The organism is Leifsonia sp. A12D58, assembly GCF_047530025.1.
Lineage (GTDB): Bacteria > Actinomycetota > Actinomycetes > Actinomycetales > Microbacteriaceae > Cryobacterium.
In genome coordinates this window covers 1-461,373 of record NZ_JBLJAT010000003.1, presented here as the reverse complement: position 1 = coordinate 461,373, position 461,373 = coordinate 1, and the positions used below count along the sequence as shown (strand labels likewise).

Sequence of the window (461,373 nt, the reverse complement as noted above, 5' to 3'; positions counted from 1 at the left end):
TCGTTCAGTCGGGCGTCGTCGAGTCGGCTGAGGTCCACCGTCGGAGCTCCTGCGATGATCGCGTACCCGGGAACGGCGTCGGCGCTGTTCGAACTCACTGTCCAGTTCGGGGAGCCGAATGGCGAGAACTGGGTGCCCTGCGGGAAGACCCCGAGGACGACGAGTGCGAGGGCGGCGAAGAAGGCGAATCCGCCCATGGCTCCGCTGTCACGGCCGCGGATGCCAGACACGATGATCCCGATGGCGAGAATGCCGAGGGTGAACGCGAGTCCGATGAGGAGGGATTTGCCTGTCCACAGCCCGCCCTCGACACTGATCGTGAAGAAGCCAGCCGCAGCAGCACCGGCCACGAGGGCCAGGCCGAGCGCGATCGCGGAGAAGCCGGCGCCGGGGTGACGATGGTGGTGCATGTGCGTGCTGTTGCCCTGGTGGCGCTGCTTGTTCTGCTCAGTCCACGCGCGGTTCTGGTCGTTCAAGGCGTCCCAAGTGCTGCGCGGGGGTGTCCCTGCGGCTCCTGCTGCCCCGGCTGAGTAGGCGCCCGTGTTTCCGCCTACGGTGGCGGCGTGCGGCTCAGCGGCCGGCGGGGTCGGGATGGTGGTGCCGGCAGCACCGGCCGTGAATGCGTATGCGCTGGGGGAGGCGGCCGCCTGCGTGCTGGCGGGAGCGGCCTCCGCTGGCCTGGCCTCCGCTGCCGTGGTCTGGTACGGCCTGGAGTCGAACGGCTTGGTCAGGAAGTCGGGTGCCGGCGTGCGGCGCAGCAGGTAGATGACCAGCCATATGCCGGCGGCGGCCACGGCGAGGAACCAGCCGATGCCCAGCGTCGTGGCGAGCCAATCCGGCATGCCCCAGGCGACGGGCGCACCCTGCCACCACAGCCCGCGGTTGAACGGGGCGAGCGAGAACAGAATCAGCGCCAGGATGCCGATCGTCACCGGCTCGACGACACCGTGCACCAGCTGCTCAGCGTGGATGCGGCCGCTGGTGTCTGGCAACAGTGCCCAGGCGAGTGCGTAAAGCAGGATGGCCGGCGCGCCGAGCACGGCGAGCACGATCACGATGCCGCGAACGATCAGCGGGTCGAGTCCCGTGCGTCCGGCGATGGCCCCGCAGACGCCGGCGGCCCAGCGGTCGGTGCCGCGAACGAGGCCGAGCGTCCGGATCCAATCAAAGAATCGGGTGATCTGCGCGTAGCCATCTGCATGGCTGGTGCCCGAGCTGTTGTCGGTGTGGTTGGTCATGATTCGAGTGTGGCGTGGTGGCCGATTGCTCGCTATCAGGGATCACCCTGACTCGTCCCTGAAAGTGAGTTGGCTCATCCCTGAAATCCCCGGCCCGACCCTGAATTACCCGGCCTCGATTCCCGCAGAGCGGCCGGGCATGCTTTGATTCTGGAGTGAAGACCGAACGGATGACGAGGCCGCGGCTCCGAATCATCGGTGGTGTGTGCGCTGGGTTCGCCGAGCACACCGGTCTTCCCGTGAACGTTGTGCGGGTGGCCACGGTCATCCTTGCGTTCTGCGGCGGCGCGGGGATCCTTCTCTACGCCTGGCTGTGGGCGACCACACCGGCTGCCGGCAGCACAGCTGCCCGCTCTGCCGCGCTGCCGAAGGCCAGTCTGGTGACGCCCGCCGGGGCGCCGTTTGCTTCCTCGACAACTCCTGCGCCAGAGGCATTCTCCCCGGCGGACTCCGCTCGGACGGCGGCCCAGGCGACAGCTCAGACGGCGGCCTCAACGCAACCGCTCACCGCGTCTGACGCCACGGCGACAGCAGCGTCGAGCGCGGCATCCGCTCGCACCGCCCCTGTCACCGAGATTCTGCTCGGCCTCGCCCTGCTCGCGGCGGGAGTCGCGCTGATCGCCAGCCGGTACGGTGCCAGCATTCCGCTGGCGGTCATCATCCCGGCCATCGTGGTGCTCGCCGGTGTTGCACTCGCCTGGCGACAGTTCGCTGATCTCCGCAGCGGCGCAGCGCTCCGCACCTCCGCGATCCTGGTGCGCATTCTCGGCGCCCTGGTGCTGGTCGCCGTCGGCATCCTGCTTTTTTTCGTGACGGGGGAGCAGCCGAACGTCTGGACGGTTGTCGTTGCCGCCGCCGCGGTGCTCATCGGCGTGGCCGTGGTGCTCGCGCCCTGGCTGATCCGCCTGTTCGGCGACCTTGCCGATGAGCGTGCTGCGCGGGTGCGGGAGGCAGAGCGCGCCGAGATCGCGGCCCACCTGCACGATTCGGTGCTGCAGACGCTCGCCCTGATCCAGCAGAAGGCCGGTCCCCACAGCGACGCCGCGCGCCTTGCCAGGGCGCAGGAACGCGAGCTGCGCGAATGGTTGTTCACGGGCGCCGAGTCCACGCGCGTCGACCTGGCGACCGAACTCCGTCGTGTTGCCGGGATCATCGAAGAGGATCATGCGGTGCGCTTCGAAATCGTCACGGCTGGAAGCGGCCCTGAGGACGCGCCGGAGGGACTCGTCGCTGCTGCCCGCGAGGCGATGCTGAATGCGGCCAGGCACGCCGGCGGCACAGTCACCGTCTACCTGGAGAGCGGCGCTCGCGGCATTGAGCTCAGCGTGACCGACCGCGGCCCCGGGTTCTCGCTCGACGACATCCCCGAAGATCGGCTGGGCGTGCGCGAATCGATTCTGGGGCGGATGCGCCGGGTCGGCGGCAGTGCAGCGGTCCGGCCGGGCCCTGGCGGCTCAGGAACCGAGATCCTGCTCACGATGCCCGCGTCGCACAGCCCAGAAGCACAGTCCCCAGAACCGCAGTCTTCAGAACCACAGTCTTCAGAACCACAGTCTCCAGGAACGGATGCCGAATGACCGACCTCGCAGCTGCGGAGCCCACTCTGCCGCCGGCAGCCCTGCCCGTGGTCATCGTCGACGACCACTCGATCTTCCGCTCAGGACTCCGAGCCGAGCTGGATGCCGGCATCGCCGTGCTCGGCGAGGCAGCGACAGTCGATGAGGCCATCGCCCTCGTCACCCAGCTGCAGCCGCGGGTCGTGCTGCTCGACGTGCACCTGCCGCGTGGACGCGGCGGCGGGGGAGCAGAGGTCATTCGCGAGGCGGCGCCGCTCGCGCCGGCCACGCTGTTCCTGGCGCTGAGTGTGTCGGATGCCGCCGACGACGTCGTCCGTGTCATCCGCGCAGGGGCCCGCGGCTACATCACGAAGAGTTCGTCAGGCGCTGAGGTGTCGGAGGCCGCCCGCCGCGTCGCAGACGGCGACGCGGTGTTCTCGCCCAAGCTGGCCGGCTTCGTGCTCGACGCGTTCGGGGCGGTGTCCGGCGAGACGGCGGAGACCACCGATGAGCTCGATCGGCTCTCTGCGCGCGAGCAGGAAGTCATGCGCCTGATCGCCCGTGGCTACACCTACAAAGAGGTGGCCAGCACGCTGTTCATCTCGGCGAAGACCGTTGAAACCCATGTCTCGGCCGTGCTGCGCAAGCTGCAGCTCTCGAGTAGGCACGAACTCACCGCCTGGGCGCTGGAGCGCAAGCTGCTCTAGCAGCCAGCCAGCAAGCCCAGCAAGCCCAGCCCGACAAGCCCAGCCCTAGAGCAGACCCAGCTCCATCGCGCGGGTGACTGCTCGTGTGCGATCGCTCACACCGAGCTTCTCGAACGCGTGCAGCAGATGCGTTTTCACCGTCGCCTCGCCAATGAAGAGCGCGCGCCCGACGGCTGGATTGCTGTTGCCGGCGGCCACCAGCCGAAGCACTTCGAGTTCTCTGGCCGACAGGCGTGGCGCGGGCGTCGCATCCGTTCGAACTCGCTGCACGAGCTTGGTGGCGATTGAAGGTGCGAGCACGGTCTGGCCGCCGGCCACCGAGCGTACGCCCTCAATGATCTCCGCCTGGGGCGCCGCCTTCAGCAGATAGCCGCTCGCTCCGGCTTCAATCGCGCCGAGGATCTGGTCATCCGTCTCGTAGGTGGTGAGGATCAGCACGCGGATGCCTGGGGTCGCCGCCAGGATCTGCGCGGTCGCTGCGACACCGTCGAGATTTGGCATTCGAAGGTCCATGAGCACGACGTCTGGTGAGAGTGCGGCCGCGCGGTCAATGGCTTCAGCGCCGTCGGAGGCTTCACCGACCACCTCGATGCCCTCTGCTGCCCCGAGCAGGCCGACGATGCCACTGCGGACGATGGGGTGGTCATCTGCGACGAGCACACGGATCACGAAGGTTCTCCAACCGGAATTTTAATGCGCAGCTCAGTGCCCGTACCGGCAGTCCCAGCCCCCACCCGCAGGTCGCCGCCAACCAATCCGACGCGGTCACGCATTCCAGACAGGCCGAATCCGGTCGCAGTGACTGGGGAGTACGCGCCGAGTCCGCGCCCGTTGTCGAGCACGGTGAGGGTCACACTTTTGCCGGTGCTGTCATTGTCACCGGCCAGCACGATTGAGACGGATGCCGCCTCCGCCCGTGAGTGCTTCCTCACGTTGGCGAGACCCTCCTGGGTGCACCGCAGGAGAACAACCTCGATCTCGCGATCGAGTTCATGCGCGGCGACGGTCATGTCCACCTGGATGCCCGTCTCGCGCTCGAAGCGTTCCGCCAGCCGATGCAGGGCCTCGGTGAGCGTGGAGTCCCCGACGCTCGCCGAAGACATGGCGGCGACGAGGGCGCGCGCTTCGGTCAGGGCGTCTCGCGCAGTGTCTTCGATGAGATCAACGGTCTCGGCCGCTGGCGTCGCCTCTGCGCCTGCGGCCGCCAGTTCAGACTTCGTGCGCTGGGCCAGCATCACCAGGCTGGTGAGGCTCTGCGCGATGGTGTCGTGGATCTCGCGCGCCAGCCGTTCCCGCTCGCTCGCGCTGCCGGCATCCCGGTGCATGGCAGCCAGCTCACCCTGGGCCGCGGTGAGTTCGGTGAGCAGGGTGCGATGCTTTTCGCCGTCACTGATGATGCGGCTGATCCACAGGCCGATCGAGATGGCGAACACCAGCGAGATTCCCTCGATCGCGATGGCCTGCTGGATGACGGCCGCTGAACCGCCGAGACCCAGCGCGAAGCCGACTGCTATGGATGTCGCGAAAAACACGCTGAGTGCGATGCCGGCGGCAGCCGAGCCGGACAGCACCCAGATCAGGGGAAACACGAACGCCTGCAGGGTCGCCATATTGGGAACAAAGAACGTGGCGACGCCGCATCCGATGCTGATGACGACGCAGAACACGACCGACGGACGGTCGCTGCCCGGCCGGCGACGGCCCCACAGTGCGTAACAGAGCCCGATTGCCGCAAGGGTGGCGACCGCTCCGATTCGATTCGCGGGCGACGCGGCGTAGCCGAAGACAGCGACGAGCGCCATGACGACGAGCCCGACACCGACGGCGAGGTCCCACCAGCGTTTCGTCGTCATGTGCTTAGTGTCCCATTCGTTGTGCTGTGGTTTCGCGCGTCAGCGCCGCTGGGCGTGGGTGCAGCATCCGCTCGCCGAGAATCGCCGAGAATCGCCGAAACGACCGAGGATCGCCGTTGGAGCGGCGATTCTGGGCGGAAACGGCGATTCTCGGTGGTGGTGGTGGTGGTGGTGGTGGTGGTGGTGGTGGTGGTGGTGGTGGTGGTGGTGGTGCGAAAGGGGCGTGGCCTAGGCGTCCTTGCGGATCCAGCGGAACGTGACCCGGCTGAGCACCAGGCCGACGACCAGCCAGATGCCGAGGTTCAGCGCGATGAGGCCGTAGTCCCACGTGCCAGACGGCTCGAGGGACGCAAAGCTCTCCGGCAGGAAGACACCGCGCATGCCCTGCGCCATCCATTTGAGTGGGAACAGGCTGGCCAGGTTCTGCATCCACTCCGGCAGCAGGTAGAACTGCAGGTAGACGCCGGAGATGAACTGCAGCACCAGCACGGTGGGGATGACGACGGCCGTCGCGCTCTTGCCAGAACGCGGCAGTGCCGAGAGCGCGATACCGAGGAACGCGCAGGTGATGACGCCGAACACGAACACCCACGCGAAGGTGAGCCACTTCTCTGGCTCTGTGGGCAGTGCAACGTCGAAGGCATAGTGGGCAACGGCCAGCAGCAACGCCGCCTGCAGCACGCCGGTCACGAACACCTGCCCGATCTTGCCCATGAAGTAGCTGAACGGAGACAGCGGCGTGCCCCCCAGGCGCTTGAGCGTGCCGTCGCCCTTCTCTGTCGCGATGTCGACGGCCAGATTCTGCAGGCCGGACAGCAGCATGCCGGCAGCCAGCATGCCTGGCAGGTAATACGCGCCGACGCTGATGCCGCCTGAGCCATCCGCCGCCGTGCCGACGTTGCCGGCCGTGCTGAACGCACTCGTGAAGATCGCGAGCATGACGACGGGGAACAGGAACGTGAAGAAGAGCGTGTCGAAGCCGCGGAAATAGATCCTGGTCTCGTAGCCGATGCGCGAGGCACCGAGGGCGATGGTGCTCATGCGCGGGCCTCTTCCTGGATTGTGCGTTCTGGGGTCTTTGCATTTGCCGCGCGAACGAGGTCGAGATACACGTCCTCCAGGCTCGGCCGGATCACCTCAAGATCGGTCGGCTCTCCGCCGTACTCGCTCACGAGCGCGGCCACGCGCATCGCGGGTTCCTCCGTGCGTTCCTGCCGCATCGTGCCAGACGCGTCGCGCCAGCGAACGACAGGGATACGGGCATCCGCTCCACCGATCTCGTCGATGGCCCCGATGTCGATGAGGCGCCCACCCGCGATCACGCCGGCCCTGTCGCTGAGTTGCGCGGCCTCGTCGAGGTAGTGCGTGGTCAGCAGAATGCTGGTTCCCTCGGCCTTGAGCGAGCGGATGAGGTCCCAGAACGCTCGTCTGGCCTCTGGGTCGAAGCCCGTTGTCGGTTCGTCGAGGAAGAGGAACTCCGGGCGTCCGATGATGCCGAGCGCGACATCCACTCGCCGGCGCTGCCCGCCAGAGAGCTTGCTGATGCGTGTCTTGGCCTTCTCGGTGAGGCCGACGGCCTCGATCACCTCACGCACGTTCCGCGGGTGCGGGTAGAAGCCGGCGAAGTGGGTGAGCTGTTCTGTGACCGTGACGTTGCCGCTTTCGCCGCTGGACTGCAGCACGATACCGAGTCGTGCCTTCCAGTCGAGTCCGCCCTTGGCCGGGTCGACACCGAGCACGCTGACGTCGCCGCTTGTGCGATCGCGGTAGCCCTCGAGGATCTCGATGGTGGTGCTCTTGCCTGCGCCGTTCGGCCCGAGAAGGGCGAAGGTCTCGCCCTTCTGGATGTCGAAGCTGATGCCGTCGACGGCAACAGCGCCGCCGTAGCTCTTGTGCAGGTCGCGTACTCGCACGACCGGTGGAGCGGATGTCTCGTTCATAGTCCCAGCCTCTCAGCCGGCGACTCGGGTGTGAAGCCTCCAGCCGGAGGAGTCAGGCATCCACCGATCGGTGGATGCCTGACTCCTGGGCCGCGAGAGGCCGTCAGATCTGCAGTCCTACGCGAAGAGACGCTGCAAGCGCTGCACACCCTCGAGCAGCGCATCGTCGCCGAGCGCATACGACAGGCGCACGAAGCCGCTCGGGCCGAATGCCTCGCCTGGCACGACGGCAACCTCGGCCTGGTCAAGGATGAGGTCGGCCAGCTCAAGGGATGTCGTCGGAGTGACCCCGCCCCAGGTCTTGCCGAGCAGACCGGTGACATCCGGGTAGACGTAGAAGGCGCCCTGCGGCGTCGGCGTGATCAGGCCGGGGATCTTGTTCAGCTCTGCGACGATCAGCTTGCGGCGGCGGTCGAAGGCCTCGCGCATCGCGATGGCTGCATCCTGCGGACCGTTGAGCGCTGCGATGGCTGCACGCTGCGAGATGTTCGACACGTTCGACGACAGGTGCGACTGCAGGTTGCCTGCAGCTTTGATGGCGTCGGCCGGGCCGACCATCCATCCCACGCGCCATCCGGTCATAGCGTAGGTCTTGGCAACGCCGTTCACCAGGATTGTGCGGTCGGCAAGCGCCGGCACTGCCTCGACGATGGAGATAGCGCGCACGCCGTCATAGGTGAGGTTCTGGTAGATCTCGTCGGTGATGACCCAGAGGCCGTGTTCGTCGGCCCATTCGCCGATCTCGCGGGTCTGCTCAGGCGAGTAGACGGCACCCGTCGGGTTGGAGGGCGACACGAACAGCAGCACCTTGGTGCGCTCGGTGCGAGCGGCTTCCAGCTGCTCAACAGTGACGAGGTAACCCTGGTCGCTGCCGGCGAAGACGTCGACCTGCACGCCGCCGGCAAGCTTGATGGCTTCGGGGTAGGTGGTCCAGTACGGCGTGGGCACGAGAACCTCGTCGCCCGGGTCGAGCAGCGTCGCGAACGATTGGTATACGGCCTGCTTGCCGCCGTTGGTGATGATCACCTGGCTGGGCGACACCTCCAGACCTGAGTCGCGGAGCGTCTTCGCCGCTACTGCCTCACGCAGCTCGGGAAGTCCGACTGCTGGGGTGTACCGATAGTTCTTCGGATCCCGTACTGCGGCCAACGCGGCCTCAACGATGTGCTCGGGAGTTGCGAAATCAGGCTCGCCAGCTGCATAGCTAATAACCGGGCGACCGGCAGCCTGCAGGGCCTTGGCCTTGCCATCGACTTTGAGGGTTGCCGACTCTGCGATTGAGCCGACGCGGTTCGAGATTCGTGGGAGTTCGTTGGTCACGCTACGAGCATACGGGGGCGCACGGCGGCTGCCCAGAGCGACTACTCTGTAATACGTACGCCGTATGAAAACGATCTAGTAGCGGATGCTCAGGGGCCCAGCTTTACAGCCACCCCGCGAGTGACCTACACTTGATCTAGGTAGTTGAAATCTGCCATGCTTTTTTGCGCCCTTTTTTGATGTTCATTTTGGTGAATTGGCCATTGTGTTGATTGAATAGGCATATGCGAAGGAGCATCTGGGTTTCGGCTCAGGGTTTCGGCCCATAGGGTGGTGGCTCAATTGGTAGAGCAGCGGTCTCCAAAACCGCAGGTTGCAGGTTCGAGTCCTGTCCGCCCTGCAAGTCGGTGGTATTTCCACTGGCCCACGAAAGGTGTAATAGGTGGCCCGAAAAGTTCTCGACGAACCCAGTGAGGAAATCGTCGCCAACGCGAAGAAGGCGCGCGAAACTAAGCGTGGCCCGTTCGCTCGGATGTCCCTGTTCGTGAAGCAGGTCATCGCGGAGCTCAAGAAGGTCGTTACACCGACCCGCAAAGAGCTTCTGAGCTACACCGGTGTCGTGCTGGTCTTCGTGGTGATCATGATGGCCCTGGTCTCGCTGCTTGACTGGGTGTTTGCCCTCACCGTGACCTATGTATTTGGAACGCCAGGCGGCTAAGACCCGCCGCCACCGTCCCGGTGGCACCTGCGCGACTGACATCGCAACGCTGCACGGGTAAAGATTTCGTGCCCATGCAACAGAGAAGGATTGAGATTTAGTGTCTGAGACGAATTACGACGACGTCGACTGGGCGACTGCCGCCGAACAGTCCGCTGAAGACGACGAAGCCCAGTCCGGTAACGTACTGGCCGCTGAAGAGCACTCGGTTGAAGCCGCTGAAGAGATTGCACTGCACGTCGAAGACGAGAACGCCGACGTTGAAGACAACCTCGACGCCGCACTCGACGCGCTTGCTGATTCCACCGACCCTGAAGCCGATGCGGTCGTCGATGACGCACTCGACATTGACTCGGTCGAAGAGGCAGAAGCAGCTGTAGAAGCTGTCGAAGCCGAAGAAGAAGTATCAGAAGACCCCTACGACGAGTTCCGCAAGGAACTGCGCTTCGCACCGGGCAAGTGGTACGTAATTCACTCTTACGCCGGCTTTGAACGCCGCGTTAAGCAGAACATCGAGAACCGCAAGCAGTCGATGGCCATGGAAGATTTCATCTACCAGGTCGAGGTTCCGATGGAAGACGTCGTCGAGATCAAGAATGGCCAGCGCAAGATGGTCACTCGCGTCCGTATCCCCGGATACGTACTGGTTCGCATGGACCTGAACGAAGACAGCTGGTCAGTGGTTCGCCACACGCCTGGCGTCACCGGCTTCGTGGGCAACTCGCACAACCCGACCCCGCTTCGTTTCGAAGAGGCATTCGGCATGCTGAAGAGCCTGGTCGAGATCAAGGACGTCCCGGTTGCCAAGGCTGGCGGCGGACAGGCTGGACGAGCTCAGGCTCGCGTCATCCCGGCCGAAGTCGACTTCGAGATCGGCGAGACCATCACGATCAAGGAAGGCTCGTTCGCTGGCCTTCCCGGTTCGATCAGCGAGATCAAGCCGGAGAGCGGCAAGCTCATCGTGCTCGTCTCCCTGTTCGAGCGTGAGACCCCGGTCGAGCTCAGCTTCGACCAGGTCACCAAGCTCTAACAACTCCCCTCAACTACCGCGCCTCGGAATCGCCGGGGTAGCGGGAGAACCTCGTCGAGGAATCTCGACAGGCTCGATCACCGAAAAGGAATAGAACTATGGCACCGAAGAAGAAGGTTACTGGTCTGATCAAGCTTCAGATCAAGGCCGGCGCCGCCAACCCAGCACCGCCCATTGGTCCGGCGCTCGGTCAGCACGGCGTCAACATCATGGAGTTCTGCAAGGCGTATAACGCTGCGACAGAATCACAGCGCGGAAACGTTGTTCCGGTTGAAATCACCGTTTACGAGGACCGCTCGTTCACGTTCATCCTGAAGACCCCGCCGGCAGCTGAGCTCATCAAGAAGGCAGCTGGTGTTGCAAAGGGTTCAGGAACCCCGCACACCGTCAAGGTTGCCAAGCTCACGCAGGCTCAGGTCCGCGACATTGCCGAGGCCAAGATGGTTGACCTCAACGCGAACGACCTCGACGCAGCGTCGAAGATCATCGCAGGCACCGCTCGTTCAATGGGCATCACGGTAGAAGGCTAGTCCTTCCCGTTCATCAGCATTTACGCCGACGACAGTGGTCGTAGGCATCACGTGGAAGAGCCGGCCAGGCTCGCACCACAGTCTCAGTAGCATTACAGGAGAATCAAATGGCACAGAAGTCAAAGGCTTACCGGGCCGCGGTCGAGAAGATCGCAGCCGACAAGTTCTACACCCCGGCCGAAGCAGTCGCCCTCGCCAAGGAGACCGGTTCAGCCAAGTTCGACTCCACCGTTGAGGTTGCCCTCAAGCTTGGTGTTGACCCCCGCAAGGCAGACCAGATGGTTCGCGGCACCGTGATTCTTCCGCACGGTACCGGTAAGACCGCCCGCGTCATCGTCTTCGCAACGGGCCCCGCTGCCGAAGCTGCAATCGCAGCCGGTGCAGACGAGGTCGGTGGCACCGAGCTGATCGAGAAGGTAGCCGCTGGTTACACCTCGTTCGACTCCGCCGTCTCAACCCCTGAGCTCATGGGCCAGGTCGGTCGCCTCGGTAAGGTCCTCGGCCCGCGTGGTCTGATGCCGAACCCGAAGACCGGTACCGTGACGCCCGACGTCGCGAAGGCTGTCTCCGACATCAAGGGTGGAAAGATCGAGTTCCGCGTTGACAAGCACTCCAACGTGCACTTCGTCGTTGGCAAGGCTTCCTTCACCGCTGAGCAGCTTGACGAGAACATCTCGGCAGCACTCGAAGAGATCGTTCGCTTGAAGCCGAGCTCCTCCAAGGGCCGTTACATCATGAAGGGTGCTGTCTCGACCACGTTCGGTCCTGGCATCCCCCTCGATGTGAACAGCATCTAAGTAGTTTGTAACTCGTTCTTCGGAACAACACAGAAAGGCCCGTCCACTGGACGGGCCTTTCTGCGTACCTACCGCGAGTGAGCGCTAAACGGATTCCGCAGCTGTAGCGGATGCCGCGGCATCCGAATACGACTCCACGTAGTGGTCGATCTCTGCCAGGTGCAATGCCTTCTCGTCATCGGCCAGCCACGAGGCCTCGAACGAGTTCTTCGCGAGAGTCACGACGTCGTCGATGCCCAGGCCGCTCTTCTCGATCAGGGCGAGGTAGTTGTCGGCGATGTAGCCGCCGAAGTATGCAGGGTCATCCGAGTTCACCGTGACCTTGACGCCGCGGCCGAGCAGTTCGACGATCTCTGTGGCCTTCATGTCGCTGGTCACAAAGCTGTTGGAGACGGGGCAGCAGGTGAGACCGATGCCCCGTTCGCGCACCAGCTCGACCAGCTCAGGGTTCTCGACGATATTCGTGCCGTGGTCGATGCGGTCGACCTTGATCTCTTCGAGCACCTGGCGGATGTTCTCGATGCTGCCGACCTGGTCGATGTCGCAGTGCATGGTAAGCATGAGGCCCTCGGAGCGTGCCAGTGCAAAGACTTCGGCAAACTTCGCCGGTGGGTTGTCGCGTTCGTCAGAATCGAGACCGACACCGATGAAGAGATCCTTGTACGGCAGCGCCTCCTGCAGGGTGGCCAGCGCGCTCTCTGCGGTGAAGTCACGCAGGAAGCAGAGGATCAGGTCGGCGGAGATGCCGAAGTCTGCAGCATCCGTTGCCGCGCGCGAGCAGCCGAGGATGACGTTCTCGATCGGTACGCCACGGGACGTGTGTGCCTGTGGGTCGAAGAACGCCTCAACGCGGCGCACGCCGTCGGTGGCGGCACGCAGGAAGTATGCGCTGGCCAAGTCGTAGAAGTCCTGCTCCTCGACAAGCACATTCATCGCCGGGTAGTACACGCCCAGGAAGCTCGCGAGCGAGTCGAAGACATATGTCTTGCGCACCTCTTCGACGGTGCTCTGGCCGATGTCGACACCGTTGCGGGTGGCCAGGGCCAGCTTGAGCTCGGGCTCCAGGGTGCCCTCAAGGTGGAGGTGGAGTTCGCTCTTGGGCAAGCCGAGCACGAACTCGCGGGTGGGGGTTGTTGCGGGCATGGTTGATGCGCCTTTCTCATCCGGTCTCTGGACCATATCAAGACCTGGTTTCCCCGATGTTTCGCAGCATGCTGCTGTCGCCGTGATGCTGCTGATGGGAGCGCAAATGTCACGAGTTCATCACGCAATGCGCTTGAAACACGCCCGATCCAGGGGCGTCATGTGAGCGATCTAGTCTGATCGCATTCCCCCACCAGCAGCACTGGATCAATCCTCAGAGAGAGACACGACCCCATGACGCAGCGATCTTCGAGATCTCCCCGTTCAGTGGCCTTCCGATTCGGAAAGCTGGCAGCCGTTGCTGCTGTCGCCGCCCTGGCATTCAGCGCCTGCGCGGCCGACACGGGTTCCGGCCCAGACTCCAGCGCCTCCGGCGGTAAGGTAGCACTCGGTGACGCGAGCATTCAGCTGTCCTGGATCAAAAACGCCGAATTCATGGGTGAATTCGTCGCTGAGAAGAATGGCTACTACGCCGAGGCCGGTCTCGGGAAAGTCGACCTGGTTGCCGGCCCGCCCACTTCGGCCGAGGCGACAGTCATCTCCGGCAACGTTGACCTTGCCCTCGGCAATGCGATCTCCACCGGCACCGTCATCGCCAATGAGGGAGCGCCGATCAAGATCATCGGAGCGACCTACCAGAAGAACCCGTTCACCATCCTGTCGTTGAAGGGCGTCGGCAACATCAGCACCGTCGACGCGCTGAAGGGTAAGACGGTCGGCGTGCAGGCCAGCAACATGAACCTGTGGGAAGCCTTCCTTGCAGTCAACGACCTCACCGACAGCGAAGTGACGACCGTGCCGGTCGAGTACGACCCGACCCCGCTGTTCAACGGCGAAGTCGATGGCTGGTTCGGCTACCTGACCAACGAGGCAATCGATGCAGACCTGGCCGGCCTCGACCCCGTCAACCTGCCGCTGGCCGACAATGGCTTGCCGTTCGTCGCCGAGACGTTCATCGCGTCAGATGACTCCATAGCGAACAACCGCGAGAAGCTGAAGGCGCTGCTGATCGCCGAGATCAAGGGCTGGTCCGATGCGATCAACGACCCTGAGGCCGCAGCGACCTACGTCGTTGACACCTACGGCGCAGAACTCGGACTGACCATGGCCAAGGAGTCGAAGCAGGCGTCAGTGCAGTCGACCGACCTCGTCGTTAGCGCCGACACCGTCAAGAACGGCCTCTTCACAGTCACGTCTGAGCTGCAGAAACAGAGCATCGCAACACTGAAGGCCGCCGGCATTGGTGTCACTGCTGACAAGCTCTTCGACATGAGCCTCCTGGCCGAGGTCTACAAGGAGAACCCCGACCTCATCGCTTACAGCAAGTAAGCACGAGTCGACGACACACCGCTTCACACCGATCGATAAGGGACGGCGCGACAGTTGAGCACCACAGATGCCGGTATCCGAGGGACCACCTCGGGTACCGGCCTTCACATTTCCGGACTTCACAAGACCTTTGCTGTCGGACGGAAGGAGGTCGTCGCACTCGAGAACGCCACACTGCACACCGAGAAGGGCAGCTTCCTCTCGCTGCTCGGGCCGTCAGGCTGTGGCAAATCGACGATCCTCCGCATCCTGGCCGGGCTGGAGAACGCGACCAGCGGCACCACGCTAGTTGACGGCAAGACGCCGCAGGAACTGCGAAAAGAACACGAGCTCGGAATCGCGTTCCAGGACGCCGCCCTGCTGCCGTGGCGCGGAGTGCGCGCGAACATCCAGCTCCCGTTCGAGGTCGCCGGTCTTCCCGTTGACAACGACTACGTCTCTGAACTCATCGCCCTTGTCGGCCTCGAGGGATTTGAGAAGGCCAAGCCGGCCCAGCTCTCCGGCGGCATGCGCCAGCGGGTGTCGATCGCCAGGTCTCTCGTGCTCAAGCCATCCGTGCTGCTGCTCGACGAGCCGTTCGGTGCGCTCGACGACATGACGCGCCAGCGCCTGAACGTCGAACTGCTGCGCATCTGGACCGAGAAGCCGGCGACGACGCTGATGGTTACCCACGGTATTTCAGAGGCCATCTTCCTGTCGGACCAGGTCGCGGTCATGAGCCCGCGGCCCGGTCGTATCAAGGAGGTCATCGACATCGACCTCCCGCGCCCGCGTCATCCAGACATCATGCGCACCCCCGAGTTCCACGCCCTGCACGACCGCGCTTCCGATCTGCTCTTCGGAGACACTGCGGCTGCTGTGGCGCACTAATGGCAGCGATCAGACGCCTGCCGCAGTGGGCGACAGGCGTCATTGGCGGCGTCGTCATCATCGCCCTGTGGTGGATCAGCGCCCTCACCGTCTTCCAGAGCGTCGGCGCCGCACCCGGCGGAGCCATCCCGACGCCAGGTGCCGTCGTCAGCCAGTTGTTCACTGACGGTTTCGCGTTCTACTGGCCACATGTCGTGGCAACGACGACCGAGGCCAGCATCGGATTCTTCTGGGGCAACCTGTTCGCGCTTGTGCTTGCCGTGTTGGTGCTCATCTTTCCCCGCATCGAGAAAACCGCCATGCAGGTCGCTGTCATCACCTATTGCATACCGATCGTTGCGATCGGCCCCATCGCCTACATCGTGATCGGCCCGTCGACAGGCGACGGCATCTCCGGTACTGCGGTGTTCCTTGCCGCTCTTTCGGTCTTCTTCACCACCGTTGTCGGTTCACTCGTCGGTCTCAAAGCAGCGGATGCCGCCAGCCTCGACATCGTCACCGTCTACGGTGGCAACCGGTTCACCCAGTTACGCAAGGTCCGTCTGATCGCCGGGCTCCCGAGCGTGTTGAACGCCCTGCAGGTCGCGGCCCCCGCCGCGTTCCTCGGTGCGGTGCTCGGCGAATACATGGGCGGAGCTGAACGCGGCCTCGGTGTTGCGCTTCTCGCCGCAGGCTCGTCGGCCAACGTCGATCGGGTCTGGGGACTCGCCATTATTTCAGGGCTTGTCGCCGGAATCGGCTACGTATTGTTCGGGCTCATCGCCAGGGCAGTAGCGCCATGGTCACACGGTCGGAGTGCACGATGAACGCGACGCGAAGCATGGGCCGTTCGCTCGGCAAGAGCCTGCTGACGGGCATCATCACATTCGTGCTGGTGCTCGTGGCCTGGCAGGGACTGTTGTTGCTGCTGAACATCTCTCCCTTCATTGCCAAGGGCCCGCTCGACGTCTGGAACTGGATGTTCACGGTTCCCGCGGCTGCGGAGAACCGTGCAGTCATCGGGGAGAACCTGCTCGTCACCCTGAATGATGCATTCATCGGGTTCGTCGCAGGCCTGCTTGCTGCAACGGTACTGGCCACGATCTTCACGCTGTCCCGCGGCATCGAGAGTGCTCTGATGCCTCTCGCGCTGTTACTGCGTTCTGTGCCGCTGGTGGCTCTGGCCCCCGTGATCATCCTGGTCGTCGGGCGTGGGGCATCCGTTGCCGCCGTGATGGGTGGCATCGTGGTGCTGTTCCCGGCGCTGGTGAATATTGCGTTCGGGCTGCGGAGTCCGTCGCCGCAGATTGCGGATGTTGTCACCGTCTATGGCGGCAATGCGTTCACCGTGCTGCGGAAGGTCGCATTCCCCGGATCGCTGCCGTCGTTCTTCGCTGCAGTGAAGATCTCGATCCCTGGCGCCATCACCGGGTCGCTGCTGGCCGAATGGCTGGCAACGGGGCAGGGCCTCGGCAACGGGATTGTGACGGCGGTGGCCCAGGTGAAGAACTTCGAGGTGTGGTCGTCGGTGGTGGTGATCACGATCGTGTCACTGACGCTTTATGGCCTCGCTCAGATTGCTGAAAACCTGGTGCTGCGCCGGATGGGCATGGAGCAGAGCTCGGGGTCGTAGCACCAGCAACCCTCAGGGGTCATGGCGCGGCTCGAAGCTGACCAACCCGACGGTGTTGCCTTCACTGTCGGTGATGAACGCCATCCACTCGTCGGTGCCCGCCGGGCCCAGGGTGTCGTCGGTGTGGCTGAAGATCACGTGGGGTTCATCGACGATGACGACACCGCGGAGGCGCAGCCGCCCGATGGTCTCGCGCACGTCATCCACCTGCAGATAAATGAGAGCGGATGCCGCCGCCTGCTCCAGCAGCAGCCGCGAGACTCCGATGTTGAAGAACACCAGGCCGGGCGGATCGAACCGTGCTGCCGGCGGTCCACCGAGAAGGTCGGTGTAGAAGACGGCAGCACGGTCGAGGTCATCGGCGTGCTGGGCAACCTGCAGAATCTCCATGGTGTACTCCTCGCGAGGCGTACACCCGATCATCCGCTAGCCGGCGTGTGCCCGCAACTGCTCGGCAACGGCAATCGCGTCGCCTTCTGGTGCGTTTGACTTCTGGTCTGGGCGGGCGATCAGCAGGTAGAGCAGCCCGCTGATCATCACGATGCCGAGGCCGATCAATACGATCCAGTCGTCGAGGAACACGCCGGAGGTACCGGGCGTTGCCAGCAGCACGATGGCGAAAATGCCGTAGAGCAGGGCGAGCACGTTGACGACGTAGCCGGCGACGCCCAGGCTGAATGGTCCTGCCGGCTTCCAGCCCTTGATGCGCTGGCGGAGAGCGGCGAGTACGACAGCCTGGAATGCGACATAGATGCCGATCACAGCGAATGCGGTGATCTGGGTGAGCAGGGCGTCTGAGCCCACGTAGATCAGCACGCACAGCAGCAGCGGGATGGTGCTGGCCACGATCAGCGCATTGACCGGCACCGCGGTGCGCGGCGAGACGTGTGCGAGCCAGCGGTGTCCGGGGAGCATGCCGTCGCGCGCGAAGGAGAACAGCAAGCGGCTCGCTGCGGCCTGCAGGCTGAGCACGCAGGACAGGAATGCCGTGACGGCGATGACCAGGAAGATCTTGGCTCCGACGGTACCGAGCGTCGACTCGAGGATTGCGGGAATCGGGTCGGCATCGGTGCCGTCGACGATCGCCTGCAGGTCGGGAGCCGCCATCACGTAGCCGGCGAAGGCGAACAGCGCCGAGACACCGCCGACGAGGATCGTCATGATCATTGCCTTCGGGATGCGACGGGCCGGGTCCTTCACTTCTTCGGCGACGTCACCGCAGGCTTCAAAGCCGTAGAACAAGAACAAACCGGCCAGGGCTGCGCCGAGGAAAGCTGCGCCGTAGCTGCCATCACCTTCGACCCCCATCGAGTCGAAGAAGATGCTGAACTGCTGCTGGCGCTGGAAGATGAGCAGGTAGAGTCCGACGGCGATCACGCCGACAAGCTCCGCGGCCAGCCCAATGCGAGCGACGCGGGCCAGCATCTTGGTGCCGGAGAAGTTGAAGGCGAATGCGACGACAAGGAAGAGGATCGACAGCCAGAGTGTCACGTCCTTGGTGAGCGGGGCATCGAATAGGCTGGCCAAAAATCCGCTGCCGAACTCGGCGACAGCGGTGATCGTCACGAGCATCGCCCAGACGTAGACCCACGCTGCCATCCAGGCGTAGCGCTTACCCCAGAGGCGTCTTGTCCAGGGGTAGATGCCGCCGGCGATCGGGTACTGCGAAACGACCTCGCCGAAGACGAGGGCAACGAGGAGCTGCCCGCCGCCCACGATGAATAGCCAGAAGATCGAGGGCGGTCCACCGACAGTCATGGCGACGGCGAAGAGCGAGTACACGCCGACGAGCGGCGAGAGATACGTGAATCCGAGGGCGAAATTGGCCCAGAGCGACATCGACCGGTTGAACGAGTTGTCGTAACCGAGCACCCTGAGGTGCTCGCCGTCGTCGAGCCCGTTCTTCGCTGGCACATCTACTGACATGGTGACCTTTCGGGGATCAATCCGTAAGGAGACCGCTGGCCGCCACGGCCAGGAGCCTCAGTGGGTGAGCCAAACATAGCGAAAGAGCGAGGGCAAAGCTATAGAACCGGATGATTGATTGTCGGGGTGTTCGAGGGGTCACCGGTTTTGACTAGTGCGTGAGCGTTTACACGGGCAAAAGTGGGCGACCCCTCGACCGTCGATACCTGAATTTCCGCGGTTTATGTTAAGAATCGCGATTCCTTCGTCAGAAGAGCGCGCGGTTCTGGGGCTGACCTTTGCCAGAGCCAGTAGGTTGTCGTTGGGCAAAGGAGCCGAAATTGAGAATTGGAATTGTCACCGAGTCTTCCCCGGGGGAGACACGGGTCGCCGGTACCCCGTCAACCGTCAGCCAGCTGGTGAAGCTCGGCTACGAGGTAGTCGTCGAGTCCGGCGCTGGTGAGCGGGCCAGCTACCCGGATGCCGACTATGCGGCATCCGGTGTGGCCATCGTCCAGACGGCGGACGCATGGAACGCCGATGTCGTGCTCAAGCTGAACGCGCCCAACGACGCGGAGCTCGCTCGGTTGAAGAGTGGGTCAACCGTGTTGAGCTGGCTGAGCCCCGGGCTGAACCCCGACCTCGTCGAGAAGCTCACGCAGTACCCCATTACGGCGCTCGCTGTGGATGCCGTCCCGCGGCTCTCGCGGGCACAGTCGATGGACGTGCTGTCATCGACAGCGAACATCGCCGGGTACCGCGCCGTTGTCGAGGCGGCGAATGCCTTCGGCCGATTCTTTACCGGTCAGATCACTGCGGCCGGCAAGGTTCCACCGGCCAAGGTGCTTGTCGCGGGTGCCGGGGTGGCCGGCCTCGCCGCCATCGGTGCGGCATCCGCACTCGGTGCCATCGTGCGCGCCACCGACCCGCGGCCAGAGGTGGCCGACCAGGTTAAGTCGATCGGCGGCAGCTACCTGGCCGTTGAGGTCGCCGATCAGGGTGTCTCGACCGACGGCTACGCCAAGGCCACCAGCGAGGACTACAACCGCCGCGCCGCCGAGCTGTACTCGGAGCAGGCGCGCGAGGTTGACGTCATCATTACCACCGCGAACATTCCGGGTCGCGCTGCCCCCATCCTCATCACCGCAGCGGATGTCGCGTCGATGAGCTCTGGCTCTGTCATCGTCGACCTGGCCGCGGCCAACGGTGGCAACGTCGAGGGCACAGTTGCTGGCGAAAAGGTCGTGACGGCCAACGGCGTCACGATCATCGGATACACCGACCTGGCCCGCCGACTGCCGGCGCAGGCCTCGCAACTGTACGGCCAGAACCTGGTCAACCTGCTGAAGCTGCTTACCCCGGGCAAGGACGGCGAGCTCGTGCTCGACCAGGACGACATCGTGCAGCGCTCGATCATCGTCACGCTGGATGGCGAGAAGCTGTGGCCGCCGCCGCCCGTGCAGGTCTCGGCCGCGCCGGTGGCTGCCGCTGGCGCCGCGTCCGCCCAGCCAGTGGTGGCGAAAGCTGGCATGAGCGGCCGCGCCCGCATCGCCATCACCGCCGTCGGTGTGGCCGTGCTATTCCTGCTGATTGCGATCGCCCCCGACCCGCTACCGCGGCACATCACCGTGCTGACGCTGTCGGTCGTGATCGGTTTCTACGTGATCGGCAAGGTGAACCACGCCCTGCACACCCCGCTGATGTCGATCACCAACGCCATCAGCGGCATCGTCGTCGTCGGTGCGATGCTGCAGCTGGTCGGCGACGATCCGGTCACCCGCACGCTCTCCTTCGTGGCCGTGTTGCTGGCGAGCATCAATATCTTCGGCGGTTTCGCCGTGACCCGGCGCATGCTGCGCATGTTCTCGAAGGGCAACTCATGATCACTGCAATCGCCACCGCTGCCTACCTGATCGCGGCACTGCTCTTCATTCTGAGCCTCGGTGGATTGTCAAAGTACGAGACATCTCAGGGCGGCCTCTGGTACGGCATCACCGGTATGGCACTGGCGTTGGTCGCGACCCTGGCGCTCGTGCTCGACATCGCTGATGGCGTGGCGATCGCACTGCTGCTCATCGCCGTCGTGATCGGAGCCGCCGTTGGGCTCTGGCGAGCCGCCAAAGTGGAGATGACCGGGATGCCGCAGTTCATCGCGTTGCTGCACTCCTTTGTCGGTCTCGCGGCAGTGCTGATCGGCTGGAACGGTTGGCTGGAGCACGGCGACATCCCTGCCGAGCTCGTGGGAATCCACCTCGGCGAGGTGTTCGTCGGCGTCTTCATCGGCGGTGTCACCTTTACGGGCTCGATCGTGGCGTACCTCAAGTTGTCGGCTCGAATGAAGTCAGCGCCTCTCGTGCTGCCCGGCCGCAACGTGCTGAACCTCGGCGCGCTTGTGCTGTTCGCCGCGCTCACCGCGTGGTTCGTCATCGCCCCCGACCTTGCGCTGCTGATCGCGGTCACCGCACTGGCCCTTCTGCTCGGCTGGCATCTGGTGGCGTCGATCGGCGGCGGCGATATGCCCGTCGTGGTCTCGATGCTGAACAGTTACTCGGGGTGGGCGGCTGCCGCCAGTGGATTCCTGCTCAACAACGACCTGCTGATCATCACCGGTGCCCTCGTTGGGTCGTCGGGTGCCTACCTCTCGTACATCATGTGCAAGGCCATGAACCGCTCATTCATCTCGGTCATCGCCGGTGGTTTCGGTGCTGTGGCGGCCGCGAAGAGCGACGAGGTCGAGGGTGAGTACCGCGAGGTCGGCGCGCAGGAGGTGGCAGAGCTGCTGGCCAGCGCGAAGTCGGTCATCATCACCCCGGGCTTCGGCATGGCCGTCGCTCAGGCCCAGTACCCGGTAGCCGAGCTGGCGAAGTTGCTGCGCGAGCGTGGCGTCGAGGTGCGCTTCGGCATCCACCCGGTTGCCGGTCGCCTGCCGGGGCACATGAACGTGCTGCTCGCCGAGGCGAAGGTGCCGTACGACATCGTGCTTGAGATGGACGAAGTGAACGACGATTTCGCCAGCACCTCAGTGGTGCTCGTGATCGGCGCCAACGACACCGTCAATCCGGCGGCGGCCGAAGACCCGACAAGCCCGATCGCCGGGATGCCGGTGCTAAAAGTCTGGGAGGCCGAGGAAGTCATCGTGTTCAAGCGTTCGATGGCGCCGGGCTATGCCGGCGTGCAAAATCCGCTGTTCTACCGCGATAACACCCGCATGCTGTTCGGTGACGCCAAGGAGCGCGTCGACGAGATCGTACGCGCGCTGGCCCCGGTCAAGCGCTGAGCTTAAACAAAACGGTTGGCGACAGGAATTCTCCTGCCGCCAACCGTGTCGGTGCTGCGATGGCGATTAGCCGATGCGGATCATCTTCTTGTTGACGAACTCATCCGCACCGAAGCGGCCGAGCTCGCGGCCGGAGCCTGAGCGCTTGACGCCACCGAAGGGCAGCTCGGCGCCATCGGCACCGACGAGGTTGATGAACACCATGCCGGCTTCGATGCGGTCGGCCACGCGGATGGCCTGCTCAGCGTCAGTTGTGAAGACGTAGGAACCGAGACCGAACGGGGTGTCGTTCGCGAGGCGGATGGCGTCATCCTCTGAGGTTGCACGGAAGACCGAGGCCACCGGCCCGAAGAACTCCTCGTGGTACGCGTCATTGTCGGGGGTGACATCGGTGAGCACCGTCGACGGGAAGTAGGTTCCGTTGCGCTCGCCGCCGACGGCGACAGTGGCACCTTGAGCGACTGCGCGGTCGAGCTGGTCCTGCAGGCGCTCTGCCGCGAGCTCCGAGGAGAGCGGGCCGAGAACTGTGTCGGGCGAGGTGGGGTCGCTTGGCGTCACAGCGCCGATCGCGGCGTTGAACTTCTCGAGGAACGAGTCGTAGAGATCGTCGGCAACGATGAAGCGCTTGGCCGCGTTGCAGGCCTGGCCGTTGTTGTCGAGACGGGCGGCGACGGCTGCTTCGACGGTGGCGTCGAGGTCGTCTGTCGACAGCAGGATGAACGGGTCAGAGCCGCCGAGCTCGAGCACGACCTTCTTGAGGTTGCGGCCGGCAACCTCGGCGACGGCCGCACCGGCACGCTCAGAGCCGGTGAGCGAGATGCCGTGCACGCGCGGGTCGGCGATGACGGTGGCGATTTGCTCGTTGCTGGCGTAGATGTTGACGTACGCGCCGACGGGGAATCCGGCATCCAGGAAGATCTGCTCGATCGCCGCTGCCGACTCGGGGCATTGCCCGGCGTGCTTGAGCAGAATGGTGTTGCCCACGATGAGGTTGGGGGCTGCGAAACGGGCGACCTGGTAGTACGGGAAGTTCCACGGCATGATGCCGAGCAGCACGCCGAGTGAGCTGCGGCGGATGAGCGCTGAGCCTTCGCCGGCGAGCAGTGTGATCGGCTCATCCTTCATCAGCTCGACAGCGTTGTCGGCGTAGTAGGCGTAGATGTCAGCGCTGAAGTCGACCTCACCGAGGGCCTGCTCGATAGGTTTGCCCATCTCGCGCACGATGATGGCTGCAAGCTCCTCTCGGCGCTCTGTGTGCAGCTCGCTGACACGGCGGATGAGGGCTGCGCGCTCTTCGACGGTGCTCTGGCGTGACCAGTCGCGGTGAGCGGCATCAGCGGATGCGACAGCTGCGTCGAGCTGCTCATCGGTGATCAGGGGATAGGTCTTGACCGTTTCTCCGGTCGCGGGGTTGATGACGGCGTAGTCACTCATGGGGGCTCCTTCTCACACAGTTGCCCACCATCATAAGGGGCGCCGCTCAGCTCCGATATGGACGCTCCGTCTGAATCGGGTGAGGGTTTGGACAGTCCGTACAGCGGGCGCGAGATCGGAGTCGTGGTCGTTATTCTGCACTCAGAACGACCACAACTCCGATCTCGCGCAGCCGGTACCGGTCAGAGGATGGCGAGGGCGAAGGGGGTCGTTGGGCAGGGCAAGCGTCTGTGCGCGGTGAGCAGCGAACCGGGTGACACCGCGGGATCCGTCGACATGATCACTCGACCAGCGTCGCTGAGCATGGCGAGGGAGAGGGGGCAGTCGAGGAACAGGCCAAGAAGTTGGGTTTCAAGCGTGCGCACCGCGACATCCACTCCGACGACGCCGATCATCCGGTCGTCGTTCGCGTACACCGGAACCGTGATGGTGAGGATGTACTCGAAGGTGCAGAGGTGATCGACGTACGGCCCCGTCACGTGTGCGTGCCGGGTGGTCTCCGGGATGCTGTACCACTCGAGCGAGCGGAAATCGCGCAGGTATTCAGTGTGGATGCGGGCGGTCAGGTCGAGTTTGGTCGGTTCGGTGGTGCGGCCGAGGATCGGGTTGCCCTCGAATGGTCCGAGCCACCAGGAGAAGTGCACGTCTGTGCCGTTCACGAAGTCGCCGGCCGTTATGAAGCCGGCACCGATGAACAACGGGGCGGGCTGCGCAAGTTCGGACACGACGAGATCTTCGACCAGGGCATCGAGGTCGCCGGGGGTGATCTGCTCGCCGGAGTCGGCGACCACAGTGCGCCATTCGTCGAGTCGCACGAAGATCTGCTCGAAGAGGATGTCGACGGCCGCGGCCACTTCGACCGGCGTGGTCTCGGCGCGTGCCATCGTGGCCCTGCCAGCGTGCTCAGTGCCGTCAAGGTGCTCAGTGCCGTCAGCGGTCTCAGTGCTGTCAGCCGTCTCAGGCGTCGTCATCGAGGCGACCTCCTCGCTCAATCGTCGTCTTTGCGGCAAGCAGCCACTCGGCCAGTTCCTGGATCTGGGTTGCGACGAGGGTACGGGCGGTGACGGCATCCTGCGCGCTGATCGCTTGGGCGATCAGCGCATTCTCGGCCGCAAGCCGGGCTCTGGCCTGCTCGTCTGTCATGGCGAGCAGCAGCAGTGGGCCGAAGTCGGCCTGCAGGCTGATCTGTTCGCGCACGAGGCGCGCCGACTGGCTGAGGACGGCCAGCTCCAGGTAGAATCCGCCCGCGTTGCTGCGTGCTGCCGACGCAGTACTCCAATCGGCACCGGCCAGCCAGGTGGCCAACCGCACTGCATCGTCAGCCGAAGCGTGCATCGCGGCGCGCTCGGCACAGCCGGCCACGATTGTCGAGAAGTACACGGTCATATCGCTGAGGTCGACCCTGGCAAGGCCGCGGAGTCTCGCCGCCAACAGGGAGCCGTGCTGAGCGGGGCTTGCGGTGATGAAGCTGCCGCCCTCTCGTCCCCTGCGCGTCTCGATCAACCCGGAGTCGCGCAGCACCCCGAGGCCTTCGCGCACGGTGATGAGTGCGACGCCGAAGCGCTTGGCCAGCTCGGGTTCGCTCGGCAAGCGCTCGCCAGGCGCGAGGACACCGAGGATGATGGCGTCGGTGAGGCGTTGGGCAACCTGTTCGGCGCGACCGGCCTCGATGAGCTGCGCGAAGACCGCTTCGCGCGCCCCGGGTTGTCGCTCAGCCGCCATGCTGCAAATCTAGTGGCCATCACCGAACCATTCCTGCTGGAGCGGCATAAAACATCCGGTATAGGATCAAATCAGATGCGACCGCTGCGGGTTCTGCGGTTCTATTCAGAGACGCGAGGAGGCGCTGTGCGGGACGATCCTGACGCCGTGCAACGCGGCCCGCTCGCCGGCATCCGTGTCGCCGACTTCTCTCGAGTGCTCGCCGGGCCATATGCCACGATGATGCTCGCCGACTTCGGCGCAGACGTGATCAAGATCGAGAGCCCGACCGGTGACGACACCCGGGCATGGACTCCGCCGGTCGACGCGCAGGGCGGCTCGACCTATTTCGCCGGGCTCAACCGCAACAAGCGCTCGGTGGTCTGCGACCTGACGACCGAGGCGGGGCTGGCCGAGGCGCAGCGAATCGCCGCCTCTGCCGATGTGGTCGTCGAGAATTTCAGGCCAGGTGTGATGGCCAGGTTCGGGCTCGATTTTGAGACCCTGCGCTCGCAGAATCCGGGAGTCGTGTACTGCTCCATCACCGGATTCGGCTCGGGTGCCGGGGCGCGCCTGGCCGGGTACGACCTGCTCGTGCAGGGAGTCGGTGGGCTGATGAGCATCACCGGGCCGGTTGACGGTGAACCGAGCAAGGTGGGTGTGGCTCTCGTCGATGTGCTCACCGGGCAGAACGCGTTCAGTGGCATCCTGCTCGCCCTGCGTGCGCGTGACGAGACCGGAGATGCCCAGCTGCTCGAGGTTGACCTGCTCACCACGCTTCTTGCAGCGCTCACCAATCAGGCGTCGAGCACACTGGCGACCGGGATATCGCCGGCCAGGCAGGGCAATGCGCACCCGAGCATCGCACCGTACGAGTCTTTTCCCGCGGCCGACCGCGCCCTCATCATCGCCGTCGGCAACGACAGGCAGTTCCGCACCCTTGCCCGCTTGATCGGGGCGCCGGAGCTTGCCGACGATGCGCGCTATCTGACCAACGAACTGCGCGTCGCGAACCGCGCCGCCTTGCGTGAAGCGATGAACGGATGCCTGGCCAGCGGGACCGCGGCCTCCTGGGTCGACACCCTCACCGACGCCGGGGTACCGGCCGGAGTGGTGAACACCATCGACGAGGCATTCGCCTTCGCCGACGACCTCGGCCTCAACGCAGTCGTCGACGTGCATGATGCCCTCGGCCGGGTCAGCAGGCAGGTCGCGAACCCGATCCACCTGGCCGGCGCACCCGCGGCGTACCGCACATCGCCCCCGACGCTCGGCGAGCACGCCGGGGCCGAATGGGTGCAGAAGCTGATGCAACCCGAGACTTTCCCGAACACACGAAAGCAGGACACCAGTGACCACGACCGACAGCACACCGGCAACCGGCTCCGCGGCGGAACGCGACGGTGCGGCATCCGATGATGCAGCCCGCGACGTAGCGGCATCCGCTTCGTCGGCCCTGCACGTCGACGAGGTCTTTGACTTCGACGCGCTGCTCTCTGACGAGGAACGCGAGTGGCAGCAGAAGGCCCGCCGGTTCGCGACCGAGCGCATCCTGCCCACCATCGAGCAGGACTTCGACGACAAGTACTTTCGCCGCGAGCTCATCGCCGAGTTCGGTGCTGCAGGTTTTCTCGGCATGCACCTCACCGGTTACGGGGCCGCGGGCGCGAGTGCTGTCAGCTACGGACTGGTCTGTCAGGAGCTCGAAGCCGCAGACAGCGGATGGCGCACCTTCGTGTCTGTGCAGGGATCCCTTGCGATGACGGCGATCGCCAAGTTTGGCTCTGAGGAGCAGAAGGACCGCTGGCTGCCCGGCATGGCTGCCGGCAAGATCGTCGGCTGCTTCGCGCTGACCGAGCCGACGGGTGGAAGTGATCCGGCAGCGATGCAGACCACTGCCCGACGCACAGATGACGGTGACTGGATCATCGACGGGACCAAGCGCTGGATCGGCCTGGCCAGCATCGCGGATGTCGCAGTCGTGTGGGCCGCAACCGACGACAGTGTGCGCGGCTTCCTCGTGCCCACTGACACACCGGGCTTCACCGCAACTCCCATCGACAACAAGCTGTCGATGCGGGCGTCAATCCAGTGCGACGTGATCCTCGACGGCGTGCGAGTGCCTGCCGACGCGCAGCTGCCAGGGGCGCGGGGACTCTCTGGGCCGTTCGGATGCCTCAACGAAGCCAGATTCGGCATCGTCTGGGGCGCGATGGGAGCGGCCAGGACCTGCCTCGAGGTCGCGATCGACCGCTCACGCACCCGCGAAGTCTTCGGCAAGCCGATCGGGGCAATGCAGCTCACCCAGGCGAAGCTTGCCGACATGCTTCTCGAATACGAGAAGGGCACGCTGCTTGCGCTGCATCTGGGCCGGTTGAAGGAGCGCGGTGTTTTGACACCCGCTCAGATCAGCGTCGGCAAACTCAACAGTGTGCGCGAGGCGATCGAGATCGCCAGGCAGGCGCGCAGCATCCTCGGCGGAGACGGCATCACCAGCGAGTTCCCCGTGATGCGTCACCTGGCAAACCTGGAGTCGGTGCGCACGTACGAGGGCACAGACGAGATCCATCAGCTTGTGCTCGGCCGGGCGATGACCGGGCTGAACGCGTTCGGCTAAGCGACGAATTGTGCAACTCGAAAGGGTGCCAACAGAACTCCTGTTGGCACCCTTGTGCGGTTTCGTGGCTAGCGGCGTGACCTACTTATTCGATGCGCGGGGTGCGCCCATGCCTGGATTGATCTGGTGTGGCCCGCTGGCCGATGGCCTCACGTCGAAGTCGAATATTGCCGTGGGGATGTAGACCGTCGAGCAGGAGTTCGGGATGTCAACGACGCCCGAAAGTCGGCCCTCGATCGGTGCCGCCCCCAGCAGCAGGTAGGCCTGCTCAGGGGCGTAGCCGAACTTCGTGAGGTAGTCGATGGCGTGCAGACAAGCGCGCTGGTAGGACAGATGCGAGTCCAGGTAGCGCTGCTCTCCGTCGAGGGTGACCGAGGTGCCAGAGAACGCAATCCATTCGCTGAACTGCGGGTCGACCCGACCGGGCATGAAGATGGCATTCTCCGATACCCCGTAGGTCTCCATGCCGCCGCGGATGATGTCGACGCGCAGATCGATGAAGCCGCCCATCTCGATGGCTCCGCAGAAGGTGATTTCGCCATCGCCCTGCGAGAAGTGCAGGTCACCGAGCGAGAGGTTCGCACCGTCGACGAACACCGGATAGAAGATCCGAGACCCCTTCGACAGGTTCTTGATGTCTTGGTTTCCGCCGTTCTCGCGAGGCGGTGCCGTGCGGGCGGCCTCGCCACCCACGCGAGCCCACTGGTCGCGGGCGAGCCCACCTAATACGGCGTGCTCAGCCTCCGGAGGCAGGGCCAGTGGCGGAACGCGGTGTGGATCAGTGGCGATGAGATCACCCTCGCGCTTGTTCCACGTGGCCAGCAGCGCGGCCGATGGAGCAGTGCCCATCAGGCCGGGGTGGATGAGGCCCTCGAATGACACTCCCGGGATGTGGCGCGAGGTCGCGACCTGGCCGGTGAAATCCCAGATTGCCTTGTAGGCATCCGGGAACTGTTCTGTCAGAAAGCCGCCGCCATTGTTGCGGGAGAAGATGCCCGTGTAGCCCCAGCCCTGACCGGCAAGCGGCCCGGTGTCTTCCTGGGGGATCGGACCGACGTCGAGGATGTCGACGATCAACAGGTCGCCTGGCCTGGCACCTTCGACGGCGAAGGGGCCGGAGAGCTTGTGAACTGTCAGTAGCGGCGCATCGAGGATGTCTTGTGCCGAGTCATCATTCTTGATGGCTCCGTCGAACCATTCTCGGCAATCGACACGGAAGACTTCGCCGGCCTTGACCGTGGCAACGGGCGGAATTTCTGGGTGCCACCGGTTGTGGCCGACTTTCTCCTGATCCTCAAACTTCTTGGTCGAATCGAGCGGAAAGATCACTTCTGGCATTGTGTTTTCTCCTTAAACGATGTCGTACTTGGGTGGATCTGGCGCCCGATCAGGGGCGAGGAAGCTTTCGATGTAACGGGTTACTGGTGTATCGGGTGCCCTGCTTGGTTGCTCCGGTTCGGCCGGAGACCACCTCGGGTTCGTGCGCGCTGCGCTTCGTCGAGTCGATGAGCTTGAACTCAGCGCTCGTGGCAATCGACAGGCGAGGCGAGCTCATCTGGCGGCGGGCCGGCTGATGGCACTCGGGGCACATCGTGGAATCGGGAACCGCAGACAGCGGGAACGCGGTCTCAAAAGTTGTCCCTTCTGGACAACGAAAGTCATACAACGGCATTGTCGATCCCTTTCGATTCGTGCTTCGTACGTGCTGCCTCGAGCCTGTGCCTCTTTGCTCTCAACGGTTGAGGGTGCGGTAAGCGCGGTCACGCCGGAGAGGGTTGTGCGACGAGAAAGCGCATATGCGGCGACGATCGTGAACCAGCCGGTGAAGCCATTGAGGGACGTGCTTCGGAACGGAGCCAACGAGCAGTGCATCCCAGCATCCGTTCGATGCACAGTGCACAAATGCAAGTTTTTCTCAGGTTAGCGATGACCGAGACGTTGGGGCAAGAGGCGGCGAAGTTGCAGGCGACCCTTCGCGACCAAGAAGCTTGAGTTAGTCGTTGAATCGAAGCTGGCCGGGGCCAATCAAGACGTGCCAGAGCCAGGATGCCGCGACCTCGACAGGCGGCAGTGGGTCGCGCGCGAGCCAGTTCTCAATCACAGCGAGGGCTGAGCCGGTGATGCCTGCGCCGATGACCTCGATGGGAATTCCTTCGAACGCGGTCGAGCCAGACGAGAGGATGCCTTCGCGGGCGGCGAGCTCAAGGCGCGAGCGGATTCGCCCGGCCGCGACCGACGAGCCGCCCTCGAGCAACACGCGTCGGTAAAGCACCACATGTGTTTCGAAGTGCCGAAGGTAGCTGACGAGATCGCTCGGGGTCTGGGTGGGTAGTGGGCCGTCGAACGCGGGCACCTGGGCGCCTGCCTCGGCCTCGATGGCATCCAGCGCATCGGCGAGCAGCGTCTCTTTGTCTGAATAGTGCTGATAGAAGCTGCTGCGGTTGACGCCGGCACGCTCAGTGATGCTGCCGATCGTGATGTCATCGAGTGGATGCTCGAGAGCGAGGGCAAGCAGCGCGTGCTGCAGGCTCGTGCGGGTGCGAGCGACTCGGGAATCCATGCTCATGATTCTTTCAGCATTCCGACGAGGGCCGCCACAGTTTCTCCAACAACTGTCGGTTTTCCGTCATGTGTTGGATAAGCTGGACATGCCTTGAGGTGGCACGTGCACGACACCATACTTGGGGCACTTACGACGAAGTGCGCACCTGTTCTTCGTCGAAGGAGACACGCTTCGCTCTGGCCCTGAGACCAGAGCGCGATGAAAGGAAAGCGCACATGGCAACGGAATCCACGCCACTGACCGGCAGCAGCACGATCGGCGAATGGCTCGCTCACCCGGTCGGCGGACCTGCCGTCAGGGGAATGCTGTCGGCAGCCGGTGCCGATGAGGCTTCGCTCGCCCCGGTTCTGGGCCTGCCGTTGCAGCAGATGGTCGCACTCAGCCAGGGCCAGATGCCCCAGTCGGTCATCGACGACCTGGTCAAGGCCGTCAACGGTGGAGTGATTCCTGAGGCTGAGGCATCGGGCTGGCAGGAGAAGATCACCAACGGTCGCTTCTCGGGCAAAACAATCATCGTCACGGGTGCAGCATCAGGTATCGGCCGTGCAACCGCGAGCCGCATTGCCCGCGAGGGTGGGCGCGTCATCGCCGTCGACGTCTCAGTAGACAAGCTCGACGAGCTTCTCGCTTCGATGCCCGGTGCCGAAATGGTCGCCGTCCCCGGCGACATCACCAAGCAGGAATCGGTCGACGCGATCATCGCTGCCGCCGGTGACACTATCGACGGGCTGGCCAACGTGGCCGGCATCAACGATGACTTCTCGCCGCTGCACGAGACAAGCGATGCAATGTGGGACCGCGTGATGGGCGTCAACGTCACGGGTGCCTTCAAGCTCACGCGCGGTGTTCTGCCCGCAATGGTTGCCGCGGGTTCCGGCTCGATCGTCAATGTCTCGAGCGAGGCAGGCCTGCGCGGCAACGCGTCTGGCAACGCTTACACGACCTCTAAGCACGCTGTTATCGGGATGACCAAGAGCGCCGCGTTCCAGTACGGTCCGCACGGCATCCGCGTCAACGTCGTCGCACCGGGTGGCGTGGCAACGGGTATCCCGTTCCCCGCCAACGTGTCCAAGGCCGGCAGTGAGCGTCTGCAGCCGTTCCAGTCGATGATCCCGTCCCTGGCCACGGCCGAGCAGCTCGCCGCGTCGATCACCTTCTTGCTCAGCGATGACGGCGTCAACATCAACGGTGCAATCCTGCCGTCGGATGGCGGCTGGTCGGTTCAGTAATACAGCCTCGCGCAATCAGAAAGGCCGGGGACGGGAGCTTATGGCTCCCGTCCCCGGCCTGTGCCGTAGTGGCTACTGTCGTAGCCGGCGTCAGATGTCAGCGTGGAGGTTAGACGACGTAGCCGTCAGCTACCTTCAGCGCCTCGTCGATGATGGCGAGGCCGCGCACGAGGTCTTCTTCAGAGATCACCAGCGGGGGAGCGATGTGCAGGCGGTTGAAGTGGACGAACGGCCAGAGTCCGGCAGCCTTGCAGGCGGCGGCGACAGCGTTCATCGGGGCGGCATCCGCACCGGCGGCGTTGAACGGAACCAACGGTTCGCCCGTGTCACTGTCTCGCACGAGCTCGATGGCCCAGAACAGTCCGGTTCCGCGCACATCCCCGACCGAGGGGTGGCTCTCACGCCATGCCTGCACTGTCGGAGCGACGACGCGTGACCCGAGATCCTTCACGCGATCCAGGATGCCGTCGCGCTCGAACACATCGAACGTCGCGACACCGGGAGCGCACGCCAGCGGGTGGCCTGAATAGGTGAGTCCACCGGGGAAGGGCACGTCGTCAAAGAACGACGCGATGGCATCCGAGATGACGACGCCGCCGAGCGGGACGTAGCCCGAGTTGACGCCCTTGGCGAAGGTGATGAGGTCTGGCGTGACGTCGAACGCGTTGACGGCGAACCACTCACCGATGCGGCCGAAGCCGACCATGACCTCGTCGGCGATGTAGACGATGCCGTATGTGTCGCAGAGTGCACGCACGCCGGGCAGGTAGCCGGCCGGCGGCACGAGCACGCCGTTGGTGCCGACGATCGTCTCGAGGATGATCGCACCGATTGTCGACGGGCCTTCGAGCTGGATGACCTGCTCGAGGTGCTCGAGCGCGCGGGCGCATTCTTCTGCTTCTGTCGTCGCGTGGAAGGCCGAGCGGTAGAGGTACGGGCCGAAGAAGTGCGCGACAGAGCCGTCGCTCGGCTCGTTCGCCCACCGGCGCGGGTCGCCGGTCAGTGAGATGGCCGTGGCCGTCGAGCCGTGGTAGCTGCGGTACATCGAGAGCACCTTGCGCTTGCCGGTGACCCGGCGAGCCATGCGAACGGCGTACTCGTTGGCATCCGCCCCGCCATTGGTGAAGAACACCTTGTTCAGCGTGCCCGGCGCGACCTCTGAAATGCGGCGGGCGAGTTCGCCGCGCACGTCATTGGCCATGGCCGGCTGGATGGTGGCCAGGCGGCCGGCCTGCTCCTGGATGGCGGCAACCAGGTCGGGGTGCTGGTGGCCGAGGTTGAGGTTGACCAGCTGGGAGCTGAAGTCGAGGTACGCGTTGCCCTCGTAGTCCCAGAAGGTGGCGCCGGCACCGGATGCGACGGGCAGGGGATTGATCTGCGCCTGAGCGCTCCAGGAGTGGAACACGTGGCCACGGTCGTTGGCACGCACCTCGGCCTCGGTGGCCAGGTCGTCGGCCAGCGGGCTGGTGATGTCGAAAGTCATCGAAGCTCCTTAGTGGTTGCTCGGGAAGCCGAGGTTGATCTGCGACTCGCTCGGCTTCGGCCAGCGGGTGGTGACGACCTTGCTGCGCGTGTAGAACTGCACGCTCTCGGGGCCGTAGATGTGGGCGTCGCCGAACAGCGAGTCCTTCCAGCCGCCGAACGAGTAGACGCCGGCGGGAACAGGGATCGGCACGTTGATGCCGACCATGCCGACCTCGATGTCGAACTCGAACGCGCGAGCTGTCGCACCGTCACGGGTGAAGATCGCGACGCCGTTGCCGAACTGGTTGGAGTTGATCAGCGCGACGGCCTCGTCGTAGTTCTCGACGCGTACGACGGCCAGTACCGGACCGAAGATCTCGTCCTGGTAGACCTTCATGTCGGTGGTGACGTTGTCGATCAGGCTGACGCCCACGAAGAAGCCGTCGTTGTCGAACTGCTGCTTGGTGCCGTCGACGACGACGGTTGCGCCCTCGGCTGGGGCGTTGGTGACGTACGAGGCGACCTTGTCGCGGTGCTCGCGCGTGATCAGCGGGCCCATCTCGCTTGCCGAGTTCGTGCCGTCGCCGATGACGAGGCCGTCCATGCGTGAACGGATGGCTTCGACAAGTTCGTCGGCGATGTCACCGACGGCGACGAGCACGCTGACAGCCATGCAGCGCTCGCCGGCCGAGCCGTACGCTGCGCTGATCGCGGCATCCGCTGCCCCTGGGATGTCGGCATCCGGCATGACGACCATGTGGTTCTTGGCGCCACCCAGTGCCTGCACGCGCTTGCCGTTTTCGGCTGCGCGCGTGTAGATCGACTTGGCGATCGGGGTGGAGCCGACGAAGCTGACGGCTGCGACATCCGGGGAGTCGATGATGGTGTCGACGGCTTCTTTGTCACCGTGAACGACGTTGAGTACGCCGTCTGGCAGGCCGGCTTCCTGGAACAACTTGGCGAGGAAGATCGCGGCAGACGGGTCCTTCTCGCTGGGCTTCAGCACGACAGTGTTGCCGCAGGCGATGGCTGAGGCCACCATCCAGAGCGGAACCATGACGGGGAAGTTGAACGGAGTGATGCAGCCGACGACGCCGACGGGCTGCTTGACCGAGTGCACATCGACCCCGGTCGAGACCTGCTCGGAGTGCTCGCCCTTCAGCAGGTGGGTGAGACCGGATGCGAATTCAACGTTCTCGAGACCGCGCGAGATTTCGCCTGCGGCATCCGAGAGAACCTTGCCGTGTTCGCTCGTGACGATGGCTGACAGCTCAGGCGTGCGCTCTTTGAGTAGGTGGCGCAGCCGGAAGAAGACGTCGGAACGCTTGACCAGGCTGGTGCGGCGCCATGCAGGAAGTGCGGCTTTGGCTGCATTGATGGCTTGTTCGACATCGGCGACCGAACCGAGGATCAGGTCGTGCTGTGCCGCTCCGGTTGCCGGGTTGTAGATGATGCCGGTACGGGTGGGCTCGCCAGCATCCTGGCCGTTGATGAAGTGGCGCACGAGTGCCATGAAGTCTCCTCTGGTTCTGGGTCTTGTTCCTGGCCGAGAAATGGCGGGAATCTGGTGGAATCGAACAAAGTGATTGCACCGGGACCTATGCTTGTGTCCCAATGATCGCAGTCGAATGGGAGCAACCACAGTGCCAGATCGTCGCGTATCCGTCGTGAGTCGTACAGATCGTCCGAGTGAGGCGAATGGCCTGGGCGGCGTGCTGCCGACAGTGCGGGACATCCTGCACCTGCCGCTGCTTGAAAGCGCTCTTCCCGAGCTGCTTGCGGGTGCCGATTCGCTCGAGAGGTCGGTGCGCTGGGTGCACGTCAACGAGAGTCTCGGTGCGGCAGAGCTGCTGAACGGTGGGGAGCTTCTGCTGGCCACCGGTGTCGGCTGGTCAACGGATGACGCGGCACTCGACGCGTTCGCCGATGATCTCGTGCGGGTGGGAGCAGCCGGACTGGTGCTCGAGCTCGGCGTGCGCTTCAGCAGCGTTCCGCGCGCCCTGGTCGAGGCCTGCGCCGCCCGCGATTTTCCGCTCATCGCGCTACACAGGGAGATCAAGTTCGTCTCGGTCACCGAGGCCGTGCACAGCCGGATCATCGCCGACCAGATGGACGCCCTGCGCGCCCGCGATCAGGTGAACGAGCTGTTCACCGGGCTCAGCCTGCGGGGGAGTCCGCCCGACTACATCGTTGCTCAGCTCGGCCGCACGCTGAACGCGCCAGTCGTGCTCGAAGACCTCAACCACCAGGTTGTTGCCGTGGAGTCGCTCGTTGATGGTGACGAACTGCTCGAGGGCTGGGAGCAGCGGTCGCGGGCAGCTCACCGGGCGAACCAGATGACGACGACGGATGCCAATGCCAATGCCAGTGCCAGTGCCGCGCCGACGATCGATATCGTTCCCGTCGAGGCGCGCGGCATCCGCTGGGGCTATCTGGTTGCATTGCCAGGAGCCGCTCATCCAGCCGGACGCTCCCAGGTGATGCAACAGGCGGCCGTGGCGCTTGCGCTCGGACGACTGGCCGACCGAGACGGCGGCGAGTGGACCAGGCGCGGCCACGAACAGGCCTTGTCGGGTCTGATCGGCGGGCGCTACACCTCCGAACGTGGTGTCGTCGCCCGGCTCGAATCGGCCGGGATGGCGATCGAGGGGCGCCAGCTCTCCGGACTTGCCATCGGCGTGCAGCCCGGCAGCGCCGCGACGGCCGCTGCCCTCGCCGCCGCACAGGCGATCGGGGCGGATGCCGTGGCCGCAGCGCATCCGTCGAGCGACGTTCCCCAGCTGATGGTGGCGCTGTCGCTGCCGCGCGGTATCCGCTTGTCGGAGAATCTGGTGACGAGCTTCGCGACCCGGCTGGCTACCGAGCTCGGTCTGTCGACCCCGGACTTCGCGCTGGCGATCGGCGGTGAGGCGCAGGACGTGCCCGGTTTGCTCGGCTCGCTCGATGAGGCATCGGAGTTGCTGCGTCGAAACAGTGGTGCAAAGCGTCGCGGGCTCGCCGTACTTCGGATGGAGAACCGACCGTTGCTGCGGCTGGTGACCGCGCTGGGCAACGATCCGCGTCTGCAGGCGCACAGCGAGCAGATGCTGCAGCCGTTGATCGAGCACGATATCGAGAGCGACGGCGACCTGCTCACCGTGCTCGGATCATTCGTCACGCATCCCGGCAACCGCACCAAGGCCGCGGCCGCCAGCCACCTCTCCCGCTCGGTGTTCTATCAGCGCATCGCCCTGATCGAGGACCTGCTCGGTGTCGACCTGGATGACGGCGAAATCATCAGCGCCCTGCACACGGCGCTGATCGCCAGGACGTCGTCGCGCGGGTAGGGCTTTCGTCCTCAACCTTGGAATAAGCAGTGAACGGCGCTGGTTACCCTTCTTCGTCCTGACGCTCCGGAGAAGCCTGAGCTCTACCGCCGACGATTGGAAGTGCGCGTGAGCGAACAGACCGACACCGCCCAGACTGAAGTGCAGAACCCTCGCGCACACGATGGCACCGTTGCCGACGGGATTGCGGCCGAGGGGATTGCAGCCGGTCGGGTCGTGGCCGACCACGGCAAACGCAACAAGCGCGTGATCGGGCTGCTGCTTGTGGCCTCCTTCATCGTCATCCTCAACGAGACGATCATGAACGTCGCCCTCCGCGACATCATGCTCGACCTGCAGATTGAGGCGGCGACGGCCCAATGGCTGTCGACAGCGTTCATGCTGACCATGGCCATCGTCATCCCGATCACCGGTTTCCTGCTTGAGCGCTTCAACACCCGACCGATCTTCATCGCGGCGATGTCGCTGTTCTCCCTCGGCACCCTGCTTGCCGGGCTCGCACCCGATTTCGGCTTGCTGCTGCTGGCCCGCGTTGTGCAGGCATCCGGCACGGCGATCATGCTGCCGCTGCTGATGACGACGATCATGACGCTGGTGCCGCCGGCAACGCGTGGCAAGACGATGGGCAACGTGTCGATCGTCATCTCGGTGGCGCCGGCCATCGGCCCAACGGTTTCAGGGTTGATCCTGGATACCCTGACGTGGCGCTGGATGTTCTGGCTGGTGCTGCCGATCGCCCTCATCATGCTTGTCATCGGCATCCGTCGTGTTGAAAACGTGACGACGCCGCAGAAGGTGCCGCTCGACGTGTTCTCGGTGATCCTGTCGGCCTTCGGCTTCGGTGGTTTGATCTACGGCCTCAGCCGGGTCGGCGAACTCAGCCAGCCGGATGTCACCGGCATGGCAACGATGCAGGTCTGGATGTCGATCGGGGTCGGCGTGCTCGCTCTCGCGGCATTCGTCATTCGACAGCTCATCCTGCAGCGCAGCGACAAGGCGCTGCTCGACCTGCGTACCTTCGTGTCGCGCACCTTCAGTGTGTCAATCATGATGATGGCCGTGAGCATGGTTGCGCTGTTCGGCACGATCATCCTGATTCCGATCTATCTGCAGCAGGTGCTGCACCTCGAAGCCATCACTACCGGCCTGCTGCTGTTGCCCGGTGGCCTGCTGATGGGACTGCTCGCTCCGTTTGTCGGCCGGCTGTATGACCGGGTCGGCCCTGCGCCGCTGCTCATCCCTGGCTCGATCATCGTGAGTGCCGCACTCTGGGCGCTCACTTTGATCAGCGCAACGACGTCGCCGTACTACGTACTCGGCGCGCACATCGTGCTCAGCCTGGGCCTCGCCCTCGTCTTCACTCCGCTGTTCACCTCGGCGCTCGGTGCGGTGAAGCCGGCGCTCTACTCGCACGGCAGCGCGATCCTGGGCACGGTGCAGCAGGTTGCAGGTGCAGCCGGCACCGCTCTGTTCATCACGATCATGGCGTCGCAGAGCGCGTCACTTGCGGTGTCGGGTGCGACGCCGGATGCCGCAGCTGCGGGCGGCGTGCAGATGGCATTCGTCGCAGGAGCGGTCATCTCGCTGTTCGCCATCGTGGGCGCGCTGTTCATCCGCAAGCCCATAGAACAGCACGACGACGCTCTGGACGGCGCTGAGGCACCCACCCGATTCGCTCACTGAGCGGATGCGGCGGCCCCGCATGCATGAGTCGTGGAGGTTGTGACGATTACTTTCTGCGTTTCTGGCGCCACATCCTGCGCCTGGTGGTTTGGGTGGCATCGCCCGCCTGCTGGCGTGCGTTCATCCGTTGCGCTGGCGCTGCGCTGGCGCTGCGCTGGCGCTGCGCTGGCGCTGCGCTGGCGCGCGAAAGTACGTTGGGCGCGCGAAAGTACGTTGGGCGCGCGAAATATCGCGCGCCCAGAGGAAAACCCCGCGCCCGGACTTCGCTTCGCGGCGCGACCGATGGCATCCGCCCGCGGAATACACTCGCCGATGGCATCCGCCCGATGGCATCCGCCCGATGCAGCAGACCGCTGCAGCAGCTCGCTGCAGCCGAAGGCATCCGACCGCGTCGACCGCTCAGCCAGCCGGCGTGACGTAGACCTTGCGCAGGGTCTCGGTGACTGTCCACAGCGTCTGCTGGCCGGCGCGCAGCCGACCGACATCGCCCGGCGCCAGCGTGATCGATTCGGTTGTCCCCGTGAAGTCGACGGATGCGGCCCCGGACAAAACGATGAATACCTCGTCGGCCTCGACGTCGGTCATGGCGCCTGGCGTCATTTCCCAGACGCCGATCTCACTGCCATTGAACTCGCCCAGGGTGGCGTAGCCCGTCGTCGGCTGCCCGGCGGCGCGCTGGTCATCGGGTACCGCCGTGTACTCGAGCGCCAGGGCCGAGGCTGTGGTGAGGGTTGAGGAGTCGAGCATGAGCATCCGTTTCTGGGCGGCGTGCGGGGGAGGTGAAAGTGCAGCAAGCAGGGAGCAGGAACTACCCGGCGAGCGTGCGCGCGATCTCTTCTGTCGAGGCGTTGCCACGGCGCAGCACCATCGCCACCACGGCGAGGGCGAGCAGCGTGAGCAGGAACATTGCCGTCGAAACCGCAGCGATCTCCGGCCGTAGCCCCACGCGCAGCGCACTGAAGATGTAGACAGGGAACGGAGTGGATCCCGGCACCTGGATGAAGCTCGACACGATCGTGTTGTCGAGGCTCAGCGTGAACGACATCAGCGCACCTGCCCAGATCGCCGGGCTGGCGATGGGCAGCGTGATCTGCGTGAATCGACGAAACGGCGTCGCATAGAGGTCGGCCGCAGCCTCCTCGAGTGAGGCATCCAGCCCGGCCATCCTGGCGCGCACGATGAACGTGACGACGGCGACCGAGAGCACTGCATGCGCAGTGACCAGCCTGACCAGTCCGATGTTGAAGGCTCCGAGCCCGGCATCGGTTCCCAGCGTAACGAACCACGGCAGCATGGCGACGGCATCGACGATTTCGGGAGTGAACAGGGTGATGGCGAGCAGGCCGGTGGCGACGATCACGGTGAGTGAGCCGACGCGCGACCGGGCCAGAGCGATACCGCCGAGGGTGCCGAGTGCTGTCGAGAGGATCGCGGCGCCGACGGCCGCGGTGATCGAGGTGATGATCGATCCCCGGATGATCGGGTTGGCCAGCGCTGCCTCGTACGCGTCGAAGCCGAAGCCCTCCCACGAGGCGAGCAACCTGCCGGTGTTGAACGAGTACACGATCATCACAATGATCGGCAGGAACAGGAACACGAAAACGATGATGCCCCACACTCGGAGGCCGATCGCTACGGCGTCCGGTCTGCGCTTGAGCATTGCGGTTGCCTTGAGCGTTGCGGTCATGCTGCACCTCCAGACAGATTGACGCGGCGAGATTGTCGAACGAACGCGCGGATGACGAAAATCACCAGCGCGCAGACGGCGACGGCCGCAGCGATGAACAACATGAGCAGTACGGCCATAGCCGAACCGAGCGCCCAGTTCTGGGCCGTATTGAACTGACTGGCAACAAGCTGCCCGATCATGTTGCCCTGAGCACCGCCCAGCACCGATGCTGTGATGTAGTCACCCATCAGCGGGATGAACACCAGCAGGCTGCCTGACGCGATACCGGGGGCAGCCAGCGGCAGGGTGACTTGCCACAGGGTGCGCCAGCGGTTGGCTCCGAGGTCGGCACTTGCCTCGCGGAGCGCAGGGCCTGCCCTGTCGATGGCGACAAACAGCGGCAGGATCATCAGCGGCAGGTAGTTGTAGACGACACCCAGCTGCACGGCGCCCTGCGTGTACAGCACGTCGAGCCGACCGTCGATGAGGCCGAGGTTCTGCAGGGTGTCAGAGAGGAATCCCTTGGGCGAGAGCACAATCTGCCAGCCGAGCGTACGCACCAGGAAGTTGGTCCAGAACGGCACAAGGACGAGTGCGAGGCCGAGCGGACGCCACTTCGGGTCGAGCTTGACGGCCAGCCAGTATGCGAATGGCACGGCGATCACCAGGCAGAGGGCTGTGCCGATCAGGCCGATCTGGAGGGTGTTCCAGAACGTGCCGAAGAACGTCTCGTCGAGTGCTTCCGCGTAGCGGTCGAGCGAGAGAACGTCGTTGGCGTGTGCGGTGAAGAGGTCTGGTTTGTACCCGAAGCTGTACCAGAGCACGAGAGCCAGCGGGATGATGAAGAAGAAGACGACAAAGGCCCAGGTGGGGAAGCCGAGGACGGCTGCGCCGCCGAACCGTGAACGTTTAGCCATCAGGCAGCCGCCTTTGCCATCATCCGGTTCACGATTGTGACGAGTTTCTCTGTGCTGTCATTGATCTCGGCGGGGGTGAGGCGAGAGATGATCTCATTCGACGGAAAGACGAGTTCTGGCAGCTCGAACTCATTCTCAGCAGCCATCTCGGCGATGCCCATGACGCCAGTGCTGTAACCGATGTAGTCAACCTCCCGGTATGAGACGTCTGGCTCAAGCATGAAGTTGATGAACGCGTATGCGGCATCCATGTTCTGTGCCCCCTTGGCAATAGCCCAGGTGTCCATCCAGAGGTTGGCGGTCGGCGTCGGATAGACGAACTTCCAGGCCTCTGGGGTGTCGGTCACGAGCAGTCCCTGCCTGGCATCACCGTTGAACGCCTGCATGAGGGCGAACGTCTCCTCGGGAATCCCGCTCGAGACGGCGGTGGAGTTGAAGGCCTTGATGTGTGTGGCCAGCGTGCCGACCAGGTACTCCTCGCAGGCGGCGAGGTTGGCGGGGTCCGTCGTATTCGGGTCCATGCCGTTGGCAGCGAAGAACATGCTGCACACTTCCCACGAATCTTCGAGAAGGGCGGTGTTCTTACTCGCCTCGTTCTGGGCTGCCTCGAGAAAATCGGCCCAGGATGTCATCGGTCGAGTGATCACGCGGGTGTCATAGGCAAAGCCCGTTGTGCCCCAGTTCTTACAAACCGTGTACTTATTGCCCTTGTCCCAGCTCTGGTCGAGATAGAGGGGATCGAGGTTTGCCAGGTTCGGCAGGTAGCTGTGGTCGAGTTCTTCCAGCAGCCCGTTGGCCGACATCATCGGCACGTAGTTTCCGGTCGGCACGATGACGTCGTATCCGCTGGTGCCGCGGGTGGCGCCGAGCTTGGCGATCAGTTCTTCGTTAGACCCGTAGCTGTCGAGCTGCACGACTGTGCCGAGGGCCATGAAGTCGACGAGGTTCTGCGGATCGTCGTAGTCGCCCCATGAGTAGACGTTGAGATTGGACTCCTGCGTGCCGTCAGGCAGAGCGGATGCCGCGAAGGCAGACGGTCGGCTGCAGGCGGTGAGGATTCCCGTCGCGCCCAGCACGACGAAACCTGACAGCACTGCCCGGCGGGAGATTCGTGCGGCGCTCGCCGATGGAACGAGGGCGCGGATCGGCTGGGTCATCAGACCGCCGCTACCTGGTCGAAGACCCGGAGGTCTGTGGGCTCCCAGGAACACCACACTGTTGCGCCCGTCTCCAGAGGTTCGGCCTGTGCCGGCGCGGTGCGAGCAATCAGCTCAAGGCCCGTCGGGGTGAGGACGACGTACTGCATTGCATCGCCGAGGAACGATATGCCGACGAGAGTTCCCTGGATTGCAGCGGCACCTGTTGCCGAGGTGGTGACCGGCGCTGTGGCGCTCACGCGCACATCCTCGGCGCGCACTGCCGCCCGTACTGCGCTGCCGATCGCCCGCCCGGCTATCGACTGGTTGGTGACGAGCTGACCGTCGGCGCTGGCGAGTACGCCTGCACCATTGGTCGGCGCTGCGGCGACGATGGCATTGATGAAGTTCTGCTTGCCGATGAAGCCGGCGACGAACGCGTTGGCCGGTTCAGAGTAGACGTGTTCGGTGCTGCCCACCTGCTGGATCAGGCCGCCCTGCATGACGACGATCCTGTCGCTCATCGACAGGGCCTCCTGCTGGTCGTGCGTGACAAACACGAAGGTGATGCCGAGCTGGCGCTGCAGCAGTTTCAGCTCAATCTGCATCTCTTCGCGGAGCTTGCGGTCGAGGGCAGACATCGGCTCGTCGAGCAGCAGCACTCGGGGGCGATTGACCAGTGCGCGGGCGAGCGCGACCCGCTGTTGCTGGCCGCCCGAGAGCTTCTGCGGGCTGCGATCGGCGAATTCAAGCATCCGGCACAGCACCAGCGATTCACGAACACGCGTTGCGATTTCCGCTTTTGGCACACGCTTCTGACGCAGCCCGTAACCCACATTCTCGGCGACGGTCATGTGCGGGAAGAGGGCGTACGACTGGAACACCGTATTGACGGGCCGCTTGTGCGGCGGTGCATTCAGCACCGATGTACCGCCGACCAGGATGTCACCCTCATCCGGATGCTCGAACCCGGCGATCATGCGCAGCAGCGTGGTCTTACCGCAGCCAGATGGTCCGAGCAGCGAGATGAACTCGCCAGAGCGCACCTCCAGGTCGATGCCACGCACCGCGGGTGCGTCGCCGTATGACTTGACGATCCCCCGCAGACTGACGGTTCCGAGCTGGTCGGCCTGTCCGGTGTGCACGTCGTTGGGCTGTCCGGCACGTACATCGAGCGACGGGCTGGTATTCACGGTGGGGGAGCTCACGGTGTTTGGTTCCTCTCGTCGTGCGGGTGGCGCTGCATCCTGCGTGGGCAGGTGCCGCGCAGTTGCACGTTTACGTGCTCGTGACTCCCGGGAGAGCCGAGCTGCAGGGTGCGGTGCGTTAGGAGTCGAAGCCGAGGCCGACGGCATCCAGAGTCTTGAGCAGCAGGTTGCGACGACCCTGGTTGTGGTCGGCGCGATCGAGCGACCAGCGAGTGGCCTGGATGCCGATGGATGCTGCGGGCTCTGGCGGGAAGGGCAGCGGGCGTTCGCGCACCATCTTCAGGCGCGTGCGCTCGGTGTCGAGTCCCTCGAGTTTGTCGAGCATGACCTTCGCCGCGAAGTGTGTCGCCGCAACGCCGAGACCGGTGAACCCCATCGCGTACGCGATGCGTCCGCCGCGCGCTGTGCCGAAGAATGCGCAGAACCGGGTCGAGGTGTCGATCGGGCCCGCCCACTGGTGGCTGAACGAGAGGCCCTCGAGCTGCGGGAACGTCGTGAAGAAGTGGCCGGCGAGCGTGCGATACGTCTCCGGACGATTCTCGTACTCGCTACGCACCTTGCGCCCATAGTGGTAGACGGCGTCGTACCCGCCGAACAGGATGCGGTTGTCGCGGCTCATCCGGTAGTAGTGGAACTGGTTGGCCATGTCGCCGAGGCCCTGGCGGTTCTGCCAGCCGATGTCGGCGAGCTGGGTATCGCTCAGTGGCTCTGTCATCAACGCGTAGTCGTAGACGGGGACTGTCTGCAGGCGGTTGCGCTTGAGTAGCGAGGGAAACACGTTGGTGGCCAGTGCCGTCTTGATCGCTGTGACGCGACCTTTCGCGGTCTGCAGCGCGGTGCCCTCACTCGCGCTCAAGCCATCGGTATCCAGAGACGTGACCGGGCTGTGTTCGAAGATCTCGACGCCCATCTCGGTTGCAACCCGTGCCAGCTCTGAAGCCAGTTTTGCCGGGTGCACGAGTGCCGAGGTGCGCTTGTTCCACACGGCGGCCAGGTACGTGGGCGAGTTGACCTGCCCACGCACGCCCTCGGTGTCGAGGAACTCGACTGAGTCGTCGCCGACGGGCACGTCGGCGACTGACTCACGCAGCCACTCGACCTGGTGCTCTTCGACAGCGAGGTCGAGCGAGCCGTTGCGTTCGAAGTCGCAGTCGATGCCGAGTTCGGCGACGGTGCTTTCGATTTCGTCGAGGTTCTGCAAGCCGAGTTCGTTCAGTCGCTCGAACTCGTCTGGCCAGCGGGAGCGACCGTTCTCGTCACCGTGGGTCAGGCTGGCTTCGCAAAAGCCCCCGTTTCGACCGGATGCCGCCCAACCGATAGTGCGGGCCTCAAGCAGGACAACGCGTGCATCGGGGTTGCGCTGCTTGGCGATGATTGCCGTCCAGAGGCCGGTGTAGCCGCCCCCGACGATTGCGAGATCAGCTTCGATCGGGCCCGTCAGTGTCGGGTACGTGGTCTGCGGCGCGATGTCGTCAAGCCAGAACACCGAGTGGCGAGTTGTGGCGAGTGATTCGCTTACAACTCGGGCCGAGCTTGGCTGTCGTTCGAATACGGTACTGCGCATGTCAGTTCTGCTCACACTTCTTCAGTGCCTCGATGGGGCTCAAATGTCGACCTGTCACACAAAATGACCGGTGACCAATCTTTGCAAAGCGAACTGGGGGCGTGCACCAACTGAGCTGCCTGAATTGTCCGAAAAGGGCACTATGTCCGGTCACTTCGTCGGTTTGACGGGTCGGTCGGTGCGTGGCATTCGAGGAATTGATACACCTCCGTCTGGTCAACGCCCGGAAACGTTCCGGTCGGCAGGGCGGCCAGCAGGCTGGTCGGCGTGCGCGCTGATGGCCAGGAATGGCTCGCCCAGCGATCGGTGAGGTCGTCGGGAGCTCGTTTGCAACACAATTCGTCCGGGCACGTCGACACCGCCCGGTTGATGGTTTCTCGACCGCGGAACCACTTGACGTGGGCGAAGGGCACCCCGACACTCACCGAGTACTCGCCTTCCCTGGCCTTCTCTACCCGAGAGGTGCACCAGAACGTGCCTGATGGGGTGTCGGTGTACTGATACCAGGGGCTGAAGCGGTCTTCGACATCGAAGACCGTGCGCGCCGTCCAGCTGCGACACACGGTGGTTCCTTCGACCGCTCCGAGGGCATCGCTCGGAAAACGTACCGAGTCGTTCTCGTATGCCTTGATGATGGTGCCTGACTCGTGCACCTTCATGAAGTGCACCGGGATACCGAGTCTGGCCGTGGCCAGGTTGGTGAAGCGGTGTGCTGCGGTCTCGTACGAGACGGAGAAGGCGTCCCGTAGATCTTCCATCGAGATGCGCCTGAGGTTCTTGGCCTCGGTCAGAAGTTTCACCGTATCTTTCTCCGGCAGCAGGATGGCGGCCGTCAGATAGTTGGTTTCGATGCGCTGGCGCAGAAAATCGGCATAACTTCTGGGCTCCTCATGGCCGCAGAGATGGCTGGCGAACGCCTGCACGATGGGGGAGCGGGAGTCGCGAGACTCTGACCGTTCCATCGGCAGGTAGATGCGGCCGTACCTCTTATCTGTCACAGAGCGGGTCGAGTGCGGCAAGTCTCCGACGTAGTGCAGTGAATAGCCCAGATGGGTTGCCATGTCTGCGACCACCTGCTGCGACACGGGACCGCCTGAATGCCCGACGGCGGTCAGCAACTTCTGGGCCTCGGCCTCGAGCTCAGGGAAGTAGTTGTCGCGCGCCCTCATCGTGGCGCGGAGCTCGGCGTTTGCCCGCCTGGCCTCCTCGGGGGTTGCCGCACGCTCGCGGTGCAGGCGTTCGATCTCGCCGTGCAGCGCCAGGATCGTCTGCAGGTTCTCGTCGCTCAGGCCTTTATTCACGCGGAGTTTCGGTAGCCGGAGCGCCTCGAACACCGGTCCGCGCTGGGCTCGCTCGACAGCGATTTCGAGGGCCGCACGCGGGGATGGCGCTTCAGCCTTCACCAGTTCGTCAACAGTGGTATCGAGCGCTGCGGCAAGTGAGCGCAGCATGTCGAGGCGGGGCTCGCGTTTTCCGTTCTCGATCATTGAGACCTGGGACGGTGCGCGGTCGACGGCGGTTGCCAGTTCTTCGAGGGTCATGCCGCGCGCCGAACGCAGCTCGCGGATGCGCCGCCCGAGGGTGAGCGCGTCGTTGTGCGCTGACTCAGAGCTGGCCGGCTCTGTGCTGCCCGACGTCGTCGAGCTGCCGGAGACCGTCGGGGAGGTTCTGGGTCGATCGTCGGTGATCATGATTCATGCTCACATGCCCGTGTTCTTCTGGCAAACAGAAATACTGCGCTATTTCTGCATGACTTTCCGGATCGAACCGCACGCGGCGCCCACAGAGTTGGTCCAACAGATCTGGTTGACCGACCAACAGATCAGCCAGCACACCGGATCTTCCGCAACAAGCCAATGGAGGCACTCTCATGGAACACAGCGCGAGCAGCTCACAGAACACCACTCGCCCCGGCGACCAGACGCAGACCGCTGCCGAGCTTGCCCTCGAGTGGGCAGCTGACTCGCGCTGGGACGGCATCCGTCGCGACTACACCGCAGAAGACGTGATCGCCCTGCGCGGCACTGTGCGCGAAGAACGCACGCTGGCCCGCCGCGGCGCAGAGAAGCTGTGGGAGCTCATCAACGAAAACGGCACCCCAGAAGATCCGCACTGGGTTTCAGCCCTCGGCGCACTCACCGGCAACCAGGCAGTGCAGCAGGTGCGTGCAGGCCTCAAGGCGATCTATCTCTCTGGCTGGCAGGTGGCAGCGGATGCCAACCTTTCAGGTCAGACCTATCCAGACCAGTCGCTCTACCCTGCGAATTCGGTTCCGGCGGTCGTCCGTCGCATCAACAACGCTCTATTGCGTGCCGACCAGATCGACGCGAGTGAGGCGGCGGCAGCCGACGCTGGCGAAGCGCGCGACTGGCTCGCTCCGATCGTCGCCGATGCAGAAGCAGGCTTCGGCGGCCCGCTGAACGCCTACGAGCTCATGCAGTCGATGATCGAGGCAGGGGCGGCCGGCGTGCACTGGGAAGACCAGCTGGCCAGCGAGAAGAAGTGCGGCCACATGGGCGGCAAGGTACTCGTTCCCACCAGCCAGCACGTGCGCACCCTGAACGCTGCCCGGCTGGCGGCGGATGTCGCCGGCGTGCCGTCGATCATCATCGCCCGCACCGACTCGTTGGCCGCCACGTTGATCACCAGCGATATCGACCCGCGAGACCAGGAGTTCTTGACCGGGACCCGCACGGCCGAGGGTTTCTTCGATGTGCAGAACGGCATCGAGCCCGTTATCGCTCGTGGACTCGCGTATGCGCCATATGCCGACCTGCTCTGGGTCGAGAGCAGCGAGCCAGACCTGGAGCTCGCCGTGCGCTTCGCAGAGCGCATCCACCAAGACTTCCCAGGCAAGAAACTCGCCTACAACTGCTCACCGTCGTTCAACTGGAAATCCCACCTGAACGACGAGCAGATCGCCGCATTCCAGAGGGAACTCGCGGCGGTGGGGTACACGTTCCAGTTCATCACGCTGGCCGGATTCCACGCGCTCAACCACTCGATGTTCACGCTTGCGGCCGACTACGCCGAGCGAGCGATGAGTGCATATGTCGACCTGCAGGAAGCCGAGTTCGCATCAGAGAGCGCCGGCTACACCGCAACCCGCCACCAGCGAGAGGTCGGCACCGGCTACTTCGACCGGATTGCAACAGCACTGAATCCGAACAGCGCAACGCTCGCCCTTGTCGGCTCAACCGAGTCCGAGCAGTTCTAACACTTCGAAGGAGATACGACCATGAACACAACGTCACAGGCGACGATTGATCGCCTGGAGTCGACAAGCTCACCCACTGTGCCAAGGCTGGAAGTGGTCGGCGAGCTGGGGGAGCGCTACGCAGAGATCCTCACTCCTGCCGCACTCGACTTTCTGGCCGAGCTGCACGACAGGTTCGCCGGTACCAGACACGACCTGTTGGCCGCACGGCTTCAGGCGGGAGCGGATGTCGCGAAGGGTCGCGATCCCCGGTTTCTCAGCGAAACTGAGCACATCCGTGTCGACCGCACCTGGAGCGTGGCCGGTGCAGGACCAGGCCTCGAAGACCGCCGCGTCGAGATCACCGGACCGACAGACCGCAAGATGGCGATCAACGCGCTGAACTCGGGCGCGAAGGTCTGGCTGGCCGATCAGGAAGACGCGACAAGCCCAACATGGGCGAACGTGATCGAGGGGCAGCTCACCCTGTTCGATGCCGTGCGCGGGCAGCTCAGCTTCGACAGCCCTGAAGGAAAAAGCTATCGAGTCACCGGAGACGCAACGACTGGCGCGACGCCGACCATTGTGATGCGCCCGCGCGGCTGGCACCTGGTCGAGAAGAACATCATGTTTGTCGATCGGGCAAACAGGCGGATGCCTGCATCCGGAAGCCTGATCGACTTCGGGCTGTACTTCTTTCACAACGCGCAGGCGCTGATCGACTCAGGAACCGGACCATATTTCTACCTGCCGAAGCTCGAGAGCCATCGTGAGGCCAGGCTCTGGAACGAGATCTTCACGTGTGCAGAGGAGTGTGTCGGAATTGCGCACGGCACGATTCGGGCGACGGTGCTGATCGAGACGATCCAGGCCGCCTTCGAGATGCAAGAGATTCTTTACGAGCTGCGCGAGCACTGTGCAGGCCTGAACGCTGGCCGCTGGGACTACATCTTCAGCATCATCAAGACGTTCCGTGCTCGCGGCCAGCGGTTTGTCTTCCCCGACCGCAAGCAAATCACCATGACGGTGCCATTCATGCGGGCATACGCTGAGCTGCTCGTCGCCACCTGCCACCAGCGCGGGGCCTATGCTATTGGCGGCATGAGCGCGTTCATCCCGAACCGGCGTGACCCTGCGGTCACAGAGCGCGCACTCGAGCAGGTCGCTGCCGACAAGCGCCGAGAGGCGAGAGACGGCTACGACGGCACCTGGGTGGCACACCCCGGCCTCATCCCTACCGCGCAGGCCGAGTTCGACCGAATTCTCGGCGAGCGGCCGAACCAGCTTGAGCGCACTCGTGACTGGGTGCGCGTGACGGCAGCAGAGCTGCTCGACGTCGCCGGCATCGGTGGGGAGATCACGGAGGCCGGTGTGCGCGACAACGTCGTGATCGCGCTGCGCTACATCGAATCGTGGCTGCGCGGGGTCGGCGCTGCAGCCATCGACAACCTGATGGAAGATGCGGCGACCGCCGAGATCTCTCGGTCGCAGATCTGGCAGTGGATCCACAACAACTCGGTGACGGTTGAGGGTCGCCGGATCGACGAGGCCTGGGTCGCGACCGTGGTGGCCGACGTCTTTGTCGGTCTTGAGCGCACCCCGAACGATCGATTCGACGATGCACTCGAGGTGTTCCGTGCTGCGGCGCTTGAGCCGGAGTTCCCCACTTTTCTCACGGTGGGGGCATATGCCCGATTCCTCTAAGCGAGCCAGGTTCTTCTGACCGACGACGCGCCCTGATAGCCGATGTGCCGCCCGCGTCCACCCGACGCCGGCGGCGCATCGGCGCGCGTTGCGCGGCCAGTGAAAACTATGCTGGCGGAATGACCGTCACGATTCGCCAGGCTCAGCCATCGGATGCTCCAGAACTCGCAGTGCTGGCCGCGGCCACATTTGCGCTGGCGTGCCCTCCGGGCACGGCTCCCGAATCGATCGCCGAGTTCATCGCTACAACGCTCAGCGAGGAGCGATTCGGCCAGTATCTCGTCGACCCGACGCGTGACATCCGCCTCGCTGAACACGATGGTTCAGCTGCCGGATACACCATGCTCGTTTTCGGCGAGCCGGTGGCGGCGGATGTCGCGGCAGCGATCACCGTTCGGCCCACCGTCGAACTGAGCAAGGTTTATGTGCTCGGTGATCGGCACGGTGCCGGCATCGCTGCCCCCTTGATGGCGGCAACACTCGATGCTGCTCGTGAGCGATCGGCGCACGGCATCTGGCTCGGCGTTAATGCTCAGAACGCCAGGGCAATCAGGTTCTACGAGAAGAGCGGATTCGACATCGTCGGTCAGAAGACGTTTATGGTCGGGCCAGAGCTACATCACGACCACGTCATGGAGCGCTCGCTCTAACCGCTTGCGTAGCCGCGATTATTGATCGTTTGCCACATCCCGTTTTGCTCGTTACGACGCGCTGTTCCGATCGGACCGACGCGTTGATTAATTCATGCGACGACGCCAAAAAACTTTCACGTGAGCGGTTCGCGTATCCCTGCGCAGTAGACAGTGCTGTCTAGTAACCATATAGGTTACAAAATGTAGTTTTTTGGGGGCTTTTCGCTCGGATTGGTACTTTTTTGGGGCTTGACCTGCATTAAAAGTTAATGAGTGAAAGTCGACAACGCTAATTTTCGTGCCCTGTAGTGGGGGGTGGAAGGGGTAAGACAGATCTGTCTGTCCTGACCTATAGTTTCAAATGCGAAGGCCGGCGGGGGCCGCTTACCCCATTCGTGGGCCCCCGCCCGCCGGACTCTCGGTTCACTTGCAGAGACCTGGCCAGATGCCAATCGCGGCGTTCCTGATGCGCATGAGTCGTGCGCATCTTTGCTTTGCCCTGCCCTCACGTGGCAGGGAACACCCGACGGCTATTGACGTCGCGAAAGGAAATCATGAACAAGCTCATCAAGGGGTCCATCGCCGGTGCTGCCGGTATCGCCCTCCTCCTCGGCGGCGCGGGCACCTTCGCCTCCTGGAATGACAGCGCAGCTGTCGCCGGTGGAACGATCGTTGCAGGCAACCTGAGCGCGACGACCACGACCGGAACCTGGACAGTCCTCAAGAACGGCACCACCACTGCGGTGACAATCCCCGACATCACGGCGTTCAGGGCAGTTCCAGGAGATGTTCTGGCGTACACCAGCACCGTTGCCGTCGTAGCGAGCGGCAACAACCTTGTCGCTCGCCTGGCAATCGGTGCTGCCTCAGTCACGGCGACGACGCCGGGCAAGGCTGCAGATGATGCACTCGCACTCGCCTTGACCAAGTCGGCCACTCTGACTGCAACCGTCGGCAATGGTGTCGTTGCGGGCACGGGAGCCGATGCCGGAACCTATACCGTGACAGCGGGAGCAGCCGGCGTCTCGACCAGTGTGACCTCGACCGTCACGCTCACCTTCCCGCTCGGTGCAGCGGGCGTTGGAAACGCCGCCAAGCTCGGTTCTGTCAACCTGGCGAACCTGGCTGTAACGCTCACCCAGATCTAGCGGATTGCCGGGTGCGCGAACTTACCCGCGTGCACCCGGCATCCGTTTCGATACCGATGCACGCGCACTTACCCGAGTACGCGCTGCATCGGCCTGTCGATTGATCGCACGACCTCAGGCACTAGTGGCACCTAGCATCCCACTCCTGCCCTCATTCTTTGCGCTCCTTACCCGAGCAGCGGAAGGCAAGACGTACATGAACCCGAAGTTCAGTCGCGCACTGTCGCGCACCCCAGACCCAGAGGTCGTTGACCGCCCCGAACCGAAGATCTTTGGCAAGATCGGCGTGACGATCGCCAGCATCGTCGGCGCGATCGTGCTCGCTGTCACCGCGGCCGGTGGCAGCTACGCGTACTTGAGCCAGAGTGCCGTCGCAGCGCCCGCCACAGCGGTCACGTCAGGCACTGCAACGCTTGCCGTCACCAGCGCCCTCACCCTGCCAGCAACAAAGATGTACCCGGGCTCAACGCTCTACGGAACCGCAACGGTTGCGAACACCGGCGATGTTCCGCTTGCGCTGCGAGTGACGGGCCTGACGCCACCCGCAACATCCACGGATTTCACGCGATCGTTGGTCGTCACCGTCGGAGTCGCAACGACCACGGCGCAGTGCACGAGCGGAACCACCCCCGTGGCCTGGACAGGGACGTTCGCAAGCGCGACAACGGCCAGCCTGGGGTCGAGCCTCGCGCTCAGCGCCTCTGGCATCCTCTGTGTCGCTGTGACGTTGCCGCCGACTGCGCCAAGCGGGAGCCAGAGCCAATCCGGCGTTTCAGTCGCGGTCCTCATCGACGGGACACAGGCCTGAACCCATGACATCCTCATCACGCCGTACCGCCAGCCCCCGCCGTTCCGGGCTTCGTAGCCGACTCACCATGGCAATCGGCACAACCGTCTTCCTGACCCTCGTTGGCACAGCAGGTGCATCTGCGCTGTGGACAACTCCGGCCGTTTCGCTGAGTGCGACTGTCTCGTCCGGTGCTGTTGGCGTCACGCAGTCCGGCTTCTCGGCGCTTGCAGTTACCTACAACGCCACGGTGCGCTCGACCACTCGATCTGTGACGGTGACGAACAGCGGAACGATCACCGCGCCGTTCACGCTCGTGCTCGGGACCGCTGACAGGAACGGTCTGGCAACGGGCACCGTTGTCCGTACGTGGGAGAGTGCAACCTGCACGGCAAATGCGCAAGTGCCTGGCAATGCCACCAGCAGCGGCTGGACCACAATTCCCGCATTGACGGGGACGCTCGCAGCTGGTGGTGCAAAGACCTATTGTGTGCGCACCACAATCTCTCCTGCCCAGCAGAGCTCACTCGCGGGCATGAGCGTTGCCGGAACTCTCACACTCACGTCTGCCATCGGAAACTGGTCATCGAGTGCGACGGCCGCTGCAATCCAGACAGTGCTCGACACGGATGCCCCGACAGCACCAGGTGCCCCGGTTGCATCGGCAACGACGAGTACAGGGACAACCCTGACGTGGACAGCGTCAACCGACAACGTCGGCGTCGTGGTTTATGAAATCTACCGGGGCACGACTCTGGCGGGTACGTCGGCGACGCTCTCGTTTACCGACAGCGGGCTTACCCCCGTCACCGCTTACAGCTACACGATCAAAGCTAAGGATGCTGCCGGCAATTCCTCGGCTGCGTCCAGCGCAACCAGCGTGACGACGAAGGCGAAGACGATCTCGCCAAACTCCTGGTACAAGATCGTCAACCCGGGCAGCTCCTTCTGTCTGGACGGGAACGAAGAAAACACGACCTCAGGAGTCGCGCTGATCGTCTACGGCTGCCACGGTGGCACAAATCAGAACTGGAAGTTCCAGGCCGACGGCAAAATCCTCGCGCAGTACGCTCCGCTGTACATGCGGCCGGTCAGCGCTGCCAACAATGCGGGGATGGAACTGGCCTCGAGTGGGGCACGACAGGTGTGGTCTCTTGTGGCGACCGACACCGATGGGCAGTTCCAGATCCAGAACGTCAGCACCGGTCGTTGCCTGGACGTCGGTACCAGCCCCCGTGCGACGAGTCAGGTTGTACAGAATGACTGCAATGCAACGTCGTCAGCGCAACGATTCACAATGACAGAGATGGTGGGCTAACGATGAGAATCATAGACAACCGAGCCCTGTCAACAGCATTGCTCCTGGCAGCTGGATCCAGTCTTGCGTTGGCTCCGGCTGCGTCGGCTGCCGAGCCGACACCGGTAATCCTGGTGAGTTCCGATGGCGTGCACTACTCAACCGCACTCGACACTGACTTGTTCGAGGGGCTCGGCACGCTGATTCCCGGCCACTCGCAGTCGGCGACGCTGTGGGTGAAGAATCCGACGGCAGCTGCAGCCGAAGTTCGGTTGAGCGCAGCAGACGTGGTGACGCCGTCGTCTGATTTCGCTGCATCTGTGTCGATTTCAACGGTCAACTCCGGCGATCATGTGATCAGGGCCACACCGCTGTCTGGCCTCGCTGACTGCGACGTCCTGGTCGAGTCCCAGGCGCTTGCGGCGGGGCAGGCCATCGAGATGACCGTGACATTCGCCATGGCGGATGTCACCGGTCAGGTCGCGCAGAACGCCAGAGCGAGCCTGAACGCCCGGGTCGGCATGCGCGATGCGGCTGCTGGTCCGTTCCCGGTGTCGGCCTGCGATGACGGTGCCGTACTGATCGTGCCCGATCCCGACCCGACGGCGAGCTCGACATCCGCTGCGTCGGTGACATCGGGTGCGCTGGCGCACACTGGCTTCGACGCGACAATGCCGCTCATGATCGTTGGCGGGCTGATTGCCGGAGGTCTACTGTTCTTCCTCGTTGGTCGTCGACGCAAGAGCGAAGGCTCATGAGTGACGTCGCTGTGGTGACCGACGCGGGGGTCAGCGCTCCGGTGTCTATCACCGCAGCGACGGATCCGGCGCCGGCCGCCCCGCGAGAACGAGGTTTGTGGCATTACCTCGGCGTCTCGCTGAGTGCGGCGCTCCTGCTCGCGGTGCTGGCTATCGCGGCCCTCGTGATCGTGATCCCGAAGGTCGCCGGCGCGCTGCCGATGACTGTACTCACCAGCTCGATGGAGCCCGGCTTGCCACCGGGAACCCTGATTATCGTGAAACCGATCGACCCCGATGCACTCGGGATCGGCGATATCGCGACCTATCAGATTGAGTCGGGTAAGCGAGGCGTGATCACGCACCGCATCATCGCGATCAACCTGATCGCGAACGGAGAACGCAGCTTCCTCTTCCAGGGTGACAACAACAGTGCTATCGATGACCCGGTGCTCCCGGTACAGATCCAGGGCAAGCTCTGGTACTCGATTCCTCTACTCGGCTGGGTAAACAATGCCGTCAACGGTGAGAACCGATCCTGGATCGTCACGGTGGCTGCCGGACTACTTTTTGCCTACGCGGGATTCACCGTGGCAAGCTCCATCAACGCTGCGATGAAGAAGCGTCGCAGCAAAATAGCTGAACGTGAATTCGTTTCACAAGACACTCTCGACGACGACACTTCTGCGTAGGCTGAAGGTCCGAACAAAGGAGTCTCGGCATGTCACCGAAGCATTCAGCGGCAATCAAACGGGTGCCGAAGGCCCCATACGAGGCCGAACTCCGTCGGTTGCAGGCCGAACTTGTGACCATGCAGCAATGGGTGAAGGAATCCGGAGCCCGGGTCGTGGTGATCTTCGAAGGCCGGGATGCCGCCGGCAAGGGATCCGCCATCAAACGGGTGACCGAATACCTCAATCCCCGTCTGGCCCGCATTGTTGCGCTGCCGACACCCACCGATCGCGAGCGCGGCCAGTGGTACTACCAGCGCTACATTGAGCACCTGCCCACCACGGGCGAAATCGTGCTGATGGACCGCTCCTGGTACAACCGGGCCGGCGTCGAACGCGTCATGGGTTACTGCACGGCCGACCAGTACCGCGAGTTTCTGCACCAAACTCCGATCTTTGAGCGGATGCTCATCGAAGACGGCATCATCCTGCTCAAGTACTGGTTCTCGGTGTCTGATGTCGAGCAGGAGGCGCGGTTTCGATCGCGTGCCAACGACCCGATGCGCCGGTGGAAGCTGTCAGAGACAGACCTGCTCTCGATTTCGAAGTGGGTGGAGTACTCCAAAGCCAAGGACGAGATGTTCGTGCACACCGACATCCCGATCTCACCGTGGTGGACTGTCGAAAGCGACGACAAGCGGGCGTCACGCCTCAACATGATCAGTCATCTGCTCTCGCAGGTGCCGTACGTGCCGCTCAATCCGCCGGCTGTCGAGATTCCCGAGCGCCCGCAAGCGACCGACTACGAACGTCCGCCGCGAGAACTCAGCCGATACGTGCCTGATATCGCGGCGGCCCTGAAGTCGAAGGGCAAAGACAAGGGCGGCAAGAACAAGGGCGGCACGAATAAGAGCGGCACGAGCACGTCGAAAAACAAGGCGGCACGTTAGCTCGTCTCGCTCCTGAGATTTCGCAGAGTCCTACGCTCCCGAGGACACCCGCAACACGATCTTGCCCCTGGTGTGCCCGCCTTCCAGCGCGCGGTGCGCAGCTGCCCCGTCTTCCAAGTCGAAGATCTCGTCGATGTTTACCCGCACCTCGCCGGCTTCGATGAGCGCGGTGATCTGTTCGAGCGTGTGAGCATCCGCCGGCACCTTGAATGTGCTCGCCCTGACCCCTGCGGCGTCGGCATCTGCCATCATCGTCGGCCAGCTGCCGGTCGGAGCGTTCACCAGGATGCCCCCGGCCGCGATGATACCGAGCGAACGGCTGCCCGTTTCGTCGTGCACGTTGCCAATCAGGTCGATCACGACATCGACCTTGTTGTCGGCGAGCACCTCGTCGAAGCGCTCGCTGGTGTAGTCGATGACCTCGGATGCACCGATCTCACGCAGGAATTCGGCGTTGCGCGCTGATCCGGTCGCGATGACCTCGGCACCGATAATCCGGGCGAACTGCACGGCAAAGTGACCGACACCGCCGCTGGCCGCATGCACGAGAACGCGCTGTCCCGGTCGCACGTGGGCGACGGTGTGCACCATGCCCCACGCGGTCAAAGCCGCAAGGGGAACGCCGGCGGCCTCGGTGAACGAAAGATTCGCGGGCTTCTTCGCCACGCTCATGCTGCTCACCGGCACGTATTCTGCGTAGGTTCCTGGGGTGCGCGGCGTGCGGCCCATTCCGTAGACGGCGTCACCGGGCTGCAGCGGAAACGTCTCGTATGGAGCCTTGACGACCACGCCACTGAAATCGTTGCCGAGTACGACAGGGAACGCAACGATGGCAGCGGATGCCCCGGAGCCGGCGCGTGTCTTGGCGTCGATCGGATTGATGCCAGCGGCCACCACACGAATGAGCAGTTCGTCGGTGATAGTGGCCGGGATCGGCACCTCGGCGAGATGAAGTTCGTCGGCACTGCCGAGTCGGTCGATGACGAGTGCGCGCATTGTCGCTGGCAGATCAGCTGAGATTCCCATCTGCCCAGTGTGGAGCATCCGGCGGGTCGGGGCACGTCCGTGGCGGTTCGTTGCATCCGCTGTATCCGGCGATGAGCATCCGCTGGTCATTCGATCCGTGCCGCTAGTCTGCAAGTACATCCGACGGCCGCCGACAGGAGCATTGCGTGAGACGAACATACGGAGCGATCCGGATCGTGGCTGCCATCGGCATCGCCATCGCCGTCATCGCGCAGCTGAGCTTCAGCCTGTCGTTTGAACCGGCCGATGTCGGCTTCTTCTTGACCAACTTCTTCAGCTTCTTCACGGTGCTCTCCAACTGCCTTGCAGTTCTCACGTTGCTGCTGGGGGCCTGGTACTGCTTCACCGTGCGGGTCGACCCACCCTGGTTCAACCTCGTGCATGCTTCGGTCGCCACCTACATGGTCACGACCGGGATCGTCTACAACCTGTTGCTGCGCGATATCTCGCTCGATCAGGGCACCACGCTGGGCTGGTCGAACGAGATCCTGCACCTCTGGGGTCCGCTCTATGTATTGCTCGACTGGCTGTTCGCCTCCGGGCGCACAACGCTGCCCTGGCGACGACTGTGGATCGTCGCGGTGTTCCCGATCGTGTGGGCGATCTACACGATGATTCGCGGGGCGGCCACCGGCTGGTACCCATACCCATTCCTCGACCCGTCGCAACAGAGCGGATATCGCGGAGTGGTCTTCTACGTGCTGCTGATCGCCGTCGTGATCGTGGCCGTCGGCGCCGGATTCTTCGCGCTCAGTCGGGTGCGAAAGTTGCAGCCGCCCGAGTAGCGCGGGTGGATGCGGGTGGTGTTGCCTGCGTTGCTCGGTGTGGCGCTAGCGCTAGCGGTAGTCGTCGTACGGCGGGTACTGGGCGTTCTTGGTCGCCTGGCGATCAAGGATGTCGATCAACTGGTTGGCGAACCCCACCAGAATCGCGATCTGGTCTTCGTCGCGGTCGACCCACTGGCACTCTGGTTCGTCGTTGACCGGCACGAAATCGGTGTGCTGCTCCCACACGACCAGGGTGCGCTCGGCGCCGAGCACATACTGCTGCCACCACACCTGTCGCAGGTACGAGCGCGGGATGCTGCGCCACGCCTTGCTCGTCGTCTTGATCTCGGCCAGCTCGAGTTCACCGGTCGGAGTCTGTACGACGCCGTCGGGGGTGGCCAGGTGGCGAGAATGCGACTCGGAGCGGAACAGTGCAGTACTCGGCTCGATGCCGTAGTTGCGGCGCACCCAGGCGGCGATCTCGGGTTCACGCGCGCGGCCATGATCGGTGTAGCTGTTGCCGCCGAAACTGGTGCCGTGCATTTTGTCGTATGCCGCGTTCTGCACCGACTTGGGGGTCGCGAGCTTGGCGACATCCGTTGCCGTGATGCCCTGGCTGCGCGCCCGCAACCAGGCAACCCTGTCGGTGGAGTCAGCGACGATGCGCTGCAGGTGCGATGTGCGCGGGCGGAACGTGATCGGCGGTGCCGTCACGATCGGCGGAGCGACTATCAGCGCGGGGGAGGCAGGCCGCTCGGTACTCTGCACGTACGTTACTGACGGGAGCTCTCCCTCGTCGAAGAGGGTAAGCATCGCATCAGTCACCTCTCTATTGTGCCTCCTGTGCGACTGCGAGTTGCGCGGGAACGGCTGGACTCCGCGATTTGGGGGGACTTCGAGTAGCGTGGGGGCGATGTCAGGGAAGCCAGCCAGTAGAGGGGTCCCCGAGGGCGAATCTCCGCTCCCGGTTGACGACCGTTCTGTTGCTGCGCGCCTGTTCGCCATCGCCGACGCATTCGCCAAGCCGTCGCCCGCCTCTGCGCTGAGTCTCAGTGCGATCGCCGAGCGCGCGGGATTGCCGCTGTCGACGACACATCGTCTCGTCGCAGAATGGGTGGCGTGGGGTGGGCTGACTCGGCTTGACGACGGCCGGTACTCGCTCGGCATGCGGCTCTGGGAGCTCGGCGTGCAGACGCCGACGGCCCGAAATCTGCGCACCATCGCGCTGCCGTACCTCGAGGACCTCTACGAGAGCTCCCGCGAGCACGTCCATCTGGCGATCCTTGACGGGCACGACGCCCTCTATCTTGAGAAGCTGTCTGGGCACAGTGCTGTACACATCATTTCTCGCGTCGGCGGGCGGCTTCCCCTGCACTCCACCGGCGTCGGTCTGGTACTGCTCGCCTTCGCCCCAACGGATGTCATCCAGTCGTATCTGGCAACATCCCTGCAGCGTTTCCTGCCGCAGACGGTGACCTCGCCGGAGGAGCTGCGCAAGCGACTGGCCGGCATCCGGGCCCAGGGCGTCGCGCTGATGTCCGAGGAGATGACGAGCGGATCCAGCTCGGTGGCGGCTCCGATCCGGGATCGCACCGGTCAGGTCGTGGCCGCGGTGTCGACGGTGACGCGCACGGCGGATCGGCCGTCGCCCGAGCAGGAGCATGCGGTGCGGCTAGCCGCCCACGGCATCAGTCGTGCCCTCGGCTATCGCCGAGCCGGGGCCTAGGTCGCGCCAATCGTCGGGAGCGTGTCGGGGGCCCGGAGCCTTGTGCCTTGGTCTGTGTGCTGATCTTCCACTCAGTGGAAACCCCTCCCCGCATCGACCGTCACCCCCGCACACTGGGAACACCTGTCACCGTTGCTAGGAAGGTCCCTCCGTGCCGAAAGAAACTACCCGCATCGCCATCATCGGCGCCGGACCAGCGGGCCTTCTGCTCAGCTGGGCCCTCCGGGATGCCGGCATCGACTCGATCGTCGTGGAGAACCGTTCCCAGGACTACGTGCTCGCTCGCATCCGCGCCGGTGTGCTCGAGCAAGGCTCCGTCGAGACCCTCACCCGGCTCGGCCTCGGCGCTCGTCTCGCCACCGAGGGTCTCGTGCACGACGGCATCTACCTGCAGTTCGCCGGGGAGCGCCACCATATCGACTTCGCCGACCTCATCGGCCGCACCGTCACCGTCTACGGTCAGCAGGAAGTCGTCAAAGACCTCGTCGCCGCGCACACCAATGCTGGCTCCACCATCTACTACGAGGCAGCGGATGTCGCAGTCCACGACCTCACGTCGACGAGCCCCCGCGTCACGTTCACGCTCGACGGCGAACAGCACGACATCACTGCCGACTTCGTGGTCGGTGCCGACGGCTTCCATGGAGTGAGTCGCGCGTCGATTCCCACCGAGGCGATCATGCTCTACGACCGCAGCTACCCGTTCGCCTGGCTCGGCATCCTGGCCGACGTCGCCCCGTCGACCGATGAGCTCATCTACGCCCTGCATGAAGACGGCTTCGCCATGCACTCGATGCGCTCGCCGAGTGTCTCCCGCCTGTACCTGCAGGTCGACCCGGCCGGCGACATCCAAAACTGGTCGGATGAGCGCATCTGGGATGCCCTGCAGCGCCGACTCGGTATTCCGGGCTGGACATTGCACGAGGGCGTTATCACCGAAAAGTCGATCACGCCGATGCGCAGCTTCGTGGCCTCCAGGCTCGACTACCACTCGCTCTTCCTCGTCGGCGACGCCGGCCACATCGTGCCGCCCACCGGTGCCAAGGGCCTCAACTCGGCGATCTCCGACGTCACCCAGCTGGCGGCAGGACTTGTCGACCACTATGCGGGCGACGACACGACACTCGCCGGATACGGGGAGGCTGCCCTTGCTCGCCAGTGGCGCACCCAGCAGTTCTCGCAGTGGATGACCGAGATGCTGCACCGCCACCCCGGCGACCTGCAGTCCGCCGCATTCGACTACCGCAGCCAGCTCGGCCAGCTCGACTACCTCACCACCTCGTTGCACGCCCAGCGTTCGCTTGCCGAGCAGTACACCGGCCTGCCGCTCTAGCTCGCCGCTCGCAGCCCCGCCCCCTTTCCGACAGCCGAAAGCGACACTCATGACACTGGAGTCACAGAACACGATCAGCGCCGAGATCGACGCGACTGAAGCGGATGCGCGTGCGCGCGTCACCGCCGGACACTCGCCTGCGAACCACCCGCGGCGCGACTACCCGCCGTACCGCAGCTCCGTGCTGCGCCATCCCACCCACGAACTCGTGCGGGCCGATCCAGAAGAGATCGAACGTGTCTCGCCGGCCTTCGGCCACACCGATGTCAACCCGCTGGAGAGCGATCTCACCATCCAGCACAACGGTGAACCGCTCGGGGAACGCATCACCGTGAGCGGTCGGGTGCTCGACGGCGAGGGTCGCCCGGTGCGCGGACAGCTGATCGAGGTTTGGCAGGCCAACTCCGCCGGCCGCTACGTGCACAAGCGCGATCAGCATCCGGCCCCACTCGATCCGAACTTCACCGGTGTCGGCCGCGCCATCACCGGCGACAACGGCGAGTACCTCTTCACCACGATCAAACCGGGACCGTACCCGTGGAAGAACCACCACAACGCCTGGCGCCCCGCCCACATCCACTTCTCACTGTTTGGCACCGAGTTCACGCAGCGGCTGATCACCCAGATGTATTTTCCGGGCGACCCGCTGTTCGCGCTGGATCCGATCTACCAGTCCATTACGGATCCTGCGGCCAGGAAGCGCTTGATCGGTACCTACAATCACGAGGCCAGCGTCCCTGAATACTCGCTCGGCTACAACTGGGACATCGTGCTCACCGGCTCGAAGTCCACCTGGATGGAAAGCGAAGACGCAGATGAGTAATGAGAGCACGTCACGCACGCTCATCCAGACCCCGTCCCAGACAGTCGGACCCTTCTTCGGGTACGCCCTGCCGTACGCGGGCGGCTCTGATCTGGTGCCCGGCCACCACCCCCAGGCCATCCGTCTGCACGGCACGGTCATCGATGGCGCTGGCAACCACATCCCGGATGCCATTCTCGAGATCTGGCAGGCCGACGCCTCTGGTAGCCCCGTGCACGAGCGCGGCAGTCTGGATCGCGACGGCTTCACCTTCACCGGGTTCGGCCGCACGCCCGTCACCCTGGGCGGTCACTACACGTTCACCACGGTGAAGCCGGGGGCTGTCGGTTCGGCCGCGCCATACATCCTGGTCACCGTGTTCGCCCGCGGGCTCACCCATCATCTCTTCACCCGGGTCTACTTCCCCGAAGACGGCGAGCTGCACCAGCGCGACACCGTGCTGGGCACGATTGTCGCCGATCGACGTGGCACACTCATTGCGGTGGCCGATGGCCCGGTCGGGGGAGTGCCGTCGTACCGCTTCGACATCCGGATGCAGGGCGAGGGTGAAACCGTCTTCTTTGACTTCGATTCGGCGAACGGCATTGGACCGGCTGATCATGCCTGAATTGGAATATAGCGATCTCGGCCTGCTCGATCCACTCAGCCATGACACCAGGGCGCGCGAGCTGACGGGTGACAAAGCGTGGCTTCGCGCGATGGCGGATGTCGAGCTCGCGCTCAGCCGTGCACTCATCGCAACCGAGCTGGCCCCGGACTGGATGAGCGCCGTGTGCGATGAACTGGCAACCGGTGTGTGGCTTGATGACGCCACGGCGCAGGCGATCGCCGCCGGAGGACGCAGCGGCGGCAACCCGGTGATTCCGCTGGTTAAACGGATGAGTTCCGCTGCAGAGGCGGTCCGGCCTGGCGCCTCTGATTTCATCCACGTCGGTGCCACCAGCCAGGACATCCTCGACAGCGCAGCGATGGTCATCGCCGGCGAGGTGCTTGCCGAGATTCTGGTCAGGCTGCGATCGTTGGCCTGGGAGTTGTCAGCGCTGGCCGATGCGCACCGCGGTAGCGTCATGGCCGGCCGCACGCTGGGCCAGCAGGCATCCCCGACGACCTTCGGATTCGTGGCGGCGGGCTGGCTCGACGCGGTACTGACGGTATACGAGCGCGCTGCAGCCCTGCGTGCCACGTTGCCCGCCCAGCTGGGCGGAGCGGTCGGCAACCTGGCGGTACTCACCGAAGCTGCGGCATCCGACCGAGTTGTCGAGTCGGTTGTTGTGCGGTTCGCACGCGGCCTCGGACTCGCGGTTCCGCGAATATCGTGGCACACCAACCGCCTGGTCGTGGCCGAACTCGCTGCCCTGCTCGCCCAGATCACCGGCGTCGTCGGCACGATCGCGCTTGATGTCACCGTGCTGTCGCGCACCGAGATCGGCGAGGTCACGGAGCGCCTCGGCGTCGGCGAGGGCGGATCGAGCGCCATGCCGCACAAGCGCAATCCGGTCACGGCCGTGCTCATCGTGTCGGCAGCTCGCCAGACGCCGGGACTGCTGGCAACCGTGCACGGCAGCCTGCTCTCTGAAGATCAGCGACCTGCCGGCGCCTGGCACGCCGAATGGCAGCCGCTGCGCGATCTGGAAGGCCATGCACTCGCCGCGACAACTGCCGCCGCATCGCTGGCCGGTCGACTTGACGTCGACCTCGAGCGGATGGCGGCAAACCTCGAGGTCACCGACGGCCTTATCTACAGCGAACGTGTCACCGCAATCCTCACCGACGCCCTTGGAAAATCGGCGGCCTTCGCCATGGTCGAGAAGGCGTCGGCCGAATCCGTCACCACGCGCCGCCCACTACGCGTGGTGCTCTCCGGACTGCTTGTTGCGCACGGCTCGCACGAGGATCTCCGCGCTCGCGTCTGGAGTGCCTGCGAGCCTGGCGGGAGCAGCGATCAATCGGCCGCGGCGATCGACAAGGTTCTGGCCCGCCACCTCCGTGTGATTTCACCGTCGTCCGATGACGCACCGGCCGACTCTCCAGCACTGCACGACGAAACGTTGCACGACGAAGGGAGCACCGCGCCATGACGACGCCCATCATCCACGGCACCGTATTGCCGGTGCGAAACGGTGCCGCCGACGCCCAATTGGTAGTGCTCGGGCCGTCGCTCGGCACCACGACTGCGCTCTGGGCGGATGTCGCGCACCGACTTGCCGAGACCTACCGGGTGCTCTGCTTCGACCTGCCCGGACACGGGTCGAGCCCGGCCGCCCGCGCGCCGTTCACCGTCGCCGAGGTTGCTGCCGGAGTGGTCGCCCTTGTCGATTCGATCGGGGGCGGGGCATTCCACTACTCCGGCATCTCGTTCGGCGGCACCGTCGGTCTTGAGCTCGCCATCCGTTACCCGTCGCGTCTGGCCAGCCTCGCCGTCATCTGCTCCGGCGCCAAGATCGGAGCGGCAGAGGGCTGGATCGATCGGGCAGCACAGGTGCGCGCAAGCGGCACGGCTGCGATGGTCGCCGGCAGCTCAGAGCGATGGTTCGCCCCCGGTTTCCTGGAGCGTAACCCGGCGGCCGGCGGCAGCGCGCTCAAGCGCCTGGTCGATGTCGACGACGAGTCATACGCGCTCTGCTGTGAGGCACTCGCTGCATTTGACGAGACGGATGCCGTCGCCGCCATCCGCACGCCGACACTCTGTGTGTCAGGCGAGTTCGATCTGCCCACCCCCACTGCCGTGCTCGCGGAGCTGGCCACTGTTATCCCCGGCGCCAGACTCGTCACGATGTCAGGCGTCGCGCACCTGCCCGCTTACGAACGCCCTGACGCGCTCGCCACATTGCTCGGGGAGCACCTGGCAAGTGCGGCTGCGGCTGCATCAGGCAACGCGGATTCGGTGTTCGAGAACGGCATGGCCGTGCGCCGTTCGGTGCTCGGTGACACGCACGTGGATGCTGCCACCTCGGCGATCACCCCGGAGACCGCTGACTTTCAGGATTTCATCACCCGGTACGCCTGGGGAGAGGTCTGGACAAGACCAGTTCTTGATCGTCGCAGTCGCAGCCTGCTCACCCTGGCCAGCCTGATTACCGGCGGCCATCAGCACGAGTTCGCCATGCACGTGCGTGCTGCGCTGACCAATGGACTGACGAGGGCCGAGATCAGCGAGGCGATTCTGCACACCGCGCTCTACGCAGGACTGCCGGCCGCGAACACGGCATTCGGCATCGCGCGCGATACCTATGCAGCACTCGACGTGGCAGCCGATCAAGCGGCCGCCGCAGCATCCGCCACATCACTCGACCCATCAGCGCAGCGCCAAGCGGAGGAATCCCGATGACCATGGACAAGACATATCCCTCGGCAGCGGCAGCCGTCGCCGACATCACCGACAGCAGTTCGATGGCCGTCGGTGGCTTCGGGCTGGTTGGTGTGCCGATTGTGCTGATCCGCGCGCTTCTCGAACAGGGAACCAACGACCTCCGTGTCGTCTCCAACAACTGCGGTATCGACGGATGGGGCCTCGGCGAACTGCTGGCTGCCGGTCGCATCAGCCGCGTCACAGCCTCATACATCGGTGAGAACAAGGACTTCGCGCGCCGGTATCTCGGCGGTGAACTCGAAGTCGAGCTCACTCCTCAGGGCACACTTGCCGAGCGGATGCGTGCCGGTGGCAGTGGCATCCCAGCGTTCTATACGGCGAGTGGCGTCGGCACAATGGTCGCCGACGGCGGTCTGCCCTGGCGCTACGGTCCAGACGGCGAGGTGGTCGTGCAGTCGCTACCCAAGGAGACCCGGATGTTTTCAGGGCTCGGCAAGAAACGCGAGTACGTGCTTGAAGAGGCAATCGTCACCGATTTCGCGCTGATCCGCGCCGCCCGTGGCGACCGGCATGGCAACCTCGTTTTCGAGAAGTCGGCGCGCAACTTCAACCCCTCGGCCGGGATGGCCGGGCGCATCACCATCGCCGAGGTCGACGAGCTCGTCGAACCGGGCGAGCTCGACCCCGACGAGATCCACCTGCCGGGCATCTACGTGAACCGCATCATCCAGCTGACGCACGACGAAGCATCCGATCTACCCATCGAGAAGACGACGACCCGGCCGCGGCCGGACGGGGGAGCGGATGCTGCATCCGCCGCCCAGGAAGGCAACTGACATGGTGCTCAGCAGAAATGAAATGGCGGCCAGGGCTGCCCAGGAGCTCACCGACGGCAGCTACGTCAACCTCGGCATCGGTTTGCCGACGCTCATCCCGAACTTTCTGCCAGAGGGAGTGCAGGTGATTCTGCACTCCGAAAATGGTGTGCTCGGCGTCGGCCCGTACCCGTGGGAGGGCGAGGCTGACCCCAAGCTGATCAACGCGGGCAAGGAGACAATCACTGTTAACCCCGGTGCGGCGTACTTTGACTCGGCGGCGAGCTTCGGCATGATCCGCGGCGGGCTCATCAACGACGCGGTGCTCGGCGCCATGCAGGTATCGGTGGCCGGCGACATCGCCAACTGGGCGGTGCCGGGCAAGATGATCAAGGGCATGGGCGGCGCCATGGACCTCGTACACGGTGCCGACAACGTGATCGTCGTGATGGAACACACCACCAAGACCGGCGAGCACAAGATCGTCACTGAGTGCACGCTGCCTCTCACCGGCAAGCGTGTCGTCACGCGGATCATCACCGATCTGGCCGTCATCGACGTCACGGCAGAGGGACTCGTGCTGCGTGAGATCGCGCCTGGCCTCACCGTCGACGAGGTGCAGGATGCCACAGGGGCACCCCTCATCGTGCCTGAGCCACCGAGCATCATCCGCACCCTGCTTTCTGAGAGCGTTCCCTCGTGAGGGATGTGGTGATCTGCGAGCCGCTGCGCACGCCAATCGGCCGCTTCGGCGGCATCCTCAAAGGAGTTGCTCCCGCCGACCTGGCATCGACGGTGATCAGGGCACTCGTGGAGCGCACCGGCATCGACGGCTCGGTCGTCGATGACGTCATCTTTGGTCAGGGCTACCCGACGGCCGAGGCTCCGCCCATCGGACGGGTTGCCGCTCTGGATGCCGGCCTGCCGGTGACGGTGGGTGGCCTTCAGGTCGACCGCCGTTGCGGATCAGGCCTGCAGGCTGTGCTCGACGCTGCGATGCAGGTGCAGACCAACATCAGCGACGTCGCCATCGCTGGCGGTGTTGACTCGATGAGCCAGGCTCCCTTCTATACCGTCGATTCCCGCTGGGGCATCGGCGGGGGAGCCGGGCTCCTGCTACGGGATGCCCTCGGCCGCGGCCGCGAGACAGCCGGCGGCAGGAACTATCCGGTGCCAGGCGGCATGCTTGAAACCGCAGAGAACCTGCGCCGCGACTACTCGATTACCCGTGAGGAGCAGGACGAACTCGCTCTCCGCTCCCAGGAACGCGCATTGCGTGCAGTGGCCGAGGGGCGTTTCGTCGACGAGATCGTGCCGGTATCCGTGCCGGGCCGCAAGGGGCAGATGCTTGTCGTCGACACCGACGAGGCCCCCCGTGAAACCTCGCTGGAGGCGCTCGGGGCCCTCCGCCCAATCCTGCTCAAGGCGGATGCCGCATCCACTGTCACCGCCGGCAACGCCAGCGGTCAGAACGACGCGGCCGCCGCTTGCATCGTGACAACGCCAGAGCGAGCAGCCGAACTCGGCCTCACCCCGCTTGTGCGTCTGGTGTCGTGGGCGCGGGCCGGCGTCGAGCCGTCGCGGATGGGCATCGGCCCTGTCCCCGCCTCGGCCAAGGCGCTTGAACGCGCGGGGCTCACAATGGCCGACATGGACCTCATCGAACTGAACGAAGCGTTCGCTGCCCAGGTGCTGGCCGTCAGTCGGGAGTGGGGCTTCACGGCATCCGACTGGGACCGCACCAACGTGAACGGTTCTGGCATCTCGCTCGGGCATCCGGTCGGCGCAACGGGGGCGCGCATGCTGGCGACCGGTGCCAGGCAGCTGCGCCGCGACAACGGTCGTTACCTGCTGCAGACCATGTGTATCGGTGGCGGGCAGGGGCTCGCCGCGATCTGGGAGCGCGTGTAGCGAAGCTGGGGCTGGGGCTGGGGCTGGGGCTGGGGTCGCCCACTCTTGCTCGTGCGCAGCCGCACCGACTAGCAAAAATGGGCGACCCATGGGGGTAGAGGCGACCCTTGTTCGGGAGGCCGGAGGGCCGCCCGAACAAGCCCTAGACGAGCTCCCTCACCGCACCGTGCTTGATGTGCAGGCGGCGCTGGGCGCGCCGAGCAACTGCCGAGTCGTGCGTGACGACGATCAACGTCAGGCCCCGCTCGCGCCACTGGAACTCGAGCAGCTCCATGATCTCGTCGCGAGTGTCCTCATCGAGGGCGCCGGTCGGTTCATCGGCGAGCAGCACCGTTGGCTCCTTGACTATTGCCCTGGCGATTGCGACCCGCTGCTGCTGGCCACCCGATAGTTCGGAGGGCAGGTGAGTTCCCCGCTCGCCGAGACCGACGGATTTCAGCGCTGCGGCCGCACGCGCCTTGCGTTCCTCGTTGCTCACCCCGAGCGGCGCGAGTGCCGTCTCGACGTTCTCCTGCGCAGTGAGCGTGGGGATCAGGTTGAAGCTCTGAAACACGAAGCCGATCTCCTTGGCCCGAATTTCGCCGAGCTTCTGGTCGCCGAGCTTCGACAGGTTCGCCGTTCCCAGTTCGACGGTGCCCTCGGTCGCCCGGTCGAGCGCGCCGAGCATCTGCAACAGCGTCGACTTGCCGCCGCCTGTCGGTCCCTGAATCGCGACCATCTGCCCATCCGGAATCGAGAGAGTCACATCTTTCAGCGCAGTGACCGTGCGCTTTCCCTGGTCGTAACTCTTGGTTACGTTGGTCAGCTCATACATTGTGTTGTGCTCCTTGACGTTGATACGAAGTGCGGGAGAGAGCTGCAGTGCAGCGGATGCCGCGTAAGCGCAGCCTGAAGGGCGAACCGGAGGTCGACCCGGAGGGCTGACCGCCAGGAGTACCGACCAACGAGCTGTCGCCCGGTGCGCCAGCCCTAGCCGACACTGCGCAGCGCCTCAGCCGGGCGCAGTCGCGCGGCGCGCCATCCACCGATCGCGCCGGCGAGGAGCCCACCGACAACCGCAAGCCCGACGGCGATCAGGATGACCGACACCGTGATCGGTGCGGTGAGCGTGATGTCAGACGTGGCTGCGGTCGCGGCGGCCTGGCCGAAGCCACCGCCGCCGCCGGGGCCGCCCGCTCCGCCAGGACCGCCCGCCTCGGCCGCAACGGCTGTGCCAGCCGTCAGCGTGGGGGCTGCGAGGTTGATGATCAGGATGCCGACAAGACCGATGGCGATACCGGCGACACCACCGATCAGTCCTTGCACGAGCGATTCGCCGGCGACCTGGCCGACGATGCGCCGGTTCGACCAGCCGATCGCCTTGAGGGTGCCGAATTCACGGGTGCGGCGGGTGACACCTGAAATGGTGAACAGGATGGCGATCAGGAACGCGGCAGCCAGCACGATGAGCGAGAGCCAGAGACCGAGGTTCTTCACCAGATCAGAGGCGCTGGAGAGCGAACCGGAGACGCTGGATGCGAGGTCGGCCTGGGTCTTTACCGTGGCATCCGGCAGTGCGGTTTCGATTGCTGACTGCACCGAGCTGATGTCGGTCGACGAGGCAGCCTGCACGTAGATGTCGGACACCTGGCCGCTCAGAGTCGAGAGCGATTGGGCGACCTCAAGCGGGATGTAGACGTTGGAGGCGGTCGCCGCTGACGATGAGCTGGCCGAGACGAGCCCGACGATGCTGAAGTCGGTACCGGCGAGTGCGATGGTGTCGCCCACGGCAAGCGAGGCCGTTGTGGCGTAGCTGGCGTCGAGAACTGCGACATTGGCCGAGACGTCATCGCTGGTCAGCGTGCGTCCGTCGGTGAGGGTGACGGCCGAGAGCGGCCCGACGGCATCCTGCGAAGGGTCGAGCCCGAGAACGGTGAACGAATCGACGTCGAACGAACTGCCGCCGGCGCCATCGGGGCCACCGGTCGGGGGAGTCTGCCCCGAACTCTGATCGGCACCCAGTGCTGCACCCTGCTGACCCTGCGTGAAGTCCGGCAGCTCGCCATTGAATGTGGTGTTACTGAGCGACAACGTCGCTGCGGCGCCTGCGACGTTGTCGAGGCCCTGAATCGTAGCGAGGGCGGCGGAATCGAAAGTCTCGGTTCCCCTGGCGACGCTGAGCCTCGACTGGTTCACGGTCGTCGTTCCGTCCGTGGTTGCGCCATCCGCTGCCCCGAAGTCGAATTGCTGGGGGCCGCCGTCACCGCCCCCGCCTCCGTCAGTTGCTGCCGTCGGTGTCTGTGACACCGTGATGTCGGTGCCGACGCCATAGACCGACTCGAGCACTTTCGCTTGAGCCGCCTGCACGCCGCCCGACACTGCGTTGACGATGATGACGAGGGCAATGGCAAGGGCCATGCCGATCGCGACGATGGCGGTTTGCTTGCGGCGACCCGCGAGCTCCCGCCTGAGATAAGTGGTGAACATGGCGCTCCAACTGTGAGTGAATCGACCGGATGAGTCGGTCGGGAGCGACGCTAGACGCGCGGATTATGGGGGTACTTGCCAATCCCTATGAGTTGACCAAGGGTCAGGATGTCGATCATGATGGCCTCTCATTTCCCACAGCCCGCACAGAGATTGCTTAAAGCAATTTCATAGGAATATCCAGATACTTGAACCATGACAACTCGAGCTGCATCCCGCCCCGGCCACGCCCCCAAGCTGACAAAAGCCGATGGCAGCGCAGTACGCGTGCTCGTCGTCGACGACGAGGCGACACTGCGCGATCTGCTCTCCATGGCCCTGCGCTACGAGGGTTGGGAGATCCGCACCGCAGCCGACGGGCAGCACGCGCTGAAGGCTGCACGCGAGTTCCGACCGGATGCCATCGTGCTCGACATCATGCTCCCCGACATCGACGGTCTTGAAGTACTGCAGCGCGTGCGGGCAGACGGCCAGGAGACCCCCGTCCTCTTCCTCACTGCCAAGGATTCGCTCGATGACCGCATCGCAGGGCTCACTGCAGGTGGTGACGACTATGTGACCAAGCCGTTCAGTCTCGAAGAGGTCGTTGCGCGTCTGCGTGGACTCATCCGTCGGTCGACGATGGCCGTCGCCGACGCAGCCGATCCCATCATCACCGTCGGTGATCTGACCCTCGATGAAGACAGCTACGAGGTATCCAGGGCAGGCGAACCGATCGAGCTCACCGCCACCGAGTTCGAACTGTTGCGCTTCCTGATGCGCAATCCGCGCCGGGTGCTCAGCAAGGCCCAGATTCTCGATCGCGTCTGGAGCTACGACTTCGGTGGAAAATCATCGGTCGTCGAGATCTACATCTCCTACCTGCGCAAGAAGATCGACGCGGGCCGCGAGCCCATGATCCACACCGTGCGTGGTGCCGGCTACATGTTGAAAGCTACGGTGTGACCCCGAACAACGCAGGGGACAACGGCGTGACGGATGGCGTTCAGCCGGCGGGCGTACCTGAGCCGACGGATGCCACCGCAACGACGGATGCCGTCGAGCCTGCCGGTGCTGCGGACCCTGCCGACCCTGCCGCTCCCGCGGACCCTGCCGCTCCCGCATCCGGTTACATCTCAGCGACGCAGCCTCCGCCTCCGCCCGGTCGCCCCAAGACCAAGACGAGGCGCGCTCCGTGGACCCTGCGTCGACGCCTAGTCGTCGCCGTCGTAGCGCTGCTCGCTCTGGTCAGTCTCGCGATCGGCGCGGTGAGCGTGACGATCCTGCGGGCATCGCTGCTCGACGGCCTCGATGCGCAACTCGTCTCGGCAAGCGACCGCTCGCAGGTCGTGCTCGACGGCCGGGTGCACGGCACTCCTGGGTCGAACGAGATCGTCTCGTCGGCATCGGCCGACGACATCCTGAATGGTCCGGCCCAACAGCCGGGAACCCTGGCCCTGGTCTTCGATGGTGCGACAGTCACTGCCGGATACACCGACAACGCGGGGACAATCCAGAATCTCACCGCCGACGAGATCAACCTGCTCATCGCGAAGGCCAGCACCCAGCATCCGGTCAGCGTTGATTTCGGCGGAAGCCTCGGCGACTATCGCGTCATCGTCGGCGTGACGCCGTTCGGCAACGCTTACATCATCGGCCTGCCGCTTGCCAGTGTGAACGGTACTGTCGGTCAGCTGGGCACAATCATCACACTGGTTTCTATGGCCGGTCTCCTGGTCGTTGCCCTGCTTGCCGCCTGGATCGTCAGGCTCGCACTGCGCCCGTTGACCCGGGTGACTGAGACGGCGACCCGCGTGGCCGAGCTGCCGCTCGACAAAGGCGAGGTCGAGTTGGTCGAGCGCGTCAAGGAAGAGGATGCCGACCCGCGCACCGAAGTCGGTCGGGTCGGAGCCGCACTCAACCGCATGCTCGATCACGTCGACGTCGCACTCGAAACCCGGCATGCCAGTGAGCGCAAGGTGCGTCAGTTCGTCGCGGATGCCAGCCACGAGCTGCGCACTCCGCTCGCCTCGATTCGCGGCTACTCAGAGCTGACCCGTCGCACCGGCGAGGATCTCCCGGCCGACGCCGTGCACGCGCTTGATCGGATCGAGTCAGAGTCAGTACGCATGACAGGCCTCGTTGAAGACCTGTTGTTGCTGGCCAGGCTTGACGAGGGTCGCGAACTCGAACGCGACCCGGTCGACCTCACGCTGCTGCTCATCGATGCGGTGAGCGATGCCCACGCCGCAGGACCCGATCACAGCTGGGATCTCGACCTGCCAGAAGAGCCGATCGAGATCGTCGGCGACTCAGCCAAACTGCACCAGGTGCTCACCAACTTGCTCGCCAACGCCCGTGTGCACACGCCGGCCGGCACGACTGTCACGGCAGCGCTGTCGACGGAAGACGACAGGGCGATCATCACAGTGACGGATGACGGCCCAGGCATCCCCACAGAGCTCAAGCCGAGCCTGTTCGAGCGCTTCGCCCGCGGTGACACATCGCGTTATCGCGGGGCGAGCACCGGAAGCACCGGGCTCGGCCTCGCCATCGTGCAGGCCGTGGTAACGGCGCACCATGGGCGGGTCACGGTGCAGAGTGAACCGGGCATGACCCAGTTCAGGGTCGAGCTGCCGATCGCTTAGCGAAGCGCGCTGTCGCGAAAACAGGACAGATCGAGCGGATGTCGGCGAATACAGGATGGAACCCGCTCTCTGGGGCGGTTTGTTCGTCCTGTATTCGCTGCGCGGCGCCGCACCAGCGGGCAGCCTTGGCCCGTGTTCAACCGGCGGATGTGCTCGGAGAACTGCTGCGGGTCACGCGGGTGCCTGGCCACTCGGCCCTGGTCACGCGGCCCTGGTCACGCGGGCCTGGCCACGCGGCCCTGGTCACACGGACTACTGGTTGCAATCGGGCGCGAGGTTGTGGGCTGGGCGCGCGATATTTCGCGCGCCCCGTGTTCTTGTGCGCGCCAGCGAGCGGAGTGAATACTGCAGCGGGCGGATTCCGACCGGGCGCATTCTGACTGCGAGCGGATTCCGACAGCGGGCGGATGCCGCAGGTCGTCTGAGTCGCGTCCGCCGGCGCCGAACGGCATCCGTCTGGCCGAGCTCAGAACAGGTCTGCGCGCTGTTGCGAAAACAGGACAGATCTGCCCGATGTCCTCGAATACAGGATGGAACCCGCTCTCCTACGCCGCACGTCCTGTATTCGAAGCGCGTCCCAGCGACGGCGCCATCGTGCAGCGACCCGCAGTGATCCGCGGCGCCATCGTGCAGCGACCCGCAGTGATCCGCAGCGCCAGCGAGCAGCAACGAGCAGCAACGAGCAGCAACGAGCAGCAACGTGCAGCAACCCGCCGCGAACGCAGAGCTCAGCCCGCGTTCAACCGGCCGATGTAGTCGGCGAACTGCTTGAGGTCTTCCACGGGCCACTGCCTGAGCTTGTTCGTGGTGTTCGCCTTGTCGCTGGCGCGTGCCGCAGCAATACGCTTGCCGGCATCCGGTGTCAGCGCGATGATGCGAGCGCGCCCGTCGTGCGGGTCTGGATGCGTTTCAACGAAGCCCAGCTCTTCAAGAGCCCTGGCTTGGCGGCTGATGACGCTCTTATCGACGAAGAGGGCGTCGGCCAGCGCGCCGGAGTGCATGGGGCCGGATTTCGACAGCATCCGCAGCATTTTCAACCCAAATGGCTGAAGGAGCGGATCGATGGCGAGAGCCGCATCGCGCAGGTTCAGCCTGACGCGTCCGACGAGCGTGGCCATCTGCTCCTCGAGCTCGGCTATCGCCTGCTCTGTTGCGTCATTCTCCGAGCGTCGTTCGGCCCTGGCCGTTGCATCGGGTACTGCACTTTCGCTCATGTTCTCAGCCTACTTAACGGCAACTGGGAGCGACTCCGGTGAGGAGTCGCTCCCAGTTGCTCTGTTCGCTATCGGTCGCAGATCGCTCGAGTGTCGCGGGCTACTCGCTTGTCCCGTTCAATCTGGCTATGAAGTCAGCGAACGTGAGCAGTTCATCTGACGTCCAACTGTTCATGCGATCGTGCAGCACGATGTGATTCGAAGCGATTGCTTCACTCACGCGTACTGCCGCCGACGGGGTCATCTCAAGAAAACGAGCCCGTCCATCGGCAGGGTCGGCCTGGATTGTGATCAGGCCCAGCTCTTCAAGCTGCTTCGCCTGGCGGCTGATGACGCTCCGGTCGACGTAGAGCGATTCCGCTGCTGCACTCGCATGAGTCGGACCGCACCGCATGAGCAGTCTGAGTAACTTCAGACCGAAGGGCTGCAGCCCGGGGTCGACGGCCAGGGCTGCATTGCGAATACCCGCACGAATTTGACCGGCGAGAATGCTCATCTGCTCTTCGACCACCAGCACCGCATCGGCGGTCCCGACCTCGTCGACCATGGTCATTAGCGGAGTGTCTCCGGCGAAGACGAGTCAGCCTGTGCGTCAGCCTCGGTCTCGTCGACCAGGTCGATCAGACCAGAGTCATGAGCCAGTCCAACGGGGGTCAGCCCGACGGATGCCGCACTCACCTCGATGAGCGTGTCTTCCGCGTTCTGGATCTCGCGCTCCAGCGTCGCTACCGAACCAGTCGCGGTACTGACGCCCGTAGCGGCCGTACTCACCGAACCTGTCGCAGCAGATGCGGATGCCGCAGCAACCGAACCGGTTGCGATGGAGAACGCGCCGGTCTTGGTGCCGGCCGCCTTCTTCAGCTGCACGGCGGTCTTGCTTCCGAGGCTGGCGTTCGGCAGGAAGATCACGGCAATGAGCGTGATGATTGCAAGCGGAACACTCCAGAGGAACACGGTTCCGACGCCGGAACCATATGCGCCCTCAACGATTGCGGCGATCGAGGCAGGCAGCTCCGAGACGTGGGGGATGGTTCCGCCTCCGAGTGTCTGAGCGGCAATGGCCTGGTCGGCGGGGCTCAGGGTGGGGATGCCGTCCTTGATCTGCTGGGCGACAACTGTACCGAGCACTGAGCCGAGAACCGAGACGCCGATGGTGCCACCGAGGCTACGGAAGAACGTCACAGCGCTGGTTGCAACACCGAGGTTCTTCACCTCGATGGAGTTCTGCACGACGAGAACCAGGTTCTGCATGAGCATGCCGAGGCCTGCGCCCAGGATAGCCATGTAGATACCAACAAGAACGAGGCTGGTGCCGGCGTCAAGGGTGCTCAGCAGCAGGGTACCGGCCACGATCAGCACGCCACCGACGATCATGATCGCCTTCCACTTGCCGCGGCGGCTGATCAGGTTTCCGAAGAAGGTCGACGCGATGAGCAGTCCGGCCATCATCGGGATGGTGAGCAGACCAGACTGCGTCGGGGTCGCGCCACGGGCAAGCTGCATGTACTGCGCCAGGAAGACCGAGGTGCCGAACATTGACACACCGACCGAGATGCTGGCAACGACGGAAAGCGTGAACGTGCGGTTCTTGAACATGCTGAGCGGAATGATCGGCTCAGGCGTCTTGAACTCAACGATGACGGCCGCAATCAAGAGAAGTGCAGAACCGGCGACCATGACGAACGACGGAACCGATGCCCACTCAAACTGGTTTCCAGCAAGCGTGACCCAGATGAGCAGCAGTGAGACGCCACCTGCGATCAGTACAGCACCGAGGTAGTCGATGTGAACCTTGCGCTTGGGGTGCTTCGGCAGGTGCAGGGTGAGCTGCAGCATGATGATCGCGAGGATGGCGACCGGAAGTGCGATGAAGAAGTTCCAGCGCCATCCGAAAGCGTCGGTTACAACGCCACCGAGAAGCGGTCCGCCGACGGTACCGATGGCCATGACGGCGCCGAACAGGCCGGCGTACTTTCCACGGTCACGCGGGCTGATGATGTCAGCCATGATGATCTGGCTGAGTGCAGCAAGACCACCACCACCGAGGCCCTGCATCACACGGAACACGATGAGCGTGTCGGTGCTCTGCGAGAATCCGGCAAGTGCCGAACCCAGAACGAAGATGACGAGTGCGAGCTGGATGAGCAGCTTGCGGTTGAAGAGGTCGGCGAACTTGCCCCACAGTGGTGTGGAAACGGTGGTTGCCAACAGGGTCGCGGTGATGACCCAGGTGTATGCCGACTGGTCGCCCTTAAGGTCGGAGATAATGAGCGGCATTGACGTGCTCACTACGGTGCCGGCGAGGATCGACACGAACATGCCGAGGAGAAGGCCTGACAAGGCCTCGAGGACCTGGCGCTTGCTCATGGATCCGTCAGCCGAAACTGTGTTTTTGGGGGGCTTTTCGCCCTTGCGAGATGGTGCTTTAGTGGTGCGCTCGGCGCGTGACATCTGACTCCTGCTAATAATTGATAGATGTCAACTATAGATTAGTAGTAGACCTATGTCAACTATAATTCTGGCAGTACACGGGATTGACCCGTAGGCTGGGGCGCTGTTGCCTATTAGTAAGGCGCTGACGCCTATTAGTAAGAGGAAGAGCTTTCGTAATGACCATTCCCCGCCTGGTTGCTTTCGACCTTGATGACACTCTCGCACCGTCAAAGTCGGCACTGGACCCGCGCATGGCGGCACTCTTGGTGCGCCTGCTCGACGTGACAGAGGTGTGCGTGATCTCCGGTGGTCAGATTGCCCAGTTCCAGATGCAGCTCATTGACAATCTGGTGGATGTCGACCGCGCGGCTCTCGCTCGCCTTCATCTGATGCCCACCTGTGGCACCCAGTACTACCGTCACTCCGATGGTGCCTGGGCGCAGATCTACGCCCAGAACCTGACGGATGACGAAAAGGCGCGTGCGCTTGACGCTGTCGAGTCATCCGCTCGCGCACTCGGCTACTGGGAGAGCGAGACCTGGGGTCCGATCCTCGAGGACCGCGGTTCGCAGATCACCTTCTCGGCGTTGGGTCAGGCCGCTCCGGTCGCGTCCAAGGTTGCGTGGGATCCGACGGGGGCCAAGAAGAACTCGCTGCGTGAAGCAGTGCAGGCACAGCTGGGTGACCTTGAGGTGCGTTCAGGTGGCTCGACCTCGGTGGACATCACCCGTCGTGGCATCGACAAGGCTTACGGGATGAAGAGGCTTGCCGAGCTGAGTGGCGTGCCACTTGATGAGATGCTCTTCGTCGGCGACCGCCTCGACCCGGATGGCAATGACTACCCGGTAAAGGTGCTCGGCGTCCAGTGCGTCGCTGTCGAGGGCTGGGAAGACACTGCAGCCCTGCTCGAGCGCCTCATTCCCGAACTGATCGCTGCTGCTGCAGCCACGTCTGTCTAGCTCGTTTAGCTCGCAATACTCGCAAAACTCATGAACGGGGTCCCCATGGTCACTGGCATCGAGCGGATTTGGGTTGGTTCCTATACGGGTCAGGCCGGTGAGGGCGAGGGGATCGGGTCTCTCGGTCTCGCCGGGGCCGGTCACCTGGCGTGGAATGGCGTCGCGGCGAAAGCCGAGTCGCCCTCGTTCCTCGCATTGCACCCTACGCTTCCCCTTCTCTACGCGGTCGCCGAGTTTGAGGCGACGGTGCAGGCCTATCGGGTACAGGATGTCGACGCCGCTGCCAGTGCCGCCAACGCCACCGACCTTGAGGCCGTGGGCGAGCCCTGGCCAGCCGGCGCTGCAGCTTGTCACATCGCTGTCGACCCGTCCGGCCATTTCCTTGTCGTCACCTGCTGGGGAAGCGGCGACGTGCTCTACTACGAGCTGGACGAGGCCGGGGCTATTAAATCCCGGATCGCGGCCCCCGCGGCGGCCGACCCGTATCCGCAGCAGCCCAATGCCGAGCCTCGCGTTTCCCGGGCGCACGCCACCCTGGTGCTGCCGAACGGCACTCTGCTCACGACAGACCTCGGATTCGACCTGCTTCGCATTTGGAATGTTTTGCCGGGGGTTGGTCTCGTCGCCGTGGCCGACATCCCGCTCGGCTATGGAAGTGGCCCGCGCCACCTTGTCATGCACCCGAGCGGACACGTCTACGTCGTGACCGAGTACTCAATCGAGGTCGTCGTACTCGCTCCGGATGCCAGTGCCGGGTTCGTCATCATCGACCGCGTTCCCGCGAGCGTGGGTGGCGTCAACGAGGGTGACTCTGCCGCCGAGATCACGATCGATGCCGCCGGTTACCACGTCCACGTCAGCGTGCGCGGTTCCAACATCATCTCGACACTGGCTGTCTATGCCGATGGCGCGCAGTTGCAGGCAGTGAACGACGCCGACTGTGGGGGAGACATCCCGCGCCATCACGTGCAGGTGGGCAATGTCATTCTCGTCGCCAATCAGGGGTCGAGCACCGTTGTGTCGCTGGCGCTCGATGCAGAGACGGGTGTTCCGACATCGATCATCGACACACTGTCGGTCGGAACACCGACATGTCTGGTTGTCGCGCGCTAGCTCGATTTGCGCATTGATCGTGGCATCGAGTAGCGTGTAACAAAGCCAAAGACCGCCGGTTATTGCCGTGCTCAGAAATGAGTGAAGCAATCGAAGGTTCATGTACATGAACGGCCCGCGCAGGATTCGAAGTAGTGATTGTAGTTCGTAAGAACTCCTCAAGCTCCGGCCTTGCGCTGGAGCTTTTTTTGTGTCTGAGCCCAGGGCTACCGGCACTGAATGCAAATTCAATCAAGACAAGAGGAGCGCCATGGCGAACAAGGAAGCATCGGTCGCCGAGCTTACGGAGAAATTCCAGAGCTCGACCGCCGTTCTGCTCACCGAGTACCGCGGTCTCACTGTTGCCCAGCTCAAGCAGCTGCGCGTTTCAATCAGTGAGGACGCCACGTATGCCGTGGTAAAGAACACGCTCACCAAGATCGCGGCGAACAACGCTGGCATTTCGTCGTTTGACGAAGAGCTCGTTGGCCCGTCCGCTATCGCTTTCGTGCACGGTGACCCAGTCAACGTAGCGAAGACCCTGCGTGCCTTTGCCAAGGCAAACCCTCTCCTGGTGGTTAAGGGCGGTTACTTCGACGGTAGCCCGCTCACCGCCGCAGAGGTAGGCAAGCTCGCCGACCTCGAGTCCCGTGAAGTTCTGCTCGGCAAGCTTGCCGGCGCCTTCAAGGCCTCGCTGTTCGGAGCCGCATATCTGTTCAACGCACCGCTGTCGAAGGCCGTTCGCACGGTTGACGCGCTGCGTGAGAAGCAGGAGTCCGCGAACTAGGCATCAGCCTCGTCTCGCGGTGAGTAATTTACGAAAACTAAGGAGAAAATCATGGCAAAGCTTTCAACGGAAGAGCTGCTTGAGCAGTTCAAGGGTCTGACCCTCATCGAGCTCAGCGAGTTCGTCAAGGCGTTCGAGGAGACCTTCGAGGTCACCGCTGCTGCTCCGGTTGCTGCTGCAGCCGCTGCAGGCCCCGCCGCCGCAGCTGAAGAGGTCGAAGAGCAGACCGCTTTCGACGTCATCCTCGAAGCAGCTGGCGACAAGAAGATCCAGGTCATCAAGGTTGTGCGCGAGCTCACCAGCCTCGGCCTGGGCGAAGCAAAGGCAGTCGTCGACGGTGCTCCCAAGGCCGTCCTCGAAGGCGCAAGCAAGGAAGCTGCCGAGAAGGCAAAGGCTTCGCTCGAAGAAGCTGGCGCAACCGTTACCCTCAAGTAATCTCGCCCCGCAAGGGGTTCTTCTTGAGGCGTGATGCGCTCTCGTCGTCTATTCGATGAGTGCGACTCGCACGCTGTGATCGCGGCTTCCTTGGGTCCGGACGTATACGTTCTGTTCCCAGGTGCCCGCGTTCCGTGGGCGTCGTTCCCCGTAACGGGGACGACGCCCTTTCGGCGTTTAACCCCCGTTTTAGGATTCTCGGATGCTCGGTCCTGGTCATATGGCATCCGTCAGGTGGCTCTACACCAGCGTCCCTCCAGCGCGCATATATAGCCAAGCTATGTATAATCGTTCTATGACCGACCCCGTTGCAGAGACCCCACTCATCACCGTGCTTGGTGATCTGGTCTCGGTGAACCACCGATTGACCCGCGTCGCAGCGCGTGCCGCAGGAAGCGGGGAGTCGCCCGCTGTCTGGCGCACACTGAGTGCGCTCTCTACGAACGGTCCCATCCGCTTGGGTGAGCTCGCTGAGCTCAGCCGGGTGTCCCAGCCCACCGCGACCAAATTGGTCGATGGTCTGGTCGCTCGCGGCTGGGCAGAGCGCCGCCCTGACGAACGCGATGCGCGCGCCAGTCGCATCGGCATCACGGCAGAGGGTTCTGCGGCGCTTGTGCACTGGCGTTCCCAACTTGCGACAGCGTTGCTGCCGCTTTTCGCCGACCTCAGTGAATCAGAGGCCGACACCATCGCCCGTGCCGTCGAGATCCTGCGGGAGCGCGTCGACCGCCAGGAACTGATCGTCAAGAAATAATCACCAGGAGCTGATCAGTGCCAACTGATCACTGAGAAACAAGAGAGTAGCCCGCACGTCGTGAATAGAGCACAAGAGGGTACTGGAAGCATCCTGCACCAGCCGAAAGCAGTGTGGGCCGTCGCCTTCGCGTGCGTCGTCGCATTTATGGGAATCGGCCTCGTCGATCCGATCCTGCCGGCGATCGCCGGTGAGCTGGGGGCGACTCCGACCGAAACCGAAATGCTGTTCACCAGCTATCTCGTCATCACCGGTATCGCAATGTTCTTCACCAGCTGGTTGTCGAGCCGCATCGGTGCCAAGCGCACGCTGCTCATCGGCCTGGGCATCATCGTCGTGTTTGCGTTGGCCGCTGGGCTCTCGCAGGACGTCGAGTCGATCATTGGGTTCCGTGCCGGCTGGGGCCTCGGTAACGCGCTCTTCATCTCGACGGCACTCGCCACGATCGTCGGTGCTGCATCAGGCGGGGCGTCGTCAGCGATCATCCTGTACGAAGCAGCGCTCGGCCTCGGTTTGGCAATCGGCCCACTGCTCGGTGGCATTCTCGGTGGAATCAGCTGGCGTGGCCCATTCTTCGGAACTGCAGCCCTGATGGCCATCGGCTTCATCGCAATCATCACTCTTCTGAAGTCGGGGCCCACGACCGCAGGGCAACCGAAGCCACAACCCACCTCGGTGTCTGCGCCATTCCGCGCATTAGCCCGTCCGGCACTCGGCATCCTCGCCGCATCGGCGCTGTTCTACAACATCGCATTCTTCGTGCTCCTCGCGTACACGCCATTTGCACTCGTTCCGCTCGGAGTTGAAACCGCGATGGCACTGGGATTCATCTTCTTCGGTTGGGGTGTTTCTGTCGCCATCACCTCGGTGTGGGTCGCACCCGTTCTGACGGCGCGGATGCCACGCACCCGGGTGCTCTGGATCGTCATGCCGCTCTTGGCGATCGACCTGCTTGCCGCTGCACTGTTGATCAACTCCGTAGTCGGTCTCATTACCTGTGTCGTTGTCGGCGGCCTGATGCTCGGCGTTCTCAACACCGTGCTGACCGAGTGCGTGATGGAGTCGACGGACTTGCCGCGTCCTGTTGCCTCGTCTGCATACTCAGGCGTGCGGTTCCTGGGCGGGGCAATAGCCCCACCGGCAGCGACCCTGCTCGCGGCCTCGTTCACCGCAGCGACCCCCTATTACGCTGCCGCAGGCTCGGTTCTCATCGCTGTGCTCATCGTGATCGTGGGCCACAAGCACCTGAGGGCAGCGGATATCGGGCACGTATCCGCCCTGGAAGAGGCCGAGTCGATCGGTGTCGCAGACGCCACCTGAGGCACCGATTCCGACCGGTTTACGACGCTGCCGCATCCGGCGTCGACATAACGATTCAGCATCAGAGAGCGCTTTCACGGCGCTGCTATTGCTCGATGTTCCGCGCCCCCCTATGTTGGGTCTGTAAACGCTTGCTACGTACTGCTGTTAATCACAGCAGCGAGTAGGCGCTTTCTAAATCTCAACGAGGAGGAACCGAATGAGCGTGAAATTGCACCGCCGACTCATCATCCCGACCGCCGTCGCAGCAGTCATCGGACTCGCGCTCACCGGTTGCGGAAATGGCCCTGGCGCCACTACCGAAAAATCTGGCGCGGCAGGAGACGGCGAAGTAACCGTCTACGGCACGATTGCCGACACCGAGGCCGACCTGCTTGAGCAGTCATGGGCTCAGTGGGAAAAAGACAACAACATTGACATCAAGTACGAATCCTCCAAGGAATTCGAAGCGCAGATCTCGATCCGCGCGCAGGGCGGCAACGCACCCGACCTCGCAATCTTCCCGCAGCCCGGTCTGATGGCAGACCTCGCAACCCGCGGTTACCTCAAGCCGGCCTCGGCCGAGGTCGAGGCGAACGTCGACGAGGGTTGGTCAGCCGACTGGAAGGCGTACGGCACGGTCGACGACACCTTCTACGGTGCGCCGCTGATGGCAAGCGTCAAGGGCTTCATCTGGTACTCCCCGAAGAACTTCGCTGAGTGGGGTGTAGATGTTCCCGAGACATGGGATGACCTCGTCGCCGTCACCAAGACCATCCAGGAGAAGACCGGCAAGGCACCGTGGTGTGCAGGCTTCGGCTCCGGCGATGCAACGGGTTGGCCAGGAACCGACTGGGTTGAAGACCTCGTCCTCCGCCAGTCGGGCGCTGAGACCTACGACAAGTGGGTCACGAACGAGGTTCCGTTCACTGACCCGGCGATCAAGAGCGCATTCGACTCTGTCGGAGAGCTCCTGCTGAACCCGGCTTACGTCAACGCCGGCTTCGGTGACGTACCGTCGATCAACAGCACCGCATTCGGAGACGTCGCAACGCCGATCTCAGACGGCACCTGCGCCATGACACACCAGGCATCGTTCTTCGATGGCTTCATCACTGACGCAGGCGGAACCGTTGGACCCGACGCAGACGTATGGGCTTTCATCACGCCAGGTGAAGAAGCCGGCGCTTCGGCAGTCACCGGTGGTGGCGAGATCGTCGGTGCATTCTCCGACGACGCAGACACCCAGAAGGTTCAGGCATACCTGTCAAGTGCGGACTGGGCGAACAGCCGCGTCTCACTTGGCGGTGTGATCAGCGCCAACAAGGGCCTCGACCCGAAGAACGCCCAGAGCCCGATCCTTCAGCAGGCCATCACCATCCTCCAGGACCCGAAGACCACGTTCCGCTTTGACGCATCAGACCTGATGCCGGGCGCTGTGGGAGCCGGAACCTTCTGGAAGGGAATGGTCAACTGGATCAACGGAACGCCGACGGATGAGGTGCTCTCGAGCATCGAAGCCGGCTGGCCTTCTAACTAAGTCACTGGTCATCTGACAAAAATGACGTGGGCTGTCTTCGCGCTGCGAAGCAGCCCACGTTGCTTCTTGGTATAACGTGGCGATACCGATGATCACCGCTGTTGGTCACCGATCTGGTCCACAGAGTTCACTGCCGCACTCGAAAGGGTTCCTATGTCAGCATTCTTCGCCTGGCTCGGCCAGATGCCGCCCCTGGTCCAGGTGCCCATCATCATCCTGGCCTTCGTGGTGGTCGTCGCCGCGATCTTGTTCTTCGTCGAAATAGCGCCCCGCTCTGGTCGGATGTACACCATCATCCGTTTGGCCGTCTGCATCGCAGCCCCGGCCCTTGTGCTGATCTTGGTCGGCTCGTATGACTGGGCCGTCGCCATAGCCGCAGTGCTCGGTGGATTGTTCTTCATCCTCGACTATCGCTCGCGCAAGGGCGCCGGTTACCTGTTCCAACTCGTCGGGTTCCTGTCTCCTGCCATTCTGCTCCTGGCCATCGGCCTGGTCATCCCGACGATCCAGACCGGATTCCAGGCCTTCCAGAACTCGCGCGGGACTGAGTTCGTCGGCCTCGACAACTTCATCTGGGTCTTCACCCAGCCCGAAGCGGTTCGCACGGTGGGTAACACCATCGTGTGGGTGCTTATCGCGCCACTCGTCTCCACCATCGCCGGACTCGCATACGCCGTCTTCATCGACAAGAGCCGGGGCGAGAAGTACTTCAAGATTCTGGTTTTCATGCCGATGGCCATCTCGTTCGTCGGGGCATCCATCATCTGGCGGTTCGTCTACACGGCTCGTCCCGCAGACCAGAACCAGATCGGTCTGCTGAATCAGATCGTCGTGTGGCTGGGTGGCACTCCTGTCGACTTCCTGGCCGTTGACCCCTGGAACACGCTCTTCCTGATTGTCGTGCTGATCTGGGTGCAGACCGGTTTCGCCATGGTCGTGCTGTCCGCAGCCATCAAGGGCGTTCCTGCAGAGCAGCTAGAGGCCGCCGAACTCGATGGAACCAACGGCTGGCAGCGCTTCGTAAACGTGATCGTTCCCGGCATCCGTGGCTCTCTCATCGTTGTGCTGACGACGATCTCGATCGCCTCGCTGAAGGTCTTCGACATCGTGCGCACAATGACAGCCGGTTCAAACGAAACCAGCGTGATCGCGAACGAGATGTATACCCAGTTCAAGAACTTTGAGCAGGGACGCTCCGCAGCGTTCGCGGTTGTACTGTTCCTTCTGGTGATGCCGATCGTGGTCTACAACGCCAGACAGATCAAAAAGCAGAGGGAGATCCGATGAGCGCCGTGCTGCCTATCGACCTGCCGGTCGATCCTGAAACCGAAGCGCAACTGCGCCGGGGTGAGCGCAAGAACGAGCGCAATATCGCCAAACACACGAAGAGGCGACTGACAAGTCGTGGCGCAACCATCGCGGCGCTTCTCATCGCTGTGATTTGGACGATCCCGACATTCGGCCTGTTCGTCTCGTCGTTCCGTCCGGCCCAGGAGGTGCGTACCACCGGTTGGTGGACGATGTTCTCCAACTGGGGAGTCACCCTCGACAACTACGAGCAGGTGCTTCAGGCGGGTAACAGCCAGCTGAACCTGGCCGGTGCTTTCATCAACTCGATCGCGATCACGTTGCCGGCGACAGCCCTCCCGCTGATCATCGCCAGCCTCGCTGCCTACGCGTTCGCCTGGATCGACTTCCGCGGCAAGGACATCCTGTTCATCGCGGTGTTCGCGTTGCAGATCGTGCCGCTGCAGATGGCACTCGTGCCGCTCCTGCAGCTCTTCTCGCAGGGCACCATCTTCGGCTTCCCGGTTGTCGAATCGCTGAACGCGAGTGGCGGGTACGCGCAGGTCTGGATTGCGCACACCATGTTTGCCCTTCCGCTGGCCATCTTCCTGCTCTACAACTTCGTCTCTGAGATCCCCTCCGAGGTCATCGAAGCTGCGCGAGTGGATGGCGCAGGCCACGGCCAGATCTTCTTCCGGATCATCCTGCCTCTGACCATGCCGGCGCTGGCATCCTTCGCGATCTTCCAGTTCCTCTGGGTCTGGAACGACCTGCTGGTCGCCCTCATCTTCGCCGACGGTGCAGTGGCGCCGATGACGAAGCTGCTGGCCGAGATCACGGGTAGCCGCGGGCAGGACTGGCACCTGCTCACGGCTGGTGCATTCATCTCGATCCTGGTGCCGCTGCTGGTCTTCTTCGCACTGCAGCGCTTCTTCGTACGCGGCCTGCTTGCGGGTTCGACCAAGGGATAACCTGCTCCACCGTCATGGGTCGCCCATATTAGCTAGTGCATCGGCGTTCGCACTAACAAAAGTGGGCGACTCATTGCTGTGTACGGATGTCGTTGCGCATGCATGCGCTGTGTGCGGATGATGGGTGGGGTGTGTACGGATGCCGTACACGGAGCGCGTGTTCTGACCCGTCAGCCGCGGAGCTTAGAGTGAAGCCATGAGTGGAATGCATGGTGGTGGCGGAGGACGTGGTGGCGGCGGTGGCGGCAGTCCCGCTCGCAGGGCCGCCCGGATCAGCGGAGGCGATGCCAAGGCTCAGCGCGCCGAAAACGCCCAGGCGCCCCGCATCCCGAATCTGCTCGGTCGCATCTGGCAGCTGTTCCTGCCGTACAAGCCTCAACTCGTGGTCACCGTCGTGCTGGTACTCATCAGCGCGTCACTGTCTGTGATTCCGCCACTGCTCACGCAGCGTGCATTCGACGACGGCCTGTTCCCGAAATCCGGCTCGCCGAACCTTCAGGTACTGGGGTGGATTGTCGGCTTGATGATTATCGTCTTCGTCGGTTCGGCGTTGCTCGGGGTCTGGCAGACCTGGCTCACCGCGACGGTAGGCAACAAGGTGATGGGTTCGCTGCGCGTTAACCTGTTCACCCACCTGCAGGCCATGGAGCTCAGTTTCTTCACGAAAACGAAGACGGGTGTCATCCAGTCGCGCCTGCAGAACGATGTCGGTGGCGTGGCCAGCGTGCTCACCAACACCATTTCGAGCGTGCTCGGCAACACCGTCACCGTAATCGCGGCATTCGTCGCCATGCTGCTGCTCAACTGGCAGTTGACGATCGTTGCCGTCATCCTGATGCCGATTCTCGTCATCGCCCAGCGCCGTGTCGGACAGGTGCGGGCACGGATCGCCGCGAAGACGCAGGAATCGCTCTCCGACATGACGGCGATCACGCAGGAGACCCTGAGCGTGTCAGGCATCCTGCTGTCGAAGAGCTTCACCAGACAGAAGACCGAGATCGGCCGCTACGCCGATGAGAACGCCAACCAGATTCGGCTGCAGGTCAGCCAGCAGATGAGTGGCCAGTGGTTCTTTGCCATGGTCAACATCTTCCTGTCGAGCATCCCGGCCATCGTGTATCTGGTTTCGGGGCTCCTCATCAGCAATGGGTCAGCGGATGTGACGGCCGGCACGATCGTGGCGTTCACCACTGTGCAGGCCCGGTTGCTGTTCCCATTGCTTGGGCTCATGCGGGTCGCCCTCGACCTGCAGACCTCGAGCGCCCTCTTCGCTCGCATCTTCGAATACCTCGACCTCAAGCCGGCGATCAGCGACAAGCCGACAGCGACGCCCGTTCCGACAGACGGCCCAGAATTCGGACAGATCGAATTCGACCATGTGTCGTTTGCATACCCGGACGCCACCGCCGAGTCGCGCCCCACCCTCGACGACGTGTCGTTCGTCATCGAGCCGGGCCAGTTCGCTGCATTCGTCGGGCCATCGGGAGCGGGCAAGACGACAGTGTCCTACCTAATTCCGCGCTTCTACGAAGCCTCGGGCGGGCGGGTGATGTTCTCGGGCACGGACGTGCGTGACTTGAGTCAGGAATCGCTCGTCTCCCACATCGGTATCGTCAGCCAGGAGACCTACCTGTTCCACGCGACGATCGCCGAGAACCTGCGATACGCCAAGCCTGACGCGACGGATGCCGAGCTCGAAGTGGCGGCGCGGGCAGCGAACATCCACGACACCATCGCCTCGTTCCCCGACACGTACAAGACTGTGGTGGGGGAGCGCGGCTACCGGCTGTCCGGCGGCGAGAAGCAGCGCATCGCCATCGCGCGGGTGCTGTTGAAGGATCCGGAGGTGCTCATCCTCGACGAGGCAACGAGTGCGCTCGATGCAATCTCTGAACGCATCGTGCAGTCGGCGCTTGACACGGCATCCCGTGGTCGAACCACGATCGCGATCGCGCACCGCTTGTCGACGATCGTCTCAGCCGATGTCATCTTCGTGGTGGATGCCGGCCGCATCGTCGAGCAGGGCACCCACGCTGGTCTGCTCTCGGCCGGGGGAATCTATGCGCGCCTCTACTCGGAGCAGGTCACCTCGGCGTCTTTCGCAAACGAGTAGCCCCGCGTAACCGAGTTACGCGAGATCGGAGTTGTGGTCGCTATGACGCAGTCAAAACGACCACAACTCCGATCTCGCGGTGCTATTTCTAGGCCCGCTTCGCCAGCATGCTCTGCATCAGCTCGATTTCTGACGTCTGGCTCTGCACGACTGATGTCGCGAAGGCCGTGACCACCGAATTGTCGCTGCGGTCGAGCACTGCGTCGGCCATGTCGACGGCACCCTGGTGGTGGGCGATCATCAGCGTGAGGAAGATGCGCTCGGCCTCAACACCGGATGCCGCCTTGAGCTCAGCGATCTGCTCGGCAGTCGCCAGCCCCGGCATCGGGTCGCCGGGGGCATGGCTAGCGGATGAGCTCGGGTCACCACTCGTGTGATCGTGACCGCTGTCGGTCTTCCCCGGCCGGGTCATCCACGTCATCGATGGCTCGCTGCCGGCCTGCGACAGCTCCCACTCGTTCAGCCAGCCATACATCTGGCCAGACTGGTGCGCCTGGGTCGTCGCGATGTCGAAAGCAAGCAGGCGCACATCGGGGGCATCGGTGAGATCACGCACGATCATGGCGAGTTCAACGCCCTGATCGTGGTGCACCTGCATGTCCCTGGCGAAACCCGCCTCAGCGCTGGTCGCAGTGGGCGTCGGGTCGTTGATCGTACTCAGGCGACCGGCCGACCACGCGACTGCTCCCACGATCACCGCGGTAACGATTGCGGTGATGAGGAGGGCGAGGCGACCGACGCCCTGCTTAGGAGACCTTTCCTGGGGCATCGTATGCTCCGACGCAGGCTGCGCCTGGCTCGGGGACGGTGTTGCTCTTCCAGTGCTCTTCAAGGAACTCCTCGATGCGGGTGTCGTCAGCCGAGTCGACCTTGAGCTGCACGTTCCATCCGCTCAGCACGATGGGGGAGGGCAGGTCGTCGAACGGCGACAGCACGATGTAGGTCGACGGCAGTTTCGATTTGAGGGTTGCGAGCTCAGCGTCACTGATCGATGGGTCGTATGTCACCCAGATAGCGCCGTGCTCGAGGGAGTGGACCGCATTCTCATTGGGTACCGACTCGGTGTACACGCCACAGTTCAGCCACATCGGGTTGTGCTCGCCACCGGCGGGCGGGGTCTGGGCGTAGGTGACCGGCGTCTCAACGTGGCCTGCGGTATTGGTGAAGGTTTCAACGCCATCGACCTCAGCACCGGTGCCGCCAGCCGAGTAGCTGGCACTCTGCGGGGTCAGCACGACAGAGGTGACGATCAAGCCGACGACAGCGACGGCACCGACAACTCCGGAGATGATCCCGATCTTGCGGTTGCGCTTGCTGCGCTTCTCCTGGCGACGGAACTCTTCGAGCTTCTTCTCTCGCTGTACCTGACGCTGCTGCTTGACTGTCAGGTTCTGAGCTCCGGATGCAGAGGATCCGGACTTCGGTGCGCCGGATGGTGAGCCGGAGGGCGGGGCGGGGGTCATGGGAGGCCTCTCGTAGTTGTCCTTGTCCAATACGAACGTATAGGAAGACCCTGAAGCTTCCCTCAGGTACCCGCTCTCAGTGGCTTCACAGGATAATGGGGGGTGATATCACTGTGAGAGACGTAACGAGACCTCAACGAGGAGATCTCGGCATCTGAAGCCGACGAAGGATTTTCCATGAAGATTGCCCAGTCAGTGCTTGACCTGATCGGTAACACGCCGCTGGTGAAGCTCCACAAGGTCACCGACGGCCTGGCCGCCACGGTGCTCGTGAAGCTTGAATACATGAATCCCGGCGGCTCATCGAAAGACCGCATCGCCACGCGGATTATCGACGCCGCCGAGCGCGACGGGCTCCTGAAGCCTGGCGGCACCATTGTCGAACCGACATCGGGCAACACCGGAGTCGGTCTCGCGCTTGTCGCCCAACAGCGCGGATACCGCTGCGTCTTCGTCTGCCCCGACAAGGTGGGGGAGGACAAGCGCAACGTGCTGCTCGCGTATGGCGCTGAGGTCGTCGTGACCCCGACATCCGTTGCACCAGACAGCCCGGAGTCGTACTACGGCGTCTCAGACCGGCTGGCCAGAGAGATCCCCGGTGCTTTCAAGCCGAACCAGTACGAGAACCAGAACGGCCCGCTGAGCCACTACGAGACCACAGGCCCGGAGATCTGGCGCGACACCGATGGCACTGTCACTCACTTCGTTGCCGGCATTGGTACCGGTGGCACCATCTCCGGCACCGGTCGCTACCTCCGCGAGGTGTCGAATGACGGCGTGCAGATCATCGGCGCAGACCCGGAAGGCTCGGTGTACTCCGGCGGCTCCGGGCGCCCCTATCTCGTTGAGGGTGTCGGCGAGGACTTCTGGCCGAGCGCGTACGACCCGAGCGTCGTCAACGAGATCATCGCCGTCTCTGACGCTGACTCCTTCGCTATGACACGCCGCCTCGCACTCGAAGAAGGCATCCTGGTCGGCGGCTCAAGCGGCATGGCCGTCGTCGCAGCCCTGCGCGCGGCCGAAAAGCTGACAGCGGATGACACCATCGTCGTGCTGCTGCCCGATGGCGGCCGGGGCTACCTCGGCAAGATCTTCAACGACGGCTGGATGCGCAGCTACGGGTTCACGAACGCCCCGAGCGGACACACCGTCGGCGACCTGCTCGAATCGAAGACAGGCACGCTTCCGCCCTTCGTCTACGTGCACCCGAGCGACACGGTTCACGACGCCATCGAGAAGATGACGTCGTCGAGCGTGTCCCAACTGCTGGTATTGGCAGCCAAGCCGCCCGTGGTGATGGGCGAGGTCGCCGGAGCCCTGAGCGAAGCGCGCCTGATGGACCTGGTCTTCTCTGGTGCGGCCAAGCTCACCGACAAGGTCTCATCGGTGACCGGCGACGCACTGCCGCTCATCGGGGTCAACGAACCGGTGGCCACCGCCAGAGCCGCCTTCGCCACCAGCGACGCACTGCTGGTGACGGATGGCGGCAAGCCGCTCGGCGTCGTCACTCGCCACGACCTGCTCAGGTATCTGAGCGCCTGACGTCGTGAGCGACTGACGTCCAGAGCGCTCGACGTCCAGAGCGCTCGACACCCTGCCCCTCCTGGGCACCTGACCCCGCATCCGTTGAACCGCGTATAGAGGAACACCATGACTGACTCCCCGAACTTCGACACCGTCGCCATCCACGCCGGGCAGGAATTCGACCCGACGACCGGAGCGGTGATTCCGCCCGTTTACCTCACGTCGACCTTCGTGCAGGACGGCATCGGCGGCCTGCGTGGCGGCTACGAATACTCCCGTGGCGGCAACCCGACGCGCGATTCGCTGCAGACGCTGCTCGCCGCACTCGAGGGCGGCCAGCTCGCGCTCTCGTTCGCCAGTGGCCTTGCCGCCGAAGACACGCTGCTGCGCGCAGCGCTCGTGCCCGGCGACCACATCGTGCTCGGCAACGACGTTTATGGCGGTACCCACCGTCTCATCGAGCGGGTGCACGGCCCGTGGGGCGTGCGCAACAGCACGGTCGAGATGTCGGACCTGGCCGCCGTCGAGACCGCGATCATTCCCGGCGAGACCAAGATGCTCTGGGTCGAAACACCGAGCAACCCGCTCATGAAGATCAGCGACATCACGGCGCTCGCCGAAATCGGGCACCGTCACGGCGTCACCGTCGTCGTCGACAACACCTTCGCCTCGCCGGCGCTGCAGCAGCCGCTGGCCCTGGGCGCAGATGTCGTTGTGCACTCCACCACGAAGTACCTCGGCGGTCACTCCGATGTACTCGGCGGCGCCCTCATCTTCGGCACCGACAATGAATTGGCGCAGAAGGCCTCCTTCCTGCAGTTCGCGGCTGGCCCGATATCCGCTCCGCTCGACGCGTGGCTCACCATCCGGGGCATCAAGACCCTCTCGGTACGAATGGACCGGCACTGCAGCAACGCGCAAGCCATCGCAGAACACCTTGTCGCTCACCCGGCTCTCGATGGCATCTATTACCCGGGCCTGCCGTCGCACCCCGGCCATGAGCTGGCTGCAGCCCAGATGAGCGGATTCGGCGGCATGATTTCACTGGCATTCTCCGGCGGGGCGCCAGCCGCTCGGGCGTTCGCCGAATCGACACAGCTGTTCCAGCTCGCCGAATCACTGGGCGGAGTCGAATCACTGGTCAACTATCCGGCAGAGATGACGCATGCGTCGGTGCGCGGGACCGAGCTTGAGGTGCCAGACAACATCGTGCGTCTCTCGGTGGGAATCGAGTACGTCGGTGACCTCATTGCCGACATCGATGGGGCGCTCGCGAAGCTGTAAGCCACCCGTACAGCTCCTGCCGACGCACACTTGGCAGGATCTGTACGAACAGTGTCCTTTCTGCCATCGGCGCCAGGCCGAGTGTCGGGCAGAATGAGTGACGTGACAACGTCCCAGACCTCCCAGCCGCTCGCATCCGCTTCGTCGGCCGGATCGAATTCACCGGATGCCGCACCCGCCCACACCGGATCCCTCGGCCTCGTGCAGGGAACAGCGCTCTACATCGCCGCAGTGCTCGGCACCGGCATCCTGGTGCTGCCCGGCCTCGCGGCCAACGCGGCCGGACCGGCATCCCTGGTGGCCGTGCTCGTCGTCTTCGTGCTCTCGATCCCGCTCGCCGGGACCTTCGCGGCGCTCTCGTCTCGGTATCCCGATCCGGGCGGCGTCGCGAGTTACGTGCGGAAGGCGCTCGGACCGGTCTGGGCCCGCATGGCCGGCTACTGGTTCTTCTTCGGAGTCGGCGCCGGAGCCCCCGTCGTCGCAATGCTCGGCGCCGAGTACGTGGTGGCGATCGTCGGGGCCGACAAGTCGACGGTGGTGTGGGTGGCGCTGGCCATCTTCGTGCCGCCGTTCGTCGTCAACTACCTCGGCGTTCGCGTGTCTGGCATCGTGCAGCTCGTACTCACCGCAGCTCTGCTGTTTGTCGTCATCGGGGTGGTGTCTGTGGCAGCTCCGGCAGCGGATGGTGCCAACTTCGAACCGTTCATGCCCAACGGCTGGGGCGGCGTCGGCACGGCCGTCAGCTTGTTCGTCTGGGCATTCGCCGGTTGGGAGATCGGCACCCACATCTCGGGAGAATTCAAGAACCCGCGCACGGTCATCCCGATCGCAACGGCGATCGCCCTTGTCGTCGTCGGAGCGTCATACCTCGCCCTGCAGTGGGTGACGGTCGCCGTCCTCGGCGCAATGGCCGGAGACGGCCAGGTGCCGCTGCTCGACCTCGTTGAGACATCGACGCTCGGCGTCGGACCCGTGTTGGTCGCCGTCATTGCAGCGATCGTCGCCCTCGGCGTGCTCAATGTCTATCTGGGTGCGTTCGCCAAGCTCGGCGCCTCCCTGGGCCGAGACGGCGACCTGCCGCGCTGGATGGCGCGTGGCGTCGAGTCCGGTCAGGTGCCGCGCAGGAGCCTGTCGGTCGTGGCGATTATCTGCGCCATTTACTTCGCCCTCATGCTGGCGAACGGGCTCGCGCTGACGCCGTTCATTCTGATTCATACAAGTTCGATGGTGTCGATCTACGTGCTGGGCATGATCGCTGCGGTGCGCCTGCTCGAGCGCTGGACATTTGGCTGGTGGCTTGCCGTTATCTCGGTTGCGCTCACCGTGGGGCTCCTCGTGCTCGCGGGCCCGAACCTGCTCGTTCCCGGCGTACTTGCTGTCGCCGCGCTGATTGTCAGCCTGTCGCAGCGGATGCGCGCGAGCACCAGGCGGCGCATCGTCGCCGAGTAGCAGTGCAGACTCTGGCCTTCATCTGACCGACTGCATGTCGGATCGGCCCTCGCCTCCGGTTTGTGGTTACGCGGATGTGACTGTCACATTAAGGTCGCTCGGGCGTCGACCGACGTGCATAATTGAGTTCGCGTCCACATTTGTGACCGTGCACATCACTGCAGGACCTTTCCTATGACATTGGAACCACCCTCCGGCCGCGCGCCGAGTATTCGTGACGTGGCGCGCGTCGCCGGGGTGTCTCACCAGACGGTTTCACGTGTGCTCAACCACCACCCGAGCATCCGCGAGTCCACCAAGGCGCGCGTGCTCGAAGTGATGGAAGAGCTGCAGTACAGGCCCAATCGCGCGGCGCAGGCTCTGGTCAAGGGGCGCTCCCGCACCATCGGCGTACTATCGGCCCAGAGCTCGCAGTACGGCCCGGCCAGCAGTATCGCGGCGATTCAGGATGCCGCTCGAGACGCTGGCTACTTCGTCAACACGGCGAACCTCACGAGCGTCGATGAGGCATCCATTGAAGCCGCCGTCGACCACCTGATGTATCAATCTGTTGAGGGCATCGTCGTGATCGCGCCTCAGGTGCGGGTGTTCGACGCCCTGGAGCAGTTGTCGATCAGTGTGCCCCTTGTCACTCTGCAATCGGCGGGTCGACTGAACGACAAGGCACTCTCTGTTGACCAGATTGCCGGGGCGCGCCTGGCGACCAGGCATCTGATCGAGCTCGGCCACCGCAACATTTACCACCTCACCGGTCCGCAGGACTGGATCGAGGCTGAGGCCAGGATGCGCGGGTTCCTCGACGAGATGGGGGCCCAGGATGTAGCGACGACCGCACCGATCCTGGGCGACTGGACCGCAGAATTCGGTTATTACGCCGGCCGAGAGCTGCTGCGGGTGCGCGACTTCACTGCCATTTTCGCCTCAAACGACCAGATGGCGCTCGGCCTGATGCACGCCATCCACGACGCCGGTCTCGACATTCCGGGCGACATCAGCGTGATCGGCTTCGACGATATCCCGGAGGCCGCTCACTTCTGGCCACCACTGACGACTGTGCGGCAGGACTTCAGCGAGCTCGGTCGCCGCAGCATCGCGCTGCTGCTGGCCCAGATTGCCGGCGAAGACACCGAGCCATACCGGGGCTCGATTATTCCGGAGCTGATCGTGCGCTCGTCGACGGGCCGGGCAGCCTTCTAAACGGGCGCTTCCGACCCTTCCATCCCTTTCGCCCCGCCCGCCAGGTCGGCCGCATCCGTCTCCCAGAGACGCGGCCCCGAACCGCTGGCTCCGACAATGTCGCCGTCGTTGCGCAGCGCGCATTTATCGATGCTGAGGCAGCCGCATCCCATGCAATCATCGAGGTCGTTCCGCAGATGCTGCAGCGCGGTGATCCTGGAGTCGAGCTCAGCGCGCCAGTGCGACGACAGGCGCGCCCAGTCGGCCTTGGTCGGTGTGCGACAAGCCGGCAGCGAGTCGAGAGCTGCACGGATCTCAGACAGCGGGATTCCGACTCTGGCCGACACCCGGATGAACGACACTCGGCGCAGCATCTCGCGTCGATAGCGGCGTTGGTTGCCGTCCGTGCGCTCACTCGTGAGCAGACCCTTGCGTTCGTAGAAATGCAGGGCGGATGCCGCCACTCCGCTGCGCTCTGACAGCTCACCGATGCTGAGCATGCCGTGCGCGCTGCCTCCGAGCTGCACCATCTGCGGCCTCCTTGACCTCAACAATAGTTGAGGTCATAGCCTCATCCGTGTGACCGAAAGCAACAAGACAGTGGAGAATGACAGGATGAGCAATGATGATCCGGCGGGCGCCATCGCGCCTGCAGATGGCGGGGGCGTTCTCGGCCCGAAATATCGCTGGATCAGCATAGGAATGTGCTCGCTCATTCTGCTGGCGGCATTTGAATCGCTTGCGGTCACCACGGTGATGCCCGGCGTCAGCGCGCAGCTCGGTGGAGAGTCCCTGTATGCCCTCGCCTTTGCCGGCCCACTGGCGGTCAGCGTCGTCGGCATGGTGCTTGCCGGCAACTGGTCGGACCGACGCGGGCCGCGCGGTGCCCTGCTCGCTGCAGTGCTTCTGTTCGCGATCGGCCTGATCATCGCCGGAACTGCCCAGACGATGGGCGTTCTGGTCGCAGGGCGACTCATCCACGGTTTCGGCGGTGGCGGTCTGACCGTTGCCCTGTACGTGATCGTAGCCAGGGTCTATCCCGACTACCTGCAGCCGCGGATCTTTGCCGGGTTCGCCGCAGCCTGGGTCGTTCCGTCCCTGATCGGGCCATTCGTTGCTGGAGTCGTGGCAGACACCTTCGGTTGGGAGTGGGTGTTCCTGGGCGTTGTCGCGCTCGTTGTGCCTGCCCTGGTGATGGTGACCCCGGCGCTGCGAGGAATGGGCGAGAAGCCGAGCGCCGATGCTCCGCCGTGGAGTGTGTCCCGCATTGTGCTTGCGGTTTTCGCCGCCGTCGCCGTGCTCGTGCTAAACCTCTCTGCCGGTTTTGTCGGCTGGCTGATCTGGGCTGTTCCCGTTGCGGCGATCATTCTGCTTGCGCTCACCGTTCGCCCCTTGCTGCCCGTCGGCACCCTGCGAGCGGCCAAGGGGCTACCCAGCGTTGTGCTGCTGCGTGGACTCGTCGCCGGTTCATTCTTCGGCGCCGAGATCTATATTCCGTATCTGCTCTCTGATCACTACGGACTCTCCGCGTCGATGGCAGGCTTGGCTCTCACCCTCGGTGGCGTGATGTGGGGAGTGGCGTCGCAGGTGCAGGGTCGCTACTCGACAGTCCTCGACCACGGTCTGTGCATCAGGATCGGCTCAGCTCTGCTGGGCTTAGCCCTGGCTGTAACGATTGTCGTGCCCGTTCTAGAGCTGCCTGCCTGGACGCTCATCGTCGGCTGGGGAGTCGCCGGAGCCGGCATGGGAATCATGTACCCGCGCACCTCGGTGATGGCACTGCAGTCCTCGACGCCTGACGACCAGGGGTTCGTGAGCTCAGCGATCTCGATCTCGGATGCCATCGGCTCGTCGCTGGCCATCGCGCTCACCGCGCTGGTCTTCGCATCACTCGCACCCCTCGGCGGTGTCTGGCCCTTCGTCGGGTGCTTCGGGCTGTCTGTGCTGCTCTGGCTGCTCAGCCTCGGCGCAGGGCGTCGGGCATCGGTGACGCGGCACCCAATTGCGGTGGCTGCAGCGACTACTGCCGCGGACTAGCGCATTTATCTGCGTGGTGCACCACCCGCGGAATGGTCAATCTCGCGCTCCATGCTGCGCTCGCTTGGGTCAAGTTATACAACCGAGACATTCCAAACTTGACACTCAAATGACGCGTATGGCTAACTTAGTCACACGATGTGAACGGTCACATTGCGAATGACATCCGCTTCACCGTGTCATTCCTGATTCATCCCGCATTACCCAGCACAACTGCAGCGCCGCAAGCACCAGCCCCACGCGCATCAGACAAAGGAGTCGTTTCGTGAGCACGCCCATCACCCAGTTCCTGCCTCAGGGACGCGCCACGGGTTCGGCGTCTGCGCACGGCACCACAGCAACGGTCGTCAACGCATGAACACATACGGACCTCAGATCGAGGTGGCAATCGCCCGCGTTCGCGCCGATGTCGCCAAGCTGCATGCCGAGCTGACGCGCAATGGTCTTGTCGTATGGACCGGCGGCAACGTCTCCGGCCGGGTTCCTGGCGCTGATCTTTTCGTGATCAAGCCCTCTGGTGTCAGTTACGACGATCTGGCTCCCGAGAACATGATCCTCTGCGACCTCGACGGCAACGTCATCCCGGGCACTCCGGGCGCTGAGCGTTCTCCGTCGAGCGACACCGCAGCTCACGCATACGTGTACCGGAATATGCCAGAGGTCGGCGGTGTCGTGCACACGCACTCCACCTATGCGACGGCGTGGGCTGCACGTGCAGAGCCGATCCCGTGCGTGATCACGGCGATGGCTGATGAGTTCGGCGGGGAGATCCCGGTCGGGCAGTTCGCGATCATCGGCGATGACTCGATTGGTCGCGGCATCGTCGAGGCGCTGACGGGTCACCGTTCCCGTGCGGTGCTGATGCAGAACCACGGCCCGTTCACGATCGGCAAGGACGCCAAGGATGCGGTCAAGGCTGCAGTCATGGTCGAGGATGTCGCTCGCACGGTACATATCGCCAGGCAGGGCGGCGAGCTGGTGCCGTTGCCCCAGGCTGCCATCGACTCACTTTTCGATCGTTACCAGAACGTCTACGGACAAGCACCGCAGGGGGTGCTCCGCTGATGCCAGCACTCACGCAACTCGCACTCGCACCGGCCGCTGCATCCGCTCGGCCCGCCACAGGATTTCGCCGAGGCGCGCACCCGCGCCTCGAGCGCGCACAAGCCACCACCCAGCGTGTCAGCACGCACACGGTGAGTTGGAATCAGGCCAGCCCAACGGCATCCGGTCTGTAATCACACATCTGTTCACCCACTCGCACATCAGCGTTGATAAATAAACCTCGAAAGGGAACACAGTGAAGAAGAAAGCACTTCTCGCCACACTGGCTGCCGGCGCCATGATCATGTCGCTCGCCGCTTGCTCAGGAGCATCGGGCGACTCAGCAGGGTCCGGCGACGGCGGCCTGGTTGGCGTTGCAATGCCGACCAAGTCGAGCGAGCGTTGGATCCAGGACGGCAACGCCGTCAAGAAGCAGCTCGAGGAGCAGGGCTTCAAGGTCGACCTTCAGTACGCAGAAGACGACATCCCCACCCAGGTCTCGCAGATCGAGAACATGATCACCAAGGGTGCTGAAGCCCTGATCGTCGCGTCGATCGACGGCACCACGCTCACGAGCGTGCTGCAGGAAGCCGCAGACAACGACATCCCCGTCATTGCCTACGACCGCCTGATTCGCGACACCGAGAACGTCGACTACTACGCAACATTCGACAACTTCAAGGTCGGACAGCAGCAGGCATGGTCGCTGCTGAACGGACTCGGCCTCACCGAGCTCGACGGCACCGCAATCGCCGGCGCACCCGCTGGCCCGTTCAACGTCGAGCTGTTCGCTGGCTCGCCCGACGACAACAACGCCACCTTCTTCTTCAACGGCGCAATGGATGTCCTCCAGCCGCTGATCGACGACAAGACCCTCGTCGTCAAGAGCACCCAGACCGACTTCAACACGGTTGCAACCCTGCGCTGGGACGGCGAAACCGCCCAGAAGCGCATGGAGAACATCCTGACGTCGACCTACTCAGACGGCTCGAAGGTCAACGCGATCCTTTCCCCGTACGACGGCATCTCACGAGGCATCATCTCCGCTCTGACCGACGCCGGCTACTCGGTGGGCGCAGAATGGCCGATCATCTCCGGCCAGGACGCTGAGCTCGACTCGGTGAAGGCAATCGTTTCAGGCGAGCAGTACGCCACCATCTTCAAGGACACCCGCAAGCTCGCAGAGGTCGCTGTCAACATGACCGTCGCGCTGCTGAACGGCGAGACCCCTGAGATCAACAACACCACCGACTACGACAACGGCAAGAAGGTCGTTGACTCGTACCTGCTGGACTCGGCCATCGTGGTCAAGGACAACATCACCGAGCAGCTGGTTGACTCCGGCTACTGGACCCAGGCCGAGATCGACGGCTAACACCCAATAGTGATCTGCCGGTGGGGGAGCAACAGCGCCCCCGCCGGCAGATCTTCTCACTCCCTGGCACTACTGAGAGAGGCACGTAAGTGACTACCAACATTCTCGAGATGCGCGGCATTACCAAGACGTTCCCCGGCGTTAAGGCGTTGCAGGATGTCACGCTCAACGTTGCCCGCGGCGAGGTCCACGCAATTTGTGGCGAAAACGGCGCAGGCAAGTCCACACTCATGAAGGTCCTGAGTGGGGTGTATCCGTTCGGCACGTACACCGGTGACATCGTCTTCGAAGACGAGGTCGTCGAATTCCGCGACATCACTGACAGCGAAGCCAAAGGCATCGTCATCATCCACCAGGAGCTGGCACTCAGCCCCTATCTCTCTATTGCAGAGAACATCTTCCTGAACAACGAACAGCGCGGCGCCTTCGGTCTGATCGACTGGAACAAGACCAACCAGGAGGCCGCAAAGCTGCTGGCTCGTGTCGGCCTTCGAGAGAACCCGACCACCCGCATCCTCGATATCGGTGTCGGCAAGCAGCAGCTGGTCGAAATCGCCAAGGCGCTGTCGAAGCGCGTGAAGCTGCTCATCCTCGATGAGCCGACCGCGGCGCTGAACGACGAAGACTCTGCCCACCTGCTCGATCTGATCCAGCACCTCAAGGAGCAGGGGATCACGTCGATCATCATCAGTCACAAGCTGAACGAGATCAAGAAGGTCGCAGACTCGGTCACCGTCATCCGCGACGGCAAGACCATCGAGACCATCGCAAAGCAAGAGGTCACCGAAGACCGCATCATCAAGGACATGGTCGGCCGCGATCTCGAACACCGCTACCCGGATCACACGCCGCACATCGGCGACGAGATCCTGCGTGTCGAGGAGTGGACAGCCCACCACCCGCAGGATGTCTCGCGCGTCGTTGTCGACAACGTCAGCCTGAACGTGCGCAAGGGTGAGATCGTCGGCATCGCCGGACTGATGGGCGCCGGTCGCACCGAATTCGCGATGAGCCTGTTCGGTCGTTCATACGGCACTCGGATCTCCGGCCGTGTTTACAAGAACGGCGTCGAAATCAAGACGCGTTCAGTGGCCGAGGCTATCGAGAACGGCCTCGCGTACGCGACCGAAGACCGCAAGCAGTACGGTCTCAACCTGATCGAAGACATCCAGCGCAACGTTTCGATGGCTTCGCTCGGCAAGCTGAGCCGCGGCGGTCTGGTCGACGCCAACGAAGAGTTCAAGGTTGCCAACGAGTACCGCAAGAGCATGAACATCAAGGCTCCGTCTGTACTGGCCAAGACCGGCAAGCTCTCGGGCGGAAACCAGCAGAAGGTCGTGCTGTCGAAGTGGATCTACTCCGACCCCGACGTTCTCATCCTGGATGAGCCCACTCGCGGCATCGACGTCGGCGCCAAGTACGAGATCTACGCGATCATCAACGAACTCGCGGCGCAGGGCAAGGGCGTCATCGTCATCTCCTCTGAGTTGCCGGAGTTGCTGGGTATCTGTGACCGCGTCTACACACTTTCCGAGGGCCGGATCACGGGCGAGTTCCCGATCGAGACAGCTACGCCGGAAACCCTCATCAAGCACATGACCATGGAAAAGGCTCGCTAGCCGCCCGGCTAGTGGGACATAAGGAGAAAACACCAATGAGTGATCTCGATAGCAAGCCTGCTGTAGAAACGGCGGCGGGTGCTCTCGTTAACCCGAGCACGTCGAAGGCCGGGTCCTGGTTCAGCCACGTGGTCAGCGACCTGGGCAAGAACGGTATTTTCATCGCGCTGATCGTGGTGGTGGTGCTGTTCACGTTCCTGACCGATGGCATCCTGCTGCGCCCGCAGAACATCTCCAACCTGATCGTGCAGAACGGCTACATCCTCGTTCTGGCGATCGGTATGGTCATGGTGATCATTGCAGGGCACATTGACCTCTCGGTCGGATCAGTCGCCGCATTCGTTGGCGCCGTTTCCGGTGTGTTCGCGGTGAGCTGGGGTCTGCCCTGGTGGCTGTCGATCATCCTGTCGCTGCTCGTCGGCGCCCTGGTCGGCGTCTGGCAGGGCTTCTGGATCGCCTTCGTCGGTATTCCAGCCTTCATCGTGACGCTGGCCGGCATGTTGATCTTCCGTGGTCTCGCCCTCGCCGTGCTCGGCAACGCGAACATCGGTTCGTTCCCCGAGGAGTACCGTGCACTCGGTAACGGATTCCTGAACAACGTGTTCGGTGAGTTCGCTCTGGATCCGCTGACCATCGGCATCGCCGTGATCGCCATCATCGCGCTCATCGTGCAGCAGGTTCGCACCCGTAGCGGACGCGCGAAGTACGGCCAGGATGTCGAGCCGCTGGTCTGGTTCGTTGCCAAGCTCGTACTGATCTCCCTCGCAATCGGCCTGTTCGGCTGGGCACTCGCCTCGTACAAGGGCATCCCTGTCACGCTGATCGTGCTGGCCGTTCTCGTGCTGGTCTACGGCATCATCATGAACCGCAGCGTCTTCGGTCGTCACATCTACGCCATCGGTGGCAACCTGCACGCTGCTGAGCTGTCCGGTATCAAGACCCGTAACGTCACGTTCTGGCTGTTCGTCAACATGGGTGTGCTGGCTGCGCTTGCCGGTCTCATCTTCACCGCTCGCCTCAACCTGGCCGGCCCGAAGGCCGGTGACGGCTTTGAGCTTGAGGCCATCTCCGCTGCCTTCATCGGTGGAGCGGCTGTGACGGGTGGTGTCGGTACCATCGGTGGCGCCATCATCGGTGGTCTGATCATCGGAGTGCTGAACAACGGTATGTCGATCATGGGTATCGGCATCGAGTGGCAGCAGGCCGTCAAGGGCCTCGTGCTGCTGCTGGCTGTCGCGTTCGACGTGTACAACAAGCGTCGCGCTGGTGGTCGCTAGTCGCTGGTCGCTGGTCGCTGGTCGCTAGTCGCTAAGGCCGCGGCGTTCTGCGGGCCACGCGCTGACATTAGCCCCGTCGTCTTCGGACGGCGGGGCTTTTGCATGGCTGCGGTCTTCCTCAGTGTGTGGACGGCGTACTGCAGTGCTTGGATACATGCTGTGCTGTGCAGTGTGGTGTGGTGTGATGTGGTGCAAAGCAGTGCAAAGCAGTGCAGTGCGTGCGTGCGTGTCGGCGCCGTGCCGCCGCCGCCGTGACACCACCGGGCTTGGCGCGGCCCTGCGGTCAGGTTCGGCGCGCGATATTCCCGCTGGCGCGGGCCCTTTCGCGCGCCCACCGGAATATCGCGCGCCAAGCCTGTGGGGCGGCACGGCGCCATCCGCTCACGGCGCCATTCGCTCGCGGCAGCATCCGCTCACGGCGCCATCCGCTGTCGGCAGCATCCGCTCACGGCGCCATCCGCTGTCGGCAGCATCCGCTCACTGCAACATTCGCCCGCGACCCACGTTTGAAACGCAGGCTCCTGCACGTCGGATGTCGCTACAACTTGTACACAGATCTTCGGGCTCTGGCGCGCGTCTGGGACGGCATGCGCACTGTGGGTCATGCGCGATTTTCTTGAGACTGCGGCCATGCCTCATTCGGGGCTGATCCCCGCGGCGTCGCTGAAACGACTCGGCGTCTCGCAGCATACGGTGGAAGCGCTCGTTGGTCAGAGAGAACTTGTGCGTCTCCGCCACGGCGTCTATGTCAGCGGAGAGCACTGGAATGCGGCGAAAGCTAACGAGCGCTATCGGCTTTTCGTTCGTGCGACTCACTTTCTCGGTAAACGGCCCGTTGTCGTATCGCATGAATCGGCGGCCGTTTTGCATGGGCTTCCGACTATCGGTGCCTGGCCGACGACGGTTCACGTCATCGACTCTGACGCGACGGGCGGGAGCAACGCTCGATTCACCACCCGGCATCGAGCGGTGTCCACAACCGACGTCGTTCAGGTCGGTGGCATCGCGGTTACCTCGTTAGCGCGCACGCTCGTGGATGTGGCGATGCACGCAACCTTTCTCGTCGCCGTCACCATGATTGACCACGCACTCCGCACTGAACAGGAACGGGAGCTGGCAGCGCGGCAGCGCGGCATCCGCTCACCGGCAGCGTTGACGAAAACCGATCTGTACGCCGCACTCCGGCCAGATCTTTCACGAGCACTCCGTTCGAAAGCTGAGCGGGCCATCGGATTCGCCACTGACCTGTCCGCGAATCCGGGGGAGACACTTGGAAGAGTTCGGATGCATGAGCTCGGGTTCGAAGTTCCCGAACTTCAGGTCTGCTTCCCCGATGTCGGCGGCCATGACTACTGGGTCGATTACTACTGGCGGAGCATCCGCAAGATCGGTGAGTTCGACGGCACGCACAAGTACACGCGTGGGGCGGTGCTCGGTGACCGTGACCCGGCAGAGGTTCTCGTGGCTGAAAAGGTGCGCGAGGATGCACTGCGCCAAGATCCGGGCTGTGACAGTTTCGATAGATGGGATTGGGACACGGCGATCTCGCCGCGCCGCTTTTACGCCTTTCTCGTCAAGCACGGGATGCCCAGCGCGAGGTGACGCGCTGTGCGCGTCTGGCACTGCGGCCGGCCGGCCATGAAAGCTCGGCTCGTGCTGGCGGTGTGCCTTTGGAGCGCGACCTGGCCGGTGTGCGGGTTATGGTGCGGCCGCCTTGGGCGCGCCCGTTCTGGCGGGCTGTCATGCTGACTCGACCCTTTTGCCTCGACCCTTTTGGCTTGGTCCTTCTGCCTTGGTACTGCTGGCTCGGTCTTTCTGCCTTGGTACTGCTGGCTCGGTCTTTCTGACTCGACCCTTTTGCCTCGACCCCTCTGGCTTGGTCTTTCTTGCGGGCGGTCTGCCAGCGCGGCCCATGCTGGCTCAATATTCGATCCGCCGGGCAATGAGCGCGGCAATTTGACCTCGGTCAATCTGGGCGCGCGAAAATCCCGCTGGCGTGCGCCCTATTGCGCGCCTGCCGGGATATCGCGCGCCCAGCCTGCGGCACGGAGCGCCGGGCGCCGGCCAACGACTCGCCGACCCGTCGACTCGCCGACCCGTCGACTCGCCGACCCGTCGACTCGCCGACCCGTCGACTCGCCGACCCGTCGACTCGCCGACCCGTCGACTCGCCGACCCGCCGAGCACGGAGCGCGGAGCACGGAGCACGGATGCCGACACTGAGCACTGAGCACTGAGCACTGAGCACTGAGCACTGAGCACTGAGCACTGAGCACTGAGCACTGAGCACTGGGCAAGGGGAGCACTGGGCAAGGGGTGCACTGGGCAAGGGGAGCACCGCGCGCCGAAGCACCGCGTGCCGCGCAGCGGCAGGAGGATCACCTCAACTATCGACGAAAAATATGAGCGCTCACAATTCGGGGAGATCGGCTCGACAACGAACAGATAACGAAAGCAGAGCGAATTGTGATTACCCATTGTGAGCGCTCACATTTCGGCGCTAGCATGCGATCACGGTCAGAATGAGCTGCCCGCCCGGCACCAGTTCACGCAGCATCGTTCCCCGCCGGGACGCTGAACAAGGAGGTTTAGTCACGATGAAGAAACTCATCACTGCAATTGCAGCCGGGGCCATGATCATGGCACTCGCAGGGTGCTCAAGCGCCGACGGCGGCACGGGCGATACGGGCGCAGCCAAGGATCCGAGCGACATCGTTGTCGGATTCGCCCAGGTTGGCGCAGAGAGCGGATGGCGCACGGCCAACACCAAGGACATCCAAGACTCGTTCAAAACGGCAGGCATCGAACTGAAGTTCTCTGACGCGCAGCAGAAGCAGGAGAACCAGATCAAGGCGATACGCTCCTACATCACCCAGGGCGTCGATGTCATCGCATTCTCGCCTGTCGTCGAGACCGGCTGGGATGCTGTTCTCAAGGAAGCGAAGGACGCCGAGATTCCCGTCGTCCTGACCGACCGCGCCGTCGATTCCAAGGATGACTCGCTCTACGTGAGCTTCCTCGGTTCCGACTTCATCGAGGAGGGCAAGAAGGCCGGCGACTGGTTGGTCAGCGAGTATGAGGGCCAGACCGACCCGGTCAAGATCATCCAGCTCGAGGGCACCACGGGAGCGGCTCCGGCCATCGACCGTGCTGAGGGCTTTGCGGATGTCATCAAGGCCGACTCGAAGTTCGAGATCGTCGCATCGCAGACGGGTGACTTTACGCGTGCCGGTGGCAAGCAGGTCACCGAAGCGCTGCTCAAGTCCAACCCTGACGTCGACGTGATCTACGCACACAACGATGACATGGGCCTCGGCGCCATCGAAGCGATTGAAGCGGCCGGACTGGTTCCGGGCACCGACATCAAGATCGTCACCGTCGACGCCGTGAAGGATGGCATGCAGGCCCTGGCCGATGGCAAGATCAACTTCATCGTCGAGTGCTCGCCGCTCCTCGGGAAGCAGCTGGTCGACATCGTCAACCAGGTCGTTGCCGGCGAAACTCCGGAAAAGCGCATCATCACCGAAGAGACAACCTTCGACCAGGAGCAGGCCATCGCGGCTCTGCCCACCCGCCAGTACTAAGAATCACGTACTCAGCACAACGCCACACCAGCACGAGCAAGATTCATCACGCGGAATCGCGGGTCGGGCCGTCGGACAACGACTTCCCGGCCCGCGCATCCCATAGCTGCTCAGCTGAGTGGCATCCGTTTTCAACGAAGAAAGCAGAACCGGCATGACCGTAGAGACTCCTGTGGTCGAAATGACCAACATCTCGATCTCGTTCCCCGGCGTGAAAGCGCTCGACGAGGTGAGCTTCCGCATGTTCCCTGGCGAGGTGCACTCGCTGATGGGCGAAAACGGCGCAGGCAAATCAACGCTGATCAAGGCGCTGACCGGTGTCTACTCGATTGACAGCGGCACCATCACGCTTGCCGGGGCGCCCGTGTCATTCGCCGGGCCTGCTCAGGCGCAGGAGGCCGGCATCAGCACGGTCTACCAGGAGGTCAACCTCCTCACCAACCTCAGCGTCGCCGAGAACATCATGCTCGGCCGCGAACCTCGCCGATTCGGCGCGATCGACTGGCGGGCCACTCGCAAGCGCGCCGGCGAACTCCTCACCAGACTCAACCTCGACATCGACCCGGCCTCGCTGCTCGGCTCGCACTCGCTCGCTGTGCAGCAGCTTGTCGCCATCGCGCGCTCACTCGACGTGCAGGCCAAGGTGCTGGTGCTCGACGAACCGACATCCAGCCTCGACGCGGATGAGGTCACCGAACTCTTCCGCGTCATCCGCTCTCTTAAAGAAGAAGGAGTGGCGATCCTCTTCGTCTCTCACTTTCTCGACCAGGTCTACGAGATCTCTGACCGCCTCACCGTGTTTCGCAACGGCAAGCTCGTCGGTGAATATCTCACCGAGGAGATCCTGCGCATCGACCTCGTACAGAAGATGATCGGCAAGGAAATCACCTTGCTTGACGACCTGCAGAAGAAGACACACGACCAGAGCGTGGCCGACGACGAGGGCGAAACACCATTACTGCAGGCGATCGGACTTGGGCGTAAGGGGGCCATCGAACCGTTCGACCTGCGAATTTACGAAGGGGAGGTGGTCGGCTTTGCCGGCCTACTCGGGTCGGGCCGCACTGAGCTCGCCCGCATCCTCTCCGGCATCGACAGGCCGGATGCCGGCACCCTCACGATCGACGGCAAGAAGAGTCGCTTCCGGACGCCGCGTGCAGCGCTGGGTCGAGGGGTCGCTTACTCCTCGGAGAACCGGAAAGCAGAGGGTGTCGTCGAAGACCTCACCGTGCGCGACAACATCGTGCTTGCGCTGCAGGCCGACCGTGGCTGGTTCAAACGGATTCCGAAGAAGCGGCAGGATGAGCTGGCCGCAAGCTATATCCAGGCGCTCAACATCCGTCCGGCCAATCCCGACGCGCTCGTCAAGAACCTCTCGGGCGGCAACCAGCAGAAGGTGCTGCTTGCCCGATGGCTGGCCGTCGCACCGCGGCTGCTCATCCTCGACGAGCCGACGCGAGGCATCGACGTCGGGGCCAAGGCCGAGATCCAGAAGCTCGTCGTGGACCTGGCCGAGAACGGCATGTCTGTCGTGTTCATTTCGGCCGAACTCGAAGAAGTGCTGAGGCTCAGCCACCGCATCGCAATCATGCGCGACAGGCGCATGGTCGCCGACATCGACAACGACGATGTGAGCGTCGATAGCCTGCTCGCGATCATCGCCGACGGTTCTGTGGCTGACGAGGGCGCCGCTGACGAGGGCGCCGCTGACGAGGGCCCGAAGGGCGACGGCACGGCCACGGCACCGGCGATCGAGGCGCCCGCATCCGCCACCCCACCATCCGCCACCCCCGCATCCGCCACCCCACCATCCGCCACATCTGAATCCGGCAAGCCGGCATCCGGCACTCCACTGACAGGGGTACGTAAGTGAGCAAGATATTCGCCAGTCGGCTATTCTGGCCCGTCGTGATGTTGCTGGTGCTATTCGCCATCAACCTCATCGCGTTCCCCGGCTTCTTCAGCCTCGAGATAAAGAACGGGCATCTGTTCGGCAGCCTTGTCGACATTGTGCGCAACGGCGCCCCTACCCTGATCATCGCCGTCGGCATGACGCTGGTCATCGCGACGCGGGGCATCGACCTCTCGGTCGGAGCCATCTGCGCCATCGCCGGTGCGGTGGCCTGTTCGATCATCCTCGGTTCAGACAATCCGGGGAGCGTGCTCACCGTTGTCGTCGCCGTCACAGTGGCTATCTTGATTTCGCTGGTGCTCGGAGTCTGGAACGGATTCCTGATCGCCGTGCTCGGCATCCAGCCCATCATCGCCACCCTCATCCTGATGACGGCCGGCCGCGGTGTCGCGATGCTCATCACCGAGGGGCAGATCCTCACGGTGAACAGTCCGCCGTTCAAGGTGATCGGCTCTGGCTTCGTGTTCGGGCTGCCCGTTGCGGCGATTATCGCTGCGGTGATCTTCGCACTGGCGGCGATCCTCACCCGGCGCACCGCACTCGGCATGCTCATCGAATCGGTGGGCATCAACCCGGAGGCCAGCCGCCAGGCCGGTGTGCGCTCGCGAGGCCTGCTGTTCACCGTTTACGCGTTCTGTGCGTTGTGTGCGGCGATCGCCGGGCTTATCCTCACCTCCAACCAGACAGCAGCGGATGCCAACAACACCGGCCTCTTCATCGAGCTGGATGCCATCCTCGCCGTCGTCATCGGCGGTACCTCGTTGGCCGGTGGACGATACTCGCTGGTCGGCACGCTCGTCGGGGCGCTGGTCATCCAGACCCTGGTCACCACCGTCTACACGGTCGGTATCCCGCCCATCGCCACGATGGTGTTCAAGGCCGCCGTCGTCACGATCGTCTGCCTGCTCCAGTCGCCGACCACCAATGCCGCATTCGCCCGCTGGCGACACGCCCTGACTAACTCACGGAAGGATGCGGTTGCCTCATGAGCACCCTGACTACCAACCCCACCAGTCCCGCCGGTCCCACTCTGCCGAACGGTGGCAGGCCCAGCATGCTCAGTCGCATCCTCAGCCAGACGCGTGCGGCGTTCACCAGTCCGAAGTACGGGCCGGTGCTCGTCACGCTCGTGCTGCTCATCATCATCTTCGCCATCGGCGGCAGCCGTTATAAGGGCTTCGTTTCTGGCCCGGTCATCCTCAACCTGTTCGTCGACAACGCCTACCTCATCGTGCTCGCCGTCGGCATGACCTTCGTCATCCTCACCGGCGGGATCGACCTTTCAGTCGGTGCGGTCGTGGCGCTGTCCACCATGATCGCCGCCAGCCTGCTGCAGGCCGGCTGGGAGGCTGGCGTCGTCATTCCGCTGATCTTGCTGGTCACGTCAACCCTCGGATTCCTGGTCGGGCTGATGGTGCACGTGTTCAAGATCCAACCCTTCATAGCCACCCTCGCCGCCATGTTCCTGGCGCGCGGCCTCTGCTATGTGATCAGCAACAACTCGATCTCGATCGACAATCCGTTCTTCGTCGCTCTCGCCCAGACCCGCATCCCCGTCGGACCCCGGATGAGCATCAACGCCAGCGTCATCATCGCGATCGTCGTGGTGATCATCGCGTTCTACGTGCTGCATTACACACGCCTCGGTCGTACCGTATACGCGATCGGCGGGGGAGAGCAGTCAGGCATGCTGATGGGCCTGCCCGTCGCTCGCACCAAGGTTCTCGTCTACGTGATCAGCGGCTTCTGCTCCGGGCTGGCGGGGGTGCTGTTCACCTTCTATACGCTCTCGGGCTACAGCCTCACCGCCATCGGAACCGAACTGGATGCCATTGCCGCCGTCGTGATCGGCGGCACCCTGCTCACCGGTGGCTACGGGTTCGTGCTCGGGTCGGTGCTCGGCGTGCTCGTGCTCGGCACAATTCAGACGATCATCACGTTCGAGGGCACGCTGAGTTCGTGGTGGACACGAATATTCATCGGGGTGCTGCTGCTGGTGTTCATCATCCTGCAGAAGGTGCTGACGGCCAGGCGGCGTTGATGCCATTCCTCACAGCAATCTCGATGGCGGCGTTGTACGCTCATCGACGCTGAACACGAAAGAATAGGGACTCACAACATGAGTAGCGTCAGTCGCCACGGTAGGAGCCAACGAGTCAGGTGAGCACGGATGGCGAAAAGGCGCGTGCTGCGAACATCTTCGACGTGGCCAGGCTGGCTGGGGTGTCCCACCAGACGGTCTCGCGCGTGCTCAATGATCTGCCCAATGTGCGCCCGGCCACCCGCCTTCGCGTCGAGCAGGCCATCACCCAGCTTCGCTACCGCCCGTCGCCCGCAGCTCGCGCGCTGGTCACCCGCCGCTCCCGGACTATCGGCCTGATCACCACCGGCGGCCCAGACTACGGACCGTCGAGCACCGTGCTGCAGTTCAACGAAGCAGCCCGGCACGCCCGCTACGCCGTGAGTATGGCCAGCATGTTGGAGTCAGACCCTGAGTCGCTGCGTTCGGCCGTCGAGCTGCTCCTGCGGCAGAACGTCGAGGCGATCGTGCTGATCGCTGCGCACCGCGGTGCACTGGATGCCGTTCGCGGCGTCGAACTCGGCGTTCCGCTCATCGTCGTCGAGTCAAGCGGCCGCAGTGGCTTTCACAGTGTGGGCATCGATCAGTATCACGGAGCCAGGAATGCAGTGCGGCACTTGGCCGAACTCGGCCACACCAGCATCGTTCACCTGGCCGGCCCGGCCGACTCAATGGATGCCGCCGAGCGGGTTCGAGGCTGGCGCGACGAACTCGCCGAGCGCGGACTGATCGCGCGCGAACCCATGTGGGGCGACTGGACCCCGGCCAGCGGATACCGGCACGGCGGGATCCTTGCCGATTTGGTTCTGGGTGAGGGTGTCCAGGGCGATTCTGCGCGGAGCGACGCTGGATTCACCGCGGTGCTTGCGGGCAATGACCAGATGGCTCTCGGCCTCATGCATGCACTGACCCAGCGCGGATTCGTGGTGCCAAGAGACGTCAGCATCGTGGGCTTCGACGACATCCCAGAGGCCGAACACTTCACGCCGCCGTTGACCACCATGCGGCAGGACTTCAATGCGCTCGGCCGCGACATCATGCAGACGTTGCTAGCCGTGCTGCAGGATGACGAATCGCCCGATCTGCCGTCGACCGCGCCAGAGCTGATCGTGCGGGAGTCGACTGCCGCGCCGCGCGTCGTCGTCGCACCGACACCCGTTGGGGCGTCTAGAAAGTAGCGATCGCGGTATCCGCTTGACTGTCAGTGGCTAGTGCAAGAGTGGGCACTGGAGCACAACATCTAGTGGTTGAGCGACACGCCGCCGGGTTATCCACAAGCAAAATTGTTTTGATTCGCGTGCCTGTGGATAACTTTGCAGAGAGCCGCGGAAAATGGCCGATTTCGAGCGGGTTGGCTGTTGACAACCGGTGGAGAACCGGTGGATAACTACATAAATGTAATTCCCGCATGTTGTGTCTGTTCCTATCCGCAATCACTAGATGTAGTATTAGAACTCCAGTCGGCGACGCAGAGAATCTCTCGGATTCGCTTGTTCGGCTCCACAACATTGAACTGCTGAATCAGCTAAGAAGAGAGGGCCAGAACATGGCAATCACGGTCTACACGAAGCCTTCCTGCGTGCAGTGCACCGCAACTTACCGTGCCCTCGACAACAAGGGCATCGAATACGAAGTACTCGACCTCTCGGTCGACGAAGGAGCGCTCGAAGCGGTCAAGGCCCTCGGCTACCTGCAGGCTCCCGTCGTCATCACCGATGAAGACCACTGGTCGGGATTCCGCCCAGACAAGATCAACGAGCTGGCTGAACGCCTGGCGTAAAGCTCGCACCCAGCGCAGCACGCTGAACGGCCAGTGTTCAGCATTTAGCGCTCCACGAATCTGGCCCGCGAGGCACAATCACGCGGGCCGATTCAATGCGTCACGCATCAAACTGCACCACGCACCAACCCGCACCACCGCCACACAGAATCACAAGCAACATCATGAGCAGTACTCGCAACTACATCGACCAGCGAGGGGGTGTCACATGGCCGAGCTAGTTTACTTTTCCAGCGTTTCGGGAAACACGCACCGGTTCATCGAGAAACTCGGCCGCCCCGCAACCCGCATCCCGCTCTACGCGCGTGACGAACCCCTCCACGTAGACGAACCCTTCGTGCTGTGCCTTCCCACCTACGGTGGCGGCAACGGCATGGGGGCAGTACCCAAACAGGTGATTCGTTTTCTCAACGATGCGAATAACCGATCACTGATCCGCGGCGTCATTGGCGCGGGCAACACCAACTTCGGTGAGGCATACGGCATTGCCGGCGACATCATTGCAGCCAAATGCAAGGTGCCCGTCCTCTACCGATTCGAAGTATTTGGAACCCCGGATGATGTACGCATCGTTCACGAAGGATTGGATTCATTTTGGAAGCAACTGTGATTGACGCCCCAAGTGGTCTCGGAATGGATTACCACTCCCTGAACGCGATGCTTAACCTCTACGGCCCGAACGGCGAGATCCAGTTCGACAAAGACCGTGAGGCTGCCAGGGAGTACTTCCTGCAGCACGTGAACCAGAACACGGTGTTCTTCCACAGCCTGCGCGAACGTCTCGACTACCTGGTAGAGAAGGAGTACTACGAGAAGGCAATGCTCGACCAGTACTCGTTCGAGTTCATCACCAAGCTCAACGACCTCGCTTACTCGAAGAAGTTCCGCTTCCAGACGTTCCTCGGTGCGTTCAAGTACTACACCTCGTACACGCTGAAGACGTTCGACGGAAAGCGTTACCTTGAGCGCTTCGAAGACCGCGTCGTGATGACCGCCCTCGGCCTGGCCGCCGGCGACGAGACAGTCGCGATCAACTTGGTCGAAGAGATCATCGCCGGCCGCTTCCAGCCGGCCACCCCGACGTTCCTCAACTCGGGCAAGGCACAGCGCGGCGAGCTCGTCTCCTGCTTCCTGCTGCGTATCGAAGACAACATGGAGTCGATCTCCCGCGGCATCAACTCGTCGCTGCAGCTCTCGAAGCGTGGCGGTGGCGTTGCCCTGCTGCTCTCCAACATCCGTGAAGCCGGTGCACCGATCAAGCAGATCGAGAACCAGTCGAGCGGCATCATCCCCGTGATGAAGCTTCTCGAAGACTCCTTCAGCTACGCCAACCAGCTCGGTGCCCGCCAGGGTGCCGGTGCCGTGTACCTGCACGCGCACCACCCCGACATCATGCGCTTCCTCGACACCAAGCGTGAGAACGCCGACGAGAAGATCCGCATCAAGACCCTGTCCCTCGGCGTGGTCATCCCCGACATCACCTTCGAACTGGCGAAGAAGGGTGAGGACATGTACCTGTTCTCCCCGTACGACGTCGAGAAGGTCTACGGCGTGCCGTTCGGCGACATCTCTGTTACAGAGAAGTACCAGGAAATGGTCGACAACCCGCGCATCAAGAAGTCGAAGATGAAGGCACGTGACTTCTTCCAGACGCTGGCAGAGATCCAGTTCGAGTCCGGCTACCCGTACATCGTGTACGAAGACACCGTCAACGCTGCGAACCCGATCAAGGGCCGCATCAACATGTCGAACCTGTGCTCCGAGATCCTCCAGGTCAACACGCCGACCACGTACAACGAAGACCTGTCGTACAACGAGATCGGCAAGGACATCTCGTGCAACCTCGGCTCGATGAACATCGCGCTGGCGATGGACTCGCCCGACTTCGGTCTGACCGTTGAAACCGCCATCCGCGGCCTCAACTCCGTGTCAGAGCAGAGCCACATCTCGTCGGTTCGCTCGATCGAAGACGGCAACGACAAGTCGCACGCCATCGGCCTCGGCCAGATGAACCTGCACGGATACCTTGCTCGTGAGCGCGTCTACTACGGCAGCGAAGTAGGCATCGACTTCACGAATATCTACTTCTACACGGTGCTCTTCCACGCGCTTCGTGCGTCGAACAAGCTCGCCATCGAGCGTGGCCGCACCTTCCAGGGCTTCGAAGACTCGACCTACGCATCCGGTGCATTCTTCGACAAGTACACCGACCAGGTGTGGGAGCCGGCCACCGAGCGCGGTGCAGAGCTGTTTGCGAACTCGAGTGTCACCATCCCGACGCAGGCCGACTGGGCAGAGCTCAAGGCATCCGTCATGGAGCACGGTATCTACAACCAGAACCTGCAGGCCGTGCCGCCGACCGGTTCAATCTCGTACATCAACAACTCGACAGCGTCGATCCACCCGATCGCGGCGAAGATCGAGATCCGCAAGGAAGGCAAGCTGGGGCGCGTCTACTTCCCGGCTCCGTTCATGACGAACGACAACCTGGAGTACTACCAGGACGCTTACGAAATCGGCGCAGAGAAGATCATCGACACCTACGCGGCGGCTACCCAGCACGTCGACCAGGGCCTGTCGCTGACCTTGTTCTTCAAGGACACCGCCACCACGCGCGACATCAACAAGGCTCAGATCTACGCCTGGAAAAAGGGCATCAAGACGATCTACTACATCCGTCTGCGCCAGATGGCCCTTGAGGGCACTGAGCTCGAGATGTGCGTCTCCTGCGCACTCTAGCTCGCCCTTCTTGCTCGACTTTCTGATCAAAGGAACACACAACAATGATTGACAAGCTGAAGCTCGTCTCCCACGTTGACGCCATCAACTGGAACAAGATTGAAGACGAGAAGGATGTCGAGGTCTGGAACCGCCTCGTCAATAACTTCTGGCTGCCCGAGAAGATTCCGCTGTCGAACGACATCCAGTCGTGGAACACGCTGACTCCGGCCGAGCAGCAGCTCACCATGCGTGTGTTCACGGGTCTCACCCTGCTCGACACGATCCAGGGCACCGTCGGTGCTGTCTCACTGATTCCGGATGCGATCACTCCGCACGAAGAGGCTGTTTACACGAACATCGCGTTCATGGAGTCTGTGCACGCCAAGAGCTACTCGTCGATCTTCTCGACGCTGTGCTCCACGAAGGAGATCGACGAGGCGTTCCGCTGGTCGACCGAGAACCAGAACCTTCAGAAGAAGGCTGCGATCGTGATGGAGTACTACCAGGGTGACGACCCCCTCAAGCGCAAGGTGGCATCCACCCTGCTTGAGTCGTTCCTGTTCTACTCGGGCTTCTACCTGCCGATGTACTGGTCGAGCCACGCCAAGCTCACGAACACGGCAGACATGATCCGTCTGATCATTCGTGACGAGGCTGTGCACGGGTACTACATCGGATACAAGTTCCAGAAGGGGCTCGAGAACGAGACCCAGGAGCGTCGCGATGAGATCAAGGACTACACGTTCAACCTCATGTTCGAGCTCTACGAGAACGAGGTGCAGTACACGCAGGACCTCTACGACGAGGTCGGTCTGACCGAAGACGTCAAGAAGTTCCTGCACTACAACGCCAACAAGGCGCTGATGAACCTGGGCTACGAGCCGATGTTCCCGAAGACGGTCACCGACGTGAACCCGGCGATCCTGTCGGCGCTCTCGCCGAACTCTGACGAGAACCACGACTTCTTCTCGGGCTCGGGCTCGTCGTATGTCATCGGTAAGGCAGTTGTTACCGAGGACGAGGACTGGGACTTCTAGATCTCAGTTGTTTTCTCAGCCCTACTGAGTTTTGCAGTCACCTTCTCGCGGAAGGTGACCGTCGGAAGCGATATGTTGCGTTGAAAGGTTATTCGTGGATCTCGAGCTCATTGAGGCATTTCGCTCACGTTCCGCTGTACTTGTCGTCGGGACGGGGGCGTCGCAAGCAATTTCGCAACAGAACGAATTGAGTGGGTGGATCGGTCTCGTGCGAGATGGTATCGATCACCTCGTCAAAATCGGTGTAAAGGACGACCGCTGGAAGCAAGCCGTTGTCGGCATGATAGACGCCGCGAGTGACGACGACAGCTCGTTTCTCCTTCAGGCCGCGACTCAAGTGGGGGACGCGCTCAAAGCGACTGATGGGCTTGGTTACCGGAACTGGCTGAAAGGCACAGTTGGTTCTCTTCAGAAAAGGGCGGAGGAGCTGGGGAAGGCAATTGTGGCGTTACCTGCCCCCATTCTCACGACGAACTACGACACGTTGATCGAACAATGTGGGCTGCGAGGAAGCTCTAGCTGGAATGACGCCAAATCGATGCAGAAAGTTCTCGCTCATCGATCTTCAGATGTCGGACATTTGCATGGAATTTGGAACGATCCGGATTCGGTCATATTCACCTCGGCTGACTACCGGAAGTTGCTCGACAGCCCTGCTGCTCAATCGATTCAGTCGGCTTTCGCCAGCAGCAAAAGCATCGTTTACATCGGGGTAGGCGGCGGGCTATCAGACCCGAATTTCTCCCGTTTTCTTGAATGGCAAAGAGAAACGTTCCCCAACCCGGGACTGAGTCACTATCGCCTTTGTCTCAAGTCTGAAGTTGAAACGTTGACCAGATTCCATGCCACAGACAATATGGTGCTGGTGGCCTATGGCGATGAGCACCATGAGTTGGCTCCGTTTCTGACCACCCTGGCGTTGGAGCTCAGCGATATTGTTCCATCCGGATCAGGAATGAACGCGGTCGGTGGCGTGGAGATCCGTGAGCTGTTTGAGCAGTCACTCATTGAGGAAGTTATCGGTCGCCCCGAGGGCGCAGAGCTGGAGCTTTCGATCGAGAACCTTGCGCTCGAACCCGTCTTGCTGCCGATTCCCCACGCACAGTATGTATCTCAAAAGTCCTTGAAATCAGGGAATGATGAGCTGAAGCGCATCGATCCCGAGGCAGATATAGCTGCTGGTGAAGTGATACTACTAGTCGGGGACGAGAAATCTGGGCTTAGCTTTGCCGCAAGATGGCTTGCGCTGAAGGCGTCAATCGTTGCCGACGGGTTGCCACCCATCTACACAAATTTTACTCAATGCAAGAAGTCGCTTCGTCCTCTTGAGGATCTGATCCGCCGCGAGGGGCGGACCGCGGGACTCCCTTTGGGGAAGAAGACGCAGATTCCCGCAGTCGCATTGGTCATCGATGACTACAGTCCATACGTTGCATTTTCAGAGCTAGCAGTCCGCGACCTGTCCTTGTTAGCGCTCGGTTTCACTGTGATGACCTGCCGACAGGGCACAGAGGAAGCGGTTCAGGCGCAACTGGAAGCGGTTGGAATCCGTTGCCGCGTGAGGTATCTCGGGCGACTTGAACGAGGTGACATCGAGAAGATGGCACAGATGGCCGCGCCCATGACGTTTGGTGCAATTGCTGAGCAAGTGTGGGGGCTACTCTGTTCGGAGCACTTGCCGAGGACGCCATTCAACGTTGCGCAACTTATCTACATCTATCAGCGAAATGGAGAGTTGGGAGGAAATGCATCCTCCACATCGATCCTGGAGGAGTTCGTTGCATTGCTGCTGGGGCGTGGTGACCCCCACGAGGATGCGCGATTCAATTTGGATCACGAGCAGAAGATGACATTGCTTGAGCGCCTCGCAGAAGGATTTGTCATTAACGATGAGCTGGGCGCTGTGGAGTCGGCCACCGTGGCTGCGCTCAGTTCTGCGCTTGAAGACCTAGGTTGGCCCGAATCCCCAATCGACATCCTCACCAACTTCCTCGAGCGACAAATCTTGATCAGGAAGAATGGCTTCGTTGTTTTTGCTCGCGGCAGCTTTCTCCATCTCTTCGCGGCGAAGCGTGCCCAGAAGTCGATGAATTTTAGAGACCATTTACTGAATCGCCCGCTTTACTATGCTTCAGCGATCTCTGATTACGCCGCCATTCAACGCCATGATCCGGTTTTGCTTGAGCGCGCGGAGCAATGGGTCGATTCAATACATTGGGAAGAATCCGATGGGGCGGCGTTCGCTGAAGTTGAACTCACGACCCCTAGCTTTGAGGAGATTTCTCCCGATGCTGAGGAACTCGGTGACGCCGTTGGAGCGGAGCTCGCAACGGATGATGCCTCGAACGATGATGATCCGCCAGTGTTCCCAGTCGCAAAAGAGGAAGATGTACCGCCCCTCTGGCGCGCCCTACAGACGCTCGAATTGGCATCTCGAGTCGTGCGTGACGCAGACCAGGCTGGCGAGGTAGTCCAGAAGCAACGAGTGCTTGACTCTCTGTTGGATAAGTGGGGTGCAACTTCCTCGGCGATGGAAGAGGATCAGGATTACCGGAAACTGTTTCAGGAGATCTCATCCCTTGAGGAAAGACCTGTGGATTCAGCAGATCTCCACGCGGATGCCATGCGGAGCATGCAGACGCTTCTTCCTGCGGTATTCGCATTTGCGGGAGTCACTGAATTCCTTGCCTCGCGTCGGCTCCTGATCCCGCTTGAGCGCATCATCGCTGACTTTGACTCCAATACCTCAGCGGAAAAGCGCGTAACCGCGGTGTACTTCCTAATCGCAGTGGCCGAGCCCGGCTGGGCCGAAAAGGCCCGAACGGTTCTCAGCGACGTGGGGAATCTTTGGGTCATGCGGAATTGGATGCTGATGCTTTTGCTCTACAAATACATGGAGAACTCGACGGGCGCCGAGGACGACACGATTCTCCGTACGTGTGTTGACATCGTTGCAAGAGGGACCAAGTACAAGGACGATGCGGAGCGTCGACGACACAATGCGCTCCTGTCACGCCAGCTCCCCCAGGCACGAGAACTGGAGAGGAAGCGACAGCGCGCGCAGATCGCTATTAAGAGGGATCAAATAGCACTGCCGAAGCCCACCACCACCGCGATTGCTGGAGCTTAGTTTGGACGACGGAACCGACGACGGAACCATTGGCTACTCTGCCCGGGGCGTTAGAACGGCACGTGAGCGGAGATCACTTCGCGCGCGAGGTTGACCGCCCTTTTCTCGGGTTGATTGCTTTCATCGAACCACGTGACTGTGAAATACGCCCCCACGCGGAACGCCCTCTCGGGATGCGAACCTCGAAAGGGGCCTACCGCCTCGCCTGACAATGCGTTTCAGTTGCAAGCATCGAGGATCGTGTTTTCGGTGGCCCACGCCCAGAAGTCGTTCCACATGTTCACAATCATGAAGATACCCAAGATTTGCGCGGATCCTAATTGCAATGTGTCGGCGGAAGTTTGCAGATTCTCTTGCCGATGTACTGGTCGAGCCACGCCAAGCTCACGAACACGGCAGACATGATCCGTCTGATCATTCGTGACGAGGCTGTGCACGGGTACTACATCGGATACAAGTTCCAGAAGGGCCTCGAGAACGAGACCCAGGAGCGTCGCGATGAGATCAAGGACTACACGTTCAACCTCATGTTCGAGCTCTACGAGAACGAGGTGCAGTACACGCAGGACCTCTATGACGAGGTCGGTCTGACCGAAGACGTCAAGAAGTTCCTGCACTACAACGCCAACAAGGCGCTGATGAACCTGGGCTACGAGCCGATGTTCCCGAAGACGGTCACCGACGTGAACCCGGCGATCCTGTCGGCGCTCTCGCCGAACTCCGACGAGAACCACGACTTCTTCTCGGGCTCCGGCTCGTCGTATGTCATCGGTAAGGCAGTTGTTACCGAGGACGAGGACTGGGACTTCTAGTCACTGACTGAATTGAATTACAGAGAAGGGCGGATGCTTCGGCATCCGCCCTTTTGCGTGGGACGTCAAAAAGTCGGCTAAAGCATCACCCCGTGGTGAGCCGGCTCGGGGCAGTCGCGATATCGACGCCGTTCCAATACGCATACCTGTCATTGACGATCAATGTCAGTCCAGACGCGGCGAAGTTGCTCGTGGATGTGCAACTAGCGAAGGGGGACGTCTGCTCGGGGTCTGAGACGACGACGCAGAGGAGCCCGTTCTGATCTTTCGCGACAAAAACGTTCCAGGGATCCACGCCGGCAGTCTGCCGTGCCAAACGTGTCGTGCTCAGGTCGAGCATTCCGAAATTCTCGACGAGCACGTCGCTTGGTTGCTGCGGAGTTGTGAACCAACGTTCAGCGGCCACGAGATCACCGGGCACTGGATTGCTTGTGGCAGGAACGGGTGCGTCGTCCTGTTTCGAGGTCTGCGATGCGAGCGGTGACGCGGCGCTTGATGACGTGCTCAGAGGCGTGCCTGCGCCGCTGCCGCCCACCATCGCGCGGACGGCTGCGCCCATGATGATCAGCGCTATGGCCGCTACGAGGATCATCCAGCGACGGGTTCGGCGGCTTTCCGGCACACCGGCTGGCCTCTCTTCGGCGGCGGTGGCGTCGCTATCCGTAGAGGTTGAAACGTGTGCTGCAGCGGTCGCAAGCCCGACGGCCTGATCGTCCGCGGCTGAGTCCAGCTCGTGCAACCGGTACTGGGCCGCGCGTGCGCGAAGCTCCTCCGCCGGGGTCGCAGTACGCCCAAAAGCGAGGCGGCGCAATTCCTCGCGATCCAGCTCCTCGATCGGAGACCCGCAGTTCGTTGCCATGGGCCGAGCGTAGCGAGGAACCGCCTGTGTCACCGCATTTCTGCCTCAAGTCAGACGCACCCAGCTCGGGGCAGCTGTTTGCGGGATGACCCTGCGTGTTCCGCAGGGTCATCCGCTTCAATCCGCTAGCCGACCATCACCACTGTCTTACCGACCAGCCTGCCATTGGCCGCATCCTCATGAACAGCGGGCAGCTCCTGCAGCGGCCGACGATCGACGATGTTGAGCGTGATCCGGCCCTGGTCCACGCGCGACACCAGGTCGGCCAGGTGCGCACCGTTCGGCGTCACCCACACGCTCGCCGTGCGCACGGAGCGCTCGTCGTCGGCCGGCACGGCTCCCGCTGAGCTGACCGCGATACCGCCGTCAGCGACGTAGCCCGTCAGCTTCGCCAGGCCAGCATCGTCGAGGCGCACGTGGTTGATCACGACATCGAAGGGTCCGCCGACGGCAGAGGGCCCCGCGTCGAGATCCAGCGGACCGACCACCGTGGATGCTCCGTACGACAGCAGGCGGTCGGCGTGCTGCGGTCCATCGACGGCGGTCACCGTCGCACCGGCATCAGCTGCGAGCTGCACCACGATGCTGCCCACTGCGCCACCCGCGCCGTTGACCAGCACGGTCTGCCCGGCCTGGATGTCGGCCAGCTCGACGGCAGCCTGCCTGGACGCCAATCCGGTCAGCGGCAGGGCTGCGGCATCCGCCAGCGGCAGGGTGCGGGGTGCTGCTGCAACGAGGTCGGCTGCGATGACCGCGTACTCCGCGGCACCGCCGTGCTGATCCAGCGGGAACATGCCGATGACGAGGTCACCGATCGTGAGCCCGGTGACACCCTCGCCCAGTTCGACGATCGTGCCTGCGACATCCAGACCCGGTGTGATCGGCAGCGGGGTTGGGATGGCTTCGGCCAGCACGCCCAGACGGATGTGGTCGTCCACCGGATTGAAGGATGTCGCGGCCACCTTCAGCAGCACCTGGCCGGGGCCGGGCACGGGGCGTTCGACTTGCTCTGCGCGCAGAACCTCGGTGCCGCCGAACTGGTGATAGCGAATTGCCTTCACGGGAATCTCCTCATGGTGTCTCAGTGATCGGCCCTGCGGTGATGAGGGCCGGATGCTGCGTCGGGACTTGCCTAGGCAACTGAGAAGACTCTGCCTGAGTTGCCTCGGCAAGTCAAGCCGACTGAATCCGAGTATGCTTTCGTGTCATGACCGAATCGCCCCGATGGCTCGACGAGAACCAGCAGGCCGTGTGGCAAGACCTGCTCACCGTTGTGATCGCGCTGCCGACGCTGCTCGATCGTCAGCTGGAGCACGATGCCGGGACGACGAACTTCGAATACAGCGTTCTGGCCCGTCTCTCCATGGCCGAAGGCGGCACCATTCGCCTCAGCGACCTGGCGGCTCAGTGCGACAGCAGTCTGCCTCGGCTATCGAAGGTTATGGTCCGCTTCGAGCAGCGCGGCTGGGTCACCCGCAGCCCTGACCCCGACAACGGCCGGTACACACTCGCCACGCTGACTGAAACCGGCATGCAGAAAGTCGTCGAGAGCGCCCCCGGTCACGTGAATCGCGTGCGAGAGCTCGTGTTCGACCCGCTCACCGCTGCGCAGCAACGCAACCTCGGAATTGCGCTCTCTCGCATCGCAGGGACGGTCCGCGAACAACTCGATAACCGCAAGTGATGCCGGCAGAAATAGGGCAAACGCCGGTACTCCCGATAGACGCGAAAGGCAAGCGGGTGGCCTCTACCGGCTGAAGCTTCTAACGTCGGATGCGACGCTCGGAAAGGAATGACATGCGCGCCCTGACGTGGCAGTCCTCAGGCAAAGTTTCTGTTGAGACGGTGCCGGATCCCACTATTGAAGAACCCACTGACGCCATAATTCGGGTCACCTCGACAGCGATCTGCGGTTCAGACCTGCATCTCTACAGCGTGTTCGCTCCATATCTCCACCGCGGCGACATCCTCGGCCACGAGACGATGGGCGTTGTCGTCGAGGTGGGCAACGCCGTCACCACTCTCTCGCCGGGGGACAGGGTCGTCATTCCCTTCGTGATCGCGTGCGGAAGCTGTGAGATGTGTGTGGCGGGACTGTCGACGCAGTGTGAACAAACTCAAAATCGTGCGCACGGCACGGGAGCCGAGCTTTATGGGTACACCGAGCTCTATGGCTCAGTTCCTGGAGGTCAGGCCGAATACCTGCGCGTGCGGCGTGCAGAGGCAAACGCGATCCGAGTCGGCCATGAGTTGCCGGATGAGCGCTACCTCTTTCTCAGCGATATTCTGCCCACCGCCTGGCAGGGAGTTGACTATGCCGGTCTCGGGGCTGATGGCACGCTTGCGGTTATCGGCCTTGGCCCGGTCGGCCAGTTCGCGGTGCGGGTCGGGCGCTATCTCGGGCACAGGGTGCTTGCCAGCGACCCAGTCGTCGAACGCCGCCTGCTTGCCGAGCGCTATGGCGCAGAGACCTTCGATGCAGACGACGACACGTTGGGCGCTCTGCGGGATGCGACGGATGGCCGAGGGCCCGACGCGGTGATCGACGCCGTTGGGCTTGAGGCACACGGTGCTGGCGTCGCGGAACTCGCGCAGAAAAGCGTCGCCCACCTGCCACGATCGGTGGCCCAGCCGCTCATGAATAAGGCTGGCGTCGATCGGCTGGCGGCGATGATGCTCGCGATCGATGCGGTTCGTCGGGGCGGGACCGTCTCGTTGAGCGGCGTTTACGCGGGCGTCGCGGACCCCCTGCCGGTGATGACGATGTTTGACAAGCAACTCTCGTTGCGCATGGGCCAATGCAACGTGCAGGCATGGATCGGAGATCTTTTGCCGCTGGTGGAAGATCCGGACGACCCCTTGGGCACCGAGGATCTCGTCACTCACCGGGTATCGCTTGAAGAGGCGCCCCGCATGTATGACATCTTCCAGCGCAAGGCCGAGGGGTGCGTCAAAGTCGTATTGAAGCCAGGGATGTGAGCACTACGGTGAGCGAACTGTGTGACCAGAGGGGGCGCGACGGAGGTCACGACCCGCATCCCGGTACCAGCGGGCGCACAGGATGGTGATGATGACTATGTCGATGAGGTCCCCGGCGTAGTACATCAGCATGGCTCCGGCGTGGGCTTGGTCAATGTTGACACCGGCCGGGGGAGTGGCATAGATCATTTTGGCGAGGATGTTGTGTGCGGCCAGCGCCGCCACTAACACCCCCATCCGGAGCGGATAGCTGGCTCTGTGCGGTGCCGGATCGACCGGGATGAGAGCCGCAACAAAGAGGCAGCCGCTGAGCAGAAAGTGAGTCATGACCAACGCGTGCAGGAACGCGCTGGTGCCCATCGCTTGATAGACGGTGGAGGAGTAGAGCAACCACATTCCGCCGATGCTCAACGTGGCGGCGACGATGGGTGTGGTGAGAAATCGGACCGGCCAGCTGCGGAGCAGGCGAGATAGCCGACGGGCGCGCGTCACATGCATCGAGCGAAGGGCGAGGGTCACCGGGGCTGCGCTCACGAGGAAGAGCGGCGCGACCATCCCCACGAGCAGATGGGCCCACATATGGGCGACGAAATCGTTGTGCGCTGCGGCGGCGAGAGGGCCGATGAAGCCGCTCAAGGCCGCCCCGATACCGATGACCCAGGCGAGGCTGCGATACCAGGGCCATGGGCATCCGCGGCGCGCCTGGATGACAATGCCGCTGAGATAGAGGATCAACGCGAGCGCAAAGGGGAGAGCGAGGATCAGGTCAGCGTTCAGGGCTGAGGCCGTCTCGTGATCGTGCATGGCGCTACTCAGACGGGATGGTGCTTCGCCGGGTTCGCACAGTAATTACGATGCCAGCTGCCACCAGCAACACCGCGATGATGTTCCAGGTCAGGTCATACGGCAAGGTGTCGGGAACGTACCTGATCTGGTGAATACCCCACCATTTGTGTTGCACCGTACCGTCGTACAACTGGAAGACGCCGCCACCCAGCAGCACTCCGCCCCACCATCTGGCCTGCCAGAACCCTCCTCGCCGGCGGAGATCGGCGAGCATGAAGAGGCCACCGATCGTCGCTGCCCAGCTCAGCGCATGGAACAGTCCGTCTGAAATCAAGCCGACCTCGGTGGTCGACAGGTCATAGAAATGATGCCAGTGCAGGATCTGGTGAAAGACCGTCTCGTCAATGAAGGCCACGACGCCAACACCGAACAGGATGCCGGACCAGAGGTTTCGTGCCGACAGCGACGACCTCGCACCGAAGTCGATTTGCCGGGGCACGCTCGCGTTTGTTGTCATCGGTTGCCATCCTCTCCGCAGGGTGTCTTATACCCAACCAACACGTTGCGGGCTGGCATTCGAACCCCTTGACAGCCGCCCAATGATGGCGCGACTGTGACGGCTTCTGCTTTCACGGCCTCAACGTAGCAGCGGCGACTTCTGGGTGCACGGTCTCCGTCGGTACAGCGAGTTACAGCGAGTTGCCGGCAGTTCCAGGCAGCTGCCGGTCAGGTGAGCCGCTCCGAGAGCTGAACCGTGACGTCGTCGCCGATCTCCTTGCCGAGGCGCTTGCGCAGCTTGGCGCTGATCGAGAGCATGTGCCCGCCAGTGCCGGTCGGCATCAGGGCGACCGCGATCGGCTCGTCATCGACCAGGCCCACGACTTTGACTGCCCTTCCGGTGCCGAACAGCTCGACAGAATTCGGAACCTCGACGCACGGCCATACGTCGCCCTTGACATCAACCCCGATTACGCCGGTAAAGCGGATGTCGATCGGTCCGGGTGCTTCGGTCACAAGAAGAGTCCAATCGGTCAACCGTTTCAAACGGCGAAGTCCTGCCTAGGTTACCCACGCACTGCATTCGCCTCAATGCGACAGCAGCATGAGTTCGCAGCTGATCCGCAGCCGCTCGGCACCGACTCGGGCTAGCGTCGAACCATGAGCGATCGCCGCACGGCCAGCGCCACCACGAGCCCGAACGCGCACAAGCCCTCCACCCGCTGGCGGCCCGGACGTGCAGGGCGCCGCGAGCCCCCGGCCTGGACCCTCGCGCTCGCCGACGGAACGGATGCCGGATTCTTCGGGCCAGGTAGCGCTGTGTGGGCCGTCAATGGAGCGCTGCCGACGCTGGTCGCCGGCATCCGCGCGTTGCTGCTGCAGACCCTGAATCCCGGAGCGATGGCCGGCGTGCATGACTGGTCGCGCTACCGCGAGGATCCGCTCGGACGGCTCGACGGCACCGTGCGGTGGGTGGCCACGACGACGTTCGGCGATCGGGCCAGTGCGACGGCGGCATCCGCTTTCGTGTCCCGGCTGCATGAGCACGTGACGGGAACCTATGTCGACGCTCACGGCACGGAACGCGCGTATGCGGCGAACGACGAGGACCTGCTGCGCTGGGTGCACGACGCTTTCACTGAAGCATTCATTGGGGCCCATGCGCTCTGGGGCGGTCCGATTCCTGGCGGGCCGGACGCCTACGTGCGCGAATGGTCACAGGCCGGTCTGCTGATGGGGGTAGCCAACCCGCCGACGACCGTTGCCGAACTCCACGCCGAGATGGACGCCTACCTCGCCGAGGCCAAGCCCGACGCGCGGGTCGCTGAGGCCGTGCGTTTTCTGCGCAAACCCCGGCTACCGGGGATGACGGGCCGACTGTATCCAATACTGTTCGGCGGGGCGGTGGCATCGCTCGATCGGCACCAACGCGAACTGCTCGGGCTGCGGCGTCCGTGGTGGCCGGCGGTCACGCTGACGCGGATGCTCATCGTGGGCGGCGCACGCATGCTCGGTCCGGTATCGCCGAGTGAGCAGAATGCGAGGGCTCGGGTCGCGAGACTGGCGGCAGCGGCAGCGGCAGGCGCAGAGGGAGAGGCCGCAACATTGCCTGGGAGCGGGAAAACGGGTGTCTGACAGGCCCGTCGGGGTCGCCCAGCTCTCCGGGCTCGCTCAGCTCTCCCTTTCGGCCGGTGACGCGGATGCCGCCGCCCGCGCCGCCTCTGCGGCACGCTCGGCCCACTTGGGAACCTCCCCATAGCGCTGGAATGAAACCAGTCGACCGGCCGCGCTGTCATCGATGAGCTGGGCCAGCCGTCGTGCGCGGGTGGCCTCCTGCTTCGCGGTGAGTGCCCAGTGGATGACCTGGCGGCGGTATGTCGCCGTGGCGGCGTCCCAGAAGGCGGTGGCCGCGAGGTTCGCGGCCAGCCGCGCCGCGGCCTCCGGCGGTAACTCCTGCTCGGGGTTCTCGTGGGAGTACACCCCAGACCGGTCTGCACTCCGGCGCTCGAACGCAATGATGCCGGCCTCGCGCATCCGCCCCTCTGCCGTGAGCTTTTCGACCAACGCGATGTTGACGCTCGACCAGGTGCTGGAGGCCTTGCGCGGCGTCCATCGTTGGCGCCTGGCATCCTCGTCGATGCGCTGGGAGACGGAATCGATCCAGCCGAAGCACAGGGCCTCTGGCACGGCCTGCGCCCAGGTGAGCCCGCCGTCTGGCACGTGCTTCTTGTAGAGGCCCATCCAGAGCTCGGTCGCGGTGGCGTGGTTCGCCTCAAGCCACGCGCGGAACTCTTCTGGCGAGGTGAAGAAGATCGCCGGCCGCTCTGGCGTGCCGCCCGGTGTGCCGATCGTCGTGGTCATGGCACGAGTCTGCCAGAACGCGCCCATCGAGACTCGCTCAGTTACCAGCGAGCTGGCTCATAGGCTGGGATGCTCGCTCTCGCCACTGGTTCGTTGTGTCAGGATGTCTCGCATGGGTGGATCATGAAGGCGCATCGACGCGACCAGAACGTTAGGCACATAGTCGCCGGCTCTTTCTCCAGTAGCGCGCGATGACAGAGACGTCACCGGTCACTATCCCAACGGGCAGCGCGAAGCCCTCGGCCATCCGCGTGGTGCTCGCGCATCCGCTCTATAGGGCCTCGACACTCGCCCTCTTCTTGTCAGGGCTTGGGGTCTCTGCCGCCGCGCCTCTCATCGCTTCGTTTCTCGTCACCGAGCTTGGGGCGTCACTCACCGTCGCCGGGCTCTACTACCTCACGAACCTCGCCGCGCCCATTGCCGGATACCTGGTCGGAGCACGATCCGACCGCACCGGAAGACGCCTCGGACTCTTCCGAATCTGCGCGGTCGCCGGTTTTGCCGGCTGGATCGGCATCGCATTCTCCACCGAGCTCTGGATGCCATTCGCCATCAGCTTCGTAGTGCTCGGGTTCGCGGGCGCTGCGACAGCCCAGCTGTTCGCCGCGATTCACGACGAACTGACCGCCCACCCGACGACCACGAATGACGGCGTCGTCGCCATCGTGCGCATGGCTCTGACCGCGGGGTGGGTCATCGGCCCTGTGCTCGGTGCTTTTCTCGCCGCCTACGCCGGTTTCCGCCCCATGTTCATCGTCGTGGCGGTCGCGACGCTCGCGCAGATCATCCCCCTCGGTCGGCTGCGTGACACGGCGTCGTTGTCCGCGACCGAGCATTCCACGGCGACTTCGAGCGCACCGACTCTGCGCGCAATGCTGCCGCTAATCGCCTTCACGGCGTTGTACATCTGCGTCTACGCGGGCGAGTCCGTCAAGTATGCGTATCTACCGCTCTACATGAACGAACAACTTCACCTCGCGCCCGCGCTCAGCGGAGCCATCATCGGGATTCAACCGCTCGTTGAGCTCGTCCTCATCCCTGTTGCCGTTATCGTCAGCCGCCGCACCGGGATGACCAGACTCATGGCTTTCGCCGCAGCCTGTGGCGTTGCCGCGAACATCTGCTTCGCCGTTTCGGGCACCGCCGCCGGCCTCTTTGCCGGGCAGATTCTTATGGGCGCAGTCTGGGGTGTGTTTGCCGCGCTCGGAATTATTGTCGCGCAGCGACTCCTCCCAACCGCCGTCGCCACAGCATCCGCAATCTTCCTCAGCTCCACCGCAATCAGCTCCGCCATTGGCGGCCTTGCAGGCGGCCTCGGCGCTGCCGCAATCGGTCTCCCGCTGGTCTTCATCATTCCGGCGGCATTCGCCGCTATCGCTGCAATCGGACTCGTCGCCATGGGCCGCCTCGAAAAATCGCGTCGGGTCGCCGAACTCCGCGACTAGCCGCCGCGACTCGTTGGTGGCTCGTCGCGTCGAAGCGACTTCACCACCCCGGGTGCACTACAGGCACCCAACTCGCCAGCGTATGGTGGGCCAGGGTGGGCCGCTCGTCGATCTGGCGAGTGCAGAAATGAGTGGTGCCGTCGAAAGCGCATCCCCCCTCTTTCGGCGGTGAGAACGGTGGATGTATGACACGTGACAACGTAGATGGCTGGGTTCGAGTTCGCGACGCCCGAGAGCACAACCTGAAGAATGTCGACATCGATATTCCCCGAGACTGCATGGTGGCCTTCACCGGCGTTTCGGGTTCGGGTAAATCTTCGCTCGCGTTCGGCACGCTGTATGCCGAGGCCCAGAGACGCTATTTCGAATCCGTTGCGCCATACGCCCGGCGCCTGCTGAACCAGGTCGGTGCCCCGGAAGTGGGGGAGATCACCGGGCTGCCCCCGGCCGTCGCGCTGCAGCAACGCCGCGGAGCGCCGAGTTCACGCTCAACCGTTGGCACGATCACCACGCTGTCCAACCTGCTGCGGATGCTCTACTCTCGGGCTGGCACGTATCCATCCGGCGCGACGCACCTCGCCGCCGAGGCATTCTCGCCGAATACCGCGGCTGGGGCGTGCCCGCGCTGCCAGGGTCTCGGCGTTGTGCACGATGTCACCGAAGACCTCCTTGTTCCCGACACCTCGCTGAGTATTCGCGACGGGGCGATCGCCGCCTGGCCGGGGGCATGGCAGGGGGCGAACCTGCGCAGCATCGTGAATGGCCTGGGGATCAACATCAACAAGCCGTGGCGGGCGTTGTCCCGCGCCGATCGCGACTGGCTGCTCTATACAGACGAACAGCCCTCTGTGCTGATCAAGCCCGAAGACGGACGGATCGACCACGGCTACTACGGCAAGTTTTGGAGCGCACGCAAGCACATCATGCACGTGCTCTCTGAGTCGCAGAGCGAGCGGATGCGCGAGCGCGCCCTGCGCTTCGTGCAGAGCATCGCGTGTCCAGACTGCGGTGGCAGCGGCTTGCGTCCCGAGGCACTGGCCGTCACGTTTGCAGGGCGCACGATCGCCGAAATGAACGCGGTGCCGCTGGCCGACCTCGCGGCGGAATTACGCAGCGGGGTCGAGGCGGGTGCCGTTGCCTCTGCGGAGGAGGGCAACGAAGCCGCCAGTCGAATCGCCGCCGACGTGATCGCCCGAGTCGACGTATTGCTTGATCTTGGGCTGGGCTACCTGAGCCTCGGCCGAAGCTCGACCACGCTTTCGCCCGGCGAATCACAGCGGATGCGCATCGCCACACAATTGCGCTCCGGTCTCTTCGGCGTCGTCTACGTGCTTGACGAGCCGTCAGCTGGCCTGCATCCCGCCGATGCGCAGCCACTTCTCGACGTCTTGGATCGCCTGATCGCGTCTGGCAACTCCCTGTTCGTCGTCGAACACGACCTCGACGTCGTGCGCCGAGCAGACTGGGTCGTCGATATCGGCCCCGGTGCCGGTGATGGTGGCGGACACGTCATCTATTCCGGCCCTGTCGATGGTCTGCGAGAGGTCGAGGAGTCGATCACCGGCCGCTACCTCTTCCCACGCTCTGCGACAGTCATTCACGAGCCCCGCACACCCCAGGGCTGGTTGCGCCTGCACGGAGTCACTCGGCACAATCTGCGTGACACATCGGTCGAGGTTCCCCTCGGCGTGATGACCGCGGTCACCGGCGTCTCGGGATCGGGAAAGTCGACCCTCGTGACCCAGGTGCTCGCCCATGTGGTGCGCGGCCATCTGGGCACGGCATCCGAAGAGCCGGACGAAGCCGTGCTCGAGGTTGATGTTGAGGGTGTGTCTGGAGTTGAAACGTTTGATCGGCTGGTCGTCGTCGACCAGCGCCCCATCGGCCGCACCCCGCGCTCCAACCTCGCTACGTACACCGGCATGTTCGATGTGGTGCGCAAACTCTTTGCGGCCACCGACGAAGCGAAGGCCAGGGGATACACCGCGAGCCGATTCTCGTTCAACGTCGCCGGTGGACGCTGCGAGACGTGTCAGGGCGAAGGCTTTGTCTCGGTTGAACTGATGTTTCTGCCGGGTACATACGCGCCCTGCCACACCTGTCACGGGGCGCGCTACAACGCAGAGACGCTCGAAGTGACCTATCGCGACACGACGATCGCGGATGTCCTCGCGATGACTGTCGACGCTGCTGCAGCCTTTTTCGCTGAGGTGACCACTGCGTCGCGCAGCCTCGAGACGCTGCGTGATGTCGGGCTTGGCTATCTCCGTCTCGGCCAGCCTGCGACCGAGCTGAGCGGTGGAGAGGCACAGCGAATCAAGCTGGCCACCGAGCTGCAACGCGCCCGCCGCGGGCATGCGCTCTATCTGCTCGATGAGCCATCCTCCGGCCTGCACCCAGCCGACACCCGGTTGCTGCTTGACCAGCTGCAGCGACTGGTGGATGCCGGCAACACGGTTGTCGTGGTGGAGCACGATCTGGCGGCGATCGCCGATTGCGACTGGGTCATCGACCTGGGTCCAGGCGGCGGCAACGCGGGTGGTCAGGTGGTGGCATCCGGTACCCCACGAAGCATTGCGCGCGGTGAGGGGGCGACGGCGACGTATCTGGCGGCGTGGCTGGCGCGGCACGACGAGCCGGCGTAGCCACGGCCGGATCTACTTCGGTGCGTATGTGAGGCAATCAGCGTTGTCCGCGCCCGGGCCGACCTTGACAGCTGGCGCGTTGCACATGAGATGGTCATTGTGGATGCATTCGGAGCGCTGGCAGGCGCCAACATTCGCCAGCACTTTCGGCAGGCCACCGTGCACACCGATATCTATGAAGGTGGAACAGGCGGCATGATTCGTGGTTCCACCGACGGTGATGGCGGCGGCGTTACAGGCCGTGTGGTCGTTGAAGGAACAATTCGAAACGCTGCATTCGGCTACCTGGGTTGTCATTGAAACGACTCTCCGTGATTGGCCGCTCGGCCGAGCAGCTCTTAACTACAAAGTAGGCTCCGTCGGCGTGATGGGGAAGGCTGGACGAAGGCCTCCTCGCACTCCGAATGGAACGCGCGGAGTGCGCCAGCCAGCCAGCCAGCCAGCCAGCCAGCCAGCCCTGACCTCTAGACCGCTTCACTTGATCTGGATGCGGGGCCGCTGAGGCCAGAGCGACTTGCCCCGGCCTGCAACGCCAGCTTCTCGGCATCCGTTCGTGGGAATGTCCACCAGACGGCCACGAGAGCGAAGATACCGACCACGAGGTACAGGGTGCCGGTGATACTGCCGAGCGCAGCCGAGGTTCCGTACCCGATGGCAAAGGCGGAGAAGTCCCAGAACCCGTGCAACAGCATCGCCCAGATCAGTGATCCGGTGGTGCGGCGCAGTATGTAGAAGATCGTGCCGCCAAGGAAGGCGAAGAGAACCTGCCCCGTCGTCGGGAGGAAGCCCTGGCCGAGGAAGACATTGAGGTAGTGCATAAGTGCGAATGCCAGCGTGCTGATCAACCAGACCCACACCTCGCCCAGCCGACTGCGCAGCGCGACCAGGAGCAATCCGCGCGTCGTGATCTCCTCGGTGAAGCCCACCAGGAGCAGCACGATCGAGGCGGCCAGGAACGCCACATCGAATGCCGCCCAGTCGGTGAGCACCAGGTTCAGCACGAGCAATGCGGCCATGAGGATCGGCGCGATGATCGGCCAGCGGTGCGTGCTCACTGCGCTGTCGAATATGGCTGGTCGCCACCAGCCGAGCAGCGTCGTCGTGATGACCAGCAGCACGGTGCCCACGATAAGTGACAAGCCGGCGCCCCTGAAAAGAGTGGAGCCGCTGTCGCCGAGTGCTGTGTAAGGCACGCCAGCCAGCTTTGAGACAACGAGAACGGCCAGGACGTATCCGATCCAGATGGCGAACCCGATCCATAGCTTCGGCTGAACCCTCACAGTTGATTTCATAGGCAGAATATTGCCAGAGGGGCCGCGCTCTTCGGCGCACGCCGTGCCTGCGCATTCAGAACTTGAACAATTTCCCCAGATAGTCTGTTCTTTCGGTCGCTGTCATGACGTGCGGCTCGTCGTCCCGTAGACACTCGATCTCGAACAGAATGATGGATATGAATCAAGAGCGTATGAACGTTGAGTCCTTCAACCTCGACCACCGCCTCGTTGCAGCACCATACGTGCGTGTTGCCGACACGAAGCAGCTTCCGGGCGGTGACGTGATCACCAAGTTCGACGTGCGATTCACCCAGCCCAACGTCGCGCACCTCGACATGAAAGCCGTGCACTCGATTGAGCACCTCTTCGCCGAGCACTCGCGCAACCATTCAGACAAGGTCATCGACTTCTCGCCGATGGGCTGCCAGACAGGCTTCTACCTGATGATGCAGGGTGCTCCCACGTTCGACGAGGTCGCCGAGCTCATCGAGGTCACGTTGAACGACATCCTGGCCGCAGACTCTGTACCCGCTGCCAACGAGGTGCAGTGCGGCTGGGGTGCAAACCACTCGCTCGAAGCGGCACAGGCTGCAGCCGAGAGCTTCCTCGCAGACCGCGCGACCTGGAACGTGGTTTACGCGTGAGCTCAGCTGCATTCGTCATTCTCGTCGCCATGGACGACGAGCTTGCTCCTTTTATCGACCGCGCAGAAAACGTCGGTGAGCCCAGGCAGATCGGCAACGCGGTTCACCGCGATGCGGTTCTGGGCGGCCACCCCGTCGTGCTCGTTCGCACCGGCATCGGCCTCGTCAACGCGGCGGGCGCGGCAACCACCGCCATCCTCGCCGCACAGCACGCAGCGGGAAGCACCGGCGTTCCACTCGTGATCAGCGCCGGCTCTGCAGGCGGCCTCGGCGCCGACGTTCGCGTCGGCAACGTCGTTGTCGGCTCTGAGTACATCAACGTGGATGCCGACGCTCGCGTCTTCGGATACAAGCTCGGCCAGGTTCCGGGCATGCCAGACACCTACCCCGCAGCGGATGCTGTGACTGGCGCCATCCGCTCGGCCCAGGTCGGTGGATCGATTCCCGTGCACCACGGCCTGATCGTCTCTAGCTACAACTTCGTGACGCCGGAGAGGGCCAAGAGCATCATCGGCAGCTTTGCCGGCGCGCTGGCGACCGACATGGAGTCGTCTGCGATCGCTCAGACCTGCCACGTTTTCGGGGTGCCATTCATCTCAATCCGCGGCATTTCTGACCTGTGTGGGCCGTCAGCCGAAGACGATTTCAACAATCACGTGGATGACGCAGCGATCAAGTCGGCAGACGTCGTCATCTCCTCCATGGACGCCTTGGCGAAGGCAACCGGCGCATACGCACTGGTTTAGGGCGAAGCGGAGGCGGGTCCCGCCTCCAGGCTCCGCCGGGTGCGGATCAGCGCGCCGGCATCTCCAGCACGGTCTTGCCGGGCGCTGAGGTGCCGGCGGCGATGGTGCTGTGAGCCTCTTCGACACTCTCGATCGGCAGGATCGTGCCGATTGCGGCACGCATCTCGCCGGATTCGAACCACGGCCAGACATCCGCTCGCACCCGGGCGATCACCTCGGCCTTCGACGACGGCCCGATGCGCGGGCGAGCGCGCAGGGTCGTCGCGTGGATACTCAGCCTGCGTCTCATCATTGACACGATGTCGAGCGTTGCGGTGTCTCCGCCCAGGGTGGCCACGATCATCAGTCGACCGTCATCGGCGAGGGCTGTCAGATTGCGCGTCAGGTAGCTGCCGCCCACCACGTCGAGGATGACGTTCGCACCGAGACCGCCGGTGAGATCGGTGACGACTGAAACGAAATCTTCGCTGCGGTAGTCGATCCCGCGCACGGCTCCCCACTGCTCTGTCGCCCGAGCGCGTTCGGGAGAGCCAGCCGTCGCGATCACCGTGTATCCGGCCCGAGCCGCCAGCTGCACGGCCATGCTCCCGAGGCCGCTTGCGCCGCCGTGGATCAGGGCGACATCACCGGGCAGCGGGTCTCTGAAACCTATTGCCAGATTCGACCAGACGGTGCAGACCGACTCGGGCAATGCTGCAGCCTCGACGAGGGACATGTCGGCGGGCACCGGCAACAGCTGGGTTGCCGGCACTGCCACGCGTTCGGCATAGCCGCCGCCGCTGAGCAGCGCGCACACCGGATCTCCAACAGCCCAGCCCGTGACTGCGGATCCGAGTTCGCTGATGATCCCCGCGCATTCGAGGCCGAGAATCGTTGATTCGCCGGGCGGCGGAGGGTAGACGCCTGCACGCTGCCCCAGATCGGCGCGATTCACCGCAGTGGCGGCGACATCGATGACCACCTCGTCGGGGGCCGGCGACGGGTCAGCTGTTTCGGCCCAGATGAGTTGGTTGCTGTCGGGCGTTTGAAGAATTGCTCTCACAATCGCACGCTAGCACTCGCGAATCTCTCATTTCTCGAAGTGCGCTGACAGCGATCAGTGCAACCGGCCAGACAGTCGGTAACGGACGTACGATGGCGGTGTCCCGATCATTCGATGGGAGTCGTCATGGTTCAGGTACGCATTCTCGGGGTCGCGGTCGACACCGAGGGCCAACACATCATCCTGCTGAAACCGCTGGGCGAGGCACCGGCTACGGGTCGCGTGCTGCCCATCTGGATCGGCGAGCAGGAGGCAGCATCCACGCTCATCGCCCTCGGCGGTGATACGCCGTCGCGGCCGCAGTCGCATGATCTGATGAAGACGCTGCTCGACACCGTCGGCGCTCACGTCGAGCGCGTCGACGTGACCCGAATCGACGAGGGGACCTTCTACGCCGAGATCGCTCTCAGCACCCCAACCGGCTCTCTCGTACTGGATGCCAGGCCCTCGGATTCAGTCGCCCTCGCGCTGCGCGCAGCTGCTCCGCTCTATGTCGCCGATGAGGTTTTGGACGAGGCCGGGATCCCCGCCGCATTGGTTGAACCCGCCAGCGACGAGGAAGAGAGCCCAGACGGCGAGCAGGCGCTCGACGAGTTCATGGACTTTCTCGAACACGTCAACCCGGAGGATTTCCAAGGCTGACGCGGGTCCTCTCACACACGGCCGCGTCGGCCAGCGGCAGCCACTAAAGAGCCAGTCGCTTCGTACCTGCTTGCGGACTAGCGTTGAGACGTGTCCGTTGCTCCAGCTGATACACAAGTCGCTCACGCCCAGGGTGTGCAGCGGCTCCTCGCGAGCTACCGGGCAGTGCCAGCGACCGAGTCGGTGCGGCTGGCCAAGCCAACGTCGAACCTGTTCCGCACCCGCACCAAGACGCATGCCAAGGGCCTCGACACCTCGGGGCTGACGGATGTCATCGCCATCGATCCGCAAGCACGAACAGCGGATGTCGCCGGCATGTGCACCTACGATGACCTTGTTGCTGCCACGCTGCAGTACGGGCTGGCGCCGCTTGTCGTGCCGCAACTGAAGACAATCACGCTCGGTGGTGCCGTCACCGGCCTCGGTATCGAATCGAGCTCGTTCCGCAGTGGGCTGCCGCACGAGTCGGTACTCGACATGGACATCCTCACCGGTGCAGGGGAACTGCTCACCGCCTCGCCCACCGAACACGCAGATCTGTTCCGCGCCTTTCCCAACTCCTACGGCACGCTGGGCTACGCGGTGCGCCTGCGTATCGAGCTGGAGCCCGTCAAGCAATTCGTCGCGCTTCGGCATCTGCGCTTCCATGGCCTCACCGACCTGGTCACGGCAATGGGCCGCATCACCCAGACCGGTCGACTCGACGGGGTGGCCATCGACTACCTCGACGGCGTGGTGTTCAGCGCCGACGAGAGCTACCTCTGTGTGGGAGTGCAGACTGATTCGCCAGGACCGGTCAGCGACTACACCGGTCAGCAGATCTACTACCGCTCGATCCAGCATGGCAACGGCATAACGGATGACCGCCTCGCCATCCACGACTATCTGTGGCGGTGGGACACCGACTGGTTCTGGTGTTCGAAGCCATTCGGCGCTCAGAATCCCCGCATTCGCCGCATCTGGCCCAAGCGATATCGCAGCAGCAGCTTCTACTCAACGCTGATGAAGTACGAGCAGCGGTTTCAGATCGGCGACCGCATCGAGAAGCGCAACGGTCGACCGCCGCGCGAACGCGTCGTGCAGGATGTCGAAGTTCCAATCGGCCGGTGCGCTGAGTACCTGGAGTGGTTCCTGGACACCGTGCCGATCGAGCCGATCTGGCTCTGCCCGCTGCGCCTGCGTGATGCCGCCGGTGATGGTTGGCCGCTGTACCCGATCAAGCCGAACCAGACCTATGTCAACGTCGGCTTCTGGGCGACGGTGCCGGTGGGGGAACACGAGGGGCAGACGAATCGCCTGATTGAGCGCAGGGTCAGCGAACTCGACGGACACAAATCGCTCTACTCCGATTCCTACTACTCGCCGGAAGAATTCGACGAACTCTATGGCGGTGAGACGTATCGCGCTGTGAAGAAGCGGTACGACCCAGACTCACGGCTCCTTGGCCTCTACGCAAAGGCGGTGCAGCGACGATGACAACGTACAAGGAACAGATGCCAGAGCAATCGCAACAGGAAGGGAAGCACGGAGTGACGAAGCGCGGGGATGAACCCACGGGCAAGCTCACCCTCGCGCAGGTCCTGGAGATCCTGGCTGGCGGCAGGCTCCCGTTGCGATTCACCGCTTACGACGGGAGCTCGGCCGGTCCGACCGATGCGCGGCTTGGCATCGAGCTGAAGTCACCGCGCGGAACGACCTACCTGGCCACGGGTCGCGGCGATCTCGGCCTGGCACGGGCATATATTTCCGGAGACCTCGAGGTGCACGGCGTACATCCTGGCGACCCGTACGAGCTGCTGAAGGCGCTCGCCGGAGAGCTGGTCTTCACGATGCCACCCCCGCGGGTGATGGCTGACATCATCCGCTCAATCGGTGTGAGCCATCTGCGTCCCATCGCACCTCCGCCACAGGAGGCGCCACCGCGCTGGCGCCGTGCCGCCAGCGGACTGCGGCACAGCAAGGGGCGAGACGCCGACGCAATCCACCACCACTACGACGTCTCGAACACCTTCTACGAGTGGGTGCTCGGCCCGACCATGACCTATACCTGTGCGTGCTACCCGAGCGCAGACGCCCCGCTTGATGACGCTCAAGAGAACAAGTATCGACTGGTGTTCGAGAAGCTGAGGCTGAAGCCGGGCGACAGGCTGCTGGATGTCGGATGCGGCTGGGGCGGAATGGTGCGCTACGCCGCACGCCGCGGGGTGACGGCCATCGGCGTCACTCTGTCTGAGCAGCAGACTGAGTGGGCCAATCGGGCAATCTCCGACGAGGGGCTGGCCGACTTTGCCCAAGTGCGCTTTGGCGACTACCGCGACATCCGAGAGGCCGGATTCGACGCGGTCTCGTCGATCGGGCTGCTTGAGCACATCGGGGTGCGCAACTATCCGGCGTACTTCGAGTTCTTGCAGTCGCGGCTGAGCACAGGGGGACTGCTGCTCAACCACTGCATCACGCGGCCAGACAATCAGAGCAAGGCAGCGGCCAGGGGATTCATCGACCGCTACGTTTTTCCCGATGGTGAACTCACCGGCTCTGGCCGCATCATCGCTGAAGCGCAGGACGTGGGCCTGGAGGTGCTGCACGAGGAGAACCTGCGCCAGCACTACGGGATGACGCTTCGTGACTGGTGCGCCAATCTCGTCGAACACTGGGATGAAGCCGTCGCCGAGGTCGGGCTTCCCACGGCAAAGGTGTGGGGGCTGTACATGGCGGGTTCGCGGCTCGCGTTCGAGAGCGATGGCATCCAGTTGCACCAGGTGCTTGCGGTCAAGCCAGACGAGTTCGGTGGGGTCGGCAACCTGCCGCTGCGGCCGTGGTGGACGCCGTAGCCACACGTGCGGGTGAGGCTACGGCGTGACGCACTGGATTCAGTGAGCCTTGATCGGAAGCTGCAGGTACGAGGCGTGATTACCGCCCGTGTGAATGACGTGCTGCCCGCTATTGGCAGGCACATACTCGCGCGTCCCGGGCATCATCGGTCCCAACAGGCTTCGACCGCTGACGATGAAACGGATCTGCTCACCCGGATGGAAGACAAGTCCGATAGGCAGCAAATCAATCTCGATGTCCACGATCTGGCCCGGTGCGAGCTTCTCGATCCGGTCGAAGCTATGTACAGGGTTGTCCGGGGTCGATTCGGTCCCATCCAGGTTTCGGAGTGAGACTCGCAGCCGACCGTCTGAACCCTTGTAGCGAAGGATCGAGCCGCCGCGTTCGGTGAGATCGTGAATCATCGCGCTCTGATTGGGAACGGTGAACTGTTGCAGCGGCGTACCGAATGCGTCGAGTTTCTGCACCAGGACGAAGACGTCCATGTCATCAGAACCCCGAGCCTCAACCCAGAGATGGGCTTTGGGGTAGCCGACCAGCACCGTCTCCTGGTCAAAACGTGTCACGAAGGATGCCATATCCGGGTTGGCCCCGACGGCGTACATGGCCGAGGCTTCGGGTGCGGGTGCCACCGTGGTCAAGGCTCGTGAGCGTCCGTCGAGGTAATACTTCGTGGAGGTCACGTCCGCCGGGGGAAAAGCCTCCGCGCCGACGTTGACCTGGTCGCCGCCCTCAAGATCGAGCAGGGAGTACCGCACGTGGGGGGTCTTCTCCCATTGGTTGTCTTCGTCCTTCAGGAAACGGTCGAAGAAGCGGCGCAGGTCCTCGACATTGTTTTCGTCGTAGTAGTCCGGCCACTCCTGGCCGTTGTGGATTCGAAGCCATTTCTGCTCGGAGGCCATCCGACGCCAGGCGCGGAACGTCCCGGCAGTGTGGAGGGTGTTCGAGTAGCTGGCTACCACGTATGCCGGCACGTTTATCCGGTCGAATTCCGGGATCTTGTTCTGCCACAGTTCAGTCATCAGCGGGTAGCGCTCTGCCTCGGCCAGGATGTCTTCCTTCTCGTTCTTGCCCCAGAAGCTGTTGTTCTGCAAGGTGCTGGCAAATCCGATATCGGGCATGCCGCCGCGCATCACCAGATCGCGGTAGACATCACTGACGCCCTCCCAAGGATTGATTGCGGCGAGGTGGGGCGGCTGCTCGGCTGCGGTGAACCACTGCGAGACGGCGAGGTAGGAGGTGCCGCTCATGCCGACCTTTCCAGAACACCATTCCTGCTCGGCCAGCCACTCGATCAGATCGTGGCAATCCCGGCCTTCCTGCCGATCCCACAAGACGCTATCGCCGTCGGAGTCGACGACCCCGCGGATGTCCGGGTTGCAAATTGCATACCCTTGTTCGCACCAATACGCCGGATCGGGGCCTTCAAATTTCTCCAGGCCAGAGACGATGTCGTTGCCGAGTCCGACAAGTCCGAAGACGCCCATGACGCTGGCGGATGTGCCCTGGCCTTTGCCGTAAGGACTCCAGGCAACGATGACCGGAACCTTGTCCATTCCGGCAGGTCGGAATACGTCAACGTGGATCGTCACGCCGTCCCGCAGAACCACAGGAACGTCTTTCTCGAAGACGATATCAACGGGCAGCGCCCGGAACTGAGGTGCAACCCGGTAGCCGGCTTCAAGAGTGCGGGTACCCGGATCGAAAGCAGTTAGGGTTCCGGTCCGATCAGCGGGTAGCGGGTGCGACGGTACAAACATTCTTTGGTCAGTGCTCATTACGAACTCCTCGGGTCTCGAGCGGGGCACGGATTACTGTGCCGGGCTCAGCGTACGTCGAACTCGGCATTAAATCAACGCATGTTTATATATTGGTGAATCGGAGGTAGGCTAGTGTCATGACCGCGCAGGAAATGACTCACCCTGGGCGACGCCGCGGGCGTCCCTCCGGCACTGAGAGCACCCGGAAAACTGTTCTCGAAGCCGCACGCAAACGGTTTGCCACCGAGGGCTTCACGGGAACGACTATCCGAAACATCGCCTCAGACGCCAAGGTTGACGCCTCTCAAGTGATGCAGTTCTTTCGGTCGAAGGACGAGCTGTTCGCTGCAGTCATGTCGATTCCGTCATCTGTCCTTGAACTGTTCGACACTGCCTTCGATGGCCCTGACGAGAATCTCGGAGAACGCGTCGTTCAGGCCTACCTGCAGGCGTGGGAGGGCGCACCGGAGGATTCGGAGCCCCTGATGGCCATGTTGCGCGGAGCTATCGTCAACGACAATGCCAGCTCGCAGCTCGCAGATTTCATCCAATCCCGGCTGCTTGAGGGTGCCCAGGGGAGGGCCGCTGACGACTCAGAGACCGCGCTCAGGGCTGGCCTCGCGTCAGCAATGCTTGTGGGCTTGGTTACCAGCCGACGCATCATCGGAGTACCCCTCCTCACCGAGGCAGATACTGCGGCAATAGTCCGCATCAGCGCACCGGCGATTCAGGAAATTCTCGTGCCAGGAAGCAGAAGTGACCAATGACTCAACGACGCAACGATCCCGCATCCCGTCGACTGGATCTGCTCCGGCGACGCTCGTCGAGTAAGAAGGCTACTGAGCCGCACACTGCCCCGCATCTGACCCGCTACTTCACTGACGGACGCGTCTCGCGACCGCCTGAGGGAGCGACAATCGCCGACGGACTTGCCTTCGCCGAGTCAGCGCCGAATCGCATGACAACGTTCTTCTATCCGGCGCCTACTGCGGAGTCCATCACCGAGTTGGCAGAAGCGTGGGAGCTGCACCCCGTGCTCGTTGAAGACCTCCTGCACGCCCACCAGCGTCCCAAGCTCGAACGCTACGGTGACGTACTCTTTCTGGTCGTGCGCTCGGCGCGCTACATCGATGAGGCCGAGGAAGTGGACTTCGCCGAGTTCCACTTTCTGGTGCGTCCTGATGCTGTCGCGGTGCTGTGCCAGGACAAGCGCTGGATCGACGGCACGGACGGGATGCGTTTCAACGAGGACCAGCTCACGAGCCCCGACAGACACGAACGTCTGCTGCTGACTGACGAAAAGCTACTCCGACTCGGTCCGGAGGCAGTGGTCTACAGCCTGTTGGATGCCATCGTCGATGGCTATGCCCCGGTGCTTCAGGGGCTCGCGATCGATAAGGAGCAGATCGAGCGGCAGGTATTCAGCGGAGATGCGGCGGTAGCCGAACGTATCTACCGGCTGAGCCAGGAGGTCATCGACATGCAGCATGCGACGTCCTCGCTTACCGAGGTGCTCAAGGCGCTCGGCGGCGGGTTCGGCAAGTACGAGATTCCGGATGAACTGCAGACCTACCTTCAGGACGTCTCTGACCACCTCACTCGCGCTCACACCCTGGTGACCGAGTACCGCGACGCCCTCTCGCAGATCCTGAACGTCAACGCCACGCTCGTTACCCAGCGCCAGAACGAAGACATGAAGAAGATCTCGGGATGGGCGGCCATCCTCTTTGCTCCCACCCTGATCGCGGCCGTCTACGGCATGAACTTCGACGATATGCCCGAGCTGCACTGGGCATTCGGCTACCCGATGGCTGTCACCGCGATGGTCGGCTTCGGTGCGCTGCTCTATGTGATCTTCAAGCGTCGCAAGTGGATGTAGTGCACCGCCAGGTCACTCTCGTCGTTCGACACCTCCGGGCGTACCCTGAGGGCAACGTGCGCAAGGAGGCATCATGTCTAGTCTCGTCGTTCATTTCGAGATCCACGGCTCAGAGCCGCAGGTGCTCATCACCTTCTACTCGAGGCTGTTCGGCTGGCGATTCACCCAATTCGGCGACATGTCGTACTGGGCGATCGATACGGGTGAAGGCTCGATCGGCATGGATACGCCTGGCATCGGCATCAACGGCGGGCTGACCCAGCGCCGAGGTCCGAAACCTGAAACAGGTGCGCCGGTCAACGGCTGCAACATCGTCGTGGGAGTCGATGACGCCGATCTCTCCTTTGCTGAAGGGATCAGGCTCGGTGCGCATGAGGCGATGCCACTTGACGATATGGAGGGCATCGGTCGGGTCGGTTACCTGCTCGACCCCGACGGGAACGTCTTCGGGCTGATCTCGCCAGTGCTGTCTGACGGAACGAATGTGATGGAGGCGACCGACGAATCGCGAAGCACCGATGCGGCACGCAGTGCTGAAACGGTGAGTATTTCTGAACTCGCAAACCGTCCACCCGCCCACTTCGAACACAAAGGGCGAACGTTCGCGCTTGACCAGACGGACCACGCACACTGGCAGATTCGGAGCGGGACAGGTGTGCTCTATGGGACGCTTGCCGTCGAGAGCGCGTCAGGTGAGTCTAACGACCCCGTCTACAACGGTTACACGCCCAGCGACGACGACGCGTTTTTGTTCGGCTCTGACTGGGATGCGATCGCCAGGGGACTCATCAACCAGTACGACGCTGACCACGCCGCTCCCTGAGCGACCGGTCTAAACGACCCAGTCGAATGACTCCTCGAACGTCTCCTTGCCGTCATCGTCATCAAAGACGTTTGCGACGATGTGCGTGACGAATGCCGCAAATCCGGCGGCGATCTCGGTGAACTGAACCGTGTCGAACTGACCGTGCCATGACACCTTGCACTCGCCCTCAGGGTCGAGGTCGAGGCGGTTGAACGTGGCGTCCACGCCAGTGGAGAGGATGAGGATGCGCATGCTTTTCCATGGCGGCATCTCGCCGGTGATGTCGTGCAGTGAGGTGCCGTTGGCGGCGTGAGCCGAGATCGCCTGCGAGAGCAACAGGGAGACATCCGCCACATGGTCGTTGGCGGCCTGATAGCGCAGGTAACTCGCGGGATCGCAGGACACCAGCTGGATGGAATCCGGCTCCCAGGCCAGCTTGCGGTAGTGAAGCACGTTGAGGGCCGCTTCAAGCAGGCCGGTCAATACCAACCCTGCGGTCACCTTGTCGGTGACTCCGCTGTACTCGAGTGCGGCGTTGTCCCAAACTGCGCGAACGGCGTCGCGGGTGGTGGGGATTCCCGGCATGAAACTCGCTTTCGGTGCTCTTGATTCGGCGTCGCGTGAGCTCGACCGCGTGCGACGACGACCTCAAGCACCCTATCTCGAACCGACTCGCGAAGCATGCGCGACCAGCCGAGGAGCGGGGGATCGAGACGCCGATGCGATGTCGCCCCGTGGTCATAGCATGGGGGTCACCACGAATTAATTCTCATTGGAGTGACATGTTGACGCCCGAACAGCTGACCGCGTTTCTTCACGACCTCAACGGGGCCGAAGAGATGTATCCGTTCGGGCCAGAGACTCGCGTTTTCAAGGTGGCCGGCAAGGTGTTTTCGATTGAGAGCTCCAATACAGATAAGCCCTCGATCACTGTGAAAGCACTGCCGGAGAACGTGCCGCGGCTCGTGAAGAGCGTTGACGGCATCGGCCCCGGTTACCACATGAACAAAAAGCACTGGGTGACAGTGCAGCTCGACGGCTCGGTGCCTGGCGATCATGTTCTAGAACTGATCGCCGAGTCACATGCAATAGTCGTCGCCTCGTTGCCACGCAACGTGCGGCTCGGGCTGCAGGGGTAGCTAGGCCGGATGCCCGACGGGCACCGGGTTCAAGACAACTGAGTCGAGTCCAGAGAGCGTCGGCCGCAGGGCGTCGGCTGCCGCATGTTCCATTTGATGAAAGTCGGCGACCGACACCGACCCGTCGGTGGTGACGGTGGCAGCCAGATGAAGTCGGTGGCCGCTCCAACGCAGCCGGATGGCGTTGACTCCGGCCACGCCCGGAACCTGCAGAAGCGTCGCTTCTGCACGATCGACAAGTGCCGGGTCGACGCCGTCGAGCAGGCGGCGACCGATGTCGCGGGCAGTTCCCCAGAGCAGAACGGCGATGGCCGCGGTGATCACCAGGCCGATGATCGGGTCGGCCAGCGGAAATCCCAGCCAGACACCCACGACGCCGACGACGACGGCGAGCGAGGTGAATCCGTCTGTGCGCGCGTGTACGCCGTCTGCGATCAACGCTGCCGAGCCGATCTGCCTGCCGACACGGATGCGATAGATCGCAATGAGTTCGTTGCCGATGAATCCGATGACCCCGGCAACGAGCACCCAGCCAAGATTGGTGAGCGGCTGGGGGTTGATCAGCCTGGTGATCGATTCGTAGCCGGCGAACGCCGCAGAGAAGGCGATCATCGCGACGATGAACAGGCCAGCGAGGTCTTCGGCCCGACCGAAGCCATAGGTGTATCGCCGGGATGCCGTTCGTCGACCGATCACGAACGCGATCCACAACGGAATGGCCGTCAGGGCATCGGAGAAATTGTGAATGGTGTCGGCCAGCAACGCGACCGAGCCACTGGCGGCGAACACGAGGAGTTGCAGGATCGCGGTGATTCCGAGCCCGACCAGGCTGATCTTGACGGCCCGGATGCCCTTGGCACTCGACTCCATCGCATCGTCGATTGAGTCGGCTGCGTCGTGGCTGTGCGGCACGAACAGTCCGTAGAAGAATCCGCGGATGCCGGTGGGGTGTGCGTGCTGGTGTGGATGCTCATGCCCGTGTGGATGCTCGTGCCCGTGTGGATGCTCGTGCCCGTGGTCATCCGCATGCTCGTGCGTATGGGGTTCATGGCTCATGATCGGCATTCCCTTCATCACGGGATTAGCGAACGTCAGGCGTGGTGGTGGCGGGGAGTGCCGCCCAGGGAGTGCTCGGCCTGGAAGATCGCATCCGCTACAAGTTGGCTCACGTGCTCATTCGCCAGCCGATAGAACACCCGCGTGCCTTCTTGTCTGGTGGTGACGATGCGGGCCAGGCGCATCTTCGCCAAGTGCTGGGAGACGGCAGCCGGTGACTTGTCAACGCTGTCTGCCAGGTTGTTGACCGACATCTCGTCGTCGCGGAGCGCGAGGACGAGCCGCACCCTGGTTGCATCGGCGAGCATCGAGAATACTTCGACGGCCAGCTCGACATACTCGCTGTCGGCGCCGAGCTCGCTGTCGGCGCTGAGCTCGCTGTCGGCGCCGAACTCCGATACCTGCGTATCTGCATCCATACGCAGATTATTGCACACGGGGGATTGTGAGGGCCAGATACAGTGCTGACCAGATAAGGGCGCCTGTGATCCGATTGGATTACACTCACCCAATGAACACTCCGCAGCACCGTATCCAGTCCGGGTTTGACGCGCGCAGCACGGCCAGTGAGGTGCTCGACGGCATCGACCTCACGGGAGCGGTGGTTATCGTCACCGGCGGTTACTCAGGGTTGGGGCTGGAGACTGTCGCTGCGCTGACGGATGCCCATGCCACCGTCATCGTGCCGGCCCGCCGGCCAGAGGTGGCCAGGGCCGCCCTCGACGCACGCGGAATGACCGAGGTGGCCGTTGATGAGCTCGACCTCGCTGACCTTGACAGCGTGCGCGCCTTCGCCGAGCGGTTCCTCGCCACCGGCAGAAGCCTCGACATCCTGATCAACAATGCGGCGATCATGGCCTCTCCCGAAATGCGGGTAGGAGCGCATTGGGAATCGCAGTTCGCCACCAACTTCCTCGGGCACTATGCCCTCACGAACCTGCTGTGGCCGGCGCTTGCCGCGGAGAACGGTGCCCGGGTGGTATCGCTGTCGTCGACGGGGCACAAGTTGTCCGGCATCCGCTTTGATGACCCGCAGTTCACGACGGGCTATGACAAATGGCTCGCCTATGGCCAGGCGAAGACCGCAGACAGCCTGCTTGCAGTGCAGCTCGACGCACTCGGTGCCGAATTCGGCGTGCGTGCCTTCGCCGTACACCCCGGCGGAATCATGACAGAGCTTCAGCGCCACTTGCCGCGCGAAGAAATGGTCGCGTCCGGCTGGATGACTGAAGACGGCACAGTAAATGAACGGTTCAAATCCCCCGCGCAGGGCGCAGCGACTTCTGTCTGGGCCGCCACCGCACCGATGCTCGCCGGTATGGGCGGCGTGTATTGCGAAGACTGCGACATCGCAGAGCCAACCGTGATCGGAAGCCCGGAAGCCAGGGTTGCGGGCGTTGACGCTCACGCCATTGATGCGGATGACGCGGCAAAGCTGTGGGAGTACGCGGCACAACTCACTGGAGTGAATGCATTCGCTTAGACGATCGTGCCGGTGCCGGTGCCGGTGCCGGCCTCGCCATCGTCGTTCCGCTCACGAAAATCGGTGAGTGCCCTGATCAGCACCGGAGCGTCATATGGTCCGTGGTGACGCGCCTCGCCGATGAAGAATGTCGGAGTCGAATGCAGGTCCATGAATTCGGCATCCAGCACATCATCCTGAACGCGATTCACCACCCTGGCTGAACGCATATCGTCAATGAACCTGTCGACGTCGAGCCCGACTCCCGCCGCATAGCGCACAAGATCGTCGAACTCGAGGTGATCCTGGTTGGCGAACATCACTGGTGCGAACTCGAAGAACTTGCCCTGCAGCGCCGCTGCCTCGCTGGCCCGCGCCGATTCGATCGCGTGTGGATGCACCCGGTCGAGGGGCAAATGCCGCCAGACATATCGCAGCTCTGAACCGAAGTGCTCGCGCACTTCATCGATGGTGCCGGTGGCCCTGCTGCAAAATGGGCACTCGAAGTCGCCGTACTCGACAAGCGTGAGCGGGGCATCCTGGTTACCGCGAATGTGGTCGCGCGCCGGGTCGACAGGTCGAGCGAGAGTGCCGCCGATCGCCATGGGTGGGTTGAGTCGGTCGGTAATGCGAAATATCGCCCAGCCGAGTATGAGCGCGATGACGGATGCGGTGAGTACTCCGACGCGGGCTTCATCCTGCAGTTCGGGATCGGGGATGGCGATCTCGACGATGAACAACGCGATCGTGAAGCCGATGCCTGAGAGCGCGGCGCCGCCTGCGACACGACTCAGGTTCAAGCCGGGTGCGAGCGTGCCGAGACCCAGCGCACGCAGGCCGAGCGTGGCCCCGGTGATCCCGATGAACTTGCCAAGTACAAGACCGGCGACGATACCCCAACTGAGCGGGGAGGTGAGGGCAGCGCTGAGAGTGGCTTCGTCCAGCCGTACTCCGGCATTGGCGAGGGCGAAGATCGGCAGAACCAGAAAAGTGATGTACGGCGCATAGGCGGCCTGCAGCCTGTCGTTGATCGACAGCGAATCGCGGAGGCCCTTGGTGGCCGCCTGGGCGTAAGAGGGGTTGGGCGATTGCCTGAATGCCTGCGCGAGCTCGAGCGAACGCTCGACAGCGCTGCGCCTGGGCGGGTAAGCCGGAATGAGCAGGGCGACTGCCACGCCGGCCAGCGTGGGGTGGATGTGCGCGGCATAGAGCGCGAACCAGAGTGCCACAGCGAGGATCGTGTATGCGGGTCCGCTGCCGACGGGCAGATAACGGACAAGTGCGATCAGCGCGAGCAGGCAGACCGCGACGATCATCGGTGTGAGCTGCAGGTTGTCTGTGTAGAAGATGGCGATGGCGGCGAGAGCTCCGATGTCGTCAACGACGGCAAGCGTGAGCAGGAAGACCCGCAGGCGGGCGGGAAACTTTGGTCCGACGAGGGCAAGCGCTCCCACCAGGAACGCGGTATCGGTTGAAATGACTACGCCCCAGGCATGTGCATTCTCACCCGTCGGATTGATGAGCAGGAAGATACCGGCGGGTACGAGCAGGCCGGCGACGGCTGCGACCACAGGCACGAGCGCCCGAGATCTGTCCGTCAGCTCGCCGACAACGAACTCGTGTTTCACCTCGAGGCCGACAGTGAAGAAGAAGAAGGCCATCAGCGCATCGTTGACAAGCTCGCGAAACGTCAGCTCGAGGCTGACGTCGCCGACTCGCAGGTCGACAGTTGCGCCCCAGAACTCCTGATAGGTGTCGGCCCACGGAGAGTTCGCCCAGACGATGGCGGCAACGGTGAACAGCAGGAGGAGCGCGGCCGCCGTCTTCTCTGAGTTCGCAATTCCTGTGCGCGAGGGCAGGAAGCGACGCAGGCTGGGGAACCGCGGCGGTCGACGTCCCTCAGACACATCGGGGGTGCTCATGACGAGGCTGTCCTTTCTGTGTGAAGAAAAGCGTGTGTTCGAGGATTGCAGATCGCACAGCGAATGGGGAGTCGTCTGTGGGTGTCATCATGGACCGCTCATAGATCAATGCGCCAGAGTCACTTGCGTACGGTACCAATTCGGGTAGCGTATGACGTCAGACGTTCAATTCCATGAAGTTCTGAACGCAAATCTACGAGAGAGGCGCATCATGCTCGGAAACCTCAGCGGATGGCACATGGTCATCATCCTGGCGATTGTTCTGCTTTTGTTCGGCGCACCCAAGCTCCCCGGCCTGGCCCGCAGCGTCGGCCAGTCGATGCGCATCTTCAAGAGCGAAGTCAAGACGCTCAAGGATGACGAGCCGGTCGACGCGACCGATTCAACGACTGTCGTTTCGACGCCGGTCACCGCACCTGCCACCGCCGCTCAGCACCAGTCCTGACCCGCCGTGGCGACTCTCACTAAAGAGAAGTCTGCCCGCGACGGAAAAATGTCGCTCGGTGGGCATCTCATTGAGTTTCGAAAGCGACTCGTTCGGGCAGCGCTAGGAATCCTCGTCGGCGCGGTTGTCGGCTGGTTTCTGTCAGCATCAGTGCTCGACGTGCTGCGCGTGCCGATCACCGCGATTGCCGAGGCGCAGGGCCGCTCCTCCGAGCTCAACTTCACCACAATCTCTGAGGCGTTCGACCTGCGCATGCAGATCGCCATCACCGTCGGTGTCGTCATCTCGTCACCGATCTGGCTCTATCAGGTCTGGGCGTTTTTGATGCCGGGCTTGCGGGCCAAGGAGAAGAAATACGCAATCGGATTCGTGGCGACGGCTGTGCCGCTGTTCCTGGCCGGCTGCGCTGCAGGATTCCTGGTGCTGCCGAATATGGTCGCACTGCTCACGTCATTCGCTCCGTCGGACTCGGCGGCGATCATCAGCGCGAAGGGCTACTACGACTTTGTGCTCAAGCTCGTGCTGGCGATCGGCATCGCCTTCGTCGTGCCCGTCGTGCTTGTGCTGATGAATTTCGCCGGTGTGGTGAGTGCGAAGTCGATTCTCGCCTCGTGGCGCATCGCAATTCTTGTGGTGATCATGTTCACCGCCATCGCAACGCCGGCTGCCGACGTCATGTCGATGTTCCTCCTCGCTGTGCCGATGATTTGCCTGTACTTCATCGCAGCGTTCATCGCCTGGCTGCACGATCGCCGCATGAAGAAGATCTCAGACCGTATCGATGCAGAGCTCGCGGGCATGCTGTGAGAGCACGGATGACGCTCGAACTGTCAATGAGAGAGGAGTCACCGTGTTCGGTTTGACTTTCGACAAGATCACCATCATTGCGATCATCGCGGCCTTCCTGCTCGGCCCTGAGCGCATCCCGCACTACGCGGCGCTGCTCGGACGGTTCGTGCGCAAGGCGAAGGAAATGGCGAACGGCGCGAAGGATCGCCTGAAAGACGAGATGGGCCCTGAGTTCGACGAGGTCGACTGGAAGAAGCTCAATCCCAGCCAGTACGACCCGCGCCGGATCATCCGCGATGCCCTGTTTGAAGACGAGGCGCCCGCGCCGCGGGTGACACGCGCGCCAGCTTCAGTTCTCACGCCCAGCGCTGCGAAGCCCACAATTGCTGACCGGGCGGCTGAACGAGCCGCTGAAGACATCCCCCAACCGCTGAAAGGCACACTCGAGTGAAGATCGCACGCACAACCACCCCTGGCCTCGTCGTCGGAATCGGCCACAACGCCGACCCAGAAACGAAGCTTCCGATCCAGGCCTGGTTGAAGTCGGTGCGCACAGTTGCGGCCGATGGCGACGCGATCGTGCTTGCCCCGGATGCCGGAGCCGTCGTCGTCGAGGGAGAGCTGGCCGTCGTCATCGGCCGCACCGCGACGCGCCTGACCGCAGAGAACGCGCTTGAGCACGTGCTGGGATACACGATCGTGAACGACGTGACGAGCGGCGATCGCAACGCCATCGACAACAAGAACTTCGAGAGCAAGTCGGGCATCAACTACACGCCGCTCGGGTCGTGGATCGAGACCGAAATCACCGACCCGGAGAACCTCGAGATCATCGTCGAGGTCAACGGCGCCGTCGTCGCGAGCTCCGGCACGTTCAACCTGCCGTCCCGTGTCGTCGACACCCTTGTCTACGTCACCCGCTGGATGACGCTGGAGCCCGGCGACGTCGTCATGACCGGGTCGCCAAACACCGCGGCCGTCGTTACGCCCGGCGACGAGGTGGCGATCACGATTCCCGAGATCGGCACCCTCCGCAATACAGTTCGCTAGCGCCGCCCGTCACGCCGAAAGCGCCCGTCACGCCGACGGAGCGCCCGCCCCATCGAGAGAGTCAGTCAATGCTGTTAGACCTGCCCGAATCCCAGTTGTACGAGTACCGAAGCGCACAGGTTGATCCTGCTGACTTCGATACGTTCTGGGACGAGACCCTTGCGTCGGCCAGGAGCCACGCGCTCAACGTCGAGGTGCAGCCAGTCGATTCGGGGCTGGCGACCCTCGACGTCTACGACGTGACGTTCTCGGGCTATGACGGCGAGCGGATCAAGGCGTGGCTGCGGGTTCCTGCCGGCACAACCGGCGCGCTGCCGACGATCGTGCAGTTCCATGGCTACGGCCGCGGCCGCGGTGACGCGATCGAGAACCTGCTCTGGGCCTCGGCCGGTTACGCCCACCTGGAACTCGATACCAGAGGGCAGGCCTGGAGCGGATCTCGGGGGAGCACCCCCGACCTGTCCGGCTCCGGCCCGCAGGTTCCCGGTTTCCTGACCAGGGGCATCGGCTCTAAGGAGACCTACTACTACCGTCGACTGATCGTCGACGCGGTACGCCTCGTCGATGCCGTCGCCGAGCTGCCTTTCACCGACGCCGCCCGCACGATGATCACCGGTATCAGCCAGGGTGGTGGACTTGCGCTCGCTGTGGCCGGCCTCGTCCCTGGGCTTGCTGCTGTCGCCGCCCGCGTGCCGTTCCTCTGCGACTTTCCGCGCGCAATCATGATCACAGACAGCAACCCCTACAAAGAGATCGCCAACTACCTCGCCTGGTATCGCGAGGATGTCGGGGCGGTCATGACCACGCTGGCGTACTTCGACGGTGTCAACTTTGCCAAGCGGGCGAGCGCACCGGTGTGGCTCTCCGCCGCGCTGATGGACCCCATCTGCCCGCCATCAACGATCTTCGGGGCGTACAACAACTACGCGGGCGCCAAGGAGATCACCGTCTGGCCGTTCAACGGCCATGAGGGTGGCGGCGTCGACGACGAGTTGCTCGTGCTCGACGTCGCCCGGCGTGCGCTCAGCTAGCTGAGGTTGTTCAGCGGCGGTCAGCTCGCAGGTGTTGCGCTTCGCAGCGCCACCTTTTCGAGTGACCGGCGCAGCGGCTGGTAGTGGGCAACGACTGCCTCACGGTAGGCGTCGAGGTCGCCGGCAATGGCCGCGTCGAGCATGGCGCCATGAGCGCGTGCCGTGTCATCGATGTCAGCCGCCGGCGCGATGCCGAGCTTCGGGTAGAGCACGGTGTTGATCTCCCAGAATGCCGTCACAAGCTGTCCGACCAGGGTGTTGTCGAGGTAATCGAGCAGGCGGGTGTGGAAGGCCAGATCTTCTTCAGCGAAGCCGGTGCCGGTTTCAGATTTGGTCACCATCGTCGATACGAGGCTCTTCAGGACCTCGTCGGTGTTGCCGTGCAGTGCCTCGATGATCTGAGGCGCCATGACCAGGTCGAGAGCCTCGCGAACTTCAATGACCTCGCGCAGGGCGGCGAAGTCGTCCTGGGGACGCAGCACGCCACGGAACACCAGGCCCTCGACCAGCGGGGCAAGGGAGAGCTGGCCGACGTAGGTGCCGTAACCATGCTTGACCTCGACGATGTCGAGTGCGGCCAGAGTGCGGATCGCTTCGCGCACGCTCGAGCGGCTCACGCCCAGTTCTGCGCAGATCTCAGCCTCTGTGGGCATGAGGTCTCCTGACTTCAGTCCTTTAGTCAGGATGAAGTCCTTGATCTGGTCGGTGACGGAGCTACGTTTCCGCGATGTTTCGGAGGTGAAAACTCCTGTTTTCGAGATATTCATATCTGGCGACCCCCGCTTGACCTTTCACTCGACTATGGATAGCTTCATTTTAGCACGTAGGACGTCTGACGTCCGATTTAGCTTTCCGCACATTAACGAGAGGCAATCTGATGCTCCAAGAAACACTTCAGGGGAAGACTAGCCGTAGGGTCTTCCTCCAAGCAGCAGGCGCAATGGGTTTGGTGGCAACTCTTGCCGCCTGCAGCGGCCCCGCGTCAACCAACAATGTCGAAGCGCCCAGCACCGCAGCTGCCGGCATCGACAAGAACGGCACCATCGAAGCGGGTATCTCCTACGCGCTGTCCACCGGTTTCGACCCGATGACGACGACCGGCGCTGTTGCCGTCGCCGCCAACTGGCACGTACTTGAAGGCCTCGTCGAGCTGGACCCCGTGACGCGTGAAGTTTACGCAGCACTGGCCGGGGAACTGCCTAAGGTCAAGGGCAAGACCGTCACCGCAACGCTGCGTGATGGAGCGGTCTTCCACGATGGCACTCCTGTGACCGCAGACGATGTCGTCTTCTCGTTCCAGCGCGTGCTTGACCCGGCCAACGCATCGCTCTACCTGACGTTCCTGCCGTTCGTAGAGTCGATCGCCAAGGTCGATGACACCACCGTCGAGATCACGCTCAACCAGGAGACAGCACTCGCACTCGAGCGCCTCTCCGTCGTTAAGATCGTCCCGAAGGCACTCGTTGAAGCCGACAAGGTTGCATTCGACTCGCTGCCGACCGGAACCGGCCCGTACAAGATGCTGTCGGCCGTCAAGGACGACAAGATCACGTACGAGCGCTTCGACGCATACACCGGCCCGCGCCCCGCCCTTGCCGCCGCCATGACCTGGAACCTGCTGTCGGATGCCGCCGCGCGCGTCACCGCAGTGCAGTCAGGCCGCGTCCAGGCCATCGAAGACGTGCCGTACATCGACGTTGCATCGCTGTCGAAGGACGTCAACGTTGAGTCAGTGCAATCGTTCGGTCAGCTGTTCATGATGTTCAACACCTCTGTCGCTCCGTTCGACGACAAGCGCGTGCGTCAGGCATTCCGCTACGCCATCGACTATGACAAGCTCATCAACACGGGCATGCTCGGCCAGGCCACGGCCGCCACGAGCTACCTGCAGAAGGAGCACCCGTCGTACCAGAAGGCGAAGACGACCTACACCTACGACCTCGCGAAGGCCAAGAAGCTTCTGTCGGCCGCTGGAGTTGACGGTCTGTCGATCACGCTGCTGGCCACCGACACCAGCTGGGTGAAGGATGTTCTGCCGCTGATCAAGGAAGACCTCGACGCCGTAGGCATCGCGACGACCATCGACAGCAACCAGTCAGGCGCCCAGTACAAGATCGTTGACGAGGGCAACTACACCGTCATGGTCGCCCCCGGTGACCCGTCGGTCTTCGGCAACGACGCTGACCTGCTGCTGCGCTGGTGGTACGGCGCTGCAACCGTCTGGCCGACCAAGCGTTACCGCTGGGCAGAATCAGCCGAGTTCAAGACTCTGACCGGCTACCTCGACGACGCCATGGCCACCGACGATGCCGACGAGCAGAAGAAACTCTGGGGCAAGGCGTTCGACCTGATCGCCGATGAGTGCCCCGTTTACCCGCTCGTGCACAGGAAGCTGCCGACCGCCTGGGACAAGGACGCCGTCACCGGCTTCGCTCCTGTCTCGTTCACCGGCCTGTCCTTCCTGGACGTCGCGCGCACGGCGTAGTTATCCACCGGGGGTCGGCCGTCTGGCCGGCCCCCACCGTTTCTCGATGAGGAGACATTTGTGACCGCGTTGCTCAGGCTGATGGCCCGACGAATCGCCGTGCTCCCGATTATGATCCTGGGCATCACCGCCCTCGTCTTTTTCGTTATGCAACTCGCGCCGGGAGACCCGGCAATCAACGCTCTCGGTGAGAGCTCATCCGAGGCCGCCAGAGAGGCCTTCCGCAACGAATCGGGTCTGAACGATCCGCTGATCGTGCGGTACCTCGGGTTCCTTGGCAACCTGATCCAGGGCAACCTCGGCTCAACGGTTCCGCCGGCAAGCCCCGTGACGTCCCTGGTCAGCTCAGCCTTCCCGCTGACCCTGCAGCTGACCCTTCTCGGCCTGCTGATCGCCGTGGTGCTCTCGCTCACGATGGGCGTGACCGCCGCGCTGTACCGCGACCGCTGGCCAGACCAGCTCATCCGCGTGATTTCAATCGCAGGTATCGCGGTGCCGTCGTTCTGGCTCGCCATCCTGCTCATCCAGAACTTCGCGCTCGGCCTCGGCTGGTTCCCCACCGGTGGCTACATCAACATCACTGATTCGTTCAGCGGATGGCTCGGCACCATGATCCTGCCCGCCATCTCTCTCGGACTCCCCGTGGCGGCATCCCTCACCCGTGTGGTTCGCACCTCGATGGTGGAGGAGCTCGACCGCGACTATGTGCGAACGGCCATCGGAAGCGGGCTGCCCCGCAGCGTCGTCGTCAGCCGCAACGTGCTGCGCAACGCGCTCATCACGCCGGTGACGGTGCTCGGCCTGCGCGTCGGCTACCTGATCGGTGGCGCCGTCATCATCGAGGTCATCTTCGACCTGCCCGGAATGGGCAAGCTCATCCTCAACGGTGTGACCAACAACGACATCAACCTCGTGCAGGGTGTCACGCTCACGGTTGCCCTCGCCTTCGTGATCGTCAACATCATCGTCGACATGCTGTACCTGATCATCAACCCACGAATTCGGACGGTGTAACGATGCGTCGATCACTCAGCGACCGCTTGAGCGTCCCCGCACAGCGCTTCGGCGCCATGCCCCTCGGCTCGAAGATTGCCCTGGCATTCTTCGGTGTCATTGTTCTGCTGGCGATCTTCGCCCCGGTCATTGCGCCGTACGACCCGCTGAAGTCGGGCATCCCGGCACTGCCGCCGTCGTTCGAGCACCTGTTCGGCACCGACCGCAACGGCCGCGACATCTTCTCGCGCCTGTTGTACGGTGCCCGGTACTCGCTGGCCATCGGCCTCGGAGCCACGTCGCTGGCACTCATCGCCGGAGCCATCGTCGGCTCGATCGCTGCCACAGCCTCTCGTTGGTTGAGCGAGACGATCATGCGTGTGCTCGACATCATCATGTCGTTCCCCGGCATCGCGCTGGCGATCGTGTTCGTTGCCGTCTTCGGCAAGGAACTGCCGGTGCTGATCTGCACCATCGCGTTCCTCTACGTTCCGCAGATCGCACGCATCGTGCGGGCCAACGTCATCGCGCAGTTCGGCGAGGACTACGTCTCGGCCGAACGCGTGATGGGCGCCCGCCTGCCGCACATCCTGATCTGGCACGTCGCCCGCAACTGTGCTGCACCGATCATGGTGTTCGTCACCGTGCTGGTTGCCGACGCGATCGTGTTCGAGGCCAGCCTGTCGTTCATCGGCGCCGGCGTGCAGGACCCCGCACCGTCATGGGGCAACGTCATCTCCTCCGGCCGCAACCTGCTGCTGAGCGGTGGCTGGTGGGCGACGTTCTTCCCCGGCATGCTCATCCTGTTCACGGTGCTGTCGCTCAACATCCTCGCTGAGGGCCTCACCGATGCACTGGTGAAGCCGGCAACCAAGAACGCCAAGGCCGTTGCCGCAGTGTCGGCAGCCGACAGCGCTACAGACGAAACGTCACCTGTCGAGCTCGCCGCAGCATCTGTACCGCTTGAGGTTCACCTGGCACAGCTGCGCGCGAACGAGCTGGGCCGCACCGACCGTCTGGTCTACACCGCAGACGCTGCGCCTCTTCTCGAGGTGAAGAACCTCAGCATCCGCTTCCCGAAGCGTCACGGTGACATCGCCGTCGTCGACAACGTGAGCTTCTCGGTTCGGCCAGAAGAGACGATGGCGCTCGTCGGCGAATCCGGCTGTGGCAAGAGCATCACAAGCCTGGCGATCATGGGCCTGCTGCCGGACACCGCCGAGATCACCGGCCAGATCCTCTTCGAGGGTCGCGACCTGCTGACCATGCCGGCCAAGGAACGCCAGGCGCTGCTCGGGCATGAGATGGCGATGGTCTACCAGGACGCCCTGAGCTCGCTCAACCCGTCGATGCTCATCCGTTCGCAGCTCGGCCAGCTCATCAAGCGCGGCGGCACTCGCAGCGCAGAAGAGCTGCTTCAGCTCGTCGGCCTCGATCCTGACCGCACCCTGAAGAGCTACCCGCACGAGCTCTCAGGCGGCCAGCGTCAGCGCGTGCTGATCGCCATGGCGCTCACCCGTGACCCGAAGCTCATCGTGGCAGACGAGCCGACAACGGCACTGGATGTCACGGTGCAGGCCCAGGTCATCGACCTGCTCAACGAGCTGCGCGAGAAGCTCGGCTTCGCCATGGTGTTCGTCAGCCATGACCTCGCCCTCGTCGCTGAGCTCGCTCACCGCATCACCGTGATGTACGCCGGTCAGGTGGTTGAATCCGCACCGACGGTCAGCCTGCTGACCAGCCCGCGCCACGAGTACACCAGGGGACTGCTTGGCTCCGTGCTGTCGATCGAAGACGGCGCAAGCCGCCTGCACCAGATCCCAGGCACAGTTCCGTCGCCGCGTGACTTCGCGACGGGTGACCGCTTCGCTCCTCGCTCGCTCACCGGCGACCTGGTGCGAGCCGAACGCCCGGAACTGCGTGCGATCCCTGGCACCGTGCACTTCGTGTCGACCCATGACGATGCCCTCCTGGCACCCGATACAGAAATGGAGGCCGCACGATGACCACCAGTAGCGAGATCCTGCGGCTTGACGACATCCACGTCATCCACACCGCCCGCACCGGAACGCTGTTCCGCCGCGACAAGGTGCACGCCGTCAACGGAGTGAGCCTCACCCTCAACCGCGGCGAGACCATCGGTATCGTGGGCGAGTCCGGCTGTGGCAAGTCGACACTTGCCCGGGTGATGGTCGGGCTCCAGTCGCCGACCTCTGGCACCGTCTCCTTCAAGGGAAACGACATTGTCAAGCGTGACCAGGCAACAGCCAAGGCATACGGCAAGTCAGTGTCGATCATCTTCCAGGACCCCTCGACGGCGTTGAACGCCCGGATGTCGGTACACGACATCCTGTTGGACCCCCTCAAGGTGCACGGCATCGGTACGCCGGCCCAGCGGGAGTCCCGCGTACGGGAGCTGCTGCACCTGGTTGGCTTGCCAGCCTCAACGAGTGAGGTGTTCCCCGGCCAGGTCTCGGGTGGCCAGCGCCAGCGTGTTGCCATCGCCAGGGCGCTCGCCCTCGACCCCGACATCATCGTGGCCGACGAACCGACAAGCGCACTCGACGTGTCGGTGCGGGCGCAGATCCTCAACCTGCTCAGTGACCTCAAAGAACGCCTCAACCTCGGCATGGCATTCATCTCGCACGATATCCAGACGGTGCGCTACGTCTCGGACCGCATCGTCGTGATGAAAGCCGGTCGCGTCGTTGAAGAGGGTCCAGCCGAGAGCGTTTTCTCTAACCCGACCGATGCATACACCCGCACTCTGCTGAGCGCGGCCCCCAGTCTTCTCGCCAATCACTAACAGAACCTCAGGAGTTTATTCTTATGTCTGCATCCACTTTCGGCGGCGTTGTTCCCCCCGTTGTCACCCCGCTGACCGCCGATGGCGCAATCGACCTCGTCTCGTTTGAGCGTCTGGTCAACCACCTCATCGATGGCGGCGTCGACGGCCTCTTCGTTCTCGGTTCGTCAGGTGAGGTCGCCTTCCTCTCCGACGCCGACCGCTCACTCATCCTGAACGAGGCCGTGCGTATCTCCGCCGGCCGCGTCAAGGTAATGACCGGCGTCAACGACATGACCCCGGCGAGAGTCATCCAGCAGATCCGCCTGGCCGAGGCTGCCGGAGTCGACGCGATCGTCGCGACGGCGCCGTTCTACACGCTGCCGAACCAGGCCGAAATCGAGACGCACTTCCGTCTCATCGCCGCTGCAACAGCGCTGCCGATCTTCGCGTACGACGTGCCAGTGCGCGTGCACAACAAGCTGGGCCACGAGATGCTCGTGCGCCTCGGTACAGAGGGCGTTATCGCCGGTGTCAAGGATTCCAGCGGTGACAACGTCGGCTTCCGCCGTCTCGTGATGGCCAACCGCGCTGCAGGCAGCCCCCTCGTACTGTTCACCGGTCACGAGGTCGTCGTTGACGGTGCACTGCTGCTCGGCGCAGACGGCGTCGTTCCCGGACTCGGCAACGTTGACCCGAAGCGCTACGTCGACCTGTTCGCTGCATCGAAGGCCGGGGACTGGGATGCCGTGCGTCGCATCCAGGACGAGCTCGCTGAGCTGTTCGAGATCGTCTTCCAGGCCACGGGCGTCAGCGGAGAAGCCGCCGGACTCGGCGCATTCAAGACTGCTCTTGCCCACCTCGGCGTTATCTCGACGAACCTGATGTCGCCTCCCGTGCCCGCACTCACCGGCGACACCGTTGAGCGCATCCAGGCGATCGTCGACCGTGCAGGCCTCTTGGTGCGATGACCTTCACAATCGGCGTCGATCTCGGCGGAACCAAGACGGCCGCGGGTCTCGTTCGGGCTGATGGCAGCGTCACATTTCGTGTGACGGCTGCCACCCCGGCGGCATCCGGACCAGAAGCCGTGCTCGCCACAATCGTTGATCTGGCGTCGACCGTGATCGATTCCGCACCCGGCGCCGTTATCGCCGGGTGCGGTATCGGCGCAGCCGGCGTGATCGATCCGGTGAGTCGCACTGTGCGCGCCGCGACGGACTCACTCCCTGGCTGGGCGGGAACGTTGCTCGGTGATGAGATCGAACGCCGGATCGGCTTGCCGGTCGCCACGGTGAACGACGTGCACGCCCATGCGCTCGGTGAAGCGATTCATGGAGCCGGCAACGGAGAGCGCACGGTTCTGGTCGTGGCTGCGGGAACCGGCATCGGCGGGGCACTCGTCATCGACGGTGCGCTGCAGTCCGGTCGGCACGGTGCCGCCGGCCATTACGGGCACATTCCGGCAGAAGAAGCTGCCGGAATCACCTGCTCCTGTGGCCGAGTCGGTCATCTGGAAGCTATTGCGTCCGGGCCGGCGATCCTGGCGGCGTACCTGCGCAGGGGCGGCGCGTCAGCCGCAGACACCCAGGCGGTGTTCGCTCGCGCCGACGAGGGCGATGCTCTCGCGGCTGAGGTCATCGCCATTGCCGCCACCGCGATGGGGCGCGCGATCGGCGGCCTCATCAACAGCCTCGATCCCGACCTCGTCATCGTCGGGGGAGGGCTCGCGTCTGCAGGCGCCCGCTGGTGGGACACGGTCGTCGCCGCCGCTCGCGGCGAATCCATGGATCTGCTCACCGGCTGCCGGATCGTGCAGCCGACGCTGGGCGCCGATTCGGCGATCGTCGGTGCCGCCTCACTGGTCAGCGCCGCCTGACTGGTCAGCGCCGCCTGAGTGATCGATCCCGATACATCCTCACCCCTCGAACCCACGAACGGAACCTCAGAATGACCCTCCAGAACCTCGCCGCTCTTAAAGGTGGCCTCGTCGTCTCGTGCCAGGCATACCCGGATGAACCCATGCGGCACCCGGAAACCATGACGCAGATCGCCGAAGCCGCCGTACGCGGCGGGGCAGTGGGCATCCGCGCGCAAGGGATCGACGACATCCGTTTGATCCATGAGCGGGTATCTCTGCCGCAGATCGGTCTGTGGAAAGACGGAGATGACCCCGTCTTCATCACGCCGACGCTTGAACACGCGCTGGCTGTCGTCCGCGCTGGTGCCGAGATCGTCGCGATCGACGGCACCCGCCGCCCGCGTCCGGATGGCCTGACCCTGGCCGAGACCATCGCGCGCATCCATGCCGAAACGACGGCACTGGTGATGGCGGATGTCGGATCGGTGGCCGACGGTATCGCTGCCTACGAGGCCGGCGCCGATTGCGTCGGCACCACCCTCTGTGGCTACACGGGCGAGCGACCGAAGACCGATGGGCCCGACCTCGAGGTGCTTCGCGAACTCGCGGCAGCACTGCCGATCCCGGTGATTGCCGAAGGCCGTGTGCACACCCCTGCCCAGGCTTCAGCCTGCATCGACGCCGGTGCATTCGCCGTTGTCGTCGGTACGGCCATCACGCACCCGACGACGATCACCACCTGGTTCGCGGCCTCGGTCGCACGCTGACCAGAGTTCGCTCAGAACTTCGGCGGAACGTTCGGGTTGAGCCTGAACACGTTCTGCGGATCCCACTGCGCTTTGACGCGTGCGAGCCGTTCGTAAAGGGTGCCGAACGAGGCACGCATCAACTCGCGGTTCTCCTCCTGGAGCCCGGCGAAGTTCATGTAGCGCGTGCCCATTGAGAACGGTTCGAGCTCTGAGACGAACGAGCGGGCCCAGTCGATGTTCGCCTCGTCTTCGTGTGCATCGATCCAGTTGGCCTCCGGATTCACCAGGAAGGGGGCATCCGTCGTGGTCAAAGCCCCATCGACCTGTGCCCGGGCGGCCCCGGCCATATGCCAGACGTCGATGCTGCTGAGGTCTGACGGGGCATCGGCGCCCGCCAGCACGATCAGGGCGATCGCCTCATCATCGAGCCGATCAAGGCGAAGGGACTTCCAGTAGTAGTGAAAGCCCTCAGGGTAGTCCTCGTCGAATACGCCTTGCACCGCCGTGTATGGCATCGCGCCAGAGGCATCGAACAAGAGCGTGCCGAAATCGTGTAGCGGCCGCAGGAGTTCGGCTCCTCGTGCCGGATCTCCGACGAACAGGCCGGAAAACCCAATGAACGGGATGCCGACGAGGTCGTCAGCGAATCCGTCTGCGCCCTCTGCAACAACCCCGAGGCTTGCGACTGCGCTGATCTCAGGGGGTGCGTCAGCGCAGAAATCACGAAACGCTTTGAGACCGCGGACGCCCTCGTTGCCGCGTGCGTCATGGGCGACGAAGAGAAAGTAGATCTCGGGGCCCACCGGATGCAACATAAAGGTGAAGCGGGTGACGACTCCCATGTTTCCGCCACCCCCTCGAAGCGCCCAGAGCAGGTCGGAGTTGGTGTCGTGGTCTGTGGTCACCACGGCGCAATCAGCGGTGACGACCTCGGCGGCGATCAAGCTCATGCAGCTGGGGCCGTACATATTGCGAAGCCAGCCGTACCCGCCGCCCAGCGTTAGCCCGCCAACGCCGGTCCGAGAGAAGACGCCGCCGGGAACGGCGAGTCCGAACTCCTGGGTGACGGCATCCACCTGTCCCCAGGTCGCGCCGCCACCGACGGTGACCGTGCGCGTGCCTTCATCGACGGTGACCTCGTGCATCGGCGAAAGGTCGAGCACGATGCCGCCGTCGACGGTGCCGTAGCCGGCGACGCTGTGGCCGCCGCCTCGGACGGCGATCGGAAAATGATGCGCCCGTGCGAAGGCGATTCCCTGCTGCACATCGTGAGCTGACGTGCACCAGATGATCGCAGACGGGTATTTGTCGATCAGGCCGTTCCACACGTGCCTGGCATCCGGATAGCCGGGTTGCCCCGGCAGCATGAGCGTGCCTTCGAGACGAGATTGCAGCGCGGGAAAATCTGGAGACGCCATGTCACCACCCCCAACAGCGTGGCGCGCGCTCAGACCGTGACGCCACCTGGAACGGTGGCCCGATCGAACGATGCAACAAACGTACCCGCCGACCCGGCGTCCTTCAATGGGGCGCCGGCCGACGGATGGAGTTTTGCTGGTGGTGGTTAAGCCGAGGCGAGCGCGCCCTGGCCTGCGGCGGCTGTGGTCTCGGCTGCGGTTTCTGCTTCGGTCAGCGCGACGCGCCAGTCGGCCAGCTCGAGGCCGTGAGCGTCAGACACCGAGCGGTGGGTGACTTTGCCGGCAGCCACGTTGAGCCCCAGCGCCAGCGCAGGGTCGTTCTCCAGCGCCGCGGAGACCCCGAGGTTCGCCAGGGCAACGGCGTAGCGCAGGGTGACGTTGGTGAGCGCGTACGTCGAGGTGTTGGGAACAGCGCCCGGCATGTTGGCGACGCAGTAGAAGATCGTCTCGTGCACCGGGTAAGTGGGGCTCTCGTGCGTCGTCGCGTGGGTGTCCTCGAAGCAACCACCCTGGTCGACGGCGATGTCAACGAGAACCGAGCCGGCACGCATCCGGGAGACAAGTTCGTTGGTGACGAGCTTGGGTGCTTTGGCGCCAGGGATGAGTACAGAGCCGATGACGAGGTCGGCGTCGACGACTGCTCGCTCAATCTCGTAGGAGTTGGAGGCGACGGTTTTCAGTCGACCGCCGTAGATGGCATCCAGTTCACGCAGGCGGTTGATGTTGATGTCAAGGATCGTGACGTCTGCGCCGGCACCCACGGCTGCAACCGCGGCATTGGTACCGGCGACGCCGGCGCCAAGCACGACGACGCGGGCGGGGCTCACGCCGGGAACACCACCGAGCAGGATGCCCTTGCCGCCGGCCGGAGCCGTCAGCGACTGGGCGCCGACCTGCACGGCCAGACGGCCGGCGACCTCGCTCATCGGGGCGAGGAGGGGGAGTGCACGGTTCTCGCTCTGCACGGTCTCGTAAGCGATTGCCGTCACGCCGGAGGCCATCAGTGCTTCGGTCAATTCAGGTTCTGCGGCCAGGTGAAGGTAGGTGAAGAGCACCAGCCCGGCGCGAAAGTGGCGGTACTCGGATGTGATCGGCTCCTTCACCTTCATCACCATGTCGGCCTCTGCCCACACCTGATCCGCCGTCTCGATGATCGTTGCGCCCGCGAGTGCGTACTCGGCATCCGAAATGCCCGACGCCAGGCCTGCACCTGTCTCGACCAGCACGGTGTGGGAGTTCTTCTGCAGTTCGTTCACGCCCGCAGCGGTGATCGCAACACGGAATTCGTTGTTCTTTACTTCCTTCGGAACACCAATGATCACGAGAAAGTCCTTCGTCTAAAAGATGGTTGGGTGCGAGAAAGACTAAAAGAAATTCGTTTCAATACTGTTTCGACCGTATATGATTCGGCAGATAGCGATATATCTGCTTTTTGATGCGTTACGGAAGAAGCAAAATGGATGTGGGCCCGAACATTGTGCGGCCAATCTCGGAGCTTGACGAGATCGATCTCAAACTCCTGACCCTGTTGAGGGCCGATTCACGCGCAACGAATCTCGCACTTGCCGAGGCCGTCGGGCTTGCACCGTCGACCTGTCTGGCCCGGGTGAAGTCATTGCGTGCCTCCGGCGTGATCGAGCGTTTCACCATCGATGTGGATCCGGCTGCCCTGGGTCGGCCACTTCAAGCCCTGGTTGCCGTGCGGCTCAGCGGGGGAGCGCGCAACATGATGGGCACGTTCGGTGACGAGTTGCGTGCGCTTCCCGAGGTGTCGCAATTCTTCGTGCTCGGCGGCATCGATGACTTTCTCATCCACATCACTGCTCGGGACACCGCGCACGTGCGCAAGTTCGTGCTCGACCACCTGTCGTCGAATCCCGCGGTGGCCGGCACCGAGACCAGCCTGATCTTTGAGCACGCACGGGGGCTTGCTTCGTCGTAGGGGGCTTCTGCCGCGGATACGATGTGTCTTGTCGCGGCCGGTAGTCGCGGGAAGGTGGAGTGGATGGCACAGTCCGAGTACGCAGCCAAGGTGCCTGCTGCCGATCAGACCCTGCGCATCCTGCGCTTCCTCTCGACTCAGCGCGGACCGGTCCCCGCAGCGCTCATCGCACACACGCTCGGCATTCCGCGGTCATCCATCTATCACTTGCTCGCGGTGCTTCAGGAGCACGGCTTCGTGCTGCACCTGCCGGAAGCGCGTCGCTACGGGCTCGGGGTCGCGGCCTTCGAGCTCAGCAGTGGGTTCTCCCATCAGGAGCCCATGAGTCGAATCGGGCAGCCCCTGCTCGCTGGGCTCGTCGACCGCATCGGGGAGTCGGGCCATCTGGCGGTGCTGCATGGGCGGGACGTGCTCTACATCGCCGAAGAGCGTGCTCCGCGTCGTCCGAGACTGGTGACGGATGTCGGCATCCGTTTGCCCGGACACCTCACGGCCAGCGGCCGCGCCATGCTCGCCACCCTTCCCGCGGCCCAGTTGCGGGCGCTGTATCCCGACAATGCGGCCTTTGTTGACCTCAATGGTCGCCCGCCCCACACCTATGCGGAACTCAAGGCCGTGCTGCAGAAGGTTAATGAAGACGGCTACGCCACCGAAGATGGAGAGGTGACCGACCGGTTCGCCTCTGTCGCTGTCTCGGTGCGCGACCATGTGGGCTGGCCAGCTGCCGGAATCGCCATCACTTTTCCTCGTGAGTCGATCGGTCCTGAACGCTGGCCGGAACTCGCCGCTGCGGTGGCCGAGGTCGCGGCCGAACTCTCACGTCGCATCCGCGGAACCGGGCGCTGAGCGGGCGCGACGCTTGCGGTGTGTATCCGCTCAGGCGGAGGCGTTCTCGGAGGCGCCGTCGATCAGCTGAATGAGTGCCTTTTCGGGAACGACATTGCCGTCGATGGTTTCACCTTCTTCGTAACGGGCCCAAATGGTGGGGTCGATGTAGCTGGATCGGGCGACAGTCGGCGTGTTCCCGAGCACGTCTGCCGCGGCTTTGACCGCCTCGCGTTGGTTGCGAGCTGCGGTCTTGGCGCCGGGCGCCGGCCCCAGATCGGCGAGAGCGGATGCGGCCGCCAGCGTGCCGTTGAGTGTGCGGAAGTCCTTTGCGGTGAAGTCCCCGCCCGTTCGTGATCGGATGTAGTCGTTGACATCCGCTGCGGTCACGGGGATCATCCGGTCGCCGCCCGTGCCGGTCGCTGAATCGGAGTCGTTCCACGCCAACAGACGCGACTTCGCGGGGCGCTTCAGGAGTTCGGAGACGACAGCGGCCAGGTCGGTATCGATGAGGCTGATTGACGCGTCAATGTTGCTCTTCGCCGGGAACGACAGCGAAATCGTTGTGCCGTCGACTTTCACATGCTTGCACAGCAGTGTCGACAGGCCCCGGCTTCCATTCGTCCTGGCGTATTCTTCTGCGCCCACGCGGATGGAGGTGGAGTCCAGGAGCCGAAATGCGGCAGCGAGTACACGCTCTTTGTGCAGGCCGGTGCTGCGTAGATCACGGGTGACGCGGCGGCGCGCGGCCGGTAACGCGACGGCAAGCTCGCGAGCGTGTGCAAACTTTTCGCCGTCCTGAGTAGCTCGCCAGCGAGGATGGTAAATGTACTGTCGTCGACCAGCGTCGTCGATTCCGACAGCGAGAATGTGCGCGTTCGGTGTGTCGGCTATCCAGACGCGTTTCCAAGCCGGCGGGATAACCAAGGCGGTCACGCGGGTGCGTTCGGCTGCTCCGATGGTGCGGCCGTCTTCACCGATATAGCGGAAGGTGTCACCGTTGCGGCGGCGCCGGTAGCCGGGGGACTCGTAGGGTGTGACGCGCTTCAGCCTGGGCATTCGAACTCTGGACTTCCTCACTCGCCTGTGGGGCGGTTAATGATTTCGCAGTAGTTCGATGATTTCATTCTTTCGTTTGCCCGAGTAGCCGGTGATGCCGAGCTCCTTCGCTCGAGCTTTGAGGTGCGCGACTGTCCAATCGTCGTAGTCTCCGGATTTACCGCCCTTGCGCCCGATGGCGGAGCGCCCCTCTTTAGCTGCGGCATTTGAAATTCGGGCGGCCTTCTCAGCAGAGGTGCCTTCTTTTCGTAGCTCGTCATACAGTTCGGGGTCTTTCAAGCTTGGATTCTGTCCACGTGGCACTGCACGGACCTCTTTCTACGTCCCGTTGGGTTTCTGGGTCAGGTTGCGATTCTGGGCAAGGCTGAGCTTCTGGGTCTCGCTGAACTTCTAGGTCTCGCTGAGCTTGCGAGTCACGTTGAATTGCGACCGCTGATCGCTCTGATCAACCAGGCGATGATAGCAATGACGGCGAGCACGACCCCGATCCAGAGGAGGAAGCTCAGCGATTGCACCAGCCCACCCGTGATAGCGAGAATTACCGCCACAACGATGACGATGGTGAGGAATATAGTCATTTCTCTCAGCCCCTACTGGTCGGTGGTACACGTATATGACGCCGGTGCTCTCAGTCAACATCAGCTGTCGACCAACATCAGCTGTCGACATCGGCAATTTCACGCTCGCACCGGTGAATGACCTGATCAAGGGGGTTGACACGGCGTGAAAAGGGGCTCCTCGGTTCGCGTGTCAGCTCCACGGTTCTCGAGTCAGCTCCACAAAGGGAGCGCTGCGTCAGCTAAGCGCCGATAGCGCTGCGTGTGCTGGCACTGGCGCGGTGTTGTCCGCCTGGCCGCCACGTTCTAGAGGGGTCCAGCCAGGGTGGCGCCTTCACCTGGGGCGACCCGTTGACCATCCGAAGCTTCCAACCGGATGTCTCAATACTGTGGTGGTGATACCAACACAGGAGCACACCGTTACTTATGTCTGTCTTCTGGTTGATCACCCACGGGATCACGTGGTGGCCTTCGGTCCAGGCGGGTGGGGCGGTGCAACCGGGGATGACACAGCCTCCGTCGCGGGCGGCCATCGCCCGGCGCTGCTTCCGGTTGAAGAACCGCTCCTCGTGACGAAGCTCCAAGACTTCGTTGTTCTCGCCGAGCACGATCTGTTGGAAGCCACCGGCGCAGATCATCTGCTTCACCGTGCGCATCGACACCGGCGCCTCCACGCCATCGATCCAGCCGATACCGTGGCCGTCCGCGAGGTCACGGGCATTCACATGCACCATCACTGTCGGGGCAGAACCACCCATGGTCGGCGTTTTCGGGTCGCGGGCCGTGTGGTCGAAGATCGCGCGGAAGATATCGGCGCGCTTCTCGTTCGTCGTCCTGTCATCGAACGGGATCGGGTCGTCCGGGAGTTCACCGGCATCGATGCGGGCCTGCCGCGCGGCCTCCGCGGCTTGTTCGACGGCTTGTTCGGCAGCAGAGGGGAACGTCGGGCCGCTGTTGAGCGGACCGGGGAAGCCGGAGGAATCGCGGAAGGCGGAGTCGGAGTTAGTGCCGAAGTCGGAGTCCCGGTCGGTTGCATTGGTGGCGGTGCCTCCGGTGGTGCCTGCGTCTCGTGCGGCCGCGCCATCGGGATCAGCCAGGTGAGCGTCGGGCAGGAGGCCACCATTGCCCGGAGTCTCCGTGTGAGCGGAGAGGTACGTGTCGGTAATGCCGTCCATGATGCCGCGCAGCTCGGGCGTTACCCCGCCCCGCAACGGGTAGAGGCCGTTGCGGAATGGGCCGAATCCGATGTTGCTGCGTGCCTCAAAAATATCCTCGTTCGGCGCCACCCCGTCGGGGTCGAGACGGGCCGCCCACACGGTCACCTGCCCGCGAATCGAGTCCGCATCGAACGGGAACCCGGCGTTGGGCATCCCCTCGGTCAATGCCGACTCGAGGCCCGTCGCGGCAGCGACCAATGCGGACTCGGCGGCGGCGAGCAGGTCGGGATCTACCCGGGCACGGAGCTCGGAGAGTCCGGTCACGATCACCTCAGCGGCATCGATGCCCAGCTCGCCACCAGCCAGGGCGGCAGCGACCGCGGGGAACAGCGGCGGCAGGATCTGGGTGAGTTCGTGGCGGGGCAGCACATGCTTGCCGAGCTTCAACCGGTGCGCCACCTCGCGCCCGGACACACGGGTCACCACGGTGATGAGTTCACTGCCGTTGTGACAGCCACGCTGACGCGCCAGGGAATCCTTACCCAGCCACTTCGCGGAGCGGCGCTCCACCGTGGTCGCTGTCGAAACACGGGCCGTATCGGCCAGACGGCCGAGGGCTTCGACCGAACCCAGCGCCCTGATCGAGTCGCCATCGCTGAGACGGTCGAAATCGATGCGCGCCAGGGCTGCGGCACACTGCCGACGGGCGTAGTCGAGAGCGTCGAGGGGCGAGATGTCTACTGATGCATCGACTGACGAATTAGCAGAGACTGACGCATCAGCAGAGACTGACGCATCAGCAGGGACTGACGCAGGGTCTGGGGCAATAAGAGTCATTGTGTGGCCACCGCCAGAATGACGGTGGGCGGGGCTACAGTGCGGATTGAAGCTAACGTGCGGCCTGAAAGCGCTGCCCGGGTCGAAGCCACGGTGTGGGTTGAATGCCGAACGCGGCTTGACAATGTCGCGCCGCCTGAGGCATGACCGGTGGGACAGGCATGACCGGTGGGACAGGCATGACCGGTGTGACAGGCGATCTGAGGTGCAATAGTGCTCGTATCGCAGGCCATGCCCCGAACGCTCCGAGCCAGCGTTGTCGGGGCGACCGCAGGCTTGTGAGGGGCTATGCGGCGGGATGCGGAGGAAAGTTCCATACCGCAATTCTCTCAAGATTGGAAGATCCATTCTATAAAAACAGGCATCTGTGGAGAAGTTATGATTGTGCGCACCTGTGGAGGACACTCCTTCCGTGAGCCGTGAGCCGTGAGCCGTGAGCCGTGAGCCGTGAGCCGTGAGCCGTGAGCCGTGAGCCGTGAGCCGTGAGCCGTGAGCCGTGAGTCGTGAGCCGTGAGCCGTGAGCCGTGAGTCGTGAGTCGTGAGTCGTGAGTCGTGAGTCGTGAGTCGTGAGTCGTGAGTCGTGAGTCGTGAGTCGTGAGTCGTGAGTCGTGAGTCGTGAGTCGTGAGTCGTGAGTCGTGAGTCGTGAGTCGTGAGCTAGCTGCGGGAGCAGAAACCACAGCGGGAGCAGAAACCACAGCAGGAGCCACAGAACCCACAGCAGGAGCCACAGAACCCACAGCAGAAACCACAGCACGAGCCTCCTCAATCCGAGCTACACGCGCTGCGACGCCCGCAACTCTTCCCACTCGGCGATCAGCTGCGGCATCCGCTCGTCAAAGAACCGATAGAAATGCGCCATCTCTGTCAGCCTCGCTGCCGCGATCGACGTGGGGTCATCGAGTGCCGCCGCCGCCGCGTCCGCAAGTTGGGCCAGCGATTCGTAGACCGGGTTCTTGTTCGCGACCGCGGCATACCAGGCGTCTTCCGGAAGCTCGTAGCGATCACGCCGACTGCCGGACTGGGCAAGGCGGTGCACGATTCCGATGTCCTGTAAATAGCGCACACCCCCGGAGACCGCCGCAGCGCTGACGCTCAATTTCTCTGAAAGATCCGCTGCAGTCATGCCCCCAGCCTCAGCGCCCATCAGGGCCATGAGGACGCGTGCGGGCATCCTCGGAAACCCGGCCGCAGTGAGCACAGCAGCCGACTTCTCAAGACTCGCGGTGAGCGCGTGGTCGTCTCTCGCCATCGGTCCAGTCCTCTCGATTTCTGAAGCAGTGCTGAAGCAGTGCTGAAGCAGTGCTGAAGCAGTGTTGAATCACCCATCACGTCCCACGGATGTCGCGCCGCCGCATCCCGACAACCGCTATCGCGCAGGCGACCAGGGCGACGGCGAGCATCCAGAGGCCGCCTGTCCAATCGGTATCTGTGCCGACAACCAGCGGCGTGTGGGTGAACGGCGACACGTTGCGCAGCCATTCGGGCAGACCGATCAGCCCGCCGAAGATGCCGATGAAGCCGCCAAGGCCGAGCACCGTCCATCCCAACCCGAGAGTGAAAGCCGGAAGAATGACAAAAATCAGCGCCAGGATGCCGAGATAGACCAGGGCAGCGGGTAGCTGGGCAGCGGCTGCGGCGAACGATCCGCCGACCATTGCGGTGTCGGTGCCCGATGCGAGAATGCCAAGACTGGAGAACACCGCAGCGACCACCAAAACGATCACCACCGAGACCAGCCCCAGCACCAGATAGTCAACGAACCAGCGCACCCGCGCCAGCGGAGTTGCCAGGAGTGCCTCGGCCATGCCGGCGCTCTCCTCCTGGTGCATCCGAATGATGACCTGGGTCGCACATGCTGCTGCGAGCACCCCGACAATGCTGAAAAGTGCCGAGACCAGCACCTGATCGGCCGAACCGCCAACTCCGGGCACGATGCTGCGCAGCGCATTGTCGAGTGTGGGGTCAGTCTGGGCCGCCGCAACGACAAGCTTGGCCAGCAGCCCCGCCAACAAACCTGTCGCTGCAGCACCGATCGCCCAGCCCACAATCGTCGGCCACTGCAGTCGCCAGGCAAGTCCGAATGATCCGGAGAGTGTTGACCTCGCATCCGCTCTGCCCGACCGCTCCGGCAGCAGGCTTGCTCCGCTGTCGCGGCTTGCTTGCAGCACGAACACCGCTCCGGCGCAGACAGCAGCCAGTGCGAGGCAGAGAAGCAACGGAGCCAGGGTCGGGCTACTGAACGGCGAGGTCTGCTGCGCCCACCCGATCGACGACAGCCAACTCGGCCAGGCGCTCGTCATATACAGGCCATCGACTGAGGGAGTACCCAGGGCATCACCGAGACCGCGCAGCAGATAGGCGGCTCCGACGAGTGCAACCGACAGCCCGTTGGCCCCCCGAGACGTACGCATGAACTGCGCGGCGAGCATCCCCACGGTCAGAAATGCGATGCCCACCATAGCCGTGGCGGCGCCGGTGATGATTGATCCGCTCACCTCGAGCCCACCCACGATGAACGCGAGCGCGACGATCACACCGAGCACGAGATTGGCGATGACCCCGTGGATGAGGGTGGCCACCGTGGGCAGCATGCGTGCGGCAGGCGTCGCCGCCGTCAGCTCGACACGCAGGCTCTCCTCCTCGCCGCGCGTGTGGCGCACCGCCAGGAACGTACTCATGAGGCCGGCCATCAGCGCCAGAAAAGTGAAGATCTGAAAGAAGACGACGGCATCCAGCCCCGACCCCTGCGGCACGCCACGCAACATCAAAATCGCAGGATTGCTCACGGCCAAACGGATGATCCCTTCGCGACCGGCCGCATCGCCGTAGGTCTGTTCAACCGCGCTGGCGGAGAACAGCGCGAGCAGCCCGATCCCGATGATCCAGATGGCGAGTTGCATGCGATCGCGACGGATGCGCTGCCGCAGCAGCACAGTCAGCGTGCTCATGATCGATGCGCCCCCTGGGCCGACTGCGTATCCTTTGCCGACAGCTCCGATTGAGTCGTCTGCCCCGCTGGAGCGTCGGAGTACTCCCGTAAAAAGAGCTCTTCAAGCGAGGGAGGCGCCACCGTCAGACCCTGCACGTCGAGTTCGGCGAGCAGGGGGAGCGCAGTGACAACCACCGAACTCTCGACGGTGAAATGCACCCGGTCAGCCACCAGCGAGAGCTGATATTGCGCCGCGAGTCTTGTCAGGCGTTCGGGCGTCATGGTGGCGGCAGAGAACGAGATTTCGGTGCGGGTCAGCTGGCGCAGGTCGACGAGCGTCCCTGATTGCACAGTCTTACCTGCCCTGATGATGCTCACCCTGTCGCACAGCTGCTCGACCTCAGACAGGATGTGGCTCGACAGCAATACTGTTGCGCCTTCGCCGGACACCCGGCGGATCTCCTCGTTGAAGATCACCTCCATGAGCGGATCGAGCCCGCTTGTCGGCTCGTCAAGCAGATAGAGTTCGGCGGGGGTCGCGAACGCGGCGACAAGCGCCACCTTCTGCCGATTGCCCTTGGAGTACGAGCGCCCCTTTTTCTTCGGGTCGAGCTGGAAGACATCGAGCAGCCGCGCCTTGCGCGCTGCATACGCCACGCGATCTGCCGTGCCGCCGCGCAGCCGGCTGATCAGATCGATCGCTTCGCCGCCAGTGAGATTCGGCCAAAGACTGACATCGCCGGGAACCGAGGCGATGCGCCGGTGCAGCTCAACGGCGTCGTTCCAGGGGTCCTGCCCGAACAGCGTCGCACTGCCGCCGGTCGCCCTGGCGAGCCCGAGAAGGATGCGAATCGTGGTGGACTTTCCGGCACCGTTTGGCCCGAGAAATCCGTGCACCTCACCCGCAGCGACGTGCAGGTCGAGGCCATCGAGAGCGCGAACGCGGCCAAAGTGCTTCTGCAGCCCAGTGGTCTCAATGATTGTGTCCATAGCGCTGACGATACGCCCGTTTCACAATTTTGTGAATGTTCCTCATTCTGATTCGACCGAGTGGTGCTGAACTGCGCCGTCACAACCCGCACCATGGCAGATCTGGGCCCAGCCAGCCAGCCAGCCAGCCAGCCAGCCGGCCAGCCGCCAGACCTGCTCCGCCCGACTAGAACCAGGTGCTGAGGTGCGGGCTGTGCGGCGACGCAAATGATCGATCAAGCGCCTGCGCAGCATCCGGCGTCATGCCCGTCAGTCGCCCGGATCCAGCCAGCGCCACGGCACTTGCCCCACCGAGGTAGAGCGAGGCCAGATCGTTGACGGTCAACGTGACGGTGACCGCATCCGCTTGCTGGTGCACGCTCGACGGCGACAGTACTGTCACGCTGGCGTGTCCCGTCGGCGAGATCTCGAGCACGTACTGGCCATGGGCGAACTCGAGCTCATCGTGCAGGGTGATTACGAATATGCCTGGAGCGGCATAGGTTCGCGCCGATAGGACTCGCGGCACGTCGAGGATGCGCAGCCAGAGCTGATCGCGCTGGTCGGTCTTGCGGATTGCGCGGGGATTGTTGACCTGCCAGATCACCGGCTCAATGACGTTTCGGCGAGGAGCGGAGATCGTGTTGGTCAGATCCATCTCGACCAGGAAGCGCCAGAGCGCTGAATAGGCGTCATCGGTGACTGAACAGACGTCAATGAGATGAAGGACTGAGTTCTCTTCGTGGCCCTCGAACCGGTACACGGCATATCCCTGCACACGTTGTTCAGCATCCCGGTACAGCACTGCCCTGATGTCATGAGTGTCTTCGCTTGGCACAGAGGGCGCAAGGCCCAGGATGCGCTTCCAGGTGTCACCCCGTCTGTCGGTCTCGCCAGGCGCACGCGTTCTTGCCCGGTTAAAGACGTCGGGCGCAATCGTGAAAAGGTCGCTGGGGGAGACGAACTTCACTCGTCCGTCAGGGACTGGCCCGATCCAGCGGAGTCCCTTGGTGTCGATCGTGTACGGGGCCTGCCAGGCAGCCGGACCGAATCCGTACCTGCCGTAGATCGTGGCCTCGGTCACCGTGAGCATCGCCAGGGCGCTGCCGGCAAGGCGTGCGGTGCGGAGCTCGGCCGTGAGTAGGGCGCGGGCGATGCCGCGGCGCCGGTGGGTCGGAGCCACAGTCACTGAACTGATCGCCCAGGCATCGATGCTCTCGCCGCCCGGAACGGTCAGGCCCATCTCCCAGGACCAGATCGTCGCGACTGGTTCGGCATCCTCGTCGGCCGGACGATCCCAGACACCGGTGACCCTGTCGTTGCTCTGTGCGAATTCCCCTGCCCTGTCTGCGAGGTACTCCGCGCTCGGTTCAGGCGAGTGGAAGCCACGCGCATCGGAACGAAGCCAGGCGGAGATGGCCGCGGTGTTCGACGTGTCGACCAGCCCCAGCTCCAGATCGTTGGCGGCAAGTGCGGCGTGCGAATGTGGGTCTATGGGAATGCGGTTTACCTCGGTCACCATTTCACCCTAGCCCTGTGGGCGCTGGTCGAGCACGTCAGGCAGGGAGTACCGTGTGCGTCACCGAAGGGGAGGCCGCGCCGTGGCAGCTGATTTGACGCCAGACCCGATCCAGACACCTCGTCGATTTTTCGACAGCACGCGGTTGACGCAGCCGGGGTACGGCACGGTGCTGCTGTTCATCGGCATCGCCTACATCTCCTGCGCCTGGCAAAAGACAACCGATCCGGCCGAATTCGCACTCCTGGTGCAGTTGGCAACGATTTGGGCGATCTTTCACGCCACCAATGCTCGGCCACGGATACGCCAACTGGGAACGATAGTGCTGCTGTTCTGTGCGCTGGCCACCGGGATTGTCTGGATCTTTGGTTACACGGGCACAATCACCACGACAGTGATGACCGCTGCCTCACTCATCTTGTACGGGGTGGCGCCGGCGGCGATCGTGCGTCACCAGGCAGCGCGTACTAAAGTCGACGGCCAGACGCTCCTGGCGATCATCTGCGCATACATCCTGATCGGCATGTTCTTCACATTCGCATTCGGGCTGGCCGGTCTGCACAGCGATCTGTTCGGGCTCGGCACCCAGACCACGCTCTCGACCGCGCTGTTCTTCTCGTTCACGTCGTTGACCACAACCGGCTACGGCAATTTGATTCCGGCAACGGAGCTCGGGCAGACTCTTGCCATCATGGAGGTGCTGACCGGCCAGCTCTTCGTCGCCCTGGGGATCGCGCGGGTGGTCACATCCTGGCTGCCGAGGCGTGCCTCCTGAGCGCAAAACCCCGAGGTGCTGCGCTAGTTGGCTGAGCGCTATTCAGCACCCGCCGTTGCCGCAACCTGCTCGGCGACGAAGCTCGCGAAGGCCGTTGCGTCGGTGAGTGAGCCCTTGTATGCCACACCGTTGACCAGTACCGTCGGCGTCCCCGTGACGTTCGTGATGTCAGAATTCGGGATCGGACCGGCCAGCGCACGGTCGGTCGCGCCGGCGACCCATGTCGAGAACTCCTGGTCGTTGATGCACTTCGCGACCGCGGCATCCGTCACGCCCGCTTCTTCAACGAGCGAGACCAGTTGCTTGTTCGTCAGGCCAGTCGTGCCTTCCTGTGGCTGGTTTGCGAACAGCGCAGTGTTCACGGCGAGGAAGTTATCTGGATCGTAGTTGGCCACGCACGCTGCGGCGTTTGCCGCCCGGGTGGAATATTTGCTGCCCGCGGAGTTGCTGTCGAGGATCGAGAGGGGATGGACCTCAAGGGTCGCATTACCTGCCGTCACCCAATCGGTGATCTGCTGTGCATTCGCCTTCTCGAAATCGCCGCAGTATGGGCAGAGGTAGTCCACATACGTGACGATGTTCGCGGTGTCGGTGAGCTTGGTTTGATCTGTGGGATCCGGCGTCGCGTCGGCAGGCACCGCAGTGGTCTCGACTGCTGTCACACTCGTGCCGTCACCGGTCAAGAGGATGCCATCGCTCGCCATGTTCAGCGGGCCGGCGGCGGCAGGCGCTGTGCTGTTGACGATTACGAGCGCAACGATCGCGGCAACCGCCAATACTCCGACACCGATACCGCTTCGCACCAGAATCGAGTTGCGCTTCTTGCGCTTCTGCTCCTCGATCCGCATGTTTCGAGCTTTCTCGCGGGCCTCCTCGCGACGGTCCTTTTTCGAGGGCTGCGGTTTGCCGTAGGAATTGCTCATGAGGTGCATCACCGTTTCGTCAAAGTGTGAGGACTCTTCCGACGCTAATTAGTGCTGCTGTGCTCAGGCTTTCGGCCTGCTGTGAGTGAGCTGTGCACCCGGCGGCTGAACTGCGGTTAGGCCCTTGTGGTTAGAACTCCGCAGCCGTGGTCGTGACGCGCTCGGCGGAGGCCCTGGGTGGCACGCTCGGCAACAAGGTGGGAAGCACGCACTGCCTGCCGCCGACCAGGTTGAGGCACGGGTCGAAGATGTCGGGGAACGGCTTGGCGTCTGATGCTCCGAACCAGTTGTTGTACATCAGCCAGAAGTTGAGATTGCCGTCCGCTGAACAGGCATCACCCTTCGTGATGTCGGCCAGGGCCGCCGCATTCGGCTGGTACGGCGTGTAGTTGTACAGGTTGGCCGTTGCCTGGTTCTTGATCGTGACGGTCGTCGCTCCGCAGGCGGCGTTCGGGTGGAATCCCACGTTGATCTCACCGATCTTGTATGCGCGGTCAGGCTCCTGTGTGTACTGACGGAACTGCCATGCAGCGTGATAGATCTGGTTGAAGAAACCGAAATAGTCGGCATTGCAGTCTGCTGTGTCCGGGCAGCCGTAACCGGCGGCGCGCAGGTAGCCTGACTCGCTCGGGCTCGTGAGTAGTGACTGCTCCTTCTGCAGCAAAATGAGAAGTACCCGCGGGCTGATCTGGCAGGCTTCGGCCACCTTGGCGAGGATGCGGCTGGCGCTTTCATTGGGGGCGCCTTCGTATGCGACGCAGTGTCCAGGCGCATCCGTTGGCTGGTCTGCGGTGGTCTCACTGTAGTCAGCGAGACAGGATGCCGTGTCCTTCGGCGCACAGTCCTGCGCTTCGAGGAAATTCTGGATATCGGATTCGCTCATGGCGGTCGCGTTGTAGAAGTTGTAGTCGCTGATGATGAAGCCGGGGTCGAATTCATCCGTGGTGCGAGATGTGGCTGATGCAGCCGTGACCGCTTCGTTGGAGGCTGTGGGTTCTGCTGCGGTGGCGGCCATGGCAGCACCCCCGATTCCAGAGAACGCGAGCAGGGCGACGAGCAGGGCGGCGGGACCGCCGATGAGCAGTCGGCGAGAGGCTTCGGCTAAAAATGACATTCCTTCGAGCTTACTGGTGGACGCTGAGGCGTCGGTGGGCAAGTCCTCCGGATTTCCTGTTGGCGCAGCGCGGGCATCCGCTAACCATCCGACCAGCCGGCATCCGCTAACCATCCGACCAGCTGCTCGGCTCAGTCAAGCCTGGCTTCGAATTCAGGCTCAGAGGCCTTCTTTCGACGGGATTGCCGGCCCGCAGTTGAGCCTGGGCGCGGGGTATTCCGCGAGGCGCGCGCTTTATCGCGCGCCAGCCGGGCTACCCCACGCCCAGCCAAAATCACGACTTTCCCCCGACTGTGCGCCAACACTGCCTGAGGCGTGATCTGCCCTTACCCTTAAGGGTGACTAACAGCATCAACGACCGGCGTAACGTCCTTCGAGATCGCGTTAGTCGATCCATCTCGAGGCTGGCCGGTGACGCCATCCGCACGATCGATGCTCCCACCCAGGTCATATCCATCGTCACCGCAGACGACCAGATGCCGCAACGGCACGCCAGATTGGTGATCGACCTGTGCCTGCGTGCAGGGGAGGCGATGCTGGCTACTGGCGCTTCTGCTGCAGACGTTGTGGCCACCGTGTTGAGGGTCAGCACTGCCTACGGCGTCAGCGGAATGCACGTGGACATCACGTTCACATCTCTTACCGTGTCGATCCATCGCGGGATGAACGAAGACCCCATGTCGGTGATGCGAGTCGTGAAGGTGCGAACCACGGACTACTCGCGGCTGCAGAATGTGTACCTGCTGATCGACGAGATAACCCGCGCCGATAGTCAGATCGGTGTCGAGGAAGCACGTGAGACTCTCAACTCGATTCTGACCAGCCCGCATCCATACCGCCGTTGGGTGGTCACCGCAGGCAAGGCCATTCTCGCTGCCGGAGTTGTGGTGATGTTCGACGTGAGCTTCGTGCTCGTGTTCATCGCGGCGGCAACGGCAATTCTCTCCGACGTCATCACCCGCAAGCTCGGAAAACTCTTGGTACCCGACTTCTTCGCCCAAATTGCGGCGGCGATGGCAACGACTAGCATCGCGGTATTCATCTTCTGGTTGCGGTCGATGGGCATCGAACTGCCGGGATCCAACAGCCCCACCGTCATCGTTATCGCGGGAATTATCACGCTGCTCTCCGGCGTCGGCCTCACCGCATCCGCCCGCGACGCCATCGACGGGTACTACGTCACTGCGACAGCACGCGGTATGGAAGTGTTCATGCTCACCCTCGGTCTCGCCGTCGGTATTTCGATCGTTCTGGGCGCTGCGCTGCGGATAGGACTGCCCGTGACGATCGGGACATCGCTCGGTGGCGACATCGGTCTCGTTCCCGGCGTCGTTGGCTCCGCGCTCATCGGTGTCGGATTCGCGCTCACCTCCTACGTTCGACTGCGCTACGTATTGCTGATGGGCGCCTTGGCCGGTCTCGTTTTCGCCGTGTATTCACTGGTACTTCCCCTCGCCTCCCAGCCGGGACTTGCGCCGGGTATTGCCGGTATTGTTGCGGGCGTCATTGGGTACCTCATCTTTCGCTGGGTCAAAGTGCCGGAGAGTGCGATGACTATGGCGGGCATCATCGGCCTGATTCCGGGGCTCGCGGTCTACCGGTCGTTGTATGCGTTGATGGACTCCGCGAACGGAGTGACAGAGGCCCTTCCCGCGATGGTGATTGCGCTGGCGACCGGCATTGGGCTGGCGGCTGGAACGACCATCGGCGGCTTCGCTGCCCGGAGAATCTTTGGCCTGGATCGCTCGGCCATGCTCGCGGGACGGCGGACCCGCGGGGCGCGCTAAGCGCTTCTCAGCGGACTCCAGCCAGCCGCCGGTCAGTGTCCGCGCGCCGCCCTCGCGCGTGCGTTGACGAATCGCGAGAATCTGTTCTGGGAGCGGGTTGCGGTTCCTCAGCCAAGCAAATGGGTGACGACCTGATCGATGATCGTGAATTGAGTTTCGGCTGACTCGCGCCACGGCCTCGACTTCAGTTCGAGGCTGTGATTGGCAGTTTCGACGTCGACAAGGTGGGCGGATGTGGTGCCGACCAGGTCGGGGCGCCAAGAGGGGTCGGCCGTACCTCCGACAGCAAGGTGCCGTCCGGGATTCGCTCGAGCCAAGGCATCGGCGACGACAGAATCGGTGAGGATCGGTGTCAGCCATACGGCGCGTACGTCTCGCTGCGGGTTCGACCACGACGCGTACAGCACCCGGTCACGTTGCTAATGGAGCGAAGCGATGATGCACTAGACAAACGCCGAAGATTGGAGACAAGGATGTCTGACGCAATCCTCATCGCTGCTTGTGGCATCGCACTTGCGGTCGTCATTGTTGTCCGAGGGGTTCGACGTCGGCGCTTGCGCGAGGCAGCAGCGCCGGTTGGTGCCGCTGCGCGTGTGCTACGCGACGTGTATTCGGGTAGGGGAACCGAAGAGCAACTCGCCGGGGAATTCGACCCTGCGCCATCCACCTCGATGACTCTGGACGGCGAAGACCCTCTGCGTTCCCACGGCGTCTACCTCGCTGATCAAGTCGATCGCGAGTGACGCACCGCTCAGATAAAAGCGTCGCGTCGTGAGCGGTTGGCTCAAACCGTCGCGGCCCGAACTTATCTAGGCCGTGAGCTGCGATTGCACACCGAAGGCGAGGGATGCTCGCGTCTCGCGCAACGTTTTGGCCACGAATTGAGGAATTTTTCTCAAAACATTGGACGCGCGTGGTCAAAGTTGGATAAGTTCTCTCCGTCAACAAAAGGTCGCGAATGCGGCCGGGATCATCACAGCGATGTCCCGTTACAAGGAGGTAACGCCATGACAACTTGTGCACGCGCCTGCATCGTTCAGGCCGCCCACCGCCGTTATGGACAGCCCTCTGTTCAGTCGGCCCCCGGTGTCAACCGCGGCCGCTGACGTGACTGGCAGCTCTCAGAGAGGAAAGCAACCAACTATGTCCATGACCAAGAAACTCCTTGCCATCGCGGCGACCGGAGCCGTGCTCATGTCGCTCGCGGCATGCGCATCTGGTGACTCGTCAGGCGCCGGGGCAGAATCCACCGACGCCATCGCGGGTGACTGCAACGTCGGTATCTCAATGCCCACTCGCAGCCTCGAGCGCTGGATCAACGACGGCGAGCAGCTGCAGAAACAGCTGAAGGATGCCGGCTGCACGGTTGACCTGCAGTACGCAGACAACAAGACCGACCAGCAGATCAGCCAGATCCAGAACCAGGTCGCCGGCGGCGCCAAGATTCTCGTTGTCGCAGCCATCGACGGTGAAGTACTGGCGCCGGTGCTGGCCGAGGCCAAGAAGCAGGATGCCACCGTCATCGCCTACGACCGCCTGATCAAGGGCACCGAAGACGTCGACTACTACGCAACGTTCGACAACTACAAGGTCGGCCAGCTGCAGGGGCAATACATCGAAGAGCAGCTCGGTCTCGCTGACGGCAAAGGCCCGTTCAACCTGGAGCCCTTTGCCGGCAGCCCGGATGACAACAACGCCAAGTTCTTCTTCTCCGGCGCCTGGGATGTTCTGCTTCCCTACGTCGAGAGCGGCCAGCTGGTCGTGCCGAGCGGCAAGGCACCGGCATCCGACGATGACTGGGCTTCAATCGGCATCCAGGGCTGGGCGTCCGACAAGGCGCAGGCCGAGATGGACAACCGCCTGTCATCGTTCTACACCGGCGACCAGAAGGTCAACGTCGTGCTCTCCCCGAACGACAGCCTGGCCATCGGCATCATCGCCTCGCTCAAGTCGGCCGGCTACACGCCGGGCGCTGACTACCCGCTCATCACCGGACAGGATGCCGACAAGGCCAACGTCAAGGCGATCCTCGACGGCGAACAGTCGATGACCGTGTGGAAGGACACCCGTACCCTTGGTGACCGCGTCTTCACCATGGTCCAGGAGATCAACGCAGGCGAAGAGGTCGAGGTCAACGACACCAAGACGTACGACAACGGCAAGAAGGTCGTCCCGTCGTACCTGCTCGACCCAGAGGTCGTCGTGAAGGATGACGTGCAGACCAAGCTCGTCGACTCCGGCTTCGTCAAGGCATCAGACGTCGGACTGTAAGTCGCTCACCGCGACACAGCACGACTGAAGTGAACCGGCCGGTTCCGCCATCTGGCGGGGCCGGCCTCCCGGAGTCTGTGGGTCTGGCATCCACAGCGAGCAAGAACAGGAGGCTGCCATGGAACACTCGACGATCCTTCGGATGAACGACATCGGGAAAGATTTCAGCGGCGTCAAGGCCCTCGATGGCGTATCCATCGAAGTGAAGCGCGGCGAAGTGCACGCGATCTGCGGCGAGAACGGCGCGGGCAAATCCACGCTGATGAAGGTGCTCAGCGGTGTGTATCCCGTCGGTAGTTTCGAGGGGACAATCGAGTTCGAGGGCAAGCAGGTCGCCTATCGCAACATCAACGACAGCGAGCATGACGGAATCGTCATCATCCATCAGGAGCTCGCACTCAGCCCGTACCTCTCTATCGCAGAGAACATTTTCCTGGGCAACGAGAATGCCCGTCGCGGCGTCATCGACTGGAACAAGACAAACAGAGAGGCAGCACTGCTGCTGGCCAGGGTCGGCTTGGACGAGAACCCTGCCACCAAGATCCTCGAGCTCGGCGTCGGCAAGCAGCAGCTTGTCGAGATTGCCAAGGCGCTCTCCAAACAGGTCAAACTACTCATCCTCGATGAGCCGACAGCTGCACTCAACGATGAGGATTCCGCGCACCTGCTCGGCCTGATCGATCACCTGCGCGGCCAGGGCATTACGTGCATCATCATCTCCCACAAGCTCAAGGAGATTAAGCGGATCGCCGACACCGTGACGGTCATCCGTGACGGCAAGAGCATCGAGACGATCGCGATGGACGGACCGGATGCCACCGAGGCGCGGATTATCCGCGCCATGGTTGGTCGTGACCTCAACAACCTGTTCCCGCCGCGTGACCCGAACATCGGCGCCGAGGTGCTCAGGGTCGAGAACTGGACCGTGTACCACCCGGTCGACACGACCAGGAAGGTCGTCGACGGCGCATCCTTCACCGTGCGGGCCGGCGAGATCGTCGGGTTTGCCGGGCTGATGGGTGCTGGCCGCACCGAGCTGGCGATGAGCCTCTTCGGTCGCTCGTATGGCAGCAACATCTCGGGCAGCGTGTTCAAGAACGGCCAGGAGATTCAGATGCGCACGGTGGATGAGGCGATCAGGAACGGGTTCGCCTATGCCACAGAAGACCGCAAGCGCTATGGCCTCAACCTGATCGGCGACATCTCGGTCAACGTGTCGGCAGCCGCGCTCGGCAAGCTGGCCAAATATGGCGTGATTGACCGCAATCGTGAGTACAAGGTTGCCGAGTCGTACCGCCACAAGATGAACATCAAGGCGCCATCCGTTACGGCCATCACCGGCAAGCTCTCTGGCGGAAACCAGCAGAAGGTCGTGCTCTCAAAGTGGATCTTCAGCGGTCCCGACATCCTGATTCTTGATGAACCGACCCGCGGTATCGACGTGGGCGCCAAATATGAGATCTACGGAATCATCAACGAGCTCGCCGCCCAGGGCAAGGCCGTCGTCGTGATCTCCTCCGAGCTGCCAGAGCTACTGGGCCTGGCCGATCGCATCTACGCGATCTCCGAAGGCAAACTCACCGGCGAGGTCGCCAGAGCCGACGCCTCGCAAGAAACTCTCATGCAGTACATGACCGCGGGAAAGGACTGAGCCCGATGAGTACCACCAGCACCCCAACCACTACGCCAACGCCCACCCCACCTCCTGCCTCTACGACGAGGAAGCTGCCGCGGCTGTCGATCAACTTTCGGCAGTACGGCATTCTTGCTGCCCTGGCCGTCATCATCGTGCTCTTCCAGATCCTCACCAACGGGCGGCTGCTGCTGCCGGGCAACGTCAACAACCTGATCCAGCAGAACGCGTATGTGCTGATCCTCGCGATCGGCATGGTCATTGTGATCATCGCCGGGCATATCGACCTCTCGGTCGGATCGGTCGTGGCATTGGTCGGCGCCGTTGCGGCGATCAGCATGAACTCCTGGGGCCTGCCCTGGTGGATGGCCGTGATCGTCTCGCTGCTCGTCGGTGCGGTGATCGGGGCCTGGCAGGGGTTCTGGGTGGCGTTCGTCGGGATACCGGCGTTCATCGTGACGCTGGCTGGCATGCTCATCTTCCGCGGGCTCACGCTCGTGCTGCTCACCGGTGGAACCATCAGCGGCCTGCCCGCCGAGTTCACCGCTATTGGTGCCGGCTGGATTCCGGGATTCCTCGGCGAAATCGGTGGCCGCGATGTGCTCACCCTCGCCCTCGGTGTGCTGACGGCGCTGGCACTCATCGTGCAGCAGCTGCGCAACAGGGCAACGCTGCGCAAGCTCGACTTGCCGCGCGAGCCGCTCACCTCAATGTGGCTGAAGAATGGCATCGCGGCCCTCGCGATCATCTGGTTCGCCTGGCTGCTGTCCGGCTACAGCGGAACCCCGATTATCCTCATCATCCTCGCCGTGCTCATCCTGCTCTACACGTTCGTTCTCAACCAGACGGTGTTCGGCCGCCACGTGTACGCGATGGGTGGCAATATGTTCGCCGCCATCATGAGCGGCGTGAAGACCAAGTGGGTCAACTTCTTCATCTTCGTGAACATGGGCGTGCTGGCCGGCCTGGCCGGTGTCGTCTCGACATCCCGTGCGGGTGGCGCTGTGGCATCCGCTGGTCAGAACTACGAACTGGATGCGATTGCTGCCGTCTTCATCGGTGGCGCTGCGGTGCAGGGTGGCGTCGGAACCGTCGTCGGTGCAGTCATCGGTGGTCTGGTGATGGGTGTGCTGAACATGGGCCTGTCGATCCTGTCTGTGGATGCTGCATGGCAGATGGCGATCAAGGGTCTCGTGCTGCTGCTGGCTGTGGCCTTCGACATCTTCAACAAGCGCCGGGGTGGCGGGCGGTAGGTCGCGCTGATCGGTTGGGCTGTCGTGGTCCCGCACGGCCGTCGGCTTTCGTGCTGCCTGAACGAAAATGTGGTTGGGGAGTTTCGTGGTGCCGATGAGTGTCGCGAGCGTGCCACAGTGAAGGGTGGTGAGTCGGATGATTAGTGCGCAGCCGACTCTCGGCGTTCGCGGGGGCACGAGCAACGACCAATTGCGGCGGTACAACCTGTCGATGGTGATGACGATGTTGCATCATCAGAGCGGATGTTCCCGCGCCGAGCTCACCAAACGCACTGGGCTGAATCGCTCAACTATCTCGGCGCTGGTGTCTGAACTTGTCGACTTGGGAATGGCGTACGAGGGTGAACCCGAGAGCGCCATTGGCCGGGTCGGACGACCCAGCCCCCAGGTGTACCCGAATCCAGGGCTGGCCGCGATCGCTGTGAATCCCGATGTGGACGCGATCACTGTCGGACTCGTGGGCCTCGGCGGTGAGGTGATCAGGCGCATCCGCTTCGATACGGCCAGGGTGCCGAGCGTTGGCGAGACGATCAACGTGGTCAAGGCAATCGTCGATGGGATGCGCGGGGAGATCGACCGGAGCTATCGCATAGCGGGCGTGGGCGTTGCCGTGCCTGCGCTGGTGAATTCGTCTGACGGACGCATCCTGATCGCCCCGCACCTCGGCTGGCGTGACACGGCGCTCGCCGCACCGCTGTCGAAGGCGCTCGGGTTTCCGGTATTCGCCGGCAATGACGCGAGCCTCGGTGCGATCGCTGAGAGCCTGTTCGGTGTTGCGCAGAGCTGCGATGACGTGGTCTATCTCAACGGAAGCGCGAGTGGCATCGGCGGTGGACTCATCATTGGTGGTGCGCCCCTGCGCGGTACAAGCGGGTATGCGGGGGAGCTCGGCCACACCCTGGTGAACAGCGCTGGACTGCGCTGTCACTGCGGACGTACCGGATGCCTCGAAACCGAGGTAAGCCTGGCCAGACTGCTCGCCGTGCTCGGCGTGACGCGCGCAGACCAGGACGATCTTGACATCGCCCTCGGGGTGTCCCGCGACCCGGCCGTTCTGCGCGAGGTGCATCGCCAAATCGACTTGCTCGCCGAAGCGATCGCTAACTTCGTGAACATGTTCGACCCCGAAATGGTTGTGCTCGGCGGATTCCTCGGCTCGCTCTTGTCTGTGGGGCGCGAGCGGCTGGCCGAAGCGGTCAGGGAGCGCTCGATCAATAGTCGGGGTCATGGTGTGGCAATCGAGCGGGCGAGTCTGCGCTCGCGGCTGATGATGGTCGGAGCCGCTGAGCTGCCCTTCGCGGGGATGCTCGATGACCCGGCGGGCTTCATCCGTGGGCGGCAGGTGTAGGGCATCCGCTCTGGGCGCTGCCACGCCACGCCACGCCGCGCCACGCGACAAGTCGTGTGGCGAGCTGCGTGCGGTGGCAGGCAGGGCAATGGGTCGCCCACTTTTGCTAGTTGTGGAGCGTTCTCAACCAGCGAAAATGGGCGACCCATCGCTTGTACTACTGCACTGATCAGGCGGGGACAACCGCCGGCTGCTCGGTGAGGCGTCCGTCGACCATGTGCACGACCGCATGCATGCGCGGTAGGTGTACGAGGTCGTGGGTGACGAGCAGTGTCGACGTGTTGAGCTCATCGGTGAGGTGAAGGATGAGATCGATGATGCTCGCCCCGCGTTCCTGGTCGAGCGCACTGGTGGGCTCATCAACGAGGAGCAGGCTGGGGTCGTTCATCAGGGCCCGCGCGATGTTGACGCGCTGGCGCTGACCGCCGGACAGCTGGTGTGGTCGCTTGTCACCGTGCTCGCTGAGGCCGACCGCGTCGATCAACTCGGCTGCCCGTGCTGAAACTTCGGCCCGCTTGCTTCTGCTGTGGCGAGCACCGAGTTCGTTCATCACTTCGAGCTGCTCGAGTGCGGTGAGCGAGGGAATCAGGTTCGGCTGCTGAAAGACGATTCCGATCTTGTCGCGGCGCAGATCGCTCGCTTCAGCGGGGTTGAGCGTCGTGGCGTCGAAATCGTCGATGAGAACCTGACCGGAGTCGGGAGTGATCAGAGTCGCAGCCACAGCGAGGAGGCTGGATTTGCCCGATCCGCTCGGTCCGGTGATTCCCGTGACGGTGCCAGGGTGGGCGGTCAGAGAGACGTGGTCAACGGCGGTGATACGGGTGTCGCCGTCTTTGAAGGTGAGGGTGATGTTATCGAGACGGATCATCGGTTGCTCCCAAGTGCGGTCAGTGGGTCGGCGGAGGTGACGGAGCGGAGTGCGAAGGCAGCACCCGCAAGGCCGAGGACGATCATGATGACCCCCGGCAGGATCGTTGTCACAGGACTGAGCATGAACGGCAGGGCACCGCCGGCAAGGGCGCCGAGGATTGCCACGATTCCGATTCCGATACCGATACCGAGGACCAGCACGATAAGTGCCTGCCCGAGGGCATCACGGACGAGAGATGACGTGCTCGCGCCCAGGGCCTTCAGCACGGCGATGTCGCCCTTGCGCTGCATGGTCCAGACGGTAAAGAACGCGCCGATCACGAGGGCGGAGATGCCGAACAGCATGCCGACGATCATCAGGAGTGAGCCGATCTCGGACTTGAAGGCGCCGATAGCGGTGAGGGAGCCGAGGGTGCTTTCTGCGATGGTGTCGGTGTTAGCGGATGCGGCGTCCCAGTCAGGGGTACCCGAAACGGCAAGGACAGTTGCGTAGACATCCGGATTTCCCGTGGCCTGGGAATAGGCCTGCCAGTCGTCAAGCGTCATTTTCACGACAGGCGTGTGGCTGTACCACCAGTCGCCTTCGATTGATTCGACCTGGTATGTGGTGCCGGCGATGGTGACAGTGTCACCGGTTGAGACGCCCAGATCCTTTGCGGCGGGCTCGGACAGTCCCAGTGAACCGTCCTTTGTTGGCGACGAGCTGTCGAAGCCGGGCTCGACGCCGAACGCGGCGATCGCCACGCGAGTATCCCCATTTTCGGCGCGCGTCTGGCTGATTCCAATCGGCTTGGCCGAGGTGACGTCACTCGTGGTTGCCCAGGCATCTGCCTGCTTTTCGGTAATCGTGGAATCGGAGAAACTCGCCCCCGAGCTGCCGCTTGACGGCGCGGAGAACACGAGCCGGTCGGAAGGTATGGAGAGTACGGCTGAGATGTTCTGGGAGGCGAGGCCACCGGTCAGTCCACTGAGGAATCCGACAAGGATGGTGATGAGCGCGACGACCGAGCCGATGAGGATGAACCGGCCGCGGGCGAAGCGCAGGTCGCGAAGAGCAACGAACATAGTGTGTTCCTTTCATGTCGTCTTATGGGCGACACATACAACTTTTCCGTTTTTCGCCCTGTCTGGCATCAGTCACCAGCACGGCATTCAGCGACGAAAAGATGGACACCTCAGTCGTACTTTTGACTGATGAGAGTTGGCGCCGCGGCGCGTAAAATTGGGCGTCATGGCCCACGCTGAGATGACTCCGATTTTCGTGGGACTGCGCACGGGTCTGCACGTGCTTTTCGTCGCTCTGGTGGCCCTTGTCATCGGGACCGCCGTCGTGAATCCGACGGACGCAAGCGTCGCGGTTGTCGTGACAGCGATCATCCTGTTGGCGACATACGCCGCCGGCGGGATCTTCGCCCGTGCGTCGCAGTCTGGCGGTCGGGGTCGGGGTCCGGGTCTGCTGTGGGTCGCTGTGGTGACAGCTGAGTGGATCGTTCTGCTGTTCCTGAGCCCCATCGCCGCGTATCTGGTGTTCCCTTTGTTCTTCCTCTATCTGCATATCCTCGGTCGACTGGTCGGCACGATCATGGTCGTTGTCACAACGGCAGTAGCGATCGTCGCCCTCGGTATCGAGGGCGGATGGAGCTTCGGTGGGGTGATCGGCCCTCTGGTCGGTGCAGCTGTCGCCGTGATGATCGGGCTCGGCTATCAAGCCCTCGCCAGAGAAGCCGTGGAACGCGAGCGCCTCATGTCGGAGTTGCTCTCCACCCGTGACCAGCTCGCCGCGGCCGATCACGAGTCCGGGGTGCTTGCCGAACGTGCTCGTCTCGCGCGCGAGATCCACGACACCGTCGCGCAGGGGCTGTCCAGCATCCAGATGCTCCTGCACGCTGCAGAGCGAGCTGACCCCGAACGTCCGGGGGTCGAGCACATCCGTCTCGCCCGTGAGACTGCCGCATCCAACCTCGCCGACACTCGACGTTTCATCAGCGAACTCACCCCACCGAATCTCGATGAGGCCGGCCTCGGAGGCACGCTCCGTCGTCTGGCCGAGACGCAGTGGACACCCCAGGGGCTCGTCGTCAACGTCCGAATCTCCGACGCGCTGACGTTGCCGATGTACCTCCAGACCGCACTGCTGCGCATCGCGCAGGGTGCTGTGGCGAACATCATCCAGCACGCCGAGGCCAGCACGGCCACCATCACTCTGGATGTCGACGGCGATGACCTGCGCTTCACGATCGCCGATGACGGACGGGGTTTCGACCCCGACGACCTATCATCCGAAACAGGCCGCGCGCGTACCGACTCCTTCGGGCTGCAAGCAACGCGGGAGCGCGTCGACCAGCTCGGAGGCGTGCTCACTGTCGACTCAGCCCCTGGCAGAGGGACAGTCGTGACCGTCGACCTGACTCTGAAGGACAACGCATGATCCGACTCGTGATCGCCGACGACCACCCCATTGTGCGGGCAGGTCTCAAGGCCCTATTCAGTTCTGAAGAAGACTTCCTCGTCGTCGCCGAGGCTGCCACTCCCGACGAAGCCGTCGCAGCGGCCGAGCGGGAAAACCCCGACGTGGTGCTGATGGACCTGCAGTTCGGTCCGCGGGAGGGCATCACAGGGGCAGACGCGACCCGGCGTATCCGGGCACTGCCTGCACCGCCGTATGTGCTCGTGCTGACCAATTACGATTCGGATGCCGACATCCTCGGGGCCGTCGAAGCTGGCGCGAGCGGCTACCTGCTGAAAGACGCGCCACCGCACGAACTTGTCGCGGCGGTCCAGGCTGCTGCGGCTGGCGAGAGCGCGCTCGCACCGGTGATCGCCTCACGACTACTGAACCGGATGCGCGCTCCGAAAGTGAGCCTCAGCGCTCGCGAGATGGAAGTGCTCGAGGCTGTCGCCGCCGGTCGCTCCAACACCGAGGTCGCTCGCGAGCTGTTTGTGACCGAAACAACCGTGAAATCACACCTGGCGCACATCTTTTCCAAGCTCAACGTGACGTCGCGTACGGCCGCGGTGTCGACGGCGCGGCAGCAGGGCATCCTCCGGTAGGTGCTGGTCGGTTGGTGCTGGTCGGTTGGTCGCTGGTCGCTGGTCGCGTGGTGCGTGGTGCGTGGTGCGTGGTGCTTGAGCGCTCGGTGCTCAACGCGCCTGCTTCGGTGCGCTGAATACAGGACGAATCACGTCAGTGGCGTCGAAAACAGGACTGATCGCGCTCTCTTACCCGGTGCATCCTGTTTTGGCGATTGGCTGACAAGCCGGCCGGGCGGCAGGGCTGACGGCCGCGCACGTTCGGTCGGCCGCGGCTACCCGCGGTGCGCCGCGTACTGCTCCCGGATGACGGGACGAAAGTCAGGGGTCGGCTCCGCAACGGTGGCCAGTCCCCAGCTCGGACGCGAACCGGTCAGTGCCCATGCCGCCTGCGCTGCTGCGCCATTCGCCACGTATTCACCAGGGGTCGGTACCTGAACCGGCACCGAGAAGACCTGCGCGGCGATCGCCTGTACGGCCGGATTCAGCGCCGCACCACCGATCAACAGGATGCGATCGGCCCGCACCCCGAGGGCGAGCACGGCATCGAGACCATCGGCCAGACCGCAGAGCAGACCCTCGATTGCGGCGCGAGCCAGATTGGGTCGTGAGGTGGATGCCAGCGTCATGCCGAACAACGATGCGGTGGCATCCGGCAGGTTGGGCGTGCGTTCGCCCTCGAAATAGGGCTGCAGAACGAGTCCGCCCGCGCCGGGTTCAGCGGCGAGGGCGAGGCGGCCGAGCTCATCAAAATCGACGCCGAGCAGGCCGGCGATCGAATCGAGTACCCGAGCGGCGTTGAGGGTGGCGACGAGGGGGAGGCTGCGACCGCTGGCGTCGGCGAATCCGGCGACGGTACCGGTGACATCCGCTGTCGGCTGATCGGTGACCGCGAAGACCGTGCCACTGGTGCCGATGGAGACGATGACGTCGCCCGCGCTTGCGCCGAGGCCGAGGGCCGCACCGGCATTGTCGCCGGCCCCGACGCCGATGACGAGACCGGATGTTTTTGTGCCGGCCGTACCAGTCGTGTCGGCAGCCGTGGTCGTTGTCGCAGTCGTGCCGGCCGTTTCGCCCGGGCCCAGAACGCGAGGCAGGACGGCATCGTGGCCGAGCGCGAGCGTGATTAGTTCGCGGTCGTAGTCGCCGGTGAGAGGGGACCAATAGCCGGTACCGCTGGCATCCGAACGGTCGGTGGTCAGCTCGTTAAGAACCGGGCCGAGGGGACTTTCGCCCACAGGGCCGAAGCCGCGCAAACGCCAGGTCAGCCAGTCGTGGGGGAGTGCGACGGCAGCGACGCGTGCGGCGTTCTCCGGTTCGGCGTCGCGCAGCCAGCGCAATTTGGTGATAGTGAAGGACGCGACAGGAACCGAGCCCGTGCGACGAGCAAGCTCCGCGGCACCGACTTCTGCGATGAGATCCGCTGCGGCGGTCGCACTTCGAGTGTCATTCCAGAGCAGGGCGGGGCGGATGACGTGGCCGTCGGCATCCAGCGCCACCATGCCGTGCTGCTGGGCGCCGATCGAGATGGCTGACACATCGTCGAGGCCGCCGGCGTCAGCGATGGCTAGCTGCAGCGCCTCCCACCAGGCTGCGGGGTCGACCTCGGTGCCGTCGGGGTGCGTGGCGCGGCCGCTGCGGACCAGGGCTCCGTTCTCGGCCTCTGTGATGACAACCTTGCAGCTCTGGGTGGATGAATCGACTCCGGCGACCAGGGTCATGCGGTGCTCCTTGACGGGTGGGTGGGCGGTGCGTGCTGTGTGGAACGGGGCTGTGCCGTGTGGAACCGGGCTGTGCCGTGTGGATGGAGCGACTCGACGACTCGAGCATTACTCCTGCAATTCAGAATGTCGACGGCCGAGATGCCCGTGATTCCGGGGGAGCCAACCACACGGCGATGAAATTGCAGGAGTTATGCAACGGCGAGGCGGACGAGTCCGAGTCAAGTTCAAGTTCAAGTTCGACTCGAACTCGCTCCGCCGCGCGCGGTTGCGCCGTTTTAGCCGCGGGCGCCCATCAGGTGCTCGAGCGCCAGCTGCTGCAGGTGCACGAAGCCGAAGCCCTTGCCACCGAAGTACGCCTCGGGAGCGAAGTCCTCGTACGAGGCGCGGTCGGCGAGCAGGTCGTCGTAGCTTTCGCCCTCGCCGAGCGTGGTGACCGACAGCTCTGGTACGCGGGACGCCGCGAGGGCTTCCTGCACCTCGGGGTCAGCGCGGAACGCCGCCGCACGCTCCTTGAGCAGCAGGTAGGTGCGCATGTTCGCCGCAGCCGATGTCCAGACGCCGGTGATGTCTTCGGTGCGTGAGGGCTTGTAGTCGAAGTGGCGGGGGCCGTCGTAAGCCTGGCCGCCATTCGGGCCACCGTTTTCGAGCAGGTCGACGAGCGAGAACGCATTCTGCAGGTCGCCGTGACCGAACACGAGGTCCTGGTCGTACTTGATGCCGCGCTGGCCGTTGAGGTCGATGTGGAACAGCTTGCCCGCATCCAGCGCCTGCGCGATGCCGGCGGTGAAGTTGAGACCGGCCATCTGCTCGTGGCCAACCTCGGGGTTGACGCCGACGAGTTCTGGGCGTTCGAGCGTGTTGATGAACGCGATGGCGTGGCCGAGTGTCGGCAGCAGGATGTCGCCACGCGGTTCGTTCGGCTTCGGCTCGATAGCGAAGCGGATGTCGTAACCCTTGTCGGTGACATAGTCGCCGAGCAGGTTGACTGCCTCGCGGTAGCGGTCGAGCGCTGCGCGGATGTCTTTGGCGGAGTCGTACTCCGCACCCTCACGGCCACCCCACATCACGAAGGTCTTGGCACCGAGCTCGGCAGCGAGGTCGAGGTTGCGCAGCACCTTGCGCAGGGCGAAGCGACGCACTGCGCGGTCGTTCGATGTGAAGCCGCCGTCTTTGAAGACCGGGGCGCTGAACAGGTTTGTGGTGACCATCGGCACGATGACGCCGGTATCGGCGAGTGCCTGCTTGAGGCGGTCGATCTGGGTCTGGCGGGCGGCATCCGTCGAGCCGAAGGCGAACAGGTCGTCGTCGTGGAAGGTGAGGCCATATGCGCCGAGTTCGTGCAGGCGGGTGACCGCTTCGACTACGTCGAGGTCGGGGCGGGTCGGCCCGCCGAAGGGGTCGGTTCCGTTGTAACCGACGGTCCACAGGCCGAAGGAGAACTTATCGGCCGGGGTGGGGGTGAGTGACATTGTCGAACTCCGATTCAGCATCAATGGTGATTTGTTGGACGTGTAAACATATTGGCACAGTGCTTGGGTCAGCGCTACCGGCCGCGCGAAAAAAAGGGGCGCGCGAGTCGATGCGAAAGCTGGTGCGGGTTCGGTGCGAGAGATAAGCGGCTTGTGCGGGGCGGATCTCTGTGCGGGCGTGGGCGGTTGGTTGTCCGATCAGCGGATCGACCTATTGTTCGGTCAGCCTGTTCGGTCCGCCTGTTCGGTCCGCCTGTTCGGTCAGCCTGTTCGGTCCGCAGCCCCGCGTGCATAACTCCTGCAATTCGGGATACCGGTCGCCGGATTCCCTGTGTTTCCGGGGAGCCAAGTTAGCCGACGGTCAAATTGCAGGAGTTATGCAGGGAGGGGGGCGTGGACCTGGCACGGGCTCAGACCCGGCCGCGGCTGAGCTCTTGGGGCACATGGATGCGGGCGGGCTTGGTCGGCTGACCCAACCGTCGTGCATAACTCCTGCAATTCGGGATACCGGCTGCCCAGGACTCCCGTGTTTCCGGGGAGCCAAGTTGGCCGGCGGTCAAATTGCAGGAGTTATGCATTTGGCAGAGTCATGAAATTGCAGGAGTTACGCATTGCAGGAGTTATGCAGTGCGTAGCTCCGCACGGGGACAACAAAACCAGCCACGCCACACCTCAGAGCCTCGCCCCGGAATCCGGCTCCACCGTGACAACCGCATGCAGCGCCCGCGTGTGGTCAACCCGCCGCACCGCACCATCGAGGCGCACCGACTGCGCGAAGACGATGTCGCCACTTGAGCGGCCGAAGCCGAGCACGATCTCGCCTGGCTCGACGATCCGGTGCCCGTCAGTTCCTGTGAAGCTCGTGAGGTCCGCCGGCACCTCGAAGCGCACGCGCGCTGCGTCCCCTGGCTCGAGCTCGAGCTTGGTGTAGCCGATCAACCGCTGCACGGGACGCACGATGCTTGCGACCGGATCGTGCAGATAGAGCTGCACGATCTCGCTGCCACCGACCTCACCGGAGTTGCGCACCTCAAGTGAGACGACAACCGAACGGTCGGTGGCGATGGACTCGGCCGACACCGCAGCATCCGACCACGTGAACGTCGAATATCCGATGCCGTGCCCGAACGGGAAGGCGGCCGTCGGGTCGATGTTCGACACGTCACTGGCAGCGGCGAGCGGTGAAGCGAGGTACGTCGACGGCTGCGCACCGGGATGGGCCGGGATGCTCACCGGCAGGCGACCGCTCGGGTTGACCCTGCCGCTCAGCACACCGGCGATGGCACCCGTTCCCTCTTCGCCAGGGAAGAACGTCTGCACGATCGCCGACGCCTCAGTGGCTGCAGAGCCCAGCGCGTACGGCCGGCCGGCGAGCAGGGTGACGACAGTCGGTGTGCCCGTTGCGAGCACGGCATCCATTAGCTGTTGCTGGGCGCCTGGCAGTTCCAGGCTCGGGGCGTCGCAGCCTTCGCCGCTCGTGCCCCTGCCGAAGAGTCCGGCGCGGTCGCCGAGCGCGAGCACAACGACATCCGCACCGGATGCCGCCGCAACAGCAACCGCGAACCCGTCGCGCTCTCCGCCGTCGACGCTGGTACCACGCGCGAAGTCGATGGCTGCATCGGGAAATTCGTGCAGCAACGACTCCAACAGGGTCGGCAACTCGAGTCCGATCGGGATCTCTGGGTGGTGCACACCCACGTGGGAGGGGAACGAATAGCAGCCGAGCACCGCGTACGGCTCGTCGGCGTTCGGGCCGATCACCGCAATGCGCTTGGGCGCCCGCAACGGCAGCACGCCGTCATTGCGCAGCAGCACGATTGCCTCTTCAGCGATACGCCGCGCGATGGCGCGGTTCGCTGCAGAGTCGAGATCGATGCTCGCCCGCAGCGCGTCGACGTTGTCGGTATCGACACCGACGAGAGCGCTGGGCACGGGCGACCAATCGGCGTCGAGCATGCCGAATTCGGCCTTCTGCCTGAGCACCCGACGCAGCGCCCTGTCAACGAACCGCTCGTCGACGCGACCTGACTCGATGGCCTCGATGAACGGCTCGGCGAACGACTTGACCGTCGGAAGCTCGACATCGATACCGGCCTCGAGCGCCAGAGCGCCGGCGGCCGTCCAGTCCTCGGCGACGCGGTGGAGCATGTTCAGAAAACCGATGGCGAAGTAGTCGGCGACGACAGTGCCGTCGAAGCCCCAGGTGTCGCGCAGCAGCTCGGTCAGCAGTGAGGCATCCGCTGCAGTCGGCACGCCGTCGATGTCTGCATACGAGTTCATTACCGAGCGCACACCACTCTCGCGCACCGCCATCTCGAACGGCGGCAGCAGTACGTCGGCCAGCTCGCGCCGACCGATGGAGACGGGCGCGAGGTTGCGACCGGCCTTCGACGCCGAGTACCCCACGAAATGCTTGAGCGTGGCGACGACATCGGCCGATTCGAGCCCGCGGATATAAGCGGATGCGATCGTGCCGATCAAATACGGATCCTCACCGATCGTCTCCTCCACGCGGCCCCACCGTGCATCGCGCACAACGTCGAGCACCGGAGCAAGTCCCTGGTGCACCCCGACCGAGCGCATGTCAGCACCGATCCGGGCGGCCATCGATGAGACAAGCTCTGGATTGAAGGTCGCGCCCCAGCTGAGGGGGACGGGGTATGCCGTCGCTCCCCACGTCGCGAACCCGGCCAGGCACTCTTCGTGGGCCATCGCTGGAATGCCGAAACGGCTGCCGTCGATGATGCGCCGCTGGGTGCGAAGCAGCGAGAGCGCGCCGACGGCGGCATCGACCGGAGCGGTGCCGAACGGTCGAGTCAGCTGCCCGAGTCCCGACGGAATCAGGTCGTTGAGATCGACATCATCGTTCAGGTCGTGCTGATGCGGGGCGACATCGCCGCCCTCAGCGGATGCCCCAACCCAGATCCCATAGAGCTGGGCCACCTTCTCGCGCAGCGACATCGCGGCGATGAGCGCATCGACCCGTTTGGAGAGGGGGAGGGTCTTGTCGTGCCACGTGCCAGATATCCGCTCGACGTCTGTCATCTCGACTCCTACTGTTTCGGTGCTCATCCCTTCACCGCCCCTGTCAGACCGCCGACGATTCGACGTTGGGCCAGCGTGAAGAACAGCAGTGCGGGCAACATTGCCAGCGAGGTGAATGCCAACACCTTCGCGGTGTCCTGCGAATACTGCGTCGAGAAGAATTGCACGCCAAGTGGCAGCGTGTACGTCGACTCGTCGTTCAGCATCAGCAGCGGCAACAGATAGGCGTTCCAGCTGCCGACGAAGGCGAGCACGCCGACGGTGACGAGGCCGGGACCCGCAAGGGGTAGCAGGATGCGCCAGAAGAAGCCGAAGCGGCTGGCGCCGTCGATGGATGCGGCATCCTCAAGTTCGACGGGGATTGCCCGGAGGAAGGGCACCAGAATAATGATCGTCACGGGAAGGGCGAACGCCACCTGCGGGATCATCACACCGGCGAGGGTGCCGAGCAGGCCGAGGCTGCGCAGCATCAGGTAGAGCGGCAACACCGCCACGGTGATGGGGAACAACAGGCCGGCTGTGAACATGGCGTAGAGCGCGTCGCGGCCCTTGAACGTGTACCTGGCGATCACGAATGCCGCCATCACGCCGAGCACGATGACACCCAGTGTTGTTCCGAACGCAGCGATCGAGCTGTTCATCACCTGGGTCCAGAATGCAGGAGACGACAGCACTTCAAGGTAGTTGCCGAAATACCACGGGTCAGGGAGCCCCCCGGGATCGGAGTTGAGCTGGGCCGTTGTGCGGAATCCGTTCACCCAGACGAAGGCGACGGGCGCGATAGTGATACCGGCGATCACCAGCGCGACGAGATAGACGAACGGCTGGCCCCAATCGAAGCCGGTGCGGCGCTTCTGGCCGCGTATAAGTGTCGAGCTGGTCATATCAACCCACTCCTTGGGTCAGGCCGCCCTCGAGGTCGCGGCGAAGTACGTACCGCTGGTACACGAGGGCGATGGCGAGCGAGATGAGGAAGAGGATGACGGCGACGGCGCTGCCGTAGCCGAGCTGGGAGCGCTGGAAACCGTACTGAACCATGTAGGTGGCCATGGTGGTCGTCGCATTTGCGGGCCCACCTCCGGTCACGATCCAGACCATGTCGAACAGCTGCAGCGAGCCGATGATCGACAGGAAGGCCCAGATGCGGATTGTCGGTCCGAGCAGTGGGATGGTGATGTGCCGCTGTACCTGCCACCAGCTGGCGCCATCGATCTGTGCAGCTTCAGAGAGCTCTTCCGGCACGCCTTGCAGCCCGGCCAGGAACAGGATGATGGCGAAGCCGACGTACTTCCAGGTGAGGATGGCGAAGAGTGTCCAGAGCACGATGTCGGAGTCGGCCAGCCAGAGCTGCTTGAGATCGCCGAGTCCGATTGATGCCAGGAACGAGTCGAACGGACCGTTCGGCTGAAGCAGCAGGCGCCAGGACAGGCCGGCAATGACCTCGCTCAGTACATAGGGAATGAAGATGATGACGCGGAAGATGGTGCGCCCGCGCAGCTTGCGGTTGATCAGAAGGGCGACGCCGATCGCGATCGGACCCTGCACGACCAGCGACGCCACAACGATGAACATGTTGTGACCGATAGCGTCGATGAAGACGGGGTCGGTGAGAGCGCGCACGTAATTGGCGGGGAAGTTGAAGTCTTCGAGCGGCCCGTAGCCGTTCCACTTGAACAGGCTGTAGACGGCGGCAAGGCCAACGGGAAGCAGCACGAACGCGAGATAGACGATGACTGCCGGCCCGACGAAGAGAGCGATCTCGAGCCGCTTCTTCACGCGCGAGGATGGCCTCCGCTGAGCGGGGGATGGCACCGGGGCCGGACCCGCGGAAACCGCGGGTCCGGTCGGTGTGGTGATGGTAGCTGACATGGTTTCTGACTACTCGGTTGCTGCCGCGTCTTGCATGCCCTTGACGATGTCCTTGGGGCTGCCCTTACCGGCGAACAGGTTGACGATGCCGTCGTTCATGGCGCCGCCGACTGTCGGACCGTACGCAGTGTCGAGCCAGAGCTGCACGTACGATGCCGAATTCTTGCCGTTGAGAACCTCAGCAAGGTTGGGATCGGTGATGCTGGTCTCGGCGCCCGACGTGACGGGGATACCGGCGCCGCTCGCACCGAACCGCTTCTGTACGTCGACGCTGGTGATGTACTTCAGCAGTTCGACGCACTCCTTCGGAGCGTTCTGCGCGCATGCGAATCCGTCACCGCCGCCGAGGGCTGCCGTCGGATCGCCGGCTGCGCCCGTGATGCCGGGAAAGTTGAACCAGCCGAGGAACGACGGAACCGTCAGGTCAGGGGTGAGACCGCCGATCACACCTGGCTCCCAGTGGCCCATGAGCTCCATGGCTGCCTGTCCGTTGGCGACGAGACCGGCGGAGCTACCTGCACCCTGCTGGGCCGGTGTGGCCAGGAAGCCTTCCTGGAATGGCTCTGAACCGAGGAACTCCTCCAGCTCATCGCCTGCCGTGACGAAGCAGTCATCGTCGAAGTTGTGGTCGGCCTGGGCCTTGGTGAGAACTTCAGGTGAGCACGACTTCAACGCGAAGTTGTACCACCAGTGCGCGGCGGGCCACTTGTCGCCCGCACCGACAGCGATCGGAGTGATGCCAGCGGACTTGAGCTTGTCGACGTCGTCGTTGAGTTCATCGAATGTCGTCGGCGCTGCGGTGATTCCGGCCTGTGCGAAGAGATCTTTGTTGTACCAGAAGCCCTCGACGCCGAAGCTGAACGGGAGCGCGTATGTTGCGCCGTCGATTTGCCATCCGCTGGCTGTCGGCCCGATGGCGTCAAGCTCGTCGCTCACGTCGGCGGAGATGTCTTTGACGTATCCTGCTTCGACCTGGGCCTTCAGCTCGCCGCCACCCCATGACTGGAAGAGATCGGGCGGAGTATTTGAACGCAATGCGTTCGGGATGAGGGTCTTCTGCAGGTCTTCGTTCTGGTATCCGGTGACCTTGACCGTGACATTGGGATGATCGGCTTCGAACTCTGCTGCCACGTCGGCCCACAGACCCTTGAGCGGATCCTGGGTGCCGTTGTGCCACCACGTGAGGGTGACTTTGCCGTCTGCATTACCGTCAGCGCCGCTCGTACTGCACCCCGTGAGCGAACCAGCTGCAATGCCGACCACCGCCGCAACGGCGAGCAATCGTGCTGTGTTGTGTCTGTTCATCATTGAACCTCTCGAAAGTTTCGACGATTTCGCCGAAAGTGCTTAGACGCTCTGATGATATGTGCCCCGCGATTTGCAGTCAAGGACAACAAAAAGGTAATTCAGGTGCGGAGTTGTGCCGGATGTTCGGCGGGATCATGGTGGAATACTGTCGTCACCCGGAAACGAAAGTTTCGATACGCTATTCGAAATCGTTTGGATTGACATCGTTGGATTGCTGCGCAAGCATCGCCGCCGAATGTCGTACGTAAGGAATCAGAAATGTTGCACGAAGAGATGGGTGACGCGACCAGGGTCACCCTGTCCTCGATCGCTGAGCAGGCAGCAGTGTCGCTACCGACGGTGTCGAAGGTGCTGAATGGCCGGGGCGACGTCGCCCCGGCGACGCGAGCGCGGGTTGAAGCGCTGCTGGCCACCAACGGTTACAGCAAGCGGGGGGATGCCGCGGCATCCGCTCCTTTGATCGAGCTGGTGTTCCACGAACTCGACAGTGCCTGGGCAATCGAGGTGATTCGCGGTGTCGAGCGAGTGGCCAGGGCCAACGGCATGAGCATCATCCTCACAGAGAGTGGTGACAGGCATTCGCCCGGTGTCGGCTGGATCGACGGCGTGCTGCAGCGCAACCCGGCCGGCGTCATCCTGATCTTCTCCGACCTCTCTGCCGACTACAAGCAGCAGCTGGCGACACGGAACATCCCATTCGTCGTTGTCGACCCGGCGGGGGATCCCGCTCCTGACGTGCCGTCGATCGGTTCGGCGAACTGGTCGGGCGGCTTTGCCGCCACCCAACACCTGGTCAGCCTGGGTCACACGCGTATCGGCATGATCAGCGGACCAGACGAGATGATGTGCAGTCGTGCGAGGGTCGGCGGATACCGTGCCGCCCTGGAGGCCGCGGGTATCGCCTTCGATCCGACACTGGTCGTTGAGGGTGATTTTCATCCGGAGGGCGGACAGCGCCGGGCGATGGAGTTGCTGCAGCGCAGCGAGCGGCCGAGTGCGATCTTCTCGGGCAGCGACCTGCAGGCGATGGGCGTGTACGAGGCGGCCCGCACCCTCGGTCTCTCGATTCCGGCCGATCTTTCGGTCGTCGGTTACGATGATTTGCCCGTCGCGCGCTGGGTCGGTCCGCCGCTGACGACAGTGCGGCAGCCCCTCACTGAGATGGCGGAGGAAGCGGCGAAGCTGGTGCTGCAGCTGCGTAAGGAGCCACAGCTGGAGAATCGCCGGATGGATCTGGCGACAAGTCTGGTTGTGCGACAGAGCACGGCGCCGCTGCCTGCTGGCGCCGCGACTGCTGAACCGGCCTGATGCGCGTCGTCATCGCCCCTGATTCATTCAAGGGAACCGCGAGTGCTCTCGAGGTTGCCGTGGCGATTGCTGACGGCTGGTTGTCGGTACGACCGGATGACGATGTGCGGCTGTTGCCGATGGCCGACGGGGGAGAGGGCACGCTTGAGGCGTTCGAGATGGCGGTGCCCGGCAGCATCCGGATGCCCGTCACCGTACGCGGCCCCGACGATCGCGCCGTCTACGCGTACTGGCTGTTGCTGCCCGATGCTCCGGATGCACCCGAACCGCCGGATGCATCCGCGCCGCTGGCTGTGCCGCTGACTGCGCCGCTGGCTGTGCCGGGCGGCACGGCTGTCGTCGAGCTTGCGAACACGAGCGGCATCGCGCTGCTCAATCCATTGCGGCCGCTCGACGCCCACACCTTCGGCTTCGGGCAGGCCATCGCTGCAGCGCTTGATCATGGCGTAGGGCGGCTGCTGCTTGCCATCGGTGGCAGCTCATCGACTGACGGCGGCGCAGGTGCCCTGCGGGCGCTCGGTGCGCGTTTCGTTGATCGGGCCGGCGATTCGATCGCACTGGGCAATCGAGGGCTTGAGAACCTGGCGGCGATCGATGTGACCGGCTTGCGATCCATTCCGGCCGGTGGCGCGCTGGTCCTCTCCGATGTGACCAATCCGCTGCTTGGGCGGTTCGGTGCCGCGAGCGTCTTCGGGCCACAGAAGGGTGCGAATACCGCACAGGTGAACGAGATGGAATCGGGGCTTCGCAACCTCACCCGGCTGCTGCCAGCGGACGCGGAGTGTCCGGGAGCGGGTGCGGCAGGGGGAACGGGGTTCGGCCTGTTGCACTGGGGTGCCGAGATCGCACCGGGTTCTGCAGCGATCGGGGCAGCGCTCGGGGTTCCGGATGCCGTGGCTACGGCATCCGTGGTGATCACCGGCGAGGGGCGATTCGACAGTCAGTCGGCCGCGGGCAAAGTACCCGCATACATAACCGGTCTGGCCAATGATTCTGGGGCGAAGGCGTTGCTCGTTGCCGGGTCGATCGGGGTACAGAGCTTTGGATTTGCCGAGGCCGTGTCGCTGACCGACCTGGCGGGCTCGCCAGCGGATGCGATGGCTGATCCGCGACGCTGGCTCCGTGATGCAGGTGTTGTGCTCGCGCTGCGGGTAGCGGATGACGCTCTCTGAGCGGCTGCTCAACTCTCTGCATTGAATTTGTCGTCAATTACCACAAATGTCTTGCGGTTCGGCATCCGGCTGTTTTAGGCTCCTGATCAACGCACTATCGAAACGTTTAGACAATGGAGTTCTGATGGCCAATATCCACGACGTTGCACGCGTCGCCGGTGTGTCCATTTCGACAGTTTCGTACGCACTTAGTGGCAAGCGGTCGATCGCAGAATCCACTCGCCGACGAATCGATCTCGCGGTGCAGGAGCTTGACTACCGGCCGAACGCCGGGGCGCAAATGCTCAAGGGCAGCCGCACAAACATCTTCGCGTTGAGTGCCCCGCTGCACTCGGGAACCTACGCTCCGGCGCACATGACTTTTGTGCTCGCAATCGTGAAGGCTGCACGCGAATACAACTATGACGTGCTGCTGCTCACGCAGGACGAAGCCACGAGCGGACTGCGCCGGGTTGCTCGGTCGTCGCTGGTCGACGGAATCCTGTTGCTTGATGTGTCGACAGAAGATGTGCGCACGGATCTCATCCGTGAGCTGGGGCTGCCGGCCACCGTTGTCGGCATCCCGAGCGACACCACCGGGCTCACCTGTGTCGACCTTGATTTCGAGCGCGCGGCCGAAATGAGCGTGCAGCGTCTGGTGGGACTCGGTCATTCGCGGATCGGGCTGCTCGGCCAGGCCCCGATCGTGTACGAGCGGGGTTCTAACTTTCCGCCGCGCTTCAGGGACTCGTTCCTGGCCGAGACCGCCAAGCATGGCATTGATTCGGCATTCATACCGTCGGCCGAGGACTCGGCCGGAGTGAAGTCGGCTCTCGACGCACTCTCTGAGGCGCTGCCGGCAATGACGGCACTGGTGCTCAACTCGAACGAACCCGTGCAGTCGATGGTGCTCGAATTATTGAGCCAGCGCGGCATCAGAGTGCCAGAAGATCTCTCGGTCGTGTCGGCCTGTTCCAGCTTCGAAACCGACCATCTGAACCCGCCGCTCGACGTCATTCCACTGCCGTCAGGCGAGTCATGTTCCCGCGCAGTTCAGCTGATCATGGCGCAGCTCCAGGGCGATGCGCTCCCACACGTCGAACTCATCGAGCCCCGCTACATCGCTCTCGGCTCAACGGCCTCCCCTCACCTTCCCTAACCGCCTCCGCATCGAAAGGACATTTTCACAGCGATTATCGAAACGTTTCGACACATTCGTTTCACGCGTCACCATGCGTCATCCCATGAATCCAAGCCGCTACGGCGGCCCTACAAGGAAGTAGTACTCATGAAGAAAAGCAGAAAGCTCCTGGCCGGCATCGCCCTCCTGGGCGCCAGTGCTCTGGTCCTCTCCGGCTGCTCGGCCTCCGGCTCCGGTGATTCGGCCGAAGATGGCAAGACCCTGAAGCTCTGGCACTTCGAGAGCGCAGACAGTGCGATGGGAATCGCCTGGGACGAGGCAATCAAGACTTTCGAAGAGGAGACGGACGCAACCGTCGAATTCGAAGAGAAGAGCTTCGAGCAGATCCGCTCCACCGCGAGCCAGGTGCTGAACTCCAACGAGGCGCCAGACGTGCTCGAGTACAACAAGGGCAACGCCACCGCCGGCCTGCTGGCCAGCCAGGGGCTGCTGTCCAACCTCGATGACGCTGTTGATGAATTCGGCTGGGCAGACAAGCTCGCCCCATCGCTGCAGACAACGGCCAAATACGACGACAACGGTGTCATGGGTGATGGCTCCTGGTACGGCGTGCCGAATTACGGCGAGTACGTCGAGGTCTACTACAACAAGGACATGTTCGCGGCCAACGGCCTCGAGGTCCCGACAACGCTGTCCGAGTTCGAAGACGTGCTCGCTGCGTTCCAGGCGAAGGGGATCACCCCGCTCGCCGAGGCCGCAACCGAGTACCCGCTTGGTCAGCTCTGGTACCAGCTCGCGCTGGCGAAGGCCGACCGTGACTGGGTGAATGACTACCAGCTCTACAGCAACCCCATCGACTGGCAGGGCCCTGAGATCAGCTACGCCACCCAGACGATCAAGGATTGGACGGATGCCGGCTACATCAGCACGGATGCAACCGGCCTGAAGGCTGAAGATGCCGGCACCTCCTTCATCGACGGCACGTACCCGATCTTCTTCTCCGGTAGCTGGTGGTACAACCGCTTCACGACAGAAGCAACTGGCTTCGACTGGGGTACCTTCCTCTTCCCTGAGACCGAGCTGTCACCCGGATCCGCCGGCAACATGTGGGTCGTGCCTGAGAACGCGAAGAACAAGGAACTGGCATACAAATTCATTGACATCACGATGCGTCCAGAAATCCAGGCGCTGATTGGCAACAACGGTGGAATTCCTGTAGCGGCGAACACCGCTGACATCACCGACCCGAAGAGCCAGGAACTCATTGCGAACTTCAACGCGCTGACCGAGAAGGATGGCATCGCCTTCTACCCGGACTGGCCCACCTCGACGTTCTACGACGAGCTGAATGCCGGCCTGCAGGAGCTCTTGAACGGTACCAAGTCGGTCAAGGACGTTCAGAAGCAGCTCGGTGAGCAGTACCAGTCAGGCGTCGACGACATCGTCGGCTAACTCCGGGCAGCTGCCGCACAAATCGCACCATTCGCACCATCCGTTCCACTAGCCGGGGGCCTGACACGGCCCCCGGCTACCTCGCAAGGATAGGAATTCGCATGGCGACTTCTCTCGCAATCGACGAACCGGTACGTCGAAAGCCGCAGTACCGCAGCCTCATCCCCGGCAGCAGCAGTAAGGGCTTCTGGGTGTACCTCGTGCCAGGCCTCACGCTGATCACCCTGATCATCCTGATTCCGCTGGTCTGGAACATCTACCTTACCTTCACGCAATACCGGGGCATCAAGCCCCCGGAGTGGATTGGGCTCGACAACTGGGAGAAGCTCCTCGGTGACAGCACATTCTGGGCGTCGTTCGGCAACTCGATCGCCATGGTGGTTGCCATGGTCGTCGTGCCAACACTGCTCGGACTCGTGCTCGCCGCCATGCTCTTCGACCTCATCGGCAAGAAGTTCGGCGGCAAGCTCGCCAGCTTCCTTCGCGCTACCTATTACCTGCCGCAGATCCTGCCAGCGGTGATCGCCGCAATCGTGATCGGCTGGATCCTTCGGCCGCAGAATGGCGCGCTCAACCAGGTGCTTGAGGCAATCGGGCTCGGCTCACTGCAGCACAACTGGCTCGGCAGCCCTGACACCGCGCTTCCCAGCATCATGATCATCATGATCTGGGTACAGCTTGGCTACCCAATCGTCATCTTCATGGCCGCGCTGCAACGCGTCGACCCCGAACTCTACGAGGCTGCAGAGCTCGATGGGGCGAACTGGTTCCAGCGATTCCGTGCCATCACGGTCAGCATCATCCGGCCTGAGATCTTCGTCGTCACCCTCACTTGCACGATCGCGGCGCTCAAGGTGTTCGGCCCCATTTACACCCTGACCGGCGGTGGCCCAGGCACGTCGACCATCGTGCCGGCCTACTACGCGTACAGCGAGTTCTTCCAGTCACAGCAGGTCGGATACGGAGCCACCATCGCAACGGCGCTGACGATCGTGGTCGCCGCTGTCGCAGTGGTATTCGTCATCGCCCAGACCCGGCTCGAGCGCAAGGAAGAGGAACGCTGATGTCGTCAACCACCCTGAAGAATCCGGCAGACGCCGCCCTCCCGAAGCCCGCTCCCACACCACAGCCTGCGCCGTCGCGCCCCACCGCGAAAAAGGGCAAGGGAGGGATGACGAGAAAGACGCCTGGCGACTGGCTCATCCTCGTCGTCGCCATCCTGATCGGCCTGCTCATCGCCGTGCCGTTCCTTCTGATCCTGCTCAACTCGTTCAAATCGCCGAGTGAGTACAACACGTCTGGCCCTCTCTCCCTGCCGAAGGAGCTCTATTTCGACGGGCTGACCTCGTTCTGGCAGCGCGTTAACTTCCCGCAGAAACTCTGGAACAGTTTCTTCATCTCAGGAACCGTCGCAGTTCTCGCCGTCGTCATCTCGCTGCTGAACGCCTTCGCGCTCGGCATCGGCCGGGTCAAGGGCCGCACCTGGATCGTGCTCCTCATCCTGCTGGCCAACATGCTGCCGCAGGAGGTGCTGCTCTACCCGCTGTACTTCATGTTCAAGCTGGTCGGACTGTACGACAACCAGTGGGCCGTCATCATCATCTTCGTGGTGATCCAGAGCGCGTTCGGCACCTATCTGCTGGCATCCGTGCTCGGCACCTTCCCGCGCGAGATCCTCGAGGCCGCCTCGATCGATGGCGCGAGCCGATTCACCATCCTCTGGCGGGTCGTCTTCCCCATCACGCGACCCACGCTCAGTGTGCTGCTGATCTTCTTCTTTATCTGGACCTGGAACGAATTCCTGATTCCGCTCACCTTCCTGGTGAGCAACGCGACCCAAACCGTTCCCGTCGCGATCAGCGTGCTGCAGGGTGACCGCATGATGGACGTCACCACCACGAGCGCATCCGCTCTGCTTGGCCTGTTGCCCACGCTGATCTTCTTCCTCATCTTCCAACGCACCCTCACCAGGGGCATCACCGCAGGGGCAGTCAAGTAGTTATGAAATTCACCGATGGATTCTGGCACGTCAGGCCCGGCGTCGATGCCCTCTACGCTCAGGAGGCATACGACATCGATCAGCGTGGCAATAGCCTGCAAATCTCTGCACCCACCAAAGTCATCGAGCGTCGCGGAGACGTGCTCAACCGGGCGTTGCTCGGGATTACTCTGTCGTCGCCGCTTGAGGGCGTCATCCGTGTTCGGATTGAGAAAAACACCGGCGGCGATACCGGCCCCGGCTTCGAGCTCGTCGGTGAAGAACCAGGCCACGGCGAGGTCGCGGTGACGGATGCCGACGGCACGATCACTGCAGGACCCCTCACCGCTCGCATCACCCGCGGTGCGCCGTGGAACCTGACATTCGATGCAGAAGGCACGCGCCTCACATCCAGTGGCCACAAGTCGATCGGCTACCTCACCCTCGACGACGATGCGCCGATCACCACCGAGCCAGCCGGGGTATCCGGCGTGACAACGACGGGTCTGGCACCGGCATCCGCTTATGTGCACGGCCGCCTCTCGCTCGGCGTCGGGGAACTCGTCTACGGGCTCGGTGAACGGTTCGGCCCGCTCGTGAAGAACGGCCAGACCATCGACATCTGGAATGCCGATGGCGGCACGTCGAGCGAGCAGTCGTACAAGAACATCCCGTTCTACCTCACTAACCGCGGCTACGGTGTGCTCGTCAACCACCCGGAGCACGTCTCGTTCGAGGTCGGCACCGAGTCGGTCGAGGAGGTGCAGTTCTCGGTTGCGGGCGAGGCCCTGGAATACCTGGTGATTTACGGGCCAACCAAGAAGGAGATCCTCGAGCGTTACACGCGCCTCACCGGGCGTCCTGCCCGCGTTCCTGCCTGGTCATACGGACTGTGGCTGTCGACCTCTTTCACCACCCAGTACGACGAAGCCACAGTGAACAGCTTCATTGATGGCATGGCCGAGCGCGACCTGCCGCTCTCCGTGTTCCACTTTGACTGCTTCTGGATGCGCGAATTCAACTGGACCGACTTCGAGTGGGACCCTCGCGTCTTCCCAGACCCTGAGGGCATGCTGGCCAGGCTGCACGACAAGAACCTGCACGTCAGCGCCTGGATCAACCCCTACATCGCCCAGCGCGCCGACATCTTCGCCGAGGCCAAGGCAGCCGGCTACCTCGTGAAGAAGCCGAACGGCGACGTCTGGCAGTGGGACATGTGGCAGGCAGGCATGGGCCTGGTCGACTTCACTAACCCGGAGGCCGTCACCTGGTTCCAGGGCAAGTTGCGTCACCTCTTCAGCCAGGGCGTCGACGCCATCAAGACCGACTTCGGCGAACGCATCCCAACGGATGTGGTTTGGCACGACGGCAGCTCGCCTCTCGTCATGCACAACCTCTATACCCAGCTCTACAACAAGGCCGTCTTCGAGGTGCTGCAAGAGCACAGGGGCGAGGGGGATGCCGTGCTGTTCGCTCGGTCTGCCACTGTCGGTGGTCAGCAGCAGCCGGTGCACTGGGGTGGAGATAACTCATCCAGCTTCGAATCGATGGCCGAGACGCTGCGCGGCGGACTGTCGCTAGCCTTCAGCGGCTTCGGCTACTGGAGCCACGACATCGGCGGATTCGAGGGCATGCCAGACGCCGCTGTCTTCAAACGCTGGCTGGCCTTCGGCCTGATGTCGAGTCACTCCCGGCTGCACGGGTCAACGAGCTACCGGGTGCCGTGGCTGTTCGACGACGGCAGCGAGGCGCCAGGCCAGAGCGCTGTCGACGTGACCCGTCGCTTCACGACGCTCAAGTTGGCGTTGATGCCATACCTCTACGAGGTCGGGCTGGAAGCGCACAGGAGCGGTACCCCGTTCATGCGTCCGATGCAGCTGGAATTCGGCGATGACCCAGCCACCGAGTACCTCGATCGGCAATACCTGCTCGGTCCGGACTTGCTCGTCGCGCCGGTCTTCAGCGCTGCAGGAGAGGTGCGGTACTACCTGCCGGCGGGCACGTGGACCAACTACCTCACCGGTGTTGTCGTCTCCGGAGGAGGCTGGCGCACCGAGACCCACGCGTTCGACAGCATCCCGCTGTGGGTGCGCGAGGGGGCCGTCATCGTCACGGGCTCGCGTACCGACAGGCCCGACTACGACTACACCGACGGAGCATTGCTCACCGTCTACCCGGGCTTCAGCGGCACCCGCACCGTCGAGGTCACCAATCCTCTCGACGGGTCGGTCGTCACCTTTACCGTCACCGAAACGGATGGCGACATCACGGTGAGCGCGGCGTCATCGGTCTCGCGGCCCGCGCCCGCATTCAGCGCTCGCCGCGCAGGCGGCGACACCGGTCGCGCAATAGACGGAAAGGTCGTCATCTGCGCGAAATCGGAGTTGTGGTCGTTCTGAGCGCCCCATAACGACCACAACTCCGATTTCGCGCCGATTTGTAGACTGCCACCACAAAATTGGGTTGGCGTGAACCTACACTGCATCTCGGCGGGTAATCTTGAGCGATCCGGATCGCCAGCGGATGACTAGCAGTCACGGCTGAGCGGGTAGCTGGTCAGGGGTGTTGACGCGAAAGAGGCAGACCGTGCAGGGAAACAATCATGACGACGTCAGGCGGCACAATCTGTCGACGATCCTGCGCCTGGTGCATCGAAATGGTGCCTCTTCACGATCCCAGCTGACCCGCCTTACAGGTCTGAACAGGTCGACTATCGCGGCGTTGGTCGCAGAACTCGTCGAACTTGGCCTCGCGGTCGAGCGGGAGCCTGACCACACCAACCAGGTCGGTCGTCCCAGCCCGATCGTCGCAGTGAACGAGCACGTCGTCGCTGTGGCCATCAACCCCGAAATCGATGCCATCACAGTGGGGATCGTCGGTCTCGATGGGACCGTGCACCGTCGCATCCGCCATGCTGTCGACGCCGCGCCGACCGCGGTCGAGGCGGTGGACATCGCCGTCCGCGTCATCGCTGACCTCCGTACCGAACTCGACCCGAACGCACGGATTGTCGGAATCGGCGTTGCCGTGCCTGGACTCGTCCGTGCCCAGGACGGACTCGTGCGGCACGCCCCGCACCTCGGTTGGGTCGACGAACCGCTGGCCGAAATGCTGGAGCTGGCGACCGGTTATCCGGTCTTCGCCGCCAACGATGCCAGCCTCGGCGCGATGGCCGAGCGGTATTTCGGCGCGGGCAAGGGCCTCACCGATCTCATCTACCTCAACGGCGGTGCCAGCGGAATCGGTGGCGGTCTCATCGTCGGCGGCGTTGCCATCGGCGGGGTCGACGGCTACGCGGGCGAGTTCGGCCACACCAGGGTGAGCAGCAGCGGCAACACAGATTCTGCCGGCGTCACCGGCACGCTTGAGGCCGAGGTTACCCGCCGCGACCTGCTGCGCGTTCTCGGACTTGCCAGTGCGGATGCCGACGAGCTGGAGCGCGCTCTCCTCGCCTCTGACTCCGCCGAGGTTCGCGCCACGGTCAATGCCCAACTCGACTATCTGGGCGTCGCGCTGGCCGGGGCCGTCAACATCCTGAACCCGCAGCTGATCGTGCTTGGCGGATTCCTCGCTTCATTGCTCGTCGTCGACCCCGAGCGATTGCTCGCAGCTGTTGCCGAAAACGCGCTTCCCGCGTCGTTCGGCAGCGTGCGCGTCAGCGCGGCGGAACTCGGCTCCAACCTGCTGATGATCGGGGCGGCAGAGCTCGCGTTCGAGCGGGTGCTGGGTGACCCGAGCGGATTCGAGGCAGTCACTTTGGCGTCAAGTGCGGCCGCGCCGGCCTGACGACGGCCGATTTCAAAATAGAGCCAAATTCTGTTTTGTGACGGACCCCGCGCGCCATTAGGCTGATCCGTGACGCTATCGAATCGATTCGATTGGGAATGCGGAACGCGACGGACGGCTTTTAGTCTCTTGGTTGTGTACCGATTCGTGTCACTGCCTCCTGTCGCCGCAGCCAGATTCGGTCAGTGCTCCTGCATCGTTGTACACCTGTGCGCGCGAACGGGGCCTGCCGAGCCGGATGAGCTTCCCATTCCACCCCACAACGTCAAGGACACCAGTTAGTGAGTTCTGTTTTTCACCCCGGAGACCGTCTTTCCGCCCGCCAGCGACTGGTCTACATCCTGGTTCTCGGCGCGCTCACCGCACTCGGTCCGTTCACGATCGACCTGTACCTCCCGGCATTCCCCACGCTCGAGCGTGAACTCGGTGTGTCAGCTGCCGCAATCCAGCTCACGCTGACCGGAACAATGATCGGGTTCGGTGTCGGGCAGCTCGTTGTCGGACCGTGGAGCGACAAGATCGGCCGCAGGCTGCCCCTGATCCTGGCGACGGCATTCCACGTGCTCGCCTGTGTGGGTGCAGCGCTGTCCCAGGACATTGTGTGGCTCGGTGTGTTCCGCGTGCTGCAGGGCTTCGGTGCTGCTGCCGGTGGTGTGGTTGCCATGGCGATGGTCCGGGATCTCTTCGGTGGCAAGCCCCTCGTCAAGATGCTCTCCAGGCTCGCCCTGGTGAACGGTCTCGCGCCGGTACTGGCGCCCGTGCTCGGCTCGCAGCTGTTGCTGGTGATGGACTGGCGCGGCATCTTCTGGGTCCTTGCGATCTACGGCACCCTCGTCATCGCCGCCGTCCTGCTCTTCCTCGTTGAGACCCTTCCGAAGGAAGAGCGCCACGTGGCCGGGCACAGCAGCCTGGGGCAGCGGTTCAAGGCGGTTCTGACTGACCGAATCTTCGTCGGCGTCGCCATCGTGGGCGCCATGACGTTCACCGGACTGTTCGCCTACCTCTCGTCGTCGTCGTTCCTGTTCCAGCAGGTCTACGAATTCAACCCGCAGCAGTACGGGGTGCTGTTCGCCGTCAACTCGATCGGCGTCATCATCGGCGTGCAGACCAGTTCGCGGCTTATGCACAAAATGGATGTGCCGCCGCAGTGGATCCTGGTGGCCACGACATCCGCGATGGCTGTGATGGCAATCCTCATCGTTGTGCTTGACCAGGCCAGCGTCGGTCTCTGGGGCACGCTGATCCCGCTCTGGTTCTTCATCGCCGCCTGTGGTTTCAGCTTCCCCTGCACGCAAGTCATCGCGCTCAACGGTCACGGACACGAGGCCGGAACCGCAGCATCGTTGCTTGGCGCCCTCAACTTCGGCATCGCGGGCCTCGTCTCGCCAATCGTCGGCTGGCTCGGTGTCGAGACGGCAACCCCGATGGGTGCGGTGATGATCGTGACGTCATCTATCGCGATCATCGTGTTGTGGACTGTGGTTCGCCCGAGGTCGGTTCCTGCGCTGTCGCACTAACCGCGCTGTCGCACTAGTCGGCCGTTTCACCCACGTGGTATCTGATCCCTCGCTTAGCATGGACAAATGAATCACAGTGAGCAGCAGCCGACGGATGCCGCGAGCCCGAACGCCAAGCGCATCAGTCATCGCTGGCCGCTGATCAGCGGAATCGGAGCGCTGGTGCTGGCCGGTCTGCTCGGAGCCCTGCTCATCGTCAGGGCCAATGGAGAGCCGACAGTGCTCGATGTCGAGTGGATGAGTGAGATCATCGAGCACCGCTCTCCGTGGTGGACCGTGCCCTCGTTAGCGATGAACTACATTGGTGGCGGCATCATTGGAATCTTCGTGGTGCCGATCGTGATCATCGTTGCGCTCCTGCTTGTCAAGCGGCCTACCGCCGCGCTCTACTATCTGGCGGCCACCCTGCTCAGTAGCGCCGTCGTGCAGATCCTGAAAAACGTCTTCGGCCGTGCCAGGCCAGAAGACATTCTTGTGACCTCCGATTTCGGTTCATTCCCATCGGGGCATGTAGCGAATGCGGCAACGATGGCTGTGACTCTCGGCATCATCTTTCCGCGCGTCTGGGTGTGGGTGGCCGGGGCGATCTACACGGTGGTCATGATGCTCAGCCGCACCTATCTCGGCGCCCACTGGCTCACCGATACCATCGGCGGACTGCTCGTCGGTATTGGAGTGGCAATCGTGGTCTGGGTGCCGCTGGCAGCCCGCCTTGACGGCGAACGAAATCTGCGTCAGAGACCGAACGCGGATGGGGGAGCGACCCCCGCTCGCTCTGCGCACTAGCGCCTGCGCAGCTCAATTGCCTACCCCCTTTTAGGGGATGGACATTCACGAGCCCGAGCCGTTAGCTGTTCATCGGGGGGCAGCAATCTTGTCCGTTGATCGACGTGTTGCCGCTGTAGCCGGGCGAGCAGGTCTCGGCTGCAGCGGCGAGCGCGTCAATCGAGAGCACTGACCGGCAGCGCCTTACTGCGTACTGCCCTGTCTGTGTGGTCTACTCGAAGCATGACCGATGACCGAGAGCTCGTGCGTGAGGCATACCGCCTGGCGGAGGCCGCAGCGGTGGCCGCAGGCGTAAGCGTGCGGATGGCCGAGCCGGGTGACATGAGCGCGGTGATCGGCCTGTTCGAACGTACCTGGGGCGTGGGCAGAAGCCCCGACCGCTCTTTCCTGCTTGCCCTCGACTACGCGGGAAACACCGTGCTGATCGCCACGGCCGATAGTCGACCCGTTGGTGCCGCGCTCGGCTTCCTGGGCTGGAGCGACGGCATCCACCTGCACTCGCATATGGCGGCGGTAGTGCCGTGGCAGCGAAGCGGCGGTGTCGGGTATGCCATCAAGCTCTTCCAGCGGGCCCTGTGCCTGGAACATGGCGTGGCTGACATGCGCTGGACGTTCGATCCGCTTATCCGCCGCAACGCCCACTTCAACCTGGTGAAGTTGGGTGCAGAGGCCGTGCGGTTCCTGCCCGATTTCTACGGTCAGCTCGACGATGCGATCTCGGGAAGTGATCGCAGCGATCGCTTCGAGGTGCGCTGGGACTTGTCCTCACCGCGGGTGATCAATGCCCTGACGGGAGTGAAGCCGCCGGAATGGACGGCGCTCGGCGAATACGCTCTGGCGCCCGACTTCGAACAGCTGCGCGTCGATGACCTTGACGCGGCCTCGGCCATGCGGGTTGAATCGCGCGTGGTGTTCACGGATGCCTTCTTGCTCGGGCTGCGTCCCGAACTCAATGCGATCAACGACTACGTGCTCACCTCCGATGCGCCGAATGGAATACCTCGTGAAGCTTGAGTCGATCACCCTGCACCGCATTGCGATGCCGCTGGTACGACCGTTCGAGACCTCATTCGGCAGGCAGACGGCCCGGGTCGTGCTGTTGGTGCATGTCAGGGGAGACGTCGACGGAGCGGCGTCCGAGGGGTGGGGTGAGTGTGTCGCCATGGACGCGCCGCTGTACAGCTCGGAGTACGTCGATGGCTGCGAGCATGTCATTCGGCACTATCTGGCCCCCGCACTGCTTGCGGCAGCGGATGTGACAGCCGACAGTGTTGCCAGGACGCTCAAGTTCGTCGTCGGTCATCGAATGGCGAAGGCCGCCCTTGAAGCAGCGGTCCTCGATGCCGAGTTGCGGGCATCCGGCATGTCACTCGGCACCTATTTCGGTGCGGCTACCGACTGGGTCGATTGTGGCGTCTCGGTGGGAATCAGTCCAGACATCGACACACTGCTCGCCGAAGTATCGAGCTACGTTGATGCGGGCTACCGGCGGATCAAACTGAAGATCAAACCAGGCTGGGACCTTGCTCCTGTCGCCGCTGTGCGTGCACTCATCGGAGCGGATGCCGCCCTGCAGGTCGACGCGAACACCGCGTACACCGTCGACGACATCGACCACCTGCGCCAGCTCGACCCGTTCAACCTGCTGCTCATCGAGCAGCCGTTCGTCGAAGAAGATATCGCTGCACACGTGTTGCTTGCGCACGCGATCACGACGCCGGTGTGCCTCGACGAGTCGATCGTCAACGTCGACGTCGCCATCGACGCGATCGAACGCGGTGCCACATCGGTGATCAATATCAAGGCCGGACGCGTCGGCGGCTACCTTGAGGCCGTGCGGATCCACGATGTCTGCCTGGCGCTCGACGTTCCGGTCTGGTGCGGCGGGATGCTGGAGACAGGTATCGGCCGTGCAGCAAATGTTGCTCTCGCCGCGCTACCCGGATTCAGCGTGCCGGGTGACACCTCGGCCTCTGACAGGTATTTCGCCGAAGACGTGATTGAGGAGCCGTTTATTCTCGGCAACGACGAGCACCGCGGGCAGCTACGGGTGCCGACCGGGCCGGGCATCGGTGTCACCGTTCGCGACGACCTCGTGCGGGATTGGGCGCTGGCCGCACCGCTCGTACTTGTCTGAGCTGCGAGGCCCGCCCGGCACCAGCCTCAGGAATGCGCCCTGGTCGGCAACGTCAGGATCTCGGCTCCATCGTCGGTGATGGCGATCGTGTGTTCTGTGTGGGCTGTCCGGCAGCCTGTGGCGCTGCGCAGAGTCCAGCCATCTGCGTCTGTGACGAGTTCAGCGGTGTCGGCCATCACCCAGGGTTCCAACGCAAGCAGCAGTCCTGGACGCAGCGTGTAACCACGGCCCGGTCGCCCGTCGTTCGGTACGTGCGGGTCCTGGTGCATCGTCGATCCGATGCCATGGCCGCCAAAATCAATGTTGACCTGGTAGCCCGCCTCGCTGAGGACCTCGCCGATTGCGTGAGAGATATCGCCGATGCGAGCCCCGGGCTTGGCGGCGGCTATTCCTGCGCTCAATGCGCGCTCGGTCGCGGCGATCATCGCAACGCTTTCTGCGGGCTGCGTGTCACCCACGATGAAGCTGATGGCCGAGTCTGCAGCGATCCCGTCGAGGAGGACAGCGAGGTCGAGTGTCAGTAAATCGCCGTCGGCAAGCGCGTAGTCACGGGGCAGACCGTGGAGTACGGCATCGTTGACACCGGTGCAGATGTAGTGGCCGAACGGCCCGCGCCCAAAGGACGGCGCGTAGTCGACGTAGCAGGACTCCGCTCCGGCTTCGAGGATCATGGCCTTGGCCCACTTATCGATTTCCAGCAGGTTAGTGCCGACAACACAACGGCTCTTCAGGGCCTGCAGGATGTCGGCGACCAGGCCCCCTGACAACCGTGCCTTGGCCAATTCGGGGGCATTCAGGATCTCGATCATGTAATTACTCTCTCATGCGACCGATATCTGTATCGGTTGCGGACGTGCTGCAGCGCAGTTATCTGAGTTTCCCTCGCCGATGTGCACCTGAGCGCCTAATATTCTGGCCATGAGCCAGAGCGATGTGGATCCGGTAGCAGCAGCACAAGCCGCGGCGGATGCCGCCCTGGCCGCAGCCAAGCAGGCGCAGGCCGACGCAGAGGCGGCGGTGAGGCGGGCACAGGAGGCGGCAGCAGCCGCCGCGGCGAAACAGAAGCCCGAGTCTGCATCCGACTCTGCGCCAGCTCCGTCCGCGCCTGCGCCAACCCCATCCGCCAGCGGACCCCTCGACGAAACGCACGTCGATGCCATCAGAGCCGGCTACACCTTTGACGGGCCTGCGCTCGAGATGGGTTCCCTGGTCAACGGGGATGCCAGGCCGGACGTGCAGATTCGCATCCCGCTTGCCATGACCAACAGGCACGGGCTGGTGGCGGGAGCGACAGGCACTGGCAAAACCAAGACGCTGCAGGTGCTGGCCGAACAGCTCTCGGCCAACGGTGTCGCGGTGTTCGCCGCTGACATCAAGGGCGACCTGTCTGGCATCGCGAGTCCGGGCACCTCGAATGACAAACTGCTGGCTCGTACGCAGGGCATCGGGCAGGATTGGCAGCCCGTCGCCACGCCCACCGAGTACTACTCGCTGGGCGGCATCGGGGCCGGCATCCCCATTCGGGCGACTGTCGCTGGGTTCGGGCCTCTGCTGCTCTCCAAGGTGCTCGGCCTGAACGACACTCAGGAGTCAAGCCTTGGCCTGGTCTTCCATTACGCCGACAAGGCCGGACTTCCGCTGCTCGATCTCACCGATCTGCGCGCTGTGCTCACCTATCTGATCAGCGACGAGGGCAAGGCCGAGCTCGTCGGGCTCGGAGGTCTCTCCAGCGCGACTGTCGGGGTGATCCTGCGCGAACTCATCACGTTCGCCGATCAGGGCGCCGACGTCTTCTTCGGCGAGCCCGAGATCGACACCGCCGAGTTCCTCGCGCAGGCGGCCGACGGCAGGGGCGTTGTCAGCCTGCTCGAGGTGCCAGGCGTACAAGATAAGCCGGCACTGTTCTCCACCTTCCTGATGTGGTTGCTGGCCGACCTCTACAACGACCTGCCAGAGGTGGGCGACCTCGACAAGCCCAAGCTGGTGTTCTTCTTCGATGAGGCTCACCTGTTGTTCAAGGACGCGTCGAAGGACTTTCTGGCATCGATCACGCAGACGGTGCGTCTCATCCGCTCGAAGGGTGTCGGCATCTTTTTCGTCACCCAGACGCCCAAGGACGTCCCTGGTGATGTGCTGGCGCAACTCGGCTCTCGCGTGCAGCATCAGTTGCGTGCATTTACACCGGATGACGCCCAGGCGCTGAAGGCGACAGTATCGACCTACCCCAACTCGGGTTACGACCTGGCCGAAGTGCTGACAACGCTCGGAACCGGTGAAGCAATCGTGACTGTCATGAATGAGAAAGGGGCGCCGAGTCCCGTGGCATGGACAAGGCTTCGCGCGCCGCAAGGCTCGATGTCTCCCACCCCGGCCGATCAGATTCAGCAGACTGTCGCTGCCTCACCCCTGTTTGCAAAGTATGGAACCGCCATCGATCGTGAATCGGCCAGAGAGATCCTCGCCACCAAATTGGAGGCCGCCAACACTGCCGAGAAGGCGAAGGCTGAAGTCGCCAGCGAGCAGTCGCAGGCTGAGAAGAAGGCGCAGGCCGAGTACGACAGGCTGATGAAAGAGACCCAGCCACGGGGTTCGTCGAAATCGGGTACGCGCACTCGCTCGAAACCAGAAAAGACAGTGCTCGATCAGGTGTTGGGATCGAGTGTGACCAAATCGATTGTCACCGGGGTGGTCGCCGGAATTTTCGGAACTCGCCGACGCCGTTAGGCGTCTACCGCGTCAGGATGCCGAGCGGCTGACCGGGCGTCGCTCGAACCAGTAGAGCAGTTCGGGGCTGATCCGGTTGAGCTCATTGAGGGTCATCGGCGCGTTGATTCGTACAACGGGGGCGGCGAGCTCTTCGACGACCATTTCCATGTCGGCCCTCGCCCAGAACTGGCCCCGCATCCGCAGGATCACTTTTCCACTTTTCTCTGTGACGAAGAGTTGGGCGTAGGTGTCGAGCGTGTCGCTCTGGTACATCTCAAGGAAGATGATCGTGTCGACTTCGGCCGCTGCGTGCTGCGTCGTGCGGCCAAAAAATCCGCGCTCGCTGAATCCCCGGTGTGAGACGTGGATGCTCGTGTGACGGTGTGCGTAGACGCCGTAGAAAATGAGCGCCGTGGCGAGAAGTTGGCTGAGTGCGACCAAGAGCCAGAGATCGTGCGGAATCGTAAGCCAGTACAACACGGCAAAAAGGGGCAGAAAGAACGCCAGTATCGCGATGACCGTTTGCCGAAATAGATGACCGAGTGGCCGAATTTCATGCGTGCGCTCGTTTTCGACCCCCTTGAACACCTGACCCCTTTTTTGTCTAGAAATCCAACTATCAATCAACCTGTGTTTTCAGGCTCTGGAGGCTCCCCAGCCTCAAGAATCGATTGAAATGACGGCGAACGGTAGTGAAGAATGCCTGCAGCTGCGGTGACATCGTCACGTTCGGTGCACCCTGTCTGCCCCAATAATCGGGGGCAGAACGAAACGGTACTGAGAGTCTGCCCCACTTCGAGCACCTTCAATAGCCACATTTCGGGGGGTAGTGGACTTTCTGGGGGTTTACTGACGTTTTAATTGCGGTCCGCGAGGGTCTGAGGTGACCCCGTCGTTCGGGCTCCGCCCTCGCTCCTCCTCGAATCGCAGTCGCTGTTAACGACGTATCGCCCGGCCTGACGGCCGGGCGATACGTTTTTGGCGGAGAATGGGGGATTCGAACCCCCGAGGGCTTTCACCCAACACGCTTTCCAAGCGTGCGCCATAGGCCACTAGGCGAATTCTCCAACTGAGTCGCATCCCGAAGGAAACGACCTCAGGAAATCCTACCCGGTCTGAAGGGGTGCTCGTGCCACCTGCCCGTTTTGTGGATCACCGAACAGCGGATCTGACCGGTATCGAGCAGCAGTCGGCCGGATCTGCGAGGGCACTAGGGCTTGAGCGCGCTCACAGCGTCACGCACAGGGACGTCACCGCTGATTGCCTCGAACTGCACGCCAACGCCCGCACCTGTCGTGAGGAGTTCGGTGATCAGCCCCGCAACATCCGCCCGCGGAATGCTGCCGCGGCCCGTGCTGGTCGCAAGATTCACCTTGCCCGTCGGCGGGTCATCGGTGAGACCTCCTGGGCGCACGATCGTCCAGTCGAGATCGCGGGCGCGTACGTTGGCATCCGCCTCGCTCTTGGCCTTCAAGTAGACCTGGAACACGTCATCGGAGTTCGGATCAAAATCGTCGGCCGACATCGCTGAGATCAACACATAGCGACGGATACCGGCTTGCTCGGCGGCATCAGCCAACAGGATTGCGCCATCGCGGTCAACGGTGAGTTTGCGCTCTGCAGTGCTATTGGGGCCGGCTCCTGCGGCGAAGACGACAGCGTCGACGCCGCGAAGATCGAGGGCGAGGGTTGGGGCATCGACAGCCTCCAGGTCGATCTGCACCGGGATTCCACCGGCGGCCAGCACGTCGGATGCGTGCTCGGGGTTCCTGATCAGCGCGATGGCCTGGTGGCCGGCATCTGACAGCTGCTTTTCGAGTAGGAGCGCGATATGGCCGTGCCCACCTGCGATGGCAATTTTCATAGTTAATACCTCCATTCCCAGTGAACGCTCGCCGCGCCGATGCTGCAAGTTCACGCGGCGAATCGCGAGAGCGTCAGAGTTCGATTACACTGGGTAATGGCTCCCCGCGTGGCGCCATCCAGGCCAACTCCCCCAGGACGGAAACGTAGCAAGGGTAACCGGGCTCTGGCGGGTGCGCGGGGAGTCTTTATCGTTAACACGCACACGCGGGTAACCGGGTCTGAATCTGTGGGCCGAGGTGCGCGGGGAGTCTTTATCGTTAACGGCCACACGCGGGTAACCGGGTCTGAGTCGGTAAACCGGGACGTGCTCGTGCTCGCTATATAGCGCTTGAGCCACTCAGCTGGGATACCGGGAGCGGCCCGCGCGAGAGTACGGTGCGGATCGCAAAGGAACTTCGCGCGTCGGTGATGGGTTCGATAGCCAGAATTTGGCCCAGGAGTACTTGTTCGTACACCGCGAGGTTGGGAACGGCTGCTTCGACGAGGAAATCGGCCTCTCCTGCGACGACGTGGCACGCAACGATCGCGGGGATTGCCACGAGCGCCGCTTCTATTTCCCTCGATCGTTCACGTGAGTGTTGGTTCACCTTGAGGGATATGAAGACCGTGAGTCCGAGGCCGAGCAGGTCGCGGTCCAGCTCAGCGCGGTAAGACGAAATAACTCCCGCTTCCTCGAGCGCCTTTGTGCGCCGAAGACACGATGAGGGAGACAGCGAGACGATGTCGGCAAGCTCGTTGTTCGCCATCCTCCCGTGCTGTTGAAGGTTCTGCAGGATGGATCGATCAGTCGAGTCGAAACGATTACCTGGCATTTTCAACCATCTTCTTTCTAATCCTGGTTGATTATCGCGTAACTGAACATTTTTCGACAATAATTCGCAATCGTGTCCGAACCAGATTCGAGCACACTGGCATTCGTTGGCTGGGCGATCGCATTGCATGTCGCGGTTGCGGCGATCGTTGCGGTCCCGACCGTTTCATCCAAAACCCACAACAAAGGAGACCACTCATGATCGATACAACTGATGTCCCCGTCCGTTTGGAAATGGACACCATTGCCGAGCCTTTCGTGCGCGCTCTAGCCTCTCTGGATGCCGCCACCTCACGCGTCCTCGACTCCGCATCGATTGAACCGCCCCTGCGCGAGTTGGTGCGGATTCGAGCATCACAAATCAACGGCTGCGCGTACTGCGTCGACGTCCATACGACCGATGCGCTGGCGAGCGGTGAGACCGTGCGCCGCCTCGCGGCGATCGCGGTGTGGAACGAGAGTGCGGCCTTCACCGAACGAGAGCGCGCAGCGCTGGCATTCACGGAGGTTGTGACGTTGGCGGCCTCGACCCGCGTTCCTGATGACGCCGTTGCTGCCGCACGTCGGCTGTTTACCGAGACCGAGCTCGCAGCAGTGCTCTCTCTCATCGTGACGATCACTGCGTGGAACATGGTCGGAGTTGCCGCGCGACCGTGGCCCGTCGACTATTCGACCCGTGGTCAAGACGCTGCCACAGTTGCATGACTAGGTAGGGGCATCGCGGCCTCCACCGTTCAGCTCCTTTGGTCAGATTCCGGTGATAAATGGTCGCAGCGATGTGTTTTCGACAATTTTTCTGTGGAGTGTCGATTCAGCCCGTCGCCGTTCGACCTTGGGTATGAGGAGGTCGAGACGCGACCTTCGAGAGTGAGAAGGAACACGAAATGGCCAAGTACATGTTGATCATGCGGGCGACTGAGGAATCCTTCGCCAGTTTCATGAGCCATGATTTCGGGGAGATTCTCGAGAGCATCGGTCGTTACAACGACGAGTTGATTCGCGCGGGTGTTCTTCTGGCAGCCGAAGGGCTCGCCGACCCGAGCGAAGGGGTCGTTGTCGACTTCAGCGGCGAGACGCCTGTCGTGACCGATGGCCCATATGGCGAACTCAAGGAGCTGTTCAACGGCTACTACATCCTGGATGTCGCTTCAATCCAGGAGGCAGTTGAATGGGCCAAGCGTGCCCCGCTGACTGCCGGAAGTAAGACTGAAATCCGGCGGGTCACCACAATCGATGAGTTCCCCCAGGACAGCGAGTGGATCCAGAAGGAGCGAGCCTGGCGCGAGCAGACCGGCCAGCTCTAAGCGAAGTATTGCGAAAGGACGAGGAACTCCACCATGCCCATATGGATCTGTAGAACGTGTGGCGTCGAGCAAGCGGATGCGAACACTCCACCCGTCGTCTGCGCCATCTGCTCCGACGAGCGGCAGTACGTGCCAGCTGCCGGTCAGACCTGGACCACCCTTGAGGAATTGAGCGCAGCCGGCACACACGTGACAATCGAAACTGTCGAGCCAAGGCTCTTCGGCGTCAGGGCCAACCCCATCGTCGGCATCGGACAGCGCACGCACCTCATCCAAACGGATGCCGGCAACGTGCTCTGGGATCCCATCGGATATGTGGACGCCACCGGGGCCGCCGCCGTTCTCGAACTGGGACCGGTGGCGGCCATCGTCGCCAGCCACCCCCATCATTTCGGAGCCCAAGTTGCGTGGTCGCGCGCCCTCGGCGGTGTTCCCGTGCTTGTCGCGGACGCAGATCGTCGCTGGGTGCAGCGCCCGGATGCTGCCATTGAATACATTGGAGCCGAGGATCTCGAGGTTGTTCCAGGGGTGACGATCCGTACAATCGGCGGACACTTTGCCGGGAGCAAGATTGCCATCTGGGCGGATGGCGCGAACGGTCGCGGTGTGGTCTTTTCAGGTGACACGTTGTTCCCGACCCAGGATGGCAAGTGGGTGGGATTCATGAGAAGTTACCCGAACAACATCCCGCTCTCTGGCGCCGTGGTTGACCGGATCGCGACCACCACGCTTGCCTCGCCGTTTGATCGGCTCTATGGCAACTTCGGCTGGGCGATCCCGTCTGATGCACACGGTGCGATTCATCGCTCTGCCGCTCGGCACGTGGCATGGGTGCGCGGCGACTTCGACGACCTGACGTAGACGAGTGAGAGAGAGCCCATTTCTTTGCATCAGTGGGTTGCATAGGCGGGGATCAGCGGATGTCGCTACCGTCAACTAAACCGTCGAGTTTGCGCTCAAGAGCCGCGCGCTCGACGGCGTTACCGCACAGCCCTATTGCCGCCTGATATGCCGACTGCGCTTCGTCCCGACGATGCAGGCGGGTAAGCAGCTCGCCGCGGATCGAGGGGAGCACGTGCGAGCCGGCCAGCTCACCGCGCTGCGCAATGGCGTCAACCAGCTCGAGGCCATCCGCCGGTCCGGACGCCATTGCGACCGCAACTGCACGACCCAGCTCGATAATGGGTGACGGTGTCAGCCGCCCGAGGGCTTCATAAAGGATGACTATTCGCGGCCAGTCTGTCTCTGACACTGAGCGCGCCCTCGCGTGACATTCAGCAATTGACGCCTGGAGACCGTAGGCCCCGAGGCCCCGCCCCGCCCCGACCGCCCTGGCGAGAGCGGCTTGTCCGCGCCGGATAGCGGCCTGATCCCAGAGGCGTCGGTCTTGGTCTTCTAACAGGACGGAGCGCCCCAGTGCGTCGACGCGCGCAGGAAAGCGTGCAGCAGTGAGTTCGAGCAATGCGAGTAGCCCGAAAACTTCGGGCTCCGGCTCGAGACGCACGAGCACCCGCACCAGTCGACGCGCCTCACTGGTCAAATCAGTGCGAATCCAATCGCTACCGGTTGAGGCAGACGAGCCTTCCGTGAATATGACGTAGATGACGTGGAGCACAGACCCGAGTCGCTCGGCCATCTCATGGCGCTCGGGTACGACAAAGGGGACGTGGGTGGCGGCGAGTGTCTTCTTGGCGCGGGTGATGCGCGCCTGGATCGTCGGGACGGATACGAGGAAGGCTTTGGCGATTTCGTCGGTGGTCAGCCCGCCCACAACTCGCAGCGTTAGTGCGATCCGCGATTCCTTCGAGAGCACCGGATGACATGACGTGAACATCAGAGCAAGCACATCGTCATCGATCGCATCCACGTTGAACAGCGCGTCTGCACCGGGCAGTCCCTCATCGAGGTCGCGAGCAAGAAGCCGATAGCGTTCGTCGCGACCAGCCCGACGACGAAAAGTATCGATCGCTCGGCGCCGGCCCACTGTGAGCAGCCAACCGACCGGCTCGGCCGGAATCCCATCGACCGCCCAAGAAACCAGCGCCTCCGCCAGCGCCTCCTGGGCCAGATCCTCTGCCAGCGAGAACTCTCCGGTGTAACGGGCGAGCGCGCCGACGATGCGGGCGGATTCCATCCGCCACACCACCTCAACGGCACGCCGTGCATCCGATTTGCTCACCAGCCCGGGACCTACCCTTCCGCCCGTGACACTCGAACTTCAGAAATGGACGGTCGACATTCGACCACCTCACTTATTGGTCGAACGGGAGTACGCGAAATCGACACGAGGACGATCTCTCCACCTGAGCCCGAACCGTCCCGTTTCATGCCGCTGTACGCAGGTACTAGCTCGTCGTGAGCGGCCGCGGCCTGGCTGTGGGTCGGTGCTCTCGTGCCCAGCGCTCGGTCTGCAGCACGTGGGCTGAAGCCGCGGTCGCAGCCGTCGCCGGATCTCGGGCGATCAGGGCATTCAGGATCTCGCGGTGCGAGACGTCGCTCTGCGCCTTGATTTCTGGCCCTGCTGGCAGGTCGAATAATTGGTACGACCGGGACCTGGACCTGAACACCCGCAACAACACCGCGATGGTCTCATTCTGCGCAAGCAGGCTGATGCCGTTGTGAAACTGTGCGTCGAGGTCAGAAGCCGTCTCTAGATCTGTGGTCTGTTCGAGCTCATCAAGGATCGCGCCCAGCTCCAGTGCGACGGCATCCGTCATCTGCGCTGCAGCCTGCGAGGTCACATGAGATTCGAGTACACGGCGTGACTCGAACATGTCGATCAGTCCCTCAAGCGGCATGAGATCGACGGTCAAGGCCAACGCCCCGATGATGTTCTCTGGCCCCAGCGCGGAGACGTAGGTGCCAGAGCCGTGCCGGGATTCGATCACGCCGAGCGCGCCGAGCATGCGGACGGCCTCACGCAGCGAGCCACGAGACACCTGCAGGCGATCACAGAGCTGAGCCTCAGACGGGAACTGCTGGCCAGGGGTGAGTTCGCCAGAAGCGATGATGTGCCTCAGCCCGTGGAATGCGTCGTCGATTGCGCTAATGGTGTGCCTTCTGCCGTGGGATCGATGTACACGCAGAGATCAGCATACGTCGCGAGAAGTTGTCTGACGACTTAATCCAGATGTAACAGTTGACGCTAGTGATCTGATGAATACGTCTATATGCTCCAAGTTATCGGTATTTACGTCGCGGTTACTGCCAAGTCATCCAATAACTTGGGAACGCTGCACATCGGGTGCCGAGACAGACCTGCGCCAGCACAAGGAAGTGACCCACTGATGACCTCGACCAACACGTCGGCCCCGGCCACCAGGGCCGTAAGCCCCCGCGCTCTCACCCTGCCGGACGGAATGCCGGCAGCTGCAGCGTGGACACTGTCCCCACACGCGTTGCACATCAACCATGGCTCGTTCGGTGCGGTACCCCGCGTCGCGCAAGAACACCAAAACGCCCTCCGTGCCGAGATGGATGCCGATCCGGTCGCGTGGTTCTCCTTCTTGCCGGAGCGAATCGGCGTGGTGCGCCGCGAACTGGCAGCCTTCGTCGGTGCTTCGCCAGAGCGCTCGGCGATAGTTCCAAACGCCAGCGCGGGTGCCAGCGTCGTGTATTCGAGTTTGCCGATGTCGCAGGGTGCCGAGATCGTTGTCACTGACCACGGCTACGGCGCGGTGACAATGGGGGCCGAACGGATGGCCAGACGCCGCGGTGGCCGCGTGCGTACCGCTCACGTGCCGTTGGGGGCCACGCCGCAACAGGCGCACGACGCGGTGATGGATGCCTGCACAGACAAGACCCGTCTCATCGTGATCGACCACATCACATCGGCGACGGCGCGCTTCATGCCGGTCGCCGCGATCTCGGCATCAGCTCGCGAACGCGGGATCGTCACGCTTGTTGACGGGGCGCATGTTCCGGGCCTCTACGCGGATCCGCTTGACGGGATCGACTGCGATTTCTGGGTCGGCAACCTACACAAGTTCGCCTGCGCGCCCCGCGGCACGGCGGTGCTCGTTGCCAACTCCGGTCTTCGCGACGAGCTCTATCCGTTGATCGATTCCTGGGGCTCCCCTCTGGCGTTCCCTGAACGCTTCGACACGCAGGGCACCCTCGATCTGACCAGCTACCTCGCCACACCGACAGCGACGGGATTTATCGCAGACACCTGGGGCTGGGGCGGCGCACGGGACTACATGGGTGCGCTGGCCGACTATGCCGAAAACATCGTCGCAACCGCCTTCTCCGAGCAGACCGGCCAGGACCACCGCGTTGACGTCGGAGCATCGACCAACGCCCTGCGGCTGGTGCGCTTGCCAGACGGTTTGGCCCGCACGCACCCGGAAGCTGATGCCCTGCGCAACCGCGTGGTCTCCGAGTTCAACGTCGAGGCCGCATTCACCAGTTTCGGCGGAGTCGGTTATTTCCGTCTCTCCACGCACGTGTACAACACGGCGGCAGATTTCGAAGAATTCGTTGAGCGTATGGTTCCGACGCTCTGCGACTGGGCGCGCGACGCAGTTCGTTCCGCACCTGACCTGTAATCCCCGCACATTCCATGGACCACAGCACGCATAAAGAATCGAGGAGAAGAATGACGAAACGAAGGCTTCTTGGCGGTATCGGCCTCGGCCTGGTAGCGACCCTTGCGCTTAGCGGATGCTCTCCCGCCGCCGGCGACGGAAAGGTGACGCTCCAGGTCGTCGAAAGCCTGACGAGCCCCGCACGTACGGAGTTGCTGGCCGGACTCATTGACGAGTTCGAGGCACAGAACCCCGACATCAGCGTTGAACTGATTTCACCCCCCACCGACCAGGCAGACCAGAAGATTCAGCAGATGCTGCAGTCTGGCACCGGTGTCGACGTGCTTGAGGTGCGCGACTTGACTGTCGGCCCGTTCTCGGCCAACGGCTGGCTCAGCGACATGACGAGCGAGTTCGACGGCTGGGACGGTTGGGACGACCTGACCAACAATGCCCAGAACGTTGCGACGGCCGGCGGGAAGATGTATTTCGTTCCATACGGCTTCTACGGCATCAGCCTGTTCTACCGCACCGACATGGTTAAGGACGCCGGTTTCACCGGAGCCCCGGTGAGCTGGGATGACATGGTCGAGCAGGCCACAGCCATCCAGGACCCATCGACCAACACGTTCGGTTACGCGTTCCGCGGCGGAAAGAACGGCTACACCAACGCGGTTCTGGCCATCTCGGCCTACGTCGCCGGCGACATCGATGTGTCGAACGCATACAAGCTGACAAGCGGAGACTCGATCTTCTCCGCACCGGAAGCACAGGACGCGCTTGACACCTACTTGACGCTGTTCGAAAAGGCGTCGCCGCCGTCATCCGTCGCGTGGGGATACCCGGAAATGGTGGAAGGCTTCACCAACGGATCGACCGGCTTCCTGCTGCAAGACCCAGAGGTCATCGCTGCCGTGCAGGAGTCCCAGGCGATTACGGCCGATCAGTGGACCACTGCTCCCATGCTCGTCGGACCTGGTGGCCAGGCAATCCAGCCGCTCGCTACAGCTGGCTGGGGAACCGCAGAGGCCAGTGAGCACAAAGCAGAGTCGGCCAAGCTGATTCAGTTCTTGAACTCGGGCGACGCTTCGATTCAGTTCACGCAGCAGAACAGTCTCGTGCCGATCCTGAACGGTGCTGCCGACGACGAGTTCTACAAGACCGGCGCGTGGGCAAGCTACCTCTACATGAACGAGAACCCCGACGTGTACATCACTGCTGAGCAGCCGCGCGGCGTCGCCTGGTTCACCGAATGGGCCGACAAGGCCGATTCCGAGCTGCAGCAGGTGCTCATCGGACAGATGACCAGCAAGGAACTTCTCGCCAGTTGGGACACCTACTGGACCGAGAAATGGGCCACGGAGTAGGAACCAGGTAAATGTCTCGTCGTCCGACGAACGTGAAAGGGCGCCCGTCCATGCTGGTGGGCGCCCCCAGCGCGTATTCTCGTCCCCACACTCGCCGTCGCCTCTTCAGCGTGCGGCGGGGGCTGGCCATCCTCGCGTTCCTGCTGCCTGCGGCACTATTCGTCGGAGTGTTCACCTATTACCCGATGGTCGCGGGTTCTCAGATGGCCTTTCGCAACTGGAACCTCAACAATCTGACGAACACCGACTGGGTCGGGTTCGGCAACTTCCAGAAGATCTTCGCTGACCCCACCTTCTGGGTTGTCCTCGGCAACTCGGTTGTCTGGGTCGTGGCGTCGATCATTCCGCAGTTCATCATCGGGTTCGCCCTCGCTCTCTGGCTGCGGCGCCAGTTCGTGTTCCGCGGTTTGTACCAGGCGCTGATCTTCTTTCCGTGGGCGATCTCCGGGTTCCTCATCGGCATCCTGTTTCGCTGGATGTTCAACGGTGAGTTCGGGGTGATCAACGACCTGCTCACCAAGGCCGGTCTGATCGACGCCCCCATCCCGTGGCTGGCTGACCCCTCGACCGCCATGGTCGCCGTGATCATCGCCAACACCTGGTACGGCGTCACCTTCTTCGCGATCATGATCCTCGCGGCGCTGCAATCGGTGCCGGACGAGGTGTATGAGGCAGCGGCGCTTGACGGTGCGGGCAAGGTGCGCACCCTGTTCGCCATCACCATCCCGTACATCAGCACGACGCTCGCCCTGACTGTACTGCTGCGCGTGATCTGGATCTTCAACTTCCCCGACATCATCTGGGCGATGACAGGGGGAGGGCCGGCCAACCAGACCCACATCGTCACCACCTGGATGATCTCGATGACTCAGCGGGGCGACTACGGTCAGGCATCCGCTCTGGGCCTCATCGTCGTGGCCATCCTGCTGGTTTTCTCTGCGTTCTATTTGATGGCTATTCGTGAAAAGAAGGGGGCGAAATCATGATCACCAGAGAATCACTCACTGCCAGAATCATGAGAGTCCTCTTTCTGGGGCTGTGGCTTGTCATCACGATCTTCCCGTTGTACTGGATCCTGATCACCTCGTTCAAGACGCCGGGGGCCATCTTCAGCTACCCGCTGACGTACTGGCCAGAAGAGTTCTCGCTGGCCAATTACGTCACGCTGTTTGAGAAGTCGAATTTCGGCACCTACGTGATGAACAGCCTCATCGTGGCGACAGTGGCTGCAACTGTTGCGACCTTCATCTCGATGCTCTCGGCTTACGTGCTTGCCCGGTTTGAGTTTCGAAGTAAGACCGCCGTACTCATGGCGTTCCTGGTCACGCAGATGATCCCAGCGTTCATCGCCCTTGGCCCGCTCTACATGCTCATGGTGCAGCTGAAACTGGTCGACAACAGATTCGGCCTGATGCTGATTTACGTTGCCGTCAGTATCCCGTTCTGCACGATCATGCTGCGAGGATTCTTCGCGAACATCCCCGATGCTCTCGAGGAAGCAGCCATGATCGACGGATGCTCGCGCTTCGGTGCACTGTTTCGTGTCATTGTGCCTGTCATGAAGCCGGGCATCATCGCGGCGTTCATCTTCAACTTCGTCAACTGCTGGAACGAACTATTCCTGTCGGTCACGCTGATGAACAAGGACGAGAACAAGACGATCCCGACGGCGCTGAACGGCTTCATCTCGAGCTTCACCATCGACTGGGGTTCGATGTCGGCCGCGGCCGTTCTTACCATCCTGCCTACGATGTTGCTGTTCGCTTTTGCGAGCCGTTACATCGTGCAGGGTCTGACGGCGGGTGCGGTCAAGGGCTAGTTCGCGCTAACGCCCCGTCTCCGAAGACGCTGGGCGCCATCCCAGTGGGAATGGCGCCCAGCGTCTTGTGCTTTTGCATAACTGAATTGCACAAGAAACGTTGCACAAGGGTTCTTGCGCAATTACAGTGAGTGCATGACCTCGAAGAAACCGGCCGAAGCGCCAGCGGCACCAGCGTCGACCATCTCGCTCACGTCGCTGCAGCAGATGCGCGCGATGGCGCATCCGCTTCGCCTGCAGATCCTCGGCGAGCTTCGTGTCGGCGGGCCGCGCACAGCTGGCGGACTGTCCGAGGTCTTCGATGAGGCGCCAGGCACCCTGAGCTATCACCTCGGCAAGCTGGCCGAAGGCGGCTTCATCGAGGAGGCCACTGAGCTGGCTGCCGACAGGCGTGAACGCTGGTGGCGTGCGGCCCATGAGTTCACCCGGGTGTCGGCTCCAGACGCCCAGGCTCCCGCCGCCGAACACGAGGTTACCCGTGCGCTGCGCCACCAGGTCGCCGACCTCTACGCTGCAGCGCTGCACAAATCGATTGATTCTGAAGACACGCTGCCTCGCGAGTGGGTGGATGCCGCCACCACCGACGATGGCATTGCCTTCCTCACCGCAGCGGAACTTGCGGAGGCCAGCGCCGAACTGCATGCGCTGGTAAAGAAGTGGCACGCGCTCGGCAGGGCTCCTCGCGACGGTGACACGGAGACCCAGCCAGTGCAGTTGATCGTGCACGCATCACGGCGGGCGTAGTGGGCCAGGCTGTGAGCGATCAGAGTGAGAGTGGGCAAGGCGTGGCCGCGCGCGTGATACCGGGCCGTGGCATCCGACGCCTGATGCCGTTGATTGCGCTGCTCACTGCCAATGGGTTTTCGCTGGCCGGCAACGCCATCACCATGATCGTGATTCCGCTGTATGTGCTGAGTGACACCGACTCGGTGTTTGCCGCCGGGGTGGCTGGCGCATTCGTCACGGTTCCGGTGATCATAGGCGGCGCATTCGGGGGAGTGCTGGTCGACCGGCTGGGCTTCAGGCGGGCGGCGATCATCGCCGACCTCGCCAGCGGCATTACCGTGCTGGCAATCCCGCTGTTGGCGGCGACGGTTGGGTTGCCGTTCTGGGGCCTGCTGACCTTGATCTTCCTGAGCGGCCTGCTCGACACCCCGGGCAACACGGCCAAGTCTGCGCTGCTACCCGATCTCGCGACCGACTCGACCGTCGACCTCACTCGGGCCACAGGCGCGCAAGCGGCAATCTCCCGCAGCGCGGCCATGGTGGGCGCCGCTGTCGCCGCCGGATCCGTGGTGTGGCTCGGTCCGCTCAACTCACTGCTGCTTGACGCTGTCACGTTCGCGATTTCGGCGGCATTGCTCTGGCTGCTGGTGCCCACGCAGCAGCGCAGCGGCGAACCGACGATCGTGCAGGAGCCGACGGGACTCCAGCGCACACCAGAACCTTCAGCGTCGAGACCCGGCTACTGGCGGGAGCTGCTCGACGGCATCCGCTTTCTGGCCAGCCAGCCGTTGCTTCGCAATCTGGTGCTGCTCATCGTCATCACCAATTGCATCGATGTCGCGCTGATCACGGTGCTTGGCCCGGTCTACGCACGCACGGTCAGCCCGGATGGCGCCTTCTTCGGCGTGATGATCGCGTGTTTCGCGGGTGGCGCGCTCGTCGGTTCGCTGCTCTTTGCCTGGCTCGGACAGCGATTGCCTCGGCGGATCACCCTTGTCGTCTGTTTTTTCCTGGCCGGCTCCCCGATCTTCTTCTCGATGGCGCTCGACCTTCCCGTGCCCGCACTGCTGCTCGTATTCGTACTCGCCGGGTTGTCTGCCGGTTCGATTAACCCACTGGTGGGGAGCGTGCTGTACGAGCTGATTCCGAGGGAAATCCGGGCCAGGGTGCTTGGCACAGTCACCACAGGGGTCTCTCTCGGGATGCCACTGGGCAGCTTGCTGGCTGGTGCCGCCGTTGCCGGATTCGGTCTCGTTCCCACGCTCGTCGGTGCCGGTAGCATCTATGCCGTCATGACGTTGACCCCGCTCATCGGCCGCTCGTGGCTCGCCCTCGACGATTCACGTGCCGGTCACACACCGATCTCCCGATCTGTCGGAGCCCCCGCGTAGAGTGAAGGGGCAAGCTGACGCCCCAAACTACTGAGCGTGGAGGCACCGATGGTCGAACGGGCAGGCACAACCTCGAGCAGCACTTTCTCGAGTGGCACGAATTCTGGCAGGGCACGCGGTGAGGCATGGCAGAGCCGGGATGTGCTTCCGCTCACGCCGGCAGCGCTAGCCAGCGTCGACGCGTGGTGGCGGGCGGCGAACTACCTCTCTGTCGGCCAGATCTATCTGTTGGCCAATCCACTGCTTCGCGAGCCGCTCAGTCGTGAGCACATCAAACCGCGATTGCTCGGCCACTGGGGCACGACGCCCGGCCTCAACTTCATCTACGCGCACCTGAATCGCGCCATCCAGGAGCGCGACCTCAACTCCATTTACATTGCCGGTCCCGGTCACGGTGGTCCTGGCATGGTGGCGAACGGCTATCTCGACGGCACATATAGCGAGATCTATTCGGATGTCGACCAGAGCGTGCACGGGCTCACCAAACTGTTCCGCCAGTTCTCGTTCCCTGGCGGCATCCCGAGCCATGCCTCGCCAGAAACGCCCGGCTCGATACACGAGGGCGGTGAGCTCGGTTATGCGCTCAGCCACGCCTATGGCGCAGCGTTCGACAACCCCGACCTGCTGGTTGCGGCTGTTGTCGGCGATGGTGAGGCCGAGACAGGGCCACTCGCTACCAGCTGGCATTCGAACAAGTTCGTCGACCCGCTACAAGATGGCGTCGTGCTGCCGATCCTGCACCTGAATGGCTACAAGATCGCCAACCCCGCGGTGCTGGCGCGCATCCCCGAAGAAGAGCTTGCCGATCTCATGCGCGGCTACGGGCACAAGCCCCATCTGGTCTCCGGTGGTTTCGACGGTGAAGATCCGATGCTGGTGCACGAGCGCATGGCCGCTGTGCTCGACACGGTGCTCAACGAGATCGCCGAGATCAAGCGGGCGGCCAGAGCGGATGCCGACGCTCGCGAAAGCGACCCGACAGCCACTCCGACCATCACAGACCACCCCCGTTGGCCGATGATCATCCTGCGCACGCCGAAGGGCTGGACCTGCCCGGCGGTCATCGACGGGGTGCAGGTCGAGGGCACCTGGCGTGCGCACCAGGTGCCGCTGGCGAACGCACGCGACACCGAGGCGCACACCCGCATCCTTGAGGGGTGGATGCAGAGCTACCACCCTGACGAACTCTTCGATGAGTCAGGCGCTCCTGTTCAACTGGTCACCCAGCTGGCTCCAGATGGCGATCGTCGGATGAGTGCGAATCCGATTGCCAACGGTGGTCTGCTCCGCCGCGACCTGCGGCTGCCCGACTTTCGCGACTATGCCGTCGACGTGCCGGCGCCGGGCGCCACCATCTCCGAATCAACTCGCGTGCTCGGTGAGTGGCTAGCGGAAGTCATCAGGTTGAATCCCGATAATTTCCGGATCTTCGGGCCTGACGAGACGGCATCCAACCGGTTGGCGCCTGCGGTTTACGAGTCGACGAACAAACAATTCGACGGCCAGATCTGGCCGATCGACGAGCACCTGGCGCGCGTGGGCCGGGTGATGGAGATGCTCTCAGAACACCAGTGCCAGGGCTGGCTCGAAGGCTATCTGCTCACCGGTCGGCACGGACTGTTCAATTGCTACGAGGCGTTCATCCACATCGTCGATTCGATGTTCAACCAGCACGCGAAGTGGCTGAAGGTGACGCAGGAGATTCCGTGGCGACGCCCGATCTCAAGCCTCAATTATCTGCTCAGTTCGCACGTCTGGCGGCAGGACCACAACGGTTTCAGCCACCAGGATCCTGGTTTCATCGACCATGTCGTCAACAAGAGCGCCTCGGTGGTGCGGGTCTACCTGCCGTTCGACGCCAACACTCTGCTTTCGACCTACGACCACTGCCTGCGCTCGGTCGACTACGTGAACGTCGTTGTCGCCGGCAAGCAACCGACGCCCAACTGGCTCACCATGGACGAAGCCATTGCGCACTGCACGCGCGGCGTCGGCATTTTCGACTGGGCTGGCACCGAGGTCGCCGGATACGAACCCGATGTCGTACTCGGCGCTGCGGGTGACGTGCCGACCTATGAGGTGCTGGCCGCTGCCTCGATCCTGCGCGATCGCATCCCCGACCTGCGCGTGCGCGTGGTGAACGTGGTCGATCTCATGCGCCTACAGTCGCAGGAAGATCACCCCCACGGCATGTCAGACCACGAGTTCGATGCAGTCTTCACGTCTGAATCGCCGATCATCTTCGCGTATCACGGCTATCCGTGGCTCATCCATCGCCTCACATACAAGCGAACCGGGCACGCGAACCTGCACGTGCGTGGTTACAAAGAAGAGGGCACGACAACGACGCCATTCGACATGGTGATGCTCAACGACCTCGACAGGTACCGCCTGGTGATCGACGTGATCGACAGGGTGCCAGGTTTGGCAACGAGCACGGGAGCGCTCCGCCAGGAGATGCAGGATGCCCGCCTTCGGGCGCGTCAATACACTCGCGATCACGGCGAAGACATCCCGGAGGTCACTGACTGGTCCTGGGTTCCAGATACCAGCGGGGCGATCAGCTTCACAGAGACCGGCGGAGATAACGTATAGCTGTGGCACGAAGCATCTACATCACCTCCGCTGAGGGGCATACCGGCAAGTCAACCATTGCGCTCGGAACTCTCGATACGCTCTCACACCAGGTGGAGCGGGTGGGGGTGTTCCGGCCGATCGCGCGTTCGACCGCCGAGCCCGACTACGTCGTCGAGCTGCTGCTCGGCCACGACAGCGTTGAGCTCGAGTACGAGGAGTGCATCGGCGTCAGTTACGACGAGGTGCACCACGACGCTGAGGCCGCGCTGTCCCGCATCGTCGACCGGTACAAGCTCGTTGAGGCCAAGTGTGATGCCGTCGTCATCGTCGGCTCCGACTACACCGACGTCGGCAGCCCGACCGAGCTTGGCTACAACGCGCGCATCGCCGCCAACCTGGGCGCACCGGTGCTCCTCGTGCTCGGCGGACGCTCCGGTCAGGGCTCGGGCGAACGACTCGGCCAGGCCGATCCCCGCAGTGCCGCCGAGATGAACGACATTGCCGAACTGGCGCTCACCGAGCTGCGCTCTGCCCACGCCTCACTCGTCGCGGTGATCGCGAACAGGGTCGAGGCCGACAACCTCGAGAACATCCGTTCCGCCATCCTCGACGCCAAGCCGGGGGTGCCGGTCTGGGCGATCCCCGAAGACCCATACCTCATTGCCCCGAGCATGGACTCGATCATGAGTGCCACCCAGGGCACCCTGCTGAAGGGCGATCCTGCACTGCTGTCGCGCGAAGCACTCGGCGTCGTTGTCGCCGGCATGAGCATGGTCAACGTGCTGCCGCGTCTCATCCAGGGTGCAGTGCTCGTTGTCGCCGGTGACCGCACAGAGGTACTGCTCGCCGTGATGATGGCGCAGGGCTCCGGCACGTTCCCGTCGATCGCCGGCGTCATCATGAATGGCGGATTCGACCTGCCTGAGCCGGTCGAACGACTGCTCGACGGGCTGCCGCAGTCGTTGCCGATCATCCGCACCGACCTCGGCACCTACGACACGATCGTGGCCATCACCCGCACGCGCGGACGCCTGGCCGCCGATTCGCAGCGCAAGTACGACGCGGCGCTTGCACTGTTCGAGCAGCACGTGAACGCAGCCGAACTGCTCGACTTCTTGCAACTGGCGCGCACGGATGTCGTCACCCCGCTCATGTTCGAGCACGGACTGCTTGAACGGGCCAGGCAAAACCGCAAGCACATCGTGCTGCCAGAGGGGGACGACGACCGCATTCTGCGTGCCGCGCACACACTGCTCGCCCGCGAGGTCGCCGACCTGACGATCCTGGGTGAACCGTTCGAGGTGCATTCGCGTGCCATCGAGCTTGGCCTCGACCTCAGCCGCGCGCAGGTACTCTCGCCGCACGACGCGGTGCTCAGCCACAAGTTCGCCGAGGAATACGCGAAACTGCGTGCGCACAAGGGCGTCACGTTCGATCAGGCGCGTGACCAGGTGAGCGACGTCTCGTACTTCGGCACAATGATGGTGCACCTCGGCCTGGCGGACGGCATGGTCTCCGGCGCCGTGCACACCACTGCACACACCATCCGTCCGGCATTCGAAATCATCAAGACGAAGCCAGGCGTGAAGGTCGTTTCGAGTGTGTTCCTGATGGCGCTGCAGGATCGCGTACTGGTTTACGGCGACTGCGCCGTCATCCCCACCCCCGACGCATCGCAGTTGGCCGACATCGCAATTTCATCGAGCGCGACCGCCGAGCAGTTCGGCATCGAGCCCCGCGTGGCGATGCTGTCGTACTCGACGGGAGCTTCTGGCAGCGGAGCGGATGTCGAGAAGGTACGGGACGCGACGGCCCTGGTGCGCTCGCGCCGCCCCGACCTGCTTGTTGAAGGCCCGATCCAGTACGACGCGGCGGCTGATGCTGCTGTCGCCGCCACCAAGATGCCCGAGTCCCTGGTGGCTGGCCGGGCAACCGTCTTCATCTTCCCCGACCTGAACACCGGCAACAACACGTATAAGGCCGTTCAGCGCTCAGCCGGTGCGGTGGCCATCGGACCCGTTCTGCAGGGCCTGAAAAAGCCGATCAACGACCTCTCGCGCGGAGCACTCGTGCAAGACATCGTGAACACCGTCGCAATCACCGCGATCCAGGCTGCCTCAGAGGACCAGTCGTGAAGACTGTCTTCGTCGTCAACTCCGGTTCGTCGTCGATCAAGTACCAGCTGATCAATACCAAGGCAAAGAAGCCGCTGCTCAGCGGTCTGATCGAACGGATCGGCGAGCCTGATTCCCCGATTCCCGACCACGAGTTCGGTATGAGCCTGGTGCTGGCAAAAATCGGTGACCTGAGCCGCGACATCATCGCTGTTGGGCACCGCGTTGTGCACGGCGGCAGTGAATTCGACGGGCCAACGCTCATCACCAACGAGGTTGAGCGCGAGATCGAGGCACTGTCGAGGCTGGCACCGCTGCACAACCCGGCCAACCTGCTGGGCATCAGGGCAGCGCGCGTGGCACTTCCTGACGTACCGCACGTCGCGGTGTTTGACACCGCCTTCCACCAGACGATGTCGCCTGCGTCCTATACCTACGCCATCGACAAAGAGATCGCGAACAAGTACAAGGTTCGTCGATACGGGTTCCACGGCACCTCGCACAAGTACGTCTCTGAGCAGGCCGCCATCGTGCTCGGCAAGCCGCTCAGCTCGCTACGCACGATCGTGCTGCACCTCGGCAATGGCGCATCCGCTGCTGCTATCGACGGCGGCAAGTCCATCGATACCTCGATGGGCATGACCCCTCTGCAGGGGCTCGTGATGGGAACCCGCTCCGGCGATATCGACCCAGCCGTGCTCGTGCACCTCAACAGGGCCGCAGGGATGACGGTCACCGAACTCGACGTGCTGCTCAACCGGCAGAGCGGGCTGCTCGGTCTTACAGGCATGGGCGACATGCGCGATGTGCAGGCAGCAGCGATGGCCGGCAACGACGAAGCCGAATTAGCGCTTCAGGTCTGGCGCCACCGAATCCGGCACTACATCGGGGCGTACTACGCCCAGCTTGGTGGCCTTGATGTACTTGTCTTCACCGCAGGAGTTGGCGAGAACAACGCGCTGTTGCGACGCCGGGCGCTTGCCGGGCTTGAGCACATGGGCATCCTGATCGACAATGACCGCAATGAGCTGACCTCACGCGAGGCACGGGTGATTTCACCCGTCGGTGCGCCAGTCACGGTGATGGTCATCCCCACGAATGAAGAGCTGGAGATCGCGCGCCAGGTGGAGTCGATCGTCTCCTAGCGTCGTTGCTGCGTTGCTGCGTTGCTGCGTTGCTGCGTTGCTGCGTTGCTGCGTTGCTGCGTTGCTGCGTTGCTGCGTGGCTGCGTTGTCTGGTCGTCACAGTTGCGTAGTCGCCCCGTCGTCCCGAACTGCGGAGATTCTTCTCGAAAGCTTCGAATCGGCTTGTTTTGCGTCGAATATTCGAGATTTTCCGCAGTTCGGCACAGCACAGCACAGCACAGCACAGCACAGCACAGCACGGCGTGAGAGTGAGCGTGGCCGCACTGCTGTGCGTTGCCTGGTCGTCACAGTTGCGTAGTCGCTCCGTGGTCCCGAACTGCGGAGATTCTTCTCGAAAGCTTCGAATCGGCTTGTTTTGCGTCGAGTATTCGAGATTTTCCGCAGTTCGGCACAGCACAGCACAGCACGGCGTGAGTGTGGGTGTGGGTGTGGGTGCACTGCTGCGTTCCCTGGTCGTCACAGTTGCGTAGTCGCCCCGTCGTCCCGAACTGCGGAGATTCTTCTCGAAAGCTTCGAATCGGCTTGTTTTGCGTCGAATATCCGAGATTTTCCGCAGTTCGGGACGGCCAGGGCTATGGCGTGGGAGCAGGGGTTGGCTTGCGCGGGCGCTTTCGCTGTGCGCGGTCGCGTGATTCCTGAGCCGCCTGGGCATCACCGACCATTCGGCGTACGGCAGCCAGGGTTCGCGGCCACGAATCGAAGATGTGCGTGCGTCCGATTCGCAATGATCGAACACCGTACTCCTCTGCGGCCAGGTCCTTAGTTCGATCGGGGATGAATCGCTCTGGGCCATGCCATTGCTCGCCGTCGGTCTCGAGTCCAACGCATTCCTCTACAAGTAGATCGAAATGTCCGGAACCCGGCACATAGGCCTGCGTTCGAACACGAAGGCCTGCGCGCACGAGGAGTACGCGAGTGTGCGTTTCGAACCCGGACTGCGCGCCCCTGTCGATCTGGGCCAACACCGACTGGAGCCGCGCCGGTGCCCATGCCATCAGCAGCTCCAACTCGTGCTCATCAACGAAACCGAGGTGGAGCGCGGACTCCACGCTCGCGAGGGCATCGTCGGGCGACAGGCAGAGAAGTGCCTGCATCAGCGCATCCAGGGGCGACACCTCGAGCGGTTGCGCAGATGCTGAGCGGAGCTCTGACCAGTGCAACACCGCTGCGGGGGCGCGCCTTTGGAGGTGGCCGTGTGGCGGCATCCGCAGGTGCAGGCCCGGTTGTTCGATGCCAGACCACACGCCATTCCGCTGCAGGCTCGTGGTGCAGTCGATCTTCGCTCCCGCCCGCGCGGCGCTGGACAACGGAGGCTCAAGGTGGGCGCACGCGTAGGTGCCGCGCGCCACTCGCCGGATGATTCCGGCTTCAACGGCCGCCGCAATCATGCGCTTGTTCGCGCCCAGGCGGCCGAGCTGCAGAGTGGAAACCACGTGGCCCAGATGGCACACCGAGTGCTGCAGATCGAATGCCATGGCTGCATCGTGATTGATCACCTCAGGGTTCGACGGATGTTCCGCCGATCGGTGCACAACGTTGGAGCGCGCCAGATGGGGTGGAGGTGGTGCGGGAGGTGAGGCAGAAGCGCGGTGGAGCTGGAGGAGGAGCTGGAGATGAGGTAGCGATGCGGGCAGGTTGAGGTGTGTGAGGTGAGGTGAGGTGGAGGTGAGGTGGCGAGGTGAGGCGAGGTGAGGGCGAGGCGAGGCGGGGCAAGGTGGCGGGGCGGGGCGGGGCGGGGCGGGGCGAGGTGAGGCGAGGGAGAGCTGAGGTGGCAGTGAACCTGAGCCCAACCGGGGGAGCCCGTGCCGAACTGCGGAGATTGTGTCGAAACGACCCGAATTGAGGTCGTTCTTCGCATCGATTCCGAAATTCTCCGCAGCAGGGCACGGCCGGACCTTAAACTGGCGACAAAGCAGGATCAAACCATGAAGGTGGAGTCGTGATCGACGTCAGCATCGTCGGAAGCGGGCCGAATGGCCTGGCTGCCGCCGTGGTTCTCGCTCGCGCGGGGCTTGACGTGCGCGTGTTCGAAGCGGAGACGACAATCGGGGGCGGGGCTCGAACGGGTGAGGCCACCGAGCCGGGCTTTCTGCACGACTGGGGCTCCGCCGTGCACGCGATGGCGTTCGCCTCACCGTTCTTCCAGCAATTCGGCATCGACAAGCGCATCCCGTTCGTCATCCCGGAGATTTCATACGGTCATGCACTCGATGGCGGCAAGGCCGGACTCGCCTGGCGCGATCTGGACCGCACTATCGCGGGGCTCGGACGCGATGGCGCTGCCTGGTCGCAACTCCTGAAACCGCTGGTCGAGCATGGCCAGAATGTCGCCGAATTCGTGACAGCGCCCCTGCTGCCACTGCCACGGCATCCGCTTACTGCGCTGTCGTATGGCCTGCGCGCCCTCGAGCAGGGTTCGAAGCTTGGCGGTCTGCGCTTCACGGGAGAGGTTGCACCCGCCCTCCTAGCGGGAGTCTTCGCGCACTCCATCGGCACGATTCCGTCGCTTGGTACTGCGGCTTCCGGGCTGATGCTGGCGACGCTGGCACACAGCGTCGGCTGGCCGATTCCGATCGGGGGATCGCAATCGATCACGGATGCGCTCGTCGCCGATATCGAGGCCCACGGCGGTGTGATTGAAAAGGGTCATCGGGTCACGTCACTCGCAGAGCTGCCGTCCGCACGGGCAATTCTGTTCGACACGTCCGGTAAGCAGCTGCTGCAGCTTGCGGGGGAGCGCCTCACGCCGTCATATCGGCGAGCGCTCGGTCGCTTTCGCTCTGGGAACGCGGCGTCGAAGGTTGACTTCGCGCTGTCGGGGCCAGTGCCGTGGGCGAATGCAGACCTGAGAAAGGCCGGAACCGTGCACGTGGGCGGAACTCGCCACGAGGTAGCGGCGGGGGAGGCAGCGGTGATGGCCGGGAAATATCCGGATTCACCATACGTCCTGGTCGTGCAGCCCAGCACCTTTGATGCGAGCAGGGCACCGGCCGGCACGCACACACTATGGACATACACACACGTTCCCGCTGGGTCTGGTCGCGACATGACCGAAGCCATCACGACGCAGATCGAACGGTTCGCTCCGGGATTCCGCGACGTGATCATCGCCAGTCACGCCACTGTGGCAACGGAGCTCGAGCGCGACGACAGCAACTTCATCGGCGGTGACATCGCCACGGGAGCTGCGGGCTTCCGCCAGCTCGTCGCGCGTCCTGTGCTGTCCAGTCAGCCGTGGCGAGCGGCGCCGAACCTCTATCTCTGCTCCGCAGCGTCGGCCCCTGGCCCTGGAGTGCACGGCATGGGCGGCTTTCACGCGGCCAGGCTCGCGCTGCGTGATGTGTTCGGGTTGCCGTTTCCCTCGCTGGGGCTATAGCCACCACACCACCGCGGGCTTGCTGTTGCACTATGTCAGCCCGGGGTGAGGACGCCCGAGCCTATTTCTTCGTGACAGCAGCTTGGAAGACGCGTGTTAGCTGTCGCTGCCGCGGGGGATCATCGCCATGCCGGCCACCCCGGCGATGATCAGGCCGATCCACATCCATGGCATTGATCCTGCGGCGGAGGCTTGCTGGTCGGCGTTCGCTGCAGCTGAATCGACGGGTGCAGTGTCTGACTCATCCGCTGAACTCCACGTGCGCTGGCCAGCCCGGTCAACCGACAACGCATCGGCGGCGGGGGCAACGCTGGTGTCAACGAGATCGACCTGGACCGGAGTCCAGCTGGCATAAAGCGTGAGGTCTGAGGTTACAGCTGTCGACGGGTTCCAACGGGTGCCGGTGCCAGCGGTGTCGCTCGTCGTGCTGGCCAACATCCAGCCGGCGAAAGTGAAACCCGCCTTGACGGGGTCGGCTGGCATCCCGATCGTCTTCCCGTAATCGGTGGTCTGGGGCGCGACTGCACTCCCGCCTGCGCTGTCGAAAATGACGGTGTGACGATTGGCTGTCCACTGGGCGAACAGATCCAGATCCGGTCCCAATGCCGCGGATGCATCCCAGAGGTCACCGACGCCGCCATGGTCGACAGCGGCGTCGGCAGCCGTCGTCCACGTCAGGGAGTGACCGGGTCGCACGAAGGTGAAGCCAGAGCGCGCGGCATCCTGAACCGTTTTCGGCAACACCGACGCGACGGGCGCTGCCGGGGGCGTGGCCAGCTGATGGGTCGCATAGAGGCGGATCGTGTCGTCGTCGAACCCCGCCAGGTTGGGATGGAAGACGAGACGGGTGAGTGCGGTTGTGAAGTCTGTGGTGGTACTCGGTGCAACAGTGACCGGAGGAGTGAGCGTGCCGGAGTCGATCAGAACACCGGCAACATTGATTGAAGCGGATGCCGTCACCACGCTGCGATTGTCGAAGACACCGTCGATCAGGATGCTTCCGCGCGCGTCAAGGACACCATCGCCCGTCAGAGTGAGGGTCGCCTCGGACTGGACACGAACCGCGGGATCTGAGGTAGCGGATGCGATGAGCTCGACAGGTGACATTGCGGGTGTCTCTGGCACCGGCTGGACGAGCAGGCTATGCCCGTCGAGATCGATGATCACGGTTGCGCCGGTGGGCAGCACCAGAGACGCGACGACGATATCGGCGGTCAGTCGGATCTCCTGACCCATGCTCTCGCCCATCGTTGATGCCTCGGTTATGGCCGTCATCAGCTCAGCCGCCGTCGTCACCTCGCGCGGAGGAGCTGCAGGAGCAGCAGGGGACGCGTCGGTTGCACGCGCGTCGCCGGCCGGAAGCAGGGCAACACCGAAACCCAGCGTCAGAATCGACGCGAAGGCGAAAACTCCGCTCAGGACATTGCGAGCTGCGCGCTGAGCGGGCCGGTGACGTGGCTGGGGGTGAAATCGATGGACGAACCGCGCTGGATTCATCCTCCAATCAGCCATTCAGTTGTCCCCCGGTGCGTCATTGTGCCAACCTGTTCAGCTTACCGATCAGGCGCGGCCCGATTGCTCTCCCACACCTGAGGCGTACGCCATCCGAAACCCCCTCCTGAACAGGGGTCGCGCTGCTCAACGCGGCGGATGCTCGTCGCTCACGCGGCGTTCTGTCAGCGGCCCCGACTACGATTGACCCGTGGTCACAGCCTTATATCGCCGGTACCGGCCAGAGACATTCGCCGAGATGATCGGTCAGTCACAGGTGACCGATCCGCTCATGACGGCGCTTCGCACCAACCGTGTTAATCACGCCTACCTGTTCAGCGGTCCGCGCGGCTGCGGCAAGACGACGTCTGCCCGCATCCTGGCGCGCTGCCTCAACTGTGCAGAGGGCCCGACAGACACCCCCTGTGGCGTCTGCCCGAGCTGTGTTGAGCTCTCGCGCGACGGCAGCGGATCCCTCGACGTCGTCGAGATCGACGCGGCCAGTCACAACGGTGTCGACGACGCCCGCGACATCCGTGAGCGTGCAATCTTCGCGCCCGCCCGCGACCGCTACAAGATCTTCATCCTCGACGAGGCGCACATGGTCACCCCGCAGGGCTTCAACGCTCTGCTGAAGATCGTCGAAGAGCCGCCGGAGCACGTCAAGTTCATCTTCGCGACCACCGAGCCAGACAAAGTGATCGGCACCATCCGCTCGCGCACCCACCACTATCCGTTCAGGCTGGTCCCGCCTGCCCAGATGCTCGAATACGTGCAGCAGCTCTGCGACAGCGAGAAGATGCAGGTCGCCCCTGGCGTTCTGCCGCTCGTCGTCCGGGCCGGCGGCGGTTCGCCTCGCGACACCCTGTCGCTGCTCGACCAGTTGATGGCCGGGTCAGACGGAGCATCGGTCGAGTACGAACGTGCTGTCGCGCTACTCGGCTACACGCACGGCGCCCTCCTCGACGAAGCGATTGACGCCATTGCGGCGCGCGACTCGGCTGCGGCATTCGATGCTGTCGACCGTGTCATCCAGACCGGACAAGACCCGCGCCGCTTCGTCGAAGACCTGCTCGAACGCATGCGCGACCTCATCATCGTCGCTGCGACCTCCGCCGAGGGTGCAGCAGCGGTGCTCCGTGGCGTCCCGCAAGACGAACTCGACCGGATGGCTGTTCAAGCGACCAAGTTCGGCCCAGCCGAACTGTCACGCACCGCCGACATCCTGAACGCTGCTCTCACCGAGATGACCGGCGCAACCTCGCCGCGCCTGCACCTCGAACTGATGGTCGCCCGCGCCCTGATTCCCGCCAGCGACGACTCCACCCGTGGTGCGCTCGCCCGCGTGGAGCGACTCGAACGTCGTATTGGCGTCGACGGCGTTGCCGCGGATGCCGCGCCCGTCGTTGTCGGAGCTGGCTCAGCACCGAGTGCCGCTGCGCCGCGTATTGCACCGGCCGTTCAGTCGACTCCGGCCGCAGCTCCCTTGACTCCTGCCGCAGCTCCCGTGACTCCGGCAGCGTCGACCGCCCCTGCCACGCAGCAGGCCGCAGCCGAAGCCACGCCTTCGCCCTCTTCGGCAGCTCAGGTCGCCGTCGCGAATACAGGAACAGACTCCGCACGCAGCTCAGCTCCTCCTGTTCCAGATGACACTGCTGCCAATGGTCCTGTTCCTGAAACAGCGCCCGTCTCGAGCCCGACCCCGCCCGTCGGCCCCGTCACTTTGCAGCAGGTGAAGGATTCCTGGCCGCAGGTGCTCGACATCGTCAAGGCCACCAAGATGAACGCCTGGCTGGTGCTCTTCACGGCGCGGGTGCGCGAACTGCGCGACGGCGACATCCTCGTGCTGTCGTTCCCTAGCCAGAAAGACGTCGATAGCCTCAAGCAGGCAGCTGCCCCCGGGCAAGGTGTCGGCGACTACCTCAAGGATGCCGTCTTCCAGGTGCTGGGCATCAGGGCCAAACTGATCGCACGAACGGATGCCGCCCACGGCGATTCCGCCGGCTCAGCCTCCGCAGGCGGTGCAACCCGGCCAGGAGCTACGGCTCAGACAGCGTCCGGAGCATCCGACGGTGGCAATGCTGCTGGCGCTTCGTCGAGCGGCCCAGCCGATTCATCGTCCGGTAATCCGCCGACGAAAGGGCGCGGAACCAATGCATCCGCAGCCAGCGCTGCAACACACTCCGCAAGCGGCACCTCCCCGGCTGCGTCAGCCGTTCCAGCCGGCACCGTAACGGCGTCCGGCTGGACAACTGTTGCAATCCCGGGCGCAGGTGCAGCGCCTGCAGTCGTCGCAGCTCCAGCAGGTGAAACTGTCGTTGCTGAGCCGGTGAACGTGGCTGCTACGGCAGCCGCGCCCGGTGCGCGCTCTGACGCTTCGGAATCCGCTTCCTCCTCAGGGGCCGCAGGAGTCTCGACAGCGATTGCGCCGCCGGTAGACGAGGAACCGCCGCCGTTTGACGACGATGTTCCGCCGGAGACCGAGCCGCCGTTCGATCCATACGAGTCATACGCGCCGCCGGCTTCTGCCCCCGCTGCAGCGGGCAGCGCGCAACAGTCCCGACAGGCTCCGACGCAGCAGAGCGCTTCGGCGACGCAGAACATCTCGCAGTCGCAGTCGCAGTCGCAACGCCAGGCCAAAGCGCCGACGCAGGCCAAAGCGCCCGCGTTCGGTGAAAAGCAGCGCTACGGCGAATCAGTCGTGCGCGAAATTTTAGGTGCCACCTTCCTCGAAGAGCAGCCGTATAACCCGGCACAGCGAGAGAGAGGGCAGTAACCCATGTATGAAGGAATCGTTCAGGAACTGATCGACGAGTTGGGTCGCCTTCCCGGTATCGGACCGAAGTCGGCTCAGCGCATCGCGTTCCACATCCTGCAGACTCAGACGTTCGATGTAACCAAGTTGGCCAACGTGCTGCTTGAGGTACGCGACAAGGTGCGCTTCTGCGACATCTGTGGCAACGTCTCCGAGCAGCAGACCTGTTCGATCTGCCGCGATCCGCGCCGTAACCCCGCGTCGATCTGCGTGGTCGAAGAGGCTAAGGATGTCGTCGCGATCGAGCGTACGCGTGAGTTCCGTGGGCTCTACCACGTGCTCGGTGGCGCAATCAGCCCCATCGACGGTGTCGGTCCGGACGACCTCCGCATTCGCCAGCTCATGCAGCGACTGGCAGACGGCGTCGTGCAGGAAGTCATCATCGCCACAGACCCCAACCTCGAGGGCGAAGCGACGGCCACGTACCTGTCGCGGCTGTTGACCACGCTCGAGATCAGGGTCACCAGGCTGGCTTCGGGCCTGCCCGTCGGCGGCGACCTCGAATATGCCGACGAGGTCACCCTCGGACGCGCCTTTGAAGGCCGCAGGGTCGTCACGGGCTAACGTCCACCAGCGCCCCCTGTCATTGTGAACGAGAACGCGGTTGGGTGGCAGTATGAATCCCTCGACAACGCCTCGCACCGCGGTGCTTCTTGACATTGACGGCACTCTCGTCGAATCGAACTACCTGCATATCGATGCCTGGGACCGCGCATTCGTTGCAGTGGGTCATCCCGTCGAGGTCTGGCGGATCCATCGAAGCATCGGCATGGACTCCGAAAAGCTTCTCGAACATCTGCTGGGCACCGCGGCTGAAACAGTCGGCGAGCAAGCAAAAGAACGACACTCAGAGTTCTACCTGGCATCAGCGGAGCGGCTGCGACCCATTCCCCATGCCCGAGAGTTTTTGGCCGCACTTGACGATCGTGGTCACGCAGTGGTCTTGGCCACGTCGGCACCAGAGAACGAACTGAACATCCTCCTCTCGGTGCTTGATGCCGACCAGGCTCTGACCGCAACGACATCGTCTGGCGATGTCAAAGAGGCGAAGCCCAACCCGGACATCATCGAAACCGCCCTCGAAAAAGCCTCCGTCGGCCCGGGTGACGCCGTTATGATCGGCGACTCAACCTGGGATGTGAAAGCTGCACTGCGGGCGGGCGTCTCGTGCATTGGGCTTCTCAGCGGTGGCTTTGGAGCTGAAGAGCTCCTCACGGCCGGCGCTGTTGCGGTTTATGACGACGTCTCAGACCTCCTCACGCACCTGGATGAGAGTCCCATTGCGCGAATGCAGGCGACCCACAACTCTCACTGACCGTCCGTCTGGGACAGAGCTTGGCGGCGTAACATCCCGCGTAGAGCGTCGTTCCCGTAAAGAGGGGCGTTGCGCAACGCATCACATCGACAAGGAGTGCGAAATGAGCGAGACAAACCCACGTCAGACGCCTACTGACCCTGACCATGTCAAGCCAGAAGAAGTTGATCCCGAAACAGGTACGGGTCCAGACGGAATGCCCGTCGAAAACCCCTCGGGCTGACAACCCACGTGCAGTTTCGCCGGCCGGCCTCCCTCTAGCATTGACGGATGACTGCAATTCCGCGCGTCCAGGGCGCACACCTCGTCGGCTCGATCAACCAGCCGACGGCCACTGACACATTTCGCATCGTCGCCGAAAACCTCGGTGCTGACCTCGCGCGTATCCCCGACGGCGAAGTCGGCGAACGCTTCCACTGGATGTTGTTCCAGGGCCAGGTCTTCGACATGACTCCCGGGTTGGCACGGCTGCCTATTGAGCCGATCATGCACGCGGGTTTCGACCTGCGTCCATTGGCCCTCGATAGCTCGGTCGCACCAGCCGAACTCGTGATCGGTGAGCTCGGCTACGCCCAAGCAGCGAGCGACAGCTATGCCGCGTTCCTCGCGTTGCGCGCCGACGGCGTGATCGCCGAAGGAACCCGATTCCAGGTCTGCCTGCCGTCAGCACTCGCCCCAATGACGACGTACATCGCGAACGTCGACCGTTCAAGCGTGTACCCGGCCTACGAAGCCGCACTCAAACGCGAGGTCGCCGCGATCGCATCCGTGATTCCTGCCGACGACCTCGCCATCCAGATCGACATGGCCACCGAGTTTGCGTACATCGAAGGAACCTCCCTTGGCGGCGGTCCGCTCGATCCCTGGTTCGCCATCGATACCTCGCGCGACGCGATCATCGCCGGATGCGTTCGTCTCGCCGCTTCGATTGGCAGTGCTGTGCCCGCCGACGTCGAGTTGGGATTCCACCTTTGTTATGGAGACGTAGGCGAGAAGCACTTCGTCGAACCGACTGACTCTGAGGCGCTCGTTGCCGTCGCCAATGGACTGACTGCCGAAGTGACCAGGCCCATCAACTGGATGCACCTGCCGGTGCCCGTCGACCGCGATGACGCCGCATACTTCGCACCCCTGGCCGAACTCAACCTGGCCGCGACCACGACGCTGTTCCTCGGGCTCGTTCACCACGAAGACGGCATCGCCGGCGCAACGGCGCGAATCGATGCTGCGCGAGAAGTGCTCGCTGCAGCCGGAGTCGACGAGTTCGGCATCGGAACTGAGTGCGGTTTCGGGCGTGGACCCGCCGAACGTACCGCCGGGCTGCTGACGTTGCACGCCGACATCCTGAAGGCGGTGTAGCGCTCCACGGGCGACCGCCATTCGATACTGGTCGACGTCAGGGAATCCCCGGTGTCAGCCGTCGTCACATGGCAAGTTTGGAATATCAGAACAATTAGACTGTGAGTCCGGGCCGTGCCCGTGTACCGACAACCCCCAGGAGTCTTACATGGCCTTGATTGTGCAGAAGTTCGGCGGATCGTCAGTATCTGACGCCGAGAGCATCAAGCGCGTCGCCAAGCGCATCGTCGATACCCGCAAGGCAGGTAACGAGGTTGTCGTCGCCGTCTCCGCGATGGGTGACAGCACTGACGAGTTGCTCGACCTTGCCCACGAGGTCACCCCGATTCCCGCACCGCGCGAACTCGACATGCTCCTCACCGCAGGAGAGCGCATCTCGATGGCGCTGCTGGCGATGGCGATCAAGAGTATGGGCTACGACGCCCGATCCTTCACCGGCAGCCAGGCCGGCATGATCACGGATGCACAGCACGGCGCAGCCCGCATCGTCGATGTGACGCCCGGTCGGCTCCGTGATGCCCTTGACGACGGTGCCATAGTCATCGTCGCCGGTTTCCAGGGATTCAATCGCGACACCAGGGACATCACTACTCTCGGCCGCGGCGGATCGGACACAACAGCTGTCGCCCTCGCTGCCGCCCTCGGAGCTGACATCTGCGAGATCTACACTGACGTCGATGGCATCTTCACCGCCGACCCCCGAGTGGTCCCGCGTGCGCACAAACTTGACCGCGTTTCGAGCGAAGAAATGCTGGAACTCGCCGCAGCCGGCGCCAAAGTGCTTTATATTCGCGCAGTGGAATATGCTCGCCGCCACGGTGTGACCCTGCATGTGCGCTCATCGTTCAATAACAACGACGGAACCATCGTCTACAACAACAGCACGCCAGACGTGAATGGAGACCCAGTGGAAGAGCCGATCATCGCCGGAGTGGCCGCAGACCTCAGTGAGGCCAAGGTCACTGTCGTGGGCGTTCCTGACGTCCCAGGCAAGGCAGCCCAGATTTTCAAGATCGTCGCCAAGACGAACGCCAACGTCGACATGATCGTGCAGAACGTCTCAGCCGCTGCCACGGGTCGAACCGACATCTCGTTCACCCTGCCGAAGTCCGAGGGCCAGCAGGTGCTGACCGCTTTGAAGAACGAGCAGGAGAACGTCGGCTACCTCGGGCTGCAGTACGACGACCAGATCGGCAAGCTTGCGCTTGTCGGCGCAGGCATGCGCACCAACACCGGTGTCTCTGCCAAGTTGTTCGAGGCGCTGTTCGAGGCAGGCATCAACATCGAAATGATCTCCACAAGCGAGATTCGGATCTCGGTCGTAACCCGAGCTGACACCATCAACGAGGCACTGCGCGTCGTGCACACGGCGTTCGGCCTCGATGACGACAACGAAGCTCAGGTCCACGGCGGCACTGGCCGCTAACTGCAGGCAGCCAGCCATCGGCTACCTAGCCACCAGCCAGCTACCTCGGCCAGTCTCTCGGCCGCCCCCAAAGCGACAACTAGCGCGCATAACTCCTGCAATTCCTGCCAAAGTCGGCGTAATACACCTATTACCAACCCGAACCGGCAAAATTGCAGGAGTTATGCACAGCGACAGAGTGAGGAATGAAGTGAGCAACACCGCAGGAATCAACATCGGCGTCGTCGGAGCCACCGGACAGGTCGGTGCCGTGGTGCGCCGTCTGCTCGAAGACCGCGATTTTCCGGTTGCCAGCATCCGCTACTTTGCGTCGGCCAGATCCGCTGGAACGACGTTGCCCTGGAAGGGCGAGCAGATCGTGGTTGAAGACGCCATGATCGCCGACCCCACCGGTCTCGATGTCGCAATCTTCTCGGCCGGTGCAACCTTGTCGAAGTCACAGGCGCCGCGCTTCGCGGCTGCCGGTGTGATGGTTATCGACAACTCGTCAGGTTGGCGCATGGATCCTGAGGTCCCGCTCGTCGTCAGCGAGGTCAACCCACACGCCATCAAGAAGGCAGTCAAGGGCATCATCGCGAACCCCAACTGCACCACCATGGCAGCAATGCCGGTGCTGAAGGTCCTGCACGAAGAGGCAGGCCTTGAGCGCCTCATCGTGAGCACCTACCAGGCAGTGTCAGGCAGCGGCCTGGCCGGTGCAGAAGAGCTGGCCACTCAGGTGCGCGTCGCTGCCCAGGACGAGAATCTGTTGCAGCTCGTACACGACGGCAGTGCCGTCACGATGCCGGAGCCCGTCAAGTACGTGCGTCCGATCGCCTTCGACGTGATTCCGCTCGCTGGCAACATCGTCGACGACGGCTCGTTCGAGACCGACGAGGAGCAGAAGCTGCGCAACGAGAGCCGCAAGATCCTAGAGCTGCCCGAGCTCCTGGTCAGCGGCACCTGTGTAAGGGTGCCGGTCTTCACCGGTCACTCACTCTCCATCAACGTCGAATTCGCGAACCCGCTCACCGCGCTCCGCGCCAAGGAGCTGCTGGCCGACGCTCCCGGCGTTGTACTGACGGATGTTCCCACGCCGCTTGAGGCTGCAGGCAAGGATCCGAGCTTCGTCGGTCGCATCCGCCAAGATCCCGGGGTGCCGAACGAGCGCGGCCTTGCGCTGTTCATCAGCAATGACAACCTGCGCAAGGGCGCAGCGCTGAACGCTGTGCAAATCGCAGAACTCGTCGCAGCCGACCTGCTCGCGGTCTAACCGCCCAAGCTCAGAATCAACGAAAGCGCACGTGCAGTCGTTTCGGTCACACCGTGCCGACTGCGCGTGCGCTTTTTCGTGCACCGAGTTTCGTTTCGTCTTGTGTCGCTGTGCATGCCGCGGCACGGTGACATCGCTACGCCTAGTAGGCTCGCGCCGTGGCTGAGCTGATGAGAAGGAGAGGGTCGCGTCTCGCGATCTTCATTATTGGGGCAATCGCCCTCGCATCGGTTTCACTCGGCATTTCACTTCTGGTCACCGGACCGGCAGTCAACTGGTCGATAGCGATCGTCGGCATCGTCTGTGCTGCAGCCCTTGAGGTGTGCTGGATCCGAGTGGGCAGCGTCAGGCATCGCATCCCTGTAATCAGCCTGCCGGTCCTGGCGCTTCCCGCGTTGCTCCCCGTCGTGCCTGGGGCAGTGGCTATCGGAGTCATCGCGCTCGGTGTCATGTCGATCATCATGCTGCGCACCCTTGAATTTCGGGTCGCGCTTTACAGCTCGGGCCTGGCGACAGCAGGTGCGTTGCTGTCGCTCGGCGTGAGCGTGCTGCTTGATGGATCCGGCGTTCCCGGAATCACCGCGATGGGCATCGCCTGCGGCGTGTATGCGGCATTCATCATCACGGTCGAGGTCGTGCGGATTCGATTCACGAAGGGCAAACCCGATCTCGACGGCCACCGGATGTTGTCGCTTACTCGTGTCACCCTGAGTATTATCGGCGCCGCAATTGTCGGTGCTGGGGTCAGCTCCTGTAGCGAGATCGGTGTTCCGTTCATCAACGATGGCGGTGGGGGCAGCGTGTTGAACGCCATCGTCGTTCTGCTCGCGCTCACCGCCGCAGCGGTGGGAGTGAAGCTTCCGGTTCAGATGATTAGCATGCGGCGCAGGTTGAACGGCCTGATCGCCGGCTCAAGCGCTCTCAGTTCCAGCAATCGCAGCGCCAAGAAGCGCGTGGCGACCATGGGTCGAATCCCGGTCACGGATGCCGAGGCCGCCAAGCGTCTCGGACGAAAGCTGTGCAGGGTCGTGAGTGAAACGATCGGCGTTGAATCGGTCGAGGTGCGGGATTCCCCGCCGGGGCCCGGAGAAATCGGCGTCCCGGTTAGTCTGACCAAAGGCATCCGCCAGTATGTCGTCGCCAGGCGAGATGCCATGGACGGCGCATTCACAATCGACGATCGACGTTGCCTGGTCGCACTTGCGCGTACAGCGGACATCGTTGCTGAAGGCCGACACAATATCGGTGGACTCACGCTGCGAGCCAAGACCGATTCGCTCACACTGCTGCCGAACTACGGAGCGTTCCAAGAGGCTTTGGCCAACATCAACGACAACCGGGACTATGCCGAGGCGATCGCAGTGTTGTTCATCGACCTCGATGACTTCAAGCGACTCAACGATTCCCACGGGCACCAGGTGGGCGACGAGGTCCTGCGCGAGCTCGGTCGCCGTCTGACGGCATCGGTCAGACCATACGATGTGGTTGCCCGGGTTGGCGGTGACGAATTCGTGATCATCCTCACCCAGCTGTCCGAACTCGACGACGCCCGAATCGTTGCCGGCCGAATCATGGACAAAGCAGGGGTTCCGCTCGTTATCGGTGACCTGGAATTCAGGCCGGTGCTCAGCATCGGACTTGCCTATTCTGCCTACCGCGAGACGGACCTCAAGCAGCTCGTCGAGGATGCCGACCGGGCAATGCTCGCGATCAAGCGAAGCAGGCGTACCTCGCGACAGGGCGGTGGCACCAAGACCTCGAGCCTCAACATCGCCGACCACCGCTCGTTCGAACTGAACGACATCGTGGTCAGGGCCATAGAGGCAAACGAGCTCAAGGTCGCGTTCCAGCCGATTGTGAACCTCGTCACCGGGCACATTTGGGCGTTTGAGGCCCTGGTGCGATACACGCACCCGGAGAGTGGGCCGATCGCACCGACGACGCTGATCGAGAAGGCGAAAGCCCTCGATCGGATGGACGCACTCACCATCCAGGTCGCAGAGCAGGCCATGGCCGCAGCCCTCCGCATCCGGCAGATCGATCGTCAGATCGTCTGTATGACGATCAACATCGATGCTCCACAGGTGTTGCCTGGTCGGCTCGGCACCTACTTCCAGGAGTTGGCCGAGCGATTCCCGGATATCTCAATCTGCCTTGAGCTCAACGAAGGTTCGCTGTCGATGGTGTCGGAGCCGGTGCGCGCCGAGACCGAACACCTGCGCGACCTGGGCATCATGATCGCCGTTGATGACTACGGGTCCCAAGACTCATCAGTCGACTCCCTGGTGCGCGTTCCGATGGACATCCTGAAGATCGACCGGAGCCTCATCGACGACCTCGACGATATCCGCCAGCGTGAGGTACTCACTGCTTTGCAGGGCTTCGGCGACAAGCTCGAATACTCGATGATCGTTGAGGGTGTTGAGAATCAGGCAATGGCCGACCATCTGACCGTCCTCGGCATTCGCAATGCGCAGGGCTTTCACTACGGGGTTCCGCAGTTCATCGATGACACCCTTGCGAGGCTTGAAGCCCATGGGGTTGCTGCGGTGGTGCCCACGGATGAGGCGGCGCTCGCGAGTACTCTGGAGTAATGAAAAAGGCGCATGTGCCGGTTGAGGTCGAGCACTATTTCGCCGACCTCACTCCCGAGCGGCGTGCGGTGCTCTACCCGGTCATCGAAACCGTGTGGGATGCGATGCCGTCCGGATACGAGCTGGGAATGTACTGGGGTATGCCTGGCTTCGTGATTCCGCTTGAGCGTTTTCCCGACACGTATAACAAGCAGCCGTTGGCGTACGTGAGTCTTGCGGCGCAGAAGAACTACAACTCGCTGTATCTGATGGGCTTGTACAGCGATCCAGAAGCGGATGCCGCCTTCCGCGCTGAATGGGCGGCCACTGGTCTCACGTTGAACATGGGCAAGAGTTGCCTGCGGTTCAAGACCCTGGCCGACCTCGACCTCGACATCATCGCCCGCACGGTGGCATCTGTCAGTGTCGACGACTTCATCTCACAGTACGAGCGGATCAGGCTCGGAGCCTGAGCATCCCGTGCAAGTGCACAGAATTGCTTCGATAGACTCACAAGCGTGAATTCTCAGGCTCCCGTCGACGTCGTCCTCATTGGCGGCGGAATCATGAGTGCAACTCTCGGCACTCTCCTCAAGCAATTGCAGCCCGATTGGACCATTGAGGTCTTCGAGCGCCTGGGCGAAGTTGCCCAGGAGAGCTCGAACCCATGGAACAACGCGGGTACGGGTCACGCGGCCCTGTGCGAGCTGAACTACATGCCCGAAGCGGCGGATGGCACGGTGAGCGCTGACAAGGCAGTCAGCATCAACGAGCAGTTCCAGATCAGCCGTCAGCTGTGGTCGCACCTCGTTTCTATCGGTGCCCTCCCCGAGCCGGAGAAGTTCATCAATGCGACGCCGCACATGACATTTGTGCACGGCAAGGCCAACATCGAATACCTCAAGAAGCGCGTTGACGTGCTGAAGGACCAGCCCCTGTTCCAGGGCATGGAATTCAGTGACGACCCGGCGAAGATCAGCGAGTGGACCCCGCTGCTCACCAAGAAGCGCAACCCGAAGCAGAAGATCGCGGCGACCCGCATCGAGTCAGGCACTGATGTCGACTTCGGTGCGCTGACCCGCTTCATGTTCGATGACCTGAAGAAAAACGGGGCAGGTGTTCACCTGAACCACCAGGTCACGGGGCTCAAGAAGCAGAACGACGGCACTTGGCGCGTCAAGCTGATGAACCTGGTCGGCCGCTACAAGAAGACAGTGAACGCTCGCTTCGTGTTCGTTGGTGCTGGCGGTGGAGCGCTCGCGCTGCTGCAGCACAGTGGCATCCCTGAGATCAAGGGTTTCGGCGGCTTCCCGATCAGCGGTCAGTTCTTGAAGACCAGCAACCCCGACATCGTCGCCAAGCACCAGGCGAAGGTGTACGGCAAGGCCGCGGTCGGCGCACCGCCCATGTCGGTTCCGCACCTCGACACCCGTGTCGTGGATGGCGAGACCTCGCTGCTCTTCGGCCCGTATGCCGGTTTCACGCCCAAGTTCCTGAAGACCAGCACCTGGTTCGACCTGCCGTTCTCGATCCGAGCGCACAATATCGGCCCGATGCTCGCTGTTGCCTGGCACAATTTCGACCTGATGAAGTACCTCGGCGGTGAGCTCGTCGCAACGCCGAACAAGAAGCTCAAGGCCCTGCAGGAGTTCATGCCGACCGCCAAGCTCGCCGATTGGGAGCTCATCACTGCCGGTCAGCGCGTGCAGGTCATGAAGAAGGATGCCAAGCAGGGCGGCGTTCTGCAGTTCGGTACTGAGGTCATCACCGCGTCAGACGGCAGCATTGCGGGTCTGCTCGGTGCATCGCCCGGAGCATCCACTGCCGCGCCGATCATGGTCGACCTGCTCAAGCGTTGCTTCCCTGAAGAGTACGTGGAGTGGGAGTCGCAGCTGAAGCAAATGGTCCCGAGCCTCGGTACCAAGCTGTCGGATGACCCGGCTGCGGCTGCTGCGTCACTCGCGGCCACCGCTGCCGTGCTGCACCTGCCCGCTTAGCTCCTAGAACAGCGTCGGCGACAGCTCCGGTGGTAGTTCTTCGGCGATGAGCGACACGGATGCCGCACCGCGGTTTTTGACGGGAACTGCCGCGCGCTCTCCATTGGCGTCACGCATCTGACCGAGTGCTGCCGAGCGAACATCGGGAGTCTCGCGGCGGCGTCCCAGACCGTGTGCACTGATGAGCGGCTTGATCTTCGCTGCCAGCCACACACGATAGGCCTTGGGCGCGTATGCGCTCGAGCGATACAGCTCGTTGTAGCTCCGCACCAACTCGGGATGTTCCCTGCCCAGCCAGCCCATGTACCAGTCTTTGACGCCAGGGCGCAGGTGCAGGGCTGAATAGACCACCGACGTGGCACCCGCTGCCTTGGCCTGCCTGAGCGCTTCGTCGAGGTGCGACTGGGTATCGGTCAGGAAAGGCAGGATCGGCATCAGAAAAACGGAGCAGTCGAGCCCGTGCTCGCGGACAGCCGTCACGGTGGCGAGCCTGGCCTTGGTCGTCGGCGTGCCTGGTTCGACGGATTGTTGTAGTTCATCGTCATAGATGGCGATCGACATCGAGAGGTCGACGGGCACCTGCCCGGCCGCTTCTGCGATGAGGGGGAGATCTCTACGCAGCAGTGTTCCCTTGGTCAGGATGCTGAACGGCGTACCTGAGTGAGCGAGCGCCGCGATGATTCCCGGCATGAGCCGATACCGGCCCTCCGCCCGTTGGTACGGATCGGTGTTGGTGCCGAGAGCGACGCCCTCGTGCGCCCAGGACGGCTTGGCCAGCTCGGTACGCAGCACCTCTGCGACGTTCACCTTCACGATGATCTCGTTGTCGAAATCGGCACCGGAATCGAGGTCAAGGTAGGTGTGGGTCGGGCGGGCGAAGCAATAGGTGCAGGCGTGGGAGCATCCGCGGTACGGATTGATGGTCCAGCCGAACGGCATCACACTCTGGCCGGGTACGCGGTTGAGTGCCGATTTGGCAAGCACCTCATGAAAAGTGATGCCGGCGAACTCCGGCGTCTGCACACTGCGCACCAGATTGTTCAGCCTGGCCAGGCCGGGGAGTGTGCCTGCTTGTTCCGTCTGTAGTTCTTGGCCGCTCCATCTCATCAATCTAGTCGAACACAGATTCGAAGGTTAAGCAAGATAAGATTGCCTCAGGTTCGGAGGTGCCTGGCCAGGCTGCTACCCCGGGTAATGTATACCGGGCCGTCGGCGCACTCAGGCGATGGACGCGAACACCAACAACCCAGGACGGACCCGTCGCAATGGCGAAACTCTACTTCCGATACGGAGCTATGAACAGCGGGAAGAGCACTTCCATGCTGCAGGCCGCATACAACTATGAAGAGCGTGGGCACCGAGTTCTGCTGGCCAAGCCGTCGGTGGATACCCGGGGAGATACGCACATCGTGTCGCGCCTCGGGGTGAGCCGCGAGGTGGACTTTCTCATGTCACCGACCGCGAACGTGTACGCGTTGTTCCAGACGCACCGCCAGAGCGTGCTCGCGAGCACCGGCCTCGATGTGAGCGCCCTGCTCGTCGACGAAGCCCAGTTCTTCTCCGAATCGCAGGTTGACGACCTGCTGCGCATCGCGATCCTCGAGAATATCCCGGTGCTGGCGTATGGCATCCGCACCGATTTCCAGACTGTCGCCTTTCCCGGCAGCCGTCGCCTGCTTGAAATCGCACACAGCCTCGAAGAGCTGAAGACTATTTGCCGATGCGGGCGCAAGGCCGTGTTCAACGGTCGCAAGATCGATGAAAAGTTCGTTTTTGACGGTAGCCAGGTCGCAATCGACGGCGAGATGGTCACCTACGAATCGCTCTGCGGAGCGTGCTATCTGGAAGAGAGCGGGGGAGTTTTGAACGACCGCCGCCGAGTCTCATAGGCGCGCGCTATCGTTCATCGCGACCGGTGACGGCCGCAACGCTGGGTTCTGGCCTCTCTGTGCCTTAGGTTGAGTGCTATACGGAGTGACTCCTCTGTTACGCGCGCATCAACGAAGGTGAGAAAGGACTCTCTGATGGCCAGTTTTCGAGTGGCCCTGATCGATGACCACGAGATTGTGGCTCGTGGATTCGCCGACCTGTTTGCGACCATCCCCGACGTCGTCGTCGTGGCCACCACCGATAGCGTGACGAACCTGCTCGAATCAAGTGCTGCGCGCGAGGGCGTCGACCTGGTCATCCTTGATCTTCGACTTTCAGACGGCTCGACAGTTTCGGACAACGTTGACCGCCTGCGTGCGAACGGCACTGCGGTGCTCGCATTCACCGGAGGCGATGACGCCAACCTGATGCGCGCTGCAGCCAGAGGCGGAGTGCTGGGTGTCGTGCGCAAATCGGAGCCGACTGCGGTGTTGCTCGACGCAGTTGCCCGCGCAGCCGCCGGAGAGACCGTCGTGTCGACCGAGTGGGCCGCTGCCCTGGACGGCGACCCCGATCTGGCGGATGCGGGGCTCAGCCCGAGGGAGCGAGAAGTGCTCTCGCTCTATGCCGCAGGTGCGAAAGCGCCCCTGGTTGCTGATCGCACTGGTTTGTCCGAGCTGACAGTCGTCGACTACATCAGACGTGTGCGCTCGAAGTATGAGCGGGTCGGACGCACGGCAAGCACGAAGATCGACCTGTACAAGCGCGCACTGGAGGACGGCATCCTGCCGATGCCTGGTCAACGGTGATGGGGGAAAGGGTCCGACGGCAATGACGTCGTCTGGGCGAAACGTCGGCGTGGCCGCCGAGCGGATGACACGGGTGATGTACGCCGCGATCGGCCTGATCGCGTTGGTCTTCGGGTCGTTGTCGATTCAATCGGTCGTAGCGCAGTTTCCCGTCTATTCCGAACGAGTCTCCATCATCGTGTGGGCGCTTGTTTTCGGGTTGCCACTCGTGCTGGGGCTGGTGTCTCCCCGCGCACCCATCCAATGGATGCGCATGCTGGCGCTGGCAAGCGGCGGGGTGTTCCTCGGAGCATTGCTGACCGCGTTCCTGATGCCGGTCGGTCCGTTTCCTGAGGCGTATGAGATCCCGTGGATCTGCACGTTCACCGGTCTTCCGGCCTTGTGCATCGCGGCTGCGGTTACTGATGTCCGTTTGATCTGGGGCTACGCGGCGCTCGCCTCAATGCTCGGTGGTTGGGTGCGGGCGAAGGCGTCGACCGATCCGCACGCCGTGCTTCTGGGGTTCGAAGACGCACTCTATTCATTCCTGCTCGTCTCAGTCGTCGTCGGACTCACACTGGCGACCAAACTCGCGGCTGCCCGACTTGACGCGGCAGTGACCGCAGCACGAAGCGACCACGCAGCGCGTGCCGCTCGGATCGCACGCAAGCAGGAACGATTGATCATCGACGCGGTCGTTCACGACAGCGTGATCTCAACGCTGCTGCTTGCCGGACGCAATGCGGTCCCGGCCAATGTTCTCTCCAAGCACGCATCGTCGACCCTCGCCCAGCTCGACGAACTGGGCGTTCCGCATCCAGAAGAGACGGTCACGGGTGCAGACCTCGTAACGCGACTCGCAACGGTGATGGCGGACCTCGACGACAGTGCCGTCTTCGAGCATGAAGTGCCCGCAGGCACAATCGTGCCGTCTGATGTGGCTGCCGCAATGGTGGGTGCAGCAAGCGAAGCCTTCCGAAATTCAGTGGCCTGCGCTCAGGGGTCGCTGAATCGTTCGGTCGCCCGCACGGTCGTCGCCAGGGTCACCGGAACAGGGTTTCGCATCGTCGTTCGAGACGATGGCGTTGGCTTCGAACTATCGAAGGTCCCTGCGGAGCGGCTGGGGATTGCCCAGAGCATCATCGGTCGGATGGAGCGCATCAGTGGGGGATCGGCCAGAGTCACGTCGCGCCCCGGCCGCGGCACGGAGGTGGTGATCACATGGCTGAATCTCGACTGAGATCGCGGATGCAGGACGCCACGGTGGGCGCAGGGTCTCGGGGGGCTCGTGAAGCTGCCGCCGGCACTGCAGCCCGGACGGCCGCCATGGAAGAACCAGAGTCCATCTTCGCTCTGCTCGGACTCTCTCTCCCCGCCGCGCGGGCAGTCCTGATCTTCTTCATTCTCGTGCACGCCATTCTCGCCTTCGCTGACGGGGGTACCGCCGGCGATCTGGTCGTGGAGATCCCCGCATTCGTAGCGGTCTCTGTCGCCGCCTATGCCCTCATCGGTCATGCCGACAGTCGGATGTCACTGCGTCGCGCACTCGGGATCCTCGGGCTGTGTGTGGTCACGATGGTGCTCATGGCGTTCGAGGTGCATGTGTACAACCCGCAGCCCTTCGAGCACTGGCACCTGGGCGCGATCACGCTGGTGCTGCTGGTGATGGCGCTTCGCGGCCGTACCGGCTGGGCGTGGGTGGGCTACTTCGTGATGGCGGCCGTCACCGTTTCGTGGTCGGTGCTCAACGGGCTCGGTGCCGCTGAGGGGTTCGGCCTCGTCATCCGCCATGCCGGCACGCTGCTGGTCGGCACGCTGGCGGCCGTGAGCTTGCACCGGACTGCTCGCACGCTTGCTGGCTTGAATCGCGAGCACAATCTTCGCGCTACACAGGAGGCTACCCAGACGGCGGCAATCGGTGAACGCAAGGCCCAACTCGATCGGATCAATGCCCTCGCCCGCCCTGCTCTCGAACGGCTCGCAAACCCTCACGTGCCCGGCGAGGCTGAGCGCGCCGATTGCCTGCTGGTGGAGGCGGGGCTGCGCGACGCCATGCGGGCTCGTTCATTGTGCCTGGAACCATTGACGAGCTCTGCACGCGGGGCCCGCTCGCGCGGCATCGAGGTGATTCTGCTTGATGACGGTGGAGATCAGCCGCCCCCGGGAATTGATGCGCTCGCGGCTTTTTTGGCGGCTGAGCTGGACGCAGTGCCGTGTGGACGATTCACCGCCAGGCTTTTGCCTGCAGGCCGTGCCGACCTCGCCACGGTCGTCATCGAATCCGATGGGCACCGCATGCTTTCTGTGCTGCGAAACGGCACTGTGCTGGCCCACTGAGTCTCGACGTTCACGCATGCGGACCCGATGAGTGCAACACGTTCCGGGTGAAATGCGCGGTACTCGCCGCACGTGCGCAATGTCTCTGACGGGCAGAATCCGTCGATAGACTCGAACCATGAGGCACCAGGCGTGAAGATTTCGGTAATTGGCTGCGGGTACTTGGGTGCCGTTCACGCGGCGGCAATGGCAGAGCTGGGACACGAGGTCATCGGCATCGATGTCGACCCGGCCAAGATCGCCCAGCTTTCAGTGGGCTCTGCCCCCTTCTTCGAACCAGGACTGCCCGAGGTGCTGACCTCTGCTCTGGCCTCCGGTCGGCTGCGGTTCAGTACCGACATCGCAGAAGCTGCTGACGCCCAGATGCATTTCGTCGCAGTCGGCACGCCCCAGAAGGTCGGCAGCTACGCCGCCGATCTCAGTTATGTCGACGCAGCAGTCACCGCGCTGCTTCCGCACCTCGCACCCGGTTCGCTGGTCGTGGGCAAGAGCACAGTGCCAGTGGGCACCGCTGCACGACTCGCCGCGCTCATCGAAGCCAGCGACTCCGGAGCATCACTGGCGTGGAACCCCGAGTTCCTCCGCGAAGGATTCGCTGTGCAGGACACACTTACTCCCGATCGGCTGGTCTACGGCGTGCCGTCCGGCGCAGCGGGCGAGCACGCAACCGCGCTCCTGAACGAGGTCTACGCGGTGGCCATTGCCGCTGATACGCCCCTCGTGGTCACGGACTACGCGACCGCGGAGCTGGTCAAGGTTTCGGCTAACGCGTTCCTTGCAACAAAGATCAGCTTCATCAACGCGATGGCCGAGATCGCCGAGGTCACGGGAGCGGATGTCACTCAGCTCGCCGACGCCATCGGCTTCGACGACCGGATCGGTCGCAAATTCCTGGGCGCCGGTGTCGGCTTCGGTGGCGGTTGCCTTCCCAAAGATATCCGTGCGTTCACGGCTCGTGCCGAAGAGCTGGGCAAGGGCGAGTCAATTGCCTTCCTCAAAGAGGTCGACAAGATCAACCTGCGTCGCCGCCAGAGGGTCGTCGACCTTACGATCGCCGCGCTCGGCGATCACGTGTACACCTCCAAGGTCGCGGTGCTGGGCCTCAGCTTCAAGCCGCACTCCGACGACGTGAGGGATTCGCCGTCACTCGATGTCGCGGTCCAGCTCCATGGTCTCGGCGTCGACGTTGTCGCAACCGACCCGCAGGCGATCGAGAACGCGCGCGTGAGGCATCCGCAGCTTCGCTACGAAGATTCACTCGAAGAGACATTGCGCGGCGCGGATGTCGTCGTTCTGGTCACTGAATGGCCCGAATTCCGCACTCTTGATCCGGTGTGGGCGGGATCGCTTGTTCGCACGCAGGTCGTCGTCGACGGCCGCAACTCTTACGATCCGAGCGCCTGGCGTGATGCTGGATGGGCCTACCACGGCCTGGGACGGCCGTAGCGGCGGGTTTCAGTCCTGGCTGGGGCCGCTGCTTCGCGTCGCCTCGTTTGGCCCGCCAGGGCAGCTGCAGGACGAGTGCCTGCTCGAATCCCGCTGCCGTGTATCGATACAGCATTTGATCACGGTGGCCGTTAACCACAAAAGGTTCCCACTCCGAAGAGTGGGAACCTTTTGTTTTGGTCGGGGTAACAGGATTTGAACCTGCGACCTCGTCGTCCCGAACGACGCGCGCTACCAAGCTGCGCCATACCCCGATGGCTGTTGGGCCTCAATAAGTATAGACGTTTATTTTGAGTGCTCGTTACCGATCCGGCGTTCGTGAGCGGTCACGAACGGTTTTTGTTTGAGATCAGGCCGCAATGAGGGTGAGTAGCGTCGCTTCTGGCCGGCAGGCGAAACGCACCGGAGCGTAGATCGACGTGCCGAGCCCTGCTGACACGTTGAGGAACGCCGAGCGGAGCCCCGCGTGCCAGAGGCTGAGTCCCTTGACCTGGGCGCGCGGGATGTCGCAGTTGGTGACCAAAGCGCCGAAACCAGGAATGCAAACCTGCCCACCGTGCGTGTGGCCGGCCAGGATCAATTCGGCCCCGTGGTTTACGAACGAGTTCAGCACCCGCTGGTACGGCGCGTGAGAGACGCCCATGGTCAACGTCGAGCGGGACTCGGCGGAGTGCTCAGGATCTGGCCACGTCTCATCCGACAACGGATCATTCGCTCGGAGCTCGTCAATGGCCCCGGTGATGAGTTCCAGGCGATCACGACCGATGTGGGGATCATCAACGCCGAACATTTCGAGGTGGGTGCCATTGATGTCGAGCGCCGCAGCCGCGTTATCGAGGTCGATCCAACCCAGATCCGCGAACACGGCGTGAAGCTGATCGATATCGAGGCGGGGGGCAGATTCGCCCGGCCGGCGTGACGGGCCGGTGAAGTAGGTGAACGGATTCTTCAGTTTGGGGCCGAAGTAGTCGTTCGATCCGTTCACGAACACGCCAGGAACGCCACGGAATCGTTCAAAGGCGTATGCGATACCCGAGATGCCGTCGGGGTGCCCCAGATTATCTCCGGTGTCGACGATGAGGTCTGGTTCCAGGTCAGCCAGGGAGCGCACCCACTCCTGCTTGGCCCGCTGCCACGGTGCCATGTGCAGGTCAGAGAGATGCAGGATGCGGATGGGGGCGGCCCCCTGCGGCAGCACGGGGACGGTGATCTCACGCACGGTGAAGAGATTGCGCTCAACGAGCGTTCCCCACGCCAGCGCGGCAATTCCAGCCGCGCCGATCACGGTGGCAGTGGTGGCAAGTGCCTTGCCACCACCTGTCACCGAGGTCATCCGTTTCCGCCGTTTCCTGTGCCGGGGGCTCCGCCGTTACCGCCGCCGTTGGAATCAGAGAATTTACCGAATACGAGCGAGATCTTGCTTCCCGACTTCACCGCACTTCCGGCGCCTGGGTCCATCGAAATGACCTTGCCGTCCTGTGATTTGTCGGTTACGGCCTTCTCGCTCTTGTCGATCGAGTAGCCGCCGAGCGCTGACTTGGCAGCGCTCTCGTCCATACCGACAACGTTCGGAAGCAGGTTGAGAGAGCCGTTGCTTGAACGAACCGTAATAGTCGATCCGCGGCCTGTGCTCGATCCGCCTGCCGGGTCGGTGCTCGCAACAGTTCCTGCTGGCATCTCGGAGTCGGTCGCGCCGCCATCGAGGAAGGTGAATCCAGCTGACTCAAGGGCCGACTGGGCATCTGCCATCGACTTGCCGCGCAGGTCGGGTACCGGCACCTGCACACCCTGAATGACATTCGAGGTAGCCTCGGCGAATTCGTCTCCGCCGTACTTGGCGTTGGCGACCGACATCACGGCCGGCCACATGCGGTGACGTGCAGTTGCAGCCGATCCGCTGTCGAACGACACGTTGCGCTGGTTGATGTCGCCGGTGACGCTGACGACACCGACGACAGTGGCGACCTTGGAGCTTGAACCGGTCATCCAGGTGTCCTTGTTGCCATCGGTTGTTCCGGTCTTACCAATCATCGGAACCTTGGGTGACGTCGCGTAGTACGACGAGGTTGCCGTGCCTGAGGTCATGACCTTCTGCATGGCATATGTCATGCCTGCTGCAACGCTGGGGTCGACCGACTGCGTGCAGGTCGACTTCGGAATAGCGATCTCGGTGTCGTCAGGGCCGATGATTTTGTCGATGGCAACCGGTGAGCAGGTGCTGCCGTTGTTGGCGATGCCGGCGAAGGCTGCAGCCATGGTCAGCGGAGCAATCTCGTTGGTACCGAGAACCGAACTGGCACCCTGTTCCAGAGGATCGCCGTTGGCACGGTGGATGCCGAAGGATTCTGACGTCTTGCGGATGCCGCAGAGGTCAAGCTTCTTGGCCATTCCGATGTAACCGGTGTTGATCGACTGCATCGTTGACTCGAGTGCGCTGTAGTTGCTGCCACTCTCGTTGGAGTCGTTCTTCGGGTTGTAGCCGGGGAAGCTGATGGTGCCGCCGGATTCGCAACTGTCTTTGAAGGTTCCCCAGTCAGACTTGCGCTTGGAGTCGACCCGCTCATTGAGCGAGTGGCCTTCCTTCAGCCATTCAGCGAGGGTGAACACCTTGTACGTTGAACCGGGCTGGAATCCACTTGATCCGCCCTGGTTGATGTCGGTGTTGTAGTTAATGCTGGTGTACTGCGCACCGCTTTCGGCCACGGCGGGGTCTTGGGTGTACTCCTTGTTCTGGGCCATCGCGAGTACACGTCCTGTACCGACCTGCACGCTCGAGATGACGCTTCCGACATCCCAGTCATCGTACGTCTGCGGCACGTTCTCGCGCAGGGTGTTTTCTGCGGCAACCTGCAGCTCGAGGTCGAGGGTGGTGTACACGTCGTATCCGCCGCGGCGGAAGTTGAGCATACGGGTGTCTTCGTCTTCACCGAAGGTCGGGTCGTTCTTCAGGATTGTGGTGACGTAGTCACAGAAGTACGCGCTGCCGCCAGCGGTCTGGCATCCGGTGCTCGGCTCAGTGATCGTCGGTTCGATCGCCACTGCCACCGCAGCGTCGTGATCTTCCTGAGTGATCTTTCCGTACTTCAACATCTCGCCCAGGATGTAATCCCGGCGATCCTTGTTGGCTGCGTATCCGTTGGCTGCGCCGTTGGTGTCGCTGTCCGGGTTGTCGAGCTGGAACTTAACCGGGTTGTTCACGATCGCGACGAGGCTCGCGGCCTGAGGCAGCGTCAGGTTGGCTGCGGTCGTGTTGTAGTAGTAGTTCGCTGCAGACTCAATGCCGTAGACACTGCCGCCGAAGCCGGCGATGTTCAGGTAACCCTGCAGGATGTCGTCTTTGGAGTACTTCTTTTCGACGCCGATGGCGTAACGCATCTCTTTGAGCTTGCGGTCTGCACTGGTGCGGGTTGCATCGTCGTAGCAGTCGCTGCGAGCGGACTCATCCGTCATCAGTTCGCACTTCTGCACCAGCACGTTCTTTACGTACTGCTGGGTGATCGACGAGCCACCGCGGGCAGAGCCGCTGGTGAGCGTGCTGACGGCACCCTTGACGGTGCCCTCGAGGTCGACTCCGCCGTGCTCGAAGTAGCGGGGGTCTTCACCCGAAACTGCAGCATCCTTGGCGAACTGGCTGATCTGGTCTGATGAGACCTCCACCCGGTTCTGGTCGTAGAACGACGCAAGCAGGACGTTTTCGCCTTCGGTGTTCATCGCGTAGATATTGCTCTTCTGCGACAGCTGGTCGATAGCGAGGTAGTCGGGCAGGTTCTCAAAAATGCCGATGGTGTTGCTTGCGGCCATGCCGCTCACGGCCAAGGCGGGGGTTACGGCGACAGTCACGAGGACACCGGCGACGGCGCTCATTCCGATCAATCCGAGAGCACCCCCGAGGGATTTTCTCACCGTTCGTTTTTTGGCAGACATAGAATTGAGCGTAAGGGACAAAGCTGAAAAACCACCTGAATCGGAGCCACATGCCTGCCTGGGAATACCTCACTACCCCGCTGATGATCCATAATACAGCGGCAATTCTGAACAACTGGGGCGCAGACGGCTGGGAGCTCGTGCAGGTCGTCACCGGCCCAGAAGGCGGACTTGTTGCTTACCTCAAGCGCCCGATCGCATCCGCTACGTCATCCGAAGGGGCATAACCATGTCGCAGATCGAAGCACGTCTGGCTGAGCTGGGTATCGAGCTCCCCACAGTTGTTCCGCCTGTTGCGGCCTATGTTCCCGCAGTCGTTTCCGGGTCGCTCGTCTTCACCTCTGGCCAGCTGCCGATGGTGGCTGGTGTGCTCCCGGCCACGGGCAAGGTCGGCGACGGCCATGGACTCGTTCCTGCAGCGGATGCGAAGGACTACGCACGCACCTCAGCGCTCAATGCGCTCGCCGCCATCAAGTCAGTGATCGGATCACTCGACAGGATCACGCAGGTCGTCAAGGTTGTCGGCTTCGTCGCATCCGAGCCCTCGTTCACCGGCCAGCCGGGCGTGATCAATGGTGCGTCCGAGGTGCTCGGCGAAATCTTCGGCGACATCGGAGTGCACGCTCGTTCGGCCGTCGGTGTTGCAGTGCTGCCGCTCGACTCGCCCGTCGAGGTTGAGCTGATCGTCTCGTTCGCCTAACGTTCCTGGGTCGCCCGATTTTGCGAGAGAGAGTGACTCTCGACTAGCGAAATCGGGCGACTCGCGTTTGTAGCGGATGGCCGTGGCCCCTCCTGGATGAAGGGCCACGGGCGCATCACGGGCGCATCGCAGTCACATCACGGCGTCGCAGCAGCTGCGCGCCGATGACGCCCGCACATCCGAGCATCAGCAGGCCAAAGCCCAGCCCCATCGCGGGAGTCAGCTGCGAACCGGTCGCGGCGAGTTCACCGCGCTGTACCGAGACATTGGCGACGAGGGTGACACCGGCATCAGCGAAGGTCAGGATGAGGTGGTGGTCACCGTTCGGCACGCCCGTCAGGTCGAGGCTGCCGGTCACGGCGCCGCTGTCCCACTGCACCGTGCCAAGAGCCACCGGGGTCGAGCGCATGTTCGCGATGATGCTCGAGCTGGACTCCCGCATCTTCTTGGCCAAGTCCGTCATGACGTCGAACGCCTCATTGCGCTTGTTGGCCAGCGACTGCAGGCGGAGCATGTCCATCTGCTGGCTGTTGGACATCGAGTCAATCTGACCACGCAGGTTCGTGGCGAGCGCCGACGCTGACGCGGCTCCGGTGCCAGCGGTAGCGGACAGGAAAGCGTGCTCAACACCGGCTGCTTTCAGAGCATTTCTGGCCGCCGTGAAGGCAGCCTCGGTCGGTGACGCAAGGTAGGCGGTGAGGGCGGACTGCGCGGCATTCACGGACGCGATGCCCGAGTTCCTCGCCTGCACGTCAGCGATCTGCGCGGCGAGCTGCGTGTTCAGCAGTGAGGCTCGGTCACGCTGGATTGAAGCGAGCGCAGCATCGAGGTCCATCGCGGCGAACGCAATCCCGTTGACGGTGATCCCCGGAAACATTGCGGTGACGGACGACACGAGTCCCCCCAGCTGCGGCGCCTGCGGCGCTGTCGGCTGCTGCACGAAACCGAGCACCTGACCCAAACTGTTGTTCACCATGATGGGCAGGTTTCCACCGGCGACCGTCTCGGCCCGAAGCGCGGCCAGAAGCGCCATTAACTGCGGCTCGCTGCTTCCATCGAGTGCAGCACCCAGGCTGACGGCGTCGCCGAACGTGATGGGAAGCCCCGACGTCGGCGTAGGAGCTGCCGGCGTCGGCGTGGCCGTTGGGGTCGGCGTGGGTGTCACGGTTGGAGTTGGAGTTGGAGTTGGAGGTGAAGTTGGCGTCGGCGTTGTGCCGTGTGACACGACGTCGAACTGACGCTGGATCGCGATCGTGGCCGGGCTCGTTCCGCCTCCTGGCAGCGCGAACGGCGAGTTGGCCGTGGATTGCTTAGCAGCGACGTCATACCCCGTCGGCGGGGCGAATGACACGCGGTAGTCCGCCGATGCGCTTGTGGGCAGCGCGCCGGAGACAAACGAGCCATCGGCGGCGAGTGAGATCCGCTGCACAGTCGTTCCTCCACTGGTGATGACGGCGGCGGCGCCGCTGAGATCGGTCAGTGGAGCTCCATCGGCGGTCGCGGTGACCGAACCGGACACCATGCCATAGGTTCCCCACAGGGTGATGTCGACAGGAGTCCCGCTGCCGAGGCTGAACTCCGTTCGCGTAGTCGTGTGCTCGAGGTCGCCGGGCGCTCCCGGCCACTCGGCATCCGCGACATAGCTGGTCTCCACACCCTCGACCTCGAGGTCGAGGGTGCCATCGGCGCCGGTGACGCCCGTCGCGACGACGGTATCGTCGCCCTCCGCTTGGCGCACAACGATGTGTACGCCCGCCAGCGCCGCAGCATCCGTCCCGTTGTTGATGCTCACCGTGACAAAAACGGGGTGCGCTGCCGCCTCGACTGCGTTCGCGGCCAGCGGCACCGTCATCATGGCCAGCCCCATCGCGGCGGTGATCGCTCCGGCGATCCGTGCTCGCGTCGGAGTCACCCGAACGCGCGTGGGCAGTGGTGTTCGGTCGCTCGTGAGGACGCCCCGATTTCTGAGCGGACGATGCATGTGGCACCTTTCAGTAGTGAGATGAAGCCAAGTATGGACTAAGTCCAAAGTTGGACGCAATCCAGAACTATTCTCGGTACTGTTGACGACGGATCGATCGAGGGAGAAAGCATGGCCGAGGGGCTGAGAGAGCTCAAGATGCGCGCTGCTCGACGAGCGATGGAGCACGCTGCGGTCGAGCTTGCCTACAGCGAAGGCGTGCGGGCGGTCACGGTTGATCGGGTGTGTGCGGCGGCCATGGTGTCCCGCAGCACCTTCTTCAACTATTTCGCCTCTCTCGACGAGGCCATTTTCGGATCAGCGCTGGTCTTCGATCCTGGCCTCACCACTGACATCCTCACGCGTCATCCCCGTGACCTGGTGGTCGCAGCGGCCCTGATCGTGATGGAGTCCGTCCGCGGTCAATCCGATGACACCGTGACACAGCGGCGATTCGCGCTCTTCGCGCGAGAGCCGGGCACCACCATTGCTGTCTCGTGGTCGAGCGACGAAAGCCGTGAGCGCCTGGTGGCCGTGATCGCGGCGTGGCTCGACGAGCATCCCGAATTTGCCCGATTAGCCGACACCGACCACGCCACCGAAGCTCGGCTGACGGTGGGGCTCTCGATCGCACTCGGAGACGAGGTGGCTCGGCATGCCCACGAGGTCGACGGGGAGTTCCCCATCGACCTCGAGACATTTCATACTGCGCGGCGTCGGATGGCGGCGATCAGCACGCCGACCGCGTGATCGAGTGACCGCCTGACACGTGGCGCCCGTCGCTCAGTGGCTGCCTAGTTCTTGATCTTCGCAGAGATGATCTGCATCACCGACGTGTCGGCGAGGGTCGTGGTGTCGCCGATCTCTCGACCCTCGGCCACATCGCGCAACAGGCGGCGCATGATCTTGCCAGAGCGGGTCTTTGGCAGCTCGTTGACGACGAAGATCTGACGTGGGCGAGCGATGGCACCGATCTGCTGCGCCACGTGCGCGCGCAGCACCTCGACGACATCCTCGTTGGCCGCGGCATCCGTCTGGCTTGCCTTGATGATCACGAAAGCCACAACCGCCTGGCCGGTGGTCTCGTCAGCGGCGCCGACGACTGCAGCCTCAGCCGTGAGCGGATGCGCCACCAGCGACGATTCGATCTCGGCCGTCGAGAGGCGGTGGCCAGACACGTTCATCACGTCGTCGACGCGACCGAGCAGCCAGATGTCGCCATCCTCGTCGAGGCGCGCCCCGTCGCCGGCGAAGTACTTGTCGCCGAACTTGTCCCAGTAGGTCTCCTTGAAACGCTCCGGGTCGCCCCAGATACCGCGCAGCATCGCCGGCCACGGCTCTGTGACAACGAGAAGACCGCCGTTGCCGTTGCCGACATGCTTTCCCTCATCGTCGACGACGTCGATGTTGATGCCGGGAATCGCAACCTGAGCAGAGCCCGGCTTTGTCGAGGTGACGCCGGCCAGCGCAGAAATCATGATGCCGCCGGTCTCCGTCTGCCACCAGGTGTCGACGACGGGTGTGATGTCGCTGCCGATAACCTCGCGGTACCACATCCAGGCCTCGGGGTTGATGGGCTCACCCACCGAGCCGAGCACGCGCAGGCTGCTCAGGTCGAACTCCTGTGGAATCTGGCGACCGAGCTTCATGAAGGTACGGATGGCGGTCGGCGCGGTGTAGAGGATGCTCACCTTGTACTTCTCGATGATTTCCCACCAGCGCCCGGGGTGCGGGCTGTCTGGCGTGCCCTCGTAGAGCACCTGGGTGGCGCCGTTGGCGAGCGGACCGTATGCCACGTAGCTGTGTCCGGTGATCCAGCCGACATCGGCAGTGCACCAGTACACATCGGTTTCCGGGTGCAGGTCAAAGACGTTCTTGTGGGTGAACGCTGCCTGGGTGAGGTAGCCACCGCTGGTGTGCAGGATGCCCTTGGGCTTCCCCGTCGTGCCAGAGGTATAAAGGATGAACAGGGGATTCTCGGCGGGGAACGCCTCGGCGGTGTGATCGAGATCAGCGGCGCCGATCGCGTCGTGCCACCAGATGTCGCGGTCATTCCACTCGACATCCTGGCCGGTGCGCTTGACGACGAGCACATTGCGCACGGTCGAGTCGCCGCTCTGCAGGGCAGCATCGACGGCGGGCTTCAGCGCTGACGCGCGGCCCTTGCGGTAGCCGCCGTCCGCGGTGATGACAAGAACAGCGCTGGCGTCATCGATGCGAGAGCGCAGGCTGTCTGCACTGAATCCACCGAAGATCACCGAGTGCACCGCACCGAGGCGTGCGACGGCCAGCATGGCGATGACGGCCTCCGGGATCATCGGGAGGTAGATGGCGACCCGATCGCCGGCCTTGACGCCGAGGCTGGCGAGCACATTCGCCGCGCGCTTGACCTCTGCGGTCAGTTCGGCGTAAGTAAGGGAGCGGCTGTCGCCCGGCTCCCCTTCGAAGTGCAGTGCCACGCGGTCACCGTTGCCAGCAAGAACGTGACGATCGAGGCAGTTGTACGCGACGTTGAGATGGCCATCGTCGAACCATTTCGCGAATGGCGGGTTCGACCAGTCGAGGGTGCGGGTGAATGGCTTGTGCCAGTGGATCAGCTCGCGTGCCTGGTCGGCCCAAAAGCCAAGTCGATCGGCTGCTGCGGCCTCATATAGCTCTGGCGAGGCGACTGCGGCGGCCTGAAAGGCGGGTTCCGGTGGGAACTGACGAGATTCGTCGAGCAGGTGATCAATCTGGACGCTCATATTTCTGGTGTCGCTCCTTTGCGCTACGTTCCGGTGGGCAAGCTGCGGCCCGAGAAGAACCCTACTCTGCCGCGGGTTGCTACGAAGGTGCGTTGAAACGCGACGAAATCTGAATTCCAGCGGGCCAAAATAGGGGTGCTTACACCACTCGGATCGATGCGGATGTCGCGTGCAGGAAAAAGTGTGGGTAATTTTCCTGGAAACAAGGCCGGAAAATTGGGGAAAAAGGGCTTCTGGCCCAGAGTTTTACTATGGTTTTGCTGTTAAGTCACCTTGCCCCCACTTTTGAGGGCATTGAGACTTGCGGATCTGGGCTGGGCGCGTACTATTAGACGTGTGTGGACGAAAGTTCGCACTTGCAGTGCGTGACGTTCCCCCCAACAAGCGCACTGCCGAGGCGGCACCTGTTCCCCCCAATAGGTGCCGCCCCCCTTCTTTTAACCGACGGTTTAGCTCGTGAGGTCCGTTCGGGTTCCTGTTGTTTCGGTTTCTCCCGCCAGTCGTTCTTGGACTGCCCAGATTGCTCGGCTTCCGCAGTCCTCCACTGTCGTCACAGATCGCAGTTCTTCACCGACATTCCATCGGCCCCCACGTCGGTGTGAGTTGTTCATAGCGTGCAGGGATGTTCGCTCCTTTTGACGATGTTCAGTTCGGCGATTCGGTTGCCGCAAGCACACAGTTCGATCGCGCCGATCGCGCCGATCTAGACGAACGATCTGGCGTCGGTGCTGTCCAGCGGGTCGACCGGTTCGTTGCGATGCCGACGGCCCTCAGCGGCACAACACCGCGCAGTGCCTTGCCCACTCGTCTGAACGGGAGCGCCAGCCCGCCATCGGTGTCGGGGCAGGGGGCGGCCACCGAGCGATCAGAGTTCGACCAGCTGATTTCCGCCGAGCCCGCGTACTACGAGCCGGTGTCTGCCCGACCCATCCGCGGCCAGTCGGTGTCCGCCCGACCAACCTTGGGCCAGCCTGCAGCCGACCTGTCGGTCTTGGGTCAGCTGGAAGAGTTCGCGCATGCACCCGGTGTCACCGATCTCTGTGTGAACGGTGACACCGGGCTCTGGAGCGATACCGGCACCGGCCTCATCCAACGGCCGGAGTGGCAACTCGACGAGGCGGGTGTTCGTGCCCTCGCAGTTCGATTGATCGCTCTCGGCGGCCGACATATCGACGAGGCGAGCCCCTGCGTTGATGTGCGCCTGGGTGATGGCATTCGCGTGCACGCAGTGCTGCCGCCGGTATCAAGTTCGGGAACCCTGATATCGATTCGGCTGCCGAGTGCGTTCAGGCTGAGCCTGGTCTCGCTCGCCGCCGCTGGCATGTTCGGAACAGGTCAGGATGCCAGCAGCGTGCTGACTCGGCTTCGCCAGATAGTCGTCTCACGGGAGAACTTTCTGATCACCGGGGCGGCGGGCAGCGGCAAGACAACGTTGCTCGCCGGGATGCTCGGCGAGGTGCCCTCTGACGAGCGGATCGTGGTGATCGAAGACGTTGCCGAGTTGAGAATCGCGCATCCGCACGTCGTCGGTCTCGAAGCACGACAGGCAAACCTTGAGGGTGCAGGCCATATCGGTCTCGAACGCCTGGTTAGGGAGGCGCTGCGGATGCGGCCAGATCGTTTGATCCTGGGCGAGTGTCGTGGCGTCGAGGTGAGGGAGTTGCTGGCCGCGCTGAACACCGGACACGACGGTGGTGCCGGCACCCTGCACGCGAATTCGGTCAGTGACGTCCCGGCCAGGCTCGAAGCGCTGGGTGCTGTAGCAGGGATGAGCCAGGAGGCCGTCGCCCGTCAAACTGTCAGCGCGGTGAGTTGGGTGCTGCACGTCGAACGCACCGATGCAGGCAGACGGCTGGCGCAAGTCGCGCGCTTCGAACTTGATTCGGCTGGCCGGTTGGCGGTGAAGACGCATGAGTCGTGGACAGGGCGCTAGTCAGCGCCGCACCAGTCAGTACCGAAACCAAGCCGCCCAACTGCCCATTGAACGAGTGGCCGCATTGACGCAGCGCCTCGCGGTGTTGCTGGGTGCCGGAGTCTCTCCGCTCACGGTGTGGAGCTATCTGGCGCCCAGGACCGCTACTTCTAGCCTTGCTGCTGCAGCTTCTGTTTCGACGGCCGCCACACATAGAGGACCGCAGCTTCTGGGCGGCACACGCACAGGCGCGGTCACAGTCGAGGTCGCGAGCAAAGGAACAGGCTTACGGCCACGGCCAACACGTTGGCGAAATCTGGTTCCGCACTCGGCGAGAGCGCCGGATCCGCCCGACGATGAAGTGATCGTGCACGCCGCAGCGCTCGCGGGCCCACGCGGCGAGAGTGTCGCCGACGCAATCGTTTCTGCCGCAGCAGACCTAGATGCTCAAGCTGCAGCATCCTGGCGGGGGATAGCCGCCGCGTGGGCAGTAGCCACCGCGTCGGGGGCGCCTCTGGCCCGCTGCCTCCGCGACCTGGCTGTTTCGTTTCGGGAGTTGGGACAGCTGCAGCGAGACGTGGAAGTCGCCTTGGCTGGGCCCAAGGCGACAGCACGCATGGTGATGGGCTTGCCTGTCATCGGCATCCTGCTCGGAATGCTGATGGGATTCGACACCCTCGGTACGCTGCTGACCACAGTGCCTGGCCTGTTCTGCCTGGGTGCCGGGGCACTGCTCATGCTTGTCGGTGCTCGCTGGAATCGGGGGCTCGTGCGCAGGGCCGGCGACGGAGCAGCAACACCGGGACTAGACCTTGACCTGATGGCGATTGCCATGTCGGGCGGCGGCTCGTTGTCCCGTGCTCGGGAACTCGTTGATGCGGTCATCATCCGCTTCGACATCGTGGCGTCCGCGCCACAGGGCTTGCAACCGAGCAGCGCGCTCCTGGCGGTACTGGATCTGTCTGAGCGCGCTGGTGTGCCGGCGGCAGAGCTGCTGCGGAGCGAGGCCGAGCATGCTCGCCTGGTTGCCAGAACAGACGGGCAACGGCGCGCTGCGACGCTTGCAGTGACTCTCATGCTGCCGCTTGGCCTCTGCATCCTGCCCGCTTTCATGCTCGTTGGAGTCGCGCCACTGCTGATCTCCGTGGTCTCCTCCACATTCGGATCGCTGTGAGCTTCTGTACCTCGTGCCGGCGCGGCCACCGATAGTGCCGGTGCGACACCCGTAGAGAGGGAGAAGGACGGAGTTAGGTGGTGCGCACGCAGACCAGACCGCGGGTAGATGCCAGGAGCATGGTCTCCCTTAGGATTCCGGTTATGACTACTGCAGTGTTGCTGAAGATCTACGACGGGATCGCCCGGATTACCCTGAACCGCCCCGACCGGCTCAACGCATTCGACGCCGAGATGGCGGAAGACTGGGCTCAGGTAACGCGAGTGGCAGTGAATTCGAGTGAGGTGAATGCCATTCTCGTGAATGCAGCTGGTCGTGCGTTTTGTGCGGGCGGCGATGTTCGCTCAATGGCGGAGTTGGAAGATCGCGGCGCCGCCATGAGCCGACTTGCGCAGCTGATCAACGAAGGCATCCTGCACCTCGTCGAGTCTTCGAAGCCCGTCGTCGCTGCGGCGCAGGGGGCGACGGCCGGTGGAGGTCTCGGAATTCTGCTCGCATCGGATTACGCAGTCATCGAAGCGTCGTCGAAGGTTGGCAGCCTCTATGCCGGAGTCGGTCTTACTCCAGACCTTTCGGTCTCTGCGCAGTTGGCGCGTGCGGTCGGCGAACGCCGGGCGCTTCAACTCGTACTGCAGGAGCGGATGTTGAACGCAGACGAGTCCGTCGAGTGGGGCATTGCTGCAGAGAAGGTCGAAGACGGTGAAGCGCTCGGCCGTGCTGAGGCGATCGCCGCCCAATGGGTTGAGAATGCGCATGCCTACGGCGAGGCGAAGCGCCTCATTCGGTCGCAGCCCACGCGGAGTTTCAGGGATCAGCTTGCCGAGGAGGCTCGCACGATTGGCGCGGCGTCGATCACGCCGCAAGGTGACAAGCGCATTCGCGCGTTTGCATCGCGCTAGCATCACGCCGTCTGCATCGGGATGATGTGCAGCGAGCAGGCTCACGACCCTCATGCTGTCGCTGGGCCTGACCGTGCCTGTGCCTGTGCCTGTGCCTGTGCATTGCGTTGCACCGCTCCTGATTTCAGTGGTCTCCTCCACATTCCGTTCGCTCCAAACTTCTGCACCGAAAGCCACCTGTCGCTGACGGCAGCTGGTATCCGGCGCATGCTGATTCTGCTCGCGCCGATCCAGCTGAAGACCAGAGGGCCACCGATTCACGTGGTCATCCATACAAGGAGAAGAACAGATGTCGATGGTGCGCACATTCAGAAATAATCGATCCAACGGGCTGGCACGCCGACTGCGGGTGCGCGATTCACGCGACGGCCGCGGCCCGATCCGGCGCAGGGTGACGAGGCGCCTGGCCGGCGATGAGGGCGCGGCGACCGCCGAATATGCCGTAGCGACGATGGCCGCAGTCGGGTTCGCCGGGCTTCTCATCGTCATTTTGCGAGGTGACGAGGTGCGAGGAATTCTGACGGACCTGGTGCGCAATGCGCTCTCTGTGGGCTGAGTCGGCCGCCGACACCGAGAGTACCGATCGAGGCGCCGATCGAGCCTCTGTCCGAGTCAACGATCGGGCCGCCGACCGCCACTCCGGGAGGATTACCGGTCGCGCGGGGCGACGGGAAGGCGGAAGCGTGACCGCAGAGTTCGCGACTGTCCTGCCCGCCGTCGTGTTGGTTCTTGGCTGCTGCCTCGGGGCCGTCGCCGTGGTGGGCCAGCAGGTTCGATTGGCGGATTCAGCTGCGGATGCCGCTCGCTCGCTGGCCAGGGGTGACGACCCTGGCCATGCGGTCGCGCTGGCTGCCCGCGCAGGAAGCGAGGTCGCCTTAATATCCGAGCGTCGGGGTGAATTCACCTGTGCCATCCTGCGGGCACCGTCCACGGTCGGTCCGTTTGCAGCGCTCGGACTAATCGTGGAGGCCTCATCGTGCGCGCTCGCCGGAGGGCTCTGACTCGCAGGCCTTGGCGCCCCCGAGTGGTCGGTGGCTGGAATTTATCCAGTGAGGAGACTGACGTTCTCGGGGGCGCCAACGATGAGGGATCCGGAACCATCCTTGGTGTGGCAATCATCGCGGCAACGATGCTTGCCACCGGGCTCGTCGTCACCACGTTCTCCGTGCTGGCACTTCAACAGGGCGTTCACAATGCGGCCGACGCTGCAGCACTCGCGGCTGCTGATATCGCTTCGGGAGCGATTGGCGGATTCCCCTGTGAGGCAGCAGAACAGGCAGCAACGCTCAATGGAGCATCAGTGAGTTTGTGTGGTGTCGATGGGTTGATCGCCGAGATCAGTGTGGAACGCGCGGTTGGCCCCTTCATGCTTCGCTCACGGGCGCGTGCCGGTCCTCCAGACGGAGACGCCGATTAGTGACGACTAGCGCCGGTTACGGGGAGGCGAAGGGTGTGAGTGCTGGGCGGGGTGGTGGGAGCGGTATTATTCGAATACAGCTTCAAGGTAGCGATAGTCAACGGCGCTCGGCTTATCCGGATTCTCGGAAGCCTGAAACTCCAGCCCGGCGCCGCGTGCATACAGGTAACGCTTGTTGCTCGCACTGGCGGGGATCTTCAACTGTGGTTGGGGATCACCGGATTCCAGAAACTCGACGGTGATGGTCTTACCCTCAAGGGGACCATCGGTTAGCTTCGCAGTGTAGGTGCCGGTTGATGCTGTAACCATGCTTCCATTGTCCTCGGGAACAACCGAGGGGCAAGGGGTTGGAGTCTCAACGTCGAGGCTCGCGTCTGGCCTCGACCGCGGGTCTCACGGTAAACGCTGAACTAACGTGCAGCACACTGAATACGGCGCACTGTCCATTCCTATGTGTATGGTGTGCCTTGTTCCCATCACATATAAGAGGAGTCTGGTGCCAGGCACTAAGAAGCTGGTCATCGTTGAGTCGCCGACCAAGATGAAGTCGATCGCGCAGTACCTGGGCGACGGCTACGAGGTACTTTCCTCCGTCGGACACATCCGCGACCTGGTCGAACCCAAGAACTTGCCTCCTGAGCTCAAAAAGGGCGCGCTGGGCAAGTTCTCCGTCGACGTCGACAACGGATTCGAACCCTATTACGTGGTGTCCGACTCCAAGAAGAAGACTGTCGCCGAACTCAAGCGCGCGCTGAAGGATGCCGACGAGCTCCTGCTCGCAACTGATGAGGACCGCGAGGGCGAGGCCATCGCTTGGCACCTGCTGCAGGTGCTCGCGCCCAAGGTTCCCGTCCGTCGCATGGTGTTCCACGAGATCACCAAGGACGCCATCCTGGCGGCCAAAGACAACACCCGCGAGCTCGACACCGCTCTGGTCGACGCGCAGGAGACCCGCCGTATCCTCGACCGTCTTTACGGTTACGAGATTTCTCCCGTGCTCTGGCGCAAGGTCGGTCCCGGCCTCTCCGCCGGTCGCGTGCAGTCAGCGGCAACCCGTCTCGTTGTCGACAGGGAACGCGAGCGCCTCGCGTTCGTCTCTGCCAGCTACTGGGACCTGATCGCCAAGCTGGCGGCATCCGCTGCAGACGATGCAGCCGGATTCGACGCCAAGCTCGTGCGTATCAACGGCGACCGGATCGCCACCGGCGCTGACTTCGATGACACTGGCGAACTCAAGCCCAAGGTGCAGGCCGCCGTGCTCGACGAGGAGTCCGCCCTCGCGCTCGCCGAGGCCCTCAAGAAGCCGGATGTCGACCTCACCGTCACGAAGGTCGCCGCCAAGCCGTACCGCCGCAGTCCTGCAGCGCCGTTCACGACCTCGACGCTGCAGCAGGAAGCCGCGCGCAAGCTGCGCTTCACCGCGCGTCAGACCATGAGCGTTGCCCAGTCGTTGTACGAAAACGGCTACATCACGTACATGCGAACCGACTCCCCGTCGCTGTCGCAGCAGGCGATTACCGCTGCCCGGACACAGGCCGCGTCGCTGTACGGCCCCGAAACGGTGCCGGACAAGCCCCGTCTGTACAAGGGCAAGAGTAAGAATGCCCAGGAGGCGCACGAGGCTATTCGTCCGTCGGGCGACACGTTCCGCACTCCCGCATCGCTTGCTTCAAGCCTGCGCGGCAACGACTACAAGCTGTACGAGCTGATCTGGAAGCGCACCGTTGCTTCGCAGATGGCCGATGCCACCGGTTCGACGGCATCCGTCACCATCTCCGCCGGCCCGACCGGTCCGTCAGACCAGCCGTCGGCATCCGGCGTTCTCGCCGAATTCGCCGCGAGCGGTACCGTCATCACCTTCCGCGGCTTCATGCTTGCCTACGAAGAGTCACGCGATGAAGAGCGCAACGCTGCTTCAGACCCGACTGAGTCGAAGCTTCCGCCGCTCGAAGAGGGCCAGGTTCTTACCCTGGTCGACGTCGAGGCCAAGGGCCACGAGACCACCCCGGCAGCTCGGTACACCGAGGCCAGCCTGGTCAAGAAGCTCGAAGAGCTCGGGATCGGTCGTCCGTCGACGTACGCCTCGATCATTTCAACGATCACCGACCGCGGCTACGTGACTCCACGCGGCCAGGCGCTCATCCCCAACTGGATCGCCTTCTCGGTTGTCCGGTTGCTCGAGGACTACTTCGGCGACCTGGTCGAATACGACTTCACCGCCGAGATGGAGAACGACCTCGACCGCATTGCAGATGGCGAAGCCGAGCGTGTCGACTGGCTGACCAGCTTCTACTTCGGCTCCGACAAGCACAAGGGCCTGCGTCAGGTCATCGACAACCTCGGTGAGATCGACGCCAAGGCCGTCAACTCGGTCAGGATCGCCGATGACATCACCTTGCGTATCGGCAAGTACGGCCCATACCTTGAAACTGTCGACCCGGATGCCGCACCAGACGCTCCGCCGCGTCGTGTCAATATCCCACCGGAGCTGGCACCAGACGAGCTGACCGCGGCCAAGGCGCGCGAGCTCATCGAGGCGCCTGTCGTCACCGACCGTGTGATTGGCGTGAACCCAGACAACGGCAAGAACGTCGTGGCCAAGGATGGCCGTTTCGGCCCGTACGTAACCGAGGTCGACCCGGAACCAGAGGTTGACGCGGCTGCAGTTGCTGCGGCCGCCACCACCGAAGCTCAGAGCGTCGACCAGGCAACGGGCGAGGTCACCGAGACGAAGCCGAAGAAGAAGCCGGCAGCGAAGAAGGCAGCCGCTCTGCCCAAGGCGCGTACAGCTTCGCTGTTCAAGTCGATGGACCTGGCGTCGATCGACCTGGACACCGCGCTCCGCTTGCTCGATTTGCCGCGCGTCGTGGGAACCGACCCGGAATCCGGCGAAGAGATCGCGGCGCAGAACGGAAAGTTCGGTCCGTACCTGAAGAAGGGCACCGACTCCCGTTCGCTCACCAGCGAAGACCAGATCTTCGAGATCGACTTACCTGGTGCTCTCGAGCTGTTTGCGCAGCCGAAGTATGGCGCCCGCCGCGCCTCCAGCGCACTCAAAGAGTTTGAAGCGCCGGACCCGGAGAGCGGCAAGGCCATCAAGATCAAGGACGGCCGCTTCGGTGCGTACGTAACCGATGGTGTCACCAACGCGACGATCCCGAAGTCCGAGAGTATCGAAGACATCGATTTCGATCGCGCGGTGCAGATCCTCGCAGACAAGCGTGCCAAGGGGCCGGCTAAGCCGCGCGCCAAGGCTCCAGCGAAGAAGGCAGCTGCCAAGAAGCCGGCAGCGAAGAAGGCTCCGGCAAAGAAGGCGACGACAGCGAAGGCCCCTGCGAAGCGGGCGGCGGTCGTAAAGACGCCGGAAGAGAAAGCGGCCATCGCTGCCAAGGCTGCTGCCACCCGTGCGGCGAATGCTGCAGCAAAGGCGGCAGGCGCTGGCGCAACGTCGTGACCGGTTTGTTCATCACCCTTGAGGGCGGCGACGGATCGGGCAAGTCGACCCAGGCGAAACTTCTGACCGACTGGCTCGAAGAGCAGGGGCACACCGTGCTGCGCTCTCGCGAGCCAGGCGGCACCGATCTCGGTGTCGAGATTCGCGAGATCGTGCTCCATCACCGTGGCGATATCGCTCCCCGTGCCGAAGCCCTGCTGTATGCGGCCGACCGCGCACATCACATCAGCACCAAGGTGCGCCCGGCTCTCGAGCGGGGCGACATCGTGGTGCAGGATCGCTACCTCGATTCGTCGGTCGCCTATCAGGGCGCCGGTCGGGTTCTGGGTGGCGATGAGGTGCGCGAGTTGTCGCTGTGGGCAGCCGAGGGGCTCCTGCCCGATGTCACGATTCTGCTCGACCTCGACGAGACGGCAGCCAGGTCACGCCTGAATGCCGCCAATAAGCGGTTCGATCGGCTGGAGGCGGAGAAGGGCGAGTTTCACGCCAAAGTCCGTGCTTCATTCCTCGACCTCGCTGCGGCCGAGCCCGAGCGTTTCATCGTCGTCGACGCGACAGCGAAACCAGAGGTCATTGCCGCGGAGATCCGGGAGCGCGTCGCGCCCCTGCTTGCCGATCGCGCCTAGCGATCGCCGAGCGCAGCTCACTGTCGGACTCGGACTGTACCCTTGGAGCTATGGGAGTGTGGGACGGCCTGACGGGTCAAGCGGAGGCTATCGCCATTTTCCGCGCCGCCGCCGAACGAGTTCCGGCTCTGGCGGGCTCGGCAGCCTCAACCACCAGCTCCTCGGTCGGCAGTGCCGCATCAGGTAGTACCGCTGGCAGCACGACTGCCAGCGCATCGATGACCCACGCCTGGCTGATCACCGGGCCGCCTGGCTCGGGTCGGTCGAACCTCGCATTTGCCTTCGCCACAGCCCTTCTGAGCCCCGGAGACGAGGCCGGCGACGAGGCGGCGAAACGCCAGGTCGACGCTCGCACTCACCCCGACCTCACCGTGCTCTCGACCGAGGGCGTCATCATCAAGATGGACTCGGTCAAAGAGGTTGTGGCCAGGTCGCAGTATTCTCCCTCGATCGGTCGCTATCGGGTCATCGTCGTCGAAGACGCCGACCGGATGGTGGAGCGCACCTCGAACGTGCTGCTCAAGGCTCTCGAGGAGCCCCCGGAGCGCACCGTGTGGATCCTGTGCGCACCGAGCGAAGCAGATCTGCTCCCGACAATCCGTTCCCGCGTGCGCACCGTGCGGTTGCGCGTTCCCAGCGTCGAAGACGTGGCAGACCTGCTCGTTGCCCGTGACGGAGTCGACCCAGGCATCGCCTTGCGGTCGGCGCGCGAAGCCCAAAGTCACATTGGCATGGCACATCGCCTGGCAACGAACGCCGAGGCGCGTGAGCGTCGTGAGGAGACCTTGCGTACCGCGCTCGGCATCCGCTCGGTGTCTACCGCCGTCATGGCTGCTGCTCGCCTGCTGGCTATCGCCGGCGATGATGCCAAGGCCATCACCATCGAGCGCGATGCCGAAGAGCGCGACGGCGTGCTGCGCTCACTCGGTGTTGCCCCTGGCCAATCGATTCCCCCGGCACTCCGAAGCCAGCTGAAAGCGCTCGAAGACGACCAGAAGCGCCGGGCGACGAGAAGCCTGCGCGACGGCATCGACCGGATTCTGGTCGACCTCGTTTCGCTCTACCGCGACATCATGATGGTGCAACTGGGGCGGGCAGACTCTGCGATCAACCGTGAGTTGTTGCCCGAATTGCAGGCCGCCGCCGACGTGAGTAGTCCGGCTGCATCACTGGCCACCATGGATGCAATTGCTCTCGCGAGGCAGCGGATCGAATCGAACGTGGCTCCCGCACTCGCGCTTGAAGCCATGCTCGTGTCGGCAATCCGCCGCTGAGCCACACTCCGAGACAGTCAGAAACGACGCCCGTCAGACAGGGACGAAAGAGGAACACGTGACGAAGACTCGCACCCGACGGTCGGCCAAGGCCGCCCTCGCTCTTGCCGCAGCACTCGTTGTGACTATCGGGCTGAGCGGATGCGTCACCTGGTTCATGCCCAAGCAGGCACAGTCGACCTCTGTACCGACCGGCGAAAACGTCGACGCTGCGCTGCAGCCGTTCTATAACCAGGTGCTGATCTGGTCTGACTGTGGCGATGGCCTGCAGTGCGCGACGGCGAAGGCTTCTCTTGACTGGACTGACCCCGCTGCTGGCGACATCGAACTTGCCCTGGTGCGCCATCCGGCCACCGGCTCTGATCGTCTGGGCTCGCTGCTGGTCAACCCGGGTGGACCCGGTGCCTCCGGCTATGACTTCGTAAAGGAGAGTGTCGACTACGCCACCGACAAGTCGCTGCAGGCGGCATACGACATCGTTGGATTCGATCCTCGAGGTGTCGGCCGTTCCTCCGCCGTCGCCTGCTACGACGCGGGCCAGATGGACGAGTACCTGTATGGCATTCCGGCGGCCGAACGTGGAACTGATGCCTGGATCGGTGAGCTGGAGGCGGCTGCCGCCGACTTCGGTTCGGCGTGCGAGACCGAGACCGGCGCACTCCTCGGACATGTCGACACGGTCAGTGCTGCGCACGACCTAGACCTGCTGCGGGCCATCCTGGGGGACACCCAGCTCAACTACCTGGGTTATTCGTACGGCACCTTCCTCGGTGCCACATACGCTGAGCTCTACCCGAGCAAGGTCGGCCGTATGGTGCTCGACGGTGCTGTTGATCCGTCAACGAGCAACTTCGAGGTCACCCGGGTGCAGGCTCAGGGATTCGAAAGCGCACTGCGCGCCTACCTGACCGACTGCCTCGCCGGCACCTCGTGTCCATTCAGCGGCACGGTCGATCAGGCGATGGCGACCATCGGATCGCTGCTCGACTCAGTCGACGCGAACCCCATCACCGGATCCGATGGACGCCAACTGGGTTCCAGCGCCCTGTTGACCGCGATCATCTATCCGCTGTATCAGGCGAACGCCTGGACCTACCTCAGTGAGATGTTGACCAGTGTGATGAAGGGCGAAGCCGACTACGCGTTCCAGTTCGCTGATGCCTACAACGGCCGCGGATCTGACGGCACCTACCTCGACAACTCAACCGAAGCCTTCACGGCGATCAACTGCGTCGATTACACCTACAACGACGACCCGGCGAGCATGCGGGCGCAAGCGGCCGAGATCGAGGCCTCGGCGCCCACGATCGGCAAGTACATGACGTTCGGCGACATCAGCTGTGCCAACTGGCCGTACAAGTTCGAGGGTGAGCGTTCCGAAATTCACGCCGAGGGGGCTGCGCCCATCCTGGTCGTCGGTACGACGAACGACCCGGCAACGCCGTACGTGTGGGCACAAAACCTGGCGGAGCAGTTGGAGAGTGGCCAGCTTGTCACTTTTGAGGGCGAAGGTCATACCGCTTACAACAAGTCCAACTCTTGTGTGAACGACGCCGTCGACAACTATCTGCTCAAGGGAACCGTGCCAGCCGAAGATCCGATGTGCTGATCGTGAGCCCTATGCAAATCGGGGCACCGTGAAATAATTGAGGTTATGTCAAACCATGCAGAGGCGGGGCTGAGGGAACGCAAACGTGTGGCAACCCAGCGGAGCATCCAGCATGCCGCGCTGACTCTCGCGTTGGAACGCGGCATGGACAAGATGACGATCGAAGAGATCAGCCGGATAGCAAAGATCTCACCTCGCACCTTCTTCAACTACTTTCCTTCGAAGGATGCAGCCTTGGTCGGAGACGTCCCTGGGTTTACTTCTGACGAGTCGCTGGAAGCCTTTGTTCATGGTGGCCCTGACGCGCCGCTGCTTCCGCAGCTGGCAGATTTACTCGTGACTAATCTGCTTCCAATCGAGGAGGATCGCGAGATCCACCTACTCCGACGGACAGTGCTGAGGGAGAACACGCAACTGATCGGCATGCGGATGGCAACTCTGCGCGGATTTGAAATGCGATTGCAGGATGCCATCGAGCGTCGGCTCGCTGCCGACGATCCCAGTCTCGCGTCTGATAAAGAAAGCCTCACTGAACAGGCATTACTTTTCACGCTTATCGCCGTCGCTACCACGCGGCACGCCTGGAGATGTTGGGCTGATTCAGTCGGACAGGTCACACTTTCTGAGCGAGTGAAAGCTTCATTTGGTGAGGTGTACAAGATCGCTCTCCAGACACGCTAAGCTTGTTTGCTGTGTCACCGAGGAGTTTTGAAAAGAACTTCTCACGCCGCCTTAGCTCAGTCGGTAGAGCGATTCACTCGTAATGAATAGGTCATCAGTTCGATTCTGATAGGCGGCCCCACTGCCCCTTCCGGTTTTCCGGAGGGGGCTTTTTCGTGCGGTGCAGCAGAGTCCCGATTATCGATAGGCTCCATTCATGACTGCACTTCGATGGGGAATTCTGGCCACTGGCGGTATCGCGCACTCGTTCACGAGCGACCTGGTTGACAACGGTTTCACCGTTCAGGCCGTCGGTTCACGCTCTCAGGAGTCGGCCGACGCCTTCGCCGCCGAATTCGGCATCCCCACCGCGCACCCCAGCTATGAAGAGCTGGCTGCAGACCCGGATGTCGACATCATCTACATCTCGACCCCGCACCCGTTTCACGCGGCGAACGCGGCGCTGGCGCTGGACGCCGGCAAGCACGTGCTGATCGAAAAGCCAATCGCCCTGAATGCCCGTGAGACGCGCGAGATCGTCGAACTGGCCGCAGAGAAGGGCCTGCTGGTCCTGGAAGCCATGTGGACCCGGTTCCTGCCGCACATGGTGCGGATCAGGGAAATCCTGGCCGCCGGCACTCTCGGCGAGGTCCAGTCGCTGGTCGCAGACCACACTCAGAAGCTGTCTGATGACCCCGCTCACCGCATCAACTCACTCGAACTCGGCGGCGGCGCACTGCTCGACCTTGGCATCTACCCCGTTTCGTTTGCGCACGCAGTGTTCGGCGCTCCGGAGTCCATCGTGTCAAGCGCCACCTTCAAGGACACGGGAGCGGATGCCCAGCTTGCGGTGGCTTTCACCTACGCAGGCGGACAGGTCGCATCAACCTTCACCTCGAGCGTGGCCAAGGGTCCCAACACGGCCAGCCTGCTTGGCAGCGCCGCCCGCATCGACATCGACGGGGTCTGGTACACCGGAACGTCATTCAGGGTGGTTGCCACTGACGGAGAGATCCTCGAATCTTTCAGCTCTGATTTCGTCGGCCGCGGGATGCACTTCCAGGCTGCCGAAGCGCAGCAGCTGGTGAGCGAGGGGAAGACCGCGAGCGAGATCCTGAGCCCAGCCGAATCCGTAGCGATCATGGAGACGCTCGATGAAATTCGCGCTCAGATCGGTCTCGTATATCCGGGGGAGTAGGCCTACCCGGTGCCCCGCCGACTACCCAGAGACAAACGATAAAGTATCCGAATGCACGATTCCGACGACTCGCCCCGTAATCACCCTGAGCGTGACGTCGACGGCGCAGATAAGATCGACGGCGCAGATAACACGGATGCGTCAAACGCGGTCGATTCGGCCGATAACGTCGCAGCAACCGATGAGGCAGCAACCGATGAGGCAGCAACCGATGCGGCCGAAACAGGGTCTGCAGCATCCGTTGCGTCCGCCTCCGGCGCGAAGACTGGAATTGCGTCCTTTTTCAGCAGGCACCGCACTGCCTCGCTAGTGACGGCCGGAGCCTTGGTCTTTGCCTTGGCTGGAACGGGTGCTGTCGTCGCTGGTGCATCGGCGGCCAACACGGAAGCACCTTTGGTTGCCGCCGGTGATACGGCCACACCGACACCGACAGAGACCGCTGACCCCGCCAGGCCGCTGCCGGGGACAGACACGGCAGCTAGCCGGCTGCGTACGTGCTCGGTCGCAGGCCTGGCATCAGACATCAGACTCGGCAGCTTCCAGGCCCAGGTCGTGAATGCCAACACCGGTGAAGTGCTCTTCGACCGCGGTGGAACCACCCCCTCACGCACGGCGAGTGTCCTGAAGGTTCTCACATCGGCGGCAGCACTCAGCGTGCTCGGTCCCGACCACCGGGCGACGACGACAGTGGTCAAGGGTGCTGAACCCGGCAGTGTCGTGCTTGTCGGTGGCGGCGACATCACGCTGACCCGCCTGCCGACGGGCGAAGAGTCCGCCTATGCGGGTGCCGCCCACCTCGACACTCTCGCCATCCAGACGATCGCGGCTTGGAACGCCGACCCGGCTAATGCGGGCGATCCGATCACCAAGCTGGTGCTCGACTCGTCATTGTTCGGCGACCCGGCATGGGAATCCAGCTGGGACACCAAGGAACTGTATGACGGATACATGCCGCCGATCACTGCGCTGCAGGTCGACGGCGACCGCGACAGCCCGGCACGCAACACCTCGTCCCGAAGCGACGACCCGATCGGTCGCGCCGGCGACGCTTTCGCCGACGAACTCGGCGGCGACGTCACGGTGACCAGGGGAACTGCGCCGGCCGGGGCAGAGACGCTTGCCGCTGTGCAGTCGCAGCCGGTATCCACTCTGATCAAGCAGTCGCTCATCGTCTCTGACAACGCACTGGCTGAAATGCTTGCTCGTCTGGTTGCCGTGAAGTCGGGAGCCGGCAACACATTCGCGGCCCTGCAGCAGTCGACGATCGCCGGCCTTGCGCCGTATGGAATCGATACCACCGGGATCGTCATCGCCGACGGCTCCGGCCTCAGCGACAACAACGCCGTACCACCGTCGTATCTCACACAGCTCTTCATCAAGATCAATGCCAGAGAGGGTGACCTCGGAGTGATCTTCGACGGGCTGCCCGTGGCCGGCGAAACCGGTTCGCTCTCGTACAGCGACCGGTTCAGTGGTTCGAGTTCGGTTGCCGATGGCTCGGTCTTCGCTAAGACCGGCTGGATCGACACCGGCTACACACTCGCCGGCATCATCAACGCAGCCGACGGCACCCCGTTGACCTTCGCCGTTTACGCGCTCGGAGATGTGAGCGACAATGCCAAGGTAGCGATCGATACCATCACGGCAGGTTTCTACAACTGCGGAGACAACCTGTCGAACAACTAGTAGGGGATAACCGTGACGCGCGCATTGTTCATCATTGACGTTCAGAACGATTTCACTGAAGGCGGCGCCCTGGGCGTCGACGGCGGACGTGCGGTCGCAGCGGGGGTGAGCACTCTGCTCGCCGAGCATCCCGACGCGTACGACTCGGTCTTCGCCTCCCGCGACTGGCACGACATCGACAACGACAACGGCGGTCACTTCGCCAGGGACGAGGCGCCCGACTATGTCTCAACCTGGCCGGTGCACTGCGTGGCAGGCACCGCAGGTGCTGAGTATCACCCGTCGTTGGTGACGGATGCCGTTACGTTCCACATCCGTAAGGGGCAAGGCTTGCCCGCATACTCGATCTTCGAGGGTCACACCGAGTCCGGTGAATCGGTGGGAGAGCTGCTGACCGCCCGCGGCGTGACCGACATCGATGTGGTCGGCCTGGCCACCGACTATTGCGTCCGGGCGTCGGCGTTGGATGCGATTGATCACGGCCAGCGTGTGCGCGTCCTCACTGATCTGATCGCCGGCGTTGCCGAGGATTCCAGCGATGCTGCGCTGGCCGAACTGGCCCACGCCGGCGCGATGCTGGCGACGGCAGCGGTGGTCGGCGGCATCCGCTCTGCTGAAGCTGAGGCTGAGGCTGAGGAACCCGAAGAGGGAGAAGACGGCTGGTCGGGTCACGCGTGAGTCCCGTCGTTGCCCGACCCGACGGCGTGCGCATCGCATACGACGTTGCCGAGGGGAAGCGTCCGGTTCTGCTCGTGCACGGCTTTGCCTCAACGGCTGCGGCGACCTGGGGCGGTACCGGCTGGGTGCGGGCGCTCGTCGGGGCCGGGCGCGGTGTAGTGACCCCCGATCTACGCGGACATGGGAGAAGCGGCAAGCCGCATCGGTCGGCTGACTACACACCGACCGAAATGGCAGCCGATCTCTGCGCGGTGCTCGACGACGCCGGCATCGAGCAGGTCGACGTGATCGGCTACTCAATGGGCGTGCGCGTGGTCTCTGCGCTCACCCGGCATGCTCCGGAGCGTATTCGCCGGATCACGCTCGGAGGAGCGGGGCCGATCGAATACTTCTCGACCTGGGATGTCGACTCGGTCGATCGATTCGTCTCGACGGGGGCGCTTCCGGCCGAACCGACGATCGCTGCCGTGCTTCGGGCTGCACTCGAGGCAGGCGAAGACCGCGAAGCGCTCGGGGCGTGCGTGCTCGGGATGACTGATGCGCCCCTCGACGTGGCGACGGGCATCCCAACTCTGTACGTGGCCGGATCTGCGGATCTGATTCCCGATGGCGTGGCGACGCTCGCGGATGTGACCGGTGCCGGCTACCTGGAACTGCCCGGTCGAACCCACATCAACGCCCTGACGTCTGCCGAGTTCAAACGGGCCGCTCTCGCTTTTCTTGACGAGGACTGAACGGGGCAAAGCGCTGGCTCGTGAGCCGCGGGCGCGCATCAGTGCACGGTCTGAGTGCACGGGAGCTGGCAGCCCGAACCCTGAATGAATATTCACTTCTCCTGATGCAACTCGGAGATCTACGATGAGTCATGTCGCCTCGGTCGCGTGAAAACAAACTGGTCGAGACCTTCGTGGTTCTCGCCGATACCCTCGTTTCGGGCTACAACGTCGTCGAGATGCTTAACACGTTGGCGGAGAATTCTGCCGCATTGCTGGGGGCATCAGAAGCAGGCATCCTGCTCGTTGACTCGCACGGCGATCTCGACGCAGTCGCCTCAACAGACGAACGCAGGAGGCTGATGGAACTACCCAGGGGGATATCGATATCGCCCAGGCGCTGGCGGATGTCGCGACGATCAGCATCCTGCAGGAACGTGCCCTGCGCGAGAGCGACACCGAGCGCGCCCAGCTGCAGCACGCTCTCGACAGCAGGGTACTGATCGAACAGGCCAAGGGTGTGATCGCCCACACGTACAACACCAGCGTGGATGCCGCGTTCGACATGATTCGTGGCTACGCCAGAAACAATCGGTTGAGTCTGGGCGAAGTCGCCAGCCAGATTGTGAATCGAACCCTCAGTATCTAGTCAATTTCGGGCTGTTCAGCGGATGGGATCGTCACCAAATCCGTGCTCACTTCCGTGCGGTCAGACGCAGGCCTAGAGGGTGTTTCCGAGCTTGAATCCCGTGTTGAAGTCACCTTCACGCGTATATGAGAAGCCATCCGCTCCGACAGTTACAGCCATTTCGCTGGCATGGGTGCGCTCGACGACCGGCTGCGGGTTGCCATCGAGATCGAGCACGAGGGATGCCTCGGTGTACCAGCTCGGCACGACGGCGTTGCCCCACCAGTCGCGACGCTGGTTGTCGTGCACGTCCCAGGTGACAACGGGGTTGTCCGGGTCGCCGGTGTAGTAGTCCTGCGTGTAGATCTCGATGCGGTGGCCATCGGGATCGGTGATGTACAGGTAGAACGCGTTCGACACACCGTGGCGGCCAGGGCCGCGCTCGATGACATCCGACTTGCGCAGCGCGCCGAGCTTGTCGCAGATATAGAGGATGTTGTGTTTCTCATGGGTGGAGAACGCGATGTGATGCATGCGCGGGCCATCGCCTCCGGTGAGGGCTGTGTCGTGCACGGTGTCCTTGCGGCGCAGCCAGGCAGCGTATGTGACGCCATCCTCATCCTTGATGTCTTCGGTCACACGGAAGCCGAGGTCCTCCATGTATGCGCGGCCACGGGCCACGTCGGGGGTGACTTGGTTGAAGTGGTCGAGTCGCACGAGGGCGCCGGCGCCCATCAACTCGTAATGCCACGCCATCCGCTCGACGTGGTCGACCTGGTAGAAGAACTCGTACGGGAAGCCCAGCGGATCTTCGACGCGCACCGAGTCGCCGATGCCCTTGACGAAGCCCTCGGTGCGGCGCTCGACCCGGCAGCCCAGCTCACGGAAGTAGGCCTCGGCGACGGCGACGTCTTCTGGTGTGCGTACCCGGTATGAGAACGCGGCAACGGCAGCGATCGGCCCCTGACGCAGCACCAGGTTGTGGTGGATGAACTCCTCGAACGAACGCAGGTAGATCGCGTTCTCGTCTTCCTCGGTGACGATGAGGCCGAGGATGTCGACGTAGAACTCACGCGAGGCGGCGAGATCGGTGACGATGATCTCCATGTACGCGCAGCGCAGGATGTCGGGTGGCGCGATTGACGGGGTGGGGATGGGTGCTGTGGCGCTCATGATGTCTCCTCGTTGAGGTCTCGTGAATTGTGGTGACGTGAATTGTCGTGTCGCGAATTGTGGTGTCGTGGATGGCGACAGGGATGGTGGCTGGTGCGCTACTTCGCGCCGAAGCGTGCGGTGTGCACGGCGCCGAGCGTGATGTGCACGGCCTGCTGGTCGGTGTAGAAGTCGATCGAGCGGTAGCCGCCCTCGTGCCCGAGGCCGGAGGCTTTGACGCCGCCGAACGGGGTGCGCAGATCGCGTACGTTGTGCGAGTTGAGCCAGACCATGCCGGCCTCGACTGACTGGGCGAAGGTGTGGGCGCGCTCGAGGTTGCTTGTCCAGATGTAGGCGGCCAATCCGTACTTCACCCCGTTGGCCAGTTCCAGAGCTTCGGTATCCGTGTCGAACGGGGTGATCGCGACGACCGGCCCGAAGATTTCCTCCTGGAAGATGCGGGCAGAAGGGGCGACATCGGCGAAGACCGTCGGGGCGACGTAGTTGCCGTCAGGCAGGTTCGCGGGGCGGCCGCCACCGGCGAGCAGGCGCCCCTCGCCCTTGCCGATCTCGACGTAGCTCATCACCTTGTCGTAGTGCTCTGGATGGACGAGCGCGCCGACTTCGGTCTTCGGGTCGTGCGGGTCACCGACGACGATGTTCTGGGCACGCGCGGCGTAGCGGGCGCAGAAGTCGTCGTAGATCGAGCGCTCGACGAGGATGCGGCTACCGGCGGTGCAGCGCTCGCCGTTGAGGGAGAACACACCGAACAAGGTCGAGTCGATGGCTGCATCAAGGTCGGCGTCGGCGAAGACGACGGCAGGGGACTTGCCGCCGAGTTCCATCGACATCCCCTTGAGGTTTGCCGCGCAGTTGCGGTAGATGGTCTGACCCGTCGTTGTTTCGCCCGTGAACGAGATGAGCGGAACATCCGGGTGCTTCACGAGTGCGTCGCCGGCCTCTTCACCGATGCCGTTGACCAGGTTGAAGACGCCGTCAGGGAGGCCGGCCGAGCGGAAGATCTCAGCCCAGAGACTGGCTGACAGCGGGGTGAATTCGGCGGGCTTCAGTACGACGGTGCAGCCGGAGGCGAGGGCGGGAGCCAGCTTCCAGCTCTCGAGCATGAACGGGGTGTTCCACGGTGTGATCAGGCCGGCGACGCCGACCGGCTTGCGGTTGACGTAGTTCACCTGCAGGCCAGGCACTTTGTATGTGTCGTCGGCCTGGGCAACGATGAGGTCGGCGAAGAAGCGGAAGTTCTCGGCGGCACGCTGTGCCTGGCCGAGCGCCTGGGTGATCGGCAGCCCGGTGTCGAAGCACTCGAGCTCGGCGAGGCGGGCATCCTGCGCTTCGATCGCATCCGCAATCTCGTTGAGGATGCGCGAGCGCTGCCTGGGCTTCATTCTCGGCCATGGACCGTTGTCGAACGCCTCCTTGGCGGCGGCGACGGCGAGGTCGATGTCTTCCTGCTGGCCGGCAGCAGCAGTGGCATACGTCTGGTTCGACACGGGATCAAGCACGTCGAAGGTCTTGCCAGACACGCTGTCGACGAACGCGCCGTCGATGAAGTGCTGGATCGTGGACGGGAGGCCGTCTGGAATGTAGTGCGTCATGAGTTCTCTATCCTTCATTGGGGAGTCTGAGCATGGCTGGTCGGGGCAAGGCCGGCGCAGGAATCGGTGCCCGATGCCTGCGCGATCGTGCGCATTCGGGTCAATACGTGGAGAGGGGAGCACCTGCGGCCGCCGGTGACGGCGATTCAGACGGATGCTTGTGCGCGGCCTGATACGCGAGCATGGCGTCGAGCGTTGCGGTGCGGTGCGCCCTGGCGGCCAGCTCGATCTCGAGGGGCGCCGCCTCCGACTCGATCAATCTGAGCAGGTCTTCGTGTTCATTCACCGAGGCGCGGGAGCGCCCGGGAACGAAGCTGAACGTCGAGTCACGCAGCACGGTCATCCGGTTCCAGCCGCGGTGCACGAGATTGAGGATGTGCGGATTCGGGCACTCTTCGAACAGAACAGCATGGAACTCAAGGTTGAGCTCGGTGAAGCGGCGAGGGTCGAAATCGTCGAGGCAAGCGACCATCTGTTCGTTGATCGCGCGGGCCCTCGAAATGTGGTCTGCGGTGATGAAAGGCGCAGACAGCGATGTGGCTGCGCCCTCCACGATGCTGAGCGTCTGCATGGTGTGCAGGTACTCGGTCTCCTCGATCATCGCGACCTGCGCGCCGACATTGCGCTCGAAGGTGACAAGGCCTTCGGCTTCAAGCAAGCGGATGGCTTCACGCACGGGCACGACGCTCATGTCGAGCTCTGACGCGATCTGACCGAGCACGAGGCGGAACCCCGGAACATAGCGGCCGTCGTTGATGCGCTCGCTGATCCACTGGTGTGCGAGCTGGGACTTACTGAGGGTGGTCATCGGGTTTCCTGGGTGTCGAGGTAGCGCTTCTTCCACGCCGCATTCATGGGGAACAATCCGTCGACCGGTTCGCCGGCCGCAACCATCTCGGCGACGAAGGCGTCTTCGCGTTCTTGCTCGACGGCATCCGCGACAACCTCGGCGACGAGCGCGACGGGGATGACGATGACGCCGTCGCCATCACCCACGATCACATCGCCCGGCTGCACCGAAGCGCCACCGCAGGCGATCGTGACATCGGTCTCCCACGGAACATGGCGACGACCGAGGACTGCTGGGTGAGCGCCCTGCGAGAACGTTGGAATGTCGAAGGATGCGACGATGTCGAAGTCGCGCACGCCGCCATCGGTGACGATGCCAGCGGCCCCTCGCACCTGAGCGCGCAGGGCGAGGACATCGCCGACGGTGCCGGTTCCGCGCTCGCCTCTGGCCTCCACGACGAGTACTTCGCCGGGGTTGACGGTGTCGAACGCGCGCTTCTGGGCGTTGAAACCGCCACCGTGCGAGGCGAAGAGGTCGGGGCGGAACGGGATGAAACGCAGGGTGCGGGCGCGGCCGACCATGTGTGCGCCCGGCTTGTTGGACGAGACGCCGTCGATCGAGACGTCGTTGTAGCCGCGGCGTCGCAACTGGGAGCTGAGGGTGGCAACGCCGACGCTGAGGATGCGCTCGCGGAGGTCCTCGGTGAGTTCGAACGGGTCAGTGGCGCCGGTCGTGACATCTGTCGCCGCTGTTGCTGGCGCATCCGCTGTCATCTCGTCCGCGGCCGTTGCATCGGCTGGTGCGCGCCCATCAGCCTGCGCGGCACGCCAGACCTCTTCGCTGCCCCATGCTTCGATGCGTTGGTGGTCATCTGCACTCGGCTTGTTTCCGTAGTCACCGAATTCTGTGGCGCCCTCGGTGATGGTCGTCACCAGACGACCGGTAGTTGGTGCGCCTGGCTGTGTGGGGGCATCCACTTCGACCTCGATCACGTCGCCGGGGAGTGCCACCGACGACCCGGCGGGGGTTCCGGTCAGGATGACGTCGCCCGGCTCGAGGGTCATCAGCTGGGAGAGGTCGGCGATGATCTGGCCGAACGAGAAGATCAGGCCGTCGGTGGTGTCTTCCTGCACGAGGACACCGTTGGCCCAGGTGCGCACACGCAGTGCTGACGGGTTGAGACGGGCAGCGGGAATCACGACGGGACCGAGCGGGGTGAAGCCGTCACCACCCTTGGATCGCACGTTGGAGCCTTTGTCTGCGGTACGCAGGTCGTATGTGCCGAAGTCGTTGGCCGCCGTTACGCCGGAGATCGCCGCCCAGGCATCGTCGGGAGAAACTCTGCGGGTGCGCGTGCCGATGATGAGCGCGATTTCGCCCTCGAAGGCGAGCAATTCAGCGCCGGCCGGGCGCTCGAGCGTCGAACCGCTCGCAGCGACCGACGACGCCGGCTTGAAGAAGTACGAGGGAAACGCCGGAATCCGTCCGCGCTGCTCGGCGCGCGAGCGATAGCTCAGGTGGACAGCGATGATCTTGCCCGGGGTGCTCACGGTGGTGCTCATAGCGTCGTTGCTCATGGGTTCCTCATCGATCGGTGTATCACAAATGATATACGATCTGGCGAACGATGCCAAGGTACGGCTCTGGACCCGTGGGTGCTAGAGGCTGCTGAGCGGCTGGTGAATGGCCGTCGTGTTCGCGTAAATCTCCTGTTGGAAGGGTGCGACGACGAGGGGAGAGATTCGGCAGTCCAGCAGATAGACGCCGTCATCGCCGGTGGCAAGCCACTTCTCGAACTGCTCTAGATCGCCAAGCGTGTTGATCACGTTGCCGTGTCCGCCGAGCGCCCGCGACAGCGCGGCGAAGTCGGCTCGTTCGATCATCATCGGTCGTTTGTCGAGACCCATCTGTCCGTAGACGTGCACCTCGGCTCCGTAAGCCGCGTCGTTCCAGACGACGATCACGCCGCGACGCGTCGAGCGGATGACCGAATCCAGGTCGGCCAGCGCCATCAGCCCGCCGCCGTCACCCGTTGTGACGACAAGGAGCGACTCGGGCACAGCCACCGTTGCGCCGACGGCGCTGGGGAAGCCGAGACCGATGCTCTGGAATGCCGTGCCGACCATGAGCATCCGATTGGGCGCTGTGACGTTCCAGTGGGTGTTCGCCCAGCCGATGAAGTGGCCGCCGTCTGAGACCACGATGCGATCCTCGGGCAGGAGTTTGCCCAGCCGGGTGGCCAGCCGTCGCGGATCGAGCAGACCGTCAGGCAGATCGTCCTCGCCGGCATCGCGCGCGGTGAACGCCCCACCGGTCAGCCCCGGCACACTCTCACGCCAGCCGGATGGCGCGGACCCGATAGCGCGAATGGTTGCGTTCAGCGCCTCGACGCTCAGCCGGGCATCGCCGATCAGAAGCGAGTCGACGGCGGGGTGCACCACGGCCGCCTCGTTGTCGATGCGGATGAGCGTGGTTGCGGGGGAGACAAGGGTGCCGAAGCTCATCGTGAACTGGTTCATGCCAGCCCCAACGATGAGAACGACATCCGCTGTCTTGATGAGTGCCATGGCGTCGTGCTGGCCGAATCCGCCGACCACCCCGAGGTCGAACTTCTGCCGGGGGAAGATCCCTCGGCCGAGCGCCGAGCTTGCCGTGATGGCGCCGAGTGAATCGGCAAGCTCGCCGAGTGCGTTGCTCGCCCCGGCTGCCCAGGCTCCACGCCCTGCGATGATGACGGGGCGCTGAGCGTTCGCGAGAATGCGTGCCGCGGCATCCGTTGCGTTGGCGTCGGGGCGCTGCGGTGACGTCAGGTGCAGCTGGCTCGGCCAGCTCTCGTCGTCGGCCTGCGCTGCGGCGATGTCGTATGGGATGGCCAGGACCACGGCGGTGCGATTGTTGAGCGCGTGCTCAAGTGCCGCGATGGCCGTGCGACCGGCGTCGTGCATGTCGACGGTGAATGTTGTCGCGCCGAGGGAGTCAGCCAGTGCCACCTGGTCGATATCCCAGGGGCGGTGCCCCGTCGTCGGCGCATCTCCGACGACAACGAGGAGTGGGGTCCTGGCGCGCACGGCCTCGGCGAGGGCGGTGATCATGTTCGTGAAGCCGGCGCCGTAGGTCACCGTTGCGACAGCAATGCGGCCGGATGCGCGGTAGTAGGCATCGGCGGCCGCGACGGATGCCGTCTCGTGCCGCACAGCTGTGTAGTTCACCCGGTGGTCGGGATCGGCGAACAGTGCGTCGATGAAGTGGGCGTTTCCGTTGCCCATGACGCCGAAGACGTCGCTTACGTGGGCAGAAATGGCGTCGGCGACGCGCGTGGACACAGTGGTCACGGGTTTTCCTTACGAGTCATATAGCGGTGTGTGTTCCGTATATGTCTCGCGCCGTGCGCACTGCCAGTGTGCGTTTGTCGCTCAGGGCCCCTTTTCCGGACCCGACGGCTAAGCCGCCAGACGAGACAACTCTAGGGGACGAGCCAGGGCTGGTCGACTAGTAGCTGGCTCGCGGGATGACGCCATCGGGTTCGAGGGGAGACGGGATGTAGTGGGCAGCAAGGCCCTCTGACCCACGAGCGAGGATGGCGACATCCGCTCCGACGAGGGCAAATGTCGCACCCGCGGCCAGATAGCTTTCGGCGAGCGCGGGAGCGAAGGCATTCACCCCGACCGGCTTGCCGAGCGCGGCGACAATGCGGATGCAACGCTCGACGGTGGCGATGACATCGGGATGTTCCTGCTGGCCGAGAAGGCCCATGGATGCCGCCAGGTCTGACGGCCCGATAAACAGGCCATCGATGCCGTTGACCGCGGCGATCTCGGCGATGTTTGCCACTGCAGCCACCGTTTCGATCTGGACGAAGAGCGAGACGGTGCTGTCGGCCGTGGCGAGATAGTCGTCGATTCGGTTCCAGCGCGCGGCCCTGGCCAGGGCGCTGCCGACTCCACGCACGCCGTGTGGGGGATAGCGGACGGCAGCCACCATCTCGCGGGCGGCATCCGCATCGTCGATCATCGGAATGAGCAGGTTCTGCGCCCCAAGATCGAGCAGCTGCTTGATGATGACGCGGTCGCCGACCGGTGGTCGAACAAGAGGGATGACCGGATAGCCGTTGACCGCCTGCAACTGACTGAGCGTTGATTCAAGTCCGTTCGGGCTGTGCTCGGTGTCGATGAGCAGCCAGTCGAGCCCGCTGCCCGCGCAGATTTCGGCCACGAGTGGGCTGCCTGAGCACACCCACATGCCGATCTGAGGCCTAGTTGCATCGGCGAGCGCGTCCCTGAACGTGGGGTCTGCTGCTACTCGAATCGACATGTGATTGCTCCCAGCTGTCCGTAGTCTGCGTGCACAGTATCGCCTTTTTCTACCCACATCGGCCGAGTAAAGGAACCGGCGAGGATGATCTCGCCTGCTTCGAGGCTCGTGCCGTGCGTGGCGAGCTTGTTGGCCAGCCAGTACACGCCGGCCGCCGGGTGGTTGAGAACTGCAGCAGCAACGCCAGACTCTTCGATCGTCTGATTGCGGTACAGCAGGGCAGATACCCAGCGCAGGTCGATGTCGCCGACCTTGACCGGGTTGCCCCCGACGACCATGCCGCCCATCGCTGCGTTGTCTGAGATGGTGTCGACGATGGTTCGCCCCGGCATCTCGATGCGGGAGCTGAGGATCTCAAGCGCCGGCACCACGTAGTCGGTGGCGTCAAGCACATCGAACAGCGTGCAGTTCGGGCCGGACAAGGGCTTGCCGAGCACGAACGCCAGCTCAACCTCGATGCGCACATTGGAGAACGAATCGAACGGGATGCTTGCGCCGTTCTCGTAGACCATGTCGTCGAAGATGACGCCATAGTCAGGCTCGGTGATTCCGGTCGCCACCTGCATGACCTTGGAGGTCAGGCCGATTTTGCGGCCGACGAGCCGGCGCCCGGCATCCAGACCACGCTGCTTCCAGAGGCTCTGCACCGCGTATGCATCCTCCACCGTCATCTCGGGGTACCGGGCGGTGAGCCTGGGAATGGTGGTTCGGGAGCGATCCGCCACGAACAGTTCGTCGGCTATCTCCTCGATGCGGGAGGTCTCGAGCATGGGCAGCACCACTTCCTTGTAGATGGAACCGTGCGGCCCACTTGCTCTCCAAGTAGAACGCGCAAAAGCGGCGCCCGGTCGCATGTTCTTAGATCGTATACGATGCCTCGCGGATGCGCGCTCGCTGTTCGGTGTCAGGTCTTCTGAAACAAACCCGTGCATACACCGGGAGAAAATGCCTTTGACGGCCTGGGGGTGACTCGCTCTAGCCTGATCGACATTGCTGACTCGCACCAAGTCACCATGCCACCGCAGACGAAGGAGTCGCGCATGTCCACAGCTGTTCTCGATCGACCGAATAACAAGGCCGCATCCGACCTCAGACGGGTGGCATTCGCCACCGTGATCGGCACCACCATCGAGTGGTACGACTTCTTCCTCTACGCCAGTGCCGCTGGCTTGGTGTTCGCGCAGCTGTACTTCGAGCCGGCCGGCGCCGAGATCGCCATCATGCTGTCGTTCGCCTCCGTTGGGGTGAGTTTCCTCTTTCGTCCGCTCGGCGCATTTTTGGCCGGACACTTCGGTGACCGCTTCGGTCGCCGCGCGGTTCTCGCCGTCACGCTGATCGCCATGGGGTCGGCCACGACCCTTATCGGCCTGCTGCCGAGCTACGCCCAGATTGGCGTTGCCGCTCCGGTGCTGCTGTTGCTGCTTCGTATCATCCAGGGAATCTCGACCGGTGGTGAGTGGGGTGGGGCTGTGCTGATGGCCGTTGAACACGCCCCGGACGGCAAGCGCGGCCGCTACGGAGCCTTCCCGCAGATCGGTGTGCCGATCGGCCTGCTGCTGGCCTCCGGCATGCTCGCATTGATGACCGGCGTGATCTCTCCGGGTGATGCATTCCTGGAGTGGGGTTGGCGCGTGCCGTTCCTGCTCAGCTTTGTGCTGATCATCGTGGGATACATCGTGCGCCGCAGCGTCGATGAGAGCCCCGTATTCCTGCAGATCGCCGCCCGCAAGAAGCAGACCAAAATGCCCATCGTCGTGCTGTTCCGCAAGCACTGGCTGCTGGTGCTCCTCGCCGCCCTCACGTTTGCCGGCAACAACGCCGCGGGCTACATGACCACCGGTGGGTACATCCAGAACTACGCCACCAACCCTGAGGGTCCGGTTGGCATGGATCGCACCTCCGTGCTGCTCGCCGTCGCTGCTTCGGCGGTGGTGTGGCTGGTCATGACGTGGGTCGCCGGCGGTGTGTCTGACAAAATCGGCCGCCGCAACACATACATCATCGGCTGGTGCGTGCAGCTCGTGACGGTGTTCCTGCTCTTCCCGCTGGTGAACACCGGCAGCGTGTGGCTGCTCTTTGTCGGGCTGGCGCTGTTCACCATTGGCAACGGGTTCACCTACGGGCAACAGGCGGCATTCTTCACCGAGCTGTTCCCCGCCAGCATCCGCTTCTCCGGCGTCTCCATCACCTACGCCATCGGCGCCATCCTCGGTGGAGCATTCGCGCCGCTGATTGCGACCAGACTGGTGCAGGTCACCGGCACCACGATGTCTGTGGCGTTCTACATTGCCGCACTCACGGTGATTGCCTTCGCAGCCACATTGCTGCTGCGTGACCGCACGGGAATTCCGCTCGGTCCCGACAACGAAGAAGAGCAATCGAAAGGCCAGATTTACGGCGCCGCCCGGTAACGGCTGGGAGCGACGGTGAAATGGCCGCGGTGGGCTACTGCCCCCGCGGCCATTTCTGGTCCAGGGCGCAGTCGACGACAGCCTGTGCGCGCGGAGTCAGAGCGAACTTCTCCGGCCAGATGAGGTACACGCCGATCGGCGGAATCGCCGGCGTGATCTCCTTGACCACCACCGGCAGGCCTTCGTAGCTGACCGGATTGGCCGGCCGTTGCACGAGCACCGACCAGCCGAGTCCACGGGCCACAAGCGAACGCACCATCTCGTAGCTCGCCGTGCGATGGGCGATCAGTGGTCGGTGGCCGAGAGACTCGAGCATGCCGAGGGTGAATTCGCTGCTGGGCGGGGCATCGAGCAAGATGAACGGTTCGTGCATCAGCTCAGTCGGGTCAACGGCATCGGCGCCGGCCAGTGGATGATTCGCCGGCAGCAGCACGTGCATCGTCACCTCGTAGAGCAGCGCTCGGTTGTGCCGCCCGGTGAGCCGCATGTCATAGACGGCGGCGAGGTCGAGTTCGCCGGCGGTGAGATCACGCTGCAGGTCATCCTGGGTCGATTCAACCAGCCGCAGAGTGATCCCCGGATGCATCGTGCCCAGCGCCTCAAGGATCGGTGGCACCACGGTGGGAGCGAGCGAGAGATAGCAACCGAGCGACACTGTGCCGTGCAGTCCCTGATCAGGGCAGCTGGCGGCCAGCCGGATCTCGTTGGCGGCACGCAGCACTTGTCTGGCCTGGGTGAGGGCGGTCAGGCCGCTCGGGGTGAGGGTCACGCCGTGCGCCTTGCGCCGAATGCACAATTGGGTGCCGAGGCTTGTCTCCAACTCTGTCAGGGCGTTCGAGAGAGCGGATGCCGAGACGTGCAGTTGGTTTGCCGCCTCTGACACGCTTCCGGCGTCGGCGATGCCCACAAAATAGGCAAGCTGCCGCAACGTGAAATCTGCCAACTGCCAACTCCTAGTTCAGCTCGAGGCGAATCGCCTCAGCGGCAGCATGCAAGCGTGCGGCAACCTGTTCGGTCGCAGCGTCCGCAGCGAGCGTGCCAGCCGGTGCCGACCCGACGAAGACAACGGCGAGTGCTGCAGGCGCCAGCCGTTCCAGGCGTAGTGGCACTGCAATCGACGAGACGCCGGCGATCACCTCATCGTGGCTGGTGGCGAATCCGTGCCGTCGGACGATCTGGCTGCGATCGCGTGTCGCGGCGCCCGCCGCGCGCGGGTCAGGTTCGAACTGGGCAAGCTCGGCGGCGCTCAGCGTCGATGCAATCGCATGGCCGGGAGCGCCCTGCCACAGCGCATGGCGCGTGCCGGGATGCTGCGCGACGGTACCGTGCGCGTGCCTCGGTTCGACGCTCACTAGCGTGATCACTTCGTTGCGGTCGAGCACCGTGAGAAAAGCTGTCATTCCCAGCTCATTGGCGACCTGGGTGAGTTCGGGAAGCGCGGCCGCTTGCAGGTCTCGAGACACACCGCGGGCGAGGGCGGCCAGGCGCGGGCCCAGCTCGATGCGACCAGCGATATCGCGAACGACGAGGCCGTGTTCTTCGAGCGTTCTCACTATTCGATACGCGATCGACCGGTGCACGTCGAGGTGTGCGGCCAGCTCTGCGATGGTCAGAGGAGTGCTGGTTTCTGCCAGGATCTCGAGGGCACGGATGCCGCGGGCGAGCGTCTGCGAACCGGCGAGCGGGGTCGTCGGGGTCGCGTCATCCATCGGACTCATGTTGACGCTCATGGCGTGACTGGTACCCGGGCGGGCAGCAGGATCTGGCGGAAGAACAGGGCCAGATCGGCCGTGGCCGCTAGCGGGAGCACGCCGGCCACATACTGGTCAGGGCGGACGATCACGACTGCGCCAGCGCGGTCGATGCCGCGCTGCTCAAAGAAATCGTCCTCCGGGTTCGCGGCATACACCTTCTCGTAGTCAGTCAGCGAGTATGGGCCTGTGGCGGGCAGGAACGCCTCGGGAACCTGCCCAATGTCGATAGCGCTGTGTGCCTGCTGGTAGACCACCTTGACGTCGAAGATACTGTCGATATCGCTGCCCTCAGGGGTGTGCGCGACGAGCGGAGAATCAGGTGATGACTGCAGCCACTCGGCCCACTCGGCCAGCGCCGAGCGCTCACCGGGGGCGCCGGCATCCGCGAATGCATAGAGACGCCAGCGTCCGTCTGCACGGTGGTGATGCCCGAGCTGAACCGAATTGCCATCGGCAACGCGAATCACGGGTGCGGACTTGAATCGCTTGCCAACGGGGAAACCTGTCGCGAGATCCTGGTGGGTGGCGTCGCCAATCAGCATCGACGGCGGGTACTGCGTCATGAACCCAGCCGGAAATTCGGCTGTCCGCGTGTAGAAGTCCTCGAGCTCTGAGGGGTCGGCGAGGTCTTCCGGCTTGGTCGCCATCAGTGTCGACCACTGCTTGTCGAAGTCGATGAGGTTCTTGGCGATCACCTGGCGCTCGGCCGAATAGGTGCTGAGCAGGCTCTCGGGGCTGCGGCCGTCGAGCACATATCCGAGCTTCCAACCCAGATTGAAGCCGTCCTGCATCGACACGTTCATGCCCTGACCGGCCTTGGCGCTATGGGTGTGGCACGCGTCGCCGGCGATGAAGACCCGGGGAGTGCGCGTGCCGACGTCGTCGGGGAGCACATCGTCGAACCTGTCGGTGAGACGGTGGGCAACTTCATACACGCTGTGCCAGGCGACATTCTTCACATCGAGTGTGTATGGGGAGAGGATGCCGTTTGCCGTCGCGATGATCTCGTCGATCGTCGTCTTGCGCACCGCACCGTTGTCATCGCCCGAGACCTCGCCCAGGTCGACATACATCCGAAACAGGTAGCCGCCCTCGCGCGGGATGAGCAGGATGTTTCCGCCCGATCCCGATTGGATCGCACACTTGGTGCGGATGTCGGGGAAGTCGGTGACGGCCAGCACATCCATGACGCCCCAGGCGTGGAACGCCTGGTCCCCGGCCATGGTGCAGCCGATCGCCTGCCGAACACCGCTCCTCGCGCCATCGGCACCGACAACGTACCTGGCGTGAACAGTGCGCTCCTGGCCCATGAGCTCACCCGTCGTGTGAACCAGCGTCACCGTGACGGGGTACTCGCCCTCGTCGGCGACCGTGAGGCTCCGGAACTCGAATCCGTAGTCTGGCGTCATGCGGGTCGGGGAGTTCTCCATTACCTCGGCGAAGTAGTCCAGGACGCGCGCCTGGTTGACGATGAGGTGCGGGAACTCGCTTATCCCCGTCGGGTCATCGTTCGCGCGAGCCGTGCGGATGATGCGCGAGGAGTCGTCGGGATCCGGCTTCCAGAACGCCATCTCGGTGATGCGATAGGCCTCGGCGATGATGCGCTCTGCGAATCCGAACGCCTGGAACGTCTCGACGCTACGGGCCTGGATGCCGTCGGCCTGGCCAATTGCGAGGCGTCCGCCTCGGCGCTCCACGATACGGGTGGTGATGCCGGGAAACTGCGATAGCTGGGCCGCGGCGATCATGCCGGCCGGACCTGTGCCGACGATAAGCACGTCGACGGTGTCGGGGAGCTCTGCGGGGCGATCGATGCCGACTCCGGCCGCAGGCTGGACACGCGGATCGGTAGATACGTATCCGTGGTGGTGAAACTGCACGGCTTTCCTCACTTCTCTGTGGGCAAAGGGGTTAACAATCGCGTGTTCTATATGTGAACAGCGGATTCTAATATCGCTCATCGAATCATAGGGCCGCGCACCGAGCGGTTCAACCGTCGTCGCCGTTTTGCCCGTTGCGCTCACTGCCTCATACCTGTGTGCCCGGTGAGAGGCAGCTGTCACGAACAGCCGCTGAGCCAGCAACTCTCGCTAGGATCTGAGGGTTCAGATCGATGATGATACGAAAGAGGTGCGCCATGAGTGAGTCACGCGAAGCCGAGTTACTGGCCAGAGTCCCCGACAAGCTGTACATCGACGGCAAGTGGGTCGCCGGAAGCTCTGGCCGCACTATCGCTGTGATCGATCCGTCAACCGGCGCCACCATCAAGACAATTGCCGACGCCAACGTCGAAGACGGCGCCAAGGCGCTGGATGCCGCGGTCGCCGCACAGGACAGCTGGGCAGCCACCGCGCCGCGCGCCCGCGGCGAAATCCTGCGCCGCGCATTCGACCTGCTTCAGGAGCGCAAACAGGACTTCGCATTGCTGATGACGCTCGAAATGGGCAAGCCCCTGGCCGAGTCGCTGGGTGAGGTCGCATATGGCGGCGAATTCCTGCGCTGGTTCAGTGAGGAGGCCGTGCGCATCAGCGGTCGCTACGGCACGAACCCCGAAGGCACCGGCCACATGGTCGTCTCGCAGCGTCCAGTCGGTCCCTGCTTCTTGATCACCCCGTGGAATTTCCCGCTCGCTATGGCGACCCGCAAGATCGCTCCGGCGCTCGCCGCCGGGTGCACCGTCGTCGTCAAGCCGGCATCGCTCACCCCCCTGACCACGCTCTTGTTCGTGCAGCTGCTCGAAGATGCCGGAATACCCGCCGGTGTGGTCAACGTGCTCACAACGTCAACGTCAGGTGACGTTTCTGACCCGATCATCGCCGACCCGCGCCTGCGCAAGCTCAGCTTCACCGGCTCAACCCCTGTCGGCCAGGCGCTCATCCGCCAGTCGGCCCAGGGCGTGCTGCGCACCTCGATGGAGCTCGGCGGCAATGCCCCGTTCGTCGTCTTTGAAGACGCCGACCTCGATAAGGCCGTCGACGGTGCGATCCTCGCGAAGTTCCGCAACATCGGTCAGGCCTGCACCGCGGCCAACCGCTTTATTGTGCACGAGTCGATTGCCGACGAGTTCGCCCGCAGGGTCACCGAGCGTGTCAACGCATTCCCGATCGGCCGTGGCACTGAAGACGGCGTCGTGATCGGCCCGCTGATCAACGACAAGGCCGTGTCCAAGGCCGACGAGCTGGTGCAGGATGCCGTCAGCCGCGGCGCGACGCTGCTCACCGGCGGCACCGCGATCGCTGGCGACGGGTCCTTCTACGAACCGACGGTCATCAACGGAGTGCGACCCGGCAGCGACATCCTGCGCGAGGAGATTTTTGGGCCGGTTCTGGCGATCACCCCGTTCACCGACGAGGACGACGCCGTGCGCCTCGCCAATGACACCGAGTACGGCCTGGTCAGCTACGTCTTCACGCAGGACCTGGCCCGTGGCCACCGTATGATCGATCGTTTGGAAACCGGGATGATGGGCCTCAACGTGGGTGTCATCTCGAATGCCGCCGCACCATTCGGAGGGGTCAAGCAATCAGGGCTCGGTCGTGAGGGCGGCCTCGAAGGCATCCATGAGTACCTCTCGACGAAGTACACACTGATCCCGAACTAATCCCGTCGCGGTTTCCCGCGTCTGAACTCCTGACGAGCCGATCTGCAGCCAGCTGGCGTCTGCGGATCGGCTCGTGGAGTTTCGGGAATCGATAAACTCGACGGATGCCCGTCATCGAGATCACCGACCTCAGCGATCCTCGCCTGGTCGACTACTCGCACCTCACCGATGTCGCGCTCAAGAAGGCGAAGAGCGCTGACCACGGGCTCTACCTCGCCGAGTCAGCACTCGTCCTTGAACGGGCACTTCGGTCCGGACATCAGCCACGTTCGGTCCTTGCTCTCGGGGGCACCGTCGATGAGGCCGTCGCGCTCGTCGGCGACGATGTCGTGGTGTTCTCCGGCCCCGGCGAGCTGCTCGCTGAGCTGACCGGATACATCCTGCACCGTGGTCTGATCGCCTCGATGAACCGCCCTGCACTGCCAGACCCCGACGAACTGCTGGCGAACGCGCGCCGCATCGTCATCCTCGAAAACGTTTCGGATCCGACTAACGTTGGCGCGATCTTTCGATCGGCCGGGGCAATCGGTGCCGATGCGATCCTGGTGACGCCGCGCTGCTCGGACCCGTTCTACCGCCGCGCAATTCGGGTGTCGATGGGAACGGTGCTGCAGGTGCCCTGGACGCGCACCGGCGACTGGGTCTCGACCCGCGAGCTGCTCACCCGGCACGGTTTCCATGTCGCGGCACTCGCGCTGACTCCGGATGCCGTCAGCCTGCGTGATTTTCAGGCCACCGGATATGAACGGCTGGCTCTCGTACTCGGTGCGGAGGGCCCCGGCCTGACCGATGAGGCGCTGGCTGCCTCGGACACCGTTGTGCAGATCCCGATGAAGCACGGCATCGACTCACTCAACGTGGCGGCAGCAAGCGCCGTCGCGATGTGGGCGCTCTCTGCCTGACGCATCCTGTTTTGTTCCCGGCCTCAGCCGGAACAGCACTCGCTGCATCGCATTCGACTCTCGACCGAACCCGCTGGCCGCTCTAGGCTGAGCGCATGAGCAACGATGCCGTCATCGTGGATGTGGTGCGCACCCCGTCCGGCCGCGGAAAGCCGGGAGGGGCGCTCGCCGGAGTGCACCCGGTCGATCTGCTCGCCGGGGTGCTCAGCGAGCTGGTCAGCCGCAATGATCTTGATCCTGCCCTCGTCGATGACGTGATCGGCGGATGCGTCACGCAGATCGGCGAGCAGAGCAACAACGTCACTCGCACTGCCCTGCTCTCGGCCGGGTTTCCCGATTCGATCCCGGCAGTGACGATCGATCGGCAGTGCGGGTCGAGCCAGCAGGCCGCCACATTTGCCGCCCAGGGCGTGATCGCCGGAGCCTACGACGTGGTGATCGCCTGCGGAGTGGAATCGATGAGTCGGGTGCCGCTCGGATCATCGCTGGCGGGGCAACGCCCGTATGGCAAATTGCTGCACGAGCGCTACCCGGAAGGGCTTGTCTCCCAGGGAGTCTCGGCAGAGCTCATCAACGTGCGCTGGGACATCAGTCGAGATGAGCTCGATGAGTTTGCCGCCCGCTCGCAGCAGCGGGCAGTCGATGCGGCGGCCCGGGGTGACTTCTTCAACGAACTGATGGCGGTGAGTACGCCGAATGGCGAGGTGATCGCCGACGACACGATCCGTCCAGGCACAACGGCGGAGGGTCTTGGCGCGTTGCCGTCAGCCTTCTACTCCGAGACGCTCGCCAGGCGCTTTCCTGACATCGACTGGCAGATCACCGCCGGCAACTCGTCGCCGCTCACCGACGGGGCATCCGCTGCCCTCATCATGAGCGCGAAGCGAGCCGATCAGCTCGGGCTTCGGCCGCGGGCCCGATTCCACAGCTTCGCTGTCACAGGCAGCGATCCGCAGCTCATGTTGACCGGTGTCATTCCGGTGACTCATCGCATCCTCGACCGGGCCGGATTCACCATCGACGACATCGATCTGTACGAGGTGAACGAGGCGTTTGCGTGCGTGCCGCTCATCTGGGAGCGCGAGATGGCCGCCGATCCAGACAAGCTCAACCCGCGTGGTGGGGCAATTGCGCTCGGCCACGCGCTCGGCTCTTCCGGCACGCGTCTGCTGGCCACACTCGTCAACGAGCTTGAAGCGACAAGCGGTCGCTTTGGACTCCAGACCATGTGCGAAGGCGGCGGCATGGCCAACGCCACCATCATTGAGAGGCTCTGACATGCAGATTCACGGATGCTCCGCGCTGGTGACCGGAGCGGCCTCCGGTCTCGGACTGGCCACAGCCACTGCCATCCACGATGCCGGAGGGAGCGTGCTGCTGTTTGACCTGCCCGGTGCTCCTGGCGAGGACATCGTTGCTGCTCTCGGTAGCCGGGCGGTGTTTGTGGCCGGTGATGTCACGCAGGCCGGTGACGTGCATCTGGCCGTCGAGGCAGCCCAGGTGCTTGGTCCGCTGCGTATTGTCGTGAACTGTGCCGGGGTCGCGTCTGCTGCACGCACTGTGGGTCGCGAGGGCCCGCAGCCGCTTGACGACTTTGAGCGCGTGGTGCGAGTGAACCTGCTCGGCACATTTAATGTGATTCGGCTCGCGGCCGCTGCCATGCAGACCATGGAGCCGATCGGCTCGACGGCCGAGCGGGGTGTGATTGTGAACACGGCATCCGTCGCTGCGTTCGACGGCCAGATCGGTCAGGCCGCCTATGCGGCATCCAAGGGGGGAGTGGCAGCGATGACCCTGCCCCTGGCGCGGGAGTTCGCGTCGACTCTGATTCGCGTGATGACCATCGCCCCTGGCATCTTCGATACCCCGATGTTGCGTTCCCTCCCGCAGGAGGCGCGAGAATCGCTCGGACACCAGGTTCCGCATCCGGCACGCCTCGGTGACCCGGCGGAGTTCGCATCCCTCGTGCGGCACATCATCGAGAATCCCATGCTGAACGGGGAAACCATCAGGCTCGATGGCGCAATTCGGATGCAGCCGAAGTAGCTGTGCCGAGCTGTGCCACCCCTGAATTGCAGGCGGCGCGCATTCGGATCCGGGCTAGATCTCAGGCTCGTCCACGGGTACGGGTTTGGGTTCGACTTTCAGCTCGGCAGCTTTCCTCGACGCTACCGGTGGCTGGCTCGCGCTATGGCGGCCGGGCTGCGGTCGCTGGTACGCGAGCTCACCGCCCAGTCGGCCACCGAACGGCCGCCCATGGTCGGCATACTCTTCGCGGAAGAACCCCATCCGCCACTGACCCATTTCGATCCGGGCTCCGGTGCGCAGCACCTGACCTTCATCCGAGCCGGCGATGTGTCGAGAGCCTCCTGCGACCTCGCCCAACGGATGCAGCACGTACTCGTCGTTGGCATCGTGGCGAATCTCGGCGTGCAGTGGCTCCAAACCCTCGAGCTGTAAGTCCGCCGTCGGAGACGAACCGATCGTGGTCACGCCCGGCAGCAGGTCGAACTCGCGCGGCATCTGCCCGTTCCAATTCTCGGAACCGACAACGAAGATGAGCCGAGGGCGACCGGCACCTGGCGTGTAGTGCGTCGTCGTGATCCTACGGCGAATCCGGCGGTCGAAGGTGGGCACAAGGGGAAGAAGTGTTGGCGGCGGCACCAGCGGCGTCGAAGTCTTCGTGGCTGCGGCGTTTCGCCGTCGCAATATCGGAGCCAGTGCCGTCCTGCTGCCCAAGCCGATGTGCGTGGAACCGCTGAGCAGGCGCTGGACGACGGACGATCGCACGGCGCCGAGGCGGATGATCAGCCCGTCCGGACCGGAGAGCGACACGGTCAGACCCCGCTCTGCCAGGTCGGCGGCGACGCCGCGGAGGTCCTTGAGCTTGATCGACCTGGACTGCACAAAGAGTTCCGGCTTGCTGGCGTAGACCTCAATGTCCAGGCCGCTGGCGGTGATGGTGCCGGTCATCTCTTCAGTAGCGGATGGGCTGGCGCCAGATTCGGGGGCAGCCGTCCCGCGTGGCTCCACCAGGGAAAAGGCCAGGTCGATGTCCAGCCGAGTTGACGCAGCCATCTCTACGGGGCGAGCGTCTCGGTGGCAGAGCCCTCGCTCGTGGTGACCCGCAGCGTTCCGTTCAGCTTCCACGTGGCGCGTGGCGCGTCTGGCCCGACATCCCGAGGCACCTCGACTGTCATATCGATGAAGCTGTAGTCGATCACGGCGCTCTTGCCGGTGAGATACGACCACATCTCCTTGCCGAGGTCTGTCCAGTCCTTGATGTTGTGCGTCTCAGAACTGGTTGCGGGGCTCTGGCTCTGGGTGTCAGTCACGGTGAAATCCTTTTCGCTTGTCTTCAGGAATCGACCAGCCGTCCGGAGTCTCGACTGCCGAGTGTTGGCAAACCTATCCGCGGTTGGCAGCGCAGGGAAGGCCAGGCAGGGAGGGTTCTGTGTGCAAAGCACTGCTGCGCGAGCCCTACTCCGCGGCGTGTGACTCCAGAAAGTCGTAGACCTCGCCGTCGTCCACGCCGGGAAAAGTTCCGGATGGCAGCGGCGACAACACGTGCGCGTGCAGACGCGCGCTCGGCCAGGCCTGGCCAGCCCAGCGGGACGCAACCGACGACACCGGCCGACGGCAGCAGGACTCATCCGGGCAGCGCGACACCGCGCGCTGGGTAGTCTCCCTGCCTCTGAACCACTTGGCCTCGGCGAACGGCACTCCGACGCTGATCGAGAACTCGCCATCCCTCGTTGACCCGGTCTGGGTCGCGCACCAGAAGGTGCCGGCGGGGGTGTCAGTGTACTGGTAGAACTCCGTCGTGCGGTTGTTGTGCGTGAACGCGCTGCGGGCGCTCCACTGCTTGCAGACGAACTGACCCTCGATCGATCCCGTCACATCGGAGGGGAGGGGGAGCGAATCGTTTTCGTACCCCTTCTGCAGGGCGCCGTCGCCGTTGACGCGCAGGAAGTGCAGGGTCATGTCGAGGTGTGACGTGGCGAGGTTCGTCAGACGCAGGGCTGCCGCCTCGTGGGTGACACCGAACGCATCCCTGAAATCCTCGACGGCCAGCTCACGCTCGTTCTTGGCCGTCGTCAGAAACTTGAGCGCGGCATCCCGTGGCACCAGGCAGGCTGCCGCGAAATAGTTGATTTCAAGCCGCTGCCACAGGAATTCGGCATAGCTCGACGGACGCTCGTGCCCGAGCAGCCTGTGCGCCATTGCCTGCAGCGCCATAGAGCGCAGGCCGTGTCCGCCGGGAATGGATGCCGGTGGCAGGTAGATACGCCCGTTGGCCAGGTCGGTGACCGACCGGGTGGAGCTCGGCAGATCGTTGACGTACAACAGCGAGAAGCCGAGCTGTTCGGCCATCACGCTCACCTCGCGGTGGGTCAGTGCGCCAGACACGTGACCTGATGCCTTCACGCGTTCTTCGGCCAACTCCTCGATGTCCGGCATGTAGTTGTTGCGCACGCGCATGAGTTCGCGCAGCTCGGTGTTGGCACGCCTGGCCTCTTCGGGAGTGGCAATCGCTTCGCTGGCGCGGCGAGACAGCTCCCGGTGCAGCCCGACCAGCGACTCCAGTGCCTCCTGCGGCATGCCCTTCGTGACCTTGACCGCCGGTAGTCCGAGGGCTGCGTACAGCGGATTGCCCTGGGCGCGGGCCAGCTCGATCTCAAGCGCTGCCCGGGTGTTCGGCGCTTCGGCGCTCAGCAGATCGGCCACTGAAACCCCGAGAGCGGTGGCGATATCACCGAGCATCGAGATGCGCGGTTCGCGTCGTCCGTTCTCGATCAGGGAGAGCTGGCTACCCGCAAGGCCCACATGCTCGCCGAGCTGGTCAAGAGTGAAACCGCTCTGACCGCGGTAGTGACGGATGCGATGACCGAGTGTCACCAGATCGGAGGTCTGGGGTGCCATTCCTTAAGAATAGCGAAAGAAACACGTTTCTTAACAAGGATTTTCGGGTTCGGGCGGCAATTTCTGCAGCACGCTGGATGCAGACGACGAAAGTTTCACCACACCCGGTGGGCAGACCAGGAAGGCAGATCATGACGATCACAGAATTCTCACTGCAGCACGACGGGGATGCGTCGGAGTACCGGGCCGGCACGACTGACCCTGACCTGCAGTCGTGGGTTGATGGCATCGCACGCCTCACTCAGCCCGCCGAGATGGTCTGGTGTGATGGTTCGCTCCGCGAGGCCGATCTCTTGACCAAGCAGCTCGTCGCTGACGGCACATTGATTCGGCTGAACCCCGAGTGGCGCCCGAACAGCTTCCTTGCACGTTCCGACCCGCGCGACGTTGCCCGCGTCGAGAACCGCACATTCATCAGTTCTGTCGATCCCGATGATGCAGGGCCCACCAATAACTGGGCAGATCCGACCGAGATGCGCGACACGCTGAACGGCGTCTTCGCCGGCAGCATGCGTGGTCGCACCATGTACGTCGTCCCGTTCTCCATGGGACCGCTCGGCGGTCCCATCTCGCAGCTCGGTGTCGAGATCACAGACTCCCCGTACGTCGTGCTCAGCATGGGGATCATGACTCGCATGGGCGAGAAGGTGCTGGCGATGATCGAGGGCGGCGAGAGCTGGGTGCGCACGGTGCACAGTGTCGGCTACCCCCTCATCCAGTCGGGCGGCGCTCGCCGCGCTGACGTCGCCTGGCCCTGCAATGACGAGAAGTACATCGTGCAGTTCCCCGAGACCCGCGAGGTGTGGTCGTACGGATCCGGATACGGCGGCAATGCATTGCTGGCCAAGAAGTGTTTCGCGCTGCGTATCGCATCCGTCATGGCCCGCGATGAAGGCTGGCTGGCCGAGCACATGCTCCTGATCAAGGTCACCTCTCCAGAGGGCGGCGTGTTCCACGTCGCCGCAGCCTTCCCGTCGGCCTGCGGCAAGACCAACCTCGCCATGCTGCGCCCCACCATCCCGGGCTGGAACGTCGAGACGATCGGTGACGACATCGCCTGGATGCGACAGGGCGAAGACGGCAGGCTCTGGGCAATCAATCCCGAGGCGGGATTCTTCGGCGTCGCCCCCGGTACTGGCGAGCTCACCAACGCCACGGCGGTGAACACGCTCTGGGGCAACACGATCTTCACCAACGTTGCTCTGCGTGACGATGGAGATGTCTGGTGGGAGGGACTCACTGAGACGCCTCCTGCCCACCTCATCGACTGGGAGGGAAACGACTGGACGCCTGCATCGGGCCGCCCCGCAGCGCACCCCAATTCACGCTTCACCGTCTCAGCCGCGCAGTGCCCGGCCATCGCCGATGACTGGCAGGCACTCGGGGGTGTGCCCATCGACGCCATCCTGTTCGGCGGGCGCCGAGCGACCAACGTCCCTCTGGTGGCCCAGGCCCGAAGCTGGAAGCACGGCGTGTTCATGGGCGCCACGATTTCATCAGAGAAGACGGCGGCGGCCGAGGGAATCCTCGGCGAGCTTCGCCGCGATCCGTTCGCCATGCTGCCGTTCTGCGGCTACAACATGGCCGACTACTGGGCGCACTGGCTGCGCATCGGCAAGGAGCTTGGCGTGAACGCACCGGCGATCTTCCAGGTGAACTGGTTCCGTAAGGGCAGCGACGGCGGATTCCTGTGGCCGGGCTTCGGCGAGAACTCGCGCGTGCTCGAGTGGATAGTTCGTCGCCTTGAGGGCACAGCGGATGTCATCGACACCCCGATCGGCGTGCTGCCGACAGCCGACGGGCTGAACCTCGATGGCCTCGATCTCACGGAGGATGCCGTCGAGCAGCTGTTCACGATCGACAACGCATCCTGGCGAGCAGAGTGCGACCTCACCGAGGAGTACTTCGCGCAGTTCGGCGACCGCGTACCCGCGGCACTGAACGCCGAGCTGGCAAGCCTCAGGTACCACCTGAAGGACTAATCAAGGCGGGTTCACCACCTGAACCTGCACACGCTGAAGTCAACAGCCGTCGACGTCGGGCCTAGCTGAGAAGCTTGCGCGCGGCGTCGACGGCTGCCGCGCGTCTCCGCGCCACAGTTTCGGCGTTCAGTCGACCGTTGAGCTCATCGATGTCGACGGGAGCATGCACCCAGGCTGTGGCGAGGGAGAGCAGCAGGGTCAGCAGGTCCTGGGGGTTCCAGTCGGCGTCGATAGTGCCGGCGCGCTGTGCATCTTCGATGGCCGCAATCTGCTCTGGACTCCGCCACGGCGGCACGTGCGTGGCATCGGCAACGAACTGGCCTTCGAGACGTGCCCAATCAAGCATCCGCAGGTGTTCGGGGTGGTTGGTCGCGTGGTCGTAGACCCGGCCAACGAAACCGGGCAGGTCCGAGGTGTCGAGGGGGACTGCTGCCTTTACCTCGTCGGTGTTCACCTCGATCACGGCTCCGAAGAGGGCGGTTTTATCGCCGAAGTAGGCATAGAGGCGCTCTTTGCTGGCGTTGGCGGATGCCGCGATGCGATCGACCCTGGCTCCGGCTAGTCCGTGGGCGGCGAATTCAGCGCGCGCCGCCACAAGGATTCGCTCGCGCGTTGCCTGTCCGTCACTTCTCACGCATATAATCGTATCCCAACCAACTAGTTCGTTTGCAAAGGATCCCGCCTCTTCGATGACATCAGAGACTTCGACAGCTTCAGTACCACTCTCTCGGCCGACCGCACCGGTCGACCACTCGGCCCACCCGCGTCGCTGGTGGCTGCTCGCCGTGCTCGCGCTCGCCCAGCTCATGGTGATCCTCGATGGCACCATCGTGAACATCGCCCTTCCTGACGCGCAGCGTGAGCTGGGGATGTCGGATGGCGATCGCACCTGGGTCGTCACGATCTATGCGCTCGCGTTCGGATCGCTGCTGCTGCTCGGTGGCCGCATCGCTGACTACTGGGGCCGCAAGCGCTCGTTCCTGCTCGGTATGGTCGGCTTCGCTGTGGCATCCGCTATCGGTGGTCTTGCTGTCAACACCGAAATGCTTTTGCTCGCCCGTGGTCTGCAGGGTGCATTCGCAGCCCTGCTTGCCCCGGCCTCGCTGGCTATCCTCACCATCACCTTCCCGAGCGGCAAGGACCGCATCAAGGCTTTCGCCGTCTACGGTGCCATCGGTGGTGGTGGCGCGGCCGTCGGCCTGCTCCTCGGTGGCGTGCTCACGCAGTACGCCAGCTGGAACTGGTGCCTGCTGGTGAATGTGCCGATCGCCCTGGTCGCGATCATCGCCGGCATCCCGCTGATCAAGGAAAGCCGTGCTCACGGCAACACGCGCTATGACCTGCCGGGTGCCATCCTGGTCGTGGCTGGCCTCGCCTCGCTCGTCTACGGTTTCGCCCAGGCAGAAAACGGTTGGGGACGCGTCGAGACGATCGGCTTCCTCGCCCTCGGCGTGGTGCTGCTTGCCGCTTTCGTCCTGGTGGAATCCAAGGTCTCGAACCCACTGCTGCCGCTGCGCGTCGTGGCGAACAAGGTGCGTGGTGGTGCGTTCCTCGTCTCCATGCTCACCGGATCCGCGCTACTCGGTGGTCTGTTGTTCCTGGCGTTCTACTTCCAGATCGTGCTCGGCTACACCCCGCTGCAGTCTGGCTTCGCGTCGCTGCCTATGACGATCACCATCATGATCTGTGCACCGTTGCTGTCGCAGTTCCTGCCGCGTGTTGGCGTTCGCCTGCCGATGACGCTCGGCCCGGTGATCGCCGCAGCCGGATTGTTCTGGATGTCGTTCATCACCGTCGAAGGTAACTACGCCCTCGAGGTGCTGCCGGGTGTCATCCTGCTCGGTATCGGTCTGGCGATGGTCTTCGTGCCGCTGCAGAACGTTGCACTCGCCGGTATCGACGAGCACGACGCCGGTGTGGCCAGCGCTGCGGTATCCGCTACGCAGCAGATCGGTGGCTCAATCGGAACCGCGTTGTTCACCGCGCTCTACACCGCAGCGATCGCTACGTACCTGGCTGCGAATCCTGTGTCACCGACCGTGCAGCTCGAGGCCCTCGTCAGTGGATACTCGACGGCGTTCGTCTGGGCAGCGGGACTGATGCTGCTCGCCGCGCCGATCTCGTTCTTCCTGGTGCGCCCGAACAAGGCTGACCTGCTGAAGAATCCAGACGTCGTGCACATGGGCTAAGTCCCTTCTGCACGTCTCAAAAGCCCCGCGAGTCGTTGATTTGCGGGGCTTCTGCGTGCGCCCAGGGCGCTCGGCGCTCAATCAGATGGGCTGGGCGCGCGATATTCCGCTGGGCGCGCGGAATGCCGGGTGCCGGGCGGGATATCGCGCGCCCAGAGTGGGACGGCGTCTGTGCGTCTGTGCGTCTGTGCGTCTGTGCGTCTGTGCGTCTGTGCGTCCGCGCTTCCGCGCTTCGAATTAGTCGCGCCAGCTGGCGGGCCAGCGCGATATCTCGCGGGGCGCGCGATATTTCATTGGGCGCGCGATATTTCGGGTGCCGGGACAAATTGTGCGCGCCCAGATGCACGCGGAATAGGATGCCGGTACCAGCGGCGGCTGCGTTCTCACAGTGACGTGACCACGCGGGGTCACGCGTGATCCCCTGGGTCCCGTGGCGGATTGGGGTGTCGCATGCATGACGACAGCGCGCAGGTTCACGAGCGCATCGATAGATTCACTCGAGAGCGGCTGCAACCAGCGATCTATCGCAGTGGGATTCCGCTCGTGATTGAGGCGTGGGCGGTACCGGACGAACCGGTACCGTTTGCTGAGGCAGTTGCCCAGCAGTTCGTATCGTTTGTGGTGGGCACACGGTGGGGCAAGCCATGGGGAACGACGTGGTTTCACCTCAGCGGGACAGTGCCGCACGAGTGGGCCGAAGCGGATGATGCCCAGATCGAGCTCGTGTTCGACCTCGGTTTCGACAGGGCGGCACCTGGATTCCAAGTCGAGGGAACCGTATATTCCCCAAACGGCATGATCATGAAGGCTGTCGAATCCCGCAACCGTTGGGTGCCGGTGACGGCTTTGCCCGGTGAGGCGATCGACGTCTACATCGAGGCTGCGGCCAATCCAGATCTGTCCGAAGACTGGACATTCGCGCCGACCCCGCTCGGCGACAAGACAACGGCGGGCACCGATCCGCTCTACACATTCAGACAAGCGGATGTCGCCCTGCGCGACCTGCCCGTCTGGGAGCTCGCGCAGGACATCTGGGCGCTCGACAGCCTCATGCATGAGCTCCCCGCCACCCTGCCGCGTCGCGCCGAGATCCTGCGGGCGCTCGAAGACTGCCTCGACCTGATCGATCCGCACAACGTATCGGCGACTGCGGCTGCGGGTCGCGCGGCCCTCGCCGACGTGCTCGCCAGCCCGGCCTATACCAGCGCACACCGGCTGCACGCAGTCGGACATGCGCACATCGATAGTGCGTGGCTTTGGCCAGTGCGGGAGACCGTGCGCAAGGTCGCGCGCACGTTTTCGAACGTGCTTGACCTGATCGAGGCCAATTCTGATTTCGTCTTCGCCGCGTCATCCGCCCAGCAGTACGCGTGGCTGAAAGAGCACTATCCCGCGCTGTTCGACCGGGTGAAGGCGGCGGTCGCCAGCGGTAATTTCGTTCCTGTCGGTGGGATGTGGGTCGAGTCAGACACCAATATGCCGGGTGGCGAGGCGCTGGCCCGCCAGTTCGTCGCCGGCAAGCGATTCTTTATGGAGGAGTTCGGCGTCGAGCCACTTGACGTCTGGCTACCCGACTCGTTCGGTTACTCCGGTGCGCTACCGCAGATCGCGAAGGCGGCCGGGTCGCGCTGGTTCCTCACTCAGAAGATCTCCTGGAATGACACAAATGTGTTCCCGCATCACACCTTCTCCTGGGAAGGAATCGACGGCAGCCGCATCTTCACGCACTTTCCACCGGTAGCCGACTACAACGCTCAACTGTCGGGCGCGGAGCTGGCGCGCGCCGAGCGGCTCTACGCAGAAAAGGGCAGGGCGAACACATCGCTCATTCCGTTCGGCTGGGGTGATGGCGGCGGCGGGCCGACGATCGAGATGATCGCCGCTGCCCGTCGCACAGCGTCCCTCGAAGGATCACCGACGGTCACGCTGTCGAGCCCGCGCCGTTTCTTCGAGGCCGCGGAAGCCGAGTATCCGGTGCCACCGGTGTGGTCGGGAGAGCTCTATCTCGAGTTCCACCGCGGAACCTATACCTCGCAGGCTCGCACCAAGCAGGGCAATCGACGCAGCGAGCATCTGCTGCGCGAGGCAGAACTGTGGGCGACGACGGCGACGATTCGCACGGGAGCTGCGTATCCGTATGATGCGCTGGAGCGCGCGTGGCATACCGTGCTGCTGCAACAGTTCCACGACATCCTGCCGGGGTCGGCCATCGCCTGGGTGCATCGCGAGGCCGAGCGAAACTACAAAGAACTCGCCACGATGTTGACGGACCTTATTGAAGAATCGGTACGGGCGATGGCCGGGCCGGGGGAAGGCACAGTCGTGATGAACGCCGGTCCCTTTGTGTTGGATGGCGTGCCAGCCCTCGGTGGGATGTCCATGGTTCTTGGCGCGACAGAAGTGCCGGATGTGACGAGTGGTACGGATGCCGCCCCTCCGGCCGCCATGGGCAGGCCGACTGCCGCGCAGACATCCGCTGGAATCGTGCTGCGCAACGACTTCGTCGCCGTGACCATCGACGCTGACGGCCTGTTCAGCTCGGTGCATGACCTCGTGGCCGATCGCGAACTCATTGCAGCAGGTGCCAGGGGCAACCTACTGCAGCTGCACGGGGACACCCCGAACCGCTGGGACGCGTGGGACATCGATGCGAACTACAGGAATACAGTCACCGACCTCACGGAGGTCGACAGCATCGAGGTCAATCAGCCAGCGTCCGACAGCGTCGGGGTGCGCATCACGCGGAGATTTGGCACATCGCTGGTGATCGAAGAAGTCTCGCTTAGTGCAACTTCACCGGCGATCGATATCGCACTCAGCATCGACTGGCACGAGCGGCAGAAGCTGCTCAAGCTCGCATTCCCGCTCGACGTGCATGCCGAGCGGGCGGCATCCGAGATTCAGTTCGGGCACGTTTTCCGCCCCACCCACAGCAACACCTCGTGGGACGCGGCTCGCTTCGAAACTGTCGCCCACCGCTGGGTGCACGTCGGCGAACCCGGCTATGGGGTGGCGGTGGCCAACGACTCTACGTACGGGCACGACATCAGAAGCACGACGGATGCCGCGGGCCGCACCAGTACGACCGTACGGATGTCGCTGCTGCGCGCGCCGCTGTATCCCGACCCCGAATCCGATCAGGGCTGGCACCACCTGGCCGCGTCGATGCGGGTCGGTGCGGGCATTCCCGACGCGATCACCGAGGGATACCGGCTCAATCTGCCGCTGCGCACGGTGCAGCAAGTCGCGGCTCCGCGCGACGGCGAGCCTCGGAATCGCACAGACGCAAGCACTGATGCCGCCGGTGTTTACGCCTCCGGCGATCCGACATCCAGGCTCGCTCCAGTTGTTACAGTCGACAATCCTGCGGTGATCGTCGAGGCGGTCAAGCTCGCCGAGGACCGCAGCGGTGACGTCATCGTGCGCCTCTACGAAGCCCACGGTTCGCGGGCGCGCGCGACTGTCACCAGCGGTTTTCCTGCAGCGGATATCGGTGAAACCGACCTCCTGGAGCGCCCGCTTGCCGACCCCCGCGCAATGCTGGCGCAGGACGGTGACGCTACCCGGCTCGAGCTGCGTCCGTTCCAGCTCGTGACGCTTCGTTTCAGTCGACCGCGCTAGTTCTCAGACATGAGTCGCGCGATTTCACTAGTTGCGGAGCCCCGACCTAGCACAATCGGGCGACCATACTCACGGGGCGTATGCACTCGCGAAATCGGGTGACCAAACGCGCGAACACACGGGCTACCCGTATGACGCAGCGCGCCGCACTACACGAGCAACTGGTGCTTGGCGAGGTCGCGGTAGAGCGGCGTCGATGCCACCAACTCGGAGTGTGTGCCGACTCCGACAACCTTGCCGTGGTCAAGCACAACGATCTGGTCAGAGTCGACGACGGTCGACAGACGGTGCGCGATGACGATCAGCGTGCGGTCCTCCGCCACGGCGTCGATCGCGTCGCGCATCTTCTGTTCGTTGACCCCGTCGAGGCTTGACGTCGACTCGTCGAGCAACAGGATGGGAGCGGCTGCCAGCAGCGCACGGCCGATAGCCAAGCGCTGACGCTCGCCGCCAGAAAGCATCACACCGTCTTCACCGACAGCTGCATCGAGCCCGGCCGGGTCGCGATCGAGAACCTCGGTGAGGTTTACTGCGTGCAGCACGGCGATGCATTCATCATCGGTGGCGTCAGGACTTGCCAGTCTGAGGTTGTCTCTCAGCGTTCCGGCCAGCACAGGGGCATCCTGCTCGACATAGCCGAGCTGGGAGCGGAGCGCCGTGCGCTCCAGGCCGCGGATGTCCAGGCCACCCAAGCGGATAACGCCCTCTGTCGGGTCGTAGAACCGCTCGATGAGCGCAAGGATCGTACTCTTGCCCGCACCCGACGGACCGACGAGCGCAGTGCGCTTGCCGCGCGGAACACTGAAGGAAACACCGTGCAGGACGGGGTTGCGCTGGGCGACTTCGCCGACAGTGCTCGAGTCTTCGGCATCAACAGCTGAGCCAGCGGTGACGGCAGCTTCCGCGTCGACAGCGGCAACCGCCGACGCGTAGGTGAAGTGCACGTCATCGAATTCGATGGCGGCTGCATCCGGGTTGACCAGCTCGTTGGCCGCGCCGACAGTGATGGCCAGCGGGGCGATCTGACGGTCGAGCTGGTCTTCGGCGGGCAGATTGATGATCTCTTCGATACGGCCGAGCGCGCCGAGCGCCGAGTTCACTGAAGTCAGGGCGCCGAAGGCGGTACCGAGCGGCATGATCATCATGAACAGGAAGAGAATGAACGCGACCAGGTCGGCGATAGTGATCGCGCCGCTGGCGACGCGGTAGCCGCCTACGCCGAGAACGACGAGGAGCGACACCTGCATCGCGATTCCGGCGATCGGAACGACGAGGGCTGAAATCTTTGCGACCTTGATGCCCATGCGCCACGCGCCTTGGGCATCCTCCGCCACGACGGCGATCTCACGCTCTGTCGCATTGGCGGCGCGCACCGTGCGGACGGCGCTGATGACCCGTTCAACGCTGGCTGCCAGGTCACCGACCTTGGCCTGTGCCGCCTGGCTTGCGGTGCGGATGCGCTGAGACAGCAATGTCACCGACACGATCGACACGGCAATCACGAGCGCGGTCAATCCGAGCATGACCGGATCGATGATGAGCATGGCGATCAGGGCACCCACGAAGGTGAGGGCTCCGCCGATCGAGTCGACCAGACCCTGCGTGAGCACTGCGCGCAGCAGCGTGGTGTCTGAGCCGACGCGCGAGACCAGGTCGCCGGTGCGACGGGTGTCGAATTCGCTGATGGGGAGGTGCAGCATCCGTGCGATGAGCTTGCGGCGCGACGACAACACGACGCCTTCACCGGTGCGCTGCAGGAGGTAGTGCTGGTAGCCGCTGATTAGACCTGACACAACCACGAGGGCGATGAGGGCCCAGACCAATGAACCGAGCGGATCGCCATTGCCGACGAGCTCGATGACCTGGCTCACCAGCAGGGGCTGCGCGAGGCTGGCTGCTGCTCCGATGACGCTGAGAACCGCGACGACGGCAAGCACCTTTTTGTGCTCGAAGAGGTAGGGCAGCAGCTGGCTGAACGTGGCGCGGGGGCCAGTGGTATCGCGCGGGGAACGGCGCGAGCCCATCCGTGACCGCCCGGTTGAGGAATGCGGGTTGCGGGGTGCGCGCTTGGCACCAGAACGGGGGGAGGTGCGTGGTTCTGATGTGCTGGTGCTGCTAGTGGAGGTGCTCACCGAATGAGCCTAACCGGTGCCGCAGACAGCGGTGACCGAGCGGATGCCCACGCGCCGGTTCGAGGCAATAGCGCCCTGAGAAAACGCACAGGCCCCGGGTGTCCCGGGGCCTGTGCTGGAGCGTGAGAATCGATGCCGATTAGCGGTCGATGTCGATGTCCTTGGTCTCCTTGCTGATGATCAGCGCGACAAGTGTGATGAGGCCCATGATGGCGAGATAGACGCCAACCAGAACCGGGCTGCCATCCGCCATGCCCCACAGCCAAACGGCGATGAACGGCGCGACCGCAGCGCCGAGGATGGAGCTGACATTGTACGAGATGCCGGAGCCGGTGTAGCGCACGTTCGTCGGGAACAGCTCGGGCAGCAGCGCGCCCATCGGACCGAAGGTCATACCCATCAGGCTGAAGCCGATGATCAGCCAGAACATCACTCCGACGAAGCCGGCGCCAAGCAGCGGCACCCAGAGCAGGCCGAAGATGATGATTGCGCTGGTGACCCAGATGAGCGTCTTGCGGCGGCCGTACTTGTCGGCGAGCGGGCCCGAAATCATGGTGAAGATTCCGAAGAAGATAACGCCGAAGATCAGCATCAGCACGAAGCTGTTGTAGCTGTAGCCCAGGCCGGGCAGCGTCGCAGAGTCGGCAGGCGACTCGGGGGCGCGTCCGTAGCTCAGCGAGAAGGTGGTCATCAGGTAGAACAGCACGTAGGTGGCGAGCATGAACAGCGTGCCCAGGATGAGTTCGCGCCAGTTCGTGCGCAGAACAGTACCGAGTGGCAGCTTGACGACCTTGCCGCTCTTCACCGTCTTCGAGAACGCTTCGCTCTCCACCAGGCGCAGACGCACCCAGAGGCCGACAACCACCATGATGGCCGAGAAGAGGAACGGGATACGCCATCCCCATTCGAGGAATGCGTCAGACGGTCGGGTCGGGTCGTCTGAAGGCAGCACGGCAGCGATGATCAGGAACAGGCCGTTGGCGATGATGAAGCCGATCGGGGCGCCCATCTGCGGGAAGGTGCCGTACCAGGCGCGCTTGCCCTTCGGCGCATTCTCCGTTGCGACGAGAGCCGCACCGCTCCATTCGCCACCGAGGGCGAAACCCTGGGCAAGGCGCAGGATCACCAGCAGGAGCGGGGCGAACCAGCCGACCATGGCATACGTCGGAAGCAGACCGATCAGGAAAGTCGCAATTCCCATGGTGAGCAGAGCCGCAACGAGGGTGGTCTTGCGCCCGACCTTGTCGCCGAGGTGACCGAAGAAGACTGCGCCGAGCGGGCGAGCCACCATCGCTGCGCCAAAGACCGCGAACGAGGCGAGTAGCGCCGTCGTGGCATCCCCAGTGGGGAAGAAGAGGTGAGGGAACACCAGAACAGCAGCGGTTGCATAGACATAGAAGTCGTAGAACTCAATCGTGGTACCGATGAGGCTGGCCAGAATGACCCGGCTCTTCGGGTTGAGTGGTGCGGCTGGCTGCTGCTGGTCGAGTGACGCTGAGGGGGCAGACATGAAAGGAGAGGCTCCGAGTCGAGATGTTAGTGGCCTGGATGCGGACGTGGCTGTTACACGGGATGACATCGAGCGGCGCAAAACATTAGTGGCCGCTTGTGGCGGCCAGAGAGTAAACGATACGCCTGCGCAAAGTTCTATGCCAATTCGCAGGGATAGTTAGGCTGAGGGTATGGAAACCGTATTGAACGTTCTGCACGTCGTTACCGCCGTCTTCATCGTCGGCCCGATGGCGATTCTGCCGATGAGCGCTATGCGCGCGGTGCGAGCCGGCAACGGTGCGCAGGTCGCGATCCTGGCGAAGTCCACCAACATTTTCAGCCTGTTGTCGCTCGTGGTCGTCTTCTTCGGGTTTGGTGTCATGGGCATGGCAGACGCCAAGTATGCGCTGTCGTTCACCACCCCGTGGATCCTCTGGTCGATCATCCTCTACGTGGTGGCCCTGGCCATCAGCCTGTTCGTTGTCGTGCCGGCAATGAAGAAGGCAGCGGATGCCCTCCAGGCGTCAGACGGAGCGGTCACGGCCTCATCGGCCGGTTACCCCGCAATCGCCGCAGGAAGCGGAATCGCATCGCTGCTGCTCGTGATCGTCGTTGTTCTGATGGTCTGGAAGCCGTAACTCCCGAAACGCGTGCCTGGGCCCCTGGGCCCAGTTGCCGCTGTGCCGTCTTTGTGCCTTTATGCCTCACTGCTTTGCCGCGAAACCGGAGTTGTGGTCGTTATAGCTCAGTTATAACGACCACAACTCCGGTCTCGCGTTTAAGGGCGGCGACGAGGGACGGATGCCTGCACCTGCCGATGCGGACGAACTACGCCTGGCCGCGCAGGTCCGCGAGCACGCGCGCCGTAGCCAGCGCAGCTGTCGCGGCCTCTTCGCCCTTGTCTTCCTTCGAACCGGGCAGGCCGGCTCGGTCAAGACCCTGCTGCTCGTCGTCGAGCGTGAGCACTCCGAAGCCGACGGGCTTACCGGTGTCGAGTGCGACGCGGGTGAGTCCGTCTGTGGCTGCAGCCGACACGTACTCGAAGTGCGGTGTGCCGCCACGGATGATGACGCCGAGCGCCACGACAGCGTCAGCGCCATTTTCCAGCGCCACCTTGCTGGCGACGGGCAGCTCGAAGCTGCCGGGAACCCGCACGAGCGAGTAGCTCGCACCTGACTCTTCGAGAACACGAGTCGCACCGGCAATGAGGCCATCGGTGATGACCTCGTGCCACTGGCCGGCGATGATCGTGACGTGCAGTCCGCTGCCGTCGATGGCAATGGTGGGGGAGCCTGCTCCGCTCATAGTGCTGTTCCTTTCGAAGTGCTGTACGTGTGTGAGATATCGATGTTGTGGCCCATGCGATCGCGCTTGACCGCGAGGTAACCCTCGTTGTGCTCGCCGACACCGACCACGAGCGGCACGCGCTCGCTCACGACGACACCATGGGCTTCGATCTGGCGAACCTTCTCCGGGTTATTGGTCAGGAGACGAATCTCGCTCAGGCCGAGGTCCTGCAGGATCGCTGTTGCAGCCGTGTAGTCGCGTGAATCGATAGGAAGCCCGAGTGCGACGTTGGCGTCGAGGGTGTCCAGTCCCTCTTCCTGCAACTTGTATGCACGCAGTTTGTTGATCAGGCCGATGCCACGGCCTTCGTGTCCGCGCAGATAGATGACAACGCCGCCCTCACGCTGGATGGTGTCGAGTGCAGCGTCGAGCTGGGGACCGCACTCGCACTTGAGTGACCCGAATGCTTCACCGGTCAGGCATTCGGAGTGCACTCGCACCAGCGCGCCGTCGGCGACATCACCGGCGACGATCGCCACATGGTCAGCGCCCGTCATCCGGTCGCGATATGCCCGCATCTTGAAAGCCCCGTGCACCGTCGGCACCGTTGTCTCGACCTCGAAGTCGACCCGGGGGGATTCACGTGTCCGGTCAACGGCATTCAGCGGTTCAGGGCGTACGTCGTTCAAGTATTCGATGAGGTCGGCGATCGTGATAACGGCGATGCCTTCACGCTCACCGAGGGCGATGAGTCCAGGGAGGCGCATCATTTCGCCGTCCTCAGCGACGATCTCGGAAATCGCACCGACGGGAGCGAGGCCTGCGAGCTTCATCAGGTCGACCGCTGCCTCGGTGTGCCCATCGCGTTCACGCACGCCACCTTCGACCGCACGAAGGGGCAGGATGTGACCTGGTCGGTTCACGCTGGCCGGGAGCGACAACGGATCAGCGAGCACCCGCAGGGTGTGTGCGCGATCTGCGGCGCTGATGCCGGTGCTCAGCCGGTCTGCCGCATCGACGGTGACCGTGTAGTTGGTGCCACGCGGATCTTCGTTGTCGATCACCATGACGGGCAGGTCGAGTGCGTCGGCGATCTCATTGGTCATCGGCGCACAGATGAAGCCAGAGGAGTTGCGCACCATCCAGGCCAGCCACTCCTGAGTGGCGAGCTCGGCAGAGAGGATGACATCTCCTTCGTTCTCCCTGCCCTCATCATCAGCAACGATGACGGGCCGGCCGAGCCTGAGCTGCTCGAGTGCTGTGGGGATATCCGCGAGGCTCATGATGCCCTCCCTGTTCGGTTGGTGGCTTGAGGAGCTGAAGTTGAAGCTGTGGGTGCCGCCTGTTCTCGACGCCGCTGCGCATCGGTCAGCGCCAGGATCCTGGCTGCGTGGCGGGCAAGGATGTCAGTCTCGATGTTCACGCTATCGCCGACGACGCGGTCGCCGAGCGTGGTGGCGGAGAGAGTCTCGGGGATCAGGGATACCTCAAACCATTGGTCGATCTCACCAGCATCGCTGATGCCACTGACCGTGAGTGAGACGCCATCGATGGCGATCGATCCCTTGTCGGTGACCAATGGGGCGAGCTCGGCGGAGAGGCTGAAACGCAGCACGCGCCAGGCGTCGCCAGGACGGATCTCAAGCACAGTACTTGTTCCGTCGATGTGACCCTGCACGATATGCCCGCCGAGCCGGTCGCCGACGAGTGCAGCACGTTCAAGGTTGACCGGGGCGCCGACGACGGCGTCGGCCAGGGTCGACATGCGCAGGGTCTGGGCCATCACATCGGCGGTGAACGAGTCCGGGGTCTGCCCAACGACTGTCAGGCATACCCCGCTGACCGCGATCGAGTCGCCGTGTGAGGCATCGGCGACGGCGAGTGGCCCCCTGATCGTGAGGCGCGCAGCATCCTCGGACCTCTCGATGTCGATGATGGTGCCGCGTTCCTCGATTATTCCGGTGAACATTCAGTCAGGTCCTTCTGTCTGGGCGTGCAAGAACGAGCAGATCGTCGCCGAGCTGCGTGATGGTGTCGATCGTCAGGGTGAGTTGGTCGGTGATGGTGCCGACGCCGATGTCGCCGAGCGCAAGGCGGGGACCGCCGAGAAGAGTAGGGGCGAGGTAGATCGCGAACTGATCGACAAGGCCGGCTGCCACGAACGCACTCGCGAGAGTGGGACCACCTTCGACGAAGACTCTCAGGATGCCGCGCTCGCGCAGATCGGTCAGGGTGGCGGCAAGATCGTGGGAGCCGTAGAACAGCGGGGCATGAGGATGGCCGAAGAGCGCGGCTGCTGCGGGGATGTCGCGGGCGCCGATAACGACCGGAATCGGCTGGGAGGCGAAGAGCGAGCCATCGGAGTCGCGCGCGGTCAGCGATGGGTCGTCGGCGATGGCTGTACCGGTGCCGACGACGATGGCGTCGGCGGCAGCTCGCCGAGCATGGACATCCGCTCTGGCGACAGCGCCGGTGATCCACTGGCTGGTGCCATCGGCAGCGGCTGCACGACCGTCGAGGCTGGACGCCCACTTGACGGTGACGAACGGCCGGCCGAGCCTGGCTGCGATGAGCCAATCCGAGAGGAATACTTCTGCATCGTCCTGCAGCACACCGCCCTCTACCTCGACGCCGCCTGCTCGCAGCCGATCGGCTCCGCCGGAGGAGTGCTTGCCGGGATCGGCGACGGCGTAGACAACCCGGGCAACGCCGGCATCGAGAAGCGCGACGGCGCATGGGCCGGTGCGACCCGTGTGATTGCAGGGCTCAAGGGTGACGACGACAGTTGCTCCGTGCGCTGCACCAGGCGCGAGATGGGAGAGCGCGTCGACCTCGGCGTGGGGGGTTCCCGCACCACGGTGCCAGCCCTCAGCCAGAACAGTGCCGTCATCGGCCAAGATGACGCAGCCGACGCGGGGATTGATGCCGGGTTTCGGGCCGTTGGCGGCAAGCACCAGCGCGCGTCGCATCGCGCTCTCGATCAGTGCTTCGTGTGTCATCGCCGCCCTCGTCCTCATCGGAACTCCGGGGATTGTGGCGTGCACGGATGCGTAAGCCGTCGGCTGGTCATATGACCGACCGACCCGTGCGCCTCCCATCCGGACTTTAACCGTCGGTGCTGGAGTTTCACCAGCTCAACCGGAGTGTCCCGAAGGACGCACCAGCTCGCGGACTTTCACCGCCGGTTCGGACTTACACCGACCCCGGAGCACGTTTCTTATCTTCAGTTATAGCTCAACGCGTCAGCGGTCGGGGTATTCCCTGAGTTATCCACCGAAATGTTCAGCACCGGCCACGCCAGCACCGGCCACGCCAGCACCGGTCACGATGCCGATGCGATCAGCGCGCGTGCGGTGCCTTCGTCAACGTAGAGGTCGGTGATCAGTTCTGCGTTGAGCGCACCGCGCAGGCTTTCAAGCTTGGAGCTGCCGGACACCACGCAGATGCGGCGCGGAGTGCGACGTAACACGGTGAAGTCGGGACCGGTGCCGCGCAGGTTCAACGGGATGTCGTCGGTTGAGCCGTCGGCTCTGAAAAAGACGGTTGCCACGTCGCCCACGACGCGAGATTCGCTGAGCGAGGCGTAGTCGGCTTCTTCAAGATAGCCACCGGCATACACGTGGCTCGGAACCTCAGAGAAGGGGGAGCCGAGGCCGAAGAGCGCAACATCCATGTGCGCCTGGATGTCGATGAGTCGCGACACATTGCGCTCGCGCCAGAGGGCAAGCTTCGTTGCGGGGTCATCGAAGAATGCAGGCACCGGGAACTGCTGCACGTGGGCACCGAAAGCATCCCCGAATCGGCGCAGGATCTCGCTGGCGTATGCGATGCCTGTCGTGCGCATGTTGCCTGCGCCGTTCAGCTGGACGATCTGAGAGTTGTGCGTCTGCTTGGGAATCACGTGCCTGCTGATGGCACTCATCGTCGATCCCCAGGCAACGCCCATGGTCATGTTCGAATCGAAGTATTGTCCGAGAATTCGTGCAACGGACAGCGCAACACGCTCCAAACGATCAACGTCGCTGGCATGGTCAGGTACAGGGACCACGTGAGCGGTCACCTTGTAACGAGAGAGGATCTCCTTCTCAAGGCGGCTCGGTGCATCAAGGGGTGAGCGGATCTGGATATCGACGAGTCCGCTGGCCCTGGCATGGCTGAGGAGTCGTGAGACAGAGGACCTGGAGGTGTGGAGTTCGTGAGCGATGGCATCCATCGTCAGGTCCTGCATGTAGTAAAGGTGTGCGGCCGTGAGGGCGTCGCGGGTGCGGTCTGGATTCGACAGTTCGTCGGCGAGGGTCATATTGTCTCCTTGCACATATGTTCATCCAGCTTGACCGTTTGTGTCGCAACACGCAAACTTAAATGATTCGTACGGCGGCTTCTGCTGCCGGATTTACACATGAGGTGAGAAACAAATGCAGGATTCAGTGGTGAACTCCCAGGCGGCGCTCAAGGAGCTACCCCGGGCGCGTGTGCTCATCATCGGTGCAGGAATCAACGGAATTGCAACATTCCGCGACCTGGCACTCCAGGGTGTCGACGTCGCAATCGTCGACAAGGGTGACTTCGTGTCTGGCGCATCGTCGGCGTCGTCGCACATGATCCACGGTGGCGTCCGCTACCTCGAGAATGGCGAATTCCGTCTCGTCAAGGAATCGGTCACCGAGCGCAACGCCCTGATCAAGATCGCTCCGCACTACGTCAAGCCGCTGCGGACAGTTGTGCCGATCTTCTCGACCTTCTCCGGCATCATGAGCGCACCGATGCGCTTCCTCACTCACAAGCAGGGTAAGCCTCAGGAACGAGGTGCACTGCTGATCAAGGTCGGCATGGTGCTCTACGACTCCTTCTCCCGTGACGGTGGCAGCGTTCCGCGCCACGAGTTCCGTGGAGCCAAGAAGTCGCTCGAGGCGCTGCCGAAGCTCAACGATGGCCTGAAGTACACCGCCACCTACTACGACGCTTCGATGCACGACCCGGAGCGCCTCGCCCTCGATGTGCTGCGCGACGGTCTGGCCGCCGGCGGACACGCCCGCGCCGCCAACTATGTCGAAGCCATCGGCATGGATGAGAACGGTGTGCGCCTGCGCAACACGGTGACCGGTGAAGAGTTCAGCTTCGAAGCCGACGTCGTCGTCAACACCTCTGGACCATGGACCGACCTCACCAACAAGGCGCTCGGTTCTGAGAGCAAGTTCATGGGCGGCACCAAGGGTTCGCACATCGTTCTTGACAACCCAGAGCTGCTCGCAGCAACCGGTGGCAACGAGATCTTCTTTGAGCACAAGGACGGGCGCATCGTGCTCATCTACCCGCTCAAGGGCCGCGTCATGGTCGGCACCACCGACCTCGAGCACGATATGACCAAGCCGATTCGGTGCACCGAAGACGAGATCGATTACTTCTTCGAATTGGTCGCGCACGTTTTCCCAGATGTCGCAGTCGACCGTTCCGACATCGTTTACCGCTTCTCCGGCGTGCGTCCGCTTCCCCGCCACGACGACGAGGCTCCCGGCTTCGTGTCACGCGATTACCGCATCGAGTCGAGCCCGCTTGAGGCCCGTCCCGGCACGTTGCTCAGCCTCGTTGGTGGCAAGTGGACCACGTTCCGAGCCCTGGCAGAGCACCTGAGCAACGACATCCTGAAGCTCATCAATGTGCCCCGCACCGTCTCGACTGAGGGCCTGGCCATCGGTGGTGGCAAGGACTTCCCGATGACGGATGCCGCGCACCGCGTTTGGGTTGCAGCGCACGGTGACGAGGTGGGTGTCGCCCGCGCTACACAGCTGCTTGCACGCTACGGAACCCGTGCCGCAGACGTCATCAATTTCATGACCGAAGCCGCCGACGAGCCGCTGGTTCACAACGCCGATTACAGCCGTCGTGAGATCGAATACCTGGCCACAACCGAGTCGGTCGTTCACCTGATCGACATCCTGTTGCGTCGCACCAGCATGGCGTTCGTCGGTGGCCTGAGTGCCGAGCTTCTCACCGAGCTGACCGACATCGTCTCACCGGTTCTCGGCTGGAGCGATGAGCGTCGTCAGAGTGAGATCGCGGCAGCGACTGCAGAATTGAGCGACGTTCACGCCGTTGACCTCGCTCGCACAGACAAGGGCTCACTGACCGCAGCCTAGGAGTCGTCCAATCTGCACGAACGTGCAGCTGAAACCGTACCGAGTGGCCTAAACCGCCCCAAAAAGCTCGGTACGGTTTTTGTGGATTCGTTGTAATCCGACTCTCCTGCGCTCAACGTGGCGCCCAAATGAAAAGGTCAATGTGGACAATCTCGGTGTTGTATTCCTCGCGGAGCTGGTGGGTACTGCCCTCCTCGTGCTGCTCGGTTGTGGTGTTGTAGCCAACGTCGCACTTGTGAAAAACAAGGGCTTCAATGGTGGCTTCCTGATGGTGAACATCGGTTGGGGACTCGCTGTCTTCTCCGGTGTGATCGTCTCCTACAACTCAGGCGCTCACCTGAACCCGGCAGTCACGCTCGGTCTCGTCGCGTCCGGTGCAACTGAGTTCGGTTCCGGCGTTCCGGTCAACCCGATCTCGGTGATGACCTACATCGCAGCCCAGATGATCGGTGCCGTCATCGGCGCGTTCTTCGTGTGGCTCGCGTACAAGCAGCACTTCGACGCTGAACCGGATGCCGCCAACAAGCTCGGCGTCTTCTCAACCGGTCCCGCCATCCGTTCATACGGCTGGAACCTGGTCACCGAGATCATCGGCACGTTCGTTCTCGTCTTCGTCGTCATCGGCTTCGGTGGCGGACGCCAGGGCGACGGCGGCCTTGCAGCTCTCGGTGCGCTGCCCGTCGCACTGCTCGTGATCGTCATCGGTACCTCTCTCGGTGGACCGACCGGATACGCCATCAACCCGGCGCGTGACCTGGGCCCGCGTATCGCGCACTTCCTGCTCCCGATCAAGGGCAAGGGATCATCCGACTGGTCCTACTCCTGGGTACCGGTTCTGGGCCCGATCATCGGTGGCGTGCTGGCCGGCTGGGCTTCGCTGGTCCTCCTGCCGATTCTCGCTTAATCAAGCCTTTCTGAATCTCGAACAACCTCGCATTCCATAACGAAGGAGTTAGCAACCATGGGCAACTACGTACTTGCCATTGACCAGGGCACCACCAGCAGCAGGGCGATCATCTTCGACAAGGCTGGGTCGATCATCTCGACCGGTCAGCTCGAGCACGAGCAGATCTTCCCGAAGGCCGGCTGGGTCGAGCACGACCCGAAGGAAATCTGGAACAACGTCCGTGAGGTCATTGGCCAGGCACTGTCCAAGGCAAACCTGACGCGCCACGACATCGCGTCGGTCGGTATCACCAATCAGCGCGAGACGGCAGTTGTCTGGGACAAGAACACCGGAGAGCCCGTCTACAACGCAATCGTCTGGCAGGACACCCGCACGCAGGCGATCGTTGACCGTCTCGCAGCGGATGGCGGCATCGAGCGCTTCAAGCAGAAGGTTGGCCTGCCGCTGGCCACCTACTTCTCGGGAACCAAGATTGTCTGGATCCTCGAGAACGTCGAAGGCGCCCGCGCCAAGGCTGAGGCCGGCGACCTGCTCTTCGGTACCACTGACTCCTGGGTGCTGTGGAACCTGACCGGCGGAACCGACGGTGGCGTCCACGCCACCGACGTGACCAACGCGTCTCGCACGCTGTTCATGGACCTCGAGACCCTGCAGTGGGACGACGAGATCCTCGCGATCTTCGATGTGCCCAAGTCGATGCTGCCCGCGATCAAGTCCTCGTCCGAGGTCTACGGCACGGTCAATGAGCACAGCCTGCTGCGCGAAGTTCCGATCGCCGGCATCCTGGGCGACCAGCAGGCCGCGACTTTCGGCCAGGCTGCATTTGACCAGGGTGAAGCCAAGAACACCTACGGCACCGGCAACTTCCTGATCTTCAACACGGGTGAGGAAATCATCCACTCGAAGAACGGCCTGCTCACCACTGTCGGTTACAAGCTGGGCGACGCTCCGGTGCACTACGCACTCGAGGGATCGATCGCTGTCACCGGTTCACTGGTGCAGTGGATGCGCGACAACCTCGGCATCATCAAGTCTGCTGCTGACATCGAGGCCCTGGCTTCGACCGTTGACGACAACGGTGGGGCCTACTTCGTACCGGCGTTCTCCGGTCTCTTCGCGCCGCACTGGCGTTCGGATGCCCGTGGTGCTCTCGTCGGTCTGACCCGCTTCGTGAACAAGGGCCACATCGCCCGTGCTGCGCTCGAAGCGATTGCATTCCAGACCCGCGAGGTGCTTGATGCAGTGAACGCCGACTCCGGTGTTCCGCTCACCGAGCTCAAGGTCGATGGTGGTGCAACCTCCAACAACCTGCTTCTGCAGTTCCAGGCCGACATCCTCAACGTGCCGGTTGTTCGTCCGGTTGTCGCTGAGACCACGGCACTCGGTGCGGCTTACGCAGCCGGCCTGGCAGTCGGCTTCTGGAGCGGCCTCGACGACCTGCGCAAGAACTGGCAGGAAGACGCACGCTGGGAGCCCAACATGGACGACGCAGAACGCGAGCGCCTGCTGCGCAACTGGAAGAAGGCCGTTACCAAGACGCTCGACTGGGTCGACGAAGACGTGAAGTAACTTCTCCGCCTGTGTGACCACGAACCCGGTAGCTGCCACGTGCGCTGCCGGGTTCGTTGTGTTAACCGGCACCTGTGCAGCTGCTCTCGGCTCTGGTTACTGATCTCTGATCTCTGGTCTCTGATTACTGGTCTCTGATCTCTGATCTCTGTTCTCTGTTCTCTGTTCTCTGTTCTCTGTTCTCTGGTCTCTGTTCTCTGTTCTCTGGTCTCTGGTCTCTGATCTCTGGTCTCTGATCTCTGGTCTCTGGTCTCTGATCTCTGATCTCTGTTCTCTGGTCGCGTTTCCAGCCCATTCGCCTGCAGAATCTGCATAACTCCTGCAATTTGCGATCGCGGTGTGGCTCCGCTCCGGAATTCAGCGGCTGTGCGGTTGTGGCCTGCGCAACGAGCAGGAGTTATGCACGGTGGAGTGGAGCCGTGCGGCTCGGCAACCGTTGTTGGAGAGCACTTGTGCTTCTGCCTGATCGGGTCGGCTGGGTCAATTCCCGTCTGCATAGCTCCTGCAATACCCGCCTGCATAACTCCTGCAATCTCGAGCTGAGCACGACCGGATCCCCGGATTTTCGCGGTGTCTGGTAGCTGCCGCGAAGAACGAGCAGGAGTTATGCACAACCCGAGCCGAGAACCAGCTATCCACCGCGTCAGGGTCGGCGGGTTTCGGCGGCACGGCGTGCGCGATTCTCTTCGGCATGAGAGCAAATGAGTACATCCAGTTCGCCACGCAGCGCATCTATTCCAGACGTGATCTGCTGCTGTCCGGTATGACCGGGGCGCGGATCACGGAATCGGTAGGGGACTCGCAGCTGATCCGCGTGCGACGAGATCACTATGCGCTGCCGGAGACTGATCGACACACGGTCGAAGCTGTGCGAGTTGGGGGACGGCTGGCCTGCGTCTCCGCCGCTGCCGAACTCGGCATTTTCGCGTTCGACAGCAGCCTCACTCACATTCATCTCGGCAGAGAGGCTTCACGACTTCGGAGTGCGACCAGCCGTCGGCACCGGCTCGATGCACTTCCGCGCGACGGCATTGAACTTCATTGGCAGCCACTGATCTCGCCTGCTGACGGCACCGAATACTGCGTAGGTCCCATGGACGCCCTTGCGCAGATAATCCGCTGCCAACCCGCCACGTTCGCACTGGCGGCGCTCGACACGGCGCTTCATGACAGGGGCATTTCGACTGGCGACCTCGACGACATCTTCGACTCGGTACCGCTGAAACACCACTCGCTGCGCCCATTGATCGACGCTCGTGCAGAAGCAGGACAAGAGACTGTATTGCGCGAGCTAGTCAGACAGGAGGGCCTGCATTACGCGCTACAGGTCTGGTTCCCGGGCATCGGCCGTGTCGACGTGGTGGTCGAAGGATGCGTTGTCGTTGAAGCTGACAGCAAGGCGCACCACAAGAGTTGGGAGGAGCATGTGCGCGATCGAAGCCGGGATCGAGAGCTCGCGCAGCGCGGCTTCGTCACACTCAGACTGCTCTACCAGGACATCATGTTCCACCCCGTCGAGTCGATCGCAGCGATCAGGGAGCTCGTCGAGATCTGCCGCAACGGTAGTCGCCATGCATAACTCCTGCAGATTGCAGGCCTAGTCGAGGAGTTCCGCGTGATTGCAGTGTAGGGAAACGACAGTTCATCGTTTTGCAGGAGTTATGCACTCGACCGCACGCACACTGATTCGGATAGCTGTGCGCGGGGAGCCTGAGCCGGAAGCTCGGCCAGCGGCCAGCGGCCAGTAGCCGGTAGCCGGTAGCCGGTAGCCGGTAGCCGGTAGCCGGTAGCTAGTCAGCGGTCAGACATCGGCGCGAGGGCAGCAGGCAGCTCGGACAGGCCGGCGATCCGGATGACACCGAGTCGCCAGGCATCAGCGGCATCCGGTACCGACACCGGCGCGTGGATCCGGTCGAGCCAGACACCGGTCAGACCGGCAGCCGCGGCGCCGATGGCATCGGTCGCGAGCCGGTCGCCGACGTACACTGCGGCAGTGGGGGAGACACCAAAGACTTCACACGCGGCCTCGAAAATGCGGGGGTCCGGTTTGGCGATGCCCAACTCGCCGGACGTGATGAGATGTTCAACTCTGTCGGTCAGCCCCATCCCGGCCATCTTTCGGGTCTGGAACGCCAGATCCCCATTGGTGATGACGCCGAATCGTACTCCGGGGATAGCCGCCGCGAGCGCATCGAGACACGACAGGGCATCGGAATGCAGGGCCCAGCGCTCGACGTACTGTTCAAAATATGAGTCGAACCACACGCCTGAATCGGAATCGCTGAGTTCGACGCCATGCGCCGCAGCGAAGTCTCTGGCCCTGGCGCGCCGCTGGCCCTCGTAGTCCAGCTCCCCAGCCAGATACGCGTGGTAGTGCTCTTCTTCGAGGGAATGCCAGAGCGTGACAGTCTCCGCGCTCTCACGGGCAGCGAACTCCCCGCCCAGGGCGTGCACGTGGCGCACGATTCCCTCGTCAACCGCTCTGCGGTGCTCGAACAGGGTGTCGTCAAGGTCGAAGAGAATGACAGCTGCATGCGAAGCGGATGCCACTACCGCGGCCTCGTCAGCGCTCACGCCTGTTCGACACTCTCCGGCCAGCCGCCCTTGATCTGGCGGTCGTCGCTTGCACGCAGCACGCCCTGCCACGACTGCGGATGCGAGCCGTCGCGATACGCGGACCGCGACGGCCCGGTGCCGGCAAAGGTGAAGCCACATTTTCGAGCCACGCGCGCTGAGGCGACGTTACCGACCAGGCACTCCCAGTGGATTTCGTTCACCAGCCCCTCGGCGAATGCCCAGTCGGCAACGAGCCGCTGCGCCTCTGGAATGTATTCATTGCCGCGATACGGAGCGCCGAGCCAGAACCCGATCGACCCGCTCTTGGCTCGCAGGCTGATCACGCCCAGGAAATCGTCGGAGTCAGGTGCCCGCAGCACCCAGGTGTACTCCTGATCTGCCTTCCACGCGCCCGGAATGTAGAGCGAGATGAACGTCTCGGCATCCGAGTGGTTATACGGCCACGGCACCGTCAGAAATCGCTCGAAAAGCGGATCCTGACAGTATTCGTACATGGGGGCGGCATCGGCAGCGACAGGCTGGTCGAGCCGGAGTCGATCTGAGTGGAGCGCGACGGGCTGCATGGGTTACCGGCGAGGCCGGGGGAGCAGCCCGACGCGATCGTATGCCTTTGCCAGGGTCACATTGGCGACCTCGGCTGCACGGTCTGCGTTCTGGGCCAGGAGACGATCGAGCTCTGCGGGATCCGCGAGCAGCTCAAGCACGCGTTCACGAATAGGACCGAAGGTGCCGGTGACGACTTCGGCCAGCCCCTTCTTAAGGTCGCCATAGCCGCGACCGGCATACTCGTCTTCCAGAGAGCTGATCGAGCGGTTCGCCATCACAGAGTAGATGGTGAGTAGGTTGGCGACGCCCGGCTTGTTCTCGCGGTCGAAGACGACGCCGCCATCGGCATCGGTCACTGCGCGCATGATCTTCTTCGCTGTCACAGACGGCTCGTCGAGCACCCAGATGACGCCGGCGTGCGACTCGGCAGACTTCGACATCTTGGATGTCGGGTTCTGCAGGTCGTAGATCTTCGCGGTCTCCTTGACGATGTCGGCCTCTGGAATGACAAACGTCTCGCCGAAGCGGGAGTTGAAGCGGGCGGCGAGATCGCGCGTGAGCTCGACGTGCTGGCGCTGGTCTTCGCCGACCGGAACGATCTTGGCGTCGTAGAGCAGGATGTCGGCGGCCATGAGCACCGGGTAAGCGAACAGTCCAACGGTCACCGAGTCGCTGCCGTGCCGCAGCGACTTGTCTTTGAACTGCGTCATGCGGCTGGCCTCACCGAAGCCGGTGATGGTATTGAGCAACCAGGCCAGCTCGGCGTGGGCAGGAACGTGCGACTGCACGTAGAGCGTCGACGCCGACGGGTCGATGCCTGCGGCAATGTACTGCGCTGCCGTGCGACGCGTGTTGGACCGAAGCAGCGCAGGATCTTGCGCGACAGTGATCGCATGCAGGTCGACGATCGAGAAGAAGGCATCGTTCGCCTCCTGCAGCTTCTTCCAGTTGAGCAGCGCGCCGATGTAGTTACCGAGCTGCAGGGATTCAGCGGATGGTTGCATGCCTGAATACAGGCGGGTCTTGTCGGTCATTGAAGAAACTTTCAGTGTGAAGGCGAGGGATTAGATGGCGTAGTCGACGACGACGGGTGCATGGTCAGACCATCGCTCGTCGTAGGCGTTCGCTCGGTCGACGGTGTAGTTCGTCACTGTCGCGGCCAGCGCAGGGGTAGCCAGCTGGTAGTCGATGCGCCATCCGGTGTCGTTGTCGAACGCCTGGCCACGCCAGGACCACCAGGTGTACTGGCCTTCGACTTCACCGGCGAATTTGCGACCGATATCGACCCAGCCAAGGCCGGCGCCGGCGTTGTAGTCTGCATCGTCTTCTGCGCCAAGGATCTTGTCGAAGTACGCGCGCTCTTCGGGGAGGAAGCCGGCCCGCTTGACGTTGCCCTTCCAATTCTTGATGTCCAGTTTGCGGTGGCCGACGTTGAGGTCGCCCATCACGACGGCCAGTTCACTGTGCTCGGCGAGCTCGGGCAAGCGCTCAAGCATGGCGTCGAGGAACTTGTACTTCTCAACCTGTTTGGGAGTATCGACCTCGCCGGAATGCACATAGGTGCTCACAACGGTGATGACCTTTCCGTTGACCTCATAGTCGGCTTCGAGCCAGCGGCCGGCACTGTCGAAGTCAACAGCCCCGAACTCCACGCGGTGGATGTGCGCTGCACCGCGGCTGGCGAGCGCAACGCCGGCCCGACCCTTGGCCGTCGCTGCATCATGCAGGATGTTCCACTCGGGGCCGAGGAGGTCTTGCAGGTCTTCAGTGGATGCCCGCACCTCTTGGATCGCGAGGATGTCGACATCCCGTGCGTTCAGCCAGTCGCCCATTCCTTTGCGAAATGCGGCGCGGACGCCGTTCGTGTTGACGCTGGCGATTCGAAGCGGCTTGGCAGGCGTAGACGGCATGTTCCAATCCTACTTTGGGCCTCGGACATCGCCGCTCTGCTCGGGTGCATATGCCTGCACTCTGGCCTCAGCATCTTTCACTGCCCTGGCTTTCGATCGTTTCTTGTACCAGGGAGCTGATTCATATCTCTCTGTGGCCTCGCGCAGTTCGACCTGAGCGGCGACGTACAGCGCCTCAGCCTCTCGGGCCCTTCGCGCCTCTTCGACCTCCACCGACGATCGAGTGCGGGGCGAGAGGCCGGCATCCTGCATGCCGATGGCGATCCAGGATGCGGCAATCAGAGTAACCGTGCTGGTGAGGTTGAACCAGATGAGCAAACCGATGATCACAGCGAATGTCGCCAGCAGGGGATTGCGATCGGCGCCGCCGAGCAGGCTTGACCCCAGCACTCTGAGGGCACCGAGACCCGCAGCCCCCAGGAGCGAACCGGCGATCAGTCGCCGCATCGGGATGCGCACCGACGACAGAATCCGGAAGAGTGCGGCGAGGGTGACGGTGTCGATCACCAGTACCAACAACAATCCACTGCCACGGATCGCGAGGGTCGACACGAACGACTCGTGAGACACCCCCGCGAGCGAGAGCAGCCAATCGAGGAGCTGGGTGCTGGCGAGGGAGATGATCGCCGAAATGATCAGCAAGAGGCCGAAGGTTGCGGCTAGTCCGAGTTCGCGTGCCTTTTCAATGAGGAAGAACCTGGTGTCCCGCGGCATCTGGAAGATAGTGCGGACGGCCAATTTGGTCGTTGACAGCCAGCCGAGCGCGGTTCCGATCAACCCGACGAGGGCGATGGCACCCGTCCAGCTGAGCACTGATGCGCTCGTGAGCTGGGAAGGATCGACAACGCCGTTGGTCCCGATGAGGCCAGGCACGGATTGATTGATAAGGGCGATGAGCGCGTCGAACAGTTCAGGATGCCCTTTGAGCCATAGGCCGCCAATCGAGAAGCCGACCCAGAGCGCTGCGAAGATCGCGAAGATCGACTGGTACGCCATCCCTCCGGCGAGAATCGCGCCGTTGCTCTCGGTGAAATAGGTGAAGACGCGGACGGGCTTCAGCGCCATGATCCGGGACGTGACAGTGGTTACAAATGCCGTCACATTGCTGATCAGGGTGCGAATCGTCATCGTGCCAGCCTATCCAGATCCCGATGCAGATGCCTTCTTGGCCCGTCGCCACTCGCATCGCACACGGCAAACGCCCGGATGAAAATTCATCCGGGCGTTCATCGTTTAAGAGCTGTTGGGCGTTACGCCTTGCCGCGCATTATTGCCTGCTTGACCTCGGCGATGGCCTGGGTCACCTGGATGCCACGCGGGCATGCCTCGGTGCAATTGAAGGTGGTGCGGCAGCGCCACACGCCTTCCTGGTCATTCAGGATGTCAAGACGCACAGCAGCGTTGTCGTCGCGCGAGTCGAAGATGAATCGGTGCGCGTTGACGATTGCGGCCGGGCCGAAGTACTGGCCGTCGGTCCAGAACACCGGGCAGCTTGAGGTGCAGGCTGCGCAGAGGATGCACTTGGTGGTGTCATCGAAACGCTCGCGCTGGGCGACGGTCTGGATGCGCTCCTTGCCGTCCTTGGGCGCGCTCGTTGCCATCAGGAACGGTTGCACCTCCTTGAACGACTCGAAGAACGGGTCCATGTCGACAATGAGGTCCTTCTCAAGCGGCAGGCCCTTGATGGCCTCCACGTAGACGGGCTTCGTGATGTCGAGGTCCTTGATCAGCGTCTTGCAGGCCAGGCGGTTGCGGCCGTTGATACGCATGGCATCAGAACCGCAGACGCCGTGAGCGCATGAGCGGCGGAAGCTCAGGCTGCCGTCCTGCTCCCACTTGATCTTGTGCAGCGCATCGAGGATGCGGTCCGTCGGGTACATCTCGACATCGAAGTCCTGCCAATGTGGCTCGTCGTCAACCTCGGGATTGAAGCGTCGGATGATGAGAGTGACCGTGAACGACGCGATGGCGTCGGAGGCCGGCGGTGTCTCTACTAGTGCTGTGCTCACCGTTAGTACTTCCTCTCCATCGGCTGGTAGCGCGTAATAGTGACGGGCTTCCAGTCGAGCGCAATGTGATCGGCGGCTTCCGCTGAGTGCGGGTCTCCGGTCAGGTACGCCATCGTGTGCTTCATGTAATTCGCGTCGTCGCGGTCGGGGTAGTCGTCGCGCATGTGACCGCCGCGGCTTTCCTTGCGGTTGCGCGCGGAGAAGACGACGACCTCGGCCAGGTCAAGCAGGAAGCCGAGTTCGACGGCCTCGAGCAGGTCGGTGTTGAACCGACGGCCCTTGTCCTGAACGCCGATGTTCTTGTAACGCTCGCGCAGCAGGTGGATGGTTTCTGTGACCTCGGCGAGCGACTCATCGGTGCGGAACACCTGAGCCTTCTGGTCCATCATCTCCTGCAATTCCTTGCGGATGACGGCGATGCGCTCGGTGCCGGTGGACGAACGGATGCTCTCGAGCAGGCCGCTGACAAAGCCGGCCGGGTTCTCGGGAAGCGGTACGAACTCGGCGGTCTTCACATACTCGACAGCGTTGTTGCCTGCACGCTTGCCGAACACGTTGATGTCGAGCAGCGAGTTGGTGCCGAGGCGGTTCGAGCCGTGCACCGAAACGCAGGCGCACTCGCCGGCGGCGTACAGACCGGGAACGACTGTCGTGTTGTCGCGCAGCACTTCGGCGTTGACGTTGGTGGGGATGCCACCCATCGCGTAGTGCGCAGTCGGCATGACGGGCACAGGCTCTGTAACCGGGTCGACGCCGAGGTAGGTGCGGGCGAACTCGGTGATGTCGGGAAGCTTGGTCTCGAGTACTTCAGCACCGAGGTGCGTGCAGTCGAGGTAGACGTAGTCCTTGTGCGGACCAGCGCCACGACCTTCAGCGACCTCCTTGACCATGCAGCGGGCGACGATGTCACGCGGTGCAAGGTCCTTGATCGTCGGGGCGTATCGCTCCATGAAGCGCTCACCGCTCGCGTTCCGCAGGATTGCTCCCTCGCCGCGGGCGCCCTCGGTGAGGAGGATGCCGAGACCGGCCAGGCCGGTCGGGTGGAACTGGAAGAACTCCATGTCTTCCAGTGGCAGGCCCTTGCGCCAGATGATGCCGACGCCGTCACCCGTGAGGGTGTGTGCGTTCGACGTTGTCTTGAAGATCTTGCCGAAGCCGCCGGTTGCGAAGATGATCGCCTTGGCCTGGAAGACGTGCAGTTCGCCGCTCGACAGGTCGTATGCGACAACGCCTGACGGCTGGTCAACGCCGTCGACGTTCGTCATGATCAGGTCGAGTACGTAGAACTCGTTGAAGAAGTTGATGCCGCGCTTGACGCAGTTCTGGTACAGCGTCTGCAGGATCATGTGGCCGGTGCGGTCCGCTGCGTAGCAGGCGCGACGCACAGGAGCCTTACCGTGGTCGCGAGTGTGGCCACCGAAGCGACGCTGGTCGATCTTGCCCTCTGGTGTGCGGTTGAACGGCAGGCCCATGTTCTCGAGGTCGATGACCGCGTCGATGGCCTCCTTCGCGAGGATTTCGGCTGCATCCTGGTCAACCAGGTAGTCGCCACCCTTGACAGTGTCGAACGTGTGCCATTCCCAGTTGTCTTCTTCGACGTTTGCCAGGGCTGCTGCCATGCCGCCCTGCGCCGCACCGGTGTGCGAGCGGGTCGGATACAACTTCGAGATGACCGCAGTGCGGGCATTGGGGCCGGCTTCGATGGCGGCACGCATGCCAGCACCACCGGCTCCCACGATAACGATGTCGAACTGGTGGTAGTGCACGCCGTCAATGACGGTGGACTCCGAGGTATCTGTCACTGATGCATCCGTAGTCATGGTTGGTTTGTACAGCTCCTAGCTGGCCGGGCAGAACGAGGGGAGAAGGTCGGCTGTCGCGCCGGCCGGGCAGGGATCGAACGTGAAGACGACGAGGGTACCGAGAACGATCAGCACGACGACAGCCGCGAGAATCGCTCCCTTGAAGATGCCGCGAGTCGTGCGGCTGGTGGCGTAGTCGTTGACGATGGTGCGCATGCCATTGCCGCCGTGGATGAGAGCGAGCCAGAGCATCAGCACGTCCCAGACCTGCCAGAACGGGTCGGAGAGCTTGCCGCCGACGAACGCGAAGTCGAGCTGGTCGACGCCGTCGTTCGTCATCAGGTTCACGAAGAGGTGGCCGAAGATCAGCACGACGAGCAGAACGCCGGAGACGCGCATGTAGAGCCAGCCCCACTTCTCCCAGTTCACGCCGCCGCGTTTGCGGGGCGTGCGGGAGTATGGGCTGCGGGGGGCTTCGATGGTGGTTGACATATCTGTTCCCCTCCTAGTGGCTGAAGACGTTCATGAGGTGGCGAGGAGCGAAGCCGAGCATGGTGATCACCCAGAGGGCGATGACGATGTAGAACATCAGCTTCGAGTACTTCGCGTTCCAGAAGTCGATCAGGATGATGCGAATTCCGTTGAATGCGTGGAAGACGATTGCCGCGACCAAGGCGACTTCGCCGAGGCCCATAATGGGCGTTTGGTATGTACCGATCACCGCGTTGTACGCTTCGGGACTCACGCGAACAAGCGCGGTGTCCAGAATGTGTACCAACAAGAAGAAGAAGATCGCGACACCGGTGATGCGGTGAAGAACCCACGACCACATGCCCTCGCCACCCCTGTACAGGGTGCCGGCGGGGCGACGCGAAGTCGTCTTCTGCTGCTGAGATGAACGTGTTCCTGCCGTCTGATCTGGCATGAACAACCCTCCCTGGCTGAATAGTGCCCTGGGCACCAGGGCAGTCGACGCTCTATGAGCACGTGATATCAGTCTAGTTGCGCGTGTGGCCCACTCGCCGGTTAGGCAAGCCTAAGCAAGCCGCAGGTCAGTTGTTCGCCTGGCGCGCAGACATCGGGTGAGCGCCCGGGCCCTGCCGGTAGTCTGGCGTGATGCGTACCCCCAACCGACCGATTGACCGCTTCTATAGCGTTATCCCTGCCGGCGGAATCGGCTCGCGGCTGTGGCCGCTCTCTCGAGCCGATGCTCCCAAGTTTCTGCACGACCTCACCGGGTCGGGCCAGACGCTGCTGCGCGATACCTGGGACAGGCTCGCCCCGCTGTCCGGCCCTGACCGCGTCATGGTGGTCACTGGCAGGGCTCACCGCGCCGCAGTCGAGGCGCAGCTGCCCGAGCTCGAGGACCACAATGTTGTGCTCGAGAGCGAGCCGCGCGATTCGTCGGCTGCAATCGGTTTGGCCGCGGCCATCCTGAACAAGCGCGAGCCCGGTGTCATCATCGGTTCGTTCGCCGCAGACCACGTGATCAAGAGTGAGCCTCTTTTCCGTCACGCTGTCGCTGAAGCGGTTGCCGCAGCGGATGCCGGCTACATCGTGACGATCGGCATCCAGCCCACCGAGCCTGCCATCGGCTTCGGTTACATCAAGACTGCACAGCAGCTCGACATTGAGGGCGCGCCGAGCGCTCTGTCAGCCGACTCATTCGTGGAGAAGCCCAGTCTGGCGATCGCCAAGCGGTATGTCGCCAATGGCCATTACCTGTGGAATGCCGGCATGTTCATTGCGCGAGCAGACAGGCTCCTGGAAGAACTCGGTAAGACCGAACCCGAGCTGCTGGCTGGCATCCTCGAACTTGCAGAAGCGTGGGACACCCCGGAGCGCGGTGCCGTCGTCGACAAGGTCTGGCCGAAGCTGAAGAAGATCGCCATCGACTACTCGGTGGCAGAACCGGCTGCGGCTGCCGGCACTCTTGCCGTCATCCCCGGCCAGTTCGATTGGGACGACGTTGGAGACTTTGCCTCCATCGCCAAACTGCACTCTGGTGGTCGCAAGCGGGATCTCGCGATCCTCGGTGAGGGCGCCCGCGTTCTCGCTGACTCGTCGAGCGGCATCGTTGTCAGCCACACCGGACGGATGATCGCGCTGATCGGCGTCGAGGACATCGTTGTGATCGACACTCCCGATGCGCTCCTGGTCACCACCAGTGCGAACGCACAGAAGGTGAAATCCGTCGTCGATGCCCTCAAGCTCTCGGGCTCTAGCGACGTTCTCTAAGATCGGTTCATAACGAGGCACGCCTGCAGTGCCGATTCCTGGAACAGAGGTCCCGATGTTGCGTGTTCGTCGTATTCTTCCGATCGCTGTGGTCGCGACATCCGTCGTGCTGTTGGCTGCATGCGCGCCAGCGCCGTCAGCTCAAAGCAAAGACGCTGCCGCTGACTACTGCGCCAGGATGGTGACCAATTCTGGCGGCCTCGAAGACCGGTCCTTCAATCAGTCGAGCTGGGAAGGCCTGGAGCAGGCTCAGAAAGAGTTCGGTATCGACGTCAACGCGATTGTGTCGAACTCAGAGACCGACCTCGCCCCGAACGTGACCCAGGCGGTCGACACCGGCTGCGAGTTCATCCTCACCGTGGGCTGGGAGCTCGCCGACGCGACGATTGCTGAAGCCGCAGCGAACCCGGATGTGCACTTCTCGATCGTCGACGAGCAGGTGGATGGCGAGAACATCAAGCCCATCGTCTTCGACACGGCCCAGGCCGCGTACCTGGCCGGCTACCTGGCAGCCGGCGTTAGCAAGACGGGCAAGGTGGCAACCTTCGGCGGTGGCAACCAGCCGCCTGTCACCCTGTTCATGGACGGCTTCGTCGACGGCGTCGCGAAGTACAACGAGGCGCACGGAACCGCAGTGCAGGTTCTCGGTTGGAACAAGGACACCCAGGACGGCACGTTCACCGGTGACTTCGAAGACATCAGCAAGGGCAAGACCTACACCCAGGCGTTCATCGACCAGGGCGCGGACGTCATCCTGCCGGTCGCAGGGCAGGTGGGTGAGGGCGCCGCAGCCGCCGCAGTCGAGAACACGGGCGTTGCGATCATCTGGGTTGACAACGATGGCTACGAGACGCTGCCGGCCGAGTTCAAGCCGGTATTGCTCACGAGCGTCCTGAAGAACACGCAGGACGCCGTCGTAAAGATCATCGGTGATGACATCGATGGCACCTTCGACAATGCCCCGTTCATCGGCACGCTGGCCAACGGGGGAGTCGAAATTGCCCCGTACCACGATTTGGCCGGCTCGGTATCGGCAGAGCTTGAGGCAGAGATCGAGGGGCTGCGCTCCGACATCGTCGACGGCACCATCACCGTCACGTCACCCTCGACGCCGAAGTAGCGCGAGGATGCGCCGCTAACGCTGAAAAGCGGCGAATGAGCGGCATTTGTTACAAACAATCGTGCGAAATGTAGCGTCTTGGTAACCATTTGTTCAGACGTCGACTTTGCTCATATGAGCAGTGAAACATTCGGTAACGTGTAGTCCACACAGCCCGTGCGATCCCACGCAGGGCAGCATCTTGGAGGCCATCTTGACAATCACGACCCGCAAGGCCACTCTCGGCGGCCTTGCCGCGCTGGGAGTAGTTGCACTGCTCGCCGCGTGTGCCCCTGCCCCGACCGCCAGCAGCTCCGACGGTGCTGCAGCATCAGACTTCCTGCCCTGCATCGTCTCCGACTTCGGTGGGTTTGACGACAAGTCCTTCAACCAGTCGAGCTACGACGGCATCAAGCAGGCCGCAGACGAGATCGGTGTCGAGTTCAAGCAGGCCGAGTCGAAGTCTGAAGACCAGTACGACAGCAACGTCAGCAGCATGGTCGAGCAGGGCTGCAACTTCATCCTCACCGTTGGTTTCGCTCTGGCCAACGCCACGCGCGACTCCGCCAAGGCGAACACCGACGTCGAATACGCCATCATCGACTCCTCCCTGTCGAACGATGACTTCTCGCCGCTGTCGCTCGACAACGTGAAGCCGGTTCTGTACGACACCGCTCAGGCCGCATTCCTCGCCGGCTACCTGGCTGCTGGAACAAGCAAGACGGGCACCGTCGCCACGTACGGCGGAATGCAGTACCCGTCGGTCACCATCTTCATGGACGGCTTCGCCGATGGCGTCACGTACTACAACGAGCAGAAGGGCACTGACGTCAAGGTCCTCGGCTGGGACAAGGCCGCACAGACCGGAACCTTCGCCGGTGGCTTCGATGACATCAGCCAGGGCAAGACGCTGAGCCAGGGCTTCATCGACCAGGGTGCCGACATCATCCTCCCGGTCGCTGGACCGCTGTTCCAGGGCACGGCCCAGGCCATCCAGGACTCAGGCAAGGACGTCGCCATCATCGGTGTCGACAGCGACCTGTTCGAGACCGCACCTGACTTCGCTCCGATGTACCTCACCTCGGTGATGAAGCAGATGACCGACGCCACCAAGCAGATCGTCGTTGACGCTTCGAAGGGTACCTTCTCGGCTGACCCGTACATCGGAACCCTGGAGAACAAGGGTGTCGACCTCGCGCCGCTGCACGACTGGGAGTCAAAGGTTGACCCGGCTCTCGTCAAGGAGCTTGACGCTCTGAAGGCCGACATCATCAGTGGCGCAATCACTGTTGAGTCGCCTGCAACCCCGCAGTAACGCTTTACCCAGCACGACGTAAGAGGGGGAGGTCAGCGCCTGCTGGCCTCCCCAACTTCGTTAACTGGCTCGTCCCCGCGGGGCACCACCACAACTGAGTGCTCACGTGAGTCGCACGCCCCACATATGAGCGGTCGGGACGATGACGGCACAACATTGGTGCACGCGAACCTACTATTGTTCGCCCACTCAATAGAATCGGAAACTATGAAGCTCGAACTTCGCGGCATTACGAAGAGATTCGGTGCCCTGGTCGCGAACGACCACATCAACCTCACCGTCGAGGCTGGCGAAATCCATGCACTGTTGGGTGAAAACGGTGCTGGCAAGTCAACCTTGATGAACGTGCTCTACGGCCTGTACCAGGCCGACGAGGGCGAGATTCTGCTCGACGACGTTGTCCAGCATTTCTCCGGACCCGGCGATGCCATGGGTGCCGGAATCGGCATGGTGCACCAGCACTTCATGCTGATCCCGGTCTTCACCGTCGCAGAGAACGTGATGCTCGGTCACGAGGAGACCACATTCGGTGGTCGCCTCGACCTGGCAGCCGCGCGTAAGCGTGTTCGAGAGATCTCAGATCGTTTCGGTTTCGACGTGGATCCCGATGCTCTTGTCGAAGACCTGCCCGTCGGCGTGCAGCAGCGAGTCGAGATCATCAAGGCGCTCTCACAGAACGCCAGAGTCCTGGTCTTCGATGAGCCGACTGCCGTGCTCACGCCGCAGGAGACCGACGAGCTGATGGCTATCATGCGCCAGCTCAAAGACACCGGAACCTCCATCGTCTTCATCACGCACAAACTGCGTGAGGTGCGCGAGGTCGCCGACCGGATCACCGTCATCCGTTTGGGCAAGGTCGTCGGCGAAGCGTCGCCGACAGCGTCGAACGAAGAGCTGGCCACACTGATGGTCGGTCGCGCTGTCGATCTGACTGTCGACAAGAAGCCGGCTATGCCCGGTAAGCCCGCGCTCGTCGTATCGAACCTCACCGTGCTTGACCCCCTTGGACACATCGTCGTCGACAACGTCAGTTTCGATGTGAAGGAAGGCGAGATCCTCGCCATCGCCGGTGTGCAGGGCAACGGTCAGACCGAACTCACTGAAGCGCTGATGGGCCTCCAGCCCCGCGTGATCGGCGAGATCACCCTCGATGGCACCTCGCTGCGTGGCCACTCGGTGCGCAAGGTGCTCGATGCCGGAGTCGGCTTCGTGCCTGAAGACCGCAACGAAGACGGCCTTGTCGGCGAATTCACCATCGCAGAGAACCTGATGCTCGACCGGTCGAACGCAGAGCCGTTCGTCAAGCGCTGGAACCTGCAGCTCGACTACCTGGCCCAGTTTGCCGAAGAGAAGATCAAGGAATTCGACGTTCGTTCCCAGGGAATCGAGACTCCTGTCGGTCGTCTGTCCGGCGGTAACGCGCAGAAGGTGGTCCTCGCCAGAGAGCTCAGCCGTGATCTCAGGCTCTTCGTCGCCGCCCAGCCCACACGCGGACTCGATGTCGGATCGATCGAATTCGTCCACGAACGCATTGTCGCAACCCGCGATGCGGGTACTCCCGTCATCGTGATTTCGACAGAACTCGACGAGGTCGCCGCCCTCGCTGACCGAATCATGGTTATGTATCGCGGCCGCATCATCGGAATCGTCCCCGGCGATACCCCTCGCTCAGACCTCGGTCTCATGATGGCTGGCGAATCGCCCGCAGGAGAAGGAGCTGCCGCATGAGCGACAGTCACGTGAAAGCACCAGACACCCAGGCTCCGGGTGACGGAGTGCCAACCGAACCCCCCATGCCCACCGAACCCACAGAGCCCTCGCGCTGGCACAACATGTTCCGCGAGATCACCACAGGCAGTGCGATCATTTCGGTGCTGGCCGTGCTGCTCGCGCTCATCGTCGGCGCGATCATGATTGCGTTCACTGACAAAGAGGTGCAGGCCAGCGCCGGCTACTTCTTCTCTCGCCCCGGCGACATGCTCGGTGCGATCTGGAACTCGGTCTCAGGCGCGTATTCGGCGCTGTTCCAGGGCTCGATCTACAACTTCAGGCGTGATTCATTCGCTGACGGCATCAAGCCGCTCACCGAAACCCTCACCTTCGCCACACCGCTGATCGCGGCAGGCCTCGGTGTTGCGCTCGGTTTCCGCGTTGGTCTGTTCAACATCGGTGGCCGCGGCCAGATGCTGATCGCGGCTGCAATCGGCGGTTGGGTGGCATTCTCATTCGAGCTGCCGTACGGCATCCACATGGTCGTTGCGCTCATCGCCGGCATCCTGGGTGGTGCGCTCTGGGGCGGTATCGTCGGATTGCTCAAGGCACGCACAGGCGCACACGAGGTGATCACCACGATCATGCTCAACTATGTGGCGTTCTACCTGGTCAGCTACCTGCTGCGTGACGGTTTCCTGAAGGCACCGGGGTCAAACAACCCCAAGAGCCCCGCAACGCTGGAGACCGCGGTGTTCCCCGACCTTCTCGGCCCGAAATACAACCTGCACTTCGGTTTCATCCTGGTGATCATCGCCACTTTCTTCACCTGGTGGCTGCTCTCTCGCTCTAACCTGGGCTTCCAGTTCAAGGCCGTCGGCCTCAACCCGAATGCGGCCAGAGTGGCCGGCATCAGCGTCAAGCGCATGTATGTCTACGCAATGCTGCTCTCGGGTGGACTCGTCGGTCTCGCCGGCATCAACCAGGTACTCGGCACAACGACCAGTGGCTTCGGTGCCGGCATCGACTCCGGCATCGGCTTCGACGCGATCACCGTCGCCCTGCTCGGCCGTTCCAAGCCGTGGGGAGTCTTCATCGCCGGCATCCTGTTCGGAGCGTTCAAGGCCGGTGGCTTCGCCATGCAGGCCGCAGAAGGTGTCCCTGTTGACATCGTGCTGGTTGTGCAATCGCTCATCGTTCTCTTCATCGCCGCGCCGCCACTTGTGCGCGCAATCTTCAGGCTGCCTGCACCGGGCGTTGCCCGTAAGGCGCTCCCATCGGTCACCAAGGAGGTAGCTGCAAAGTGAGTACCGTAGCGCACGTATCGCAGCCGACCCAGCCGGTCGAACCGACGCCAGGCCCCGGGGTAGCCCGTATCAAGAGCTGGAAGACACCGATCGCCTTCGGAGTCTTCACCGTGCTCTCGTTCCTGCTTCTCGTGGTCTTCGGCCGCGAGGGCATCAGCACCATGCGGTTGTCGACATCAGACGACCTGATCCAGCTGCCGGATGTCGAGCTCAACGTCAAGGTAACCGGTGTCATCGTCACCGTCCTGCTCCTGGCGATCACCGCCCTCAGCATCTGGATGGTCCAGACGTACCGCAAGGTGCCGATCTGGCTCGTGTCGGTGTTCGCCTTCCTGGTGCTCCTCGGCTTCCTGGCCTGGGCATCGGCCGGCGAAGCGATTCCGGTCCCCGGTCTGCTGTTCGGCTCGCTGAGCCTTGCTGTGCCGCTCATCTTCGGTGCCATGGGCGGGGTGATCTCTGAGCGCGTCGGTGTCGTCAACGTCGCAATCGAAGGTCAGTTGCTCGCTGGCGCGTTCACGTCGGCAATGGTCGCTTCGCTTACCGGTCAGCCGCTGCTCGGTCTCGTCGCCGCGATGATCGCCGGTGTACTCGTCTCGTTCGTGCTTGCCGCCTTCGCGATCAAGTACTTCGTCGACCAGGTCATCGTCGGTGTGGTTCTCAACGTGCTCGTCACTGGCCTCACGGGCTTCCTGTTCTCGCAGGTGCTCGCGCCGAACGCAGCAACGCTCAACCAGCCGCCGCGTTTCGACAAGATCAACATCCCTTTCCTGTCTGAAATCCCGATCATCGGTCCGGTCTTCTTCAGGCAGACCCTGATCGTCTACATCATGTACGTCGTGGTTGCAGCTGTGTACTTCGGCATCTTCCACACCCGCTGGGGACTGCGCCTCCGTGCCGTCGGTGAACACCCGCAGGCTGCGGACACCGTCGGCATCAATGTGACCTCGACTCGCTTCTGGAACGTCTCGCTTGCCGGTGCGATCGCCGGTCTCGGTGGCGCGTACTTCACGCTCGGTTCTGTCGGTGCGTTCGGTAAGGAAATGACAGCGGGCGCCGGATTCATCGCCCTGGCCGCCGTGATCTTCGGTCGCTGGGATCCGATCAGGGCAACACTGGCCGCACTGCTGTTCGGATTCGCCAGCAACCTGCAGAACGTGCTCAGCATCATCGGATCTCCGGTGCCGAGTGAGTTCATGCTGATGCTGCCATACCTCGTCACTATCTTTGCTGTCGCGGGGTTGGTGGGGCAGTCACGAGGACCAGCGGCATCCGGCAAACCATACATAAAGTCATAAGCAGGAGCACCAGCGTGAGTTCAGCATCCGAAAGCCCGTCGTCAGCTTCAGCAATCGATTGGGACGCTCTGCGGAGCGTCGCAACCGCTGCAATGGGCAAGGCATATGCCCCGTACTCGAAGTACCCCGTCGGGGCAGCAGCGATTGCCACCGATGGTCGCATCGTGAGCGGATGCAACATCGAGAACGCGTCATACGGAGTCACGCTGTGTGCTGAGTGCTCGCTCGTCACCGACCTGATCATGGGCGGTGGCGGGCGCCTGGTGGCGTTCACCTGCGTTGACGGCAACGGCAACGTGCTGATGCCGTGTGGTCGTTGCCGGCAGCTGTTGTTCGAGCACTCAGACGCAGGCATGCTGCTGGAGACCGTGTCTGGTATTCGTACGATCGACCAGGTGCTGCCGGATGCCTTCGGGCCCAGGCAGCTTGACGAATACAAGGCGGACTCCGAATGAGCAACACGACCACCATCGAGTCCTTCGACGCCGTCGACCTGATCCACGCCAAGCGTGACAAGGGCGAGCTCAGCACCGAACAGATCAACTGGCTGATCGACGCATACACGCGCGGTTATGTCGGCGATGAGCAGATGGCCGCCATGATCATGGCGATCTACCTGAATGGCATGAACCGCCACGAGATCCGCGACCTGACAATGGCCATGCTGGCCAGCGGCGAGCGGATGAGCTTTGCGGGACTCGGCAAGCCGACGACAGACAAGCACTCGACCGGAGGGGTCGGCGACAAGATCACCCTGCCGCTCACACCGCTGGTCGCCGTCTTCGGCGCCGCTATCCCTCAGCTGTCTGGCCGAGGTCTCGGTCACACCGGTGGCACGCTCGACAAGCTCGAGTCGATCCCGGGCTGGCGCGCCAATCTCTCGAACGACGAGATGTTCGCCCAGCTGCGCGACGTCGGCGGCGTCGTCTGCGCGGCGGGCAGCGGCCTGGCTCCTGCAGACGGAAAGTTGTACGCGCTTCGCGACGTGACCGGCACTGTCGAGTCGATTCCACTCATCGCCTCGTCGATCATGTCGAAGAAGATCGCCGAAGGTACTGGAGCGCTGGTACTCGACGTGAAGTTCGGCTCAGGCGCCTTCTTGAAAGATATTGAGCGCTCCAGGGAGCTCGCTCACACGATGGTTCAGCTCGGCGAGGACGCGGGGGTGGCGACATCCGCTCTGCTCACGAACATGAACGTGCCGCTCGGACTCACGATCGGCAATGCGAACGAGGTGCGGGAATCGATCGAGGTTCTCGCAGGTGGCGGACCATCGGACGTCGTCGAGCTGACTGTCGCGCTGGCGCGAGAGATGCTGGCACTCGTCGGAAAGACCGATGTCGATGTTGAAGCTGCGCTGACCGACGGTCGAGCGATGGACAAGTGGCGCGCTGTCATCTCTGCGCAGGGTGGAGACCCGGATGCCGCGCTTCCTGTGGCGCGAGAGAGTCACGTCGTCACCGCCGATCGCGACGGTGTGCTCGTCGAGATGCAGGCCTTGCCCTTCGGAATCGGTGCCTGGCGTCTGGGTGCAGGGCGGGCACGCAAACAGGATCCGGTGCAGCACGCAGCGGGCATCGACCTGCACGTGAAGCCGGGCGCTCCCGTGCGAGCAGGCCAGCCGTTGTTCACACTCAGCGCTGACGAGCCCGAACGCTTCGCACGGGCCCTCGAAGCACTTGATGGCGCCTGGCGAATCGGGGACCCTGGCGAGCAGATTCACGATGGCGGCTCGCTGATCGCCGAGCGAATCGGACGCTGACCCACGCTGCAGTGAAGCCACTCGATCGGTGGTATTCGCCGCGCATCGGGACACATGTGCAGCGCTCGTTCAGGTTGCAAAGCGGCGTCGGATGCCTGCCCCCCGGTAGATTAGTGACGTGAACACGAACTCAGAGGTCTTTCTGTTGCCACGCACGGGGATCAGCATCAACGCTCTGCCCAAAATCTCGCTGCACGACCACCTCGATGGTGGTTTGCGCCCGCAGACGATCATCGAACTGGCCGAGTCGATCGGCATGGAACTGCCGGTGAACGATGCTGCAGGCCTCGGCGCCTGGTTCGCCGACCAGTCAAACTCCGGCTCGCTGGTCGAATACCTCAAAACCTTCGATGTGACCACAGGTGTCATGCAGACCGCTGAAGGCCTCGCGCGCGTCGCCCGCGAATTCGTTGAAGACCTCGCAGCGGATGGCGTGATCTACGGCGAGATTCGCTGGGCGCCCGAACAGCACCTCGCCCGTGGCCTCACCCTCGACCAGGCGGTCGACGCAGTACAGGACGGCATCGAGGCCGGCATCGAGAGCGTCAAGCAGAACGGCGCCAGAATCCGCATTGGCCAGCTCGTCACCGCGATGCGTCACGCCGACCGCGCACTGGAAATCGCAGAACTCGCTGTTCGTCACCGCGACAATGGCGTTGTCGGATTCGACATCGCCGGCGCAGAACTCGGCTTCCCCGCCAGCAACCACGCTGCGGCATTCGAGTACCTGGCCCGTGAGTTCTTCCCTGTCACGGTGCACGCCGGTGAGGCAGACGGAGTGGAGAGCATCCGCAGCGCCCTGATCGATGGCCGTGCACTGCGCCTCGGCCACGGTGTACGCCTGGCCGAAGATATCTCGATCGAACGCGAAGACAACGACAACACCTATGTGACGCTCGGTGCTGTTGCGCAGTGGGTACGCGATCGCGAGGTCCCGCTCGAGCTCAGCCCCTCATCGAACCTGCAGACCGGAGCCATCGCAGCCTGGGGTGACGACCTCCTCGACCACCCGTTCGACCTGCTCTACCAGCTGGGCTTCCGCGTCACGGTGAACACCGACAACCGCCTGATGAGCAACACCTCGCTCAGCCGCGAGCTGGCACTACTCAGCGATGCGTTTGGGTACGACATCGAGGATCTCGAGGTGTTCCAGCACAACGCTGTCGCTGCATCATTCCTCTCACTCGAAGACCGAGAAGAACTCAGCGATGCCATCGTGAGCGGATTCAGCAACGCTTGATTCCGCATTCGTTCCCGTCACCACCCGCTCGTCGAAAGCAGCCATGACACTTCCTCCATTGCCCGATTCTGCAATTGAGATTGGCGCGCGCGTCGCTGATTGGCGTGAGGCGATCACCGAGGTCGGCGAAGTTCTCGAGCGATCCGGATCGACAACCGCTGGTTACACCGAGCGCATGATCGGCGTCATCGACGAGTTCGGTGCCTACATCGTGATCGCACCGGGCTTCGCCCTCGCGCACGCGAGGCCGGGCCCCGACGTATTGGCCGAAGGCCTGTGCGTCGTGACGCTTGCCGAACCGGTACCGTTCGGACATCCGCACAACGACCCGGTCGGGGTCGTGATCGGCCTGGCCGTCACAAGCTCTGACGAGCACGTACGGTTCGTGTCCGAACTGGCCAACGTCTTCAACGACGCCAGCGTCATCCCGGCGATTTCAGCCGCTACCACCGCCGACCAGATTCGCTCTCTGCTCGGTGTTACTCCCACTGCCAGCGCATCAACCGAGGATCCAGCATGAAAATCGTAACCATCTGTGGAGCAGGGATCGGAACATCCGCCATCCTCAAGACCAACGCTGAGCGTGCACTTGAACGCCTCGACATCGAGGCAGAGGTCACCGCGACCGACGTGGCCAGCGTTGCAGCTGTCGCCCGTGACGCACAGGTGATCCTGACGTCGTCCGAACTCGTCGACGCGATCGGAAAGACCAACGCCGATGTGATCGTCGTCGACAACTACTTCGATCTCGACGAGTTGGCCACCAAGCTCGAAAAGGCCCTCGGCTAGCTACCGCCGGTATGGCTGCAGCTGGTTTATGCAGCTGGACTTAGGAATCGAGGGCCTGGCCCAGAATGCGTGCGCCCTCCGGGAAGGCGCCAGGATTGGCGCCCGAAAAGTTGAGGCGGACGAACGGGCCGGCCGGCTCTGCTGGAAACCACTCGCTGCCGGCGGCGATGAACACGCCGGCGTCTTCGCACTGGCGAACCAGCCGGTCGATGGCCGTGCCGTCAGGGAGTCGGAGCCAGAGGTTGAGCCCGCCGGCCGGGATATTGGTGAGATGGGCGCGGGGCGCATGCTCTTGCAGGCTGTCGATGAGCAGGTCGCGGCGTGCGCGCAGCTGCTGGCGAAGGCCGCGGAGATGGGTCTGCCAGCCCGGCTGGGTCACGACGTCGAGTGCAGCAGCCTGAAGGATCCCGCTCACATACATCGACGATGCACTACGGTCGGCGAGGATCCGTTCGCGCGCCGGCCCGCGCGCGATGACGGCGGCAATCCGGATGGACGGAGACACGCTCTTGGTTAGCGAGCGGATGTAGACGACATGCCCGGCGTCATCCTGGGTGGCGAGAGGCGTCGGCGTCGTTGTAATGCCGAAGTCGTGAGCCCAATCATCCTCGATGAGGAAGGCACCGGCCGCGCGGACGACGTTGAGAACCTGGCTCGCCGTGTCCGGCGACCACTGTGCGCCGGTGGGATTGGCGTAGTTCGGTTGGGCATAGAAGGCCCGAGCCCCGCTCTCCTCGAACGCGCGTGCAAGCACGTCAGGCTCAGGCCCGTTCGGACCACTGGGCACGGGAATGACCTGCACGCCGGCCTGCGCGGCCGCGAGAATCGCGCCGCCGTAGGTGGGCGACTCCATCAGGAGGGGCTGCCCCGCGGTGACGAGGGCGCGGAATATCGAGCTGAGACCGCTCTGGCTGCCGGGGAGGATGATGACATCACTCGGTGAGGGGGGAGTGATGCCGATCGGAGTGGCGGCGGCGAGCTCTGTCGCGAACCACGACTGCAATTCAGCAAGCCCGGAAGCTGGCGAGCGGAAGAGCGCTGCGTCGCCCCGCGCTGCGCGGGTGAGAGCTGCTCGAACGAGACGCTCAGGCAAGAGCTCACGGTCGGGGTAACCCGCATGCATGGCGATCGCGCCGTGCGTGCCCGTTCGCATCGTCGACGATGATGTGGAGAAGCGGGTGTGGAGTGGGCGAAGGGCCGCCGTCTGCCAGCCGTAGTCGAGCGGGCGCGCGGTGCGCGTCATACGCACGAACGTCCCGACGCCGGGGCGGCTGTCGATCAAGCCCTGCACGGTGAGCGCCCGCATCGCCTTCTGCACGGTCACCGGGCTTGCCTCGTAGCGGGCGACCAGGGAACGCGTCGATGGAAGCTTCGCACCGGAAGGAGCCGCAGAGATCCACTCTCGAAGGTCGGCGACGATCCGTGAACTGCTATCGTTATCCATGAAGATAGATAGTAGCGCTACTCGGATAATATCGCCGGTGATATCCCGTTCTCATGCAGGTCTCTGGTGGGGACTTGTGGGAATTATGGCGTTCTCCTTCACGGTGCCATTCACTCGGATCGCTCTGGGGGGACTCTCGCCGCTGTTCATCGGATCTGGCAGGGCTGTCGTTGCCGCCGTGCTCGCCGCAACAGCACTGGCATTGACGAAGCAGCGTCTTCCCCGCGGTATCCAGTGGGCCCGTCTGGCTGTGGTCGCCGGAGGCGTCGTCATCGGCTTCCCGCTGCTGACCTCGTTTGCGCTGACGACCGCGCCGGCGAGTCACGGCGCCGTCGTCATCGCACTGCTCCCCGCCGCCACAGCGGTGATGGCGGTCATCCGTGGGAAGGAACGCCCGGCGGTATCGTTCTGGGTGATGGCGGTGGTCGGCGCCGTGGTCGCGATCACGTTCGCCTCGCTGCAGGGCGGTGGCTTCGCGCAGCCGACGACATCCGACCTGCTGCTGTTCGGGGCTGTCGTCGCCGCGGCGATCGGATATGCAGAGGGAGGCCTGCTCGCCCGTGAGCTCGGTGCCTGGCAAACCGTGTCGTGGGCACTCGTGCTGGCCTCGCCGTTGATGATCGGCCTGACCATCGTCGCCGCGGTGCAGCAACCACCAGCGGGATCCCAGACGGAGTGGGCAGCCTTCGCCTACCTGGCGGTGGTGAGCATGTTTCTCGGATTCTTCGCCTGGTACCGCGGACTCGCGATCGGACCGATGACGCAGGTGAGCCAGGTGCAGCTCGTGCAACCCGTGCTGACCATTCTGTGGGCGTTCCTGCTGCTGCACGAAGACCTCAGCTGGGCGACAATACTCGGCGGCCTGGCTGTCATCTTGTGCGCAGGCATCGCCGTGCGGGTCCGCGCGGCCTCAAGCAACGCGCTCCGATAGCAAGAAATCGACCTAAACGCGTGCGTATAGGTCGATTTCTTGCGAACGGATGCCGTGCAACCGAGTGTCAGCCGATGAGCACGCGCATGCCCGCGTCGAGTTCGGCCAGCGCTGCAGTGGCCGCCGAGCGTCGCTCTGCAACGGTTCCTGTCGAACTCTGGGTGTCGAGGTAGACCTTGAGCTTGGGCTCAGTGCCGCTCGGTCGCACCATCACGCGAGAACCATCGGCGAGCCAGATGCGCAACACGTCGCTCGGTGGCAGGTTTCCGAATCCACCGCTCAAGTCATCGATGCTCGACACTGCGATTGACCCGACGAACGCCGGGGGAGTGTCGCGCAGTCTGGCCATCACGGTGGCGATCTCTGACAGGTCACTCACACGCACTGAGATCTGGCCCGATGCGAAGTACCCGAACTTCTCGCTGAAATGATCGAGGTGCTCGGCAAGGGTGACACCGTCCGCCTTCAGCTCGCTGACCAGTGACAGCAGGGCGACGGCAGCCGAAATGCCATCCTTGTCGCGCACCGTCGATGGATTCACGAGATAGCCCAGGGCTTCTTCGAAACCGTAGATGATGCCGGGAGCCCGCGAGACCCATTTGAAGCCCGTAAGGGTGTCGCTGAAGCCGAGACCGTATGCATCTGCCACGACCTTGAGTGCTGGCGTCGACACGATCGAACAGGCGAGTGTGCCTTCTGCGGCGCCGTCGCCCCGCGCGTTGGCTGTCGCAAGCTCGGCTGCGCGCCAGCCGAGGATGGCGCCGACCTCGTTACCGCTGAGTCGTCTGTATCCGCTCTCCTGGGAGGCATCGGGGATGGCGACGGCGAGACGGTCGGCATCCGGGTCGTTGGCGATGATGAGCTCGGCGGCGACCTCACGGGCGACCTCATAGGAGAGGTCCATGGCGCCCGGCTCTTCCGGGTTCGGGAAAGCGACGGTGGGGAACGCAGGATCGGGCGCGATCTGTGCGTCAACCAGCGTCGGCTGCTCGAATCCGGCAGCCTCGAGCACGCGGCGGGTGGTGTCCCAGCCGACGCCGTGCATGGCGGTGTATACGGCGTTCACCTGGGCGCGCGGCGCGGCAGCAAGCCCGGCTGTCGCGTCGACGTAGGCCTGAACGACCGACTCATCTGCGGTCTCATAGGCTGCACGGGGCAACTCTGGGACGAGACGTTCGGCAGCCACCTTGAGGATTTCTGCTGCGATGGCTGCGTCGTCAGGAGAGACGATCTGCGAGCCGTGGTTCTCGCCGCCCAGGTACACCTTGTACCCGTTGTCGTTCGGCGGGTTGTGCGACGCCGTCACCATCACGCCGGCGCTCGCATCGAGCTGGCGCACCGCGAAGGCGAGAACGGGCGTCGGCAGCAGGCGAGGGAGCAGGATGGCGCGCACGCCGGCTCCAGCCATCAGCTCGGCCGTGTCGGTGGCGAAGATGTGTGAGTTCTTGCGACCGTCGTAGCCGACGACAACAGACGGCGTGGTTCCGGCCGGTGCTTCAGCGAGCAGGTACGCGGCGAGGCCAGCAGCTGCCTGAGAAACCAGGACCCGGTTCATCCGGTTGGAGCCTGCAGAAATCTCGCCGCGCAGGCCAGCGGTGCCGAAGGCCAGCCGTTCGTCGAAGCGGGCGTGCAGGTCGGCGGTGGCGTTCTCGTCACCGTCGCGTGAGGCGGAAATCAGCGAACGAAGCTGGGTCTGGGTCTCGGGATCGGGATCCTGGGCCAGCCACGCGGCGGCTACCTCGGTGATCTCGGTGGTGCTGGTCACAGTGCAGCCACGATTCGGGCCAGCAGCGAGGTGATCACCGGTTCGGCCTCGCGACCGGCTTCGATGACCTCCTGGTGGCTGAGCGGCGTCTTCTGGATGCCGGCTGCCAGGTTGGTGATCAACGACATGCCGAGGATCTCCATGCCGGCCTGGCGAGCAGCGATCGCTTCGAGGGCCGTGGACATGCCCACGATGTGGCCACCGATGGCCTTGGCCATCTGTACCTCGGCCGGGGTTTCGTAGTGCGGTCCGCGGAACTGGCAGTAGACACCCTCATCGAGGCTCGAGTCGATGCTCTTGGCGAGCTCGCGGAGCCTGGTTGAGTACAGGTCGGTGAGGTCGATGAACGTTGCGCCCTCAAGCGGCGAGTCTGCAGTCAGGTTGATGTGGTCGCTGATCAGCACGGGAGTGCCGGGCGTCCAGGTCTGCTTGATGCCACCGGCCCCGTTGGTGAGGATCATCGTCTTCGCACCGGTTGCAGCCGCGGTCCTGACGCTGTGCACGACGCGACGAACGCCGTGGTTCTCGTAGTAGTGGGTACGAGCGCCGATCACGAGAGCACGCTTGCCGCTCGGCAGCAGTACAGAGCGCAGCGTGCCAACGTGGCCTTCCAGCGCCGGAGCGCTGAAGCCGATGATTTCCTGAGCGGGAATCGTGTGGGTGGTCTCGCCGATCAGGTCGGCGGCCTTGCCCCATCCGCTGCCGAGCGTGAGGGCGACATCGTGTCGCTCAACGCCTGTTGCTGCGGCGATCTGCTCTGCTGCGATCCGCGCAACGTCGAACGGATCGGTCTGGGGGTCGTCAAGAGGATTGGTCTCGGGTGTAAGCATTCCACCACTCTAATTGCCCATTGATTTCGCACGGGAAGAAATGCGATCCGCTGCTCGAAAGAGCAGCGTGACCGGTGCTTCGACCCGATGTCTGCCTACTTTCTTGACCAAATACCGGCACCTGATGGTGCAGTGCCACATGACGCGCGTTTGTCGGCAAGTCCACAGGTACGGAAGAATGGAGGAATGCCATACGAGTTCGAACGCAAGCAGAGAATTGTCGTACTCGGAGGAGGCCCAGGCGGATACGAAGCCGCCATCGCCGGTGCCCAACAGGGAGCGGATGTCACGCTGGTCGAACGCGTGGGCATCGGCGGCGCGGCGGTCATCACCGACGTCGTCCCCTCTAAGTCGCTGATCGCGACGGCAGAGGCATCCAACTCGATCGGTGAAGCAACCGACCTGGGTGTGCAGTTCTTCGTGCGTGGTGAAAACGGAAAACCGACACGGCCAGAAGTTGCGATCAACCTCGCAGCGGTCAACAAGCGCCTGCTCGGACTAGCCAGGCAGCAGTCGGAAGACATGAAGGCCACACTGATCCGTGCAGGCGTGCGCTTGATCCAGGGTCACGGACGGCTTGACGGCTCGACAGCGGTCATCGTCTCAACAGCCCCAGGCGAGTCCGGCATGGACTTTGAACGTATCGAGGCAGACACGATCGTCGTCTCTGTCGGCGCAAGCCCGCGTATCCTGCCGTCCGCAATTCCTGACGGCGAGCGAATCCTCACCTGGACGCAGCTCTACAACCTCAAAGCAGTGCCTGAGCACCTCATCGTTGTCGGGTCAGGTGTGACGGGAGCGGAGTTCGCATCCGCCTACCGCGCTCTCGGGGCGAAGGTGACGCTCATCTCGAGCCGCGACCAGGTTCTGCCGGGTGAAGATGTCGACGCGGCCAACGTGATTGAAGACGTGTTCAAGCGCAACGGCATGGTCGTGCTGCAGAAGTCCCGCGCCGACTCGGTGGTGCGTTCGGAGGCCGGAGTAGTCGCCACGCTCTCGGACGGCAGGACCGTCACCGGCAGCCACTGCCTGATCGCCGTTGGCTCGATCCCGAATACCGCCGAATTGGGGCTGGAAGAGGCCGGCGTGCAGCTGACCGACTCTGGGCACATTCGGGTCAACCGCGTATCACGCACGTCAATCCCCAACATTTACGCGGCCGGCGACTGCACGACCGAGCTGCCGCTGGCATCCGTGGCCTCCATGTCAGGACGCACAGCTGTCTTCCATGCGATGGGCGACGCGGTGAACCCGATCGAGATCCGCAACGTGGCCTCGAACATCTTCACTCAGCCGGAGATCGCGACCGTCGGCTGGACGCAGAAGCAGATCGAAGAGGGCCTGGTGCGCGGCGACATCTACAAGCTGCCGCTCTCATCGAACCCGCGCGCCAAGATGATGGGCATCAAGGACGGCTTCGTCAAGCTGTTCGCGAGCACCGGCAGCGGCGCTGTCATCGGTGGCGTCATCGTCGCCCCCAAGGCGAGCGAACTTATCTTCCCGCTTGCACTGGCCGTTGAGCACCGCCTGACAGTCGACGAGGTGGCGCGCGCGTTTGCTGTATACCCCTCGCTCACCGGTTCCATCTCGGATGCCGCACGGGCGATGCACGTCGTCAACTAGTACAGCGGTCGCGCAGGACGCTGACGCAGAACCCTGGCATGAAGCCGGGCGCGACTACGCCGCGTCGACGACTGTCAGCAGCAGGTGGCCTGACGACACTGTGGCGCCGACCTCTGCGGTGATGGAGCCGATGACGCCATCCTTGTGCGCGGTCAACGGCTGTTCCATCTTCATGGCTTCGAGAACGATGAGCAGGTCACCCTTGATGACCGAGTCGCCTTCTGCCACTGCGAGCTTGACGATGGTGGCCTGCATCGGTGCTTTGACCGCGTCGCCGGTTGCCGTGTCGATCGCGTGAGCCCCTGCGCGTCGCTTGGGTGCGGGACCTGATGCCGCTCCTTCAGCCGCTGCACCGGGCAGCAGTCGGACGGGCAGTGTGACCTCAATGCGACGACCATCGACCTCGATGACGACGCTGTGGCGCTTGTGTGAGGTGTCTGTGTCGTCCAGGGTGCCGGTCCATGGCTCGATGGTGTTGTCGAATTCGGTCTCGATCCAGCGGGTGTACACCGAGAAGGGCTCGCCGTTTTCCGGAGCGAACGCCGGGTCCCGCACGATTGCACGGTGGAATGGCAGCACGGTCGGCAGGCCGGCGATCTCGAACTCGTCGAGGGCACGGCGGGAGCGCTCGAGCGCTTCCTCGCGGGTGGCGCCTGTGATGATGAGCTTGGCAAGCAGGGAGTCGAACGAGCCGGAGATGACATCGCCGGCCTGAACCCCGCTGTCGACGCGCACGCCGGGGCCGCCGGCGGGCTTGAAGACATGCACGGGGCCGGGGGAGGGGATGAAGCCGCGGCCGGCATCCTCGCCATTGATGCGGAACTCAAACGAGTGGCCGGTGGCGATGGGGTCGTCGTAGTCGAGCACGCCGCCCGCCGCGATGCGGAACTGCTCACGCACCAGGTCGATGCCGGTGACTTCTTCAGACACCGGGTGCTCAACCTGCAGGCGGGTGTTGACCTCGAGGAACGAGACGGTGCCGTCCTTGCCGATCAGGAACTCGCAGGTGCCGGCACCCTGGTAGCCGACCTCCTTGAGGATGGCCTTCGACGCGCGGTACAGCTCGGTGGTCTGCGCCTCGGTGAGGAACGGGGCAGGCGCTTCTTCGACAAGCTTCTGGTGGCGACGCTGCAGCGAGCAGTCGCGGGTCGAGACGACAACGACGTTGCCGTGGGCATCCGCGAGGCACTGGGTCTCGACGTGCCTAGGCGCATCGAGGTACTTCTCGACGAAGCACTCGCCGCGGCCGAAGGCTGCGATCGCCTCGCGGGTCGCTGAATCGAACAGCTCCGGAATCTCTTCGCGGGTGCGGGCGACCTTGAGTCCGCGGCCGCCGCCGCCGAATGCCGCCTTGATGGCAACGGGCAGACCGTGGGTGTCGACAAAGTCGAGCACCTCGGATGCGTCAGCGACCGGGTTCAATGTTCCTGGCGCGAGTGGGGCACCGACACGCTCTGCGATGTGCCTGGCCGACACCTTGTCGCCCAGCTTCTCGATGGCGTCTGGCGACGGGCCGATCCAGGTGATGCCTGCGGCGATGACGGCGCGGGCGAAGTCTGCGTTCTCGGCGAGGAACCCGTATCCGGGGTGGATGGCGTCGGCGCCGGAGCGGCGGGCGATAGAGAGAATCTTCTCGATGACGAGGTAGGTCTCGGCGCTCGTGGTTCCTTCAAGCCCGTATGCCTCATCGGCGAGGCGGGCGTGCAATGCGTCACGATCCTGGTCGGCGTATACGGCGACTGAAGCAATTCCGCTGTCTTTCGCTGCGCGAATCACTCGGACTGCGATCTCGCCTCTGTTGGCGATGAGGACCTTCGTTATGGGAGACACAGTCCCTTAGCTTATTGCCCGCCCCGCACGTTCTTTTGGTTCTGTTCGACAAAAAAGTGCGTGTCTTGCGATCGGATCCCTACAAGGGTGAGGCGACTACTGCCGGTTCCAGAGGTCTGTCCACTCGAGATCCATGCCCCGAACCAACCGGCGAAGTGCGGGCAGGGAGAGGCCGACAACCGTCGACGGATCGCCAGAAATATGCGTGATGAAACCGGCACCGAGGCTGTCGATGGTGAATGCGCCCGCGACAAAAAGTGGCTCGCCCGTTGCGACGTAGGCATCGATCTCGGCATCGCTGATGTCATCGGCAAAGGTCACATCGGCGACGGTCACGGCACCGGCAGCACGCACTGACACGCCATCGACCTGCTCGATGAGCCAGTGTCCGGAGAGGAGCTGTCCGGTCTTGCCGCGCTGTAGGTGCCATCTGGCCGTGGCGTTCTCCGGGGTGTGCGGCTTGCCATATGTCACGCCGTCGATCACGAACATCGAGTCGCCGCCCAGGACTAATCCGGTGCGCCCGCGAAGCTCTTCTCCGGGCGCCGGTGCAGCGGATGCCGCGTCAGGCTCAGCTGCCAACGGCGCTGCTGCCACCGCTTCAGCTTTGGCTCGTGCCAACATCAGCACCAAATCTGCCGGGTCATGAGGCGCTCCTGCGGCAAGTTCCGCCGCTTCTGACACTGCATCTTCATCAACATCCGGAGCGTGCAGAATCGGCTCGATGCCTGATGAGCGCAACAGCGCGAGGCGCGCAGGCGATGTAGATGCCAAATAGAGGCGCATGATACTCCTTGGGGTGTGGGATTATCGATAGATGGGCACCAATCGCACACAGTCTGACCGTAATTCGCACCAGTCACCGAAACCTCAGGGCGCAGAGGTAGGCACTGAACTCGAACTCGACATCACCAACGTAGCCCACGGCGGAATCTTCGTCGCTCGCCACGAAGGGCGCGTCATCTTCGTGAGCGACACCCTGCCGGGTGAGCGCGTCCGCGCTCGCCTCACCGAGGCCAACCACAAGAGCTTCTGGCGCGCAGAGACCCTCGAAGTCCTCGACGCAGCCCCAGAGCGCCAGCCGCACGTCTGGGCCGCCGCCGCAATCGAGCGCGCCCCAGAACAGCGTGCCGGTGGTGCCGAATTCGGCCACATCGCACTCGCTCACCAGCGCGAGCTGAAGCGCCAGGTACTTGCTGATGCCATGAAGCGCATGGCGAAAATCGACACGGATGTCGCCGTCGAGGCCGTTCCTGTCGGTCCGAACGCGTCGCCCGGCGATGAGCTCGACGGAACGGGCTGGCGCACGCGCATCAGCCTGCACGTTGACAAAGACGGCTTCGTCGGCCCATACGCTGCCAGGTCGCACAACGTCATTCACGTTGACGACATGCCGTTGGCGACGCATGCCGTCGAGATGGCCGCACCGCTCGACGGGCGTTTTCCCGGCGCAGCATCCGTTGATGTCGTCGCACCGAGCACCGGTCGTGTGCAGATCCTTGTCGCAGAGGCCGACGCCAAGGGAAAGCGCAAGCCGACCCCGCGCAACGTCATCACCGAGCGTGTAGGCGACCGCGAATTCAAGCTCGACGCGTCGGGTTTCTGGCAGGTGCACTCGAGTGCGGCCGAAACGCTGACGAAGGCAGTGCAAGAGGCCATCGACGAATCCCTGTTCGACCCGCGCGCAGCGAACCTCGACCTCTATGGTGGAGTCGGCCTACTGGCCGCGGCCGTCGGTGACCGCTTCGGCTCGACGGTGCGCATCACCTCGGTCGAGAGCGATGCGACGGCAACTGACTTCGCGTCAGAAAACCTCTCAGAGTGGATGGGCGCCAGCGCGCTCACTGACCGTGTCGACCGCTACCTGGCTCGCATCAGCCGTGACGCCAGCGCCGCAGAACGCAGCCGCCTGTCCGCAGGCACCGTCGTTCTCGACCCGCCGCGTTCGGGCGCTGGGCGCATGGTCGTCGATCAGCTCGGAGCGCTCGCTCCTCGTCAGATCGTCTATGTGGCCTGTGATCCCGTTGCGCTTGCACGCGACGTTGCGCTGTTCGCCGAGCACGGTTACCAGCTCAAGACACTTCGTGCATTCGACCTGTTTCCGAACACTCACCATGTCGAAGCGGTGGCTCTCCTCTCGCACTAGGTATCGTTGACTCAAGCAACAAGACCAAAGGACTGAGTCGACTGTGACCACAACAGCATCCGGCACAACCGGAACGAGTGACCGCCCGGTTCGCGTCGGGATCGTCGACGACCACGAATCCGTTCGTCTCGGCCTCGCCGCAGCGTGCCAAAACGCCGGGTACGACGTAATTTTCGCGGCAGAGTCTGCCCGCGCGCTCATCGCGGGCCTCGACGGACGGGTCTGCGACGTCATCGTCCTCGACCTGTCACTCGGCGATGGCTCTCTCGTCACCGACAACGTGCACATGGTGCAGTCGACAGGGGCGGCGGTGCTGGTACACAGCATCGCCGACCGCGTCGCCTCGGTTCGTGAGGCATTGGCGGCCGGCGCGGCAGGCGTCATCCCGAAGTCGTCACCGACGACAACGGTGATGGCGGCAGTGGCGACGGTTGCGCGCGGAGACGTTCTCAACAACCTGGAGTGGGCAACGGCAATCGATGCCGACCGCGACTTCGCCAAGGCGCAGCTGGGTCGGCGCGAGCGCGACGTCCTGCACCTGTATGCCTCTGGGCTGCCGTTGAAAATGGTCGCCATGCAGCTCGGGATCGCGCATTCGACGGCACGTGAGTACCTCGATCGCATCCGGGTGAAGTATGTCGAGGTCGGTCGTCCGGCCCCGACCAAGGTAGATCTGTTGCGCCGCGCTGTCGAAGACGGGATCCTTCCGGGACTCGATCCGGATGGCGGGGATGCCCGTATCTAGGCTGACCGCCAGCACCGATATTCTCGGTGACGCGAAGCGACCACTGAACCCAATCAGTCAGCGACAGATCGAGACTGTCGTTTCGCGTTCGATCGGCGGCATCGGCCTGGTTTTCGCTGCGCAGACGCTGTCAGCGACGATTCATCAGCAGTACTACTTGCAGCCGACGCTCGGACTTATCCTCGCCATTCTGATGTATGGCTCGGTTGCATTAGTTGTGCTCGCCACTGCGTTCAAGTTGTGGATCACTGCCACCACATCATTCATGGCGTTGGCCTACCTCGTCGCCCTGCTGCTCTGGCCCATGCTCGCTCGTGACCCAGCTGAGACGCTGGATGGCAGGCCATGGTTGTGGTTCTTGTGCACCGTCGCCACCTCGTGCGCTGCGCTGGCATTCCCCGTCGTGTGGGCCGCGATCTTCACGTTGGTCGTTCCCGTCATCTATGGCGGCATCCGGATGCTGCCCTCTGGCGGCGGTGCCGACCTCAGCCTCGCGACCCTCGACGTTGTCTATGCCGTCCTGCTCGGCCAGGTCATCGTCATCATCATCTACATGCTCAGGCATTCGACGGCCGCGGTGGATACCGCTCAGTCGACGGCGCTCGACAAGTACGCGACGGCAGTTCGGCAGCATGCGACAGAGGTCGAGCGGGTGCAGGTGGATGCCATCGTGCACGACAGCGTGCTGACCACCCTGCTGTCCGCAGCCGCCGTGAGCTCGCCGAAGGAAGCAGACCTGGCAGCAAGTATGGCCAAGCAGGCCATCGCCCGGCTCGATGAGGCAGGTGTAGCTCCTCAGCAGGACGAAACCAACGTCCCCTTCAGCCGTTTGAGCGCCAGGATCAAGCAGACAACCGCGACGCTGGGGCTTCCCTTCGCGATGACTGTCATCGATGACTTCTGCTCGAACATCCCTGTGGCTGCCAGTGAGGCGCTGTTCTCCGCAACCGTGCAGGCGATGCTCAACAGCATGCAGCACGCTGGTCCACCCGACACGGCGCTGGATCGCACGTTGACGATGCGCAGCCGATCAGAGGGCGGCTGCACGATCGAGATCGCAGATTCCGGCGTCGGATTCGACCCTGATACTGTTCCAGGCGGTCGCCTCGGGTTGCGGATCTCAATCGTTGAGCGGATGAGCAGCGCCGGTGGTGTTGCCCACATTGCGACGGGCATCGGCCACGGCACAACAATCACGCTCGATTGGCCAGGGCCGGAAGACAAATCGGCGACGCTCACTAACGAGTTCTCCGCCTCGATACCCGCGCTCGGTCTCAATCAATATGACGATCACAATGACGGTGCGGTGAAAGCATGATCAAGCTCTCCCGCAGCCTCATCCTGGGACTCGCCGCGCTGTTCTCCGCCTATCACGTCGTGCTCGGCATCTATTCGATCAGAGTGCCAGAGAGCCAGTTCCCCGCCGCGGCCTGCATCGTGCTTTATGCAATCGCAACGGTGATGAGTCTCTGGCCGACATCTCCGACGAAGATGCCGCTCTGGTTGGGCGTCTTCAATGTCGCGGTGTGTGTTGCCCTCCCACTTCTTATCAGCAGCCAGCTCGATGGGTCGGTCTACAACGGGTATGCCACCTGGTACGTCGCAGCGGTCGGAACGCTGATGACGATCACGGCGACCCGCAAGCGGCAGCTCCTGGCTTGGATTGGCATCGGGTTCCTCGTCGTGCACACGGTGGTCTGGGCCGGCGCTGGATCCCTGGCATCGATGGGTGTCATCGGAAGTGCAGTGTGGGTCGGTGCTGCGGCGCTGCTGTCCCATGCGCTGACCAAGGCCAGCCGAGACGTTCGGCAGTATGCATACGCCGAACGCGAGGCGACTGAATGGCAGGCGGCGCAGGACGCTCACTTCTCTGAGCGACAGCTGAGGTTGGCGCACACCAACCGACTCGCTGCGCCGATGCTGCGTCGGATCATCGACATGGGCGGCGAACTCACCGCCATGCAGCGCCAGGAATGCCGCTATCTCGAGGCGGCTATCCGTGATGAGATCCGCGGCCGGAAGCTGCTGAACGACGCGGTCAGGGACCAGGTGATGGCAGCCAGGCGTCGAGGTGCGATTGTGACTCTCCTCGACGAGGGCGGAATCGACGATCTTGAAGGCGAAGAGCTCGAGATCGTGCTGAACAAGCTTGCCGCCGCCATCCAGCGGACCGGAGCCGACAAGATCATCGCCAGAACGGCGGCAGACGGATCTCGCACGGCGATCACCGTCGTGGGGCTCAGCAGCGCAGACACCAGCGCCAGCGCGCTCGGTCAGGATTCGCTTGACGACGAGGTCGACCTCTGGCTCGAGATCCCGCGTCAGCCGGGGTCAGTTCCCTCCTACTGAGCAGGATCCGCAGGCACTCGCGGAGGGACGCATGTGCCTTCGAAAGGCGCGGATGTCTCCGGGTACGAAAAAGGGGATCGGCCTCGCGGCCGATCCCCATTTTCACAATCCGAGCCAGGGCAATAACCCGAATACCACCCTGACTCGCCCCCAACACATTCGCCTGCTTACCCTAGTCGGCGAATGATTGGTGGTGTAACCCAATGAGTGACACCTAGCAATATCTATAGTGCCGGGCTGGACAGGGTGGTGATAGTCGGCATTTGGGGGGACAAACTCGGAGTCTGCTGCGCCCAAACGCGACAGACTATCGCAGAAAAGCGCGTGAGGCGAGAGCTTTAACCGCTAAAGCTTCGCCAGACTCCGGTGCCGGGAGAAAGTGGTGACCGAAGGGCGCGCTGGCTTTTCTGCCAGGCGCTCTGACCGGGTGCCGGCGTACGTAGGTCGGCCGACTCCTCCTGGAGTAAGCCCCGCACGACAGCTGTCACTGCGGCGACCTCCGTCGAGCTCACGTGTGGCGTGACGAAGACGATGTCGGATGGATCGAATTCCGGGGTCTGATCCCACGTGTGTGATGGCGTCATTGTCGCTCCCTACAGCGGGATGTTGCCGTGCTTTTTGGCCGGCAGGCTTGCGCGCTTCGTGCGGAGCGCCCGCAGCGCCTTGGTGATTGAGACGCGCGTTGCCGCCGGTTCGATGATGCCATCGAGCTCGCCGCGCTCAGCCGCCAGGAACGGGCTTGCGACGTTGTACGTGTACTCGTTTGCCAGGCGGGTGCGCACTGCAGCGACATCCTCTCCTGCGGCTTCTGCTGCCTTGATTTCGTTGCGGTACAGGATGTTCACGGCGCCCTGACCGCCCATGACGGCGATTTCGGCCGTGGGCCAGGCCAGGTTGATGTCTGCACCGAGCTGCTTGGAGCCCATCACGATGTACGCCCCGCCGTATGCCTTGCGGAGAATGACGGTGACCAGGGGCACTGTCGCCTCTGCGTATGCGTAGAGCAGCTTGGCTCCACGACGGATGACGCCGGTCCACTCCTGATCGGTGCCCGGCAAGTAGCCGGGTACGTCGACGAGGGTGAGGATCGGAATCGAGAACGCGTCGCAGAAGCGCACGAATCGTGCTGCCTTTTCGCCGGCCTCGATGTTGAGGGTGCCCGCCATGGCGTTCGGCTGGTTGGCGACGATACCGACAGAGCGACCCTCGACGCGGGCGAAGCCCACGACGATGTTGGGTGCGAACAGCGGCTGAGTCTCGAGGAAGTCGCCGTTGTCGACGATGTGCTCAATGACGGTCTTCACGTCGTATGGCTGGTTGGGGGAGTCGGGGATGATCGTGTTGAGCTTGCGATCGGCATCCGACATCTCGAGCTGAACGTCGCTCTCGAAGACCGGCAGCTCGGCCAGGTTGTTGTCTGGCAGGAAGCTGAGCAGGGTGCGGGCGTAGTCGAGTGCGTCTGGCTCGTCGCTGGCCAGATAGTGCGAGACACCGGAGATCTTGTTGTGGGTGAGCGCGCCGCCGAGCTCTTCCATGCCGACGTCTTCACCGGTGACTGTCTTGATGACGTCAGGGCCGGTCACGAACATCTGGCTGGTCTTGTCGACCATGATCACGAAGTCGGTGAGTGCAGGCGAGTACACGGCGCCGCCGGCTGCCGGGCCACAGATGATCGAGATCTGCGGGATGACACCGGACGCCGCGGTGTTGCGACGGAAGATCTCGCCGTACTTTCCGAGGGCGACGACACCTTCCTGGATGCGCGCTCCGCCGGAGTCGAGGATGCCGATGATCGGCACGCCGGTCTTCAGCGCGAGGTCCATCACCTTGATGATCTTTTCACCGGCGACTTCGCCGAGCGAGCCGCCGAAGATGGTGAAGTCCTGAGAGTACACGGCGACCTGGCGGCCGTGGATGGTGCCGGTTCCTGTCACGACGGCGTCGCCATACGGACGCTTCTTTTCCATGCCGAAAGCGTGGGTGCGGTGGCGTACGAACTCGTCGAGCTCGACGAACGAGCCGTGATCGAGCAGCAGGTCGATGCGCTCACGCGCCGTCATCTTGCCCTTGGCATGCTGCTTCTCTACGGCTGCTTCGCCACTGGCCGTTACGGCCTCGTGGTAGCGGTCCTTGAGATCGGCGAGCTTGCCGGCCGTGGTGTACAGGTCGTGGCCAGAAGTGGGTGCGTTATCAGTCACGCGGTTCACTCTACCGGCCAACCCTTCGGCCAGAGTGTTGACGAATGTCTACAAATCTCTGTGCAATCGCTGGTCACTTCCTCCCAGCATCGGCGCGAGCACGGTGCCATTCTCGGCATAACTCCTGCAGATTTCGGCATTCCGGCCGGATGAGCACGGTTTCGTGCGGCATCAGCGAGAATTGCAGGAGTTATGTCGGGGAGTCGGCGACGAACGCGGCACGAGTCGAGAGAGCGGCAGATGGAATTCACCGGCACAGGACCCACACCCCTGTTTACGCAGAGCAGCGACGCTGTCTCGCGCTTCGAGTATCTGGCGGAGGCCGGTTCGACAAACGATGTGCTTGTCGGCCACGCCACGGGAGCGGATGCCGCAACCTGGCCTGACCTGTCGGTGGTCGTCACCGATAACCAGACTCGCGGCCGCGGCCGTCTGGGCCGCACGTGGCTGGCACCGACGGGTAAATCCCTGGCAATCTCCGTCTTGCTGCGGCCCATGCTGCGAAACGGAGAGATGCTCTCGCTTGAGCACTTCGGCTGGTTCCCGTTGCTGGCCGGTGCCGCCATGACGCGGGCGGTGCGCACGGTCGTCGCGGCAAGTGAGGTGCCGATCCAGGATCTGCGTGAGGTGGAGACTCCGAGTCACGAGGTGACCCTGAAATGGCCGAACGACGTGTTGATCGACGGCTACAAGGTGTCAGGCATCCTGTCAGAGCTGCTGCCGACTGCAGACGGCCTGGTGATCGGTGCCGGGCTGAACGTCTCGCTTGACGAGCACGACCTGCCGACGCTGACGGCGACATCCCTGTCGTTGGTGACGGGGAACAATCCAGAGCCCGATGCTGTCCTTGCCGGTTACCTCACCGAGCTTTCCACGCTGTACCGCGCATTCGTGGCGGCCGAGGGCGACCCGGTGGCCAGCGGATTGCTCGAGGCAGTCACCGAGCTCTGCGGCACCCTCGGCACGCAGATCCGTGTCGAGCTGCCAGGTGGCGACGATCTGGTCGGCATTGCAACAGCGCTCGATCTGGGCGGCCGTTTGATCGTGCGAAACCAGGCGAATGACGAGCTGCAGGCTGTCGCGGCCGGCGATGTCACTCACCTGAGGTATTAATGGGCATATGACGAACAGTCCTGCGGCTCCAGCCGACACCGCGGCACCGGTGCAGACAGAACGCGTCGTTGCCCGGTTGAGGCCGCACGCCAGAGTGCTGTTCTGGCCGACGCTGCTGCTCATCACGGTGTGCGCCGCCACGGGGTATTTCTCCGGGCAACTGCCCGAGCAGTGGGAGACCATCGCACTTCTCAGCGGCGCAGCCCTCACCATCGTGTTGCTGTGGCTGCTGCCACTCATCTTCTGGCTGAACCACCAGTACACGATCACGACCAGACGGATCATTTTCAAGCGGGGCGTGTTCGTGCGAACCAGACAGGAACTGCTGCACAGCCGCGGCTACGACCTGACGGTGAGGCGCAACTGGATCCAGTCGGCATTCCGATCAGGCAACGTGCTGATCAACTCGGGGCTTGAGCATCCGCTGGTCTTGAAAGACGTTCCGAAAGCCGATCTCGTGCAGCGTGTGCTGCACGACCTGATGGAGTCCTCGCAGACCCTGACCGGATCGCGGCGACAGGGTCAGCAGTCAACTCTCGCCGATGAATCGACCTTCTGGAACGGTCGCTAGCCGACCGGTCGAGGTTGCCGGCTCGGCCGGAGCGGTCTGCGTGGATGCCTTCTGTGACGCCGTCTGTGTGGACGCCCCGCCCGTAGACGCACTGGTTGTCGACGCCCCCGCGGCCCGCGCAGCGCTCCGGCCAGGCGAGAACACCCAGTAGCGGTAGAGCAGGAACCGGAAGGCAGACCCGAGCGCGAGGCCGATCACGTTCGATGAGATGTTGTCGGCCACGAGGCTCGTGTATCCGAGCACATAGTGGCTGAACCAGAGGCAGCCAAGGCCGATACCCATGCCGACCAGGCTGACGAGGAAGAACTCGACACCCTCGCGCACCGTCTGGCTCTGGCGATCCTTGGCGAACGTCCAGTACCGGTTGCCCATCCAGTTCGCGATGATGGCCAGGGTCGTCGAAATGAGCTTCGCGTAGAGAGGGCCGGCATGCATGACCTGCGGGTCGAAGATGGTCGCACGCAGCAGGTTGAACACTGTCACGTCGACAGCGAAACCCACGAGTCCCACAACGCCGAACTTACCGAGCTGGGTGACGAACACCATCAGTCGATTCCGGCGATTTGTGCTGAGTGACATGCGTCCGTCCGGTCGTTGGAATGGGGTGAACCCGCAAAGCTAATATTGAGCCAAGATGGTTCAAGGCTATGAAGTCTAGGTCGAACCTGAGAACGCATCCTGAGAGTTACGTTGCGACGATATGAAAGCTCGCACAGAAATTGGTGAACGAATGAGCACGATTGTTGGCGTCATCGGCGGCGGTCAATTGGCCAGGATGATGATCCCCGCTGCGGTGAATCTCGGCCTCGAGATTCGAGTGCTGGCCGAGAACGACGGCATGTCGGCCGAGCTCGCTGCCGTCATGGTCGGCGACTACCGCGACAGGGATGTCGTGCTCGCATTTGCCGAAACAGTGGATGTGATCACCTTCGATCACGAGCACGTTCCGCAGGAGATCCTGCGCGAACTCGTCGACAGGGGCATCCAGGTGCACCCGGGTCCCGATGCGCTGCTCTACGCCCAAGACAAGCTGCTGATGCGTCAGAAGCTGTCAGAGCTCGGCCTGCCTGTTCCTGACTGGGCGCGCGTCGAGAACTCCGAACAACTCGCGGAGTTCCTGGCGGCACACAACGACCGCGCTGTCGTCAAGACGGCTCGCGGTGGATACGACGGAAAGGGTGTGCGTGTCGTCCGGCACGCCCATGAAGCCGACGACTGGTTCACCGCGCTCGCCGAAGATGCGAACGGCGGAGCGCTCCTCGTCGAAGAACTCGTCGATTTCAAGCGGGAGCTGGCACAGCTGGTCGCCCGTCGACCCTCCGGTGAGATCGTGGCCTGGCCCGTTGTCGAGACAGTCCAGCGCGACGGCGTCTGTGCAGAGGTCATCGCTCCCGCTCCCGGTTCGGTCGGCAAGGTCGCCGACATGGCCCATGACATCGCGATCGCGGTTGCCGAGGGCATCGGCGTCACCGGCGTTCTCGCTGTCGAACTCTTCGAGACAACGGATGACAGGGTGCTGGTCAACGAGCTGGCCATGCGTCCGCACAACAGCGGGCACTGGTCGACCGACGGTTCGACGACAGGCCAATTCGAGCAGCACCTGCGTGCGGTACTTGACCTTCCGCTCGGCGGAACCGATACGCGGGATGCCTGGTCGTTCATGGTGAACATCCTCGGCGGACCATCAACCGGCACGCTTGTCGACCGATACCCGGAAGCCCTGTCGACTCATCCGAGTGTGAAAATCCACAACTACGGCAAGGATCCTCGGCCCGGCCGCAAGGTCGGACATGTCACGGCCAGCGGAGACGACCTCGACGACGTCGCCTATCAGGCGCGTGCCACTGCGGCCTTCTTTCAGGACTGAGCCATAAGATCGACTCCGTGCAAGAGAACACTGTGCCCGAAACCGTTCCCAACGGAGTAGTCCAGACCCCGATCAATGGGGAGAACCCGCTCGTTGGGGTCGTCATGGGCTCCGACTCCGACTGGAACGTGATGAGCGACGCCGTACAGGTGCTTCGCGACTTTGGCATCCCTTGTGAGGTCGACGTGGTCTCTGCCCACCGCACCCCACAGAAGATGATCGACTACGGCGCATCGGCGCACGCCCGCGGCCTCAAGGTGATCATCGCGGGCGCCGGTGGCGCTGCACATCTTCCTGGCATGCTCGCCGCGGTCACAACCCTTCCTGTTGTCGGCGTCCCCGTGCCGCTCGGCAGACTCGACGGTCTCGACTCCCTGCTCTCCATCGTGCAGATGCCCGGCGGTGTCCCTGTGGCGACGGTATCGATCGGCGGCGCCAAGAACGCCGGCCTGATTGCCGTCAAGATTCTCGCAACGGCAGACGACTCGCTCCGCATCAAGCTGGACGAATACGCGGCCTCACTGTCGGCGCAGGTCGAGCAGAAGAGCCGAGATCTCCGAGCCCGCCTGTGAGTACTGTGAGTAGCCCGATCAGATACCCCGATCTCGGCTCAGCTCGGGTGATGACCAAGCGGGGCTGGTGGCTTGTCCTCCTGAACTTCCTCGTCCCCGGCTCAGCACAGGTGCTGGCCGGCAGCCGCCGTCTCGGCCGGTTCGGTCTGGGGGCGACTCTCACGTTGTGGGTGCTGGCGATCGTGGCCGGTGTGTCCTACCTGTTGTGGCCGGCCGTCGTTCTCACCGTCTTCACGAGCTTCATCGGCCTGTGGGCGCTGGCCATCGTCCTCGCTTTCTACGCGGTGGTCTGGGTGGTCCTGACCCTCGACACCCTTCGTCTTGTACGCCTGGTGCGTGCTGCCCCCGGTGCGCGCCCGCTAATTGCCATGTTTGCCACGATCCTGATGGTGGTCGTCGCCGGTACCGCGTCGTATGGGGCGTACGTTGCTACATCCGCCAGTGGGTTCTTGTCGTCAGTGTTCACCGCAGGACCGTCGGTGCCACCGGTCGATGGCCGGTACAACATCCTGCTGCTCGGAGGCGACGCGGGGGACGACCGCGAAGGGATGCGGCCGGACAGCATCTCCGTGGTGAGCATCGATGCCGAGACTGGCCAGGCCACCATGATCGGCCTGCCGCGCGACCTGCAGTGGTTCCCGTTCTCCGATGGCTCACCCCTCGCCGACGTGTACCCGGAGGGCTATGGATCGATCGACGGCTGCGAGGTCGGAGACGACCCGAGCGCCTGCCAGCTCAACTGGGTCTACACCGAGGTTGAGCTGAAGAGCCCCGAAATGTACCCGAACGCGGTCTCAGAAGGCAGCGAACCCGGCATCGAAGGCATGCGCGATGCCGCAGAGGGCATCACCGGCCTGAGCATCCAGTACTACGTGCTGATCGACATGCAGGGCTTCTCCGACCTCATCGACGCGCTCGGCGGCGTTGATATCGATGTTCAGAGCCGCGTTCCTGTGCACTCAGACGACACCTTCACCGATGTGGCGTTCTGGTTCGAGCCAGGTATGCAGCACATGGACGGCTACCACGCACTGTGGTTTGCACGCTCGCGTCACGGCACCAGCGACTACGACCGCATGAACCGGCAGCACCAGCTGCAGGAGGCGATCCTCGCGCAGGCGAATCCGACGAACGTGCTGGCGAAGTTCGAGGCCGTTGCGTCTGCCGGCACGCAGGTTGTGAAGACCGACATCCCGCAGAGCATGCTTGGATACTTCGTTAATCTCTCGTCGAAGACCAAGACGCTGCCGATCAATTCGGTGAACCTGACGCCAGATAACGACATCGATCCGACCGACCCCGACTACGACGTCATCCGGCAGATGATCGACACGGCGTTGGCACCTGCTCCAACGGAGACCCCGGCGGAATAGGTGGCGGAGCGGATGCGCCTGGTGGCACATCAGGTCCGCCAGCGGATACAGTGACCTCGGAATGACTATGAAGCGACGGAACTTTCTCATTGGATCGGCTGCAGGCGCGTCTGTGGTCGCCCTGGCCGCCTGCACGCCCGAACCTCCGACGCCATCGCCGACCCCGACAGTGGCGCCGACGCCGACCGTGGTTCCGCAGCCGAGCGCGTTTCAGCGCACGTCGTGGTCGACAGATCCATTTGCGCAAGGAGCGTTCAGCTACCAGCCTGTCGGGTCGCTGCCCGACCAGCGTGTTGCCCTGCGCCAACCGGTGAACGGCCGGATCTTCTTCGCGGGCGAACACACCGATGAGGTGAGTCCCGGCACGGTACAGGGCGCTCAATCATCGGGCAAACGAGCAGCCGAGTCCATTGCTGAGATCGCATCCACTGATGAGCGTGTCGCGGTCATTGGTGCTGGAATCGCGGGAGCAACCGCCGCCAGATACCTCGCAGATGCCGGGTATTCGGTTGTTGTCGTCGAGGGCAGGGACCGCTCTGGCGGTCGCATCCTCACCCTGAATGACAATGATTGGCCAACTCCGGTTGAACTCGGTGCGGCCTGGATTTGGAACTCCTCGCACAACGCCCTTGTCGACGAACTGGCAGCGATCGACGTCACTGCCAGTCCATTCGACTACCTCCCCGGTGATCGAACTCCCGCAGGAGCAGAAGTCGAACCCAGCGCTGTCGGCGCGGATGCCGTGACGAAGGCCCTCGCCTGGGCCGCAACGCAACCTGTCGACCTGTCGGTGGCCGAGGCGCTCACCGGTTCAGGAGCAGGCGACGTGAGCGATACCAGGGACGATGCGGGAGTGTCTGACTTGACGCGGCTGAACACATTCCTGGCGACCAGGGTCGACGTAGACAGCGGCGCAGACCCCACTGAGCTGTCTGCCTGGTTTCCCGGAGACCCGACGCGCAGCACCGATGACGATCGCTATGTGACCGGTGAATACGAGAAGCTGGTGACCACAGCTCTCGACGGTCTCGACATCCTGCCTTCGAGCGCCGTTACGTTGGTGAGCCAGACCGATCGCGGCGTGAGTCTTCGCTTGTCACGCGGAGACTCGCTCTCTGCCGATCGGGTGATCGTTACAGTTCCACTCGGTGTGCTGAAGAGCGACACCATCACGTTTGATCCGGTGCTGCCTTTCAGCCACCGGGCTGCGATCAATGCGCTCGGCATGGGGCTGCAAGAGAAGATGATCCTGCGCTACGACGAGCCATTTTGGTCGACGGATGCCACCGTCTGGACGATTGTCGGCGATGACGTCGCGTATCCGCTCTGGTACAACATGATGGCGCTGACGGGCGAACCCATCCTGATTGGTGTGCTCGGCGCCGATGCAGCGCTGCGCCAGGCGAAGGCCAGCGATTCAGACGCGCTGCAGGCCGCGTTGGACAGCCTCGAACCGTTCGTCGACACCACCGGGCCCGCAACGGAGACTCCCAGCCCGACACCTGACGCTCCTGCGGCCTGACGTCCCTGCGGCCTGGCGGGGCGGCGTCAGCCCTCGCGCTTCCTGGCCAGGCGCTCCCGCATCAGTTCCATCCGTGGCAGCCTGCTGATCGCGATCAACAGTGACGTGATGCCTGTGATGATCCCGATGATGATCAGCGCGTACATACCGAACTCCAACGGAAACGACACCTGGTCTGGGTCGAGGAAGAAATATGGGTACCAGTACACCGAACTGCCTCTGATCATCGTGTAGACGATCCAGATCGACGGGAAGATCAACACCCAGGCCAGGCTCTTCCAGGGCACAGAGCGACCAGGCGCTACCAGCCAGTCGACAAGCACGATGACCGGGATCACGAAGTGGATGATCAGGCTCGACCACGGTGCCCAGACCGGGATGTTCCGCAGCGTGCCTTCAACGAGGATGATGGCGAACACGATCCCGGAAACTGTCACATAGGTTGCCGCGAGCACCCTCGTCACATCGAGCCAGATCGGATCGACAGGCGAGCTGAACGCGTTGATCGCCCCTAGGATCAACACGATCACGGCGAACATCATGCTCTGTACGGTGAAGTAGCTGAAGAAGTTGCCGATCGCCAGCGGACTTGTACCGATCGAGTAGTTGAAGTAGCCGATCAATGCCACGATGCCGGTCAGCGCGGTAACCACGCGCACGAGCCCGAAGACCCTGCGCGTGTCTGCCCACCGGGGGAGGATCGCCCTCATTCGCCAGGCCTAGAGGTCAGCGTGCAGCTGCCATACTCGTTCGGCAGAGTCGCGCCAGCTGAATGCCTTGGCACGGTCGCTTCCATAGATCGTCAGTCGGTCTGCCAGCTCGCTGTCGCTGAGCACCGTGCTGATTGCATCAGCCAGTCGCGTCGGGTAGCCAGCACTGTCCTTGCGTTCAACGACAAGGCCAGCCTCGCCACCCACCTCGATGAGAGCCGGGGCATCCGAGTGGATGACGGGTGTTCCGGACTGGAAGGCCTGGATGATGGGCAGGCCGAAACCTTCTTCGAGGCTGGGGTAGACGAAGACAGCCGCCCGCGAAAAAACGAGTGCGAGGTCGGAGTCGCTCAACCCGGTCAGCGAGCGCACGCGTCCCTCGGCCAGTCCGGCTTCATCGGCGACGGCAGCCAGCGAGATCTCGCCCCAGCTGTCAGGGCCGAGGACAACAAGCGGCAAATCAGGCGCGCCAGGCAACCCGAGCGCCGTGATCAGGGAGGTGATCGCCGTGCGCGGCTCGAGCGTTCCTGCGGTGAGAATATATTCGTCGGGCAACTGCAGTGCTTCGATGCGCTCGGCGACGAGTTCGTCGGCGAACGCCTGGGCCAGCTGGTGGCCAGGCAGCTGGAATCCGCGGGCGACGGCTGGGCCGATCACGCGCACGCGGTCGCCAAAGTCGATGATCTCAGAGAGCTGGGTCGCGACAGTGTGGCTCGGAACCACGATCGCATCAGCATGCTTTCTGGCGCGCTTGGCCATGCCCTTGGTCCAGGCGACGGTCGTCGGGGTGAGCGACTCGGGATGTGTCCAGGCCAGCAGGTCGTGGATGCTCACGGCCACCTGGGTGCCGCCGTACACCCGGTCGTGGCGTCGAAGCGGAGCCAGGAGGCTCGGTGCATGGATCATTCCAGGCCCAGGGGACGACGTCACGCCGAGCTGCCAGGCAGCGGCAAGCTCCCGGCGGCTCAGCGTCGTCTTGTACAGGCCACTAAGTCCGGGGAGGGACTCCTCGAGCGCCGTGTACTGCTCGGGCGACGACGAGGACACGATGCCCTCGACGTCGCAGTTCGCCGGTGCCGACTCTATGAGCGCCCGCGTGAGTTCAGAGGTGTAGCGCCCCAGACTGCCGGGCACTGGCGCGACCACCTGGTCGACGACTACCCGAAGTGTGGTCATGCGTCCCCCAGAACTCCTCGTTGTGCTGCCTCGGCGAGCGCCTCTGTCCAGTCGCGCATCGGTGTCAGACCAGCTGCGCTCCAGGCGTCATGCCCCAGTACAGAGTATGACGGCCGCGGGGCCGGCCGCACGAATGTCGAGCTGTCTGTCGGGGTGACGCGCAGAGGATCGAGTCCGGCCACTTCGAAGACTGCACGGGCGAAGTCGAACCAGCTGGCGATGCCCGAGTTGGTGCCGTGGTAGATGCCCGCTGGAGCATCGGAGTCGAGCAGCGTCACGATCTGGGCGGCGAGGTCGCCGGTCCAGGTGGGCTGGCCGAGCTGATCGTTCACGACGCTGACCGTGTCGTGAGACGCAGCGAGGCGCAGCATCGTCTTGGCGAAGTTCGGACCGTGGGCTCCGTAGAGCCATGCGGTGCGCACGATGAAGCTGCCGGCCGGGTTCTCGTCCATCACGAACTTCTCGCCGGCGGCCTTGGTACGGCCGTAGGCAGAAATCGGGTCAACAGGAGTGCTCTCCTGGTACGGCGACGTAGCGCTGCCGTTGAACACGTAGTCGGTCGACACCTGCACGAGTCTGGCCGAGTGCGCAGCTGCAGCGGATGCCAGGTTGCGTGCACCAATCGCGTTAACCGCGTATGCGTCGGCTTCGTTCGTCTCGGCGTCGTCGACCTTCGTGTACGCGGCGGCGTTGATGACGACGTCATGGCCGCGCGCGGCGTCCGTAACGGCCTGCAGGTCGGTGACATCCAGGTCGGCACGGCCGAGCGCGGTGAATTCGCGCCCGGCGAGTGCCGCCTGCAGATCGCGCCCGAGCATGCCGGATGCGCCAGTGATGAGATAGCGGGTCATAGTGAGCGCCAGTTAGGCCAGGGCCGCGCGAGCCTTGAGCGGTTCCCACCACTCGCGGTTGTCGCGGTACCACTGCACGACCTCAGCCAGGCCCTGCTCGAAGGGAACCTGGGGCTCGTAGCCGAGCTCTGCCTGGATCTTCGAGATGTCGACCGAGTAGCGCAGGTCGTGGCCGAGGCGGTCGGCGACGCGGTCGACGTACGACCAGTCCTTGCCGGTCGCGTCGAGCAGCAGCTGGGTGAGCTCCTTGTTGGTGAGCTCTGTGCCTCCACCGATGTTGTAGATCTCGCCGGCGCGGCCGTTGACCAGCACCATGGCGATGCCACGGGTGTGGTCGTCAACGTGCAGCCAGTCACGGATGTTGTTGCCCTCGCCGTAGAGAGGAACGTGCTTGTCGTCGATCAGGTTCGTGACGAACAGCGGGATGACCTTCTCAGGGAAGTGGAAGGGGCCGTAGTTGTTCGAGCAGCGCGTGATCGAGACGTTGAGTCCGTGGGTGCGGTGGTAGCTGCGCGCGAGCAGGTCGCTGCCGGCCTTCGACGCCGAGTACGGCGAGTTGGGCTCGAGTGGTCGCTCTTCGTCCCATGAGCCTTCTGCGATCGAGCCGTAGACCTCGTCGGTTGAGACGTGCACGAAACGCTTGAGGTTGTTGCGGAGGGCCGCGTCCAGCAGCTGCTGGGTGCCGAGAACGTTTGTCTCGACGAAGATGGTGGCGTCGCGCACGGAGCGGTCGACGTGCGACTCTGCGGCGAAGTGCACGACTGCGTCGATGTCGGGGAACAGCTGGTCGAGCAGTGCACCGTCGCGGATGTCGCCCTTGATGAAGGTGTAGCGCGGTGAATCAGCGACAGAGGCAAGGTTCGCCAGGTTGCCTGAGTAGGTGAGTGCGTCGAGTACGACGACCTCAGCTCCTTCGAGGCCCGGGTATGCGTCTTGCAGTGTGCGGCGAACAAAGTTCGAGCCGATAAAGCCGGCGCCGCCGGTGACGAGAATCTTCATAGGTGTTCGTAACCTGTCTGTATACGTAAAAGAGGCGTCATTAGTCTACCGGGCGGGGACTGAGGGCCTCCTGACTGCAGATTTGCGTCTGGATTGTGACCTTTTTTCCCTGACGACCCAGTTATTCGTGCCGATGGTCGACAATAAGCATCGAGCCTGCTGTTCTTGCGCGCGTGCAAAACGGTGATGTGCGCTGTTTGTTCCCCGCCCTGACTGCCCTGAGAGGCCCACGATGACCCGAGTGAACACGGTATTGCGCCGCGGCAGCATTCTTCTGACCGGAGCGCTCGTGCTCGGGATACTGCAGGCAGGTCCCGCTTTTGCGGCGACAGGTGACGATGACCAACTGGTGCCGTTGATCCGATCGCAGGCGGATGACATGGTCTTTCCGGACGGTGCGCCCGTCGAGGCTGACCTCCTTCGGTCCAGCGAAGAAGGCATCGACGACGAGGTGCTGATGGCAGCGGCAGCGCCATCAAACCACAAGGTGAACGTTGCGGTGGTTTCGCCGAGCGGTGTCACCCCACCCGACACCGCTTACATTTCGGATGCAACCATCACCTCCATGCTCGCAACTGTCGGAGCCTCGTGGAAGTCACAGTCGAACAACCAGGTGCAGTCCGTGACTCTCAGCGGATCGATTCAGCGTTATGCAAGTGCATACAGCTGTACGAGTCCTCAAAACGCGTGGACAGAGGCAGCTGCAAAATTTGGGCATCCAAGCCGCTCATATTATTCAAGTACAGCCTCTGAGCATTTGTTGGTGCTTGTGCCCTCGGCCTGTGCCGCATCGGGCCTCGGCAGTGTCGGCGTCAACGGAGTAACAGTCAGTGCCAGCTACGGCGGCGTCATGTGGGTGTCTATCAAGGGATACGGCGACATCGATACCGTTACCCATGAATTCGGCCACAACCTCGGGTTGCAACACTCAAACTCGCATCAGTGCCCGGTGGCAACCATGAGTGAGGGCGTGATCAATGCAACGACCGGAGTGTTCTCCGACGGTTGCGCCGACTTTGCATACGGTGACTTCTTTGACGTGATGGGTCCCTCGTGGTCGGTGGGGGGACCAAACGGCGTTGTCTATACCAATGCGCGCCCGACCGCGCTCAACGTGACGCACAAGGTGCGCTTGGGTGCGGTGGCGAACGGTGAGATGTCGACTGTGTCGTTGGCTGCGGGCAGCGCAACGTCACAGAAGTCATTCCCCTTGGTATCCGTGGGGCAGAGTGCCGGATTACGCGATCTCGCGGTGACCGATCCTCGAACCGGTCAGGTCTACTACGTGGACTTCAGGGGCGGCGGGGGAACGGATGCCGGTTCACTGTATGAATCAGGAAAACTGAGTGGCGTCGGAACTGCGATAGGGGTCCGGGTGCTGACGACGCGTGCAAATGGCTCATCCATTGTTTTGAACAGTCCGGAGAAGAGCCCCCTTAAAGGAAGCAAGTTGTATTTGCTTCCGGGGGAGAGCCTCTCTACGCGGTCGGGCGGTATGACTGTGCTGGTGAACAGCGTGGCAAATGGGGTTGCAAATGTATCCGTTGCGCTGGCCGCCGCGGGGAGCTCAAGCACGCCGACGCCGACTCCGACCCCGACGGTAAAGCCGACCCCGACCCCGACCCCGACGGTAAAGCCGACCCCGACCCCGACGGTAAAGCCGACTGCGGCTCCGGCCCCGACGAAACCTAAGATCACGCGTATCTCGGGAGCCGATAGGTATGCCACAGCAATCAAGGTGTCGCAGGCTGGCTACGCGACTACGGCTTCGGTCGTTTACGTGGCGACGGGAGCAAACTATCCAGATGCGCTCGCGGCAGCGCCTGCCGCATCATTGAACCACGGGCCGCTCCTGCTCACTGACGCTGCGGCACTGCCTGACTCCGTCAAGACAGAGATCAAGCGGTTGAAGCCCGCCCGCATCGTTGTGGTCGGCGGAGAGAATGCAGTCTCGCCTGCAGTCTTCAGAGCCTTGAAGCCGTTGGCAGCTCGGGTCGACCGCATCGCGGGCGCAACCCGTTACGAGACGTCGCGAAACATCGTCAAGGACGCTTTTGGCACGGTTTCAGAGGCATACCTTGCCACGGCACTGAACTATCCCGATGCGTTGTCTGCCGCGGCAGCCGCAGGAGCGCGCAAGATCCCGGTCCTTCTCGTTGACGGCAACGCTGCTCAGGTCGATTCGGCGACGATGGCCCTGATCTCTTCACTGGGAATCAAGAAGATCACGATTGCTGGCGGTACTGCGGTCGTGTCTTCCGGTATCGAGTCAACACTCAAGCGCGCCGGGTTGACCGTTGCCAGACAGGGTGGCAGTGACCGTTTCGAGACATCGCGCCTGATCAACAAGGTGGCATTCACTGCGGCTTCAGAGATATTCATCGCAACGGGTCATCAATTTCCGGATGCACTTGCTGGCGCCGTGCTTGCCGGGTCCCGCTCAGCGCCGTTGTATGTGGTCCCGCCCAGCTGCGTGCCGTCAGGCGTGGTGACCGACCTCACACGACTCGGGGCATCGAAAGCCACTCTGATTGGCGGCGTGAACGCTTTGAGCGATGCGGTGGCCAGCTTGAAGAAGTGCTCGTAGGAAGTCGAGTGAAGTCATCGAGTGCGATTCGCTCAGGGGAGATGCTCGACCGCCCCTGAGGTATCCTCTTCCTCTGTAGTGAATGGTGCGCCCAGACCCGCGAACTCACTGCACAAGCCAGGAGGAAAACGATTGCGTCGAGTAATCTCATCAGGATTCATGCGGCAGTCATTCGTTCGCTGGGCGATTTTTCCCATCGCAGTGCTTGTGGCATTCATAGCCCTCGTTGGATTTGACGTCAGCGGATCTTCGATTGCAGTCTTCTCCTCCCAGCAGGAGGCTGATGGTTTGCTCGCGGGGACCCCGCGCGGTATCAGAAGCGATGAGTTCCTTCTGCAGACCCCCAACGCGATCTCGTCGGTTGAGCAGGGGTTGCCCGCCAACGCCTGGATCGGGCTTAACAACGTCGACCAGTCTGTGGCGGCGGGTGGCGGGCCGACTCACGATTGGGGAGCCGTCTTTTCCCCTCAGGAGTGGGGGTACCTGTTCCTCGGCGCGAGCCGGGGGGTTTCCTTTGCCTGGTGGTGGCCGTCCGCAATCGCGCTCTGGGGGTGTTTCGCGCTATTTGGAATCCTGACCAGGCGCCCGCTCCTCTCGACTGGCTTGGCGATCGCAGCGACTTTCACTCCATACGCTGGTTGGTGGCAGCAGCCATCGCTTACCCTCGGGCACGCGGCATTTGCAGCGGCGGCGGTTCTCGGCGCGTGGCTCGTACGACGTACGAGTTGGGCAATCGGGCTCTCAGTATTGGCTGGACTCAGCGGGGCCGTTTTTGCGCTGACCTTGTATCCGCCGTGGCAAGTGTCCATTGCCCTGGTGATCGTTGCACTCGGAGTCGGTTTCTTTTTAGACAGGCGCATTCCCTGGCGAAGAGTTGCCTGGACGGCGGGAGTCGCAGTTCTTGCAACAGGCGGGGTTGCTATCGCTTGGATGCTGCAACATCAATCTGCGATTCAATCAGTTGCGAATACCTACTATCCCGGGCAACGCAAGACAGTGGCAGGGACGGGGTCGCTCGAAGCGCTACTCAGCGCGCCTCTCAACTTCTGGATGGTGGGCGACGCCGGTGCATCCCTCGGGGCAGACGGTCGAGTTGGCCCATACGCGAATCTCTCAGAGTCAGCGTCGAGTTGGTTGCCTCTCCCTGTGATCGCACTTGGGATCGTCGGGGCAGTATTCCTTGTTGTCGGAACAGTGCGCCGCAGGCGGCACCCGCGAACCGATCTGGAACTCTCGGCCGAGGTTCTAACGAGTTCTGTCACTCGATCGTCCGAGCCAGTCTGGATGCTGTCTCTTCTTTCAGCGGTCATTCTCCTGCTTCTGGCCTGGATGTTGTTGCCCCTGCCCGAATGGGTGGGGCAGGTGACCCAATTGCAACGGGTGCAGCCGTCGCGCACACCTCTGGCTCTCGGCTTCGCGGCGATCATGATGGTCGCAGTAGCCACAACTGTGCAGAGACGACCCCGGGTATGGGGATGGCCGTGGCTGCTGGGTGCGTCACTACTGACCGCTGTTGTCACTGTGTGGTCCGCAGAGCGGCTCCCGTGGGACACGGCTCTTGTCTCCATGAAGGTGGTTGCCCTGAGTGGGCTTGTGCTCGGTGCCCTCTTTGCCATGCTGCTCGGTTCGAGGAAGCCTGTTGTAGCAAGCGTCCTGCTCGGAATTTTCGCTTTTGTCAGCTGGGTACAGATAAATCCGGTCCAGCAGGGTATTGCGCCGCTCGCAGATGACTCGCTGGTGCGGGAGTTGCACGCGGTGACGGGGGAGAGCGACAATCCCAGAACGATGGTGTTTGGTGACTTCTTCACGGTTGCAAAAGTGCGTTCGGCTGGCCAGCAGAGCATTTCAGGGACGACGCCATATCCTGACGCAGACCTGATGAACGCGCTCGCGCCAGAACAAGAAGAGTTGTGGAACAACTACGCGCAATATCGGTGGATTCCAGGGGCGGCTGGGACGTCGCCGATCATCGAGCGAGTGAACGGCAGCGGGATGACAATGACCATCGACCCATGCGACGCCGTGATCGCTGAAAAAGTTGACCCGGGCTGGGCGGTATCCGAGACACCTCTTGAGGCACCATGTCTGGAGCTGGTATCGACAGCAGGAACAGACCGGACCTACTACATTTACGAGGTCGCCACTCGCTAGGGAGACTGATGGTCGAGCACTGAACTGCGATTGGTAGGATGCTTTGGTGCAGATCCGCGAACTCTCCATCCCAGACTCCTATGAAATCACGCCGAAGCAGTTCGGCGACGACAGGGGCGTGTTCCTTGAGTGGTACCGCTTCGACAAGCTCGAAGAGACGATCGGTCACTCGCTGAACCTGCGGCAGGCGAACACCTCCGTATCGAAGCGCGGCGTCGTTCGCGGCATCCACTTCGCCGATATCCCTGTCGGCCAGGCCAAGTACGTCACAGCGACCCACGGCGCGGTCCTTGACTACGTCATTGACATCAGGGTCGGTTCGCCGACGTTCGGCCAGTGGGACACCGTGTTGCTTGACGACACCGATCGCAGGGCGATCTACCTGGCCGAGGGTCTGGGGCACGCATTCGTGTCGCTGACTGACAACGCCACCGTCAGCTACCTGGTGACGGATGTCTTCAACCCCACTCGCGAGCACGGCATCAACCCCCTCGATGAGCAGATCGGCCTGGTCTTCCCGAAGGAAGCCGGCGAACCGCTGCTCTCCCCGAAAGACACTGGCGCACCAGGACTCGCAGAAGCAGCAGCTTCCGGGCTCCTGCCGACGTGGGACGACGTCAAGGCTTTTTACCAGACGCTGAACGAAGGAAAGTAAGACGATGCGCGGAATCATTCTCGCCGGCGGCTCCGGCACCAGGCTCTGGCCCATCACTAAGGGCATCTCCAAGCAGCTGATGCCGATTTACGACAAGCCGATGATCTACTACCCCTTGTCGACGCTGATGATGGCCGGTATCAACGAGATCCTCATCATCACGACCCCCGAATACAACGACCAGTTCCGTGCACTGCTCGGCGATGGATCGACGCTCGGCATTCGCATCGAATACGCCGTCCAGCCCTCCCCGGATGGACTTGCCCAGGCATTCATCATCGGTGAAGAGTTCATTGGCGACGAGAGCGTGGCCCTGGTACTCGGCGACAACATCTTCCACGGTGCAGGCCTCGGCACCTCGCTACGTGGCAATCATGAGCTTGAGGGTGCACGCATCTTCGCGTACCACGTGAGCAACCCCACCTCGTATGGTGTCGTTGAGTTCGACGACACCATGACAGCACTCTCGATCGAAGAGAAGCCAACCAAGCCGAAGAGTAACTACGCGGTCCCCGGCCTGTACTTCTACGACAACTCTGTTGTCGAGATCGCCAAGACAATTGAGCCGAGTGCACGCGGCGAACTCGAGATCAGCACGATCAACGAGCGCTACCTCGAGCAGGGCAACCTGCACGTGCAGGTTCTTGATCGCGGCACGGCCTGGCTCGACACCGGTACATTCGAATCGATGATGCAGGCCTCTGAGTACGTGCGGGTGATCGAAGACCGTCAGGGCTTCAAGGTCGGTTGCATCGAAGAGATTGCCTGGCGCGCCGGCTGGATTGACGACGCGCAGCTTGCCGTCATTGCGGCTCCGCTCGTGAAGAGTGGCTATGGCCGCTATCTGATGTCGCTCATCGCGTAGTACTTAAGACGAGTACGTCAGTGGCCCGGCTCCCCAGAAGGAGCCGGGCCACTGACGTATCTATATGGAGGCGCGTATGCGGCTCTATTGCCGCGCGGCGGCCACGTGCTGTGGTACGGCGCTCTGCGGTGCCTCAGACTGTGCCAGTAGCTCGTTGTCCGGGTCAACCTGTGTCCAACGTGCCACGAGCGCGACAATTCCGGCCCACGTCGCCGCGTAGATGACGACCAGTGCAATCCAGCCGAGCGGCGGCTGCCAAGCGGGCGCCTGAATCATGTCGATCCATGTCTGGGTGCCGATGACGTAACGTCGCAAGACGAAGATGAATGCCGCGACCTGCGCGATACCGAGCACCACGACTCCGCCAACGACAGCTTTGCGCGCCGTCGAGACCCTGGAACCAGGGAACGTGTCGTCTAGGGCGAGTCCTGCCAGGATGAGCACGCACAGGTATAGCGGGATGGCGTAGCGGCCCTGCCACATCATCCCGAGCTCGTTGTAAAAGGATGCCTGCACGGCGGGCGGAACGATGAATGCGGCGGCGGCAACCACGACAAGCGCGACTCGTGCGCGACCCTTGGTCAACGCGAAGCCGCAGAAGAGCACTGCAGCGATCGCGCCGAACCAGACCACGGCGACCCCGGCAGGAGCCGCATAGTCAATCCAGCCGAACTGGCCGATCCATCCCTGCCAATAGTCGAAAGTGGTCTCGACCATGAGCAAAACGACCGTGGTCAGCCCAGGGGCTCGTGGTTCGACGACCTTTGCACTGGCGTCCGCCGTTGCCGCGCCGTAGACAGCCACCCAGGTGATAGTCCCCACTACGGCGACTGCGATTCCCGCCAAGGTAAACCAGACGGGAGGTCGCTTGAGCAGGTCAACTACCGTCGACCACGGAACGGAGATGAGGGCGGCGACTCCAGCGATTGCCAGCCACAGCAGCCCGATTGAACGACCGGATGTAAGCGCCACAGCACTACCGATCGTGAGGGACCCTGCGAGCCAGAGTTGTTTCTGAGTTAGAGGTCGCCGCAGCATGAGAGTGAGCAGGGAAAGTACAGCCCCGGCCGCTGCGACTTCTAGTGCGTTGGGATTCAACGACCCGCCAAGGAACAACACCATGGGGGTGACGCCCACTACTGACGCAATCACTGGCCACCATGAGCGCGACTGGGCCAAAAGTGCGACGACCATCGTCGTGAGGAACAGCGAGGTCAGGAGTGCGCTCACGATGCGCATCGCATACAGCGCAGGAGCGCCTGAGAGCACAAGGCTCGGCCAGCCTACGAGTGCGTAGTACACGGGGCTGTTGAGTGAACCGGTTGATTGGCTCTCGACGATCGTCTGATCGTCTGAGACCTCATCCTGACAGTCGGCCGTCAGCGTTTGATTGCCAGCGAAGCACGTCATCACGCGTGTATCGGCGATGAATTCCGGCACTTGCACGTAGGGGTAGTCAGACGTGTCGTTTACAGTGCCGATTGGCTGCCCCTGCGCAACGGCGCCCGCACGTACGAAGTGTGCGGGTTCATCTGGCGATGCCGTGAGCGGTGTGGCGAGTGACCACGCCGTGGTCAGGAGCATGAAAAGGGCGAGAATCGGTAAAACAATTCTGGCCGAAATAGGGTGCACTGAACCACGGGAATCGGGTCTCGGGCGAACTCGTGTAATTGTCACTTTTCCTCAATCAGCGACCCGTGAGCTACACAAAGTCGCCTTTGTAGCCTAACCGGGGCAGGCTGGTCGATACCTGCGTGGCCCGGCCTGTCGCTTTGAGCGTCGAAGTCCAGGTCTGACGAGGGCGAGAAAGGATCGCAATATGTTCGCCGGACGACGTGCATGCACCGTGGCTTCGGCGGCGCTGTTGCCCTGTGCCGGGTCGCGCTAGGAGCATGATGGACTTCGCGACCAGCCGACGGACTGTAGCACTGTGGTTACGCAATGCGTGGGTGCCGATCATCCTTGTAGTCGTCGCCTTGGTGAGCGGCGGCATCATCACCGCAAACCACTCCGACCAATTTTCTCCATTGGATGAGTGGGTGTACTACGACTACACGGTGAAGATTCCGACCCAGGGTGTCGTGCGTCAAGGTGAACTCATCGGACACGAGGCGCTCGTCGGCATGGCCTGCAACGGCGATTCGTTCGGCCCGCGTGGCGAGCCATGCAATGACGTTCAAGACATCAATGCCAGCTACCCGCAGGGGGGAAAAACGTCTGCGGACATCTATACACCGCTGTACTTCGTAATCACGTGGAGTCTCGGCAAGGTGATTCAGTTGTTAACCGGCGCGGAATTCCTGACCGCAGCCAGGGCTACGGGCATCCTCTGGCTCGCCGGTGGCCTGCTGGTCTTCTACAGGTTGCTCGAGCTGATGAAGGTCCGCCGGGTCGTTACGTTGGGCCTTGGGCTCGCCATTATTGGAGCGCCAACGACCTTCTGGGCAAATACCTATATCTCTACGGATGCCCCGGTTTTTCTCGTTGGAGCGGCACTCCTTCTCGCGGGCGTCAGTGCGATTAAGGGCAGAAGCAGCCCGTGGTGGTTGCTTCCAATCGCAGTGATCGGGATCCTTCTCAAGGTGACAACGGTGCTAGCCCTAGGGCTCGTGGTCCTCGCGTTAGTGTTATTCGTCATATTTGCCAAGCATGAAACTGCCTGGGTGGCTAAACGTCGATTACTGATACCTGTCGTGGTCACCGTGGCCGCTGCGGGTTTCGCTCAAGTGGCGTGGCTGCTGATTCGCGCGCAAATTTCGCTCGGCGCCGGCCCTGACCAGGGGCTGGCGCAGCCGTTGGCGTGGCGTGACATCGCCGGAATGCTCGCGCTCTTCATTTACCCGGGTCCGCTGTCTGGCAACTACGACCCGCTACTGAGGATTCCACAGATCGTCGGAGCGCCATTGGTGCTCATCACGATTGCAGGGATCGTGGCTTTTGCGTGTGCCCGGTTCGCAAACCCGCTCGAGAAGTCTCTGGCGTTCTCGATCGTATTGGCGTCGACCCTTTTTGCGCCGTTGCTTGCTTTGGGAATGTACCTGCTGCTGGGCGACGTCTTCCCGGTTATAGAGCGGTACGCAATCCCACTGCTGCCCGCATACCTACTTGCTGCAGCGATGATCATCAAGAACCGTGTTGCCGAGTGGGCCGTCTTGGGCTACGGCGCCTTTCTGGTTGTGTTCGTCACTGCCTGCTCGATTGCGTTCGCATAGCTCCCTTTCCAGTTGCGGAGGCCGCCTGCGGCCCTCTCGACACCCAGATGGATCCGAGTAGTGGTTGGACGTGTCAGAGCCACAGTCGGTCAGGTTGTCCCGCTCTGGGCTACGGTGCGTGTCGCCCGTGCCGGGGTAGACAACGAGGATATGATCGCCGAATGCTCCCCACTCATCTTTTCCGGTCCGTGGTCGTCGGCGTCTGCGCAGTTCTGGTGGCGACCGGCGTCGCATTTACACCGATTGGTGCGGCGACGGCCGAAGAAGGATCCGGGCAGGGCGCTCTACCCGCCACGGATTCTGCAACACCGAGTCCAACGGCCGCGCCTTCCTCAACTCCAGAGGCCACGCCTTCCTCAACTCCAGAGGCCACGGATGAGCCAACACCAGAGCCCGTGGAGACCGTGGTGCCAGCGCCCACAGAGGAGCCCGTTGCGACGGATTCTCCGGAAGAGGTTCCGGATTGGTGGAAGGCGCCAGATCCATTTGCGGCCTCAGCACGTTCGTTGGCGATATCGACTGCGAGTTTCAACGCGGGTCTCATCATCAGCGATTACAATTTTTACAACTCTTGGGCGATGACCGAGAGCGAAATTCAAGCTTTCCTTGATTCCCGCGTCGGTGGTTCTTGTACGAACTCAAGTTGCTTGAACATCTTTAAGATGAACACGACAACGACTACCATGCAGACCCTTTCGCCCGGTGATCCGTACGGGACTTGTGCGCCCTATATCGGGGAACAGAACGAGTCCGCTGCTCGAATCATCTACAAGGTTCAGAGGGCCTGCGGCATTAGTGCCAAAGTACTCCTCGTCGTCCTCCAGAAGGAGACCAGCCTTGTGACGAGCAAAGGCCCGAGCGACGCCTATCTTCAGAAGGCGCTTGGCTATGGGTGTCCCGATACTGGTTCGTGCGACCCGAATTACTACGGCTTCTTTCGTCAGATTTATGGCGCGGGTCGACAATTCACGTGGTACAACAACCCTTCCGGCTCGCATACGAGCATCAAGATCGGGCAGCTGAATACCCGCTACTACAACAAGAATTCCACTTGCGGCTCCTCCTCTGTTCTAATCGCCAACAAGGCGACGGCAGCGCTTTACTACTACACTCCATGGCAGCCCAACGCATCAGCGCTAGCCGGTGACTGGGGAGTGGAGTTGCCCGACAAATGTGCTTCCTACGGAAACTTGAATTTCTGGCGGCAGTACAGTGCCTGGTTCGGAGACCCGACGTCCGCAGGATCGCCAAGCACCGCACGTATCGCTGGCGACGATCGGTTTGCGACGGCTACCGCCATTTCAAAGTCTGCGTATCCCTCGTCTGGTGTTCCTGTCGTCTATGTCGTAACAGGTCTCGATTTCCCCGACGCGCTGAGCGCGGCACCTGCTGCAGCCGCACAAGGCGGGCCCATCCTCCTCGTTCGACCGGGCGATCTGCCAGAGGCGACCAAGATCGAACTCAAGCGTCTTGCTCCCAAGAAGATTGTTGTAGTCGGTGGGACGGTCGCGGTGGGCGCGGGAGTCTTTGACGCTCTTAAAGCGATCCAGTCCAACATCCAGCGAATCTCTGGTGCGGACCGCTACGAGACGTCACGCATGATGGCTTCCGCGGCGTTCCCCAATGCAACGACCTCATACGTTGCAACCGGCCTGGACTTCCCAGATGCGCTGTCGGCCAGCGCAGCGGCAGGCTCGCAGAAGATCCCGGTAATCCTCCTGGATAAGGCCCCGTCACTGAGCGCTGCCGTCGCTGCCTCGCTCAGCAAAATGAGCACAGTGAAGGTAGCCGGTGGGCTGAATGCCGTGTCGGCCAGCCAGGAAGCTGGCGTGAAGGGCCTCGGCATCAAGACCGCTCGGTTCGCCGGTGACGACCGCTATCAAACTGGCGTTCTGATCAACAAGGACGCGTTCCCCAGTGTGAAAACCGTCTACGTCGCAACAGCATTCGCCTTCCCTGATGCACTGGCTGGTGCTGCCGTCGCCGGGGCAAGCGGTAGCCCCTTGTACGTGACGATGCCCGGATGCGTACCAAGCTCGGTGCGAGCCGATATCACAGGGCGGAATGCGCAGAAAATGGTACTACTGGGCGGACCAAACGCACTCTCAGACAATGTGGCGCGGCTTGCAGTCTGCTGAGGTTGGTGACGTGTGAATGAGAATGGCCGCGCCTGATGGTGCGGCCATTCTTGTCGGTCGACGCGCCTCCGCAACGAATAACTAGCGGGTGGCGTTGCGCTCGATCAGATACGTTCTGAACTCGTCCTTCAGATCCGCCAACTGGGGAAACTGATTGGTCTCGTGTAGGACAAATGTGAGATCCACATCGGCCTTGCGAATTGTCCAGCCCAACGACTTGGCATAACCGCAAAGCCATTGGTCCTCGAGAAATGCGTAGCGGCGGGGAAGCTTCGTGAAGAAGTCTGAGGAACGAACAATATCGATATCGCAGATGGCGCCACCGGTTCCTGCATAGTCCGCCAACTCGCCAGGAGCAGTCGGGTTGCGGTTCCAGTGCGAATCGATGTAATTCCAGGCCCAGAAGCCGGCAAACTCTCGCGGGGCTGCATAGCCACAGAGGGTGTCGATAAAGGCAGGCGTAAGGTCCTGGTCGTCATCAAGGGTGATGAAGTGTCCGGTGACGCCTGACTTCAGCAGGCGCTTGGCCAGAAAGAATCGGCCCATGCCACCGACGTTGCGGGGGCTCAACACATACTCGACGCTCTCGAGTGCGCCAGAGGGTACGAATGCGGCAATGCGCTCCCGATAATATGCATCGTCAGCGGCGTTGTTATTCCACAGCAGCAGCCGAACACGCTTGTCAGTGGCCTGCGCGTCGAGCTGGGTCAGAATGTCGTCGATACGGGCGGCCCGGTTCCACAGGCACACGATGACGGGAACGGCGTCCAGCGTCGGCGTTCCGCACAACCTCTCTTGCCTGAAGAGACCGTTCCGACCGCGGATGTTGGCCGACTGCCACGCAAGCGTGTCCTTCGTCGTCTCTGCGCGCTCTCCGAAATTTTTCGCAGCGGACATCGTGCCCCGCTTGGCAACGCCGGCGCGTCGCCGCAACGACCGGAGTGCGCGCCCGCCGAACGACCTGACACGGCGGTACACCGTAGTCACCTCGTGACCCACCAGCTTCGAGCCGCCAGCCCTAGTTTGAGCACAGCCCGCAGAGGAGCCAGGTACCACGCTGAATATTTGTTCGACAGGTAAAGATAGGCGCTGTCGTGGTGCGCCTTCTCCATGCGCTTGGCACTTCTCGACGTCGAGTGGGCGCCGGTGTGGGTGACTGTCGCATCCGGTACATAAATGTTGCGCCAGCCAGCCTTACCGAGACGTGCACCGAGATCGACATCTTCGAAGTACATGAAGAAGTTCGAGTCAAACCCACCGATCGCATCGTATGCGCGCTTGCGCACGAGCAGGCAGGCGCCAGAAAGCCAGCCGGCTTCGCGCGAATCCTGGCCATAGTCGCGCTCCGCGCGGTAGCTTCGCGACCACGGATTGCTCGGCCAGATCCGGGCGAACAGAGCGTGGCCGACGCCGGTGCGAAGTGATGGCAGATTGCGGGCCGATGGGTACACGGTACCGTCGGCATCGATGATGCGCGGACCGACCGAACCCGCGGTCTGTGCTGCCTCTGCGGCGTCGACAAGTACATCGATGGAGCCAGGCGTAAAACTGACGTCGGGGTTCGTGATCAGGATGTAGTCGACATCGTCGCCATATCCAGCGACACCGGCTGCGACTCCTGCGCCGTAGCCGGCGTTCTGGTTCAGTTCAAGCAAGGTGGCGCCGTGCCTGGCCACGGTCTCGCGTTCGAGCGTCAAGTCCGATGATGCGTTGTCGACGACAACCACCGATAACGGCCGAGTGCTTGCCGTCGCCAGGGAATCAAAGAATGAGACCAGCGTCTGTCCCGTGTTGTAGGTCACGGTCACGACGAGTACAGACGGAGACATCTTGCCTTTTCGATTCATGCGATGCCAGCGACCCGTCAGGCCATTGCGCCCAGGTCAACGAACGCAGGTGTCGCGTAGGTTGTCCCGACGGCCAGCGGGGTGTCAGCAACGTCGAACGAGCATCCCTGGGGCAGGTCGAAGATGTGACGACCGGTTGAATCCATGATTGACGCGTTCACAAAGTATTTGCCCGTGCCGAAGTGCGTGTCGCTCAAGCGGAACTGCACGCGACGCTTGCCCTCAAAACGGCCGAGTGGAATACCGAGGCGCTTCGTCGTTGTGCCGTACACAACCTGACCCATGGTGTTGTCGATCTGGATGGCGCACATCCAGTCATCTGTGCCGGTGAAGTGCTCGATGTCCATCGTGATCAGGATGTCGTCACCCTGCTCTACGTCGGCGTCTGGCTCGCGACCGTCGGCGTATGCCACCACGTCATGGATGACTGCCTCGCGGGCAGCGGGCGTTGTAGCTTCGGGGGTGTGATCGGCGACGGCAGCCACGTGGGCGACGCGACGATCTTCGAGGATGTCACGGAATTCTGCGACGGCCTCGTGCGGTTCGCCGTCGAAGACAACTTCGCCCTTGTTGAGCAGAATGGCCCTGTCGCACATCTCTGGCACCTGGCTGAGCGAGTGAGTGACCAGAATGATGGTGCGGCCTTCCTCCTGGAAGGACCGGATCTTGTCGAGGCACTTGCGCTGGAAAGCCTCGTCACCAACGGCGAGAACCTCATCGACGAGCAAGAGGTCTGGGTCGGTGTGCACGGCAACCGCGAACGCGAGACGCACATACATGCCAGACGAGTAGTACTTGACCTGGGTGTCGATGAAATCGCCGATTTCAGAGAAATCGAGGATGTCGTCGAAGCGTGACTCGACTTCGGCCCGGCTAAGACCCATGATCGACGCATTGAGGAATACGTTCTCGCGGCCGGTCAGGTCGGGGTGGAATCCGGCACCGAGCTCGAGTAGGGCGGCAATGCGACCGCGCCTGGCGACCCGGCCGTCGCTCGGGTCAATGATGCCGCCGATGACCTTGAGCAGCGTGCTCTTCCCCGACCCGTTGTGGCCGATGAGAGCCACCGTGTGACCGGCCTGGATAGTGATGTTGACCCCTTTCAGGGCCCAGAACTCTTCCTTGTGCTTTTTGCCGCGACCGAAGCCGGTCAGGCGTTCCTTGAGAGAATTGTCCTTGCGCAGCACGAAGCGCTTTGACACATCATCGATGGTGATGATGTCGGGGGCTTCGTTCATTGGCCTGGATTCCGTTTCGTATACCTGTGTCATTGACTCGTCGCCTTCCTGCTACAGAACCTGCGCGAAGTTGCCCTGCAACTTCGCGAAGACTCGATGGAAGACACCGATCAGGATCACGCCGATGACGAATGCAATCCCGAGTCGAAGCATCAGGAGGTCGGGGTAAGGCACAACGTCGTGGCCGGCAATCCAGAATGTCCGCTGGAAGCCGAGCACAGCGAGAGTCACCGGGTTGTTCGTGTAAATCTCGAGGAGCAGGCCGGGGCCGAGGGCGTCCTTGACCATGCGCCAGGTGTAAACGATGGGGGAAGCCCACATCATGAGGAGCAGCGCGACCTCGACCAGGTACTGGATGTCCCTGAGGTACACGTTGACGGCTGAGAGCAGGATGCCAAATGCAGTGGCAAAGACCAGCAGGACCGCCAGGGACGGGATGAAGTAGACGAGTTCGGGTGAGATCGGGAAAGCGCCAAGGAGGATGGTGGCGACGAGCAGAATTCCGAGCTGGATAACGAAGTTGAAGACTGCAGAACCCACGCTGGCCAACGGGAAGATTTCGCGCGGAAGGTAGACCTTCTTGATCAGGCCGGCGTTGCCGACGATCGAGGAGGTCGAACTCGCAATGATCTCGCTGAAGAGACCGAACGCGGTGAGGCCGGTGAAGACATAGATGGCGAAATCAGGGGTTCCCTCTGCTGCCCTCAGGAAGTGGCCGATCACTACGTAATAGATGACCAGCTGCGTGATGGGGCGAACCAGCGTCCAGAGGAAGCCGAGCGCGCTGTCCTTGTAGCGCGACTTCAGGTCACGTCTGATGAGCAGCGACAGCATCTCGCGCTGCTTCGAAATTTCACGAATCGAGGCGATGATTCCTTTGCCTGGTCCGGCACCGGAGCCCACCGTCACCAACTCCTGCTGGGCGAGAGCGGCGTAGCGGTCCTGAGCTGACATTCGGGTTCATTTCATTTCGGGGCAATGGACTGTCACGATTATAGTGCGGCACTCTCCGAGGACCCTGACTGCCCTGGCCCATGCTCAGCCTTGGAGAACGCTGTCCCACCGTGCGCGGAAGATCCGCTGATTAGCTGATTCCTGCGCGAACCTACCGGGGCTGAAGACGCTGAAGTGCGTCACGCGTGATTCGGGAGCGACCGCAAATCGAGGTGCACGATCTGCTGCTGCATCCAACCGCAACGCAAGATCGGCATCTTCGAAGCCGTTCGAATAGAGAGGATCGAAACCACGCACTTTTACAAATGCGGCTGCTCGGTAGATGCAGGCGACACCAGAGAGCGCAAGCGGTTCCGACTCACTCGTCGGAAGCTCCTCGATATCGCGGGGGAGGCCGGTGTCAGTGTCGATGATTAGCCCGGCACTTTCGATCTGACCCGCGGGTGAGCGGATGACGGATTGCGCACCGGTCAACTCAGGGTCGTCGCGCATGGCAGCAACAAGCGGTGCCAGCCAGCCGGATTCAACGGTGACATCTTCGTTGATGAACACCACGAGGTCGCCGGTAGTCTCCGCGAACGCCAGATTCGAGCCGAGGGCGAAGTTCGTGTTTCGGGGTACGGAGACAAGGCGGACCCGCGGGTCACCGGTGAGGCTGGCCGTCAGGATTTCGCGCACCGAATTGGGCGAACCGTTGTCCAGGACGACGAGTTCGAGGTTGACGTCACCCGAATTCTGGAGGATCGAGTGCACGGCATCCACTGTCATACGCCAATCGGCATATGTCAGCATGACGATCGAAACCAAGTCGGTGGTGCGCTCGGTCACCTCGCGCTTCAGGCCAGACCAATCCAGCACGTACTTCGTGAGAACTACCTGTTCCCAACCGTTAGGTTCAGTTGTACTGATGCGCTTGATGTCGCCGCGGTGGCTGTATGCCACCCCGATCGCCGGCACGAAGTGCAGCTTCCCGAGCGAGCTGAGCCGGATGACCAGGTCGTAGTCGACCCAGCGACGCAGGTCTGGGTCGAAGCCGCCGATCTCGATTGCAGCCGAGCGGCGGGTGATGAGCGTGTTGAGGTCGATGAAGTTGCCGCCATTGACCAGGTCGTCGCGGTCGCCGCTCATCGCCAGGAACGATCGCACGCCGTGCTCGTCAGTGAGTTCGGCGGCTGAGTGTGTTGCGACGATTGCCGGATCGGAGAACGCGGGCAGGCCAAGCTCGATGAAGTCGGGAAGCCACGCATTGTCGGAATCGATGAACGCGACGAATTCACCTGACGAGAGATCAAGGCCGTTGTTGCGCGCCGCGCAGACGCCACTCGGGGACTGCTCAACAAGCCTGATCCGAGAATCTATGGCCGCAAATTCTCTGACGACGCTTGCTGTCTCGTCGGTGGAACCGTCGTCGACAATGATGAGTTCCCACGCGGAGTGCGTCTGACCGATGACCGATCGAATGGCATCCGCAATGATGCCGGCTCGGTTGCGCACGGGCATGATCGCTGAAACAAGAAGGTCAGTCTGGTATGGCTTCACGTCGGCGCGCACGGCGGGGTCTGGCTCCCAATCGGCCGTCAACCGAGGGCGCGTATAGTACGAACGCTCGTTAATGAGGCGCGCTGAGGTGAGGGCCAGCGCTCTGGCGTCTCCCCAGGTTGGTGTGCCGACCGCCCAGTGCGGTGTGGGCAGTTGCGTCGAATCTGAGGCGGTCGAGACGAACTGTTCCATTGCTTCACGGGCGTTGTCTGGAACCTGTCGCCCAGAGCTTTCGCATTGGTCTGCGAACACGCGTGCATCGAAGAACGGCGAGGTGGTGTTGAGGCGTTCGGCGCCGAAGAAGAAGGAGAGGAAGCTCGGCGACTCGCCGCGTGACGTGTGGAAGCGGTACCACTCGTCCTGGAACAGCGGGGTGACGGACAGTCCAGCAGCCAGCCCGACGTCGAAAAAATGGATTACTGCAGCGCGGCGGTTGCGAAAGGACGTCTCCGCCTGAACTTCGTAAAATTCCTGATCCATCAGCGGTGAGCGCTCGATGGCGGTGATCTGCCGGTAGCGGTCGATCGGTAGAAAATAGGAATCAATCATGGTGTAACGCCTCATGTGGGTGCGAATTCTGCGCGCGGTAGAACGACGTGCGATCCTCATTGATCTCCCTGTACCGGTAAGCCTCTGCCGGCTGCGCATCGGCAGCTGGCATCAGACTAGCGAAGACAGGGCTCATTTCGACTCAGCCGCGTAGGGCGCGGGATCGCACCTTTGTCGTGAACCAGCGCAGTGGGCGCGTTATACGCCACGATGTGCTTCCCTCGAGGCCGTCAACCCGCAGACGAAGCTCGTGGATTTCGACGTTTCGAGGGGTGATCACCTTGCGAATGTTGTCGGCAGCTCGGCGGGGAGCGGCACAGAATGCGACGAGTGGGGCAAGGACGAGCGACCATCTCATTTTCGACGCGTACTTCTGCACGTTCGCGGTGATCCGCTCCTTCTCGCCTTCCTTATAGAGGACGTCTTCGAGTGCCGACTCGAGAGCAGCCACGTCTTCAGGCGGAACGACCCGACCCAGGTCGTTTTCCCTGATGATGCTGGCGAAGGTGTCGCCGTCAGTACTGACGATTGGAAGTGATGCCCAGAGGTAGTCGAGGATTCGGGTACGGAAACTGAATGCGGTTTCCAGGTGATCGAAATGCGTGCTGACGCCGAGGTCCGCATCGAGCAGGAAGTTGGAGCGCTCGTCGTATGGCACCCAGCCTTCGTTGAAGAACACGACTGTGTCGAGCAGCCCGAGTTCTGCTGCAAGTTCGCGGGTGCGGAGCGACACGGCCATCTCGGGCACGCTGGGGTTCGGGTGCTTGACGCCGAGGAAGAACAGCCGGAGGTCGGGGTGTCGCTTCGAAAGCGCATTGATAGCCCTGATGAGGGTCAGCGGGTCGAACCAGTTGTAGATGCCCCCGCCCCAGAGAACGACAGTGTCCGTCTCCGAGATGCCGGGAACGACGCCCTTGATGCCGTGCCTGGTCTGTACAGGCGCTGAGTCTTCGATTCCGAACGGGGCGACGTCGAGAAGCGACCGCAGACTGTGGTCGTCGTCATAGGTTGCGGGGTTGATCCTGTAGAGGCCTGCCAGCTGGCCGAGCCAGAAGTCGCGCTGCTTTTCGGACGCGCAGAGCATGAAGTCTGCGCGTTCGATCTGCACGTTGAGTACTTCCGCGGTGTGCAGTGAGAGGTGATAGCGGTCTTCTGCGCTCAGATCTTTGCCCTGCTCGAGGACTTCAAGGTGCATGGGGTCGTAGATATCGGCGACCAGGATGTAGCGCGGATCGAGCAGCCAGGGGAAGCTGGCGAGTACGTGGCCCTGGAATACGATCACGTCCGCCCAGTTCGCGTAGGAGCGCATCAAAGCTTCAGGCGCGTACTCAATGCTGAACGCGTCGTGCGACAACTCTGCATAGACCGTCGAAACCAGACGGACGTCTGCCGAGGCTGCAGCGAGAACCTTGGCCATTTCGAACGCCCGGATCGCTGGACCGGCCATCTTGACCCCGATCGAATCAGGGGTGATGATAAGGACTTTGCGTTCCAACGGGATACCTCGTTCTGCACAGGATGATCGGTGTTCGGCCGGGCCGCAAAACGTGGATCGAGTGGTTCGGCAAGGCAATTCAGGAGAATAACACGGCCATATTGCCAGGCCCTGAGAGAGCGACTGAGGCTCTACTCAGATTGGAGGGAATCCGATTGATACACTCAAACCTGCCATTCCCTTATAGAAAGGCTCGCATGCCTAAGCTCCGACCGGGTGTTGTTTCAGTTGTCCTGGTGAATTTCCGAGGGACCGATGACACCATCGAAGCCATCGACAAACTCGGAAAACTTGACTGGCCGTCAGACCTCCTTGAGATCGTTGTGGTCGAAAATGCCTCTGGCGACGACAGCGCAGAGCGGATCCGCGCTGCCGCACCGCACGTTTTGCTTGTCGAATCCAAGAAGAACCTCGGATTTGCCGGCGGATGCAACCTGGGCGTGAAAGCGTCATCGGGTGAGTTCATCGCTTTCCTGAACAACGACGCCAAGCCGGATTCTGCCTGGGTGCGCGCCGCTGTTGAGCGCTTCGCTGAAAGCCCGGCCATCGGTGCCGTCGCGAGCCGCGTGCTCGATTGGGACGGAAACCTTGTCGATTACATCGGCTCTGCAATGACCTGGTTCGGCCAGGGCTACAAGCCGCTTACCGCTCAGCCGGTTCCGAGCGAGCCCGACCGCGTTCACGACGTGCTTTTCGGCACCGGTTCTGCCATGTTCGTGCGCCGCTCCGTTTACGAAGCGCTCGACGGCTTCGACGAGCGCTTCTTCATGTTCTTCGAAGATGTCGACCTCGGCTGGCGTCTCAACCTTCGTGGCTGGCGCTACGTGTACGAGCCGGCTTCACTTGCCTTCCACAAGCACCATGCATCGATGTCGTCATTCGGTTCTTTTAAAGAGACCTATCTGCTGGAGCGCAACGCGCTCTTCACTCAGTACAAGAACCTGGGCGACGAAGCCCTGGCTCAGACGCTGCCGGCGACGCTGGCTTTGACGGTTCGCCGCGCTGTCGCTCGCGGTGACCTCGACTCCACCGAGTTCGACCTGCGCAAGGGCGCCGACAACGGGCCCACCACGGAGGTCGCCAAGGAGACCCTGGCCGGTGTCTACGCCATCGACCAGTTCGTCGAGAACTTGCCGTCGCTGCTTGAATCGCGCAACGAGATCCAGTCGTCGCGTGTGGTGTCCGACAACCGCCTGTGGCGCCTCTTCGGCGAGACCGATGCTCCCTCGTACCAGTCAGAGCACTACCTCGAGGGATACGACAAGATTGTCACGACCTTCGGCGTGACCGCCTCGCCCGCGCTCACTCGCGTGTTGGTGATCACTGGCGACCCGATCGGCGCCAAGATGGCCGGTCCGGCAATCCGTGCCTGGAACATGGCCGAAGCGCTCTCTGTCGACAACCACGTCACTCTCGTGACGCTGGCCGGGGCAGAGCCGGTGTCTGCACCGTTCGACATCGTGCATGTGAGCCCGGATGACAACCGTGCAATGAGTAAGCTTGAACGCGAAACTGATGTCATCGTCTTTCAAGGCCTTGCCATGGCGCTGTTCGACAGCCTGCGCAAGAGCGACAAGATCATCGTTGCCGACATCTACGACCCCATGCACCTTGAACAGCTCGAGCAGGGTCGCGAGCTTGGTACCGATCAGTGGAACAAGCAGGTACTCGACGCTACTGATGTGCTCAACGAACAGTTGTTGCGCGGCGACTTCTTCCTGTGCGCTTCAGAGCGCCAGCGTCATTTTTACCTGGGCCAGCTCGCAGCTCTCGGTCGCATCAACCCGGCCAACTATGCGACGGACCCCGATCTCACCAACCTGATCAGTGTTGTGCCGTTCGGTCTGAACGAGGAGTTCCCCGCCCAGACCAAGCCCGCGCTCAAGGGAGTGCTGCCCGGCATCGGCGAGGATGACAAGGTGCTGCTCTGGAGCGGTGGCTTGTACAACTGGTTCGATCCGAAGACGCTCATCCGTGCGGTCGCCAAGCTATCTGAGAATCACAACAACGTGCGTCTGTTCTTCCAGGGCACCAAGCACCCCCACCCCGGTGTGCCCGAAATGGGAATCGTCGCCGAGTCGCGCGCGCTGGCGCAGGAGCTGGGTGTGCTCGACCGCTCGGTGTTCTTCAACTCTTCGTGGGTCGACTACGCCGATCGTCACAACTACCTGGGTGAAGCGGACGCCGGTGTCAGCACGCACTACGCGCACGTCGAGACCACGTTCTCGTTCCGCACGCGCATTCTTGACTATCTCTGGGCCGAGCTGCCGATGGTCGTCACGGAGGGCGACCACTTCGCCGAACTGATCGCAACCGAGAAGCTCGGTGTCGTCGTGCCGCCCACGGACGTCGACGCTCTTGCCGCCGCCCTCGAGAAGGTTCTCTTCGACGACAAGTTCGCCAGTGCAACCCGCCGCAACATCAAGCGAGTGCGGAAAGACTATGAGTGGGGCACAGTGCTCGCCCCACTTGTCGACTTCGTCGCGAGCCCGCAGCACGCACCAGACCTGATCGCCAGCGGTGCAGTTACCGCCGGTTCGACCGGTGGAGCACGCAAGACTGTCATCCGCCGCAAGAAGCACGGCGTCCGTCACGATGCCGGGCTCGTTGTGCACTACCTCAAGAACGGTGGCCCCAAGGTCGTCGTGAAGAAGGTTCAGAGCCGCCTTCGGCGTCTGCGTAAATGACAGTGCCAGATCCTATAGCGCAGGCGCCATCAGTTTCTGTCGCTCTCTGTACCTATAACGGCGCGCGATACATCGCGCCGCAGCTGCGCAGCATTCTGGCGCAGGGGGAGCAGGTCGCCGAGATCGTCGTCGCTGACGACGGCTCGACGGATGCAACCCTCGACATCGTGCGCGCCATCGCCGCGGAGTCAAAGGCCGTGGGGAGCGCCATCGAATTCAGAATTCTCGACGGTGTCGGCGGTAATGGCGTCACGAAGAACTTCGAGCGTGCAGTCGCTGCCTGTCGTCAGGACCTGATCGCCCTCAGCGACCAGGACGACATCTGGCGGACGGACCGGCTGGCGCTGCAGCTGGCGCAGTTCGAGGCGAACGATGACCTGTCACTGCTGTTCGGTGATGCGCGCCTGGTCGACGAGAACGGCGAGCCGCTTGGCTCAACACTCTTCACCACGCTTGAGGTCGACGAGGATTCCGTGGCGGCGATCCATCGCGGCGAAGCCTTTGATGTGCTGCTCCGTCGCAACCTCGTTACCGGAGCGACTGTGATGTTTCGGCGCGGCCTGCTCGAGGCTGCACTGCCGTTTCCCGCCGAGTGGATCCACGACGAGTGGCTCGCAATCATTGCGGCGGCGACAGGACGAGTCGATTTGCTCGAGCACGAACTCACCGACTATCGCCAGCACGGCAGCAACGAGATCGGTGTACGGGAGCCCACACTGGCCAATAAGGTCAAGCGGGTTCTGCAGCCGCGAGGAGAGCGCAACCGCGATCTCGCCGTCAGGTCACGCTTGTTGAAAGAGCGGATCGACGCACTGCAGCCGAGCTATCAGCTGGTGCACGACGTGCGTGGCAAGGCCGACTTCGAAGCGTTCAGGGCTGACCTCCCGGCCAGTCGTTTTCGTCGTATGCTTCCGGTCATGCGTCGAGCGTTCAGCGGCGACTATTCGCGTTTCGCGAGCCAGGGTCGCATCGACATCCTGCGCGATCTTCTGCAGCCCGCGTAGCGCTTGTAACCGGTGTGCCGGACCCCGGAGAGCCCGGCTAAAAATAGCCAGTGACCGGCCCAGGAAACCCGCGTCCCGATAAGGAATGCTCAGCTTCCCCGGCAACACCGCTGGGGTAGGCTTAATGCGTCTTGACCAGCGGGCAGTCGGACTTTCTGATGGGCCCCCACAAAGTGGCGGAGATTTATTCTTATGACCGAAACCCAGCCGAAGCGCGCACTGATTACTGGCATCACCGGTCAGGACGGCAGCTATCTGGCCGAGCTTCTCCTTTCAAAGGGGTATGAGGTCCACGGCCTCATCCGTCGTTCGTCGACTATCAACACGAGTCGCATCGATCACATCTATCAGGACCCGCACGAATCAGGCGCTCGGTTGTTCCTGCACTACGGTGACCTCACCGACGGTTCACGTCTTGTCACTCTCCTCGATCAGATCCGTCCGGACGAGGTCTACAATCTCGCCGCTCAGTCCCACGTTCGGGTCAGCTTCGACGAGCCCGAGTACACCGGTGACACCACGGGCATGGGCACCATCCGCCTGCTCGAAGCCATCCGTATGACGGGCCTGCACTGCCGGTTCTACCAGGCGAGCAGCTCGGAGATGTTCGGTGCTACGCCCCCGCCGCAGAACGAAGACACCCCGTTCTACCCGCGTTCGCCCTACGGCGTGGCCAAGGTGTATTCCTACTGGATCACGCGCAACTACCGCGAGGCCTACGGAATGTTCGCGGTCAACGGCATCCTGTTCAATCACGAATCCCCGCGCCGCGGCGACACGTTCGTCACTCGCAAGATCACCCGTGCTGTCGCTCGCATCGCGGCGGGCACGCAGACCGAGCTCTACATGGGTAACCTCGACTCGGTTCGCGACTGGGGCTACGCACCCGAGTACGTTGAGGCAATGTGGCGCATGCTGCAGCACGACACCCCGACCGACTACGTCGTAGCCACCGGCACCAATTACACGGTGCGCGACTTCCTGCAGCTCTCGTTCGAGCACGTCAACCTCGACTGGGAGAAGTACGTGCGCTTCGACGAGCGCTACCTGCGCCCGACCGAGGTCGACGCACTTGTCGGCAGCGCCCAGAAGGCCCAGGACATGCTCGGCTGGGTTCCGAAGACTCTTACGCCCGACCTGGCTCGCCTCATGGTTGACGCCGATGTTGCATCGCTGAACGCAAGCGGCGAGCCATGGATCGATCGAGTACAGTTCGCGTGATCGACTCTTCAGTTAACCAGCAACCACACTTGCGGGTTGCGCTGTCTATGCTCACACTCGTTCCGGGCGGAATGGGCGGGAGCGAGACGTATGCGCGAGCACTGACTGGGCAACTTGCAACAACCGACGCTGTCTCCACCACCGCTTTTGTTCCGGAGGCAGCTCGAGGCTTTGGTAACGGTCTTCCCGAGTACATTGTTTCCGGGATACCTGCCGGGGGTTCCACCACCGACCGTCTGCGTGCAGTTGCCACTCTTAACCTGCGCGCGCCGTCAATTCGACGGGCGCTGTCGGGTGTGGATGTCGTGCACTATCCGTTTACTGTGCCCGTGCCGAAGCCCAACAGATCGCAGGCATCAGTCCAGTCACTGCTCGATGTGCAGCACCTTGAACTTCCGCACATGTTCAGCAAGGCAGAGCTTCTTTACCGCAAGCGTTATTACGAGGGCTTCGCCAAGCGCGCCGATGCCGTCATCACGATCAGCGATTTCGCCAAGCGGCGCATGGTCGAACTTCTCGGCATCGACGCTGACCGCATCCACGTTGCCCACCTCGGTGTCGATACCGATCGCTTCACGCCGAACCTGGGGGAGCGTGAGAACTTCGTGCTCTATCCGGCACGGGGATGGCCACACAAGAACCACGCAACGCTGATCGCTGGGATGGAGATTGCGCGCAAGAGCAATCCAGAGCTGCGACTCGTACTCACCGGTGGTGGCCTCGGCACGCTCGGTGATCTGCCTGATTGGGTCGACCGTAAGGGGCTCGTCTCGCAGGACGAACTGCTCCACCTGTACCGCACCGCAGGTGCGCTCGTCTTTCCCAGCCTGTACGAAGGCTTCGGGCTGCCGCCGCTGGAGGCGATGGCATCGGGATGCCCCGTAGCTGTCTCCAACGCGGGCTCATTGCCTGAGGTCGTCGGTGACGCGGCAGTACTGTTCGATCCGCACAGCCCCGAGGCCATCGCCGAGGGCGTCTCACAAGCCCTGCAGAAGTCGGACGAGCTGACGGCTGCCGGCCTCCAGCAGGTGAAGAAGTTCACCTGGGAACGTTGCCTCGATGTGCACCTCTCCGCATACGCGGACGCAGTCGAGGTACACGGATGAACGAGGTAGTTCAAGAACGCGTGCTCGTCACCGGGGCCAACGGCCAGGATGGCACCTATCTGGTGCGCCGTCTGGTTCACGAAGGTCATGTCGTTCATGGCATGTGCCACTCGCCAGAAGGTGCCCAGCGGCTCAGGGTGACCTTCCCTGAGGCGATGGCGCATGTGGCAGACCTGAGCGACGGCGACGGGATTGCCGCGTTGGTGGCATCCGTCGAACCAACTCACATTTACAACCTCGCGGGCAACACCTCTGTCGCACGATCCTGGGAGTACCCGGCCGAGACGGCCGATGTGTTGGGCGTCGGCCCGATTCGGCTCATCGAGGCTGCCTGGAAGCTGGCAGAGCGCACCGGCAACCCCGTTCGATTCGTACAGGCCTCGAGCGCGGAGATCTTCGGAGACGCGACGATGGTGCCTCAGGACGAGTCAACGCCGCGGGTTCCTGTCACTCCATATGGAGTCGCCAAATCGTTTGCGCACGAAATGGTGGGGGTCTATCGCCAGCGAGGGATGTTCGCCAGCTCGGCGATCCTGTTCAACCACGAGTCCCCGCAGCGGCCAGTGTCTTTCGTCGCTCGCAAGATCTCTCAAGAGGTTGCCCGTATCTCTCTCGGGCTCTCCGACAAGCTGGTATTGGGCAATATCGATGTGCACCGTGACTGGGGCTACGCGCCAGACTATGTCGACGCGATGTTGCGGATCGGGCGAGCGGATGCTGCCGGTGACTTCGTCGTGGCGACGGGGGTATCGCACACCGTCCGCGAGTTCGTGCAGGCTGCATTCGCGCACATTGGAATCGATCACTGGGAATCGTATGTCGTCATCGATCCAGCGTTCTACCGGCCGGCGGACCCCAAAGAACTCGTCGGTGATCCTTCACGGCTTCGTGCGCTGGGATGGCAACCGAGCGTCGACTTCACCCAACTTGTCAGCCTGATGGTCGATTCCGACCTGGCAGAGCTTACCGGCGTCGCGGGCTAAGACAACCGCACCGCCGCCCAGTCAAGTTCTGTCGCGCGGGCTTAGCGTGAGGTGGCGGGTATCGCGGTTGTGGCGTCCGCTGCCTGCGAGGGTGTTGACAGTGCCGGGGTCGGCAGAGCGGGAGCGGATTCGGGGACCATGACATGGGCCCGAGAGATGTGCCAACCAGCCCAGGCTCCGCCGACAAGCACCAGGCCGAAGACCACGAGCCATAGAAGGTTGCCGCCAGGGGCACTCCATTCGGGATTCATGATCACGTTCTTCCAGGTGCCGTCCACACCCACGGCGTAGCGCTTTAGCGCGGCGGCGAATGACAGGTACTGCGCGCCGGCCCACGCTGCCCAGACGGCGAACGTCAGCCGGTTGAGCACGCCGGCATCTGGCAAATTGATGCGCTCTGCCACGAGCACCGCGAGTCCGAAGACGAGCATGACGAACAGGGGCAGTGTGTAGCGCCCCTGCCAGATAATGCCGCCGTTCGTGATGTATGCGCCCTGGATGAGCGCAGGCAAGAACAGGAAGATGGCAAGGAGCACGCCACCCACGAGTAGAGCCTTGCCACGCAGAATGCTGAACGCGACGAGCAGCAGCATTCCGACAAAGGCCGACCACGTGAAGTAGACGAGGATCGGCGGCGGTGTATCGAGCCAGCCGAAGTTGGCGATCATGCCCTGCGCGTACCCGAGGGTGTCGCGCACTGTCATGACAAATCCGGTGAGATGGCCGGTTCCCACTCCGGGAAACGACTGGAAGTAGTCTGGATCGTCCTGCATGGCCGTCAGCGAGCTGGTGCGGAGCAGCCAGCCCACCGCGAAGACGGTTGCAACGACAGTGACACCGACCGCCCATTGCACTGGGCGTTTCTGCAACAGCACCCACAATTGCTTCCAGCTGAGCAGCAGAAGCGGCACGACGATGGCGATGGCCACCCAGAGTGGTGAGAGCCCTCTGGTATTGACCGCCATCGCTGCGCCGACCATGACAACGACGGCTCGTGCAGTCAGCAGCCGTGGGTTCGGTTGGGTAACGATGGCCAACATGGCCGCGAAGACTGCAAGCGTTGCGGTGATCTCGACGGCATTCGGGTTGACCGACCCACCGAGGAACAACAGCATTGGTGGCACCGCGACGGCCAGCGCTGTCAGGGGAATCGCGTTACGGCGCAGTCCATACGCCACCGCAATGGTGCAGGCGAGAAAGAGCGACGTGAGTATGGCACTGATCGCACGCATCACGTAGATTCCGCTGTCGTCGCCAAGGAAGAGTGTCGGCCAACCGATGAGCATGTAATAGACGGGGTTGTACAGCCCGGCGGATGTCGGAGCATCGATGATCTCGGCCGGATCGCCGGCGAGCGGTGTCGTGCAGGCGGCCGAGACGTCCGAGTGGAAGGCGAAGCAGGTTTCGGAGTGGGTATATGCGATATACCGGGGAACCTGTACAACCTGACCTAATGACGTGGTCTCGCCGATGAACTGCCCGCGGGCAACCGATGCGGCCTTCACGATGTGCGCGGGCTCATCGGGTGACGCTGAGATGGGAGTGGCTAGCGCCCACATGATCGAGAGCAGTGACAGGATCGCCCAGCTGGCACCGAAGACTTTCCAGCGGTGTGCCCTGACCGGGGCGGCCGATGTCGAAACGACGACGGTGGATGCCACGTGTGTGGGGTCGACGCGTGCATGTTCGGTGTTCAGGATCTCGAAACGAGCAGGGTCGGCCGAAGCGCTGTCGATGTTCGAGGGAGCTGACGCAGTCATATGGGAAGATGCCTTCGCGTGACGGAGTGCTGCGAGACGATGGCCACGCTGAAACCACTGTATCTATCGCGCCTCAAAATATCCTGCAGTTGCGGCCCGATAGTATTACGGTCGCAGCCTAGAGGGAGTCAGTGCCATGCGATTCGTCGAGAAAGCACCACTTCGCGTGCGCATTCTGTTCATCAGCCTGATTGCGGCTGTGGTGCTCGGTGCCGTGCTGATGCTCGTCGGGTTCTCACCCGCAGTCGAGGTTGCTGCAGTACTCGCCGTCATCACGCTCGCCTTCACGCAGCGCTTCGGTTGGGCAACGAGCCTGGCAGCCGCCATCCTGCTTCTCTTGCTGGGCAACACTCTGCTGCTGCGTGTGCTCCCGCTGGTTGGGATCGATCTCGGCGTTGCCAACGGCGTTGCGCTTGCCGCAACGGGACTGGGTCTGCTGGCGTGGCTCTATCGTCGGCTGCCCGACATCCGTCTGCCCACTCGTGCAGCGCTGACCACGGGCGCCGCAGCCCTGCTCGTACCAGTGCTCACCGGGCTGGTGGCTGCGGCCACCCTCGGTATCGGCGAGCGGATGCGCGTCGGCTGGATGATGGGCACCGGCACAGACACCGTCTGGAACACCGTTGCATCCCGATTCATCCTGGACGACAACGGCATTGCGCCCTGGTTGAATCCGAATCCGTCTCCGCTAGTCAACGGACTGATGGCCTCGTGGTACGCCCCGGGTCGCGGCGCGGCCGAGGAACTGCTTCGCCACGACGTCTCCAGGCAGAGTGAACTGCTGATCCTCCTCTTCCTGCTCTGTGGTGTGCTCGCCGGTATCGTCGTCGCGCGCGTGATTCCTGCCAGACGTCTGGTACTCCGCGTTCTGGCCGGAATCTTCGGTAGCGCCATCCCACTGACCTGGTACATGACCGGATTCGTGATCAGGTTCGGATTCTTCAACGTGCCGATTGCCATTGCCGTGTTGTTCTGTGTGTGGCTGCTGTGGAGCGATCTGCAGCGACACGTTGCAGCGTCGATCGGCCTGCTTTTGGTTGCCACAACAATCCTGCTGGCTGCTTGGGCGCCACTTGCCGCGCTGTCACTTGGCCTGGCCGGTGTCGCGGTGCTGGTGCGCTGGCGTGCGTTGCTGCGGTTGCGGGGCTGGCACGCGGTCGTGTTCGGGCTTGCCGCGCTGCAACTCGTGCTGTACATCCTGCTGGTGACCCTGCCGGATCTCACCCGCGACGGCGCCGCGCTCGGTGCCAACGGGGGAGTTCCCGAGATTACGCCCCTCGATGTCGTGCTCGTCGCCGTACTCATTTTCGCTTTCGCTGCGGTGGCCTCGGTCGGACTCGGCCAGCGACATGAGCTTCTGGGCGTCGTCGTCATTCTGATTGCCGCCGTCATCGGTATCGCTTATCTGACGTTGCAGCGACGGGGGATGGATACCCTGTGGGGCTACTATCCGGCGAAGCTTGGCTGGCTGGTCAGCGTGCTGCTTGTCGTCCTACTCGCGGCGTCGGCGCTGCGCTGGCTTGGTCATGCAGACGCACGCGGGGTCAACATTGTCGCTGTGCTGGTGGCTACCGTCGCTCTTGTTGGTTTGGTCATCGCCAAGGTGCCGCCGATCCAGCGTGACCTGGCTGGTCTCTATCCGCTCGTGGGCATTGGGCTCACCCCTGAGTCGTCTGCGGACGCGGCGCGAGAGGATGCCCTCTTCGCGGAGGCCGAGACGGGCACGAAAACGATCTTCGCCGAGTATTCGGCGACGGCCGGGGACGACGCATTCATCAACTTCTGGGCGATGCAGCTGGGGTCGGTCACGAGCGACGATCCGATTCGTAAATATGCATATGTTCTCGATCCGACCAATCCGGCTGATATCTGTGCGGCAATCGAGGCCTGGGACGGCAACGTTGTCGTGATCACTGGCTCCACAGAGCTTGAAGCCGAGCTGAAGGATGTCTGCCCGCAGGCGACATTCGACGTCGAGGTTCGGTAGCAGACCCGGGAAGAACAGTCGGCCGCGTCGGCGCATCCGCAGTTCTAGCGCGAAATCTCGCTGTTCTGCTCCAGCTCGCGAATCCGCATGTCCTGCAGGGCCGACTCTTCGGCGAGCGTGCGTGTCTTGCTCTCAAGGTCAGTGAGCTCGGCGCTGTGCTGGATACAGACCAGGAACAACACAGCAATGCTCACGAAGAACACGAGGTTGGTGGGGGCGCCCACACCAACAAGGTTGGCTGCCCAATCGAGCACGGCGGGGAAGATGCCCACGATAAGCGCAAGCACGCCGGCGATGAGCCACCAGATGGCGTGACGCTCGCGCAGGCGGCGGCGACGCAGCATCTCGATGACGACCCCGAGCGTCATCAGGGCGGCAAGGATGCCAAAGATATAGGAGGTTACGCTCATGGGGCGTCAGGCTTTCGTTGCAATTGTTGAGGATGGGCGCATCAGTGCAAACCCGAGTGCGAGGAATGCGCGGGCGAGGTATGTAGCCGCCTTGATCGGATTGTGAGACGGGGTGCCGCCTGCGCGGGGGCGCATGGCAACCGGAACCTGCTCAACGATGCAGCCGGCACGGGATGCGATCACCAGGGCCTCGATTGTGTCGCCGAGGTACTCGGCCGGAAAATGGCTGGCGAACAAGCGCACGGCGCGAGGCCCGCACGCTTTGAAACCTGAGGTGGTGTCGGTGAGCTTGGTGCCAGCAGTGCGGCTCAGAATGCCAGAGAGCACGACCATCGCCCACTTACGCGGACCGCTCACCTCGTAGTTTCCTTCGCCGGCGAAACGTGCACCGATCACCAGGTCGGCACGCTCAAGAGCGGCGAGAAGAGCCGGAACGTTGCTGGGATCATGCTGACCGTCGGAATCGATTTGTACGACGTTGTCGAAGCCGTTCTCGAGAGCGTACTTGAATCCGAGGCGCATGGCTCCGCCGACCCCCAGATTGAAGGGCAACACTGCGACAGCTGCGCCAGCGGCAGTAGCAACGGCAGTGGTGTTGTCAGATGATCCATCGTTGACGACCAGGCAGCGCACGCCCGGAAGCTTGGCGTAGACCTCACGCACTACATCGCCGACGGACTCTTCTTCATTAAACGCGGGCATAACGATAAGAGTGCGTTCGAACGGGGACGGCATGGATTCCATACTAACAATCCACAGCTGGACGGTTGGCGGGATCCACGAGCTGCCCGCGGCCGAACGCGTGACCGAACAGTGAGCGGACGCCGGTGCCGCTGCCAGCCTTGACCGCTGCAGGCACTCGGGTGAGAGCGTTCATTCGCGACGAGAGGTGACGGAATGCGGCCTGCGCTGCAACGTCCCATCCACGAGCGCGCAGGGCAATTGCGGTGCTCAGGAAGAAGGCGCGTTCCTCCCGGAAACGGGATCCGTCGTTGGCTTTCCACGACGACACACTGGCGCTGTGGCGACGGTAGAGAAAGGTCCGTTCGGTGTCGGCGACCAGTGAGCCACCGGCCATCACGATCTCAATCTGCAGGGCGAGGTCGAGGACTACATCAAGGTCGGCTCGGAAGCCATGCTGAGTCAGCGTCTCTGTGCGCCAGCAGATCGAGGGGAAGTAGGTCCAATTGCCCCGCAGCAAGCTGGTTGCGAGTTCTTCGCCGCGCAATTCGGTCGTACCCGTCAACGGCGGGCGGTAGTAGGCCTTCACCCTGTCGGGCAGCGGAGTGCCGATACGGCCATCCGAATCGATGACGTCGACGCCGGGCTGGAAGTACGCGGCGTCGGGGAACTGCTGGATTAGTTCGAGCATCCGGCCGACGTAGCCAGGCCGGAGCACATCGTCGCATCCGATGATCACCGTATGGGATGCCGCAGCCAATTCGATGCAGCGAGCGAAGTTGCCGGCGACGCCGAGATTGACGATGTTGCGGTGGTATTCGATGCGGTCATCGCCGAGACCCTGCAACCACTGACCGGGCTCGAGGCTCGGATACAGGTCGTCGATCACCACGAGTCGCCAGTGCGGGTCGGTCTGGGCGAGGATGCTGCTGACGGCAGCGCGGAATTGTTCGGGGTCGCCGTAGAACGGCATCATGATGTCCAGAGTTCCTGGCGCCTGACGATCGTTCAGGCTCATGCCGAGCACACCCGTTCTGCTCGACCCATCATTTGGATCTAAGCGAAGCGGCGTTCTCGAGGAACCAGGCGTAGGTACGGGCCAGGCCCTCATCAAGGTCAACCTGGGCCTTCCAACCGAGGTCGTTGATGCGCGAGACGTCCAGCAGCTTTCGTGGAGTGCCATCCGGCTTCGTCGGATCCTGGCTGATGCTGCCCGTGTAGCCCACGGTGCCGGCAACGCGCCTGGCCAGTTCAGCAATCGAAAGGTCGTGGCCGACACCGACGTTGATGGTCTCGGGGGAGTCGTAGTTCTCCAGCAAGAACAGGCTGGCAGCAGCGAGGTCTTCGACAAAGAGGAACTCACGAAGTGGCGTACCTGAACCCCAGATGACGACCTCGTCAGCGCCGGTTTCGGTTGCTTCGTGGAAGCGGCGCATCATGGCCGGCAACACGTGAGAGTGCTCGGGGTGGAAGTTGTCGCCCGGACCGTACAGATTGGTCGGCATCGCCGAGATCCAATTGCGACCGTACTGGCGTCGGCTGGCCTGCACCTGCATGATGCCGGCGATCTTCGCGATGGCGTACGCGTCATTGGTGGGTTCGAGGGCACCGGTAAGCAGCGAGTCTTCGCGAATGGGCTGGTCGGCGAACTTCGGGTAGATGCAGCTGGAGCCGAGGAACAGCAGGCGGTCGACGTCGACGCTGTTGGCGGCATCCATCACATTGACCTGAATTTGCAGGTTGTCACTCAGGAACTCGGCGGGGTACGTGTTGTTGGCCTGAATGCCGCCCACGCGCGCTGCGGCGTCGATGACGACATCCGGCTTGACCTCTGCGAAGAAGTCGAACACCGCTTTGCGGTTGCGCAGGTCGAGTTCGGCGGATGTCGCTCCCACGAGATTCGTGAAGCCGGAGTTCTCCAGGTGGCGCCAAATTGCGCCACCGACGAGGCCTCTGTGCCCGGCGACGTAGACTCGGCTGGCGCGGTTGAGCGGCTGATTGAAGTTCATAGTCGGTAGACTCTCATGGGTTCTCATCGGCACTGTAGCTGGATGCCTGCAGTTCCATCATTCGGCGAAATCAATTCGCAGCCTATCAAGCGAAGGAACATTTAACTTGGCAAAGCCTGTCACCCATGGGCGGGGCAAGGTGCTCGTCGTCCTGCCGACACTCGGCGATCGACTCGATCTCCTGGCCATCACGTTGGAGACAATCGAGGCGCAGCGTTCGAGCGTCGACCTCACCCTCGCCCTCGTCATCCCGCCTGCTGCGACGGAAGCACGTGCCCTTGCGTCCAAGTACGGTGCCGTGCTGATTGATGACCCGCGTCAGGGTCTGACCGGCGCGATCAACGCGGGCATCGCTGCTCGCACCGACGAGGTGTTCTACGCCTGGATCGGCGATGACGATCTGTTCCGTCCGGGCGGACTGGCCACGCTGCGCGACCTCCTTAATGCCAACGCTGATGCCGTGCTCGCGTTCGGCGGCTGCGACTACATCGACCCGCAGGGTCGCACCATCGCTGTGAGCAACGCAGGCTGGCTCGCGCCTGTCCTGCTGGCTTGGGGCCCTGATCTCATTCCGCACCCCGGCACCATGATCCGTCTTGATGCGCTTGCCGCTGTAGGAAACTTCAACGTTGACTACAAATACGCAATGGATCTGGACGTGTTCCTTAAGCTGCGCAAGCTTGGCCGCTTCGTCTGGACCCGCACATCGGTCTCCGCATTCCGTTGGCACCCTGAGTCGTTGACGGTGGCCAACCGTGCGGCATCCGGTGCCGAGTCTGAAGCAATCAAGCGCAGCCACCTGCCGTCGCCGCTTCGACCCCTCTCTCCGCTGTGGCATGTTCCGATTCGTTGGGCATCGCAGTTCGCGGCCAAACGGGTGACCGCGGGCGCACTGCGTCTCGACAGGTCTGGATCGTAGACTCAGCATGATGACCGACGAGACCCTGACGCCGCAGCGCCCGACGCGACCGCAGAGCGTCCTGTGGGTGCTCGTCGCTACCGGCATCTCCGGTATCGCCGGCTTCGTCGTCACGTTCGCTGTTGCCAAAGTTCTTGGTGCCGACCTGTACGCCTACTTCGGCGTCTTCTGGTCGGGTCTCTTCCTAATCGTAGGCGTGCTGTTCGGACTGCAGCAGGAGTCCACCCGTGCAACCGCCGAGTCCCTGGCGTTAGCGGATGCCGTTCCCGCGAAAAGCTCGCTGTGGATCTTTGGTGCTGCTGCTGGCCTCATCGTCGGTCTCGTCGTGTTTGCAACAAGCTTCTGGTGGGCGCCTGCTGCGCTCACTCCTGACTACGCAGATCTGTCACTGCAGATCTCCATCGGCTCAGCATTCAACGCGATTGTCGCAACAATGTGTGGCGCGCTGGCCGGCGCCGAGCGGTGGCGCCTGATGGCAGGAACCATCGTTCTCGATGGACTGCTGCGCCTCCTCGGAGTGCTTGTCGTGCTTGGGGTTGGTGGCAGTACGACTGCGTTGGCGTGGGTAGTCATCCTGCCGTTCCCGCTGTCGATCGCCATCATCTATCTCTGCGCTCCGCGCACGCTCAGGATGGTCAGTCGCTCGCGTTTGACGTACCGCGAGCTAGCGGTCAACTCCGGTCACACGGTGCTGGCGGCGTCCGCTACCGCTGTGCTGATCAACGGTTTCCCGCTGATTTTGGCCTTCTTCGCCAAACAGGGGGAGTCGGCCACCCTTGGGGCGCTGATCTTTGCCATCACGCTGACCAGGGCACCGATTCTCGTACCGATGATGGCGCTGCAGAGCTACTTGATCACCCGGTTTACCAGTCATCCGGATCAGATCGGCAAGCTGATCGGCAAGGCTGCGGCGTTGATCGGCGCGGTGATGCTGTTGCTCGCCGCGATCACTGCGCTCTGGGGACAGTGGGCGCTTCGCACCTTCATGGGCGCTGAGTATGCCCTGCCGCCAGAAGCACTCGTGCCGTTGGTTGTATCGTCCGGCTTCATCGGCGCACTGTGCGTGACCGGACCGGCGCTGCTCGCACAGGGCAGGCATCGTGCCTATGCCGCTGGATGGATCGTTGCGTCGATCGTTGCTCTGGCTGCGCTCTTCGTGCCGGCTGGCATTGAATTCAAGGCGGCGTTGGCGCTCTCGGCGGGGCCGATTGCTGGCCTAATTGTGCACTTCGTGGCGCTGCGGGCCGCGCGCCGCACTTCGCATTAGTTTCTCTGCCCCCATTTCGGGGCACCTTGAACAACTGTTTGACAGTGTTCAATCGTTTCTTGAAGGCGCGACACGCCGAACATCCCAACTCCATGAGAATGTAGTGCGGATTGGCTGTGTAAAGATGGGGCGTACGCGGCCGTGGGGGGAACTCACCGCTGAGGGTCGCTCGCCGTTTGAGGGGAACCCGATTTTGAGTCCGAGTCATCTGCGTAGGTCAGTGTCCCATTGCGAAGTGGCGACTCGTGACAGTTGAAGACAGGACCTACACCACTCGCGAAAGCACGTGGCAGCGGTCCTACGCAAAGCGTTTGTTCGTCAGCGACCTCGTCGTCCTTCTTCTAGCCATTTTCCTGTCGCAGTCCATGTGGATCGGTGACGGTGCAGCTCAACTCGCGCTGGACAAAGCACCTCTCGTCGCCTTCCCTATTGCTTACACGGTCGTTTCGATCGTCGTCGTGATCGTGTGGATGCTCTTCCTCGACTTCTTTGCCGCGCGGGAACATAAGAACCTTGGCTCCGGGACCACCGAGTACAAGCGCATTGCCGACGGCACGATCAGGCTCTTCGGCGTTTTCGCCATCATCGCCTATCTATTCAGGCTTGAACTGGGCCGAGGGTATTTTCTCACCGCACTTCCGCTCGGCATCGTTCTGCTCCTGGCTTCCCGTTGGGCATGGAGGCAATGGCTTCGACGTAAGCAGAAGCGCGGGCTCTACCTCTCTCGCACCATCCTCATCGGCGAGCGAGACAAAGCGAAGCACGTGGCAGAGAACATCCAGCGCGATGGTTCAACGGGCCTTTTCGCGGTGGCGGCACTCACACGCTCCGGCGACTCCACGCACAATCTCATTCCTGGCGTGCCCGTACTCGGGTCGTTCGTCGATGCATTGCGTTGCATCGACGACTTGGACATCGACACGGTTGTCTTCACCGGAGCAGATGACATCAGCCCGGCTGACATGCGTCAGTTGGGCTGGGATCTCGAAGCGCGCAAGGTCAATTTGATCGTTGCCCCAGCGCTAACCGACGTGGCGGGCCCGCGCATCCACGCTCGCCCTGTAGCGGGACTGCCCCTCATCCACGTCGACTTCCCCGAATTCGGTGGACGCAAACAAACGGCGAAACGGATTTTCGACATCGTCGGGGCGGCGGCCCTCATCATCGTCGGGTCACCGATGCTCATCGCGGTAGCCATTGCCGTGCGCAGCACGAGCCCCGGGCCCATCCTCTATACCCAGGAGCGCATCGGCCTGCGGGGCAACCCATTTGGCATGCTGAAGTTCCGTTCGATGGTGCAGGGCGCCGACGACCAGCTCGCCAGCCTCCTCGACGCGCAGGGGACGTCGGACACACCCTTGTTTAAGGTACTCAACGACCCGCGCATCACTCCCGTGGGCAAGTTCATCCGTAAGTACTCGCTCGATGAGTTCCCCCAGCTGTTCAATGTGCTGCTCGGGCACATGAGCCTCGTGGGTCCTCGTCCGCAGCGTGCTGCGGAAGTCGCTCTCTACGATGACACGGCGCACCGCCGCCTCTTCATGAAGCCCGGCATGAGTGGCCTGTGGCAGGTGAGTGGGCGCTCGCGTCTGTCCTGGGACGACGCAATCCGCCTCGACCTTTACTATGTGGAGAACTGGTCGATGACGGGCGACGTTGTCATCCTGTGGCGCACGGTCAGGGCTGTTGTTGCGCCGGGAACTGACGCGCACTAGCTCAATGCACGCCTGACTGCACACGGGTCGTGAGGGCGACAACGCATTCCGCGAATGGAGCTGTCCAAGGCAGATGGTCAGGGTGGACACCAGTTCGTGACGTCTAGGACGCTGTGACAACCGCATCGGCCAAGTCGCCATCGAGGTAGACCGCCTGATCGGTGAGATCCACGCTGACGCGTCCATTGCTGGGCTCTAGCGTCGACGTTTTTCCAAACTGAGTTGTAACGGTAATAGGCTCGCTCGTCGAGTAAGACACGGTCGTCGGTGATGTTGCCCAGGCCACTCGTGTCGCTGATTTGCCGGCGCCGAAAACATACGAGAACGTCGACTCATCGAGTGGATCCTGACTGGCGAATGGTTTGTCCGCAATCTTGCGAGCAAGCATGGCTTGCGCCATTGCCGCAGGTTTCGGCGCAAACGCTGGAACAAATTCGTTCATCTGCCTGAGCAGGCCGAAGTTCCCCTCGCCATCGGCAAGGTCCAGATTGTCGTTGACGAGGTCATACCAGTAGAAGCGTTCGACTCCGTTTGCGAATGCGATCGTCTGGCCGCGAACTAGGTAGTTGGCTTGGTTGAGCTCGCCGACCTTGCCTGATGTCCATCCCAGTTCGGTCAGCCAGATCGGTTTACTCTGACCGTTGTTGTATTCCTTGATGCTGTCGTTCGCCTGCTTCAGAATTGGTAGCAAGGTCTCGGCGCCTATGTTGAGTTCGTCATAGGGGTGGAAGCTGACTGCGTCAATCAGGTCCAGGCCGCCAGCTTGGAAGAACTCGTTCATGAATGTTTCATCTAGGTGGGCAGTCGAGGGGCCGACGACGAGGGTACCCGGGTGCTCTGCTCTAATCTTTTCAGCCGTGGGCTGTAGCAGTTGGATGTAGCAGGTGGCGGTTGCACCGCACTCGCTTGTGTTCAAGAGCCAGTTGAACTCGTTGTAGACCTCAATGGCGTCGGGCGAAAAATGCTCCAGCACTGCATTCGTGTACGCAACGTAGGCGCTGATTCCCGCCGGGCTACTAGGCGTCTTGCCATTGTCGTAGAGCTTATTTGAGTAGACGCTGATGGGGAGAACGGCGACTCCGGCATTCGCGAACGCCGCTGTCTCTCGGTCCACTTCGTCGGGAAATGTGTACACGCCGGGTTCCAGTTCGGTCTTTGACCAGTAGGCATCGTTGCGAGCCTGCCGGAATCCAAGTTGCGCGGCCGATGGGGCAGAGCCAACGTAGGCAGCGGCGCCAATGTGAAGGCCGACACCAAAACGATCGTCGGTCGGAGAAGGGATGGAAGGGTCGTCCAACACAATGAAACTAACCTGTTGAGTGGCGATCGTCCCATCGCTGCTGGCCAGGTTGGCGTTGTAGTAGCCCTGTGGCAGCTCACCCAGCGCAAGAAGGCCTAGTCCGTCTGCAATCTGAAGCTCCCCGCTGGCAACGGTAGTAGTTGTTTCGTCGGCGACGCTCCAAACCACTGACGGCGTCTGCCAGGCGAGGCCCAAAAGCGCGTCGCCCGTCTTCATGATGAGGGAGGAATTGGTGATCTGGGTTGGCGCGGAGAAGGTCTCGAAGGAGGCGTTGGCGATCAAGTTCGCCTGGGTCGCAGCCGCCGTCATGGTGAGATCGTCGATACGGAACCCATTGGTTGCACCAGTCGCAACGAGAGAGAGTGCGAGCTCGGTCTCACCTGCAGCCGTCGTGTAGCTCCATGTTGTCTCTGTCCAGGAAGCGGTCGATGCCGGAAAGTCGTATCTTTCTGCTTCCGTCGCTCCCATGAGTAGAGCCGGAGAGGAATCCTGATCGGCGTCGCTGTCGCCAGAAACGAGTGCGCTGAACACATACTCGGTGAGGGGTTCTACCGGCACAAGCTGTTGCAGAGCACGCGGAGTTGCTTCTGCCGCGCTAATGCGAAGGGAGGTGGAGCCTTCCGGTGCCACGCCGTATTCGGCACTGAACGTTGCGTCGCCTTCGCCGACCAGGTTCCAGTTCGAGAAGGTCGCGAGCACGTGGACGGTTGCGGCCTGCGGCGGCTCCGGGGCAGGCTTGCTCTTTATTGGCGCTCCCGCTTCGGAGGTGGAGGGCAGGAACGCGATCGTGGTGATCAACCCACCCACGACAAGTACTGAAATGGTTATCAGAAGCACGACTCTTCGGCGTGACCACTGGCGGGCCGTTGCAAGGAACTTCATCATTCTCCTGGGCGACTAGAACACAACGCTGGGACGATCGCATTGCGTGGTTGATGCGTTACAGGGTATTGGAACCTAGGCTTTTACTCGGTGCGGCCCACCAGCGACTAGAAGAACGAAGCAGCAATCGTTATGTCTACTTCGAGGGCGCATCCGCCGCTCCCTGAACTGAGGAAATGAGCCCAACCGCACAGCCATGGCGTTTGGATGGCCGTGTTCACTCCGCTGGCTATTCAATGTGTCCATTGGCTCGCTCATGGGCGCGCGCAGTCTTCACCTTCTTCGGACTAGCGCAAGAAGCGCTCGAACATCAGCCCGCATAACGGTCAAGAAAAACACCCCGTACAGTGCCCACACGACAACAATCCAGTACCCGAGTTGCGAACCTACCAATACCGTCAGTACCGACATCGCGACACCCGATAGCACCACCAAATAGATCCGCAGCCGTGGGACTGGCCGCCAGACCCGGGCGGATGCTTCCGTCCGTCCAATGAAGAAAACTGCGAACGAAAGGGCGTTTGCTATCACGGCCCCCGCTGCTCCCAGCGCCGGGATCAAGAGAACATTGAGCGCAATGTTCGTTGCCAGCGCCAACAGCGTCGTCCACAGCGAAAATGCCGTGCGGCGCGTGACAGCGATACCGATGCCTGTGATCTCAGAAAGCGTGTATAGCAAAGGCTGGATCACTGTGCAGAGGAAGAGATACTGCACAGTTGAGTATTCGGATGGAAGCACGAACTCGAGAGACCAGGACATCATCCCGCCGCAGCTGAGCACAGCGACAACAACCACTAGCGCCTGCCTAGAAACCCTTTCGATGTTCGAAATGTCGGTTCCCGTGGCAACCCATTTGTAGACCAACGGGGCCCAAATTACAGTAAAAATGGTTTGAAAGATCGCCGCAATGCCCGCAACACTCATTGACACGGAGTAAATACCGACCTGTGTGAGATCTGAAAGCCCACGCAGCATAAATGCGCTTGTCGCGGTGAGCCCCCAGTAGGCCAGGCTCGCCAGCATGAGGGGCAGGCCGAAGCGCAACAACTTGGAGAGGTCGAAATGGCGGCCCCGCGCACGCACCGCAGCGTTCCATGTTGCTCGGGTCGACCAGACGAGTGCGAGCATGACTGAGGCTGAAGCGATCAGGAGCGAAAGAGCCAAGCCGAGAAAGCTGGGTTCGACGCTGAGGACGGATACTGCGGCGACGAGAACGACGAAAATCAGCTTAGGCAACAGCTGGCTCAACGAAAAGGTGAATGCTCTCTCCTCCATTCTCAGAATCAACGAGAGTTGACGCGAAACGAAGGCGCACAGCGCGCAGCCGAGTGTCACCCAAACGAATGTTGGTTCGCTGCTTTCGAAGAGCCAGACGGATATCGTGCTGGAAAAAGGCAAGGCCGCCAATACGACCACGGTTAGCAGAGCCGCTGCAGGAAGGAACGTAGCCCTTAACAAGCTGCCAGCGTCGGTAGTCTCGTGGAACTCACGGACGTAGGCCTGATCAAGTCCAAGGAAAACCACAATGACAGCGAACGCTATGACTGTTTGCAGGACGTATAGGCGTCCAACGTCGGCGGGGCTGAAAAACCAGGCAACCAAAGGCACAGTTCCCAACGCTAGGAGACCTGTTCCAACCGGACCGAGCGCATAGCTGAGTAGTTGTTTCTTGTTCATTTGGTGCGGCCCCTCTTCCAGCGGCCCATCACCGCGTCAATGCGCAGCAACTAGGCTCGTCAGTCATCAAGAAGCCTTTTCCACTGCTCCGATAAGACGCGAAGACTAAACCGCGTGGCGATGGTCGATTTGTTTGCTTCAGCCAGATTCTCCGACATAAGATTGAGATCGATACCGTTATCAAGAGCAGAAACAGTTACACCAAACTCCTTGAATAGGTCCCACTGAGGAGTCTGGCTTCGAATGAAGACACGTTTTCCCATGCCGAGCAGGGAAATCGTATTGCCCATTGCTTGCTGTCTCTTGTGGTTGAAGATTGCGATGTCAATGGACTGAAGGAATGCCAAGTACTCGCCGAACGGCATCATGCCCAGGATGGGCATAAATCTATCGCCGAAGAGCTCCTGCCCAACGCGCATGACGCGCTCTCGATTTGCTGCATCGCCGTACGCCAGTGGTACGTGCACAGTGAAGTCCCCGCCAATGCGGGACAACTCCGCAAACGTCTCAAGGTGGTTGTTCTCAGGGTCGGCAGAGTTGCCAACGAGTACTCGAATGATGGAGTGGGGAGCCTCTTGGCTCTCTGCCGGAAGCTGCACTGTGTTTCCCGGGTACAGGAGACATTCATGCCATTGGCCACGTGCGCCATACCATTGACGGGCCCGTGCGACATCGCCGGGGACATACGTCACTAGGTGCCCGATTCGTTTGATCACAAACCGCCGGACTGGTTCGACGGCGCGATTATTTCGCGAAGCGCGTCGATGGCGATACGCGTATAGGTCCCCACCCCAAATCAGCCAGTAGCACTTGCTAAGGACCCAAGGGGTCAGCGCCGTACTAAAGAGGATGCTCTTAGACAGGCCGTGTACGAAGATCCTTTGGGCGCGCGTAGCCAAGTAGATATGGGCCAAGATCCAGGTGATTCTATTTCGCGGCGCGACGACGGTGTATCCACTATCACGTGGCCAGTCCGCACTCTTTCCGGGCCCGAGAAGTATGTACCCGCCTCTGCCCGCGCCGGAAGTCTTCAAGAAATCAAAAAAGTGTTCTGTAATGTGTGAGCGTGCCACGAGGTGGAGGGCAGTCAACGTTGATTCTTTCTCGAGTGCAGACGCAGCTTCGGACAATGGCGTGGCGGGCTCAGCCGCGGAAGGTCATGACAGCATCCGCTACCTGTGCACGTTCGTCGTCAGTCATCCCATACCACAGGGGCAGCCGTACGAGCCGCTCACTCTCGGCCGTGGTGTGAGTGTCTGGGCCGTGGAACCTTCCATACTTCAGTCCAGCTGGCGCGCTGTGGAGTGGCACGTAGTGAAAGACACCTAAGACATCACGCTCTGCGAGGTGTTGAATGAACTTCCCGCGCAGTTCCAGATTCTGAACTTTGACGTAGAACATGTGGGCGTTATGAAGACCGTCCTCGTGTTTCGGGGGCAGCGTGAGACCGATCTCCTCTGCGCATTCGCTCAACGTCTCATAAAAGTAGTTCCAGGTCTTGAGGCGATCCTTGGAAATCAACTCGTATCCCTCGATCTGCCCCCACAAGTAGGCGGCTTGAACCTCGGAAGGAAGGTAGCTGCTTCCAATATCAACCCAGGTGTACTTGTCAATCTGTCCCTTGAAGAAGGCGCGACGATTGGTACCCTTTTCGCGAATGATCTCTGCGCGGTCTTTGAACTTCTGATCATTCACCAAGAGCAGACCGCCCTCACCACCGCTGGTGTAGTTCTTCGTCTCGTGGAAGCTGAACGTGCCAAGATGACCAATGGTGCCGAGATGCTTGCCGTTCTGCATTGAACCCATGGCTTGCGCAGCGTCTTCTACAACAAAGAGGCCATGCCTGGACGCGATGTCCATCACGACGTTCATGTCACAAGCGACGCCCGCATAGTGAACCACCACGATCGCCTTCGTCTTTGGCGTAATTGCATCTTCGATGAGCTGCGGATCAATGTTCATCGTCTGCGGGTCGATGTCGACGAAGACCGCCGTGGCCCCGCGCAGTACAAATGCGTTCGCCGTGCTGACGAACGTGTAGCTAGGCAATATAACTTCGTCACCGGGCTCGATGCCGAGGAGAATAGCTGCCATTTCCAGGGACTGCGTACAGGAAGGCGTAAGCATGGCCCGGGAGACAGACATCTCTTGCTCGAACCAGGCTTCACACTTTCGTGCGAAGTCACCATCTCCGCTCATCTTGGCGCTGTTGAGAGCTGCAAGCACGTACTTGTCTTCCAGGCCGGTATGAGCTGGCCGGTTGAAGGGAATCATTGCTGAGGCTGTCCTTAGGGGAGTAAAAAATGCTTCTTTGCCTGGAGAACAGCAGCCAGGGTTCCGTCGACCTGACGGAGTTCGCCCACGATCAGACTGTTAGTAGGTTCATCTCTGCGGTCTACCGACCGGATTGACAGAAAATAGGCTCCGCCAACAATTTTCCGCAGCGGGATCCAAGTCACATTGGAAGCGCGCAGGCCGATGTCACGACCAGCGCGCACGACGACGTCCATGACAGCAGCACTATGGTCAGCCTGAACCTCGTGCGAGAGATCGAGCCGATATTCGGCAATCCGCGCCCCAGCACTGAAAAGGGTGTTGATGTGGAAAGTGTCGTAGGCATGACTGAGCTTGAAACCCTCACGACGCCAGGCTCGTTGAACGGAAATATTGTGCACCTGTGTGGAAACTACAATGCGCTGAAAATGGAATTGAGCGGCGTATTCCTGCACAAGCGTAATGAGGTCACCATAGATACCGCGTCCGGCCCACTCTGGATGAACGCCATTCAGAACGATCTCTGCAGTCTCGTCCTCTACTTCAAATGTGAGAAAACCAACGATCTCGTTGGCGGCGCATGCGAGGAGGACCTGTTTCGACTCCTGGCCAACAAAACTTGCTGCCCACTCACCGTAGCCATGCGGGATGCCCGAGGGATCGAATAACCGGTTCGCAGAATAGTGGCTTCTATAGTCGTGGAAGATATACCGCGTGAGAATCGAGAGCTCGTCAATGTCACTCAACGTAGCGTTCCGAAACTCAATATCGGAGTTAGTTCGTTCCCGTGGAACGACGCTCTCAATATCGCAGTCGTAATAGACGAGGGTATCTGCGTGGATCGTGGTGAAACCGAGGTGCGGGATAGCGAGCGACGACGCATTACCGGACGGGACACGGATTATCGCCACGTCACATCCGAGTTCCCCTGCCTGCTGAACAAACTCAGCAGCGTTGAAATCCGGAAGTGTAGCCCTACAGACGTTTAGCCCGAACCTGTCAGAATCAGGTTTTGAATACCCGAGTGCACTCTGTGATCCCACAAATATCACCTCCAGACGCAAAAAACGACAGCAACTGCAACAACTGCAACAGCATAGCTTGGCTTTGAACCCAGAGCGTGGACACTGGTTAAGCGGCGAGTTGGATCGCAAGTCAGCGAGAATATTCGCACGGCGGCGGCTGACGCACCTTGGCCGGTCCGCGGGGTGGAAGAACAAGAAGAAGTCCGCGCCCGCCGAATGCCTTTCTGCACTCGACCATCGATGATCACTCGCGCGTGGTCTACTCGGAGATCCTCACCACATCACGTTCGCGATCGACCTCTATTCACGAGCGACCGTCGACACATTCGTCGAGTGCTGCCTGAAAATAGCGCTCTGGCGCCGCGATCACGCCAGTACGCCAGTGTTGCCGGGTCTGATTCACCATTCCGATTTCTGGTCCCAGGACACCTCAATCCGGTTCGCCGACACTCGCGCTGGGGGAACTGGTGGCATGGATCGGATCGCGCGGCGGCGCCTACGACAATGCGGCCGCCGGGACGGCGATTAGGCTCTACAAGAACGAAGCGATAAAGAAGGGGACCGTACTGGTCCGGTCCGCTGAGGACCCTCGCCGAAGTCGAAGAACTCACTTTGGCCGTGACCCAGTTCTGTGGGCCCGTCCAATGAACGACATTCAGTTTGGGAAAGCAACACAAGGCGTACACGTCTGAGTGCAAAGACAAAGACAAAGCCGTGAAGCTGGTCTGTGATCAATGCCGGCCGACCAGTCGCGACGCTCGCCCGCGATCTCGGCATTGTCGAGCAGACGCTCGGCAATTGGGTCACGGCTTACCGGGACCGGCACGACGCCGGCACAGGTGCCTTGGGCGAGTCGGTGCGGGCTGAGCTTGCCCGGCTCCGGAAAGAGAACGCGGAGCTGAAACTGGATCGGGCGTTCCTGAAGAAGCGTTGCTCTTCGGTACAAATGGGAAGCGTTCGAAACTGATGCTGGCAGCTAAAAGTGCCTTCACGATCGTGCGCATGGCTAGACCCCTCGGAGCCGCCCGCTCTGGGTACTACGCCTAGCTGAGGCGGGGCCCGTCGGGAGAAGATCGAGCAGAAAGAGACGTGGTTCACGAAGAATCCGACGAGGTCTCTGGTGCGCCGAAGATACTTGCCGATCTCCGCGATGATGTTGAGACCATTTTCTCCCGCAAAACGGTTGCGAAGACCGTGCCGAAGCTCGGGTTGCGGGGAATCTGACCGAAGCGGTGGCGGACGACGATCATCGACCATGCCGATGCTTACCAGGTAGACGCCGTGAAACGGCAGTGGGGTACCGGGGCGTTGAACCAGATTTAGGTCGGTGACACCACGCATCTACGAACGAGGGAGGGATGGCTGCAACTAGGCGACCGTGATCGACGCGCACTCGCGTCGGATGATCGGCTGGGCCATCGATGAGCACATACGCAACGATCTGATCGAGGACGCCCTCCAAATGGCGATCAGGCTGCGCGGCGAGCTGCCCGGCAAGTTAGTGTGCCACAGCCACAGCCACAGCCACAGCCACAGCCACAGCCACAGCAACAGCCACAGCCACAGCCACAGCGACAGCGACAGCGACAGCGACAGCGACAGCGACAGCGACAGCGGCAGCCAGTACGCCGCTGAACAGATCGCTGTCTTCATGGCCGCGAATGGCAACACTCGCTCGGCCAGGTAGCCCTGGTCAGCTCCGAGCTGCGATAGTCAGACCAGACCGCGGAGCTTCAGCAAGCCCGCATAACCCCGTGTCTACGAAACCGGGGCGAGGCCGTCGCCAGCGGCAGGTGCTCTGACAACACTTTCCCGTACCGGCTGTTCGCCGATATCAAAGCCGCCGTCGCCCATCTCGGCGCCGACAAACGCTTTATCCAAACCGCACGCTGTCACGGTCGCTCGGCGGTCAATGCGCTCCGCAGGCTACCTTTGGCTCGCACCACTGACGCTCCCCGCGAGTGCATGTCAGGTTTTCCGATGCCGAATGCAATCGGGCGCGGTGCGCCGGGCCGTGGCTATCGGGGCATGTGCCAGAATGAGATTGTTCGTCGTTTTTTTGGGATCGCCTTTGGTGCTATGAGTCAAGAAATTCTGCAGGGAGAATGGCGTGCTTGAGAGCGGTCAGCATGTACCCACCGACAGCACTCGGCAGCGCACGTATACAAGGATGCTCTCTATTAGCGACCTTGTCGTCATAGCAGTCGCCGTGTTTGCCTCAGAAATCTTTTGGATCACCAACCGCGGTTACACGATCTCAATTGCGGAACTTCCGACAAAGGACCTGCGAGGCAACCCGTTTGGAATGCTGGAGTTCCGCACGATGGTGCACGGCGCCGACGACCGACTGGCCAACCTACTTGATGCCCAGGGGTCGTCTGGGAAGCCGCTCTTTATGGTGATGAACGACCCTCGGGTCACACCGGTCGGTCGCTTCATTCGGAAGTACTCCCTCGGAGATATTCCGCAACTTATAAACGTCCTTCGAGCTCCACGTCCGCAGCGGGAAACTGAAGCTGGCCTGTATGACAGTGCTGCGCATCGGTCGCTCTTCATGAAGCCTGGGATGAGTGGCCGACGGCGGGTAAGTGGCCGTTCGAAGCTCTCGTGGAAGATTTCATACGACTCGGCCAGTACTGCGTCGATGGCAGTTACCTCGTGATCTTGTGGCAAACGGTGAAGGCAGTCGTCGCTCCCGGGGGTGACGTGCACTAATTGCTTACGACTCACAACTTGGACCCGGCTTCAGATCTGGACAGCCGCATCGACACCTTCCCGCTCATGCACATTCTCATTCACATAGGAAATCATCGATGACAGGTCAGATCGTCCACGAGTGGTTGGCGAAGACAGGGGGCTCGGAGAACGTCGTAGAGACTATCGCCGGGATCTTTCCAGACGCTCCCATTATGTGTCTCTGGGACGACCTGCCGTCACGGTTCGAAGCCGGCCGGGTCAGTGAGACGTGGCTTTCTCGCACCCCGCTACGACGGAACAAAGCATTTGCGCTTCCGTTCATGCCCGCAGTGTGGCGAAACCTGCCTGAGGCGGATGCCGATTGGGTGCTGTGCAGCAGCCATCTCTTTGCGCATCATGCTCAGTTTTCTGGATCCGCGAAGACCGCGCGGAAGTATGTGTACGTGCACACTCCCGCTCGGTACATCTGGGCTCCAGAGCTGGACGGCAGGGGCAACGGCTGGCTGGCGCGAGCAATATCGATGCCACTCAAAGCTCTTGACCGCAAACGTGCACAAGGCGATTTCAGCATTGCGGCCAACAGCGCATTCATTCAGCAGCGAATTGAAATGGCGTGGGGTAGGGAAAGCCAAATCATCTATCCCCCTGTAGACGTGGCCGCTTTTGTCGAGGACTCCCGTGACACTTTGACGATTGAGGAAGAAGCACTCCTCGCGGGACTGCCTTCGCCGTTCATCCTCGGAGCATCCCGTTTCGTCCATTACAAACGCCTTGACGTGGCGATAGCAGCAGGTGTGGCCGCAGGGGTGGGGGTGGTACTGGCAGGAGAAGGCCCAGACGGCCCGCGCCTCCGTGCGCTTGCGGAGGAGCACCCCGGGGTCGTTACCTTTGTCTCAAGGCCGTCGCACGCGCTTCTCAACCAGCTCTATCGTCGGGCGCTTGCCTATGTGTTCCCCTCCATAGAAGACTTCGGAATCATGCCGGTAGAGGCGATGGCCACGGGCACGCCCGTCATAGCCAATGCTATCGGTGGCGCTTCCGAGAGCGTCGTCCATGGCGTAACGGGAGCGTTGGTCCATTCTTTTGCCCCTTCAGCCCTACGCGAGGCCGTCAACTTGGCCTCGTCGTCGAACACATCGGCCTGCGTTTCTCGTGCTTGGGAATTCGACACAGGTATTTTTGAGACAAAGATACGAAATTGGGTCCAAGGATGATCGTCGTCGACAGCCGCTGGAGCGGCCAGAACGGTATCGGTCGATACGCGACGGAGGTTCTGTCGCGCTTGAGCGTGCCGTGGGCTCCGATCGAGCCGTCCGGAAGTCCCTCGTCACCGAGCGATTTCCTCACCAAGAGCGTCAAAGTGGGCGGGCTGTCCCCGTCAGCTGTCTATTCACCGGGTTACAACGGGTTTCTCCGGAGCGTTCCGCAGACGATAACCCTTCACGATTTGATTCATCTGCAGAGTCCAGGTGTCTTGAAGTACAAGCCTTACTACAATCTATTCTTGAAGCCACTAATAAAGAGAAACCGGCACGTCATTACGGTGTCGGAGACCTCGAAGCGGCACATCGAAGAGTGGATCAACGACCCTGCAGTCGATGTTGTAAATGCAGGAAATGCAAGCTCGCCCGCGTTCACGACTGTCGGCGGCCGGTATTCCGCAGTCCGCCCGTACTTCCTATACGTCGGAAATCTGAGAGCGCATAAGAATGTGGAGACCATCGTCAGAGCATTAAAGCTCGTGGACGGTGTAGACCTTTTTCTTGTGACGTCTGATCGTGACGGCGCTAAAGCATTGGCTGCGCGCCACGACGTCGTTGAGCGGGTTAGAGTCTTTTCAGGTCTAGAAGACGAAGATCTTGCGTGCCTGTATCGGGGCGCACGCGCAACACTGCAACCTTCGCTGCTTGAAGGTTTTGGGCTGCCCGCGTTAGAAGCAGCATTGTGCGGCAGCCCAGTGATTTTCTTTGAGGGGTGCGATAGCGTGCGAGAAATTTGCGCGGGCGGTGGGCACGCGATCCCTCAGGCCGACGATGCAAGGAGCTGGGCGGCTCGTATGAGCGAAATCAAGGATCACGAACGGTTTCCCACCGGGCACATAGAGTCCAAAGATTTCACATGGTCAAAGGTCGCAGATGCTGTGTCTACGACTATCATGCGATTTGGCGACTAGACATGATCGACCAGTGAGCGGTTTAAATGAGGATTGCGGCCGGTCGCAAGTCGAATGTTTTGTCATTCGAAGGTCTGCAGAACGCCCGTCAAGGTTTGCGAGGTTCATACTTCCTCACTAAAGAGCCCCGGTATTGAAGTTGATACGACGCGGAGACGCGGACGGCCTTCTTCCTATTCCTTCCGATCAGCACCAACGACCATTATTTGTATGCCAGCTACTTCCAATAACCGCTTGTTCCAAGGTTCTGGAACGTTGGGAAGGGCGGATAGGATGTCCGGATGCCACCTGAAAACCTCTCGACAGCAGCCCAAAGGTCAAGGAGTCTTATAGAAAGCCTCACGCAGCCTCACGTTTTCCTCGTAGCCACTGTTCTAGCCAGCTTCGGGATGTGGCTCATTCCTGGAAGCTCCGAGGCGCTTAGAGGTTTTTCAGAGCGAAGCGGTTTGACAGCTGGGGGTCTAGCGATCCTGGTGCTATGGTACGGGCTCTGCGTTACGGTAGTCGCCTTGGGCGTCGCAGGGGGAGTCCGGACTCGTCCGTTCGGACCGCTTCTGCGTTTTGAGTCGGAACCTGATTTGGAACGACGATTTTACTGGTTCATTACTGTCATTGCAGCAATCGGTGTGGTGGCTGCACTTGCCGGAATCGCGCAACAGGTTTCTATCGTCGATGCGGTTGCCGGCCGCCAGGTTAATAAGTTAGTGCACGCCCTCCCGGGCCAGACGAGTTGGGCAACCCTGCGCTATGCCACAGCCATCGCCGCTCCTATCGGGATCTACCTGTGGCGGCGGAAGCTCGCGCCGGGGAACCTAGCGCTTTTCAATGTTGCGCTGCTCGTCGTAAATATCGCGCTTGCCTCCCGTATTTCGCTAATTGTGGCGATATTGGTCTACGCAATGCTTCAATATCGGGCATTGGGAAAAGTGCGCATCAAGATTTGGGCTCTGGTTGCCGGAGCTGCGGTGATTTTTATGAGTCTGACAGCTTTCACCTACGTCAGAAGCGCCAACTACTACGAAGAGAACGGGGTTAGTAGTCCAATTGCGATGAATTTCTATCAAATTGCGTCATATCTTGGCGCCCCCGCTCAAGTCTCGGTCGGGGTTTCGAACCTGATCGCCGATGGCAGCTTCAGAGTCACCGGGGACCCGGTGAGCTCGCTGGGCGCAATCACCCCAACTTTCCTCGCAGACAAGGACTTGAATCAGCCAAGTTCGGTTTCAGAGCGCTACAACAATCGAGTCAGTATCGCAGACAATCTCTCGACAAACTCTGCTTTTGCCGATACGTACGCTGCTTTCGGAGGATGGGGATTGTTCTACACCCTTGTACCTTTGGGCATCGGCGCATTCGGTTTTGGGGTTTTTGCTCGATATCGATCGGTTGTAGTTAGCTTTTCTGCAGTCCTGCTCTACGGATTCTTCGAATATTGGCGAATATTCATGTTCAACAAAGGGTTCCTGCTGTTTCTACTGTTTGCAATTGGGGCTGCCGTAGTTTTCTCGTTCGCATTGCCTAGACTTGCAAATCGTTTTCGCAAGCTGCGATATCGCCGAACTGTATTGGAACGGTAGCCACGGCGCGTGTCATGCGTGATATGGGGCGAGCAGCGTTGAATCCGGGAACTTAACCTTTCCGGGTTAATGTCGCGCCGTTGTGTTGGCGGCTTCGACCCCGGGGGCAGTGTCCTTTGGGTCGTGCCCCAGAACCTCAAGACCGGTGTGATCAAGCATCCCGCCGAGGGCGGGGTGAACCGTCCCGGGCTTCATGCCGCATTCTTTCTGGTGAAAGGATCCGACCATGCCCAAGAAGTTCCCTCCCGAGGTCCGCGAACGCGCGATCCGGATGACGCTTGATCAGCTTGATGAATACTACTCGGTTTCTGCCGCGGCGAGGGCAGTCACGCCCAAGCTCAACGTTGGCGTCGAGACGCTGCGCAGGTGGGTTTTACAAGCGCAGATCGATGCCGGTGTGAAGGCCAGCCCGTCGAGCGCCGAGCCGCACGAGATCAGACAGCTCAAGCGAGAGAACCATGATCTCAAAGAGGCCAACGAGATCCTGAAGAAGGCCTCGATTTACTTCGCGAGGGAGCTCGACCCTCACCGCCACTGATCTGCCGCTTCATCGATGAGATGTGGGCGGACGGCCATGGAGTTGAGCAGATCCGCCAGGTCCTGCTGCGCGATCAGGTCCTGGCCGTCTCTTCACCGTCGTATCGGGCCTGGTGCACCCGCCCGGCGTCGGATGCACCATCGATGACGCGGGCATCCCCACCGTCATGCACCGGCTGCGGCACCGCGATGCGCGTGGTCGGCAGGCTCCCGAGGTGCTCTATGGGCGCCGCAAGATGACGGCCTGGCTGCAGGTATGGGTTCCTCGGCATCAGCAAGCACACCGTCGATCGTCTGATGCGTTCCGAGGGAATGAACGGTCTGATCCGAGGCCGCAAGCCCCGAGCCGCCCAGCCGAGAAGGACGCCCGTCGCGCCGCCGATTATCTGAAGCGGGACTTCTCGTGACCGCACCCAAGCACGCGTGGGTGACCGATTTCACGTATGTGCCCACCTGGTCGGGGTTTGATCTACGTGGCGTTCGTAATGACCTGCACTCGCGCAGGCGATCGTGGGCTGGGATCTGTCCACGCTCAAGGACACCGCGTTCGAGGAGCAGTGCTTGAAGATGGCGCTCTGGCGCCGCGACCACGCTGGCCGCCCCGTTTCGCCCGGAATGATCCATCACAGCGATGCCGGGTCCCAGCACACATCCATCCGCTTCACCGAGACCGTCGCCCTCGAAGGTCTCGTCGCGTCGATCGGTTCCGTCGGCGATGCTATGACAACGCCGTCGCTGAGACCGTGATGGGCCTCTACAAGTACGAGGCAGTCGCGAAAGAGTCCCTCTTCCGCGCTGGCGTCTTGAGGATGATCACCGATGTCGAGGAGCTCACCGTCGACTAGGTGCACTAGTACAACAAAGAGCGCCTCCACAGCGCCCTCGGGAACGTCCCGCCCGAGGAATACGAGCAGAACTACTACGCTCGAACCACCGGCCTCTCAACCGAGAACGCCGCTGGCAAAACGGCGGCATGATTCTCGGGACGGTTCAGGGTGGTGCCAATCGCAGATGAATTGTGTCGATCCCTCGGTCACCGAAGACAATTCGATAAGAAGATACCGAAATCGAGGACACCAGTTTCTTCACTCCTATGGCCGCGGGGACCCATCGCCCCACGGACCCCATCGGGTTGCCTACGAGGGCTTCAGAACCTTGCAGCGACGTTGAACGCCACAAGGCAACGATCGGCGCGACAACTGTCTGTAATTGAGAATTCAGTTAAGACACGAGGCCTGCTGAGTGGCAGATTTGGACTACTTCTCGCTCTACGCAGTTTTAGCAGCTGCATTCGTAGATCAACGTGTCAGGTCTTCGGATGCCTTGACTAGCCCAAGCTGGCGGCGACGAACGTCATGTGCGAACGCCATCAACGCGCTGGCCTTCCTAGACCAATCCTGCCCGGCGGCATCGGCAGCCCCCAAGATATTCTCCTGTTGCTGAGCTAACGCCCGCTTTGTCATGTCAATCAGCTCTGCGGGCGTCGAATAGAGTTCGACTCCCGCGGCCATGCGAGATCTGAGGGTCTCAGTAGAACTTGCTACAACGTGCAGCCCCGCAGCGAGGTACTCGTAATATTTCATAGGACTCCGGCCTGCATTTTCTATGGCACCTGAGAGCGGCAGAATTCCCACTGAAGCTTGAGCCAGTCGCGTAGGCAGTTCCTCGTATTGCAAACTTCCGACACAGCTGACATTTTCTGGGAGGGGGGGAAAATCAGCTCGCGTTGGTCCAGCGATGGTGATTGTCACATCCGGGAACTCATTCGCCAGCAAGATAACGGCATCCCAATCAAAGCGGTGATCCAGAGACCCCGCATAGATGATTCCGCTTCTCTGATGGTGTGATCGAGTGGAGAAATGTTCAAAATCGACTCCATTCTCCAAAACGAGGGTGCGAGTGCCGCGGGGAACTTCCAGGCTTTCAAGGACCGCGGCCGATGTTGCAATGACACCGTGTGCGCGTCGGAGTACTTCAATCTGGCGCTTGGCTAGGACCCCACTTGTGTAGATGTCGGTAGGACGATAGATCACAGTTGAATTTGTTCGCAGTGGGAGAAGACCGCTAAGGAGCGGTTGATCTATAAAGACGTAGTCGGGCTGGTCGAATCCTATGCCTCGGAGTATGCGCCTCATGGTTTGCGGTGCCGGATGAAGTTGCGAAGGAAAAGCCACGCGAGGGACGAGTTGGAGTACCCCGAATTCGTCTCTATGGGCACCGGCGCGGGCGATTGCAAGCCGAGCCGGGTCAAGTGGTTTCCGCACGAGGTGCAGTGGAGACACCGGGGTGGAGACGTGAGCAACCCTGTATCCGTTGGTCGAAAGTTGCTTCGCCAGATGGTGACTGCCGACCTTGAACACCCCGCCATCAAATGTATGACTCGCGAATAAGACCTGAGGCTGATTCGAGGAGTCGAATTGGTAGCTGGCGCGGTCGCTATTCAGAGTTTCCATCATTTCCTTTGAATCTGCCCGATGGCCATGCCTTGGTGCCCCGCGATCAACGGTGTAGCTGAGCTGCAATTAATTCACGACATGTAATTCGCTGTGAGCCAACTGTGCAGCAGCTTGACACAAAATTGGCATTTGCATCGCAATTATCAGGAGCCAAACATGAGGTACGGAAACCAATACGATGAACAGCTTGCGTCACAATCTACCATCGTGCAGAACATCTCCGTGCCCGAGCGCTGTAAGCACCAGCCAGTTCCTGTCGCGGTACGGGTAGAGCTTCTAGGGAGGCGAATACGATGGTCATCATGCGTGAACTTGAATCGTGGCACGGAAGCTCGCCCAAAAGTCGCACCCGGGAATGGCTGGCATTCCTGGCGCTGCTGGCCTATGCAGCAATCGTGTTGGCAGCGACGTTGTCACCGACACCCCTTGACCAGGGCTATCAGGGCGCGATCGACAAGGTGCTCGACGTACTGCACCGCAACGGTGTACCGGAATGGTTCGGGTACAACAAGCTTGAGTTCTCGGCCAACATCGTGATGTTCGTCCCACTCGGCTTCTTGATCACCCTGCTGTTGCCTACCAAGGTGTGGTGGCTGGCTCTCATCATCTGTCCAGCGCTCTCAGGTGCCATTGAACTCACCCAGGGTGCCCTGCTCTCTGAGCGGTTCGCCAGCTGGGGTGACGTCCTGTCGAACTCGATAGGGGCGGTCATCGGCATCTTGATCGCGGTCATCCTGCGCGCGCTCGTGTATCACCGCGATGAGAAGCTCATCGAGCGGGCGCTGTGGGAACACCGAACCCAGCAGCGGCAATTCGCCGAGTAGTCGAGAGCCCTAAGGGGCGGTGCAGCCCTCGGCTTGAATAGTGACTGCAGTCGGGTTCAACATCGGTGTCGTCCAGACTTCGGGGGACGCATAGCTGCCCTCGGTGCCGGTGAACGTGGCGCTGACCGTTTTGGTCTCTCCCGGCGCTAACATCACCCAGAAAGTGGCGACTGGGCGGCCGAGATCCGTGCCGGCATCACCGACGATCGTCTCATCGTCCCCGCCGACCGCTACTGAACTCGCCGACAGTGAGGTGCCGGGCGGGCCGTACACGAATACCTGGGTCTTGAACTTCTCGCCCTTCCACACTCCGCTAGCCACGTACGCGGGCAGCTCATCGGCTTGTTCCTCGGTGATATTCGAGTGCAGGTCCACCGAAGTGGTGAACGTGGGAGTGGCCGACGTGCAGGCATCCGTTGTGAGTGTCGCGGCGGTCTTCAGGTAGAAATCCATCTTCGAGACGGACATGTCTCTGAAGAAGACGCCAGTCGTGGTGCTGGTGTCGTTAGTAGTGGGCAGGATGCCTGACATCGGCGACTCAGCAAGAACCGCCTGTTCGGCTGGATGTGAGCTCCAGGCCATGATGCGGTGTTCAGTCACGCCTTGCATGATCGATTCGATGAGGACCTTGGGGTCTGAGCCTGAACTCATCAGCGCGCCGAACATGGTCTTCGCGGCTTCCTCGAAGAACGCATCGGTTTTATCGGGACCATCGTCACCCTGATACCGGAAATAAATTTCGTTGAGAAGAAGCGCAACGGCGTTGTCTGCGCTGAGTTGGTCACCGGTACTCATTGCAACGGGGCCAGTTGCTCCCAGAATGTGCGAGAGGGCGACGGGGTCGATGGAGATGACGCCATCCGGGGTGCCCCCGATGTCCTGCTCCCAGAATGCAGTAGCGATTTGCGCGGCAGTGGGGAAGTCGGGGCGGCTCGTCGCCAGATTGAGCGCGAGGTACATGTTGGGGTTGAAGACTGCTGCGACACCGGGATCAATCGGAATAACCGGGTTGTCGGGTGTGTCGAACCGCCATTTGAAGTCCTGGCTGGAGGCCTGGCGGCTGATACTGATGCCACCATTGTCGACGGTCACCTCGGATAGGGCCGCTGCGGTGCCGCCCAGGGCCGTGGTCTCGGCCAGGTTCTCGAAGATGAGGAGGTACTTTCGGGGTCCGTTCGCGCCCAGCATGTCGGGAGCGATCGCCATGATTGTTTCGACCTGGCTGATGAGCGGATCCGCTGTGGCGAGCATCCCCGTTGCCTTTTCGCCGGCAGTTTTCACCTGGCTGATGGTTCCGCTGAAGTTGATGGCTGCTGCCTTTTCAGTGGCAGCGTGGAAGGCGGTCGCGGCTGGCCCCATGGCGTCGCTCAGCTGAACGATGGGCTCGATGTTCACCTTGCCGTCGACGGGCTTCAGGATGTCGAGGCTCAGTGTCGATGCGATGCTCGCCAGTGGCGCAACAGTGTCTTGTGCGATCGAGTCGACCGCCTCGGTAAGTTCACGTACTGCCGTGAGGTTTGTGCCCACGACAGGGATGAGCTCGGCCGCTCGCCAGGTGGGGTCCTTCGTTTGCTCCAAAGCAGTGTTCGTGAGACCGGAGAGGGTTTCGGCAGTGTCACCAATGCCGGCGAAGTCCATTGACGTGGCCTGGTCTTTGACCGTACCGATGAGGCCCTGTGCTTCTTCAAGCGACGACTTGGCGATCAGCACACGTGAGCCGAGCCAGCCTCCCGCGACGAGCACGCCAACGATAATGAGGCCGCTGGAGGCGAGAATGATGATCTTCTTACGCGATCCGCGCTGCTTGCGGGCATGGCGCCCGATGCCGGCTGCGGAGGTTGACGAGGGCGCGTCGTTGGTCTTGCGCGCGCGTGGTGCGCGGCCGGTATTTGAATCGGTCACTCTATGCACGGTACTGCATAGAGCAAAGAAGCTCCCTGAATGAAGGCTGTGCGTGAAGATGCCTGCCTGCGGTTGCTCAGCGGGACGGATCGACATCCGGTCGCGACGCGGGATGCGGCTTCTTGGCCAGAGCGTTTCGCCAGCTCATGCCCTGCGCAGCTTTGACGGCACAGATGATGAAGAGCACCCAGCCGAACTCCACCAGGATCGTGCTCTCTGCCGCGCTCGTCGCGAGGAGGATCACAAGGATAAGCGCCGGCCAGACATAGACGAGCGGGCGTTTGTCGGAGGCCAGCAGCCATGACCGCACGAAGGCCAGCGTCACGAGCGCGAGGAAGATGATCAGGCCCACGAGGCCCAGCTGGAGGTAGACGTCAAAGAAGGCGTTGAGGCCAGAGGAGTGCGCCTGCTTGGTGGTGTAGTCGAGCCAGCCATAGGGACTAGCGGCTTTCGGCCAGAAGCCCGCCCAGCCCCAGCCCTCGAGCGGATGCAGCTTGATGAGCTGCCACATCTCGCGCCAGAGTTCATAGCGCACGTCGAACTCGCTGCCTGCGTGCAGGGCAGCGAGGATGCGCGTGCGGCTGACCCAGGCCACGACGGCGGACACGAGAGCGGCGCTCGCCAGCCCGATTTGCAGCATCCACCGCTTCTCGGCCGGTGTACGTCTGAGCCAGAAGAGGGCGAGGGCTGCAACGCCGACGGCAGCGGCGACGACGCTGATAACGGGGGAGCGTGAGAGCAGCAGGCAGATGGCTGCTAGCACGGTCGAAGCGATCGCCACACTGCGGCGCACCGACTTCGCACGCCACTCGATCGCGAACGTGACAACAGCGATCAGCGCCACCAGAGCGAGAGTGTTACGCGAACCGAAAATTCCTTCGATGGGTCCGAGGAAGGCGATGTTGCCGCGGATGTCGAGGAACGCGATCGGAATATCGAGCAGCAAACCAGAGAGGATTTCAAGCGCCAGCGACAGTCCGAGCAGCACGCGCAGCACGTCTCCGACGGCACGTGTGACCTGGAACGTGTCGCGCACGAGGGCTATATAGATGCCGAGGAATGCGAATGCCAGCTGGTAGCCGAGCCCGATCGCCGTTGAGCTCGGATAGTTGCTCCAGGCAAGTGACAGCACAGACCAACCCAGAAAGAGCAGGATCGAAATCGGTAACAACCCGTGCCACTCGATGCTCTCGCGCCGGGCGATCATCGAGAGGATGGCCAGCACTACGGCGGTGACCAGTGCCCCGATGAGACCGGCCCAGCCCATCGTGCTGCGAATCAAATGGGTGGAGAAGGCCAGAACGAGAATTACCTGAGTGAGGGACGACGCGAACCGCGGCGACTCGAACATGTGCTGCAGTGGTTCCAGTGCAGCGAGGCTCCGGCGCGTAGTCATAGGGGTTCTACGCTACCCCTACGGCATCACAGCGGCGGAACGCTGCTGTCGCTTGGTGACGATTGCCAGCACGACGAGCAACACCCAGCCGGACTCGATCAGTAGTCGGCTCTCTGCCAGGCTCTGGGCGACGAGGGCGGCCATCAGTAGCAAGGGAAGCAGAGCGGATGCCGGGAACGGCCCCGGTACGTAGGTGGCCGCCTGGTCGCTCACCGGTTCGCTGGCGGCTGCGGTGCTGTGCGTCTGCGAAACAGAGGCTGCAAAGACTGCCGCGCGTGCGGCATCCGCTTGTATGGCCGATGCCGCCGGCACCAGCGGGGCGTCGACGGCAAGGAACCAGGATCGCCAGAGCGTCGAAATGACGAGCGCGGCGAACAGGATGAGCCCAATGATGCCGACCTGCAGCCAGACATCGAGCCACGCGTTGTGGGCCTGCAGGTACGTCACGCCCTTGCGCACGGCGAGGCCCTTGAACGGTTCGACCCAGGGAGCCCAATAGCTCACCCAGCCCCAGCCGAATATCGGTCGTTCATTGGCCAGGCCGATGACGCTGTTCCAGATGTCGAAGCGTCCGGTGAGGTCGTCGCTCTTGCCGAACAGCTTCAGAAGCAGCGGGCTGAGAGTGACGGATGCCACCAAGCCGACCACTGCGAGGGCGGCGGCGGTGAGGTACACCGGTCGTCGGCGGTCCGGGCCGACCCTGCGGGTCCAGAGGACAAACACCAGCACGACGACCACGGCAATACCGGCGATGGTGACCGTGGCCGAGCGGGTGAGTACGAGCATCACAACGGCCAGCGCCAGCCACGCGATTCCCCAATTGCGCTTGACCGTGCGTGCGCGCAGCTGCACCGCGAACACGATGACGGCCAGGAGGGCTGCGAAGCCGAGCAGGTTGCGATTGGCGACGATTCCCTCGATGGGGCCACCGGACAACAACAGGCCACGCGACCAGTAGAAGGCGGCCGGGATCTTCTCAGTGCCGTAGTCGACCCAGAACGGCAGTACAGCATGCCGCACGAAGACGGCAACGATCAGCTCGAACAGCAGCGACAGCCCGAGGAGCCAGCGGAGGGCCGCGCCGAGCGTGCGCAGCAATTCGGCCCAGGTGAGGATGAGCGCTAGGAAGAGTGCGGAGACGGTGGTGATCAGCTGCAGGGCGATGCCGATGGCGCTCACGGCCGGATAGTACGACCAGGCGATTGAGAGGACGACGATCCCCAGGAATCCGACGAGCGACTTGGGAAAGCTGCGCCACATCCAATCGGGCTTCAGCGAGACGAGCGCGATGATGCAGCCGACGAGGAGGATGGCCACCACGGCGCCGTAGCCCCACCAGCCGAGTAGATTGCGCCAGAACTGGCCGGCCAGCAGGCTGAAGAAAACCAGCGTTGCGAGAACGCGAACGGCGTAGCGACTGCGGACGGCTGGCATGGTCTCTAGGGTAGTGCGGGCGACGGCATGCGGACTTCGCCCGGTCGGATGCGGTGCGTGAGGGCGAGGAACTCTACAGTTCCTCGCTGAGTCGTTGTAGGAACACCACAACCAGAACGCGGTGAACCCGCTGTGCGTTGGAGCCGAGCGCAGAACTTTCCCAGGTGCTCCACGGCGTGTCGCCTGTGCTGGTACGTTCAACTCACTTCAGGCCGCCCTTCTGCCCCTTGACCCGAAAATCCCCAGCTCAGGCCCTGAATCTCCCTCCCTGCACCGCCTCTCGTGGTGACCATGCGTGCGCTATTCGGCGCGCCTGCGAGCCAGAAACAGGAGTACTCAATGACGAGTTATGCAGCATTTCCCACCCGGCGGCGCCACGGCATCGGCGTCAGAATCGCAACTATCACCCTGAGCCTGATGTTGGTCGCGCTCCTGGTGTTCTTCTTCCTCACCACGGGGCGCCTGGCCAGCGGAGCCGCCGAGCTCACCGCGGGCGCCAAACAGACTCAGGATGGCTCCGGCAAGGTCGCAGACGGAGCGGCCACCCTCGCCACCGGCGCCGAGACGATGAGTGCTGGTGCCACGACGGCAGCCAGCGGCGCGACCGAATTGGCAGCGGGCGCGACCCGTGCTGACGTCGGTGCCCAAAGCGTGGCTGCGGGGGCGGCGAAGGCCGCTACCGGAGTCGACGACCTGCTTGTCGGCTCGCTCACCAGTCTCGACGGCGCCAACAGGCTGGCCGCGGGTGCTGCATCCGCTAACACGGGCGCGCAGTCGTTGGCCTCCGGCGCAGCGTCGGCTGCAAACGGTGCCGCGGCGTTGGCCGCCGGGGCCGGGAAGGCTTCGGCCGGCGCTTCAGAGCTGACCGCGGGGGCGGGTAAAGCCGCGTCCGGTGCCGCTGATTTGGCGGCGGGTGCTGGCCGGGCCGAGGCTGGTGCCGCTGCTCTGGCAGCTGGAGCTGACAGCGCCGCGAGTGGTGCGAACACGCTGGCTGCGGGCGCTGGCTCAGTTGCTGCCGGTGCAGGCAGTCTCGCCGCAGGCGCAGGAAGCGCCGCCACCGGTGCTGCGGACGTCGTTGTTGGCGCGGGCAAGGTCGCTACCGGAGCCGGTGAGCTTGCCGTAGGGGCCGCTGCCGCTGAAAAGGGAGCCGCCGATCTCGCAGTCGGCGCAGGAAAGGCATCCCTCGGTGCGACCGAATTGGCTGCAGGGCTCGGAACCGCTGACGCGGGCGCCATGAAGCTGCGGGATGGCTCCATTAAACTCAGCGCCGGAGCAGCCGGTGTATCTACTGGCCTTGCATCCGCAGCTGGCTCAGTCTCTGCACCGGCGACTGGACTCGCCGCTGGAGCAGCAAATCTTGCTTCCGGTGCGAGTGGAGTGTCAGCCGGTGCCGGTGCGCTCGCTACCTCGTTGAATAACTTGTTTGCTGGAGCGCAGGCGGGACTGGTCGACACCCCGACCATGCTGGCCAATCTTCAGGCGCTCGCTATCAAGTCCGCCGAACTGTCGGCCGGTGCTCAGCAGGTGAATGCCGGAGCGACGTCACTCAGCGCAGGAACCGCAACTCTGAACAGTGGGCTTCAGGCGCTCGCAACGGGTGCTGCCGGTGTCGCTGCCGGGGCCGCTGACACCAACGTCGGTCTGACGGACCTGGCACTTGGCACCAACAAGCTGTCGGCCGGCGCAAAGTCTCTCGACACCGGCGTAGCAGACCTTTCAGCCGGTGCGACATCTCTTGCTGCCGGCACAGTAAAGCTGTCGGCAGGGGCATCATCCCTCGCCACTGGATCGAGTGACCTGTCGGCCGGGGCGAAATCGCTTGCGACTGGTACTGCCGCCCTGTCGGTGGGAGCGAAGACCCTCGCCGGTGGAACCGGTGATCTTTCGACAGGGGCAAAGACCCTTGCCGCGGGTACGGGAGAGCTGTCAGCAGGCGCTCGCACACTTGCCGAGGGAACAGGAACGCTCTCGGCAGGGGCACAAACGCTCCAAGCAGGCAACGCCACCATTTGGGGTGGGCTTGGTCAGCTCTCGGCGGGCGCACGTGTGCTCGCATCAGGAGCATTCGCGCTCAACGAGGGCAACAGCAAGCTTGCAGTCGGAGCCTCGAGCCTGGCCACAGGTGCGGGATCAGTTGCCGAAGGAGCCAGCAGTCTTGCTGCAGGTGCGGACCGTCTGGCAACAGGCGCGGGCACACTGCAGGTCGGCGCCCAGACTCTCTCCGCTGGCGCGACAACCCTTGCGGCGGGAACCACGGCCGTGGCGGCGGGCTCCTCGAGCCTCGCAGAGGGCACCGGCAAGCTTGCGGATGGCGCAGGGGAGCTCTCGGCAGGCGCGACAGAGCTCGCCACGGGTGCAGTGACGCTGAAGGACGGCAACGACAAGGTCGCCGCCGGCTCAGGGCAGCTCAAGGATGGTGCAGAGAGCGTGAGTGCTGCTCGCGCCGCACCCGGCCTCATCCTGGTGATCGGCCTGCTGCTCGCCGCGGCTGCCGCGTGGCTGATCCTGCGCTGGCGTTCGGCTGTACGCACGGCGTGAGTGTGAGTGTGAGTGTGAGTGTGATCGCGAGTGCCTGAGGTGAAGCTACTGCCTATGCAATTCGCGTCGATCAGCTGAGCGGGGCCCGGTTCGTTGGAACCGGGCCCTTGTTCTGTCGCGGCGCGCATCCCGAGTGTCAGCGCTTGGTAGTTTGGGTCATACCGAGAAGGTCAGGAGCAGACCATGTTTGTGGGCATCACCAATACACCGCGGGACTACGCGTGGGGCGCCACGGATGCCATCGCAACGGCTCTCGGACGCACGCCATCCGGCTCGCCAGAAGCGGAGCTGTGGTTGGGCGCACACCGTGGGTCACCGGCGGCCATTACCGAATCGGTCAAGGTTGGCGGAGCTGCCAACCTGGTTGAATGGATCGCACGGGCCCCGCAACAGGCGCTGGGTGAAGACTGGGGCACAGCAACGGATGCTGGAGGGCCACGTCTGCCCTTCCTCCTCAAGCTGCTTGCAGCGGCCAAGCCGCTCTCGCTGCAGGCGCATCCGTCGGCTGAACGCGCACGCATTGGATTTGAGCTCGAGAATGCCGCGGGGATCCCGCTTGAAGCTTTCGATCGTAACTACAAGGATCCGTTCCACAAGCCAGAGCTGATCTATGCGCTCAGCGAAACCTTCGAGGCGCTCTGCGGTTTCCGCACGATTGCTGAAGTGCACCGAATCCTCGAGGAACTCCGCGCCATCGACGCGACGACCGATCAGCCCCAGGCTGAGGCCCTCGATTCGGTTGAGCGGCGACTGGTGGGTGACAACGCGCTCCATGACGTTGTCGATTGGCTGCTACGGGACGGCCACGGCGACGACAGCGGCGAAGTCGTCTGGCTGGTCGAGCGGGTTGTTGCGCTCGCCGAACAGGCCGGCTTCCTTGCTGACGGCGGTGCTCACATCAGCTTCCTGCGGGAGCTCGAGACAGTGCGTTCGCTCGCCGCCGAGTACCCGGGCGACCCGGGAATCGTGCTGTCGCTGCTGCTGAACCGGGTGTCGCTCAAGCGCGGTGAGGTGCTCTATCTGCCCGCCGGCAACATCCACGCCTATCTGTCAGGGTTTGGCGTTGAGCTGATGGCGGCTTCAGACAACGTCTTGCGTGGCGGACTGACGCCAAAGCACATCGATGTCGATGAACTGCTCGACGTGCTCGACTTCTCGCCGCTACCCATTCCCTACCTGCCGCCGGTGGTCATTGCGCCCGGTGTGAGCGTCTTCCGGCCCGACGTGCCCGACTTCCAACTCGTGCATATCGAAGCAGATGCTGCCGATGCAGGTGGCGTGCCCCCAATGCGACAGGTGGCCCTGGCCGGGCCAGCGATCGCTCTGTGTGTGAGCGGTGGCTTCCTGGTGGCGGGGGAGTCCTCGTCAATTGCACTGAAGCGGGGCGAATCGGTGTTCATCACGCCCGATGAAGGGGCGGTGACCTTCGCCGGTGCAGGTGAAGTCTTCCTGGCGATGCCCCAGTAGATCGTGGGGCGGGCTGAGCGCTGGCTGCTGCCTGTCTTCTCCGGACTAGTGTGCTGCGCGCGTGCATAACTCCTGCAGAATCGCCCGTGTCGAGTGGCCGGGCCGCGGAAACACGCGGCGTCCGGTTTGCTGCCGGGCAAATCGCAGGAGTTATGCACGCTGAGTCGCGCATATCCTTGGCATTAAGTTGGCGTGGAGACGTTGCCGGTTGCCGGTTGCCGGGGTGCCGGGTGACGGTTGCCAGTTGCCAGTTGCCAGTTGCCAGTTGCCAGTTGCCAGTTGCCAGTTGCCAGTTGCCAGTTGCCAGTTGCCGGGGTGCCGGGTGCCAGGTGTTCGCCTGCCTTGGTGCGTTGGTGTCTTGATGCGTGGTGCCCTGGTGTTCACCTGCGGTGCATAACTCCTGCAGAATCGCGTGCGCTGATTCTGCATTCCGCAGAAACAGGGACTGCATAACGTCACGCCGTGCAAATAGCCGGAGTTGTGCCGACAAGCCAGGCCGACTGGGCCGAGCAGAGCCATGCCCGAGGGTGTGCGTCTGGGCGATAGGCAGGTTCAAGTCCTGCTTGCCGTCCTGCTGCCCGTATGCATAACTCCTGCAAAATCATGCGTGTCCAGTGGCCGAGCCGCGGAAACACCCGGTGACCGGCCGGCTGCCGGACAAATTGCAGGAGTTATGCCGGCTGGGTAGTCACATAGGTTCTGCATTGAGTTGACGTGAGGCAGCTCCCCGGTGTGTGGCTGCCTGGATCCTGCGCTGCGGGCACAACTCCTGCTGAATCACGTGTGCCGGTGATCGCGCCGCAGAAACACGGGCCGTCCGGTTCGCTGTCCAGCAAATTGCAGGAGTTATGCCGGCTGAGTCGCGAAGGCAGGCCAGCTGGGGGCAGCGGCAGCGGCAGGGGAGTAGGGGCGGCAGGGGCATGGGAGTAGGGGCGGCAGCGGCAGCGGCAGGGGCAGGGGAGTAGGGGCGGCAGCAGGAGCAGGAGCAGGAGCAGGAGCAGGAGCAGGGCCTGCAGGGTCAGCGGAGCGGCTGCAGCGCTCCGAACGTTCGGCGGTAGGCCGTCGGCGTGGTCTGCAGCACCTTCACGAAGTGGTGGCGCATCACGGCTGCCCCACCGAAACCGGTGTCTGCGGCGATTGATTCGAGGGTCTGACTGGTCTCCTCGAGAAGCTGCTGCGCTCGCAGCAGCCGCTGCCGATTCAGCCAGGCAGTCGGTGTGGTACCAAGTTCGGCTCGGAACCGCCGGGCGAATGTGCGCGACGACATGAGTGACTTGCGGGCCAGCTGGTCGACGGTCAGCTCCTGGTCAAGATTGCCGAGCATCCACGTAGTGATTGCGGCGAATGAGTCGCTCTGGCATTTAACGACAGGCGTCTGGATGAACTGCGACTGCCCGCCATCACGCTGTGGCGGCACCACCATGCGCCGCGCGATGATGTTGGCGGTTGCCGCACCGAGCTCCTTGCGCACGATGTGCAGCGCGGCGTCGATGCCCGCGGCGGTCCCCGCGCCCGTGACGACCTTGCCGTCCTCGACGAACAAAACGTCGGGGTCGACGGTCGTTTGCGGAAATTGGCGAGCGAGTTCGTCGGTGTACATCCAGTGCGTGGTGCTGCGGCGACCGTCGAGGATGCCGGCCAGCCCCAAGACGAAGGCTCCGCTGCACACGCTGAGCACCCAGGCTCCGCGGGCCTCGGCCTCACGGACAACACGGAGGATCTCCGGATGCACGTCGGTTCCGGCCTGGTAGGCGGGAATCGCAATGAGGTCGGCATCCGCTGCGGCCGAGAGGTCCTCGTGCACGACGATGTCGAACCCGAGCTTGGTGCGAATGGGGCCGGGCTCCGCTGCCGTGACGTGGAAGTCGAAGACAGGGCCGCCCTGGTCGCTCCGGTCGATGCCGAAGACCTCGCAGATCACCCCGAACTCGAATGGGGCCATGCCGGGGAGAGCGACGCAGACGATTTTGTTGAGCATGGCGTTCCTTTGCTCGGAGAGCGGATGGTCTCAGCGGATGCCTGCTCGCCGACACATGCGGATCGACGAACACAGATGGCAGGAATACGACGAATACTGGCAATGCTGCCACTCGCGGCAGTAAATCGCAATGCGTAGCGTTTCTGCCATGATAATTCTGATTCTGGCCCTGGTGGCACTGATGCTGTGGGGTGTGGTTGAGACGATTCGCCAGTTGCGCGGCGACGGCGTAGGAACCCACGAACTTCGCGAGCGCAACAGTCACGCCCTGAGCACGAACAGGCCGTAGTGGGCTCTGGGGCGCTTACCGCTAGGGGGCGGCGCTGGGTGCTGGGTGATGGGTGATGGGTGCTGGGCAGCGTGTTGCGACCGGGTGCGTCGAATACAGGAAAAGGCGTGTGAGAGAGCGCGATCGGTCCTGTGTTCGATGTCGCCGGCACGAACTGTCCTGTATTCAGCGCGTCTTGGCCGCGGGCCGCGTCATCCGCTGCTGCCCTGGCAACCACCCACCGCGAATCGAGCACACCGCACAAGGCCATAAAGTGGATCACGTCGACGGCAGAGCGCCATCGAGAAGCGTGGAGTAGACACACATGGCATGGTTGGTCACCGGCGGAGCAGGCTACATCGGATCGCACGTCGTACGGGCGTTTCTGGCTGACGGCATCGATGTCGTTGTCGTAGACGATCTTTCAAGTGGCCACGCCGAGTTCGTGCCAGCCGGTGTTCCGTTCGTGCAGGGCACCCTGCTCGACGCCGACCTGCTGCGCCGGACCTTCGCCGAGTACGACATCTCCGGTGTTGTGCACATCGCCGGGTACAAGTACGCCGGTGTCTCGGTGCAGCGCCCGCTGCACACCTACGAGCAGAACGTCACTGCCACGGCTGTGCTGCTGGCGGCAATGGCCGAAGCGGATGTCTCGCGCATCGTCTTCTCGTCGAGCGCGGCCGTCTACGGCACGCCGCACACCGACCTCGTGACCGAGGCCACCCCGAAGAGCCCCGAGTCGCCGTACGGTGAGACCAAGCTCATTGGCGAGTGGCTGCTGCGCGACCAGGGCATCGCTGCCGGCCTCGCCCACACCTCGCTGCGCTACTTCAACGTCGTCGGATCCGGTGCGCTCGAACTGCGCGACACAAGCCCACACAACCTCTTCCCGCTGGTGTTCGATGCGCTGCTGGCCGGTCGCACGCCGCGGATCAACGGCAATGACTACCAGACGGCGGATGGCACGTGCGTGCGCGACTACATCCACGTGGCTGACCTTGCGATCTCGCACGTTGCAGCAGCGCGCAGGCTGGACGCCGGCGAACCGATCGAAGCCGTTTACAACCTCGGCAGCGGCGACGGCGTCTCTGTCGGCCAGATCATGAGCACCGTCGCAGCGGTGACAGGCATCGACTTCACGCCGGAGATCGCACCACGTCGTGCGGGCGACCCCGATCGCATTGTGGCCTCAGGAGAGCTCGCAGCACGCGACCTCGATTGGAAGATGCGCCACAGCCTGGAAGAGATGGTGCAGAGCGCGTGGGAATCACGACAGGCAGCATCCGTCGACTCAGAGGTCACAATTTAAACTCGTCGAGGTTCATCGGCGTGCCGCAACCTTCTATTGATTATTGAGGGTTTAGCATCTGCGACTTGACGAAAGGTGAACTACAACGGTGTAATTAGTCGTGGCATCCAACAGGTGGATGGCACAAGGGGTGGGAGACGATATGCCGGTATCTGAGTATCGTCCCGGGGTACCCGATGACTGGTTCGTCGATCCTGTTCGTCTGGGAGTACCCGGGGTACGTCCGAACGCTGGGGATGAGAACCCTCTGGCTTGGCAGTCTGATTCGCTCTGCGCGCAAACAGACCCTGAAGCGTTCTTTCCCGAAAAGGGTGGGTCGACGAGAGACGCGAAGAAGATCTGTTCGTCCTGTGAGGTGCGTAACCAGTGCCTGGAGTACGCACTCGCCAATGATGAGCGTTTCGGTATCTGGGGCGGGCTGTCGGAGCGCGAACGTCGCAAACTGCGAAAGCGTGCGGTTTAGCCCTCAAATCACGCCCTTTGCGGGGTTGATTTGTGGCGCGCCCGGCCTCATCGGCCATGCCCGGCACTCCGCGATCTAGGCTGTCCTCGTTATGCAACCGAGAGTCACCGCCATCCTTGTCGCGCGAAACGGCGCAAAGCACCTTGAGCGAACTCTTGAGGCGCTTGCCGCCCAGACTCGCACCCCAGACACCGTCATCGTCGTCGATTGCGGATCGACCGACTCAACAAGCAAGCTGCTCGCGGAGTCAGGTCCCACTCACTTTTTGAGCGCGGATGCCGACCTGACTTTCGGTCAGGCCATCGCCATCGCGGTGCGGGTGACTGCTCCGCCGGAGTCCGACAACGAGATGTTGTGGCTCCTCGCCCAAGACAGCGCTCCCGAAGCGGATGCCCTCGCCAACCTGCTCGGCGAACTCGAGATCGCGCCGTCGGTCGCCGTCGCTGGTCCCAAGATCATGGAATGGGATGCGGCAGACTACATCCACGAATTCGGCGAATCGATCACCCCGTTCGGCGCAACTGTCACCCTCGTTGAGAACGAACTCGACCAGGCCCAGCACGACAGCCTGAGCGATGTGATGGCCGTGGCCGCTGGCGGCATGCTCGTACGCCACACGGTGTGGGACAAGCTGGGCGGTTTTGATCCAGGGTTGCCTGTCGTGGATGACTCCCTCGATTTCTGCATTCGTGTGCGACTGGCCGGCTACCGGGTCTCCGTTGTCGCCGCTGCGCGGGTCTCCTCTGCCGGCGACGGCGTTGCCGGTCCGAACGGAGCATCGAGCGGTGCGCTGCAGCGCAAGCGTGTGCGGGCAGAGCGGGCGGCACAGCTGCATCGCCGTCTGGTCTATGCGCCGGCGTGGGCCCTGCTCTTCCACTGGCTGTCGCTGGTGCCCCTGGCCATCATCCGCTCGATCTGGCAGCTGTTGCGCAAAGAACCCGGCGCGATTCTGGGTGAGTTCTCCGCGGCGTTCGCTGCAGCATTCAACGGGATGCGGGTGAGCAATGCCCGCAAGAAGCTGGCAGCGACCAAGACCCTCAGCTGGGCTGCGCTCGCTCCGCTGCGTGTGCCGTCGGCAGAAGTGCGCCGCCGCACTGCGCTCCGCCGCGAGGCGAGTGCCGCGACAATCAGGGGCTTGCGCCCCGAGATCCATTTCTTCGCAACGGGCGGCGCCTGGACGATCATCGTTGCCGCAGTGGCCGGTATCGGCATCCTGGCCCCCTTGCTCGGCGCCAATTCGATCACCGGTGGCGGCCTCCTGCCGCTGAGTGACTCGGTGACGACACTGTGGCAGAACGCGGTGTACGGCTGGCGCGACATCGGCCTCGGCTTTGTCGGTGCTGCCGATCCGTTTGCCGCCATCGTTGCGGTGCTCGGTTCGCTGACGTTCTGGGATCCGTCGTTCTCACTCGTGCTGCTCTACCTGCTTGCCCTGCCGCTGGCCGCCTTCGGCGCCTGGATGGCAACGACCCGGCTCACCCAACGCGGAAGCCTGCGCGCGGTCATGGCCCTGCTCTGGGTGCTCTCGCCCCCGTTCCTCACCGCCCTGGCTACCGGCCGGCCCGCCGACATCATCGTGCACCTGATGCTGCCGTGGCTGATCTTTGCCGGCCTTGCCGCCGCTCGCTCCTGGTCGGCCTCTGCCTCGGCTGCGTTGCTCTTCGCCGTGATCGTGGCCTGCTCACCCTCGCTTGCCCCTGCGCTCCTTGTCGGCTGGCTGATCTGTCTGCTCACCAGCGGCCGCTCGATCATGCGCTTCATCGGCATCCCGCTGCCCGCACTCGCGCTTTCCCTGCCCCTGATCTGGGACCAGACGATCCGCGGCAATTGGCTCGCCCTGATCGCCGATCCCGGCGCTCCGATTCCCTCGGCGAGTGTCTCTGCCTGGCAGCTGCTGATGGGATTCCCCACCGGCGACCTCGGTGGCTGGTCGACACTGCTTGCCTCGGTCGGCATTCCGCTGGAGACCGCCCAGATCGCGGTCCCGGCTCTGCTCGCGCCTCTCGCGCTCCTGGCACTCGCCGCATTGTTCCTGCCCGGCTCTCGCTCGGCGGTGTTCTCGCTTGTGGCAGCACTGCTCGGATTCGGCACTGCTGTCGTCGCCAGCCACATCGCTGTCGCGACTGTCGGGTCGCAGGATGTCGGCGTCTGGACTGGATCGGCCCTCAGCCTGTACTGGCTCGGAATCATCGGCGCCGTGCTCTTCACCCTGCGCAACTTCACCAGGTTCGCACTGCTACCCGCACTGGTGACCTCGCTAGCGGTACTCGTCGTCTCGGCGCCGCTGGCCGCATCGATGTCGCTGGGAACCTCGGTCGTGAGCGCCGGTTCAGAGCGAACGCTTCCGGCCTTCGTTAGTGCCGAGGCACAGACCGACCAGCGCGTCGGTACCCTCATCATCGAACCGCAGCCGGACGGCGGCATTCTGGCCACCATCGAGCGCGGTGCCGGTGTCACGCTTGACGACCAGTCGACCCTGGCCAGCACCGCTCAGACGCTGACGAGCGACGAGGAGGAGTTGGCCGAACTGGCCGGCAACCTCGTCTCGCGCAGCGGCCTTGATGCGACGGGTCCGCTGTCCGACTTTGGCGTCAGTTTCGTTCTGCTCCGCTCTCCGGCCCTTGAACCCGCACTGCCCGGTGTCACGGTGAAACCGACTCTCGATGCCGAGACGACCGAGCTCAGGGCCAACACCGCGCTGAACGGCAACGCCGCGCTGGTGCAGGTGGGCGAAACAGCCTTCGGCCAGCTCTGGCGACACGAGCCGGCGGCAGTCGGTGGCGCCGGAGCGATTCCAGCGGATGCCGGCGGCCTCATCGGTTTGATCTCCGCCATCGTGGCACTCACGGTCATCGGTGCGACGGTGCTGCTGTCGATCCCGACCGGCGCCGGCCGCGAGGCAGTTAGACAGGCCAACCGCGAAGCAATCAGGCAGGCGTCACGCGCTAGCGCCAGGCAGAAGAAGGCCGAGCGCGCCAGGGCAACGGATGCGACGGCCGCTGCCAGTGGTGCTGCCGACGACGCGTCGCCATCAACTGGTTCAGTGAACCGCGCTGACTCAGCGCCATCCATCGACGCAGCGCCGTCAACCGGCTCGATGCCAGCCAACGATGCCACGACATCCGTTGACACGGCGCCGAGCACCCTGACAGACGCCGATTCATCAGTTCAGTCCGAGGAGAACCACGATGCCAAGTAAGCGCGGAGTCGCCCTCGCCGGCGCTCGAGCGGTCGCCGGACTCATCGGAATCGGTGTCGCAGTGGTCGCTGTCGGTGCATCGACGCTCATCGAATGGCCGGATGTCCAGGCTAAGCCGCCGTCGGTGCTTGTCTCGCCCCAGGCCGCCGAACAGCAGCGCGTCTGCCCAGGCCCGCTGCTCACCCTGGCTGCGGATTCGAGCCAGGCGGATGCCGCGACCTCGTTCGGTTCGGCAGACACCGTCTATGGGGCTCGGTCACTCACCTCCGAGTCACGCCTCGGGCCCGTTGTCGAACCCACAGCCACCGACCTCGACGCTGTCGACAACTCAAAAAGCTCAACCGACGGGTCGCCGGTGCTGATCTCCGTTCCGGTGCAATCGGGCGAAGAGACAGTGCCGCTCGTCGCCGGCAGCCAGTCGCAGAACGCAGCCACCGAAACTCTCGGCGGCTTCGCTGCGTCATCCTGTGTCGAAGCGGTGGCAGACTCCTGGCTTGTCGGCGGTTCGACCGACATCGGCAACACCAGCCTGGTTCTGTTGGGCAACCCGACGGATGTCGCGGCAACGGTCGACCTCACCGTGTACTCCGAGACCGGCGTCGTGAACGCACCGGGCGCCACTGGAATCCTCGTGCAGCCCGGAACCCAGCGCATCATTTCGCTGGCCGGTCTCGCGCCGAACCTGAAATCACCGATCGTGCACGTGGAGTCCCGCGGAGGCCAGATCGCCGCCTCGCTTGAACAGAGTGCCATCCAGGGTATTTCGCCGCGCGGCGCCGAAATGATCGGAACGACGTCGAAGCCAGCACTCGTGCAGGTCATCGCCGGCCTGACGGTGTCTGGGCAGACTGCCGCCCCCGAAGACAGCGAGAGCGCTCTGCCGAGCATCCGCGTGATGGCGCCCGGTGACGACGTCGCCGTCGTCCAGGTCGGATTGATCAGCGAAGGCGGTGCAGCCACCGGCGTCTCGCTGCAGGTTCAGCTCCAGCCCGGCATCGCAACTGAAGTGCCGCTCGACTCCCTCGGCGCCGGCAGCTACACCGCCGTCATCGAATCAGACAAGCCACTCGTCGCCGCGGCCCGCACGCAGGTGAACGGAATAACGGTCGCCGCATCTCCTGCGGTTCCGGGTACTCCTCCGGCAGCACCCGCAGTCAGCGTTGCGCCTGACTTCGCCTGGTACGTGTCATCTGACAAGCTTCCTGGCGACTTCCTCGTCGCCGTTGCGCCCGGCCCCTCGCCGACCTTGCACCTCTACAACCCCGGTGCAACGGATGCCAGCCTCACTGTCACTCCGAATGCCGGCGGAACAGGAAAGCCCGTTAGTGTTCCGGCGGGTGGCTCGACGGTGACGGATGTCGCGGCATCCACGACCTACGCGGTCACGGGTGGAACCGGCATCGTTGCGTCAGTCAGCTACCTCGGCAACGGACAGGTCTCGTCATTCGCCCTGCGTCCGCCGGGCGTTTTGGCCTCTGCGATCCGCGTCTACGGTCACTAGCGGCAGCCTTCAGTCGAAGCTGCGTTCAATCTCAGAGCGCTGCCTGCATGAGCGCTGCCTGCATGGGCGCTGCCCGCGTGAGTACTGCCTGCCTGACTTAGCGGCGGAAGCGCTCTGGCGCGAGGTCCCACGGGTCTTTGCCGAGCAGCTCAGCAATGCCGCGGAACACGCAACTCTCGATCGCCAGCCGCTGGTGGAATTCGTCGTTGCGGTGGATATGGCTGAGCCGCTGGATCGGCAGCCGATAGAAGACGACCCTGTTCTCGGTCGGAAACACCGCCCAGCGCTCGACACCCGTTTCAGGGTTCGCGTTCTCGGGCCCTGCAGCGACTTCGAAGCGGGTAGCCGAAAGTTCATGGGGCCACACACCGCGCAGATAGTCGACGGTGGATGCCACAGTGCTGTCGAAGAGGTCGATGCGGGTGCGGAGCGGGGGCAGGTATGGGCCCGTGACCGAACTGCGCTGCCCGCGACCGTGGCGGTCACCGCGAGTCCGTGGCTGCGGCTCAGGAAATACTGACCTGCTCGAGCTGTGCATGTCGTCATTCTACTTCGGCACCCTGCCGGAGTATTCTGAAGCACGATGTCTACCCGACCGTGTTCCCGAATCGCCTGCCAGGCGCCCGCTGTAGCGACGATGACGTTCGTGTACGCGGATTCGATGGCGGTGCTTGGCCCGCTCTCGACCGCCCCCGAGCCACACGGTTATGACCTCTGCCTGCGTCACAGCGAACGCACTTCAGCCCCGAAAGGCTGGCAGGTTGTGCGCCACAAGATCATGGGCGACCTGTTCGGAGACGTCAGCGCGTAACGCTGCATCCGCTACAGCCGCCCGGCAGCCTTCAGCGCGATGTAGTGGTCGGCCAGTGCGGGCGGCAGCGCTTCCGGAGTTCCGGACACCACCTCGGCTCCTTGCTGCCTGATGGCCGCTGAGACGCGCAGGATATCGAGCATCGATCGCTCGGCCGCCGCAGCTCGATAGACCTCTTCGCGATTGCCGCGCTCGGTGCTGGCCTGCACGATCAGGGGATCGGTCACCGAGGCCACCACGACGGTGTGCGAGCGTGTGAGCTGGGGGAGCACTGCCAACAAGCCTGTCGCCGCCCCTGCGGCATCGACAGGGGTGACGAGTACGACCAAGGCGTGCTGGTTAGTGATAGCGCGCACCTGGCCTGGCACCGCCGACCAGTCCATTTCGATCAGCTCGGGTTCGACCAGCGCCATTGCATCGACCAGGCGGGAAAGCAGTTCAGCACCCTGCGCGCCTTGCACTCTGGCGCGCACCCGGCGGTCGTATGCCACGAAGTCCACGCGGTCGCCGGCCCTGGTGGCAAGTGCTGCAAGCAGCAGCGCTGCTTCGAAGGCGGTATCGAGCCGTGGTTCATTGCCGACTCTGGCGGCGGACACCCGGCCGGTGTCGACGACGATGACTACCCGTCGATCGCGTTCAGGGCGCCAGGTGCGCACGACGACATCCCCGCGGCGAGCCGTTGCCCGCCAATCGATCGAGCGCACGTCGTCGCCGCGCACGTATTCGCGCAGCGAGTCGAATTCGGTCCCCTGCCCGCGGATCATCACGCTGGTACGTCCGTCGAGTTCCCGAAGCCGGGCGAGGCGCGACGGCAGATGCTTGCGCGCATTGAACGGCGGCAGCACGCGGATGTGTCCCGGTGCGTTGAGAGTGGCCTGCCTGGCCCAGAGTCCGAGCGGCCCGAACGACCTGACTGTCACCTGGCTTACCCGTCGCTCGCCTCGTCGGAACGGGGCCAGTGTCAGTGTGACGATGCGTCGTTCGCCGGCAGGGATAGCGAGGCGCGTGCGGTTGTTGCCTGCACCGGCCGAGGGCTGCCACGCGTCCCGGACGGCCGCGTGCAGCATCCGCTCGCCGTTGTTCGTGATGAAGAGTTCACTGGTGACACTTTCGCCGAGTCGCACCCTGGCCGGCAGCCGGCGCGACAGCGAGAGTCGGCGCGGTGAGGCGGCGAGAGCCAGATCGATGCCACCGAGAATCAGGGCGAGCAGGATCCAGAGCACGAATATCGTTGTCGCCTGGCCGGCCGTGCCCCCGAGCAGCACGATCGGCAGCACGCCGATGGCGAGCAGCAGGACGAATCGCCCGGTCACCGTCATGAGCGTCTGACTATCACTCGCCTGGCGATCACTAGAGGGGAACCTGAACCTGCTGCATGATCGAGCGCAGGATGGTGTCGCTCGCCACGCCTTCGAGTTCGGCCTCCGCACGAAGTTGGATACGGTGCCGCCAGACCGGCAGCACCATTGCCTGGATGTGGTCGGGCGTGATCGCGTCGTAGCCACCGAGCCAGGCCCACGCTTTGGCAGCGGCCAGCAGTGCTGTGGTTCCGCGGGGACTCACGCCGAGCTTGACCGACGGGCTGTGCCTGGTCGCGCGGGCCAGATCGACGATATACGCCAGCACATCAGGGCTTGCGGCGACGAATGCCGCTGCAGCCTGTGCGGCGGCCAGCTCGGCGGCGCCGAGCACAGGCGTGACCCCGGCGGCAGCGAGATTACGCGGGTTGAAGCCAGCCGCGTGCCTGCGCAGCACCTCGACCTCAAGGTCTCGTTCTGGCACCTCAAGCACGAGCTTGAGCAGGAAGCGGTCGAGCTGCGCCTCGGGCAGCGTGTACGTTCCCTCGTACTCGATCGGGTTCATTGTCGCGGCGACGATGAAGGGATCCGGTAGCTGCAGCGAGAGTCCGTCGACACTGACCTGGCGTTCTTCCATCGCCTCGAGCAGGGCGGACTGCGTCTTCGGTGGCGTGCGGTTGATCTCATCGGCCAGCAGGATGTTGGTGAACACCGGTCCACGGCGAAACTCGAATTCGCCGGACTTGGCGTCGTAGACCAGCGAACCGGTCACGTCGCCTGGCATCAGGTCAGGCGTGAACTGTACACGCTTGGTGTCGAGGCTGAGCGCCTGGCTGAGCGAGCGCACCAGCAGCGTCTTCGCGACGCCGGGGACACCCTCGAGCAGCACGTGCCCGCGGGCAAGTAGTGCGATGATCATGCCGGTGACCGCGCCATCCTGTCCGACGACTGCCTTGCCGACTTCAGTGCGCACCTGGGCGAGCGACTGGCGCAGGTCGTCTGAGGACCTGCCTACTGAATGTGCTGCCTCGCTCGGCGCGTAGCCTGGCACGGCGGGGCTCGATGCTGGAGAAGTCATGGGTCCATTCTTCCGGGTGGGCTGGCGTTCTTGTCCTGATCGAGCGCGTGGTTCGGATCGGTCAGTCGCGTGGTCAGATTTTCAAGTTCAAGCAGTCGGTCAGAGAGCGTGATGAGCTCGCGATCAGTAGCAGGGGCCGACCCGACAAGGAGGCTGCCGATGTCGGTGGGCGCCCGGCCGGTGAGAGCCGCAACCGTCGCGATGACGTCGTCGAGGCTAGCGGTGCGCGAGAGTCCAACGACGGATGCCAGACGCCGCACGGTTCCCACCCGCAGCGAGTCAGCGGCGCGCAGTCGTGCCGAGTTGCGGGCGTACAACCGGGCCCGCCCCTCCATCGTCTCGCTGGCGATGACGGTGACCGGCAGGTTCTCGGCTACCAGGGGGCCGAAGCGTCGGCCGCGCCAGATGAAAGCACCGAGGGCGGTGACGACGAGCAGCAGAAGGGCTGGAGTGACCCAGCCGGGAGTGAGCTCTCCAAGCGATGGCGGTCCCGTCACCGGCAGGTCGGCGATTGTCGGCAGATACCAGATCAGCGAATCGCTCTCGCCGAGCAGGCCGAGGCTGAGTGCCGCGTTGCCGTATTCGACGATGTGTTCGTTGTCAAAGACCTCGGTGGGGGCGACGAGTGTGAGTGTGGTCGTGGCAGCGACAGCACTGTTGCCTCGAATTACAGAAAAACGGTCATCTGAACTCGGGAAACAGCCAACGTAAGCGGATGCCGCTGCACCGGCCCCGGCGAGCGACAGCGTGTTGCCGCCTGGCGAGATCGAACCCGCCCGCTCAGCGGCCGGCAGCGCGCACGCGGCCGTCAACGTTTCAGAATCCTCTGCGGCGACGTTCGATACTCCGCCGAATCCGACAGCGGGGGCCAGGGTCTCCAGCGCCAGGAAGCCGGGCGCTGCGATCACAAGGCGGGGAGCACGGGCGCCGAGGGTCGCCAGTTGGTCAGCGCTGAGATACGCGTTGGGATCTGAGAAGAAGACTGCGCTGTCTGGATTCTTGGCAACGGCAGCGGATGCCTGGTCGAGGGTGTCGGCGACTGTGACAGTGACGCCCTGGTTGCGCAGCACTTCGACCACCGCCATGCTGCCGGTCGGTGACGGGTTGGTGGCGCCGAGAGGAACACCGGATGCGGTGGCGCCACCGGCGATCAGCGCCGCGATGACCGAGATCACGATCGCGATGATGGCGATCACTACCCAGAACGAGGCCTTCTTACCGAACGCGCGCACCGTCAGCGTCGATGAGGACGCCGAGGCTGCAGGCGATGTCGGTGCTGCGGCGGAAGCCAGGGGGTCGGCATCGATACGAGTCGCGAGCTGCGGCGTATGTTGCTCGATCGTGGCGGGCGCAACCGTCACCGGTGACGCAGGTGATCCATCCGCTTCGATGCCATCCGCTTCGACCGAAGCATGCCGCCCGCTCACGAGCGCGCCTCGGGGCGGTCAGCCGGTTCGACCGGGTCAACCGGATCGGCCGGTTCAACCGACTCCATCTGCCCAGGTCCGGCGGCGAACGTCGGCTGAGCGCTGCGCAGTCGTTCGTCGAGCGCGCTGAGCGAGCGAAACTCGTCCTCCGTGCCGTCGCGGCCGAGATAACGCACATCGTCGAATACCGCGGCAGCGCTGAGTAGTGCGCGGGATTCGGCCGGGAAAGTCACGGCTGCAGCGACAGCGAAGTCGTGGGCGGTGGTTCCGGGTGACACCATCACGATGGTGCGCTCAAGCAGCCCGCGGGAGAGGGCGCGAAACATGTCGGCGCAGGCGAGAGTCCAGTTTCCGGTGGCTGCCTCGGCGTGGGCTGCCCGGCGAAGCTCTGCCGCGCTTCGGCGGTCGTCCTCCCCGAACAGGTCGATCGCCATCCGGCTGCGTCGACCCAGACGTGGCATGCCGAAAATCAGGAACGCGGCGACCAGGATGCCAACGAACAGCACGGTCAGGATCACGGGGATCCAGGCGCCGAATCCCTCGCCGCCCGGTGCAGTCAACGAGGCCAGCCAATCGAAGAAACCCTTGGAAAGTTGGTCGAACCAGGTCGGTTTCGCCGCGGTGTACTGAGGCTTGGACAGCTCTTCCCTGAGCAGCTCCTTGGCCCCGGGGGCGTCGGGATCAACGGGTATTGCCAGGATCCCGATCATGCCCAGGGCGAGCCGGGTGCGGGAGCGGTGGGGGAGACATATCCGGCGGGCGACGTGTACGGGTCGGCCGGATTGGCGCCGGCTGCGCGCTGCTCAACGAAACGCTGCAGATCGAGATCGAGCCCTTCCTTGCGCATTCGCAGGTCGATATAGATCAGGGCTGTCGTCGCCGACTGCACGACGGCCGCGATGGCGCCGAGCACCAGCGCGACGAACAGGATCAGCACGTAGAGGATGATCGACGGGATATAGGCGTCGAGCGCGGCATTGGGGTCAACGAGCGAGATGGCAACGCTGAACAACAGAGAGAGCGGCGTCGACACCACCTGCGTGACAACGTTCACCATAGCTGCGACGAGAAATTGAACGCCGAGTGTGCGCCAGAAGTAGCCGATGGTCAGCGACCACGACCGACTGATCGCCTGGCGGATGCCGAGGCGTTCAAGCACGATGAGGCTGGGAACCAGCGAGGTGCGGGTATACAACCAGGCACCAAGGGCAAGCAGGCCGAGTCCGCCGACGATGCCGACGACGACGGCCAAAGCCACCCCGACACTGCCGCCGAGGATGGCAAGGAGCGCAACGGCACCGCCGATGACGCCGACGCCCACGAGTAATGCGGCTGCCAGAAGCAACGTCCAGCCGACGAGCGGCCACAACCGCTTGCCCGCCGCGCGCCAGAGCTGGCCGAGTCGCAGCTTCTCACCGAGGCTGGCGCGGGCAACCTCCATCACGATCACACCCTGCAGCAGAGCGGATGCGACGACAGAAAGCAGAATAGGAATGACAGCAGAAAGCACCACCATGAGCGTGGAGCCGGCAGTGACAGCATCACGTTCGTCGAGAGGCGCTGAATCGATACGGCTTACGGCCAAGAAGCTGGCGAGCCCGATGACGATCAGGGAGACCAGCGTTATCGCACCCTGCACCAGTAGGGCACTACCGAAGGTCGCCTTCGGGTTTCGCTTCAAAACTTGAAACGGCGCCCACAACAGGGTGCCGAAACCCAGAGGGCGAAGCGGGATGAGGCCGGGCTTGGGTGGGGGCGTCCAGCCGGGCTGCTGCTGTGCGTATTGGGGTGCCTGGGCGTACTGCGGTGCGGGGTACTGGGGCGGCTGGCCATACGGCGATGACTGTGGCGATGACTGCGACGCGCCGGATGGCGGCAGTTGCTCCCCGTATTGGGGGGCCGGTCGCGGAAGGGGCGGAACGACAGGGGGTATCCCAGGCGCAACTGGAGGAACGCCAGAGGCGCCTGGCGCATCCGTTGACCCTGCGGGCTGGCCGGATGTCGGTGGTTGCCACTTCTGTGCGTCAGTCACATACTCATGCTGGCATATTTGCGCTCTGGAGTCGCCAGGACGCGGCTTTGCTCAGCACACTCACTCCTCGCATGCGAACGTTCGGCATACTCGGCTACTCTTATGCCAAGAATGGTCGCCGCCCGACCGCGTGTGCGTGAGGCTGACGGAAACGGATCTATGAACGCTCGTATTTTGGTAGTCGATGACGACACCGCGCTCGCGGAGATGATTGGCATCGTCCTGCAAAGCGAGGATTTCGAGACAGTCTTCTGTGCAGACGGTTCAAGTGCGCTCGAAGCCTTCAGAGCGGCCAAGCCCGATCTGGTGCTGCTTGACCTCATGCTCCCCGGTCTCGACGGCATCGAGGTGTGCCGCCTGATCCGCGCAGAATCGGGCACTCCCGTCATCATGCTGACCGCCCGCTCTGACACCACAGATGTCGTCAAGGGGCTCGAATCCGGTGCTGACGATTACATCGTCAAACCGTTCAACCCCAAAGAGCTCGTCGCCAGGATCAAGACCCGACTGCGTCCTGCCGCTGCGGTGACCAGTGCCACCCTGCAAATCGGGGATCTGGTCGTCGACCACGCCGGCCACGAGGTCAAGCGCGGTGACCAGCGCATCAATCTCACGCCGCTCGAATTCGACCTCCTGCTGGCATTGGCCTCCAAGCCGCAGCAGGTATTCACCAGAGAGATGCTTCTCGAGCAGGTGTGGGGCTACCACTACAAGGCAGACACCCGACTGGTCAACGTGCATGTGCAGCGCTTGCGTGCCAAGGTCGAAGACGATCCAGACAACCCCAGGATCATCATGACTGTGCGCGGAGTCGGCTATCGGGCCGGCGCCGTCATCTAGGGTCTTGTGACTTCGCAGCACGGATCAACCGGGTTCGCCCCGACGACAGCAGCGTTCTGGCAGTCATGGCGTTCGTGGCCGTCCATGCTTCGGACGACCTGGCGATCCTCGCTGCAGTTCCGCACCATTTCGACCACCGTGGTGGCTTCCGGGGTGGCGATCGTGCTTGTCGGCGTGTACATGTCGATCAGTATCGGCAATGACCTCTTCCAATCCCGACTCGCCCAGGTGCTTGCCGACTCCAATCGGGCGACCACCGCAGCCCAGGGGCTGCTTGATTCGTCCGATGCTGCCGATAAGGTGCAGGTTCAGTCGCTGCTCCGCACCACCCAGAGCACCATCACCGCTGCATCGTCGAGCAGCCTGATGGCCGTGTTCCGGGTGCCCGGCCAGGAATCGTCAGCGGCGACACCACAGGACTTCTCGACGTTCGGTGAATCCCGCAGCGTCATCTCGAACGAACTCCGCCAGTCGGTCCAAGAGAACCCGGGGGAGCAGTTCTGGCAGTCGGTGACCCTGGTAGCGGATGACGGATCACGGATCCCGGGCATCGTCGTCGGTTCCCAGCTCACCGTTCCCGTCGCCGGCAACTACGAGCTCTACATCGGCTACAGCCTGGCCGATGCCGAGAACACACTGTCGTTCGTACAGCGGACGCTGGTGATCGCCGGCATCGTGCTCATCCTTCTCATCGGTGCCGTCACCTGGGTGGTGGTGCGCTTCGTGGTCACTCCGATCAAGGTCGCTGCCGAAACCAGTCAGAAACTCGCATCAGGTGACCTTGAGGTGCGGATCCCTGAGAAGGGTGACGACGTCATCGCGACCCTGGCTCGTTCGTTTAATGGCATGGCAGACAGCCTGCAGAGCCAGATCAAGGAATTGGCCGAGCTCTCAGAAGTGCAGCAGAGATTCGTGTCGGATGTCTCGCACGAGCTGCGCACGCCCCTGACGACGATCAGGTTGGCCGGCGACGTGCTCTACGATCAGCGCGACACGTTCCCGCCGGCGACACGGCGCACCACCGAACTCCTGCACACCCAGGTACAGCGCTTCGAGGTGCTGCTGAGCGACCTGCTCGAGATCAGCCGGTACGACGCGGGATCAGTGCAGCTGGAGCCGGAGCCCACGAACCTGGTTCACCTGGCAGAAGACGCGATCGATAGCATGCGTACCCTGGCCGATACCAAGGGGAGCGACATCCGCTTCGTCGCGCCCGGCGGCCACCTCAATGCCGAAGTCGATCCTCGTCGCATGCGCCGTATCCTGCGCAACCTGATCGGCAATGCGATCGAGCATGGCGAGGGGAGACCGATCGTCGTGTCGGTCGACAGCAACCAGAGCGCCGTCGCGCTCTCTGTGCGCGACTACGGTCTCGGCATGAGCGACGCGGAAGTCGCCCACGTGTTCGACAGGTTCTGGCGGGCAGACCCTTCCAGGCAGCGCACTATCGGTGGCACCGGACTCGGACTTGCCATCTCGAAGAGCGACGCGATTGCGCACTCCGGCGCCCTCGACGTCTGGTCGAAGCCCGGCGCAGGCTCCTGCTTCCGGCTCACAGTGCCGCGGGTCGCACACGGGCTCATCTCCCAATCCCCACTGCCACTCCCACCAGAGGATGCAATGGTCGAAGACTCAGCTCCCTGGCTCGGAGCCCCGCCGTCACATGACGAGCGTGATGACCTGGGCAACAGGGCTATCGATTCGCGACGCGGAGGTCATCCCCGTGCGTAAACGTCCGAATTCAATCGCCATTGTCGCCACAGTCGCGACGCTCGCCGCACTGCTCAGTGGCTGCACCGGCATCCCCAGGGATAGCAGCGTGCACCAGGGGCAGGCGATTCAGGCCGGAGACAGCCCTGCTCCTGTGTTCTTGCCGTCGAAGCCCCAGAAAGATGCCTCACCTGAAGAGATCCTGCGCGGGTTTATCGATGCGGCAACCAGCCCAGAAAACAAATATGCGATCGCCCGCGAGTTCCTCACCCCGGCCTTCGGCGATGTCTGGCAGCCCGACGCCGGGGTGACCGTCGACGACGGCTCAGACCGCACAGCTCTGGTTATGGACGAGCAAACGATAACGCTCGCCGTTGTTCCGGTGGCCGACGTCAACGCCAGCGGTGAATACAGCCAGATCGATGTGGTGGCCCCTGTGCCCCTGCGGTATCAATTCGAACAGGTCGGTGGCCAGTGGCGCATCAGCCAGGCACCAAACGGCACACTCCTCGATCTCAACACCTTCACCGATGTCTTCAGTGCGCAGAAGCTGTACTTCTACGATCCGACATTCACCTACCTGGTGCCAGACCAGCGCTGGTATCCGCGCGGAGCCACGGCTCCCACTCGCATCGTCAAGGGTGTGCTTGCCGGCCCGAGCAGCTGGCTCGACGGTGCGGTGACCACCGCATTCCCGCAGGGAACTGAACTCACCGCTGATGCCGTGCTCGTCGTTGGGAACGACGCCAAGGTCGACCTGAATGCCGAAGCGTTGAATGCCGACAGGGTGACCCTGCAGCGGATGCGTGCCCAACTGGTCAGCAGTCTGCCCGCCGGCACCTCAGTGACGGTGACGATCAACCAGAACCCGCAGGACATCGGCGATCTGGGTGCTGCGGCGCCGATCGTCAATCCGCGCGTCGATGCCAGAGCACTGGTGCTACGGGATGGCGAATTCGGCTTCCTGGCCGCGACGGGCCAGACCATCACGCCTATCGCCGGGATGTCTGATGCCGTCGCCCTTCTCAATCCCACCGCCGTTGCGCTGTCAAACAAGCAAACCCTGGCGGCGGCGCTGGCGCCGGAAGGCGTGTACGCGGTGCGGGTGGGCAATGCCCCCGTGGTGATCGATGGCAGGCCAGGCCTGATCGCCCCGACGGTCGACAACTTCGGATACGTCTGGACGGCCCAGGCAGCGAGCCCGTCAACGCTGACAGTCACAAATAGCTCTGGCGACGTCAGCACTGTGGCTACCCCCTGGTCAGAGGCCTCTCGCATCAGCTCGATGCAGGTGTCGAGGGACGGCACGAGGCTCATTGCGCTGCTTGGCTCCGGGAGCGACGACACCCGATTCGTTGTCGTCGGCATCACGCGCGACGGCACAGTGCCGGTGACACTCGGGGATCCTGTCGACCTGGCAAGCGCTGAAGGAACTCCACTGACGGCGACCTGGATCGACGAGCTCACCGTCGCCTCACTGACCAGACTGCCCAGCGGTGAGGAACGGATCATCGCGCAGCGGGTCGGCGGCACCAGTTCAGTCCTCGAGTCTGCACCAGACAGCATGATCATCACCGGCGGTAACTCTCTGCGCGACGTGAAGTCGTTGTCGGGGACCGGCGCACTCCTCATACAGCGCGGGGCCGGCTGGCAGGAACGAATCGACGAGGTCGGCCTGATCGGCACACAGCAGGGCACCGGGTAGCCCGGTCGCCCACGCTCGATGGCGTCGTCAACAGGGCAGGCACGAGGTCGACGCTTCACAGATCTCGCTCGGTCAGGCTGAGTCGCCGCTGCCCATCGCAGGCTGGGTGGATGTCACATCATCGGCCAGCTTCGCATCCGCCTGCCTCGCACTCCTCCAGCCCACCGACAGCAGCGGGAGTCACGACGGCCACCCGACTGCAACTGAGCCGACTCCCCGTCGTTCTCGGCGACGCCCTGGCGGTCTTGTTTCCGACTGCGTGCAGCGGCTGTGGCGCCGATGACGTGGTGTTGTGCGCCGCGTGTCGTGACGCCCTGCGGCCCAGAGTGCATCAGGTCCAACGCGACGGATTCACGGCCTGGGCGGCTCTGGAGTACGCGGGCGCTGTGCGCAGCGTCATCGCGGCGTACAAAGATGGCGGCCGAACCGATGCGGCTCCAGCGCTTGCTGCTGCGCTCCGGCAAGCGATCGGCGCTGCCCTGCTGCATGGTCCGGGTACTCGGGCTGATATGCCGGCCGGCGCGTCGGCCGGCGTGCATCTGGTCAGCATTCCGTCATCCGCTGCCGCGTGGAGAAGTCGGGGGTACCACCCGGTCAACCTCCTCATCGCGCGCTGCGGATTGCGGCCGTGGACTGTGCTGGAAGGTGTCGGAGAGGCGGTTGACCAGGTCGGACTGACCCGGGAACAGCGGGCGCTGAACAAAGACGGCTCGATGCGGTCTCGGCATCATCTTGAGGGCCAGTCGTTTCTGCTCGTTGACGACATCCTGACGACGGGGGCGAGTATCCGTGAGGCGGTGAGGGCGTTGAGCGCGGCCGGCGGAACCGTGATCGGAGTGGCCGCACTGGCAGAAACTCCCCGTCGATTCGGGGGTGGTGCGGGTTCATATGAAACAGATCACCAAATGCCGTGACATATATGTGACTTATCGAGAGGGTCACAGTACGGTTGGGGTAAAGGCGCTAAACAATCGCCCGGATTCTGGGCGATTAGCCAGATCTGGAGGTCGTCATGGAAATTAACATCGTCGGACGAAACCTGGAGATCACTGATCGCTTTCGTGATTATGCCACCGAAAAAGCTGGCAAGGTCGAGAGCCTTACTGAAAAGGCCCTGGCCCTCGAAATCAAAGTGAGCCGTCAGGAGAAGAACAGTTCACCTGGCGCAGACCGGGTCGAACTGACACTGATCGGCAAGGGCCCGCTTGTTCGGGCCGAGGCAGACGGATCCGATAAGTACGCGGCATTCGATGTAGCACTCGGACGTTTGTTAGAACGAATTCGACGCGCGAAAGACCGCAAGAAGGTGCATCGCGGCGGAGCACACCGCCCGACATCGCTGCACGAAGCATCGGCGCAAGGATTCAGCAGCGTCGACATCACGCCCGCAGACCCTGAGACGCTTGAACGCGTCCGCACCGGGGCAATTCCGATCGTGAACGCCGACACGGATGCAACGGAGGCCGACGAGGAATACAGTCCCGTCGTCATCCGCAAGAAGGTTTTTGCGTCTGCACCGATGACAGTCGATGATGCGCTCTATTTCATGGAGCTCGTCGGTCACGATTTCTACCTGTTCCAGGATTCAGAGACAAACCGCCCGAGCGTGGTTTACCGGCGTAAGGGCTGGGATTACGGAGTGATCGGTCTCGCTGACGAATCAGAGGAACTCGTCGAGGCATAGTCGGCAACAGTCGACCTCGGTCGCCGGCTGCGACACGTGTGGGACCCCGCGT

Annotated in this window: 398 protein-coding genes, 4 tRNA genes, 1 other RNA gene, 1 pseudogene and 1 riboswitch (1 of these 405 only partly in view); of the genes and pseudogenes, 246 read left to right on the top strand and 158 right to left on the bottom strand. The window is 63.0% G+C overall.

Annotated features, from left to right (window positions below):
- Window positions 1-1,238, bottom strand: partial view of a PspC domain-containing protein gene (locus ACMT3I_RS10480; RefSeq protein WP_414804432.1) — the 5' portion only. 271 nt of this gene lie to the left of the window's left edge; 1,238 of the gene's 1,509 nt are visible here — the first part of the coding sequence; the start codon lies at window positions 1,236-1,238; its stop codon lies beyond the left edge, outside the window.
- A 155-nt stretch (window positions 1,239-1,393) separates the two neighbouring features.
- Here ACMT3I_RS10480 and ACMT3I_RS10475 point away from each other — a divergent pair, with 155 nt between their 5' ends.
- Together ACMT3I_RS10475 and ACMT3I_RS10470 are read left to right on the top strand one after the other, a co-directional pair.
- A complete protein-coding gene (locus tag ACMT3I_RS10475) occupies window positions 1,394-2,815 on the top strand; it encodes a PspC domain-containing protein (protein WP_414804431.1) in 1,422 nt (473 codons plus the stop codon).
- Window positions 2,812-3,501 carry a LuxR C-terminal-related transcriptional regulator gene (locus tag ACMT3I_RS10470; protein ID WP_414804430.1) on the top strand — a complete coding sequence of 230 codons (690 nt, stop codon included), beginning with the start codon at window positions 2,812-2,814 and terminating at the stop codon, window positions 3,499-3,501. Before ACMT3I_RS10475 ends, ACMT3I_RS10470 begins: the two co-directional genes overlap by 4 nt.
- Window positions 3,502-3,546: 45 nt before the next feature.
- Here the strand turns inward: ACMT3I_RS10470 and ACMT3I_RS10465 are convergent, their stop codons facing one another.
- The 5 genes from ACMT3I_RS10465 to ACMT3I_RS10445 form a co-directional block, all read right to left on the bottom strand.
- A complete protein-coding gene (locus tag ACMT3I_RS10465; RefSeq protein WP_414804429.1) occupies window positions 3,547-4,170 on the bottom strand; it encodes a response regulator transcription factor in 624 nt (207 codons plus the stop codon).
- Window positions 4,167-5,354: a sensor histidine kinase gene (locus tag ACMT3I_RS10460; RefSeq protein WP_414804428.1), complete on the bottom strand. Its 1,188-nt coding sequence runs from the start codon at window positions 5,352-5,354 to the stop codon at window positions 4,167-4,169. Before ACMT3I_RS10460 ends, ACMT3I_RS10465 begins: the two co-directional genes overlap by 4 nt.
- 228 nt (window positions 5,355-5,582) lie before the next feature.
- Window positions 5,583-6,395 (bottom strand): ABC transporter permease, encoded by an 813-nt coding sequence (locus tag ACMT3I_RS10455; RefSeq protein WP_414804427.1) that lies wholly within the window; start codon window positions 6,393-6,395, stop codon window positions 5,583-5,585.
- Window positions 6,392-7,294 (bottom strand): ABC transporter ATP-binding protein, encoded by a 903-nt coding sequence (locus ACMT3I_RS10450; protein ID WP_414804426.1) that lies wholly within the window; start codon window positions 7,292-7,294, stop codon window positions 6,392-6,394. The genes ACMT3I_RS10455 and ACMT3I_RS10450 overlap by 4 nt, the downstream gene beginning before the upstream one ends.
- Window positions 7,295-7,411: 117 nt before the next feature.
- Window positions 7,412-8,614: a pyridoxal phosphate-dependent aminotransferase gene (locus ACMT3I_RS10445; protein WP_414804425.1), complete on the bottom strand. Its 1,203-nt coding sequence runs from the start codon at window positions 8,612-8,614 to the stop codon at window positions 7,412-7,414.
- Between the two features lie 267 nt (window positions 8,615-8,881).
- Here ACMT3I_RS10445 and ACMT3I_RS10440 point away from each other — a divergent pair.
- From ACMT3I_RS10440 to rplA, 5 genes are all read left to right on the top strand, one after another.
- Window positions 8,882-8,954: transfer RNA gene (locus tag ACMT3I_RS10440), tRNA-Trp, on the top strand.
- Between the two features lie 42 nt (window positions 8,955-8,996).
- The gene (secE, locus tag ACMT3I_RS10435) at window positions 8,997-9,272 is read left to right on the top strand and encodes a preprotein translocase subunit SecE (protein ID WP_414804424.1); all 276 of its coding nucleotides are present in this window, start codon (window positions 8,997-8,999) and stop codon (window positions 9,270-9,272) included.
- A 100-nt stretch (window positions 9,273-9,372) separates the two neighbouring features.
- Window positions 9,373-10,302, top strand: coding sequence for a transcription termination/antitermination protein NusG (gene nusG, locus ACMT3I_RS10430; RefSeq protein WP_414804423.1), 930 nt, complete (start codon window positions 9,373-9,375; stop codon window positions 10,300-10,302).
- A gap of 98 nt (window positions 10,303-10,400) precedes the next feature.
- Entirely contained in the window at window positions 10,401-10,832 is a 432-nt protein-coding gene (rplK, locus tag ACMT3I_RS10425) for a 50S ribosomal protein L11 (RefSeq protein WP_414804422.1), read from the top strand.
- A gap of 107 nt (window positions 10,833-10,939) precedes the next feature.
- Window positions 10,940-11,629, top strand: coding sequence for a 50S ribosomal protein L1 (gene rplA, locus ACMT3I_RS10420; protein ID WP_414804421.1), 690 nt, complete (start codon window positions 10,940-10,942; stop codon window positions 11,627-11,629).
- Between the two features lie 84 nt (window positions 11,630-11,713).
- Here the strand turns inward: rplA and add are convergent, their stop codons facing one another.
- Window positions 11,714-12,772: an adenosine deaminase gene (gene add, locus ACMT3I_RS10415; RefSeq protein WP_414804420.1), complete on the bottom strand. Its 1,059-nt coding sequence runs from the start codon at window positions 12,770-12,772 to the stop codon at window positions 11,714-11,716.
- Between the two features lie 234 nt (window positions 12,773-13,006).
- On the opposite strand from add, the gene ACMT3I_RS10410 reads away from it, so the two are divergent.
- The 4 genes from ACMT3I_RS10410 to ACMT3I_RS10395 are packed head-to-tail and all read left to right on the top strand — an operon-like array spanning window position 13,007 to window position 16,583.
- Window positions 13,007-14,101 carry an ABC transporter substrate-binding protein gene (locus tag ACMT3I_RS10410; RefSeq protein ID WP_414804419.1) on the top strand — a complete coding sequence of 365 codons (1,095 nt, stop codon included), beginning with the start codon at window positions 13,007-13,009 and terminating at the stop codon, window positions 14,099-14,101.
- A 54-nt stretch (window positions 14,102-14,155) separates the two neighbouring features.
- Window positions 14,156-14,971 (top strand): ABC transporter ATP-binding protein, encoded by an 816-nt coding sequence (locus tag ACMT3I_RS10405; RefSeq protein WP_414804418.1) that lies wholly within the window; start codon window positions 14,156-14,158, stop codon window positions 14,969-14,971.
- On the top strand, window positions 14,971-15,777 hold the full coding sequence (locus ACMT3I_RS10400) for an ABC transporter permease (RefSeq protein ID WP_414804417.1): 807 nt from the start codon (window positions 14,971-14,973) through the stop codon (window positions 15,775-15,777). Before ACMT3I_RS10405 ends, ACMT3I_RS10400 begins: the two co-directional genes overlap by 1 nt.
- On the top strand, window positions 15,774-16,583 hold the full coding sequence (locus ACMT3I_RS10395; RefSeq protein ID WP_414804416.1) for an ABC transporter permease: 810 nt from the start codon (window positions 15,774-15,776) through the stop codon (window positions 16,581-16,583). The genes ACMT3I_RS10400 and ACMT3I_RS10395 overlap by 4 nt, the downstream gene beginning before the upstream one ends.
- Window positions 16,584-16,595: 12 nt before the next feature.
- On the opposite strand, the gene ACMT3I_RS10390 is transcribed toward ACMT3I_RS10395, so the two are convergent.
- A complete protein-coding gene (locus tag ACMT3I_RS10390) occupies window positions 16,596-16,973 on the bottom strand; it encodes a VOC family protein (RefSeq protein WP_414804415.1) in 378 nt (125 codons plus the stop codon).
- Window positions 16,974-17,009: 36 nt separating this feature from the next.
- Window positions 17,010-18,509 carry an APC family permease gene (locus ACMT3I_RS10385; RefSeq protein WP_414804414.1) on the bottom strand — a complete coding sequence of 500 codons (1,500 nt, stop codon included), beginning with the start codon at window positions 18,507-18,509 and terminating at the stop codon, window positions 17,010-17,012.
- Between the two features lie 320 nt (window positions 18,510-18,829).
- Here ACMT3I_RS10385 and ACMT3I_RS10380 point away from each other — a divergent pair, with 320 nt between their 5' ends.
- Entirely contained in the window at window positions 18,830-20,371 is a 1,542-nt protein-coding gene (locus ACMT3I_RS10380) for a Re/Si-specific NAD(P)(+) transhydrogenase subunit alpha (RefSeq protein ID WP_414804413.1), read from the top strand.
- Window positions 20,368-21,765, top strand: a complete 1,398-nt coding sequence (pntB, locus tag ACMT3I_RS10375; protein ID WP_414804412.1) for a Re/Si-specific NAD(P)(+) transhydrogenase subunit beta — start codon at window positions 20,368-20,370, stop codon at window positions 21,763-21,765. Before ACMT3I_RS10380 ends, pntB begins: the two co-directional genes overlap by 4 nt.
- 66 nt (window positions 21,766-21,831) lie before the next feature.
- Here pntB and ACMT3I_RS10370 read toward each other — a convergent pair whose 3' ends face one another.
- The 3 genes from ACMT3I_RS10370 to ACMT3I_RS10360 form a co-directional block, all read right to left on the bottom strand.
- On the bottom strand, window positions 21,832-23,199 hold the full coding sequence (locus ACMT3I_RS10370) for an NAD-dependent succinate-semialdehyde dehydrogenase (protein ID WP_414804411.1): 1,368 nt from the start codon (window positions 23,197-23,199) through the stop codon (window positions 21,832-21,834).
- 182 nt (window positions 23,200-23,381) lie between these two features.
- The gene (locus ACMT3I_RS10365) at window positions 23,382-24,170 is read right to left on the bottom strand and encodes a cache domain-containing protein (protein ID WP_414804410.1); all 789 of its coding nucleotides are present in this window, start codon (window positions 24,168-24,170) and stop codon (window positions 23,382-23,384) included.
- Complete coding sequence (locus ACMT3I_RS10360; RefSeq protein ID WP_414804409.1) at window positions 24,157-24,921, bottom strand: FadR/GntR family transcriptional regulator; 765 nt, start codon at window positions 24,919-24,921, stop codon at window positions 24,157-24,159. The genes ACMT3I_RS10365 and ACMT3I_RS10360 overlap by 14 nt, the downstream gene beginning before the upstream one ends.
- Window positions 24,922-25,047: 126 nt before the next feature.
- On the opposite strand from ACMT3I_RS10360, the gene ACMT3I_RS10355 reads away from it, so the two are divergent.
- Together ACMT3I_RS10355 and ACMT3I_RS10350 are read left to right on the top strand one after the other, a co-directional pair.
- Window positions 25,048-26,319, top strand: a complete 1,272-nt coding sequence (locus ACMT3I_RS10355; protein WP_414804408.1) for a CaiB/BaiF CoA transferase family protein — start codon at window positions 25,048-25,050, stop codon at window positions 26,317-26,319.
- Between the two features lie 37 nt (window positions 26,320-26,356).
- Window positions 26,357-27,517 carry an acyl-CoA dehydrogenase family protein gene (locus ACMT3I_RS10350; RefSeq protein ID WP_414804493.1) on the top strand — a complete coding sequence of 387 codons (1,161 nt, stop codon included), beginning with the start codon at window positions 26,357-26,359 and terminating at the stop codon, window positions 27,515-27,517.
- A gap of 81 nt (window positions 27,518-27,598) precedes the next feature.
- Here ACMT3I_RS10350 and fmdA read toward each other — a convergent pair whose 3' ends face one another.
- The 3 genes from fmdA to ACMT3I_RS10335 form a co-directional block, all read right to left on the bottom strand.
- Entirely contained in the window at window positions 27,599-28,855 is a 1,257-nt protein-coding gene (gene fmdA, locus ACMT3I_RS10345) for a formamidase (RefSeq protein WP_414804407.1), read from the bottom strand.
- Window positions 28,856-28,904: 49 nt separating this feature from the next.
- Entirely contained in the window at window positions 28,905-29,189 is a 285-nt protein-coding gene (locus ACMT3I_RS10340) for an FmdB family zinc ribbon protein (RefSeq protein ID WP_414804406.1), read from the bottom strand.
- A gap of 321 nt (window positions 29,190-29,510) precedes the next feature.
- Window positions 29,511-30,077 carry a TetR/AcrR family transcriptional regulator gene (locus ACMT3I_RS10335; protein WP_414804405.1) on the bottom strand — a complete coding sequence of 189 codons (567 nt, stop codon included), beginning with the start codon at window positions 30,075-30,077 and terminating at the stop codon, window positions 29,511-29,513.
- A 218-nt stretch (window positions 30,078-30,295) separates the two neighbouring features.
- Between ACMT3I_RS10335 and ACMT3I_RS10330 the strand changes: the two genes are divergently transcribed.
- Window positions 30,296-31,309, top strand: coding sequence for an SDR family NAD(P)-dependent oxidoreductase (locus ACMT3I_RS10330; RefSeq protein ID WP_414804404.1), 1,014 nt, complete (start codon window positions 30,296-30,298; stop codon window positions 31,307-31,309).
- Between the two features lie 109 nt (window positions 31,310-31,418).
- Here the strand turns inward: ACMT3I_RS10330 and ACMT3I_RS10325 are convergent, their stop codons facing one another.
- Together ACMT3I_RS10325 and ACMT3I_RS10320 are read right to left on the bottom strand one after the other, a co-directional pair.
- Window positions 31,419-32,792: an aspartate aminotransferase family protein gene (locus ACMT3I_RS10325; RefSeq protein ID WP_414804403.1), complete on the bottom strand. Its 1,374-nt coding sequence runs from the start codon at window positions 32,790-32,792 to the stop codon at window positions 31,419-31,421.
- A 9-nt stretch (window positions 32,793-32,801) separates the two neighbouring features.
- Window positions 32,802-34,286: a CoA-acylating methylmalonate-semialdehyde dehydrogenase gene (locus tag ACMT3I_RS10320; RefSeq protein WP_414804402.1), complete on the bottom strand. Its 1,485-nt coding sequence runs from the start codon at window positions 34,284-34,286 to the stop codon at window positions 32,802-32,804.
- A gap of 115 nt (window positions 34,287-34,401) precedes the next feature.
- Between ACMT3I_RS10320 and ACMT3I_RS10315 the strand changes: the two genes are divergently transcribed.
- Window positions 34,402-36,099: a PucR family transcriptional regulator gene (locus ACMT3I_RS10315; RefSeq protein WP_414804401.1), complete on the top strand. Its 1,698-nt coding sequence runs from the start codon at window positions 34,402-34,404 to the stop codon at window positions 36,097-36,099.
- A 108-nt stretch (window positions 36,100-36,207) separates the two neighbouring features.
- Window positions 36,208-37,782 (top strand): MDR family MFS transporter, encoded by a 1,575-nt coding sequence (locus tag ACMT3I_RS10310; protein WP_414804400.1) that lies wholly within the window; start codon window positions 36,208-36,210, stop codon window positions 37,780-37,782.
- Window positions 37,783-38,181: 399 nt separating this feature from the next.
- On the opposite strand, the gene ACMT3I_RS10305 is transcribed toward ACMT3I_RS10310, so the two are convergent.
- The 7 genes from ACMT3I_RS10305 to ACMT3I_RS10275 all read right to left on the bottom strand — a co-directional run bounded on the left by ACMT3I_RS10305 (window position 38,182) and on the right by ACMT3I_RS10275 (window position 45,967).
- Window positions 38,182-38,529, bottom strand: a complete 348-nt coding sequence (locus ACMT3I_RS10305; protein WP_414804399.1) for a cupin domain-containing protein — start codon at window positions 38,527-38,529, stop codon at window positions 38,182-38,184.
- A 61-nt stretch (window positions 38,530-38,590) separates the two neighbouring features.
- A complete protein-coding gene (locus ACMT3I_RS10300) occupies window positions 38,591-39,469 on the bottom strand; it encodes an ABC transporter permease (protein WP_414804398.1) in 879 nt (292 codons plus the stop codon).
- Entirely contained in the window at window positions 39,466-40,368 is a 903-nt protein-coding gene (locus ACMT3I_RS10295; RefSeq protein ID WP_414804397.1) for an ABC transporter permease, read from the bottom strand. Before ACMT3I_RS10295 ends, ACMT3I_RS10300 begins: the two co-directional genes overlap by 4 nt.
- Window positions 40,368-41,525 carry a spermidine/putrescine ABC transporter substrate-binding protein gene (locus tag ACMT3I_RS10290; RefSeq protein WP_414804396.1) on the bottom strand — a complete coding sequence of 386 codons (1,158 nt, stop codon included), beginning with the start codon at window positions 41,523-41,525 and terminating at the stop codon, window positions 40,368-40,370. The genes ACMT3I_RS10295 and ACMT3I_RS10290 overlap by 1 nt, the downstream gene beginning before the upstream one ends.
- Window positions 41,525-42,712, bottom strand: a complete 1,188-nt coding sequence (locus ACMT3I_RS10285) for an ABC transporter ATP-binding protein (RefSeq protein ID WP_414804395.1) — start codon at window positions 42,710-42,712, stop codon at window positions 41,525-41,527. Before ACMT3I_RS10285 ends, ACMT3I_RS10290 begins: the two co-directional genes overlap by 1 nt.
- A 118-nt stretch (window positions 42,713-42,830) precedes the next feature.
- Entirely contained in the window at window positions 42,831-44,276 is a 1,446-nt protein-coding gene (locus tag ACMT3I_RS10280) for an NAD(P)/FAD-dependent oxidoreductase (protein WP_414804394.1), read from the bottom strand.
- A 140-nt stretch (window positions 44,277-44,416) separates the two neighbouring features.
- A complete protein-coding gene (locus ACMT3I_RS10275; RefSeq protein WP_414804393.1) occupies window positions 44,417-45,967 on the bottom strand; it encodes a helix-turn-helix domain-containing protein in 1,551 nt (516 codons plus the stop codon).
- A gap of 179 nt (window positions 45,968-46,146) precedes the next feature.
- Here ACMT3I_RS10275 and aceA point away from each other — a divergent pair, with 179 nt between their 5' ends.
- The 9 genes from aceA to ppk2 all read left to right on the top strand — a co-directional run bounded on the left by aceA (window position 46,147) and on the right by ppk2 (window position 55,398).
- Entirely contained in the window at window positions 46,147-47,493 is a 1,347-nt protein-coding gene (gene aceA, locus ACMT3I_RS10270; protein WP_414804392.1) for an isocitrate lyase, read from the top strand.
- 21 nt (window positions 47,494-47,514) lie between these two features.
- Window positions 47,515-49,176, top strand: coding sequence for a malate synthase A (gene aceB / locus ACMT3I_RS10265; RefSeq protein WP_414804391.1), 1,662 nt, complete (start codon window positions 47,515-47,517; stop codon window positions 49,174-49,176).
- A 119-nt stretch (window positions 49,177-49,295) separates the two neighbouring features.
- Window positions 49,296-49,826, top strand: coding sequence for an N-acetyltransferase family protein (locus ACMT3I_RS10260; protein WP_414804390.1), 531 nt, complete (start codon window positions 49,296-49,298; stop codon window positions 49,824-49,826).
- 536 nt (window positions 49,827-50,362) lie between these two features.
- Window positions 50,363-50,956 (top strand): alternate-type signal peptide domain-containing protein, encoded by a 594-nt coding sequence (locus ACMT3I_RS10255; protein WP_414804389.1) that lies wholly within the window; start codon window positions 50,363-50,365, stop codon window positions 50,954-50,956.
- Window positions 50,957-51,080: 124 nt separating this feature from the next.
- On the top strand, window positions 51,081-51,764 hold the full coding sequence (locus ACMT3I_RS10250; protein WP_414804388.1) for a hypothetical protein: 684 nt from the start codon (window positions 51,081-51,083) through the stop codon (window positions 51,762-51,764).
- Between the two features lie 67 nt (window positions 51,765-51,831).
- Window positions 51,832-53,061 (top strand): ricin-type beta-trefoil lectin domain protein, encoded by a 1,230-nt coding sequence (locus tag ACMT3I_RS10245; RefSeq protein WP_414804387.1) that lies wholly within the window; start codon window positions 51,832-51,834, stop codon window positions 53,059-53,061.
- A gap of 2 nt (window positions 53,062-53,063) precedes the next feature.
- Window positions 53,064-53,798 (top strand): LPXTG cell wall anchor domain-containing protein, encoded by a 735-nt coding sequence (locus ACMT3I_RS10240; RefSeq protein WP_414804386.1) that lies wholly within the window; start codon window positions 53,064-53,066, stop codon window positions 53,796-53,798.
- Window positions 53,795-54,469, top strand: coding sequence for a signal peptidase I (locus ACMT3I_RS10235; RefSeq protein WP_414804385.1), 675 nt, complete (start codon window positions 53,795-53,797; stop codon window positions 54,467-54,469). Before ACMT3I_RS10240 ends, ACMT3I_RS10235 begins: the two co-directional genes overlap by 4 nt.
- Window positions 54,470-54,498: 29 nt before the next feature.
- Window positions 54,499-55,398, top strand: coding sequence for a polyphosphate kinase 2 (gene ppk2, locus ACMT3I_RS10230; protein ID WP_414804384.1), 900 nt, complete (start codon window positions 54,499-54,501; stop codon window positions 55,396-55,398).
- A gap of 30 nt (window positions 55,399-55,428) precedes the next feature.
- On the opposite strand, the gene ACMT3I_RS10225 is transcribed toward ppk2, so the two are convergent.
- Window positions 55,429-56,424 carry an NADP-dependent oxidoreductase gene (locus ACMT3I_RS10225; RefSeq protein WP_414804383.1) on the bottom strand — a complete coding sequence of 332 codons (996 nt, stop codon included), beginning with the start codon at window positions 56,422-56,424 and terminating at the stop codon, window positions 55,429-55,431.
- 146 nt (window positions 56,425-56,570) lie between these two features.
- Between ACMT3I_RS10225 and ACMT3I_RS10220 the strand changes: the two genes are divergently transcribed.
- Window positions 56,571-57,209, top strand: a complete 639-nt coding sequence (locus ACMT3I_RS10220) for a Pr6Pr family membrane protein (protein WP_414804382.1) — start codon at window positions 56,571-56,573, stop codon at window positions 57,207-57,209.
- Between the two features lie 51 nt (window positions 57,210-57,260).
- Here the strand turns inward: ACMT3I_RS10220 and ACMT3I_RS10215 are convergent, their stop codons facing one another.
- A complete protein-coding gene (locus ACMT3I_RS10215; RefSeq protein ID WP_414804381.1) occupies window positions 57,261-58,016 on the bottom strand; it encodes a YqaJ viral recombinase family protein in 756 nt (251 codons plus the stop codon).
- A gap of 88 nt (window positions 58,017-58,104) precedes the next feature.
- Here ACMT3I_RS10215 and ACMT3I_RS10210 point away from each other — a divergent pair, with 88 nt between their 5' ends.
- From ACMT3I_RS10210 to ACMT3I_RS10170, 9 genes are all read left to right on the top strand, one after another.
- Window positions 58,105-58,917, top strand: coding sequence for an IclR family transcriptional regulator (locus ACMT3I_RS10210; protein WP_414804380.1), 813 nt, complete (start codon window positions 58,105-58,107; stop codon window positions 58,915-58,917).
- A gap of 151 nt (window positions 58,918-59,068) precedes the next feature.
- Window positions 59,069-60,250: a 4-hydroxybenzoate 3-monooxygenase gene (locus tag ACMT3I_RS10205; RefSeq protein ID WP_414804379.1), complete on the top strand. Its 1,182-nt coding sequence runs from the start codon at window positions 59,069-59,071 to the stop codon at window positions 60,248-60,250.
- A gap of 49 nt (window positions 60,251-60,299) precedes the next feature.
- Entirely contained in the window at window positions 60,300-61,073 is a 774-nt protein-coding gene (gene pcaH, locus ACMT3I_RS10200) for a protocatechuate 3,4-dioxygenase subunit beta (protein ID WP_414804378.1), read from the top strand.
- Window positions 61,066-61,680, top strand: a complete 615-nt coding sequence (gene pcaG / locus ACMT3I_RS10195) for a protocatechuate 3,4-dioxygenase subunit alpha (protein WP_414804377.1) — start codon at window positions 61,066-61,068, stop codon at window positions 61,678-61,680. Before pcaH ends, pcaG begins: the two co-directional genes overlap by 8 nt.
- On the top strand, window positions 61,673-63,151 hold the full coding sequence (locus tag ACMT3I_RS10190) for a lyase family protein (protein ID WP_414804376.1): 1,479 nt from the start codon (window positions 61,673-61,675) through the stop codon (window positions 63,149-63,151). The genes pcaG and ACMT3I_RS10190 overlap by 8 nt, the downstream gene beginning before the upstream one ends.
- A complete protein-coding gene (locus ACMT3I_RS10185) occupies window positions 63,148-64,401 on the top strand; it encodes an alpha/beta fold hydrolase (protein ID WP_414804375.1) in 1,254 nt (417 codons plus the stop codon). The genes ACMT3I_RS10190 and ACMT3I_RS10185 overlap by 4 nt, the downstream gene beginning before the upstream one ends.
- Window positions 64,402-64,403: 2 nt before the next feature.
- Complete coding sequence (locus ACMT3I_RS10180) at window positions 64,404-65,219, top strand: CoA transferase subunit A (protein WP_414804374.1); 816 nt, start codon at window positions 64,404-64,406, stop codon at window positions 65,217-65,219.
- Between the two features lies 1 nt (window position 65,220).
- Window positions 65,221-65,901 (top strand): CoA transferase subunit B, encoded by a 681-nt coding sequence (locus ACMT3I_RS10175; protein ID WP_414804373.1) that lies wholly within the window; start codon window positions 65,221-65,223, stop codon window positions 65,899-65,901.
- The gene (locus ACMT3I_RS10170) at window positions 65,898-67,109 is read left to right on the top strand and encodes an acetyl-CoA C-acetyltransferase (RefSeq protein WP_414804372.1); all 1,212 of its coding nucleotides are present in this window, start codon (window positions 65,898-65,900) and stop codon (window positions 67,107-67,109) included. Before ACMT3I_RS10175 ends, ACMT3I_RS10170 begins: the two co-directional genes overlap by 4 nt.
- A 142-nt stretch (window positions 67,110-67,251) precedes the next feature.
- On the opposite strand, the gene ACMT3I_RS10165 is transcribed toward ACMT3I_RS10170, so the two are convergent.
- Together ACMT3I_RS10165 and ACMT3I_RS10160 are read right to left on the bottom strand one after the other, a co-directional pair.
- A complete protein-coding gene (locus ACMT3I_RS10165; protein ID WP_414804371.1) occupies window positions 67,252-67,923 on the bottom strand; it encodes an ABC transporter ATP-binding protein in 672 nt (223 codons plus the stop codon).
- Between the two features lie 155 nt (window positions 67,924-68,078).
- Entirely contained in the window at window positions 68,079-69,575 is a 1,497-nt protein-coding gene (locus ACMT3I_RS10160; protein ID WP_414804370.1) for an ABC transporter permease, read from the bottom strand.
- A gap of 195 nt (window positions 69,576-69,770) precedes the next feature.
- On the opposite strand from ACMT3I_RS10160, the gene ACMT3I_RS10155 reads away from it, so the two are divergent.
- From ACMT3I_RS10155 to ACMT3I_RS10145, 3 genes are all read left to right on the top strand, one after another.
- Entirely contained in the window at window positions 69,771-70,520 is a 750-nt protein-coding gene (locus ACMT3I_RS10155) for a response regulator transcription factor (RefSeq protein WP_414804369.1), read from the top strand.
- Window positions 70,517-72,202 (top strand): ATP-binding protein, encoded by a 1,686-nt coding sequence (locus tag ACMT3I_RS10150; protein WP_414804368.1) that lies wholly within the window; start codon window positions 70,517-70,519, stop codon window positions 72,200-72,202. The genes ACMT3I_RS10155 and ACMT3I_RS10150 overlap by 4 nt, the downstream gene beginning before the upstream one ends.
- Window positions 72,203-72,715: 513 nt before the next feature.
- Entirely contained in the window at window positions 72,716-72,958 is a 243-nt protein-coding gene (locus tag ACMT3I_RS10145; RefSeq protein ID WP_414804367.1) for a hypothetical protein, read from the top strand.
- On the opposite strand, the gene ACMT3I_RS10140 is transcribed toward ACMT3I_RS10145, so the two are convergent.
- From ACMT3I_RS10140 to ACMT3I_RS10130, 3 genes are all read right to left on the bottom strand, one after another.
- A complete protein-coding gene (locus tag ACMT3I_RS10140; protein WP_414804366.1) occupies window positions 72,931-73,416 on the bottom strand; it encodes a MarR family winged helix-turn-helix transcriptional regulator in 486 nt (161 codons plus the stop codon). The genes ACMT3I_RS10145 and ACMT3I_RS10140 overlap by 28 nt on opposite strands.
- 100 nt (window positions 73,417-73,516) lie before the next feature.
- Complete coding sequence (locus tag ACMT3I_RS10135) at window positions 73,517-73,969, bottom strand: MarR family winged helix-turn-helix transcriptional regulator (protein WP_414804365.1); 453 nt, start codon at window positions 73,967-73,969, stop codon at window positions 73,517-73,519.
- Window positions 73,969-75,783 (bottom strand): MDR family MFS transporter, encoded by a 1,815-nt coding sequence (locus tag ACMT3I_RS10130; RefSeq protein WP_414804364.1) that lies wholly within the window; start codon window positions 75,781-75,783, stop codon window positions 73,969-73,971. The genes ACMT3I_RS10135 and ACMT3I_RS10130 overlap by 1 nt, the downstream gene beginning before the upstream one ends.
- Window positions 75,784-76,025: 242 nt before the next feature.
- Between ACMT3I_RS10130 and ACMT3I_RS10125 the strand changes: the two genes are divergently transcribed.
- From ACMT3I_RS10125 to ACMT3I_RS10080, 10 genes are all read left to right on the top strand, one after another.
- On the top strand, window positions 76,026-76,808 hold the full coding sequence (locus ACMT3I_RS10125; RefSeq protein WP_414804363.1) for an HAD-IIB family hydrolase: 783 nt from the start codon (window positions 76,026-76,028) through the stop codon (window positions 76,806-76,808).
- 45 nt (window positions 76,809-76,853) lie between these two features.
- Complete coding sequence (locus ACMT3I_RS10120; protein ID WP_414804362.1) at window positions 76,854-77,921, top strand: lactonase family protein; 1,068 nt, start codon at window positions 76,854-76,856, stop codon at window positions 77,919-77,921.
- 250 nt (window positions 77,922-78,171) lie between these two features.
- Window positions 78,172-78,687, top strand: coding sequence for a 50S ribosomal protein L10 (gene rplJ, locus ACMT3I_RS10115; RefSeq protein ID WP_414804361.1), 516 nt, complete (start codon window positions 78,172-78,174; stop codon window positions 78,685-78,687).
- A 51-nt stretch (window positions 78,688-78,738) separates the two neighbouring features.
- On the top strand, window positions 78,739-79,122 hold the full coding sequence (rplL, locus tag ACMT3I_RS10110) for a 50S ribosomal protein L7/L12 (RefSeq protein ID WP_414804360.1): 384 nt from the start codon (window positions 78,739-78,741) through the stop codon (window positions 79,120-79,122).
- Window positions 79,123-79,417: 295 nt separating this feature from the next.
- Window positions 79,418-79,876 (top strand): MarR family winged helix-turn-helix transcriptional regulator, encoded by a 459-nt coding sequence (locus ACMT3I_RS10105; RefSeq protein WP_414804359.1) that lies wholly within the window; start codon window positions 79,418-79,420, stop codon window positions 79,874-79,876.
- A 60-nt stretch (window positions 79,877-79,936) separates the two neighbouring features.
- Complete coding sequence (locus ACMT3I_RS10100) at window positions 79,937-81,196, top strand: MFS transporter (protein WP_414804358.1); 1,260 nt, start codon at window positions 79,937-79,939, stop codon at window positions 81,194-81,196.
- A 199-nt stretch (window positions 81,197-81,395) separates the two neighbouring features.
- Window positions 81,396-82,715, top strand: coding sequence for an ABC transporter substrate-binding protein (locus tag ACMT3I_RS10095; protein WP_414804357.1), 1,320 nt, complete (start codon window positions 81,396-81,398; stop codon window positions 82,713-82,715).
- Between the two features lie 153 nt (window positions 82,716-82,868).
- Window positions 82,869-84,002 carry a carbohydrate ABC transporter permease gene (locus ACMT3I_RS10090; RefSeq protein WP_414804356.1) on the top strand — a complete coding sequence of 378 codons (1,134 nt, stop codon included), beginning with the start codon at window positions 82,869-82,871 and terminating at the stop codon, window positions 84,000-84,002.
- A complete protein-coding gene (locus ACMT3I_RS10085) occupies window positions 83,999-84,973 on the top strand; it encodes a carbohydrate ABC transporter permease (protein WP_414804355.1) in 975 nt (324 codons plus the stop codon). Before ACMT3I_RS10090 ends, ACMT3I_RS10085 begins: the two co-directional genes overlap by 4 nt.
- Window positions 84,974-85,169: 196 nt before the next feature.
- Window positions 85,170-87,086 (top strand): ABC transporter ATP-binding protein, encoded by a 1,917-nt coding sequence (locus ACMT3I_RS10080; protein WP_414804354.1) that lies wholly within the window; start codon window positions 85,170-85,172, stop codon window positions 87,084-87,086.
- A gap of 88 nt (window positions 87,087-87,174) precedes the next feature.
- On the opposite strand, the gene ACMT3I_RS10075 is transcribed toward ACMT3I_RS10080, so the two are convergent.
- Window positions 87,175-87,855: a DUF305 domain-containing protein gene (locus tag ACMT3I_RS10075; RefSeq protein ID WP_414804353.1), complete on the bottom strand. Its 681-nt coding sequence runs from the start codon at window positions 87,853-87,855 to the stop codon at window positions 87,175-87,177.
- Window positions 87,833-88,549: a DUF3105 domain-containing protein gene (locus ACMT3I_RS10070; protein WP_414804352.1), complete on the bottom strand. Its 717-nt coding sequence runs from the start codon at window positions 88,547-88,549 to the stop codon at window positions 87,833-87,835. The genes ACMT3I_RS10075 and ACMT3I_RS10070 overlap by 23 nt, the downstream gene beginning before the upstream one ends.
- 177 nt (window positions 88,550-88,726) lie before the next feature.
- On the opposite strand from ACMT3I_RS10070, the gene ACMT3I_RS10065 reads away from it, so the two are divergent.
- From ACMT3I_RS10065 to ACMT3I_RS10050, 4 genes are all read left to right on the top strand, one after another.
- Window positions 88,727-90,091 (top strand): cystathionine beta-synthase, encoded by a 1,365-nt coding sequence (locus ACMT3I_RS10065; RefSeq protein ID WP_414804351.1) that lies wholly within the window; start codon window positions 88,727-88,729, stop codon window positions 90,089-90,091.
- A gap of 108 nt (window positions 90,092-90,199) precedes the next feature.
- On the top strand, window positions 90,200-91,357 hold the full coding sequence (locus ACMT3I_RS10060) for a cystathionine gamma-synthase (protein ID WP_414804350.1): 1,158 nt from the start codon (window positions 90,200-90,202) through the stop codon (window positions 91,355-91,357).
- Between the two features lie 102 nt (window positions 91,358-91,459).
- Complete coding sequence (locus ACMT3I_RS10055; RefSeq protein WP_414804349.1) at window positions 91,460-92,806, top strand: APC family permease; 1,347 nt, start codon at window positions 91,460-91,462, stop codon at window positions 92,804-92,806.
- A 174-nt stretch (window positions 92,807-92,980) separates the two neighbouring features.
- Window positions 92,981-94,003, top strand: coding sequence for a LacI family DNA-binding transcriptional regulator (locus tag ACMT3I_RS10050; RefSeq protein WP_414804348.1), 1,023 nt, complete (start codon window positions 92,981-92,983; stop codon window positions 94,001-94,003).
- On the opposite strand, the gene soxR is transcribed toward ACMT3I_RS10050, so the two are convergent.
- Entirely contained in the window at window positions 94,000-94,512 is a 513-nt protein-coding gene (gene soxR / locus ACMT3I_RS10045) for a redox-sensitive transcriptional activator SoxR (RefSeq protein WP_414804347.1), read from the bottom strand. The genes ACMT3I_RS10050 and soxR overlap by 4 nt on opposite strands.
- Window positions 94,513-94,597: 85 nt before the next feature.
- Between soxR and ACMT3I_RS10040 the strand changes: the two genes are divergently transcribed.
- The 19 genes and pseudogenes from ACMT3I_RS10040 to ACMT3I_RS09950 form a co-directional block, all read left to right on the top strand.
- On the top strand, window positions 94,598-96,019 hold the full coding sequence (locus ACMT3I_RS10040) for an MFS transporter (protein WP_414804346.1): 1,422 nt from the start codon (window positions 94,598-94,600) through the stop codon (window positions 96,017-96,019).
- Between the two features lie 354 nt (window positions 96,020-96,373).
- Complete coding sequence (locus ACMT3I_RS10035) at window positions 96,374-97,084, top strand: L-ribulose-5-phosphate 4-epimerase (RefSeq protein ID WP_414804345.1); 711 nt, start codon at window positions 96,374-96,376, stop codon at window positions 97,082-97,084.
- A complete protein-coding gene (locus ACMT3I_RS10030) occupies window positions 97,084-97,257 on the top strand; it encodes a hypothetical protein (protein WP_414804344.1) in 174 nt (57 codons plus the stop codon). The genes ACMT3I_RS10035 and ACMT3I_RS10030 overlap by 1 nt, the downstream gene beginning before the upstream one ends.
- Before the next feature lie 104 nt (window positions 97,258-97,361).
- Complete coding sequence (gene chvE / locus ACMT3I_RS10025) at window positions 97,362-98,438, top strand: multiple monosaccharide ABC transporter substrate-binding protein (RefSeq protein ID WP_414804492.1); 1,077 nt, start codon at window positions 97,362-97,364, stop codon at window positions 98,436-98,438.
- Between the two features lie 89 nt (window positions 98,439-98,527).
- Window positions 98,528-100,057: a multiple monosaccharide ABC transporter ATP-binding protein gene (gene mmsA, locus ACMT3I_RS10020; RefSeq protein WP_414804343.1), complete on the top strand. Its 1,530-nt coding sequence runs from the start codon at window positions 98,528-98,530 to the stop codon at window positions 100,055-100,057.
- A gap of 35 nt (window positions 100,058-100,092) precedes the next feature.
- Complete coding sequence (gene mmsB / locus ACMT3I_RS10015) at window positions 100,093-101,334, top strand: multiple monosaccharide ABC transporter permease (protein WP_414804342.1); 1,242 nt, start codon at window positions 100,093-100,095, stop codon at window positions 101,332-101,334.
- A gap of 630 nt (window positions 101,335-101,964) precedes the next feature.
- Window positions 101,965-102,936, top strand: a complete 972-nt coding sequence (locus ACMT3I_RS10010; RefSeq protein WP_414804341.1) for a type IV toxin-antitoxin system AbiEi family antitoxin domain-containing protein — start codon at window positions 101,965-101,967, stop codon at window positions 102,934-102,936.
- A 394-nt stretch (window positions 102,937-103,330) separates the two neighbouring features.
- Entirely contained in the window at window positions 103,331-103,564 is a 234-nt protein-coding gene (locus tag ACMT3I_RS10005) for a hypothetical protein (protein ID WP_414804340.1), read from the top strand.
- A gap of 367 nt (window positions 103,565-103,931) precedes the next feature.
- A complete protein-coding gene (locus tag ACMT3I_RS10000) occupies window positions 103,932-104,918 on the top strand; it encodes an ABC transporter substrate-binding protein (protein WP_414804339.1) in 987 nt (328 codons plus the stop codon).
- Between the two features lie 154 nt (window positions 104,919-105,072).
- Window positions 105,073-106,791 (top strand): ATP-binding cassette domain-containing protein, encoded by a 1,719-nt coding sequence (locus ACMT3I_RS09995; protein ID WP_414804338.1) that lies wholly within the window; start codon window positions 105,073-105,075, stop codon window positions 106,789-106,791.
- Window positions 106,788-107,819, top strand: coding sequence for an ABC transporter permease (locus tag ACMT3I_RS09990; RefSeq protein ID WP_414804337.1), 1,032 nt, complete (start codon window positions 106,788-106,790; stop codon window positions 107,817-107,819). Before ACMT3I_RS09995 ends, ACMT3I_RS09990 begins: the two co-directional genes overlap by 4 nt.
- Complete coding sequence (gene yjfF, locus ACMT3I_RS09985; protein WP_414804336.1) at window positions 107,816-108,871, top strand: galactofuranose ABC transporter, permease protein YjfF; 1,056 nt, start codon at window positions 107,816-107,818, stop codon at window positions 108,869-108,871. The genes ACMT3I_RS09990 and yjfF overlap by 4 nt, the downstream gene beginning before the upstream one ends.
- Window positions 108,872-108,990: 119 nt before the next feature.
- Window positions 108,991-110,088, top strand: a complete 1,098-nt coding sequence (locus ACMT3I_RS09980) for a LacI family DNA-binding transcriptional regulator (protein ID WP_414804335.1) — start codon at window positions 108,991-108,993, stop codon at window positions 110,086-110,088.
- A gap of 368 nt (window positions 110,089-110,456) precedes the next feature.
- On the top strand, window positions 110,457-110,690 hold the full coding sequence (nrdH, locus tag ACMT3I_RS09975; protein ID WP_414804334.1) for a glutaredoxin-like protein NrdH: 234 nt from the start codon (window positions 110,457-110,459) through the stop codon (window positions 110,688-110,690).
- A 208-nt stretch (window positions 110,691-110,898) separates the two neighbouring features.
- Window positions 110,899-111,300, top strand: coding sequence for a class Ib ribonucleoside-diphosphate reductase assembly flavoprotein NrdI (gene nrdI, locus ACMT3I_RS09970; RefSeq protein ID WP_414804333.1), 402 nt, complete (start codon window positions 110,899-110,901; stop codon window positions 111,298-111,300).
- 23 nt (window positions 111,301-111,323) lie between these two features.
- Entirely contained in the window at window positions 111,324-113,429 is a 2,106-nt protein-coding gene (gene nrdE / locus ACMT3I_RS09965) for a class 1b ribonucleoside-diphosphate reductase subunit alpha (protein ID WP_414804491.1), read from the top strand.
- Window positions 113,430-113,473: 44 nt separating this feature from the next.
- Window positions 113,474-114,448 carry a class 1b ribonucleoside-diphosphate reductase subunit beta gene (gene nrdF / locus ACMT3I_RS09960; RefSeq protein WP_414804332.1) on the top strand — a complete coding sequence of 325 codons (975 nt, stop codon included), beginning with the start codon at window positions 113,474-113,476 and terminating at the stop codon, window positions 114,446-114,448.
- 94 nt (window positions 114,449-114,542) lie between these two features.
- A complete protein-coding gene (locus tag ACMT3I_RS09955) occupies window positions 114,543-117,578 on the top strand; it encodes an SIR2 family protein (protein ID WP_414804331.1) in 3,036 nt (1,011 codons plus the stop codon).
- A 353-nt stretch (window positions 117,579-117,931) separates the two neighbouring features.
- A pseudogene (locus ACMT3I_RS09950) lies at window positions 117,932-118,390 on the top strand (ribonucleotide-diphosphate reductase subunit beta); the annotation flags it as partial.
- Window positions 118,391-118,475: 85 nt separating this feature from the next.
- Here ACMT3I_RS09950 and ACMT3I_RS09945 read toward each other — a convergent pair.
- Window positions 118,476-119,249 (bottom strand): hypothetical protein, encoded by a 774-nt coding sequence (locus ACMT3I_RS09945; protein ID WP_414804330.1) that lies wholly within the window; start codon window positions 119,247-119,249, stop codon window positions 118,476-118,478.
- A gap of 125 nt (window positions 119,250-119,374) precedes the next feature.
- Window positions 119,375-120,310 (bottom strand): NADP-dependent oxidoreductase, encoded by a 936-nt coding sequence (locus ACMT3I_RS09940; RefSeq protein WP_414804329.1) that lies wholly within the window; start codon window positions 120,308-120,310, stop codon window positions 119,375-119,377.
- Between the two features lie 146 nt (window positions 120,311-120,456).
- Here ACMT3I_RS09940 and ACMT3I_RS09935 point away from each other — a divergent pair, with 146 nt between their 5' ends.
- Together ACMT3I_RS09935 and ACMT3I_RS09930 are read left to right on the top strand one after the other, a co-directional pair.
- On the top strand, window positions 120,457-120,933 hold the full coding sequence (locus ACMT3I_RS09935; RefSeq protein ID WP_414804328.1) for a MarR family winged helix-turn-helix transcriptional regulator: 477 nt from the start codon (window positions 120,457-120,459) through the stop codon (window positions 120,931-120,933).
- A 113-nt stretch (window positions 120,934-121,046) separates the two neighbouring features.
- Complete coding sequence (locus ACMT3I_RS09930) at window positions 121,047-122,228, top strand: alcohol dehydrogenase catalytic domain-containing protein (protein ID WP_414804327.1); 1,182 nt, start codon at window positions 121,047-121,049, stop codon at window positions 122,226-122,228.
- A gap of 3 nt (window positions 122,229-122,231) precedes the next feature.
- Here the strand turns inward: ACMT3I_RS09930 and ACMT3I_RS09925 are convergent, their stop codons facing one another.
- The 3 genes from ACMT3I_RS09925 to ACMT3I_RS09915 form a co-directional block, all read right to left on the bottom strand.
- Complete coding sequence (locus ACMT3I_RS09925; RefSeq protein WP_414804326.1) at window positions 122,232-123,032, bottom strand: cytochrome c oxidase assembly protein; 801 nt, start codon at window positions 123,030-123,032, stop codon at window positions 122,232-122,234.
- 4 nt (window positions 123,033-123,036) lie between these two features.
- Entirely contained in the window at window positions 123,037-123,531 is a 495-nt protein-coding gene (locus tag ACMT3I_RS09920) for a DUF2243 domain-containing protein (protein ID WP_414804325.1), read from the bottom strand.
- Between the two features lie 209 nt (window positions 123,532-123,740).
- Window positions 123,741-124,028 (bottom strand): DUF1905 domain-containing protein, encoded by a 288-nt coding sequence (locus ACMT3I_RS09915; RefSeq protein ID WP_414804324.1) that lies wholly within the window; start codon window positions 124,026-124,028, stop codon window positions 123,741-123,743.
- Between the two features lie 144 nt (window positions 124,029-124,172).
- Between ACMT3I_RS09915 and ACMT3I_RS09910 the strand changes: the two genes are divergently transcribed.
- Window positions 124,173-125,147 carry an oxygenase MpaB family protein gene (locus ACMT3I_RS09910; RefSeq protein ID WP_414804323.1) on the top strand — a complete coding sequence of 325 codons (975 nt, stop codon included), beginning with the start codon at window positions 124,173-124,175 and terminating at the stop codon, window positions 125,145-125,147.
- A gap of 36 nt (window positions 125,148-125,183) precedes the next feature.
- Here ACMT3I_RS09910 and ACMT3I_RS09905 read toward each other — a convergent pair whose 3' ends face one another.
- On the bottom strand, window positions 125,184-125,873 hold the full coding sequence (locus ACMT3I_RS09905) for a YdeI/OmpD-associated family protein (RefSeq protein WP_414804322.1): 690 nt from the start codon (window positions 125,871-125,873) through the stop codon (window positions 125,184-125,186).
- 191 nt (window positions 125,874-126,064) lie between these two features.
- Here ACMT3I_RS09905 and ACMT3I_RS09900 point away from each other — a divergent pair, with 191 nt between their 5' ends.
- Together ACMT3I_RS09900 and uvrA are read left to right on the top strand one after the other, a co-directional pair.
- Window positions 126,065-127,318 (top strand): MFS transporter, encoded by a 1,254-nt coding sequence (locus ACMT3I_RS09900; protein WP_414804321.1) that lies wholly within the window; start codon window positions 126,065-126,067, stop codon window positions 127,316-127,318.
- A gap of 185 nt (window positions 127,319-127,503) precedes the next feature.
- Complete coding sequence (gene uvrA / locus ACMT3I_RS09895) at window positions 127,504-129,963, top strand: excinuclease ABC subunit UvrA (protein WP_414804320.1); 2,460 nt, start codon at window positions 127,504-127,506, stop codon at window positions 129,961-129,963.
- Window positions 129,964-129,975: 12 nt separating this feature from the next.
- On the opposite strand, the gene ACMT3I_RS09890 is transcribed toward uvrA, so the two are convergent.
- Window positions 129,976-130,260, bottom strand: coding sequence for a DUF1540 domain-containing protein (locus tag ACMT3I_RS09890; protein WP_414804319.1), 285 nt, complete (start codon window positions 130,258-130,260; stop codon window positions 129,976-129,978).
- Between the two features lie 167 nt (window positions 130,261-130,427).
- Entirely contained in the window at window positions 130,428-131,255 is an 828-nt protein-coding gene (locus tag ACMT3I_RS09885; RefSeq protein ID WP_414804318.1) for a lysostaphin resistance A-like protein, read from the bottom strand.
- 158 nt (window positions 131,256-131,413) lie between these two features.
- Between ACMT3I_RS09885 and ACMT3I_RS09880 the strand changes: the two genes are divergently transcribed.
- Window positions 131,414-131,881 carry an S-ribosylhomocysteine lyase gene (locus tag ACMT3I_RS09880; RefSeq protein ID WP_414804317.1) on the top strand — a complete coding sequence of 156 codons (468 nt, stop codon included), beginning with the start codon at window positions 131,414-131,416 and terminating at the stop codon, window positions 131,879-131,881.
- A complete protein-coding gene (gene mtnN, locus ACMT3I_RS09875; protein ID WP_414804316.1) occupies window positions 131,878-132,627 on the top strand; it encodes a 5'-methylthioadenosine/S-adenosylhomocysteine nucleosidase in 750 nt (249 codons plus the stop codon). The genes ACMT3I_RS09880 and mtnN overlap by 4 nt, the downstream gene beginning before the upstream one ends.
- Before the next feature lie 46 nt (window positions 132,628-132,673).
- Here mtnN and ACMT3I_RS09870 read toward each other — a convergent pair whose 3' ends face one another.
- A complete protein-coding gene (locus ACMT3I_RS09870; protein ID WP_414804315.1) occupies window positions 132,674-133,669 on the bottom strand; it encodes an NAD(P)H-quinone oxidoreductase in 996 nt (331 codons plus the stop codon).
- Window positions 133,670-133,795: 126 nt separating this feature from the next.
- On the opposite strand from ACMT3I_RS09870, the gene ACMT3I_RS09865 reads away from it, so the two are divergent.
- The 3 genes from ACMT3I_RS09865 to ACMT3I_RS09855 all read left to right on the top strand — a co-directional run bounded on the left by ACMT3I_RS09865 (window position 133,796) and on the right by ACMT3I_RS09855 (window position 137,142).
- Window positions 133,796-134,311, top strand: a complete 516-nt coding sequence (locus ACMT3I_RS09865) for a bifunctional nuclease family protein (RefSeq protein WP_414804314.1) — start codon at window positions 133,796-133,798, stop codon at window positions 134,309-134,311.
- Between the two features lie 90 nt (window positions 134,312-134,401).
- Window positions 134,402-135,787, top strand: coding sequence for an FAD-binding oxidoreductase (locus tag ACMT3I_RS09860; RefSeq protein WP_414804313.1), 1,386 nt, complete (start codon window positions 134,402-134,404; stop codon window positions 135,785-135,787).
- 53 nt (window positions 135,788-135,840) lie between these two features.
- Window positions 135,841-137,142 carry a class I SAM-dependent methyltransferase gene (locus ACMT3I_RS09855; RefSeq protein WP_414804312.1) on the top strand — a complete coding sequence of 434 codons (1,302 nt, stop codon included), beginning with the start codon at window positions 135,841-135,843 and terminating at the stop codon, window positions 137,140-137,142.
- Between the two features lie 39 nt (window positions 137,143-137,181).
- On the opposite strand, the gene ACMT3I_RS09850 is transcribed toward ACMT3I_RS09855, so the two are convergent.
- Complete coding sequence (locus tag ACMT3I_RS09850; protein ID WP_414804311.1) at window positions 137,182-138,921, bottom strand: CocE/NonD family hydrolase; 1,740 nt, start codon at window positions 138,919-138,921, stop codon at window positions 137,182-137,184.
- A gap of 119 nt (window positions 138,922-139,040) precedes the next feature.
- On the opposite strand from ACMT3I_RS09850, the gene ACMT3I_RS09845 reads away from it, so the two are divergent.
- The 3 genes from ACMT3I_RS09845 (at window position 139,041) to ACMT3I_RS09835 (ending at window position 141,605) form a co-directional block, all read left to right on the top strand.
- Window positions 139,041-139,670, top strand: a complete 630-nt coding sequence (locus tag ACMT3I_RS09845; RefSeq protein ID WP_414804310.1) for a TetR family transcriptional regulator — start codon at window positions 139,041-139,043, stop codon at window positions 139,668-139,670.
- Window positions 139,667-140,782: a magnesium and cobalt transport protein CorA gene (locus tag ACMT3I_RS09840; protein ID WP_414804309.1), complete on the top strand. Its 1,116-nt coding sequence runs from the start codon at window positions 139,667-139,669 to the stop codon at window positions 140,780-140,782. Before ACMT3I_RS09845 ends, ACMT3I_RS09840 begins: the two co-directional genes overlap by 4 nt.
- 73 nt (window positions 140,783-140,855) lie before the next feature.
- Window positions 140,856-141,605 carry a VOC family protein gene (locus ACMT3I_RS09835; RefSeq protein ID WP_414804308.1) on the top strand — a complete coding sequence of 250 codons (750 nt, stop codon included), beginning with the start codon at window positions 140,856-140,858 and terminating at the stop codon, window positions 141,603-141,605.
- A gap of 9 nt (window positions 141,606-141,614) precedes the next feature.
- Here the strand turns inward: ACMT3I_RS09835 and ACMT3I_RS09830 are convergent, their stop codons facing one another.
- Window positions 141,615-142,172, bottom strand: coding sequence for a hypothetical protein (locus ACMT3I_RS09830; protein WP_414804307.1), 558 nt, complete (start codon window positions 142,170-142,172; stop codon window positions 141,615-141,617).
- A 197-nt stretch (window positions 142,173-142,369) separates the two neighbouring features.
- Here ACMT3I_RS09830 and ACMT3I_RS09825 point away from each other — a divergent pair, with 197 nt between their 5' ends.
- A complete protein-coding gene (locus tag ACMT3I_RS09825) occupies window positions 142,370-142,726 on the top strand; it encodes an MmcQ/YjbR family DNA-binding protein (RefSeq protein WP_414804306.1) in 357 nt (118 codons plus the stop codon).
- On the opposite strand, the gene ACMT3I_RS09820 is transcribed toward ACMT3I_RS09825, so the two are convergent.
- Together ACMT3I_RS09820 and ACMT3I_RS09815 are read right to left on the bottom strand one after the other, a co-directional pair.
- Window positions 142,727-143,782, bottom strand: coding sequence for a cation diffusion facilitator family transporter (locus tag ACMT3I_RS09820; RefSeq protein WP_414804305.1), 1,056 nt, complete (start codon window positions 143,780-143,782; stop codon window positions 142,727-142,729).
- Window positions 143,783-143,817: 35 nt separating this feature from the next.
- A complete protein-coding gene (locus ACMT3I_RS09815; protein ID WP_414804304.1) occupies window positions 143,818-144,201 on the bottom strand; it encodes an ArsR/SmtB family transcription factor in 384 nt (127 codons plus the stop codon).
- A gap of 92 nt (window positions 144,202-144,293) precedes the next feature.
- Here ACMT3I_RS09815 and ACMT3I_RS09810 point away from each other — a divergent pair, with 92 nt between their 5' ends.
- Window positions 144,294-145,265, top strand: coding sequence for an SDR family NAD(P)-dependent oxidoreductase (locus tag ACMT3I_RS09810; protein WP_414804303.1), 972 nt, complete (start codon window positions 144,294-144,296; stop codon window positions 145,263-145,265).
- Here the strand turns inward: ACMT3I_RS09810 and nhaA are convergent.
- The gene (gene nhaA, locus ACMT3I_RS09805) at window positions 145,262-147,166 is read right to left on the bottom strand and encodes a Na+/H+ antiporter NhaA (protein ID WP_414804302.1); all 1,905 of its coding nucleotides are present in this window, start codon (window positions 147,164-147,166) and stop codon (window positions 145,262-145,264) included. The genes ACMT3I_RS09810 and nhaA overlap by 4 nt on opposite strands.
- A 211-nt stretch (window positions 147,167-147,377) precedes the next feature.
- Here nhaA and tatA point away from each other — a divergent pair, with 211 nt between their 5' ends.
- From tatA to ACMT3I_RS09780, 5 genes are all read left to right on the top strand, one after another.
- On the top strand, window positions 147,378-147,611 hold the full coding sequence (gene tatA / locus ACMT3I_RS09800; RefSeq protein WP_414804301.1) for a Sec-independent protein translocase subunit TatA: 234 nt from the start codon (window positions 147,378-147,380) through the stop codon (window positions 147,609-147,611).
- A 6-nt stretch (window positions 147,612-147,617) separates the two neighbouring features.
- Window positions 147,618-148,418 carry a twin-arginine translocase subunit TatC gene (gene tatC, locus ACMT3I_RS09795; RefSeq protein ID WP_414804300.1) on the top strand — a complete coding sequence of 267 codons (801 nt, stop codon included), beginning with the start codon at window positions 147,618-147,620 and terminating at the stop codon, window positions 148,416-148,418.
- 43 nt (window positions 148,419-148,461) lie between these two features.
- Window positions 148,462-148,851: a Sec-independent protein translocase TatB gene (locus tag ACMT3I_RS09790; protein ID WP_414804299.1), complete on the top strand. Its 390-nt coding sequence runs from the start codon at window positions 148,462-148,464 to the stop codon at window positions 148,849-148,851.
- Window positions 148,848-149,450: a fumarylacetoacetate hydrolase family protein gene (locus ACMT3I_RS09785; RefSeq protein ID WP_414804298.1), complete on the top strand. Its 603-nt coding sequence runs from the start codon at window positions 148,848-148,850 to the stop codon at window positions 149,448-149,450. Before ACMT3I_RS09790 ends, ACMT3I_RS09785 begins: the two co-directional genes overlap by 4 nt.
- 68 nt (window positions 149,451-149,518) lie before the next feature.
- Window positions 149,519-150,481, top strand: a complete 963-nt coding sequence (locus ACMT3I_RS09780) for an acetylxylan esterase (protein ID WP_414804297.1) — start codon at window positions 149,519-149,521, stop codon at window positions 150,479-150,481.
- 20 nt (window positions 150,482-150,501) lie between these two features.
- Here ACMT3I_RS09780 and ACMT3I_RS09775 read toward each other — a convergent pair whose 3' ends face one another.
- Complete coding sequence (locus ACMT3I_RS09775; protein ID WP_414804296.1) at window positions 150,502-151,248, bottom strand: FadR/GntR family transcriptional regulator; 747 nt, start codon at window positions 151,246-151,248, stop codon at window positions 150,502-150,504.
- Between the two features lie 173 nt (window positions 151,249-151,421).
- Between ACMT3I_RS09775 and ACMT3I_RS09770 the strand changes: the two genes are divergently transcribed.
- From ACMT3I_RS09770 to ACMT3I_RS09740, 7 genes are all read left to right on the top strand, one after another.
- Window positions 151,422-152,966: an ABC transporter substrate-binding protein gene (locus tag ACMT3I_RS09770; RefSeq protein ID WP_414804295.1), complete on the top strand. Its 1,545-nt coding sequence runs from the start codon at window positions 151,422-151,424 to the stop codon at window positions 152,964-152,966.
- A 60-nt stretch (window positions 152,967-153,026) separates the two neighbouring features.
- A complete protein-coding gene (locus ACMT3I_RS09765) occupies window positions 153,027-153,980 on the top strand; it encodes an ABC transporter permease (RefSeq protein WP_414804294.1) in 954 nt (317 codons plus the stop codon).
- 2 nt (window positions 153,981-153,982) lie between these two features.
- Window positions 153,983-155,965, top strand: coding sequence for a dipeptide/oligopeptide/nickel ABC transporter permease/ATP-binding protein (locus tag ACMT3I_RS09760; protein WP_414804293.1), 1,983 nt, complete (start codon window positions 153,983-153,985; stop codon window positions 155,963-155,965).
- Window positions 155,962-156,765, top strand: a complete 804-nt coding sequence (locus ACMT3I_RS09755) for an ATP-binding cassette domain-containing protein (RefSeq protein ID WP_414804292.1) — start codon at window positions 155,962-155,964, stop codon at window positions 156,763-156,765. The genes ACMT3I_RS09760 and ACMT3I_RS09755 overlap by 4 nt, the downstream gene beginning before the upstream one ends.
- 23 nt (window positions 156,766-156,788) lie before the next feature.
- Entirely contained in the window at window positions 156,789-157,715 is a 927-nt protein-coding gene (locus ACMT3I_RS09750) for a dihydrodipicolinate synthase family protein (protein ID WP_414804291.1), read from the top strand.
- Entirely contained in the window at window positions 157,712-158,623 is a 912-nt protein-coding gene (locus tag ACMT3I_RS09745) for an ROK family protein (RefSeq protein WP_414804290.1), read from the top strand. Before ACMT3I_RS09750 ends, ACMT3I_RS09745 begins: the two co-directional genes overlap by 4 nt.
- Before the next feature lie 71 nt (window positions 158,624-158,694).
- Window positions 158,695-159,372, top strand: coding sequence for an N-acetylmannosamine-6-phosphate 2-epimerase (locus ACMT3I_RS09740; RefSeq protein WP_414804289.1), 678 nt, complete (start codon window positions 158,695-158,697; stop codon window positions 159,370-159,372).
- Window positions 159,373-159,383: 11 nt separating this feature from the next.
- Here ACMT3I_RS09740 and ACMT3I_RS09735 read toward each other — a convergent pair whose 3' ends face one another.
- Both ACMT3I_RS09735 and ald read right to left on the bottom strand, forming a co-directional pair.
- Entirely contained in the window at window positions 159,384-160,772 is a 1,389-nt protein-coding gene (locus tag ACMT3I_RS09735) for an FAD-binding oxidoreductase (protein WP_414804288.1), read from the bottom strand.
- A gap of 146 nt (window positions 160,773-160,918) precedes the next feature.
- Complete coding sequence (gene ald / locus ACMT3I_RS09730; RefSeq protein ID WP_414804287.1) at window positions 160,919-162,094, bottom strand: alanine dehydrogenase; 1,176 nt, start codon at window positions 162,092-162,094, stop codon at window positions 160,919-160,921.
- Window positions 162,095-162,228: 134 nt separating this feature from the next.
- Between ald and ACMT3I_RS09725 the strand changes: the two genes are divergently transcribed.
- Window positions 162,229-162,714, top strand: a complete 486-nt coding sequence (locus ACMT3I_RS09725) for an Lrp/AsnC family transcriptional regulator (protein WP_414804286.1) — start codon at window positions 162,229-162,231, stop codon at window positions 162,712-162,714.
- Between the two features lie 63 nt (window positions 162,715-162,777).
- Window positions 162,778-163,560, top strand: coding sequence for an IclR family transcriptional regulator (locus ACMT3I_RS09720; RefSeq protein ID WP_414804285.1), 783 nt, complete (start codon window positions 162,778-162,780; stop codon window positions 163,558-163,560).
- A gap of 30 nt (window positions 163,561-163,590) precedes the next feature.
- On the opposite strand, the gene ACMT3I_RS09715 is transcribed toward ACMT3I_RS09720, so the two are convergent.
- From ACMT3I_RS09715 to ACMT3I_RS09680, 8 genes are all read right to left on the bottom strand, one after another.
- Window positions 163,591-164,598 carry a DNA topoisomerase IB gene (locus ACMT3I_RS09715; protein WP_414804284.1) on the bottom strand — a complete coding sequence of 336 codons (1,008 nt, stop codon included), beginning with the start codon at window positions 164,596-164,598 and terminating at the stop codon, window positions 163,591-163,593.
- Between the two features lie 36 nt (window positions 164,599-164,634).
- Window positions 164,635-164,901 (bottom strand): Rho termination factor N-terminal domain-containing protein, encoded by a 267-nt coding sequence (locus tag ACMT3I_RS09710; protein ID WP_414804283.1) that lies wholly within the window; start codon window positions 164,899-164,901, stop codon window positions 164,635-164,637.
- A 110-nt stretch (window positions 164,902-165,011) separates the two neighbouring features.
- Window positions 165,012-165,176 (bottom strand): hypothetical protein, encoded by a 165-nt coding sequence (locus tag ACMT3I_RS09705; protein ID WP_414804282.1) that lies wholly within the window; start codon window positions 165,174-165,176, stop codon window positions 165,012-165,014.
- 221 nt (window positions 165,177-165,397) lie between these two features.
- On the bottom strand, window positions 165,398-167,149 hold the full coding sequence (locus ACMT3I_RS09700; RefSeq protein ID WP_414804281.1) for a DUF222 domain-containing protein: 1,752 nt from the start codon (window positions 167,147-167,149) through the stop codon (window positions 165,398-165,400).
- Between the two features lie 773 nt (window positions 167,150-167,922).
- Complete coding sequence (locus ACMT3I_RS09695; RefSeq protein ID WP_414804280.1) at window positions 167,923-168,399, bottom strand: GbsR/MarR family transcriptional regulator; 477 nt, start codon at window positions 168,397-168,399, stop codon at window positions 167,923-167,925.
- A 76-nt stretch (window positions 168,400-168,475) separates the two neighbouring features.
- Complete coding sequence (locus ACMT3I_RS09690; RefSeq protein WP_414804279.1) at window positions 168,476-170,098, bottom strand: ABC transporter permease; 1,623 nt, start codon at window positions 170,096-170,098, stop codon at window positions 168,476-168,478.
- Window positions 170,095-171,069 (bottom strand): ABC transporter ATP-binding protein, encoded by a 975-nt coding sequence (locus tag ACMT3I_RS09685; RefSeq protein WP_414804278.1) that lies wholly within the window; start codon window positions 171,067-171,069, stop codon window positions 170,095-170,097. Before ACMT3I_RS09685 ends, ACMT3I_RS09690 begins: the two co-directional genes overlap by 4 nt.
- A gap of 166 nt (window positions 171,070-171,235) precedes the next feature.
- The gene (locus ACMT3I_RS09680; RefSeq protein ID WP_414804277.1) at window positions 171,236-172,567 is read right to left on the bottom strand and encodes a GNAT family N-acetyltransferase; all 1,332 of its coding nucleotides are present in this window, start codon (window positions 172,565-172,567) and stop codon (window positions 171,236-171,238) included.
- A gap of 82 nt (window positions 172,568-172,649) precedes the next feature.
- On the opposite strand from ACMT3I_RS09680, the gene ACMT3I_RS09675 reads away from it, so the two are divergent.
- Entirely contained in the window at window positions 172,650-173,342 is a 693-nt protein-coding gene (locus tag ACMT3I_RS09675) for a potassium channel family protein (RefSeq protein ID WP_414804276.1), read from the top strand.
- A 38-nt stretch (window positions 173,343-173,380) separates the two neighbouring features.
- Here ACMT3I_RS09675 and ACMT3I_RS09670 read toward each other — a convergent pair whose 3' ends face one another.
- Together ACMT3I_RS09670 and ACMT3I_RS09665 are read right to left on the bottom strand one after the other, a co-directional pair.
- Window positions 173,381-174,265 (bottom strand): DsbA family protein, encoded by an 885-nt coding sequence (locus ACMT3I_RS09670; protein ID WP_414804275.1) that lies wholly within the window; start codon window positions 174,263-174,265, stop codon window positions 173,381-173,383.
- A 130-nt stretch (window positions 174,266-174,395) separates the two neighbouring features.
- Complete coding sequence (locus ACMT3I_RS09665) at window positions 174,396-175,379, bottom strand: hypothetical protein (protein ID WP_414804274.1); 984 nt, start codon at window positions 175,377-175,379, stop codon at window positions 174,396-174,398.
- 338 nt (window positions 175,380-175,717) lie between these two features.
- On the opposite strand from ACMT3I_RS09665, the gene ACMT3I_RS09660 reads away from it, so the two are divergent.
- Window positions 175,718-177,166 carry a threonine/serine ThrE exporter family protein gene (locus ACMT3I_RS09660; protein WP_414804273.1) on the top strand — a complete coding sequence of 483 codons (1,449 nt, stop codon included), beginning with the start codon at window positions 175,718-175,720 and terminating at the stop codon, window positions 177,164-177,166.
- A 107-nt stretch (window positions 177,167-177,273) separates the two neighbouring features.
- Here the strand turns inward: ACMT3I_RS09660 and ACMT3I_RS09655 are convergent, their stop codons facing one another.
- Complete coding sequence (locus tag ACMT3I_RS09655) at window positions 177,274-177,573, bottom strand: hypothetical protein (RefSeq protein ID WP_414804272.1); 300 nt, start codon at window positions 177,571-177,573, stop codon at window positions 177,274-177,276.
- Between the two features lie 66 nt (window positions 177,574-177,639).
- On the opposite strand from ACMT3I_RS09655, the gene ACMT3I_RS09650 reads away from it, so the two are divergent.
- The 5 genes from ACMT3I_RS09650 (at window position 177,640) to ACMT3I_RS09630 (ending at window position 183,671) form a co-directional block, all read left to right on the top strand.
- Window positions 177,640-177,909, top strand: a complete 270-nt coding sequence (locus ACMT3I_RS09650) for a hypothetical protein (protein WP_414804271.1) — start codon at window positions 177,640-177,642, stop codon at window positions 177,907-177,909.
- Window positions 177,910-178,309: 400 nt separating this feature from the next.
- Window positions 178,310-179,437, top strand: a complete 1,128-nt coding sequence (chvE, locus tag ACMT3I_RS09645) for a multiple monosaccharide ABC transporter substrate-binding protein (protein WP_414804270.1) — start codon at window positions 178,310-178,312, stop codon at window positions 179,435-179,437.
- Between the two features lie 118 nt (window positions 179,438-179,555).
- On the top strand, window positions 179,556-181,088 hold the full coding sequence (gene mmsA / locus ACMT3I_RS09640) for a multiple monosaccharide ABC transporter ATP-binding protein (RefSeq protein ID WP_414804269.1): 1,533 nt from the start codon (window positions 179,556-179,558) through the stop codon (window positions 181,086-181,088).
- A 5-nt stretch (window positions 181,089-181,093) separates the two neighbouring features.
- Window positions 181,094-182,323, top strand: a complete 1,230-nt coding sequence (gene mmsB, locus ACMT3I_RS09635) for a multiple monosaccharide ABC transporter permease (RefSeq protein ID WP_414804268.1) — start codon at window positions 181,094-181,096, stop codon at window positions 182,321-182,323.
- 136 nt (window positions 182,324-182,459) lie between these two features.
- Window positions 182,460-183,671, top strand: coding sequence for an ROK family protein (locus tag ACMT3I_RS09630; RefSeq protein WP_414804267.1), 1,212 nt, complete (start codon window positions 182,460-182,462; stop codon window positions 183,669-183,671).
- Window positions 183,672-183,840: 169 nt separating this feature from the next.
- On the opposite strand, the gene ACMT3I_RS09625 is transcribed toward ACMT3I_RS09630, so the two are convergent.
- Window positions 183,841-184,539, bottom strand: a complete 699-nt coding sequence (locus ACMT3I_RS09625; RefSeq protein ID WP_414804266.1) for an ABC transporter ATP-binding protein — start codon at window positions 184,537-184,539, stop codon at window positions 183,841-183,843.
- On the bottom strand, window positions 184,536-185,606 hold the full coding sequence (locus tag ACMT3I_RS09620; protein ID WP_414804265.1) for an ABC transporter permease: 1,071 nt from the start codon (window positions 185,604-185,606) through the stop codon (window positions 184,536-184,538). Before ACMT3I_RS09620 ends, ACMT3I_RS09625 begins: the two co-directional genes overlap by 4 nt.
- 166 nt (window positions 185,607-185,772) lie before the next feature.
- Here ACMT3I_RS09620 and ACMT3I_RS09615 point away from each other — a divergent pair, with 166 nt between their 5' ends.
- Both ACMT3I_RS09615 and ACMT3I_RS09610 read left to right on the top strand, forming a co-directional pair.
- Window positions 185,773-186,969, top strand: a complete 1,197-nt coding sequence (locus ACMT3I_RS09615; RefSeq protein WP_414804264.1) for a sensor histidine kinase — start codon at window positions 185,773-185,775, stop codon at window positions 186,967-186,969.
- A complete protein-coding gene (locus tag ACMT3I_RS09610; protein WP_414804263.1) occupies window positions 186,966-187,592 on the top strand; it encodes a response regulator in 627 nt (208 codons plus the stop codon). Before ACMT3I_RS09615 ends, ACMT3I_RS09610 begins: the two co-directional genes overlap by 4 nt.
- A 254-nt stretch (window positions 187,593-187,846) precedes the next feature.
- On the opposite strand, the gene xylB is transcribed toward ACMT3I_RS09610, so the two are convergent.
- From xylB to ACMT3I_RS09580, 6 genes are all read right to left on the bottom strand, one after another.
- Window positions 187,847-189,292: a xylulokinase gene (xylB, locus tag ACMT3I_RS09605; RefSeq protein WP_414804262.1), complete on the bottom strand. Its 1,446-nt coding sequence runs from the start codon at window positions 189,290-189,292 to the stop codon at window positions 187,847-187,849.
- 278 nt (window positions 189,293-189,570) lie between these two features.
- Complete coding sequence (xylA, locus tag ACMT3I_RS09600) at window positions 189,571-190,764, bottom strand: xylose isomerase (RefSeq protein ID WP_414804261.1); 1,194 nt, start codon at window positions 190,762-190,764, stop codon at window positions 189,571-189,573.
- A gap of 672 nt (window positions 190,765-191,436) precedes the next feature.
- Window positions 191,437-193,809: a beta-glucosidase family protein gene (locus ACMT3I_RS09595; RefSeq protein ID WP_414804260.1), complete on the bottom strand. Its 2,373-nt coding sequence runs from the start codon at window positions 193,807-193,809 to the stop codon at window positions 191,437-191,439.
- Between the two features lie 23 nt (window positions 193,810-193,832).
- Entirely contained in the window at window positions 193,833-194,693 is an 861-nt protein-coding gene (locus ACMT3I_RS09590) for a carbohydrate ABC transporter permease (RefSeq protein WP_414804259.1), read from the bottom strand.
- A gap of 1 nt (window position 194,694) precedes the next feature.
- Window positions 194,695-195,678, bottom strand: a complete 984-nt coding sequence (locus tag ACMT3I_RS09585) for a carbohydrate ABC transporter permease (protein ID WP_414804258.1) — start codon at window positions 195,676-195,678, stop codon at window positions 194,695-194,697.
- A 9-nt stretch (window positions 195,679-195,687) separates the two neighbouring features.
- On the bottom strand, window positions 195,688-196,983 hold the full coding sequence (locus ACMT3I_RS09580; RefSeq protein ID WP_414804257.1) for an extracellular solute-binding protein: 1,296 nt from the start codon (window positions 196,981-196,983) through the stop codon (window positions 195,688-195,690).
- 261 nt (window positions 196,984-197,244) lie between these two features.
- Here ACMT3I_RS09580 and ACMT3I_RS09575 point away from each other — a divergent pair, with 261 nt between their 5' ends.
- The 12 genes from ACMT3I_RS09575 (at window position 197,245) to menC (ending at window position 212,242) form a co-directional block, all read left to right on the top strand.
- A complete protein-coding gene (locus tag ACMT3I_RS09575) occupies window positions 197,245-198,294 on the top strand; it encodes a LacI family DNA-binding transcriptional regulator (RefSeq protein WP_414804256.1) in 1,050 nt (349 codons plus the stop codon).
- The gene (locus ACMT3I_RS09570; protein WP_414804255.1) at window positions 198,294-199,466 is read left to right on the top strand and encodes a glycerate kinase; all 1,173 of its coding nucleotides are present in this window, start codon (window positions 198,294-198,296) and stop codon (window positions 199,464-199,466) included. The genes ACMT3I_RS09575 and ACMT3I_RS09570 overlap by 1 nt, the downstream gene beginning before the upstream one ends.
- Window positions 199,467-199,590: 124 nt before the next feature.
- Window positions 199,591-200,604: a LacI family DNA-binding transcriptional regulator gene (locus tag ACMT3I_RS09565; RefSeq protein ID WP_414804254.1), complete on the top strand. Its 1,014-nt coding sequence runs from the start codon at window positions 199,591-199,593 to the stop codon at window positions 200,602-200,604.
- Between the two features lie 129 nt (window positions 200,605-200,733).
- On the top strand, window positions 200,734-202,038 hold the full coding sequence (locus tag ACMT3I_RS09560; protein WP_414804253.1) for an ABC transporter substrate-binding protein: 1,305 nt from the start codon (window positions 200,734-200,736) through the stop codon (window positions 202,036-202,038).
- 101 nt (window positions 202,039-202,139) lie between these two features.
- A complete protein-coding gene (locus ACMT3I_RS09555; RefSeq protein ID WP_414804252.1) occupies window positions 202,140-203,102 on the top strand; it encodes a carbohydrate ABC transporter permease in 963 nt (320 codons plus the stop codon).
- 107 nt (window positions 203,103-203,209) lie between these two features.
- Window positions 203,210-204,037 (top strand): carbohydrate ABC transporter permease, encoded by an 828-nt coding sequence (locus ACMT3I_RS09550; protein WP_414804490.1) that lies wholly within the window; start codon window positions 203,210-203,212, stop codon window positions 204,035-204,037.
- Between the two features lie 2 nt (window positions 204,038-204,039).
- Complete coding sequence (gene yicI, locus ACMT3I_RS09545; protein ID WP_414804251.1) at window positions 204,040-206,415, top strand: alpha-xylosidase; 2,376 nt, start codon at window positions 204,040-204,042, stop codon at window positions 206,413-206,415.
- 187 nt (window positions 206,416-206,602) lie between these two features.
- The gene (locus ACMT3I_RS09540) at window positions 206,603-207,802 is read left to right on the top strand and encodes an ROK family protein (protein WP_414804250.1); all 1,200 of its coding nucleotides are present in this window, start codon (window positions 206,603-206,605) and stop codon (window positions 207,800-207,802) included.
- Between the two features lie 281 nt (window positions 207,803-208,083).
- Window positions 208,084-209,319: a multidrug effflux MFS transporter gene (locus ACMT3I_RS09535; protein WP_414804249.1), complete on the top strand. Its 1,236-nt coding sequence runs from the start codon at window positions 208,084-208,086 to the stop codon at window positions 209,317-209,319.
- A 66-nt stretch (window positions 209,320-209,385) separates the two neighbouring features.
- Window positions 209,386-210,105 carry a phosphatase PAP2 family protein gene (locus tag ACMT3I_RS09530; RefSeq protein ID WP_414804248.1) on the top strand — a complete coding sequence of 240 codons (720 nt, stop codon included), beginning with the start codon at window positions 209,386-209,388 and terminating at the stop codon, window positions 210,103-210,105.
- A 222-nt stretch (window positions 210,106-210,327) separates the two neighbouring features.
- Window positions 210,328-211,119, top strand: a complete 792-nt coding sequence (locus ACMT3I_RS09525; protein WP_414804247.1) for a hypothetical protein — start codon at window positions 210,328-210,330, stop codon at window positions 211,117-211,119.
- Entirely contained in the window at window positions 211,109-212,242 is a 1,134-nt protein-coding gene (gene menC / locus ACMT3I_RS09520; RefSeq protein ID WP_414804489.1) for an o-succinylbenzoate synthase, read from the top strand. The genes ACMT3I_RS09525 and menC overlap by 11 nt, the downstream gene beginning before the upstream one ends.
- Window positions 212,243-212,268: 26 nt before the next feature.
- Here the strand turns inward: menC and map are convergent, their stop codons facing one another.
- Entirely contained in the window at window positions 212,269-213,051 is a 783-nt protein-coding gene (map, locus tag ACMT3I_RS09515; RefSeq protein ID WP_414804246.1) for a type I methionyl aminopeptidase, read from the bottom strand.
- A gap of 109 nt (window positions 213,052-213,160) precedes the next feature.
- Here map and ACMT3I_RS09510 point away from each other — a divergent pair, with 109 nt between their 5' ends.
- Window positions 213,161-214,966 (top strand): helicase HerA-like domain-containing protein, encoded by a 1,806-nt coding sequence (locus ACMT3I_RS09510; protein WP_414804245.1) that lies wholly within the window; start codon window positions 213,161-213,163, stop codon window positions 214,964-214,966.
- A gap of 12 nt (window positions 214,967-214,978) precedes the next feature.
- On the opposite strand, the gene ACMT3I_RS09505 is transcribed toward ACMT3I_RS09510, so the two are convergent.
- The 3 genes from ACMT3I_RS09505 to ACMT3I_RS09495 all read right to left on the bottom strand — a co-directional run bounded on the left by ACMT3I_RS09505 (window position 214,979) and on the right by ACMT3I_RS09495 (window position 216,812).
- Window positions 214,979-215,428: a hypothetical protein gene (locus tag ACMT3I_RS09505; protein WP_414804244.1), complete on the bottom strand. Its 450-nt coding sequence runs from the start codon at window positions 215,426-215,428 to the stop codon at window positions 214,979-214,981.
- Between the two features lie 499 nt (window positions 215,429-215,927).
- A tRNA-Ser gene (locus ACMT3I_RS09500) sits at window positions 215,928-216,015 on the bottom strand.
- Between the two features lie 143 nt (window positions 216,016-216,158).
- Entirely contained in the window at window positions 216,159-216,812 is a 654-nt protein-coding gene (locus ACMT3I_RS09495) for an SDR family oxidoreductase (protein WP_414804243.1), read from the bottom strand.
- Window positions 216,813-216,907: 95 nt separating this feature from the next.
- Between ACMT3I_RS09495 and ffs the strand changes: the two genes are divergently transcribed.
- Window positions 216,908-217,004: signal recognition particle sRNA small type (gene ffs / locus ACMT3I_RS09490), an RNA gene on the top strand.
- A 127-nt stretch (window positions 217,005-217,131) separates the two neighbouring features.
- Here the strand turns inward: ffs and ACMT3I_RS09485 are convergent.
- Entirely contained in the window at window positions 217,132-217,626 is a 495-nt protein-coding gene (locus tag ACMT3I_RS09485) for an Lrp/AsnC family transcriptional regulator (RefSeq protein WP_414804242.1), read from the bottom strand.
- 197 nt (window positions 217,627-217,823) lie between these two features.
- Here ACMT3I_RS09485 and ACMT3I_RS09480 point away from each other — a divergent pair, with 197 nt between their 5' ends.
- The 3 genes from ACMT3I_RS09480 (at window position 217,824) to ACMT3I_RS09470 (ending at window position 219,790) form a co-directional block, all read left to right on the top strand.
- A complete protein-coding gene (locus ACMT3I_RS09480; protein ID WP_414804241.1) occupies window positions 217,824-218,330 on the top strand; it encodes a carboxymuconolactone decarboxylase family protein in 507 nt (168 codons plus the stop codon).
- Window positions 218,331-218,509: 179 nt separating this feature from the next.
- Complete coding sequence (locus tag ACMT3I_RS09475; RefSeq protein ID WP_414804240.1) at window positions 218,510-218,929, top strand: YciI family protein; 420 nt, start codon at window positions 218,510-218,512, stop codon at window positions 218,927-218,929.
- 33 nt (window positions 218,930-218,962) lie between these two features.
- Window positions 218,963-219,790: a hydrolase gene (locus tag ACMT3I_RS09470; protein WP_414804239.1), complete on the top strand. Its 828-nt coding sequence runs from the start codon at window positions 218,963-218,965 to the stop codon at window positions 219,788-219,790.
- Window positions 219,791-219,842: 52 nt separating this feature from the next.
- On the opposite strand, the gene ACMT3I_RS09465 is transcribed toward ACMT3I_RS09470, so the two are convergent.
- Both ACMT3I_RS09465 and ACMT3I_RS09460 read right to left on the bottom strand, forming a co-directional pair.
- On the bottom strand, window positions 219,843-221,108 hold the full coding sequence (locus ACMT3I_RS09465) for an RNA polymerase sigma factor (RefSeq protein WP_414804238.1): 1,266 nt from the start codon (window positions 221,106-221,108) through the stop codon (window positions 219,843-219,845).
- A 166-nt stretch (window positions 221,109-221,274) separates the two neighbouring features.
- Complete coding sequence (locus tag ACMT3I_RS09460) at window positions 221,275-221,949, bottom strand: FadR/GntR family transcriptional regulator (protein ID WP_414804488.1); 675 nt, start codon at window positions 221,947-221,949, stop codon at window positions 221,275-221,277.
- Between the two features lie 267 nt (window positions 221,950-222,216).
- Here ACMT3I_RS09460 and ACMT3I_RS09455 point away from each other — a divergent pair, with 267 nt between their 5' ends.
- The 9 genes from ACMT3I_RS09455 to ACMT3I_RS09415 all read left to right on the top strand — a co-directional run bounded on the left by ACMT3I_RS09455 (window position 222,217) and on the right by ACMT3I_RS09415 (window position 234,594).
- The gene (locus ACMT3I_RS09455; protein ID WP_414804237.1) at window positions 222,217-223,476 is read left to right on the top strand and encodes an aminotransferase class V-fold PLP-dependent enzyme; all 1,260 of its coding nucleotides are present in this window, start codon (window positions 222,217-222,219) and stop codon (window positions 223,474-223,476) included.
- Between the two features lie 50 nt (window positions 223,477-223,526).
- Window positions 223,527-224,822 carry an ABC transporter substrate-binding protein gene (locus tag ACMT3I_RS09450; RefSeq protein ID WP_414804236.1) on the top strand — a complete coding sequence of 432 codons (1,296 nt, stop codon included), beginning with the start codon at window positions 223,527-223,529 and terminating at the stop codon, window positions 224,820-224,822.
- Window positions 224,823-224,833: 11 nt separating this feature from the next.
- On the top strand, window positions 224,834-225,808 hold the full coding sequence (locus ACMT3I_RS09445; protein ID WP_414804235.1) for a carbohydrate ABC transporter permease: 975 nt from the start codon (window positions 224,834-224,836) through the stop codon (window positions 225,806-225,808).
- Window positions 225,805-226,641 carry a carbohydrate ABC transporter permease gene (locus ACMT3I_RS09440; RefSeq protein WP_414804234.1) on the top strand — a complete coding sequence of 279 codons (837 nt, stop codon included), beginning with the start codon at window positions 225,805-225,807 and terminating at the stop codon, window positions 226,639-226,641. Before ACMT3I_RS09445 ends, ACMT3I_RS09440 begins: the two co-directional genes overlap by 4 nt.
- A gap of 135 nt (window positions 226,642-226,776) precedes the next feature.
- Window positions 226,777-227,385 carry an ArsR/SmtB family transcription factor gene (locus ACMT3I_RS09435; protein ID WP_414804233.1) on the top strand — a complete coding sequence of 203 codons (609 nt, stop codon included), beginning with the start codon at window positions 226,777-226,779 and terminating at the stop codon, window positions 227,383-227,385.
- A gap of 41 nt (window positions 227,386-227,426) precedes the next feature.
- Complete coding sequence (locus ACMT3I_RS09430) at window positions 227,427-228,758, top strand: MFS transporter (protein ID WP_414804232.1); 1,332 nt, start codon at window positions 227,427-227,429, stop codon at window positions 228,756-228,758.
- A gap of 48 nt (window positions 228,759-228,806) precedes the next feature.
- Window positions 228,807-231,353 (top strand): phosphoketolase, encoded by a 2,547-nt coding sequence (locus ACMT3I_RS09425; RefSeq protein ID WP_414804231.1) that lies wholly within the window; start codon window positions 228,807-228,809, stop codon window positions 231,351-231,353.
- 2 nt (window positions 231,354-231,355) lie between these two features.
- Window positions 231,356-233,470 (top strand): phosphate acetyltransferase, encoded by a 2,115-nt coding sequence (pta, locus tag ACMT3I_RS09420; RefSeq protein ID WP_414804230.1) that lies wholly within the window; start codon window positions 231,356-231,358, stop codon window positions 233,468-233,470.
- Window positions 233,467-234,594, top strand: a complete 1,128-nt coding sequence (locus ACMT3I_RS09415; RefSeq protein WP_414804229.1) for an acetate/propionate family kinase — start codon at window positions 233,467-233,469, stop codon at window positions 234,592-234,594. The genes pta and ACMT3I_RS09415 overlap by 4 nt, the downstream gene beginning before the upstream one ends.
- 572 nt (window positions 234,595-235,166) lie before the next feature.
- Here ACMT3I_RS09415 and ACMT3I_RS09410 read toward each other — a convergent pair.
- Window positions 235,167-236,069 carry a hypothetical protein gene (locus tag ACMT3I_RS09410; protein ID WP_414804228.1) on the bottom strand — a complete coding sequence of 301 codons (903 nt, stop codon included), beginning with the start codon at window positions 236,067-236,069 and terminating at the stop codon, window positions 235,167-235,169.
- Window positions 236,070-236,533: 464 nt separating this feature from the next.
- On the opposite strand from ACMT3I_RS09410, the gene ACMT3I_RS09405 reads away from it, so the two are divergent.
- Complete coding sequence (locus tag ACMT3I_RS09405) at window positions 236,534-237,970, top strand: phytoene desaturase family protein (protein ID WP_414804227.1); 1,437 nt, start codon at window positions 236,534-236,536, stop codon at window positions 237,968-237,970.
- Window positions 237,971-238,066: 96 nt separating this feature from the next.
- Here ACMT3I_RS09405 and ACMT3I_RS09400 read toward each other — a convergent pair whose 3' ends face one another.
- Window positions 238,067-239,482, bottom strand: a complete 1,416-nt coding sequence (locus ACMT3I_RS09400) for an InlB B-repeat-containing protein (protein ID WP_414804226.1) — start codon at window positions 239,480-239,482, stop codon at window positions 238,067-238,069.
- A gap of 190 nt (window positions 239,483-239,672) precedes the next feature.
- Here ACMT3I_RS09400 and ACMT3I_RS09395 point away from each other — a divergent pair, with 190 nt between their 5' ends.
- The 9 genes from ACMT3I_RS09395 (at window position 239,673) to ACMT3I_RS09355 (ending at window position 252,198) form a co-directional block, all read left to right on the top strand.
- The gene (locus ACMT3I_RS09395; RefSeq protein WP_414804225.1) at window positions 239,673-242,237 is read left to right on the top strand and encodes a DNA polymerase III subunit gamma and tau; all 2,565 of its coding nucleotides are present in this window, start codon (window positions 239,673-239,675) and stop codon (window positions 242,235-242,237) included.
- Window positions 242,238-242,240: 3 nt separating this feature from the next.
- The gene (gene recR / locus ACMT3I_RS09390; RefSeq protein WP_414804224.1) at window positions 242,241-242,840 is read left to right on the top strand and encodes a recombination mediator RecR; all 600 of its coding nucleotides are present in this window, start codon (window positions 242,241-242,243) and stop codon (window positions 242,838-242,840) included.
- A gap of 52 nt (window positions 242,841-242,892) precedes the next feature.
- Window positions 242,893-243,591, top strand: coding sequence for an HAD family hydrolase (locus tag ACMT3I_RS09385; protein ID WP_414804223.1), 699 nt, complete (start codon window positions 242,893-242,895; stop codon window positions 243,589-243,591).
- 270 nt (window positions 243,592-243,861) lie between these two features.
- The gene (locus ACMT3I_RS09380; protein WP_414804222.1) at window positions 243,862-244,950 is read left to right on the top strand and encodes a hypothetical protein; all 1,089 of its coding nucleotides are present in this window, start codon (window positions 243,862-243,864) and stop codon (window positions 244,948-244,950) included.
- A gap of 148 nt (window positions 244,951-245,098) precedes the next feature.
- Window positions 245,099-246,376, top strand: a complete 1,278-nt coding sequence (locus tag ACMT3I_RS09375) for an aspartate kinase (RefSeq protein ID WP_414804221.1) — start codon at window positions 245,099-245,101, stop codon at window positions 246,374-246,376.
- Between the two features lie 190 nt (window positions 246,377-246,566).
- Window positions 246,567-247,628, top strand: a complete 1,062-nt coding sequence (locus ACMT3I_RS09370; protein WP_414804220.1) for an aspartate-semialdehyde dehydrogenase — start codon at window positions 246,567-246,569, stop codon at window positions 247,626-247,628.
- A gap of 158 nt (window positions 247,629-247,786) precedes the next feature.
- Window positions 247,787-250,222 carry an EAL domain-containing protein gene (locus tag ACMT3I_RS09365; RefSeq protein WP_414804219.1) on the top strand — a complete coding sequence of 812 codons (2,436 nt, stop codon included), beginning with the start codon at window positions 247,787-247,789 and terminating at the stop codon, window positions 250,220-250,222.
- Window positions 250,222-250,674 carry a DUF1801 domain-containing protein gene (locus ACMT3I_RS09360; protein WP_414804218.1) on the top strand — a complete coding sequence of 151 codons (453 nt, stop codon included), beginning with the start codon at window positions 250,222-250,224 and terminating at the stop codon, window positions 250,672-250,674. Before ACMT3I_RS09365 ends, ACMT3I_RS09360 begins: the two co-directional genes overlap by 1 nt.
- 45 nt (window positions 250,675-250,719) lie before the next feature.
- Entirely contained in the window at window positions 250,720-252,198 is a 1,479-nt protein-coding gene (locus tag ACMT3I_RS09355) for a malate:quinone oxidoreductase (RefSeq protein WP_414804217.1), read from the top strand.
- 3 nt (window positions 252,199-252,201) lie between these two features.
- On the opposite strand, the gene ACMT3I_RS09350 is transcribed toward ACMT3I_RS09355, so the two are convergent.
- Window positions 252,202-253,305 (bottom strand): Rv2578c family radical SAM protein, encoded by a 1,104-nt coding sequence (locus ACMT3I_RS09350; RefSeq protein ID WP_414804216.1) that lies wholly within the window; start codon window positions 253,303-253,305, stop codon window positions 252,202-252,204.
- 158 nt (window positions 253,306-253,463) lie between these two features.
- Here ACMT3I_RS09350 and ACMT3I_RS09345 point away from each other — a divergent pair, with 158 nt between their 5' ends.
- The 5 genes from ACMT3I_RS09345 (at window position 253,464) to ACMT3I_RS09325 (ending at window position 258,638) form a co-directional block, all read left to right on the top strand.
- Window positions 253,464-254,087 carry a thymidine kinase gene (locus ACMT3I_RS09345; RefSeq protein ID WP_414804215.1) on the top strand — a complete coding sequence of 208 codons (624 nt, stop codon included), beginning with the start codon at window positions 253,464-253,466 and terminating at the stop codon, window positions 254,085-254,087.
- Window positions 254,088-254,222: 135 nt separating this feature from the next.
- Entirely contained in the window at window positions 254,223-254,876 is a 654-nt protein-coding gene (locus ACMT3I_RS09340; RefSeq protein ID WP_414804214.1) for a response regulator, read from the top strand.
- A gap of 22 nt (window positions 254,877-254,898) precedes the next feature.
- Window positions 254,899-256,095, top strand: coding sequence for a sensor histidine kinase (locus tag ACMT3I_RS09335; protein WP_414804213.1), 1,197 nt, complete (start codon window positions 254,899-254,901; stop codon window positions 256,093-256,095).
- A complete protein-coding gene (locus ACMT3I_RS09330) occupies window positions 256,077-257,192 on the top strand; it encodes a hypothetical protein (RefSeq protein ID WP_414804212.1) in 1,116 nt (371 codons plus the stop codon). The genes ACMT3I_RS09335 and ACMT3I_RS09330 overlap by 19 nt, the downstream gene beginning before the upstream one ends.
- Before the next feature lie 132 nt (window positions 257,193-257,324).
- Window positions 257,325-258,638, top strand: coding sequence for a UDP-glucose dehydrogenase family protein (locus ACMT3I_RS09325; RefSeq protein ID WP_414804211.1), 1,314 nt, complete (start codon window positions 257,325-257,327; stop codon window positions 258,636-258,638).
- A 177-nt stretch (window positions 258,639-258,815) separates the two neighbouring features.
- Here ACMT3I_RS09325 and ACMT3I_RS09320 read toward each other — a convergent pair.
- From ACMT3I_RS09320 to ACMT3I_RS09310, 3 genes are all read right to left on the bottom strand, one after another.
- Window positions 258,816-258,892, bottom strand: a tRNA-Pro gene (locus ACMT3I_RS09320).
- A 95-nt stretch (window positions 258,893-258,987) separates the two neighbouring features.
- Window positions 258,988-259,971: a metallophosphoesterase gene (locus ACMT3I_RS09315; protein WP_414804210.1), complete on the bottom strand. Its 984-nt coding sequence runs from the start codon at window positions 259,969-259,971 to the stop codon at window positions 258,988-258,990.
- Entirely contained in the window at window positions 259,968-262,562 is a 2,595-nt protein-coding gene (locus ACMT3I_RS09310) for a transglycosylase domain-containing protein (protein ID WP_414804209.1), read from the bottom strand. The genes ACMT3I_RS09315 and ACMT3I_RS09310 overlap by 4 nt, the downstream gene beginning before the upstream one ends.
- Before the next feature lie 50 nt (window positions 262,563-262,612).
- Here ACMT3I_RS09310 and ACMT3I_RS09305 point away from each other — a divergent pair, with 50 nt between their 5' ends.
- On the top strand, window positions 262,613-262,789 hold the full coding sequence (locus tag ACMT3I_RS09305; RefSeq protein ID WP_414804208.1) for a hypothetical protein: 177 nt from the start codon (window positions 262,613-262,615) through the stop codon (window positions 262,787-262,789).
- A gap of 2 nt (window positions 262,790-262,791) precedes the next feature.
- A complete protein-coding gene (locus ACMT3I_RS09300; RefSeq protein WP_414804207.1) occupies window positions 262,792-263,262 on the top strand; it encodes a RidA family protein in 471 nt (156 codons plus the stop codon).
- A 115-nt stretch (window positions 263,263-263,377) separates the two neighbouring features.
- On the opposite strand, the gene ACMT3I_RS09295 is transcribed toward ACMT3I_RS09300, so the two are convergent.
- The gene (locus ACMT3I_RS09295; RefSeq protein ID WP_414804206.1) at window positions 263,378-265,174 is read right to left on the bottom strand and encodes a hypothetical protein; all 1,797 of its coding nucleotides are present in this window, start codon (window positions 265,172-265,174) and stop codon (window positions 263,378-263,380) included.
- Window positions 265,175-265,354: 180 nt separating this feature from the next.
- Here ACMT3I_RS09295 and ACMT3I_RS09290 point away from each other — a divergent pair, with 180 nt between their 5' ends.
- The gene (locus tag ACMT3I_RS09290) at window positions 265,355-265,972 is read left to right on the top strand and encodes a TetR family transcriptional regulator (protein ID WP_414804205.1); all 618 of its coding nucleotides are present in this window, start codon (window positions 265,355-265,357) and stop codon (window positions 265,970-265,972) included.
- 44 nt (window positions 265,973-266,016) lie between these two features.
- On the opposite strand, the gene acs is transcribed toward ACMT3I_RS09290, so the two are convergent.
- On the bottom strand, window positions 266,017-267,966 hold the full coding sequence (acs, locus tag ACMT3I_RS09285; protein WP_414804204.1) for an acetate--CoA ligase: 1,950 nt from the start codon (window positions 267,964-267,966) through the stop codon (window positions 266,017-266,019).
- Between the two features lie 622 nt (window positions 267,967-268,588).
- On the opposite strand from acs, the gene ACMT3I_RS09280 reads away from it, so the two are divergent.
- The 6 genes from ACMT3I_RS09280 (at window position 268,589) to ACMT3I_RS09255 (ending at window position 273,368) form a co-directional block, all read left to right on the top strand.
- Window positions 268,589-269,899 (top strand): TadA family conjugal transfer-associated ATPase, encoded by a 1,311-nt coding sequence (locus tag ACMT3I_RS09280; protein WP_414804203.1) that lies wholly within the window; start codon window positions 268,589-268,591, stop codon window positions 269,897-269,899.
- Window positions 269,900-270,245: 346 nt separating this feature from the next.
- The gene (locus ACMT3I_RS09275; RefSeq protein WP_414804202.1) at window positions 270,246-271,052 is read left to right on the top strand and encodes a pilus assembly protein TadB; all 807 of its coding nucleotides are present in this window, start codon (window positions 270,246-270,248) and stop codon (window positions 271,050-271,052) included.
- A 143-nt stretch (window positions 271,053-271,195) separates the two neighbouring features.
- A complete protein-coding gene (locus tag ACMT3I_RS09270; protein ID WP_414804201.1) occupies window positions 271,196-271,951 on the top strand; it encodes an enoyl-CoA hydratase/isomerase family protein in 756 nt (251 codons plus the stop codon).
- 379 nt (window positions 271,952-272,330) lie between these two features.
- Window positions 272,331-272,507: a DUF4244 domain-containing protein gene (locus ACMT3I_RS09265; RefSeq protein WP_414804487.1), complete on the top strand. Its 177-nt coding sequence runs from the start codon at window positions 272,331-272,333 to the stop codon at window positions 272,505-272,507.
- A gap of 127 nt (window positions 272,508-272,634) precedes the next feature.
- Window positions 272,635-272,952 carry a TadE family type IV pilus minor pilin gene (locus ACMT3I_RS09260; RefSeq protein ID WP_414804200.1) on the top strand — a complete coding sequence of 106 codons (318 nt, stop codon included), beginning with the start codon at window positions 272,635-272,637 and terminating at the stop codon, window positions 272,950-272,952.
- A complete protein-coding gene (locus ACMT3I_RS09255) occupies window positions 272,928-273,368 on the top strand; it encodes an Rv3654c family TadE-like protein (RefSeq protein WP_414804199.1) in 441 nt (146 codons plus the stop codon). The genes ACMT3I_RS09260 and ACMT3I_RS09255 overlap by 25 nt, the downstream gene beginning before the upstream one ends.
- A 66-nt stretch (window positions 273,369-273,434) precedes the next feature.
- Here the strand turns inward: ACMT3I_RS09255 and ACMT3I_RS09250 are convergent, their stop codons facing one another.
- A complete protein-coding gene (locus ACMT3I_RS09250; protein ID WP_414804198.1) occupies window positions 273,435-273,677 on the bottom strand; it encodes a hypothetical protein in 243 nt (80 codons plus the stop codon).
- 187 nt (window positions 273,678-273,864) lie between these two features.
- Between ACMT3I_RS09250 and topA the strand changes: the two genes are divergently transcribed.
- The 10 genes from topA to ACMT3I_RS09200 all read left to right on the top strand — a co-directional run bounded on the left by topA (window position 273,865) and on the right by ACMT3I_RS09200 (window position 285,287).
- Window positions 273,865-276,822: a type I DNA topoisomerase gene (gene topA / locus ACMT3I_RS09245; protein ID WP_414804197.1), complete on the top strand. Its 2,958-nt coding sequence runs from the start codon at window positions 273,865-273,867 to the stop codon at window positions 276,820-276,822.
- Window positions 276,819-277,448 carry a dTMP kinase gene (gene tmk / locus ACMT3I_RS09240; protein ID WP_414804196.1) on the top strand — a complete coding sequence of 210 codons (630 nt, stop codon included), beginning with the start codon at window positions 276,819-276,821 and terminating at the stop codon, window positions 277,446-277,448. The genes topA and tmk overlap by 4 nt, the downstream gene beginning before the upstream one ends.
- A gap of 50 nt (window positions 277,449-277,498) precedes the next feature.
- Window positions 277,499-278,722: a DNA polymerase III subunit delta' gene (locus tag ACMT3I_RS09235; RefSeq protein WP_414804195.1), complete on the top strand. Its 1,224-nt coding sequence runs from the start codon at window positions 277,499-277,501 to the stop codon at window positions 278,720-278,722.
- Between the two features lie 58 nt (window positions 278,723-278,780).
- On the top strand, window positions 278,781-280,331 hold the full coding sequence (locus tag ACMT3I_RS09230) for an alpha/beta hydrolase (protein ID WP_414804194.1): 1,551 nt from the start codon (window positions 278,781-278,783) through the stop codon (window positions 280,329-280,331).
- Window positions 280,332-280,376: 45 nt separating this feature from the next.
- Window positions 280,377-281,012: a TetR family transcriptional regulator gene (locus ACMT3I_RS09225; protein ID WP_414804193.1), complete on the top strand. Its 636-nt coding sequence runs from the start codon at window positions 280,377-280,379 to the stop codon at window positions 281,010-281,012.
- 45 nt (window positions 281,013-281,057) lie between these two features.
- A tRNA-Thr gene (locus ACMT3I_RS09220) sits at window positions 281,058-281,133 on the top strand.
- A 75-nt stretch (window positions 281,134-281,208) separates the two neighbouring features.
- Window positions 281,209-282,189: a Gfo/Idh/MocA family protein gene (locus ACMT3I_RS09215; RefSeq protein WP_414804192.1), complete on the top strand. Its 981-nt coding sequence runs from the start codon at window positions 281,209-281,211 to the stop codon at window positions 282,187-282,189.
- A gap of 51 nt (window positions 282,190-282,240) precedes the next feature.
- Window positions 282,241-283,875, top strand: coding sequence for a D-alanyl-D-alanine carboxypeptidase/D-alanyl-D-alanine-endopeptidase (dacB, locus tag ACMT3I_RS09210; protein ID WP_414804191.1), 1,635 nt, complete (start codon window positions 282,241-282,243; stop codon window positions 283,873-283,875).
- Between the two features lie 12 nt (window positions 283,876-283,887).
- The gene (locus ACMT3I_RS09205; protein WP_414804190.1) at window positions 283,888-284,553 is read left to right on the top strand and encodes an isochorismatase family protein; all 666 of its coding nucleotides are present in this window, start codon (window positions 283,888-283,890) and stop codon (window positions 284,551-284,553) included.
- A complete protein-coding gene (locus ACMT3I_RS09200; RefSeq protein WP_414804189.1) occupies window positions 284,550-285,287 on the top strand; it encodes an alpha/beta fold hydrolase in 738 nt (245 codons plus the stop codon). Before ACMT3I_RS09205 ends, ACMT3I_RS09200 begins: the two co-directional genes overlap by 4 nt.
- Window positions 285,288-285,489: 202 nt before the next feature.
- Here ACMT3I_RS09200 and ACMT3I_RS09195 read toward each other — a convergent pair whose 3' ends face one another.
- Window positions 285,490-285,798, bottom strand: coding sequence for a hypothetical protein (locus tag ACMT3I_RS09195; RefSeq protein WP_414804188.1), 309 nt, complete (start codon window positions 285,796-285,798; stop codon window positions 285,490-285,492).
- Here ACMT3I_RS09195 and ACMT3I_RS09190 point away from each other — a divergent pair.
- Window positions 285,787-285,915, top strand: a complete 129-nt coding sequence (locus ACMT3I_RS09190; RefSeq protein ID WP_414804187.1) for an ANTAR domain-containing protein — start codon at window positions 285,787-285,789, stop codon at window positions 285,913-285,915. The genes ACMT3I_RS09195 and ACMT3I_RS09190 overlap by 12 nt on opposite strands.
- 72 nt (window positions 285,916-285,987) lie before the next feature.
- Here ACMT3I_RS09190 and hpaD read toward each other — a convergent pair whose 3' ends face one another.
- The 7 genes from hpaD to hpaH all read right to left on the bottom strand — a co-directional run bounded on the left by hpaD (window position 285,988) and on the right by hpaH (window position 294,530).
- The gene (gene hpaD, locus ACMT3I_RS09185) at window positions 285,988-287,067 is read right to left on the bottom strand and encodes a 3,4-dihydroxyphenylacetate 2,3-dioxygenase (RefSeq protein WP_414804186.1); all 1,080 of its coding nucleotides are present in this window, start codon (window positions 287,065-287,067) and stop codon (window positions 285,988-285,990) included.
- Window positions 287,068-287,165: 98 nt separating this feature from the next.
- On the bottom strand, window positions 287,166-288,659 hold the full coding sequence (hpaE, locus tag ACMT3I_RS09180; RefSeq protein WP_414804185.1) for a 5-carboxymethyl-2-hydroxymuconate semialdehyde dehydrogenase: 1,494 nt from the start codon (window positions 288,657-288,659) through the stop codon (window positions 287,166-287,168).
- A gap of 100 nt (window positions 288,660-288,759) precedes the next feature.
- Entirely contained in the window at window positions 288,760-289,467 is a 708-nt protein-coding gene (locus tag ACMT3I_RS09175; RefSeq protein ID WP_414804184.1) for a GntR family transcriptional regulator, read from the bottom strand.
- The gene (locus ACMT3I_RS09170; protein WP_414804183.1) at window positions 289,464-291,026 is read right to left on the bottom strand and encodes a fumarylacetoacetate hydrolase family protein; all 1,563 of its coding nucleotides are present in this window, start codon (window positions 291,024-291,026) and stop codon (window positions 289,464-289,466) included. Before ACMT3I_RS09170 ends, ACMT3I_RS09175 begins: the two co-directional genes overlap by 4 nt.
- 81 nt (window positions 291,027-291,107) lie before the next feature.
- A complete protein-coding gene (locus ACMT3I_RS09165; protein WP_414804182.1) occupies window positions 291,108-292,781 on the bottom strand; it encodes a thiamine pyrophosphate-binding protein in 1,674 nt (557 codons plus the stop codon).
- Window positions 292,782-292,938: 157 nt separating this feature from the next.
- Window positions 292,939-293,760, bottom strand: a complete 822-nt coding sequence (locus ACMT3I_RS09160; protein WP_414804181.1) for an HpcH/HpaI aldolase family protein — start codon at window positions 293,758-293,760, stop codon at window positions 292,939-292,941.
- Window positions 293,745-294,530: a 2-oxo-hept-4-ene-1,7-dioate hydratase gene (gene hpaH, locus ACMT3I_RS09155; RefSeq protein WP_414804180.1), complete on the bottom strand. Its 786-nt coding sequence runs from the start codon at window positions 294,528-294,530 to the stop codon at window positions 293,745-293,747. Before hpaH ends, ACMT3I_RS09160 begins: the two co-directional genes overlap by 16 nt.
- 270 nt (window positions 294,531-294,800) lie before the next feature.
- Between hpaH and ACMT3I_RS09150 the strand changes: the two genes are divergently transcribed.
- Window positions 294,801-296,171 carry an MFS transporter gene (locus ACMT3I_RS09150; protein ID WP_414804179.1) on the top strand — a complete coding sequence of 457 codons (1,371 nt, stop codon included), beginning with the start codon at window positions 294,801-294,803 and terminating at the stop codon, window positions 296,169-296,171.
- 34 nt (window positions 296,172-296,205) lie between these two features.
- On the opposite strand, the gene ACMT3I_RS09145 is transcribed toward ACMT3I_RS09150, so the two are convergent.
- Genes ACMT3I_RS09145 through ACMT3I_RS09135 form a run of 3 tightly spaced genes read right to left on the bottom strand, consistent with a single transcriptional unit; the run spans window position 296,206 to window position 299,805 of the window.
- Window positions 296,206-297,114 carry a LysR substrate-binding domain-containing protein gene (locus ACMT3I_RS09145; RefSeq protein ID WP_414804178.1) on the bottom strand — a complete coding sequence of 303 codons (909 nt, stop codon included), beginning with the start codon at window positions 297,112-297,114 and terminating at the stop codon, window positions 296,206-296,208.
- A gap of 10 nt (window positions 297,115-297,124) precedes the next feature.
- Window positions 297,125-297,880 carry an IclR family transcriptional regulator gene (locus tag ACMT3I_RS09140; RefSeq protein WP_414804177.1) on the bottom strand — a complete coding sequence of 252 codons (756 nt, stop codon included), beginning with the start codon at window positions 297,878-297,880 and terminating at the stop codon, window positions 297,125-297,127.
- 17 nt (window positions 297,881-297,897) lie between these two features.
- Window positions 297,898-299,805, bottom strand: a complete 1,908-nt coding sequence (locus ACMT3I_RS09135) for an FAD-binding monooxygenase (protein ID WP_414804176.1) — start codon at window positions 299,803-299,805, stop codon at window positions 297,898-297,900.
- A gap of 257 nt (window positions 299,806-300,062) precedes the next feature.
- Here ACMT3I_RS09135 and ACMT3I_RS09130 point away from each other — a divergent pair, with 257 nt between their 5' ends.
- From ACMT3I_RS09130 to ACMT3I_RS09115, 4 genes are all read left to right on the top strand, one after another.
- The gene (locus tag ACMT3I_RS09130) at window positions 300,063-301,526 is read left to right on the top strand and encodes an NAD-dependent succinate-semialdehyde dehydrogenase (RefSeq protein ID WP_414804175.1); all 1,464 of its coding nucleotides are present in this window, start codon (window positions 300,063-300,065) and stop codon (window positions 301,524-301,526) included.
- A gap of 104 nt (window positions 301,527-301,630) precedes the next feature.
- Window positions 301,631-302,428 (top strand): TrmH family RNA methyltransferase, encoded by a 798-nt coding sequence (locus ACMT3I_RS09125; protein WP_414804174.1) that lies wholly within the window; start codon window positions 301,631-301,633, stop codon window positions 302,426-302,428.
- Between the two features lie 95 nt (window positions 302,429-302,523).
- Window positions 302,524-303,705, top strand: a complete 1,182-nt coding sequence (locus ACMT3I_RS09120; RefSeq protein WP_414804173.1) for a thiolase family protein — start codon at window positions 302,524-302,526, stop codon at window positions 303,703-303,705.
- A 1-nt stretch (window position 303,706) separates the two neighbouring features.
- Entirely contained in the window at window positions 303,707-304,474 is a 768-nt protein-coding gene (locus ACMT3I_RS09115; protein ID WP_414804172.1) for a 3-hydroxyacyl-CoA dehydrogenase, read from the top strand.
- 54 nt (window positions 304,475-304,528) lie between these two features.
- Here the strand turns inward: ACMT3I_RS09115 and ACMT3I_RS09110 are convergent, their stop codons facing one another.
- The 3 genes from ACMT3I_RS09110 to ACMT3I_RS09100 all read right to left on the bottom strand — a co-directional run bounded on the left by ACMT3I_RS09110 (window position 304,529) and on the right by ACMT3I_RS09100 (window position 307,351).
- Window positions 304,529-305,506 (bottom strand): FHA domain-containing protein, encoded by a 978-nt coding sequence (locus ACMT3I_RS09110; RefSeq protein ID WP_414804171.1) that lies wholly within the window; start codon window positions 305,504-305,506, stop codon window positions 304,529-304,531.
- A 2-nt stretch (window positions 305,507-305,508) separates the two neighbouring features.
- Window positions 305,509-305,763, bottom strand: a complete 255-nt coding sequence (locus ACMT3I_RS09105; protein ID WP_414804170.1) for a hypothetical protein — start codon at window positions 305,761-305,763, stop codon at window positions 305,509-305,511.
- Window positions 305,764-305,908: 145 nt separating this feature from the next.
- On the bottom strand, window positions 305,909-307,351 hold the full coding sequence (locus ACMT3I_RS09100; RefSeq protein ID WP_414804169.1) for a helix-turn-helix domain-containing protein: 1,443 nt from the start codon (window positions 307,349-307,351) through the stop codon (window positions 305,909-305,911).
- 131 nt (window positions 307,352-307,482) lie between these two features.
- Between ACMT3I_RS09100 and ACMT3I_RS09095 the strand changes: the two genes are divergently transcribed.
- Window positions 307,483-309,333, top strand: a complete 1,851-nt coding sequence (locus ACMT3I_RS09095; RefSeq protein WP_414804168.1) for a phosphoenolpyruvate carboxykinase (GTP) — start codon at window positions 307,483-307,485, stop codon at window positions 309,331-309,333.
- A gap of 61 nt (window positions 309,334-309,394) precedes the next feature.
- Here the strand turns inward: ACMT3I_RS09095 and ACMT3I_RS09090 are convergent, their stop codons facing one another.
- A complete protein-coding gene (locus tag ACMT3I_RS09090; protein WP_414804167.1) occupies window positions 309,395-309,967 on the bottom strand; it encodes a TetR family transcriptional regulator in 573 nt (190 codons plus the stop codon).
- 55 nt (window positions 309,968-310,022) lie between these two features.
- Between ACMT3I_RS09090 and ACMT3I_RS09085 the strand changes: the two genes are divergently transcribed.
- Both ACMT3I_RS09085 and ACMT3I_RS09080 read left to right on the top strand, forming a co-directional pair.
- Window positions 310,023-311,522, top strand: coding sequence for an MFS transporter (locus tag ACMT3I_RS09085; protein WP_414804166.1), 1,500 nt, complete (start codon window positions 310,023-310,025; stop codon window positions 311,520-311,522).
- 450 nt (window positions 311,523-311,972) lie between these two features.
- Window positions 311,973-315,143, top strand: a complete 3,171-nt coding sequence (locus tag ACMT3I_RS09080) for an alpha-mannosidase (protein WP_414804165.1) — start codon at window positions 311,973-311,975, stop codon at window positions 315,141-315,143.
- Window positions 315,144-315,292: 149 nt separating this feature from the next.
- On the opposite strand, the gene ACMT3I_RS09075 is transcribed toward ACMT3I_RS09080, so the two are convergent.
- The gene (locus ACMT3I_RS09075) at window positions 315,293-317,167 is read right to left on the bottom strand and encodes an ABC transporter ATP-binding protein (protein ID WP_414804486.1); all 1,875 of its coding nucleotides are present in this window, start codon (window positions 317,165-317,167) and stop codon (window positions 315,293-315,295) included.
- A 247-nt stretch (window positions 317,168-317,414) separates the two neighbouring features.
- Entirely contained in the window at window positions 317,415-318,785 is a 1,371-nt protein-coding gene (locus tag ACMT3I_RS09070; RefSeq protein ID WP_414804164.1) for an MFS transporter, read from the bottom strand.
- A 172-nt stretch (window positions 318,786-318,957) separates the two neighbouring features.
- On the opposite strand from ACMT3I_RS09070, the gene ACMT3I_RS09065 reads away from it, so the two are divergent.
- Window positions 318,958-319,404, top strand: coding sequence for a DUF2269 family protein (locus ACMT3I_RS09065; protein WP_414804163.1), 447 nt, complete (start codon window positions 318,958-318,960; stop codon window positions 319,402-319,404).
- 190 nt (window positions 319,405-319,594) lie between these two features.
- Here the strand turns inward: ACMT3I_RS09065 and ribH are convergent, their stop codons facing one another.
- The 5 genes from ribH to ACMT3I_RS09040 form a co-directional block, all read right to left on the bottom strand.
- Window positions 319,595-320,071, bottom strand: coding sequence for a 6,7-dimethyl-8-ribityllumazine synthase (ribH, locus tag ACMT3I_RS09060; RefSeq protein WP_414804162.1), 477 nt, complete (start codon window positions 320,069-320,071; stop codon window positions 319,595-319,597).
- Entirely contained in the window at window positions 320,068-321,336 is a 1,269-nt protein-coding gene (gene ribA / locus ACMT3I_RS09055; protein WP_414804161.1) for a GTP cyclohydrolase II, read from the bottom strand. Before ribA ends, ribH begins: the two co-directional genes overlap by 4 nt.
- Entirely contained in the window at window positions 321,333-322,022 is a 690-nt protein-coding gene (locus ACMT3I_RS09050) for a riboflavin synthase (RefSeq protein WP_414804160.1), read from the bottom strand. The genes ribA and ACMT3I_RS09050 overlap by 4 nt, the downstream gene beginning before the upstream one ends.
- Window positions 322,023-322,026: 4 nt before the next feature.
- Entirely contained in the window at window positions 322,027-323,052 is a 1,026-nt protein-coding gene (gene ribD, locus ACMT3I_RS09045; protein ID WP_414804159.1) for a bifunctional diaminohydroxyphosphoribosylaminopyrimidine deaminase/5-amino-6-(5-phosphoribosylamino)uracil reductase RibD, read from the bottom strand.
- An 83-nt stretch (window positions 323,053-323,135) separates the two neighbouring features.
- Window positions 323,136-323,268: riboswitch (FMN riboswitch) on the bottom strand.
- Between the two features lie 107 nt (window positions 323,269-323,375).
- On the bottom strand, window positions 323,376-324,353 hold the full coding sequence (locus ACMT3I_RS09040) for a sugar-binding transcriptional regulator (RefSeq protein ID WP_414804158.1): 978 nt from the start codon (window positions 324,351-324,353) through the stop codon (window positions 323,376-323,378).
- A 115-nt stretch (window positions 324,354-324,468) separates the two neighbouring features.
- Between ACMT3I_RS09040 and ACMT3I_RS09035 the strand changes: the two genes are divergently transcribed.
- From ACMT3I_RS09035 to ACMT3I_RS09020, 4 genes are all read left to right on the top strand, one after another.
- Complete coding sequence (locus ACMT3I_RS09035; RefSeq protein ID WP_414804157.1) at window positions 324,469-326,190, top strand: glycerol-3-phosphate dehydrogenase/oxidase; 1,722 nt, start codon at window positions 324,469-324,471, stop codon at window positions 326,188-326,190.
- A 142-nt stretch (window positions 326,191-326,332) separates the two neighbouring features.
- Window positions 326,333-327,094, top strand: coding sequence for an MIP/aquaporin family protein (locus ACMT3I_RS09030; RefSeq protein ID WP_414804156.1), 762 nt, complete (start codon window positions 326,333-326,335; stop codon window positions 327,092-327,094).
- 57 nt (window positions 327,095-327,151) lie between these two features.
- Window positions 327,152-328,666: a glycerol kinase GlpK gene (gene glpK / locus ACMT3I_RS09025; RefSeq protein WP_414804155.1), complete on the top strand. Its 1,515-nt coding sequence runs from the start codon at window positions 327,152-327,154 to the stop codon at window positions 328,664-328,666.
- Window positions 328,667-329,357: 691 nt separating this feature from the next.
- Entirely contained in the window at window positions 329,358-330,245 is an 888-nt protein-coding gene (locus tag ACMT3I_RS09020; RefSeq protein ID WP_414804154.1) for a DUF559 domain-containing protein, read from the top strand.
- Window positions 330,246-330,460: 215 nt separating this feature from the next.
- On the opposite strand, the gene ACMT3I_RS09015 is transcribed toward ACMT3I_RS09020, so the two are convergent.
- From ACMT3I_RS09015 to sdhC, 9 genes are all read right to left on the bottom strand, one after another.
- A complete protein-coding gene (locus tag ACMT3I_RS09015) occupies window positions 330,461-331,240 on the bottom strand; it encodes an HAD family hydrolase (protein WP_414804153.1) in 780 nt (259 codons plus the stop codon).
- Window positions 331,237-331,806, bottom strand: coding sequence for a GNAT family N-acetyltransferase (locus ACMT3I_RS09010; RefSeq protein ID WP_414804152.1), 570 nt, complete (start codon window positions 331,804-331,806; stop codon window positions 331,237-331,239). The genes ACMT3I_RS09015 and ACMT3I_RS09010 overlap by 4 nt, the downstream gene beginning before the upstream one ends.
- 3 nt (window positions 331,807-331,809) lie before the next feature.
- Entirely contained in the window at window positions 331,810-332,823 is a 1,014-nt protein-coding gene (trpS, locus tag ACMT3I_RS09005) for a tryptophan--tRNA ligase (protein WP_414804151.1), read from the bottom strand.
- Between the two features lie 30 nt (window positions 332,824-332,853).
- Entirely contained in the window at window positions 332,854-333,699 is an 846-nt protein-coding gene (locus tag ACMT3I_RS09000) for an exodeoxyribonuclease III (protein WP_414804150.1), read from the bottom strand.
- A gap of 9 nt (window positions 333,700-333,708) precedes the next feature.
- Window positions 333,709-334,827 carry a YihY/virulence factor BrkB family protein gene (locus tag ACMT3I_RS08995; protein ID WP_414804149.1) on the bottom strand — a complete coding sequence of 373 codons (1,119 nt, stop codon included), beginning with the start codon at window positions 334,825-334,827 and terminating at the stop codon, window positions 333,709-333,711.
- Window positions 334,828-334,949: 122 nt separating this feature from the next.
- Complete coding sequence (locus tag ACMT3I_RS08990) at window positions 334,950-335,708, bottom strand: succinate dehydrogenase iron-sulfur subunit (RefSeq protein ID WP_414804148.1); 759 nt, start codon at window positions 335,706-335,708, stop codon at window positions 334,950-334,952.
- Window positions 335,709-335,710: 2 nt separating this feature from the next.
- Complete coding sequence (gene sdhA, locus ACMT3I_RS08985; protein ID WP_414804147.1) at window positions 335,711-337,528, bottom strand: succinate dehydrogenase flavoprotein subunit; 1,818 nt, start codon at window positions 337,526-337,528, stop codon at window positions 335,711-335,713.
- Window positions 337,529-337,546: 18 nt separating this feature from the next.
- Complete coding sequence (locus tag ACMT3I_RS08980) at window positions 337,547-338,002, bottom strand: succinate dehydrogenase hydrophobic membrane anchor subunit (RefSeq protein WP_414804146.1); 456 nt, start codon at window positions 338,000-338,002, stop codon at window positions 337,547-337,549.
- A gap of 13 nt (window positions 338,003-338,015) precedes the next feature.
- On the bottom strand, window positions 338,016-338,435 hold the full coding sequence (gene sdhC / locus ACMT3I_RS08975; protein ID WP_414804145.1) for a succinate dehydrogenase, cytochrome b556 subunit: 420 nt from the start codon (window positions 338,433-338,435) through the stop codon (window positions 338,016-338,018).
- 191 nt (window positions 338,436-338,626) lie between these two features.
- Between sdhC and ACMT3I_RS08970 the strand changes: the two genes are divergently transcribed.
- The 11 genes from ACMT3I_RS08970 (at window position 338,627) to ACMT3I_RS08920 (ending at window position 350,265) form a co-directional block, all read left to right on the top strand.
- Window positions 338,627-339,748 carry a mannose-1-phosphate guanylyltransferase gene (locus ACMT3I_RS08970; RefSeq protein WP_414804144.1) on the top strand — a complete coding sequence of 374 codons (1,122 nt, stop codon included), beginning with the start codon at window positions 338,627-338,629 and terminating at the stop codon, window positions 339,746-339,748.
- A gap of 55 nt (window positions 339,749-339,803) precedes the next feature.
- Window positions 339,804-340,868, top strand: coding sequence for a BMP family lipoprotein (locus ACMT3I_RS08965; RefSeq protein ID WP_414804485.1), 1,065 nt, complete (start codon window positions 339,804-339,806; stop codon window positions 340,866-340,868).
- Between the two features lie 193 nt (window positions 340,869-341,061).
- Entirely contained in the window at window positions 341,062-342,162 is a 1,101-nt protein-coding gene (locus ACMT3I_RS08960; protein WP_414804143.1) for a BMP family lipoprotein, read from the top strand.
- A 207-nt stretch (window positions 342,163-342,369) separates the two neighbouring features.
- Window positions 342,370-343,890, top strand: coding sequence for an ABC transporter ATP-binding protein (locus ACMT3I_RS08955; protein WP_414804142.1), 1,521 nt, complete (start codon window positions 342,370-342,372; stop codon window positions 343,888-343,890).
- A complete protein-coding gene (locus ACMT3I_RS08950) occupies window positions 343,887-345,179 on the top strand; it encodes an ABC transporter permease (RefSeq protein WP_414804141.1) in 1,293 nt (430 codons plus the stop codon). Before ACMT3I_RS08955 ends, ACMT3I_RS08950 begins: the two co-directional genes overlap by 4 nt.
- Window positions 345,176-346,474: an ABC transporter permease gene (locus tag ACMT3I_RS08945; protein WP_414804140.1), complete on the top strand. Its 1,299-nt coding sequence runs from the start codon at window positions 345,176-345,178 to the stop codon at window positions 346,472-346,474. Before ACMT3I_RS08950 ends, ACMT3I_RS08945 begins: the two co-directional genes overlap by 4 nt.
- A gap of 14 nt (window positions 346,475-346,488) precedes the next feature.
- Window positions 346,489-346,929 carry a cytidine deaminase gene (locus tag ACMT3I_RS08940; RefSeq protein ID WP_414804139.1) on the top strand — a complete coding sequence of 147 codons (441 nt, stop codon included), beginning with the start codon at window positions 346,489-346,491 and terminating at the stop codon, window positions 346,927-346,929.
- Window positions 346,926-348,236 (top strand): thymidine phosphorylase, encoded by a 1,311-nt coding sequence (locus ACMT3I_RS08935; RefSeq protein WP_414804138.1) that lies wholly within the window; start codon window positions 346,926-346,928, stop codon window positions 348,234-348,236. Before ACMT3I_RS08940 ends, ACMT3I_RS08935 begins: the two co-directional genes overlap by 4 nt.
- A 118-nt stretch (window positions 348,237-348,354) precedes the next feature.
- Complete coding sequence (locus tag ACMT3I_RS08930) at window positions 348,355-349,476, top strand: adenosine deaminase (RefSeq protein WP_414804137.1); 1,122 nt, start codon at window positions 348,355-348,357, stop codon at window positions 349,474-349,476.
- 43 nt (window positions 349,477-349,519) lie between these two features.
- Complete coding sequence (locus ACMT3I_RS08925; RefSeq protein WP_414804136.1) at window positions 349,520-349,996, top strand: PTS sugar transporter subunit IIA; 477 nt, start codon at window positions 349,520-349,522, stop codon at window positions 349,994-349,996.
- The gene (locus ACMT3I_RS08920) at window positions 349,993-350,265 is read left to right on the top strand and encodes a PTS sugar transporter subunit IIB (RefSeq protein ID WP_414804135.1); all 273 of its coding nucleotides are present in this window, start codon (window positions 349,993-349,995) and stop codon (window positions 350,263-350,265) included. Before ACMT3I_RS08925 ends, ACMT3I_RS08920 begins: the two co-directional genes overlap by 4 nt.
- A gap of 40 nt (window positions 350,266-350,305) precedes the next feature.
- Here ACMT3I_RS08920 and ACMT3I_RS08915 read toward each other — a convergent pair whose 3' ends face one another.
- Window positions 350,306-351,709 (bottom strand): PLP-dependent aminotransferase family protein, encoded by a 1,404-nt coding sequence (locus ACMT3I_RS08915; protein WP_414804134.1) that lies wholly within the window; start codon window positions 351,707-351,709, stop codon window positions 350,306-350,308.
- On the opposite strand from ACMT3I_RS08915, the gene ACMT3I_RS08910 reads away from it, so the two are divergent.
- Complete coding sequence (locus ACMT3I_RS08910; protein WP_414804133.1) at window positions 351,708-352,640, top strand: DMT family transporter; 933 nt, start codon at window positions 351,708-351,710, stop codon at window positions 352,638-352,640. The two genes, ACMT3I_RS08915 and ACMT3I_RS08910, sit on opposite strands and share 2 nt — an antisense overlap.
- A gap of 67 nt (window positions 352,641-352,707) precedes the next feature.
- Here ACMT3I_RS08910 and ACMT3I_RS08905 read toward each other — a convergent pair whose 3' ends face one another.
- Entirely contained in the window at window positions 352,708-354,405 is a 1,698-nt protein-coding gene (locus ACMT3I_RS08905) for a phospho-sugar mutase (protein ID WP_414804132.1), read from the bottom strand.
- A complete protein-coding gene (locus ACMT3I_RS08900) occupies window positions 354,402-355,235 on the bottom strand; it encodes a purine-nucleoside phosphorylase (protein WP_414804131.1) in 834 nt (277 codons plus the stop codon). Before ACMT3I_RS08900 ends, ACMT3I_RS08905 begins: the two co-directional genes overlap by 4 nt.
- A gap of 186 nt (window positions 355,236-355,421) precedes the next feature.
- Between ACMT3I_RS08900 and ACMT3I_RS08895 the strand changes: the two genes are divergently transcribed.
- Complete coding sequence (locus ACMT3I_RS08895; RefSeq protein ID WP_414804130.1) at window positions 355,422-356,858, top strand: NAD(P)H-quinone dehydrogenase; 1,437 nt, start codon at window positions 355,422-355,424, stop codon at window positions 356,856-356,858.
- Window positions 356,859-356,912: 54 nt separating this feature from the next.
- On the opposite strand, the gene ACMT3I_RS08890 is transcribed toward ACMT3I_RS08895, so the two are convergent.
- Both ACMT3I_RS08890 and ACMT3I_RS08885 read right to left on the bottom strand, forming a co-directional pair.
- Entirely contained in the window at window positions 356,913-358,688 is a 1,776-nt protein-coding gene (locus tag ACMT3I_RS08890; RefSeq protein WP_414804129.1) for an acetyl/propionyl/methylcrotonyl-CoA carboxylase subunit alpha, read from the bottom strand.
- A 96-nt stretch (window positions 358,689-358,784) separates the two neighbouring features.
- Entirely contained in the window at window positions 358,785-359,474 is a 690-nt protein-coding gene (locus tag ACMT3I_RS08885) for a Maf family protein (RefSeq protein WP_414804128.1), read from the bottom strand.
- A gap of 31 nt (window positions 359,475-359,505) precedes the next feature.
- Between ACMT3I_RS08885 and ACMT3I_RS08880 the strand changes: the two genes are divergently transcribed.
- Genes ACMT3I_RS08880 through ACMT3I_RS08865 form a run of 4 tightly spaced genes read left to right on the top strand, consistent with a single transcriptional unit; the run spans window position 359,506 to window position 363,928 of the window.
- Window positions 359,506-360,834, top strand: coding sequence for a class I SAM-dependent RNA methyltransferase (locus ACMT3I_RS08880; protein ID WP_414804127.1), 1,329 nt, complete (start codon window positions 359,506-359,508; stop codon window positions 360,832-360,834).
- Between the two features lie 43 nt (window positions 360,835-360,877).
- On the top strand, window positions 360,878-361,579 hold the full coding sequence (locus ACMT3I_RS08875) for a response regulator (RefSeq protein ID WP_414804126.1): 702 nt from the start codon (window positions 360,878-360,880) through the stop codon (window positions 361,577-361,579).
- Window positions 361,566-362,897 carry a sensor histidine kinase gene (locus ACMT3I_RS08870; RefSeq protein ID WP_414804125.1) on the top strand — a complete coding sequence of 444 codons (1,332 nt, stop codon included), beginning with the start codon at window positions 361,566-361,568 and terminating at the stop codon, window positions 362,895-362,897. The genes ACMT3I_RS08875 and ACMT3I_RS08870 overlap by 14 nt, the downstream gene beginning before the upstream one ends.
- Window positions 362,894-363,928 carry a hypothetical protein gene (locus ACMT3I_RS08865; protein ID WP_414804124.1) on the top strand — a complete coding sequence of 345 codons (1,035 nt, stop codon included), beginning with the start codon at window positions 362,894-362,896 and terminating at the stop codon, window positions 363,926-363,928. Before ACMT3I_RS08870 ends, ACMT3I_RS08865 begins: the two co-directional genes overlap by 4 nt.
- Before the next feature lie 338 nt (window positions 363,929-364,266).
- On the opposite strand, the gene ACMT3I_RS08860 is transcribed toward ACMT3I_RS08865, so the two are convergent.
- Together ACMT3I_RS08860 and ACMT3I_RS08855 are read right to left on the bottom strand one after the other, a co-directional pair.
- Window positions 364,267-364,512 carry an acyl-CoA carboxylase subunit epsilon gene (locus ACMT3I_RS08860; RefSeq protein ID WP_414804123.1) on the bottom strand — a complete coding sequence of 82 codons (246 nt, stop codon included), beginning with the start codon at window positions 364,510-364,512 and terminating at the stop codon, window positions 364,267-364,269.
- 9 nt (window positions 364,513-364,521) lie between these two features.
- Window positions 364,522-366,135 (bottom strand): acyl-CoA carboxylase subunit beta, encoded by a 1,614-nt coding sequence (locus ACMT3I_RS08855; protein ID WP_414804122.1) that lies wholly within the window; start codon window positions 366,133-366,135, stop codon window positions 364,522-364,524.
- Between the two features lie 231 nt (window positions 366,136-366,366).
- Between ACMT3I_RS08855 and ACMT3I_RS08850 the strand changes: the two genes are divergently transcribed.
- Window positions 366,367-367,239 carry a biotin--[acetyl-CoA-carboxylase] ligase gene (locus ACMT3I_RS08850; RefSeq protein WP_414804121.1) on the top strand — a complete coding sequence of 291 codons (873 nt, stop codon included), beginning with the start codon at window positions 366,367-366,369 and terminating at the stop codon, window positions 367,237-367,239.
- Window positions 367,240-367,246: 7 nt separating this feature from the next.
- Complete coding sequence (locus ACMT3I_RS08845) at window positions 367,247-367,810, top strand: PH domain-containing protein (RefSeq protein WP_414804120.1); 564 nt, start codon at window positions 367,247-367,249, stop codon at window positions 367,808-367,810.
- Here ACMT3I_RS08845 and ACMT3I_RS08840 read toward each other — a convergent pair.
- Complete coding sequence (locus ACMT3I_RS08840; RefSeq protein WP_414804119.1) at window positions 367,769-368,389, bottom strand: GtrA family protein; 621 nt, start codon at window positions 368,387-368,389, stop codon at window positions 367,769-367,771. The genes ACMT3I_RS08845 and ACMT3I_RS08840 overlap by 42 nt on opposite strands.
- A 121-nt stretch (window positions 368,390-368,510) precedes the next feature.
- Between ACMT3I_RS08840 and ACMT3I_RS08835 the strand changes: the two genes are divergently transcribed.
- The 4 genes from ACMT3I_RS08835 (at window position 368,511) to ACMT3I_RS08820 (ending at window position 373,144) form a co-directional block, all read left to right on the top strand.
- Entirely contained in the window at window positions 368,511-369,677 is a 1,167-nt protein-coding gene (locus ACMT3I_RS08835) for a 5-(carboxyamino)imidazole ribonucleotide synthase (protein ID WP_414804118.1), read from the top strand.
- A 104-nt stretch (window positions 369,678-369,781) separates the two neighbouring features.
- Complete coding sequence (gene purE / locus ACMT3I_RS08830; protein WP_414804484.1) at window positions 369,782-370,249, top strand: 5-(carboxyamino)imidazole ribonucleotide mutase; 468 nt, start codon at window positions 369,782-369,784, stop codon at window positions 370,247-370,249.
- Between the two features lie 50 nt (window positions 370,250-370,299).
- Complete coding sequence (locus ACMT3I_RS08825) at window positions 370,300-371,622, top strand: LCP family protein (RefSeq protein ID WP_414804117.1); 1,323 nt, start codon at window positions 370,300-370,302, stop codon at window positions 371,620-371,622.
- A gap of 61 nt (window positions 371,623-371,683) precedes the next feature.
- Entirely contained in the window at window positions 371,684-373,144 is a 1,461-nt protein-coding gene (locus ACMT3I_RS08820) for an FAD-dependent oxidoreductase (protein WP_414804116.1), read from the top strand.
- Between the two features lie 26 nt (window positions 373,145-373,170).
- On the opposite strand, the gene ACMT3I_RS08815 is transcribed toward ACMT3I_RS08820, so the two are convergent.
- From ACMT3I_RS08815 to rfbB, 4 genes are read right to left on the bottom strand one after another with little or no spacing between them, the layout of a single operon-like run.
- Complete coding sequence (locus tag ACMT3I_RS08815; RefSeq protein ID WP_414804115.1) at window positions 373,171-373,854, bottom strand: Pr6Pr family membrane protein; 684 nt, start codon at window positions 373,852-373,854, stop codon at window positions 373,171-373,173.
- A gap of 9 nt (window positions 373,855-373,863) precedes the next feature.
- Window positions 373,864-375,030, bottom strand: a complete 1,167-nt coding sequence (locus ACMT3I_RS08810; protein ID WP_414804114.1) for a glycosyltransferase family 4 protein — start codon at window positions 375,028-375,030, stop codon at window positions 373,864-373,866.
- Window positions 375,027-375,881, bottom strand: a complete 855-nt coding sequence (rfbD, locus tag ACMT3I_RS08805; protein WP_414804113.1) for a dTDP-4-dehydrorhamnose reductase — start codon at window positions 375,879-375,881, stop codon at window positions 375,027-375,029. Before rfbD ends, ACMT3I_RS08810 begins: the two co-directional genes overlap by 4 nt.
- A gap of 12 nt (window positions 375,882-375,893) precedes the next feature.
- On the bottom strand, window positions 375,894-376,880 hold the full coding sequence (gene rfbB, locus ACMT3I_RS08800) for a dTDP-glucose 4,6-dehydratase (RefSeq protein ID WP_414804112.1): 987 nt from the start codon (window positions 376,878-376,880) through the stop codon (window positions 375,894-375,896).
- Between the two features lie 232 nt (window positions 376,881-377,112).
- On the opposite strand from rfbB, the gene ACMT3I_RS08795 reads away from it, so the two are divergent.
- The 4 genes from ACMT3I_RS08795 to rfbA all read left to right on the top strand — a co-directional run bounded on the left by ACMT3I_RS08795 (window position 377,113) and on the right by rfbA (window position 383,138).
- Window positions 377,113-379,467, top strand: a complete 2,355-nt coding sequence (locus ACMT3I_RS08795) for a cell wall-binding repeat-containing protein (RefSeq protein WP_414804111.1) — start codon at window positions 377,113-377,115, stop codon at window positions 379,465-379,467.
- Between the two features lie 159 nt (window positions 379,468-379,626).
- Complete coding sequence (locus ACMT3I_RS08790; protein ID WP_414804110.1) at window positions 379,627-381,618, top strand: hypothetical protein; 1,992 nt, start codon at window positions 379,627-379,629, stop codon at window positions 381,616-381,618.
- Between the two features lie 46 nt (window positions 381,619-381,664).
- A complete protein-coding gene (locus tag ACMT3I_RS08785) occupies window positions 381,665-382,273 on the top strand; it encodes a dTDP-4-dehydrorhamnose 3,5-epimerase family protein (protein ID WP_414804109.1) in 609 nt (202 codons plus the stop codon).
- 4 nt (window positions 382,274-382,277) lie between these two features.
- Window positions 382,278-383,138: a glucose-1-phosphate thymidylyltransferase RfbA gene (gene rfbA, locus ACMT3I_RS08780; protein ID WP_414804108.1), complete on the top strand. Its 861-nt coding sequence runs from the start codon at window positions 382,278-382,280 to the stop codon at window positions 383,136-383,138.
- Between the two features lie 84 nt (window positions 383,139-383,222).
- Here rfbA and ACMT3I_RS08775 read toward each other — a convergent pair whose 3' ends face one another.
- Window positions 383,223-384,722 (bottom strand): DUF2142 domain-containing protein, encoded by a 1,500-nt coding sequence (locus ACMT3I_RS08775; protein WP_414804107.1) that lies wholly within the window; start codon window positions 384,720-384,722, stop codon window positions 383,223-383,225.
- Window positions 384,723-385,030: 308 nt separating this feature from the next.
- Here ACMT3I_RS08775 and ACMT3I_RS08770 point away from each other — a divergent pair, with 308 nt between their 5' ends.
- Both ACMT3I_RS08770 and ACMT3I_RS08765 read left to right on the top strand, forming a co-directional pair.
- Window positions 385,031-386,350 (top strand): hypothetical protein, encoded by a 1,320-nt coding sequence (locus ACMT3I_RS08770; protein WP_414804106.1) that lies wholly within the window; start codon window positions 385,031-385,033, stop codon window positions 386,348-386,350.
- A 578-nt stretch (window positions 386,351-386,928) separates the two neighbouring features.
- Window positions 386,929-388,488 carry a cell wall-binding repeat-containing protein gene (locus tag ACMT3I_RS08765; protein ID WP_414804105.1) on the top strand — a complete coding sequence of 520 codons (1,560 nt, stop codon included), beginning with the start codon at window positions 386,929-386,931 and terminating at the stop codon, window positions 388,486-388,488.
- 81 nt (window positions 388,489-388,569) lie between these two features.
- Here the strand turns inward: ACMT3I_RS08765 and ACMT3I_RS08760 are convergent, their stop codons facing one another.
- The 6 genes from ACMT3I_RS08760 to ACMT3I_RS08735 form a co-directional block, all read right to left on the bottom strand.
- Entirely contained in the window at window positions 388,570-389,385 is an 816-nt protein-coding gene (locus tag ACMT3I_RS08760) for a glycosyltransferase family 2 protein (RefSeq protein ID WP_414804104.1), read from the bottom strand.
- 86 nt (window positions 389,386-389,471) lie between these two features.
- Window positions 389,472-390,317, bottom strand: a complete 846-nt coding sequence (locus tag ACMT3I_RS08755) for a glycosyltransferase family 2 protein (RefSeq protein ID WP_414804103.1) — start codon at window positions 390,315-390,317, stop codon at window positions 389,472-389,474.
- 35 nt (window positions 390,318-390,352) lie between these two features.
- Window positions 390,353-391,573 (bottom strand): ABC transporter ATP-binding protein, encoded by a 1,221-nt coding sequence (locus ACMT3I_RS08750; RefSeq protein ID WP_414804102.1) that lies wholly within the window; start codon window positions 391,571-391,573, stop codon window positions 390,353-390,355.
- Between the two features lie 51 nt (window positions 391,574-391,624).
- The gene (locus ACMT3I_RS08745; RefSeq protein WP_414804101.1) at window positions 391,625-392,527 is read right to left on the bottom strand and encodes an ABC transporter permease; all 903 of its coding nucleotides are present in this window, start codon (window positions 392,525-392,527) and stop codon (window positions 391,625-391,627) included.
- An 84-nt stretch (window positions 392,528-392,611) separates the two neighbouring features.
- The gene (locus ACMT3I_RS08740; RefSeq protein WP_414804100.1) at window positions 392,612-394,615 is read right to left on the bottom strand and encodes a glycosyltransferase; all 2,004 of its coding nucleotides are present in this window, start codon (window positions 394,613-394,615) and stop codon (window positions 392,612-392,614) included.
- 142 nt (window positions 394,616-394,757) lie between these two features.
- Window positions 394,758-396,110, bottom strand: a complete 1,353-nt coding sequence (locus ACMT3I_RS08735) for a glycosyltransferase (RefSeq protein ID WP_414804099.1) — start codon at window positions 396,108-396,110, stop codon at window positions 394,758-394,760.
- Window positions 396,111-396,307: 197 nt separating this feature from the next.
- On the opposite strand from ACMT3I_RS08735, the gene ACMT3I_RS08730 reads away from it, so the two are divergent.
- The 5 genes from ACMT3I_RS08730 to ACMT3I_RS08710 all read left to right on the top strand — a co-directional run bounded on the left by ACMT3I_RS08730 (window position 396,308) and on the right by ACMT3I_RS08710 (window position 403,111).
- Window positions 396,308-398,797, top strand: coding sequence for a glycosyltransferase (locus ACMT3I_RS08730; RefSeq protein WP_414804098.1), 2,490 nt, complete (start codon window positions 396,308-396,310; stop codon window positions 398,795-398,797).
- Between the two features lie 2 nt (window positions 398,798-398,799).
- Window positions 398,800-399,801, top strand: a complete 1,002-nt coding sequence (locus tag ACMT3I_RS08725; RefSeq protein ID WP_414804097.1) for a glycosyltransferase family 2 protein — start codon at window positions 398,800-398,802, stop codon at window positions 399,799-399,801.
- 192 nt (window positions 399,802-399,993) lie between these two features.
- On the top strand, window positions 399,994-401,022 hold the full coding sequence (gmd, locus tag ACMT3I_RS08720; RefSeq protein ID WP_414804096.1) for a GDP-mannose 4,6-dehydratase: 1,029 nt from the start codon (window positions 399,994-399,996) through the stop codon (window positions 401,020-401,022).
- A gap of 47 nt (window positions 401,023-401,069) precedes the next feature.
- The gene (locus ACMT3I_RS08715; protein ID WP_414804095.1) at window positions 401,070-402,128 is read left to right on the top strand and encodes a glycosyltransferase family 4 protein; all 1,059 of its coding nucleotides are present in this window, start codon (window positions 401,070-401,072) and stop codon (window positions 402,126-402,128) included.
- A complete protein-coding gene (locus tag ACMT3I_RS08710) occupies window positions 402,125-403,111 on the top strand; it encodes a GDP-mannose 4,6-dehydratase (protein ID WP_414804094.1) in 987 nt (328 codons plus the stop codon). Before ACMT3I_RS08715 ends, ACMT3I_RS08710 begins: the two co-directional genes overlap by 4 nt.
- 41 nt (window positions 403,112-403,152) lie before the next feature.
- Here the strand turns inward: ACMT3I_RS08710 and ACMT3I_RS08705 are convergent, their stop codons facing one another.
- Window positions 403,153-404,871: a DUF2142 domain-containing protein gene (locus ACMT3I_RS08705; RefSeq protein ID WP_414804093.1), complete on the bottom strand. Its 1,719-nt coding sequence runs from the start codon at window positions 404,869-404,871 to the stop codon at window positions 403,153-403,155.
- Between the two features lie 136 nt (window positions 404,872-405,007).
- Here ACMT3I_RS08705 and ACMT3I_RS08700 point away from each other — a divergent pair, with 136 nt between their 5' ends.
- Window positions 405,008-406,858 (top strand): hypothetical protein, encoded by a 1,851-nt coding sequence (locus tag ACMT3I_RS08700; protein ID WP_414804092.1) that lies wholly within the window; start codon window positions 405,008-405,010, stop codon window positions 406,856-406,858.
- 44 nt (window positions 406,859-406,902) lie between these two features.
- On the opposite strand, the gene ACMT3I_RS08695 is transcribed toward ACMT3I_RS08700, so the two are convergent.
- From ACMT3I_RS08695 to ACMT3I_RS08680, 4 genes are read right to left on the bottom strand one after another with little or no spacing between them, the layout of a single operon-like run.
- On the bottom strand, window positions 406,903-407,268 hold the full coding sequence (locus tag ACMT3I_RS08695) for a DUF2304 domain-containing protein (protein ID WP_414804091.1): 366 nt from the start codon (window positions 407,266-407,268) through the stop codon (window positions 406,903-406,905).
- Between the two features lie 6 nt (window positions 407,269-407,274).
- Window positions 407,275-408,003 carry a glycosyltransferase family 2 protein gene (locus tag ACMT3I_RS08690; RefSeq protein WP_414804090.1) on the bottom strand — a complete coding sequence of 243 codons (729 nt, stop codon included), beginning with the start codon at window positions 408,001-408,003 and terminating at the stop codon, window positions 407,275-407,277.
- A 10-nt stretch (window positions 408,004-408,013) separates the two neighbouring features.
- Window positions 408,014-408,967 (bottom strand): glycosyltransferase family 2 protein, encoded by a 954-nt coding sequence (locus ACMT3I_RS08685; protein ID WP_414804089.1) that lies wholly within the window; start codon window positions 408,965-408,967, stop codon window positions 408,014-408,016.
- A 28-nt stretch (window positions 408,968-408,995) separates the two neighbouring features.
- Window positions 408,996-409,958, bottom strand: coding sequence for a GDP-L-fucose synthase family protein (locus ACMT3I_RS08680; RefSeq protein ID WP_414804088.1), 963 nt, complete (start codon window positions 409,956-409,958; stop codon window positions 408,996-408,998).
- Window positions 409,959-410,064: 106 nt separating this feature from the next.
- On the opposite strand from ACMT3I_RS08680, the gene ACMT3I_RS08675 reads away from it, so the two are divergent.
- The 3 genes from ACMT3I_RS08675 (at window position 410,065) to ACMT3I_RS08665 (ending at window position 413,859) form a co-directional block, all read left to right on the top strand.
- Window positions 410,065-410,877 (top strand): hypothetical protein, encoded by an 813-nt coding sequence (locus tag ACMT3I_RS08675; protein WP_414804087.1) that lies wholly within the window; start codon window positions 410,065-410,067, stop codon window positions 410,875-410,877.
- Window positions 410,878-410,887: 10 nt separating this feature from the next.
- On the top strand, window positions 410,888-412,144 hold the full coding sequence (locus ACMT3I_RS08670) for a lipopolysaccharide biosynthesis protein (RefSeq protein WP_414804086.1): 1,257 nt from the start codon (window positions 410,888-410,890) through the stop codon (window positions 412,142-412,144).
- Between the two features lie 245 nt (window positions 412,145-412,389).
- Window positions 412,390-413,859 (top strand): sugar transferase, encoded by a 1,470-nt coding sequence (locus ACMT3I_RS08665; protein WP_414804085.1) that lies wholly within the window; start codon window positions 412,390-412,392, stop codon window positions 413,857-413,859.
- Between the two features lie 103 nt (window positions 413,860-413,962).
- Here ACMT3I_RS08665 and ACMT3I_RS08660 read toward each other — a convergent pair whose 3' ends face one another.
- From ACMT3I_RS08660 to ACMT3I_RS08640, 5 genes are all read right to left on the bottom strand, one after another.
- Window positions 413,963-415,957, bottom strand: coding sequence for a glycosyl hydrolase (locus ACMT3I_RS08660; RefSeq protein WP_414804084.1), 1,995 nt, complete (start codon window positions 415,955-415,957; stop codon window positions 413,963-413,965).
- 357 nt (window positions 415,958-416,314) lie between these two features.
- Window positions 416,315-417,718: a lipopolysaccharide biosynthesis protein gene (locus ACMT3I_RS08655; protein WP_414804083.1), complete on the bottom strand. Its 1,404-nt coding sequence runs from the start codon at window positions 417,716-417,718 to the stop codon at window positions 416,315-416,317.
- A 59-nt stretch (window positions 417,719-417,777) separates the two neighbouring features.
- Entirely contained in the window at window positions 417,778-418,791 is a 1,014-nt protein-coding gene (locus ACMT3I_RS08650) for a TDP-N-acetylfucosamine:lipid II N-acetylfucosaminyltransferase (protein WP_414804082.1), read from the bottom strand.
- 70 nt (window positions 418,792-418,861) lie between these two features.
- Window positions 418,862-419,992: a dTDP-4-amino-4,6-dideoxygalactose transaminase gene (gene rffA / locus ACMT3I_RS08645; RefSeq protein ID WP_414804081.1), complete on the bottom strand. Its 1,131-nt coding sequence runs from the start codon at window positions 419,990-419,992 to the stop codon at window positions 418,862-418,864.
- Window positions 419,993-420,006: 14 nt separating this feature from the next.
- The gene (locus tag ACMT3I_RS08640) at window positions 420,007-420,903 is read right to left on the bottom strand and encodes a GNAT family N-acetyltransferase (protein WP_414804080.1); all 897 of its coding nucleotides are present in this window, start codon (window positions 420,901-420,903) and stop codon (window positions 420,007-420,009) included.
- Between the two features lie 841 nt (window positions 420,904-421,744).
- Here ACMT3I_RS08640 and ACMT3I_RS08635 point away from each other — a divergent pair.
- The 8 genes from ACMT3I_RS08635 to ACMT3I_RS08600 all read left to right on the top strand — a co-directional run bounded on the left by ACMT3I_RS08635 (window position 421,745) and on the right by ACMT3I_RS08600 (window position 428,002).
- The gene (locus ACMT3I_RS08635) at window positions 421,745-421,984 is read left to right on the top strand and encodes a transposase (protein ID WP_414804079.1); all 240 of its coding nucleotides are present in this window, start codon (window positions 421,745-421,747) and stop codon (window positions 421,982-421,984) included.
- Between the two features lie 122 nt (window positions 421,985-422,106).
- Complete coding sequence (locus ACMT3I_RS08630) at window positions 422,107-422,241, top strand: transposase (RefSeq protein ID WP_414804078.1); 135 nt, start codon at window positions 422,107-422,109, stop codon at window positions 422,239-422,241.
- A 178-nt stretch (window positions 422,242-422,419) separates the two neighbouring features.
- The gene (locus ACMT3I_RS08625) at window positions 422,420-422,704 is read left to right on the top strand and encodes a hypothetical protein (RefSeq protein WP_414804077.1); all 285 of its coding nucleotides are present in this window, start codon (window positions 422,420-422,422) and stop codon (window positions 422,702-422,704) included.
- A gap of 483 nt (window positions 422,705-423,187) precedes the next feature.
- Entirely contained in the window at window positions 423,188-423,679 is a 492-nt protein-coding gene (locus tag ACMT3I_RS08620; RefSeq protein ID WP_414804076.1) for a sugar transferase, read from the top strand.
- Window positions 423,680-423,830: 151 nt separating this feature from the next.
- Window positions 423,831-424,928 (top strand): glycosyltransferase, encoded by a 1,098-nt coding sequence (locus ACMT3I_RS08615; RefSeq protein ID WP_414804075.1) that lies wholly within the window; start codon window positions 423,831-423,833, stop codon window positions 424,926-424,928.
- Window positions 424,925-425,887 carry a glycosyltransferase family 4 protein gene (locus tag ACMT3I_RS08610; RefSeq protein ID WP_414804074.1) on the top strand — a complete coding sequence of 321 codons (963 nt, stop codon included), beginning with the start codon at window positions 424,925-424,927 and terminating at the stop codon, window positions 425,885-425,887. The genes ACMT3I_RS08615 and ACMT3I_RS08610 overlap by 4 nt, the downstream gene beginning before the upstream one ends.
- 578 nt (window positions 425,888-426,465) lie before the next feature.
- Window positions 426,466-427,464 (top strand): hypothetical protein, encoded by a 999-nt coding sequence (locus ACMT3I_RS08605; protein ID WP_414804073.1) that lies wholly within the window; start codon window positions 426,466-426,468, stop codon window positions 427,462-427,464.
- Between the two features lie 226 nt (window positions 427,465-427,690).
- Window positions 427,691-428,002: a transposase gene (locus ACMT3I_RS08600; protein ID WP_414804072.1), complete on the top strand. Its 312-nt coding sequence runs from the start codon at window positions 427,691-427,693 to the stop codon at window positions 428,000-428,002.
- Between the two features lie 73 nt (window positions 428,003-428,075).
- On the opposite strand, the gene ACMT3I_RS08595 is transcribed toward ACMT3I_RS08600, so the two are convergent.
- Window positions 428,076-428,273, bottom strand: a complete 198-nt coding sequence (locus ACMT3I_RS08595; RefSeq protein ID WP_414804071.1) for a hypothetical protein — start codon at window positions 428,271-428,273, stop codon at window positions 428,076-428,078.
- Between the two features lie 289 nt (window positions 428,274-428,562).
- Between ACMT3I_RS08595 and ACMT3I_RS08590 the strand changes: the two genes are divergently transcribed.
- On the top strand, window positions 428,563-428,748 hold the full coding sequence (locus ACMT3I_RS08590; RefSeq protein WP_414804070.1) for a hypothetical protein: 186 nt from the start codon (window positions 428,563-428,565) through the stop codon (window positions 428,746-428,748).
- A 551-nt stretch (window positions 428,749-429,299) separates the two neighbouring features.
- Here the strand turns inward: ACMT3I_RS08590 and ACMT3I_RS08585 are convergent.
- Window positions 429,300-430,457 carry a glycosyltransferase gene (locus ACMT3I_RS08585; protein ID WP_414804069.1) on the bottom strand — a complete coding sequence of 386 codons (1,158 nt, stop codon included), beginning with the start codon at window positions 430,455-430,457 and terminating at the stop codon, window positions 429,300-429,302.
- Window positions 430,458-430,759: 302 nt separating this feature from the next.
- On the opposite strand from ACMT3I_RS08585, the gene ACMT3I_RS08580 reads away from it, so the two are divergent.
- On the top strand, window positions 430,760-431,281 hold the full coding sequence (locus ACMT3I_RS08580) for a VanZ family protein (protein WP_414804068.1): 522 nt from the start codon (window positions 430,760-430,762) through the stop codon (window positions 431,279-431,281).
- Window positions 431,282-431,290: 9 nt separating this feature from the next.
- On the opposite strand, the gene ACMT3I_RS08575 is transcribed toward ACMT3I_RS08580, so the two are convergent.
- The 3 genes from ACMT3I_RS08575 to ACMT3I_RS08565 all read right to left on the bottom strand — a co-directional run bounded on the left by ACMT3I_RS08575 (window position 431,291) and on the right by ACMT3I_RS08565 (window position 436,013).
- Window positions 431,291-433,183 carry a DUF4012 domain-containing protein gene (locus tag ACMT3I_RS08575; RefSeq protein WP_414804067.1) on the bottom strand — a complete coding sequence of 631 codons (1,893 nt, stop codon included), beginning with the start codon at window positions 433,181-433,183 and terminating at the stop codon, window positions 431,291-431,293.
- Between the two features lie 76 nt (window positions 433,184-433,259).
- Complete coding sequence (locus ACMT3I_RS08570; RefSeq protein WP_414804066.1) at window positions 433,260-434,579, bottom strand: O-antigen ligase family protein; 1,320 nt, start codon at window positions 434,577-434,579, stop codon at window positions 433,260-433,262.
- A gap of 18 nt (window positions 434,580-434,597) precedes the next feature.
- Window positions 434,598-436,013: an O-antigen ligase family protein gene (locus ACMT3I_RS08565; protein WP_414804065.1), complete on the bottom strand. Its 1,416-nt coding sequence runs from the start codon at window positions 436,011-436,013 to the stop codon at window positions 434,598-434,600.
- A 339-nt stretch (window positions 436,014-436,352) separates the two neighbouring features.
- Here ACMT3I_RS08565 and ACMT3I_RS08560 point away from each other — a divergent pair, with 339 nt between their 5' ends.
- Both ACMT3I_RS08560 and manA read left to right on the top strand, forming a co-directional pair.
- Window positions 436,353-438,551 (top strand): hypothetical protein, encoded by a 2,199-nt coding sequence (locus ACMT3I_RS08560; RefSeq protein WP_414804064.1) that lies wholly within the window; start codon window positions 436,353-436,355, stop codon window positions 438,549-438,551.
- Between the two features lie 183 nt (window positions 438,552-438,734).
- Window positions 438,735-440,018: a mannose-6-phosphate isomerase, class I gene (gene manA, locus ACMT3I_RS08555; RefSeq protein ID WP_414804063.1), complete on the top strand. Its 1,284-nt coding sequence runs from the start codon at window positions 438,735-438,737 to the stop codon at window positions 440,016-440,018.
- Window positions 440,019-441,036: 1,018 nt separating this feature from the next.
- Here the strand turns inward: manA and ACMT3I_RS08550 are convergent.
- Entirely contained in the window at window positions 441,037-441,996 is a 960-nt protein-coding gene (locus tag ACMT3I_RS08550) for a GlxA family transcriptional regulator (RefSeq protein ID WP_414804062.1), read from the bottom strand.
- Window positions 441,997-442,144: 148 nt separating this feature from the next.
- Here ACMT3I_RS08550 and ACMT3I_RS08545 point away from each other — a divergent pair, with 148 nt between their 5' ends.
- From ACMT3I_RS08545 to ACMT3I_RS08525, 5 genes are all read left to right on the top strand, one after another.
- Window positions 442,145-442,285 carry a hypothetical protein gene (locus ACMT3I_RS08545; RefSeq protein ID WP_414804061.1) on the top strand — a complete coding sequence of 47 codons (141 nt, stop codon included), beginning with the start codon at window positions 442,145-442,147 and terminating at the stop codon, window positions 442,283-442,285.
- A gap of 304 nt (window positions 442,286-442,589) precedes the next feature.
- Window positions 442,590-443,573 carry a UDP-glucose 4-epimerase GalE gene (gene galE / locus ACMT3I_RS08540; RefSeq protein WP_414804060.1) on the top strand — a complete coding sequence of 328 codons (984 nt, stop codon included), beginning with the start codon at window positions 442,590-442,592 and terminating at the stop codon, window positions 443,571-443,573.
- A 142-nt stretch (window positions 443,574-443,715) separates the two neighbouring features.
- Window positions 443,716-444,036 carry a WhiB family transcriptional regulator gene (locus ACMT3I_RS08535; RefSeq protein WP_414804059.1) on the top strand — a complete coding sequence of 107 codons (321 nt, stop codon included), beginning with the start codon at window positions 443,716-443,718 and terminating at the stop codon, window positions 444,034-444,036.
- A gap of 91 nt (window positions 444,037-444,127) precedes the next feature.
- Complete coding sequence (locus tag ACMT3I_RS08530; protein WP_414804058.1) at window positions 444,128-447,235, top strand: glycosyltransferase; 3,108 nt, start codon at window positions 444,128-444,130, stop codon at window positions 447,233-447,235.
- Window positions 447,225-448,736 carry a DUF5719 family protein gene (locus ACMT3I_RS08525; protein ID WP_414804057.1) on the top strand — a complete coding sequence of 504 codons (1,512 nt, stop codon included), beginning with the start codon at window positions 447,225-447,227 and terminating at the stop codon, window positions 448,734-448,736. Before ACMT3I_RS08530 ends, ACMT3I_RS08525 begins: the two co-directional genes overlap by 11 nt.
- Before the next feature lie 97 nt (window positions 448,737-448,833).
- Here the strand turns inward: ACMT3I_RS08525 and ACMT3I_RS08520 are convergent, their stop codons facing one another.
- On the bottom strand, window positions 448,834-449,274 hold the full coding sequence (locus ACMT3I_RS08520) for a metallopeptidase family protein (RefSeq protein WP_414804056.1): 441 nt from the start codon (window positions 449,272-449,274) through the stop codon (window positions 448,834-448,836).
- Window positions 449,275-449,319: 45 nt separating this feature from the next.
- Between ACMT3I_RS08520 and ACMT3I_RS08515 the strand changes: the two genes are divergently transcribed.
- The gene (locus ACMT3I_RS08515; protein ID WP_414804055.1) at window positions 449,320-449,547 is read left to right on the top strand and encodes a DUF3499 family protein; all 228 of its coding nucleotides are present in this window, start codon (window positions 449,320-449,322) and stop codon (window positions 449,545-449,547) included.
- Window positions 449,548-449,558: 11 nt separating this feature from the next.
- Here ACMT3I_RS08515 and ACMT3I_RS08510 read toward each other — a convergent pair whose 3' ends face one another.
- Genes ACMT3I_RS08510 through ACMT3I_RS08490 form a run of 5 tightly spaced genes read right to left on the bottom strand, consistent with a single transcriptional unit; the run spans window position 449,559 to window position 455,382 of the window.
- Window positions 449,559-450,866, bottom strand: a complete 1,308-nt coding sequence (locus ACMT3I_RS08510) for a DUF58 domain-containing protein (protein ID WP_414804054.1) — start codon at window positions 450,864-450,866, stop codon at window positions 449,559-449,561.
- Between the two features lie 31 nt (window positions 450,867-450,897).
- Window positions 450,898-451,923 (bottom strand): AAA family ATPase, encoded by a 1,026-nt coding sequence (locus tag ACMT3I_RS08505; RefSeq protein WP_414804053.1) that lies wholly within the window; start codon window positions 451,921-451,923, stop codon window positions 450,898-450,900.
- A complete protein-coding gene (locus tag ACMT3I_RS08500) occupies window positions 451,920-453,350 on the bottom strand; it encodes a DUF4350 domain-containing protein (protein ID WP_414804052.1) in 1,431 nt (476 codons plus the stop codon). Before ACMT3I_RS08500 ends, ACMT3I_RS08505 begins: the two co-directional genes overlap by 4 nt.
- On the bottom strand, window positions 453,347-454,060 hold the full coding sequence (locus ACMT3I_RS08495) for a DUF4129 domain-containing protein (protein ID WP_414804051.1): 714 nt from the start codon (window positions 454,058-454,060) through the stop codon (window positions 453,347-453,349). The genes ACMT3I_RS08500 and ACMT3I_RS08495 overlap by 4 nt, the downstream gene beginning before the upstream one ends.
- Window positions 454,057-455,382 (bottom strand): hypothetical protein, encoded by a 1,326-nt coding sequence (locus ACMT3I_RS08490; RefSeq protein ID WP_414804050.1) that lies wholly within the window; start codon window positions 455,380-455,382, stop codon window positions 454,057-454,059. Before ACMT3I_RS08490 ends, ACMT3I_RS08495 begins: the two co-directional genes overlap by 4 nt.
- Before the next feature lie 159 nt (window positions 455,383-455,541).
- Between ACMT3I_RS08490 and mtrA the strand changes: the two genes are divergently transcribed.
- From mtrA to hpf, 5 genes are all read left to right on the top strand, one after another.
- Window positions 455,542-456,222: an MtrAB system response regulator MtrA gene (gene mtrA / locus ACMT3I_RS08485; protein WP_414804049.1), complete on the top strand. Its 681-nt coding sequence runs from the start codon at window positions 455,542-455,544 to the stop codon at window positions 456,220-456,222.
- Between the two features lie 6 nt (window positions 456,223-456,228).
- Complete coding sequence (gene mtrB / locus ACMT3I_RS08480) at window positions 456,229-457,953, top strand: MtrAB system histidine kinase MtrB (RefSeq protein ID WP_414804048.1); 1,725 nt, start codon at window positions 456,229-456,231, stop codon at window positions 457,951-457,953.
- On the top strand, window positions 457,886-459,637 hold the full coding sequence (locus ACMT3I_RS08475) for an LpqB family beta-propeller domain-containing protein (RefSeq protein ID WP_414804047.1): 1,752 nt from the start codon (window positions 457,886-457,888) through the stop codon (window positions 459,635-459,637). The genes mtrB and ACMT3I_RS08475 overlap by 68 nt, the downstream gene beginning before the upstream one ends.
- A gap of 110 nt (window positions 459,638-459,747) precedes the next feature.
- The gene (locus ACMT3I_RS08470; protein ID WP_414804046.1) at window positions 459,748-460,551 is read left to right on the top strand and encodes a ComF family protein; all 804 of its coding nucleotides are present in this window, start codon (window positions 459,748-459,750) and stop codon (window positions 460,549-460,551) included.
- A 98-nt stretch (window positions 460,552-460,649) separates the two neighbouring features.
- Entirely contained in the window at window positions 460,650-461,321 is a 672-nt protein-coding gene (gene hpf / locus ACMT3I_RS08465; protein WP_414804045.1) for a ribosome hibernation-promoting factor, HPF/YfiA family, read from the top strand.
- The last annotated feature ends 52 nt before the right edge of the window (window positions 461,322-461,373 follow it).

Bases quoted from the DNA above. Each gene is read 5' to 3' on its own strand.
- ACMT3I_RS10470 (WP_414804430.1), top strand. From the start codon at position 2,812: ATGACCGACCTCGCAGCTGCGGAGCCCACTCTGCCGCCGGCAGCCCTG.
- ACMT3I_RS10460 (WP_414804428.1), bottom strand. From the start codon at position 5,354: ATGACGACGAAACGCTGGTGGGACCTCGCCGTCGGTGTCGGGCTCGTC.
- ACMT3I_RS10455 (WP_414804427.1), bottom strand. From the start codon at position 6,395: ATGAGCACCATCGCCCTCGGTGCCTCGCGCATCGGCTACGAGACCAGG.
- ACMT3I_RS10450 (WP_414804426.1), bottom strand. From the start codon at position 7,294: ATGAACGAGACATCCGCTCCACCGGTCGTGCGAGTACGCGACCTGCAC.
- rplK (WP_414804422.1), top strand. From the start codon at position 10,401: ATGGCACCGAAGAAGAAGGTTACTGGTCTGATCAAGCTTCAGATCAAG.
- rplA (WP_414804421.1), top strand. From the start codon at position 10,940: ATGGCACAGAAGTCAAAGGCTTACCGGGCCGCGGTCGAGAAGATCGCA.
- add (WP_414804420.1), bottom strand. From the start codon at position 12,772: ATGCCCGCAACAACCCCCACCCGCGAGTTCGTGCTCGGCTTGCCCAAG.
- ACMT3I_RS10410 (WP_414804419.1), top strand. From the start codon at position 13,007: ATGACGCAGCGATCTTCGAGATCTCCCCGTTCAGTGGCCTTCCGATTC.
- ACMT3I_RS10400 (WP_414804417.1), top strand. From the start codon at position 14,971: ATGGCAGCGATCAGACGCCTGCCGCAGTGGGCGACAGGCGTCATTGGC.
- ACMT3I_RS10395 (WP_414804416.1), top strand. From the start codon at position 15,774: ATGAACGCGACGCGAAGCATGGGCCGTTCGCTCGGCAAGAGCCTGCTG.
- ACMT3I_RS10390 (WP_414804415.1), bottom strand. From the start codon at position 16,973: ATGGAGATTCTGCAGGTTGCCCAGCACGCCGATGACCTCGACCGTGCT.
- ACMT3I_RS10385 (WP_414804414.1), bottom strand. From the start codon at position 18,509: ATGTCAGTAGATGTGCCAGCGAAGAACGGGCTCGACGACGGCGAGCAC.
- pntB (WP_414804412.1), top strand. From the start codon at position 20,368: ATGATCACTGCAATCGCCACCGCTGCCTACCTGATCGCGGCACTGCTC.
- ACMT3I_RS10370 (WP_414804411.1), bottom strand. From the start codon at position 23,199: ATGAGTGACTACGCCGTCATCAACCCCGCGACCGGAGAAACGGTCAAG.
- ACMT3I_RS10365 (WP_414804410.1), bottom strand. From the start codon at position 24,170: ATGACGACGCCTGAGACGGCTGACAGCACTGAGACCGCTGACGGCACT.
- ACMT3I_RS10360 (WP_414804409.1), bottom strand. From the start codon at position 24,921: ATGGCGGCTGAGCGACAACCCGGGGCGCGCGAAGCGGTCTTCGCGCAG.
- fmdA (WP_414804407.1), bottom strand. From the start codon at position 28,855: ATGCCAGAAGTGATCTTTCCGCTCGATTCGACCAAGAAGTTTGAGGAT.
- ACMT3I_RS10340 (WP_414804406.1), bottom strand. From the start codon at position 29,189: ATGCCGTTGTATGACTTTCGTTGTCCAGAAGGGACAACTTTTGAGACC.
- ACMT3I_RS10335 (WP_414804405.1), bottom strand. From the start codon at position 30,077: ATGGATTCCCGAGTCGCTCGCACCCGCACGAGCCTGCAGCACGCGCTG.
- ACMT3I_RS10330 (WP_414804404.1), top strand. From the start codon at position 30,296: ATGGCAACGGAATCCACGCCACTGACCGGCAGCAGCACGATCGGCGAA.
- ACMT3I_RS10325 (WP_414804403.1), bottom strand. From the start codon at position 32,792: ATGACTTTCGACATCACCAGCCCGCTGGCCGACGACCTGGCCACCGAG.
- ACMT3I_RS10320 (WP_414804402.1), bottom strand. From the start codon at position 34,286: ATGGCACTCGTGCGCCACTTCATCAACGGCCAGGATGCTGGCGAGCCC.
- ACMT3I_RS10315 (WP_414804401.1), top strand. From the start codon at position 34,402: ATGGGAGCAACCACAGTGCCAGATCGTCGCGTATCCGTCGTGAGTCGT.
- ACMT3I_RS10305 (WP_414804399.1), bottom strand. From the start codon at position 38,529: ATGCTCGACTCCTCAACCCTCACCACAGCCTCGGCCCTGGCGCTCGAG.
- ACMT3I_RS10300 (WP_414804398.1), bottom strand. From the start codon at position 39,469: ATGACCGCAACGCTCAAGGCAACCGCAATGCTCAAGCGCAGACCGGAC.
- ACMT3I_RS10295 (WP_414804397.1), bottom strand. From the start codon at position 40,368: ATGGCTAAACGTTCACGGTTCGGCGGCGCAGCCGTCCTCGGCTTCCCC.
- ACMT3I_RS10290 (WP_414804396.1), bottom strand. From the start codon at position 41,525: ATGACCCAGCCGATCCGCGCCCTCGTTCCATCGGCGAGCGCCGCACGA.
- ACMT3I_RS10280 (WP_414804394.1), bottom strand. From the start codon at position 44,276: ATGCGCAGTACCGTATTCGAACGACAGCCAAGCTCGGCCCGAGTTGTA.
- ACMT3I_RS10275 (WP_414804393.1), bottom strand. From the start codon at position 45,967: ATGATCACCGACGATCGACCCAGAACCTCCCCGACGGTCTCCGGCAGC.
- aceA (WP_414804392.1), top strand. From the start codon at position 46,147: ATGGAACACAGCGCGAGCAGCTCACAGAACACCACTCGCCCCGGCGAC.
- aceB (WP_414804391.1), top strand. From the start codon at position 47,515: ATGAACACAACGTCACAGGCGACGATTGATCGCCTGGAGTCGACAAGC.
- ACMT3I_RS10260 (WP_414804390.1), top strand. From the start codon at position 49,296: ATGACCGTCACGATTCGCCAGGCTCAGCCATCGGATGCTCCAGAACTC.
- ACMT3I_RS10255 (WP_414804389.1), top strand. From the start codon at position 50,363: ATGAACAAGCTCATCAAGGGGTCCATCGCCGGTGCTGCCGGTATCGCC.
- ACMT3I_RS10245 (WP_414804387.1), top strand. From the start codon at position 51,832: ATGGCAATCGGCACAACCGTCTTCCTGACCCTCGTTGGCACAGCAGGT.
- ACMT3I_RS10240 (WP_414804386.1), top strand. From the start codon at position 53,064: ATGAGAATCATAGACAACCGAGCCCTGTCAACAGCATTGCTCCTGGCA.
- ACMT3I_RS10235 (WP_414804385.1), top strand. From the start codon at position 53,795: ATGAGTGACGTCGCTGTGGTGACCGACGCGGGGGTCAGCGCTCCGGTG.
- ppk2 (WP_414804384.1), top strand. From the start codon at position 54,499: ATGTCACCGAAGCATTCAGCGGCAATCAAACGGGTGCCGAAGGCCCCA.
- ACMT3I_RS10225 (WP_414804383.1), bottom strand. From the start codon at position 56,424: ATGGGAATCTCAGCTGATCTGCCAGCGACAATGCGCGCACTCGTCATC.
- ACMT3I_RS10210 (WP_414804380.1), top strand. From the start codon at position 58,105: ATGTCAGGGAAGCCAGCCAGTAGAGGGGTCCCCGAGGGCGAATCTCCG.
- pcaH (WP_414804378.1), top strand. From the start codon at position 60,300: ATGACACTGGAGTCACAGAACACGATCAGCGCCGAGATCGACGCGACT.
- pcaG (WP_414804377.1), top strand. From the start codon at position 61,066: ATGAGTAATGAGAGCACGTCACGCACGCTCATCCAGACCCCGTCCCAG.
- ACMT3I_RS10190 (WP_414804376.1), top strand. From the start codon at position 61,673: ATGCCTGAATTGGAATATAGCGATCTCGGCCTGCTCGATCCACTCAGC.
- ACMT3I_RS10185 (WP_414804375.1), top strand. From the start codon at position 63,148: ATGACGACGCCCATCATCCACGGCACCGTATTGCCGGTGCGAAACGGT.
- ACMT3I_RS10180 (WP_414804374.1), top strand. From the start codon at position 64,404: ATGGACAAGACATATCCCTCGGCAGCGGCAGCCGTCGCCGACATCACC.
- ACMT3I_RS10175 (WP_414804373.1), top strand. From the start codon at position 65,221: ATGGTGCTCAGCAGAAATGAAATGGCGGCCAGGGCTGCCCAGGAGCTC.
- ACMT3I_RS10165 (WP_414804371.1), bottom strand. From the start codon at position 67,923: ATGTATGAGCTGACCAACGTAACCAAGAGTTACGACCAGGGAAAGCGC.
- ACMT3I_RS10160 (WP_414804370.1), bottom strand. From the start codon at position 69,575: ATGTTCACCACTTATCTCAGGCGGGAGCTCGCGGGTCGCCGCAAGCAA.
- ACMT3I_RS10155 (WP_414804369.1), top strand. From the start codon at position 69,771: ATGACAACTCGAGCTGCATCCCGCCCCGGCCACGCCCCCAAGCTGACA.
- ACMT3I_RS10145 (WP_414804367.1), top strand. From the start codon at position 72,716: ATGTCCTCGAATACAGGATGGAACCCGCTCTCCTACGCCGCACGTCCT.
- ACMT3I_RS10140 (WP_414804366.1), bottom strand. From the start codon at position 73,416: ATGAGCGAAAGTGCAGTACCCGATGCAACGGCCAGGGCCGAACGACGC.
- ACMT3I_RS10135 (WP_414804365.1), bottom strand. From the start codon at position 73,969: ATGACCATGGTCGACGAGGTCGGGACCGCCGATGCGGTGCTGGTGGTC.
- ACMT3I_RS10130 (WP_414804364.1), bottom strand. From the start codon at position 75,783: ATGAGCAAGCGCCAGGTCCTCGAGGCCTTGTCAGGCCTTCTCCTCGGC.
- ACMT3I_RS10125 (WP_414804363.1), top strand. From the start codon at position 76,026: ATGACCATTCCCCGCCTGGTTGCTTTCGACCTTGATGACACTCTCGCA.
- ACMT3I_RS10120 (WP_414804362.1), top strand. From the start codon at position 76,854: ATGGTCACTGGCATCGAGCGGATTTGGGTTGGTTCCTATACGGGTCAG.
- rplJ (WP_414804361.1), top strand. From the start codon at position 78,172: ATGGCGAACAAGGAAGCATCGGTCGCCGAGCTTACGGAGAAATTCCAG.
- rplL (WP_414804360.1), top strand. From the start codon at position 78,739: ATGGCAAAGCTTTCAACGGAAGAGCTGCTTGAGCAGTTCAAGGGTCTG.
- ACMT3I_RS10105 (WP_414804359.1), top strand. From the start codon at position 79,418: ATGACCGACCCCGTTGCAGAGACCCCACTCATCACCGTGCTTGGTGAT.
- ACMT3I_RS10095 (WP_414804357.1), top strand. From the start codon at position 81,396: ATGAGCGTGAAATTGCACCGCCGACTCATCATCCCGACCGCCGTCGCA.
- ACMT3I_RS10090 (WP_414804356.1), top strand. From the start codon at position 82,869: ATGTCAGCATTCTTCGCCTGGCTCGGCCAGATGCCGCCCCTGGTCCAG.
- ACMT3I_RS10085 (WP_414804355.1), top strand. From the start codon at position 83,999: ATGAGCGCCGTGCTGCCTATCGACCTGCCGGTCGATCCTGAAACCGAA.
- ACMT3I_RS10080 (WP_414804354.1), top strand. From the start codon at position 85,170: ATGAGTGGAATGCATGGTGGTGGCGGAGGACGTGGTGGCGGCGGTGGC.
- ACMT3I_RS10075 (WP_414804353.1), bottom strand. From the start codon at position 87,855: ATGCCCCAGGAAAGGTCTCCTAAGCAGGGCGTCGGTCGCCTCGCCCTC.
- ACMT3I_RS10070 (WP_414804352.1), bottom strand. From the start codon at position 88,549: ATGACCCCCGCCCCGCCCTCCGGCTCACCATCCGGCGCACCGAAGTCC.
- ACMT3I_RS10065 (WP_414804351.1), top strand. From the start codon at position 88,727: ATGAAGATTGCCCAGTCAGTGCTTGACCTGATCGGTAACACGCCGCTG.
- ACMT3I_RS10060 (WP_414804350.1), top strand. From the start codon at position 90,200: ATGACTGACTCCCCGAACTTCGACACCGTCGCCATCCACGCCGGGCAG.
- ACMT3I_RS10050 (WP_414804348.1), top strand. From the start codon at position 92,981: ATGACATTGGAACCACCCTCCGGCCGCGCGCCGAGTATTCGTGACGTG.
- soxR (WP_414804347.1), bottom strand. From the start codon at position 94,512: ATGGTGCAGCTCGGAGGCAGCGCGCACGGCATGCTCAGCATCGGTGAG.
- ACMT3I_RS10040 (WP_414804346.1), top strand. From the start codon at position 94,598: ATGAGCAATGATGATCCGGCGGGCGCCATCGCGCCTGCAGATGGCGGG.
- ACMT3I_RS10035 (WP_414804345.1), top strand. From the start codon at position 96,374: ATGAACACATACGGACCTCAGATCGAGGTGGCAATCGCCCGCGTTCGC.
- ACMT3I_RS10030 (WP_414804344.1), top strand. From the start codon at position 97,084: ATGCCAGCACTCACGCAACTCGCACTCGCACCGGCCGCTGCATCCGCT.
- chvE (WP_414804492.1), top strand. From the start codon at position 97,362: ATGATCATGTCGCTCGCCGCTTGCTCAGGAGCATCGGGCGACTCAGCA.
- mmsB (WP_414804342.1), top strand. From the start codon at position 100,093: ATGAGTGATCTCGATAGCAAGCCTGCTGTAGAAACGGCGGCGGGTGCT.
- ACMT3I_RS10010 (WP_414804341.1), top strand. From the start codon at position 101,965: ATGCCTCATTCGGGGCTGATCCCCGCGGCGTCGCTGAAACGACTCGGC.
- ACMT3I_RS10000 (WP_414804339.1), top strand. From the start codon at position 103,932: ATGAAGAAACTCATCACTGCAATTGCAGCCGGGGCCATGATCATGGCA.
- ACMT3I_RS09995 (WP_414804338.1), top strand. From the start codon at position 105,073: ATGACCGTAGAGACTCCTGTGGTCGAAATGACCAACATCTCGATCTCG.
- yjfF (WP_414804336.1), top strand. From the start codon at position 107,816: ATGAGCACCCTGACTACCAACCCCACCAGTCCCGCCGGTCCCACTCTG.
- nrdH (WP_414804334.1), top strand. From the start codon at position 110,457: ATGGCAATCACGGTCTACACGAAGCCTTCCTGCGTGCAGTGCACCGCA.
- nrdI (WP_414804333.1), top strand. From the start codon at position 110,899: ATGGCCGAGCTAGTTTACTTTTCCAGCGTTTCGGGAAACACGCACCGG.
- nrdE (WP_414804491.1), top strand. From the start codon at position 111,324: ATGGATTACCACTCCCTGAACGCGATGCTTAACCTCTACGGCCCGAAC.
- nrdF (WP_414804332.1), top strand. From the start codon at position 113,474: ATGATTGACAAGCTGAAGCTCGTCTCCCACGTTGACGCCATCAACTGG.
- ACMT3I_RS09945 (WP_414804330.1), bottom strand. From the start codon at position 119,249: ATGGCAACGAACTGCGGGTCTCCGATCGAGGAGCTGGATCGCGAGGAA.
- ACMT3I_RS09935 (WP_414804328.1), top strand. From the start codon at position 120,457: ATGACCGAATCGCCCCGATGGCTCGACGAGAACCAGCAGGCCGTGTGG.
- ACMT3I_RS09930 (WP_414804327.1), top strand. From the start codon at position 121,047: ATGCGCGCCCTGACGTGGCAGTCCTCAGGCAAAGTTTCTGTTGAGACG.
- ACMT3I_RS09925 (WP_414804326.1), bottom strand. From the start codon at position 123,032: ATGCACGATCACGAGACGGCCTCAGCCCTGAACGCTGACCTGATCCTC.
- ACMT3I_RS09920 (WP_414804325.1), bottom strand. From the start codon at position 123,531: ATGACAACAAACGCGAGCGTGCCCCGGCAAATCGACTTCGGTGCGAGG.
- ACMT3I_RS09910 (WP_414804323.1), top strand. From the start codon at position 124,173: ATGAGCGATCGCCGCACGGCCAGCGCCACCACGAGCCCGAACGCGCAC.
- ACMT3I_RS09905 (WP_414804322.1), bottom strand. From the start codon at position 125,873: ATGACCACGACGATCGGCACACCGGGCGGCACGCCAGAGCGGCCGGCG.
- ACMT3I_RS09900 (WP_414804321.1), top strand. From the start codon at position 126,065: ATGACAGAGACGTCACCGGTCACTATCCCAACGGGCAGCGCGAAGCCC.
- uvrA (WP_414804320.1), top strand. From the start codon at position 127,504: ATGACACGTGACAACGTAGATGGCTGGGTTCGAGTTCGCGACGCCCGA.
- ACMT3I_RS09890 (WP_414804319.1), bottom strand. From the start codon at position 130,260: ATGACAACCCAGGTAGCCGAATGCAGCGTTTCGAATTGTTCCTTCAAC.
- ACMT3I_RS09885 (WP_414804318.1), bottom strand. From the start codon at position 131,255: ATGAAATCAACTGTGAGGGTTCAGCCGAAGCTATGGATCGGGTTCGCC.
- ACMT3I_RS09880 (WP_414804317.1), top strand. From the start codon at position 131,414: ATGAATCAAGAGCGTATGAACGTTGAGTCCTTCAACCTCGACCACCGC.
- ACMT3I_RS09865 (WP_414804314.1), top strand. From the start codon at position 133,796: ATGGTTCAGGTACGCATTCTCGGGGTCGCGGTCGACACCGAGGGCCAA.
- ACMT3I_RS09850 (WP_414804311.1), bottom strand. From the start codon at position 138,921: ATGAGCACTGACCAAAGAATGTTTGTACCGTCGCACCCGCTACCCGCT.
- ACMT3I_RS09845 (WP_414804310.1), top strand. From the start codon at position 139,041: ATGACCGCGCAGGAAATGACTCACCCTGGGCGACGCCGCGGGCGTCCC.
- ACMT3I_RS09840 (WP_414804309.1), top strand. From the start codon at position 139,667: ATGACTCAACGACGCAACGATCCCGCATCCCGTCGACTGGATCTGCTC.
- ACMT3I_RS09835 (WP_414804308.1), top strand. From the start codon at position 140,856: ATGTCTAGTCTCGTCGTTCATTTCGAGATCCACGGCTCAGAGCCGCAG.
- ACMT3I_RS09830 (WP_414804307.1), bottom strand. From the start codon at position 142,172: ATGCCGGGAATCCCCACCACCCGCGACGCCGTTCGCGCAGTTTGGGAC.
- ACMT3I_RS09825 (WP_414804306.1), top strand. From the start codon at position 142,370: ATGTTGACGCCCGAACAGCTGACCGCGTTTCTTCACGACCTCAACGGG.
- ACMT3I_RS09820 (WP_414804305.1), bottom strand. From the start codon at position 143,782: ATGAGCCATGAACCCCATACGCACGAGCATGCGGATGACCACGGGCAC.
- ACMT3I_RS09815 (WP_414804304.1), bottom strand. From the start codon at position 144,201: ATGGATGCAGATACGCAGGTATCGGAGTTCGGCGCCGACAGCGAGCTC.
- ACMT3I_RS09810 (WP_414804303.1), top strand. From the start codon at position 144,294: ATGAACACTCCGCAGCACCGTATCCAGTCCGGGTTTGACGCGCGCAGC.
- nhaA (WP_414804302.1), bottom strand. From the start codon at position 147,166: ATGAGCACCCCCGATGTGTCTGAGGGACGTCGACCGCCGCGGTTCCCC.
- tatA (WP_414804301.1), top strand. From the start codon at position 147,378: ATGCTCGGAAACCTCAGCGGATGGCACATGGTCATCATCCTGGCGATT.
- ACMT3I_RS09780 (WP_414804297.1), top strand. From the start codon at position 149,519: ATGCTGTTAGACCTGCCCGAATCCCAGTTGTACGAGTACCGAAGCGCA.
- ACMT3I_RS09775 (WP_414804296.1), bottom strand. From the start codon at position 151,248: ATGAATATCTCGAAAACAGGAGTTTTCACCTCCGAAACATCGCGGAAA.
- ACMT3I_RS09770 (WP_414804295.1), top strand. From the start codon at position 151,422: ATGGGTTTGGTGGCAACTCTTGCCGCCTGCAGCGGCCCCGCGTCAACC.
- ACMT3I_RS09760 (WP_414804293.1), top strand. From the start codon at position 153,983: ATGCGTCGATCACTCAGCGACCGCTTGAGCGTCCCCGCACAGCGCTTC.
- ACMT3I_RS09755 (WP_414804292.1), top strand. From the start codon at position 155,962: ATGACCACCAGTAGCGAGATCCTGCGGCTTGACGACATCCACGTCATC.
- ACMT3I_RS09750 (WP_414804291.1), top strand. From the start codon at position 156,789: ATGTCTGCATCCACTTTCGGCGGCGTTGTTCCCCCCGTTGTCACCCCG.
- ACMT3I_RS09745 (WP_414804290.1), top strand. From the start codon at position 157,712: ATGACCTTCACAATCGGCGTCGATCTCGGCGGAACCAAGACGGCCGCG.
- ACMT3I_RS09740 (WP_414804289.1), top strand. From the start codon at position 158,695: ATGACCCTCCAGAACCTCGCCGCTCTTAAAGGTGGCCTCGTCGTCTCG.
- ACMT3I_RS09735 (WP_414804288.1), bottom strand. From the start codon at position 160,772: ATGGCGTCTCCAGATTTTCCCGCGCTGCAATCTCGTCTCGAAGGCACG.
- ACMT3I_RS09725 (WP_414804286.1), top strand. From the start codon at position 162,229: ATGGATGTGGGCCCGAACATTGTGCGGCCAATCTCGGAGCTTGACGAG.
- ACMT3I_RS09720 (WP_414804285.1), top strand. From the start codon at position 162,778: ATGGCACAGTCCGAGTACGCAGCCAAGGTGCCTGCTGCCGATCAGACC.
- ACMT3I_RS09715 (WP_414804284.1), bottom strand. From the start codon at position 164,598: ATGCCCAGGCTGAAGCGCGTCACACCCTACGAGTCCCCCGGCTACCGG.
- ACMT3I_RS09705 (WP_414804282.1), bottom strand. From the start codon at position 165,176: ATGACTATATTCCTCACCATCGTCATCGTTGTGGCGGTAATTCTCGCT.
- ACMT3I_RS09700 (WP_414804281.1), bottom strand. From the start codon at position 167,149: ATGACTCTTATTGCCCCAGACCCTGCGTCAGTCCCTGCTGATGCGTCA.
- ACMT3I_RS09695 (WP_414804280.1), bottom strand. From the start codon at position 168,399: ATGGCGAGAGACGACCACGCGCTCACCGCGAGTCTTGAGAAGTCGGCT.
- ACMT3I_RS09690 (WP_414804279.1), bottom strand. From the start codon at position 170,098: ATGAGCACGCTGACTGTGCTGCTGCGGCAGCGCATCCGTCGCGATCGC.
- ACMT3I_RS09685 (WP_414804278.1), bottom strand. From the start codon at position 171,069: ATGGACACAATCATTGAGACCACTGGGCTGCAGAAGCACTTTGGCCGC.
- ACMT3I_RS09670 (WP_414804275.1), bottom strand. From the start codon at position 174,265: ATGAGCAATTCCTACGGCAAACCGCAGCCCTCGAAAAAGGACCGTCGC.
- ACMT3I_RS09665 (WP_414804274.1), bottom strand. From the start codon at position 175,379: ATGTCATTTTTAGCCGAAGCCTCTCGCCGACTGCTCATCGGCGGTCCC.
- ACMT3I_RS09650 (WP_414804271.1), top strand. From the start codon at position 177,640: ATGTCTGACGCAATCCTCATCGCTGCTTGTGGCATCGCACTTGCGGTC.
- chvE (WP_414804270.1), top strand. From the start codon at position 178,310: ATGTCCATGACCAAGAAACTCCTTGCCATCGCGGCGACCGGAGCCGTG.
- mmsA (WP_414804269.1), top strand. From the start codon at position 179,556: ATGGAACACTCGACGATCCTTCGGATGAACGACATCGGGAAAGATTTC.
- mmsB (WP_414804268.1), top strand. From the start codon at position 181,094: ATGAGTACCACCAGCACCCCAACCACTACGCCAACGCCCACCCCACCT.
- ACMT3I_RS09630 (WP_414804267.1), top strand. From the start codon at position 182,460: ATGATTAGTGCGCAGCCGACTCTCGGCGTTCGCGGGGGCACGAGCAAC.
- ACMT3I_RS09625 (WP_414804266.1), bottom strand. From the start codon at position 184,539: ATGATCCGTCTCGATAACATCACCCTCACCTTCAAAGACGGCGACACC.
- ACMT3I_RS09620 (WP_414804265.1), bottom strand. From the start codon at position 185,606: ATGTTCGTTGCTCTTCGCGACCTGCGCTTCGCCCGCGGCCGGTTCATC.
- ACMT3I_RS09615 (WP_414804264.1), top strand. From the start codon at position 185,773: ATGGCCCACGCTGAGATGACTCCGATTTTCGTGGGACTGCGCACGGGT.
- ACMT3I_RS09610 (WP_414804263.1), top strand. From the start codon at position 186,966: ATGATCCGACTCGTGATCGCCGACGACCACCCCATTGTGCGGGCAGGT.
- xylB (WP_414804262.1), bottom strand. From the start codon at position 189,292: ATGACCCTGGTCGCCGGAGTCGATTCATCCACCCAGAGCTGCAAGGTT.
- xylA (WP_414804261.1), bottom strand. From the start codon at position 190,764: ATGTCACTCACCCCCACCCCGGCCGATAAGTTCTCCTTCGGCCTGTGG.
- ACMT3I_RS09595 (WP_414804260.1), bottom strand. From the start codon at position 193,809: ATGACAGACGTCGAGCGGATATCTGGCACGTGGCACGACAAGACCCTC.
- ACMT3I_RS09590 (WP_414804259.1), bottom strand. From the start codon at position 194,693: ATGACCAGCTCGACACTTATACGCGGCCAGAAGCGCCGCACCGGCTTC.
- ACMT3I_RS09585 (WP_414804258.1), bottom strand. From the start codon at position 195,678: ATGTCAGCTACCATCACCACACCGACCGGACCCGCGGTTTCCGCGGGT.
- ACMT3I_RS09580 (WP_414804257.1), bottom strand. From the start codon at position 196,983: ATGAACAGACACAACACAGCACGATTGCTCGCCGTTGCGGCGGTGGTC.
- ACMT3I_RS09575 (WP_414804256.1), top strand. From the start codon at position 197,245: ATGTTGCACGAAGAGATGGGTGACGCGACCAGGGTCACCCTGTCCTCG.
- ACMT3I_RS09570 (WP_414804255.1), top strand. From the start codon at position 198,294: ATGCGCGTCGTCATCGCCCCTGATTCATTCAAGGGAACCGCGAGTGCT.
- ACMT3I_RS09565 (WP_414804254.1), top strand. From the start codon at position 199,591: ATGGCCAATATCCACGACGTTGCACGCGTCGCCGGTGTGTCCATTTCG.
- ACMT3I_RS09560 (WP_414804253.1), top strand. From the start codon at position 200,734: ATGAAGAAAAGCAGAAAGCTCCTGGCCGGCATCGCCCTCCTGGGCGCC.
- ACMT3I_RS09555 (WP_414804252.1), top strand. From the start codon at position 202,140: ATGGCGACTTCTCTCGCAATCGACGAACCGGTACGTCGAAAGCCGCAG.
- ACMT3I_RS09550 (WP_414804490.1), top strand. From the start codon at position 203,210: ATGACGAGAAAGACGCCTGGCGACTGGCTCATCCTCGTCGTCGCCATC.
- yicI (WP_414804251.1), top strand. From the start codon at position 204,040: ATGAAATTCACCGATGGATTCTGGCACGTCAGGCCCGGCGTCGATGCC.
- ACMT3I_RS09530 (WP_414804248.1), top strand. From the start codon at position 209,386: ATGAATCACAGTGAGCAGCAGCCGACGGATGCCGCGAGCCCGAACGCC.
- ACMT3I_RS09525 (WP_414804247.1), top strand. From the start codon at position 210,328: ATGACCGATGACCGAGAGCTCGTGCGTGAGGCATACCGCCTGGCGGAG.
- map (WP_414804246.1), bottom strand. From the start codon at position 213,051: ATGATCGAGATCCTGAATGCCCCCGAATTGGCCAAGGCACGGTTGTCA.
- ACMT3I_RS09510 (WP_414804245.1), top strand. From the start codon at position 213,161: ATGAGCCAGAGCGATGTGGATCCGGTAGCAGCAGCACAAGCCGCGGCG.
- ACMT3I_RS09495 (WP_414804243.1), bottom strand. From the start codon at position 216,812: ATGAAAATTGCCATCGCAGGTGGGCACGGCCATATCGCGCTCCTACTC.
- ACMT3I_RS09485 (WP_414804242.1), bottom strand. From the start codon at position 217,626: ATGCCAGGTAATCGTTTCGACTCGACTGATCGATCCATCCTGCAGAAC.
- ACMT3I_RS09480 (WP_414804241.1), top strand. From the start codon at position 217,824: ATGATCGATACAACTGATGTCCCCGTCCGTTTGGAAATGGACACCATT.
- ACMT3I_RS09475 (WP_414804240.1), top strand. From the start codon at position 218,510: ATGGCCAAGTACATGTTGATCATGCGGGCGACTGAGGAATCCTTCGCC.
- ACMT3I_RS09470 (WP_414804239.1), top strand. From the start codon at position 218,963: ATGCCCATATGGATCTGTAGAACGTGTGGCGTCGAGCAAGCGGATGCG.
- ACMT3I_RS09455 (WP_414804237.1), top strand. From the start codon at position 222,217: ATGACCTCGACCAACACGTCGGCCCCGGCCACCAGGGCCGTAAGCCCC.
- ACMT3I_RS09450 (WP_414804236.1), top strand. From the start codon at position 223,527: ATGACGAAACGAAGGCTTCTTGGCGGTATCGGCCTCGGCCTGGTAGCG.
- ACMT3I_RS09445 (WP_414804235.1), top strand. From the start codon at position 224,834: ATGTCTCGTCGTCCGACGAACGTGAAAGGGCGCCCGTCCATGCTGGTG.
- ACMT3I_RS09440 (WP_414804234.1), top strand. From the start codon at position 225,805: ATGATCACCAGAGAATCACTCACTGCCAGAATCATGAGAGTCCTCTTT.
- ACMT3I_RS09435 (WP_414804233.1), top strand. From the start codon at position 226,777: ATGACCTCGAAGAAACCGGCCGAAGCGCCAGCGGCACCAGCGTCGACC.
- ACMT3I_RS09425 (WP_414804231.1), top strand. From the start codon at position 228,807: ATGGTCGAACGGGCAGGCACAACCTCGAGCAGCACTTTCTCGAGTGGC.
- ACMT3I_RS09410 (WP_414804228.1), bottom strand. From the start codon at position 236,069: ATGGCATTCGATCTGCAGCACTCGGTGTGCCATCTGGGCCACGTGGTT.
- ACMT3I_RS09400 (WP_414804226.1), bottom strand. From the start codon at position 239,482: ATGGCTGATTGGAGGATGAATCCAGCGCGGTTCGTCCATCGATTTCAC.
- recR (WP_414804224.1), top strand. From the start codon at position 242,241: ATGTATGAAGGAATCGTTCAGGAACTGATCGACGAGTTGGGTCGCCTT.
- ACMT3I_RS09385 (WP_414804223.1), top strand. From the start codon at position 242,893: ATGAATCCCTCGACAACGCCTCGCACCGCGGTGCTTCTTGACATTGAC.
- ACMT3I_RS09380 (WP_414804222.1), top strand. From the start codon at position 243,862: ATGACTGCAATTCCGCGCGTCCAGGGCGCACACCTCGTCGGCTCGATC.
- ACMT3I_RS09375 (WP_414804221.1), top strand. From the start codon at position 245,099: ATGGCCTTGATTGTGCAGAAGTTCGGCGGATCGTCAGTATCTGACGCC.
- ACMT3I_RS09360 (WP_414804218.1), top strand. From the start codon at position 250,222: ATGAAAAAGGCGCATGTGCCGGTTGAGGTCGAGCACTATTTCGCCGAC.
- ACMT3I_RS09350 (WP_414804216.1), bottom strand. From the start codon at position 253,305: ATGAGATGGAGCGGCCAAGAACTACAGACGGAACAAGCAGGCACACTC.
- ACMT3I_RS09345 (WP_414804215.1), top strand. From the start codon at position 253,464: ATGGCGAAACTCTACTTCCGATACGGAGCTATGAACAGCGGGAAGAGC.
- ACMT3I_RS09340 (WP_414804214.1), top strand. From the start codon at position 254,223: ATGGCCAGTTTTCGAGTGGCCCTGATCGATGACCACGAGATTGTGGCT.
- ACMT3I_RS09335 (WP_414804213.1), top strand. From the start codon at position 254,899: ATGACGTCGTCTGGGCGAAACGTCGGCGTGGCCGCCGAGCGGATGACA.
- ACMT3I_RS09330 (WP_414804212.1), top strand. From the start codon at position 256,077: ATGGCTGAATCTCGACTGAGATCGCGGATGCAGGACGCCACGGTGGGC.
- ACMT3I_RS09315 (WP_414804210.1), bottom strand. From the start codon at position 259,971: ATGACCTCGGTGACAGGTGGTGGCAAGGCACTTGCCACCACTGCCACC.
- ACMT3I_RS09310 (WP_414804209.1), bottom strand. From the start codon at position 262,562: ATGTCTGCCAAAAAACGAACGGTGAGAAAATCCCTCGGGGGTGCTCTC.
- ACMT3I_RS09305 (WP_414804208.1), top strand. From the start codon at position 262,613: ATGCCTGCCTGGGAATACCTCACTACCCCGCTGATGATCCATAATACA.
- ACMT3I_RS09300 (WP_414804207.1), top strand. From the start codon at position 262,792: ATGTCGCAGATCGAAGCACGTCTGGCTGAGCTGGGTATCGAGCTCCCC.
- ACMT3I_RS09290 (WP_414804205.1), top strand. From the start codon at position 265,355: ATGGCCGAGGGGCTGAGAGAGCTCAAGATGCGCGCTGCTCGACGAGCG.
- acs (WP_414804204.1), bottom strand. From the start codon at position 267,966: ATGAGCGTCCAGATTGATCACCTGCTCGACGAATCTCGTCAGTTCCCA.
- ACMT3I_RS09280 (WP_414804203.1), top strand. From the start codon at position 268,589: ATGTTCGCTCCTTTTGACGATGTTCAGTTCGGCGATTCGGTTGCCGCA.
- ACMT3I_RS09270 (WP_414804201.1), top strand. From the start codon at position 271,196: ATGACTACTGCAGTGTTGCTGAAGATCTACGACGGGATCGCCCGGATT.
- ACMT3I_RS09250 (WP_414804198.1), bottom strand. From the start codon at position 273,677: ATGGTTACAGCATCAACCGGCACCTACACTGCGAAGCTAACCGATGGT.
- ACMT3I_RS09235 (WP_414804195.1), top strand. From the start codon at position 277,499: ATGGGAGTGTGGGACGGCCTGACGGGTCAAGCGGAGGCTATCGCCATT.
- ACMT3I_RS09225 (WP_414804193.1), top strand. From the start codon at position 280,377: ATGTCAAACCATGCAGAGGCGGGGCTGAGGGAACGCAAACGTGTGGCA.
- ACMT3I_RS09215 (WP_414804192.1), top strand. From the start codon at position 281,209: ATGACTGCACTTCGATGGGGAATTCTGGCCACTGGCGGTATCGCGCAC.
- dacB (WP_414804191.1), top strand. From the start codon at position 282,241: ATGCACGATTCCGACGACTCGCCCCGTAATCACCCTGAGCGTGACGTC.
- hpaD (WP_414804186.1), bottom strand. From the start codon at position 287,067: ATGAGCGCCACAGCACCCATCCCCACCCCGTCAATCGCGCCACCCGAC.
- hpaE (WP_414804185.1), bottom strand. From the start codon at position 288,659: ATGACGCACTACATTCCAGACGGCCTCCCGTCCACGATCCAGCACTTC.
- ACMT3I_RS09175 (WP_414804184.1), bottom strand. From the start codon at position 289,467: ATGACCACCCTCAGTAAGTCCCAGCTCGCACACCAGTGGATCAGCGAG.
- ACMT3I_RS09170 (WP_414804183.1), bottom strand. From the start codon at position 291,026: ATGAGCAACGACGCTATGAGCACCACCGTGAGCACCCCGGGCAAGATC.
- ACMT3I_RS09160 (WP_414804181.1), bottom strand. From the start codon at position 293,760: ATGTCGATTCGAGTAGCAGCAGACCCCACGTTCAGGGACGCGCTCGCC.
- hpaH (WP_414804180.1), bottom strand. From the start codon at position 294,530: ATGCTCGAGACCTCCCGCATCGAGGAGATAGCCGACGAACTGTTCGTG.
- ACMT3I_RS09150 (WP_414804179.1), top strand. From the start codon at position 294,801: ATGTCCACAGCTGTTCTCGATCGACCGAATAACAAGGCCGCATCCGAC.
- ACMT3I_RS09140 (WP_414804177.1), bottom strand. From the start codon at position 297,880: ATGGATGACGCGACCCCGACGACCCCGCTCGCCGGTTCGCAGACGCTC.
- ACMT3I_RS09130 (WP_414804175.1), top strand. From the start codon at position 300,063: ATGAGTGAGTCACGCGAAGCCGAGTTACTGGCCAGAGTCCCCGACAAG.
- ACMT3I_RS09125 (WP_414804174.1), top strand. From the start codon at position 301,631: ATGCCCGTCATCGAGATCACCGACCTCAGCGATCCTCGCCTGGTCGAC.
- ACMT3I_RS09120 (WP_414804173.1), top strand. From the start codon at position 302,524: ATGAGCAACGATGCCGTCATCGTGGATGTGGTGCGCACCCCGTCCGGC.
- ACMT3I_RS09115 (WP_414804172.1), top strand. From the start codon at position 303,707: ATGCAGATTCACGGATGCTCCGCGCTGGTGACCGGAGCGGCCTCCGGT.
- ACMT3I_RS09110 (WP_414804171.1), bottom strand. From the start codon at position 305,506: ATGGCTGCGTCAACTCGGCTGGACATCGACCTGGCCTTTTCCCTGGTG.
- ACMT3I_RS09100 (WP_414804169.1), bottom strand. From the start codon at position 307,351: ATGGCACCCCAGACCTCCGATCTGGTGACACTCGGTCATCGCATCCGT.
- ACMT3I_RS09095 (WP_414804168.1), top strand. From the start codon at position 307,483: ATGACGATCACAGAATTCTCACTGCAGCACGACGGGGATGCGTCGGAG.
- ACMT3I_RS09085 (WP_414804166.1), top strand. From the start codon at position 310,023: ATGACATCAGAGACTTCGACAGCTTCAGTACCACTCTCTCGGCCGACC.
- ACMT3I_RS09080 (WP_414804165.1), top strand. From the start codon at position 311,973: ATGCATGACGACAGCGCGCAGGTTCACGAGCGCATCGATAGATTCACT.
- ACMT3I_RS09075 (WP_414804486.1), bottom strand. From the start codon at position 317,167: ATGGGCTCGCGCCGTTCCCCGCGCGATACCACTGGCCCCCGCGCCACG.
- ACMT3I_RS09070 (WP_414804164.1), bottom strand. From the start codon at position 318,785: ATGTCTGCCCCCTCAGCGTCACTCGACCAGCAGCAGCCAGCCGCACCA.
- ACMT3I_RS09065 (WP_414804163.1), top strand. From the start codon at position 318,958: ATGGAAACCGTATTGAACGTTCTGCACGTCGTTACCGCCGTCTTCATC.
- ribH (WP_414804162.1), bottom strand. From the start codon at position 320,071: ATGAGCGGAGCAGGCTCCCCCACCATTGCCATCGACGGCAGCGGACTG.
- ribA (WP_414804161.1), bottom strand. From the start codon at position 321,336: ATGAGCCTCGCGGATATCCCCACAGCACTCGAGCAGCTCAGGCTCGGC.
- ACMT3I_RS09050 (WP_414804160.1), bottom strand. From the start codon at position 322,022: ATGTTCACCGGAATAATCGAGGAACGCGGCACCATCATCGACATCGAG.
- ribD (WP_414804159.1), bottom strand. From the start codon at position 323,052: ATGACACACGAAGCACTGATCGAGAGCGCGATGCGACGCGCGCTGGTG.
- ACMT3I_RS09040 (WP_414804158.1), bottom strand. From the start codon at position 324,353: ATGACCCTCGCCGACGAACTGTCGAATCCAGACCGCACCCGCGACGCC.
- ACMT3I_RS09035 (WP_414804157.1), top strand. From the start codon at position 324,469: ATGCAGGATTCAGTGGTGAACTCCCAGGCGGCGCTCAAGGAGCTACCC.
- glpK (WP_414804155.1), top strand. From the start codon at position 327,152: ATGGGCAACTACGTACTTGCCATTGACCAGGGCACCACCAGCAGCAGG.
- ACMT3I_RS09020 (WP_414804154.1), top strand. From the start codon at position 329,358: ATGAGAGCAAATGAGTACATCCAGTTCGCCACGCAGCGCATCTATTCC.
- ACMT3I_RS09010 (WP_414804152.1), bottom strand. From the start codon at position 331,806: ATGCAGCCCGTCGCGCTCCACTCAGATCGACTCCGGCTCGACCAGCCT.
- trpS (WP_414804151.1), bottom strand. From the start codon at position 332,823: ATGACCGACAAGACCCGCCTGTATTCAGGCATGCAACCATCCGCTGAA.
- ACMT3I_RS09000 (WP_414804150.1), bottom strand. From the start codon at position 333,699: ATGCCGTCTACGCCTGCCAAGCCGCTTCGAATCGCCAGCGTCAACACG.
- ACMT3I_RS08995 (WP_414804149.1), bottom strand. From the start codon at position 334,827: ATGACGATTCGCACCCTGATCAGCAATGTGACGGCATTTGTAACCACT.
- sdhA (WP_414804147.1), bottom strand. From the start codon at position 337,528: ATGACTACGGATGCATCAGTGACAGATACCTCGGAGTCCACCGTCATT.
- ACMT3I_RS08980 (WP_414804146.1), bottom strand. From the start codon at position 338,002: ATGTCAACCACCATCGAAGCCCCCCGCAGCCCATACTCCCGCACGCCC.
- sdhC (WP_414804145.1), bottom strand. From the start codon at position 338,435: ATGCCAGATCAGACGGCAGGAACACGTTCATCTCAGCAGCAGAAGACG.
- ACMT3I_RS08970 (WP_414804144.1), top strand. From the start codon at position 338,627: ATGCGTACCCCCAACCGACCGATTGACCGCTTCTATAGCGTTATCCCT.
- ACMT3I_RS08965 (WP_414804485.1), top strand. From the start codon at position 339,804: ATGTTGCGTGTTCGTCGTATTCTTCCGATCGCTGTGGTCGCGACATCC.
- ACMT3I_RS08955 (WP_414804142.1), top strand. From the start codon at position 342,370: ATGAAGCTCGAACTTCGCGGCATTACGAAGAGATTCGGTGCCCTGGTC.
- ACMT3I_RS08950 (WP_414804141.1), top strand. From the start codon at position 343,887: ATGAGCGACAGTCACGTGAAAGCACCAGACACCCAGGCTCCGGGTGAC.
- ACMT3I_RS08935 (WP_414804138.1), top strand. From the start codon at position 346,926: ATGAGCAACACGACCACCATCGAGTCCTTCGACGCCGTCGACCTGATC.
- ACMT3I_RS08925 (WP_414804136.1), top strand. From the start codon at position 349,520: ATGACACTTCCTCCATTGCCCGATTCTGCAATTGAGATTGGCGCGCGC.
- ACMT3I_RS08920 (WP_414804135.1), top strand. From the start codon at position 349,993: ATGAAAATCGTAACCATCTGTGGAGCAGGGATCGGAACATCCGCCATC.
- ACMT3I_RS08910 (WP_414804133.1), top strand. From the start codon at position 351,708: ATGAAGATAGATAGTAGCGCTACTCGGATAATATCGCCGGTGATATCC.
- ACMT3I_RS08915 (WP_414804134.1), bottom strand. From the start codon at position 351,709: ATGGATAACGATAGCAGTTCACGGATCGTCGCCGACCTTCGAGAGTGG.
- ACMT3I_RS08900 (WP_414804131.1), bottom strand. From the start codon at position 355,235: ATGCTTACACCCGAGACCAATCCTCTTGACGACCCCCAGACCGATCCG.
- ACMT3I_RS08895 (WP_414804130.1), top strand. From the start codon at position 355,422: ATGCCATACGAGTTCGAACGCAAGCAGAGAATTGTCGTACTCGGAGGA.
- ACMT3I_RS08885 (WP_414804128.1), bottom strand. From the start codon at position 359,474: ATGCGCCTCTATTTGGCATCTACATCGCCTGCGCGCCTCGCGCTGTTG.
- ACMT3I_RS08880 (WP_414804127.1), top strand. From the start codon at position 359,506: ATGGGCACCAATCGCACACAGTCTGACCGTAATTCGCACCAGTCACCG.
- ACMT3I_RS08870 (WP_414804125.1), top strand. From the start codon at position 361,566: ATGCCCGTATCTAGGCTGACCGCCAGCACCGATATTCTCGGTGACGCG.
- ACMT3I_RS08865 (WP_414804124.1), top strand. From the start codon at position 362,894: ATGATCAAGCTCTCCCGCAGCCTCATCCTGGGACTCGCCGCGCTGTTC.
- ACMT3I_RS08860 (WP_414804123.1), bottom strand. From the start codon at position 364,512: ATGACGCCATCACACACGTGGGATCAGACCCCGGAATTCGATCCATCC.
- ACMT3I_RS08850 (WP_414804121.1), top strand. From the start codon at position 366,367: ATGGAATTCACCGGCACAGGACCCACACCCCTGTTTACGCAGAGCAGC.
- ACMT3I_RS08845 (WP_414804120.1), top strand. From the start codon at position 367,247: ATGACGAACAGTCCTGCGGCTCCAGCCGACACCGCGGCACCGGTGCAG.
- ACMT3I_RS08840 (WP_414804119.1), bottom strand. From the start codon at position 368,389: ATGTCACTCAGCACAAATCGCCGGAATCGACTGATGGTGTTCGTCACC.
- ACMT3I_RS08835 (WP_414804118.1), top strand. From the start codon at position 368,511: ATGAAAGCTCGCACAGAAATTGGTGAACGAATGAGCACGATTGTTGGC.
- purE (WP_414804484.1), top strand. From the start codon at position 369,782: ATGGGCTCCGACTCCGACTGGAACGTGATGAGCGACGCCGTACAGGTG.
- ACMT3I_RS08825 (WP_414804117.1), top strand. From the start codon at position 370,300: ATGACCAAGCGGGGCTGGTGGCTTGTCCTCCTGAACTTCCTCGTCCCC.
- ACMT3I_RS08820 (WP_414804116.1), top strand. From the start codon at position 371,684: ATGACTATGAAGCGACGGAACTTTCTCATTGGATCGGCTGCAGGCGCG.
- ACMT3I_RS08815 (WP_414804115.1), bottom strand. From the start codon at position 373,854: ATGAGGGCGATCCTCCCCCGGTGGGCAGACACGCGCAGGGTCTTCGGG.
- ACMT3I_RS08810 (WP_414804114.1), bottom strand. From the start codon at position 375,030: ATGACCACACTTCGGGTAGTCGTCGACCAGGTGGTCGCGCCAGTGCCC.
- rfbD (WP_414804113.1), bottom strand. From the start codon at position 375,881: ATGACCCGCTATCTCATCACTGGCGCATCCGGCATGCTCGGGCGCGAT.
- rfbB (WP_414804112.1), bottom strand. From the start codon at position 376,880: ATGAAGATTCTCGTCACCGGCGGCGCCGGCTTTATCGGCTCGAACTTT.
- ACMT3I_RS08795 (WP_414804111.1), top strand. From the start codon at position 377,113: ATGACCCGAGTGAACACGGTATTGCGCCGCGGCAGCATTCTTCTGACC.
- ACMT3I_RS08790 (WP_414804110.1), top strand. From the start codon at position 379,627: ATGCGGCAGTCATTCGTTCGCTGGGCGATTTTTCCCATCGCAGTGCTT.
- rfbA (WP_414804108.1), top strand. From the start codon at position 382,278: ATGCGCGGAATCATTCTCGCCGGCGGCTCCGGCACCAGGCTCTGGCCC.
- ACMT3I_RS08775 (WP_414804107.1), bottom strand. From the start codon at position 384,722: ATGCTCCTGACCACGGCGTGGTCACTCGCCACACCGCTCACGGCATCG.
- ACMT3I_RS08770 (WP_414804106.1), top strand. From the start codon at position 385,031: ATGATGGACTTCGCGACCAGCCGACGGACTGTAGCACTGTGGTTACGC.
- ACMT3I_RS08765 (WP_414804105.1), top strand. From the start codon at position 386,929: ATGACCGAGAGCGAAATTCAAGCTTTCCTTGATTCCCGCGTCGGTGGT.
- ACMT3I_RS08760 (WP_414804104.1), bottom strand. From the start codon at position 389,385: ATGTCCGCTGCGAAAAATTTCGGAGAGCGCGCAGAGACGACGAAGGAC.
- ACMT3I_RS08755 (WP_414804103.1), bottom strand. From the start codon at position 390,317: ATGTCTCCGTCTGTACTCGTCGTGACCGTGACCTACAACACGGGACAG.
- ACMT3I_RS08750 (WP_414804102.1), bottom strand. From the start codon at position 391,573: ATGAACGAAGCCCCCGACATCATCACCATCGATGATGTGTCAAAGCGC.
- ACMT3I_RS08745 (WP_414804101.1), bottom strand. From the start codon at position 392,527: ATGTCAGCTCAGGACCGCTACGCCGCTCTCGCCCAGCAGGAGTTGGTG.
- ACMT3I_RS08740 (WP_414804100.1), bottom strand. From the start codon at position 394,615: ATGATTGATTCCTATTTTCTACCGATCGACCGCTACCGGCAGATCACC.
- ACMT3I_RS08730 (WP_414804098.1), top strand. From the start codon at position 396,308: ATGCCTAAGCTCCGACCGGGTGTTGTTTCAGTTGTCCTGGTGAATTTC.
- gmd (WP_414804096.1), top strand. From the start codon at position 399,994: ATGACCGAAACCCAGCCGAAGCGCGCACTGATTACTGGCATCACCGGT.
- ACMT3I_RS08715 (WP_414804095.1), top strand. From the start codon at position 401,070: ATGCTCACACTCGTTCCGGGCGGAATGGGCGGGAGCGAGACGTATGCG.
- ACMT3I_RS08710 (WP_414804094.1), top strand. From the start codon at position 402,125: ATGAACGAGGTAGTTCAAGAACGCGTGCTCGTCACCGGGGCCAACGGC.
- ACMT3I_RS08705 (WP_414804093.1), bottom strand. From the start codon at position 404,871: ATGACTGCGTCAGCTCCCTCGAACATCGACAGCGCTTCGGCCGACCCT.
- ACMT3I_RS08700 (WP_414804092.1), top strand. From the start codon at position 405,008: ATGCGATTCGTCGAGAAAGCACCACTTCGCGTGCGCATTCTGTTCATC.
- ACMT3I_RS08695 (WP_414804091.1), bottom strand. From the start codon at position 407,268: ATGAGCGTAACCTCCTATATCTTTGGCATCCTTGCCGCCCTGATGACG.
- ACMT3I_RS08690 (WP_414804090.1), bottom strand. From the start codon at position 408,003: ATGCCGTCCCCGTTCGAACGCACTCTTATCGTTATGCCCGCGTTTAAT.
- ACMT3I_RS08685 (WP_414804089.1), bottom strand. From the start codon at position 408,967: ATGAGCCTGAACGATCGTCAGGCGCCAGGAACTCTGGACATCATGATG.
- ACMT3I_RS08680 (WP_414804088.1), bottom strand. From the start codon at position 409,958: ATGAACTTCAATCAGCCGCTCAACCGCGCCAGCCGAGTCTACGTCGCC.
- ACMT3I_RS08670 (WP_414804086.1), top strand. From the start codon at position 410,888: ATGACCGACGAGACCCTGACGCCGCAGCGCCCGACGCGACCGCAGAGC.
- ACMT3I_RS08655 (WP_414804083.1), bottom strand. From the start codon at position 417,718: ATGAACAAGAAACAACTACTCAGCTATGCGCTCGGTCCGGTTGGAACA.
- rffA (WP_414804081.1), bottom strand. From the start codon at position 419,992: ATGATTCCCTTCAACCGGCCAGCTCATACCGGCCTGGAAGACAAGTAC.
- ACMT3I_RS08625 (WP_414804077.1), top strand. From the start codon at position 422,420: ATGATCGGCTGGGCCATCGATGAGCACATACGCAACGATCTGATCGAG.
- ACMT3I_RS08620 (WP_414804076.1), top strand. From the start codon at position 423,188: ATGCTCTCTATTAGCGACCTTGTCGTCATAGCAGTCGCCGTGTTTGCC.
- ACMT3I_RS08615 (WP_414804075.1), top strand. From the start codon at position 423,831: ATGACAGGTCAGATCGTCCACGAGTGGTTGGCGAAGACAGGGGGCTCG.
- ACMT3I_RS08610 (WP_414804074.1), top strand. From the start codon at position 424,925: ATGATCGTCGTCGACAGCCGCTGGAGCGGCCAGAACGGTATCGGTCGA.
- ACMT3I_RS08600 (WP_414804072.1), top strand. From the start codon at position 427,691: ATGCCCAAGAAGTTCCCTCCCGAGGTCCGCGAACGCGCGATCCGGATG.
- ACMT3I_RS08595 (WP_414804071.1), bottom strand. From the start codon at position 428,273: ATGCCGAGGAACCCATACCTGCAGCCAGGCCGTCATCTTGCGGCGCCC.
- ACMT3I_RS08585 (WP_414804069.1), bottom strand. From the start codon at position 430,457: ATGATGGAAACTCTGAATAGCGACCGCGCCAGCTACCAATTCGACTCC.
- ACMT3I_RS08580 (WP_414804068.1), top strand. From the start codon at position 430,760: ATGCGTGAACTTGAATCGTGGCACGGAAGCTCGCCCAAAAGTCGCACC.
- ACMT3I_RS08570 (WP_414804066.1), bottom strand. From the start codon at position 434,579: ATGACTACGCGCCGGAGCCTCGCTGCACTGGAACCACTGCAGCACATG.
- ACMT3I_RS08565 (WP_414804065.1), bottom strand. From the start codon at position 436,013: ATGCCAGCCGTCCGCAGTCGCTACGCCGTTCGCGTTCTCGCAACGCTG.
- ACMT3I_RS08560 (WP_414804064.1), top strand. From the start codon at position 436,353: ATGACGAGTTATGCAGCATTTCCCACCCGGCGGCGCCACGGCATCGGC.
- manA (WP_414804063.1), top strand. From the start codon at position 438,735: ATGTTTGTGGGCATCACCAATACACCGCGGGACTACGCGTGGGGCGCC.
- ACMT3I_RS08550 (WP_414804062.1), bottom strand. From the start codon at position 441,996: ATGCTCAACAAAATCGTCTGCGTCGCTCTCCCCGGCATGGCCCCATTC.
- ACMT3I_RS08545 (WP_414804061.1), top strand. From the start codon at position 442,145: ATGATAATTCTGATTCTGGCCCTGGTGGCACTGATGCTGTGGGGTGTG.
- galE (WP_414804060.1), top strand. From the start codon at position 442,590: ATGGCATGGTTGGTCACCGGCGGAGCAGGCTACATCGGATCGCACGTC.
- ACMT3I_RS08535 (WP_414804059.1), top strand. From the start codon at position 443,716: ATGCCGGTATCTGAGTATCGTCCCGGGGTACCCGATGACTGGTTCGTC.
- ACMT3I_RS08530 (WP_414804058.1), top strand. From the start codon at position 444,128: ATGCAACCGAGAGTCACCGCCATCCTTGTCGCGCGAAACGGCGCAAAG.
- ACMT3I_RS08525 (WP_414804057.1), top strand. From the start codon at position 447,225: ATGCCAAGTAAGCGCGGAGTCGCCCTCGCCGGCGCTCGAGCGGTCGCC.
- ACMT3I_RS08520 (WP_414804056.1), bottom strand. From the start codon at position 449,274: ATGCACAGCTCGAGCAGGTCAGTATTTCCTGAGCCGCAGCCACGGACT.
- ACMT3I_RS08515 (WP_414804055.1), top strand. From the start codon at position 449,320: ATGTCTACCCGACCGTGTTCCCGAATCGCCTGCCAGGCGCCCGCTGTA.
- ACMT3I_RS08510 (WP_414804054.1), bottom strand. From the start codon at position 450,866: ATGACGGTGACCGGGCGATTCGTCCTGCTGCTCGCCATCGGCGTGCTG.
- ACMT3I_RS08505 (WP_414804053.1), bottom strand. From the start codon at position 451,923: ATGACTTCTCCAGCATCGAGCCCCGCCGTGCCAGGCTACGCGCCGAGC.
- ACMT3I_RS08495 (WP_414804051.1), bottom strand. From the start codon at position 454,060: ATGATCGGGATCCTGGCAATACCCGTTGATCCCGACGCCCCCGGGGCC.
- mtrA (WP_414804049.1), top strand. From the start codon at position 455,542: ATGAACGCTCGTATTTTGGTAGTCGATGACGACACCGCGCTCGCGGAG.
- ACMT3I_RS08475 (WP_414804047.1), top strand. From the start codon at position 457,886: ATGACGAGCGTGATGACCTGGGCAACAGGGCTATCGATTCGCGACGCG.
- ACMT3I_RS08470 (WP_414804046.1), top strand. From the start codon at position 459,748: ATGTCACATCATCGGCCAGCTTCGCATCCGCCTGCCTCGCACTCCTCC.
- hpf (WP_414804045.1), top strand. From the start codon at position 460,650: ATGGAAATTAACATCGTCGGACGAAACCTGGAGATCACTGATCGCTTT.